The following is a 454,938-nucleotide window of genomic DNA, read 5'->3' on the forward strand; positions in this document are numbered from 1 at the left end:
GACATCGGGCCCTGGTGGCACGGGTTCTTCAGCTACCTGGCGTCCGGGCCGCCTGGCCCCCGGCTGCGGCAGATGCTCGCGCTGTCCCGCGCGGGACTGCTGCGCTTCCTCGGCGCCGACATGGCGGTCACCGCCGGGGACGGGGTGTTCCGGGCGGCCGGCCCCACCGTGCCCGGCTACTCCGTCACGGCACGGGCACTGGTCGAGGCCAGGCTGCCCGCGCCCACCGTCGCCCGCGCCCGCGATCCCCTGCTGCGCGAACTGCACGCCGACGGCGCCGCCGAGACCCCCGAGGGGCTGCTGCGGGTCGATCCCCGCGACGGCCGCCTCCTCGACGCCGCCGGGCGCCCGCACCCCCGCCGCTTCGCGCTCGGCCCCTACACCGACGCCCGCACGCCCGGCGCCTTCACCCGGCCGCGCACCGGCGGACCCGCCTTCCGGCAGAACGACGCCACCGCACGGGCGGCACTCGCCTTCCTGCGCGCGGGGACCGGACGCGCCGCCGCGTGAACGCCCCCACTGAACAAAGGAATTGACCCCATGACCGTCATGGTCGACATCCGTTCGGTGCACAAGAGCTTCGGCCCGCTCGACGTCCTCAAAGGCATCGATCTCCAGGTCCGCACCGGCGAGGTCACCGTCGTGCTCGGCCCCTCCGGCTCCGGCAAGTCCACGCTGCTGCGCACCATCAACCACCTGGAGAAGGCGGACCGGGGCGAGATCACGGTGGACGGCGCGCCGATCGGCTACCGGCGGGCCGGAGACCGGCTGTACGAGCTGCCCGAACGCGAGGTGCTGCGCCGCCGCACCAAGATCGGCTTCGTCTTCCAGAACTTCAACCTCTTCCCGCACCTCACCGTCCTGGACAATGTGATCGAGGCACCGGTGTCCGCGCTGAAACGGCCCCGCAAGGAGGCGGTGGAGGGCGCGCACCGGCTCCTCGCGCGGGTGGGGCTCGCGGACAAGTCCGCCGCCTATCCAGGGCAGTTGTCCGGCGGTCAGCAGCAACGCGTCGCCATCGCGCGGGCGCTGGCGCTCAGGCCCCGGCTGCTGCTCTTCGACGAACCGACCTCGGCGCTCGATCCCGAGCTGGTCGGCGAGGTCCTCGACGTCATCCGCGACCTCGCCGCACAGGGCACCACGATGATCGTGGTCACCCATGAGATCGCGTTCGCGCGCGAGGTCGCCGACACGGTGGTCTTCATGGCCGACGGCCGGATCGTGGAACAGGGGCCGCCGGGCGCGGTGTTGGGGGCGCCGCGGGAGGAGCGGACGCGGGCGTTCCTGGCGAAGGTGCTGTGAGGATGGGCGCGGGCGCGGGGTGCCCGGAGTCCGGCGGGCGGAGGGGCCGGACGGCGCGGGGCGCGCGGTGGCCGGAGGCGGGCGGATGAGCGGGCGCCACCGGCACGGGATGCTGTGTCTCGCCGCCGCGGTCGATCTAGCGGGCCACCCCGGCGCGGGCTTCCACACCGACCTGGTACGGCTCGCCGAGCAGGGCCGGCTGGACTTCGTGACCCTGGACGACTCCACCGGCCGGCCGGGACCCGAGGCGCTGGACCTGGTGTCGGCGGTGACGTCGGCGACCCGGCGGATCGGGGTGGTGCCGAGGGTGACGGGCCCGTCGGGGTTCCTGGACCAGGTCGCCCAGGGCCGGGTGGGCCGGTGGGTCGAGGTGCACGGGGGTGGCTTCGAGGTGGGGGTGGGGGAGACGGGCTGTGCGGATGGGGGGTCGGGGGCGGATGAAGCCGTCGTGGGGGGAGGGGAGCCGGGGCGACGTGTGGCGGATGCCGCCGGTGTGCGGGGGCAGGGTTCCGGCTTCGGTGTCGGCCCTGGTATCGGTTCCGGCTCCGATGTCGGCCCCGGTGGCGTGGGTCTCGGCTCCGGTCCCGGCGCCGACTCCAGCCCCGGTCTCGGCCTCGGCTCCGGTCCCGGTGTTGACTCCGGCGCGGGTCCCGGCATCGATTCCGGTCCCGGCGTCGGCTCCGGCTTCGGCGTCCGCCCCGGTGAGAGCGTCCGCCCCGGTCACGGCGTCGGCCCTGGCTTCGGCGTCGGCTCCGGCCCCGACACCACCCCCGCCCCCGACACCACCCCCGACCCGTCGTACCACCCCGCCCCCGACCCGTCGTACCACCTCACCCCCCTCCGCCTCATCGACGCGAGCACCCGGCGCGCCCGCGCCCTCGCCGCCCATCACGCCGATGTCGCCCTGATCCGCGCCGCGAGCCCGGCCCAAGCGGTCGCCGTACGCGAGGAGTTGCGGGAGCGGATGGCGAGGGCGGGGCGGGAGGCCGGTGCCCTGCGGGTGCTGGTGAGCCTGCGGGTGGACCTCGGCGGCGGGGAGTGCGCGGCCGAGCCCGGCCACGGCGGGGGCGGTCCCCGGCCCACCGCGCGGGGCCCGCTGTACCGGGGCGGCCCGGTCGATCTCGCGGACCTGCTCGCCGCCTGGCACGCGGAGGGCGCCGCCGACGGCTTCCACCTGGTCCCCGTCGAGCCCCACCGCGACCTGGAGCGGCTGGTCAACGGCACGGTGGCGTTACTCCAGCACCGCGGCCTGTTCCGGACCTTCTATCCGGGCGGCACCCTCCGCGAGCACCTGGGCCTGGCCCGCCCCGCCCACCACGCACCGCGGCCAGGGAAGACAAAGCACACAAAGGGATGGAACGGCATGGCAATCGACGCGTTCGACGCATGGAAGCAGTGGCGGGAGAAGCGGGAGGAGTCGGTCACCGCGCCCTACGGACCGCTCGCGCTGACCGGCACCTACTGGATCGAGGACCAGCCGGAGGGGCGACTTCCGGACATTCCAGGGATTTGGGTGGCGGATGGTGAAGGCATTGTGCTGACGGCCACCGAGGCCGACGGGCTCCGGGTGGACCGCCGCCCCTTCGCCGGGAAGATCCGGCTGACCGCCGACACCGGCCCGGAGGCCGCCGCCCGCGTCTCGCTCGGCGAGAAACGGCTGGTCGCCCTGGTGCGTGAGGGCATCTGGGGGGTGCGGGTCTACGACCCCGGCGCCGCGGCCCGCCGGGAGTTCCGGGGCATCGAGGCCACCGAGTACGACCCCGAGTGGTCGGTCCCGGGCCGCTTCACGCCGTACGACGCGCGGCGCGTCCTGCGGCTCGGGAACGCGGACGGCCGTACCCGCGGCTTCGCCCTCGCCGGTGAACTCGCCTTCACCCTGGCCGGGCGGGAGCGGACGCTGGCCGTGGCGCGGCAGGGCGAGGGCCCGCTGTGGGCGGTGTTCGCCGACGCCACCAGCGGCGACACCAGTTTCCGGTTCCGCTTCCTCTACCCGGACGCGCCGGACGCGGAGGGCCGTACGACCGTCGACTTCAACCGCGCGCAGCTCCCGCCCTGCGCCTTCGCCGACCACTTCCTCTGCCCCCTCCCGCCGCCCGGGAACACGCTGGACACGGCGGTCGAGGCGGGGGAGCGAACGCTGAGCTGACGCCAACAGGAGTTAAAGCCACGGCCGTTGGGCAAAGGAGGACTAAAGTCCGACGGCCGAAAGGCACCCTTGTGCGTACCGGGCGGTCGGCCGAATACTCCCCCTCAGCGCTTGTCAGGGACATGAAAGAACCGGAACCCGGTCACGGCCCTGACTGCGCCTCACGGGCCCCGACCCCACGCGGGCCCCCGACTCCCCTTGGAGGGAACGAAAAGTGAGGAACAAGCGCACCACCGTCCCGAGTGGCCCGGCGAGACGTACCCGGCTGATCGCCGTGGCCGCGGGCTTCCTGGCCGCAGCGGCGTTCGCCGCCCCCACGGCGAACGCCAGCGACGCCCACCCCTTCAGCGCCGCGCAGCTCACCCGGGCGAGCGACTCGGTGATGAAGGCGGACGTCCCCGGCACCGCCTGGGCCGTCGACGCCAAGAACAACCACGTCGTGGTCACCGTCGACAGCAGGGTCTCCCAGGCCGGGATCGCCAAGATCAAGAAGCAGGCCGGCGCCGAGGCGGGCGCGCTCACCATCAAGCGCACGGCCGGCACCTTCAAGCCGCTGATCAGCGGCGGTGACGCCATCTACGGCGGCCAGTACCGCTGCTCGCTCGGCTTCAACGTGCACAGCGGCAGCACGTACTACTTCCTGACCGCCGGGCACTGCGGCCAGGTCGCCTCCACCTGGTACAGCAACTCCGGGCACACCACCACGCTGGGCACCAACGTGGGCTACAGCTTCCCGGGCAACGACTTCGCGCTCGTCAAGTACACCAATTCCTCGATCGCGCACCCGAGTGCGGTCGGCAGCCAGACCATCTCCAGCGCGGCCACCCCGAGCGTGGGCCAGACCGTCTACCGGCGCGGCTCGACCACCGGTACGCACAGCGGCAAGGTCACCGCGCTCAACGCCACCGTCAACTACGGCAGTGACGGCATCGTCTCCGGCCTGATCCAGACCACGGTCTGCGCCGAGGGCGGCGACAGCGGCGGCCCGCTGTACAACGGGTCCGTCGCCTACGGTCTGACCTCCGGCGGCAGCGGCGACTGCACCTCCGGCGGTACGACCTTCTTCCAGCCGGTGACCGAGGCGCTGAGCTACTACGGCGTCACGCTCCCCTAACCGGGCCCGGCTTCGGCCCAATCGCTGGGAGCCCCCGCACAGATGCGCCTGTGCGGGGGCTTCCTCATGCCCGGCCCGTGAAGGAAGGGCGATGACGGCGAACGAAACGAGCCATGTTCCGTCGTCACGTTCCGATGAGGGCCACTCGCCCGTCGTGTTTGCGACCCGGAATTTCCTCGGTGGTGCCGGCGGCCCAGCTGTGAACGGGCGTGCGGGGAGCCTTCCTTGGCGCGTCCGGAACTCGGCCTTGTGTGTGCCCTGTGGGTTTCGGAAGAGTGGGCGCCCGTCAACCAGCCTTCCGGTCGTCGGGTCCCCACAATCCGGCGGCCGTCCCCCCACAGGAGGACGTGAGTTGAAGCACCGACGCATACCCAGGCGCCGGCTCGTCATGGCCAGCGCGGGTGTCGCCGCGCTGGCCGCAGCGGGTGTCACCTTGCAGAATGCGAACGCCAGTGAGCCCGCGAAGCCCGCTGCCCAGCTCCGGCCGCTGTCCGCTCCGGCGGCCGCGACGCTGGCCTCCGAACTGACCAGGCACCTCGGTGCGGACACGGCGGGCAGCTACTACGACGCGAAGGCCAGGAGCCTCGTCGTGAACGTGCTCGACGCGACCGCCGCGAAGACCGTCGAGGCCAGGGGCGCCAAGGCCAGAATCGTCTCCCACACGCTCGCCCAGCTCGACGGCGCCCGTACGACGCTGAAGAAGGACGCGACCATTCCGGGCACGTCCTGGTCCATCGACCCGGTGTCGGACAAGGTCGTCGTCACGGCCGACAAGTCCGTCACCGGCGCCCGCTGGGACAGGCTGAGCAAGGTGGTCCGCGGGCTCGGCGGCACGGCCGAACTCAAGCGGTTCCAGGGCGAGTACAAGCCCTTCATCGCCGGCGGCGACGCCATCAACGGCTCCGGCGGCCGCTGCTCGCTCGGCTTCAACGTGGTCAAGGACGGGCAGCCGTACTTCCTGACCGCCGGGCACTGCACCGCGGACATCTCCACCTGGTCGGACGCCGACGGCAACGAGATCGGGCAGAACGCCGAGTCCCACTTCCCGGGCACCGACTTCGGCCTGGTCAAGTACACCGCGGACGCCCCCCACCCGAGCGAGGTCGACCTCTACGACGGCTCGACCCAGAAGATCACCGGCGCCGCCGAGGCCACGGTGGGCATGAAGGTCACCCGCAGCGGGTCCACCAGTCATGTGCACGACGGCACGGTCACCGGTCTGAACGCCACCGTGAACTACCAGGAGGGCACGGTCAGCGGGCTGATCCAGACCGACGTCTGCGCCGAGCCAGGCGACAGCGGCGGCTCGCTGTTCTCCGGCGACAAGGCGATCGGCCTGACCTCCGGCGGCAGCGGCGACTGCGCCTCCGGCGGCCAGACCTTCTTCCAGCCGGTCACCGCGGCCCTCTCCGCCACAGGCACCACCATCGGCTGAACCGCAGCCCCGATCCCGCGTCCCGCCCCGAACCCTCGGGGCGGGACGTCGTGGTTTCGGCCATCGAACACGCCCGCTCACAGCCTGTAAGAAATCACCCACCTGTTCGAATCTGCTCGCCGACCAGCGTCGATGGGGCTACAGTAATCGAACGAGCGTACGATGAACGTATCGGGCGTATGGCTGAAAAGGGGGTGGAGTGAGGGAGGTGCGGCATGGCGGGCTTCGCTCAGCTGCATGTCGCGTCCGGTTACTCCGCCCGCTACGGCGCCGCCCACCCGGAACAGCTGGTGCGGCGCGCGGCCGAGCGGGGGATGGCGGTGCTCGCGCTGACCGACCGGGACACGGTCGCCGGTGCTGTTCGATTCGCGCGGGCGTGTGCGAAGGAAGGGGTGCGGCCGGTCTTCGGTGTCGATCTCGCGGTGGAGGCCCTCGCCCCGCCGCCGCCCGCCCTGCGTCGCCGTACCCCGGCGCGCGGCGGCGCCCATGTGGTCGAGCCGCCGCTGCGCGTCGTGCTGCTCGCCCGGAACCGGGAGGGCTGGGCGCGGCTGTGCCGGATCACCTCGGCCGCCCACGCGGACGCCCTCGGCGGCCGGGCGCCCGTGGTGCCCTGGGCGGCGCTGCGGGAGCACGGCGGTCCCGGACTGCTGGTCCTGCTCGGCCCCCTCTCGGAGCCGGTGCGGGCGCTGTCGGTGGGCCGGGAGGATGTCGCGGTGCGGCTGCTCGCGCCGTGGCGGGAGGTCTTCGGGCGGGAGGTCCGGCTGGAGGCTGTCGCGCAGAAACGTTTTGGCACAGGTCCGGGCTCCCTCCGTCTCGCCGCCCGCACCCTGGCGCTGGCCGACCGCACCGGCACCACCGCCGTCCTCACCAACGCCGTCCGCTACGCCGACCCGGAACAGCACCGCCTCGCCGACGTCCTGGACGCCGCCCGGCTGCTGCGCCCGATCGACCGGCGCCGCCTGGACAGCGGGCAGCGCTGGCTCAAGGACGAGCGGGCGATGACGGTCCTCGCGCGCATGGTCGCCGAGTGCGCCGGAGCCGACGAGCGGCGGGCCCGCCGGCTGCTCGCCGACACCGCGGCCACGGCCGCCGAATGCGTCCTCGACCCCCGCGCCGACCTCGGTCTCGGCATCCCGCACTTCCCCGAGCCCGCCCTCTTCGGTGCCGGTTCCGGCGCGGACGGCGCCGCCCGGCTGCTGCGCCGGCGCAGCGCGGAGGGCCTGGCCCGCCGGGGCCTCGACCGCGATCCGGCGGCGCTCGCCCGGCTCGACGAGGAACTCGCCGTGATCTCCCGGCTGCGCTACGACTCGTACTTCCTCGCCGTCGGCCAGGTCGTCTCCGACATCCGGGCCAAGGGCATCCGGGTCGCGGCCCGCGGCTCCGGCGCCGGCTCGCTGGTCTGCCACGCGCTGGGCATCGCCACCGCCAACCCGCTGGAGCACCGCCTGCTGTTCGAACGGTTCCTCAGCGACCGCCGGGTCTCGCTGCCCGACATCGACATCGACGTGGAGTCCGCGCGCCGCCTGGAGTGCTACGACGCGATCTTCGAGCGGTTCGGCAAGGAGCGGGTCGCGGTCACCGCGATGCCCGAGACCTACCGGGCGCGCCGGGCCCTGCGCGACACCGGCCTCGCCCTCGGCATCGCGCCCGCGGAGGTCGACCGGATCGCCAAGAGCTTCCCGCACCTGCGCGCCTCGGACATCACCGGCGCCCTCGCGGAACTGCCCGAGCTGCGCCGACTGGCCGCGGAGGCGGGCCGGTTCGGGCCCCTGTGGGAGCTGGCCGAGGGGCTCGACTCGCTGGTCCACGGCATGGCCATGCACCCCTGCGGCGTGGTCATCAGCGACGCGACCCTGCTGGACCGGCTGCCGGTGCAGCCCACCCCGCAGGGCGACTACCCGATGGCCATGGCCGCGAAGGAGGAGATCGAGGCGCTCGGCAACATCAAACTCGACGTGCTGGGCGTGCGGATGCAGTCCGCGATGGCCCACGCCGTCGCGGAGATCGAACGGACCACCGGCGACCGCGTCGACCTGGACGACCCCGGACAGGTGCCGCTGGACGACGTGTTCGCGTTCAAGCTCATCCAGGAGAGCCAGACCCTCGGCCTGTTCCAGCTGGAGTCGCCCGGCCAGCAGGACCTGCTGTCCCGGCTCCAGCCGCGCAACCAGCAGGACGTCATCGCCGACATCAGCCTCTTCCGCCCCGGACCGGTCGCGGGCGGCATGCCCGAGCGGTACATCGCCGCCCGGCACGGCGGCACGCCGTCGTACGCCCATCCGGATCTGGAGCCGGTGCTCGCCGACACCTACGGCGTGACCATCTGGCACGAGCAGATCATCGAGACGCTGGTGGTGCTGACCGGCTGCGACCGGGCCTTCGCGGAAATCACCCGGCGGGCGCTCGGCGACAAGGAGCGGCTGCCCGAGATCAGGGAGTGGTTCCACCGGCTCTCCCGCGCGCGCGGCTACGACGCGGCGGTACGGGAGGAGGTATGGCGGACGATCGAGGCCTTCGGGGCGTACGGCTTCTGCCGGGCGCACGCGGTCGCCTTCGCCGTACCGGCCCTCCAGAGTGCCTGGCTCAAGGCGCACCACCCGGCCTTCCTGCTCGCCGGGCTGCTCGAACACGATCCGGGGATGTGGCCCAAGCGGGTCCTGGTCGCCGACGCGCGCCGACGCGGGGTGCCGGTGCTGCCCGTCGACGTCAACCGGTCCGCGGCGCGGCACACCGTGGAGAAGACCGACGGGGACCGCTGGGGCGTGCGCCTCGCGCTGTCCGCCGTGCACGGCATCGGCGAGCAGGAGTGCGCGCGGATCGAGGCGGGGCAGCCGTACGGCTCGCTGTCCGACTTCTGGCAGCGGGCCCGGCCCAGCCGTCCGGTCGCCGAACGCCTCGCGGAGATCGGCGCGTTGGGCTCCCTGCACGACGGCCGGCTCACCCGGCGCGATCTGCTGCTCCAGCTCGCCGAACTGCACCGAGCCGGCCGCAACCGGACCGCGGGCGCCGGCCAACTGCCCCTGATCGCCGGGGCCGTGGGCGGGTCCGAGCCGAGCGGGCTGCCGGAGATGACCGGACGCGAGGCGCTCGGCGCGGAGTTGAACACCCTCGGCATCGATGTCTCCAAGCACCTGATGGAGCACCACCACCGGCTGCTGCGGGAGATCGGCGCGACCGACGCGGCACACTTGGCCGGGCTGCGGGCCGGGCAGCAGGTGCTGGTGGCGGGCGCCCGCGCCTCGACCCAGACCCCGCCGATCGCCAGCGGCAAGCGGATCATCTTCGTCACCCTGGAGGACGGCTCCGGCCTGGTCGACCTGGCGTTCTTCGAGGACTCCCACCCGGCCTGCGCCTACACCGTCTTCCACAGCGGGCTGCTGCTGGTGCGTGGCACGGTGCAGGTGCGCGGCACCCGCCGTACCGTCGTCGGCACCATGGCCTGGGACCTCGACCGGATCGCCGCCGCCCGCCGCGACCACGGTCCCGAGGCCGCGCTCGCCCTGCTCGGCGAACGCCGCCCGCACCCGACCCCCGCCCAGCCGCGGCGCACCCTGGTCAACGGCACCACCGGCGCCCGCCTGCACCCGTACGCCGATCTGCTGCCCGCCGGCAGCCGCTCGGCCGATCTGAGGAAGTTCGGTTACACCAGTCCGGGGAGCGCGGGATGAGCATCCGTCAGCGGCACATCGCCCATCTGTATCTGCACGGCTCGCTGAACGAGGAGCAGTACGGCCATGTAATCGAACTGGTGTCTGGTGTCACGCCCCATGTGCAGGAGCTGCCGCCCGACGCCGTGCAACTGGACCTGACCTCGGCGCTGCGGTACTTCGACCTGTCCCCTTATGACGTGGTCCAGCTGACGATGATGCGGCTGAAGGCCCACTACGGCATCGACGGCAGCGCCGGGCTCGCGGGCAACCGGATGCTCGCGGCGATGGCCGCCGACGCGTCCGCGCCGGGGGAGACCACCTGGGTGCCCGCCGAACGGGCCACCGAATGGCTGCGCCCCCGGCCGGTCACCGCGCTGCCGGGGATCGGCCGCGCCACGGCCACCACCCTCGGCAGGTACGGCCTGCACAGCATCGGCCAAGTCGCGGACCTCTCCCCGGCGACCCTGCAACGCCTCCTCGGCGCGACCACCGCCCGGCTGCTGGCCGAACGCGCCCGCGGCCACGACCCGCGGCCCGTCAGTCCCAGTGAGCCGGCGGACCGGCTGACCGCCGACCTCGTGCTGGAACGGGACTGCCTCGACCCGGCGGAACAGCACCGGTCCGTCCTCGGGCTCGCCGACCGGATCGGCCAACTCCTGCGCGGCCGGCGGCGGGTGGCGGGCCGGGTCACCCTCACCGTGCGCTACGCCGACCGCAGTTCCAGCACCCGCGCGCGCACCCTGCCGGAGGCCACCGGCCACTCGCCCGCCCTCGCCGCGGCGGCCCTGGGTCTGCTCGCCTCCCTCGGACTGCAACGGGCACGGGTGCGCGCCTTCACGCTCCGCGCCGATCTCCTGCGCCCGGCCGCCGACGCCTGCCACCAGCTCTCCCTGGACCCGGCCGACACCCGCGCCCGCGCCGCCGAGGCCGCCGCCGACCGGGCCCGCCGGCGCTTCGGACCGGACGCGGTGCGGCCCGCGGCGACGGCACGCCTGCCGCGTAACTCCTCTGGCGAATGGATCAGTTGGCCCAGGGCGGGGTGAGCCGGCTGCCGTCCGCCAGCTCGGCCGTGAGGCCGACGGAGGTGGTGACCCAGGAGATCGCCGTGTGCTCGGCCGGGTTCTCCACGCCCAGCGTGGCCCCGGCGTTGACGATCACCGTGTCGCCCGCGCGCACCCGCTCGGTGCGGCCGTCGAGCGTGATGAGCAGCTCGCCGACGAGCAGATGGAAGATCTCCTCGTGGCTGACGGTGTGGGCCGGGGCGCGGGTGCCGGCCGGGATCTCCCCGCGCCAGGCGCACAACTCCTCGCTGCCGGTGCGCGGGGCGGCGTACGAGACGAATCGGGCGCCGTGGATCTCGTGGGTCACGGTGTCGGAGGAGCGGACGACGGGCATGGCGGGGTTCTCCGTTCGGGTGAGCGGGCTTCGGGTATGGGGGCTTCGGGCGAGTGGGCTCGGCCAAGTGGGCTTCGGGCGCGTGGACTTCGAGTGCGCGGCCCTGCGGCCAAGTGGTCAAGCAGGTTGACTATATGGTCAGACTGCTTGACCAATGTGTCAAGGGTGTTTCAATGCCCCCGTGCAGAACTCCGAAGCCATGGCTCTGTCCGCCGCCCTGCTCGCCGCCGCGGGCGATCTCACCCAGCGCATCCACGAGGGGGTCGTGGCGCGCGGCTTCGCCGGTCTGCGGCCCGCGCACGGGTTCGCCTTCGCGCGGCTCGCGCCGGACGGGGCCACCGTCACCGAGCTGGCGGCGCACCTAGGGGTGACCAAGCAGGCGGCGAGCCAGCTGGTGGACGAGGTGGTGCGCAAGGGGTACGCCGAGCGGCGGCCGCATCCGGGGGACGCGCGGGCGCGGTTGATCGTGCTGACCGAGCGCGGGCGGGCCTGCACGCGGGCGGCGGAGGCGGCGGCGGCCGAGGTGGTCGGCGGGTGGGGCGAGCTGCTGAGCGAGGCGGAAGTGCGGACCCTGCGGGGGGCCTTGGCGAAGATCGCGCCCTACGGACCGGTGCGGCCCGTGTGGTGACGGAGCGTCAGTCTGGTGGTTGAGGTTGGAAGTTTTACTTGCGCGTAACTTCCCCCGGACGCTACCCGCCCGTAACTTGACGGATGAACAGCATCCTCGTGATCCGGATCACAGGGCCAGGCCGCTGTACCCCCTTGAGCCGCAAGGAGATCACTCGATGCTGCCCTGGAAACGACTGCTCAGACCCCTCACCGCGCTGCTTCTGTCCGCCGCCGCCGTCACCCTGCCCGCCACGGCCGCGCACGCCGATTCCGCCCCGCACACCGGCTGGAACGACTACTCCTGCAAGCCCTCCGCCGCCCACCCCCGCCCCGTCGTCCTGGTCCACGGGACCCTCGGCAACTCGGTCGACAACTGGCTCGGCCTCGCCCCCTACCTGGAGGCCCGCGGGTACTGCGTCTTCTCCCTGGACTACGGCCAACTCCCCGGCGTCCCCGTCTTCTTCGGGCTCGGCCCCATCGACCAGTCGGCCGCGCAGCTCGCCACCTTCGTGGACCGGGTGCGCTCCGCCACCGGCGCCGCCAAGGTCGACCTGGTCGGGCACTCCCAGGGCGGCATGATGCCCCGCTACTACCTGAAGTTCCTCGGCGGCGCGGCCAAGGTCGACGCGCTCGTCGGCATCGCCCCCGACAACCACGGCGCCACCATCAGCGGCCTGACCCACCTGCTGCCGTACTTCCCCGGCGCCACGGACCTGGTCAAGGCCACCACCCCCGGCCTCGCCGACCAGATACCCGGCTCCGCCTTCCTCACCAAGCTCAACGCGGGCGGCGACACCGTGCCCGGAGTGCACTACACGGTCATCGCGACCCAGTACGACGAGGTGGCCACCCCCTGGCGCAGCCAGTACCTCAGCGGCCCCGACGTGCACAACGTCCTGCTCCAGGACCTGTGCCCGGTGGACCTCTCCGAGCACGTGGCGATCGGCCTGGGCGACCACATCGCCTTCCACGAGGTCGCCAACGCCCTCGACCCGGCGCACGCCACCCCCACCACCTGCGCCTCCGCGCTCAGCTGAGGGCCGCACCCGGCCGGCGCCGGGCGGGGTCAGCCGTCGGGCCACCAGGTGCGCGCGATGTCCTTGCGCACCTCGGGGCGCCCCGCCGGGCGCTCCTCCGCCTCTTCCCGGAGCCGGCGGGCGTCCGTCCTCTTCAGCGGCTTCTGCACGGATGTACGGCGCATGGCTGCCTCCTTCGGCACCTACCGGGATTCCGCGCGGTGGCGGAGGTAGACGCGTGGGGGTGAGAGTTCCTCATCCGTCCGGGTCTGTCAGTGGCGTGTGTCACTCTCTGGCCATGACCGATGAGCGTGAGCACAGGGATACGACTGCCCAGCCGCCGGACTGGGATGTGCGGGCCGCCGGATTCGACGACGAACCGGACCACGGCCTGCGCGATCCCGCGGTGCGGGCCGCCTGGGCGGCCCGGCTCCGCTCCTGGCTGCCGAGGTGGCCCGCCGATGTGCTCGACCTCGGCTGCGGCACCGGCAGCCTGTCGCTCCTCGCGGCCGAGCAGGGACACCGGGTGACGGCCGTCGATCTCTCCCCGGTGATGACCGGACTGGCCCGCGCCAAGCTCGCCGGGCACCCGGCCGAGGTGCTGTGCGGACCGGCCGAGACCCCACCGGTGGGGCAGCGGCGCTTCGACGTGATCCTCGTACGCCATGTGCTGTGGACGCTGCCCGACCAGGCCCGCGTGCTGCGGCACTGGCGGGGCCTGCTGCGCCCCGGTGGCCGGTTCGTGCTGGTCGAGGGCGTCTGGGGCGAGCTGCACCCGGTCGGCATACCCGCGCACCGGCTCACCGCGCTGCTGGCGCCGCTGACGTCCGGCGCGCGCGTGGAGCCGCTGTCCGGAGAGGCGGTGCTGTGGGGGAAGCAGGTGACGGACGAGCGGTACGCGGTGGTGGCGGGCGTCTGAGCTTGCGGGGGCGGTGCCGAGTGGGTCCGGGGGCTCCGGGCGCCGGTCGGGCTCAGGCCAGCAGTTCGCCGAAACCGCCCGTGCGGGCGAGCCGCTCCAGCGCGTCGAGGGCGGCCACGGCGTGCGCGGCGGCCACCGGATCGGTCCGGGTCAGCCCGCTCGCGGCGAACTCGTCCTCGTCCAGCCGGCGTACGTCCCTGCCGTCGGCCGAGCGCCACAGGTCCAGGTCGAGGTCCTCCACCACCAGTTCCGCACCGGTGCGGACCGCGGGCCGGGTGATGTCGCAGTACCAGCCCTTGACCCGGCCGTCCGCGGCGCGGACCTCCTTCACCGCGTACCACCGGTCGCGCCAGTAGTACTCGGTGAACACATCGCCCGGCTCGAAGCGCACGAACCCGAAGTCGCGGGTGCCGGAGCCCGCCCAGGGCGCCCGGACCACGACCCGGATGCCGTCGTCGCCGAGCAGCTCCGCCGGGTAACGGATCTTCGTGCGGCCGCCCTTGACCAGCCTGACGGTCAACCCGGTCGGCTCTTCAGCCGAGTTCGCGGACATGGCGGACCTCCGTCGCGCAGATCTCGTAGCCGAGCCACTTGTTGATCGCGATCATCGGATCGTTGCCTGCGTCGTTGCCCGTGAACGCGTCGGTCACACCGGCGGGGCGGGCCCGGTGCAGGGAGTGCAGCTTGGCGAGCTTGGCCAGACCGCGGCCGCGGTGGGCGCGGGCGGTGCCGGTCATCGCGGTGGAGTACCGGCCGTCGCCGTCGGTGTAGGCCACGGTGAAGGCGACCGGACGGCCGTCGACGCACGCGGCCATGGTCAGCTCGCGGTTCAGCAGCGGGTGGTTCCAGGTGCCCGTCAGCCAGTCGTCGTAGGCGCGGGGGGCGAAGTCGAGGTCGCCCGGCTCGTCCTGGAGGGTCTCCGCGTCCAGTTCGAACAGCGGGCGCGGATCGTCCGCGAAGTCCGCGGCCGCGCGCAGCTCGACGCCCGGCGGGGTGGGCGGCAGCGGCGGGAGGGCGCCGCCGGCCAGGTCCAGGCGGAGGAAGTGCGCGGTCCTGCCGGTCCGGTAGCCGTGCCGCTCGGCGAAGGCGCGGTGGGCCGGTTCGTCCAGCACCCAGCTGAACACCCTGGTCGCGCCCAGCGAGACGAGGTGCTCCTCGGCCGTGCGCAGCAGCAGCGTGCCCGCGCCGCGGCCCGCGCGGTCGGGGCGGACGTAGACGGTCAGCATGCCCTGGTCCGGCTCACTGCTGTCGTACGCCAGCAGGACCTGGGCGGCGCCGATGATCTCGCCGTCCTCGTCCTGTGCGAGCAGCGGGCGGTAGTGGGCGTCGGGATGCGTGTGCAGCGCGTTGTGCCGGACCGAGTCCGAAGTGAACAGGATGTACGGCAGGGCGAGTCGGCGCACTCGGGCGAAGCCCTCGGTGTCGGCCGGTACGTCGGGGCGTACGGGGCGGACGATCAGTGTCATGGGGAGGGACCGTACGGGGGTCGTCCGGCGGCTGCCTCTCATTTTTCCGCGCGTACGACAGAATCGGGCTGTGAGCCTGAAGATCCGCATCGATGACAGCGCGCCCCCCTACGAGCAAGTGCGGGCGCAGATTTCCGAGCAGGCGCGGTCCGGGGCGCTGCCCGTGGGATACCGGCTGCCGACCGTGCGGGGGCTGGCCGAGTCCCTGGGGCTCGCGGTGAACACGGTGGCCAAGGCGTACCGGGCGCTGGAGGGCGACGGGGTGATCGAGACGCGGGGGCGCCTCGGCACGTACGTGGCCGCCGCCGGCTCGGCCGCGGAGCGTGAGGCGTCGGCGGCGGCGCAGGTCTATGCCGATCGGGTGCGGAGGCTGGGCCTGGGGGAGGAGGAGGCACTGTCCGCGGTGCGGGATGCCCTGCGGGCGGCCTACGGGGGGTAGGGGACGCGGAGGGTTCGGGGTGGTGACTGGTCTCTGTCAACGCTGGTGGGCCATATCCGGGAAGCGTGTCACCGGCAGACCCGCCCTTGTCGCGGCCCTCGCGAAGGTCGCCGCGTCCGTCACCGCCGCGCCGCCCGGATCGTTGTTGAAGTAGGCGTGGACGGTCTCGCCGTCGGGGAAGGCCGTGGCGATGCGGTCCACCCAGGTTTCCAGGGCGCGGCGGCCGTAGCGCGGCCAGGGCCGGGCGCGGCCCTGGTGGAAGCGGACGTAGCCCCAGTCGGCGGTGCGCCACAGCGGGGTGACCGGGCGGGACAGCACGTCGGCCCAGCACAGGGCCGCGCCACGGGAGACCAGGACCTCACGCGCCTCGGGCGTCCACCAGGAGTCGTGGCGGGGCTCCACCGCGATCCGCGTACCGTCCGGGAAGCAGGCGAGGCACGCGTCCAGCAGGGCCGGGTCGGCGCGCAGCGTGGGCGGGAGCTGGAGCAGGACGGGGCCGAGCCGGTCGCCGAGGCCCGCCGCGTGGGTCAGCAGCCGGAGCACCGGTTCGGCGGGGTCCTTCAGCCGCTTGATGTGGGTGAGGAAGCGGCTGGCCTTGACCGCGACCACGAAATCCGGCGGTACCCGTGACCGCCAGGCGGCGAAGTTGTCGTACGACGGCAGCCGGTAGAACGCGTTGTTGATCTCCACCGTGGCGAACAGCCGGGTGTACTCCTCCAGCCACAGCCGCGCCGGGACCCCGGCCGGATAGACGAGGTCCCGCCAGTCCTTGTACTGCCACCCGGAGGTGCCGACCAGCAAGGTCACGTCTTCATGAAAGCACTACAGGTACAGCCCCGCGTCCGCGCCGTTGCGCGCCCCCGGTACCGAGGTCGGCGTGGTGCCCCGGCGCAGCGCGTACAGCTCGGCCAGGGTGGCGCCCTCGCGGCCGACGCCCTCCTCGGTGCCGAGCCAGTGCACCGCCTCGTCGCGGGTGAGCGGGCCCACCTCGATGCGGGCCAGGCAGCGGCCGGGGCGGACCACGGCGGGGTGCAGGCGCTCCAGGTCCTCGTTCGTGGTGACGCCCACCAGCACGTTGCGGCCCTGCCCGAGCAGGCCGTCGGTGAGGTTCAGCAGCCGGGACAGCGCCTGGCCCGCGGTGTGCCGGGCCTCGCCGCGGATCAGCTCGTCGCAGTCCTCCAGGAGCAGCAGCCGCCAGCGGCCCTTGCCCGCGCCGTCCTCCTCGCCGATCGCGATGTCCATCAGATAGCCGACGTCGGAAAAGAGCCGCTCCGGGTCGAGGACGCAGTCCACCTGGCACCAGTCGCGCCAGGAACGGGCCAGGGTGCGCAGCGCCGAGGTCTTGCCGGTGCCCGGCGGGCCGTGCAGCAGGAGCAGCCGGCCCGCGATGTCCTCCGGCGTGGTCTTCATCAGCCGGTCCATCGCCTCGGCGACCGGGGCGGTGTAGTTGGCCCGGACCTCCGACCAGGTGCCGGCCGAGATCTGCCGGGTGGTGCGGTGCGGACCGCGGCGCGGTGAGACGTACCAGAACCCCATCGTCACGTTCTCCGGCTGGGGTTCGGGCTCGTCGGCCGCGCCGTCCGTGGCCTTGCCGAGGATCTCCTGGGCCAGTTCGGCGCTGGTCGCGGTCACCGTGACGTCCGCGCCCCGGCTCCAGCGGGAGACCAGCAGGGTCCAGCCGTCGCCCTCGGCGAGGGTGGCGCTGCGGTCGTCGTCCCGCGCCACCCGGAGCACCTTCGCGCCCTCGGGCAGCAGGGTCGCGCCGGAGCGCACGCGGTCGATGTTCACCGCGTGCGAATACGGCTGCTCGCCCGTCGCGAAACGGCCGAGGAACAGCGCGTCGACGACGTCGGACGGCGAGTCGGAATCGTCGACGTGGAGCCGGATCGGCAGAGCGTCGTGCGGGTTCGCAGGCATGCCGCCATGATCTGTCACCGATGCCCTCCGCGCACGGCATTTCCACCTCTTGTCCCTGGTGTCCCAAGGTCTGCCCAAGCCACGGACCGTGCCGTTACCGTTGTCCCCGATGGCACGTCATGGGTGGGAACGGGATGGCCGGCGATGGCGGCTCGGCGCCCTGCTCGGGGGGATCGCGGCGGCGCTCGCCCTGCTGGTGAGCCTGCTCTGCGGCCTGCCGGGCACCTCGGCCGCACCGCGCGGCACCGGGAAGCCGTACGTCGGCTGGGGCTTCACCCACACCCAGTTCAGCGCCGACGAGGGAGCGCCCGCCGCCACCGCGCGGGTACGGCGGCTCCTCACGGCGGACGGCGGCCTCGCGCAGGACCAGGCGATCATGGGCTGGGGCGCCGACAACCCCGAACCGGCGCCGGGGCGCTACGACTTCGGGGCCCTGGACCGCCGGATCGCCTTCGTCCGCGCCTCCGGCGGCACCCCGGTGATCACCCTGTGCTGTGCCCCCGACTGGATGAAGGGCGGCAAGTCCGGTGCCGCCCAGACGGATTGGAGCCGGTCCGCGCTGGAGACCGCGCCGGCTCCCGCCCACTACCAGGACTTCGCCGACCTCGCCGCGACCGTGGCCCGGCGCTATCCGGATGTGCGGTACTTCGTCGTCTGGAACGAGTTCAAGGGCTTCTGGGACGAGTCCGCAGGCCGCTGGGACTACGAGGGGTACACCCGTCTGTACAACCTCGTGTACCGCGCGCTGAAGAAGACCGGCGACGACGTCATGGTCGGCGGCCCCTATCTGCCGATGGACAGCGTCACCCCGGGCGATCCGAACGCCTCCCCGCGGGTGCGGGGCGACTGGGGCGCGATGGACCAGCGGGTGCTCGACGCCTTCTCCTACTGGAACGCGCACAAGGCCGGCGCCGACTTCACCGTGATCGACGGCGCCAGCTACCCCGACGGCGGTAACCCGCGGCCCGACGAGTTCACCGCCACGGAGAAGCTGACCGCCGTCGGCACATGGGTACGGCGGCAGACCCATGACCTGCCCCTGTGGTGGGCCGAGTACTACGTGGAGCCCGGCGACGGCGCCGCCGGCTGGTCCGAGCCGCACCGGGTCGCCGTCCAGGCCACCGGCATGATCGCCCTGGTCCGGGGCGGCGCCGGCTCGGGCTTCTACTGGAACCCGGAGCGGCGGACCGGACCCGGTTGCCCCGGCTGCCTGTGGACCCCGACCGACCGCGCCGACGGGGGCCGGGCGCTGCCCATGTACGACCTGCTGTCCCGGTTCGCCGCCGCCTTCCCACCGGGCACCCGCTACCGCACGGTTTCCGTCGACCCGGCCGCCGCTCCCGGCCTGCGGGTCCTGGCGAGCGACCGCACCGTCCTCGTCGTCAACACCCGCGACCGGACCGCCGGCGCGCGGGTGGACGGCAGGGACCTCACGCTGCGGCCGTACGAGGTGCGGTGGCTGAGCCGCTGACCTCACTCCAGCGTCGGGTGACCTCATTTCAGCGTCAGGAACCGCTGCACCAGCACCGCGAGCACCACGGCGAGCAAGGGCACGGCGAACCAGAAACTCCCCTGGAGAAACCGCAGTTGACGCGCCCCCGGCCGCACCGCCACCCGCAGCACCTCGCGCGCGGCCAGCACCAGCATCAGCACCACGGCGGCGAGCGCGCCGACCACCGACCAGGACGTCCACGTCACCCGCGGTCCGGCCGGTCCGGGGTGTGGCCGGGGGACGGGCCCCGCAGGCCGCGCGCGCAGGGCGTACACCGTGGCGTCGCCGTTGACCAGGACCCTCGTCAGCTCCGGCCGGGCGTCCAGGCTCCGGCTGAGCCGGGAGCCCCAGGCCGCCGGGTAGCCCGCGGCCAGGCGCAGATACGTCACCTGGCTCTCGTTGACCAGCAGATACGACCGCGGCCCCGCGTCCTTGAGCGCCTGGACCAGCCCGGACACCCGAGCCGGGTCGGCCGGCGCGAGCGTGGGGACGTAGTCGACGCGCTCCATGTCCTTCGCGCCCCAGGGCAGTGACGGGGTCACGTCGTTCACCGGGTCGTCGCTCAGCCACAGCAGCCGTACGGTCGGCCGGTCGTGGGCGTACACCCAGTCCATCGCCGCGACCTCGCCGGGCCGGGTGCGTTCGAAGGGCTCGTTGCCCCACCGGGCCACCAGGAAGCCGCCCATCAGCAGCAGCCCGGCGAGCAGCGCGGCCACCGGGGCGAGCCGCGGCCGGTCCGCGGCGCGCGGGAAGAACGCGAGGGCGCCGAGCAGGGCCGCGCCCGGTACCGCGAACATGAAGACGCGCAGCGCCATCTCACCGCCGTACGACTGCATGCCGAAGCCCAGGAACGGGACGAGGGTGAGCACCGCGAGCGACCGTTCGCGGTACCCCTTGAGGCGCCGGCGCCACCAGCCCCAGCAGGCGAGCGCCAGCACGGCACCGGCCAGCAGCACCCGTGTGTACAGGACCAGCTTGTGGGTCGGATCGCCGCCCTGGATGCGGCCGGAGACGGAGGTCGAGACATTGCCGCCGATGCCGCCGATGCCGCCGAAGAGGTCGTCGAAGTGCCCGGACCAGTACGGCTCCGCCATGAAGCCGAGCCACACGGCGACGAGCACCGCGCACAGCAGGGGCAGTCCGCGCAGTTCGCAGCGGCGCAGCAGGACGAGGGCCGCGAGGACGCCCAGCATCATGAACGGGGTCAGCTGGTGCGCGGGCACGGTCGCGGCGTACAGGGCCAGCAACAGCAGGAGCAGGGCGGTGCGTTGGCGCCGGTCGGTGGGCGGCGGCTCCGCCTCGCCCGGCCGCGGCCGTGCCGTCGGCTCGCGGGGCGGGCGGAACCACACCAGCAGGATCGCCGTGAACAGCAGATACAGCAGGAAGGTGAAGCCCTGCGGGGAGAAGTAGTCCTGTCCGACCCAGCCGCACAGGACGAACAGCCAGACGCCGGTCCACTTCGCCCGCCAGTCCGCCCGCATCGCGCGGGTGAGCAGCAACGTCGGCGCCAGATAGGCGAGTTGGATCGCGGTCGGCCACCAGCGGATGACCTCGGTGAAGTCGGTGACCCCGCAGGCCCGGGCGGCGAACGCGGCCACCGCGAAGAAGCCCGGCCAGCTCCAGCGGGCGTCCAGGTCCGGGACGGCGGAACCGGTGCGGTCGATGTAGTCGATGAAGCCCAGGTGCTGCCAGGCCGTCGCGAACCGCGGCTCGGTCTCGATCACGGCAGGCAGCGCGTGCAGCGACACGACCGTGGCGAGCAGCGTCACCAGCAACAGGGCCCGGGGCTCCCTGCGTCGCCCCAGCAGAGCGGCGAACACCACGACCAGCAGCGCCGCGCCGGCGAACGTGGGCCACGGCAGCACCGAGACCAGGCCCAGCCCGCCCATCCGGTCCAGCTCGGCCTCACCGATCGGGAGGGCGGGGAGCCAGTAGAGAAGAAGGGCGGCGACCAGGAGGGAGACGAGGAGGAGGGGCAGGCGCAGGCGGGTGGCGGGGGGAGAGGGCTGTGGCTGTGCAGGGGGCGCCGGACGCGTCAGGGGTACGGCCTCTTCAGCGGCCTGCCCCCGTCCTCGCGCCCACGTCGGCGTCCGGCGTCGTACCGGCTCCTCGCTCATCCCCAGGTCCGCCAGATCGCCGTCCGGTGCCACCGCGTCCGGCACGCCCCCGGTGCCCGTCGCGGGGGCCGCCCGCACCGTCCGCCACAGGCGCGGCGCGGCGATCGTGACGATCACGGTCAGGCTGGAGACCTCGGCGACCCCCTCTCCCGCGAGCCCCGTCCGCGGCAGGAGCAGCAGGGTCAGGCCGAGGACCAGGACACACAAAAGCCCTTGAAGCCAGGCTAGTTGCGAAGTGCGGCTCTGGGCGCGCAGCACCGCGAAGTAGGTCTCCATGACGACCCGGAGCAGCGTGCCGACCGCGAACAGGCGCAGCAGCCCGGTCGCCGCGTCCGCGTAGCCCGCGCCGAAGACGCCGAGGATCCGGGGCGCGCCGAGGAACAGCACCGCGCTGATCGGCAGCATGATCCGGGCCATGCGCCGGAGCGCCGCGCGGGCGTTTGCGGCCAGCCGTGCCGGGTCGTGCGAGCCCTCGACGGTCAGGGACGCGCCCATGTTGACGGCGAGCAGATTGCAGGTGCCGCCGATGGTGGTGGCGATGTAGAAATACGCGTTCTCCGCGGAGCTGACCCGCGCGGCGATGATCACCGGCACCAGGTAGACCACGGCGAGCGAGAACAGGGAGCCGGTGTAGTCCCCGGCCAGGAACCGCCCGACCTCGCGGACGGTCGGCGGCCCCGCCCGCCCGGCGGTCGCCTCGACGTGCCGGGGCACCAGACGGCGGAAGACCAGCCAGCCCAGCGGCACGACGGAGGTGGCGATCGCGGCCACCCAGGACACGAAGACCCCGGTGGCCGGCAAGGCGACGGCGAACGCGGCGAGCAGCACCAGCTTCACCGCGGAGAACACCGTGTTGCCCACCGGCACCCAGGGCGCGCTGCGCAGCCCGGTCAGCACGCCGTCCTGGAGGGTGAGCAGGTTCCAGGCGACCACGGCCGCAACGAAACCGAGACCGGGGAGCACTCCGTGCAGGAAGCGGTACGACGGCCCCCAGACGCCCAGGGTGCCCAGGAACACCCCGGCGGCCAGCGCCACGAGCAGAGAACTGCCCGCGTACGTACGGAAGATGAACCTCCCGGTGCGTCTGCCGGACACCGGGATGAACCGGGCCAGCGCCCCGGTCAGGGTCACCGCGGTGAGCCCGGCGAGCAGCTTCATCGCGGCGATGGCGGCCGAGCCCCGGCCGACCGCGGCATCGGAGTAGTAGTGCGCCGCGGCCAGCCAGAAGCCGAGGCCCAGGACGGCGGAGATCCCGGTGTTGAGCATCAGCGCGTACGCGTTGCGCAGCAGCGGCCCCCCGCCCGCCGTGCGGGCGGCGCCGGGCACCTTCGCCGCCTCGGGTCCGGGCGCGGTGGTCGTGTCAGTCACGGGCCCGACCGGCCTTCCGGACCGCCGGGCCGATCCGCCGCACCCCGCGCACCAGCGCGTACCCGCGGGTGAGCGCCCGGTCCCGGGCGAACGCCCGGCCGATGCCCCGCCCCCGCAGCAGCCGGTTGAACTCCCCGGCGTCCGTGCCACGGCGCACCGTGACCCGGCGCAGCGCGTACGGCCCCTGGGCGCGGCGGGCGAGCGCGTTGCCGACGGCGAGCGCCTGCGCGTACCCGGCCGCGCGCACCGCCCGGCGCACCCGGCGGGTGGAGTAGCCGTACGGATACGCGAACGACTTCGGCCGCGCCCCGAGTTCGGCGGCGAGGATCTCCGTGCACCGGCGCAGCTCCCCGGCCAGCGCCGCGTCGTCCAACTGGTCGAGCTGCGGATGCGTGTGGCTGTGCCCGCCGATCTCCACACCGGAGGCGGCGAGCCGGCGCACCTGGTCCCAGTCGAGCATGGTGTCGAGGCCGCCCCCGGTGTCGTACGCGCCCCGGAGCCAGCCGGTGGAGACGAACAGGGTGGCCGGGAAGCCGTGCCGGGCGAGCACGGGCAGGGCGTGCCGGTGCACGCCCTCGTAGCCGTCGTCGAAGGTGATCAGTACCGGGCGTGCGGGCAGCGGCCGCCCGTCGCGCCAGTGCGCGGCCAGCTCGGCGGTGGTGACGGGAGTGCGGCCCGATTCCGCGACGAGTCCCATCTGTTCGGCGAAGGCGTCGGGGGCCACCGACAGGGTCCGGGTGGCGGCGCTGGGCGCGGCGGCGACGGAGTGGTACATGAGGATGGGCACGGCGAGGTCACGCACGCGGGCCCCCTCCCGGATCGCCGCTCGCCCTTCGTCGTGCGGCCGTACGACCCCGCCGTGCCCGGACGCTGCCCACCGCGAACCCCGCCGCGGCCGTGAGCGCCCCGGCGACGATGGCGCCCGCGCGGCCCGCGCCGCCCGGCCGGCCGAGCAGGGCGTCGCGCAGGCCCCGGACGACACCGGCGGGCAACACCCTTGCGGTGTACCGGCGTTCGGACTGAAGCCCCTCGGCCGCGCCGACGCGGTGTGCCACCAGGGCCTTGGACAGGCCCTCGGCGTAGGCGCGGGTGCGGAAGTAGGCGAAGTTCTCCCGGCCCCGGGGCACCCGGTGGTGGATCACCGCGCGGTCGTCGACGAGCAGCACCCCCTCGGGGCGGGCGCGGGCCAGGCGGATGCACAGCTCCGTCTCCTCGCAGCCGAGCGGGCGGTGGCCGCCGTCGCGCCCGATGCCGGTGGCGAAGCCGCCCGCCGCCTCGAAGGCCGCCCGGCGGAACGAGGCGTTGCCGCCCAGGACGTTGCGCACCCGCACCCGGCCCGGCGGCAGCCCCCGGTAGGTACAGCCCACCACCCAGTCGAACTCCTCCGGGAACCAGGCGGGCCGCCGCCCGGACGCCCACACCGGCTCGGTGCGCCCGCCGACCGCCAGCACCCGCGGATTGGCGTACGCCTCGGCGAAGCGGCGCAGCCAGTCCCGTTCGGCCACGGCGTCGTCGTCCAGGAAGGCGATCACCTCGCCGCGTGAGGCGGCGATGCCGGTGTTGCGGCCCGAGGACAGGCCGCGCGGACCGGAGTTGGTCAGCACCCGCACGCCTTCGGCCGCCCGGTACGCGCGCTCCAGCCGTTCGCCCAGGGCCGGGTTGTGGTCCACGACGAGGAGGATCTCCAGAGCCGGGTACGACTGCGCGCGCACCGAGCAGACCGCCGCGCGGATGTCCGCCCAGCGGTCCTCGGTGTACACGCAGATCACGACGGAGATGCCGGGATCGCTCAACTCGCCTCTCCCTGCCGGGGCTTGAGCAGCGGGGAGTGGCGCACCCGGTGGCGCAGGGCCCGCCGGTTGGAGCGCTCGCGCAGGATCACCCGCAGCACCCGCAGCCCGTCGCGCACCGCCCGCAGATTGCTGGTCCCGTGGATGCGCAGGTACTCGTGGCTCGGTATCTCCTGCACTCTCAGGCCCGCCTTGACCACTCTGATGTTCATCAGGGTCTCGACCTCGAAGCCGGTGCAGTCGAGCTCGATCTTGTCGAGGCAGTGCCGCCAGAACGCGTTGTAGCCGTAGCACAGATCGGTGTAGCGGGCGCCGAACTTGCGGTTGACGACGGTGCACAGCGCCCAGTTGCCGAGTCTGCGCACGAAGGTCATGTCGTCGGTGCCGCCGCCGTTGGCGAAGCGGGAGCCCTTGGCGAAGTCGGCGCCGGAGACCAGCGCCGAGACGTAGCTGACCATCTCGCCGCCGTCCGCCGAGCCGTCCGCGTCGACCATCACGATGATGTCGCCGGTGCACGCCTCGAACCCGGTGATCAGGGCGTCCCCCTTGCCCCGACCGCGCTGCGGTACGACCTTGAGGCGCGGCCACAGGGACCGCGCCACCTCGACGGTGCCGTCGGTGGAGTTGCCGTCCACGAGCACGACCTCGTGGATCCAGTCGGGCAGGCTCTCGAAGACGTAGGGCAGGTTCCTCGCCTCGTTCATGGCGGGGATCACCACGCTCACCGGCGGGGTGATCGCCAGGTGCGAGGAGATGGGCCGGTAGTGGGTGACGAGCAGCGGATCGCGGCCCGGACTCGGCGGGCGCAGCGCTGGACTCATGGTTGGTTCCCTCTCGTCCGGTGGACCGCCCGCCGCCGGGCGGCCCGGCTCGGGATCCGGTTCGAAAGGGGGGTTCTCCTCCGGGGCGCGGCGAGCGGTAGTCCGTACCCGCGGACGAGCTGGCAAAGCTGTCCGGGCCGCCGGGCGAGCATGACGGCCGGTCGCGCGGCCCGGCCCGGTCACCGCTCGCGGTCACCGAACACGGCACCCCCCTACCGCGCTGCGCAGCGAAGGCACCACGGCACCCGGCCCTCCCCAAGGACCCGGTACCGGCGTACCGCTGCGGTTGAGCTGTATGACGGTATTGACGGTTGAGCCCGAAAGGCAAGACCCGGAAGGTGTCTCACCTTTCCCATGATTGGTCCGTTGAGTAACAGTGGCTCACCTTGCTCAGTCTCGTGTGCTTTTACCGGGAATCCGATCCCTCGGCAGCGCGAGGAGCAACAGGAGCAGACTCAGTACGGCGACGACGGCCACCCCGCCGCGGACGGACCACTGGTGCACCGCGAGCATCACCTGGGCCACCAGCATGTCGACGACCACCGCGCCCGCGAGTGCGCACAGGGTCCGGGCGAAGGGGTCGAGGCCGCGCAGGGCCAGGGCGATTCCGGCGGCCGGCGCGAGCAACAGGTAGAGCAGAGCGCACGGTGCGCGCAGCGCGGAGCCGGAGTCGGTGAGGGCGAGCAGTGCGCCGGCCACCGGGACGGCGGCCGCGGCTCCCGCGAGCAGCGGCGGCAGATCCCTGTTGATCCATAAGGTGCGCATTGGCGACTTTGCCCCCCGAAGCGCCGGATGCCGGGTTTTAATGTGGCGCAGTCCTGAGGGGGCGTCAAGGGTGGCTGCCCCCGGAGCACCGACGAGAGCAGGCATCTGAGGGGCGGTCAACAGAGTTGACATGTACGCGCAATACATAAGCAGTAAATGTTTGAAGACGGTCTTATTGAGAGTCAAAAATTCTTGGCATGAACACTTCCGGTCAACGCGCGTAGGCGCTACTTAAGTTGCCGCAGCCTTCCTGCTCACCTGGGAGATACTCCATGAGACGTTCCCGACTCGCCGGAATCGTCGCTCCACTCCTCCTCGCCCTCGGCCTCGGCTTCACACAGGCCGCGTCGGCGCAGGCGGCGTCCAACAGCGGTGGCTACGTGGCACTCGGCGACTCCTACGCCTCCGGCGTCGGCGCCGACGACTACATCAGCTCCAGTGGCGACTGCGACCGCAGCACCAACGCCGCCGCGTACCTGTGGAACGCCGCGCACAAGCCGGCCTCGTTCGCCTTCAACGCCTGCTCCGGTGCCACCACGGACGACGTGCTCGCCAACCAGCTCGGCTCGCTCAACTCCTCCACCTCGCTGGTGTCCATCAGCATCGGCGGCAACGACGCCGGGTTCTCCAGCGTGATGGAGACGTGCGTGCTGAACTCCGACAGCACCTGCCTGTCCGCCATCGCCAACGCGAAGTCGTACGTCACCAACACGCTGCCCGGGAAGCTCGACGCCGTCTACAACGCGATCCACTCCAAGGCGCCCAACGCCCGTGTGGCCGTGCTCGGTTACCCGCGCTTCTACCTGCTCGGCCAGGTCTGCCTCGGCCTGTCCGACACCAAGCGGTCGGCCATCAACGGTGCCGCCGACACCCTGGACAACGCCATCCAGTCCCGCGCCGCCGCCCACGGGTTCGTCTTCGGCGACGTCCGCAGCGCCTTCTCCAGCCACGAGATCTGCTCCAGCGACTCCTGGCTCCACAGTCTCAACGTGCTCGACCTGACCGAGTCGTACCACCCCACCGCGGACGGCCAGTCCGGCGGCTACCTGCCGGCGCTCACCAGCGCCGCCGGCTGACCCGAACGGGTGAGCACCGAGCGGCGCACCGCCGGTCCCGCCCGTCAGGGTGAACTCGCCGACCGGCCCGCGGCGTCGCCGTAGCGCCTGGTACCTCCCGAGGTGAGCCCGCCGTGTGCACCCGGCGGGATCGCCCGGCGCGCGGCAGGGGCTCCGGCCGATGGGGCCTGCGCCGGCCCCTCGGCGGGTGCGTGAGATGGACCACGTTCCCGGCCGCCCTCTCGTGGCGTCCGCCACCCGTGCCGAGCCGCCGCGGGCGGACGCGGACACGGCGGCGGGGCCATCGCATCCGGGCCGTGCCCCGGACCGTGACCCGGACCCGTCGTCACCCAGGGCCTCCGCGGGGGCGACACGCCCTTGATCACCAGGGGCCGGCGCCCGGCGGCCGTCACGCCCCGTGACGGCGGCCCCCGCAGCGACGCTTCGGCGCGAGCCGATGGCCAGCCCGTTGTCCAACTCGCCCTGAAACCGGTCGGATTCGGAGAGTAGTCAGCGCGGCATGGTCAACGCCCTTACGGGAAAGGTGAATCCTGAAGGCGCGATACACGAGTGCCCCGGTGGGGAGATAGGGTTACTCTGCCCGGGGCCGGGTGGACTCGTACGGGTGGGGAGTGACATGGAACAGATAACAGTGCGCAGCAGGGCCAGGGTCCCTGCGATCACCTGCGGGAGCAGCGCGACCAGCTCGCGCCTCGACCGGCACCTCGCGGTGCTGGGCGGACCCGCCATACCGCAGCAGAAGACCGTCGAGGCGACCTCGCTGATGCGGGAGCTGACGGCGCGGGACCACCGGCGCACGCACAGCGACCGGGGCGCTCGGGTCCGTCGGGTCTCCCTCTTCGCGCCCCTGCGCCGACTGCGTCGCTCGCTGTTCGGCAGCCACTAGCCGGTCACCGGCCGGCCGTCGGGCCGGCCCCGATCCGGCCGACGATCCCGGCCCCGACCCGGCCACCGCCCGGCCCGTGAGCGCCCGACCGGCGCTCACCGGGGGCACCAGCGGTCCCAGACGCCGTCCGGGGCCCGCGCTCAGGCCGCCACACCGTCCCGGCGCAGCGCTGCGATCTCCTCGTCCGTCATCCCCACGGCACGCAGCAGCGCCCCGGTGTGCTGTCCGAGCGCGGGCACCTCGCCCATCCTCGCCTCGCCCCCGCCCGGCAGCGTGAGGGGCGGCAGCAGCGCCCGCAACGGCCCCACCGGCGAACCCACCTGACGCCACCGGTCGCGGGCCGCCAGCTGCGGATGCTCCGCCAGCCCGCGCGGATCCCGCAGCCGGGCACAGGCGATGCCCGCCTCCTCCAGCCGCGCCACCGCCGCGTCGGCGTCCAGCGCGCCGAGCGCCTCCGCCACCGCCGCGTCCGTCTCCCCCCGGCGGGCGACCCGCGCCGCGTTCGTCGCGAACCGCGGATCGGTCCCCAACTCCGGCCGCCCCAGGACCTGTTCGGCCAGCCGCCGCCACTCCCGGTCGTTCTGCACCGACAGCAGCACCTGCCCGCCGTCCGCCGTCGCGTAAGCGTCGTAGGGCGCGATGACGGGGTGCGCGAGCCCGGTGCGCGCCGGGGGTTCGCCGCCGTGCATCGTGTGGTGCAGCGGATGCCCCATCCACTCCGCCAGCGAGTCCAGCAAGGACACCTCCACCGGCCCGCCGCGCCCGGTGACGCCCCGGCGCACCAGCGCCGCCAGCACCCCCGAGAAGGCGTACATGGCCGCCGCGATGTCCGCCGCCGGGATGCCCGCCTTCACCGGCCGCTCCGGCGTCCCGGTGACCGACACCAGGCCCGTCTCGCACTGCACCAGCATGTCGTAGGCCCGCTTGTCCGCGTACGGACCCGAGGAGCCGTACCCCGAGATGTCCACGGCGATCAGCCGCGGGTGCGCCGCGCACAGCGTGGCCGCGTCCAGCCCGAGCCGGGCCGCGGCCCCGTGCGCCAGGTTCTGCACGAACACGTCCGCGTCCGCGACCAGCCGCCGTACGACCTTCCGGCCGCGCGGGTCCTTCAGGTCCAGGGCGAGGGACTCCTTGCCGCGGTTGCACCACACGAAGTGCGAGGCGAGGCCGCCCGCCGCCCGGTCGTAGCCCCGCGCGAAGTCGCCCCCGTCCACCCGCTCCACCTTGATGACACGGGCCCCCAGATCGGCGAGCTGCCGCGTCGCGAAGGGCGCGGCAACGGCCTGCTCGACGGCCACGACGGTGATGCCCTCCAGGGGCAGCGGCTGAGCTTCCGACGGCTGTCGACCGGCGGGCTCCATGGCGTGTTCCGCGAGGTGCTCCATGGGGTGGATGATCTCCCGCTCGGGCGGGTCTGTCAGTACGGCATATGTCACTCGCCGCGCCCCGGCCGTCCCGGTCCCGGCGCCGCTACCACAGGGCGAACTGGCCCTCCGGCCCCTCCTCCGGGCGGTCCAGGACCGACGCGGGCAGGCGCGCCGCGCGCGGGGGCGGGAGGACGCCCGAGTGGCGCAGGTCCGTCGCCGTGACCGACGAGGTGATCCGCAACTCGTCCCGCTGGGCGCGGACTTCGGCCAGCAGGGTCAGGACCGTGATCAGCTCCAGGAGTTCGGAGGTCCACGGCTGGGGCCAGGTCGCCGGGCGGATCGCCGCCAGGGCGCCGGGGGGCGCCGCGGCCGTGCGCACGGCGAACCAGGACTCCAGGACCCGGACCCCGTCCAGCTCGTAGTCCCAGGCCGCGGCGGGGACGGGGGAGACACGGCCCCCGTCCAGGTGGAGGGTCTCCTCCCCGGGGTCGTAGCGGAGGGTCTCCGGGCGGGGCGGCAGCGGGGCGCGGACGTAGGGGCGGCGGCCGCCGGGGAGCCGGGGGCGCTCGCCGTCGCGGCGCAGCAGCCACAGCATGCGGTGGCCCAACCGCACGCCGGACGACCAGAGTTCCGCGTCGTCGGTCAGCGGGACCGTGTGGTCGGGGCGGACCACGGCCAGGAACCAGGCGGCCAGGTCGAGGGGGGTGACCCGCACGCCCAGGCGGGCCGACAGATCGTCCAGGAGGCCGGGCGCCAGGTTGGGGTCCGCGGCGGCCGGCCGGCGGTAGAGGGGGCGGACGCGTCCGGCGCGCGGCGTGGGCAGGAGAGAGGTGGCCAGCAGGGGATGGTGCGCGTCGGGGGTCTCCACGAGGAAGATCTGGTGCTCGTCGGCCACTCGCCACAGCTCCGGGCGGGCCGCGTCGAGCAGCCGGTGGTCCGGGATCAGCCACTGCTCGTCGAAGGGCGCCGCCAGCACGCGTACCGGCTCCGCGCACGGGCCCGTGGCGCGCGCCAGGCGCTCCGTCCCGGCGGACCGGCCCGGCAGCTGTCCTACGGCCGAGTGCAGGGTGCGGGCCCTGCTCGGCTCGAACAGGGCCTCGCGGTCCGGCAGATCGGCCTTCAGCAGGGCGTCCCAGCGGGCCCGCAGACAGGCCGGGTCGGGGGCCATCGGCCAGGCGCGGCCCGGCCGCGGCGGTGCGACGGACCACGGCATGAGGTCCGCCGGCAGCGGAGCGTCGTCGTCGTACGGCACGCTGGGCATCGTACGGGCCGGCGGCTTCCGGCGGGTCAGGTGGCGTCCAGGGTCACCGTGAAGGAGAAGCGGTCGCCCCGGTAGTGGATCACCGCCACGTCCAGCACCCGGCCCTCGGTGTCGTAGGTGATGCCGGTGTAGTGCAGGATCGGGCTGAGCAGCGGGACCTCCAGGAGACGGGCGGTCTCCGGGTCGGCGAGCCGGGCCTCCACCGTGTCCGTGATCCGGCTGATGTCCGCCCCGACGACGTCCCGCAGCACCTTCGTCATCGGCCAGCGCACCAGATCGTCCAGGTCGATCCGCTCGGCCAGTTCGGGGCGTACGTGGTTGACGGCGTGGTTGGTCGGCTCCCCGCTCTGCTCGTCGAAGCGCAGCCGGTGGTACGTCGCCACCTCGGCGAGCCCCGGAAAACACTCCGTGAGCCCGCCCGGCACCGGCGCGGGCCCGTGGGCCAGCAACCGGGTGCGCATCCCGGACTGCTGGGCCACGATCGCGTCCACCGAGCCCAGCAGCCGCACCGGGGCGCCGCGCCGGGCGTCGGGCTCGATGAACGTGCCGCGCCGCCGGTGCCGGCTGATCAGCCCCTCGTCCTCCAGCTCCTTCAGCGCCTGCCGCATGGTCAGCACGCTCACCCCGTAGTGCTCCGCCAGGCGCTCCTCGGTGGGCAGGCGCAGCGGGTCCGCGGGCGAGCGGCCCAGTATGGAGGCGCGCAGCGACTGCGAGACCTGATACCAGAGCGGCAGTTTGCGGTTCAGGACGATCGAGTCAGGGGCGAAGGAGGTCACGCTGCTATCCGTACCGGGTCGCGAACGACGGGCGCAACACAGACGTCAGATACGGAAGTTGCGCGTCAGGCCCTGCCACACGCCGTCGTACTCCTGCTGGAGGTGGTCGGCGCGGGCCGCGTGCGGGGTGAGCGTCACCGGCCAGCGGGTCTCGAACATGAAGGCGAGGCCGTCATCGATCTTCTGCGGCTTCAGCTCGGCCGTGCTCGCCCTGTCGAACGTCTCCCGGTCCGGGCCGTGTGCCGACATCATGTTGTGCAGCGAGCCGCCGCCCGGCACGAAGCCCTCCGCCTTGGCGTCGTAGGCGCCCTCGATCAGGCCCATGTACTCGCTCATCACGTTCCGGTGGAAGTACGGCGGCCGGAAGGTGTCCTCGCCCACCAGCCAGCGCGGCGCGAAGACGACGAAGTCGACGCCGGCCAGGCCCGGCGTGTCCGAGGGTGAGGTCAGGACGGTGAAGATGGACGGGTCGGGGTGGTCGTAGGAGATCGAGCCGATCACATTGAAGCGGCGCAGATCGTAGACGTACGGCACATGGTTGCCGTGCCAGGCGACCACGTCGAGCGGCGAGTGGTCGTACGTGGCCGTCCAGAGGTTGCCGCAGAACTTGTTCACCACCTCCACCGGGCCCTCGGTGTCCTCGTACGCGGCGACCGGCGCGCGGAAGTCCCGTGCGTTGGCGAGCCCGTTGGCGCCGATCGGGCCGAGGTCCGGGAGGCGGAACGGCGCCCCGTAGTTCTCGCACACGTAGCCGCGGGCCGAGTCGTCCAGCAGCTCCACCCGGAACCGCACCCCGCGCGGGATCAGCGCCACGTGCGCCGGCTCCACGTGCAGCCGCCCGAACTCGGTGTGCAGCAGCAGCCCGCCGCGCTCCGGGACGATCAGCAGCTCGCCGTCGGCGTCGGAGAAGACGCGCTCCATCGAGGCATTGGCGTGGTACAAGTGCACGGCCATGCCCGCGCGTTGGGTCGCGTCGCCGTTGCCGCCGAGGGTCCACAGGCCCGCGAGGAAGTCGGTGCCCGCGGCCGGCTCGGGCAGCGGGTTCCAGCGCAGCCGGTTGGGGTCGGGCACGGTCTCGGTGAAGGGCGCCGTACGGATCGAGCCGTTCGCGGTGCGGGTGAACCGGGGGTGCGCCGCCGACGGACGGATCCGGTACAGCCACGAGCGCCGGTTGTGCGCCCGCGGCTCGGTGAACGCCGCGCCGCTGAGCTGCTCCGCGTACAGCCCGAGCGGTGCGCGCTGCGGCGCGTTGCGGCCCTCGGGCAGGGCGCCCGGTACGGCCTCCGAGGCGTGTTCATTGCCGAACCCGGTCAGATAGGAGAGCCCCTCGGCCGTCTTGCGCGCGTCCCCGCTCATGGTCGCCCCCACGCTCCTTCGCGCTCGTTGACTGCGTCCGCGTATTCCTATGGAACACCGTAGGAATAGGCGGGGCCCGGCGCAAGAGGGCGGACCCTCCTCCCTGCGGGGGATGTCCGGAACCCGACTCCGGGCGGATTCCCCGGACCCGCCCCGTGTCCTACGCTCCCCGGCATGTCGTGGACGAAGGGAACGCGCGGACGCCTGGCCGCGCTCGCGGTGTGCCTTCTGCTGCCTCTCGGCGCGGCGGGCTGCGGCACGGCGCACGGGGGCACGGGCACGGGCGGGGACACCGGCGGAGGCACGGGCGCGGTCGGCGCGGACTCGCCCTCGCCCGTCGGCAAGGTCCTGGACGACACCGACGGCAGCGGCCGCCATCTGCGCGAGACCGGCGGCGAAGACGCCCCCGGGGTCGGCGTCGAGATCACCCCGGACCCCGCCGACGGCTGGGACGTACGGCTGGCCTTCCGTCACTTCCGGATCTCCGCGCCCGGCGCGCGCCCGACCGCGGTGACCGGGCGGGGGCTCGCCTGCCTCTTCGTGGACGGCCGCCGGATCGCCCGGCTGCACACCCCCCGCTACCGGCTGCCCGGCCGGCTCGTCCCGCACGGCACCCACCACGTCACCGCCCGTCTGTACGCCGACGACGGCACGGCGTGGGCCGTGCACGGCAAGCCGGTGCAGAGCACCGCCGACATAACGGTGTCGGACACCCGGCCGCAGGGTGCCCCGCCCGGGGACGCCGACCGCCTGCCGGACGGCTGAGGGCTTCGCCCGCGCTCTCCGTACCCTGGGACCAGGTTCACCGGACCCCGGCGGAAAGGCATCATGAAGCCCGTGCCCCACGTGACCCCGCTCCGCCGCGCCCCCGTCCAGCGGCGCAGCGCCGAACGGCTGACCAGGATCCTCGACGCCTGCGCCGAACTCCTCGACGAGGTGGGCTACGACGCGCTGAGCACCCGTGCCGTCGCGGTGCGCGCCGGCGTGCCCATCGGCTCGGTCTACCGCTTCTTCGGCAACAAACGGCAGATGGCCGACGCCCTCGCGCAGCGCAATCTGGAGCGGTACACCGAGCGGGTCACCGGCCGCCTGGAGCGGGCGGCGGCGGGGGACTGGCGGGCCGCGATGGACGTCGTCCTGGACGAATACCTGGCGATGAAGCGCACCGCGCCCGGCTTCTCCCTGGTCGACTTCGGCAACCAGATCCCGGTGGGCGCCCGCCAGGCGGAGCCCAACAGCCGGGTTGCCGACCGGCTTTCCGCACTGCTCGCCGGCTATATCGGCCGGGCCCCCGACGACGAACTGCGGCGGGCCTTCCTGGTTGCCGTGGAGAGCGCGGACACCCTGGTCCAACTGGCCTTCCGGCTCGACCCGGAGGGCGACGAGGCGATCATCCACGAGACGCGGGAACTGCTGCGGGCCTACCTGGGGCGGCTGCTGGACTGACCGGCGAGGGGCCTCGCCGGCCCCGGGGCGGCGGGGGAGAGGCAGGGGAACATCGCGCTAGTTAGTCATATTGTCGGATTGCGCCGCCAGGGGGATATCTGACGGCGCGCCGGGCGTCGATGCCGTACGGCGTCGTGCGCATTGGGCAGAGTCCACACGAGATCGATTTGTATGAAAATCGTCTGACTCGGAGGAAACGCCCATGCCCACCCGGACATTCCCACGCACCGCCGGTACCCGCGCCGGCGCCACCGTCGTCCTCACCGCACTCGCCGCGGCGGGCGCGTCGTGGGTGGCGGCACCGACCGCCATGGCCCAAGGGGAGAACGGCGACATCAGAATCCACCGGGTCGGCACGCCCTACGGCGTCTCGAAGGACGACCCCACGGTCTGCCGGTTCTACCTCGATGCCGTCAACTTCGACATCCTGCCCGTCATCGCCTACACCATCACGCCCCAGCCCCCGCTGCCCACCTCCGCCACTGTCACCGGCACCATCCAGCTCGCCGGGGGCGCCGGGCACACCGACCCGCTGGGGCTCGCGGACGGCCAGTACCGGATCACCTGGACCGCGGCCGGCGCCCTCAAGGAGAAGGTCTTCCGCGTCAATTGCCGGGAGAACGGCGCCCAGGGCGCGCCCGGTCAGATCGACGACCACCAGCAGCAGGAGCACAACGAGCAGCAGCAGGAGCACAACGACACGAGCTGGGGCCAGAACGGCGACCACGGCGGCCCGCAGGGCGGGGTGCACGCCGGCGGCGGCGGGCTCGTGGACACCGCGGCCGCGTACTCCCCGGTGGGCGCCGCCGCGGCGGTGGGCCTGCTCGCGGTCGGCGGGGTCGTGTACGTCCGGCGCAACCGCCGTCGTCCCCATGGCGCCGCGTAGGCGCAGACGCAGGCCCTGGTACCGGACCCGCGCCTACCGCCTCGCCAGGACGGCCGTCCTCGCGGCCGTCCTGGTGTCCCTCGTCAGGCGGTGCGGGGACGACGGCCCGCCGGACCACGCCCAGGCCGTCGCCGCCGGGGCGGACTCGGGCCCGGCTGTCCGCTACGCCCGTCCGCTGCCCCGGTCCCGGCCCACCTCCCTGCGCATCCCCTCCCTCGGCCTCGACGCCCGGATCGTCGGCGTAGGTCTCGACAAGGACCGGCAGCTGGAGACACCGCCGTTCGACCAGCCCAAGGCGGCCGGCTGGTACGAGGGCGGCGCCACCCCCGGCGAGGCGGGCACCGCGATCGCCGTCGGCCACCGCGACACCCCCTCCGGACCCGCCGTGTTCGCCGCGCTCCCGCTGGTCAAGCCCGGCAAGACGATCGAGGCGCGGCGCGCGGACGGCCGTACCGCCGTCTACACCGTCGACCGGGTCAAGGTCTTCGACAAGTCCGGCTTCCCCGACAAGGAGGTCTACGGCCGCTCCCGCCTCCCGGAGCTGCGCCTGCTGACCTGCGGGGGGCTGTACAGCAGGCGTACCGGGTACAGCAGCAACGTGGTGGTCTTCGCCCATCTCACCGCGACCAGGTGAGTCCGCACGGCGAGAACGTCTGGCGCCGGAAAACTAACGCCGCTAGTTTAAGGGGCGGATGACGCGTTCCCGCCGGGAGGAAGCAGCATGAAGGCACACGACGGTCTGTACATCGACGGCGGCTGGCGCCCCGCCGCGCGCCCGGACGAGGTGATCGAGGTCCTCAACCCGGCCGACGAGCAGGTCATCGGCCGGGTCCCGGCCGCCGGGCCCGAGGACGTGGACGCCGCCGTCCGCGCGGCCCGCGCCGCCCTGCCCGGCTGGGCCGCCACCCCGCCCGCCGAGCGCGCGGCCCGCCTGGCCGCGCTCCGGGACGCGCTCGCGGCCCGCAAGGACGAGATCGCCGAGACGGTCACCGCCGAACTCGGCTCACCGCCCGCGTTCGCGCAGTCGGTGCACGCGGGCCTGCCCATCGCGGTCGCCGGCAGCTACGCCGGCCTCGCCGCGAGCCGCCCCTTCGAGGAGAAGGTCGGCAACTCCACCGTCCTGCACGAGCCGGTCGGCGTGGTCGGCGCGATCACCCCCTGGAACTACCCGCTGCACCAGATCGTCGCCAAGGTCGCCCCGGCGCTCGCCGCCGGCTGCACGGTCGTCCTCAAGCCCGCCGAGGACACCCCGCTCACCGCGCAGCTGTTCGCCGAGGCGGTGCACGAGGCGGGGCTCCCGGCAGGCGTGTTCAACCTCGTCACCGGCCTCGGACCGGTCGCGGGCCAGGCCCTGGCCGAGCACCCGGAGGTGGACCTCGTCTCCTTCACCGGCTCCACCGCCGTCGGCCGCCGCATCGGCGCGCTGGCCGGCGGCGCCGTGAAGCGGGTCGCCCTGGAACTGGGCGGCAAGTCCGCCAACGTCATCCTGCCGAGCGCCGACCTCGCCAAGGCGGTCCACGTCGGCGTCGCCAACGTGATGGCCAACTCCGGGCAGACGTGCAGCGCCTGGACCCGGATGCTGGTCCACCGAGACCGGTACGAAGAGGCCGTCGAGCTGGCCGCGGCCGCCGCCGCCAAGTACGCCGACCGTATCGGGCCGCTGGTCAACGCCAAGCAGCAGGCGCGGGTGCTCGGTTACATCGAGAAGGGCCTCGCGGAGGGCGCCCGCCTGGTCGCGGGCGGCCCCGAAGCGCCGCGCGAGAAGGGTTACTTCGTCAGCCCGACCGTCTTCGCCGACGTCACGTCCGAGATGACCATCGCCCAGGAGGAGATCTTCGGCCCGGTGCTCTCGGTCCTCGCCTACGACGACGAGGACGACGCCCTGCGCATCGCCAACGGCACGGTGTACGGCCTGGCCGGCGCGGTCTGGGCCGGCGACGAGGACGAGGCGGTGGCCTTCGCCCGGCGCATGGACACCGGGCAGGTCGACATTAACGGCGGCCGCTTCAACCCGCTCGCGCCGTTCGGCGGTTACAAGCAGTCCGGGGTCGGCCGGGAACTCGGCAGTCACGGCCTCGACGAGTACCTCCAGACCAAGTCCTTCCAGTTCTGAAGGAGTTCACCCGCCATGGCCGTACGAGCCGCTGTCCTGCCCGCCGTCGGCGAGCCCTTGGAGATAACCGGCATCGAGCTGCCCGAACCCGGCCCCGGACAGGTCCGGGTCCGGCTCGCGGCGGCCGGGGTGTGCCACTCCGACCTGTCCCTGTCCGACGGCACGATGAGCGTGCCCGTGCCCGCCGTGCTCGGTCATGAGGGCGCGGGGACGGTCGTCGCCGTCGGACCGGACGTCACCGGTGTCTCGCCGGGCACGCCCGTCGTCCTCAACTGGGCGCCCGCCTGCGGGACGTGCCACGCCTGTTCGCTCGGCGAGGTCTGGCTGTGCGCCAACGCGCTGAACGGCGCGGCCTCCGTCTACGCCCACGCCGCCGACGGCACCCCGCTGCACCCCGGTCTGAACGTGGCCGCGTTCGCCGAGGAGACCGTCGTGTCCGCGTCCTGCGTGCTGCCGCTGCCGGGCGGTGCCCCGCTGACCGACGCCGCGCTCCTCGGCTGCGCCGTGCTCACCGGGTACGGCGCGATCCACCACTCGGCGGGGGTGCGGCCCGGTGAGAGCGTCGCCGTGTTCGGCGCGGGCGGGGTCGGGCTCGCCGCGATCCAGTCGGCCCGGATCGCGGGCGCGTCGCGGATCGTCGCCGTAGACGTGTCGCCCGCGAAGGAATCCCTCGCGCGCGCCGCCGGTGCCACGGACTTCCTGCTCGCCGGTGCGACCACGCCCCGCGAGATCCGCGCCCTCACCGGCAAGCAGGGCGTGGACGTCGCCGTCGAGTGCGCGGGCCGCGCGGTCAGCATCCGCGCGGCCTGGGAGTCCACCCGGCGGGGCGGCCGTACGACGGTCGTCGGCATCGGCGGCAAGGACCAGCAGGTCACCTTCAACGCCCTCGAACTCTTCCACTGGGGCCGCACCCTCTCCGGCTGCGTCTACGGCAACAGCGACCCCTCCCGCGATGTCCCCCTGCTCGCCGAGCACGTCCGCACCGGCCGCCTGGACCTGTCCGCCCTGGTCACGGAGCGGATCGCCCTGGAGGACATCCCGCAAGCCTTCGAGAACATGAAGAAGGGGAAGGGCGGGCGGGCGCTGGTGGTGTTCTGAGGGGCCGAGTGTGGTGGCTGGTCGGGGGGCGGGGACGCTCACCGTCACCCGGCCTCGCCCCCCTGCCGTAGCCGCTCGTACTGCTGCGCGAGGCCGTCCAGGATCGCGGTCAGTCCCGTTTCGAAGGCCCGCTCGTCGATCTTCTCCTGCTGCTCCGCGAGGAGATGGGCCTGCCCGAGGTGCGGGTAGTCGGCCGGGTCGTAGGCGCTCGCGTCGTCCACGAAGCCGCCGGCGAAGGAGCCGAGCGCCGAGCCCATGATGAAGTACCGCATCAGCGCCCCGATGGACGTGGCCTGCGCAGGCGGCCACCCCGCGTCGACCATCGCGCCGTACGCCGCGTCCGCCACCCGCAGCGCGGCCGGCCGGCGACCGGGTCCGCGCGCGAGCACGGGGACGATGTTCGGGTGCGCGCGCAGCGCGGCCCGGTAGGAGACGGCCCAGTCGTGCAGCGCGGTCCGCCACGGCCGGCCGTCCTCGAACATCGACAGGTCGACCAGCGCGCTCACCGAGTCCGCGACCGCCTCCAGGATCTCGTCCTTCGTGCGGAAGTGGTTGTACAGCGAGGGCCCGCTCACCCCCAGCTCCGCGGCGAGCCGCCGGGTGGAGACCGCCGCCAGCCCCTCCCGGTCCACGAGTTCGCGGGCCGCCCGGACGATCCGGTCGGTGCTGAGCAGGGGCTTGCGTGGTCGGGCCATGGCGCACATAGTAGGGCTGCGCCTGTAAACTAGCAGTGCTAATTTAAATGGGAGAGGTGATCTCGTGGTGAACCTGGGGCTCAGCGAGGAGCAGGAGGCCGTACGGCGGCTCGCGCGGGACTTCGTGGCCCGCGAGATCACCCCGCACGTGATCGCCTGGGACCGGGCCGAGGAGGTCGACCGGGGCATCGTGAAGAAGCTCGGGGAAGTCGGCTTCCTCGGGCTGACGATCCCGGAGGAGTACGGCGGCTCCGGCGGCGACCACCTGTCGTACTGCCTGGTCACCGAGGAGCTGGGCCGCGGGGACTCCTCGGTGCGCGGCATCGTGTCCGTCTCCCTCGGCCTCGTGGCCAAGTCCGTCGCGGCCTGGGGCGACGAGGAGCAGAAGCGGCGCTGGCTGCCGGGGCTGACCGCGGGCGAGTACGTCGGCTGCTTCGGCCTCACCGAGCCCGGCACCGGCTCCGACGCGGGCAGCCTCACCACCCGCGCGGTGCGCGACGGCGACGAGTACGTCCTCAACGGCACCAAGATGTTCATCACCAACGGCACCTGGGCGGACGTCGTCCTGCTGTTCGCCCGCTCCACCGACGCCCCCGGCCACAAGGGCGTGAGCGCCTTCCTGGTGCCGGCCGACACGCCCGGCCTGAGCCGGCGCCCGATCCACGGCAAGCTCGGTCTGCGCGGCCAGGCCACCGCCGAACTCGTCCTCGAGGACGTGCGGGTGCCGGCCTCCGCGCTGCTGGGCGAGGAGGGCAAGGGCTTCTCGGTCGCCATGTCCGCGCTGGCCAAGGGCCGGATGTCCGTGGCGGCGGGCTGCGTCGGGATAGCGCAGGCCGCCCTGGACGCGGCCGTCGGATACGCCGGGGAACGCGAGCAGTTCGGCAAGCCGATCGCCCGCCACCAGCTGGTGCAGGAGCTGATCAGCGACATCGCCGTCGACGTGGACGCGGCCCGGCTGCTGACCTGGCGGGTCGCCGATCTGATCGACCGGGGCGAGCCGTTCGCGGTCGAGTCCTCCAAGGCCAAGCTGTTCGCCTCCGAGGCCGCCGTCCGCGCGGCCAACAACGCGCTCCAGGTCTTCGGCGGCTACGGCTACATCGACGAGTACCCGGTCGGCAAACTCCTGCGCGACGCTCGGGTGATGACCCTGTACGAGGGCACCAGCCAGATCCAGAAGCTCCTCATCGGCCGTTCCCTGACCGGGGTTTCGGCGTTCTGAGGCCGCCGGGCAAGGCTTTTCTCGGCTCGTCTGAGTACGGCCTGAGTAGCCGAGCGGATGTGGCGCGCGCCGCGCGCGCCGATGCTCTTGCCCATGAGTGACACATCGGTCAAGCAGCAGAGCACGGCCGCCTTCTACGGCCAGGCCGTCGCGTCCTTCGCCATCGCGATGGCGGCCACCTCCATCGGCATCTTCCGGCTGGACACCGACGCATGGGTGCGCGCGTTCCTCGCGATCGCCGTCCTGTACCTCGTCACCTCCGCCTTCACCCTCGCCAAGGTGATCCGGGACCGCCAGGAGGCCGGACAGATCATCAGCCGGGTCGACCAGGCCCGGCTGGACAAGCTCCTCGCCGAGCACGACCCCTTCGCCGACAAGCTCTGACCGCTGCGCACCGCCTGCGGCCTGCTGCGCTAAGCGATCGCTCATCGTCGGCGGTATGGTGGTGCCCCTGTCACCGAGAGGGGCGTAAGAGGGATGAGTACGGCGGCGGAGACGACCGGCGGCGAGGCGGAGCCGTGGGAAGAGGTCACCCCTGACGCGGCCCGGCGGCTGCTGGTCGCCGCCGTGGAGGCCTTCGCCGAGCGCGGCTACCACGCGACGACGACGCGGGACATCGCGGGCCGCGCCGGGATGAGCCCGGCCGCGCTCTACATCCACTACAAGACCAAGGAAGAACTGCTCCACCGGATCAGCCGCATCGGGCACGACAAGGCCCTGGACATCCTGCGCACGGCGGCCCGCCGCGAGGGCCCCGCGAGGGAGCGGCTCGCCGACGCGGTCAGCTCCTTCGTCCGCTGGCACGCCGGGCGGCGCACCACCGCGCGGGTCGTGCAGTACGAGCTCGACGCCCTCGGCCCCGAGGCCCGCGCCGAGATCCTGGGGCTGCGCCGGCAGGTCGACGCCGAGGTGCGCGGGATCATCGAGGACGGCGTCGCCGCGGGCGAGTTCGACGTGCCGGACGTCCAGGGCACCACGCTCGCCGTGCTGTCGCTGTGCATCGACGTGGCCCGCTGGTTCAACATCGAGGGGCCGCGTACGCCGGATGCGGTCGGCGAGCTGTACGCCGAGCTGGTGCTGCGGATGGTCGGGGCGGTGGAGGCGGACGGGACGGTGGAGGCGGACGGGGCGGTCGGGGCGAAGTAGGCCCCGGCCGCGACCGGTGCCTAGAGGTAGTACCGGGACACCGATTCCGCCACGCACACCGGCTTGTCCCCGCCCTCACGCTCCACGGTGAAGGCGACGGCGACCTGGACCCCGCCGGTGACGTCCTCCACGCCGGTGATCCTCGCGGTGGCGCGCAGCCGGGAGCCGACGGGTACGGGGGCCGGGAAGCGGACCTTGTTCGTGCCGTAGTTGACGCCCATCTTCACGCCCTCCACCCGCAGCAGCTGGGGGCCGAACAGCGGCAGCAGGGAGAGCGTGAGGTAGCCGTGCGCGATGGTCGTGCCGAACGGCCCCGCGGCGGCCTTCTCGGGGTCCACGTGGATCCACTGGTGGTCCCCGGTGGCCTCGGCGAACAGATCGATCCGCTTCTGGTCGACCTCCAGCCACTCGGTGGGGCCCAGCTGCTCGCCCACGGCCGCCTTCAGCTCGGCGGGGGAGGTGAAGATCCTCGGTGCTGCCATGTTCCCGGCCTCTCGATCGCGTTCCTAAGCAACTGCTTAGCATGGTCGGGCGCGCGGTCGATGTCAACGGATTGACTAGGCTCTGAGGAGTGCCGCAGATTCCCGAGAAGATCCATGAGCTCACCGTCGGACAGCTGTCCGCGCGCAGCGGTGCCGCCGTGTCCGCGCTGCACTTCTACGAGGCCAAGGGCCTGATCTCCAGCCGCCGCACCAGTGGCAACCAGCGCCGCTTCAGCCGGGACACGCTGCGCCGGGTGGCGTTCGTCCGCGCGGCGCAGCGGGTCGGCATCCCGCTGGCGACGATCCGCTCCGCGCTGGCCGAACTGCCGCAGGAGCGGACGCCGACGCGGGAGGACTGGGCCCGGCTGTCGCAGGCGTGGCGCTCGGAGCTGGACGAGCGGATCACGCAGCTCAACCGGCTGCGTGATCACCTGACCGACTGCATCGGGTGCGGGTGCCTGTCGCTGGACACCTGCGTGCTGTCCAACCCGGACGATGTGTTCGGGGAGCGGCGGGCGGGGTCCCGGCTGATGGCGGAGGGGCGCTGAGTCCGGGAAGCGGCGGGCGGCCCCTTTCCGGTCACTCGTACTCCGTGCCGCCCTTGCGGGTCAGATACGCCGGGCTCACCGCCTTCGCGATCGCCCGCCCGCCGGTCACCGCGCTGTACCGCTCGGTGGCCGGCCGTATCACCACGCCCTCGCGCAGGTGCAGTTCCCGGCCGGAGACCGTCTCCCGGCCGCTCGCGACCGAGAACACCCGGTCGATGTCGTACGGCCCGCTGTACAGCCGCGGTACCACCGGCAGCTCACCGTCCAGTACATCGGTGTCCAGCCAGCGCACCGTGCCCTCGATCTCCGCCGAGACGTCGAACACCGCGTACCCCAGGGTCTCCCGGCGGCCGTCCGCGCCGTAGGTGAGGTCCTGGACGCCCGCGCCGTACACCTCCCCGAAGACGCCGACGCGCCGCGCCCCGAGGCGTCCGGCGAGCCGGGCGGCGGCCTCGGGGACGCCGTGGGCGTGCACGGCGCGCCAGTACAGGTTCCGGGGGTCCTCCTTGAGCGCGAGCGACCTCGCGCCGAATCCCTTGGAGGAGACGTACACCCGGTCCTCGCCGGCGACGTACGTCAGCAGGCAGGCCGAGCCGTGCAGCTTCTCCGTGAGGACCACCGGCTCACCGGGCGCGAAGATGTCCGGGTAGCGCTGGATGTTCTCGATGTCCACCCAGGGCAGCAGCTCGGGCGCCGGCTCCACCTCGCCGTTCATGGTGGGCGGGACGGGCGGTACCCATTTGGTGATGCCGAGCCGCTCCGCGAAGTCCGTGCCCTCGACGGCCGCGGCGGCGAGGTCGACGCCGTCCAGTGCCTTCGGCCGGCAGACGATGCCCTGGGACAGCTCGCCCCGCAGCCGTACCGCCCTGAGCCGGTTCGCCGCGGCCCCCGCGAGCCGCCCGGTCAGTCCCAGCTCGTCGATCAACTCGTCGGGCAGTAAGGCCTGTTCGGGGATGTAGAGCGCCACCTCGCCGCTGCGGAAGGCCCCCTTGGCCACCACGGCCCGGTACAGCCCCACCTGCGCCAGCTCCAGCGCGTCGGCGTTCGGGTGCTCGTGTACGGTCAGCACCTCGGCGGTCACCCGCAGCGTGGACATGGAGATCCCCGTTCGTGTCGTCTTCGGCTTCAACTCACCCCACTATCACGGCTATTAATCTCCTGGAACGACCCGATTCCCGCCTGCTACCGTTCCGCCGGCCTGTGCGGAGCGCCGGGCCGACCCGTACTGGCGCAGCCCCTCCGCCACCAACTGTGCGTTGGAGGCAGCCCGTTCGCCGGTCGGCAGGAGCAGGGTGTCCTCCAGGCCGATGCGGACGGCCAGATTCCGGCGGGCCGCCAGGCGGAGGACCGGCCAGGTGCCGCCCTCCTCGCCGTGCAGCAGGACGGGGCGGCCGTGGGCACCGCCCAGGTCGGCCAGCAGGGCGTCGGCCGAGGTTTGCGCCGTGGCCGGGTCCGGGTCCGTCACCTCGGCCAGGACGCGCAGCGCCCGCGGGCCGAGCGGTGAGGCGGCGAAGCGGGCCGCGCCGTCCGTGCCCGACCAGACGCCCGCCTCGACGGCCACGCCCCGCTCCAGCAGCAGGGCGGCCAGCTCCTCCGCGCCCGGTTCGTGCCAGTTGACCGAGGCGGCGTCGGGCAGCAGGGTCCAGGAGCGGACGCGGGCGAGTCGGGCGGCGGGGTCGGGTTCGGCCCAGGCGCCGGTGGTCACCCCGACCGGCACCGCGACCTCGGCGCGCAGCGCTTCCAGGACCGGGGTGAGGACACGCGGAGAGAGACTGTCGTGCCCGCACGGGCACTTGGGGTGGACATGGACCTCCGTGGCCCCGGCCGCGACGGCCTCCGCGGCGGAGCGCGCCAGATCCTTCGGCGACATCGGCACGGCCGCCCCGTGCCCGGCCGTACGCCTTCCGTTCAGACAAGCCTGCACCATGCCCCGATGGTGCCAGCCCCGCCGACGAAAGTCAGCGACGCGGAAGACTGCGACGCGGAAGCCTGCGACGCGGGAGCGGCGGGTCGTGGTCGGGGGCGTGGAGGTTGGTGGCGCGGAAGTGGTGGGTCGGGGCCGGGGACGTGGAGGTCGGCGGTGCGAAAGCTGGCGGCGCGATAGCCGGTGGTGCGGAACTGGTGGGTCGGAGTCGGGGGCGCGAATGGGTGCGGCGCGGAACCGACGGACGGGAGTCGGAGGCGCGAAACCGGCGGAGCGGGGCTGGGGCGTGAAAGCCAGCGGCGCGAAGGCTCGCGGCGCGAACCAGTGGATCGGAGTCGGGCAGCGAAATCCGGCGGAGCGGACCCGGCGGAGCATGGGGGCGCGGCATCCCCTGCGCGGCCCCCGGAACTTACCCCGGCGGCACCCCTGTGGGCACCGGAACCCTCCTCGGCGGCACCCCTCGTGGGCACCGGGACTTTCCCTGGTGGCGATCCTCGGTGGCGCCCGGAGCTTCCCCCATGGCGACCCTGTTCGGTCTGCGGAACTTCCCCCGGCAGTGACCCTGTGCGGCCCTGGAACCTCTCCCGGCAGCGCTCCTCGGTGTCCCTCGGAACATTCCCCGTCGGCGGCCCCCGGCGCCTCTCGGTGGGCCCGGAACTTCCCCCGTCGGCGGCCCTTGGCGACCCTCTGTGGTCCCCGGAACTTCCCCTGGCGGCGGCCCTCGGCGACCCGGTGGCCCCCCGGAACTTCCCTCGGCGGCGCCCCTCGGAGGCCCCCGTAACCTTCCCCGTCGGCGGTCCCGGCGCCTCTCGGTGGCCCCCGGAACTTCCCTCGGCGGCGCCCCTCGGAGGCCCCCGTAACCTTCCCCGTCGGCGGTCCCGGCGCCTCTCGGTGGCCCCCGGAACTTCCCCCGGCGGCGCCCCTCGGAGGTCCGTGACCTCGTCGGCCTCGGTGGTCCGGTCAGGCCGTCATCAGCAGCCGTCCCCGCTGGGCGCCCGCCAGAGCGCGCGGGGAGAGCACCGGGCGTGGGACGAGTATGCCGCAGTCGCCGCACACCGGTCCGGAGGACGGCTCGTGGTCGAGGCCGTACCGCCAGACCAGCCGGTCGGCGCCGCAGACCGGGCAGCTCGCCCCCGGCTCCCGCTCCAGCGCGTCGATCAGCCTGCGCAGCACCTCGGCCAGCGGATCGGACGGATGCACCCGCGGGTCGTCGCACCAGGCGACCCCGAAGCCGCCCCAGGTCAGCCGGTGCCAGTCGTCCACACTGCCCGGCTGGCGCAGCCCGTCGTGCTTCTCCCGGCGGCGGCGCTCGGTGAACTCGCTCTCGTAGGCGAGCCAGACCGAGCGGGCCTCCTCCAGCTCCTCCAGCGCGGCCACGAGCCGCGCCGGGTCGGGGGAGCGGTCCTCTGGATCGAACCCGGCCCGCGCGCACAGATGGTCCCATGTCGCCCGATGCCCGTAAGGGGCGAACTTCTCAAGGCACTTGCGCAGCGAATAGCGCCGCAGCGCCAGATCGCAGCCCGGATCGCGTACCTGTCTCGCCAGACTCCGGAAACCGGCCATCGCCCTGCACCTCCGTCACACCTGCACCTGTTCCGCGGCCACTTCGGCGTCGTCGTACGGACGTCGCCTGATAGACGTTTCGACCGGCGCTTCGGCTCCATCTCTTCTCGCGCTTGTTCTGCTCGGCCTTCCCGCAAACTCAAAAAGTTGACGCATGTTCATCTTCAACTCCGGGGATACCGGCGGTAACGTTCGCGCACCCCAGTCGCTAGGAGCTGCCATGCCACGGCGCACCCCACGGACCGCCCTTGACAGAGTGAGAACGTTCCGCCGACTCCCCGGGTTCCTGAAGTCCGCGTCGGTATGCGTTCTGATAGCCGGACTTGTCTCCCCCATTACCCAGGGCGCCGCGAGCGCGGCCACCCCCACCGCCCCCAGGGCCGCCGCGAACGACTACTGCGGCGGCCAGTGTTCGGACATCCTGCCGCCCGGCGAGAACGGCAACGCCACCCTCGCGCAGATCCTCCTCAACCAGGGCTTCGGCACCCAGCCCGCGCACGCCGAGGACCAGCTCGGCCCGTACGCCGGCCTGGCCACCGGCTACAAGAACCTGAGCGACGCGACGATCAACAACTTCTTCAACGACGCCTCCTTCGGCGTCCCCGCCGACCAGGTCGCCTCGACCGAGAAGCCGGCCGGGCGCGGCGACGTGACGATCGTGCGCGACAAGAAGACCGGTGTGCCGCACATCACCGGCACCACCCGCTACGGCACCGAGTTCGGCGCCGGGTACGCCGCGGCCGAGGACCGGCTCTGGCTGATGGACGTCTTCCGGCACGTGGGCCGCGGCCAGCTGACCTCCTTCGCGGGCGGCGCCGCCGCCAACCAGGGCCTGGAGCAGGAGTTCTACCGCAACGCCCCCTACACCGAGGCCGACCTCCAGGCACAGATCGACCGCGCCGTGGCGGACAACGGCGCCCGCGGCCAGCAGGCCCTCGCCGACGCCGACGCCTACCTGGACGGCATCAACTCCTACATCGACGCCTCCGACAGCGGCCGCTACTTCCCCGGCGAGTACGACCTGACCGGACACAAGGACGCGATCACCAACGCCGGCACCATCGACCACTTCAAGATCACCGACCTGGTGGCGCTGGCCTCCGTCATCGGCTCCCTGTTCGGCTCCGGCGGCGGCGGAGAGGTGAACAACGCCCTGTCCCTGATGGCCGCGCAGGACAAGTACGGCGTCGAACAAGGCACCAAGGTCTGGGAGTCCTTCCGCGAGCGCAACGACCCCGAGGCCGTCCTCACCGTCCACGACGGCCAGAGCTTCCCGTACGGCGCCAAGCCCGCCACCGCCAAGGGGCAGGCGCTGCCCGACGCCGGCTCGGTGACCCCGGAACCGCTGGTCTACGACCGCACCGGCAGCGCGGCCACCGCCGCCGCCAAGAGCGCCTCCACCACGGCCGCGAAGACGGACCTCAGCTCCGCCCACCGCGGGATGTCCAACGCGCTGGTGGTGAGCGGCAAACACACCGCCAGCGGCCATCCGATCGCCGTCTTCGGACCGCAGACCGGATACTTCGCGCCGCAGCTGCTCATGCTCCAGGAGATCCAGGGCCCCGGCATCAGCGCCCGCGGCGCCTCCTTCGCGGGCCTGAGCATGTACGTCGAACTCGGCCGCGGCCAGGACTACTCCTGGAGCGCGACCACCTCGGGCCAGGACATCATCGACACCTACGCCGTCGAGCTGTGCCAGGACGACTACCACTACCTGTACCACGGCACCTGCACCGCCATGGACAAGGTGGAGCAGAAGAACTCCTGGTCGCCCACGCTGGCCGACGGCACCGCCGCCGGGTCGTACACCATGCGGGTGTGGCGCACCAAGTACGGTCCGGTGGAGTACCGGGCGACGGTCGGCGGCAAGAAGGTCGCCTACACTAGTCTGCGCTCCTCCTACCTGCACGAGGTCGACTCGATCGTCGGCTTCCAGATGCTGAACGACCCCGGCTACATCAAGGGGCCCCAGGACTTCCAGAGCGCGGCGCAGCACATCAACTACACCTTCAACTGGTTCTACGCCGACTCCCAGCACACCGCCTACTACAACAGCGGTGACAACCCGGTCCGCGCGGACGGCGTCGACGCGGAGTTCCCGGTGTGGGCGCAGCCCGCGTACGAGTGGAAGAACTGGAACCCGGACACCAACACGGCCGACTACACCCCGCCCTCCGCCCACCCCAACTCCATCGACCAGGACTACTACATCTCCTGGAACAACAAGCAGGCCAAGGACTACACCACCGCCTCCTGGGGTGACGGCTCCGTGCACCGGGGCAACCTGCTGGACGACCGGGTGAAGAAGCTGGTCGCGGCCGGCGGGGTGACCCGCGCCAAGCTGGTGCAGGCCATGGCGTCCGCGGGCGTCACCGACCTGCGGGCCGAGGACGTGCTGCCCGAGCTGCTCCAGGTGATCGACTCCTCGCCGGTGACCGACCCCGCGGCGGCCGACGCGGTGAACAAGCTCCAGGCGTGGGTGAGCGCGGGTGCCCAGCGCACCGAGACCTCCGCCGGCTCCAAGACCTACGCGAACGCCGACGCGATCCGCATCCTGGACGCCTGGTGGCCGCTGCTGGTCAAGGCGGAGTTCCAGCCGGGTCTCGGCGACGATCTGTACAACGCGCTGACCGGCAACCTGACCGTGGACGAGGCGCCGTCCGCCGGACACGGCCCGACCGGCTCGCACGCCGGCAGCTCCTTCCAGTACGGCTGGTGGAGCTATGTCGACAAGGACATCCGCTCGGTGCTCGGGCAGAACGTGCAGGGCCCCCTCGCCGAGAAGTACTGCGGCGGCGGGAACCTCGGCTCCTGCCGGGACGCCCTGATCAGCACCCTGAAGCAGGCCGCCGGGATGACCGCCGCCCAGGTCTATCCGGGCGACAGCCTCTGCTCCGCCGGCGACCAGTGGTGTGCCGACTCGATCGTCCAGCGCACGCTGGGCGGCATCAAGCACGGCAACATCAGCTGGCAGAACCGGCCGACCTTCCAGCAGGTCGTGGAGTACACCTCGCACCGGTGAGATCGGCGCCGGGCGAGCGGTGACTGGCGGCGGGTCAGCCGATCCGGCCCGCCGCCAGCACCACCCGCGCCAGTTCGGGGTGCAGGATGTCGCCGTGCGCCCCGGCCGGCGGGCCGCCCCGGCGGACCACCGCCGCCGCGTCCACGTTCGCGCACCCGGACGCGGGCAGCCGGCCCGCCAGGGCTCCGGCCAGATCGAGCTGTACGGTGCCCGGCACCGCCTGCACCCCGTCATGGCCGAGCGCGCCCCACCGGGGACCGAGCACGGCCGCGATCTCGGTGCCCAGGCAGGACCGGTCGTCCCCGGAGAGCCGGGAGGCCAGCGGGTAGAACGTGCCGAGTGCCGCGTCGAAGTGGGAGTAGCAGCACACCAGCGGGCCGTCGATCCGCCGCTGCTGATCCTTCAACGCGCCCGACTTGTGCGGGTCGTCGGGCAGCCGCTCGGCGAACGCGTGGTGCGAGAAGGCCCCTTCGAGCAGCGTCACGGACTTCACCGGACGCGCTTCGCCGGGCAGCCCCCGCAGCGCGAACGACACCAGGCGCGCGCCGAAGCTGTGCCCCACCAGATGCACCCGCACCCCCGGCGCCCTGGCCGCCAACTGGCCCAGCAGCGGCCCGAGTCCATGCTCGCCGACGGTCCCGGCCCGCCCCTTCATCTGGTAGTACGCCGCCTGCCGCAGCAGCTCCTTCGCGCCTTCCCAGGGGTTCGGCAGGCTGAACCCCTCGCTGCCGCCCGGCGCCCCGACCGCGGCCAGCGCGTCGGCGAACTCGGCGCAGGCGGTGGCGGGTTCCTCGGTGAACACGGTCGGCTCGCCGTCCTCGTCGGTGTCCGCCGCCGCCGGACCCGCCCCGTCCAGCAGCAGCCGCACCAGCCGCCCGAACTCCGTCAGCCCCGCCTGGCCCTCCGGGTGCTGGTCGAGCAGCCGGGCGAGCTGGTCGACGGTGCTCGCCCGGTCCGGGAAGACCCCGAGCAGAGCGCGCCGGGTGTCCTTGTCCAGCGCCGGTCCCGGCGCCGCCTCCGCCTCCGTGGCCACCACCGACTTGGGGAAGTCAGGGATCGGCTCGTCGCTGAACCGCATCGACGGCCAGATCACCCCCGCGTACCCGAGGCGCGCCTTGGGGGCGAGCGACGGGAAGGGGGCGAAGAAGCGGCGGTACAGGCGGGTCGCGGCCGAGCGGTCGTCGTTCCAGCCGTGCGCGAAGACGACCAGGTCGCGCACGTCGTGCTCGGTGACCTGCGCCAGCAGGCGGTCGCGTTCGGGCGGGTCGACGTCCCCGCTCGTGTCGAAGGTCAGCTCCCAGTAGGGAGACACGCTCATCCCGGAATCCGCCATGTCAGGCTCCCTCGCCCCGCGGAGAACGACGCGTTACCTACTGTGATTGTCCCGCGACGCAGCGGAGTTGAAACCGGTCCCCGCCCGTCACGTGTACAGCAGGTATTCCTTCCGGATCCGCCGGAACGCGGCCAGCTCCTGCTGCCAGGCGCCCACCACCTCGTCGGTGTCCGCGCCCGCGTCGATCATCGTGCGCACCCGGTCCGAACCGGTCAGCTTGTCGATCCAGTCGTCCGGCCGCCAGGCGAAGCCGTCCCAGACCTTGCGCGCGGTCACCAGCAGGGCGATCCCGGTGCGCACGGGGTCGAAGGCAGCCCGGTCCGTCACATGGACCTGCACCCCGCCCGCCGTCGTGCCCTCGAACTTGGAGAACGTGGGCGCGAAGTACGCCTCCCTGAACCGCACGCCCGGCAGCCCCAGCTCATTCGCGGCCGCCGCCCAGCGGCCGTCGATGCCCTCGGCGCCGAGGAGTTCGAACGGGCGGGTGGTACCGCGGCCCTCGGAGAGGTTCGTGCCCTCGAACATGCAGGTGCCGGAGTACACCAGCGCCGTGTCCGGGGTCGGCATGTTGGGGCTCGGCGGCACCCAGGGCAGGCCCGAGGCGTCGTAGAAGTCGGTGCGCCGCCAGCCCGTCATCAGGACGGTCTCCAGGGGGACCGACGCGCCGAGGAACTCCTTGTCGAACAGCCGGGCCAGTTCCGCGACGGTCATCCCGTGCGCCTGCGCGATCGGCTGCCGTCCGACGAACGTGGCGAACTCCTTGTGCAGCACCGGCCCCCGGGCCTCCCGTCCGGTGACCGGGTTCGGGCGGTCGAGCACCACGAAGCGCTTGCCGGCGAGCCGGGCGGCCTCCATGCAGTCGTACAGCGTCCAGATGTACGTGTAGAAGCGCGCGCCGACGTCCTGGATGTCGAAGACGACCGTGTCGACGCCGGACGCGGTGAAGATGTCGGCCAGTGGCCGGCCGCTCTTGAGGTACGTGTCGTAGACCGGCAGGCCCGTCTCCGGATCGTCGTAGCGGCCCTCGGAACCGCCGGCCTGCGCGGTGCCGCGGAAGCCGTGCTCCGGGCCGAAGACCGCCGTCAGCTCGACGCGGCCGTCCTCGTGCATGACGTCCACGATGTGCCGGGCGTCGCGGGTGATGCCGGTGGGGTTGGTGACGATGCCGACGCGCCGGCCGTGGAGGAGCCGGTAGCCGTCGGCCGCGAGTCGTTCGAAGCCGGTGTGGAAGGACTCGCGGTGGTGGGACGAGGCGGCCGGTGCGGAGAGCGGGTCCGGTTCCGGGGACGCGGCAGGTACGGCGGCCAGGGTGGCCGTGGCCAGGAGGTTTCTTCGGGACAGGGGCATGGGACCTCCGTTGGTCCGGAAGGTGCGGGCCTCTAGAGGTTGGTGCGATGACCCTTCCTTCACACATACCGACCGGTTAGTCTGGCGTCGCTGTGCCGAGTCGCGTCGTGTCGGAGGAGCCGATGGTGGAAGCCATGCAGGGTGCGGGAGTCGTCGTCACCGGGGCCGGTGGGGGGATCGGGGCCGCGCTGGCCCGCAGGTTCGCCGGGGCCGGGGCGCGGGTCGTGGTGAACGACCTGGACGGGCCGAAGGCCGAGGCGGTGGCCGCGGAGATCGGCGGAACCGCCGTGCCCGGCGACGCCTCCGCGATCGTCCAGGACGCACGGGACGCGCTCGGCGGGACCATCGACGTGTACTGCGCGAACGCCGGGGTCGGCTTCTCGGACGGGGACATCGGCGGGCCGCTGGACGAGCGGTCCTGGGCGCTGGCCTGGGACGTCAATGTGATGGCGCACGTCCGCGCGGCCCACGCCCTGCTGCCGCACTGGCTGGAGCGGGGCAGCGGCCGGTTCGTCGCCACCGTCTCCGCCGCCGGACTGCTCACCATGGTCGACGCCCCCTCCTACAGCGTCACCAAGCACGGCGCCTACGCGTTCGCCGAATGGCTGTCCCTGACGTACCGCCACCGGGGTCTGAAGGTGCACGCGATCTGCCCGGAAGGCGTGCGCACCGACATGCTCGCGGCCACCGGCACCGCGGGCGAGGTGGTGCTGGTACCGACCGCCATCGAGCCGGAGGACGTGGCCGACGCGCTGTTCAAGGGCATCGAGGAGGACCGCTTCCTGATCCTTCCGCACCCGGAGACCAGCGCCCGCTACCGGGCGCGCGCCGCGGACCCCGAGCGCTGGCTGGCCGGCATGAACCACATCCAGCGGAAGGTGGAGGAGGCATCGTGAGCGACTCCGGCTACGCGTCCAGGCCCTGGCTCGCCCTGCTCGACGACGCCCAGCGGGCCCCCATCGACCCCGCCGACTCGCTGGTGCACGCCCTGCGCGCCGCCGTCTCCGAGGCGCCCGAGCGCACCTTCCTCGCCTACTTCGACGCCCGGCTGAGCTACCGCGAGGTGGACGAGCTCAGCGACTCCATCGCCGCCCACCTCGCCGCGCGCGGACTGGAGCGCGGCGACCGGGTGGCCGTACTCCTCCAGAACTCCCCGCACTTCGTGCTGGCCGTGCTCGGCGCCTGGAAGGCGGGCGCCATCGTGGTGCCGGTCAACCCGATGTACAAGTCGGCCGAGGTCGGCCATGTGCTGCGGGACGCCGAGGTGACCGCGCTGATCTGCTCCGACCGGGCGTGGGAGTCGTACCTGCGCGAGACGGCGGCCGGTTCGCCGGTGCGGATCGTGCTCACCGCGTGCGAGCGGGACTTCCAGACGCGCGACGACGCCCGGGTGCTGGCCTTCGAGCGGCTCCCGCAGGCCCCCGACACGGAGGACCTGGTCGCCGTGGCCCGGCAGGGCGGGCGGGCGCCGGAGGGGCGGGCGGCGGGGCCCGGCGACATCGCGCTGATCAGCTACACCTCCGGGACCAGCGGCACCCCCAAGGGCGCCACCAACACCCACGGCAACATCATGTACACCGCGGAACGGCAGCGCACCGGGCTCCCGCTGCCCGAGGGGCCGGTCTACTTCGGGCTCGCGCCGCTGTTCCACATCACCGGCATGGTCTGCCAGTTCGCCGCCTGCCTGAACAGCGCCGGCACCCTGGTGCTCGCCTACCGGTTCGAGCCGGGCGTCGTCCTGGAGGCGTTCGCGGAGCACCGCCCGGTGTTCACGGTCGGCCCCGCCACCGCCTTCATGGCACTCGCCGCCCACCCGGGAGCCGGACCCGAGCACTTCTCCTCCTTCGTGCACCTCTCCTCCGGCGGCGCCCCGCTGCCGCCCGCGCTGGTGGAGGGGTTCCGGGAGCGGTTCGGGGTGTACATCCGCAACGGCTATGGGCTCACCGAGTGCACCGCCCCCTGCGCCTCCGTGCCCTCCGCTCTGGAGGCGCCGGTCGACCCGGTCTCCGGGACGCTCGCGGTCGGGCTGCCGGGGCCGGACACGATCGTGCGGATCGTGGACGAGCGCGGCGCGGACGTGCCGTTCGGCGAGCAGGGCGAGATCGTGGTGCGCGGCCCGCAGGTGATCCCCGGCTACTGGCGCCGCCCGGACGCCACCGCCGAGACCTTCCCCGGTGGCGAACTGCGCACCGGCGACATCGGGTTCATGGACCCGCGGGGCTGGCTCTACGTCGTGGACCGCAAGAAGGACATGATCAACGCTTCCGGGTTCAAGGTGTGGCCGCGCGAGGTCGAGGACGTCCTGTACACCCATCCGGCGGTGCGCGAGGCGGCCGTCGTCGGCGTCCCGGACGGCTATCGCGGGGAGACCGTCAAGGCGTACATCAGCCTGCGTCCGGGCGCCGACGCGGACCCGGATGAACTCGCGGTGTACTGCAAGGAGAGACTGGCCGCCTACAAATATCCGCGCCAGGTGGAGATCCTGCCCGAGCTGCCCAAGACCTCGAGTGGGAAGATCCTCCGTCGGGAGCTGCGCTCCCGAGGCGACGGCGAACGTCGGAACTAGCTACATCGTCACAACTGGCGACAACACGGAGAGGCAGGTGGCGGCAGTGCCCAGGACGACGGACGGCGACGGAGCACCTGTTCCGCAGCGGCTGCTGGCCGCCGCCACCCGGCTCTTCGCCGAGCAGGGCTACGACCGGACCTCCGTCCAGGAGATCGTGGAGGCGGCCGGCGTCACCAAGGGAGCGCTGTACCACTACTTCGGCTCCAAGGACGATCTGCTGCACGAGGTGTACGCGCGCATGCTCCGCGTCCAGCAGGAGCGGCTCGACCACTTCGCCGACATGGACGCGCCCGTGGAGACCCGGCTGCGGGGAGCGGCGGCGGACGTGGTGGTGTCGACCATCGAGAACCTGGACGACGCCGCGATCTTCTTCCGCTCCATGCACCAGCTCAGCCCGGAGAAGCACAAGCAGGTACGGGCCGAACGGCGCCGCTACCACGAACGGTTCCGCGCGCTCATCGAGGAGGGGCAGAAATCCGGCGTCTTCTCCACCGCGACCCCGGCCGACCTGGTCGTGGACTACCACTTCGGCTCCGTCCACCACCTGTCCACCTGGTACCGCCCGGACGGCCCGCTGAGCCCCCAGCAGGTGGCCGACCACCTCGCGGACCTGCTGCTGCGCGCGCTGCGTCCCTGAGCAGCGCGCGCCGCGCCCCCGACCGACGGGCAAGGGCGGCCCCGCCGAGGGCCGCCCCTTGCTCGTGTCCGCCTAGCGGTACTACAGGTATTTCTTCAGCTCGCGCCGGGCCAGCGACCGCTGGTGCACCTCGTCCGGGCCGTCGGCCAGCATCAGGGTGCGGGCGGCGGCGTAGAGCTCGGCCAGCGGGAAGTCCTGGCTCACCCCGCCCGCGCCATGCAGCTGGATCGCCCGGTCCAGGATGCCGACCACCGCGCGCGGCGTGGCGATCTTGATGGCCTGGATCTCGGTGTGCGCGCCCCGATTGCCGACGGTGTCCATCAGCCAGGCCGTCTTCAGCACCAGCAGCCGCAGCTGCTCGACCGTCACCCGCGCGTCGGCGATCCAGTTCTGCACCACGCCCTGCTGGGCCAGCGGCTTGCCGAAGGCCGTACGGGAGACCGCGCGCCGGCACATCAGCTCGATCGCCCGCTCGGCCATGCCGATCAGCCGCATGCAGTGGTGGATCCGGCCGGGACCGAGCCGGGCCTGCGCGATGGCGAAGCCGCCGCCCTCCTCGCCGATCAGATGGGCGACCGGCACCCGCACCCGGTCGAAGACGACCTCGGCGTGTCCGCCGTGGGAGTGATCCTCGTAACCGAACACCTGCATGGCCCGCTTGACGGTCACGCCGGGCGTGTCGCGCGGGACCAGGACCATGGACTGCTGGCGGCGGATGTCCGCGCCCTCCGGGTCCGTCTTGCCCATCACGATGAAGATCTTGCAGTCCGGGTTCATCGCCCCGGAGATGTACCACTTGCGGCCGGTGATGACGTATTCGTCGCCGTCCCGCTCGATGAGGGTGGTGATGTTGGTGGCGTCCGAGGAGGCCACCTCCGGCTCGGTCATCGCGAACGCGGACCGGATCTCACCGGCGAGCAGCGGCTCCAGCCACTGCTTCTTCTGCGCCTCGTCGCCGAACTGCGCCAGCACCTCCATGTTCCCGGTGTCGGGCGCCGCGCAGTTGGTCGCGATCGGCGCCAGGTGCGGGGACCGCCCGGTGATCTCGGCGAGCGGCGCGTACTGGAGGTTCGTCAGGCCCGCGCCGTACTGCGCGTCAGGCAGGAACAGGTTCCACAGCCCCTGCCTGCGGGCCTCGGCCTTCAGCTCCTCCACCACCGCCGGGGTGTCCCACGGCGAGGCGAGCGCGGCCCGCTGCTCCTCGGCGACCGACTCGGCCGGGTAGACGTACTCGTCCATGAAGGCGAGCAGCCTGGCCCGCATCTCCTCGGTGCGCGCGTCGAACGCGAAGTCCATGGCGGATCAGCCTTCCTGAAGGGTGGTCAGTCCGTGGTCGATGAAGACGGGCACCAGCTCGCCGATCCGGTCGAAACCGCGCCCGACCGTCTGGCCCAGCGTGAAGCGGTAGTGGATGCCCTCCAGGATCACGGCGAGCTTGAAGAACGCGAACGCCTCGTACCAGGAGACGGCCGACACGTCCCGCCCGGAGCGCGCCGCGTACCGCTCGATCAGCTCCTCGGGCGCGGGGTGACCCGGCGCCTCGGCGGTGGTGGACACCGGCGAGTCCGGCACGTCCAGGGTGCGGCTGTACATCACCAGCAGACCGAGGTCGGTCAGCGGGTCGCCGAGCGTGGACATCTCCCAGTCCAGGACCGCGGTGATCGTGTCGTCGGCCCCGATCAGCACGTTGTCCAGCCGGTAGTCGCCGTGTACGACGGTGGCGGCGGGCGAGGCGGGGAGCCGGCGGCCCAGTTCGGCGTGGAGTTCGTCGATGCCGGGCAGCTCGCGGCTGCGGGAGGCGTCCAGCTGCTTGCCCCAGCGGCGCAGCTGCCGGTCCAGATAGCCTTCCGGGCGGCCGAAGTCTCCGAGGCCCACCTCGGCGGGGTCCACCGCGTGCAGCTCGACCAGCGTGTCCACCAGGGACAGCACCGCGCTGCGCACCCGCTCCTCGCCGAGCGGGGCGAGTTGCGCGCGAGTGCGGTACGGCGTGCCCGCCACGAACTCCATCACGTAGAACGGCGCGCCGAGCACCTCCTCGTCCTCGCACAGCAGCACCGGCGCCGGGACCGGCACGGAGGTGGGGTGCAGGGCGCTGATCACCCGGTGCTCGCGTCTCATGTCGTGCGCGGTGGCGAGGACATGGCCGAGCGGCGGGCGGCGGACGACCCACTCCGAGGTGCCGTCGGTCAGCGCGTAGGTGAGGTTCGACCGCCCGCCCTCGATCAGCCGTCCGGAGAGCGGCCCCCGCACCAGTCCGGGGCGCTCGCGTTCCAGCAGGGCGCGCAGCCGGTCCAGGTCGAGTCCGGGCGGGTGGTCGGCGCTCATGAATCACTCCTCGAACGGGTGGTGGGTCGTGGGGTCGCGTGTCGCGTACGGGACTCGACTCATGATGCCGACCGGTCGGTATGCCGTCCAGTGCGCACGGCGAACCGGACGGGAAACGTGACGGGCGCCACGGGGGAGCGGGGCCGGTCGTCGGGGTTCAGTTCCCGGCGCGGAACTCCGCGAGCTTCCGGTACGCCGCCAGGCCGTCCGGCACCCATTCCCACTCGCCGAGGCGCGCCTCGACCTCCTCGTCGGTGAGGAAGGCGTGCCACTGGACCTCCTCCGCCTGCGGGTGCACGGGCAGTTCGCAGCGCACCTCGTACACCGCCGACCACCAGGACTTCCCGGCGCCGTCGTCGTAGAGGAACGTGAACAGGTGCGTCGGCCGGGGCAGCCCGGACACGCCCAGCTCCTCCTCGGCCTCCCGCAGCGCCGCCTCGTCATAGGACTCGCCCGCGCCCACCACCCCGCCGACGAACGGGTCGTACAGCGAGGGGAACACCAGCTTGGTCGCGGTGCGCCGGTGCACGAAGATCCGCCCGGCCGCGTCCCTGGCCTGGATGAAGACACAGCGATGACGCAGCCCGCGCTCGTACACCTCACCCCGCGGCAACTGCCCGACGACGCGGTCGTGTTCATCGACGATGTCGAGAATCTCGTCAGCAGGATTCATGCCCCAATCCAAGCACGGGGGCGGCTGGGGGGGGCGGCGTGAGGGACCACGTGGTGCGCGGGGCCGCGCTACCCGGCAGGGAGGGAGCAACCAAAGGGCGGCCACCCCGCAGGGTGAACGCCCCTGTGCCGCCAGGGCGGAGGCTCCTCCGCGCGATGGAGGCCCCGGCTCTGAGGAGGCCCCCGGTGCGTCGGACCCCCGGAGCGGGGGCCGCCGCGGCTCGACGGAAGCCCCCGAGACCGGCGGCTGCCCCGGCGCGGCGAACGCTGCCGCTGCGGCGCGGGCTGTCGGCGCGGAGGACGTTCCGGCTCGGGGGCTCTGGTGCGGCGGAGTCCCCGGGAGTGGAAGCCGCCGTGGCCAGGTGGAGGCCCCGCGTGGTGGAGGCCTTGGCGCGGCGGGGGCTGCCGCTGCGGTGCGGGCCGTCGGCTCGGGGGAGCCCCTCGGTTCAGCGGAGAGCTCCGGTGCGGAGGTGGCCCCTGGCGTGGTGGAGGGCCCACGTGGTGGAGGCCCCGGTGCGGCGGGCGCTGTCGCTACGGTGGACGACCGTCGGCGTGGGGGAGGCCCCCGGAGCGGAGGCCGCCCCGGCTCGGCGGAAGCCTCCGGTACCGCCGGATACTGACGCTATGGCGGAGGCTCCCGGTTCGGCGAAAGCCCCCCGTCATCGCGTAAGCCCTGGCACCGTGCAAGCCCCCGGCTCGGCGAAGTCCCCCTGGAGCGGAGGCCGCCCCGGCTTCGGCGGATGCCATCGGTACCGCCGGATGCTGACAGTGACGACCTCCGGCTCGGCGCAAGCCTCCGGCGTCGAGTTGGCCCCCGGCTCGCCGGAGCCCCCGGTGCCGCCGCCCCCGAAACCGCCGGAGGCCTCAGCGGCGCTGGAGTTCGTGGGCCGGGGGTTCGGACTCTGTTGTGCCGCAGGGCATGGCCGGGTGCATGCCGAGCAGCACGATGCCCCCGACCACGGCCGCGAGCCCGGCCGCCTCCCAGGTCAGCGCCCCGGTGTCGGTGCGCAGCCGGTCGCCGAGGAAGCCCACCCCGCACAGGATCCCGGCGAGCGGCTCGGCCGCGGTGAGCGCGGGCAGCGACATCCGCAGCGGCGCCGTCTCGAACGCGCTCTGCACCAGCACCAGCCCGGTGACCCCGCACGCGAACACGCCGTACGGCTGCCAGCTGGTGAACAGTTCCGCGAAGCCGCCGGCGGAGAAGAGGGTGCCGCTCACCCGCGTCAGCGCGTCCTGCACCCCGTACAGCAGCCCGGCGGCCAGGGCCAGCAGCGCGGCGGACCAGCTCAGCCGGGAGCGTTTGGCGTACGTCGTCAGTGCCAGGGCCACGCCCACCACCGCGCCGATGATCAGCCAGTGCCGCAGCGGATCGGCGACGGCGTGGCCGGCCCGCGGTTCACCCGCCGTGATGAACGCGCTCACCCCGCCCGCGAGCAACAGCAGCCCCGCCCAACCCTGGCGCCCCAGCGGCTGTTTGGTCTGGTGGCGGGAGAGTGCGAGCGCGAACAGCAGATTGGTCGCGAGCAGCGGCTCCACCAGCGAGATCTCACCCTCGCCGAGGGCCACCGCGCCCAGCACCATGCCGGCCACCATCAGCCCGAGACCGCCCAGCCAGCGCGGCACCCGCATCAGGTCCAGCAGCAGCCGGAACGACAGGAAGTCGCTCAGCGGCGCCTGCTGGGCGGCGTTCTGCTGGAGCACGAAGCCGAGGCCCAGACAGCAGGCCGCGCTCACGGCGAGGAGGAGAACCAGAACCGACACGCTGCGTACCTCGATCATCCGGCCGGACCACGGACGCGTAGTGGCCGACTGTAGCGCCCCTGGCACGGCATTGCCCCGGAAGAACCCGGAAAGGGGCGGTTGCCCCGCCATGGTCGGCACCGGGAGCGCCGGGCGCCATGGTGTACGCCACACACCCCGGCGCGACGGCATGGCGTACGCCACAGCGGCGCGCCCCGCACCGGTTCCGGGTCGCGGCTCCAGACGGTCACGTATACGCGCCTATACCCCAATTCCGCTGCGGAGAACGGTAGTTGAACCCATTAACATCAGCGTTCCGCTTGACGCAAACCGTGGCCTGCGGGTTTGCTGTGTGTGATCGGCCGATGGCAGCCCGAGAAACAGGAAGACCCGCGGTGACACCACTCCCGCCCCCGCTCGTCGTGCGCCGGGCCCGCACGGACCCCACCGGCGCCACCGCTCCGGACCCCTCCGGCGCCACCCTCCCGGACCTTTCCGGTGCCACCGCCCCGGCTCTCCCCGGCGCCACCGCTCCAGACTCCTCCGGCGCCACCGCCCCGGACCTCCCAGGCGGCTACGACGGCGCCCTCGGCGACCCCGAACTGCGCGCCGCCCGCGCCGCGTTGGTCCAGGGCCGCCGCCAGGCCGCCCGCTCCCTGCTGCTGCACACCGGCGAGGACTGGGACCGCAGGGGCCACCGGCTGACCGTGCTCGCCCGCGAGCCGTACGCCGCCGCCTGGGCCTTCGACTGGCTCCAGACCGAACCCGGCTCCCCGGACGCCGCCGCGCTGCTCGCCCTCGCCCGCGTCCGGCGCGCCCTGCGCGGCCGGGAGAACCCCGAACGGGCCCGCGCGGCATGCGAGCGTGCCGCCGCGCTCGCCCCCGCCGACCCCACCCCCTGGCTCGGCCTGCTCCGCCTCGCCCGCACCCTCGGGCCCGAACGCGAGGTCTTCGACGTGTTCGCCGAGGTGCGCCGCCGCCACCCCGAGCACCACCACGCCCACCACCTCCTCGTCGCCCGCCTCGCCGAACGGCCCTCGGGCGAGCGGTACGAGTCCCACGAGGTGTACGACCTCGCCGAGCTGGCCGCCGCCGAGGCCCCCGCCGACTCCCCGCTGGCCGTCCTGCCGGTCGTCGCCCTCGCCGAGCGCTACCGGGTGCTCGCCGCCACCGGGCTCGCCCCGGCCGACCCCGCCGCCTCGGCGCACTGGTCCGGGCCGCGCACCCACCGGATCCTGCGGGCCGGCTTCGACTGGTGGCTGGAGTGGGAGCACGACGAACACCCGCGCCGGCACGTCGACCTCAACCACCTCGCGTTCGCGCTCTCCTGCGCCGGCCGCCCCGCCGAGGCCGCCGTCCTCTTCCGGCGCATCGGCGCCCACGCCACCCGAGCTCCCTGGTACTACCCGCACCGCGACCCCTGGACCGCCTTCCGCACGGCCCGCGCCCACGCCCTCGCCCACGCCCTGGCCCCGCCCTCCTGACGGCGTCCGCGCGGCCCCCCCCCACGGACCCACCCCCGCATTCCTTACGAATCCCTGACCCGTGCCCCGCTTCCCTGGTCACCCCGCGTCCCCGGTGTTCGAATGAGGAGGTGAACCCCGAACCCCCCGAGGAGCGGGACGGTACCCCCGTCGGCCGCCGCGTCTTCCTCGGCACCCTCGGCCTGGGCGCCCTGGGCGTGCTCGCCGCGCCCACCCTGCAACGCGCCCTGGAGAGCCTCGCCGGCAACGACCCGACGGGCCTGACCGGGCTGCTGCCCAACGGCGGCGGCTTCCGCTACTACTCGGTCGCCGCCTCCGTCCCGCACAAGAACGCCAGTGACTACCGCCTGACCGTCGGCGGCCTGGTCGACCGCCCGCGCGCCTACACCCTCGCCGACCTGCGCGCCCTGCCGCAGACCCGGCTGGTCAGGGACGTCCAGTGCGTCACCGGCTGGCGGGTCCCCGGCACCCCCTTCGAGGGCGTACGCCTCGCCGATCTGCTCGACGCCGCCGGGGTCCGCCCCACCGCCAGGGCGATCCGCTTCACCTGCTTCGACGGCACCTACACCGAGAGCCTCACCCTGGACCAGGCCCGCCGCCCGGACGTCCTGGTCGCCCTGCGCATGCAGAACAAGGACATCGGCCACGACCACGGCGGTCCCGTCCGCCTCTACGTCGCGCCCATGTACTTCTACAAGTCCGCCAAGTGGCTCTCCGGCATCACCGTCACCGACCGCGTCGAGCCGGGCTACTGGGAGAACCTGGGCTACGACGTCGACGCCTGGGTCGGCCGTTCGAACGGACGCACCGATGAGCCTACGAGCTGACACCCCGGCCCGCCCCGCCGCCCGGATCCGCCGCTTCTCCCGCGCCGAACGCTGGGTGCACCGGGCCACGGGCGCGCTGATGGGCGTCTGCGTGCTGACCGCGGCCGTCCTCTACATCCCCCAGCTCGCCGTCCTGGTCGGCCGCCGCGAACTGGTCGTCCGCGTCCACGAGTGCGCCGGGCTCGCCCTGCCCGTCCCCGTCCTGCTGGGCCTGGCCTCCCGCGCCTTCCGCGCCGACCTGCGCTTCCTGAACCGGTTCGGTCCGCACGACAAGGTCTGGCTGTGGGCCGCGCTGAGCCGCGACCGGCGCCATGAGGCGCGCCCGGCGGGCAAGTTCAACGCCGGGCAGAAGATCTACGCCGCCTGGATCGCCGGGGCGACCCTGGTCATGCTCGGCACCGGCCTGCTCATGTGGTTCACCCACCTCGCCCCGCTGGTCTGGCGCACCTCCGCCACTTTCGTGCACGACTGGCTCGCCCTCACCATCGCCGTCGTCCTCGCCGGCCACATCGGCATGGCACTGGGCGACCCGGAGGCACGGAAGGGGCTGCGCACGGGAACGGTCAGCCGGGAGTGGGCGAAACGCCAGCACTCTCTATGGCGCCCGCACGAGTAAACCCTCCCGGCCCGCGGAAAGGCCCGCCCCACGAGATGGGGCGGGCCTTCCTCCTCGTACCGCCGTCGCTACACCACCAGCGACAGCAGCAGCACCAGCGCGCCGCCGACCACCGACAGGATTGTCTCCATGATCGACCACGTCTTGACGGTCTGGCCGACGGTGAGTCCGAAGTACTCCTTGACCAGCCAGAACCCGGCGTCGTTGACGAAGCTGAAGAACAGCGAGCCGGCGCCGATCGCCAGGACCAGCAGCGCGGTGTGCGCGGTCGACATGTCCGCCGCGAGCGGGGCGACCAGACCGGCCGCCGAGACCGTCGCCACCGTCGCCGAACCGGTCGCGAGCCGGATCACCACGGCGATCAGCCAGGCCAGCAGCACTGCCGGGATCGACCAGCTCCTGGACACGTCCAGGATCATCTGGCCCACGCCGCAGTCGATCAGCGTCTGCTTGAAGCCGCCGCCCGCGCCCACGATCAGCAGGATGCCCGCGATGGGCATCAGGCCCTTCTCCACCGTGGCCTGGAGCCGCTCCTTGCTGAACCCGGCGGGCCGGCCCAGCGTGAAGAAGCCGACGATCACGGCGGCGAGCAGGGCGATCAGCGGGGCGCCGATGACGTCGAAGGCGCGCTGGGTGGTGTTCGCGGGGTCGTCGACGACGATGTCCACCAGGGCCTTGAGCAGCATCAGTGCCACCGGCAGCAGGATGGTGACCAGCGTCGCGGCGAAGCTCGGCCGGCGCGTCAGCTCCTGCGAGGGCCGCTGCGGCAGCATCCGCTCCGGCGCCGGGACGTCCACCCAGCGGGCCGCGACCTTCGAGAACAGCGGACCGCCGACGATCACCGTCGGGATGGCCACCAGGATGCCGAACGCCAGCGTCACGCCCAGGTTGGCGTGCAGTGCGGAGATCGCGACCAGCGGGCCGGGGTGCGGCGGGATCAGGCCGTGCATCACGGACAGACCGGCGAGCGCCGGGATGCCGATGCGCATCAGGGAGTAGTTGCCGCGCTTGGCGACCATCAGCACCACCGGGATCAGCAGCACGATGCCGACCTCGAAGAAGATCGGCAGCCCGATCACCGAGGCGATGAGCACCATCGCCCACGGCATCGCCCGGCCCCCGGCCCTGGCCAGGATCGTGTCCACGATCTGGTCCGCGCCCCCGGAGTCGGCGAGCAGTTTGCCGAGCGTGGCGCCCAGCGCGATCAGCACACCGACGCTCGCGACCGTGGCGCCGAGGCCGGTGGTGAAGCTCGTGAGCACCTTGTCCAGGGGCGCACCGGCGGCCGCGCCCAGCGCCAGCGATCCGATGGTCAGCGCCAGGAAGGCATGCAGCTTGAACTTGGTGATGAGCAGGACGATCACCGCTATGCCCACCAGGACGGCGATGCCCAACTGGACGTGTCCTGCGGTGGAGATCGGCGGAGGAGTGTCCGCTGCCAGCATCTCGACGCTGAGTCTGGTCACGGGGGATCCTTGCGGTTACGGGGAGTTGGGGAGGGACGCTACTGCTGCGCGGATGCGGTGGACAGCCGGTCCAGCGCCCGTACGGCGCGTTCGGCGATCTCCTCGGGTTCGCCGCCGACATCCACGGCGACGCCGGCCTCGTCCGGCCCGAGGGGTTCCAGCGTGGCGAACTGCGAGTCCAGCAGCGCGGTCGGCATGAAGTGGCCCTGCCGCCGTGCCATCCGGTCCTCGATCAGCTTCCGGTCGCCCGTCAGGTGCACGAAGACGACTCCGGGCGCCACCGCCCGCAGCCGGTCGCGGTACGCCCGCTTCAGCGCCGAACTGCTGACCACCCCGCCGAGCCCCGCCCGCCCGTGCGCCCAGTGGCCGATGGCGTCCAGCCAGGGCCCGCGGTCACCGTCGTCCAGCGGGATACCGGCCGTCATCTTGTCGATGTTGGCCTTGGGGTGGAAGTCGTCGCCCTCGGCGTACGGGACGCCCAGTCGCGCGGCGAGCAGGGGACCGATCGTGGTCTTGCCCGTCCCCGCGACGCCCATCACGACGACGACCTGGGGGGTTCGCATGTACTGCCTCGCTGTCTTCCTCGACATCCGACGCCACGACGGCGTCGCCACACTGAAACCCATTAGGTACGACGAATTCAAGAGTCTGTGACGTATAAGTCTGACTTTTTGTTTCCGTGACCCACGCCGTACGCTGAGTGCATGAGCACACCGGGCCGGGGGCTGCACGGCCGCGTACTGGACTCCCTCGGCCCCGCGATCACCGCGGGCGAGTACCCGCCGGGCAGCACTCTGCGCACCGACGAACTCGCCCAGCACTTCGAGGTGTCACGCTCCGTGATGCGCGAGGCGGTGCGGGTCCTGGAATCCATGCACCTGGTCGAGTCCCGCCGCCGGGTGGGCGTCACCGTCCGCCCCAGGTGCGAGTGGAACGTCTACGATCCGCAGGTCATCCGCTGGCGGCTGGCCGGCGCCGACCGCCCCCACCAGCTCCGCTCGCTCACCGTGCTGCGCTCCGCGATCGAACCGGCCGCCGCCGCGCTCGCGGCCCGGCACGCCACCGCCGAGCAGTGCGCCGAACTCACCGAGTGCGCGCTCGGCATGGTCGCCCACTCCCGCGGCCACCGGCTCGCCGAGTACCTGTTCCACGACGTCGCCTTCCACCGGGTCGTCCTCACCGCCTCCGGCAACGAGATGTTCGCCCGCCTCGGCGACGTCGTGGCCGAGGTGCTGACCGGCCGCACCCGGCACGAGGTCATGTTCGAGGACCCCGACCCGGCCGCCGTCACCCTGCATGTCCAGGTGGCCGAGGCGGTACGCGCCCGCGACGCGGCGCGCGCCGAGGAACTCACCCGCCAGATCACCACGGGCGCCCTCCAGGAACTGGACATCCTGGCGCCCTAGCCGGGTCACACGGGACCTACTCCAGGAAGTCCCCGTCCACGTACACCCACGCCCCGGCCACCCGCTCGAAGCGGCTGCGTTCGTGCAGGGAGCCGCCCCGGTAGGAGGCGCGGAAGGTCACCGTCCCGGTGGGGTGGAAGGCGGAACCGTCGGTGCCGTCGAGGATCTCCAGGCCGGTCCACCGCATCCGGGGATCGAGGTCGAGCCGCTCGGGCCGGGTCCGCGGATGCCAGGTGCGCAACAGGTAACCCGTGTCGCCCTTGACGAAGGCGCAGTACCGGGAGCGCATCAGCAGCTCGGCGGTCGGCGCGCTCGCGGCGCCCGAGTGGAAGCGGCCGCAGCAGGCGTCGTAGGACTGCGGCAGTCCGCAGGGGCAGGTGGCGCGCGTGGTCATGCGCCCCATTGTGCCGGGTCCCGGGCAGGGGAGGCGTCCGCCGCCGGGCGGGTGCACAGTGGAGAACGGGCGGACCCACGCAGCGCAGACGGGCGGGCCCACCGCGGACGTACGGCCCGACACGCCCGAGGCCCGTGCCGCGAGGGAGGAGGGACGGACGATGACCCGACCCGTGAGCAGCCACCACCCGCCGGCCGTCAAGGAGTGGCGGCTGAACCTGTACCTGTCCGAGCACGACCCGGACACCACCGCCCGGGTCGTCCTGGACACCGGGGACAACGTCCTGGAGAGCCACGCCGAGGCCCGCCGCAGCCCCGACGACCGCGACATACCCGAGATCGGCGACGAACTCGCGGCCGGACGCGCCCTGATCGCCATGGGCCGGCTGCTGGTGCGCGCCGCCAACGGCGACATGCGGGCGCTGGGCGCGGCCGACGACGAGAATCCCGCACCGCTCTGGCTGCCGGGGGAGTGAGGCCCGTCGTGCGGTTCCCCCACCGGCTGGAAGCGGGACGCAGGCTCGGCGCCCGCCTGGAACACCTGCGCGGCCAGGACGTGGTGGTGCTGGGACTGCCACGCGGGGGAGTACCGGTGGCCGCCGAGGTCGCCGCGGCCCTGGACGCCCCGCTGGACGTGTGCCTCGTGCGCAAACTCGGGGTGCCGTACCAGCCCGAACTGGCGATGGGCGCGATCGGCGAGGACGGCGTGCGGGTGCTCAACGCGGACGTGCTGCGCGGCACCGGCGTGCGCGACGAGGAACTCGCGCGGGTCGAGGAGCGCGAGCGCCGGGTGCTCGCCGAGCGCGCCGAACGCTACCGGGGCGCATGCCCCTCCGTCCCGCTCGCCGGCCGCACCGCCGTGGTCGTGGACGACGGGGTGGCCACCGGCTCCACCGCCCGCGCCGCCTGCCAGGTGGCCCGCGCCCGCGGCGCCGCCCGCGTCGTGCTCGCGGTCCCCGTCGCCCCCCGCGACTTCGCCCACCGCCTCGGCGGCGACGCCGACGACCTGGTCAGCCTGCACACCCCGTGGGACTTCGCCGCCGTCGGGCAGTTCTACGACGACTTCGCGCAGACCGAGGACGCGGAGGTCACGGCGTGTCTGCGCCGGGCACGGCGGCGCCGTACGAACCCCGCACCGGAGGCCGCCGGACCCGCCGGCACCGCACGGGAGGTGACCGTGCCGGCCGGTGCCGTACGGCTGGGCGGCAGCCTGGCCGTGCCCGAGGGCGCCACCGGCGTCGTCGCCTTCGCGCACGGCAGCGGCAGCAGCCGGCACAGCCCCCGCAACCGGCACGTCGCCGAGGGCCTGCACCGTGCCGGGCTCGGCACCCTGCTGTTCGACCTGCTCACCGACGCGGAGGCACAGGAGCGGGACAACGTGTTCGACATCCCGCTGCTGGCCGGCCGGCTGCTCGCCGCCACCCGCTGGCTGCGCGCGGAGCCGGAGACCTCCGGCCTCGCCGTCGGCTACTTCGGCGCCAGCACCGGCGCGGCAGCCGCCCTGTGGGCCGCGGCCGAGGGGCACCCCGCCGCCGTCGTCTCCCGCGGCGGCCGCCCCGATCTGGCTGGATCCCGGCTGCCCGAGGTCACCGCGCCCACCCTGCTGATCGTCGGCGGCGCCGACCCGCTGGTCCTCGACCTCAACCGGGCGGCGCGGGCCCGGCTGCGCTGCGAGAACCGCCTGGAGACCGTCCCCGGCGCCACCCACCTCTTCGAGGAACCGGGCACGCTGGAACGGGTGACCGACCTGGCCCGCGACTGGTTCACGGACCACCTGGCACCCGCGCACGTCTAGGGTCTTCCGCTCCCTCGTCGTACGCACCGCTCCCCGAGACTCAGCGCCCGCCCTTGCGCAGAAACCGCCGCAGCCGGGTCAGCGGCCAGGTGTTGATCACCTCGTCCGGGGTCAGCCAGCCGCGCTGGGCGGTGCCGATGCCGTACCGCAGCTGCGCCAGATGCGGCACCGAATGCGCGTCGGTGTTCACCGCGAACCGCACCCCGTGCGCCCGCGCCCGCAGGATGTCCTCGTCCCCGAGGTCCAGCCGGTCCGGCTGAGCGTTGACCTCCAGCGCGGTCCCCGTGCGCGCGCAGGCCGCGAACACCTCGTCCCAGTCCGCGTCCACCCCCGGTCGGCGGCCGATCAGCCGGGTGGTGGGATGCCCGAGGACGTTCACGTACGGGTTCTCCACCGCCCGCACCAGCCGCCGTGTCATCGCCTTGCGCCCCAGGTCGAAGTGCGAGTGCAGCGAGGCCACGCACAGATCGAAACCGGCCAGGAACGCGTCCGGCCAGTCAAGGCCGCCGTCCGGCCCGATGTTCAGCTCCGTACCGTGCAGCAGCCGCATCCGGCGGTGCGCCCCGTCCAGCTCCCGCAGCCGCTCCCGCTGGGCGAGCACCTTCTCGTCCGTCATCCGCTGCATGGACAGGTCCGGCGCGTGATCGGTCACCGCGTAGTACGCGTATCCGCGCTCCGCCGCCGCCTCCACCATGGCGTACAGGGACGCGAGACCGTCCGTGAGATCCGTATGGGTGTGCAGGTCACCGCGGATGTCCCGCTCGGTCACCACCCGCGGCAGCTCACCGCGCAGCGCCGCCTCGATCTCCCCGCGGTCTTCCCGCAGCGTCGGCGGGATCCACGGCAGCCCGAGCCGCGCGTACACCTCCTCCTCGGTGCGCGACGCCACCGACTCCCCGGTCTCCGTGTCGAACACGCCGTACTCCGATAGCTTCAGCCCCCGGTGCACGGCGATCGTGCGAGTACGGATGTTGTGCGCCTTGGAACCCGTGAAGTACTGGAGTCCCGCGCCCCACGACTTCGGCGGCAGCACCCGCAGATCCACCTGGAGCCCCTTGCCGGTGCGCACCGATGTCTTCTTCGTGCCCCGCGCGATCACCTCGGCCGTGCCCGGAAGCTCGCACAGCGCCGCCATGAAGGGCGCCGACTTCCCCGCCGCCACCAGGATGTCCAGATCCCCGACGGTCTCCCGCATCCGCCGCAGCGACCCGGCGTACCCGCACCGCCGGCACCCGGTCACCTCGCCCAGCGCGCCCACCATCTCCTCGGCGGTGTCCAGCGCGAGCGACAGCGGCACCCGCGCCCCCGCCTGCCGCAGCAGCTCGATCCCGTGCCGGATGTTGTCCTGCGTCTTCTCCCCGAACCCCTTGAGATCGGCCAGCCGGTCCGCCTCGATCGCCGCGGCCAGCTCGCTCACCGAGGAGATGTGCAGGTCCTCGTACAGCCGCAGCGCCTTCTTCGGACCGAGCGTCGGGATGGTGATCAACTCCCGCACCCCGGCGGGAATCCGGGCCCGCCGCTCCTCGACGGCCGCCATCTTCCCGGTGCGCAGGTACTCGATCACCTTCTCGGCGATCGACCGCCCCACGTTCGGGATCTCCCGCAGCCCCTGTTCGTCCAGCTTCGAGACATCGGCCGGATACCCCCCGACGGCACGCGCCGCCTTCTCGTAGGCGCGCGCCTTGAACGCGTCGCCTCCGGTGATCGCGATGAGATCGGCGTACTCCCTGAGCACCGCCTCGACCTCGTCATTGACCCGGGCCACCCTCCAAGTCTAGGGACGACCCGCCCTTCGGGGAGATTCCGGACTCTTCGGCGACGGGCTTCGTGAAGGCCACCCGGATGCTGCGCCGGCCGGTACGCACCACCAGCCCGTTGACGAGTTCCGCGCCGCTCCTGCCCTGGGTCAGCCACAGGTTGACGGCCGCGCCCAGCAGCAAGGGGTCAAGTTCCGGTCGCGGCGCACCCCAGGAACGGACCGTGCGGGCCTCGAACAGGATGTCCCGCAGCCATACGACGGCGGACGTCTCGTCGATCCGCGCGACCAGCACCGCGGCGCCGGGCCTCCTCGGCGCCTCGCGCAGGCACCACTCTGCCGGTGCCGGCTCCGCGACGGCGACGGTGCGCGCGACCACGTCCGCGCTCTGCGACCACAGCGGGTGGGGCGACTCGGCCGCCACGGCGTAGAACCCGCGCTCCTGCCCCTGGCCGCCCGCCACCATGGGCCAGCGCCGCACCTCGACCGAGCCGTCGGACCCCACGGCCCCGGTCGCCTCGTACGCGGTGGGCGGCCGGTGCCGCTCCGGCTCCGGGTCCGGGACCGGCCGCGGCTCGGGCGGCTGCCGGGGCAGCCGTACACCACGGTGGGCCAGGAACTCGTACATCCGGCGCTGGGTCAGTTCCCCGGACTTGTCGATGTCGGCGAGCTGGCTGTCGATGACGGGCCGCAGCACGTCCGGGTCGTGCTCCCGTTCGGCCTTCAGCAGCTGCGCGTGCAGATCGCCCTCGGGATCGAGCCTGGGCGCGGTCCGCCCGAACGCCGCGGCGGGCGAGGCGGGGTCGAGTTCCTCCAGCCCGTCGGCCGCGAGGAGCGTGACACGCTCGGCGGCGGCGGAGTAGAAGGTGGTGCTTCCGTGATCGCCGATGACCCAGTCGCTGGCCACGACCGCCGCCCGCCACCCCTCCTGCGGAGGTATCACCATCAGCCCCGCCTCCATGGGCCCGCGCAGCCGCTCCAGCACCGACGACCAGGAGTGCCTGGCCCACACATTGGGGTGGAAGACGGCCGCCACCGCGAACTCGTCGGCGGGCAGGGCGGTGACGAGGTCGAGCGGCAGCCGCGGGTGCCGCCCCAGCAGCGAGTGCTCGCTCCAGGTGGAGTGGATCACCACCAGACGGCGCCCGTCGGCCACCCCCAACCGCGCGCGGTACCAATCGCGCTGTCCCTCGCTGTCCTTGATCCGCTGAAAGCACCAATCGCCGATCACCTCCGCCCGCGGCACGGCCTCCGGGCAGGTCCTGAACAACCTGGCGAGCTGGTCGTGGTGCGACAGGCCGATCGCGGCGGGCACCACCTTGCCGCGGTGCACCAGCTCCCTGCGGGACAGGCCCGCGGGCGAGGTGGCGTCCCCGGTCGACTCGCTGACCAGGCGGTTGTAGCCGGCGCCGTGCGGCATCACCATCAGGGGGGCGTCCAGTCGGCGCATCGACGGATGCACGGCACAGGCGACCGCCAGATGGAAGGAGCGGCGCGTGGCCTCCTCCCAGGTCAGCACGTTCTGGCCCACCACGGACGCCAGATACTCGTGCAGACCGTCGGCGAAGGCGGAACCGGGATTGACCGTGTAGTACTTGGCGATGCCGTCCTCGACGCGCAGCAGGTCCATGACGTCGAGCACACGGGTCGCCGAGGTGAGGGTGCGGGCGACCCCCAGCACCTCCGCCTTGGGCGGCGGCCAGGTGTTCCAACGCGAGTGGCCGCGTGGCTTGCGCGAGCGACGCATCAGGGGCAACGGTCCCTCCGGGGCTCAGATGATGGGGGTCGGAACGGGTACGCGAGGGCGGTCGATCTCCCCGGCCGGTACGAACGGCCCGGCCGGCCGCCTCGATCGGATCGGTCGCGTCGATCGCATCGGTCGCCTCGATCGGATCGGCCGCCTCGATCAGCTCGGTCGCGTCGATCGGATCGGTCGCCTCGATCGGCTCAGTCGTCTTCGGACGGCACTCCCACACCCCTGTGCAGTTCACGCAGCTTCGCCTCACAGGCGGCGCGGAGCGTCAGGTCGCTGGTGTCGGCGGCCAGTTGGGACAGCACCCCCAGCGCCTGGTCCAGCTTGGCGTACTGCTTGCGCTCGCTCGCCTGCTCCGCCGCGCGCATCGCCGCCTCGGCCGCCGGCCCGAGCCGGTTCAGCCCCCGCAGGGCCCTGGCCCGGACGATGTCGACGCGGGGCAGCATCGAGACGTCCCCACTGCCGACGGCCGCCGCCCTGGCCTCGTCCAGCACGTCGAGCGCGTCCTGCGCACGCCCGGCGGCGACGAGCGCCTGGCCCACGTTGTACGACTGCACCACGACTCCGTGCGTGTCGGCACGGGACGCGTTGGCCTCCAGCGCCCGGCCGAACAGGGCATAGGCGTCCTCGGGCCGTCCGGCGGCCAGGGCGACGAGCCCCTGCGTCTCATGGATCATGCCGCTCAGCCGGGCGTCCTCGACCCGGTCGAGCAGCGCCGCCGCGCGGTCCAGTTCGCGGCCGGCCTCCTCGTACGCCCCCAACTCATAGTGAGCGCGCGCCAGTTGGTTGCGCATGCGGACTTCGGCGTCCGTCCGCCCGCAGCGCCGGGCCGCCTCGATCCCCGCCGTATGTGCCTCGATGGAGTCCAGATGGTGCTTGCGGCTGTGGTACAGCGCCCACAGGGACTCGCACAGCTGCCACACCGGCTCGTCCCACCGCTCGTACGCCGCGGCCCGCAGCACGGCCAGCAGGTTGCCGCGCTCGGCGTCCAGCCACTCCAGCGCTTCCGCGCTGTCGGTGAACAGCCGCTCTTCCGGCGAGAGTTCCGCCAGCGACCGGGCCGGCGGCGCCTGGAGCCGGAAGCGCCCCGCACCGAGCACGAGAATGTCCGCATGGGCCGCGGCCGCCACGTAGAACTCGGCCGCGGCCCGCAGCACGGCGCGGCGCTCCGCCACGGGAAGGCCGCTCGCCTTCTGCCGGGCGTGCGCCCGCACGACCTCGTGCGGGCGGAAGCGGCGCGGCCTGTCACCGGAGCGGACGACGACCAGCAGATGGTCCGTGAGCAGTTCACCGACCGCGTCCTCGACGGCCGGCACGCCCGCCGCGGCCGCGAGAGCGGCCGTGACGGACGTACCCGGCAGACAGCCGAGAAGCAGGTAGAGCTGCCTGGCGTGGTCGGAAAGACCCGCATAGGTCATGTCCAGGACCGTGGTCACCGATGCCGTCCCGTCCTGTGGAGCCGGTAATCCGGTGGTGTCCAGGGCCCGTACCGCATCGGCCAGCCCCAACTGCGGGCGCTGCGCCAGCCATTCACCGACGGCACGAAGCGCCAGCGGCAGACCGCTGCACCGCCGGACCAGGGTGCGCGCCGCGTCGTCCGCGTCCGGGACGCGCCAGCTGTGCACGAGCTCGACCCCGGCCCGTTCGTCGAGCGGTTCCACCCCGATGGTCACCGCGCCGTCCATGGTCAGCGCGGGCAGACCGGTGCGGCTGATGGCCACGAGAAGACCGGAAGCGGGGACGAGCGGGCGGACCTCCGCCGCCTGCCGGGCGTTGTCGACGACCACGAGGGTGTGGCGTTCGGAGGTGACACTGCGGAACAGGGCGGTGCGCTCGCCCAGACCCGCCGGGACGAACTCCGGGTGCACCCCGAGAGAGCGCAGGAAGCCGGCCAGCACGCCGCTCACGTCGACGGCACCGTCGCGTCTGCCCTCTTCCAGATCGACGTAGAGGTGGCCGCCGGGGTACGACGGCTCGAGTGCCCGTGCCACCCACTGCGCCACCAGCTGTGTCTTGCCCACCCCCGAGAGCCCGGACAGGACCACGATCCCCGGCACCCGCGAGTCCCGCAGGGCGTCCGCGACCGACCGCAGGCGGTCGATCTCCTTCGTCCGGTTGACGAACGACGAAGCGGCCGGGGGAATCTGACGCGGCGCCACGCTCGGCGGAGCGGGCGCCATGATCAGTGACTCCACCCGGCCCGCCATCACGAGCGGACCGGTGATCACCGCGTTCCCCGAGACCGAGTTGTGCGTGGTCGCCGCCGCCCCCGCCTCGCGCTCGTCGTCCACGCCGATGCCCTCCGCCTTCTCGTCTCCAGGAAGTGTCAACGTACTACCCCTGACCGGCTGTTCCGAGGCCGCTCGCCCGTGGCAGCCGCGGTTCTCCGCGACATATCGTGGACGACCCTGGGCGAACCGGCCACAGGACGCGTACGAGGGGGCTCCATGGAAGCGGAACTGGTGACACTGGTCGGAACCGGAGCGACGACGGTGGTCGGCCTCATGGCCACCGAGGCGTGGGAGCAGGCGAAGCGGCGCCTGGTCCGGATCTTCGCGCGCGGCGGCGAGGCCGGCGCGGTGGCCGGGGAACTGGAGGAGTCCCGCACCGCCCTGGCCACGGCCGCCGGGACCGCCGACGAACAGGACCTCACCTCCGACCTGACGGCGTCGGTACGGCTCCGGCTGCGCCGCCTGCTGGAACAGAACCCCGACGCGGCGGCCGAACTCCGGCTCCTGGTGGAGGAGTTCGCCCCTCTCGTGCGGACCGGCCCGCCCGGCGCGGTGCACAACAGCATCACCGGCGGCACGCAGCACGGCCCGGTGATCCAGGGGCACACCTTCACGAACCTCACCTTCCACGCCTCCGGCCCGTCAACCGGCCCCGCACAAACGCCGTGAACGGCCGGACGGTCCCCCAACTCGGGGACGATGCGGAGGATGAGCGCAGAACAGACCATTCGCTGGCCGGAGAGTCCGGGGGAGGAGCGCCGCGCACGGTGGCGGTCGGTGAACGGGGCCCCGCCGGGACGCGTCGTGGTGGCCGATGACGGCATGAAGGCGGACACCGCCTTCCGCCTGGCGTGCGAGGGCACCGTGCTGCTATGGCACGGCGACTTCCACAACGCGCGCCAGTTACTGGACGCGATGGCCCGCCGCGCCGACCGGAAACAGCCGGGACCGGGGTCCTCCGTGACGCCGGACTTCCACCTCTGCCGGCAGGCTCGGTCACGTCGCGCGAGGATCCTCGGCATGCTGCTGGTACCGGTCGCGGCCGGGCATGTCCTCCCCCTGCGCAGGGCCCCCGACGTACGACTGGCCTGCGAGCGCGCGTACGGCAGCTCGGACGAGCCCTATGTCGTGCCCCTGCGCGAGCTGCAAGGGGTGATGGGGGCCGCGGAGTGGCGCAGGAAGGGCGTCCACGTCCCGGCGCTCGACGAGTCGATCACCCCGCACTACGGCGTGTTCTCCCCGGTGCGGGGCGAGTACGTCGACCTGGTGGCCGAGGCGCCGCTGCCCGCGCGGTCCACGGCCTTCGACATCGGGCACGGGCACCGGCGTCCTCGCCGCCGTGCCGGCCCGGCGCGGTGTCCAGCGGGTGCTGGCGACGGACTGCGACGCGCGGGCCCTCGCCTGCAGCCGTATGCTCCGCGGCTTCCTCGAAGGACTCCCGGCGCACCTGGAGCCGGGCGCGAGGGCTGGCTGATCATCTCCGACCTCGCCGAACACCTCGGCCTGCGCCCCCGCACGGAACTGCCCGCCCTCTTCGCCGAGGCCGGCCTCACCGTGCTGGACCGCCTCGACACCCGGCCACGCCACCCCCGCGCCGGCAACCGCGACGACCCACTGCATGCCGCGCGCCGCGCGGAAGTGACCTCCCTGTGGCGCCTCACGGCGACCACCCCCTGAAACCACCGGCGCCCGGCAGCCCGAAAAACAGAAAAACCCCAGATCAACTGGGGTTTTCGCTGGTGTCCGAGGGGGGACTTGAACCCCCACGCCCGATAAAGGGCACTAGCACCTCAAGCTAGCGCGTCTGCCATTCCGCCACCCGGACAAGGTGTCTGTCGTGCGCGGTTCTCCCTCGGCGGGGTTTCCCTCGCGGCGACAGGGAAAACATTACCAGGCTTTCCCGGGTGGCTGATCACCCCCCGGTCCGCGGCGGGCGGGCGTGAACGGCGTGTGACGGGCCGGGACCGGTCTTGGGCCCGGACCCGGCGCGGAGAGAGGATGAGGGGGACCCACCAGCAGGTAAGCGGGAGGAAGCAGCGTGAGCGAGAAGGACACGGCCCAGGGCGTCACCGGTGAAGACGAGGTCGTGGACCTCTGCCGCGACCTGATCCGGTTCGACACCAGCAACTACGGCGACCACTCCGGACCCGGCGAGCGCCAGGCCGCCGAGTGGGTCGCCGAGAAGCTGGCGGAGGTCGGCCTGGAGCCGAAGATCTACGAGTCCCACCCCGGCCGCGCCTCCACCGTGGCCCGCATCGAGGGGGAGGACCCCTCCCGGCCCGCCCTGCTCATCCACGGCCACCTCGACGTCGTACCGGCCAATGCCGACGACTGGACCCACCACCCCTTCTCCGGCGAGATCGCCGACGGATGCGTATGGGGCCGCGGGGCGGTCGACATGAAGGACATGGACGCCATGACCCTCGCGGTGGTGCGCGACCGGCTGCGCAGCGGGCGGCGGCCCCCGCGCGACATCGTCGTCGCCTTCCTCGCCGACGAGGAGGCGGGCGGCACCTTCGGCGCCCGCCACCTGGTCGACCACCACCCCGAGCTGTTCGAGGGCGTCACAGAGGCGATCAGCGAGGTCGGCGGCTTCTCCTTCACCGTGAACGAGCAGCGGCGCCTCTACCTGATCCAGACGGCCGAGAAGGGCATGCACTGGATGAAGCTCACCGTGGCCGGCACCGCCGGGCACGGCTCCATGATCCACCGGGACAACGCCATCACCGAGCTGTCCGAGGCGGTCGCCCGCGTCGGCCGGCACAAGTTCCCGGTCCGCGTCACCAAGACCACCCGCGCCTTCCTCGACGAGCTGGGCGACGCGCTCGGCACCGAGCTGGACCCCGAGGACATGGAGGCCACCATCGCCAGGCTCGGCGGCATCGCCAAGCTGATCGGCGCGACCCTGAGCAACACCGCCAACCCGACCCAGCTGAACGCCGGTTACAAGGTCAACGTCATCCCCGGCGAGGCCACCGCGCACATCGACGGCCGCTTCCTGCCCGGATACGAGGAGGAGTTCCTCGGCGACCTCGACCGGCTGCTCGGCCCGCATGTGCGCCGGGAGGACGTGCACGCCGACAAGGCGGTCGAAACCAGCTTCGACGGGGCGCTGGTCGAGGCCATGCAGTCCGCGCTGCTCGCCGAGGACCCCATCGCCAAGGCGGTCCCGTACATGCTCTCCGGCGGCACGGACGCCAAGTCCTTCGACGACCTCGGCATCCGCGGCTTCGGCTTCGCCCCGCTGAAGCTGCCGCCGGAGCTGGACTTCGCCGGCATGTTCCACGGCGTGGACGAGCGGGTGCCGGTGGACGGCCTCCAGTTCGGCGTGCGGGTGCTCGACCGGTTCATCGACGCCTCCTGAGCGGCCCCTGGGCGTTCGAGCCGGACCACCGGGGTTTCGGGCGCCCGTTCGAGATCGACTGAGAAGGGTGAATGCGACCATAAGCTCGTAGCTCCATTACTCCCTCCTCGTTACAGGTGATGCGACCCCGCACCTTGGGGCCGCATTGCCAACGAGGAGGAACAATGATCAAGAAGGTCGTCGCTGCCGCGGCTGCCACCGGTGGGCTGGTTCTCGCGGGCGCGGGCCTGGCCGTCGCCGACTCCGGTGCCCAGGGTGCCGCCCTGCACTCTCCGGGTGTCGTCTCCGGCAACGTCATCCAGGTGCCCGTGCACGTCCCGGTGAACGTGTGCGGCGACACGATCAACGTGATCGGGCTCCTGAACCCCGCCTTCGGCAACACCTGCGTCAACAGCTGACGCCGGTTCCCCGTAGGGGCTTTCCACCCCGAGGGGCGTCTTCTACCAGCCGTCGGCCTCGGAGCGCGCGCCATGCGCTCCGAGGCCGACCGGCCTTTTCCCAGACAGTGAAGGCAAGCGAAGGCAGGGGGGTACGCAGCGATGCGACAAGGAACCCGTAAGGGTCTGATGACCATGGCGGCGGCGACCGGGGTACTCGCCGCCGCGACCGGGATGGCACACGCGGACGCGGGCGCGTCCGGTGCCGCCACCGGCTCACCCGGCGTCCTGTCGGGCAATACCGTCCAGGCGCCGGTGCACGTGCCGGTGAACGTGTGCGGCAACACCGTCAATGTCGTCGGGCTCCTCAACCCGGCGGCGGGCAATGCCTGCGCCAACTCCGGCGGCGGTCACGGCCACGGCGGCTCCGGAGGCTCGGCCGCCGGCGGCCACACCTCCGGCTCGCCGGGCGTGGGATCGGGCAACACCGTCCAGGTGCCGATCGACGTCCCGGTGAACGTGTGCGGCAACAGCGTCGACGTCGTCGGCGTGGGCAACCCGGCCACGGGCAACGGCTGCGCCAACAGCGGCGGGACGCACGGCCGTCCACCGGGCGGCGGCCACACCAGCCCGCCGAGCCACCCCGGTCACCCTGGCCACCCGAGTCACCCCGGTCACCCGAGTCACCCTGGCCACCCGCGCCAGCCGTCTCAGCCGGGTAAGCCGAGCCAGCCGGGTAAGCCGTCTCAGCCGGGTAAGCCGAGCCAGCCGGGTAAGCCGGGCACCCCGGCGACCCCGCCCGCCCACCAGGTGCACGTTCCGCAGGGTCCCTCGGCGTCCTTGACCACGGGACAGCTCGCGCACACCGGCAGTGACCTCCCGCTGGGCCTGGCACTGCCGGCCGGCGCGGGCGCCCTGATCGCGGGTGCCGTGCTCTACCGCAAGGCACGCGCCAGGGCCTAGCCGCGGGCGATCATCGCGCGACGGACGGCGAACGGGGAGCGGGTCCGGCCAGACCGGCGGGCCCGCTCCGCGTCTTTCGCGCCCCCTTCGCCCTCAGCGGTCCCGTCTCACCAGGTGGCCCGCACCTGGCGGATGATCCGCCGCCGCAGCCGAACCTTGCGGCTGCCGTCGCGCAGCAGGCTCAGGCGGTCCAACTCCCAGTGTCCGTACTCGGCATGGTCCGTCAGCAGACGTGTGGTCTCCTTGCGGGACACCCCGCGAGGCACATACACGTCGACAAATTCGTATTCCGGCATCGCATCTATTGTGCGGGCTGGTGCCCGGTACGGATAGCGTCTGCACTATGTCTGATGCTGCGCAGCCCACCGCTGCCGAGGTACGTGCCGCCGCCGAGGCGATCAAGACCGCGCTCGACCGTCACCTGGCGGCGGTCGAACGCAGGTCAGGAGACGACGACCCGGCCGTTTTCGAGGCGTTCAACCAGCTGGCCGCGGCCGCCGAGGTGTACGACGAGCTGCTCTACGACCGCTACGACGAGGTCACTCCCTTCGAGATCCCCGGCGCCGAGGAGACGCTGCCCCCCTACGCGGGCCCCGAGGAACCCCATGCGATCAGCGTGCTGATCCGCCGCGACTACACCGTGGCGGAGCCCCAGCGGCTGCTGGCCCAGGCCGAGCGGGTCGAGGCCGCGGACGACTTCGAGGACCTGGCCGGCCTGGACGAGGACGCCGCGGGCACCGTCCCCGGCGCGCTCAGCCTGCTGTTCGGCGAGTTCGAACCCGACGAGATCGCCTCCCGGCACAAGGAGTTCGGCCTGGAGGAGGGCGACTCCACGCTCTGGGTCACCGCGGCCGAGGAGCCCCCGGAGGCCGGGGAATGGCTGGAGGCCCCCTTCGAGCACATCGGTCCGCAGGCGGTGGTGTGCAGGTTCGACGTCAGCGCGGTCTTCGACGACGAGGACGACGACGCCGACCCGGACGCCGAGGACGACGACATCGAGTTCGTGGACGACGAGGACCTGGACGAGGCCGACGACGAGCACGACGAGCACGATGACGGGGAGGCCGGCGGCGTGGGCGTCCGGGGCGCCGGCAGGTGACCCCCGGCGGCGGGGCCGTACCGGTGCGAAGCCGGTACGGCCCCGCCGCGGGGCGCCGCCACAGGTGATCGCCACCCCGGCGGCGCCGCGCCTCAGCCGGTCGGTGCCTGCGGGCGCAGCAGCGTCGCCAGCCGGGTCGTACGCGGCTTGGCCGGGACCTCCGCGACCGCCCGCGGCAGCGCGCCCTCCACCCCGTGCACCACGGACAGATGCCGCTCGCCCCGGCCGAACGCCGTGTACACCCAGGGCCTGCTGAGCGCCCCCGCGGCGTAGCCGGGCAGCACCACGACCGCCGCGGGCCAGCGCCCGCCCACCGCCTGGTGCGCGGTCAGCGCCCATCCGTGCCGCACACATCCCTCCACCCGCTCACGCGGTACGACCACGGGGGCGCCCGCGCAGGACAGGTGCAGCCCCTCGGCGTCGGCCCCCACCACCGTGCCCGGCAGCGTCCGGCCCGGTGCGGGGGAGTAGGCGATCCGGTCGCCGGGGTCGAAGCCGCCGAACCGGCCTGGGCCGGGGTTGAGGCGCTCCTTCAGCGCGGCGTTCAGGGCTCGGGTGCCGGCCGCGCCGCCATGGCCCGGCGTGATCACCACGGTCTGCTCCACGGGGACCTGGAAGGCCCGCGGCACCGACTCCGCGACCAGCTGCACCGTCCGGTGCACGGCCTCGCCCGCGTCCCGCACCGGCACGATCACGACCTCCTTACCGGGCGCCTCGACCTGGTTCAGCTCGCCGATGCCGATCCCGGAGACCAGCTCGCCGATCGGACCGGGGTCGGGCAGCCGGGAGACGATCTGGGGGCAGGCGCGGGCCGCGAGCAGATCGGCGAAGACCCGCCCCGGACCGGCCGACCACAGCAGTGCCGGATCCCCGCTGAGCACCAGCCGCGCCCCGTCGGGCAGCGACTCCACCAGCATCGCCGCGCCCTCCACGTCCAGCTGGGGCGCGTCCAGCACGATCAGCAGGTCCAGCTCCAGCGCTCCGTCCGCGTCCCGGCCGGGCCCCTCGGCACCGGCCAGCAGCCCGGCGACGGTGCCGATGCCCGCGCCCCCCGCCGGCGACAGTGCGGCGAGACGGTCGCGGCCCTCCGGGGTGTGGCACACGGCGAGGGCCCGCAGGCCGGCCTCCAGAGCGGCGGCGAGCAGGGCCGCCGGTTCGGCGCGGGCCGCCTCGCCACCGGTGTGCAGGACCAGGCCGTGCCCGGCGACCGCGCGGGCCAGCTCGGCGGCGCCGCCCGTCACCGCCGCGGCGACCGGCGCCCACGCGTGAGAGGTCTCCTGGGCCGGGGAGTTGGCCAACCGGGCCAGGCCGTCGGCGAGGCTCTCCTCGGCCAGGGCGTACCGCTCCAGGGCGATGAGCACCCGCACCGGGCGCTCCGCCGCCGCCTCCTCCTCGTCGTCCGCCGCCCGCACGGCCGGGACGCCCGACTCCTCCAGGGCGTCCTCGAACACCAGCGCCTCACCCTCGGCCAGGGTGGACTGCACGGCCTCGTCCGGGTCCGGCACGCCCCGTTGGGCCAGGGCCGCGGTGAGCGCGGGCAGCTCCAGGGCGGTGTGCCCGGCGAGGGCCGCCTGCTCCAGCAGCCAGACCGTCACCGCCCGCCCCCGCCGCTCGTCCGCCGGACCGCATCCGGCACCGAGCAGCGCCCGCGCGAACCCGTCCGCCTGCTCGGGCCGCACCCCCGGGACGCGCAGCAACTGCCAGGGATCCTCCCGCAGCACGTCCCCGGCGCCCTCGCCGAGCGCCACGGCCGCCTGCCTGCCCAGCGCCTCCGGCGCCCCACCCTCCGCGAGCACCCGGCGCACCGCGTCCACCGCCTGCTGCGAAGGACCGACCGGCGCGGAGGCGGGGACAGGCGCGGGCCGCTCCTGGCGCACCCGCTCCGGCTCGGGTACCGGACGCGTTGGAGCGGCCGCGGGGCCCGGCTGGGCCGCCCGCTCGGGCGCGGGCCGCGTGGACTCGGCGGACACCGCGGTCGCCGGCTTCTTGCCGCCCTCCACCGCGCGCACGGCGGCCAGCAGATCGGCCGCCTTCCCGCTCAGCTTGGCGCCGCTCTCGACGGGCGCCTTCCGCTCCGCCTTGCGCCGCTCGATCCGCTCCCGCTCGAGCCGCTGCGCCGCCAGCTCCGCCGCCGCCTCGGACAGCTCCGGCCCCCCGGCGGCACCATCGGCCGCCGGCTCCGGCCCCGAGACCTCCGAAGCCCCCTCAGTCGTCTGCTCGCCCGAGTCGTCGTCCGTCACATCGGCCCTCCCGGACGCACCGTCACCGCCGTCCGCCGTAAGACCATTCCCGGCCACCTCGTCCGGCGCCTCTGGCATCTCCGGCGTCCCCGGCCCCGTGTCCTCCGTGGTCTCCGGTTCCGTGCTCACAGCGTGCTCCAGTCGTGATCGGGATAACGGTGCAAGGGCGCCGACACATCGTCCAGCGCCCGGCAGATCTCGTCAGGAAGACTAAGCGCCTCCACTGACAACGCCGCCGTGAGCTGCTGCGCGGTGCGCGCGCCGACGATCGGGGCGGTGACGCCGGGGCGGTCGCGGACCCAGGCGAGGGCCACCTGGAGCGGGGTGACCGCGAGCCCGTCGGCGGCCGTCGTCACCGCGTCCACGATGCGCGTCGCCGTGTCGTCCAGATACGGCTCCACGAAGGGCGCCAGATGCTCGGAGGCACCGCGCGAGTCGGCGGGCGTGCCGTGCCGGTACTTTCCGGTCAGCACCCCCCGCCCGAGCGGGGAGGACGGCAGCAGGCCCACGCCCAGGTCCAGCGCGGCGGGCAGCACCTCCCGCTCCACGCCCCGCTGGAGCAGCGAGTACTCCATCTGCGTGCTGGCCAGCCGGGTGCGGGTGCCCGGCGCCGCGAGCTGCCAGGTGGCCGCCTTGGCGAGCTGCCAGCCGCAGAAGTTGGACACCCCCGCGTACCGGGCCCGGCCGCTGGCCACCGCTATGTCCAGGGCCTGGAGCGTCTCCTCCAGCGGGGTCTCGGCGTCCCACGCGTGGATGTGCCAGAGGTCCACATGGTCCGTGCCCAGGCGGTCGAGGGAGGCGTCCAGCGCGGCGAGAAGATGCCCGCGGGAGCCGTCGAAGCGGCGGCCGGGGTACGGGACGCTGCCCGCCTTCGTGGAGACGACCAGGTCACGGCGGGGCACGAGCCGCTCCATCAGCCGCCCGAGCAGGTACTCCGCCTCCCCGCCGCCGTACACGTCCGCGGTGTCGACGAGGGTGCCGCCGGCCTCCCAGAACGCCTTGAGCATGTCCGCGGCGTCATGTTCTTCGGTGTCCCGGCCCCAGGTGAGGGTGCCGAGTCCGATCCGGGACACGCGCAGGCCGGTACGGCCGAGATGCCTCTGCTCCATGACCGCGAGATTACTGGCCAGAACCAGTGCGGTGGGTTGCCTGTGGACAACTCGTCCGGGCCCGCGCGGGGCACCGCCCGCGCCCGCACGCTAAGGTCTGCGCCACAGGGACGTTACTCACGGGTAAGGGGAATCGGCCATGCAACTCGGACTCAACCTCGGCTACTGGGGTGCCGGAATGGACGGGGACAATCTGGCCGTGGCCCAGGAGGCCGACCGGCTGGGCTATGCCGTGTGCTGGGCCGCCGAGGCGTACGGCTCCGACGCGGCCACCGTGCTCAGCTGGGTCGCCGCCCAGACCGAGCGCATCGACGTGGGCTCCGCCATCTTCCAGATCCCGGCCCGTCAGCCCGCGATGACCGCGATGACCGCGGCCACCCTGGACACCCTCTCCGGCGGCCGCTTCCGGCTCGGTCTCGGCGTCTCCGGACCGCAGGTCTCCGAGGGCTGGTACGGCGTCACGTTCGACAAGCCGCTGGCCCGCACCCGCGAGTACGTGGAGATCGTCCGCAAGGCGATGACCCGTGAGCGGCTGTCGTACGAGGGCGAGCACTGGACGCTGCCGCTGCCGGGCGGTCCGGGCAAGCCGCTCAAACTGACCGTGCACCCGCAGCGCGAGCACATCCCGCTCTACATCGCCGCGATCGGCCCGAAGAACCTGGAGCAGACCGGCGAGATCGCCGACGGCGCCCTGCTGATCTTCCCCGCCGCCGAGCACCTGGAGGAGACCACCCTCACGCATCTGCGCGCGGGCCGGGAGAAGGCGGGCAAGACCCTCGACGGGTTCGACGTCTGCCCGACCCTGCCGATGGCCGTCGGCGACGACAAGGACGTGGCCGCGCTCGCCGACACCTTCCGCCCCTACACCGCGCTGTACGTCGGCGGCATGGGCAGCGCCAAGCAGAACTTCTACAACAAGCTCGCGCAGCGCATGGGTTACGAGCGGGAGGCCGCCGAGATCCAGCAGAAGTACCTGTCCGGGGACAAGCAGGGCGCGGCCGCCGCGATCCCGCAGGACCTCATCGACAAGACCACGCTGCTGGGCTCCGTCGACCGCATCGCCGACCGGATGAAGGCCTACGCCGAGGCCGGTGTCACCACCCTCAGCCTCGCCCCCGCCGGATTCACCCTCGAGGAGCGGCTCGCCTCGCTGCGCGCCGGCACCGAGGCCCTGGAGCGCGCCGGGCTCGCCTGAGCCGGGAGGACTTCCACGGCCGTGGTGGGGGCTCGGGGGAGGCTTCCCCGCCACGGCCGTCACCGGGAACAACGCGCCCGGCGACGAGCGGTTACGACTCTCCGGCGCCTTCTTCCGAGGCGCCCTGACCGCCGACGCGGCTCACAGCCACTCGCGCCGCTTGAACATCCGGTACAGGACCACCTCCAGCAGCGCCATCACCAGGATCACCGCCGGGTACGACCACAGCCAGTGCAGCTCGGGCATGTGGTCGAAGTTCATGCCGTAGATCCCGGCGATCATCGTGGGCACCGCCGCCATCGCCGCCCAGGCGGAGATCTTGCGCATGTCGTCGTTCTGCCGCACGCCCGTCTGCGCCAGATGCGCCGACAGCACGTCCGACACCAGCCGGTCCAACCCCTCCACCGACTCGTTGACACGGGACAGATGGTCACCCACGTCCCGGAAGAACGGCCGCGCCCGCTCATGCACGAACGGCACCCCGCCGCCCGAGCCGAGCGGCCCCGTCCCCGCCAGCCGGGACAGTGGCACCGCCAGCGGCACGGTCGCCCGGCGGAACTCCACGATCTGCCGCTTGAAGCCGTAGATCCGCGAGGCGGTGTTGCGCGCGCCGCCCACCTCCGGCCGGAACACCTCCGCCTCCACCTCCTCCAGATCCGTCTGGAGCTCGGTCGCCACCTCCAGGTACCGGTCCACGATGGCGTCGGCGATGGCGTACAGCACCGAGGTGGGCCCCTTGTCGAGCATCTCCGGCTCCTCCTCGAGCCGGTGCCGCACCGCCGCCAGCGGCGAGGCCTCGCCGTGCCGCACCGTCACCACGAAGCTGTCGCCGACGAACACCATCACCTCGCCCGCCGAGACCGTGTCGCTCTCCGCCTCGTAGGCGACCGGTTTCAGCACCACGAACAGCGAATCCTCGTACACCTCGAGTTTGGGGCGCTGATGCGCCTTGAGGGCGTCCTCCACCGCCAGTGGGTGCAGCCCGAACTCCCGGGTCACCAGGTCGAACTCCCGCTCGGACGGCTCGTACAGCCCGATCCACACGAACCCGCCCGCCGCCCGCGCCTCGGCGAGCGCGTCGGACAGGTCCTCCGGACCCTCGGTCCGCTGTCCGTGCCGGTAGATGGCACAGTCGACGATCACGGAGCGCATTCTCCCCTCATGAGATCACCGGCGCATCACCTGATGCGCCTACCCTGGTCCGCATGCCCACGCTGATCCTCGTAAGGCACGGACGTTCCACCGCCAACACCTCCGGCCTGCTCGCCGGCTGGACTCCCGGGGTCTCCCTGGACGAGCGGGGCACCGCCCAGGCCGCCGCCCTGCCCGACCGCCTCGCCGCCCTGCCCCTGGCCGAGGTCGTCACCAGCCCGCTCCAGCGCTGCCAGGAGACCCTGGCCCCCCTCCTCGCGGCCCGCCCCGGCCTGACCGCGCACACCGACGACCGGATCGGGGAGTGCCACTACGGCGACTGGTCCGGCCGCAAGCTCGCCGAACTCAAGGACGAGCCGCTGATGGAGGTCGTCCAGGCCCACCCCTCCGCCGCCGCCTTCCCCGGCGGGGAGTCCATGCGCGCCATGCAGACCCGCGCCGCCGAAGCCGTACGCGAGTGGAACGCGCGCGTCGAACGCAACCACGGCGCCGACGCCGTCTACCTCATGTGCTCGCACGGTGACATCATCAAATCCCTGGTCGCCGACGCCCTCGGCCTCCATCTCGACCTCTTCCAGCGGATCTCCGTGGAGCCGTGTTCCATCACCGCGATCCGCTACACCCGCCTGCGCCCCTTCCTCGTCCGCCTCGGCGACACCGGCGATCTCGCCTCGCTCGCCCCCCGCGAGGAGCACCCCGACGGCGACGCACCGGTCGGTGGTGGTGCGGGCGCACCGTGATCGTCGCCCGCAGTAGGGTGAAGCGATCCGCGCCGTCGCGTATCCGCAGCGGCCCGCACCCGCACCGCCGAAACTCTCGACCCCATGGAGACAGGACGTGTCCCGTCAGGTGTTCCTCTACGATCCGCCGGACCGCTTCGTGGCCGGCACGGTCGGACTGCCCGGACGCCGTACGTTCTTCCTCCAGGCCATCGCCGGCCCCCGGGTGACCAGCGTGGTCCTGGAGAAGACCCAGGTCGCCGCGCTCGCCGAGCGCATGGACGAACTCCTGGACGAAGTCGTGCGCCGCAGCGGCGGCAGCGCAGCCGTCCCGGCCATGGCGCCCAGCGAGATCGCCGACACCGCCCCGCTGGAGACCCCCGTCGAGGAGGAGTTCCGGGTCGGCACCATGGCACTGGCCTGGGACGCCGAGGAACAGCGCATGGTCGTGGAGGCGCAGGCCCTGGTGGAGCTGGACGCCGACACCGAGGAGGACCTCGCCGAGGCCGAGGAACGGCTGCTCCAGGACGAGGAGAACGGGCCCCCGATGCTGCGGGTCCGGCTGACCGGCGCGCAGGCCCGTGCCTTCGCCAAGCGCGCCCTCGACGTCGTCAACGCCGGGCGGCCGCCGTGCCCGCTGTGCAGCCTCCCGCTCGATCCGGAAGGACACGTATGCCCGCGCCAGAACGGATACCGCCGCGGGGCGTGAGGGCCGCCGATCCGGGCGCCGCCGAACTGCTCGCCCGCGGTGAGCTGACCGTGCGCGGCCGCATCCGCGACGCCTCGAACGCCGCCCTGTTCTGCACCGTCGCCCACGACGGCCGGGAAGCCACCTGCGTCTACAAGCCGGTGGCCGGCGAGCGCCCCCTGTGGGACTTCCCCGACGGCACCCTCGCCGCCCGCGAGGTCGCCGCCTACGAGGTCTCCGAGGCCACCGGCTGGGGCCTCGTCCCGCCCACCGTGCTGCGCGACGGCCCCTACGGCGAGGGCATGTGCCAGCTGTGGATCGAGGTGTCCCCGGAGCCCGAACTGCTCGCCCTGGTCGACGGCGAGGAGCCCGGGCCCGGCTGGAAGGCCATCGGCTTCGCCGAGGTCGGCGAGGGCCGCACCGCGCTGCTCGTGCACGCCGACGACGAGCGGCTGCGCCGGCTCGCCGTCCTCGACGCCGTGCTCAACAACGCCGACCGCAAGGGCGGCCACCTGCTGCCCACCGCCGACGGCCGGCTCTACGGCATCGACCACGGCGTCAGCTTCAACACCGAGGACAAACTCCGTACCCTGCTGTGGGGCTGGGCTGGTGAACCCCTCACCGCCGAGGCCGTCGAGGTCCTCAAGCGGCTCCGCGACGCCCTGGACGGCGACCTGGGCGCGCGCCTCGCCCCGCTGATCACCGCGGCGGAACTGGACGCCACCCGCGCCCGCGTCGCCGCCCTCCTCACCTCCGGAGTCCACCCGGAGCCCGGCGGGGACTGGCCGGCGATCCCCTGGCCGCCCGTGTGATCACAACCCGGCCGAAGTTACAAGAGCGCCCAACCGGCCATCCGACCCGATGCCGGTCGTGTGCCCGACGCGCGGCCGGTTAGGCTCATGTACATGCATGCCTGGCCCGCTTCCGAGGTCCCCGCCCTGCCTGGTCAGGGCCGCGACCTGAGGATCCACGACACCGCGACCGGCGGCCTGGTCACCCTCCAGCCCGGTCCCGTCGCCCGCATCTACGTCTGCGGCATCACCCCGTACGACGCGACCCACATGGGTCACGCGGCGACCTACAACGCGTTCGACCTCGTTCAGCGCGTGTGGCTCGACACCAAGCGGCAGGTCCACTACGTCCAGAACGTCACCGACGTCGACGACCCGCTCCTGGAGCGCGCGGAGCGCGACGGCGTCGACTGGGTCGCCCTCGCCGAGAAGGAGACCTCCCTCTTCCGCGAGGACATGACCGCCCTGCGGATGCTCCCGCCGCGGCACTACATAGGCGCCGTCGAGGCGATACCCGGCATCGTCCCGCTCGTGGAGCGGCTGCGCGACCTCGGCGCGGCCTACGAACTGGACGGCGACATCTACTTCTCCGTCGAGTCCGATCCGCACTTCGGCTCGGTCTCGCACCTCGACGCGGCCGCCATGCGGCTGCTGTCCGCCGAACGCGGCGGTGACCCGGACCGTCCGGGCAAGAAGAACCCGGTCGACCCGATGCTGTGGATGGCGGCCCGCGAGGGCGAGCCCAGCTGGGACGGCGCCTCCCTCGGCCCCGGCCGGCCCGGCTGGCACATCGAGTGCGTGGCCATCGCCCTCGACCACCTCGGCATGGGCTTCGACGTCCAGGGCGGCGGCTCCGACCTGGCCTTCCCGCACCACGAGATGGGCGCCTCGCACGCCCAGGTGCTCACCGGCGAGTTCCCGATGGCCAAGGCGTTCGTGCACGCCGGCATGGTCGCGCTCGACGGCGAGAAGATGTCCAAGTCCAAGGGCAACCTGGTCTTCGTCTCCCGGCTGCGCCGCGACGGCGTCGACCCGGCCGCGATCCGCCTCGCCCTGCTCGCCCACCACTACCGGGCCGACTGGGAGTGGACCGACCAGGTCCTCCAGGACGCCCTCGACCGCCTCGACCGCTGGCGCGCCGCGGTCTCCCGCCCCGACGGCCCCGCCGCCGACGCCCTGGTCGAGGAGATCCGCGATGCCCTCTCCCACGACCTGGACGCCCCCGCCGCGCTCGCCGCGGTGGACCGCTGGGCCGCCCGCCAGAACACCGAGGGCGGCCCGGACACGAGCGCTCCTGGCCTGGTCACCAGGGCGGTGGACGCCCTCCTGGGCGTCGCCCTGTAAGCACCGCCGGCCCCCGCGCCCCCGAGGGGCGCGGGGAACCGCGCGAGAACCCACGACGACGCGGCAGCCGCCCGACCACCTCAAGCGGCCCCCCGTAGCGCCTTCGACAACACGAAGAAGGGGCGGCCCCGATCCGGGACCGCCCCTTCGCCGTACCTCAGTCCTCCGCCCCGTCACCCTCGTCATCGCCGGCCGAACCGCCGGAGGCATCCGCATCCGGCTTGGGCGGACGCGCCTTGCCGCCCGGTGTGTCCCGCCGCCGCAGATACCGCTCGAACTCCCGCGCGATCGCCTCCCCGGACGCCTCCGGCAGCTCCGCGGTGTCGCGGGCCTCCTCCAGCGTCTGGACGTACTCCGCGACCTCGCTGTCCTCCGCGGCCAGCTGGTCCACGCCCACCTGCCAGGCCCGCGCGTCCTCCGGCAGCTCGCCCTGCGGGATCCGCAGGTCCAGCAGATCCTCGAGACGGTTGAGCAGCGCCAGCGTGGCCTTGGGGTTGGGCGGCTGGGATACGTAGTGCGGCACCGCCGCCCACAGCGACACCGCCGGCACCCCGGCATGCGCGCACGCCTCCTGGAGGACGCCGACGATGCCCGTCGGACCCTCGTACTTGGTCTCCTCCAGGTCCATCCGCTGGGCCAGCTCCGTGTCCGAGGTGACCCCGCTGACCGGTACCGGACGCGTGTGCGGGGTGTCCCCGAGCAGCGCGCCCATGACGACCACCAGCTCCACGCCCAGCTCGTGCGCGAAACCGAGCAGCTCGTTGCAGAACGAACGCCAGCGCATGGACGGCTCGATGCCCCGCACCAGCACCAGGTCGCGCGGCTTCTCCCCGCCGACGCGGACCACCGAGAGCCGGGTCGTCGGCCAGGTGATCTTGCGTACCCCGCCCTCCATGAACACCGTCGGCCGGTTCACCTGGAAGTCGTAGTAGTCCTCGGCGTCCAGCGCCGCGAACACCTCGCCCTTGAACTCGCGTTCCAGATGCGCGACCGCCGTGGAGGCGGCGTCACCGGCATCGTTCCAGCCCTCGAACGCGGCCACCATGACTGGGTCGATCAGCTCGGGAACCCCCTCCAGCTCGATCACCCAGTGCCTCCTTCCGACGTGCCCTCGCTTGACTCACCAACCTTACGGCGTCCGGCAAGGGCGTCCGCAGTCCCCGTACAGGGGCAGTGAACGGATCACTGCCCCACCCTCCCCGCTCGAACACCCCCGCGCCCCTGACAAACCCCGGACCCCGGGCCCGGACCGGACCCGGACCGGCGGGCGCGCGGAAGGGGCGGCCCGTGCGCACGGGCCGCCCCTTCCCCGGTCTCGGCGCCCGGCCGGGACTACTTCCCGCCGGACCTACTTCCCGCCGGTACTACTTCTCGTCGAGCAGACCCTGGACCTGCGCGCGGATCTCGTCCGTGGCCAGGCCGCGGATGGTGAGCGTGGTACGGCGGCGCAGCACGTCGTCCGCCGTCTCGGCCCACTCGTGGTCACGGGCCCACACGACCTGAGCCCATATCTCCGGCGCGTCCGGGTGCACCCGCCGCGCCAGCTCCGGGTTCTCGTTGGCCAGCCGGGCGATGTCGAACGCCAGCGAGCCGTAGTGGGTGGCCAGGTGCTTGGCGGTGTCGGCACCCATCCGGGGGCCGGGCGCCGGGCCGTCCACCAGCAGCCGGTGCGCGACCGCGCGCGGGTTGGCGACACCGGGCAGCGGCAGCTTCTTCGGCAGCGAGGAGATCGGCTCGAAGTCGTCGCCCAGCGGGTGGCCCGGCAGCGCCTCCAGCTTCTTCATGATCGTACGACCGATGTGGCGGAACGTGGTCCACTTGCCGCCCGCGACGGACAGCATGCCGCCCTTGCCCTCGGTCACCACCGTCTCGCGCTTGGCCTTCGCGGTGTCACCGGGGCCGCCCGGCAGCACCCGCAGACCGGCGAACGCGTACGTGATCAGGTCCTTCTTCAGCTGCTGGTCCCGGACGGAGAACGCCGCCTCGTCCAGGATCTGCGCTATGTCCTTGTCGTTGACCGAAACATCCGCCGGGTCGCCCTCGTACTCCTCGTCGGTGGTGCCGAGCAGCAGCATGTCCTCCCACGGGAGGGCGAAGGTGATCCGGTACTTGTCGATCGGGGTGGCCAGCGCGGCCTTCCACGGCGAGGTCCGCTTCAGGACCAGGTGCGCGCCCTTGGACAGCCGGATGGACGGCGCCGCGTTCGGGTCCTCCATCGTGCGCAGGTGGTCCACCCAGGGGCCGGTCGCGTTCAGCACCAGCCGGGCGTCGACCCCGAACTCGTCACCGGACATCCGGTCCTTCAGCTCCGCGCCCGTCACCCGGCCACGGGTGAAGCGCAGGCCGGTGACCTCGGCGTGGTTCAGCACGACCGCGCCCGCCTCGACGGCCGCGCGGACCGTCATCAGCGCCATGCGCGCGTCGTTCATCTGGTCGTCGCCGTACACGGCCACGGCCTTGAGGTTCTCGGTGCGCAGCTCCGGCACGTCCTGCGCCGCCTTGGCGGGGGAGAGCAGGTGGCCGACGCCGTCGCCGAACGCGGACAGCGCCGAGTAGGCGAAGACGCCCGCGCCGAGCTTCGCCGCGCCGTGCGGGCCGCCCTTGTACACGGGGAGGTAGAAGGTCAGCGGGTTCGCCAGGTGGGGGGCCACCTGACGGGACACCGCACGACGCTCGAAGTGGTTCTCCGCCACCAGCTTCACCGCGCCGGTCTGGAGGTAGCGCAGACCGCCGTGGAGCAGCTTGGAGGAGGCGGAGGACGTGGCACCGGCGAAGTCGCCGGCGTCGACCAGCGCCACCCTGAGCCCGGACTGCGCGGCGTGCCAGGCGGTGGAGATGCCCAGGATGCCGCCGCCGATCACAAGAAGGTCGTACGACGCCTTGGAGAGCTGCTCCCTGGTCTCGGCGCGACTCGGGTTGGAGCCGGAGGCCGGGTGCGTTCCCAGGGCAGGCACGGACTGCAGGGTGGACTGACTGGTCATGTGGGGTACTTACTCCTCGTCAGAGCGTTTGAGCCGAAAGGGGCCGCTCAGCTCTCGTCCTCGATCCAGCCCATGGTCCGGTCGACGGCCTTGAGCCAGTTCTTGTACTCGCGGTCGCGGGTCTCCGCGTCCATCTGGGGGGTCCACTCGGCGGCCCGGCGCCAGTTGGCGCGCAGCTCGTCGGTGCTGGACCAGAAGCCGACGGCGAGGCCGGCGGCGTAGGCGGCGCCGAGGCAGGTGGTCTCGGCGACCATCGGGCGCACCACGGGCGCGTCCAGGACGTCGGCGAGCGTCTGCATCAGCAGGTTGTTGGAGGTCATGCCGCCGTCGACCTTGAGGGCCACCAGCTCGTCACCGGAGTCCTTCACCATGGCGTCGGCGATCTCGCGGGTCTGCCAGGCGGTGGCCTCCAGGACGGCGCGCGCGAGGTGCGCCTTGGTGACGTACCGGGTCAGGCCGGCGATCACACCGCGGGCGTCGGAACGCCAGTGCGGGGCGAACAGGCCGGAGAAGGCCGGCACGAAGTAGGCGCCGCCGTTGTCCTCGACGGAGAGCGCGAGCGTCTCGATCTCGGCGGCGGTGGAGATGAGGCCCATCTGGTCGCGCATCCACTGCACCAGCGAACCGGTGACGGCGATCGAGCCCTCCAGCGCGTACACCGTGGGCTGGTCGCCGATCTTGTAGCCGACGGTGGTCAGCAGACCGGCGTACGAGTTGATGATCTTGTCGCCGGTGTTCATCACCATGAAGGTGCCGGTACCGTAGGTCGACTTGGTCTCGCCCTCGGAGAAACAGGTCTGGCCGAACAGGGCCGCCTGCTGGTCGCCGAGCGCGGAGGCGACCGGGATGCCGCCCAGCAGGTCGCCGAGCTTGCCGCCGGTGACCTCGCCGTAGACCTCGGCGGAGGAGCGGATCTCGGGCAGGATGCCCAGCGGCACACCGATCGACTCGGCGATCCGCTCGTCCCACCGCATCGTGTGCAGGTTCATGAGCATGGTGCGCGAGGCGTTGGTGACGTCGGTGACGTGCTTGCCGCCGTTGACACCGCCGGTCAGGTTCCAGATGACCCAGGTGTCCATGGTGCCGAAGAGGATGTCCCCGGCGGCGGCGCGCTCCTTGAGGCCGTCGACGTTGTCGAGCAGCCAGCGGGCCTTGGGGCCGGCGAAGTAGGAGGCCAGCGGCAGGCCGGTCTCGCGGCGGAAGCGGTCCTGGCCGACGTTGCGGCCCAGCTCCCGGCACAGGGCGTCGGTGCGGGTGTCCTGCCAGACGATGGCGTTGTGGACGGGCTCACCGGTGTTCTTGTCCCACAGCACGGTGGTCTCGCGCTGGTTGGTGATGCCGATGGCCTTGATGTCGTCGCGGGAGATGCCGGCCTTGGCGACGGCTCCGGCGACGACCTCCTGGACGTTGGTCCAGATCTCGTTGGCGTTGTGCTCGACCCAGCCCGGCTTCGGGAAGATCTGCTCGTGCTCCTTCTGGTCGACGGAGACGATGCGGCCGTCCCGGTCGAAGATGATGCAGCGCGAGGAGGTGGTGCCCTGGTCGATCGCCGCGATGAAGGGGCCTGCGGTGTGGGCGTCGGTCACTGTGTGCTCCTGAAAGGTCCGTGGTGTGAGGGGCTGAACGTACGGCGCGTGCGCGGAACCCTTGTGGGGGGTTTCGTCAGAAGGCGACGTTGTAGATACCCGCCGCGATGGCCGCGCCGATCAGCGGGCCGACCACCGGGATCCAGGCGTAGCTCCAGTCGGAGCCGCCCTTGTTGGGCAGCGGCAGCAGGGCGTGCACGATGCGCGGGCCGAGGTCACGGGCCGGGTTGATCGCGTAGCCCGTCGGGCCGCCGAGGGACAGGCCGATGGACACCACCACGAACGCGGTGACCAGACCGCCGACCTCGCTGAGGCCCTTGCCACTGTTGTTCAGTCCCTGCGTGAGGACCGCGAGGATCAGCACCATGGTGCCGATGATCTCCGTGGCGAGGTTCTGCGCCACGTTCCGGATCTCCGGACCGGTGGAGAAGATGCCGAGGACCGGTCCCGCGCCCTGCTCCTGGGCCTCGACCGCCTTCGCCGACGTGGCCTGGGCACCCGGACCGCCGACGATCTCCTTGTCGGTCAGGTGCGCGTGGAACTGGCCGTAGTAGGCGAGCCACACCAGGGCCGCACCGATCATGGCGCCGAGCAGCTGACCGGCGAGGTAGTACGGAACGTTGCTCCAGTCGCTGTCCTTGATGGCCACGGCGACGGTGACGGCCGGGTTCAGTTGGGCGCCGGAGAGCGGCGCCGAGATGTACACGGCCGTCATGACGGCGAAGCCCCACCCGAAGGCGATGGCGAGCCAACCGGCGTTACGGGCCTTGGAGGCCTTCAGCGTGACGGCGGCACACACACCGCCGCCGAGCAGGATGAGTATGGCGGTACCGAGGGTCTCGCCGATGAAGATGTCGGAGCTGGACACCCGCGACTCCTTTGTCCTTCGTCCAGGGGTGAGCGAACCCCGGTCCCACCGGGGGTTCTGGTGCCCTCGGGGTGAGAGCGATACCGGCCCTTGGCGTCGTCACACTCTAACGCGTATTACCGATAGGTGTTCGACAATGCCGACCGATGGACGGGAGTCTCGCTTCGGTGTTACGCGCGAGTCAAGAGTTCTCCTATCGAAAACCGGATCGTTATTGATCGTTGCCGGCTATCACTCTTCGCCACGCTATGTAGCTTTAGCCCCGCTTTGTCCACTTCAGCGTAGGCCGAGAGCCGGAACGCCGCCCGGCGTCCCGGTCATACCCACGACAGGGCGTGATCCCTCAGGGACCCTCAGAACCGCCCGGCGCCCAGATCCCTGGAGACCGCACGGGCGCAGTCGCGCACCGCCGCGATCAGCTCGGGCCGCAGCTCGCCGTCCCGGCACAGCCGCTCCACCGCCCCCGTGATGCCCACCGCCCCCACGGGCATCCGGCGCCGGTCGTGGACGGGCGCGGCGATCGACGCCACGCCCTCCCACGTCTCCTCCACGTCGGCCGCGTAGCCCCGCGCGCGCGTCAGGTCGAGGATCTGCTCGAACTCGCCCGCGTCGCACACCGTGCGGTCCGTGAACGCCTTGCGCTCCGTCTCCAGCGCCTCGCTGTGCGCCACCGGGTCGTACGCCGACAGCACCTTGCCCAGCGCCGTGCAGTGCAGCGGCTGCATCGCCCCGATCTCCAGCACCTGCCGGCTGTCGTCGGGCCGGAAGACGTGGTGCACGATCAGCACACCCTGCTGGTGCAGCACCCCCAGGTGGACGCTCTCGCCGCTGGAGCGGGCCAGGTCGTCCGTCCACACCAGGGCGCGCGCCCGCAGCTCGTGGACGTCCAGATAGGTGGTGCCCAGGCGCAGCAGCTCCGCCCCCAGCTGATAGCGGCCCGAGGCGTCGTCCTGCTCCACGAAGCCCTCCTGCTGGAGGGTGCGCAGGATGCCGTGCGCGGTGCCCTTGGCGAGGCCGAGCGAGGAGGCGATGTCCGACAGCCCGAGCCGTCGCTCGCCGCCCGCGAGCAGCCGCAGCATCGCGGCCGCGCGTTCGAGCGACTGGATGTTCCGTGCCATCGCCGTCCTGCCTCCGTCCCCTTCGACTGCCGAAACACATCTGTGGGCGGAGCGCCGCCGACTTCCTGCGCTTCGCTACCACCGTTCGGCAATGTCGAACACTACCGGTCCATGCCGACCTCCCGCTAATGGTCGGTCGACACCTGTTACATCACACGTGGCCCTCATGTGGCGCCGGGGCCATCCGCGTCCGCCTCGTGGACGCCTGTGCCCATCCAAGCCCACTCCCGGCTAGTCTGGCGCCGTGCGGCCCTCCCGCCCGTCGTGGGGGCACCGCATAGCCGACAGCCGTCGCACCTTCAGGGAGCCCTTACATGGCCTCGTTGCCAACGTCCCCTACCGCCGACAGCCGGGCCCGTGCGTCCGCGCTCCGAGAGGCGCTCGCCACCCGCGTGGTGGTCGCCGACGGAGCCATGGGCACCATGCTCCAGGCCCAGGAACCGACCCTGGACGACTTCCAGCAGCTCGAGGGCTGCAACGAGATCCTCAATCTCACCCGCCCCGACATCGTCCGCTCGGTCCATGACGCCTACTTCGCCGTCGGCGTCGACTGCGTCGAGACCAACACCTTCGGCGCCAACCACTCCGCCCTCGGTGAGTACGACATCTCCGACCGCGTCCACGAACTCTCCGAGGCCGGCGCCCGCGTCGCCCGCGAGAGCGCCGACGCGTTCACCGCCCGCGACGGCCGCCCCCGCTGGGTCCTCGGCTCCATGGGCCCCGGCACCAAGCTGCCCACCCTCGGCCACGCCCCCTACCGCACCCTGCGCGACGCCTACCAGGCGAACGCCGAGGGGCTGATCGAGGGCGGTGCCGACGCGCTCCTCGTGGAGACCACCCAGGACCTCCTCCAGACGAAGGCGTCCGTCATCGGCGCCCGCACCGCCCTGGACACCCTCGGCCTGGACCTCCCGGTGATCGTCTCGGTGACGGTCGAGACCACCGGCACGATGCTCCTCGGCTCCGAGATCGGCGCGGCCCTGACGGCCCTGGAGCCGCTGGGCATCGACATGATCGGCCTGAACTGCGCCACCGGCCCGGCCGAGATGAGCGAGCACCTGCGCTACCTCGCCCGCAACGCCCGCGTCCCGCTGTCCTGCATGCCCAACGCGGGCCTGCCCGTCCTCGGCAAGGAGGGCGCCCACTACCCGCTGACCGCCCCCGAGCTGGCGGACGCTCAGGAGACCTTCGTCCGCGAGTACGGCCTGTCGCTGGTCGGCGGCTGCTGCGGTACGACCCCCGAGCACCTGCGTCAGGTGGTGGAGCGTGTCCGGGGTCTGACCCCGCCGGCGCGTGACCCGCGCCCGGAGCCGGGCGCCGCGTCCCTGTACCAGTCGGTGCCGTTCCGGCAGGACACCTCGTACCTGGCGATCGGTGAGCGGACCAACGCGAACGGGTCGAAGAAGTTCCGCGAGGCCATGCTGGAGGGCCGCTGGGACGACTGTGTGGAGATGGCGCGGGAGCAGATCCGCGAGGGCGCGCACATGCTCGACCTGTGCGTGGACTACGTCGGCCGCGACGGCGTCGCCGACATGGCGGAGCTGGCCGGGCGCCTGGCGACCGCGTCGACGCTGCCGATCGTGCTGGACTCCACCGAGGTCAACGTGATCGAGGCCGGTCTGGAGCGCCTCGGCGGCCGCGCGGTGATCAACTCCGTGAACTACGAGGACGGCGACGGCCCCGACTCCCGGTTCGCGAAGGTCACGGCGCTGGCGCGGGAGCACGGCGCCGCGCTGATCGCGCTGACCATCGACGAGGAGGGCCAGGCCCGCACGGTCGGGAACAAGGTCGCCATCGCCGAGCGCCTGATCGCGGACCTGACCGGGAACTGGGGCATCCATGAGTCGGACATCCTGATCGACACCCTGACCTTCACGATCTGCACCGGCCAGGAGGAGTCCCGTGGGGACGGCATCGCCACGATCGAGGCGATCCGCGAGCTCAAGCGCCGCCACCCGGACGTGCAGACCACGCTCGGGTTGTCGAACATCTCCTTCGGTCTGAACCCGGCCGCCCGCATCCTGCTCAACAGTGTCTTCCTGGACGAGTGTGTCAAGGCGGGCCTGGACTCGGCGATCGTGCACGCCTCGAAGATCCTGCCCATCGCCCGGTTCAGCGAGGAAGAAGTCGCCACCGCCCTGGACCTGATCTACGACCGGCGCGCCGAGGGCTACGACCCGCTCCAGAAGCTCATGCAGCTGTTCGAGGGCGCGACCGCGAAGTCGCTCAAGGCGGGCAAGGCGCAGGAGCTGGCCGCGCTGCCGCTGGAGGAACGCCTCAAGCGGCGGATCATCGACGGTGAACGCAACGGTCTGGAGGCCGACCTCGACGCCGCGCTGCGGGAGCGTCCCGCGCTGGACATCGTCAACGAGACGCTGCTGGACGGGATGAAGGTCGTCGGGGAGCTGTTCGGGTCGGGGCAGATGCAGCTGCCGTTCGTGCTCCAGTCCGCCGAGGTGATGAAGGCGGCCGTCGCCCATCTCGAGCCGCACATGGAGAAGTCGGACGCGGAGGGCAAGGGCACCATCGTGCTGGCCACCGTGCGTGGCGACGTCCACGACATCGGCAAGAACCTGGTCGACATCATCCTGTCCAACAACGGCTACAACGTCGTCAACCTCGGGATCAAGCAGCCGGTCTCCGCGATCCTGGAGGCCGCCGAGGAACACCGCGCGGACGTGATCGGGATGTCCGGGCTGCTGGTGAAGTCCACGGTGATCATGAAGGAGAACCTGGAGGAACTCAACCAGCGCGACCTGGCCGGCAAGTACCCCGTCATCCTCGGCGGCGCCGCACTGACCAGGGCATACGTCGAACAGGACCTCCACGAGATCTACCAGGGCGAGGTCCGCTACGCCCGCGACGCCTTCGAGGGCCTGCGCCTGATGGACGCCCTGATCGGCGTCAAGCGCGGCGTACCCGGCGCGAAACTGCCCGAACTGAAGCAGCGCCGGGTCCGGGCCACGGCCGCCGTGGAGGTGGCCGAGCGACCGGAGGAGGGGCACGTCCGCTCCGACGTCGCCACCGACAACCCCGTACCCGAGCCCCCCTTCTGGGGCACCCGCGTCGTCAAGGGCATCCAGCTCAAGGAGTACGCCTCCTGGCTCGACGAGGGCGCCCTCTTCAAGGGCCAGTGGGGGCTCAAGCAGGTCCGCACCGGCGAGGGACCGTCGTACGAGGAACTGGTCGAGACCGAGGGCCGGCCCCGGCTGCGCGGACTGCTGGACCGGCTCCAGACGGAGAACCTCCTCGAAGCCGCCGTGGTCTACGGCTACTTCCCCTGCGTCTCCAAGGACGACGACCTGATCGTCCTGGACGAACAGGGCAACGAACGCACCCGGTTCACCTTCCCCCGCCAGCGCCGCGGCCGGCGCCTGTGCCTGGCCGACTTCTTCCGCCCGGAGGAGTCCGGCGAGCGGGACGTCGTCGGCTTCCAGGTCGTCACCGTCGGCTCCCGCATCGGCGAGGAGACCGCCAAGCTGTTCGAGGCCAACGCCTACCGCGACTACCTCGAACTGCACGGCCTGTCCGTCCAGTTGGCCGAGGCGCTCGCCGAGTACTGGCACGCCCGCGTGCGCACCGAACTCGGTTTCGGCGGCGAGGACCCCGCCGACATCGAGGACATGTTCGCCCTCAAGTACCGCGGCGCCCGCTTCTCCCTCGGCTACGGCGCCTGCCCGGACCTGGAGGACCGCGGCAAGATCGCGGCCTTGCTGGAGCCCGAGCGGATCGGCGTGCACCTCTCCGAGGAGTTCCAGCTCCACCCCGAGCAGTCCACGGACGCCATCGTGATCCACCACCCGGAGGCGAAGTACTTCAACGCCCGCTGAGGCCCCTGCCGAGGGCAGGAGGAAACGTCCTCCGGGCCACACCGGGGTGCCATCTGGCATACCCTCGGTGACAAGTGATAAACGAAGCGCTTCGCCGCGCGGAGTCGTAGACTGGTCGGTCCACCGCAGGCCGGTTTCCCGCACGGGAACCGGCCTGAACGTCCCTCAAGGAGGTGCGCCCGGATGACCAGCACGGTCCCCGCGCTCGGAACCCGTTCGGCCGAGGATTCCGCACTGCAAGCGGTCCTCCTCGACATGGACGGCACCCTGGTGGACACCGAGGGCTTCTGGTGGGACGTCGAGGTGGAGGTCTTCTCCGCCCTCGGCCACACCCTGGACGAGTCCTGGAAGCACGTCGTGGTCGGCGGCCCGATGACCCGCAGCGCCGGCTTCCTCATCGAGGCCACCGGCGCCGACATCACCCTCGCCGAACTCAGCGTCCTGCTCAACGACGGCTTCGAGGCCCGCATCAGCACCGGCCTGCCCCTCAAACCCGGCGCCGCCCGGCTGCTCGCCGAACTGCACCAGCACCGCATCCCCACCGCCCTCGTCTCCGCCTCCCACCGGCGCATCATCGACCGCGTCCTCGCCGTCCTCGGCCCGCACCACTTCGCCCTGTCCATCGCCGGCGACGAGGTCAGCCGCACCAAGCCCTTCCCCGACCCCTATCTCCTCGCCGCCGCCGGACTCGGCGCCCTCCCCGCCAGATGCGCCGTCGTCGAGGACACCGCCACCGGCGTCGCCGCCGCCGAGGCCGCCGGCTGCCGCGTCGTCGCCGTACCCTCCCTCGCCCCCATCGGCCCGGCCGAACGACGCACCGTCGTCCCCTCCCTGGAACACGTCGACCTCGCATTTCTGCGCGACCTGATGACGGAAATGCCCTAGCCGTTCACCCAGCGTGCAAAGGCCATTGATCGCGGCGGCCGAATATCCACGGAAGCGCATCCGGCGGAATTCACGGCACGCCCGCACGGTCGAATTCGGCTACCACCCCGGACAGTTGAAGATGTGACGTTCGCCACCCGGTGGGCCCTCGACAAGAGCTGACGAGTGTGCAGACCGGCCCGGTTCGGCCGAGCGTGACGGGACCTTGTGTCCCGATTGGTGAGACGCTGCACTAATCCTGCCGCTGTCGGGTTTTCGGTGCGTCCACACCCGGTTTCACAGCGTGATGAAGAGTCAACTCACGCGGCTGTGAACGCCCCACGGGGCGCGGACTAATCTCATCGCGAGAACATCGCCGAAGAAACCCCCGTGCTCCGCCGCGCGCCACCCATGCGCGCCGGAAACACGGACCCGAACAGCTCTGGAGAAACCCCCGCATGAACCGCAAGACTTTGGTGCTGCCGGCGGTGGCCGGCCTGCTCACCCCGGTCCTCGCCGCGTGCGGCGGATCGGGCAGCGGGAGCAAGGGCGGCGACGCCATCGTCGTCGGCACCACGGACCGGTTCACCGTCACCAAGGACGCCCCCGCGCCCATCGACCCGGCCTACGCCTACGACGTCGGCAGCTGGAACATCCTGCGCCAGACCGTCCAGACCCTCATGGCCGAGCCCAAGGGCGAGGGCGACCCGGTGCCGGACGCCGCCGAAAGCTGCGGTTTCACCGACAGCGGCAGCGAGCGCTACGTCTGCAAGCTCCGTGAGGGCCTCACGTTCGCCAACGGCGACCCGGTGACCGCCCAGGACGTCAAGTTCTCCATCGAACGCGCCCTGCACATCAAGGCCGACAGCGGTGTCTCCTCGCTGCTGAACACCATCGACACCATCGAGACGCAGGGCGACCGCGAGGTCGTCTTCCACCTCAAGACGGCCGACGCCACCTTCCCCTACAAGCTGTCCACCCCGGTCGCGGGCATCCTCGACCCCAAGGACTACCCCAAGGGCTCCCTGCGCGACGGCTTCCACCTCGACGGCTCCGGCCCGTACACCTTCCAGCCCGAGGTCAAGAACAACGCGATCGTCAGCATCACCTTCACCAAGAACCCCCACTACAAGGGGGCCCAGACGGTGAACAACGACAAGGTCGTGCTGCGCTCCTTCGCCGACGCCGACGCCATGGGCGCCGCCATCGACAAGGGTGACATCGACGTCATGACCCGCACCATGTCGCCCGCCCAGATCCAGAAGCTGGACTCCGGCAGCGACGACAACGTCGACCTCGTCGACATGCCGGGCCTCGAGATCCGCTACCTCGCCTTCAACACCAACGCCCCCACGGTGAAGTCCAAGGCCGTCCGCCAGGCCATGGCCCAGGTCATCAACCGCGGCGAACTCGTCTCCAAGGTCTACGGCACCGAGGCCGAACCGCTCTACTCGCTGGTCCCCGCCACCGTCACCGGGCACTCCAACTCGTTCTTCAACAAGTACGGCAACCCCAGCGCCGCCAAGGCCAAGGACCTGCTCACCAAGGCCGGCATCACCACCCCGGTGAAGCTGACCCTGCACTACACCACCGACCACTACGGCTCGGCCACCAAGCAGGAGTTCGAGATCCTGCAGAAGCAGCTCAACGACACGGGCCTGTTCGACGTCACCATCCAGGGCCACCCCTGGGCCACCTTCCGCCCCGCGGAGGAGAAGGGCCAGTACGACGTCTACGGCATGGGCTGGTTCCCCGACTTCCCCGACGCCGACAACTTCCTCGCGCCGTTCCTCGACAAGGACAACTTCCTCGGCTCGCCGTACTCCAACAGCGACATCCAGCGCACCCTGATCCCGCAGTCCCGCCGCGAAGCCAACCGGCTCTCCGCCGCGGACAGCCTCACCAAGATCCAGGACATCGTCGCCGACGACGTCCCGGTCCTCCCGCTGTGGCAGGGCAAGCAGTACATCGCCGCCCGCGACGACATCACCGGCGTCTCCTACGCCGTCAACTCCTCCTCCACGCTCCAGCTCTGGGAGCTCGGCCGGGGCGCCAGCGGCTGACACACCGACAGCGCCGGCGGCGACACCGGCAAGGCGGCAACGCCGACAACGGCGAAGGGCGCCCCTCTCCCGCGAGGAGGAGAGGGGCGCCCTTCGCCGTCGTACGGAACCGGGCAACGCGCCGTCGGCAACCGGCCGTCGGGACGCACCGCGGCCTACTGCGCGCCGGGGCGCACCAGACCGCTCTCGTACGCGTACACCGCCGCCTGCACCCGGTCCCGCAGGCCCAGCTTGGTCAGCACGTGCCCGACATGCGTCTTGACGGTCGTCTCGCTGACGAACAGATCCGCCGCGATCTCCGCGTTGGACAGCCCCCGCGCCACCAGCTTCAGCACCTCCACCTCACGGTCCGTGAGCGTGTGCAGGGTGTCCGGAACCGGCTCCTCACCCGAGGGCAGATGCGTCGCGTACTTGTCCAGCAGCCGGCGCGTGACGCTCGGCGCCAGCATCGCCTCGCCGTTCGCCACCACCCGGATCGCCTGCACCAGCTCGTCCGCCGGGGCGTCCTTGAGCAGGAAACCGCTGGCACCGGCGCGCAGCGCCTCCACCACGTACTCGTCCAGATCAAAAGTGGTCAGCACCAGCACCTTCGCCGGGCCGTCCCGGTCCGGACCACTGATCTGGCGGGTCGCCTCCACCCCGTCCATCCGCGGCATACGGATGTCCATCAGCACGACGTCCGGTTGCAGGGCCCGCACCTGATCGAGAGCCTGGAGGCCGTCACCGGCCTCGCCCACGACCGCGAGATCCCGCTCGGCCTCCAGGATCATCCGGAAACCCGTACGCAGCAGGGGCTGGTCGTCGACCAGTAGGACGCGGATGGCCACGTTGACACTCCTTCGCTAGTCCGCGCCCATTCTGCCCTGCGGTCCACCACCCGACTCCCGGGCCCTCACCGGCAGCGGATACGGCGGGGGAGTGCCCCCGAACTCCGGGCAGTGCGCCTGGTGATCGCACCAACCGCACAGCTTCGTCGGCCGCGGCCGCCACTCCCCGCTCTCCGTGGCCTCCCGGATGGCATCCCACAGCGCGCGCAGCCTGCGCTCCATCCGCTCCAGATCGGCGAGCACCGGATCGTACGTCCGCACCTCGCCGCTGCCGAGATACACCAGCTGGAGCCGGCGCGGCACGATTCCCTTCAGCCGCCACACCACCAGCGCGTAGAACTTCATCTGGAACAGCGCGCCCTCGGCGTACTCCGGCCGCGGCGCCTTGCCCGTCTTGTAGTCGACGATCCGGACCTCGCCGGTCGGCGCCACGTCCACCCGGTCGATGATGCCGCGCAGCCGGGGCCCCGACTCCAGCTCGGCCTCCACGAACAGCTCCCGCTCGGCCGGCTCCAGCCGCGTCGGGTCCTCCAGCGTGAACCAGCGCTCCACCAGCCGCTCCGCCTCGCCCAGCCAGCGCGCCAGCCGCTGCCCGTCCGGATCGTCCGCGAACAGCCCGGCCAGCTCCGGGCGGCTCTCGCGCAGCCGCTCCCACTGGCCCGGCACCAGCGCCCTGGCCCGCGGCGCGGTCCGCTCCCCGGCGGGCACGTCGAACAACCGCTCCAGCACCGCGTGCACCAGCGTGCCCCGCGTCGCCGCCTCGCTCGGCTTCTCCGGCAGCCGGTCGATCACCCGGAACCGGTACAGCAACGGACACTGCATGAAGTCGCCGGCGCGGGAGGGGGAGAGCGAGGTGGGCGGCGCGGCGGGACGGGGGGCGGGGACCGCGGAGGACACGGCGGCGGCTTCGGCGGCGCCACCGGTACCGGTGACCACCGTGGCTTCGCCGGTGCCGGCAGCTTCGGCAGCTTCGGTGGCCTCCGTGGGTGCCGGGCTCGGCGCGGCTACGTCATCCGGCGCGGTCGAGGGGCCCGGCACGGCCGGGACGGCGGGCGGCTCCACGATCACGGCGCCCGCGTCCACGGCCACGGCGTCCGTCGCCACGGCTGTCGTCGCGTCCGCCGCGGGCGGATCCGCCGGCTCGGGACCGCACGCCGCGGCTCCCGCCTCCTCGAAGCTGGTGTCCATGTCCACAGACCATACGGCCCACCACTGACAGTGACCCGCGCCACGGCCGTACCGGGCGCCCGACCACGGGGCGAACACCAGGGGTGCCGGGGCGAAACGTGCCACCACGGCCGCATACCATCGATCAGAGACCCTTCCGCCCCAGGAGGCGCGGAAGACGCTTCGAACGAGGGGACACCGTGGACGTGAGCGGCGCGAGCGGGCAGCCGCGGTCCGGCGACGATCAGCCGACCGACCACCCCGCAGTCCCAACGCCCCCGCCGCCGGCCCCCGAGGCCCCGGCACCGACGCAGGACGGCCCGGACACCGCCGGGAAGGCCGCGCCGGACACCGGCACGCACGGAGGCGGGGCGGACGAGGCCGAGTCGGACGAGGCCGAGGCCGCCGCGGGCACCCAGGACGCCGACGCACCCCGCAGCGCCGCCCCCGGCGACGACGCCCCTCGCGACGACGCCCCCGGCGACCACGCGCCCCACCCCACCCCCGAAACCCACCGCACCCTCGCCCACACCGAACCCCACCCCGGCCCCCCCACCGGCCCCGGCATCGCCAAGGGCGCGCCCCCGCGGCCGCCCAAGGAACCCGGCGGCGGCATCCTCATGGGCCGCCCCTTCGGCGTGCCCGTCTACGTCGCCCCCAGCTGGTTCCTCGTCGCCGCCCTGATCACCTGGGTCTTCGGCGGACAACTCGACCGCGTACTGCCCGAACTCGGCGCCGCCCGCTACCTGGTCTCCCTGTTCTTCGCGGTCGCCTTCTACGCCTCCGTACTCGTCCACGAACTCGCCCACACCGTCGCCGCGATCCGCTTCAAACTCCCCGTCCGCCGCATCCAGCTCCAGTTCTTCGGCGGCGTCTCCGAGATCGAGAAGGAAGCCGAGACACCCGGCCGGGAATTCGTCCTGGCCTTCGTCGGCCCCCTGCTCTCCCTCGTCCTCGCCGGACTCTTCTACCTCGCCATGAAGCCCGTGCAGCCCGGCACCGTCCCCGGCGTCCTCCTCGCCGGCCTCATGGTCTCCAACCTCATCGTCGCCGTCTTCAACCTCCTGCCCGGCCTCCCCCTCGACGGTGGCCGCATGCTCCGCGCCGTCGTCTGGAAGATCACCGGCAAACCCATGAGCGGCACCATCGCCGCCGCCTGGGTCGGCCGCGCCCTCGCCGTCGCCGTCCTCATCGGACTGCCCCTGCTCAACTCCTCCGGCGCCCTCGGCGGCGGCACCGAGGACACCGGCGGCATGGACACCGTCACCGACGCCCTGCTCGCCGCCATCCTCGCCGCGATCATCTGGACCGGCGCCGGAAACAGCCTGCGCATGGCCAGGCTCCGCGAACACCTCCCCGAACTGCGCGCCCGCACCCTCACCCGCCGCGCCGTACCCGTCGAGACCGACACCCCCCTCTCCGAAGCCCTGCGCCGCGCCAACGCCGCCGGCGCCCGCGCCCTCGTCGTCGTCGACGCCGACGGCCACCCCCTCTCCCTCGTCCGCGAATCCGCCATCGTCGGCGTACCCGAACACCGCCGCCCCTGGGTCCCCGTCAGCAGCCTCGCCCAGGACCTCACCGACGACATGCGCGTCTCCGCCGAACTCGCCGGCGAAGAGCTCCTCGACGCCCTGCGCGCCGCCCCCGCCACCGAATACCTCGTCGTCGAGAACACCGGCGAGATCTACGGCGTCCTCTCCGCCGCCGACGTCGAACGCGCCTTCGTCAAGGCCATGGCCCGCCCCGCCTGACCCGCCCGCGGCCCCCACCCCCGCGGCCGGTCAAGGCCCCGGCGGGAACCCGGTAGTCTGGTCACATGTCCGAACCGACCGGTGCCGCCCGCAGGCGCGGGCCCTTCAAGGTCGGGGACCAGGTACAGCTGACCGACCCCAAGGGCCGCCACTACACGTTCACGCTCGAAGCCGGAAAGAACTTCCACACCCACAAGGGTTCCTTCCCGCACGACGAACTGATCGGTGCTCCCGAGGGCAGCGTTGTCCGCACCACCGGCAACGTGGCCTACCTCGCGCTGCGCCCCCTGCTCCCCGACTACGTCCTGTCCATGCCCCGCGGGGCAGCCGTCGTCTACCCGAAGGACGCGGGACAGATCCTCGCCTTCGCCGACATCTTCCCCGGCGCCCGCGTCGTGGAAGCCGGCGTCGGCTCCGGCTCCCTCAGCAGCTTCCTGCTGCGGGCCATCGGCGACCAGGGCATGCTGCACTCCTACGAGCGCCGCGACGACTTCGCCGACATCGCCCGGCAAAACGTCGAACGCTACTTCGGCGGCCCCCACCCCGCCTGGCAGCTCACCGTCGGCGACCTCCAGGACAACCTGTCCGACACCGACGTCGACCGTGTCATCCTCGACATGCTCGCCCCCTGGGAATGCCTGGAAGCCGTCTCCAAGGCACTCGTCCCCGGCGGCATCCTGTGCTGCTACGTGGCCACCACCACCCAGCTCGCGCGCACCGTGGAATCCATCCGCGAGATCGGCTGCTTCAACGAGCCGACCGCCTGGGAGACCATGATCCGCAACTGGCACATCGAGGGCCTCGCCGTCCGCCCCGACCACCGCATGATCGGCCACACCGGCTTCCTGCTCACCGCCCGCCGCCTCGCCGACGGCGTCGAGCCCCCCATGCGCCGCCGCCGCCCCGCCAAGGGCGCCTACGGCGAGGACTACGCCGGACCCAACGCCGACGGCGGCACCGCCCGCTGACCCACCCCACCCCGCACAACACCACGGCGCCGTGCCCCAGTTCCCCGACCGACCCGGGAACTCGGACACGGCGCCCACGCGTTGACAGGGCACCAGGCTCCCGGAACACCGGCGACCCGCCCCCGCGGGCCCGCCACCACCGGGAATCGGCACCCCCCCCGTTCCCACGCCCTGTGACGTGTGGCACCATGCAGGCCACACCCCCCCGGCACAGCCCTCACAGGAGACACTCCTCGTGCAGCAATCCGCCGTTCCGGAGCTCGCTCACACCCACACCCGCCCCATCCACTGGCTCGCCACAGCCACCGCGCTCGCCGGCGTCGTCGCCCTCTCCTCTCTCGTACGACCCGGACCGGCCACCGCCGCCCAGCCCCCCACCCACAGCGCGGCCGCCCCCGCCCCCGGAACCGCCGCCGCACCCCCCGCCACCACCGGCGTCACCTTCCCCCTCGCCTGCGGACCCGAGAAGGCCATCGTCGTCAAAAAGGCCACCGGCGACCTCGACGGCGACGGCCGCCCCGAAACCACCGCCGTCGTCCACTGCGACAGCGCCATGGGCACCCCACCCGACGGTGTCTACGTCCTCACCCGCGCCGCCGACGGCCACACCCCCCGCGTCGTCGCCACCCTCGTCGACCCCAAGGACCACCTCACCGTCACCGACCTCGCGATACACACCGGCACCGTCAGCGCCACCCTCCTCGGCTACTCCTCCGACGCCGTACCCCGCTGCTGCCCGGACACGAAAACCCCGGCCGCATGGCACTGGGACGGCAAAGCCTTCCTGCGCACCACCCCGGCCGGGGCCCACAGCGTCTGACGACGCGATGTCCGAAAAACGCGGCTCACCCCGCGTCGGGACCGTAAACCTCCACCCTGTCCGAAACCCTCCGCACATGGATGCACTCACCAGGACACTCCCTGGCCGAATCCACCACATCCGTGAGCAACGGCAACGGCACCGGAGCCACCGCCCCCGCCTCCTGGAGCAGCTCGTCGTCCGCGCCCTTCACATAGGCCAGACCGTCGATGTCCAGCTCGAACACCTCCGGGGCGTACTGGGCACAGATCCCGTCGCCGGTACACAGGTCCTGGTCGATCCAGACCTCCAGCGCCTCCCCGGCCGGGGCCTCCTGCTGCACGGTCACCTCTCCTGACATCAGTACGCCGCACCCCGGCACGGCACACACCGGCCGGGACCACACCAGCGGCAGTCGAACACGCCCGACCCTACCCCCGCCCCCGCAACCGGCCACCTCCGGCCACCAACGGGTTTCCACCCCAGGCGGCTCGGGTACGAGCGCTCGACCAGAGCCAGCACACCCCAGACCCCGGACGCACACTTCCAGCCACCCGCACGATGACACCACCCCACCACGCCGTCGCTCTACGTGATGACCGCTCGAGCGGCCCCCGACCTGCCCAAGAACCCGCCCACCCGGCCCGGAGCCGACAACTCCGGCCACTCCCGAAGGGTTTCGACCACGCCAACCAAGGAACAACCCGCTTCCCCATCACGTTGAGTGGGTATCCCCTCCGTGCGAGGGAGTGCGCACCGGGTGACCGACGACACACCTTGACAGTCAATGTGATCTAGGGGTTTCAATCGACACCCACCCAGGTAGGGTCTGGAAGCGTCCAGCTCCCCTTGGAGGAGGTGAGGACCGTGGCAGCCAACGACGACGACATGAACCGCGGCATCCGCCCGGGACGCGGGTCCGACGACCCGGCCGGGCAGATCGCCTACCTTGAGCAGGAGATCGCCGTCCTGCGACGTAAGCTCGCCGACTCTCCGCGGCACACGAGGATTCTCGAAGAGCGGATCGTCGAGCTACAGACCAACCTGGCCGGCGTGTCCGCCCAGAACGAACGACTGGCCAACACACTCCGCGAGGCCCGCGACCAGATCGTGGCCCTCAAGGAAGAAGTCGACCGGCTCGCCCAGCCGCCGGCCGGCTTCGGAGTCTTCCTGCAAGCCAACGAGGACGGCACCGCCGACATCTTCACCGGCGGCCGCAAACTCCGCGTGAACGTCAGCCCCAGCGTCGACCTCGACGACATGCGACGCGGCCAGGAAGTCATGCTCAACGAAGCGCTCAACGTGGTCGAGGCCATGGCATTCGAGCGCGTCGGCGACATCGTCACCCTCAAGGAGATCCTCGAGGACGGCGAACGCGCCCTCGTCCTCGGACACACCGACGAAGAACGAGTGGTCCGCCTCGCCGAACCCCTCCTCGACGTCACCATCCGACCCGGCGACGCCCTCCTGCTCGAACCCCGCTCCGGATACGTCTACGAAGTCGTCCCCAAGAGCGAGGTCGAGGAACTCGTCCTCGAAGAAGTCCCCGACATCGGCTACGAAGCCATCGGCGGCCTCGGCAACCAGATCGAAGCCATCCGCGACGCCGTCGAACTTCCCTACCTCTACCCCGACCTCTTCAAGGAGCACGAGCTGCGCCCGCCCAAGGGCGTCCTGCTCTACGGCCCCCCCGGCTGCGGCAAGACACTCATCGCCAAGGCCGTCGCCAACTCCCTCGCCAAGAAGGTCGCCGAAGTCACCGGCCAGGCCGCCGGCAAGAGCTTCTTCCTCAACATCAAGGGCCCCGAGCTCCTCAACAAGTACGTCGGCGAAACCGAACGCCAGATCCGCCTCGTCTTCCAGCGCGCCCGCGAGAAGGCCAGCGAAGGAACCCCCGTCATCGTCTTCTTCGACGAGATGGAATCCCTCTTCCGCACCCGCGGCTCCGGCGTCAGCTCCGACGTCGAGAACACCATCGTCCCCCAGCTCCTCGCCGAGATCGACGGCGTCGAAGGCCTCCAGAACGTGGTCGTCATCGGCGCCTCCAACCGCGAGGACATGATCGACCCCGCCATCCTGCGCCCCGGCCGCCTCGACGTGAAGATCAAGATCGAACGTCCCGACGCCGAGGCCGCCAAGGACATCTTCGGCAAGTACCTCACCGAGCGACTCCCCCTCCACACGGACGACCTCGGCGAGCACAGCGGCGACAAGAACGCCACGGTCCAGGCCATGATCCAGACCGCGGTCGAGCAGATGTACGCCGAATCCGAGGAAAACCGCTTCCTGGAAGTCACCTACGCCAACGGAGACAAGGAAGTCCTCTACTTCAAGGACTTCAACTCCGGCGCCATGATCGAGAACATCGTCGGCCGCGCCAAGAAAATGGCCATCAAGGACTTCCTCGAAAAGAACCAGAAGGGCCTCCGCGTCTCCCACCTCCTCCAGGCCTGCGTGGACGAGTTCAAGGAGAACGAAGACCTGCCCAACACCACCAACCCCGACGACTGGGCCCGAATCTCCGGAAAGAAGGGCGAACGGATCGTCTACATCCGCACCCTCATCACCGGAAAGCAGGGCGCGGACACCGGACGCTCCATCGACACGGTGGCCAACACCGGTCAGTACCTGTAAAAGCGGGGCGGCTGCGGGTGCCCACGGCGGGTACCCGCAGCCGACTGCTTTTCCGGCCACGACCGGAGCAGGCAATGACGCAAATGATCTCCCCACCAGCGCAAAGGCGTTCTAGGCTCTTTCCTACCGCCGAGTCGCGCAGTGCGGGCACGGGCACCGCACACGCACCGGAGCGCCAGCGGTACGTGAGCGGCGCCCATCACCGAGGGCGCCGCCGGGCAAGGAGGGCCGCATGACCGTACGGCGAGTAATGGGCATCGAGACGGAGTACGGCATCTCCGTCCCCGGCCACCCCAACGCCAATGCCATGCTCACCTCGTCCCAGATCGTCAACGCCTACGCGGCGGCGATGCACCGGGCCCGCCGGGCCCGCTGGGACTTCGAGGAGGAGAACCCGCTACGCGACGCACGGGGCTTCGACCTCGCGCGGGAGGCCGCCGACGCCAGCCAGCTCACCGACGAGGACATCGGCCTCGCCAACGTGATCCTCACCAACGGCGCCCGGCTCTACGTGGACCACGCCCACCCCGAATACAGCGCCCCCGAGGTCACCAACCCCCGCGACGCCGTCCTGTGGGACAAGGCCGGCGAACGCATCATGGCCGAGGCAGCCGAACGAGCCGCCCAGCTCCCCGGCGCCCAGCCCATCCACCTCTACAAGAACAACACCGACAACAAGGGCGCCTCCTACGGCACCCACGAGAACTACCTCATGCGGCGCGAGACCCCGTTCTCGGACATCGTGCGCCACCTGACGCCGTTCTTCGTCTCCCGCCAGGTCTTCGCCGGCGCGGGCCGCGTCGGCATCGGCCAGGACGGCCACGAACACGGCTTCCAGCTCAGCCAGCGCGCCGACTACTTCGAGGTCGAGGTGGGCCTGGAGACCACCCTCAAGCGCCCGATCATCAACACTCGCGACGAGCCCCACGCGGACGCCGAGAAATACCGCCGCCTCCATGTGATCATCGGCGACGCCAACCTCTCGGAGATCTCCACCTACCTCAAACTCGGCACCACCTCCCTGGTCCTCGCCATGATCGAGGACGGCTTCATCGCCGTCGACCTGGCCGTCGACCAGCCCGTCCGCACCCTCCACCAGGTCTCCCACGACCCCAGCCTCAAGCATCTGGTCACCCTCCGCAGCGGCCGCACCCTCACCGCCGTACAGCTCCAGATGGAGTACTACGAGCTGGCCCGCAAGTACGTCGAGGAACGCCACGGAGCCGATGCCGACGACCAGACCAGGGACGTCCTCAGCCGCTGGGAGGACACCCTCACCCGGCTCGAGAACGACCCCATGAGCCTGGCCGGGGAACTGGACTGGGTCGCCAAGCGCGAACTCATGGAGGGCTACCGGCGCCGCGACGGACTCGACTGGGACGCCGCCCGGCTGCACCTGGTCGACCTCCAGTACGCGGACGTACGGCCCGAGAAGGGCCTCTACAACCGCCTGGCGGCCCGCGGGCGGATGAAGCGGCTGCTGGACGAGTCCGAGGTCGAGCGGGCGCGTACGAAGCCTCCGGAGGACACGCGGGCGTACTTCCGCGGCCGCTGCCTGGAGCAGTACGCCGACGACGTCGCCGCGGCCAGCTGGGACTCGGTCATCTTCGACCTCCCCGGCCGGGACTCCCTCCAGCGCGTCCCAACCCTGGAACCGCTACGCGGAACGCGAAATCACGTCAAGGAGCTACTGGACCGCTGCCGTACCGCGGAAGACCTGGTCAGGGTGCTGTCGGGCGGGTGAGCGGAGCCAGGGGGGTACTCGGTGCGGTCCGCGGCGGCGGGTGGAAATCCCGCCGTCCGGGAATCATCGAGATGGCCCCCGTACGTTGCGGAAACTGCGGGGCCGATGTCGGACCCGGCTTGTAGGGTCTGATCATCACCGATCGGCAGGCTAACTGAGCGGGGTGAGGTTATGGCAACCAAGGACACCGGCGGCGGCCAGCAGAAGGCCACACGGTCCACCGAAGAGGTCGAGGAACAGGCACAGGACGCCCAGGCCTCGGAGGACCTCAAGGAACGACAGGAGAAGCTGTCGGACGACGTGGACTCCGTCCTGGACGAAATCGATGATGTGCTCGAGGAGAATGCCGAGGACTTCGTGAGGTCCTTCGTTCAGAAGGGTGGGCAGTAGGCTTCGCCTTTTAAGTGAAGGCATTCCGGGGGATTGGCTTGGGAAGTGAAGAGGGCGTGAAGCGTTGCTCGCGGTGCAAGCAGTACAGGCCGCGGGCAGCGTTCGCGCGGAACAGGGCGATGCGAGACGGGCTTCAGTGCTACTGCCGGGAATGCGCGGCCGAGTATCACCAAGCCCGCCAACTGGCCAGGGGCAAGAACGTCCGCCCTCGGGTCGTGGCGCCCGAAGGGCACAAGTTCTGCCGTCGCTGCGGAGAAAACAAGCCGCACGGTGAATGGCATCGCAACGCGAGGGCGTCCGACGGCCTCTCGACGAGCTGCAAGGCCTGTCGGGCGGTCAAGGGGCGCGCGGACCACCTGAAGCGCCAGTACGGCCTCACCGAAGCCGAGCGGGACGCGATGGTTGCCTCGCAGCGGGGGCTGTGCGTGATCTGCCTGAAGGCTCCGGCCGCGCATGTGGATCACTGTCACAAGACGGGTAAGGTCCGTGGCGTACTGTGCTTCAACTGCAATTCGGCCATCGGCAAGTTGGGAGACGATCCCGACGCCGTACGCCGGGCCGCCGCCTATCTGGAAGGAATCTCGTGGAAGCCAATACTCGTGGCACCGGGCGTCTACCAGCTGCCTTCCTGACGCCAGGATCCTCCTCCTTCATGGATTTCCTCGCCGGGCACCAGCCGGAGATGCTGCCGGGGAACCGGCAGCTGCCGCCGACGCAGGGGGTGATCGAGGCGCCGCACGGCACCACCATCGTGGCGGCGACCTTCCCCGGCGGCGTGGTGCTCGCCGGTGACCGCCGGGCGACCATGGGCAACATGATCGCGCAGCGGGACATCGAGAAGGTGTTCCCGGCGGACGAGTACTCCGCCGTGGGTATCGCGGGCACCGCAGGTCTCGCCGTGGAGATGGTCAAGCTCTTCCAGCTGGAGCTGGAGCACTTCGAGAAGGTCGAGGGCGCCCAGCTTTCCCTGGAGGGCAAGGCCAACCGGCTGTCGACGATGATCCGCTCCAACCTCGGCATGGCCATGCAGGGCCTCGCCGTGGTCCCCCTGTTCGCGGGGTACGACGTGGACCGGGCCAAGGGCCGGATCTTCTCGTACGACGTGACGGGCGGCCGTTCCGAGGAGCACCACTTCGCTGCGACGGGCTCGGGCTCGATCTTCGCCCGTGGCGCGATGAAGAAGCTGTTCCGTGACGACCTGACGGAGGAGCAGGCCACGACGCTGGTGGTCCAGGCCCTCTATGACGCGGCTGACGACGACTCGGCGACCGGTGGTCCCGATGTCGCCCGCCGGATCTACCCGATCATCACCGTGATCACCGAGGACGGTTTCCGCCGGCTCACCGGGGACGAGGCCTCCGAGATCTCGCGTTCGGTGCTCCAGCGCCGCCTGGAGGAGCCGGACGGTCCCAAGGCCGCTCTGCTCTGAGCGCGGCCCGGTTCTTGACAAGGTGATCACAGTGACCATGACAGAAAGGGACGGATAACCGGTGTCGACGCCGTTCTATGTCTCACCTCAGCAGGCGATGGCCGACCGGGCGGAGTACGCCCGTAAGGGCATCGCGCGTGGCCGCAGTCTGGTGGTCATGCAGTATGCCGACGGCATCGTGTTCGTCGGCGAGAACCCGTCCCGCGCGCTGCACAAGTTCAGCGAGATCTACGACCGGATCGGCTTCGCGGCGGCCGGTAAGTACAACGAGTACGAGAATCTGCGCATCGGCGGTGTCCGTTACGCCGATCTGCGCGGCTACACCTATGACCGGGACGATGTGACGGCCCGCGGTCTGGCCAATGTGTACGCCCAGACGCTGGGCACCATCTTCTCCTCGGCGGCCGAGAAGCCGTACGAGGTGGAGCTGGTGGTGGCGGAGGTGGGGGAGACCCCGGAGGGCGATCAGATCTACCGGCTGCCGCATGACGGTTCCATCGTGGACGAGCATGGTTCGGTCGCGGTGGGTGGCAATGCCGAACAGATCAGCAACTTCCTGGACCAGCGGCACCGGGACGGGATGAGCCTGGCCGAGGCGCTGAAGCTGGCGGTGCAGGCGCTGTCGCGGGACACGAACGGCGGCGAGCGGGAGATTCCGGCCGAGCGGCTGGAGGTCGCGGTGCTGGATCGTACGCGTCCGCAGAAGCGGAAGTTCAAGCGGATCGCCGGTCGTCAGCTGGCGCGTCTGCTGGAGGCGGACGGTGCGGCCGCGGCGTCGGACGGCTCGGAGGAGTCCGACGACGCGGAGTAGTCCGCCGTCCTCCCGTCTTCGTGAGTGCCCCGGCCGTTTCGGCCGGGGCACTGCGCGTTCAGTCGCGGTGGGGGCGTGGGGGCGCCGTGGAGCCGCGTAGGACGAGGTGGACCGGGATGTCGTCGCCGGTGGGCCGGTGGCCTTCGAGGACCGCGAGCAGGGCGTGCATGCCGCGTTCGCCGAAGAGTTCGGCGTCGAGGTGGACGGTGGTGAGTTCGGGGTCGAGGGCGGTGGCGAGGGCGAGGTCGTCGAGGCCGGTGACGGAGAGGTCGTCGGGGATGCGCAGACCGAGGCGGCGGGCGGCTTTGTAGGCGCCGGCGGCGAGTTTGTCGTCGTCGCAGACGATGGCGGTGGGGCGGGGTCCGGGGGCGGTGAGGGCGGATTCGGTGGCGGTGCGGGCGCCGTCGATGGAGATGGGTGCGCGGGCGGTGCGCAGTTCGGTGCCGGGTGTGGCGGCGAGGCGGGTGTGGAGTGCGTGGGCGCGGGCTTCGAAGGTCCAGGAGGGTACGTCGGCGGCGAGGTGCAGGATGCGGCGGTGGCCGAGGCCGAGGAGGTGGTCGGCGACCTGGCGGATGCCGTCGGCGATGTCGAGGTTGACGGTGGCGGCGCCGGGGCCGGCGGTGGGGTCGCTGTCGAGCATGACGAGGGGGAGGCGGTCGCCGCGGATGGCGGTGAGGGCGTCGGCGGCCATGGAGGAGGCGAGGACGCCATCGAGGGCGGCCTGGGCGGAGGCGAAGGGGTCGCGGGCCGGGCCGATGCCTTCGGGGGAGGGGTAGAGGACGACGCCGAAGCCGTGCTGGGCGGCGACGCGGGCGGCGCCGGTGTAGACGCCGGCGAAGAATTCGGTGGTGAGGGCGGGGACGACGAGGAGGACGGTGCGGGTGCGGCCGAGGCGGAGGTTGCGGGCGGCGAGGTTGGGCCGGTAGTCGAGGGCGCGGGCGGCCTGGCGGACGCGTTCGGCGGTGGCCTCGGAGACGCGGCCGCGCCATTTGTCGCCGAGGACGAGGGAGACGGCGGCCTGGGAGACGCCGGCGGCGTGGGCCACGTCGCGGCTGGTGGGTCGGGTGCTGCTGCGTGCCACGGGTGGGCCTGCTCCTTCGCCTGGACGCCTGAACAGCGCACATGGTACGTATGGGAGCGGAAGTTATACGTAACACTTGGGGCGTCGAGGCGCCCGGTACGAGCCAGGGAGGCGCCGCGAGATGGCCACGGGTTATCTGGAGATACTCCGGGCGCGGCATGCGCTGCGGCTGCTGACGGGCACGTTGGTGGGCCGGCTGCCCAATGCGACGGCCCCGATCGCCCTGGTGCTGTTCGTGCGCGCCTCGGGCGGGACGTACAGCCTGGCCGGTGCGCTGGCGGCGGTGTACGGCGTGGCGAACGCGGTGGGGCAGCCGGTGCTGGGCCGGCTGGTGGATCTGTTCGGGCAGCCGCGGGTGCAGTTGCCCGCGGCGGTGCTGGCCGCGCTGTCGATGACGGTGTTCGCGTGCGCGGGCACGAGTCCGCTGCCGCTGGCATATGCGGCGGTGGCGGCGGCGGGGCTGTGGGCGCCGCCGCTGGAGGGCGGGTTGCGGGCGTTGTGGCCGTCGGTGCTGCGGGGCGAGGAGCAGGTGCACTCGGCGTACGCGATGGACGCGGTGGCCCAGGAGGTCATGTTCACGGTGGGGCCGTTGCTGGTGACGGTGTGCGCGGCGGTGTGGGACGCGCGGGCGGCGTTGCTGGTGCCGAACGCGCTGGGGGTGCTGGGCGCGCTGTCGGTGGTGGTGTCGGCGCCGTCGCGGGCGTGGCGGTCGGCGCCGCGGGAGGCGCACTGGCTGGGTGCGTTGCGTTCGCCGGGGCTGCTGGTGCTGCTGGGCGCGTTCCTGTTCGTGGGGATCGCGCTGGGCTCGATCACGGTGGCGTCGGTGTCGTACGCGGACGGTCATGGCGGGGATGTGGTGTACGGCTGGCTGATGGCGGGGCTGGGGCTGGGCGCGCTGGTGGGTGGTTCGGTGTACGGGGCGCGGCGGTGGGCGGGGGCGCCGGAGCGGCGACTGCGGGTGCTGGTGGCGCTTCTGGCGGTGTGTTATCTGCCGTTGATGCTGGTGCCGGGTGCGGTGGCGATGGTGGTGCTGTCGGTGGTGGCGGGGGTGTTCCTGGCGCCGTGTCTCGCGTGTGCGTTCATCCTGGTGGACCGGTATGCGCCGCGGGGGACGGTCACGGAGGCTTTTTCGTGGCTGGTGACGACGTTCACGGTGGGTGCGTCGGTGGGGACGGGCCTTGCGGGGCCGGTGGTGCAGGCCGGTGGCACGGTGTGGGGTTTCGCGGTGCCGGGTGCGGCGGGGGTGGTGTCGTTGCTGGTGTTGCTGGCGACGGGGCGGGTCCTCGCAGCTCCTGTGCGGGGGGCGGTGGTTGCGGCTTCATCGGAAAATGATCCAAATCGTGCTGTCGAACCCCGTTTCAGCTCAACGGATCAGGCGTAATGTTCCCTCATGGACCGCCGCATTTTCGGGCTGGAGAACGAGTACGGCGTCACGTGCACGTTCAGGGGACAGCGCCGCCTGTCGCCTGACGAGGTGGCGCGGTACCTCTTCCGCCGTGTCGTGTCATGGGGCCGCAGCAGCAATGTCTTTCTGCGGAACGGCGCCCGGCTGTATCTCGACGTGGGTTCACATCCGGAATACGCGACACCCGAGTGTGACAATGTGATCGAACTGGTCACCCACGACAAGGCCGGCGAGCGCATTCTCGAGGGACTCCTGGTGGACGCGGAACGACGCCTGCACGAGGAGGGAATCGCGGGCGACGTCTACCTGTTCAAGAACAACACCGATTCGGCGGGTAACTCGTACGGCTGCCATGAGAACTATCTGGTGGCGCGGCACGGCGAGTTCTCCCGTCTCGCGGACATTCTGATCCCGTTCCTGGTCACGCGGCAGTTGCTGTGCGGCGCGGGCAAGGTGCTTCAGACGCCGCGGGGTGCCGTGTACTGCGTGAGTCAGCGTGCCGAGCACATCTGGGAGGGTGTGTCGTCGGCGACGACGCGTTCCAGGCCGATCATCAACACCCGTGACGAGCCGCACGCGGACGCGGAGCGCTACCGCCGGCTGCATGTGATCGTGGGCGACTCGAACATGTCGGAGACGACGATGCTGCTGAAGGTCGGCGCGACCGACCTGGTGCTGCGGATGATCGAGGCGGGGACGGTGATGCGGGATCTGACGCTGGAGAACCCGATCCGGGCGATCCGTGAGGTCAGTCACGACATCACGGGGCGGCGCAAGGTGCGGCTGGCCAGTGGCCGGGAGGCGTCGGCGCTGGAGGTGCAGCGCGAGTACTTCGACAAGGCCGTGGACTTCTGCGAGCGCCGCGGGATTCGTACGGGTACGGTCGCGCGGGTCCTGGAGTTGTGGGGCCGCACCCTGGACGCGATCGAGACGGAGGAGCTGGACCGGATCGAGACCGAGATCGACTGGGTGATGAAGTACAAGCTCATCGAGCGGTACCGGGCCAAGCACAACATGACGATGTCGCATCCGCGGGTCGCGCAGATAGACCTCGCGTATCACGACATCCACCGCCGGCGTGGGTTGTACTACCTGCTGGAGAAGAAGGGGCAGGCCGCGCGGGTCTGCAATGACGTGCGGATCTTCGAGGGCAAGTCGGTTCCGCCGCAGACGACTCGGGCGCGGTTGCGCGGTGACTTCATCCGGCGGGCGCAGGAGCAGCGCCGGGACTTCACGGTGGACTGGGTGCATCTGAAGCTCAACGACCAGGCGCAGCGCACCGTGTTGTGCAAGGACCCGTTCCGTTCGGTGGACGACCGGGTGGAGAAGCTGATCGCCGGAATGTAGTCGTCGGGCGGGTTTCGACGGGTGTGGCGTCGCGGTGGTGGAGTGCCGTGGCGCCACACGCGTGTCGTGCGTTTCGTGTGCGGCGCCCGTGTCGGTCGTAGAGTTGCGCGCACGTCATCCGCAAGACCGACCGATTACGAGGCTTCCGTGCGCCGACGTTCGCTTGTTCTCGCCGCCGTTCCCGCTGGACTGGTCACGCTCGCCGGGTGTGGTGGCTCGTCCGGTTCGAGCCGGGCCGGTGCGTCTCCGTCACCGTCGGCGTCGAGCGCGCCGCCGCCCAAGATCGTGGACGGTCCGTTGCCGGCGATCACGGCGGGTAGGCGGTTCGGTGAGAAGCCGACCGTGGCGAAGGGGCCGGGGGCGCCGTCGAAGAATCTGGCGGTGCGGACGCTGATTCCGGGGACGGGTCGTACGGTCGCGGAGAACGACTTCGTCCAGGCGAACTATCTGGGTCAGATCTGGGACACCGGCAAGGTGTTCGACAATTCGTACGACCGGCATGCGCCGCTGGTGATGCAGTTGGCGCAGGGCAGTCTGATCGATGGCTGGCGGTATGCGCTGGCCGGGAAGAAGACGGGCAGCCGGGTGCTGATCGCGGTGCCGCCGACCTGGGGGTATGGCAAGTCGGGCAATCCGCAGGCGGGGATCAAGGGGACGGACACGCTGGTGTTCGTGATCGATCTGATCGATTCGTTCAACTCGAAGAGTTCGGCGCGCGGCCGGGCCGTCCCGCAGAACGACCCGGCGCTGCCGAAGGTCTCCACGGTCACCAATGGCACGGTTCCGGCGGTGACGGTGCCGCATTCGAGCCCGCCGGACAAGCTGGTCTCCACGTATGTGCTGGAGGGCGACGGCCCGGAGCTGAAGGCGGACCAGACGGTGCTGTGCCAGTTCCAGGGGCTGGTGTGGGAGGGCGGCAAGACGTTCCAGCGCACCTATGGTTCGGGGCGGCTGAGCCAGTTCTCGCTGACGCAGATGCAGGACACGGTCAAGGGTCTGGCCCAGGGGCTGGTCGGCAAGAAGGTGGGCAGCCGGGTGCTGGTCGTGGTGCCGCCGCGGCTGGGGTACGGCGACAATCCGCCGAGCGGCGGCCCGATCGGCAAGGGGGCGACGCTGGTGTTCACGGTGGACATCCTGGCCGCGATGTAGTGGGGGCCGGTGTCGGGCGGTTGGCGTGCGGAGATGACAGACTGTGCGTGTTTCGTGTCGTACCTACGCAGGAGCTTTTGACGTGAACATCGAGAAGCCCGAGATCGACTTCCCCGAGGGCGAGGCCCCGAAGGACCTTGAGATCAAGGACATCTGGGAGGGCGACGGGCCGGTCGCGCAGTCGGGTCAGATGGTGACCGTGCACTACGTCGGCGTGGCCTTCAGCACCGGCGAGGAGTTCGACGCCAGCTGGAACCGGGGCACCCCGTTCCGCTTCCCGCTGGGTGGCGGCCGGGTCATCGCGGGCTGGGACCGCGGTGTGCAGGGCATGAAGGTCGGCGGCCGTCGCCAGCTGACCATTCCGGCGCACCTCGCCTACGGCGACCAGAGCCCGACCCCGGCGATCAAGCCGGGCGAGACGCTGATCTTCGTCGTGGACCTGCTCGCGGTCTGAGCCGTACCCGAGCCATCGGCCGTTTCCGACCGGATCCGACCGTCTGGGGCCCATGCCTGTCCGGGCATGGGCCCTCGGCTTTTGCCACGCCGCCCGGGAGCGGTACGGTCGACGGTCGGAAGCACACAACAGAAGGTGAAGGGCGTCGATGGCCATTGCCAAGGCCGAGCGGCTGATGAACCTCGCGCTGTGCCTGCTCGGCGCACGGCGGCCGCTCAGCAAGCGCGAGCTGCGCGACTCCATCGAGGCGTACGTCGAAGCGGCACGGCCCGACAAGGGTGCCACCGGCAGCGACGACTCCTTCAACCGGATGTTCGAGCGCGACAAGGACGATCTGCGCGAGCTGGGCCTGGTCATCGAGACCGTCGAGAACCTGGACGGCGAGGTGGGCTATCTCGCCCGCCGCGACAGCAACCGGCTGCCGCCCATCACCCTGGACGCCGAGGAGGCCGCCGCGCTGGGCCTGGCCGCCAAGGTCTGGCAGCAGGCCCGGCTCGCCGGTGCCGCCAGCGGCGCCCTCCAGAAGCTGCGCGCCGCCGGGCTGCCCGAGGAGGTCGACCCGTACGAGGGGCATGCCGCGCTGGAGCCGCGCATCCCGGTGCACGAGGCCGCCTTCGAACCGCTGATGCTGGCCTGCCGCGACCGCCGCCCGGTCCTGTTCGACTACCGCAAGGCCTCCGCCGTCCACCCCGAGCCCCGGCATGTCGAGCCGTGGGCGCTGGAGTGCTGGCGCGGCCACTGGTACCTGGCCGGTTTCGACCGGGGCCGGGGCGCCGAGCGCGTCTTCCGGCTGTCCCGGATCACCGGCAAGGTCCGCTCGCGCGGCACGGGCTTCACCGCGCCCGTGCCCGACGTGGTCACCGTGCGCGAGACCGTGGCGGGCTGGGCCGGCGAGACCGCCGACCGCTCGGCGCTGATCCGGCTGCGCTCCGGCGCCGGGTACCCGCTGCGCGCGAAGGCCGCCAAGGTCCGGGAACTCGGGGACGGCTGGGACGAGTTGGAGATCCCGTACGGCCACGGTCTGGACGCCTGGCTGGTGGAGTTCGGGCCCGATGTGGTGGTCGTGGAGCCGGCCGAGCTACGGGCCGACGTGGTGGACCGGCTGCGTGCCGTGGCCAAGGGCTGAGGGGGAGGACTGTGGCAGGCAAACCGGTCAGAACCGTCAACGCGATCGACCAGACCCGGCGGATGCTCTCCCTGGTGACGTATCTGCGCGAGCGGCCCGGCGCCCGGATCGCGGACGTGGCCCGCGCGTTCGGGATCACCGAGGACGAGCTGGTCGCCGACCTCGACCTGCTGCCGATGTGCGGCACCAGCTTCCGCGGCGGTGATCTGCTGGACATCGACACCGACGGCGAGCGCATCTGGTGGCACAACCCGGCCGCGCTCGGCGAGGAGGCCGCCGAGCCGCTGCGGCTGGCCGCCGACGAGGCCACCGCCCTGTTGGTGGCGGCCCGCGCGGTCGCCACCCTGCCGGGGCTGCGCGAGGGCGACCGGCAGGCGCTGCTGCGGGCCACCGCCAAGGTGGAGACCGCGGCGGGCGAGGCCGCGGGCGCCAGCTCCCGGCTGTCGGTGACCTTCGAGTCCGAGGGCGGCGTCTTCGCGGACGTGGACCGCGCCATCTCCGAGCGCCGCCGGCTGTGGATCCGCTACTACTCGCCGGCCCGCGACGAGGTCACCGAGCGCGAGATCGATCCCATCCGCCTGGTCAGCGTCGGCCACACGTACGTCGAGGCCTGGTGCCGGCGCTCCGAGGCCCGGCGCACCTTCCGGCTGGACCGGGTCGCCGAGATCCGCATCCTGGACGAGCCGTCCGCGCCGCCCGAGGTGGAGCTGCGCGACCTGTCCGAGGCGCTGGTGCAGCCGGCCGCCGAGGACCCCGAGGTGGTCGTCGAGGTCGGGCCCGGCGGACGCTGGGTCGCCGAGTACTACCCGCACGACAGCGCCGAGGAACTGCCCGACGGCGGGCTGCGCATCACCCTGCGCACCCCCGAGCCGGCCTCGCTGCGCCGCCTGGCGCTGCGGCTGGGCCGGGACGGCCGGATCGTCTCCCCGCCCGAGCTGGCCGACAGCGCCCGCCGGGCGGCGGCCGAGGCGCTGGCGGCGTACGACGTCCCGTCGGACCCGGCGCCGGACGCCGCGGGGGTGCGCGGATGAACCGCCGGGCGAGGGGGCCCGCCCGCTCCTTAGGGCGTGCCCGCGGTGCGTGGCCGGGTCGGCTGGAACACGGGCGAGCGGCGGCCCGGCCCGCGGGCAGGCCGCTGGCCCGGCTCATGGACCGGTCGGCGGCCCGGCTGATGGATCGGGTCTCGGACCGGTCAGCGGATCGGCTGGTGGATCGGCTCATGGACCGGTCGGCGGATCGGCCGGTGGAGCGACCGGCGGAAGGGGAGTGACGGCTGTGAACGAGTCCGCGGTGTCCGGTGCGAGCGGGACGACGGTGTCCGGTGCGAGCGGGATGACGGTGGCGACCGCGTTCGCGGGGATGCGGGGGGTGGCCCCCGTGGTGTTCCGGGCCGGCTGCCCGGACTGCCGGGGCCGCTTCGAGCTGGCCGCGAGCGCGCTGCGGCTGGCCATCGGCGCGAGCCACCGCACCACGTTCTACTCCTTCACCTGCCCCGACTGCGGCGCCTCGGTCCGCAAACCGGCCGGCGAGCGCATCGTGGAACTGCTCACGGGGGGCGGGGTGCGGACCCTGCGGCTCCACTCGACCGTGTAGCCGGCCGCCGCCCCCGGTGCGGCCGGGTGCGGACCGGGCCGCCGGACGGTCTAGGCTCGACGTCATGTTCTGGCCGATGCTCGCCGTAGCCATGGGGTTTTTGGGCCTCGCCGTCCTGGGAGTGCTCGCCGTCCGGGTGTTCGTGGAGGCGCGGCGCCTCGGGCGACAGGTCGCGGAGTCCGCGCAGCGCATCAACCGGGCCGCCGAGGACCTGGAGCGGTCGGCGGTGAGCGCGGCACGGGCCGTGGACGCCCTGTGATGTCGTCTTGTGATGCGCTTTGGGTCACTTCGCCCTGTCACCTTGCCGCTCCGGGCAGGTACGCTGCTGGTCGCGGCCCGAAGAACGAGGCGCGGTCCGCAGAGCTGGAGTACGCACGGGGTGTGTCCCACGTTCACCCCCGGACGATACGATCGCTGCCGGCACGATGGTCGGACACCTGTCCGATCGGTCGGACAAGCCGTCGCCCCGCCTCAGTGAGAAGGTGAAGACTTATGTTCCGCAACGCACTTGAGCCGTGGCACCTGGTGCTTCTGGTGCTGGTCATCGTCCTTGTGTTCGGTTCCAAGAAGCTCCCGGACATGGCCCGTTCCCTCGGCAAGTCCGCTCGTATCCTCAAGAGCGAGGCCAAGGCGATGAAGGACGACGGCGGCAAGCAGAACGCCACCTCCGCCCAGCCCGCGGAGGAGCCGGCTCCCGCGCAGCGCACCATCCAGGCCGCGCCCGGCGATGTGACCAGCTCCCGCCCGGTCAACGAGCCGACCGACTCCACCCAGCGCTGACGCGAGGGCCGGGGCCCCGGTCCGCTGCACGAGATGAGGATGTGGGTTGCTCAAGTCCGCCCGCACGGAGAGGGACCCCGAGGGGCGCATGCCACTCGGGGATCACTTGCGTGAGCTGCGCAACCGGCTCACCAAGGGTGTCCTGGCGATCGTCGTCGTCACGATCGTCTCCGCCTTCTTCTACAAGGACATCATCGACTTCATCACCGCGCCGCTGCTGCGCTCGGTGGGCTGCCACCAGTCCTTCGGCGAACTGTCGAAGGCCAGCAAGGACACCCACTGCGCGCACATCACCATCGGTGACCTGCTGGGCCCGTTCACACTGGCGCTGAAGGCGTCGCTGACCGCCGGCGTGGTGCTGGCCTCCCCGGTCTGGCTCTACCAGCTGTGGGCATTCGTCGCGCCGGGCCTGCACCGGCACGAGAAGAAGTACGCGTACGCGTTCGTCGGCTTCGGCGTGCCGCTGTTCCTCGGCGGCGGCTTCCTCGCGTACCACGTACTGCCCGTCACGGCGAAGGTGATGATCGACCTCACCCCGTCCGGGGTGGAGAACCTGCTGTCGCTGGACAAGCTGCTCGACCTGGTGACGCGCATGGTGGTGGTCTTCGGCCTCGCCTTCGAGATGCCGCTGCTGCTGGTGATGCTCAATCTGACGGGCATCCTGTCCGGCAAGCGCATGCTCGGCTGGTGGCGGGCCATGGTCGTCGGTATCGCCGCCTTCGCGGCGGTGGCCACGCCCGGCGCGGACCCGATGTCGATGCTGGCGCTGGCGACGCCGATCTGGGCGCTGTTCTTCATCGCGGTGGCCTTCTCGCTGGTCAACGACCGGCGTCGGGCCCGCCGCGCGGGTGACGGGCTGTCCGACGACGAGGCATCGGAGCTGGACCTCACGCCCGAGGCGGTCGGCGAGGTGGAGGCCGTGAGCGCGAGCCCGGCCCCCGAGCTGCCGGGCAAGGACCACGTCAACGGCTACGACGACGTGACCTGACCCACGCCACAGGCGAGGCGACCCGCCCCCGGCACCGGGCTCTCCCGTGCCGGGGGCATTTCTCTGCTCAGCGCACGTTCCGGATAATGATCGTCCTGTTGTCGGTCGGGCCCGGTACGCTCGAAAGCACGATGACAGAGGACCTCTCACCGGCCGAGCGGTACGCGGCGGCCCGCCAGCGGGCAGCCGAGCAGGCCACCGCACTCGCGTCCTTCCGCGAGATGTACGACTTCGGCCTCGACCCCTTCCAGATCGAGGCCTGCCAGGCACTCGAAGCCGGAAAAGGAGTGCTGGTGGCCGCCCCCACCGGCTCCGGCAAGACGATCGTCGGCGAGTTCGCCGTCCACCTCGCCCTGCTCCAGGGCAAGAAGTGCTTCTACACGACACCCATCAAGGCGCTGTCGAACCAGAAGTACGCCGACCTGTGCCGCCGCTACGGCGCGGACAAGGTCGGCCTGCTCACCGGCGACAACAGCGTGAACTCCGAGGCACCGGTGGTCGTGATGACCACCGAGGTGCTCAGGAACATGCTGTACGCGGGCTCCCAGACCCTGCTGGGCCTCGGCCATGTGGTCATGGACGAGGTGCACTACCTCTCCGACCGCTTCCGCGGCGCCGTCTGGGAGGAGGTGATCATCCACCTGCCCGCCTCGGTGACCCTGGTGTCACTGTCGGCGACCGTGTCGAACGCGGAGGAGTTCGGCGACTGGCTGGACACCGTCCGCGGCGACACCGAGGTGATCGTCTCCGAGCACCGGCCCGTGCCGCTGTTCCAGCATGTGCTGGCCGGGCGGCGGATGTACGACCTGTTCGAGGAGGGCGAGGGCCACAAGAAGGCCGTCAACCCCGACCTGGTGCGCCTCGCTCGGATGGAGGCGACCCGGCCGTCGTACCAGGACCGTCGCCGGGGGCGGGCGATGCGGGAGGCCGACCGGGAGCGGGAGCGCAGGCAGCGCTCGCGGATGTGGACGCCGGGCCGGCCCGAGGTCATCGAGCGGCTGGACGCCGAGGGACTGCTGCCGGCCATCACCTTCATCTTCAGCCGCGCCGGCTGCGAGGCCGCCGTACAGCAGTGCCTGTACGCGGGACTCAGGCTGAACGACGAGGAGGCGCGGGACCGGGTCCGGGCCCTGGTCGAGGAGCGCACCGCCCACATCGCCTCCGAGGACCTGCACGTCCTCGGGTACTACGAGTGGCTGGAGGGCCTGGAGCGGGGCATCGCCGCCCATCACGCGGGCATGCTGCCGACCTTCAAGGAGGTCGTGGAGGAGCTGTTCGTGCGCGGTCTGGTCAAGGCCGTGTTCGCGACCGAGACCCTCGCGCTCGGCATCAACATGCCCGCCCGCTCGGTGGTGCTGGAGAAGCTCGTCAAGTGGAACGGCGAGCAGCACGCGGACATCACGCCGGGCGAGTACACGCAGCTGACGGGACGGGCGGGCCGGCGGGGCATCGACGTCGAGGGCCACGCGGTGGTGCTCTGGCAGCGAGGGATGAGCCCCGAGCACCTGGCCGGGCTCGCGGGCACCCGTACGTATCCGCTGCGCTCCAGCTTCCGGCCGTCGTACAACATGGCGGTCAACCTGGTCGAGCAGTTCGGGCGGCACCGCTCGCGCGAGCTGCTGGAGACGTCGTTCGCGCAGTTCCAGGCGGACCGTTCGGTGGTCGGTATCTCCCGGCAGGTGCAGCGCAACGAGGAGGGGCTGGCCGGTTACCGGGCGTCCATGACCTGTCACCTCGGCGACTTCGAGGAGTACGCGCGGCTGCGGCGCGAGCTGAAGGACCGGGAGACCGAGCTTGCCCGGCAGGGCGCCCACCAGCGGCGCGCCGAGGCGGCCGCGGCCCTGGAGAAGCTCAGGCCGGGCGATGTCATCCATGTGCCCACGGGCAAGTACGCGGGGCTCGCGCTGGTGCTGGATCCGGGTCTGCCGGCCGGCCGGTCCAACGGGCATCGCGGCTTCGACCACCAGGACGGGCCGCGCCCGCTGGTGCTGACGGCCGAGCGGCAGGTCAAACGGCTGGCGTCGATGGACTTCCCGGTTCCGGTCGAACCGCTGGACCGGATGCGGATCCCGAAGACGTTCAACGCGCGTTCGCCGCAGTCGCGCCGTGACCTGGCGTCCGCGCTGCGCTCCAAGGCCGGGCACATCCCGCCGGAGCGGGCCCGCAAGAAGCGCTCGCAGGCGGCCGACGACCGGGAGATCGCCCGGCTGCGCACCGCCCTGCGCGCGCACCCCTGTCATGGGTGCGACGACCGTGAGGACCACGCCCGCTGGGCCGAGCGCTACCACCGGCTGCTGCGTGACACCTCGCAGCTGGAGCGCCGGATCGAGGGCCGCACGAACACCATCGCGCGGACCTTCGACCGGATCGTCGCCCTGCTGACCGAGCTGGACTACCTGCGGGGCGACGAGGTCACCGAGCACGGCCGGCGGCTCGCCCGGCTGTACGGCGAACTGGACCTGCTGGCCAGCGAATGCCTGCGCGAGGGCGTCTGGGAGGGCCTCGCGCCCGCCGAACTCGCCGCGTGCGTCTCGGCGTTGGTGTACGAAGCGCGGCTCAGCGACGACGCCGTGGCGCCCAAGCTGCCCTCCGGCAAGGCGAAGGCCGCGCTGGGGGAGATGGTGCGGATCTGGGGCCGGCTCGACGGTCTGGAGGAGGACTTCCGGATCAGCCAGACCGAGGGCGTGGGCCAGCGCGAGCCCGATCTCGGCTTCGCCTGGGCCGCCTACATGTGGGCATCCGGCAAGGGCCTGGACGAGGTGCTGCGGGAGGCGGAGATGCCGGCGGGCGACTTCGTGCGCTGGTGCAAGCAGGTGATCGACGTCCTGGGGCAGATCTCGGCGGCGGCGCCCGGCGAGGGCTCGACCGTGGCCAAGGCGGCGCGCAAGGCCGTCGACCAACTGCTGCGGGGCGTGGTGGCCTACTCGTCGGTGGCCTGACCGGCACCCGGCCATTGACCGGCTCACCCTTCGGGGTGGGCCGGTTTTCGTATGCCTGTACGCCATGACCGAATGTGTTCGAACAGAAGCGCAGCGTGTAAATGGGGTCGAGCGTACTCCTGGTGCCGGGGTGATTTCAGGCGGTCGCTGAATATGACACGGCGATGATCCGGTCGGACTAAGCTCGCCCGCGGCGCACCACGTTGAGCTGATTCGCGCGCCTGTTCCCAAACATGCCGAAGATCCGGTCTGTGCCATGAATCTTCCCCCCGAAAACCCTCCCGACACCCAGCCGATCCGTCCCAGAAGGCATCCATGGTGAGTGTTCCGAAGCCGCCCGGTCGCCGGGAACGTCCCTACGCCCGCGTCCTGTTGCCGCCCGCCATAGTGATGGCCGTGGCGAGCGGGGCCGCCGCCGCCCTGGTGCCGGAGCCGGCCCGCGTCGCCGTCGCCCTGTGCGGGGCCCTCGCCGTACTCCTCGTCCTGGTCACCGGCGCCGAGGCCGCCCGGCGCGGCCGGCGGCTCCGCGAGGAGCAGGCCGCGCACGCCCGCGACAGCGCCTACCTGGAGCAGCGGCTCGCCGAACACCAGGCGCTGGTCCACCGCTTCGCCAAGGACATCCTGCCGTGGGGCTTCGCCCGGCTCGCCCGCGGCGAGATGCTCCGCGACGTCCTCGCGAACGTCTACGACGCCGACCCCGACCTGCGGGTCCTGCCCGACGTCTACCGCGAGCTGACCCATGTCGCGCTGCGTGGCGCCGACCACGAGATCACCATGCGGATCGCCACCGAGCGCTCCTTCGTCAGCATCGCCCGCCGCGTCCAGGCCATCGTCCACCAACAGGCCGTGGAACTACGGGAGATGGAGGAGGACCACGGCCGCAACCCGGAGGTCTTCGACGACCTGCTGCGCCTGGACCACGGCAGCTCGCTGATCGGCCGGCTCGCCGACACCATCGGCGTCCTCGGCGGCGGCCGGCCCGGCCGCCAGTGGCCGCTGCCGGTGTCCCTCTACAGCACCCTGCGCGGCGCCATGTCCCGGATCCTGGACTACCACCGCATCCACCTGGCGTCCATCTGCAACATCAACATCAAGGGCACCGCGGTCGAACCGGTCATCCACGCCGCGGCCGAACTCTTCGACAACGCCACCCGCTACTCGCCGCCCACCACCAAGGTGCACGTCACCGCCGTGGAGGTGCAGACGGGCATCGTCATCGAGATCGAGGACGCCGGGGTCAGCCTCAACGAGGAGTCCCGGATCCGCATCGAGAAGATGATCGAGGACGCCAAGAACGGCGATGACGCGCACAACCTCGGCGACAACCCGCGCCTCGGGCTCGCCGTCGTCGGCCGGCTGTGCAAGCAGTTCGACATGGAGGTCTCGCTGCGCACCTCCGCCTACGGCGGGCTGCGCGCGATCCTCATCGTGCCGCGCGTGATGACCACCACCGAGCCCGGCGTCGGCGTCGCCCACGGCATCGGCGCGACCGGTATTCCGATGCCCGAACTCGGCGCCGTCGAGGGCCCCAAGCGGCGGCCGAAGACGCGCCGCCCCACCAGCCCCAAGATCCCCGCCGGGATCTCCATGGAGGACGACGTCCCCGAGGTCACCGAGTGGACGGCGGGCGGCCTGCCGCAGCGCCGCAGCCGGGTGAAGGTCCCGCTGAGCCAGCGCTGGGCCGAGGAGGCCGCCATCGAGCGGGCCGAACGCGAGGGCCGGCCCACGATCTGGTCCCAGACCCGCCAGGAACCCGAGCCCGAGCCGGAGATGGACCCCGAGCGCAAGAAGCTCATCGAACGGCCGCCGGGCATGTGGATCGACGACTTCTTCGACGGGCTGCGCAAGGGCATGCCGGAGGGCGCCACCGCCCCCGAGCTGACCGACTTCACGCTCAACCCCACCAAGTACCTGCACCTGATCGATGACTCGGCCGCCCCCACCGAGGCCGACGACGAGGGGACCGTCCAGTGATCCAGCAGCGAGGCAACTTCGACTGGATGCTCAAGCAGCTCAACGACGGAGTGCCGGGCATCGAGATGATCGTGGTGCTGTCCTCCGACGGACTGCGCATCGCCCGCTACGGCGGCGATCCCGACGCCGCCGACCGGGTGGCCGCCGCCTGCGCGGGCGTGCAGAGCCTGGCCGGCGCCATCATCCAGGAGATCCCCGGCGCCGGCGAGATGAAGGTCGTCGTCGTGGAGATCGAGGGCGGCTACTTCTACCTGATGAACGCGGGCGCCAACGCCTATCTCGCCGTGCTCGCCGACGTCACCTGCGAACCGGGCCGGATGAGCGGCATGATGCGCGACCTCGTGGTGCGGATCGGCGCCCACCTCACCAGTCCGCCCCGGCGGGACGGGCAGACCGTATGACCCCTCCACGACGACAGCGGCGCCTGCCGAACCCGCCCAGCTCGCCGTCACCGTCCCCCTCCTCACCGCGGTTACGGCCCCCTCCGCACGCCGGAGTGGCGGACGGCCGTACCCCGCGCGGCGCCGCGGACGGACCGCACGCACACGGCGCCGCGGACGGACCGCACGCACACGGCACCCCGGACGGCCAGCCGCCGCCCCGCAACCCCGAGCGGCTCTACGCGGTCACCGGGACCGCCGACGGCGGGCGCGCCGAACTCGACCTCGTGACCCTGATCGTGGCCCGCCGGACCCCGCCGCCCGGCGCCTCGCCGGAACACACGGCGGTGCTCGAACTGTGCACCGCCCCGCTGTCCCTGGCCGAGCTGTCGGCCTACCTCTCCCTGCCGTTCAGCGCGATGACGGTACTGATCACGGAGATGATCACGGCCGAACTGGTGCAGGCGCGCGCCCCGGTCACCCGCCGCACGGCCCCCGACCGTTCCCTCCTCGAAGCGGTGATGCATGGACTTCAAAGGCTCTGACACGATCCCCGGACCGCGCGCCGCGGACCAGCTGCCGCACACCGCCCAGGCCGCGGTGAAGATCGTGATCGTGGGCGGCTTCGGTGTCGGCAAGACCACCATGGTCGGCTCCGTCAGCGAGATCAAACCGCTGACCACCGAGGAGACCATGACGCAGGCCGGCATCGGGATCGACGACAACTACGGCTCCGAGTCCAAGACGGCCACCACCGTCGCCATGGACTTCGGCCGGATCAGCATCACCGACAAGCTGGTGCTCTACCTGTTCGGCACCCCCGGCCAGGAGCGCTTCTGGTTCCTGTGGAACGGCCTGTTCGAGGGGGCGCTCGGCGCGGTCGTCCTCGTCGACACCCGGCGCCTGGAGGTCAGCTTCGACGTCATGGGCCGCCTGGAGGAACGCGGCGTGCCCTTCGTGGTGGCCGTCAACTCCTTCCCGGACGCGCCCCGTTACCCCCTGGAGGAACTGCGCACCGCACTCGACCTGACCCCGGACATCCCGATCATCGAATGCGATGTGCGCCGCCGGGCCTCCAGCAAGGACGTGTTGCTCACCCTGATGCGGTTCCTGCACTCGCTCGCCCTCTCCGGCGCCCTCACCTGACTCACCCGCACACTTTTTCCGTTCCGGAGCGATCATTGTGACGCCTGAACCCCAGCCTCCGACCGCCCTCTCGGCCCCCGACGCCCCCCTGTCCGGCCCGCCGCCCGGCTGCCCCGCGCACGGCCTCGGCCCCGGCGGACTGCACCGGCTCTACGGCGCGGGCGCGGAGGACCTGGACGACCTCTACGAACGGCTGCGCGAACAGTACGGCGCGGTCGCCCCCGTACTGCTGCACGACGACGTACCGATGTGGGTGGTGCTCGGGCACGCCGAGAACCTCCAGGTGGTGCGCAGCCCCTCGCAGTACACCCGCGACAGCCGGATCTGGGCTCCGCTGCTCGACGGCCGGGTCAAGCCGGACCACCCGCTGATGCCGCACATCGCCTGGCAGCCCATCTGCTCCCACGTCGAGGGCGACGAACACCTGCGGCTGCGCAACGCGGTCACCTCCGCCATGGCCACCATCGACCACCGCAGCGTCCGCCGGCACATCGGCGGCCACACCCAGCACCTGGTCAACGGCTTCTGCGAGCGCGGCCGCGCCGACCTGGTCGCGCAGTTCGCCGAGCATCTGCCGATGGCGGTGCTGTGCGAGATCCTCGGCATGCCCGAGGAGTACAACGACCGGATGGTGCAGGCCGCCCGCGACGCCCTCAAGGGCACCGAGACCGCCATCCAGAGCCACGCCTACGTCATGGACGCGCTGAACCGGCTCACCCTGCGCCGCCGCGCCCGGCCCGAGGACGACTTCACCAGCCACCTCGTCCTGCACGAGGCCGGGCTCACCGACGACGAGGTCCGCGAACACCTGCGGCTCGTCCTGTTCGCCGCCTACGAGGCCACCGCCAACCTGCTCGCCAACGCGCTGCGCATGGTGCTGACCGAGCCCGGCTTCCGCGCCCGGCTCAACGGCGGGCAGATGACCGTGCCGGAGGCGATCGAGCAGTCGCTGTGGGACGAGCCGCCGTTCAGCACCGTCTTCGGCTACTACGCCAAGCAGGACACCGAACTGGGCGGGCAGCGCATCACCAAGGGCGACGGGCTGCTGTTCGCGCCCGCGCCGGGCAACATCGACCCGCGGGTACGGCCCGATCTGGCCGCGAGCATGCAGGGCAACCGCTCCCACCTCGCCTTCGGCGGCGGCCCGCACGAGTGTCCGGGGCAGGACATCGGGCGCGCCATCGCCGACGTCGGCGTCGACGCCCTGCTGACCCGGCTGCCGGACGTGCAGCTGGCCTGCGCCGAGGAGGACCTGCGCTGGCGCTCCTCCATCGCCTCCCGGCACCTGGTGGCGCTGCCGGTGCGGTTCGAACCCAAGCCGCAGCAGGACACGGACATGCCGCCGCGCGCCTACGCGGGCGCAGGGCTCCCCGCCGACCTGCGGCTGCCCGCCGAGCGCCGGGAGGCACAGGGCGCGGCGCTCCCCGCCGCCGTGCCGCAGGCCCGGCCCCTTCCGCCGCCGGTCCCGGTCCCGGTCCCGGTACCGGCGCGGGGGCTCTGGCAGCGGCTGCTGCGCTGGTGGCGCGGGGAGTGAGCGGGCCGGGTCAGTCCGCCGCCCACTCGGCGTAGGCGGACCAGGCCTGGAGGGTGCGCCCGCTGGTGAAGGTGTGCGCGACGCCGGTGACCGGATCGGTGAACTCCAGCCCCCGGGCGAGCAGTTGCAGGGGGCGGCGGAAGTCGCCGGGCGGCACCGGGGCGGTCACCAGCGGGTAGAGCGGGTCGCCGAGGATGGGCACGCCGAGCGCGTTCAGGTGCACCCGCAGCTGGTGGGTCTGCCCGGTGCGTGGCAGCAGCCGGTACCGGCCGAGCCCGCCGCGCCGCTCCGCCAGCTCCACCCGTGTCTCGGCGTTGGGCTCGCCCTCGACCTCGCGTGCCGCGTGCACCCCGCGTTCCTTGAGGATCCGGCTGCGCACGGTCCGTGGCAGGGCGAGCGAGGCGTCGTACGGGGCGACGGCCTCGTACTCCTTGGTCACCCGGCGTTCGCCGAACAGCCGCTGGTACGCGCCGCGTTCCTCGGGCCGCACCGTGAACAGCACCAGCCCGGCGGTGAGCCGGTCCAGGCGGTGGGCGGCGGTCAGGGTCGGGACGCCCAGGGTGTGGCGGAGCCGGGCGAGCGCGGTCTGGGCGACATGGCCGCCGCGCGGGGTGGTGGCGAGGAAGTGCGGCTTGTCGGCCACCACGATGTGCTCGTCCCGGTACACCACCGGCAGCGGGAACGGCACCGGCACCTCGGCGGGCAGCTCGCGGTGGAACCACACGAACATTCCCGGCCGGTACGGCGCGTCCGCCGGCACCGGCCGCCCGTCGGCCCCCACGATCAGCCCGGCCGCGAACATCGCCTCGATCACACCGGGCCCGGCGCCGGTGAGCCGCGCCACCAGGTGTTCGCGCACGGTGGCCCACGCGCCGTCCGCGGGCAGCCGCACCCGTACGGGATCGACCCCGTCGCGCTGGGGGAGCGGGGCGGGCGGGGGTGGCGTACGGCGTCTCACCTGGTCAAGGGTACGAGGGGGTCGGGGGAGCGGGGGTGAGCGGCCGGGGGCGGCCCAGGACGGCGGGCGGGGTGAGCGGTCGGGGGCGGGCAGGGCGGCGGGTGGGGTGACGGGGGGTGACGGTCAGGGGTGCGAGGGGTGGTCGTCGTAGATCGGCCGGGGGAGCGGGGCGCGGGGGCGGCAGTATGGGGATCATGCCCCTTCTCACCCGCCCGGTGCTGACCCCCGGCGCCCTCGCCCGTACCGAGCAGCCCGTCATTCCCACCGGTGACGGTCTGCTGCTGCGCCCCTGGCAGGAGGAGGACGCGCCCGCCGTGCACGCGGCGTTCCAGGACCCGCTGATGCACCGCTTCCACGGCAGGTCCTGCGAGTCGGAGGCGGAGGCCGCCGAATGGATCACGCGGTGGCGGCGGGCGTGGGCTGGGGAGCGGGAGCCGCAGTGGGCGGTCGTGGCGGAGGGCACCGGGCTGCTGATGGGCCGGGTGGCGCTGCGGCAGATCGAGCTGGCCGACGGGCTGGCCGAACTCGCCTACTGGACCGTGGCGCAGGCCCGCGGCCGCAGTGTGGCGACCCGGTCGGCCGCCGCGCTGACGCACTGGGCGTTCGAGGAGATCGGGTTCCACCGGCTGGAGTTGATGCACTCCACCGCCAACGAGGCCTCCTGCCGGGTCGCCGTCAAGGCCGGCTTCGCCGCGGAGGGCACCCGGCGCAAGGCGTACCTGCACCTCGACGGCTGGCACGACATGCATCTGCACGCACGGGTGCGCGGGGACTGAACCCGAGCCGGCGGCACGCCGTTGTGCCGGCGCGGGCCGGTGTGAAGATGGGCGCATGCCTGCCTATGACCTCGCGAACCGGCTCGTCGTCGGCGTCGCCTCCAGCGCCCTGTTCGATCTGCGGGAATCCGACGCGGTGTTCAGGGAGCAGGGCGAGGAGGCCTACCGGGCCTACCAGGAGGAGAAGCGGGACGACACGCTGCGTCCCGGAGTGGCGTTCGCGTTCATCCGCAGGCTGCTGTCGCTCAACGACCTCGGGGAGCCGGGCGATCCGCTGGTCGAGGTCATCATCCTCTCCCGCAACGACCCCGACACCGGGCTGCGGGTCATGCGCTCGATACAGGCCCGTGAACTGCCCATCAGCCGGGCCGTGTTCATGCAGGGCCGCTCCCCGTACAGGTTCATGCCGGCGCTGAACATGTCGCTGTTCCTGTCGGCGAACGGCGACGACGTACGCGAGGCGGTCGCGGCGGGGCTGCCCGCGGGGCATGTGCTGGGGGCGGCGTATCCGGACGACGCCGCGGACCGGGAGCTGCGGATCGCGTTCGACTTCGACGGGGTGCTGGCCGGCGACGCGGCCGAACAGGTCTACCAGTCGCAGGGGTTGGAGGAGTTCCGGGCGCACGAGGCGCGCAACGCGGCGACCCCGCACGACGCGGGGCCGCTGCGCGACTTCCTTGCCGGGGTGAACCGGATCCAGAGCCGGGAGGAGGAACGGCGCGGGGCGGACCCGGAGTACGAGCCGCGGGTCCATGTCTCCATCGTGACCGCGCGCAACGCCCCGGCGCACGAGCGGGCCGTGAACAGCCTCAAGCAGTGGGGCGTGCGGGTCAACGGCGCGTTCTTCCTGGGCGGCGTGGACAAGGGCGCCGTGATGAAGGTGCTGGATCCGCACATCTTCTTCGACGACCAGGTGACGCAGCTGGAGAGCACGGCGCGGACCACGCCGAGCGTGCATGTGCCGTTCGGCAGGATCAACGCGCGCTGAGGCCCGCCCGGACGGACGGGCTCGCCGGCGCGGGGCTCAGGCGGCCCGCGCGCCGCCCTCCTGCTCCGCCTCGATCCGGGCGTTCCACTCCCGCTTGGACGCCTGCCAGCCGTCCTCGTTGTGACCGAGGCGCCAGTAGCCGGAGATCGAGAGGTCCTCGCGCGGGATCCGCAGGTCGACCCGGAGCAGCCGGCGCAGCTCCTTCACGAACCCGGCCTCGCCGTGCACGAAGGCGTGCGGGCGGCCCTCGGGGAACTCCAGGGCGCGTACGGCCGCCAGCAGGGCGGTGCCGACCGGGCGGTCCCCGCGGTGCACCCAGACGATCTCCGCGGCGGAGTCGATCTTCTGCTCCTCCTCGGGCCCGGAGACCTCCACGAAGGCGTGCGCCGGGGCGCCGGCGGGCAGGGACTCCAGGGCGCGGGCGATGGCGGGCAGCGCGCTCTCGTCGCCGACGAGCAGATGCCAGTCGGCGTCCGGGTCGGGGGCGTAGGCGCCGCCGGGGCCCATGAAGCGCAGGGTGTCGCCGGGCTGGGCCCGCAGCGCCCAGGGGCCGGCCAGGCCCTCGTCGCCGTGGATCACGAAGTCCAGGGTCAGCTCGCGGTGTTCGGCGTCCCAGTCGCGCACGGTGTAGGTGCGGGTCACCGGCCACTGCTCGCGCGGGAACTCGGCGCGGATCCGCTCCAGGTCGAAGGGCTCCGGATAGGTCACGTCCGGCGGGCCGAACAGGAGCTTCACGTAGTGATCGGTGCAGGTGTCCGCCGCGAACCCGGCGAGTTCGTCGCCGCCGACCACCACGCGCTGCATGTGCGGGGTCAGCCGCTCGGTGCGCACCACGCGGGCCACGTGGACCTTGCGCGGCTTTCGTTCCGGACGCTCTGCCATCACGGCCTCCTGCGAACTGGGTAAGGTATACCTAAGTTAACATCTCTTCCGTCGGCCCGATCTTCCCTTGTGATTCAACGGCCGCCCTTTGCTGGAATATTGCCGACCTGACGGCCCCGTTTCCGCGGCTTCTAGGCGCTCAGCGTGGCCAGCAGCCGCTGGAGCGAACCGCCCAGGCCCCAGCGGGCGGCCAGTCCCTCCAGGACCGCCGGATCGCGGGGGGTGCCCGGCAGTGCGGTGTCCACCTGCGGCAGCGGCACGTCACCGGCCACCCGCACCACCTTCGGCGCCACCGCGAGATACGGCCGCGCCTCGGTCAGCCGCCGCCGCTGCGAGGGCGTGAGCTTCGCCTCCGGGTCGTCCACGGCCGCCATGATCCCGGCCAGGTCGCCGAACTCGGCGAGCAGCTTGGCGGCCGTCTTCTCGCCGATCCCGGCCACGCCCGGCAGTCCGTCGCTCGGGTCACCGCGCAGCAGCGCCAGGTCCGCGTACCCCCGTCCGTCGACGCCGTACTTCTCGCGCAGCACCGCCTCGTCGGTCACCTGGAGGGTGCCCACGCCCTTGAGCGGGTACAGCACCCGCACCCCGCGTCCGTCGTCCACCAGCTGGTACAGATCGCGGTCGCCCGTGACGATGTCCACCGGGCCGGTGGCGCGGGCGGTGAAGGTGCCGATCACGTCGTCCGCCTCGTAGCCGGCGACTCCGACGCGGGCGATGCCGAGCGCGTCCAGCACGGACTCGATGACGGGCACCTGCGGGGCGAGGGTGTCCGGCACCTCCTCCGCGTCCGGGGCGCCGGTGTGCTCCTCGGCGACCCGGTGCGCCTTGTAGGTGGGGATCAGCTCGACCCGCCACTTCGGCCGCCAGTCGGCGTCCATGCAGGCCACCAGGCGGGTGGGCCGGTGGTCCCTGACCAGGCGGTCGATGAAGTCCAGCAGCCCGCGCACGGCGTTCACCGGGGTGCCGTCCGGCGCCCGCACGGAGTCGGGCACACCGAAGTAGGCGCGGAAGTACAGCGAGGCGGTGTCGAGGAGCATCAGTCGTCCGGTCACGCTTCGCATCATGCCGTACGCCACTGACAGTCATCCCCCGTCACCTCGCGCACCTTTCGTCCTGGAACGCGTTGCGCGATGCGCATCGCGGTGAGCCCGGCCACCTCTGAGTTTGCCTCGGCTTGACCTGGGCAGGGGCGCCGTCAGGAGCGAAGTAGTGCGCTTTTCAACCGGTCGGTGGCCTTTGTCACCGGCCTTCCGACGGTCGCCGGGCCTTCGTCTCCTGTTCCCTGTTCCCGAGACAAGAGGTTCGCGTGCAAGCCAGGCTTGAGGCGGAGCACCTGTTCAAGGTGTTCGGCAGACGACCGGACGACGCAGTGGAGCGCCTGCGGAAGGGCGCCGACCGGGAGGAGCTGCGCGCCGACGGCACCACCGCCGCCGTGATCGACGCCTCCTTCCGGGTCGAGGCGGGGGAGATCTTCGTCGTCATGGGCCTGTCGGGCTCCGGCAAGTCCACCCTGCTGCGGATGCTCAACGGTCTGCTGGAGCCGACCGCCGGCAGCGTGCGCTTCGACGGCGCGGAGCTGACCGCGCTCGGCGACCGCGGCCTGCGCGAACTGCGTGCGACAAAGATCAGCATGGTCTTCCAGCACTTCGCGCTGTTCCCGCACCGCAGTGTCCGCGACAACGCCGCCTACGGCCTGGAAGTGCAGGGCGTGCCCCGCGCCGAGCGCGAACGCCGCGCCGACGAGGCGCTCGCCCTGTGCGGCCTGGCCGGCTGGGAGAAGTCCTGGCCCGACGAGCTGTCCGGCGGCATGCAGCAGCGCGTCGGCCTCGCCCGCGCCCTGGCCACCGACGCCGATCTGCTGCTCATGGACGAGTCCTTCAGCGCCCTGGACCCGCTGATCCGGCGCGACATGCAGGACCAGCTCCTGGAGCTCCAGAAGACGCTGAAGAAGACCATCGTCTTCATCACCCACGACCTCAACGAGGCCATGCGTCTGGGCGACCGGATCGCCGTCATGCGCGACGGCCGCATCGTGCAGACCGGCACCGCCGAGGACATCCTGCTGCGCCCCGAGAACGACTACGTGGCGTCCTTCATCCAGGACGTCGACCGCTCGCGGGTGCTCACCGCCGCCGCCGTCATGGACACCGACCCGCGCGGCGACGAGGCCGACTGCGGCTGCGAGACGGCGACGCCGGACACGCCGTTCACCGAGCTGTGCGCGATCAGCGCCCGGCTGCCGCACCCGGTCGCCGTCCTGGACGCCGACCGCACCCTCGTCGGCGTGGTGCCCCGGCAGCGCCTGGTGGGATTCCTCGGCGACGAACAGGGCGAGCCCGCCGCCTGCGACGGCTTCGCCGAGGACGGGAAGAAGGTGATCGGCCGTGCCTAGGCTGCCCCTCGGCAACTGGGTCGACTCCGGTGTGAACTGGCTGGTCGGCCACCTCGCCTGGCTTTTCGACGCCATCAAGGCCGTCATGGAGGGCATGTACAACGGCATCGACGCCGTCCTCGGCGCCCCCACGCCGCTGCTCATGGCCGGCATCCTCGCCGTTCTCGCCTGGTGGCTGCGCGGCCTGCTCGCCGGTGTCCTCGCCTTCGCCGGATTCGCCCTGGTCGACTCGCTCCAGCTGTGGGACCAGGCGATGTCCACGCTCGCCCTGGTTCTCGTGGCCACTGTGATCGCCCTGGTGATCTCGATCCCGCTGGGCATCTGGGCGGCCCGCTCCAAGGCGGTCGGCGCCGCCGTACGGCCCGTCCTGGACCTGCTCCAGACGATGCCCTCGATGGTCCTGCTGATCCCGGCCATGCTGTTCTTCGGGCTCGGCACCGCGGCCGGCGTCGTGGCCACCCTGATCTTCGCGCTCGCCCCCGGTGTCCGCATGACCGAGCTGGGCATCCGCCAGGTCGACCCCGAACTGGTCGAGGCCGCCGAGGCGTTCGGCACCAGCCCGCGCGACATCCTGTGGCGGGTCCAGCTGCCGCTCGCCCTGCCGACCATCATGGCCGGCGTCAACCAGGTGATCATGCTGGGCCTGTCCATGGTCGTCATCGCCGGCATGGTCGGCACCGGCGGCCTCGGCGGCGCCGTGAACGAGGCCATCGGCCAGCTCGACATCGGGTACGGCTTCGAGGCCGGCGTCGGCATCGTCGTCCTCGCCATCTACCTGGACCGCATCACCGGCGCCCTGGGCACCCAGCTCTCCCCGTCCGGGCGCAGGGCCGCCGCCAAGGCGCCCCGGCGCGCGTGGTCGTGCCGGCCGCGCCCGGTCGTCGCGGTCGCCGGGATCGTCGTCCTGGTGCTCGCCGCGGGCGCGATCGGCGTGTTCGGTCCCAACGGCACCACCTCCGAGGCCTCCGGCGCCGACGTCGGCAAGGGCAAGGAGATCAAGATCGGCTACATCCCCTGGGACGAGGGCATCGCCTCCACCTACCTGTGGAAGGAGATCCTCCAGGAGCGCGGCTTCAAGGTCACCACCACCCAGTACGCGGCCGGCCCCCTCTACACCGGCCTCGCCACCGGGCAGATCGACTTCGAGACCGACTCCTGGCTGCCGACCACGCACGCCGAGTACTGGAAGAAGTACGGCAAGCAGCTCGACGACCTCGGCAAGTGGTACGGCCCCACCTCCCTGGAGCTGACCGTGCCCTCCTACGTGAAGGACGTCGATTCCCTGGCCGACCTCAAGGCGCACGCGTCCGAGTTCGGCGGGAAGATCGTCGGCATCGAGCCCAGCGCCGGCGAGATGAGCCTGCTCAAGTCGAAGGTCCTCAAGGAGTACGGGCTCGACGGCACCTACCAGGTGATCGACGGCTCGACCCCGGCCATGCTCGCCGAGCTCAAGCGCGCCTACGCCCGCAAGCAGCCGGTCCTCGTCACTCTGTGGTCCCCGCACTGGGCCTACAGCAGCTACGACCTGAAGAAGCTCAAGGACCCGAAGGGCGCCTGGGGCAAGGGCGACGGCGTGCACACCCTGTCCCGCAAGGGGTTCGCGGGGGACAACCCGCAGGTCGCCCGCTGGCTGAAGGACTTCTCCATGACCGAGAAGCAGCTCACCGGCCTGGAGGCGAAGATCCAGGGGGCCGGCAAGGGCAAGGAGCAGGACGCGGTCCGCGCCTGGCTGCGGGAGAACCCCGGCCTGGTCGACAAGTGGGCGCCGGTCTCCGGCGAGCACGCCCAGAGCCAGGCGGCCGGGTGACCCGCTGCCAGACGGCCGGATGAACCACCGCCGGGCGACCGGGTGACCTGACCGGCCCGGACCGCCGCCCGAGGGGCGGACGGCACCGTACGACGATGGAGTACGGAGCCGTCCGCCCCTCGCGGTTTTCCCCCTCAGGGCAGGGAAACCGCGTCCCTTACGGGAAGAATCCGGCCAATCACCCAGCGTGATGACTGCGGTCGCAGGGCATGTTCATCCCCACGGAGGAAGTCACGGGAGGAGCCCTCCGGGACGCCGACGCCTGGCGAGAACGCGAGGGTAGGGGGTATTCGGTGAGACGGGGATGTGACACGCGCATGTAACCGTTTGCCGAACATGCGTAGGGTGCAGTGAAGCCATTCACGAGACGCACGACGAGCACGACGAGCGAGGGAGGGAGCCGGAGCGATGGGCGACCACAAAGAGCAGCAGCCCGTACGGGTGGGCGCGGCGGTCCGGCGGCGTCGGCGTGCCCTGGAGTTGACCCTCGCGGTCGTCGCCGAGCGCACCGGCCTGTCCGTGCCCTTCCTCAGCCAGGTGGAGAACGACCGGGCCCGGCCGAGCAGCACCTCCCTGGAGAAGCTGGCCGACGCGCTGCGCACCACCGCCGTCGAACTCCTCGCCGCGGCGGACCCGGCGGCCAGCGTCGACCTGGTGCGCGCCGAGCCGCTCACCGAGGACGACTTCACCCCCCGCACCCGCAACCTGGTCCGCGGCCACCACCAGCTGCACGCCTCCGAGTTCACCGGCGACCACGACGCGGGCCGCGAGTTCCAGCACCGCAACGACGAATTGATGTACGTGGCCGACGGCGCGGTCGAGATCGAGGCCGAGGGCCGCGCCTACCGCCTCGGCCGGGGCGACACGCTCTATCTCACCGGCGGGGTCAGACACCGCTGGCGGGCGACCGTGCCGGACACCCGGATCGTCGTGGTGGCGGTGGCCGAGCACATCGAGGCCGTGCAGGACCGGACCCGGTGAGGCGCGTCGTCTCCCTGGTCCCCTCGCTCACCGAGGCCGTGGCCGAGACGCTGCCCGGCGCGCTCGTCGGCGCCACGGACTGGTGCAGTCATCCGGGGGAGCTGGACGTCGTCCGGATCGGCGGGACGAAGAACCCCAAGGTGGACCGCGTCGTCGAGCTCGCGCCGGACGTGGTGATCGCCAACGAGGAGGAGAACCGCGTCCCGGACCTCGACGCGCTGCGTGCGGCGGGGCTGGAGGTGCTGGTCACCGAGGTGCGTACCGTGCCCCAGGCCTTCACGGAGCTGGCGCGGGTGCTGGCGGCGTGCGGGGCGCCCGAGCGGCCGGGCTGGCTGCGGGAGGCCGAGACGGCATGGGGCGCGCTGCCGGAGCCGGCGGAGCGCCGCACCGCGGTCGTGCCGATCTGGCGCAGGCCCTGGATGGTCGTCGGCCGCGACACCTTCGCGGGCGATGTGCTGGCCCGCCTCGGCATCGACCACCTGTACGCGGACCACCCGGAGCGCTACCCCCGCATACCCCTGGACGAGCTGCGGACGGCGGCCCCCGACGTGGTCGTCCTCCCGGACGAGCCCTACCGCTTCACCGCCGACGACGGCCCGGAGGCCTTCCCCGGACTGGCCTGCGCCCTGGTCAGCGGGCGGGATCTGACGTGGTACGGCCCGTCTCTGGCGTGGGCGCCGCAGACGCTGGGCGAGGCCCTGCGAGCAGCTCACCGCTGAGCAGCCCGCGCACCGTGCCGTGCCCCGCCGCGAGCCAGGCCCCCACGAGCAGGACGTACAGCGCGACGGACAGCGCCTGCAACGCGGTGAGGGAGGTGTGCCGGGCGAGGGCGGCCGCGCCGGTGACGCAGGTGCCCACCGGGAAGGTGGCGCCCCACCAGGTCATCGCGAACCCCATGCCCCGGCGGCGGGCCCGCACCAGATGGGCCAGGGACAGCGCCAGCCACATCAGCGCGAAGCCCATCACCGGCACGCCGTACAGCACGGAGAACACCGTGAGGCCGTGCGCGTAGGAGGCCGGTACGACGCCGGGGGCGGCGTTCGCGATCGAGCCGAGGGCGGTGGTGGACTGCCCGAGCGGGCCGAGGACCAGGAGCAGCGTCGGGGTGAGCGCGAGCGGCAGCGGGCCCGAGGTGATCAGCCGGCCGAGGACCAGCGGCAGCACCAGCAGCGTGGCGAACAGGCTCAGCCCGAACATCGCGAGACAGGCCAGCAGCAGGGTCGCACGGGGCTGGCCCGGCGGCAGATGCGGCACCAGCAGCGGACCGAGCGCGGCCGACACCATCGGCGCGACCAGCGGCAGCAGCCACACCGGGGAGGCCTGGGAGGGCTCGATGCGGTGCCGTACGGACATCAGGTACGGCACGGCCACGGCCGCCGCCAGCCCGATCGCCGTGCCCGCCGTGTACAGCACGCCGTCCAAGGCGACGGCCGTGCTCATGCCGAGCCAGTCGCGGCCCGCGGTCGGCGCGCCGCCGCCCACGGCCAGCAGGGCCATGGAGACACAGCCGTAGAACGGGGCCATCGCCGGGTCGAGGAGGTGGGCGCGGGCCTGGTCGCGGTGGTGGAGCCAGTGCAGGGTGCGGGCCGCCAGCAAGGTCACCAGCATCAGCAGCGACAGCGCCCACACCGCCGCGAGGAGCGTGTGCACGCCGGGCGGCAGGCTCACCGGCAGCGCGGTGCCGGCCGTGCCGACGGCGGCGGTGCCCATGACGGAGGCGTACCAGTTGGGTCCGAGGTGGCGGACCAGGGCGGCGCGGGGTGCGCGCGTGACGGGGAGGGGCGGGGCGGCGGTGACCATGGCATCACCGTGCCTTCACGCATCGTCCCTGACCAGGGAGTTCCCCTCTATGAGGGCATAAGCTGGTCTTATGAGCGAGGCGGAGGGGTCCGGAGGAGAGCGCGAGGGCACGGGGTCGTTGGCGCACCGGGTGCCGGATCTGGCGGCGCTCGAGCTGCTGCTCGCGGTGGCGCGGCTGGGGAGCCTCGGCGCGGCGGCGCGGGAGGTCGGGATCACGCAGCCGGCGGCGAGCAGCCGCGTCCGGTCGATGGAACGGCAGCTGGGGGTCGCGCTGGTGGACCGTTCGCCGCGGGGGTCCCGGCTGACCGACGCGGGCGTGCTGGTGACGGACTGGGCGCGGCGGGTGGTGGAGGCGGCGGCGGCGTTCGACGCGGGGGCGCGGGCACTGCGGGACCGGCGGGACTCGCGGCTGCGGGTGGCGGCGAGCATGACCATCGCCGAGTACCTGCTGCCGGGCTGGCTGCTCGCGCTGCACGCGGAGCGTCCCGATACGGCGGTGTCGCTGCTGGCCGGGAACTCGGCGAGGGTGGCGGAGCTGCTGCTGGCCGGCGAGGCGGACCTGGGGTTCGTGGAGGGGCTGTCCGTGCCCTCGGGGCTCGACGCGGTGGTGATCGGGCGCGACCGGCTGATCGTGGTGACGGCGCCGGGGCATCCCTGGGCGCGGCGCCGTCGGCCGCTGTCGCCGGAGGAGCTGGGGCGGACGCCGCTGATCCTGCGGGAGCGGGGGTCGGGGACGCGGCAGGTGCTGGACGCGGCGCTCGGGGGGCTGGCCCGGCCGTTGATCGAGCTGTCCTCGACGACGGCGGTGAAGGCGTCGGCGGTGAGCGGGGCGGGGCCGTCGGTGCTCAGTGAACTGGCGGTGCGGGAGGAACTGGCGCTGCGGCGGCTGGTGGCGGTGCCGGTGGAAGGGGTGTCGCTACGGCGGGACTTGCGGGCGGTGTGGCCGACGGGTCACCGGCCGACGGGTCCCGCGCGGGATCTGCTGGCATTGACGCGGGCCTGAGCCGGGGCGGGACGCGGCTGGGGCGCCCTGAAGGGGCGCGGGGTCCTGCGCGAGCGGTCACATGCGGCCCGCAGCCGTCCACCGGGCCTGGCTTTCGGTGGCGGTTTCCAGCCGGCCCCGTGGCTGAGGCGCCTGAAGGGGCGCGGGGAACTTCGCGAGCGGCCGTGGCGGGCCCGCAGCCGCCCCCCGGGGCCCGGGGCTTTCGGTGGCGGTTTCCGGCCGGCCCAGCGGCTGGGGCGCCCTGAAGGGGCGCGGTGCCCGGCGCGAGCGGCCACATGCGGCCCGCAGCCGCCCACTGTTTCCAGCCGGCCTCGTGGCTGGGGCGCCTTGAAGGGACGCGAGGCCCTACGCGAGTGGCCATGGCGGGCCCGCGGTCGGCCACCGGCCCGGCCCCCGCGGCGCGGACGAATCAACCCGCCGCCCGCACCAACCCCTCCATCACCCGCAGATCCTCCCCCATCTCCGGATGCCATTGCACCCCCAGCGCCCACCCACGCTCGGCCGGCAGTTCCACCGCCTCCACCGTGCCGTCCTCCGCGAAAGCCGACGGCAGGAGACCGCGGCCGAGGCGGGACACGCACTGGTGGTGGTACGTGGGGACGGACACCGTCTCCGGGACCAGGGAGGCGTACCGCGTGCCCGGCACCGGTTCCACCGGGTGCCCGCCGAAGACGCCCACCACCTCCGCGTGCCCCTCCATGTGCTGGACCAGCGTCCCGCCGAGCGCCACGTTCAGCAGCTGCATCCCCCGGCAGATGCCCAGCAGCGGCGTGCCGGCGGCCAGCGCCGCGTGGATCAGGGCGAGTTCCCAGGCATCGCGGGCCGGGGCCGGCGGGCCGGTGCGGGGATCGCGCTCGGCGCCGTAGTGCACCGGGTCCACGTCCGGGCCGCCCGCGACGACCACGCCGTCGAGCCGGGCGACCGCCGCCGCGGCCAGCTCGGGCGCGTCCGGCGGCAGCATGCACGCGAGGCCCCCGGCCCGCTGGACCAGCCGGGGGTACGAGGCCGGCAGCAGCGCGGCCTCCAGCTCCCAGACCCCCCAGCGGGCCCCGGCCTCCAGATACGTGCTCACACCGATCAGCGGTCGTCCGCCCATGCCAGCCTCCCCGAAAGGTATACAGTCATACCTTTGCAGAATCCGCGTGCGCCGGGAAGCCCCGCACTCACGTCAGGAAGCCCCGCAGCAGCGCCGCCGTCCCCGCGCAGTGCTCCCGCATCATCTCCCGCGCGCCGTCGGCGTCCCCGTCGAGCACCGCCTCCACCAGCGCGGTGTGCTGCCGCTGGGAGTGCTCCAGATTGCGCACCAGCAGCGGGATGCAGTCCAGCAGCTCGTTGACCTGCGCCCGTACCGCCGCGTACTGGGCGGTCAGGGAGGGCGAGCCGCACAGCTCGGCCAGGGTCAGGTGCAACAGCGTGTCCAGGCGCCGGTAGTCGGCCAGCGGCGCCTCGTGCGTCTCGGCCAGCGCCGTACGCAGCCGCTCGGCCTGGTCGCCCGTCAGCCCGTGCGCCGCGCACAGCCCGGCCGCGCCCACCTCCAGCACCTCGCGGAAGCGCAGCACGTCCTCGACGTCGACCGCCGCGATCCGCCGCCGCAGCTCGTCCTCGCCGGCGGCGTCCGCGCGGGGCAGCACGAACGTTCCGCCGTACCGCCCGCGCCGCGCCTCCACCAGGCCCTGGTCCTGGAGCACCTTCAGCACCTCGCGCAGCGTCACCCGGCTGATCCCCAGCCGCTCCGCCAACTCCCGCTCCGCGGGCAGTCGTTCGCCGCCCGGTACCAGACCGAGCCGTACCACCTGGAGGATCTGCTCCAGGGCCTCCTCGAAGCCGTTGCCCGCCCGCACCGGCCGCAGCACCGGGGCGAGCCGGTCGCCCACCCCGTGCCACTCTGTCCGAGACGACATCCGCCGTACCCCCTTCCCAAGCAATGGTTCTGAGCAATACCTTATGGCTCCCGGCCCGGCCGAAGAAGCGCGAAGGCGCCCAAGGAGGCTTTTCCGTGGCAGACCGCACAGCCCCGCTCCCCGTCGACGAACTCCGTGCCCTCGTGGAAAGCGGTGAGATCGACACTGTCGTCCTGGCGTTCCCCGATATGCAAGGGCGCCTCCAGGGCAAGCGGTTCGCCGCCCGCTTCTTCCTCGACGAGGTCCTGGAACACGGCACCGAGGGCTGCAACTACCTGCTCGCCGTCGACCCCGAGATGAACACCGTCGACGGCTACGCGATGTCCTCCTGGGAGCGCGGCTACGGCGACTTCGCCATGCGCCCCGACACCGCCACCCTGCGCCGCATCCCCTGGCACCCCGGCACCGCCCTGCTCGTCGCCGACCTCGCCTGGAACGACGGCGCCCCGGTCGTCGCCGCCCCCCGGCAGATCCTGCGCCGCCAGCTCGACCGGCTCGCGGAACTCGGCTACACCGCCCAGGTCGGCACCGAGCTGGAGTTCATCGTCTTCAAGGACAGCTACGAGCAGGCGTGGGACGCGGGGTACCGGGGGCTGACCCCGGCCAACCAGTACAACATCGACTACTCCATCCTCGGCACCGGCCGCATCGAGCCCCTGCTGCGCCGGCTGCGCAACGACATGGCCGGTGCCGGGCTCACCGTCGAGTCCGCCAAGGGCGAGTGCAATCCCGGCCAGCACGAGATCGTCTTCCGCTACGACGAGGCGCTCACCACCTGCGACCAGCACGCCCTGTACAAGACCGGCGCCAAGGAGATCGCCGCCCAGGAGGGCGTCTCGATCACCTTCATGGCCAAGTACAACGAGCGCGAGGGCAACTCCTGCCACATCCATCTCTCGCTCACCGACGCCGACGGCACCAACGTCATGGCCGGGCCCGACGGGATGTCCCCGGTGATGCGGCACTTCCTCGCCGGACAGCTCGCCGCGCTGCGCGACTTCTCGCTCCTGTACGCGCCGAACATCAACTCCTACAAGCGGTTCCAGCCCGGCTCCTTCGCCCCCACCGCCGTCGCCTGGGGCCACGACAACCGCACCTGCGCCCTGCGCGTGGTCGGCCACGGCCGCTCCACACGCTTCGAGAACCGCCTGCCGGGCGGCGATGTGAACCCCTACCTCGCCGTCGCCGGACTGGTCGCCGCCGGCCTGTACGGCATCGAGAACCAGCTCGAACTCCCCGAGCCCTGCCCCGGCAACGCCTACACCGCGGGTTTCGCGCACGTGCCCACCAGCCTGCGCGAGGCCGCCGAGCTGTGGGAGAACAGCCCCATCGCCAAGGCCGCCTTCGGCGCCGAGGTCGTGGACCACTACCGCAACATGGCCCGCGTCGAGCTGGCGGCCTTCGACGCCGCGGTCACCGACTGGGAGCTGCGCCGCTCCTTCGAACGCCTGTGAGCACGCCCGCGTCCGGTCCGCCCAGCCGCCCACCCAGCCGTCCGCTCACCCGCCCCTTCGCCCGCCCGTGAAAGGCCGATCCGTGTCCGACCCCGACGAGCTGAAGATCCTCAACCCCGCTACGGAAGAGGTCCTCGCCACCGTCCCCGCCGCCACCGCCGAGGACATCGACGCCGCCGTCGTACGGGCCGTCCGCGCCCAGAGCCGGTGGGCCGCGCTCGCGCCCGCCGACCGGGCCCGGCTGCTGCGCCGCTTCGCCGACACCGTCGACGCACACCTGGAGGAACTCGCCCGCCTGGAGGTCCGCGAGGCCGGGCACACCCTCGGCAACGCCCGCTGGGAGGCCGGCAACGCCCGCGACCTGCTGGAGTACGCGGCCGGCGGGGTCGAACGCCTCCTGGGCAAGCAGATCCCGGTACCCGGCGGCTGGAACATCACCTTCCCCGAACCCCTGGGCGTGGTCGGGGTGATCGCCCCCTGGAACTTCCCCCTGCCGATCGCCGCCTGGGGCTCCTTCCCGGCGCTCGCCGCGGGCAACGCCGTCGTCCTCAAACCCGCCGAGACCACCCCGCTCACCGCCCTGCGCCTGGCCGAACTCGCCCTGTCCGCGGGCCTGCCCGAGCACCTCTTCCAGGTGCTGCCGGGCCACGGCCACACCGCAGGACGCGCCCTGGTGGACCACCCCGACATCGCCAAGATCGTGTTCACCGGGTCCACCCGTACCGGCCGCGAGATCATGGAGCGCTGCGCCCGGCTGGTCAAACCGGTCACCCTGGAACTCGGCGGCAAGAGCCCCAACATCGTCTTCGCCGACGCCGACCTGAGGTCCGCCCTCGACCCGTTCTCCTTCCTGGACAACTCCGGGCAGGACTGCTGCGCCCGCACCCGGATCCTCGTCCAGGAAGCCGTCCTCGACGAGGCCCGCGACTTCCTCGCCGACGCGCTGGCCGCCGTCGTCGTGGGCGACCCGGCCGACGAGAAGACGCAGATGGGCCCGCTGATCTCGGCGGCGCAGCGCGAACGCGTACGGTCGTACGTCCCCGCGGGCGCCCCCGCCCTGCGCGGCAGCGCCCCCGACGGGCCCGGCTTCTGGTTCCCGCCGACCGTCCTCACGGGGGAGCGGCACGACAGCCCGGCCGCCCGCGAGGAGATCTTCGGACCCGTCGCCGTCCTGCTCCCCTTCTCCGACGAACGGGACGCGGTCCGCCTGGCCAACGACACCCCCTACGGGCTGTCCGGGTCCGTCTGGACCCGCGACCTCGGCCGCGCCCTGCGCGTCAGCGAGGGCGTACGCGCGGGCAACCTGTCCGTCAACTCCCACTCCAGCGTCCGCTACTGGACCCCGTTCGGCGGCTACAAGCAGTCCGGTCTCGGCCGGGAACTGGGCCCCGACGCCCTGACCGCCTTCACCGAAACCAAGAACGTCTTCATCAGCACGGAGGGCCCCGCACAGTGACCGACAACAGTGTTTGCCGCCGCCTGGTCGGCCGTACCGCCGTCGTGACCGGAGCCGGCAGCGGCATCGGCCTCGCCACCGCCCGCCGCCTCGCCGCCGAGGGCGCCCACGTCGTCTGCGCGGACGTGGACGAGATCCGCGGCAAGGCCGCCGCCGACGAGGTGGGCGGACTCTTCGTGAAGGTCGACGTCACCGACCCCGAGCAGGTCGAGGCGCTGTTCCGGACGGCGTACGACACCTACGGCAGCGTCGACATCGCCTTCAACAACGCGGGCATCTCGCCGCCCGACGACGACTCCATCCTGGAGACCGGCCTGGAGGCGTGGAAGCGCGTCCAGGAGGTCAACCTCACCTCCGTGTACCTGTGCTGCAAGGCCGCGATCCCCTACATGCGGCGCCAGGGCAAGGGCTCCATCATCAACACCGCGTCCTTCGTGGCCCGGATGGGCGCCGCCACCTCCCAGATCTCGTACACGGCCTCCAAGGGCGGCGTCCTCGCCATGTCCCGGGAACTGGGCGTGCAGTTCGCGCGGGAGGGCATCCGGGTCAACGCGCTGTGCCCCGGACCCGTCAACACCCCGCTGCTCCAGGAGCTGTTCGCCAAGGACCCGGAGCGGGCCGCCCGCCGGCTCGTGCACATCCCGGTGGGCCGGTTCGCCGAGGCCGAGGAGATCGCCGCCGCGGTCGCCTTCCTGGCCAGCGACGACTCCTCCTTCGTCAACGCCACCGACTTCCTGGTGGACGGGGGCATCGCGGGCGCGTACGTCACGCCCCTGTAGGCCCGCCTCCGCGTAGGCTCAGAGGAAGGTGTGCCCCTCACCCCGGTACGTGGGCACGGTCGCCGTCACCTCGTCGCCCTCGACGAGGTGCAGCGACGCGAACCGTTCGCACAGCTCGCCCGCCTTGGCGTGCCGGAACCACACCCGGTCGCCGATCAGCAGATCGTCGGCGGGCGAGCCGAGCAGCGGGGTCTGCACCTCGCCGGCGCCCTCCTGCGGGTCGTACCTCAGCCCCTCCGGCAGGTACGGCACCGGCGAGCGGTCGGGGCCCGCCGCGCCGGAGGCCGGATAGCCGCCGCCGAGCACGGTGACGACGCCCACACCCGGCCGCCGTACCACCGGCAGCGCGAAGAGGGCAGCCGGGCGGCCGCTGAACGACGTGTAGTTGTCGAAAAGACGCGGCACGTACAGCCCGGAGCCGGCCGCGATCTCGGTGACCGCGGACTCGGCCGCGGTGTGCTGCACACTGCCGGTACCGCCCCCGTTGACGAACTCCAGGCCCGGCGCGACGGCCCGCACCGCGCGCACGGCCGCCGCGCGCCGCTCGGCCAGCTCCCGGCGCGCGGCGGACTGCATCAGCCGGATCGCCCGCGAGCGCAGCGGCCGCCCGGCGACGGCGTCACCGACGCCCGCGATATGGCCCTCGTACGCCATGAGCCCGACCAGCCGGAAGCCGGGACGTCCGGTCACCACCCGTGCTGTCTCGGCGAGTTGGTCGGGGGAGTGCAGCGGGGAGCGGCGGGCGCCGACCCGCACGAGACCGCCGAACAGCCGCAGCGAGGTGTCCAACTCCAGACAGACGCGCACCACTTCACGTCCGCCGTCGCGGGCGGCGTCGATGAGGTCGAGCTGCGCGGGGTCGTCCACCATCACGGTGACGGCGGCGGCGAGCTTGGGATCCGCGGTGAGTTCGGCGAACCCGGAGCGGTCGGCGGAGGGATAGGCGAGCAGGATGTCGTCGAAGCCCGAACGCGCCAGCCACAGCGACTCGGCGAGGGTGAACGACATGACGCCCTGGAAGCCGTCCATGGCCAGCACCCGCTCCAGCAGGGCACGGCAGCGCAGGGACTTGCTCGCGACCCGTACCGGCTTGCCGCCGGAGCGGCGGACCAGATCGGCCGCGTTGGCGTCGAAGGCATCCAGGTCCACGAGCGCCAGCGGCGCTTCGAGATGGGCGGTGGCCCGGTCGTACCGGGCCCGGTCGGCGGCACGCGCAGTCATGCCGGAAGCCTGCCAGAACGGATTACCGCAGGGTAGAGGGACGTTCCGGGCAAGTGCCCCGGCCTGCCGTACCGGTTCCGCCCCGGCCCCCGGCAACCCGTAGAGTGACGCGCACGTACGGCGGACCCGCCCTGGGATGCGGGCCCGGTCGCACGGGTACGAGGAGACGGCCCGGGTCGCGAGGAAACGGGGAACGCATGACCACGGAAGCACGCCACTCCTCCGTACCGCCAAGCCCTTCGCACTCCTCCGGCCCCGGCGCGGGACGCGCCGAGGGGACGCGGGCCGCCGCCGCGCGCGCGGACATGCCTGCGGGGGAGGACCCCGGCGACGAGCCGTCCGTCTTCACCCGGCGCGCGCCGGGCGGTGGCACGGGCCCGGCGAGCGGGACGCCCCGGCGCGTTCCCGTCCCCGAGGCCACCGGCCCGGTGAGCCCCCCGCCGCCCCCCGCGTCGGCCCGCTTCCCCGACGCCCCGCCCCGCACGGCGCGCACGGGCACGGGCACACCACGCCTCGCGCACACCGAGGAGACGACCGGGGGCGGCGCCGGGTCCGCCGACGGGGGGAGTGCGGGGACGCGGGGTAGCGGCACCGGCTCCGGCGGTGCCGCCGGAGCGGACGGTTCCGCACCGTCGGACCGCCGGCCGGGACATCCGGTCCCCGGCGCTTCCGCGCGCCCTCCGGCGAGCGCGCCCTCGCAGGCGACGCGGCCCGCCACCCGGTGGCAGCACCAGCCGCCCGCCCCGCCCGCGTTCGGCCCGGTCCACTCCCGGCCGGGTGCCGCGCGGCCCCGTGTCACGTTCGGGGAACCCGACCTGTTCCGGACGCGCAGACGGGGGCGGGCCGTCGCCGCCGGGGTCTGCCTTGTGCTGGGGATCGGGCTCATCGGCGGTGCCGTGGCCGGGAGTTGGCTCACCGGGGAGCACGAGGACAGCGCCGCGCGCGGGTTCGCCGCGGCCGCGCCCGCGTGGCACAGCGTGCCCGTCGACTCGCTGTTCCCGCCCGTCGTGAAGGGCGCGGGGGAGGGGCCCGGAGGGGCGGACCGGACCTGGACACGGGTCGCCGTCGCCCCGGACAGCGGCTGCGCCGACGCGTTCGACCCGCTGCTGTGGCAGGTCCTCGCCGGCACCGGCTGCCGACGGCTGCTGCGCGCCACCTACACGGACGCCACCCAGAGCTATGTCACCACCGTCGGCCTGCTGTTCACCAAGGCCGACCCCGCCCAAATGGCCGCGCTCGCCACCCGCTTCCGCACCCAGCACCTCGCCGGACGCACCGACCTGATGCCCCGTCCGTATGCCGCGGGGGACACCCCCGCGGCCGGCTTCGGCGACGACCAGCGCGCCACCTGGACCATCTCCGTGCGCACCGACGCCCCCGTGGTCGTGTACGCCGTCTCCGGCTGGGCGGACGGCCGGGGCGTGGACACCCCCCAGCCCGCCGCCGACGCGGTACAGGCCGGAGCCACCACCGCGCAGGCCCAGTCCGGCCTCGGCAATGAGGCACTGGGACTGTCCGGACAGATAACACGGCGGCTGCGCCAGGCCGTCGGATCCGCCGCGACGAACGCCCCGGACACCCCGGACACCCCGAACGCGCCGAACGCCACGAAGAGTCCCTCATGAAGCGTGCCTCCGGGGCCGCGGTGAGCGCCCTGCTCGCCGGTGCCCTCACCCTGCTGCCCACCGCCGCCGCCCACGCCGACGGCATCCGCGCCCAGCAGTGGGGCCTGTCCGCCCTCCGCCTCGACGAGGCATGGCAGACCACCAGGGGCCAGGGCGTCACCGTCGCCGTCCTCGACACCGGCGTCCAGGAGGACCACCCCGACCTGGTCGGCAATGTGCTGCCCGCCAAGGACATGATCGGCTTCGGTGCCCGGCCCGGCGACCGCACCTGGGGCCGGCACGGCACCGCCATGGCCGGCATCATCGCCGGACACGGCCACGGCCCCGGCGACTCCGACGGCGTCATGGGCGTCGCCCCCGACGCGAAGATCCTTCCCGTACGGGTGATCCTTGAGGACAGCGACCCCGCCCGCGCCAGGGCCCGCACCACCCGCGGCACCGCCCTCGCCGATGGCATCCGCTGGGCCGCCGACCACGGCGCCGACGTCATCAACCTCTCCCTCGGCGACGACTCCGCCTCCGCCCACCCCGAACCCGGTGAGGACGAGGCCGTGCAGTACGCCCTGAAGAAGGGCGTGGTCGTCGTCGCCTCCGCGGGCAACGGCGGCGACAAGGGCGATCACGTCTCCTACCCGGCCGCCTACCCCGGCGTCATCGTGGCCACCGCCGTGGACCGCTACGGCACCCGCGCCGCCTTCTCCACCCGCCGCTGGTACGCCGCCGTCAGCGCGCCCGGCGTCGACGTCGTCATCGCCGACCCCGACCACAAGTACTACGAGGGCTGGGGCACCTCCGCCGCCTCGGCCTACGTCTCGGGCGTGGCCGCCCTGATCAAGTCGGCCCATCCGGGGCTGAGCCCGGCCCAGATCAAGACGCTCCTGGAGGACACCGCCGACGACCCGCCGGCCGGGGGCCGCGACGACTCCCGCGGCTACGGCACCATCGACCCGGTGGCCGCCCTCGCCGCGGCCGACCGGCTCAGACCGCGGAAGCTCAGCCCGGCGTCGTACCCCCGACAGTACTTCGGCCCCGGACCGGACGCCCCCAAGGCCACCGGCTCCGCCGCCGACTGGGCGGCGCCCCTCGCGGGCAGCGTCGGCGGAGTGCTGCTGGTGGCGGGCGTGATCCTGTGGCGCGGCCGCCGGCAGCCCTTCTGAGACGGGCCGGGGTGGTTCTGGCGCGGCTGCCGGCCGGGCCGGGTGAGCGCGTGGCGCGGCTGCCGGCAACCCTGCCGGGGCGAGCCCCGGCCCGCCGCTTCGCCGGGTGGTTTCCCCCGATAGGGTCGGTGACCGTGGCGAACAAGAACATCCCCGACCCCGGCTACTCCGACGACGACGGCTCCGCCGACCCCCGGCTCGGCGCCGCGCTCGCCGCGTGGGCCGAGGACCGCACCGCCGTCGGACCGGTCCTCCAGGCACTGAAGGGCGCCCGGCTGCTGGTGCCCGTCGTCGCCGTACTGGGCGAGGTCGAGGAGGACGAGAACGGGCTGCGCCGCGAGAAGACCAGCGACATGGCCGTACCCACCCTGAAGGCCGGCCGCCGTACCGCGCTGCCCGCGTTCACCTCCACCGACTCCCTCGCCCGCTGGGACCCCGAGGCCCGCCCGGTCGCCGTGCCCCTGCACCAGGCGCTCCAGGCCGCCGCGCACGAGAAGGCCGACACGGTGGTGCTGGACCTCGCCGGGCCGGTGCCGTTCGAGCTGACCGGGCCCGCGCTGCTCGCCCTCGCCGAGGGCCGCACCAGCACCGACCCGCTCACCGATCCGGCCGTGACGGAGGCCGTGCGCACGGCGGTGGCGGCGGAGCCCGCCGTGCGGAGCGCCCACCTCGTCCCCGGTCCGGCCGACGGCACCCTCGCCCTCGTCCTCGACCCGTCCGCGCCGGCCGCCGAGACCGCGCGGGCGATCGCGGGCCGGCTCGCCGCCGACGAGGCACTGAGGGCCCGCCTGGTGCGCGGCCTCGACCTGGCACTGCTGCCGGCCGGGACGACGCCTCCGGGCGAGCCCTTGTACGTGCGGGGATGAATCGAGCGCCCTGCCGAGGGGCGCCTGGCCTATGTGCCTAGCCGTAGACGGGGCCGGTGTACTTCTCGCCCGGTCCCTGGCCCGGCTCGTCCGGGACGATCGAGGCCTCGCGGAAGGCCAGCTGGAGCGACTTCAGGCCGTCGCGCAGCGGGGCGGCGTGGAAGGAGCTGATCTCGGTCGCGCCGCCGTCCAGCAGGCCGGCCAGGGCGGTGATCAGCTTGCGGGCCTCGTCGAGGTCCTTGTACTTGTCCCCCTCCTCGCTGAGCCCGAGCTTCACGGCCGCGGCGCTCATCAGGTTGACGGCGACCGTCACGATCACCTCGACGGCGGGGACCTCGGCGATATCGCGGGTCAGCGCGTCGAAGTCGGGGTTCTCGGCAGGGGTCTCACTCATGTCCCACACCCTAAGCGGCGTGCCGCCCTCCCGGTGACGCCGCCCGACCGGCCCTCGGCGGGCGGCCTCCGATTAGCCCTTGACTGGTCACCCTGCTAGTCTTGTGTGCGACCGGCCGGATCCGCCATGTGTGAGTTCGGCCCACAAGTGGAGGCTCCGATCTCCCACCCGCTCCGTCCTCCGGGACGGCGGGTCTCCGGTCAGGCGGCCGCCATCGTTCCGTACGGACGATGGAGCCGCCCGATTCGCGCCCCGCGTTCACGCGGCGGTGTTCCGGTAGTCAGGAGCCCCGCCTGTGATCGTCCGGGGCATTTTTTGTGCTTCGGCGCGGTTGGTCTGACGAACACAGACGTTACGCGGCAGTCCGCCAGGCCGTCGCGTGGTGCTACCGAGGAGGATCCATCAGCGCCGAGCCCCGCATCAACGACCGGATTCGCGTTCCCGAGGTGCGACTTGTCGGTCCCAGTGGCGAGCAGGTCGGCATCGTGCCGCTCGCGAAGGCACTGGAGCTTGCGCAGGAGTACGACCTCGACCTGGTCGAGGTGGCGGCGACCGCCCGTCCGCCCGTGTGCAAGCTCATGGACTACGGGAAGTTCAAGTACGAGTCGGCCATGAAGGCCCGTGAGGCGCGCAAGAACCAGGCGCACACGGTCATCAAGGAGATGAAGCTCCGGCCGAAGATCGACCCGCACGACTATGACACCAAGAAGGGTCACGTCGTCCGGTTCCTCAAGCAGGGCGACAAGGTCAAGATCACGATCATGTTCCGTGGTCGTGAGCAGTCCCGGCCCGAGCTGGGCTACCGACTGCTCCAGCGTCTCGCGGAGGACGTCCAGGACCTCGGGTTCGTCGAGTCGAACCCGAAGCAGGACGGCCGAAACATGATCATGGTCCTCGGTCCGCACAAGAAGAAGACCGAGGCGATGGCCGAGGCCCGTCAGGCGCAGGAGGCCCGCAAGGCCGACGCGAAGGCGAACCCCGGCAAGTCGCAGAACCCGGCCGAGGCATCGTCCGAGGTACCGGCCGAGGCCGAGGCGTCGTCCGAGGAACGCGCCGAGGCGTGATTCCGGGGAGCCGTACGGCTCCCGAGGATGTAACCGAAACAAGAGCGACGCTCCACCGTGCCCGGTTTTCGTGACCGGGCACCGGAGCGCCACCGACGAGGAGAGAACGGCGCTATGCCGAAGAACAAGTCGCACAGCGGTGCCAGCAAGCGCTTCAAGGTCACCGGCTCCGGCAAGGTGCTCCGCGAGCGCGCCGGCAAGCGCCACCTGCTCGAGCACAAGTCGTCCCGCGTGACGCGTCGCCTCACCGGCAACGCCGAGATGGCCCCGGGCGACGCCGCGAAGATCAAGAAGCTTCTCGGCAAGTGACGCCCCGGCGCTCACCGAGCGCCGCGCGTCTGAACCGGGACCCAATCGTTTCCGGGTCGTGTGAGGACACCCACGACCCCGCTACAAGGAGTTAAAAAGTGGCACGCGTCAAGCGGGCAGTCAACGCCCACAAGAAGCGCCGGGCGATCCTGGAGCAGGCCTCCGGCTACCGCGGTCAGCGTTCGCGCCTGTACCGCAAGGCCAAGGAGCAGGTCACCCACTCGCTGGTCTACAACTACAACGACCGCAAGAAGCGCAAGGGCGACTTCCGTCAGCTGTGGATCCAGCGCATCAACGCCGCTGCCCGCGCCAACGGCATGACCTACAACCGCTTCATCCAGGGTCTGAAGGCCGCCAACGTCGAGGTCGACCGCAAGATCCTGGCCGAGCTGGCCGTCAACGACGTGAACGCGTTCGCCGCGCTCGTCGAGGTCGCGCAGAAGGCGCTGCCGTCGGACGTCAACGCGCCGAAGGCCGCGTGACGCCGCGCTGGCTTCAGCCGACATAACACCGGGACCCGCAGGCTGTATGGCTTGCGGGTCCTGCTGTTGAGGCCCCTCGGTGCGTGTCCGGCCGCGGATGCGTCGTGGTCGCTCGCGCCCACGCGGCGCCGCCGCAGATCAAGCACAGCCCCGTGCCCCTTCGGGCGCGACACCAACAAGACTCTCCGGAAAGCGAAGACGAGCATGGTCCCCGTCGGCCCCGAGCTGATCTCTCCCCGTTCCGCACGCGTCGCCGCCGCACGCCGGCTCGCCAAGCGGAACTTCCGGGGGAAGGAGCGGCTGTTCCTCGCGGAGGGGCCGCAGGCCGTGCGGGAGGCGGCGGCGCACCAGGGGGGCGGGCTCGTCGAGCTGTTCGCCACGGTCGAGGCCGCGGAGCGGTACGCCGACATCGTCGGTGAGGCCCGTGCCGTCGGCGCCCGGGTGCACCTCGCCGCCGAGGACGTCATCGCCGACATCTCGACCACCGTCACCCCGCAGGGGCTGGTCGGCGTCTGCCGCTTCCTGGACACCCCGTTCGAGGACATCCTCGCCGCCCGCCCCAAGCTGGTCGCCGTGCTCGCGCACGTCCGCGACCCCGGCAACGCGGGCACCGTGCTGCGCTGCGCCGACGCCGCCGGCGCCGAGGCCGTCGTCCTCACCGACGCCTCCGTGGACCTGTACAACCCCAAGGCCGTACGCGCCTCCGTCGGCTCCCTTTTCCACCTCCCGGTCGCCGTCGGCGTCCCCGTGGAGGAGGCCATCGAGCGGCTCAAGGGCGCCGGGGTGCGCATCCTGGCCGCCGACGGCGCCGGCGACCACGACCTGGACGAGGAGCTGGACGAGGGCACCATGGGCGGCCCCACCGCCTGGGTGTTCGGCAACGAGGCATGGGGGCTGCCGGAGGAGACCCGCGCCCTAGCCGACGCCGTCGTGCGCGTGCCCATCCACGGCAGGGCCGAGAGCCTGAACCTGGCCACGGCCGCCGCCGTCTGCCTGTACGCCTCGGCCCGCGCCCAGCGCGCCCGCGGAGGGTGTCGTTCCGTCACCCAGAGCTAGTAGGGTGGCCAGCTCGGGGCCGTGCGCCGTATGAGAGGTGGGGTACGGGGATGAGTGTGGCCGGCACGAGCACCGGGCCGAAGGGGCGGGACGCGCGCGGCGCCCCCGCGTCCTGGGGCGGTGCGGGCGGGCTCGATCCCGACCAGCTCCCCGACGGACTGGTGGTCGCCGACGAGCGGGGCCGCGTCGTCGGGTTCAACGCGGCGGCGGAGCGCATCACCGCCGTACCCGCTGCCGAGGCCCTCGGGCAGCCGCTGGAGAAGGCGCTGCCGTTAGAGGACCTGGAGGGGCGCCGCTGGTGGCAGCTCACCGACCCCTACGGGGGCCTGGCCACCAGGACCCGGCAGCCCGAGCGCAATCTGCTGCTGCCCGGCGGCCGCGAGGTGCTCGTCACCGCCCGCTACGTCCGCACCGCGCCCCTCGGCCCCCTGCACCGTCTGATCGTCTCCCTGCGGGACACCGAGGCCCGCCGCCGCACCGAGCGCAGCCACGCCGAGCTGATCGCCACCGTCGCCCACGAGCTGCGCTCCCCGCTGACCTCCGTCAAAGGGTTCACCGCGACGCTGCTCGCCAAGTGGGCGCGGTTCACCGACGACCAGAAGCGGCTGATGCTGGAGACCGTCGACGCGGACGCCGACCGGGTCACCCGGCTCATCGCCGAGCTGCTGGACATCTCCCGGATCGACTCCGGGCGCCTGGAGGTGCGCAGGCAGCCCGTCGACATAGGGGCCGCCGTCTCCCGCCACATCCAGGCGTACGTCGCCGCCGGGCAGAGCGCCGGGCGCTTCCTGCTGCGCATCGAGCAGCCGCTGCCCGATCTGTGGGCCGACCCCGACAAGATCGACCAGGTGCTCAGCAACCTGCTGGAAAATGCCGTGCGGCACGGCGCGGGAACCGTCACCATCGACATCACGCCCACGGCGTCCCCCCGCGAGGGCGAGGAAGCCGGCACATCGGTCACGGTGAGCGACGAGGGGCCCGGCATCCCGGAGGAGTCCATGAACCGCGTCTTCACCCGCTTCTGGCGGGGCAGCAAGCGCGGCGGCACCGGGCTCGGGCTGTACATCGTCAAGGGCATCGTGGAGGCCCACGGCGGTACGATCACGGTCGGCCGCGCCCGCGGCGGCGGCGCCGAGTTCCGATTTACGTTGCCCGTGAGCGCGCCGGCGTATCTCGCCTAGCGGCCCACGGGCCCTTCGCCCCCCGCCACCCCGTTAGACTCGGCCTTTGGCACCGTTGTGTCCTTCACGCGGCCCTCGCGAGTCGGTGACGGGGACCATCCGCCAGCCAATCGGAAGCACGGGAAGAGATGTCGGCACCCAATAAGTCGTACGACCCTGTCGAGGTCGAGGCGTTGAAACCGGAAGAGATCGAGCGCATGCGGGACGAGGCGCTCGCCGCCTTCGCCGCCGCGGACTCCCTCGACGCGCTGCACGAGGCCAAGGTCGCCCACACCGGTCCGGCGTCCCCACTGTCCCTCGCCAACCGCGAGATCGGCGCCCTGCCCCCGCACGCCAAGGCCGAGGCCGGCAAGCGCGTCGGCATGGCCCGCGGCGCCGTCAACAAGGCCCTCGCCGCCCGGCAGAGCGAGCTGGAGGCCGAGCGCGACGCGCGGGTGCTGGTCGAGGAGGACGTCGACGTCACGCTGCCGTACGACCGCGTCCCGGCCGGTGCCCGCCACCCGCTGACCACGCTGTCGGAGCGCATCGAGGACATCTTCGTGGCCATGGGCTACGAGGTCGCCGAAGGCCCCCAGGTCGAGGCCGAGTGGTTCAACTTCGACGCCCTGAACATCGGCCCGGACCACCCGGCCCGCGGCGAGGCCGACACGTTCTTCGTCGAGGGCCCGGACGGCAGCGCCGATTCGGGTGTGGTCCTGCGCACCCACACCTCGCCCGTGCAGATCCGCTCGCTACTCGACCGCGACCTGCCGGTCTACGTGATCTGCCCCGGCCGCGTCTACCGCACCGACGAGCTGGACGCCACGCACACGCCGGTCTTCCACCAGGTCGAGCTGCTCGCCGTGGACGAGGGCCTGACCATGGCCGACCTCAAGGGCACCCTGGACCACATGGTCCAGTCGCTGTTCGGCGCGGGCATGAAGACCCGGCTGCGCCCGAACTTCTTCCCCTTCACCGAGCCGAGCGCCGAGATGGACATGCTCTGCTACGTGTGCAAGGGCGAGTCCGTCGGCAACCCCGACCGCCCCTGCCGCACCTGCTCCAGCGAGGGCTGGATCGAGCTGGGCGGCTGCGGCATGGTCAACCCGCGGGTGCTCACCGCCTGCGGCGTCGACCCGGAGAAGTACAGCGGCTTCGCCTTCGGGTTCGGCATCGAGCGGATGCTGATGTTCCGCCACAACGTCGAAGACATGCGAGACATGGTCGAGGGTGACGTCCGGTTCACCCGGCCCTTCGGGATGGAGATCTGATGCGGGTCCCGCTTTCTTGGCTGCGGGAGTACGTCGACCTGCCGGCCACCGAGACCGGCCGTGACGTCCAGGCCAAGCTCATTTCGGCCGGTCTGGAGGTCGAGACCGTCGAACAGCTCGGCGCCGACCTCAAGGGCCCCCTGGTCGTCGGCCAGGTGCTGACCATCGAGGAGCTGGAGGGCTTCAAGAAGCCGATCCGCTTCTGCACGGTCGACGTCGGCCAGGCCAACGGCACCGGTGAGCCCCAGGAGATCGTCTGCGGCGCCCGCAACTTCGCGGTCGGCGACAAGGTCGTCGTGGTGCTGCCCGGCGCCACCCTGCCCGGCGGCTTCTCCATCGCCGCCCGCAAGACCTACGGCAAGGTCTCGCACGGCATGATCTGCTCCAGCGACGAGCTGGGCATGGGCGAGGACACCACCCACGGCATCATCGTGCTGCCGCCGGAGACCGAGGTCGGCAAGGACGCCATCGAGCTCCTGGAGCTGGTGGACGAGGTCCTGGACATCGCCGTCACCGCCAACCGCGGCGACTGCCTGTCCATCCGCGGCGTCGCCCGCGAGACCGCCATCGCCTACGGCCTGCCGCTGCGCGACCCCGCCCTGATCGACGTGCCCGCGCCGAACGCGTACGGCTACCCGGTCCAGGTCTCCGACCCGTTCGGCTGCGACCGCTTCACCGCGCGCACCGTCAGCGGCCTGCGCCCCGAGGCCCGCTCCCCGATCTGGCTCCAGCGCCGGCTCCAGAAGGTCGGCATGCGCCCGATCTCGCTGGCCGTCGACATCACCAACTACGTGATGATGGAGCTGGGCCAGCCGCTGCACGCCTACGACCGCGCCTCGGTCCAGGGCACCATCGGCGTGCGCCGCGCCCGGGAGGGCGAGAAGCTCGTCACCCTGGACGGCGTCGAGCGGGCGCTGCACGCCGAGGACCTGGTCATCACCGACGACCGCGGCCCGATCGGCCTGGCCGGTGTGATGGGCGGCGCCAACACCGAGATCGCCGACCACGGCGAGGACCCGGAGCACGCGACCACCGATGTCGTCATCGAGGCGGCCCACTTCCACGCGGTCTCGATCGCGCGCACGGCCCGCCGCCACAAGCTGCTGTCCGAGGCCTCCCGCCGCTTCGAGCGCGGGGTGGACCCGGCCGCCGCTGCGGCCGCCGCGCAGCGCACCGTGGACCTGCTGGTGCTGCTCGCGGGCGGCACCGCCGAGGCCGGCGTCACCGAGGTCATCGCGCCCTCCGCGCCGCACACCATCACCATCCCGGCGGACCACCCGGACAAGGTCGCGGGTGTCACCTACGGCCGCGAGACCGTCGTACGCCGCCTCCAGGAGGTCGGCTGCGACGTCTACGGGCAGGACGAGCTGATCGTCACCGTCCCGTCCTGGCGGCCCGACCTGACCGACCCGAACGACCTCGCCGAAGAGGTCATCCGCCTCGAGGGCTACGAGGGCCTGCCGTCCCGGCTGCCCCGGCCGCGGGCGGGCCACGGCCTGACCGGCCGCCAGCGGCTGCACCGCCGCATCGGCCGCGCGCTGGCCGGCGCCGGTTACGTCGAGGCGCTGAACTACCCCTTCCTCGGCGAGCAGGTCTTCGACCAGCTCGGCCTGGACGCGGACGACCCGGCCCGCCGTGTGGTGAAGCTGCTCAACCCGCTCAGCGACGAGGAGCCCGCGCTCCGTACGACGCTGCTGCCGGGCCTGCTGGGCGCGCTGCGGCGCAACACCGGCCGCGGCGCGCACGACCTGGCCCTGTTCGAGACCGGGCTGGTCTTCCACCCGCGGGCCGAGCGCGCTGTCGCCGGGCACCTGCCGGTGGACCGCCGTCCCACCGACGAGGAGATCGCCCGGCTGAACGCGGCGCTGCCCGAGCAGCCGCGGCACGCCGCGGTCGTCCTCGCGGGCGCCCGCGAGCAGGCCGGCTGGTGGGGCAAGGGCCGCCCGGCCGACTGGGCCGACGCGATCGAGGCCGCGCGTACCGTGGCCCGTGAGGTGGGTGCCGAACTCGTCGTACGCAAGGGCCAGTACGGCCCCTGGCACCCGGGCCGCTGCGCCGAGCTGCTGGTCGTCGTGGACGGCGCCGAGCGGGTCGTGGGCCACGCGGGCGAGCTGCACCCGCGCGTCGTCAAGGCGCTGGGCCTGCCCGAGCGCACCTGTGCGATGGAGCTGGACCTGGACGCCCTGGAGGAGGCCGGCGACGGCATCCCCATGGCGCCGGCCATCTCCTCCTTCCCGGTCGCCACGCAGGACGTCGCCCTCGTGGTCGACAAGCCGGTGCCGGCGGCCGAGGTCGAGGCCGCGCTGCGCGCCGGTGCCGGTGAACTGCTTGAGTCCATCCGGCTGTTCGACGTCTACGAGAACGCCGAGCAGCTGGGCGAGGGCCGCAAGTCGCTGGCGTACGCGCTGCGCTTCCGCGCCCCCGACCGGACGCTGACGGTGGACGAGGCGTCGGCGGCCCGTGACGCGGCCGTCGCCCTCGCGGGCGAGCGCACCGGAGCCGTGCTGCGCGGCTGACGGTCGGAGCGAACGGGGCGCGCCCGGTCACGGACTTCCGTGGCCGGGCGCGCTTCGTGTGGGCCGGAGAAAGGTCCTGACGCCGCGTCACCTCCTGCATAAATGCACTCCCACCTGCGTCTTCTCACTCGTTCGAGTGGTCATCGGAGGCGAACCAGTTCTCGCGGTCCATGCCGTCGACAGAATCGGACCGGCCTTTCGGGGTCGGTCCGGCTGCTCTGTCAGGGACTCTCCATGGGGGACAGAGGCATGATCCGCATCAAGGCACGGGCACCCACCGCGCGCGGCGCCGTGCTTCCCACGCTCTGGGGCGCGCTCGCGGTCGCCTACAAGTTCGGCTGCCCGCTCGCCACCCAGGAGCGGCTCGGCGCCCGCATCGCCGCCTGCGTCGTGTTCTTCGGCGTGGGCATCGGGCTGCTGGCCCATGTGCGGCGCGCCCTGCTGCGGGAGTTACGGCTCGCCCGGCGGGCGGCGCGGGTCGCCCAGGGTGTCGTACTGCGGCCGCCGCCCCCGCGGCTCGACGGGCTCGGCGTCGCCGCCGCCCAGCTCTCCGCGGACCGGGGCGCGAGCGTCGGGGGCGATCTGTACGAGGCCATCGCCACCGAGCACGGGGTGCGGGTGGTGATGGGGGACGTCCGCGGGCACGGGCTGGCCGCCCTCGGCACCGTCGCCGCCCTCCTCGGCAGCTTCCGCGAGGCCGCCCATGACGAGGCCCGGCTCGACGGAGTGCTGCGCAGGCTGGAGCGGGCGCTCGCCCGGCACCTGCGCGAACGCGCCCGCGCCGAACACCCCTCCACCGGGTGCCCGGCGGACCCCGACCACCCCGTCGCCGAGGAGTTCGTCACCGTCCTGCTGCTGGAGATCGGCCGGGACGGCACGCTGGGCGTCCTCAACTGCGGGCACCCCTGGCCCTACCGGCTCACCGGCACCGCCGTCGAACCCCTCACCCGCGCCGAACCGCTGCCCCCGCTGGGCCCGTTCCCGCTCCCGGCGGACCTCGCCCCGCGCCACTGCCCGCCGCTGCGGCCCGCCGAGTCGCTGGTCCTGTTCACCGACGGCGCCGAGGACGCGCGGGACGCACGGGGCCGGTTCTTCGCCCTGCCCGACGCGCTGCGCACCGCCGTACGCGATCAACCCGCCACTCCCCAGCGGGTGTTGCGAACCCTCTTCTCCGCCCTGCTGCGGCACACCGGCGGCACCCCCACCGACGACGTGGCCCTCCTGGTGCTGCGCAACGAGCGGGGAGCGGCACCGAAGGCGCGGGAGCCGGCCCGGCCCGCCACCACCACGCACGGCTGATGGTTCCCGCCAGACCACCGCTGTAGGACGGGGAGCCGGTGGCCTGGCGGGCCTCGCGAGGAGGACCACCAGTGAAGCGGCCCGGCCACGCTCCGCGACAGCGCGCGGACGCCCCGGATACGGGCATTCCGTTCACACCCCGTGTGAAGGCGCAGCCACTACGCTGACGGCATCAGGCACTCGGGGGTCATCCCATGCAGCCCAACACGCTCCTTGACGCCATCCTGGACGAGGCGGGGATCTCGCACGCCGGTCTTGCCGCCCATGTGAACCAGGCGGGGCGCCGCCGGGGCCTCGCGCTCCGCTACGAACACACCGCCGTGGCCCGGTGGTTGAAGGGCCAGCGGCCACGCGGCCAGGTGCCCGACCTGATCTGCGAGGTGCTGGCCGCCCGGCTGCACCGCCCGGTCACCCTGGACGACATCGGCCTCGGCGTGCCCGGCCGGCCCGGCAGCGCGGCCGCCGGCACGCTGTCCGGCTTCGTGGAGCGGGCCACCGCCCTGTGGCGCTCCGACGAACAGCAGCGCCCGCATGTGCTGGGCGCCCCGGCCGTCACCGGCACGCCCGCCGTGATGCCCGTATGGGAGTGGGAGAACCCGCCGGAGGACACCGATGTCTCCCGCGGCGGCAGACACCTGGTCACGGCGGCCGACATCGAGACGCTGCGCGCGGCCCGCGCCCACTACGAGCAGATGTACCGCAAGGCCGGCGGCATCGCGACCCGCGCCCGCATCGTCGGCTTCCTCAACGCGGAGGCGGCGCCGCTGCTGCGCGGCAGCTACACCGACGCCACCGGCCGCCAACTGCACCGGGCCACCGGCGGGTTGGTCGCCGTCGCCGGGATCTGCGCGTACGACTCCGACGCGCACGGACTCGCCCAGCGCTACTTCCACCAGGCGCTGCGGCTGGCAAAGGCCAGCGGGGACCGGGGTCTCGGCGCCTACGTCATAGCGCTGCTGGTCAACCAGTCCCTGTTCATGCGGGAGTTCCGGCAGGCGGTGGCCTTCGCGGAGGCCGCGCTGCGCACCGCGGGCCGGCACATCACCCCCGCGCTCGCCTCCGACCTGTACGCGATGCAGGCCAAGGCGTACGCGCATCTGGGCGACGCGGCCGGCGCGCTCGCCTGCATCCGGCGCGCGGAGAGCGCCGCCGAACGCATCCGGCGCGGCCATGAACCCGACGAGACCGGCTATGTGCAGCCCGGCCTGGTCAATGTGCAGGTCGCCGAGGCGCTGCTCAGCCTGGGTGAACTCGCCGCCGCGCGGGAGCACGCGGCGGCCGCCGTGGACAACCCCGCGCACGACCGGGGGCGGGTGCACCGGCTGGCCATGCTCAGCACCATCGAACTGCGCCAGGGCAACGCGGAGAAAGCCGTGGTCACCGCCGTGCGGATGGCCGAGCAGGTGCGCGGCATGGAGTCCCAGCGGCTGCGCGACCGGCTGCGCGTGGTGCGCGAACACCTGGCGCGCTGCGGGTCGCCCGGCACCACCGAGGCCGCCGAACTCATCGACGAAGTGCTGCGCGTGCCCCTGTAGGCGCCCTGTGGGCGCGCCGTCACTGCTGCGATATTGCCACCTACCTCCCGAAAGGTGGCAGAACCGTGCAGTGGACGAAACAGAGCGAACAAAAGGTGTATGCAAACCGCTGGTTCAGCGTCAATCTCGCGGATGTCGAGCTGCCCGACGGCCGGCATCTGGACCACTTCCTCATCCGGATGCGGCCGGTCGCCGTCGCCACGGTCGTCAACGAGGCCAACGAGGTCCTGCTGCTGTGGCGGCACCGCTTCATCACCGACAGCTGGGGCTGGGAACTGCCCGCGGGCGTCGTCGAGGACGGCGAGGACATCGCGCGCGCGGCCGCCAGGGAACTGGAGGAGGAGACCGGCTGGCGGCCGGGGCCCCTGCACCACCTGATGACGGTGGAGCCGTCCAACGGCCTCACCGACGCCCGGCACCACATCTACTGGTCCGACCGGGGCGAGTACCTCGGGCACCCCGTGGACGACTTCGAGTCGGACCGCCGGGAGTGGGTGCCCCTCAAGCTCGTCCCCGACCTGATCGCCCGTGGGGAGGTCCCGGCCGCCAACATGGCGGCCGCGTTACTGCTGCTGCACCACCTCAGGCTCGCCGAGGGCTAATGGGCGCGCACGGCCGACCAGATGGTCACCACGAGCGCGCCGAGCGCGGTCAGCGCGGCGAGCGAGGGCAGCGGCCAGCGCGCGTGTTCCAGCGAGACCATGCGGGAGTTCAGCTCGTCCAGCTCCTTGGCGGTCTCCTCGGTGCGGTGACCGAGCAGTGCGAGACCGCCCTCGACGCGGGCGTAGGCCACGTCCAGTCGGCGCCGTAACTCTGCGAGTTCTCCATGGACCACGGGATGCTCCGGATCGCCGGTCACGGGTCCACTCCTTTCCGTAGTCGAACGGGGGGTTCCGCACCCCCTTGCATGTGCATGAAGAGTGAACTCGCCTGGTGGTCGCGTGGGGAGCGTGTGCGGTGGACGTCTGCGGGCCCGGCGCGCACACGGTGTGTGAAACGGATGTGCCCGGCACCGATTGCGGTGCCGGGCACGTCTGTCGGTAGCTGAGGGTGATCAGCCGTAGGTGTAGAAGCCCGAGCCGGTCTTGCGGCCGAGCCGGCCCGCCTCGACCATGCGCTGGAGCAGCGGGGGAGCGGCGTACAGCGGCTCCTTGTACTCGGCGTACATCGAGTTGGCGATGGAGACGATGGTGTCCAGGCCGATCAGGTCGGACAGCTTCAGCGGGCCCATCGGGTGGGCGCAGCCCATCTCCATGCCGTTGTCGATGTCCTCGCGGCTGGCGATGCCCGACTCGAACATCCGGATCGCGGAGAGCAGATAGGGCACGAGCAGCGCGTTCACCACGAAGCCGGAGCGGTCCTGCGCGCGGATGGCGTGCTTGCCGAGCGTCTTCTCGGCGAAGACCTGGGCCCGGCTGAGAGTGCCCTCGGAGGTGGTGAGCGCGGGGATCAGCTCGACCAGCTGCTGCACCGGGGCCGGGTTGAAGAAGTGGATGCCGACGACGTGGTCCGGGCGCGAGGTGGCGACCGCGAGCTTCACCAGCGGGATGGAGGAGGTGTTGGAGGCCAGGATCGCGTCCGGCCGGGTCACCACCTGGTCGAGGACCTGGAAGATCTCCGTCTTCACGGCCTCGCTCTCCACGACCGCCTCGATCACCAGGTCGCGGTCGGCGAACTCGCCGAGGTCCGTGGTGAAGCTGAGCCGCGCCTGGGTGGCGTCCCGCTCCTCGTCGGAGATCTTGCCGCGCTCGGCCGCCTTGGACAGGGAGTTGTACAGCCGGGTGCGGCCGATCTCCAGAGCCTCGCCGGTGGTCTCGGCGACCTTCACGTCCAGTCCCGCGCGGGCGCACACCTCGGCGATGCCCGCGCCCATCTGGCCGCAGCCCACGACTCCGACGCGCGCGATATCGCCCGATGGGATGCCTGTCACATCGTCCCCTTCGCTGTTCTCCGGCTTGGCTGGCAGACCTCCGGGTTTCGGCGCCTGCTCCGATCGTGCACGTTACCGCGAAGTATCGATGATCGATCGTGTGGGTGCGGGCATTCTTGGCCACGGAGACCTTCCGTGACCGAGCGGATCCGCAACGTAAGGGAAAGTGGCCGAAATGGGACCCCTCTCACGCCGGGATTTCGCCCTGGCGACGCTGTCCGCGCTGACCACGGCCGGGTGCGGTGCGGCGGCGACCGGGACCGCGGAGATCAAGCGGGGTGGGGGTGAGCGGTCGGACGGCGGCCGGTCCGGGGGCGGGCGGTCCGGGACCAAGGGCGCCACCGGCGCGCCCGGCGCCCGTGCGGTCACCGAGATGCGGGGCGTGTGGATGGCGACCGTCGAGAACCGGGACTGGCCCTCGCGGACCGGGTTGAGCGCCGCCGAGCAGGAGAAGGAGCTGATCGCCCACCTCGACCGGGCGGTGCGCGACCGGCTGAACACCGTGATCCTCCAGGTGCGGCCCACCGCTGACGCGCTGTGGCCCTCGCCGTACGAGCCCTGGTCGCAGTTCCTCACCGGCACCCAGGGGCGCGACCCCGGCTGGGACCCGCTGGGCACCGCCGTGCGCGAGGCCCACGCGCGGGGGCTCCAGCTGCACGCATGGTTCAACCCGTACCGGATCGCGAACCACACCGACCCCGGTCTCCTCACGCCCGCCCACCCGGCGCGCGTCCACCCCGACTGGGCGGTGCCGTACGGCGGCAAGCTCTACTACAACCCCGGCCTGCCCGCCGTACGCGCCTTCGTGCAGCGGGCGATGCTCGACGCGGTCGCCCGCTACCCGGTGGACGCGGTCCACTTCGACGACTACTTCTACCCCTACCCCGAGGACGGGGCGGCCTTCGCGGACGACGAGGCGTACGAGCGCTACCGCGGCGCCTTCACCAGCCGGGCCGACTGGCGCAGGGACAACATCGACCGGCTGGTCAGGGAGATGGCGGCCGGCATCAAGCGGGTGCGGCCCGGCACCCGGTTCGGGATCAGCCCCTTCGGGGTGTGGCGCAACGCGTCGACCGACCCGCGCGGCTCCGACACGGACGCGGGCGCCCAGACGTACGACGACCTGTACGCCGACACCCGCACCTGGGTCCGGGAGAACTGGATCGACTACATCGCGCCCCAGCTGTACTGGGAGATCGGCGCGAGCGGCGCGGACTACGGGACGCTGCTGGACTGGTGGGCGGGGGTCGCCGAGGGCAGCGGGACGCGGCTGTACATCGGCGAGGCGCTGTACCGGGCCGGGGCCGCGGGCGCGGACGGCCGGCCCGAGGCGTGGCAGGACCCGGCGGAGCTGTCCCGGCACCTCACGCTCGCCGCCCGCCGTCCGCAGGTGGGCGGGCACATCTTCTTCGCCGCCGGGGACGTGGCGAACGATCCGATCGGGGCGATGCGCCGCGTGGTCGCGGACCACTACACGCGCCCGGCGAGCCCGCCCCGCTGAACCGGCGGAGGACCTATTCCGACCGCTCGGCCGGCGGTAAACCGATGCGGCGGCGCCTACCGCTGCCGGTCCTCCTGGTGCTTGACCTGGCAGTCGGGTCCCGGCAACATGATCGCCTCGTGCCCGTCCTCGAAACGGACCCGGTAGGGCGGACTGCCCTCCTGCCCCATCACCTCGACGACTTCGGACTCCTGGTCGTGTTGGCCGACCACCCTGCCGTGCTGGACAAGCCGGTCGCCCTTGGATGCGCGCATCTCCAGGCCCCTCTCAACGATCACGACCGCTGGGTGACGGCGATGCACACGAGCACGGCGACAGCGGTCAGGGGAGCGGCCGCCGTGAAGTGCTCGCCCAGCAGCAGCGCCGACCACACCAGTGTGAGCAGGGGCTGGGCCAACTGCAACTGGCTCGCCCTGGGCACTCCGATGGCCGCCATGCCCCGGTACCAGACGACCAGACCGAGGAACTGCGAACCCAGCGCCACCCAGAGCAGACCGGCGACCCCGTGCGCGGTCACCGTGAACGGCTCGTACGACAGCGCCAGCGCGGCGGCCGGCAGCGTGAGCGGCAGGCACAGCACCAGCGCCCAGCCGATGACCTGCCAGCCCGGCATCTCGCGGGCCAGCAGCCCGCCCTCGGTGTATCCGGCCGCGCACACCAGCAGGGCCGCGAACAGACAGCCGTCGGCCGCGGTGAGCGCGCCCCCGCTCTGCAGGGCCGTGAACGCCAGCACCGCCGCCGCGCCCGCCACCGCCGCGAGCCAGAACCGGCGGGAGGGGCGGTGGCCGGTGCGCAGCGCCGAGCAGACGGCCGTGGTCAGCGGCAGCAGGCCGACCACGACGGCCGCGTGCGCGGTGGTGGAGGTGCGCAGCGCGAGCGTGGTCAGCGTCGGGAAGCCGAGCACCACGCCGAGCGCGACGACCGCGAGGCCACGCAACTGGCGCCGCTCGGGCGGCCGTACCTTCAGGGCCAGCAGGGCGCCGCCCGCGACCAGGGCGGCCAGGGCGCTGCGCACGGTCACCAGCGTCCAGGGGCCGAAGCCCTCCAGGCCCCAGGCGGTGGCCGGGAAGGTGAGGGAGAAGGCGGCGACGCCGAGCGCGGCGAGCGCGGTGCCAAACGCCCGGCGCTCCGCCGGGGGAGCGGGGACCGCTATCGGGCCGGAATCGATAGCGCTACTCTGAGTCTTCATGCAAGAGCGTAGCAGCGTGGGAGAACTGGCGGAACAGCTGCGGCGAGAGCTGGACCGCTACTCACCAGGGGGAAAGCTGCCATCGAGCCGGGCGCTGGTCGAGCGGTTCCGGGTGAGCCCGGTGACGGTCTCGCGGGCGCTCGCCCAGCTGGCCGCCGAGGGCCTTGTCGTCACCCGGCCCGGCGCCGGCGCCTTCCGGGCCAGGCCACGCACCCCCGAGGCGCCGGCCGGGGACACCTCCTGGCAGGAGGTCGCGCTGAGCGTCGACGGCGCCGCCGACCTCGTACCGCGCACCGTGGACGCCACCGGGGTCACCGTCTCGCTGGCCGCTCCGCCGCCCGGCGTGCTGGAGTTCAACGGCGGTTATCCGCATCCCTCGCTCCAGCCCGAGCGGGCCATGGCGGCGGCGCTCGCCCGCGCGGGGCGGCGGCCCGGCGCCTGGGGGCGGCCACCGCTGGAGGGGCTGCCGGAGCTGCGCGAGTGGTTCGCCCGCGAGATCGGCGGCGCGGTCACCGCGGCCGGGGTGCTGATCGCGGCCGGCGGCCAGTCCGCGCTGGCCACCGCCCTGCGTGCGCTCGCCCCGCCGGGCGCCCCCGTGCTGGTCGAGTCGCCCACCTACCCCGGCATGCTGGCCCTCGCCCGCGCGGGCGGACTGCGCCCGGTCCCGGTGCCGGTGGACCGCGACGGCGTCCGGCCCGAGCTGCTCGCGGACGCCTTCCGGGCCACCGGCGCCCGGCTGTTCGTCTGCCAGCCCCTCTTCCAGAACCCGACCGGCGCGGTCCTCGCCCCCGACCGGCGCGCCGAGGTGCTGGCCATCGCCCGCGCGGCCGGCGCCTTCGTGGTGGAGGACGACTTCGTACGACGCCTCGTGCACGCCGACGCGGGTCCGCTGCCCCGCCCGCTGGCCGCCGACGACCCCGACGGCGTGGTGGTGCACGTCGGCTCGCTGACCAAGGCGACCTCGCCCAGCTTCCGGGTGAGCGCCCTGGCCGCGCAGGGCCCGGTTCTCGAACGGCTGCGCGCGATCCAGGTGGTGGACTCCTTCTTCGTGCCCCGCCCGCTCCAGGAGGCCGCCCTCGAACTGGTCGGCTCACCGGCCTGGCCCCGCCATCTGCGTTCCCTGTCGGGGGAGTTGAAGGAGCGCCGGGACGCCATGACGAGCGCGCTCGCGCTGCGCCTGCCCGAACTCGCCCTGCCGCACGTCCCGTCCGGGGGCTACCACCTGTGGGCGCGGCTTCCGGAGGGCACCGACGACGACGCGTTCAGCGCGGCGGCCCTGCGCGCGGGCGTGGCCCTCACTCCGGGCCGCCCCTACTTCAGCGCCGAACCCCCGGCGCCCTACGTCCGGCTGAGCTTCGCGGCGGTGGCGGGCCTCGGGGAGATCACGGAGGGGGTACGGCGGCTGCGGGCGGCCTGCGACGAGGTGCTGTAGCCGAACCCCCGTGCGCCGTACGGGAGTCGACGGCTCGCCTCCACGCCCCGCAGCTGCGACGATCAAGGGATGAGTGACACCTCCCGCCTCCGGCTCCCCGACGGCTACGAGTTCTCCGCCGACACCGACCGCGTCGATGTGGACCTGGTCCACCGCTGGCTGTCGGCCGACGCCTACTGGGCGAAGGGCCGCACCCGGCAGAAGCACGAGGAGGCCATGGCGTCCTCGATCAACTTCGGGGTCTACGACACGGCCTCCGGCGCGCAGGTCGCCTACGCGCGCGGGGTCACCGACCGGGCGCTGTTCGCCTGGCTCGCCGATGTGTACGTCGACCCCTCGGTGCGCGGCAAGGGCGTGGGCACCGCCTTCGTCGCCGCCGTCCGCGACCACCTGGCGGCGTTCGGCGTGCGCCGCATCCTGCTGTGCACCGAGGACGCGCACGGGGTGTACGAGACGGCCGGCTTCACACCGCTGGAACGCCCCGGCACCTGGATGATCCACCGCTTCGAGTGAGCGGCCGCTCACCAACGGTAGCGCCCCGGCGGGAGACCTTGACCCGCGTTCCGTGCGGCCCCACCATCACCGCATGCCACTGAGGGTGACGTTCGTCGCCGCGGCGCGCAGCACTCCGCTGCTCGCCGAGCGGTTCGACGACGACCGGCCGCTGGACCAGGCCGGCTGGGACGCGGTGCGGTGCGCCGCCGCCGGGCTGGTGCCGCTGGCCGCCGCCGAGCTGCGCTACTGCTCGCCGACCCGGCGCAGCCGCGCCACCGGCGACGCTCTGGGCTATGCCCCGCTGGCCCAGCTCGCGCTGCGCGACTGCGACATGGGGCGCTGGTGCGGGCTGACGCTGGGCGAGGCGATGGCGCGGGAGCCGGCGCCGGTGGACGCCTGGCTCGCCGATCCGCGCGCCACCCCGCACGGCGGCGAGCCCCTGCTCGCCTTCATCTCCCGCGTCGGCGGTTGGCTGGAGACCCGCCCCGCCGACGACGGCGCCCGGATCGTCGCGGTCGCCGAGCCTGCGGTGATCCGCGCGGCCCTCGTCTATGCCCTGAAGGCTCCGCCCGCCACCTACTGGAACCTCGACATCCGCCCCCTGTCCACCACCACCCTCACCGGCCGCGGCGGCCACTGGAACCTCCGCTTCGAAAGCCCGACCGCACATCAGGCCCTGCCCTGAGGCCCGCGTCACGTCGTCCTGGCGATCAACACCGCAGCACCCAGGAAACCGAGCCCCATGAACTCAGCACCGTGAAAACACCTTTGAATAACGCGCAGGAAAGGTCGTGTTTCCCGGCCGGACATCATATCCCCGATTTCCGGCCGGTGTTCGCCCGATAGCGCATCAACTTCCGTTGAGGGCACAACCGATCGGAATGCTCTCCCGTCTAAGTCGGCGAAATCCGAGGTGAATTCACGGGGGGCCTGCCGACCGATGGACCGTTCGACCGTGCCGCATGCCGGGCGCCGGGCCGCCGCGCTTCTCGCCGCCCTCCTCGCGGGCGTGGGGCTGTGCGCCGGCGATCTGCTGGCCGGCAGCTATCCCTTCGGCTCCCGCACCCGCAGCGTCAACGACCTGGGCAACCAGTACGTACCCCTGCACGCCCACCTGTGGGACCTGCTGCACGGCAGGGCGGACGGCGGGCTGCTGGTCAACTGGCAGTCGGGATACGGCTCCAGCTTCCTGCCCGACCTCGGCACCTACCTCTCCAGCCCGTTCGCGCCGCTCGTCGCGGTCTTCCCCCGCGACCGGATCGACCTCGCGGTCTATGTGATCACCATCCTGAAGATCGCGTGCGCTGCGGCCGCCATGGCCTGGCTGCTGCTGTGCCTGCGGCCCGGCCGCTGGTGGGCGGCGGGGCTGCTCGGGGCGTCGTACGCGCTGTGCGGCTGGACCCTCGCCGCGGACTACAACCCGATGTGGCTCGACGGGCTGATCGCGCTGCCGCTGCTGTGCCTGGCCGGCGAATGGGCCCTCGCCGGGCGGTGCCGGATCCTCGGCGTGCTCCTCGTCGCGCTCGCCTGGAGCGCCAACTTCTACACCGCCTACATGGCCACCCTCGGCGCCGGACTCGTCCTGCTCGCACGGCTGCTGATCACCGGCCCGCCGCTCGGACAGGCCCTGCGCAGAGCCGGCCGCGCCGCGCTCACCGCCGCCCTCGGCATGGGCCTCGCCGCTCCGCTGCTCGCCGTCGTCTACCTCGGCACCAAGCACGCCTACCCCGGCCGCCTCGCGCGGTTCCACCCGGTCCCGGCCGAGAACCTGCTCGCCCGGCTGCTGCCCGCGACGTACGACTACAGCTCCCCGGCTCTCTACGTCGGGACCACCGCCCTGCTCCTCGCCCTCGCCCTGCCCTTCCACCGCGCCGTCCCCGGCCGCGTCCGCGCCTGCTGGACCGCGCTGGTGCTCGCGGTGGCCCTCTCCCTGCAATGGGCGCCCACCAGCCTCGCCTGGCACGCCTTCGCCATCCCTCAGGGCAGCTCCTACCGGCAGGCCTTCGTCCTGTGCGGGCTGCTGGTCATCGCCGCCTGGCACACGCTGTCGTACGGCCCGCCGGGCCTGCCCGCCCTCGGCGCGGCTGGTGCCCTGCTCGCCGTGGCCGCCGCCGGCGCGAGCCGCACCGACCTGGTGCACGCGCACACCTGGCCCGTGCTGCTGCTCGGCACCGGCGGCGCGCTCACCGGGCTCGCCCTGCTGCGCCGCAGCGGGCAGCGGGGTCGGCTCGCCGTGCTGGCCGTGCTGGTGCTGCTCGGCGCGCAGGCGGGGGAGAGCGCGGCCAGCGCCGCCGTCGCGAGCGGGCTGCGCCTCAAGCACCTGGACGACTACGCGCCCTGGGGCGAGCGGCAAAGGCTTCAGGCCGCCGCGATCGCCCGCGCCGACGGCTGGCCCCGCTACCGCACCGACCCCGGCCGCGAACAGACCGTCGCCAACGACCCGTTGGCGGTCGGCGGCCAGGGCGCCGCCTACTACAGCAGCCTCACCTCCGACGTCCTGACCCGCACCATCACCGCCCTCGGCGGCGGCTGGACCTCGGGCGGCCGGGGCGTGCAGAGCCTCGACAACGCCGTCACGGACGTGATCTTCTCCGTCGGCGCACGGGTGCACAGCCCGCCCGACCCGCACCAGACCCGGCTGCCCGGTGACACCGCCGCGCCGACCGTCACCCGGCGGGGCGTGCCGCCCCTGGTGACCGTGCGGACCGCCCCCGACGCCACGCCCTTCGGCACGTCGCCGTACCGCAACCAGGAACTGCTGCTCGGCAGCCGCGTCTACACCGTGCCCCGCATCAGCGTGCGCGGCGACGACGGAACGCCGGTCCCCGGCCGCCGGGTCGGCACCGGGAACGCGCTGACCGGGCCGGTGATCACCGCCCGCTGCCCGGCCGGCACCCAGGTGTACCTGGCCGCCCCGGACTTCTCCGGCACCGCGCGGCTGGACGGCGGCACGGACACTCCGGCCCGGTTCCACGCCGACCGCGGGCGTGCCCTGGCCGCCATGGCGCCGCTGGGCCGCGCCCCCGGCTCCGGGCGGGTACGGATCGACCTGGTCCCCGACCGGCCCGGCCGCATTCCGCCCGGCGCCGTCGGCTGCCTGGACACCGCCCGGCTGGGCGCCGCCGCCGCTCGCCTCAAGGCCACCGGCGCCACCTCCGTCACCGTCGCGGACGGCACCGTACGCGCCAGGCTCCCCGACCGCAGCAAGGGACTCGCCGTCCTCGCCGCGCCCCGGATCGCCGGCTGGCGCTGCGCCGCCGGGGACGGCCCCGCCCGCCCCGCCCGCCAGTACCACGGCCTGGTCGCCGTCCCCCTGGATGGCACCGAGACCACCCTGACCTGCACCTTCCGCCCGCCCGGCCTCCGGCTGGGCACGGCCGTCGGCCTCGCCTCGCTCGCGGCGCTCCTGCTGCTCACCGCCGCGACCGCCGTCCGCCGCCGACGCACTGCGCAGCCCGCCCCGACCACACCACCGGCACCGCGCGCGTGCGTGCCCGCCGCGTCCTGACCGCGATTCTGGGGGACATCCGTCATGCTGATATCGATCGTCGCACCCTGCTACAACGAGGAAGCCGTCCTGGAACGCTTCCACGAAGCCGTCCAGAAGGCCGCCGACGAACTGCTGCCGCTCGGCCACGACATGGAGTTCGTGTACGTCGACGACGGCAGCCGCGACCGCACCCTCGCCCTGCTGGAAGACCTCGCCGGCCGCGACCCGCGGGTGCGTTACGTCTCCTTCAGCCGCAACTTCGGCAAGGAAGCGGCCCTGCTGGCCGGACTGCGGCACGCCTCCGGCGACTCGGTCGTCGTCATGGACGCCGACCTCCAGCACCCGCCCGAGCTGATCGCCCGCATGGTCCGGCTGCGCGAACAGGGCTACGACCAGGTCCTGGCCCGCCGCACCCGCACCGGCGACCGCCGCACCCGGGCCCTCACCGCCCGCCTCTACTACCGTCTCGTCAACCGCCTGGTCGACGTCGAACTCGTGGACGGCGTGGGCGACTTCCGGCTGCTGTCCCGCCGGGTGGTGGACGCGGTGCTCGGCCTGACCGAGTACAACCGCTTCTCCAAGGGCCTGTTCGCCTGGGTCGGCTTCCCCAGCACCACCTTCGCGTACGAGAACGCGGTGCGCGAGGCCGGCAGCAGCTCCTGGAGCCTGCGCGGACTGCTCGACTACGGCCTCGACGGCGTCCTCTCCTTCAACAACCGCCCGCTGCGCGCCGCCCTCTGGCTCGGCGTCGGCCTGCTGCTGTGCGCCGGCGTCTACACCGCCTGGATCGTGGTCGCCGCGCTGCTGCACGGGGTGCAGACGCCCGGCTATGTCACCATCATCACCGCGGTCACCGCCCTCGCCGGTGTACAGATGGTCATGCTGGGCGTGATCGGGGAGTACACCGGACGCATCTACTACGAGGTGAAGGGCCGCCCGCACTTCCTGGTGAAGGCGACCAATGTCGAACGGACGAAAGACCTCATCCCTTGATAGCGCGACAGATCATCACCTTCGCCGTGGTCGGCGTGCTCAACACGGCCGTCTATTACGGCCTTTACCTGCTGTTCCTCATCCGGCTGCCCTATCTCGCCGCGCATGTTCTCGCCTTCGCGCTGAGCATGGTCGGTTCCTTTTTCCTCAATGCGCGGTTCACCTACCGCATCCGCCCGACCTGGCGGAAATTCCTGCTCTTTCCGCTGACCAACGCCGCGAATTTCGTGATCACCACGGCGGGGGTGTACGTGATCGTGGACGTGCTGCACGCCGGAAGCCGTTTCGCCCCCCTGCTCGCCTCGGCGGCGGCGATCCCCGTCACCTTCGTGCTCTCCCGCTGGATCATGCTGCCGGGCACCGCGCCGCGGGTGGCGGTGGAGGAGTGAGCGACCACCGCACTCTCGAGGCCATCGCGTGGAAGTACCGCACCAACTCGCCCTGGCGGGACCTTCCCGACGAGCTCGGCTCGTTCCGGACCGCTCACAAGCGGCTGATCAGGTGGGCCGTCGACGGCACCTGGGAGATGATCCTTGCCGCAGTCCTGGCGGCGGACGCCGACGACGACATCGACTGGACGGTGTCGGTGGACTCCACGGTCGTCCGGGCTCACCAGCACGCTGCCGGGGCGCTCAAAAGGGGGCGGTCCGCTCCGGCGGGCCCGCCGATCACGCGCTCGGACGCTCCCGCGGCGGGCTGAGCACCAAGGTCCACCTGGCCGCAGACGGCCGCGCACGGCCCCTCGCCTTCACCGTCACCGCGGGCCAGGCAGGCGCTGCACCCGCGTTCGAGACGGTGATGTCCCGCATCCGCGTGCCCCGCACTGGTCCGGGCAGGCCCCGGACCAGGCCCCCGGCCGTTCTGGCCGACCGCGCGTACTCCTCACGTGCCATCCGCAGCCACCTGCGGCGCCGGGGTATCCGTGCGGTGATCCCGCAGCTGTCCGACCAAGTCGGCCACCGCCTGCGGCGAGGCCGGCTCGGTGGCCGTCCGCCCGGCTTCGACAGCGAGGCGTACAAGCAGCGGAACACTGTCGAGCGGTGCATCAACCGCCTCGAGCAGTGGCGCGGCCTGGCCACACGAACCGACAAGCTCGCGATCGCCTACCAAGCCGCACTCCACCTCGCGGGCATCCTCATCTGGGTTGGAAGCTGACCAAAGAGACAGAACCTAGTCGAGGGTCGGTTCCCCGGCCATCGAGCCGCTGCGCAGCGCGCCGTCCTCGTCGAGGTAGACGTGTCCGTCGACCGGCCAGGCCCAGTCCATGAGCACCATGACGGTGTTGGCCGACGGCGGCACGCACAGGTGGTAGACGCGGTCGGGATCTCACCCACCGCGGCCCTGGCTGGAGCACGCGGGCGCAGAACTGCCCGTCCGCCACGGCACGTCGGCGCGGGTGCGGGTCGAGCGCCTGCAGGGCGATCGCGACCCGAAACCGGTCAGGCTGTGGTGCTCGGCCGCCGCCGCGACCCCGGTGGACGTGGCCGCTGGTGACGGTCCTTCAAGGAACACCAAGCCCGCCGAGGACAAACGCCAAGCTGGGCGGAGCGGCCGGTGATAGGCGCCGCGTCGCTGGTAGGGTCGGCCCGGCCAGCGCGGAGACCATGAACAAGAAGTGGGTGAGAAGCCATGAGCGCTTCCACTTGCCATGTCAGCGAAGACGTCTGGGCGGAGCTACGACTCGCCCCGGACCGGATCCACGCGGACTGCGCCCGGATCGAGCGGGAGGCTCATTGTTGGGCAGTGGAGCACGGGGTGTGCGCGCCGCAGAGCGAAGCGACCTTGCTGCGCGCTCACTTCCCGCGTCTCGCGGCCCGGATATATCACGACGCCCCGGTCGAACGCGTAGTCACCGTCGCCCGGTGGCTGATCGTACTCTTCGCCCTCGATGACCGCTTCGATCGCCATGATGCCCGGCCAGACGATGTAAGAGGGCTGTACCGCGAGCTGGCGGACGCTCTGACACGTGACAGGGCCGCGATGCGTGATCCACTCACTCGCGCCGTGGAGCCGTTGTGGCAAGGGACCGCGGCCGGGATGTCCGAGGCGTGGCGTGACCGTTTCGTTCGCAACCTGGTGCGCCACGGCGAGGCTCTGGAGTGGGAAGCGACACTGCGCCGTGATGCCCACGCACCCACTGTCGCGGGCTACTTCGACCTGCGCCCGTGGGCCAACGGCATGTTCATGTGGGACCTCGTCGAGCCGACCCGTGGTCAGGAGGTCCCGGTCGAGTTGTCCGTCACCTATCAGTGGCACTGTCTGACCACGTGTTCCAACGAGATCACGGCGTGGCGGAACGACCTCGTGTCAGCGGCACGGGAAGCCATCGAGGGCAATCCCAACAACCAGCTCAGCGTCATGACTCACGCTTTGGGATGCGACGAGGCCCAGGCGAATCGATTCGTCGAGCAGCACATCAGCGGGCGCGTGCGCGAACTCCGCGCGCACGCGCGGAGCCTGCTCGCCCTGGACGCAGGCCGGACCCCGCGACTGGCCGAGATCACCGGCACCATGCTGTCCCTGACCGCCGCGCATGCCCGATGGGTGATCGAGTCCGGCCGCTACCCGAATCCCTGACCTTCCGCCCTCCCCGGCACGACGCGGGCCGGCGCGGTGCCGGGGAGTCTCCCGCCGTCTCCACAGGGAGTCAGCGGAAGATCGGGGTGGGCTCCGAAGGGCGTTACCAACGGTGCGGCAGCCTCGCCGCACCGCCTTTTGGCTGCCGTCCGTCGGACGCCGACCGGAGACGGGTGGCCGGGGCAGGGAGCGTACTCAGGCGTCGCGCTCCACGCACAACGCGGCAAGGGCCCGCAGGTGCTTGGCGGATGACGGCGGGATCGGCGCGGCGTCCAGGACGGCCAGCGCCTGCGCGTACCGCTCGGCGATCATGCTTTCCACGGTCGCGACCGCGCCGGTGGCGGCGATGACGTCGAGAGCGTCTTGAGCGTCCCGCTCATTCAGCCGGCTGTCGCCCACGCAACGCTCGAGCAGCGCGCGTTGCGAAGCGGTGGCCTCGCGTGCGGCGAGCGCGAGAACAACAGTGCGCTTTCCCTCGCGCAGGTCGTCGAATATCGGTTTACCCGTGGTGGCCGGGTTGCCGTACAGACCGAGTACGTCGTCGCGCAGCTGGAACGCGTCGCCGAGCGGCAGCGCGAAACCGCTGAGAACGTCCAGCAGTCCCGTTCCCGCTCCGGCAAGTATCGCTCCGATGTGCAACGGACGTTCGATCGTGTACTTGGCTGTTTTATAACGGATCACCGTCATCGAGGTGCGCTGGTCGTCGATGGGGCCGAGGGTGCTCGTGAGATCGAGGTACTGGCCGTAGTGCATCTCCTCGCGCATCGCGTTGATGACGCCGGCCAGGGGGGCCTGTCGTTCGGCGAGAACGGCGGTGGCGAGGAGCTCGTCGGACCATGTCAGCGCCATGTTACCGACCATGATGGCGACGCTCTCGCCAAGGTGCCGCGGGTCGGAGGCGGCGGTGTAGCGGTCGGCGAGCTCCCGGTGGACAGTGGGGCGGGACCGGCGTGTGGCGCTCTTGTCCATGACGTCGTCATGGATCAACGCGAATGCCTGGTAGAGCTCAAGCGCCGCCGCGACCTGGATCAGCGTGTCGGGCGTTTCCTCTTTTCCGCAAGCCAGCCATCCGGCCACGCACATCAGTGGCCGGATGCGCTTTCCTCCGGCAATGACGAAGTCCTTGACGATTTCGGCTACGGTCGGCGGGAGGTCCAGCTTGATCGCCTGTCGGATCTTGTCGTCGAGGAATTCGACGAGACACGCTGTGACTCGCTCTCGGGCCCAGTCGAGCGCCGTTTCGGTTGGGCTGGCAGTCACTGCTTCTGAACTCACGGGTGAGTCGCTTTCTATGGTCGGGATTTCGCGGCCCGCACTGCGGTTGGGCTTTTCGTAGATGCAGGGAACAAGGGTTGGTCAAGATGTCGTGTGCGCCCGCGCCGGAACGTTGTGGGCTGTGGCTCCGGTCCCGCGGCAGCGTCTTCGGCTCCTGGCACCGATGCCTGAGCCCGGAGCCGTTGAACAAGCCGCGCGAGCGGGATCTCGGCCTCGTCCCTCCTCACGGGACCGTCGGGGGTGCGACCGCGTCCGTGATGCCGGGGCGACTGTCCGGCCAGGCACCCGCCGGCCGGCGTGGACCTCCGTGTCCTCAGCGACCCGGGCGGCGAGGTGGGCGGATTCGTCCGCCCGGCCGGGACGTACCAGAGGTCAGTTGGCGTAGTAGGGGGTGAGCATCCAGGAGTTGCCGCTTCATCCTCGATGCAGGCGAAGCCCGCGATCGTGCCGTTGGCCTGCAGGGCGTTGCCCCAGTTGGTGCAGTCCTGGAGGGTGCCCTTGCCGGGGATGTCCGCGCCTGGCGCGGTGTGGCCTGGGCCACGCCGGCGGTGATGCCGGAGAATCCAGCACGCCGGCACCGACGACCACGGTCTTCTTGAGGATCTTGCGCATTCTTCGCTCCAACTCGTCTGATGACAGGTGCGTCGGGAACCCGTGGTCGCTGGGTGGGGCGGGCGTGAGCCACGAGGCGATCGCAGTACCTCGAACCGCTGTGAGGCGGGCGCTGCAAGGCACAGCGTGTGCACATCTCGCAGCCGGTGCGGCCGCGCGTTCACGACCGCACACCCCACTGGCGCGCGAGGCGGCTCCTGAGGCATTCGCAGTTCATCACACCGGCAACTCTCCCCCCAGGGGTCACAGAGGCTTGTTACACACCTCTGACACTCCGTCGGGAAGGACAGAAGCCCAGCAGGGGCACCGTCCACCTTTCCGCCTGCGCACACCTCTCACACAGGCGCGATCTACCCCTGCCCCTACCGCCTGTTCGACGTGGACGACCTGCTCTTCAACACCGCGGGAGCGCTACTCGGCCGGTGCGGCCGGACCGCTGGCCCAGTGGGAGCAGCTGAACGACGAGCAGCGGCGCAGGCTCGCCGCGCTGGGCGTCACCCCCCGCGCCCCGACCTGCGAAGACGCCTGCGCGGACCGCTGAGCACCCCGCGCGCGGCGGGCAGGCACCGGTGAGGGTCAAGGGCTCCCAGGCATTCCAGCGGGACCTGGAGGCGCTGCGACAGTTCGTAGAGCGGGAGGGGCACGTGAAGGTGCCGCGGCAGCACACCGAACCCCTCCCGCCCACGGCGGCCGGGACCAGGGAGGGCGCCGGCAGGCCCAAGCAGCAGGGCAGGGAGGGCGTCCCCGTCCGGCTGGGCGTGTTCCTCTCCAACACCCGGCAACGCCGGGACCGCCTCACCGACGAGCAGCGCGCCACCCGCGCCGACCTCGGGGTGGAGTGGGCGGCCACGGAAGGAGCGGCGTCATGAGCGCGAGCGACCAGGAGGCCGAGGAGCAGCAGGTGCAGGACGACGTGCGGCGGCACGCCCGCACCAGGGCCTTCGCGGAGGCGGAGGACGTCTCTCGGCTGTGCTGTCCGACCCGGGGGTGCAGGCGGCGCGGGAGCGGGTGGAGGCGACGGAGACGGAGCTATGTTCTGTCTCTTTGGTCAGCTTCCAACCCAGATGAGGATGCCCGCGAGGTGGAGTGCGGCTTGGTAGGCGATCGCGAGCTTGTCGGTTCGTGTGGCCAGGCCGCGCCACTGCTCGAGGCGGTTGATGCACCGCTCGACAGTGTTCCGCTGCTTGTACGCCTCGCTGTCGAAGCCGGGCGGACGGCCACCGAGCCGGCCTCGCCGCAGGCGGTGGCCGACTTGGTCGGACAGCTGCGGGATCACCGCACGGATACCCCGGCGCCGCAGGTGGCTGCGGATGGCACGTGAGGAGTACGCGCGGTCGGCCAGAACGGCCGGGGGCCTGGTCCGGGGCCTGCCCGGACCAGTGCGGGGCACGCGGATGCGGGACATCACCGTCTCGAACGCGGGTGCAGCGCCTGCCTGGCCCGCGGTGACGGTGAAGGCGAGGGGCCGTGCGCGGCCGTCTGCGGCCAGGTGGACCTTGGTGCTCAGCCCGCCGCGGGAGCGTCCGAGCGCGTGATCGGCGGGCCCGCCGGAGCGGACCGCCCCCTTTTGAGCGCCCCGGCAGCGTGCTGGTGAGCCCGGACGACCGTGGAGTCCACCGACACCGTCCAGTCGATGTCGTCGTCGGCGTCCGCCGCCAGGACTGCGGCAAGGATCATCTCCCAGGTGCCGTCGACGGCCCACCTGATCAGCCGCTTGTGAGCGGTCCGGAACGAGCCGAGCTCGTCGGGAAGGTCCCGCCAGGGCGAGTTGGTGCGGTACTTCCACGCGATGGCCTCAAGAGTGCGGCGGTGGTCGGCCCATCGCGTCCCGCCGACCGGATCGGCAGGCATCAGCGGCTCGATCCGGTCCCACATCGCATCGGTGATCACTAATCGGACGGACACATCCGACCAACTGATCAACCCATCAAAGAGACACGCTCTAGCCGGGCGAGTCGAGCACGCAGAACTCGTGGTCCTCCGGGTCCGTCAGGCACGTCCAGGGGACGTCGCCCTGGCCGAGGTCGAGGTCGGTGGCACCGAGGGAGCGCAGCCGGGTCACCTCCGCCGCCCTGTCGTCGCCGGGGTAGGGCAGCAGGTCGAGGTGGACGCGGTCCGGGGCGGTCTTACCGCCGGGCGTGCGGAGGAACTCCAGGTAGGGGCCGGTGTCCTCGGGGGAGCGCAGTACCGCGAGATCGTCGGTCACCCGGTGCGTGACCCAGTCGGTCGCCTCGCCCCAGAACCGGGCCATGGCGCCCGGATCGGCGCAGTCGACCACCACCGCGGCGATCGGCCCGGTGTCCCGGTAGACCTCGCGGGGCTCCAGCACGCAGAACTCGTTGCCCTCCGGGTCGGCGAGGCACCGCCACGGCACCTCGCCCTGGCCCACGTCGACGGGTGTCGCGCCGAGGGCCGTGAGGCGCCCGACCAGGTCCGTCTGGTGGGCCGGTGAGGTGGTGGCGAGATCGAGGTGCACCCGGTTCTTCACCGCCGCGCCGGGCTCCGGGACGGGCACGATGTCGATGCCGAGGGCGACCGGGTCCGGCCAGACGAGGCCGCCCTCGGGTCCGACATAGGTGGTCACGCCGGGGTGATAGGCGCTCCAGCCGAGCGCCGCCGCCCAGAACCGGCCGACCGCCTGGGGATCGAGGGCCTTGATGTTCACCTGGACGGGACGCAGTGGCATGCCGGTGAGTCTAGCCAGCCGCCCTACTCGGTCGTGTGCGTCGGGTAGACCTCGACGTCGGTGTAGGCGCCCTTGATCGGTCCCGCGCCCGCCGGCCACTTCAGGGTCACGGTGTGGTTCTCGTTCGGGGGCGTCACCAGGATGCCGGTCGGGGACGTGAGGCTGTGGCCGGTGGCGTCGATGTCGTAGGCGAGGTCGAAGACGGCGGCGTCGCCGGGCTTCAGGACGGTGACGCGCGGCTGGGCGTGGCCGCGTTCGACGGGGCTCGACGTGTGGTCGGCGTCCTTGATGTCGACCCCCGCGAAGCCCGTCGCCGAGCAGGTGGCCGAACCCCGGTTGACCATGGTGATGTCGATCCTGCCGGAGCTCTTGTCGGGCGCGGCGTCCCTGGCGTCGATGGCCAGGTCCGCCGTCTTGCAGAACGTGATCTTGCCGCTGGTCTTCGCCGAGCCGTCCGCGGCCTGGCCGCCGTCACCGGGGGGCGCCGCCGCCGAGCCACCGGAGCCCGAGCCGCCCGCCGGCTTCGAGTCACTGTCCGCCGGCTTCGAGCCACTGGCCGACGGTGTGGAGGACGAGGCCGGCAGGGAGCCCGTGGCGGACGGGTCGTTCCCGGCTTTCCCGGAGCCGCCGTTGCCGCAGGCGGTGAGCGAGAGGGTGACGGCGACGCCGATGGCGGCGAGTGCGGTGATGCGAGTGGACTTCAAGGTGCTTCCCCCAGGTCGAGGCCGAATCGCCGCGGATCGAGTCCGGCACGAGCGCTGTCCGTGCGGTCGGAAGTATTTGTATCTCGCAGCCAGTTACGGGCGGTTCTCCGGGATGTCCTCGTTCCGTCACGGGCGCGGAGCGGCCCCGCCCCGACGCCCGCACTCCTGCATAGTCATTGCATAAACGTGCAAGGATGCGTATAGTCATGCCATCCAGAGGAGGACGGACATGGCGGTACGTGCGGCGGTTGCCGGAGCGAGTGGGTACGCGGGCGGAGAGGTCCTGCGGCTGCTCCTCGCGCACCCCGAGGTCGAGATCGGAACCCTGACCGCGAACTCCAACGCCGGGCAGCGGCTCGGCGCGCTCCAGCCGCACCTGTGGCCGCTGGCCGACCGGGTGCTGGCCGCGACCACGGCCGACGCCCTCGCCGGGCACGACGTGGTCTTCCTCGCGCTGCCGCACGGCCAGTCCGCCGCCGTCGCCGAACAGCTCGGCCCGGACGTGCTGGTGATCGACATGGGCGCCGACTTCCGGCTCGCGGACGCGGCCGACTGGGAGAAGTTCTACGGCTCCCCGCACGCCGGCACCTGGCCCTACGGCCTGCCCGAGCTCCCCGGCGCCCGCGCCGCCCTCACCGGCACCAGGCGGATCGCCGTACCCGGCTGCTACCCCACCGCCGCGACCCTCGCACTCTTCCCGGCGTACGCCGCGCGGATCGCCGAGCCCGAGGCCGTGATCGTCGCCGCCTCCGGCACCTCCGGCGCGGGCAAGGCACCCAAGCCGCACCTGCTGGGCAGCGAGGTCATGGGCAGCATGTCGCCGTACGGCGTCGGCGGCGGCCACCGGCACACCCCCGAGATGATCCAGAACCTCGGCGCGGTCGCGGGGGAGCCGGTCACCGTCTCCTTCACCCCGACCCTCGCCCCGATGCCCCGCGGCATCCTCGCCACGTGCAGCGCCAGGGCCCGCGACGGAGTGGGCGCGCAGGCGGTGCGCGCCGCGTACGAGAAGGCGTACGCCGAGGAGCCCTTCGTCCGCCTGCTGCCCGAGGGCCAGTGGCCCGCGACAGCCGCCGTCCACGGTTCCAACGCCGTTCAGGTGCAGGTCGCGTACGACGAGGCCGCGGGCCGCATCATCGCCATCAGCGCCATCGACAACCTGACCAAGGGCACCGCCGGCGGTGCCGTCCAGAGCATGAACCTCGCCCTCGGTCTCGCCGAGACCACCGGGCTTTCCACGATCGGAGTCGCACCGTGAGCGTCACGGCAGCCAAGGGATTCCGGGCGGCGGGCATCGCCGCCGGGATCAAGCAGAACGGCAACCCCGACCTGGCCCTGGTGGTCAACGACGGGCCCCGCCGGGCCGCCGCCGGCGTCTTCACCGCCAACCGCGTCAAGGCCGCGCCGGTGCTGTGGTCCGAGCAGGTCATGAAGGGCGGCCAGGTCTCCGCCGTCGTCCTCAACTCCGGCGGCGCCAACGCCTGTACGGGCCCCAAGGGCTTCCAGGACACCCACGCCACCGCCGAGAAGGCGGGCGAGGTGCTGGGCCGCGGCGCCATCGAGGTCGCCGTCTGCTCCACCGGCCTCATCGGCGTCCCGCTGCCCATGGACAAGCTGCTCCCCGGCATCGGGACCGCCGCCGCGCAGCTGTCCGAGCACGGCGGCGAGAAGGCCGCCATCGCCATCAAGACCACCGACACCGTGCACAAGACCTCCGTGGTGACCGGGGACGGCTGGACCGTCGGCGGCATGGCCAAGGGCGCCGGCATGCTCGCCCCCGGCCTCGCCACCATGCTGGTCGTGCTCACCACCGACGCCGACGCGGACGACGCCACCCTGGACAAGGCCCTGCGCGCCGCCACCAGGGTCACCTTCGACCGCGTCGACTCCGACGGCTGCATGTCCACCAACGACACCGTGCTGCTGCTCTCCTCCGGCGCCGCCGGCGTCACCCCCGAGTTCGACGCCTTCGCCGAGGCCGTACGGCAGGTCTGCGCGGACCTCGGCCGTCAGCTCATCGGCGACGCCGAGGGCGCCAGCAAGGACATCAAGGTCGAGGTGGTGGGCGCGGCCAGCGAGGCGGACGCCGTCGAGGTGGGCCGCTCCATCGCCCGCAACAACCTCCTCAAGTGCGCCATCCACGGCGAGGACCCCAACTGGGGCCGCGTCCTGTCCGCGATCGGCACCACGAGCGCCGCCTTCGAGCCCGACCAGCTGAACGTCGCCATCAACGGCGTCTGGGTGTGCAAGAACGGCTCCGTCGGCGAGGACCGCGACCTGGTCGACATGCGCTACCGCGAGGTCCACATCGTGGCCGACCTCGCCGCCGGCACCGAGACCGCGACGATCTGGACCAACGACCTGACCGCCGACTACGTCCACGAGAACAGCGCCTACTCCTCATGACCACGACCCGTAAGCACACGGCCCTGCCCAAGGCGCAGATCCTCGTCGAGGCGCTGCCCTGGCTGACCCGGCACCACGGAAAGATCGTCGTCATCAAGTTCGGCGGCAACGCCATGGTGGACGAGGAGCTGAAGGCCGCCTTCGCCCAGGACGTCGTCTTCCTGCGGCACGCCGGGCTCAAGCCGGTCGTGGTGCACGGCGGCGGCCCCCAGATCAGCGCCGCCCTCGACCGGCACGGCATCGTCAGCGAGTTCAAGGCCGGCCTGCGGGTGACCACCGCCGAGGCCATGGACGTCGTACGGATGGTGCTGGCCGGACAGGTGCAGCGCGAACTGGTCGGCCTGCTCAACCAGCACGGCCCGCTCGCCGTCGGCCTCACCGGCGAGGACGCCCACACCATCACAGCCACCCGTCATCGGCCCGAGATCGACGGGGAGTTGGTCGACATCGGGCGCGTCGGCGAGATCACCGCGATCGACACCGGCGCCATCGAGGCCCTGCTCGCCGACGGCCGCATCCCGGTCGTCTCCTCCATCGCCCGGAGCCAGGACGACGGTCATGTCTACAACGTCAATGCTGATACGGCGGCTGCGGCACTCGCTGCGGCCCTTGGCGCCGAAACCCTCATGGTTCTCACCGATGTCGAGGGCCTCTACGAGGACTGGCCGCACTCCGACGAGGTGATCAGCCGCCTCACCGCCACCCAACTGGAGAAGTTGCTCCCGGAGTTGAGCTCCGGCATGGTCCCGAAGATGCAGGGCTGCCTGCACGCCGTGCGGGGCGGCGTGCACACGGCCCGCGTCATCGACGGCCGGGTGCAGCACTCCATCCTGCTGGAGATCTTCACCGACGAGGGCATCGGCACCATGGTCGTGCCCGACGAGCCCGCAAAGGACGCATCGTGACGGGGAATCAGACGGGTAACCGGACGGGTAATCAGGACCTGGCGCAGCGCTGGCAGGGCGCGCTCATGAACAACTACGGCACCCCCCGCCTGCCGCTCGTGCGCGGCGCGGGAGCCACCGTGTGGGACGCCGAGGGCCGCGCGTACACCGACTTCGTCGGCGGCATCGCCACCAACGCGCTCGGGCACGCCCACCCGGCGATCGTGGCCGCCGTCGGCAGGCAGATCGCCTCCCTCGGCCATGTCTCCAACCTGTTCATGGCGGAGCCGCCCATCGCGCTGGCCGAACGGCTGCTCCAGTTGTTCGGCCGCGAGGGCCGGGTGTTCTTCTGCAACTCCGGCGCCGAGGCCAACGAGGCCGCCTTCAAGATCGGCCGACTCACCGGGCGCACCCATGTCGTCGCCACCGAGGGCGGCTTCCACGGCCGTACGATGGGCGCCCTCGCGCTCACCGGGCAGCCCGCCAAGCAGGACCCCTTCCGCCCGCTGCCCGGCGAGGTCACCCACGTCCCCTACGGCGACGCCCAGGCCCTGGCCGCGGCCGTCACCGCGGACACCGCCCTGGTGATCATCGAGCCGATCCAGGGGGAGAACGGCGTCGTGGTACCCCCGCCCGGCTATCTCAAGGCGGCCCGCGCCATCACCGCCGCCACCGGCGCCCTGCTGGTCCTGGACGAGGTGCAGACCGGGGTCGGCCGCACCGGCACCTGGTTCGCCTACCAGGCCCACGAGGGCGTGCTGCCCGATGTGGTCACCCTCGCCAAGCAGCTCGGCGGCGGCCTCCCGCTCGGCGCCACCGTCGCCTTCGGCCGCGCCGCCGACCTGCTCCAGCCCGGCCAGCACGGCACGACCTTCGGCGGCAACCCGGTCGCCTGTGCCGCCGGTCTCGCCGTCCTCGACACCATCGAGGGCGAGGGACTGCTGGAGAACGTGAAGCGGCAGGGCGAGCGGCTGCGCGCCGGCATCGAGGCGCTGGGCCACCCCCTGGTCGACCATGTCCGGGGCGGGGGCCTGCTCCTGGGTATCGTGCTCACCGGGCCGCGCGCGCACCAGGTGCAGCAGGCGGCCCAGGAGGCCGGGTTCCTGGTGAACGCCCCCGCCCCCGACGTCGTACGGCTCATGCCCCCGCTGAACCTGCGCGACGACGAGGCGGGTGCCTTGCTCCAGGCGCTGCCTGGCATCCTCGACGCAGGCGGGGACGGACGATCCGGAGAATGAGACGACGATGAGCCAGGCGCAGGAGCACGAGCAGCAGACAGGTGCCGGGCCCGCCGTACCGCAGACCCGCACCGCACGGCACCGCCGGATCGTGGACATCCTCAACCGGGAACCGGTCCGCTCGCAGAGCCAGCTCGCCAAGCTGCTCGCCGACGACGGGCTCAGCGTCACCCAGGCGACGCTGAGCCGGGACCTCGACGAGCTGAACGCGGTCAAGATCCGCAACAACGACGGCGACCTCATCTACGCCGTGCCCAGCGAAGGCGGCTTCCGCACCCCGCGCGCACCGCTCGGCGAGTCCGCCAAGGAGGAGCGGATGCGGCGCCTGTCCCAGGAGCTGCTGATCTCCGCGGAGGCCTCGGCCAACCTGGTGGTGCTGCGCACCCCACCGGGCGCCGCCCAGTTCCTCGCCTCGGCCATCGACCAGGCCGAACTGCACGACATCCTCGGCACCATCGCGGGCGACGACACCCTGCTGCTGATCAGCCGCGATCCCACCGGCGGCCAGGCGCTCGCGGACCATCTGCTCAAGCTCGCGCAGAACGGCCACTGAGCCGGGCCCCGACCGGCATGCGGGGCCGGGCCTCCCGGCGGAGAATGGAAGCGGCAATCTCCCCGTGGCCGTCGGCCGTATGAAGAGGTGTGTCGGGTTTGCGGTTCCCCGTGGGTCGCCTCCCGGACGAGGCTCTGCTGTCCGGGCTGGCCACCGGAGACCAGGAGCTGGCCGTCGTCTTCGTACGGCGTTTCCAGCACCGGGTCTTCGGCGTCGCCATGGCCGTCACCGGGGACCGTCAGCTCGCCGAGGACGTCGCCCAGCAGACGTTCGAGCGCGCGTGGCGGCACGCGCAGATCTACGACTCGCGCCGGGGTTCGGTCACCACCTGGCTGACCACCATCGCGCACAACCTGGCCATCGACGCCGTCCGCGCCCGGCGCACCGAGCCGGTGGCCCCCGAGGACCTCGACGCCCTGCTCGGCACCGTCACCGAGACCCCCGAGCGCTGGGCGCTGGCCGACGAGGCCTCCGCCCGGCTGCGGGCCGCCGTCTCCCGGCTGCCCCGCGAACAGGCGCGGGCCCTGATGATGGCCGGCATCTACGGAATGACCGCCCAGCAGGTCGCCGACACCGAACAGATCCCGCTGGGCACCGCCAAGACCCGCATCAGGGCGGCGATGGGCAAACTGCGCACCACACTGTCGGCCCCGGAGCGAGGCGGCCATGTCCAGTGACGCGAACTGCGAGAAGACGCGCGAGATCGGCGCCGAGCTGGCGCTGGGCGTGCTGCCCGGACGCGAGCGCGCGGAGGCGATCGCCCATCTGGACACCTGCGCGGACTGCCGGGAGTTCGTCCGCCAGCTGACCCTGGTCGGCGACCGGCTGATCGGACTGCTGCCCTGCCAGGAGCCGCCGCTTGGCTTCGAGACGAGGGTGGCGCGCAGCCTCGCCCAGCAGGCGGCCGCGTACGGGCGCGCCACGCGCGCCCCGGCCTTCCCGGTCCTGCGCGGGCGGGCGCGCCGGTCCCGGATCCGGCTCGGGGCGGCCGCGGCCGGACTCGCGGTGGTCGCCGGGTTCGCCGGCTGGGGCATCGGCACCGCCGTGGAGACGGTCACCGCCTCGCCCCCGCGCACCATGGAGTCCGAGCCCATGCTGGTCGGGGACATGACCGCGAACTCGGCCGGCGGGTCGTCCATCGGCGAGGTCTACGCCCATCCCGGCAGCCCCGGCTGGATCTTCGTCTCCGTCGACCTGGCCGGACACGGCAGCGCGTACACCGGCCGGGTCAGCTGTGTGCTGGAGCGCTCCGACGGCACGACCGTGCGGGTGGGTGACTTCACCGTGCGCGACGGGCAGGGGCACTGGGGAGCGCAGGTGCCCGTCGACGCGGACGCGATCTCAGGTGCCCGGCTGACCTCCGCCGACGGCACGGTCCTCGCCCGTGCCCACCTCCAGACCGGGCATGTGCTGACGCGGGAGCCCCATGTGCCGTCCCAGCTGACGTGACGGCCGACCGGGCTACGAGAGCACCGTGCCGGTGCTCAGCCGGTGCAGCCGGGCGTACGTCCCGTCGCGCACCAGCAGATCGCCGTGGGCGCCGTCCTCCACGACCCGGCCCCGGTCGAGCACCACGATCCGGGTGGCGTCGCGCACGGTGAGCAGGTTGTGCGAGATGACGATGGTCGTCCGACCGGCCATCAGCCGGCGCAGCGGTTCCATGATCCGCCGTCCGGAATCCGCGTCGAGCCCGGTGGTCGGCTCGTCGAGCAGCAGCACGGGCGCGTCCCTGACCATCGCGCGGGCGATCGCGAGGCGCTGGCTCTGGCCGCCGGACAGGGTGCGGCCGCGCTGGCCGACGAGGGTGTCGTAGCCGTCCGGGAGCCGTGCGATGAACTCGTGCGCGTCCGCCGCCCGTGCCGCCGCGACGATCTCCGCCTCGGACGCCTCCGGGCGGCCGTAGGCGATGTTCTCCCGGACGGTGCCGTGGAAGACCAGGGTCTCCTGGAGCACCACCGCGACGTTCTCCCGCACATCGGCCAGGCGCAGCTCGCGCAGATCGGTGCCGTCGAGCCGGATCGCGCCCCGGTCTGGGTCGTAGAACCGCAGCTGGAGGCGCGCGGCCGTGGACTTGCCCGCGCCGCTCGCCCCGACCAGCGCCAGCGTCTCGCCGGGCGCCACCCGGAACGACACGCCGGAGAGGGCCCAGGGGCTGGTACCGGGGTAGCGGAACCAGACCCCGTCGAACTCCACCGCCCCGCGCGCCCGGCCGACGGGACGGGCGCCGGCCCGCTCGGTGACCTGCGGCCGCTGGTCCAGCAGCTCGATGATCCGCTCGGCCGAGGCGGCGGCGGTGTAGAAGGTGGTGCCGAGCCCGGACAGGCCGTGCACGGGGCTGTACATCTTGCCGATCAGGGCGAGGAAGACCAGCAGCCCGCCCAGGGTGAGCTGGCCCTGGGAGAGCTTCCAGGTGCCGAGGCCCAGCACCGCGAGCCCGCCCGCCACCTCGATGATCTCCACCAGGGGGGCGTACAGGGACCTGATCCGCGTCGAGGCCATCACCGCCCGGAACCGGCCCACGTTCTCCCGCTCGAACCGGCGCGCCTCCCAGCCCTGCCGGTTGTACGCCTGCACGAGGGCGACATTGCCGAGCACTTCCTCGGCGATCGCGCTGAGCGAGCCGGTGCGCCGTCTGCGCTCCCGCGAGGCGTCCTTGATCAGCCGCGAGAAGTGCCGGGCGGCGCCCCAGAACAGCGGCACGATGACCAGCGCGAGCAGGGTCAGATCCCAGCTCAGATAGAACAACAGGCCGACGAACACGGCCAGTTGGAGCAGGTAGTACAGGGCGTCCGCCACGCCCGAGAGCAGGAAGGTCTCGACCGCGTCCACGTCGCCCGTGACGCGGGAGAGCACGTCGCCGAGCCGGCGGCGTTCGAAGAAGCCGAGGGACAGGCCCTGCACATGCCGGAAGACATCGCAGCGCAGCGAGAGCAGGAAGCGTTCGCCGACCCAGGTGGAGGTCATCTCGTCGGCGAACCCGAGGGTGCCGGAGCACAGCATCAGCCCCAGGTAGGCCGGGGCGATCCACAGAAAGGGGCCCAGGTCCCGGGGGACCAGCACCTGGTCCACGACGCTCTTGAACAGCCACAGTTCACCGGCGTCGATGACCGGTCCGGTCAGGCTGAGCAGCAGCAACGGGACGAGCCAGCGCCGGTTGCCGCGGGTGTAGGGCCAGAACCGGCGGAAGACCGCGCGCGGTGAGAGGACGGGCGCGGCGGCGACGACATCGCCGGAGGCTTCGGGGGTGCCGGAGGAGGGGTCTTCGGGGTCCCCCCAGGACAGCAGACGCCGCAGGACTCGCGCCATGGGATCCGTTCCTCGGACAGCGGCTTTGCGGACCGGGTCCTCCGGGCCCCGGTCCGCTCAGCCTGTGTGGGGTGGGTCAGTAGCCGCCGTGGCCGCCGTGGCCGCCGTGGCCGTGACCGTGGCCGCCATGACCGTGGCCGTGACGGTCGCCGTGCCGGTCCCCGTGGCGGTCGAAGCGGTCGAACGCGTCGAAGCGGTCGTCATCGTCGTGGTCGCGGCCGTGACCCCGGCCGTGGCCTCCGTGGCCGCCGCCCTGGGGCAGCAGACTGCTGAAGATGGACATAACGTTCCTCCCGGAAATTTTCTGCACAGGGGGTACGTCCGAGAACGGAACTGGGATGGCTCCTGGGCGAAGAAATTTTCCTTTCAACCCGTTTTTCACTCTATGTGCGCGGCCAGTCCCGTGGTGTGGAGCACCCCGCCGTCCGCCGTCAGCAGCAGTCCCTCGGCGTCGGGCAGCGACTCCAGCCAGCTGAGCCCCGGCCGCGAGCCCCGCGCGAACGCGGCCGTGGCCCAGCAGTCCGCCCAGGTCAACTGGGGTGCCACTACGGTCACCGACACCAGGTCCGTCACCGCGGGCTCTCCCGTTCGCGGGTCCACGATGTGCGCACCCCGCTCGGCCGTGCCCGACGTGGCCACCGCCAGCTCGCCCGCCCCCGACACCACCGCGGCCAGCCCGCCCGGCCGCAGCGGGTCCGCGATCCCCACCCGCCAGGGCCGCCCCGGCTCCGGCGCACCCAGCGACTGCACGTCCCCGCCGCCGCTGACACCGACCCCGGTCACCCCCTCCACGCCGGCCAGCCGCCGCGCGGCCCGCTCCGCCGACCAGCCCTTGACGATCCCGGTGGGATCCAGCACCCCCCGGTACCGCGCGCTGAACCACCCCCCGCTCACCCGCTCCGCCCGCGCCGCCAGCTCCAGCACCTCCGCGACCTCGGGCACGCACCGCTCCACATCCGTCTCGCCGCGGGCCAGCCGCGACACCTCGCTGTCCTCCCGGTAGGTGCTGAACACCGCGTCGACGCCGTGCAGTGCGGCCACGACCTCCCCGAGCACCGCCCGCACCGCACCGGGCTCCCCGCCCCGCACGTCGAAGGAGAACACGGTCCCCATGACCTCCTCCGCGTGCCGCACCGCCTCACCCACGGGCCTGGTCCAGCGCGGACTGGAGGGACTGCTGGTAGCCGGTGCTGGTGTACGTCGCGCCCGAGACCATGTCGATCTGCGCGCTCTGCGCGGCCAGCGCCTCGCGCCGCAGCTGGGGGAGGGCGTAGCCGGCGATCTCCTGGTCGCGCGGGTTGGCCGTGGGGTACTGGAGGGCCGTGACGTCGGTGAGCTTGCCGTCCTTGATGGTCACCCGTACCTGGACCGGGCCCCAGCGGGTCTGCTCGGTCTCTCCGGTGACGGTCTTCGAGGCACCTCCGGCGGCCGGGGTGCCACCGGGCGCCGGAGAACTCCCGGACGACGACGGCGCGCTCGCGCCGCTCTGCGGGACCGAAGCCGACGCGCCCATGGCGAGACCGGGACTGGTGTGCGGCTTCAAGGACAGCAGCAGCACCACGGCGGAGACCGTCGTGGCGCTCGCCAGCACGACGCGGCGCAGCGGGCGGTTCTTCCTCAATGCGTGCATGACCTGGGCCTCACAACTCTCACAGCTCGAACGACTCGTGATGGATGCGGCGGTCCCGCGCACCCGCCGCGCGCAGGGTCTCGTACACATCCCGCGCGAACCCGTGGGGCCCGCAGATGTACACGTCGCGGGCCCGCAGATCGGGGAACCGCGCGCGCAGCGACTCCGCGGTGATGCGGGGACGCTCGCCGTGCGGCCCGTTCAGCGCGTACAGCACCTCGGCGCCGCGCCACCGCGCAATCGCCTCCAGCTCGGCGCCCAGCGCCAGGTCCTCGGCCGAACGCGCCCGGTACAGCAGGGTGACCTCGCCGGGCAGCGTCTCGAACAGGGCCCGCAGCGGGGTGATGCCGACACCGGCCGCGATCAGCAGGGACCGCCCGCCGGTGGCCCGGTCGGCGGTCAGCGCGCCGTAGGGGCCCTCCGCCCATACGCGGGTGCCGGGACGGAGCGTGGATATCGCCGCGCTGTGGTCGCCCAGCGCCTTCACCGTGATCCGCAGCCGGTCCGGGCGCGGCGGCGCCGACAGGGAGTACGGCGTGGACGTCCAGGCCATGCCCTCGGCGAGGAACCGCCACCGGAAGAACTGCCCGGAGCGCGCGCCCAGCCGGTCCAGATCCCGGCCGCGCACCACGACCGAGAACACTCCCGGCGCCTCCTGCCGCACCGACTCCACCCGCAGCCGGTGGCGCCGGTTGAGCCGGATCGGCGCGAGCACCCGGAACCACACCACGAGCGCCGCGACCCCGAGGTAGAGCGCGTACCAGGCGGCGGTCGCCACCGGATCGCCGTTGAACTGCTCGCCCAGCGACACCTGGTGGAAGAAGGCCAGGAACACGGCCGCGTACGTCAGCAGATGGACGTAGTACCAGAACTCGTGCCGGATCCGCCGCCGGGCCGCCCGCGCCGAGGTGATGCCCACCGCGAACAGGATCAGCGTGCCGGCGGTGGCCTTCAGCATGTCCGGGTAGTCCAGCACCACGGTGACCGTCTCGTGCCACAGCGACGCCCGGTCCTGCGCCGCGTACCCGGCGAGGATCAGCCCGATGTGCGCCACCAGCAGGCACACCGTGTACCGCCCGGCCATCGCGTGCCAGCGGGCCACCCGGTCCGAGCCCACCCGGTTCTCCAGCGCCGGCACCCGCGCCATCAGGCCGACCAGCACCGCGCAGGCGTACCCGCACAGCAGCCCGGCGATCCGTCCTGCACCGGTCAGCCAGCCCGCCGCGCCGACCACGGAGGCGGTGTCCGCCCACCACAGCGCGACCACGGCCGCCGCACCCGCCCACAGCACGGCCAGCAACGGCCCCGCGGGGGAGCGCCGCGCGACCCCCGGCCGGGGCGGCGCCGCCCGTCTCATGTCCACGGCTGTCATCAGTGCCGTCCCTTCGTCCGCCGACCGGGCCCCGGCCGGCGGAGCCACTGTGCGGGACCCACCTCTGAGGCACCTCTGAGAAAGGGCCCGCGCCCAGATCTCTGAGCGCTTTCTCACAGAGGTCTCAGAGACCTCTCACAAACCGCCCCTGACCAGCGGGTATGACACCCCGCCGAGCGGACTCAGAGGAAACTCAGAGCCCCCGCGGCGACCGTCCGCCGCGCGCACCGGAGATGCTGGGAGGCGCGATGACTACGACCCGTTCCGGCCGACCGGCCCTCACCCGCCCCGACGGCACCGCGCTGCGCGTCCTCGTCGTGGACGACGACCCCGACCTCGCCGAGGTGCTCACCGGCGCCCTGCGCTACGAGGGCTGGCAGGTGCGCGCGGCCCCCGACGGCGCCGCCGCCCTCGCCGCCGCGCGCGAGCTGGAGCCCGACGCCGTCGTGCTGGACGTGATGCTCCCCGACATGGACGGCTTCACGGTGCTGCGCCGGCTGCACGAGACCCAGCCCGAGGTGTGCGTCCTCTTCCTCACCGCGCGGGACGCGGTCGAGGACCGGATCGCCGGACTCACCGCGGGCGGCGACGACTACGTCACCAAGCCCTTCAGCCTGGAGGAGGTCGTGGCCCGGCTGCGCGGACTGCTGCGCCGCGCCGGCATGGCCCGCCGCCCGGAGCCGGAGGAGGACCCCGGACTCGTCGTCGGCGATCTGGTGATGGACGAGGACGCCCGCGAGGTGACCCGGTCCGGCGAGCTGATCGAGCTCTCGCCGACCGAGTTCGAGCTGCTGCGCTTCCTGATGCGCAATCCCCGCCGCGTCCTCAGCAAGGCGCAGATCCTCGACCGGGTCTGGTCCTACGACTTCGGCGGCCGCGCCCATGTGGTCGAGCTGTACATCTCCTACCTCCGCAAGAAGATCGACGCCGGCCGCGAGCCCATGATCCACACGGTGCGCGGGGCGGGGTACGTGCTGAAACCGGTGACCGGGTGAGGCCGTGGAACCGGGGGAAGACCGCTCGCGGTGCGGAGGAGGGCGGCCGGGTGGGAGCCGGTGGCGCCACGCAGGACGGCGGGCAGGTGGGAGCCGGTGACCGTGCGGGCAAGGGTGACCGGAGGAGAGCCGGTGGGGGTGCGGACCGGGGCGGGCGGGGGAGGGCCGGTGGCCGGGGGAGGGCCGGTGGCCGGGGGAGGGCCGGGGGGATCCTCCGCCGGCTGCCCCGTTTCCGCACCCTGCGTGCACGGATCACCTTCGGTCTGGTGGTGCTGCTCGCGGTGAGCTGCGCCGCGGTCGGGGTGGCCGCCGTGGTCGAGCTGAACGGCTTCCTCACCCAGCGCCTGGACGAACAGCTCGCCCAGGTCGGCACCCGGTTCCCGGAGAGCCTGGAGCACCACGGCAGGCTGCCCGACGACCACGACGGCGACGAGGACGCCGACACCCGCCGGATGGCCACCGGCACCTTCGGCGCCTGCCTGCGGCAGGGCACCGTCGCGGACAAGGGCCTCATCCGGTCCGGTGACCTCAATGTCGACCTGGACATCACCCTGACCGCGCGGGACGCCGAACGGCTCGCCCGGATCCCGGCCGACGGCCACCCGCACACCGTCGAACTCTCCGCCCTGGGCCACTACCGGGTCGTCGCCACCCCCGGCCGCGACGGCGACGTGCTGATGGCGGGGCTCCCGCTGAAGCCCGTCGAGGCGGCGGTCCACCGCCTGGAGCTGGTCGCCGGGGTCGTCTTCGGCCTCGCCCTGGCGACGGCCGGAGTGACCGGCGCCCTCTGGGTCCGCTGGTCCCTGCGCCCCCTCGGCCGGGTCACCGCCACCGCCGCACGGGTCAGCCGGCTCCCGCTCGCCAGCGGTGCGGTCGCGCTGCCCCCGCGCGCCCCCGTCACCGACCCGCACAGCGAGGTCGGCCAGGTCGCCGCGGCCCTCAACGGCATGCTCGGCCATGTCGAGGACGCGCTCACCAAACGGCACGCCAGCGAGGAGCGGCTGCGCCGGTTCGCCGCCGACGCCAGCCATGAGCTGCGCACCCCGGTCGCCTCGGTGCGCGGCCACGCCGAGCTGGGCCTGCTGCATCCCGGACCGGTGCCGCCGGAGGTCACCCGCGCCCTGGAGCGCATCGCCGCCGAGTCCTCGCGGATGGGCCTGATGGTGGACGACCTGCTGCTGCTCGCCCGCCTCGACGCGGGCCGCCCGCTGGAGCGCGGCCCGGTCGACCTGACCCGGCTGGTCCTGGACGCGGTCACCGACGCCCGCGCCGCCGGTCCCGGCCACGGCTGGGCCCTGGACCTCCCCGAGGACCCGGTCACGGTCACCGGCGACGCTCACCGCCTCCACCAGGTGGTGGCCAACCTGTTGGCCAACGCACGTTTGCACACGCCCGTCGGCACCAAGGTCACCCTGACCCTGGACCCCGGCCCCGGCGCCGTCCTCCTCCGCGTCCACGACGACGGCCCCGGCATCCCCGAGGACCTCCGCTCCGCCGTCTTCGAACGCTTCACCCGCGCCGACCACCGCCGCCACGGCGACTCCTCCGCCACGGGCGCGGGCCTCGGCCTGTCGATCGTGGCCGCGGTGGTGGAGGCGCACGGCGGCACGGTGGACGTGCAGAGCGCACCGGGCTCCACGACCTTCCGGGTCAGCTTGCCCGCTTGAGGGGCGCGGGGCCGCGACGACCTGCGGTCCCGCCGCGACGGACGCACGGCGAACTCAGTACCGGGTAACCCCTGTGACGCCGCCCTCGGTGCCGATGGCGATCCGCGGCTCCGCCCCCGGCACCACCCACCGCAGAATCCGCCGCATGGCATCCTCCGGCACCGACACACAACCGGCCGTCGCCCCCGCCCCGTTGACATGCAGGAAGATCCCGGCCCCCCGCCCCCGCACCGGCCGGTGGTAGTTGAACCCCACGATGAGCCCGTACGCGTACGGCACCCGATACGCGCCCAGCCGCTCCGACTCCGCGGCACGGCAGTCGGCCGGCAGCGGATCCGTCCAGCGGTTGTACGACGACGACGCGTTGTCCTCGCACCACCAGGAACTCTCCGTCACCGCCCGGTAGGAGATCCGCGTGCCGGCCGGCGCCGCCTTGATGCCGAACGCGAACGGAAGGTCGTACAGCCCGGTCGGCGTCGTCTGCGTCCCCTGGGCGCGCGCGTTCCCCTCGACCAGCCCCTTGGCCCCGAACCGCGCGGGCACGGAGCCGGCCTGCGTCCAGGTGCCGTCGCGCAGGTCCCACCAGGTGACCGTGCCCGTCGTGGACGACGTGTCCGGCGCCTGCGCGACGATCAGCTGGGTGCCGCCACCGGTGTCCGCGAGGCGCGCGGGGAGCGGCACCGGTCCCGGTGCGCGCGGCACCGGGGCAGGCGCGGCCCCGAGCAGGCCGAGCACGGAGACGGACACGAGGCTGGCGACGACACCGGGGCGCATGCTCCGACGCTAAACGGGGCCAGTGGCGACGGCAGCCCGGACGGTCCGTCCGGAATCACCTCTCCGGCCATGTCACCCGGAGGGGTGATTGACGAATCATGCGGACTTCTGCATACTCATGCATGTCAGCGAATGCACTGTGAGGAGAAACCCGTGACCGAGCGCGTCGTACTCGCCTACTCAGGCGGTCTGGACACCTCCGTCGCCATCGGCTGGATCGCCGAGGAGACGGGCGCCGAGGTCATCGCCGTTGCGGTCGACGTCGGCCAGGGCGGCGAGGACCTGGACGTCATCCGCAAGCGCGCCCTCGCGTGCGGCGCGGTCGAGGCCGAGGTCGCCGACGCCAAGGACGAGTTCGCCGACGAGTACTGCCTCCCGGCGATCAAGGCCAACGCCCTGTACATGGACCGCTACCCGCTGGTCTCCGCCCTCTCCCGGCCGACGATCGTCAAGCACCTCGTCGCCGCCGCCAAGAAGCACGGCGCCACCACGGTCGCCCACGGCTGCACCGGCAAGGGCAACGACCAGGTCCGCTTCGAGGCCGGCATCGTCGCCCTCGCCCCCGACCTGAAGTGCATCGCCCCGGTCCGCGACTACGCGATGACCCGCGACAAGGCGATCGCCTTCTGCGAGGCCAAGCAGCTCCCGATCGCCACCACCAAGAAGTCCCCGTACTCCATCGACCAGAACGTCTTCGGACGCGCCGTCGAGACGGGCTTCCTGGAGGACATCTGGAACGCCCCGATCGAGGACATCTACGAGTACACCTCCAACCCCGCCACCCCGCGCGAGGCCGACGAGGTCGTCATCAGCTTCAAGCAGGGCGTCCCGGTCGCGATCGACGGCAAGCCCGTCACCGTCCTCCAGGCCATCCAGCAGCTCAACGAGCGCGCGGGCGGCCAGGGCATCGGCCGGATCGACATGGTCGAAGACCGCCTGGTCGGCATCAAGTCCCGCGAGGTCTACGAGGCTCCGGGTGCCATCGCCCTGATCACCGCCCACCAGGAGCTGGAGAACGTCACGGTCGAGCGCGAGCTGGCCCGCTACAAGCGCCAGGTCGAGCAGCGCTGGGGCGAGCTGGTCTACGACGGCCAGTGGTTCTCCCCGCTCAAGCGCGCCCTGGACGGCTTCATCGACGAGGCGAGCCAGCACGTCAACGGCGACATCCGGATGACCCTGCACGGCGGCCGCGCGGTCGTCACCGGCCGGCGCTCCGAGTCGTCCCTGTACGACTTCAACCTCGCCACGTACGACACCGGCGACACCTTCGACCAGGCGGCGGCCAAGGGCTTCATCGACATCTACAGCCTGTCGTCGAAGATCGCCGCCAAGCGGGACCTCGCGTAACCCCGCGATCCCTTACGGGGTCCACCTCGCACGCGCATCACACTGACGGCCGCCTCCCCACCCGCAAGGGCGGGGAGGCGGTGGCACAGAGACATCTCCCGAGGAGCAACGCAGTGAGCAGCAACAGCGGTGACGTACGGCTCTGGGGCGGCCGTTTCGCCGACGGTCCCGCCGAGGCCCTGGCGAAGCTGTCCGCGTCCGTCCACTTCGACTGGCGGCTCGCGCCCTACGACATCGCCGGCTCGCGCGCCCACGCCCGCGTGCTGCACCGGGCCGGACTGCTCACCGAGGACGAGCTGACCCGCATGCTCGCCGGCCTCGACCGGCTGGAGGCGGACGTCGCCGACGGCTCCTTCACCGGCACCATCGCCGACGAGGACGTGCACACCGCCCTGGAGCGTGGCCTGCTGGAGCGCCTCGGCCCGGACCTCGGTGGCAAACTCCGCGCCGGCCGTTCCCGGAACGACCAGGTGGCCACCCTCTTCCGGATGTACCTCAGGGACCACGCCCGGATCATCGGCGGCCTGATCGCCGACCTCCAGGACGCCCTGATCGGCCTGGCGGAGGCCCACCCGGACGTGGCGATGCCCGGCCGCACCCACCTCCAGCACGCCCAGCCGGTGCTGTTCGCCCACCACGTCCTCGCCCACGTCCAGTCCCTGTCCCGTGACGCCGAGCGGCTGCGCCAGTGGGACGAGCGCACGGCCGTGTCGCCGTACGGCTCGGGCGCCCTCGCCGGCTCCTCGCTGGGCCTTGACCCGGAGGCGGTGGCCGCGGACCTCGGCTTCGAGCACGGCAGCGCCGCCAACTCCATCGACGGCACGGCCTCGCGGGACTTCGTCGCGGAGTTCGCCTTCATCACCGCGATGATCGGCGTGAACCTCTCCCGGATCGCCGAGGAGATCATCATCTGGAACACGAAGGAGTTCTCCTTCGTCACCCTCCACGACGCGTTCTCCACCGGCTCCTCGATCATGCCGCAGAAGAAGAACCCGGACATCGCGGAGCTGGCCCGCGGTAAGTCCGGCCGCCTGATCGGCAACCTGACCGGTCTGCTCGCCACCCTCAAGGCCCTGCCGCTCGCCTACAACCGCGACCTCCAGGAGGACAAGGAGCCGGTCTTCGACTCCTGCGACCAACTGGAGGTCCTGCTGCCCGCGTTCACCGGGATGATGGCCACCCTCACCGTCCACCGCGAGCGGATGGAGGAACTGGCCCCGGCCGGCTTCTCCCTCGCCACGGACATCGCCGAGTGGCTGGTCCGCCAGGGCGTCCCCTTCCGGGTGGCGCACGAGGTCGCGGGGGAGTGCGTCAAGGCCGCCGAGGCCGAGGGCAAGGAACTGGACGAGCTGACGGACGAGCAGTTCGCCAAGATCTCCGCCCACCTCACCCCCGAGGTCCGCACCGTCCTGAACGTCCCTGGCGCCCTCGCCTCCCGCAACGCCCGCGGCGGCACCGCCCCGAGCGCGGTGGCGGTGCAGCTGGCGGAGGTCAAGGCGGACGTGGCCCGGCAGCACCACTGGGCGGAGGCGAAAAAGCCCCGTTAGGGGCGCGGGGCTGTGCCGATATGCGGCTGCCGCCGCGTGGGCGCGGGCAACCCGGACGCACTCGCACGCGCGCACCCACCGCACGAGCCACGCTCCTGGGCGGAGCCACTCGCGGGTTACGTTGGTCGGGAACCGACCGAACCGGAGCCCGCGATGCCGTTCGCCCGCCTCGCCCACGCGACCACCCCGACGTGCCACATCGGCCTCGGTCTCGCCGCCGTCGGCCGCCCCGGCTACATCAACCTCGGCCGCGACGAGGACCTCGGCGCGGACCGCAGCGTCGACGCCCTGCGCACCCGCACCCATGAACTCCTCGACGCCGCTTACGCCCAGGGCGTCCGCTACTTCGACGCCGCCCGCTCCTACGGCCGTTCGGAGGAGTTCCTCGCCGGGTGGCTGACGGAGCACCCCGGCGTCGACGACGTCGTCGTCGGCAGCAAGTGGGGTTACACCTACACCGCCGACTGGTCCACCGACGCCGAGCGGCACGAGGTCAAGGACCACACCCTGGCGACGTACGAGCGCCAGCGCGCCGAGACCGACGCGCTGCTCGGCGACCGGCTCGACCTCTACCAGATCCACTCGCTCACCCCGGACAGCCCGGCCCTCACCGACAAGGAACTCCACGCGAGGCTCGCGGAGGCCGCCGCCGGGGGAGTGACGATCGGCTTCTCCACCAGCGGCCCCCGGCAGGCGGACACCGTCCGTGCCGCCCTGGAGGTGACGGTCGGCGACGCGCCCCTGTTCCGTACCGTCCAGTCGACGTACAACATCCTGGAGCACTCGGCCGCCCCCGCCCTCGCCGAGGCCCATGACGCCGGGCTGACCGTGATCGTCAAGGAGGGCATGGCCAACGGCCGGCTCGCCGGCCCGCACGCCCCCGAGATCCTCAAGGCGATCGCCGCCGAGGAGGGGCTGGGCTGCGACGCCGTCGCCCTCGCCTGGATCCTGCGCCGGCCCTGGGTGGGCGTCGTCCTCTCCGGCGCCGCCACCCTCGCCCAGCTCGCCTCCAACCTGCACGCCCCCGCCGTCGACCTGGACGCGGACCGGATGACCCGCCTCGCCACGCTCACGGAGGAGCCGGACGCCTACTGGGCGCGGCGCGGAGAGCTGCCCTGGCACTGACCGCAAGGTCTCGCTGAGGCCCCCCGCTGACCCCGCTGAACAGCGGTTGACCTGCGGCGATGAGCCGTGCATGCCCGCGATGAGACAGTCATGTCTCACTTGGGCTACTCTTGTCTCATGGCCCTGGACCGAGACCATGTGCTGCGCGCCGCCGCCGCCCTGCTGACCCGTAAATCCACCGCGACCATGGACGAGGTCGCCAAGGCCGCCGGGATCAGCCGGGCCACGCTGCACCGGCACTTCGCCGGACGCGACGCGCTCGTGCGGGCGCTGGAGGCGCTCGGCATCGCGGAGTGCGAGGCGGCGCTGGACCGGGCCCGCCCGGAGGAGGGGTCCGCGACCGACGCCGTACGCAGGCTGGTCCGCGAGATCCAGCCGGCCGCGGGACTGCTCGCCTTCCTGTACGGCGAGAGCCAGCTGTGGGAGGGCGACCGGCAGAACGACGGCTGGCAGCGCCTCGACGGCCGGATCGGCGCCCTGTTCCAGCGCGGGCAGCAGGCCGGCGAGTTCCGCATCGATCTCAGCCCCGTCTGGCTCACCGAGGCGCTGTACGGCCTGACCGCCTCCTGCGCCTGGGCCACCCTGGACGGCCGCGTGGCCGCCCGTGACTTCCCGACCATGGTCGCCGAGCTGCTGCTCGGCGGCGCGCTACGGAGAGAGGAACCATGACCAGCACCGTGCAGCAGGCAAGCGTGGCGGAGGTGGAGAAGCGTCCGGGCCGCTGGCTCGCGCTCTGCGTCCTCGTCCTGGCCGTGCTGCTGGTGGCCGTCGACGCCACCGTCCTCGGCCTGGCCACCCCCTACATCAGCGAGGACCTGCACCCCTCGGGCACCCAGCTGCTGTGGATCGGTGACGTCTACTCCTTCGTCATCGCGGGCCTGCTGGTGTCCATGGGCAGCCTCGGCGACCGGATCGGCCGCAAGCGGATCCTGCTCTGCGGAGCCACCGCGTTCGGTGCGGTCTCCGTGCTCAACGCCTATGCGACCACACCGGAGTTGATGATCCTGGCGCGGGCGCTGCTCGGCGTCGCGGGCGCGACCCTGATGCCGGCCACCCTCGCCCTGATCCGCAACCTCTTCCACGACCCGCGCGAGCGCAGCCTCGCCGTCGGCATCTGGGGCGCGACGGCCTCGGCCGGTACGGCGGTCGGTCCCATCGCCGGCGGCTTCCTGCTGGAGCACTTCTGGTGGGGCTCGGTCTTCCTGATCAACCTGCCGGTGATGGCGGTCCTCGTCCTGGTCGGCATCCGCACCCTGCCCGAGTCCCGCAACCCGGAGCCGGGCCCCTGGGACCTGGCCAGCGTGCTGCTGTCGCTCGTCGGCATGATCGGCGTCGTCTACGCCGTCAAGGAGGCGGCCACCCACGGCTTCTCCTGGCCCACGCTCGCCGCCGGTCTGCTGGGCGCGGGCGCGCTGTACGGGTTCGTGCGCCGCCAGCTGACCATGCCGGCCCCGCTGCTGGACATGCGGCTGTTCCGGCATCGCGGCTTCAGCGGCGCGGTCCTCGCCGACCTGCTGACCGTGCTCGGCATGTCCGGCCTGGTCTTCTTCCTCTCCCAGTACCTTCAACTCGTCCAGTCCAGGCGGCCGTTCGAGGCGGGCCTCGCCGAACTGCCCGCCGCCGTCGGCGCGGTGGTGGCCGGACTGCTCGCGGGCAGCGCCGCCCGGCGCTTCTCCGTCCGCTCGGTGGTCTCGGCCGGCCTCGCCGCGGTCGGCCTGTCCCTGGCCGCGCTGACCTCGCTCGGCCAGAGCACGGGCTACCCGCTGCTCGGCGCCGCCCTGCTGGTGGTGGGCGTCGGCGCGGGCCTGTCCTTCACGGTCACCGCCGACGTCATCCTCTCCAGCGTCCCCAAGGAGCAGGCGGGCGCCGCCTCCGCGGTTTCCGAGACGGCCTACGAACTGGGCGCCGCCCTGGGCATCGCCCTCCTCGGCTCCATCGTGACCGCCGTCTACGGCGGCTTCCGGGGCCCGGCCGGCACCCCGCCGGGCGCCCACGACTCCCTGGGCGCGGCGGTGGAGGCGGCGGCCCACCTGCCCGGCCGGACGGCCGGGCCCATGCTGGACGCGGCCCGCGACGCCTTCGTCCACGGCCTCCACCTGGCCTCGGGCGCGGGCGCGGCGGTCCTGCTGGGCACGGCGGTCGCGGCGTGGTTCCTGCTGAAGGGGCAGAAGCTGGAGAACACCGGGTGAGCCCGGCTCGCCCGGCGTCTCCTCACCGCTTGTAGCCGAGGATCGTCATCATCCCGCTCTCCGAGTGGTACTGGTTGTGGCAGTGCACCATCCACAGACCGGGGTTGTCCGCGTCGAATTCCACCACCAGCTTGCGGTGCGGCAGCACCAGCGCCGTGTCCTTGCGCGCCCCCACCGCGTCCAGTCCCGTCATGGCGAAGGTGTGGCCGTGCAGGTGCATCGGGTGCCACATGTCCGTCGCGTTGATGAGCGTGAGCCGCACCCGCTCCCCGGCGTGGATCTCGTGCCGCTGCCGGACGTCGTACGGCTTGTGGTCGAAGCCCCAGTCGAACCTGCGCATGCTGCCGGTGATCTTGATGCGCAGCTGGCGGTCGGGGTGCCGCTCGGGCAGGGCCACCGAGTCGGCCGGCTCCAGCCGCCGCGCCGGCACGCACTCGCCGTCCAGCTCCTTGGGGCGGACGTCCGGTGCCGGAAGGTTTCTGCCCTTGTCGGTGCGCAGGACGGCGAGCGCGTTGCCCTTCTTGCCCTCGGCCAAGGCGACCAGCGGGAAGCAGCCGTCCTTGGCGGTCACCAGCACGTCGTACCGCTCGGACATGCCGATGAGCAGGGCGTCGGTCTCCTTGTGCCGCACGGGGTAGCCGTCGGTGTGCGTGACCGTCATGGCGTGGCCGCCGAGCGAGACCCGGAAGGCCGTCTCCGAGCCCGCGTTGACGAAGCGCACCCGGATCCGGTCGCCGGGGCGGCAGCGGAACTCCTGGGGGTCGTGCGGCAGCCGTCCGTTGGCGAGGTAGTAGGGGTAGTCGACGCTGCCGCCGTCGCCGTGGAGCATCCGGCTGTGGGAGTCGTGCAGCACCCGGTCGGGCCCGCCGCCCCTGGCCTTCGCGGACGGCGACGCCTTCGCCCCGGCCGGCCGGCTCGCGCTCGGGGCGGGGCTCCCGCTCGCGTGCGGGCGCTCGGGGCCCATGCCCATGTTGGCCATCCCGGAGCCGCCCGGCTTGAGCTGTTCGAGCACGCTGTCGGGGGTGGAGCCGTCCACGCCGTCGAGCCAGTCGTCCAGGACGACGATCCACTCCTTGTCGTAGCCGAGCGTCTCCTTGGGGTCGTCCACGACCAGCGGTGCGTACAGGGCGCGGTCCGGCTGCATCCCGACGTGGGAGTGGAGCAGATACGTGCCGGGGTGCTTCACGTTGAACCGGTAGCGGAAGTCCGTACCGGCCGGAATCGGTCGCTGCGTCAGGTCCGGGACGCCGTCCATGTCGCAGCGCAGCCGCACCCCGTGGGAGTGCAGGGTGGTGGTGGTCGGCAGCCGGTTGGCGAGCGTCAGGTCCAGGATGTCGCCCGCGGTCACCCGGACCAGCGGCCCCGGCACCGTGTCGTTGTACGCCCAGGTGTGCACCGAGCGCCCGCCCAGGTCCAGCTTGGCCTCCGCGGCGGTGAACCGGTACGTGCGCACCCGCCCCGCCCCCCGCTTGCGCTCGGTGGCGAGGACCTCCGGGTCCGACGGGTTGACGTACCCCTTGGGTCCCGCCGGTACGAAGGTCCCCCCGACGCCCGTCCCGAGGGGACCGGTGTCCGCGTGGTGCGGGCCGGAGCGGCTCTCGGGTCCTGAACCGGAGCCGCAAGCCGCCAGGAAACCCGCGCCGACGGCTGCGATCGGGACACGGAGGAGGGTTCGCCGCGAAGGTGTATCCATGCCTGAATCAGACATGTTCGGTGGATCATGCGCTCGGGGGCGTAGGCCGAATGCCCCTTCGGACGGGGCAGATTCACACCGGCAGACGGACGAACGCGGGCCGCCCCGGTACAACCGGAACGGCCCGCGTCCATCTGCCGCCTCAGGCTCAGGCGGCCTTCGCCTTGGTGGCGTAGATGTCGACGTACTCCTGCCCCGACAGCCGCATGACCTCGGCCATCACGGAGTCGGTGACGGCGCGCAGCACATAGCGGTCGCGGTCCATGCCCTCGTAGCGGGAGAACTCCATCGCCGGGCCGAACCGGACGGTGACCTTGCCGGGTCGCGGCATGCCCTTGCCGCCGGGCTGGAGCTTGTCGGTGCCGATCATGGCGAACGGCACCACCGGCGCGCCGGTCATCAGGGTCAGCCGGGCGATGCCCGTGCGCCCCCGGTACAGGCGGCCGTCGGGGGAGCGGGTGCCCTCCGGGTAGATCCCGAAGACCTTCCCCTCCTCCAGGACCCGCCGCCCCGTCATGAGCGCCGCCACTCCGCCGTTCGCGCCGTCCCGGTCCACCGGGATCATGCCGACCCCGGTGAAGAACCACGCCATGAGCCGGCCCTTGAAGCCCTTGCCGGTGACGTACTCGTCCTTGCCGATGAACAGCACCTGACGCTTCGTGACGACCGGCAGCACGATCGAGTCGATGAAGGTGAGGTGGTTTCCGGCCAGAATCACCGGGCCGTCCCCCGGAATGTGCTCCGCGCCCTCCACCTGTGGGCGGAACATCAGGCGCATGATCGGTCCGAGCACTGCCTTGATGAGGCGGAAGCGGGACAACGGGTCCTCCGATGTCAGGGGGAGCGATATGAGTCTGTGCAGGTGAGGACATTACTCGCGGCCTCGGCGCGAACGCACATCGGGAACGAGCGGTTCACCGAGGTCTTACGAAGTGTTGACGCGGGTTTACCTGCGGTGACGCCCGGCGGACGGCGGGTGACGCACCGGTGCCGATGTGACGGACATCGCTCGCTTCGTCCCCTGGCGACACCTCGTCAGGTGCCCGCACACAGGGGCCATACACAGGCACCCGCGAGTTCGACGCGAAGCCGCCCTTCTGTCATATGCGCGCCCCTACGATCTCCCGGACTGATGACCATCGGACTGATGAGCGAAGAAGACGGACGACGGCAGGAGGCCGCCATGGGAACCGAGCGCAGGGACGAGACGCAGCCGCAGGTCACGGGACGGCGGGCGCTCCTCGGCGCCGCGATGTTGGGCGCGGGCGGCGCCGTCCTCGGCCTGTCCGGCACCGCCAGGGCCGCCGAGGCACCGGCGGCGAGGCGCACCGCGCGCGGGCTCAAGGGCCTGCCGGTGCCCACCATCGTCGGCCACCGCGGCGCCAGCGGCTACCGCCCCGAGCACACCTTCGGCTCGTACGAGCTGGCCCTCGACCTCGGCGCCGACATCGTGGAGGCCGGCGACCTGTGCCCCACCAAGGACGGCCATCTGGTCTGCCGGCACGAACCGGAGATCGGCGGCACCACCGATGTCGCGGACCACCCCGAGTTCGCCGTCCGCAAGACCACCAAGGTGCTCGACGGCGTCCCCACCACCGGCTGGTTCACCGAGGACTTCACCCTCGCCGAGCTGAAGACGCTGCGCGCGATCGAGCGCATCCCGGGCAACCGGCCGCACAACACCCTCTACAACGGCCGCTGGGAGATCCCCACCTTCGAGGAAGTCCTGAAGTGGCAGGACGAGCAGACCCGCAAGCGCGGCAAGCAGGTCTGGATCTACCCCGAGACCAAGCACCCCACCTACTTCCGCGAACTTGGCCTCCCGCTGGAGGAACGGGTGGCCAAGCTGCTGCACAAGTACGGCAAGGACGCCCGCAACTCCCCGATGATCCTCCAGTCGTTCGAGCCCACCAGCATCCAGCGGCTCAACCGGCTCGTCGACAACCCGCTCGTGGTGTTGCTGTCCACGGCCGACAGCCGCCCCTGGGACTTCGTGGCGGCGGGCGACCCGCGCACCGTCGCCGACCTGATCACCCCCAAGGGCCTGCGGGAGATCGCCGGTTACGCCCAGGGCATCGGCCCCACCCTGGACCTCGTCATCCCCAGGAAGGCGGACGGCTCCCTCGGCCAGCCCTCCACCCTGGTCTCCGACGCGCACCGGGTCGGCCTGATCCTGCACCCCTACACGATGCGCAACGAAAACCCCTTCCTGCCCGCCGAGTTCCGCAAGGGCAGCGCGGCCGACGGGTACGGCGACCCCTTCGGCGCCTTCAAGGCGTACTTCGCGACCGGCATCGACGGCGTCTTCACCGACAACGCCGACACCGGCGTCCTCGCCCGCGCCGACTTCCTGCGCTGACCCGCGCCTCCCGCCGCGCCGGACTCCCCGCGTCCTCCCGGAATGCCCCGGGCCGCCGCCGGATCGCGGGGAGTTGGCTATGTCACAGGGCATCCCCGCGCGACGAAGGTTGCTTCCCGCCGGGCGCGGGGATAGGAGTGTGGGGGACGACAGTGATCAGGTGAGCGGGAGGCATGCGCACATGGGCATGAGCGTGACCATCTCGGTGGCGACCGACGAGGACGCGGAGGATGTCTTCCGCCTCCAGTACCTGTGCTTCCAGAGCGAGGCGCAGCTGTACGGCAACTACCGCATCGACCCGCTCGTCGAGACCCTCGACGCCATCCGCCGGGAGATCGGCGTCGACTCCGTCTTCGTCGCCCGGCTCGGCGACGAGGTGGTGGGCGCCGTACGCGGCAGGATCGCGGAGGACGGCTCCGCCGCCATCACCCGCCTGTGCGTGCACCCCCGCCTCCAAGGCCACGGCATCGGCGCCCGCCTGCTGCGCGCCGCCGAGGCCGAGCTGGCCGGGCAGCGCGGCGCCACCCTCTTCCGCCTCCAGACCGGCCACCGCAGCGAGGGCAACCTCCGCCTCTACCGCCGCGCCGGCTACGAGCCGGTGGGCAGGGTGTGGGGCACGGACGGGGTCGAGCTGATCGTTCTGGAGAAGTCGGCGGCGACTTATGTGGCCACGGCGTGACCAACGCGTATCGCGATGATCAACCAGCCCCCTGCGACCGCGCCTTCCGCAACCAGTACATCGCGGAAACGGGAAGCAGCACGGGAATGAACACGTACCCCATCCCGTAGTCGGACCACACCGTGGCGTCGGGGAACGCGGAGCTGTCGACCACCGTCCACGTGCCGACGAGCAGCACACCGGCCAACTCGACCCCGCAGCAGACCAGCGCCGCCCGCCGCGCCGTCTCCCCGCCCCGCACGAGCGTGTACGTGATGAACGCGTACACCAGTCCGGCCACCGCGGAGAGCGAATAGGCGAGCGGCGCCCGCCCGAAGTCCGTCGCGATCTGGAACGCGGAACGCGACACCGCGCCGACGACCATCACGCCGTAGAACCACACCAGCAGCATGCCCGGCCCGCTGATCAACCGGGCCGGCTTCTCCTCGACGGTCGTCATCCTCAGCCTCCCCAGATGTCAAAGAGCCGGACCTGAAGCACGGCCAGCACCACTCCGCCTGCCGCGGCCGTCACCGAACCCCAGCGGGTCCGCTCGGCCAGCGACATGAACCCCGCGGCCGGCACGCACGCGAACGCGCCCAGCAGATACGCCACGAAGATCGTGGTCCCCTGCGCCGGCTCCTCGCCCCGCGCCAGCTGCACGATCCCGATCACCAGCTGGATCGCGGCCAGCAGCGACACCACGGCCATGCCGATGAGGTGCCAGTCCTTCGTCGGCTGGTCACGATAGGCGGCCCAGCCGCACCACGCGGCGAGCAGCAGCGCGGCGACCCCGGTCACCAGCGTCAGGACAGTGAGCATGCGGTGACCTTATTACGGCGGAATCGGGGCAACGCCCCCGACCCCGCCGTACGCCCGCCGTACACCCGGGGTCCGGCACGCGGACCGTGGCGTTGGCCACAACCCGCAGGGGTGAAGAAGGGGACGTCGGTCTCGTCGAGGACGGCCGCGCGGCCTTGCGCGCACTGGTCACCGGCGGGGGAGCGCAGGTCACCGGCCGCGTCCGGGCCGACCTCGAGGTGTCCGCCGCTGTCCACTATGCGGACAGCGGCCACCGGCCCCCGGCGCGCTTCTGCTTTACTGGGCCGCATGACCACGACGAGCAGCCGCATCCCTGCGACCGGGGCGCCCATGACGCCCGGTGCTGTTTGTCTGTGTCCGTGTCGAATGTGCGCCTTCTAGAGGGCCCCCGCACCACCTGAGCCTCGCGCCCCGAAGCGAGAGCCGCGACCCGTCCCGCGCCCGTCCCAGGGCGTGTGCGACCGAGGGCCGCCGCGCGCACACGACGTTCTCCCCGCTGCACCGCCACCCCGGGAACCGTGCCGCGTACCCCATGAACGCACGCAACGCACCCGTGTCCGGGCACACCCGCGCCCGCGCACTCGACAGTGACGGAAATCCTGTGATCACCACATCGGGCCTCACCAAGGTCTACCGCTCCCGCGGCCGCGAGGTCACCGCCCTCGACGGCGTCGATCTCCACGTCCGCGAAGGCGAGGTCTACGGCGTCATCGGCCAGTCCGGCGCCGGCAAGTCCTCGCTCATCCGCTGCGTCAACCTGCTGGAGCGCCCCACCTCCGGCACCGTGACCGTCGCCGGCCAGGACCTCACCGCCCTGGCCGGGCGCGGACCGCGCGCGGGCCGGGAGCTGCGCCAGGCGCGCAGCCGGATCGGCATGGTCTTCCAGCACTTCAACCTGCTGTCCTCGCGGACCGTGCAGGACAACGTCGAGCTGCCGCTGGAGATCCTCGGAAAGTCCGGGAAGGAGCGCTCCCGCAAGGCGCTCGAACTGCTCGACCTGGTCGGCCTCGCCGACAAGGCCAGGAGCTACCCCGCCCAGCTCTCCGGCGGCCAGAAGCAGCGCGTCGGCATCGCCCGCGCCCTGGCCGGCGACCCCAAGGTTCTGCTCTCCGACGAGGCCACCAGCGCCCTCGACCCGGAGACCACCCGCTCCATCCTCCAGCTGCTGCGCGACCTGAACCGGCAGCTCGGCCTCACCGTCCTGCTCATCACCCACGAGATGGACGTGGTCAAGTCGATCTGCGACTCCGCCGCCCTGATGGAGAAGGGCCGGATCGTGGAGTCCGGCACGGTCAGCGAGCTGCTGGCGACCCCCGGCTCCCAGCTGGCCGCCGCGCTGTTCCCGGTGAGCGGCGAGCGCACCGGCACCGAGCGCACCGTCCTCGACGTCACCTTCCACGGCGAGGCCGCGACCCAGCCGGTCATCTCCCAGCTCTCGCGCACCTACAACATCGACATCTCGATCCTCGGCGCCGCCATCGACACCGTCGGCGGCCTCCAGATCGGCCGGATGCGCATCGAGCTGCCCGGCCACTACGAGGACAACGTGGTGCCCATCGGCTTCCTGCGCGAGCAGGGACTCCAGATCGACGTCGTGGGCCAGGAGCCCGTACTGGTCAAGGAAGGTGCCAAGTGACCTGGTCCGAGATGCGGCCGCTGCTGACGGACGCGTGTTCCCAGACGTTCGACATGGTGCTCTGGTCCACCCTGATCGCCGTCGTCGTGGGCCTCCCGCTCGGCCTCCTCCTCGTCCTCACGGACCGCGGGGGCCTGCTCCAGAACGTCTTCGCCAACAAGGTGATCGGCCAGATCGTGAACGTCGGCCGCTCGCTGCCGTTCATCATCCTGATGGTCGCCCTGATGAACTTCACCCGCTGGGTCACCGGGACCACGATCGGCACCGCCGCCGCGGTCGTGCCGCTCGCCATCGGCGGCATCCCGTTCTTCGCCCGCCTGGTCGAGACGGCCGTGCGCGAGGTGGACGGCGGGCTCGTGGAGGCCGTGCAGTCCATGGGCGGCAACACCTGGACCATCGTCCGCAAGGTGCTCGTCCCCGAGTCCCTGCCCTCCCTGATCGCCAGCACCACCACCACGGTCATCGCCCTCATCGGCTACTCCGCCATGGCCGGCACGGTCGGCGGCGGCGGTCTCGGGGACCTCGCCGTCCGTTACGGCTACCAGCGCTTCGAGACCGAGCTGATGTGGATCACCGTCGGGATCCTCGCCGTCGTCATCTCCCTCATCCAGTTCGCCGGCGACTTCACGGCCCGCGCCCTGCACCGCCGCGGCGGCCGCTCGGGCCCCGCGCCCAAGCTGCGGCTGCTGAAGGCCAAGGGCGACGAGAAGCCGGACCCGGCCGAGGTCACCAAGGCCGCCTAGGCACCGGCCAGGTCGCGCAAGCACCGGCCAGGCCGAGGGGAAACGTTTCTTCCGAGCGGCCGCCCACCCGTCACCCGACCACCACCCCTCAACGAGGCGCTTCGCGCCGCACCCCCTGATGCGGGGTCGCACCACCATAAGGAAAGGCACTTTTCGTGCGTAACACCGCCAAGCTCACCACCGCCGTCCTCGCCGCCGGAGCCCTCACCTTCGGGCTGACCGCCTGCGGCTCAGGCAACTCCTCCGCCTCCCACGACTACAGCGGCCCGCTGGTCGTCGCCGCCAGCCCGGTCCCGCACGCCGAGATCCTGAACTTCGTCGAGAAGAACCTCGCGAAGAAGGCCGGGCTCGACCTCCAGGTCAAGGAGTTCACCGACTACATCACGCCGAACACGGCGACCGAGGACGGCTCGGTGGACGCCAACTACTTCCAGAACCAGCCGTACCTGGACGACTTCAACAAGAAGCGCGGCACCCACATCGTGCCCGTCGTCACGGTGCACCTGGAGCCCCTCGGCCTGTACTCCCACAAGGTCAAGAAGGCGGGCGACCTCAAGAACGGTGCGACCGTCGCCGTCCCCAACGACGCCGTCAACGAGGGCCGCGCGCTGAAGCTGCTCGCCGACAACGGGCTCATCACCCTCAAGTCCGGCGCCGGCAACGAGGCCACGCCCGAGGACATCGCCAAGAACCCCAGGCACCTCCAGTTCAAGGAGGTCGAGGCGGCCCAGACCCCGCGCTCCCTGGACGACGTGGACGCGGCGGTCATCAACGGCAATTACGCCATCTCCGCGGGCCTCAAGCCCGCCAAGGACGCCCTCGTCCTGGAGTCCGCGAAGAACAACCCCTACGGCAACTTCCTCGCCGTGAAGAAGGGCAACGAGAACGACCCGCGGGTCAAGAAGCTCGCCAAGCTCCTCACCTCGCCCCAGGTCAAGAAGTTCATCGAGGACAAGTACCAGGGCTCGGTCATCCCGTCCTTCTGATTCCGGCCACCGGCACGCACCGCGTCGCGACCCACGGGGTCCACTCCCTCACCGGGTGTGGACCCCGTCGTGCGGTTCAGTGGTTTCATGCTGCATGCTGGGCAGTTCAGCAGGACCGTGCCACGGCGGCTGCTGGCACTCGAGTTCTCCCCGAAGGTTACGGAGCGGCGCATGACGAGCACCTTCCCCAACATCTCCATCAGCACGGAGCGGTTGGTGCTGCGCCCCCTCGACGAGGACGACGTGCCCGCCCTGGCCGAGATGATGAACGACGAGCAGGTCGCCGCTTGGACCGACGTGCCCCAGCCGTTCACCGAGGCCGGCGCCCGGCGCTGGATCACCGAGCACGCGCCCGCCGAACGCGCCGCCGGCCGCGGACTCGACCTCGCCGTCACCGAGTTCCTCACCCAGCGTCTGGTCGGCATCGTCCAGCTGACCCGGACCAACTGGCACGTCCGCGCCACCGAGTTGTCGTACATCATCGCTCCCTGGGCCCGCGGCGAGGGGTACGCCTGCGAGGCGGCGCTCGCCACCGCCCGCTGGCTCTTCGGCGACCAGCGCTTCGAGCGCGTCGAGCTGCGCACCGCCGCCGACAACACCGCCTCCCAGCAGGTCGCCCAGAAGATCGGCTGCATCAGCGAGGGGGTGCTGCGCAACGCGTGCATAGTCCATGTGCGCACCGAGGACGGCGGCTGGGCCGATCTGCGCACCGACTTCATCGTGTGGAGCCTGCTGCCGGAGGACCTGGAAGGCGCCGACGAGCAGCTCGCCGACACCGGCGGCTTCACCTCGTACGGCGACTGGAACTGACCCCGCCGCCGCGTCCCGCCACCCGCGACATCGCGCGACCGGGTACCCTCACGGAGCCCGCCCACGGGCCACGCACCCCTGACGACCTGCGAAAACCTGGAGATGGACGACGATGGCCGACCGGGTCACGGTGATCGGCTGGGACGGCTCGCCGCTGACCGACGCGGCACGCTCCGCCCTCGGCGCCGCCACCCTCGTGGCAGGCGCGGCCCACCACCTGGCACTGCCCGAGATCCCGCCCTCCGCCGAACGCATCCGCCTCGGCAGCGTCGCGCTCGCCGCCCGCCGCATCGCCGGCCACCGCGGCACCGCGGTGGTGCTCGCCGACGGCGACCCCGGCTTCTTCGGCGTCGTACGCACCCTGCGCGCCCCCGAGTTCGGCCTGGAGGTGGAGGTCGTCCCCGGCGTCTCCTCCGTCGCCGCCGCCTTCGCGCGGGCCGGCATGCCCTGGGACGACGCCCAGGTCGTCGTCGCCCACCCGCGCACCCTGCGCCGGGCCGTGAACGTCTGCCGCGCCCACACCAAGGTGGCCGTCCTCACCGCACCGGGCGCGGGCCCCGCCGAACTCGGCCTCCTCCTCGCGGGCGTCCACCGCACCTTCGTCGTCTGCGAGGAACTGGGCACCGACCGCGAACAGGTCTCCATCGTCACCTCCGACAAGGCCGCCGACCACACCTGGCGCGACCCCAACGTCGTCATCGTCATCGGGGGTCCCGCGAACGCCACGGAGGGCGGCGGCTGGATCGCCGGCCGCGATCCGGGCACCGGCCCGCGCGGCTGGGTCCAGCCCGACGAGGCGTACGGCGACGGCACCGCCCTCGGCGAGGGCGAGACCGAGCTGCTGCGCGCCGCCCAACTCGCCCGCCTCGGGCCGCGGGTCGGCGACCTCGTCTGGGACATCGGCTGCGGCTCCGGCGCCTTCGCCACCGAGGCCGCGCGCGCCGGTGCCGCCGTCATCGCCGTCGACCAGGACCCGGCCGCCTGCGCCCGCACCGACGGCGCCGCACGCCGCTACGGCGTCCAGCTCCAGGTGGTGCACGGCAGCGCCCCGCACGTCCTGGAGGACCTGCCCGAACCCGATGTGGTCCGGGTCGGCGGCGGGGGAGCGGCCGTGGTCTCGGCGGTCGCCGACCGGCGCCCGCAGCGCATCGTCACCCACGCCGCGACCCGCGACGCGGCCGAACTCGTCGGCCGCGACCTGACCGAGCACGGATACCGCGTCGAGTGCGCCCTGCTCCAGTCCGTCGAACTCGACACCCGCGCCTGGCGGGAGACCGAGCGGAACGTCGCGTTCCTGCTCAGCGGCATACTGTCCGATCGCCCCGTGATCCGGTAGTCGTACCGCGCGCGGTAGGCTGGCCGATCGTTGTACCGCACCGGTGGCCCGGAACTTCGTTCGCCAATGTCCGGAACGCACGCCCGTTTTGGGGTGGGTGTGGTACGGCGAACCCGTGGACGCGCAACGTGGCGTAGTCCACAGCGGCCTGTCGCGGATCATGCTGTCGCGACGAGGCAACGACCGGGACAATGCCACTGAATGGCTTTGTCGCCTTTTCCGGCGGGTCGTTCGTGCCGCTGGGCACGCACGCTCGTTCTTCACTACGGGGCGGTCGGTGTGCCGTTCCGGGTGAGCTGGTCGCAGGAGCACTAACCGATTGGGCGAGGGGTACGCATGACCGACACCGGCCAGGTCCCGGGCGAGGGGCAGCCGGAGAGCGCAGGCATGGTGGAGCAGCCGGGCGTCACCGCGCACGGCGCGTACACCTACCTCTCCGAGGCCCCCGCCGAGGACGAAGACCTGCTGCTGCCGGGCGCCCAGGGCGCATGGGGCAACGAGGTGCCGCCGCCCGCCCCGGAGCCGGTGGTCGAGGCCGTCCACGAAGCCTCCGGCCGCGACACGGGGTCCGTGGACCTCAACGGCGTACGCCTGCCGTCCGCGCAGGAGACCACGGCGCCGCGCCGTCCGCTGCATCTCGGCCCGCCCATCCCCAGCGCCTCCGCGGGACCGGTCCGCTCCCTCGCCGACCGCGGCCCCGAGTACCTCGACGCCCAGCCGCTCCGGGAGATGGGCCCGCAGAGCGCGGCCCCCTGGGGCGCGGCCCCGGCGGGTACGGCGGTGGCGGCGCCGGTGGCCGGACAGGTACCGGACGCGGCGGAGACCGCGCCGGTCGCCGCCGGGATTCCGGACGCCGCGCCGGTCGCGGCGGAGGTGTCCCAGGCGCCGGTCGCGGAGCAGGTGCCGGGTGCGGAAACGGTTGATCCGGCGGTCGCCGGTACGGCGGAGGCCGCCGCCGGCGAGGCCGTCGCGCAGGTACCCGCACCCGAGGTTTCCCAGCAGATGGTGACCGAAGGCGCGGCGGCGCCGGTGGCCGGTCAGAACGTGCCGGTCGCCGCGGAGCCCGTGCAGGCACCGGACGACCAGGTCGCCGAGGTCACGGAAGCGAGCGCGCCCGTGCCGCAGGTCCAGGAGGCGCAGGTCGCCGAGGCCCCGGCGCCCGTGGACGGCATGCCGGAGGCCGGTGCGCCCGCGCAGGCCGAGGTCCAGACTCCCGGTGCCGCCGTGCCGGTCGCCGAGGCCGCTCAGCAGGTCGAGCCGGTCGCTGCCGAGCCCGTACCGGCCACCTCGCCCGTCGCCGTCGAGCCCGTACCGGAGGCCGCCCAGGCGCCCCAGCCGGTCGAGGCCGTCGCCGCCCCCGTGTCGGACGCCCAGCAGGCCCCCGACGCCGTAGCCCCCGACGCGGTGGCCCCTGTCGTCGAGGCCGCCCAGCAGACCGAGCCGATCGCGGTCGAGGCCGTCGAGGTCGCGCAGGCCGCCGCGCCGGTCGAGCCCGTCGCCGCCGAACCCGCCCAGGTGGTCCAGCCGGTCGAGCCCGTCGCCGCCGAGGCCGCCGAGGCCGCCCAGCCGGTCGGCCCCGCCGAGCCCGTGGCCGTCCCGGTCGAGCAGGCCGCGCCGGTCGAAGCGGTCGAGGTTTCCGCCGCCCCCGCGCCGGACGCGCAGCAGGTCCAGGGCCCGCAGCCGGTGGAGCCCGTGGTCCAGGACGCCCCGGTGGCCCCGCCCGCGCCCAGCGCCCCGCAGCCGCAGCAGCCCGCGCAGCCGGAGCCCCCGGCCGAGGCGCAGGCGCAGCCGGCGGCTCAGGACCCGACGGGCCAGGCGGTTCCGGCCGCCGAGCCCGTCCCGGCGAGCGACCCCGCCGTACCCGCCGCCCCCCAGCAGCCCGCGGACGCCACCCCGGCGCCGGTCGCCGCCGTGGCGACCGACCCGCAGGCGGACGCCGTCACCGCGGAGGCCACGCAGCCGCAGGCCGCCGAACCGGCCCCCGCAGCCGCCCCGGTACAGCCGCAGGCCGTCGAACCGGCCCCCGCCGAAGCGCCCGCACACCCGCAGGCCCCCGCCGCCCCCATCCAGCCGCAGGCCGAAGCTCCGGCGCCCGCCGAAGCCCCGGTCCCGCAGGCCCCCGAGCCGGTGGACACCGCCGTGCCCGCGCCCGCCGTTCCCCTGGAGCAGGCTCCCGAGGAGCCGGCCGGGGAGTCCGTGCCGGTGGAGGGGCAGGTGCCGAACGCGCCGCAGCTCGCGCCGACCCCGCCGCACCCGCTCGCCCTGCCCGTGCAGGGCGCCGCGCCGCAGGCCACCGTGCCCGCGCCGCGCGAGGCCGAGGCCGTACCGCGGGCCGAGGCCCCGGAGCCCGCCGTCGAGCAGGGCGAGACCCCGGCCGAGGCGGCACCGGCGCCCGCGCCGCAGGCCACCGGCCCCGCCGCCCCCGGCTACGACGAGGCCGAGCGAGAGGCCGTGCTGAAGGTGATGCGCGAGCGCCGCGACATCCGCAACGGCTTCCGCGGCGACCCCATCCCGCACGAGGTGCTGCTCCGCGTCCTGGAGGCCGCGCACACCGCGCCCTCCGTCGGCCACTCGCAGCCCTGGGACTTCGTCGTCATCCGGTCCGCCGACACCCGGCGCACCATGCACGAACTGGCCATGCGCCAGCGCGAGGCGTACGCGAAGTCGCTGCCCAAGGGCCGGGCGAAGCAGTTCAAGGAACTGAAGATCGAGGCCATCCTCGACACCCCGGTGAACATCGTCGTCACCGCCGACCCCACCCGCGGCGGCCGGCACACCCTGGGCCGCTACACCCAGCCCCAGATGGCGCCGTACTCCGCCGCGCTCGCCGTGGAGAACCTCTGGCTCGCCGCCCGCGCCGAGGGCCTCGGCGTAGGCTGGGTCAGCTTCTTCGACGAGCGCGAGATGGTGCGCGCGCTCGGCCTGCCCGAGCATCTGGAGGTCATCGCCTACCTGTGCGTCGGGTACGTCGACGAATTCCCGGACGAGCCCGAGCTGATGCAGGCCGGCTGGTCCAAGCGACGCCCCCTGTCCTGGGTGGTGCACGAAGAGACGTACGGCCGCCGTGCGCTGCCCGGAGAGGAACCCCACGACCTGCTTGCCGAGACCGTCGCCCAGATCCGCCCGCTCGACGCCAAGGCCCTCGGTGAGGCCTGGGAGCGTCAGAAGCGCATGACCAAGCCGGCCGGCGCGCTCGGCATGCTGGAGATCATCTCCGCACAGCTGTCGGGCCTGTCCCGGCAGTGCCCGCCGCCGATCCCGGAGCCCGCCGCCGTCGCCATCTTCGCGGGCGACCACGGCGTGCACGCCCAGGGCGTCACCCCCTGGCCCCAGGAGGTCACCGGCCAGATGGTGGCCAACTTCCTGGGCGGGGGCGCGGTCTGCAACGCCTTCGCCGCCCAGGTCGGCGCCGAGGTGTGCGTCGTGGACGTCGGTGTCGCCGCCGAGCTGCCCGCCACCCCCGGCCTGCTGCCCCGCAAGATCCGCGGCGGCACCTCCGACATGACCGCCGGGCCCGCGATGAGCCGCGAGGAGGCCAAGGCCGCCATCGAGGTCGGCATCGAGACCGCCCGCGATCTGGTCGCGGCCGGCAACAAGGCGCTGCTCACCGGTGAGATGGGCATCGCCAACACCACCGCGTCCGCCGCGCTGATCTCCGTCTTCACCGCCACCGACCCGGCCGAGGTCACCGGCCGCGGCACCGGCATCAACGACGAGACGCTGGCTCGCAAGACCGAGGTGGTCCGCCGCGCCCTGGAACTCCACCAGCCGGACCCGGCCGACCCCATCGGCGTCCTCGCGGCCCTCGGCGGCTTCGAGCACGCGGCGATGGTCGGCCTGCTGCTCGGCGGCGCGTCCCTGCGGACGCCGGTCGTCCTGGACGGCGTGAGCGCGGGTGCCGCGGCCCTCGTGGCCCGCGCCATCGCCCCCGAGGTCCTCGCGGCCTGCATCGCCGGGCACCGCAGCGCCGAGCCGGGCCATGTCGCGGCCCTCAACAAGCTCGGCCTGCGCCCCCTGATCGACCTCGACCTCCGGCTCGGCGAGGGCACCGGTGCCCTGCTCGCCCTGCCGCTGGTGCAGAGCGCGGCGAGAGCGATGCACGAGGTGGCCACGTTCGACTCGGCGGGGGTCACCGAGAAGTAGGTGCCACGGCACCGCGGTCCCGGACGCGGCCCGGCGGGTGCGGCCCGGTGGTTGTACCCGTCCACCGGGCCGCACCGCTCACCCTCGGACACCCGTCCACCGGGCCGCACCGCCCACCCTCGGACACCCGTCCACCAGGGCCGCACCCGCCCACCCCCAGATACCGTCCACCGGGCCGCACCCGCCCATCCCGGACCCCTGTCCCACCGGGCCGCGCCTGCCCACCCCCCGGACACCCGTCCCGTCCGCGCCCTCCGGGACCGTAAAATCCGCACGTCAGGGCCACCCAACGCCCCCGGAGGAGCCATGGCCGAACACCCCGCCTACCCCGTAGGGCTGCGCCTGTCCGGCCGCCGCGTGGTCGTCCTCGGCGGCGGACAGGTCGCCCAGCGCCGCCTGCCCGCCCTGATCGCGGCCGGCGCGGACATCGTCCTCGTCTCTCCCGAGGCGACCCCCTCGGTCGAGGCGATGGCGGACGCCGGCGAGCTGACCTGGCACCGGCGGCGGTACGAGGACGGCGACCTCGCCGACGCCTGGTACGCCCTCATCGCCACCAGCGACCCCGCCGCCAACGCCGCCGCCTCCGCCGAGGCCGAGCGGCACCGCGTCTGGTGCGTCCGCTCCGACGACGCCGACCGGGCCACCGCCTGGACCCCCGCCACCGGCACCAGCGAGGGCGTGACCGTCGCCGTCCTCACCACGGACGCCCGCGGCCGCGACCCCCGGCACACCGCCGCCATCCGTGACGCGGTCGTCGAGGGCCTGCGCGACGGCACCCTCGTCGCCCCCCACCACCGCACCCGCGCCCCCGGCGTCGCCCTGGTCGGCGGCGGGCCCGGCGACCCCGACCTGATCACGGTCCGCGGGCGCCGGCTGCTCGCCGAGGCGGACGTCGTGATCGCCGACCGGCTCGGCCCGCGCGACCTGCTCGCCGAACTCCCGCCGCACATCGAGGTGATCGATGCGGCGAAGATCCCGTACGGCCGCTACATGGCCCAGGAGGCCATCAACAACGCGCTGATCGAGCACGCCAGGCAGGGCAAGTCGGTCGTGCGGCTCAAGGGCGGCGACCCCTTCGTCTTCGGCCGGGGCATGGAAGAGGTCCAGGCGCTCGCCGAGGCCGGCATCCCCTGCACCGTCGTACCGGGCATCTCCAGCTCCATCTCGGTGCCGGGCGCGGCCGGTATCCCGGTCACCCACCGGGGCGTCGCCCACGAGTTCACGGTCGTCAGCGGCCATGTCGCCCCCGACGACGCGCGTTCGCTGGTCGACTGGGCCGCCCTGGCCAGGCTCACCGGCACGCTGGTGATCCTGATGGGCGTCGACAAGATCGGGAAGATCGCCGAGACGCTCGTCGCGCACGGCAAGTCCCCGAAGACCCCCGTCGCCCTGGTGCAGGAGGGCACGACGGCCGCGCAGCGCCGGGTCGACGCCACCCTCGCCACGGTCGCCGAGGCCGTCCGCGCCGAGGACGTGAAGCCCCCGGCGGTCATCGTGATCGGCGAGGTCGTGACGCAGGGCCCCGCGCCGGCCGGCTGACCGAATACCCCCCGGTCACCGGCCGATCCCCCGTGAACACGCGTAACCTCGGGTAACGCACCTCTACCCAGCCGTTGGCACCCCACCAGGACAAGGCAGTATCACCCCGTGGCCGATCTCATCACCGTCGAGGACCCCGACGACCCGCGCCTGTCGGACTACACGGACCTGACCGACGTCGAGCTGCGCCGCAAGCGCGAGCCCGCCGAGGGACTGTTCATCGCCGAGGGCGAGAAGGTCATCCGCCGGGCCAGGGACGCCGGCTACGAGATGCGCTCCATGCTGCTCTCGGCCAAGTGGATCGACGTCATGCGCGATGTCATCGACGAGTTGTCCGTCCCCGTCTACGCCGTGAGCCCGGAACTCGCCGAGCGCGTCACCGGCTACCACGTGCACCGCGGCGCCCTCGCCTCCATGCAGCGCAAGCCGCTGCCGACCGCCGCCGCACTGCTCGGCTCCGCCCGCCGCGTGGTGGTCATGGAGTCGGTCAACGACCACACCAACATCGGCGCCATCTTCCGCTCCGCCGCCGCCCTCGGCATGGACGCGGTCCTGCTCTCGCCCGACTGCGCCGACCCGCTGTACCGGCGCAGCGTCAAGGTGTCGATGGGTGCGGTGTTCTCGGTGCCGTACGCCCGCCTGGAGAACTGGCCGAAGGGACTGGAGCAGGTCCGCGAGGCCGGCTTCACCCTGCTCGCCCTCACCCCGGACGAGAAGGCCCGCAGCCTGGACGAGGCCGCCCCGCACACCATGGACAGGGTCGCGCTGATGCTGGGCGCCGAGGGCGACGGCCTGTCCCGGCAGGCGCTGGTCGCCGCCGACGAATGGGTCCGCATCCCGATGTCCCACGGCGTCGACTCGCTCAACGTGGGCGCGGCGGCCGCGGTCGCCTTCTACGCGGTGGCGACGGGACGCCCGCAGGGCTGAGCGGGACTCTCTCCTACGCTCCGGCGCCGGGGCGGGTAAGGGAGGACCCGTACGGGTCGTCGTACGGCCGCGCCTGCCCGGCCGCCCCCGCGCGCTCGACCGGCATCTGCCACGACTGCCGTACGTCCGTCACGCCGTTCCCGCCGGACACACCCCCGAACCCGCCGCCCAGGCCCCGAGCCGGGCCCTGGCAGCCCTGGGCCAGGGCGATGCCGAGGGCCACGAGCAGGGTCACCACGAAGAAGACGGTGAGGCGCTGACGCAGCAGCCGGGGGTTGGCGGGGCGCAGCCCGGTCTTCGTGGTGCGCGGGGCCGGGCGCCGGGCGCCGCCACGGGTGCCGGGGCGGGCGCCGCCGGTGGGACGGGGGCCGGCGCCCCGCTGCTCGGGGGGCCGCGGCGCACCCGGACGCCCGGAGGTTCCGCCACCACGCCCGCCGCCCCGCGAGGGCATCCCGCCCCGGGGCGCGGCACCGCGCGGCGGAGTGCCGGGGGCCGGGCGGCGCGCGGCGCGCTGCGGTTCCGGGTAGGTGTCGACGAGCCTCCCAGTGGGCCGGTCCGCCTCCGCCGCGCGCGGGGAGGGCGGCCGTACTTCGGTCAGGCCCTGGGCCTCACGGGCCGCGATCTCCTTGAGCCGCAGCGACAGTTGGAGCGTGCTGGGCCGGTCCTCGGGGTCCTTGGCGAGGCAGGCCCGGATCAGCGGGGCGAGCGCGTCGGGCACGCCCTGAAGATGCGGCTCCTCGTGCACCACCCGGTACAGCATCACCTCCGAACTGCCGTGCCCGAAGGGGGAGTCGCCGGTCGAGGCGTAGGCGAGGGTCGCGCCCAGCGAGAAGACGTCGGTGGCCGGGGTGACGGCCGCGCCGCGCACCTGCTCGGGGGCGAGGAAGCCGGGGGAGCCCACCGCGGTGCCCACATGGGTGAGCGTGGAGGCACCGGTGGACCAGGCGATGCCGAAGTCGATGATCCGCGGCCCCTTGGGGGACAGCAGGATGTTGGAGGGCTTCAGGTCCCGGTGGACCACCCCGGCCTCGTGCACCGCGACCAGGCCCTCGGACAGCGCCGCGCCGATCGCCGCCGCGTCGGCCGCGAGGAGCGCGCCCTCGTCGGCGACCCGGTCGTGCAGCGAGGGTCCGGGGACGTACTGGGTGGCGAACCAGGGGCGCTCGGCCTCCAGGTCGGCGGCCACCAGCCGGGCCGTGCAACCACCCCGGATACGACGCGCCGCGGAGACCTCGCGCGCGAAACGCGAGCGGAACTCCTGATCCTCGGCGAGATCAGGCCGGATCACCTTCAGGGCGACCCGCTGGCCCTTCTTGTCGGAGCCGAGGTAGACCACGCCCATCCCGCCCGCGCCGAGCCGTCGGTGAAGCCTGAACGAGCCGACGACGCGCGGGTCCTCGCGCCTCAGGCGCATCATCGCCATGTTCATCCCCGCTGCCCGGTCCCTCTGACGTGGCACAGCTTACGTTTCCCGAGCCGCGTGCGCGCAGAGGCCGCGCCCTCTGGGCACGACGGATTGTGCGCGCCACGCCGGTGAGGTGAAACGCGGTCAGGACCCCAGCACCTCGACTCCTCTTGACCGACCGTCACCGTCAACCGGGCGCGTCCGAAAGGAGGTTGATCCCACCGCGACCAGCGGCCACCTCCCTCCCCGCCCTTCCGGCGACCCGCCGCCCACGCCCCGCCGCGCCCGTCGCCGACCGGTGCCCGCACCGCGCCCGGCCCCCGCCCCGTGACCGCCCCGAGTGATCGAAGTCACGCGTTCGGGGACGCCGCCCGCGTCCGACATGCCCGACACGGCGGGCGACCCCTCAGGGAAGACCCCGATACGTGGGGCCCGCTCTCCACCCTGGGGAGTAGACCGCGGCCGGCGGCTCATCCTCCGGGAGGCCCGGCAATCGGTACGAGGGCATGACGCCCGGTTCGCGCCCCGCGCCTAGATTTGAGGTCAAGCGGCGGGTGCAGCGCTCGTCCCCCGAGGTCGGACACTCGCCGCCGTAGGACAACACGAGACGGTCAGGAGAGGGACCATGGCCCACCCGGCACCGCGACGCCCCGCGTTCGCACCCCGCCGCGCGGGCCGCCGCCACCCCTTGGTGGCGACGCTCATGGCCCTTCCCCTGGCGGCCCTGCTCCTGCTCGTCTTCGACGGCTGGGAGACGGTGGCCACACAGGCGTCGTCCGTGGGTGCGATGCTGGGGCGCTGAGCGGCGACCCCAGGCCCGAAAGAGCGGTTCGGGCGGGGACATCGACCCATGAAACCCCGTGGGGACGGGGGTGCGGCGGACGGCACACATGCCGGCGCAGCTGGGGAGCTGCGCCGGCATCGCCGTTCCCTGCGGGTGCCCTGCGGGTGCTCGGTCGGACGCCTGCTCGCCGTTGCGGCTACGGCCGTCGCGCGGGTGCGGCCCCGCCGTGGCTTGTCGCGCAGTTCCCCGCGCCCCCGGGTGCACTGCCGTTGCCTGCGTGGCGCCGCTGCCCGGCACCCCGTCAGCGCGGGCGAGCGAAACCCACCCCCGCCCAGCCAAAGCACCCCCTTACCGCAACCAGCATCCCCACCCCACCGTCGTAACCCTCACCCCACCCCCGACCTCCCGAGGCCCCGTGACCATCCTCCCCGTGCTCACGGCACACGTCCGCGCCGCCGGCACCGGCACTCCCACCACCCTCGCCGACCGCCCCGACGCCACCGTCCTCCGTCTCGGGGACACCGTCGTCAAGGCCCACGCCCCCGGCACCGACCCCGCCCACCTGGCCCGCCGCCTCGAAACGGCCGCCAAGCTCCCCGGCGTCCTCCTGCCCCCGCTCACCCCCACCACGGAAGAACTGCGCGACCGCCTGGTCACCACCTGGCCGTACGGCGCCCCGGTGGACCCCGACGCCCCCGCCGCCGCCCCCTGGGAAGCCGTGGCCGCCCTCCTCGCCCGGCTGCACCGCAGCACCCCTCACCCGGCGCTCCCCCCGATGCGCGGCCCCGCCAAGGCCGCCCGCGCCGTCACCCGGCTCCGCGCCGCCCTGGCCGGGCGCCCCCACCCCGCCGCCCGCCCCGTCCTCGCGGCCTGGGCCGCCCTCCCCGCGTGGGCCCGTGCCGAGGCCCCGATGCCAGGGCCCGCCGTCCTCTGCCACGGCGACCTCCACCTCGGCCAGCTCGTCCGGCACCCCGCCCCCGACGGCCCCTGGCGGCTGATCGACGTGGACGACCTGGGGCTCGGCGTCCCCGCCTGGGACCTCGCCCGCCCCGCCGCCTGGTACGCCTGCGGCCTCCTCCCGCCCGAGCAGTGGACCCGCTTCCTCACCGCCTACCGGGAGGCCGGGGGGCCGGCCGTCCCCGTGACCGGCGACCCCTGGCCCGCCCTGGACATCCCGGCCCGCGCCCTCACCGTGCAGACGGCCGCCCTGGCGATCACCAAGGCGCTGGCGGCGGACCGCCCGCTGGACGAGGTCGAGCAGTCCGTCGCCGACGCCTGCGCCCGCATGCCCGCCCGGTGACCCAGGAGGCTTCGGTAAGACGGTGCAACCACGCGCGGCGAAACGGAGTCTGTGCAGGGGAAACACCAAGCAGTACCGACCGGCGAGGAGTTGAGCCGACGATGCAGTGTCCGAAGTGCCACGCACCCATGCAGACGTACAACCGCAGCGGCGTCCAGATCGAGCAGTGCGGCGGGTGCCGCGGCATCTTCCTCGACTACGGCGAGCTGGAGGCGCTGACCCAGCTGGAGTCCCAGTGGTCCAAGCCCGCCCCGCCGGCCCCGCCCGCCGCCCCGCAGGGGTACCCGGCCCCGTCCGCGCCCGCCTGGGGCGCCCCGTACGGCGGCCACGGCGGTGGTCACTACGAGCACGGGCACCACGGTCATCACGGCCACCACGACCGTCACCACCGGAGCTTCACGCACATGCTGTTCTCCAGCTGAGGACACGCGGAAGCCCCCGGCCGTGGAAACGGCCGGGGGCTTCTCGGTGTGTGGACGATACTGGGATTGAACCAGTGACCTCTTCCGTGTCAGGGAAGCGCTCTCCCGCTGAGCTAATCGTCCGCGGACGGTGATCCGGGGATCACAGCCAGTGCGCGATACTGGGATTGAACCAGTGACCTCTTCCGTGTCAGGGAAGCGCTCTCCCGCTGAGCTAATCGCGCAGGATGGATCTTCGACAGACCCGCGGACCTCCGGACGGACCGGGGATCCAGTGGACGATACTGGGATTGAACCAGTGACCTCTTCCGTGTCAGGGAAGCGCTCTCCCGCTGAGCTAATCGTCCTTGGAGGTGGAGACGGGATTTGAACCCGTGTAGACGGCTTTGCAGGCCGTTGCCTCGCCTCTCGGCCACTCCACCAGGAGTGTAGGGGATCGGGATGACCCCTTCTTCCTTCGAGCGGACGACGAGGCTCGAACTCGCGACCTCAACCTTGGCAAGGTTGCGCTCTACCAACTGAGCTACGTCCGCTTGTCGTTTCGGTCCGCTTCCGCGTCCCGGCGACGTGTTGAACTCTAGCGGATTCCCGGGCCAGTACAAAAACGCGTTTGCGCAGCGTGCTGCGGTGCGCCCGGCGGACCCGGTGGTCAGGGCCCCCTCCGGGACATCCCGGAGTCACCTCCACGACACCCACCTAGACTCGGGCACGTGCTCCACCATGCTCCCGGCCTTCCCCCGCTGGCCCGTTTCGGCGACCGTCTCGCCACCGGCCTCCTCGACGTCACCAGCGATCCCGCCGCCCTGGATTCCACCGGCTTCTGGGCCGTCTGCGCGGACTTCGAGGGCAGGCTGACCTGCGCACGCTTCGCGGACGTACGGCACGCCCCGGTGCCCGCCCCGGCGCCCGGCGCCTGGCACGGACCCGCGGTGGGGGACTGGACCAGCTCCCTGGACCGCGCCGCCTACACCGCGGCCGTCCGCCGCATCCGCGCCCACATAGCGGCCGGCGAGGTCTACCAGGCCAACCTCTGCCGGGTGCTCAGCGCGCCGATCGCCCCCGACGCCGACGTGGACGCCCTGACCGCCCTGCTGGCCCGCGGCAACCCGGCGCCGTTCGCAGGAACGATTCGCCTGCCCGCGCACGGCGTGGAGATCGCCACCGCCTCCCCGGAGCTGTTCCTGCGCCGCGCCGGGCGCACCGTGGAGTCCGGGCCCATCAAGGGCACCGGCCGCACCGAGGCGGACCTGCTGGAGAAGGACTACGCCGAGAACGTGATGATCGTGGACCTGGTCCGCAACGACATCGGGCGTGTCTGCGCCACCGGCACCGTCACCGTGCCCGACCTGTGCGTGGTGGAGAAACACCCCGGTCTGGTCCACCTCGTCTCCACCGTCCGCGGCGAGCTGCGCACCGGGGCCGGCTGGCCCGAGCTGCTCGGCGCCGCCTTCCCGCCCGGCTCGGTCACCGGCGCGCCCAAGTCCAGCGCCCTGCGAATCATCGAGGCCCTGGAACCGGTACCGCGCGGCCCCTACTGCGGGGGCATCGGCTGGGTGGACGCCGACCGGGGCACCGCCGAGCTGGCCGTGGGTATCCGTACCTTCTGGATCGACCGCGCCGAGGGCGTCCTGCGCTTCGGCTCCGGCGCCGGCATCACCTGGGGGTCGGACCCGGAGGGGGAATGGCGGGAGACCGAACTGAAGGCGTCCCGGCTACTCGCGGTAGCGTCGGGGTCGTACGAGGCGAGTGGAGAGGCATGCGCATGAAGATCTGGCTGGACGGCGGGCTCCGGGACGCGGATGCCGCCCGCGTCTCCGTGTTCGACCACGGGCTGACCGTCGGCGACGGCGTCTTCGAGACGGTGAAGGCGACCGACGGGCGCACGTTCGCGCTCACCCGGCACCTCGACCGGCTGACCCGCTCGGCGCGCGGCCTCGGGCTGCCCGACCCCGACCACGACGAGATCCGCGAGGCGTGCGCCGCCGTGCTCGGGGCCAACCCGATGCCGCTCGGCCGACTGAGGATCACCTACACCGGCGGCCACGGCCCCCTCGGCTCCGACCGCGGCGCGCACGGCCCGACCCTCGTGGTCGCCCTCGGCGAGACCACCCGCCGCCCCGACAGCACGGCCGTGATCACCGTCCCCTGGACCCGCAACGAGCGCGGCGCGCTGACCGGCCTGAAGACCACCTCCTACGCCGAGAACGTCGTCGCCCTCGCCCGCGCCCACGAACAGGGCGCCTCCGAGGCCCTGTTCGCCAACACCTCGGACCACCTGTGCGAGGGCACCGGCTCGAACGTCTTCGTCGTCCTGAACGGCGAGATCCACACCCCGCCGGTCGCCTCCGGCTGCCTCCCCGGCATCACCCGCGCCCTCGCCGTCGAATGGACCGGCGCCCAGGAGACCGATCTGCCGCTCGACGTGCTGGACCGCGCCGACGAGATCTTCCTGACCTCCACCCTGCGCGACATCCAGGCGGTGCACCGGGTGGACGACCGGGAACTCGCCGCCGCGCCGGGGCCGGTGACCGCCAAGGCGATGCGGATCTTCGAGGAGCGGGCGGCCGGGGACCTCGACCCGCGGTGACGCCCGCGGTGCGGTGATCACGGCGATCGCGGTGCCGCGGGGCGGGTAGAACAGTCGCGATGACCACGACTCTGCGGCCGGCCGAGCCGCTTCAGGAGCACCCCGACGGCACGCGCTCGCGCCGCTACCAGGTGTGCGTGAACAGCCGCCCCGCCGGTGAGATCCGCATCGGCACCTCGCCGGCCCTCGGCGACACGGTGGCCCGCATCGACGAGCTGCGGATCGCCGAGGCCGACCGCCGCCGCGGCCGGGGGACGATCGCCGCGCTCGCCGCGGAGGAGGTGGCGCGCGGCTGGGGCTGCCGGCAGATCGAGACGGTCGTACCGGCGGCCTCGGCGGACGCCGCGCTGCGGCTGTTCGACGCCCTCGGCTACACGCTGCGCAACCGGGGCATGGAGAAGCACCTCGCCGCCGCGCCGCCCGCGCTGCCGCCGGACCTCCGCGAACGCCCCATGAGCGAGGCGGAGTTCACGGCATGGCAGGCCCGCGAGCACGAGCGGTACGTCCGCACCTGGGCCGAGCGGGGCCTCGCCGAGGAGACCGCCCGCGCCAAGGCCCGCGCCGACCACGCCCGGCTGCTGCCGCGGGGGCTCGCGACCGGGGACATGGTCTTCAGCGTCCTGGAGCGCGCGGGAACCCGGGTCGGCACACTGTGGCTGGCCTTGCGGGAGAACACGGCGTACGTGTACGACGTCGAGACCGAGCCGGCCGAGCGCGGCCGGGGGTACGGCCGGGCCCTGATGCTCCTCGCGGAACACCAGTCCCTGACCGCCGGCCGCCCCCTCCTCGCCCTCAACGTGTTCACGGGCAACACCCCGGCGGAACGGCTGTACGCGTCACTCGGCTACGAAACGGTGACGTACTCCTTGTCGAAGCCGCTGGTGTAGGCGGGGGCGGGGGCGGGGGCGGGGCGGCGTGGTGGCCGGGGCTGGTGACGTGTGCCATGGGGGTGGTGGCTGAGGCGTGGCCCCGCGGGACGGCCGATGCCCCAGTGCCGCGCGGCGGGGTGCTGGGGCTTGGTGCCGTGGGCCAGGTGGCGGGTTGGCCGGGGGCCTGGGGCCCGGTGCGGTGCGGTGCGGCGTGGTGGCCGGGCATAGTGCCGTGGTCCCGGCGCCCAGCCCCTGGGGTGCGGTGCGGCTTGGTGTCCAGTGCCGTGCAGCGTACGGCGGGAGGGCCGAGGACTGGTGCCGTGCGCCCGGCCTTCGGCGCCCCACGCCCAGCCCCCAGTGTCCGGTGCAGCCCGATACCCGGCACCCGGCGGTACCCGATGCAGCGGGCTGCCCAATGCCGGTGTCCGGTGTCCGGTGTCCGGTGTCCGGCGGCCGATCCGGCGCCCGGCTTCGGCCCCGGTCGCGGAGCGGCTGCCTGGCCTCGCGGCTCGGGGCTCGGCGCCCTCAGGGCCCGGCGGACTCACCGCTCCCTGGACTCACCGCTCCGCGGGATCGCGGTTCGGCGGTGTTCTCAGGCGCCCTGCTCACCCAGCAGCCGGTCCGCGATCTCCTCGATCCGCTCGCGCAGCCCCTCCTGGCTCTTGCCGCCGTCCAGCCGCTCGCCGCCGATGACGTACGTCGGGGTGCCGGTCACGCCGATCGCCTTGCCCTCGGCCTGGTCGGCGTCGACGATCAGGATGTGCCGTCCGTCGATCAGCGCGGTGTCGAACTCCTCGGCGTCCAGGCCGAGTTCACGGGCCACCTCGACCAGGAAGGACTCTCCCTCGCGGTCCAGCCTCTCGACCCGCTCCAGGACGGCCTCCACGTACGGCCAGCCGGCCCCCTGCGCCAGCGCCTCCTCGGCGGCCTGCGCTGCGGCGAAGGCATGCTTGTGCCGCTCCAGCGGGAAGTGCCGCAGCCGCACGTCCAGCCGGTCGCCGTAACGGGCCCGCAGGGCGCGCACGTCGTCGAGGGCGGTACGGCAGTCGGGGCACTGGAGTTCGCACCAGACGTCGAGGACGACGGCGTCGGCGCGCACGGGGGAGGAGTCGCTCATACCCCCAGTCTTCCAGGCCACCCACGCCCGCCCCAATCGGACCTCGGCGCGGCCGGCCCCGCAGTGGTCCTCAGGGACAGCGGCCCACCACGGCACCGGCACCGCACCTGCACCGAAGGAGGAGGCGACCCGGAGATCACCCTGATCTGTGCTCCGGACCGTGGCCCCGCACGCGCCGGGCGGTGCAGGATGGAAGGGACGAAGCGCCGCACGTCGGCCATGCCGCTGTGCCCGCCACCACCGCGCACCGACCTGCCACCCGACCGAGCCCGCCCTGGAGGACCGGATGATTGCCGAGACCGTCTGCTCCGCCGTGTCCGCGGCGGGCCTGGGCATCGCGGTGGTCACGGCCTACCGCAGACGTTTCCTGTCGGCGGCCCGCATCGCGGCCTACGCCCTGGTGCCCGTCGGCCTCGTGCTGACCGGCGTCGTGGGCTGGCTCGCGCACACCGCCTTCAGCCCCGCCGCCTGGGCGGGCTTCGGCGTCCTGGCCGCGGCCTGGCTGCTGTTCGCCGGCACCCGCGCGGTCGAGCGCCGCAGGGCGGCAGCGCAAGGCGGGGCTGCGGCCGACGCCGGGGCGATACGCGCGGGCACCACGGCACCCGCGTCCTCCACACCGGCGCTGCGCCAGGGCCAGGGCAGGTCGCGGAGACAGGGGCAGGGACAGGCCGCGAGCCCGGCGTCCGGGGACGATTTCAGCGACATCGAGGCCATCCTCAAGAAGCACGGCATATGACAGTCACATGACTCGCCGGAGCGTCACAGTGAGTCCGAGGATGTCCGGAATCGTTCATCAGCCGAAGCGAGCCGGAAGCAAGATCGCGGGATTCGGCGAACTCCCGCAAGATCGTGAGTCCTGATCGCGTACCGGCTGGTCCGTGCGCCATCATCGGCCGCGAGATGCTGGATACGACACAGAGCGAGGCCGCGCCGCCGAAGGACGAGCCGCGCGGGTGCCTCTTCGCCCTCTCCCAGCCACCGCTGATGATCTTCCTTGCGGTGATCGGGTGTCTGATCCTCATGGCTGCGCTGCACGATCTGCTGTTGCTGTGAGCCGTACACGTCCGTCCCGGCGCCACCCGCCGGGACCGACGTCGCCCGAGAACCGCCGCCGCTCCCTCGACCCGGACAGCGGGCACCGATCCGGCCGGATCTCACCCGCTCGGGTGGACGGCTCAGCCGGTCGCTTCCTTGCGGCGCGCCCGGTACGCGGCCACATGCAGGCGGTTGCCGCAGGTGCGGCTGTCGCAGTAGCGGCGGGAGCGATTGCGGGACAGGTCCACGAAGGCGCGGCGGCAGTCCGGGGCCTCGCAGCGGCGCAGCCGCTCCTCCTCGCCGGCCACGACGAAGAAGGCCAGGGCCATGCCGCAGTCGGCGGCGAGGTGGTCGGCCACGGACGCGCCGGGGGCGAAGTAGTGGACGTGCCAGTCGTAGCCGTCGTGGTCGGTCAGCCGCGGGGTGGTGCCCGCCGCCGCGACCAACTCGTTGATCAGCCCGGCGGCGCTCCTGGCGTCCGGGGCCGCGAAGATCGCCGCGAACCGCGACCGCACCGCCCGCACGGCCGAGAGATCGGCCGACGAGACCACGCCGACATCGCTGATCTCGTGGGTCCGGACGAACTCCGCGAGGGTGGGGACATCGGGCAGCCCGTCCGGCGCCGTCTCGTCCTCCGGCGCGGTGTTCACCAGATCCACCACGGTGTCGAGGGCGCACCGGGTGTCATGGGTGATCAGCACGTAATCGCTCCCTGGCCTGAGGGTCGGGCAGGCGCCCGCCGATGCTGGCCGATGGTAGCGACAACGCCCGCCGCACGGGCTCCGTCCGGTCCCGACTGCCCGTGGAACGCCGCGGTGGGCCAGGGGTTCCCGGAAGCCGCCGTACGCCCGCTCCGGGCCCGCCTGAGCGGCAAGGGGGCGCGCAGGGACGGACCGACGCCGTTCCGTGAGCGCTCACGGTGACGGCGCCGGCCCGTGCCGTATGCGGTTGGCCTGGCCCGAGCCGTCTCCCCGAGTGGACGGCGCCGGGCTGCTTGGAAGGGCGGCGGGCTAGCTTTCCGCCAGGATGTGCGAGAGCTCTTGATCCAGATCGAAGTGCCGGTGCTCCGTACCGGGCGGCACGGCGGCGTCGGTTCGCTTCAGGAAGGACTCCAGGGCCCGCGCGGGCGCCTCGAGCAGGGCCTCCCCCTCAGGGGAGCTGAGGGCGATGCAGACAACGCCCTGACCATGGCTGCGGGACGGCCAGACGCGGACGTCTCCGGTTCCGGTGGGCCGGTGCAGCCCCTCGGCGAGGAGGTCGCGGGCGAACACCCACTCGACGGTCTCCTCGGCTCCGGTGTGGAAGGTGGCGTGCACGGCGTAGGGGTCGGCCGTGTCGTACCGCAGGCCTGCGGGGACAGGCAGGGAGGACTCGCTCGACACAACGAGGCGCAGGTGCAGCTCGCAGCTGACCGTGGTGTTCATAAGCGCCAGGGCCTTTCGCTCAGTGTGCGCTCGGGGATTCGCACGTCGGCGAAATCGACATGCCACCTACGGTGCCGTTGTAAACCCCTCTGAGGGTTTTGCGTGTGTTTACGACACTCTTACGGCCGAGAACTCGTACCGGATCTACGACCATTCCGGTGAGGTGAATCACTCGGGTAGCGTTGTCGGTATGAATACGGGGAGTGACGAAGCGGGGCTCGGGTCCCGCGCGCCGGAATTCGTCAAGGCGCGCAGGCTGCTGCACCGCGGCTGGCAGGCCGGCGTCTTCGTGATCGGCCTCGCGGTCGTGGTCGCCGGTGTCGCCATGCTCCCGCTGCCCGGACCCGGCTGGGTGGTGATCTTCGCCGGCATGGCGATCTGGGCGACCGAGTTCGTCTGGGCCCAGGTCGTGCTCCGCTGGACCAAACGCAAGGTCACCGAGGCGGCACAGCGTGCCCTCGAACCCGAGGTGCGCCGCCGCAACATCGCGCTGACCGTGACCGGAGCCGTGATCATCGTGGTGCTGGGCGCGATCTATCTCTGGCGGTTCGGCCTCGTGCCGCCCTGGAAGATCAACGGCCGGTGAGCCGCTCGCGCCGTGCCGCCCGCCCGCCGGCCCGGTGCTGGTCGAAGGCACCGGCTGACATGGGGTAATGTTCTTCCTGCGCCCGGGCGATTAGCTCAGTGGGAGAGCGCTTCGTTCACACCGAAGAGGTCACTGGTTCGAACCCAGTATCGCCCACCCCGGACCGACGGCCCATCCGCGAAAGAGCGGATGGGCCGTCGTCGTATTCATGAGCCGTGACGAACCGTCACCCGGCGGTTCGAGTTCCGCTCCCGCGCAACCGGCCGAAAGTACCCTGCGTTTTCCGGAAAGCCGCGGATTTTCCCGGCCGCCGCGCCGGGAGGGGGAAATTCCGCCCGGCGTCAACGCCCTGCGGCAGTACGTAATCTGAGCCCGAATCAGCCCGCGGCACGGACGGCCGCCCCGCCGCGGGCAGACTCGGCGCATGGACTGGAACCACTACCGCTTCCACAGCCCCTGGCGCCTGCCCGCCGCGCCGGCCGCCGTCTACGCCGTGCTGGAACGGCCCGAGGACTACCCCCACTGGTGGCCCCAGGTGCGCTCGGTGACCCGGCTCGACGACACCACCGGCATCCTCACCATCCGCTCGGCTCTGCCGTACGCCATGACCTTCACCGCGCACGAGCGGCGCCGCGACCCGGTCGCCGGGATCCTGGAGATCGCCATGAGCGGTGACATCGAGGGCTGGGCGCGCTGGACGGTCACCGCCGAGGGCACCGGGACGCTCGCCGTCTACGAGCAGGAAGTCGACGTCCGCAAGCCCCTGCTCCGGCACCTCGCCGTGCCCTGTCGCCCGGTCTTCCGCGCCAACCACCGCCTGATGATGCGGGCCGGCCGGCGCGGACTGCTGCGCCACCTGGGAGCGGTTTGAAGGATCGGCGTCGGGACCTGTATTGTTCAGTGCGTTCCCGGGCGATTAGCTCAGTGGGAGAGCGCTTCGTTCACACCGAAGAGGTCACTGGTTCGAACCCAGTATCGCCCACCGGGAAAGAGCCGGTCCGCAATAGCGGACCGGCTCTTTTGATGCCAGGGGGGCGTCATGGACAAGGAACAGGGCGGGCCACGCGGCGGGGACGGACCGAGACCCGGCGCACGGATGCGCGCGACGCGCGTCCGCAGTCTGATCGCGATCTTCTTCCTCGTACTGGTGCCGGGCTTCGCCGTGCTGCTGGCCCAGATCACCTTCAACACCGAACGCGTCACCACGATGTGGGTCGGGGCGCGGATCGCCGCCGACGGCAGCGCACGGATCACCGAGGTCATCGACTACGACTTCGGCTACCCGGACCAGGACCGGCACGGCATCTACCGCGACCTGCCGGACCTGCCCGACGACGAGGACCAGGCCCGCGTCACCGCCACCATGGACGGCCACCGCGTCCCCTGGGACCTCACGGCGGGCGACGAATACCTGGAAGCGGACGGCGAACGGGACAACGCCACCCGCATCGAGATCGGCGACCCGGACCGGGCCGTCACCGGGGTGCACCGCTACCGCGTCCAGTACACGCTCCAGGACGTGGTGAAGAACGGCCGGCTGGCCTGGGACGCGGTCGGCACCGGCTGGCGGGTCGACCGCTCCCGCGTCGAAGATCCATGTCGCCACCCCGTACCCGCTCGCCGTCCCGCGCTGTGTGCACGGCACCGACGGCTCCGAGCGGCCCTGCCCGGTGGAGCACCCCGGACCCGGCGAACTCACCGTCAGGCTGGGCCGGCTCAAGGGCAAGGAAGGGGTCACCCTCTACGCCGGACGCGGACACGGCGCCCCAAAGGCCGCGGCCCGACTGCCCGCGCCGCCCGCAGGCAAGGCCGTCGGCACCACACTGACCCACCCGCTGCGCAGCGCCGCCGACGCCATGGGCCTCGCCTTCGCCACCGCGCTGATCGTGATCGGGCTGCTGCGCCTCGCCGGCCGCGACCGCCCCGCGCCACCGGACACCGACCCCGGAACGCCCGGCCCCACACCGCCACCAGGACTGAACGCCGCCCAGGGCGGGCTCCTGCTCACCGAACGGATCGAGCCCCGGCAGCAGACCGCGTGGCTGCTCGACGCCGTCGCCGCCGGCCGTCTCGACCTCACCGGCGAGCAGCACGCGCCGAAGCTGCGCCGCCGCAGCGCCGGCCCCGGCACGTACGACCCGGTCACCAGGGACGTCTTCCAGCGCGTCTTCGCCGGCCGCCGCGAGGTCGTCCTCGGGGCGTACGACCCCGCGTTCCGGGCGGGCTGGGAGGCACTCGCCGGTCATCTGGCCCGGTGGCAGGCCGAGTCGGGCCTGTGGGAGGCGGCCTCGGTGCGCCGCGCCCGGATCGGCCGGTACGCCGGCCTCGCCGCGTGCCCGCTCGGCTTCGCCCTCGCCGTGGTGGGCGCGGCCCTCGGCGGCGGCCGCCATACGGTGGGCGGCCCCCTCCTCGTCACCGGCGCGGCCGTCTTCGGCGCGGGCCTCGCACTGGCCCGGCGCGCCTGGGAACTCCAGCGGCGCACCGCCGAGGGCAGCGCCCAGCGGCTACGGGCCGAGATGTTCCGGCGCTACCTCGCCGACCCCGGCGCCTTCCCCGACGTCGAACCCCTCGACCGCGACCGGATACGGCACTGCACCGCCTGGGCCGTCTCCTTCGGCCTCGCCGACCACTGGCGCGCGGCCGTGGCAGCCGCCACCGTCCCCACCCGTCAGCCCTCCCACCGCCCCGTCCGCCCGGACACCCTGCTCGCCCTCGCCCTCCTCGACCGTGCGAGGGCCTCCTCCAGAGCCCCGTCGTCCAGCGGTGGCTCCGGCGGCGGTTCGGGCGGCGGCGGCAGCTCCTCCTCTTCGGGTGTCGGCGGCGGCGCGGGGGGCGGCGGAGGCGGCTCCTGGTGAAGCGGCACCGCCGCGCCGCCGGGTGTCAGCCCGTGTCAGCGCCGGGCGCGACGACGTCGGGCGAGGCGGTGAGCGCGCGGCCTGACCGGCCGTCCGGCATCCCCTCCGCAACCCCCGTCCGCCACGCCGCAACCCCCGTTCCCTACGCCGCGGCCGGCAGTTCCGGTCGCAGGGGCCACTCCGTGCTGACCGTCTCCTCCGAGCCGTTGCGGGCGAACCAGGACTGGAGGCCGCGGGCCTGGGCGGCATGCCAGTCGGCCTGGAGGGCGTGCAGCTCGGCGGGGGAGAGCCGTTCGAGGCGGGTGGCGAAGCGGCGGCCCAGCGCCCGGACCACCTCCAGCGCGGCCAGCGCGTCCGCCGCCGCGTCATGCGCCCCTGCCAGCTCCACCCCGTAGTGCCCGCACAGGTCCGTCAGCGTGCGGCGCCCCTTGCGATAGCGGTCCAGATGCTTGTCCAGCACCCGCGGATCCAGCACCCGCAGCGGCACCGAGGGGAACCAGCGCTCCAGCGACGACGCCCGGTGCCGGCGCAACTCCCGGTCCAGCAGCGTCAGATCGAACGGCGCGTTCATCACGACCAGCGGACGCCCCCGCGCCGCGTGCTCCGCCAGCTGCTCGGCTATCTCGAACACCACCGGCGCCGGCCAGCGCCCGTTGCGCTGGAGGTGCTCCTCCGTCAGCCCGTGCACCGCCGTCGCCTCCGCCGGCACCGGCACCCCCGGATTCACCAGCCAGCGCGAGACGCGGGGCAGGGTCTCCGGTGCGTCCTGGACCACGACCGCGGCCGACACGATCCGGTCGGTCTCGACGTCCACACCCGTGGTCTCCGTGTCGAAGGCGGCCAACGGCCCTTCGTACCAGTACGTCATCCCAACCCAACTCCTCGTTCACCCACGGCAGATGACGTCCCGTCTTCTGCCCGTTTGGTGATACCCGCGCCGTTTGCGCCGTACGCCGCGAGGAGACAACAGGAGTACGGGTCTTTGCAGTTCAGCAGCCCGCAGCGGGGAAACCCTTGGTTTGGAAGGCTGTTCGTCATGGTCACTGTGCAGCCCGAGCGGAGCGGGCTGCTGCCCGAGCGCTCGGGCACCGTCCGCGGCTCGCTCGCCACCACCGCCTGCATGGAGACACTGCAGGTCGGCTACCTGCACGCGGTCGCCGCCGCGGCCGGCTGCTCGCTGTCCCAGCCCTTCCCGGACAACGGCATCGACTGGCACGTCAGCCACAGCGCGCCCGGCCACACCGTCGACGACGAGGTCACCATCAAGGTCCAGCTGAAGGCCACGTACCAGATACCGCCCCACCCGCCGGGCCGCACCTTCTCCTTCACCCTCGACAACGACCATCTGCGCAAGCTCGCCCGCACCCCCGTCTCGGTGCACAAGATCCTCGTCGTGATGCTGGTCCCGCGCACCCAGGACGACTGGCTGCGCGCCGGCCACGACCGCCTCGACCTGCGGCACTGCTGCTACTGGGTCAACCTGGCCGGCCACCCCCTCACCGGCCGGCACCGGACCACCGTGCGCATACCGACCACACGCATCTTCGACGACCGGGCGCTGTGCGAGATCATGACCCGCGTCGGGACGGGAGGCAGACCATGAGGATCCGTCCCCACGAGGAGCCGGCGGAGCGGCCGGACCCCGGTGCCCTCCCCTGGCACCGCGCACCCCGCCCCGCCGACGTCGACCCCACCGTGCTCGCCGCCCTGCTGCGCCGGCACGGCTGGCAGCGGCGTGGCGGCGCCACCGGACGCTACGGCCGCTGGACCCCGCCCGGACCCGGCGGCACCGCCACCAGTCTCCTGGTCCCGGAGAGCCGCGACTTCCCCGACAGCGACGACCTCCTCGCCGAAGCCCTGGACGCCCTCGCCCGCAGCGACACCCCCGCCGCCCGCGAGATGCTGATCTGCCTCGCCGTACCCAGCGACGAGATCCACTGGTGGCGCGACGCCCCGGACGGCCCGGCCGGCGTCGCCTCCTGGGGCCGCGACGAGCAACTACGCGACGCCGGACGCCAGTTGCTGCTCGCCGCCGCGCTCGCCACCCACGCCCGCGCCGGCTACCACGGCGCCCGCCACCGCCGCGCCGCCACCGCCCTCCTCGACGACGTCCTCGTCGGCCCCACCGCGGACGACGGCCGGCTGACCGCCTTCGCCCCCGTGGCCGTCGCCCGCCCGCTCGCCGTCCGCCTCCACCAGGCGCTGTACGCCGCCCGCGAGGCCATCGACTACCGGCGCGCCACCGGCGGCATGGACGCCTTCGACGGTGCCGTCGAGGCCGGCGTCAGCCGCGAACTCACCGAGGCGATCGGGGCGCTGGTACGGGGCACCGAGGGAGCCGGGGTCGCCGTCGCCTGGGCACCCGCCGCCGGGGTCCCCGAGGGCTGCGCGCCCGGCGCCGAACCCGTCGAGTTCTCCCCCGGCGACCTGCCCGTGCTGCGCGAGGCCGCGGCCCGGTATCTGCACGCCGAGCCCTCCGTGCCCGTGCGGATCACCGGCGCGGTGGTGCGCCTGCGCCGCTCGGGCCCCCGCGGCGAGGGCACCGTACGGCTGCGCGTCCTCGCCGGCGCCGAGGTGCCGCACGTCCGCGTCACCCTGGACGAGGAGGACTACCGCATCGCGGGCCACGCCCATCTCGTCGGCCTCCCGGTGCGGGTGCACGGCCGGCTGGAGCGGCGCGGCGGCTTCCGCAGGCTCACCGGCGCCTCCGGGGTCGTACCCGTGCAGGTGGACGACGCCGAGCGGGACCGGCTGATGAAGTCCCTCCAGGAGAACCTGGACTTCTTCGAGGAGGCCTGCGGGGAGGCGTGAGGGTGCGGGGACCGACCGTGACCGTTTCGCGGTCGGTGCCCTCGGGTCGGTACGATCGCCTGTGCGCGCGCTCCTGGTATGGCGCCGCACCCACCTTCAGTCAGGAGAGACCGGTGTCAGACGTCCGTGTGATCATCCAACGCGATTCCGAGCGGGAAGAACGCGTGGTGACGACGGGCACTACGGCCGCCGACCTCTTCGCGGGCGAGCGCTCGATCATCGCCGCGCGCGTGGGCGGCGAGCTGAAGGACCTCGCGTACGAACTGTCCGACGGCGACGAGGTCGAGGCCGTCGAGATCACCTCCGAGGACGGCCTGAACATCCTGCGCCACTCCACCGCGCACGTCATGGCGCAGGCCGTGCAGGAGCTGTTCCCCGAGGCCAAGCTGGGCATCGGCCCGCCGGTCAAGGACGGTTTCTACTACGACTTCGACGTCGAGAAGCCGTTCACGCCCGAGGATCTCAAGGCCATCGAGAAGAAGATGCAGGAGATCCAGAAGCGCGGGCAGAAGTTCGCCCGCCGCGTCGTCACCGACGAGGCCGCCCGCGAGGAGCTGGCCGACGAGCCGTACAAGCTGGAGCTGATCGGCCTCAAGGGCTCCGCGTCGCACGACGACGGCGCGGACGTCGAGGTCGGCGCCGGCGAGCTGACGATCTACGACAACCTGGACGCCAAGACCGGCGAGCTGTGCTGGAAGGACCTCTGCCGCGGTCCCCACCTGCCCTCCACCCGCCTCATCCCGGCGTTCAAGCTGATGCGCAACGCGGCCGCCTACTGGCGCGGCAGCGAGAAGAACCCCATGCTCCAGCGCATCTACGGCACCGCCTGGCCGTCCAAGGACGAGCTGAAGGCGTACCTGGAGTTCCTCGCCGAGGCCGAGAAGCGCGACCACCGCAAGCTCGGCGCCGAGCTGGACCTCTTCTCCATCCCCGAGCAGATCGGCTCCGGCCTCGCCGTCTTCCACCCCAAGGGCGGCATCATCCGCCGCACCATGGAGGACTACTCGCGGCGCCGCCACGAGGAAGAGGGCTACGAGTTCGTCTACACCCCGCACGCGACGAAGGGGAAACTCTTCGAGACCTCGGGCCACCTGGACTGGTACGCCGACGGCATGTACCCGCCCATGCAGCTCGACGAGGGCGTGGACTACTACCTCAAGCCCATGAACTGCCCGATGCACAACCTGATCTTCGACGCGCGCGGCCGGTCGTACCGTGAGCTGCCGCTGCGCCTCTTCGAGTTCGGGACCGTGTACCGGTACGAGAAGTCGGGCGTCGTGCACGGCCTCACCCGCGCCCGCGGCTTCACGCAGGACGACGCGCACATCTACTGCACCCGTGAGCAGATGTCCGAGGAACTGGACAAGACGCTCACCTTCGTCCTCGGCCTGCTGCGGGACTACGGCCTGACCGACTTCTACCTGGAGCTGTCCACCAAGGACGAGACGAAGTTCGTCGGTTCGGACGAGGCGTGGGAGGAGGCCACCGAGACCCTGCGGCAGGTCGCCGAGAAGCAGGGCCTGCCCCTGGTCCCCGATCCGGGCGGCGCCGCGTTCTACGGCCCGAAGATCTCCGTGCAGGCCAAGGACGCCATCGGCCGCACCTGGCAGATGTCGACCATCCAGCTCGACTTCAACCTGCCCGAGCGCTTCAACCTGGAGTTCACCGGCTCCGACGGCTCCAAGCAGCGCCCGGTCATGATCCACCGTGCGCTGTTCGGCTCCATCGAGCGCTTCTTCGCGGTCCTCCTGGAGCACTACGCGGGCGCCTTCCCGGCGTGGCTGGCGCCGGTGCAGGCGGTCGGCATCCCGATCGGTGACGCCCACGTCGAGTACCTGGAGAAGTTCGCCGTGGCGGCCCGCAAGCAGGGCCTGCGCGTCGAGGTGGACTCCTCCTCGGACCGCATGCAGAAGAAGATCCGCAACGCGCAGAAGCAGAAGGTGCCCTTCATGGTCATCGCGGGCGACGAGGACATGTCGAACGGCTCGGTGTCCTTCCGCTACCGCGACGGTTCCCAGGAGAACGGCATCCCGGTCGACGAGGCCATCGCCAAGATCGCCAAGATCGTGGCGGAGCGCGCCCAGGTCTGACCCCGGCCGAGAAGGGCCCCCGGCGGACGTGCGTCTCCGGGGGCCCTGGCCTGTCCCGATGCCTTACGCCATATGCTGCATGGCATGACCAGTGAGCCGGAGCAGCAGATCGGCGTGGGGACGCAGGACGCGTTCCAGCGCCTGTGGACGCCTCATCGGATGGCCTACATCCAGGGCGAGAACAAGCCGAGCGGCCCGGATGCCGGAGACGGCTGTCCCTTCTGCTCGATTCCGGCCAAGCCCGACGAGGACGGCCTGATCGTCAGGCGCGGCGAGCAGGTGTACGCGGTGCTCAACCTGTACCCGTACAACGGCGGTCACCTCATGGTCGTGCCCTACCGCCACGTGGCCGACTACACGGACCTCACCGGTCCGGAGACCGCCGAGCTGGCGGAGCTGACCAAGCAGGCGATGACCGCCCTGCGCACCGCCTCCGGGGCGCACGGCTTCAACATCGGCATGAACCAGGGCGCGGTGGCGGGCGCCGGCATCGCCGCCCATCTGCACCAGCACGTCGTGCCCCGCTGGGGTGGCGACACCAATTTCATGCCGGTGGTGGGCCACACCAAGGTCCTCCCGCAGCTCCTCGCCGACACCCGCAAGATGCTGGCGGACGCCTGGCCCGCCTAGACCGGTACGCCGCGCACAAGAGGGCGCCCCCCTTGCTCAGGGGGGGCGCCCTCTTCAGGTTCCGGACGCGTCACGCGTCATACAGGTCCGCCTTGCGCGGGGACGGGTCCTGGACCAGTCCGCTGAGCACCGAGGAGCGGTTGCCGAACTTCTCCGTGTCGACGCCGTGTTCCCTGAGGACCTTGATCGCGGCCGCGTGCACGACCCTGAGCACCGGGGTGGCCGCGCGCAGCGCGTCGTCGGCCATGAAGCGGTGCTTCCACGGCTGGTCCGCCCAGGCGTGCCGCAGTCCGAACGGCTCGGGCAGGCCCAGGGAGCCGCCGAGCCAGTTGAGCAGCGGCGGGTACCAGGCCAGCGGGGCGCGCACGGCGAGCCGTACGACCTCGTCGGTGGTCATCAGGGGCAGGTTGATCTTGCGGGTCTCCCAGGGCTTGAAGGTCTTGGCGACCTCCTTGGACGGCGCCTCCGGCTTGCTCCAGAACAGCCCGTTGACCGGGCCGAGCGCATGGCCGGTGACCTCGATGCGCAGCGTTTCGTGCAGCACGGTGACCGTGATCATCATGGTGATCACCAGCTGGCCGTCCCACAGCGTCCACTGCACGCCCAGGTAGTGCCGGTCGCCCTTGCCGAACTGCTGCTTGTTGCAGATCTCCTGTATGGCGTGCGGCTTGACCTGGAAGGCCTCCACGTCGGTGCCCTCGGGGCGGGAGACGGCCGCCGCGCCCTCGGGGATCGGGGTGACGATCCAGTGCTTGACGGACGGCTTGGGGAAGCCCCCGGTGTTCAGCGGGCCGCGCTCCAGCAGGGCCAGCTGGTCGTGGATCGCGCGGATGACGTCCCAGCTGCGGAACGGGTGGATCTCGCGGCCGGGGTCGGCGGAGACCAGTTCCTCGGCGAGCTGCCAGGAGCCCCAGCGGGTGCCCATGCCGAGTATGCCCTTGGGGCCCGCGTAGAAGACCGAGTTGGACTGCTGTTCGGCGCTGAGCCGGGCCAGCGACTCGCGCAGCGCGTCGGCGGCGCTCTGGTTCGGGCCGCGCGGCACCGCCTCGGGCACCTTGATGCCGACGCTGCTGCCCGACAGCAGGCCGTCCCAGCGGGCGCGCAGATCCTGGGCGGTGCGCTCGCAGATCCGCTTGGCCAGGTACCAGCCGATGACGGGCAGCACCACGGCCGCCCGTGCGTACCATCCCCAGAAGCCGCCGAACGGCATCTTCCACAGGAACAGCGCGGCCAGCAGGCCCACGCCGAGGAGCAGGGTGGTGGCGAGGGTGCCGGCCCGTTTGTCGTCCCGTCTGGCGACGAAGGCGCGCAGCTGGAAGACGAGCAGCCAGCCGATCAGGCCCGGCAGGAAGATCAGGCCGCACAGGACCGTCACGAGGGTCAGCCGGTTGTCGCGCTCGCGGCGGATGTTGTTGGCCGCCAGGCAGTGCTCGACCACGAACTGGGGTTCGGAGCCGAAGGACTGGATGAGCGGCTTGCGGCCGGGTCCGAGCATGCGGTCCACGACGGCGCGGGAGAACGCCTCACCGAGATTGGGCCTGAACAGCCGGACCCTGCCGCCCTTGACGGTGGACTGGTGCCATTCGTTGTCGGCGTCCTTGATCTTGTCGACCGGGCCGTCCCGGTAGGCCGCGGAGGCCAGCGCGGCCGTCGCCGCCTGCTGGCCGTCGCCGGAGACGGGCACCTGGGGCCCGTCCCACTCCGTTCCAAACGACATTCCCGCCCCCATCGCCGCCGGTGTCGCTTCTGCGGCCTTCCCGACTTCCCTGCCCCGCACACCTTTTGGGCCCGTCGTCGTACCGGAACCGGACGGCCGGCGCGGGACGTGCCCTGGGTGATCAGGGTATCCGCCGGTACCGACAGTCGGGGGGCGGACGGCGGAAGCCGTCCGCCCCGAACCGGTGAACCACCCGCCGAACTACCCCTCGTCCCCGCCCTGTTCGCGGATGCGTTCGGCGATCTGCGCGGGCATCGGCTCGTGCCGTGCGTACGCCCGGTCGAAGCGGGCCGTGCCGTGGGAGAGCGAGCGCAGGTCGACGGCGTAGCGGCCGATCTCGAACTCGGGGACCTCGGCCCGGATCAGGGTGCGGCCGGCGCCCACCTGTTCGGTGCCGAGCAGCCGGCCGCGGCGGCCCGAGAGGTCGCTCATCACGGCGCCCACGTAGTCGTCGGGGACCAGGACGCCGACCTCGGCGACGGGCTCCAGGAGATGGATCTTCGCGTCGGCGGCGGCCTCGCGCAGGGCGAGCGCGCCCGCGGTCTGGAAGGCGGCGTCGGAGGAGTCCACCGAGTGCGCCTTGCCGTCGACCAGGGTGACCCGTACGTCCACGAGGGGATGTCCGGCGGCGACGCCCTTGGCGGCCTGGGCGCGGATCCCCTTCTCCACGGAGGGGATGAACTGGCGCGGCACCGCCCCGCCGACCACCTTGTCCACGAACTCGATGCCGGAGCCGCCGGGCAGCGGTTCGACCTCGATCTCGCAGATGGCGTACTGGCCGTGGCCGCCGGACTGCTTGACGTGCCGGCCGCGCCCGGTGGCCTTGCCGGCGAACGTCTCGCGCAGGGAGACCTTGTGCGGTACGACGTCGACCTGGACGCCGTAGCGGCTGCGCAGCCGTTCCAGCGCGACGTCCGCGTGCGCCTCGCCGAGGCACCACAGCACCACCTGGTGGGTGTCCTGGTTCTGCTCCAGGCGCATCGTCGGGTCCTCGGCGACCAGCCGGGACAGCCCTTGCGAGAGTTTGTCCTCGTCGGCCTTGCTGTGCGCCTGGATGGCGACGGGGAGCAGCGGGTCCGGCATCCGCCAGGGTTCCATCAGCAGCGGGTCGTCCTTGGCGGAGAGGGTGTCCCCGGTCTCGGCGCGGGCGAGTTTGGCGACGCACACCAGGTCGCCGGCGACGGCCTGGGTGACCGGTCGCTGCTGTTTGCCGAAGGGCATGGACAGGGGGCCGACCTTCTCGTCGACGTCGTGGTCCTCGTGGCCCCGGTCGGTCAGGCCGTGTCCGGAGACGTGCACCGGCTGGTCGGGGCGCAGGGTGCCGGAGAAGACGCGGACCAGGGAGAGGCGGCCGACGTAGGGGTCCGAGGCGGTCTTGACGACCTCTGCGGCCAGCGGTCCCCCGGTGTCGCACGGTTTGAGCTCGCGGGGCTTGCCGTCGATGGTGGTCACGCCGGGCACGGGGTGTTCGAAGGGGGTCGGGAACCCGCCGGTGACCAGGTCGAGCAGTTCCACGGTGCCGAGGCCCTGGCGGGCGCCGTCGGCGGCGGGGGCGGCGGCCAGCACCGGGAAGAAGCTGCCGCGGGCCACGGCCCGTTCGAGGTCCTGGACGAGGGTCTTCAGCTCGACCTGTTCGCCGCCGAGGTAGCGGTCCATGAGGGTCTCGTCCTCGCTCTCGGCGATGATCCCCTCGATGAGCCGGTCGCGGGCCTCGTCCAGGTCGGGCAGCTGATCGGGGCCGGGTTCGGACTCCTTGCGTTCGCCGGTCGAGTAGTCGAACAGCTTGCGGGTGAGCAGTCCCACCAGGCCGGTGACGGGCGCGTGCCCGTCGGGTCCCTCGGGTCCGCGCAGCGGCAGGTAGAGGGGGAGTACGGCGTCGGGGTCGTCGCCGCCGAAGGCCTCGGCGCAGATCCGGGTCGTCTCCTCGAAGTCGGCGCGGGCCGCCTCCAGGTGGGTGATCACGATCGCGCGGGGCATCCCGACGGCCGCGCACTCCTCCCACACCATGCGGGTGGAGCCGTCCACGCCGTCCGCGGCCGAGACGACGAAGAGGGCCGCGTCCGCGGCGCGCAGACCGGCCCGCAGCTCCCCGACGAAGTCGGCGTAGCCGGGGGTGTCCAAAATGTTGATCTTGATGCCGTCCCAGGCGACCGGCACCAGGGACAGCTGGACGGAGCGCTGCTGGCGGTGCTCGATCTCGTCGTAGTCGGAGAGGGAGCCGCCGTCCTCCACGCGGCCCGCCCGGTTCACCGCCCCGGCGGTCAGCGCGAGGGCCTCCACCAGGGTCGTCTTGCCCGATCCGGAGGGGCCGACCAGCACCACGTTCCGTATGGACGCGGGTTGGTCGGCCGTCAGAGCCCTGCCGGCGGCTCCGGGGTGTGTCTGAGTCTTGTCGCCCATGATCCTGCCTCCCGTGCACGGTGAGGTCATCGGGGCGCGGACACGCGAACCGCGTGCTGCGGCGGCTTCGGCGACGCCCGCGGTTATTCGAGCTTTCCACTCCCGTCACGTGGCGTCCATACGACGGCCCCGATCCCGCCGCCCGCGAGGTCCCGCGGTGGCCGCCGCCCGTTCTCCGTGCGGGGCCGCCCGGTTCTCCAGCCCGGCGCCCCGCGCGGGGTCGTACGGGCCGCTCGCGGGGCGCTGTGCGCGAGCCCGGCGCACCACCTCGGCGCACGGGCCGCGGGTGCCCGCCCGCCACGCGTGCGCGCGCGTGGCTACGATGGGCCAGCCGACGGCCATCAGGGCCGCGGCGACACCGACCGTCGGGAAGGCCATGCTGAACAAGTACGCGCGTGCATTCTTCACGCGTGTCCTCACACCGTTCGCCGCGTTTCTCATCCGGCGGGGGGTGAGCCCCGACACGGTCACGCTGCTCGGCACGGCGGGCGTGGTGGCGGGCGCGCTGGTCTTCTATCCCCGGGGCGAGTTCTTCTGGGGCACGGTCGTGATCACCCTGTTCGTCTTCTCCGACCTGGTCGACGGCAACATGGCCCGCCAGCTGGGCCGCTCCAGCCGCTGGGGTGCCTTCCTGGACTCCACCCTGGACCGGGTCGCGGACGGCGCGATCTTCGGCGGCTTCGCGCTCTGGTACGCGGGGCGGGGCGACGACAACATGATGTGCGCGGTATCCATCTTCTGCCTGGCCAGCGGCCAGGTGGTGTCGTACACCAAGGCGCGCGGCGAGTCGATCGGGCTCCCGGTCGCCGTCAACGGGCTGGTCGAGCGCGCCGAGCGGCTGGTGATCTCGCTGGTCGCGGCCGGTTTCGCGGGCCTGCACAAATTCGGGGTGCCGGGCATCCAGTGGCTGCTGCCCATCGCCCTGTGGATCGTGGCCGCGGGCAGCCTGGTCACCCTGGTCCAGCGGGTCGTCACCGTGCGCCGGGAGTCCGCGGAGGCCGAGGCGGCCGCGCGGCAGGACGCGAGCGGAGCGGCGCAGTGAGCCTCGCCGACCGGCTCAGCGACGGGCTGTACGGCGCGGGCTGGAGCACCGTCAAGAAGCTCCCGGAGCCCGTCGCCGCCCGCCTCGGACGCTCCATCGCCGACGTCGCCTGGAAGAAGCGCGGCAAGGGCGTGCTGCGCCTGGAGGCGAACTACGCGCGGGTGGTGCCCGGCGCCACCCCCGAGCGGCTCGCGGAACTCTCCCGCCAGGGCATGCGCTCCTACCTGCGCTACTGGATGGAGTCCTTCCGGCTGCCCGCGTGGAGCCCGGAGCGGATCAAGGCGGGCTTCGACCCCAAGGACGTCCATCACCTGACCGAGGGCCTCGACGCCGGCAAGGGCGTGATCCTCGCCCTGCCGCACCTGGCCAACTGGGACCTGGCCGGCGCCTGGGTGACCACGGCGCTGGGCACCCCGTTCACCACCGTCGCCGAACGCCTCAAGCCCGAGACGCTCTACGACCGCTTCGTCGCCTACCGGGAGGGCCTCGGCATGGAGGTGCTGCCGCACAGCGGGGGCTCCGCCTTCGGCACCCTGGCCCGCAGGCTGCGCGACGGCGGTCTGGTCTGCCTGGTCGCGGACCGGGACCTCTCCGCCTCCGGCGTCGAGGTCGACTTCTTCGGCGAGAAGGCCCGGATGCCCGCCGGCCCCGCCCTGCTCGCCCAGCACACCGGCGCCCTGCTGCTGCCGGTCACCCTCTGGTACGACGACTCGCCGGTCATGCGGGGCCGGGTCCATGCCCCGCTCGAAGTGCCCGCGTCGGGCACCCGTGCCGAGAAGACGTCCGTCATGACCCAGGCCCTGGCCGACGCCTTCGCCACCGGGATCGCCGAGCACCCGGAGGACTGGCACATGCTCCAGCGGCTGTGGCTCGCCGACCTCGACCCCGCGAAGGGACCCGCGTGAGAATCGGGATCGTCTGCCCGTACTCCTGGGACGTGCCCGGTGGCGTCCAGTTCCACATCCGCGACCTCGCCGAGTACTTCATCCGCCTCGGCCACGAGGTCTCGGTGCTGGCCCCGGCCGACGACGACACCCCGCTGCCGCCGTACGTCGTCTCGGCGGGCCGCGCGGTCCCGGTGCCGTACAACGGCTCGGTGGCCCGGCTGAACTTCGGCTTCCTGTCGGCCGCGCGGGTGCGGCGCTGGCTGCACGACGGCGCCTTCGACGTGGTGCACATCCACGAGCCGACCTCGCCCTCGCTGGGCCTGCTCACCTGCTGGGCGGCGCAGGGCCCGATCGTGGCCACCTTCCACACCTCCAACCCGCGCTCGCGGGCGATGATCGCCGCGTACTCGATCCTCCAGGCCGCCCTGGAGAAGATCAGCGCCCGGATCGCGGTGAGCGAGTACGCCCGGCGCACGCTGGTGGAGCACCTGGGCGGGGACGCGGTGGTCATCCCGAACGGGGTCGACGTCGACTTCTTCGCCAGGGCCGAGCTGAAACCCGAGTGGCAGGGGGAGACGATCGGCTTCATCGGCCGTATCGACGAGCCCCGCAAGGGCCTGCCCGTGCTGATGCGGGCCCTGCCGAAGATCCTGGCCGCGCGGCCCGGCGCACGGCTGCTGGTCGCGGGCCGCGGCGACGAGGAGGCGGCCGTCGAGAACCTGCCCGCGCCACTGCGCTCGCGGGTGGAGTTCCTCGGCATGGTCAGCGACGAGGACAAGGCCCGCCTGCTGCGCAGCGTGGACGTGTACGTGGCGCCCAACACCGGCGGCGAGAGCTTCGGCATCATCTTGGTCGAGGCCATGTCGGCGGGCGCCCCTGTGCTCGCCTCCGACCTCGACGCCTTCGTGCAGGTCCTCGACGAGGGCCGGGCGGGCGAGATCTTCGCCAACGAGGACGCCGACGCGCTCGCCGACGCCGCCGTACGGCTGCTCGCCGACCCGCAGCGCCGGGCCGCGCTGCGCGCCCGCGGCAGCGCCCACGTGCGGCGCTTCGACTGGTCCACGGTCGGCGCGGACATCCTCTCCGTCTACGAGACGGTCACGGACGGCACCACGGCGGTCGCGGCGGACGAACGGTCGACGGGACTGCGGGCGCGATTCGGACTGGCACGGGACTGAGGCTCCTAGGCGCCGGCTCAGCTCTCGTCCGGGGCCGAAACCTCCGCGCGGGACCGAGGCTCCTGGCCGAGGCCAGCACCCCCTGGGCGGGGCTGGCGCCCCCTGGGCGCCCTGGGCGAGACCGCGACCTCTGGGCAGGTCTGACGCCACGAGGCGAACCTTCATCCCTGGGCGGCACTTCGAACTCGTCCGGGGCCGAAACCCCGTGCGCGGGTGAAACAGGTGCCGTCCAGGCGCGCGTCCGGTGGGCCGACGGGCTGCCGATAGCCTTCCCGCGTGACCGCAACCCTCATCTGGATCCTCGTCGCCCTCCTCGCGATCGGCGTCTACCTGAGCTGGACCGCAGGCCGCCTGGACCGGCTGCACGTACGGATGGACGCGGCCCGCGCAGCGCTCGACGCCCAGTTGCTGCGCCGCGCCTCCGTCGCCCAGGAACTCGCCACCTCCGGCGTGCTCGACCCGGCCGCCTCGATCGTGCTGTACGAGGCCGCGCACGCCGCCCGGCAGGCCGAGGAGGAGCAGCGGGAGGTGGCCGAGAGCGAGCTGAGCCAGGCGCTGCGCGCGGTGTTCGCGGAACCCGCCCAGGTGGAGGCCCTGCGCGAGGCGCCCGGCGGCGAGGACGCCGCCCATGAGCTGGCCGAGGCCGTGCGCCGGGTCCCGATGGCCCGCCGCTTCCACAACGACGCCGTGGGCGCCGCCCGCCGGCTGCGCGAGCACCGCAAGGTCCGCTGGTTCCGGCTGGCCGGCCACGCCCCCTTCCCACTGGCCTTCGAGATGGACGACGAGCCGCCCGCCGCCCTGGTGGAACGGGTCGCCTGACCGCCACTCACCTGGCATTCCCAGCGAAAACGAGCCACCGGCTTTCCATTGGCCCTTGCTGTGGCCTGGTCCGCTCGCGTTTCCTCGGTGCAGCAGAGAACCCTCTTTCACTTCAGTGAGGTCACCCGTGTCCACCACCGAGAACCAGGCTCCCGAGACCGGTACCGCCCGCGTGAAGCGCGGCATGGCCGAGCAGCTCAAGGGCGGCGTCATCATGGACGTCGTCACCCCGGAGCAGGCGAAGATCGCCGAGGACGCGGGCGCCGTCGCCGTCATGGCCCTGGAGCGGGTCCCGGCTGACATCCGCAAGGACGGCGGCGTGGCCCGGATGTCCGACCCGGACATGATCGAGGGCATCATCGACGCCGTCTCCATCCCGGTCATGGCCAAGTCCCGCATCGGCCACTTCGTCGAGGCCCAGGTCCTCCAGTCCCTCGGCGTCGACTACATCGACGAGTCCGAGGTCCTCACCCCGGCCGACGAGGTCAACCACTCCGACAAGTGGGCGTTCACCACCCCGTTCGTGTGCGGCGCCACCAACCTGGGCGAGGCCCTGCGCCGCATCGCCGAGGGTGCCGCGATGATCCGCTCCAAGGGCGAGGCCGGCACCGGCAACGTCGTGGAGGCCGTCCGCCACCTGCGCCAGATCAAGGGCGAGATCGCCAAGCTGCGCGGCTGCGACAACAACGAGCTGTACGCCGCCGCCAAGGAGCTGCGCGCCCCCTACGAGCTGGTCAAGGAGGTCGCCGAGCTGGGCAAGCTCCCCGTGGTGCTGTTCTCCGCCGGCGGCGTGGCCACCCCGGCCGACGCGGCCCTGATGCGCCAGCTCGGCGCCGAGGGCGTGTTCGTCGGCTCCGGCATCTTCAAGTCCGGCGACCCGGCCAAGCGCGCCGCCGCCATCGTGAAGGCCACCACCTTCTACGACGACCCGAAGATCATCGCGGACGCGTCGCGCAACCTCGGCGAGGCCATGGTCGGCATCAACTGCGACACCCTCCCCGAGACCGAGCGCTACGCGAACCGCGGCTGGTAAGCACCGGACCACAGGTATCCGAATCCCATGAACACTCCTGTCATCGGTGTCCTGGCACTCCAGGGCGACGTACGGGAGCACCTCATCGCCCTGGCCGCGGCGGACGCCGTGGCCAGGCCGGTGCGGCGCCCCGAGGAACTCGCCGAGGTCGACGCGCTCGTCCTGCCCGGCGGCGAGTCCACCACCATATCCAAGCTGGCCGTGCTGTTCGGCGTGATGGAGCCGCTGCGCGCGCGGGTGCGCGCCGGCATGCCCGTCTACGGCACCTGCGCGGGCATGATCATGCTGGCCGACAAGATCCTCGACCCGCGCTCGGGCCAGGAGACCATCGGCGGCATCGACATGATCGTGCGCCGTAACGCCTTCGGACGCCAGAACGAGTCCTTCGAGGCCGCGGTCGACGTGCGCGGCGTCGCGGGCGATCCCGTGGAGGGCGTCTTCATCCGCGCTCCCTGGGTGGAGTCCGTGGGCGCGGGCGCCGAGGTGCTCGCCGAGCACGGCGGGCACATCGTCGCCGTCCGCCAGGGCAACGCGCTCGCCACGTCCTTCCACCCGGAACTGACGGGCGACCACCGTGTGCACGCCCTGTTCGTGGACATGGTGCGCGCCAACGCCACCGCGGAGTCCTTGTAGGATCTCAGGCGTTCGTTCATAGATGGGTAACGCGAAGGAGACAGGCAGATGTCCGGCCACTCTAAATGGGCTACGACGAAGCACAAGAAGGCCGTGATCGACGCCAAGCGCGGCAAGCTCTTCGCGAAGCTGATCAAGAACATCGAGGTTGCCGCGCGCATGGGCGGCGTGGACCTCGACGGTAACCCGACGCTCTACGACGCCGTCCAGAAGGCCAAGAAGCAGTCGGTCCCGAACAAGAACATCGACTCCGCGATCAAGCGCGGTGGCGGTCTCGAGGCCGGCGGCGCCGACTACGAGACGATCATGTACGAGGGCTACGGCCCGAACGGTGTCGCGGTCCTCATCGAGTGCCTCACCGACAACCGCAACCGCGCCGCCTCCGACGTGCGCGTCGCCATGACCCGCAACGGCGGCAACATGGCCGACCCCGGCTCGGTGTCGTACCTCTTCAACCGCAAGGGCGTCATCATCGTCCCCAAGGGCGAGCTGACCGAGGACGACGTGCTCGCCGCCGTCCTGGACGCCGGCGCCGAGGAGGTCAACGACCTCGGCGAGTCCTTCGAGGTGCTCAGCGAGGCCACCGACCTGGTCGCGGTCCGCACCGCCCTCCAGGAGGCCGGTATCGACTACGACTCCGCCGAGGCCAACTTCGTCCCGACCATGCAGGTCGAGCTGGACGAGGAGGGCGCCAAGAAGATCTTCAAGCTGATCGACGCCCTGGAGGACAGCGACGACGTGCAGAACGTCTTCGCCAACTTCGACGTGAGCGACGAGGTCATGGAGAAGGTCGACGCGTAACGCGCGGAGCATCGCGAACGGGCCGACGGGACACACCCCGTCGGCCCGTCGCGTTGTCAGAGGCACCCGATAGCCTGCACAAACAGGTGATCGAGCAGTCGCAGGGAGGGGGACCCGGTGCGGGTACTGGGGGTGGACCCGGGGTTGACCCGGTGCGGGGTCGGCGTGGTGGAGGGAGTCGCGGGGCGCCCGCTCACCATGATCGGCGTCGGTGTCGTCCGCACCCCCGCGGACGCCGAGCTCAGCCACCGGCTGCTCGCCGTCGAGCGGGGCATCGAGCAGTGGCTGGACGAACACCGGCCGGAGTTCGTCGCCGTGGAGCGCGTCTTCAGCCAGCACAATGTGCGCACCGTGATGGGCACCGCCCAGGCCAGCGCCGTCGCCATGCTGTGCGCCGCCCGCCGCGGCATCCCCGTCGCGCTGCACACCCCGAGCGAGGTCAAGGCCGCCGTCACCGGCTCGGGCCGCGCCGACAAGGCCCAGGTCGGCGCCATGGTCACCCGGCTGCTCCGGCTCGCCGCGCCCCCCAAGCCCGCCGACGCCGCCGACGCCCTCGCCCTCGCCATCTGCCACATCTGGCGCGCTCCCGCCCAGAACCGGCTCCAGCAGGCCGTCGCCCTGCACACCGCACACGCGCCGAAGGGCCGGTGACACGAGAAGAGGGCCGCCGGTCCTTGATCATCGGGGCGTGCGCGGTGCTGTCGGTGCCACCGCATAACCTGGCCCAGCAACCCCACCCACACGACGAAAGGCCGTACGGCATGATCGCCTCCGTCAGCGGCACGGTCACCGCGCTCACCCCCGACACCGCGGTGGTGGAGGTCGGCGGCGTCGGCATGGCCGTCCGGTGCACGCCGGACACCCTGGCCACGCTCCGCGTCGGACAGCCCGCGCGGCTGCACACCTCGCTGGTCGTCCGCGAGGACTCGCTGACCCTGTACGGCTTCGCCGACGACGACACGCGCCAGGTCTTCGAACTGCTCCAGACGGCCAGCGGGGTCGGCCCCCGGCTCGCCCAGGCCATGCTCGCCGTGCACACTCCGGATGCCCTGCGCCGCGCCGTCGCCGGCGCGGACGAGAAGGCGCTCACCGCGGTCCCCGGCATCGGCAAGAGGGGCGCCCAGAAGCTGCTCCTCGAACTCAAGGACCGCCTCGGCGCTCCCACCGGCACCGCCCCCGCCGTCGGCACCCCGGTCACCCAGGGCTGGCGCGATCAGCTGCACGCGGCCCTCATCGGCCTCGGCTACGCCACCCGCGAGGCCGACGAGGCCGTGACCGCCGTGGCCCCGCAGGCCGAGGCGGCGGGCGGCACCCCGCAGGTCGGCCCGCTCCTGAAGGCCGCCCTCCAGACCCTGAACCGCGCCCGCTGACCCCCACCCCTGTTGAGGCACACCACATGAACTGGGACGACACGGCCGACACACCCGACGCCGAGCGGCTGGTGGGCTCCGTCGCCGACCGCGAGGACCAGGCCGTCGAGGCCGCCCTGCGCCCCAAGGACCTCGGCGAGTTCATCGGGCAGGAGAAGGTCCGCGAACAGCTCGACCTGGTGCTGCGGGCGGCCCGCGCGCGCGGCGCCACCGCCGACCACGTACTGCTCTCCGGTGCGCCCGGCCTCGGCAAGACCACCCTGTCGATGATCATCGCGGCCGAGATGGGCGCCCCCATCCGCATCACCTCGGGCCCCGCCATCCAGCACGCCGGCGACCTCGCCGCGGTCCTCTCCTCCCTCCAGGAGGGCGAGGTCCTCTTCCTGGACGAGATCCACCGCATGTCCCGGCCCGCCGAGGAGATGCTCTACATGGCGATGGAGGACTTCCGCGTCGACGTCATCGTCGGCAAGGGCCCCGGCGCCACCGCCATCCCCCTCGAACTGCCCCCGTTCACCCTGGTCGGCGCCACCACCCGCGCCGGTCTGCTGCCGCCCCCGCTGCGCGACCGCTTCGGGTTCACCGCGCACATGGAGTTCTACGAGCCGCGTGAACTGGAGCGCGTCGTACACCGCTCCGCGCAGCTCCTGGACGTGGGCATCGACACCGAGGGCGCCGCCGAGATCGCGGGCCGCTCCCGCGGCACCCCCCGCATCGCCAACCGCCTGCTGCGCCGCGTCCGCGACTACGCGCAGGTCAAGGCGGACGGCGTGATCACCAGGGAGATCGCCGCGGCCGCCCTCGCCGTCTACGAGGTCGACGCGCGGGGCCTGGACCGGCTGGACCGCGCCGTCCTGGAGGCTTTGCTGAAGCTTTTCGCCGGCGGCCCGGTCGGCCTGTCCACCCTGGCCGTCGCGGTGGGGGAGGAGCGGGAGACCGTCGAGGAGGTGGCGGAACCCTTCCTGGTCCGCGAGGGACTGCTGGCCCGCACCCCGCGCGGCCGCGTCGCCACGCCCGCCGCATGGACACACCTCGGTCTCACGCCGCCCGGCTCCGCCGCGCCGGGAAACGGACAACAGGACCTGTTCGGGACGTGACACCACCGGCGCCGGGCGCCCCTCCGCTTCGGCAGTGGCCCGGTGCGGAACCCAGGTGCCATGCTGGGCGTTGTTCCATGTGCGCGGACTCGCTTAGACTCCGCCGATGCCGCCCTTGTGGGCGGTGCCGACACACCCCCATCCCCGAAAAGGCCGCTCTCCGTCGCGGTCGCGCGAAGGAAATCCCGTCCCGTGAACCCGTATACCCTCCTCCCGTTCATCGTGCTCATCGCGGCCATGTTCCTGATGACGCGCTCTGCCAAGAAGAAGCAGCAGCAGGCCGCGCAGATGCGCAATGAGATGCAGCCCGGATCCGGTGTCCGCACGATCGGGGGAATGTACGCGACGGTCAAGGAGATCAACGAGGACACCGTCCTCCTCGACGCCGCCCCCGGCGTGGAGCTCCTCTTCGCGAAGAACGCGATCGGCGCCGTCCTCACCGACGACGAGTACAACCGCATCGTGCACGGCATCGAGCACGACCTGAAGTCCGACGCCGACATCGTCCCGGACGACGCCTCCTCCCTCACCGAGACCGACGAGACCGACGGATCTGCCGCCGCTGCCGCCGCCTCCGACGACAAGATCGACCTCGGTAAGAAGGACGCCGACGAGGACACCGCCGGCGAGTCCGGGGCCGCCGAGGCGACGACGGAGGACCAGCCGAAGAAGACCGACGGCGACTCCGACGCGAAGTAGTCACGCCCCGGTGGTGCGCGAGACGGCATAATCACGCCCCGCGCACCACCGGGCGCGTCTGTTTCCCGCACGGGGAGCCCGACACCATGTCATGGCCGCCGAGCGCCGACCGGGCGCGGGGCGGCCCGAGAGGGAGTACGAGAAGGTGGCAGCACCTAAGAAGGGCCGGAGCTCGAGCGCCCAGGGCAAACCAGGGCGCTCACTGGCCCTGATCCTGATCGCCATCGTGGCGCTCACCGGCGGAATGTTCGCCTCAGGGCACACCACCCCCCGTCTCGGTATCGACCTTGCCGGCGGCACCAGCATCACGCTGACGGCGGTCAACCAGCCGGGCCAGCCCAACGCGATCAACAAGACCAACATGGACACCGCGGTCGACATCATGAACCGCCGTGTCAACGGTCTTGGCGTGTCGGAGGCGGAAGTCCAGACCCAGGGCGATCGCAACATCATCGTCAACATTCCGCGGGGCACGAACTCCAAGGAGGCGCAGCAGCAGGTCGGCACCACCGCCAAGCTGTACTTCCGCCCCGTCCTTCAGCGTGAGGCCCAGGGCGCCACCGGGCAGCCCAGCCCGAGCGCCACCAAGGGCGGCACCCCGTCTCCGGGCGCCTCCACCAGCCCCTCGCCGAGCGCGTCCAAGGGCTCGCAGAAGGCCACCGGGTCGAGCAGCCCCTCGTCGTCCGCGACCACTCAGGGCCGCGCCGTCACCGACGCGCTGAAGAAGACGTCCCCGTCGCCGTCCGCGACCGGCTCCACGACCCCCGGCGCCAGCACCTCGCCCTCGCCGTCCCCCTCCGGGAACAAGGGCTCCTCCGACCTCCAGGCGCGCTACGCGGCCCTCGACTGCACCAAGCCCTCCGCGCAGAACAGCGCGGGGCAGGGCGCCAAGCCCGGTGAGTCGACCGTCGCCTGCGGCAAGGACGGCAAGATCTGGAGCAAGTTCCTGCTCGGCCCCGTCGCCGTCGACGGCCAGGAGGTGAAGAAGGCGCAGGCCGTCTTCGACACCCAGGGCGCGAGCGGTTGGCAGGTCCAGATGACCTTCGACTCCAAGGGCGCCAAGAAGTTCGCCGACATCACCGGCCAGCTGACGCAGAAGACCACCCCGCAGAACGAGTTCGCGATCGTCCTCGACGACCAGGTCGTCTCCCACCCGTACGTCCAGACCGCCATCACCGGCGGCCAGGCCGAGATCTCGGGCAGCTTCAACCAGCAGGACGCCCAGAGCCTCGCCAACATGCTGTCGTACGGCGCGCTCCCGCTGTCCTTCAAGGAGTCGAGCGTCACCACGGTGACCGCCGCGCTCGGCGGCCAGCAGCTGCACGCCGGTCTGCTCGCCGGCGCGATCGGCCTCGCCCTCGTGATCATCTACCTGGTGTTCTACTACCGCGGGCTGTCGCTCATCGCCGTGGCGTCCCTGATGGTCTCCGCGATCCTCACCTACGTGATCATGTCGCTGCTGGGCCCGACCATCCACTTCGCGCTGAACCTGCCGGCCGTCTGCGGTGCCATCGTCGCCATCGGCATCACAGCCGACTCGTTCATCGTCTACTTCGAACGCATCCGGGACGAGATCCGCGAGGGCCGCTCGCTGCGCCCCGCCGTCGAGCGCGCCTGGCCGCGCGCCCGGCGCACCGTCCTGGTCTCCGACTTCGTGTCCTTCCTCGCCGCCGCCGTCCTGTTCATCGTGACCGTCGGCAAGGTCCAGGGCTTCGCGTTCACGCTGGGCCTGACCACCCTGCTCGACGTGGTCGTGGTCTTCCTGTTCACCAAGCCGCTGATGACGCTGCTCGCCCGCCGCAAGTTCTTCGCGGGCGGCAACAAGTGGTCCGGACTCGACCCGAAGAGTCTCGGCGTCAATCCGCCGCTGCGCCGCACCCGCCGTCCCGCCGGTCCGGCCGGCCCTGTCGACCCGAAGGAGGCGTGAGCGATGTCGAAACTCGGCAACATCGGCGCCCGGCTGCACCGCGGCGAGATCAGCTACGACTTCATCGGCAAGCGCAAGATCTGGTACGGCGTCTCCATCCTGATCACCATCACGGCCATCCTCGGCCTGGCGGTGCGCGGCCTGAACATGAGCATCGACTTCCAGGGCGGTGCCGTCTTCACCACGCCGACCAGCATGAACGTCTCGGTCGCCCAGGCGGAGACGTACGCCAAGGACGCCTCGGGCCACGAGGCCGTCGTGCAGAAGCTCGGCAACGGCAGCCTGCGCATCCAGGTCGCCGGCCTGGACACCGCGAAGTCCGACCAGGTCAAGCAGAGCCTGGCCAAGGACCTGAAGCTCGACCCCGAGAAGCTCGCCGCCGACCTGGTCGGCCCGAGCTGGGGCCAGGAGATCGCCGACAAGGCCTGGGAGGGCCTGGCGATCTTCATGGTGCTCGTCGTGATCTACCTGGCCATCGCCTTCGAATGGCGCATGGCCGTCGCGGCCCTGGTCGCCCTGATCCACGACATCACCATCACGACCGGTATCTACGCCCTGGTCGGCTTCGAGGTCTCGCCCGGCACCATCATCGGTCTGCTCACCATCCTCGGTTACTCGCTCTACGACACGGTCGTCGTCTTCGACAGCCTCAAGGAGCAGACGAAGGACATCACCAAGCAGACCCGCTTCACCTACAGCGAGATCGCCAACCGGTCGATCAACGGCACCCTGGTCCGCTCCATCAACACCACGGTCGTCGCCCTGCTGCCGGTCGCCGGCCTGCTGTTCATCGGCGGCGGCTTCCTCGGCGCCGGTGACCTCAACGACATCTCGCTGTCGCTGTTCGTCGGCCTCGCGGCCGGTGCGTACTCCTCGATCTTCATCGCCACCCCGCTCGTCGCCGACCTCAAGGAGCGCGAGCCCGCGATGAAGGCGCTCACCAAGCGGATCATGGCCAAGCGTGCCCAGGCCGCTTCGGAGGCCGGTCCCGCCACCGCGGGCGGCGACGCCGAGGACGCCGCGCCCGCCGTGGTCGGCCCGCGCAACCAGCCCTCCTCCCGCGGCCGGGGCCGCGGCCGGCAGGCGGGCAAGCGCCGATGACCGACATTCAGGAGCTGCTGCTCAGCCGCATCCGCGATGTCGCGGACTACCCGGAGCCGGGCGTGATGTTCAAGGACATCACCCCGCTGCTCGCGGATCCCTCTGCGTTCACCGCCCTCACCGACGCGCTCGCCGGCATCGCCACGAGCACCGGCGCCACGAAGATCGTCGGCTTGGAGGCCCGCGGCTTCATCCTCGGCGCCCCGGTCGCCGTCCGCGCGGGCCTGGGCTTCATCCCGGTCCGCAAGGCCGGCAAGCTGCCCGGCGCCACCCTGCGCCAGGCCTACGACCTGGAGTACGGCTCGGCCGAGATCGAGGTGCACGCCGAGGACCTCGCCAGTGGCGACCGCGTCCTGATCGTGGACGACGTGCTGGCCACCGGTGGCACCGCCGAGGCGGCGATCCACCTCATCCAGCGCGCCGGTGCCGAGGTCGCGGGCCTCGCGGTCCTGATGGAGCTGGGCTTCCTGGGCGCCCGCACCCGCCTGGAGCCGACCCTCGCCGGAGCCCCCCTGGAGGCCCTCCTCCAGGTCTGAGCGAGCCCCACCGGCCCCACCGTACGGCCGCCCCGGCACCCCGCCGAGGCGGCCGTACGGCCGGACATCACCGCCCGGCCACCTCCCGGAATCCCCCGCGCACCCCTGGCGTTACAGGGGGTACTCGGTCCCTGCGTTCCGCCTGCGGGCGATCCGCGGCGGCGGGATCGCTACCATGGGGTCTCCGGAGCCTGACCGGGGGACCCGGAACGCGCACGAGGAGCCCTCTTGCCAGACGAGGCCCAGCCACTGACCGCCGCCAAGCCCGAGCCCGCCTCGGCGCCCGCGGCCAAGTCCGCGCCGAACGTGTCGACCGCCACGAACGACACCCGCGGGGCGGTCGAGCACGCCCCGTCCGCGCCCGTGGAGAAGTCCGCGGAGTCCTCGCGCCCCAAACCGGCGACCCCCGCCGAGCGCCCTGCCCAGCCCCCCGTGGTGCGCCCGCCCGCCGTGCAGCCCGGCCGCTCCGGCTCCTCCAACCGCGTCCGCGCCCGCCTCGCCCGCCTCGGCGTCCAGCGCGCGAACCCGTACAACCCGGTCCTGGAGCCGCTGCTGCGGATAGTGCGCAGCAACGATCCGAAGATCGAGAACTCCACCCTCCGCCAGATCGAGCGCGCCTACCAGGTCGCCGAGCGCTGGCACCGCGGCCAGAAGCGCAAGAGCGGCGACCCGTACATCACGCACCCGCTCGCGGTCACCACCATCCTCGCCGAGCTGGGCATGGACCCGGCCACGCTGATGGCGGGCCTGCTGCACGACACGGTCGAGGACACCGAGTACGGCCTGGAGGACCTGCGCCGCGACTTCGGCGACGTCGTCGCCCTGCTCGTGGACGGCGTCACCAAGCTCGACAAGGTCAAGTTCGGCGAGGCCGCGCAGGCCGAGACCGTGCGCAAGATGGTCGTCGCCATGGCCAAGGACCCCCGCGTCCTGGTCATCAAGCTCGCCGACCGCCTGCACAACATGCGCACCATGCGCTACCTCAAGCGCGAGAAGCAGGAGAAGAAGGCGCGCGAGACCCTGGAGATCTACGCGCCGCTCGCCCACCGCCTGGGCATGAACACCATCAAGTGGGAACTGGAGGACCTCGCCTTCGCGATCCTCTACCCCAAGATGTACGACGAGATCGTCCGGCTGGTGGCCGAGCGGGCGCCCAAGCGCGACGAGTACCTGGCCATAGTGACCGACGAGGTCCAGTCCGACCTGCGCGCCGCCCGCATCAAGGCGACCGTCACCGGCCGCCCGAAGCACTACTACAGCGTCTACCAGAAGATGATCGTCCGCGGCCGCGACTTCGCGGAGATCTACGACCTGGTGGGCATCCGTGTCCTCGTCGACACGGTCCGCGACTGCTACGCCGCCCTCGGCACCGTGCACGCGCGATGGAACCCGGTCCCCGGCCGGTTCAAGGACTACATCGCGATGCCCAAGTTCAACATGTACCAGTCGCTGCACACCACGGTGATCGGCCCCAACGGCAAGCCCGTCGAACTCCAGATCCGCACCTTCGACATGCACCGCCGCGCCGAGTACGGCATCGCCGCGCACTGGAAGTACAAGCAGGAGGCCGTCGCCGGCGCCTCCAAGGTGCGCACCGACGCGCCCAGGACGACCGGCAAGGACAAGGACGCCATCAACGACATGGCGTGGCTGCGGCAGTTGCTCGACTGGCAGAAGGAGACGGAGGACCCCGGCGAGTTCCTGGAGTCCCTGCGCTTCGACCTGTCGCGCAACGAGGTCTTCGTCTTCACGCCCAAGGGCGACGTCATAGCGCTCCCGGCCGGCGCCACCCCGGTGGACTTCGCCTACGCGGTGCACACCGAGGTCGGCCACCGCACCATAGGAGCGCGGGTCAACGGCCGCCTCGTACCGCTGGAATCCACCCTGGACAACGGCGACCTGGTCGAGGTCTTCACCTCAAAGGCGCCCGGCGCCGCGCCCTCCCGTGACTGGCTCGGCTTCGTCAAGTCGCCGCGGGCGCGCAACAAGATCCGCGCCTGGTTCTCCAAGGAGCGCCGGGACGAGGCGATCGAGCAGGGCAAGGACGCCATCGTGCGGGCCATGCGCAAGCAGAACCTGCCGATCCAGCGCATCCTCAACGGCGACTCCCTGATCACGCTCGCGCACGAGATGCGCTACTCCGACATCTCCGCGCTGTACGCGGCGATAGGCGAGGGCCATGTCTCCGCGCAGAACATCGTGCAGAAGCTGGTGCAGGCCCTCGGCGGTGAGGAGGCCGCCACCGAGGAGATCGACGAGTCGGTCCCGCCGTCCCGCGGTCGGCGCAAGCGCCGCTCCAGCGCCGACCCCGGTGTCGTGGTCAAGGGCGTCGACGACGTGTGGGTCAAGCTGGCCCGCTGCTGCACGCCCGTGCCCGGCGATCCGATCATCGGCTTCGTCACCCGCGGCAGCGGCGTCTCCGTGCACCGCAGCGACTGCCTCAACGTGGAGTCGCTCTCCCGCGAGCCCGAGCGCATCCTCGACGTCGAGTGGGCGCCCACCCAGTCCTCGGTCTTCCTGGTCGCCATCCAGGTCGAGGCCCTGGACCGCTCCCGGCTGCTCTCGGACGTCACGCGCGTGCTGTCCGACCAGCACGTCAACATCCTGTCGGCCGCCGTCCAGACCTCCCGCGACCGCGTCGCCACCTCCCGCTTCACCTTCGAGATGGGCGACCCCAAGCACCTCGGCCACGTCCTGAAGGCCGTGCGCGGCGTGGAGGGCGTGTACGACGTGTACCGCGTGACCTCGGGACGCACCCGGTCGTAGCAACCGCGGCCACCGCGCCGTAAGCACCGGAAAGGGCCCCGTACGCGCGTACGGGGCCCTTTCACACCGGCAACGGGGGAGTTCAGCCGCCGAACTCCTGGAGGCCCTTCAGCGCCTGGTCCAGGAGCGCCTGGCGGCCCTCCAGCTCCTTCTGGAGCTTGTCGGCCCTCGCGTTGTTGCCCTGGGCACGGGCCTGCTCGATCTGCGCGCGGAGCTTGTCCACGGCGGCCTGGAGCTGACCGGTCAGACCCTCGGCGCGCGCCCGCGCCTCCGGGTTCGTCCGGCGCCACTCGGCCTCCTCGGCCTCCTGGATCGCCCGCTCGACCGCGTGCATCCGGCCCTCGACCTTCGGGCGCGCGTCGCGCGGGACGTGACCGATGGCCTCCCAGCGCTCGTTGATCGAACGGAAGGCGGCACGGGCGGCCTTCAGATCGCCGATCGGCAGCAGCTTCTCGGCCTCCTCGGCCAGCTCCTCCTTGAGCTTCAGGTTCTCCGCCTGCTCCGCGTCCCGCTCGGCGAACACCGAGCTGCGGGCCGCGAAGAACACGTCCTGGGCGCCGCGGAAGCGGTTCCACAGGTCGTCCTCGTGCTCGCGCTGGGCGCGCCCCGCGGCCTTCCACTCCGCCATCAGATCGCGGTAGCGGGCCGCCGTCGGACCCCAGTCCGTGGACCCGGACAGCGACTCGGCCTCGGCGACCAGCCGCTCCTTGATCCGGCGGGCGTCCTCGCGCTGCGCGTCCAGCTGCGCGAAGTGCGCCTTGCGACGCTTGGAGAACGCCGACCGGGCGTGCGAGAAGCGGTGCCACAGCTCGTCGTCGGACTTGCGGTCCAGACGCGGCAGCCCCTTCCAGGTGTCCACCAGCGCCCGCAGCCGCTCACCCGCGGCCCGCCACTGGTCGGACTGCGCCAGCCGCTCCGCCTCGGCGACCAGGTCCTCCTTGGCCTTGCGGGCCTCGTCGGACTGCTTGGCCCGCTGGACCTTGCGCTCCTCGCGGCGCGCCTCGACCGTCTCCACGAGCTTGTCGAGGCGGCCGCGCAGCGCGTCCAGATCGCCGACCGCGTGGTGCGCGTCCACCTGCTCGCGCAGATGGTCGATGGCGGCCTGGGCGTCCTTCGCCGACAGGTCGGTGGTCCGCACTCGCTTCTCGAGGAGGCCGATCTCGACAACCAGGCCCTCGTACTTGCGCTCGAAGTAGGCCAGCGCCTCCTCAGGGGAGCCGGCCGCCCAGGATCCGACGACCTGCTCGCCGTCGGCCGTACGCACGTACACGGTCCCCGTCTCGTCGACGCGGCCCCACGGGTCGCTGCTCACAGCGCCTCCTCCACATGATGCCTGCGGGGTGCCTCAGCGCCCCCGGACATCCACCACAGTTTCGTCACGGCCAACATAGGCGACCAGCGGGTTCCCTGTCCGCATCCAGCGCGACCGAAATTGCGCCGACAGCCCTGGCGGGCCTCAGGACTTGGTGACCGTCGCCTTGTTGATCACAACGGTCGCGTTGGGGGCACCGTCACCCTGGCCGGTGCTCTCGCCCGCCGCCGCGATCTTGCTCAGCACCTTCATGCCGGACGCGGAGATCGTGCCGAACGGCGTGTACTTGGGCGGCAGCGGACTGTCCTTGTAGACCAGGAAGAACTGGCTGCCGCCGGTGTGCTTCTGGCCGGTGTTGGCCATCGCCACCGTGCCCGCCGGGTAGGTGTTCTTCTTCAGGCTGGCGTCCTTCAGGTTCTCGTCCGGCAGCGTGTAGCCGGGACCGCCCATGCCGGTGCCCTGCGGGTCGCCGCACTGGAGCACGTAGATGCCCTGCGTGGTCAGGCGGTGGCACTTGGTGTGGTCGAAGAAGCCCTTGCCCGCGAGGAAGTCGAAGGAGTTGACCGTGTGCGGGGCGGCCGACGTCTTCAGCGTGATCGGGATGTCACCGCACGTCGTCGCGAGGTTCATCGTGTACTTCGCCGACGTGTCGATCGTCATCGCCGGCTCCTTCTTCCAGCTGAGCTTCTTCACCGAGCCCGCCGCCGGCTTCTGGCACGGGTCCGGCGCCTTGCTCGGCTTGGAGGACGCGCTCGGCGTCGTCTTGGCACCGGCGTCGGTCTTCTTGCCGTCGCCGCCCAGCGCATGGGTCGTGTAGAGCACCACACTGCCGATCACGATCACGCCCACTACCGACGCGATCGCGGAGTTGCGCACGCGGGCCTTGCGCCGTGACTCGGTGCGTCGCTGCTGCTGCCGCAAGAACTTCTCCCGGGCGAGCTGACGCCGCCGCTGCTCCTGGCTGACCACCGGGTTCTCTCCTCATGCGTGTCGTGTGTCGAGCGGTACGCGTGCGTCCTCGTGGGCCGACCACTGCGTGTAGCCCCGTACCGTATATGGGTTCGCTGAGGAAACGGCAGCGCCGGTAGGCTCTGAGTGCGGCCGAGGCCGCCTTGTCACCGCCTGCCGACCGATGAAACGAAGGACGATCGTGCTGATTGCCGGGTTCCCCGCCGGGGCCTGGGGGACGAACTGCTATCTCGTCGCCCCCGCCGCCGGTGAGGAGTGCGTGATCATCGACCCCGGCCACCAGGCCGCCGAGGGAGTCGAGGAAGCGCTGAAGAAGCATCGGCTCAAGCCCGTCGCCGTCGTCCTCACCCATGGCCACATCGACCACGTGGCCTCGGTCGTCCCCGTGTGCGGCGCCCATGACGTGCCCGCCTGGATCCACCCCGCGGACCGCTACATGATGAGCGACCCGGAGAAGGCGCTCGGCCGCTCCATCGGCATGCCCCTCATGGGCGAGCTGACCGTGGGCGAGCCCGACGACGTCCGGGAACTGGCCGACGGGGCGAAGCTGGACCTGGCCGGCCTGGAGTTCTCCGTCGCGCACGCGCCGGGCCATACCAAGGGGTCGGTGACCTTCCGGATGCCCGAGAGCGCCGACGTACCGTCGGTGTTCTTCTCCGGGGATCTGCTGTTCGCCGGCTCCATCGGACGCACCGACCTGCCGGGCGGCTCCATGGCGGACATGCTCGGGTCGCTGGCACGCGTGTGCCTGCCGCTCGACGACTCCACCGTGGTCCTGTCCGGCCACGGCCCCCAGACGACCATCGGCCGTGAGCGCGCCACCAACCCCTATCTGCGGGAAGTGGCCGCCGGCCAGGGAGCCCCCGCGGCTCCCCGACGAGGAATGTGACGAGAGAGCTTCCGTGAGCACCTTCCAGGCCCCCAAGGGCACCTACGACCTGATCCCGCCGGATTCCGCGACGTACCTGGCGGTCCGCGAGGCGATCGCCGCCCCGCTGCGCGGCTCCGGCTACGGCTACATCGAGACGCCCGGCTTCGAGAACGTCGAGTTGTTCGCGCGCGGTGTCGGCGAGTCCACCGACATCGTCACCAAGGAGATGTACGCCTTCGAGACCAAGGGCGGCGACAAGCTCGCCCTGCGCCCCGAGGGCACGGCCTCCGTGCTGCGCGCGGCCCTGGAGGCCAACCTGCACAAGACCGGCAACCTCCCGGTCAAGCTCTGGTACTCCGGCTCGTACTACCGCTACGAGCGCCCGCAGAAGGGCCGTTACCGCCACTTCTCCCAGGTCGGGGCCGAGGCGATCGGCGCGGAGGACCCGGCGCTGGACGCCGAGCTGATCATCCTGGCCGACCAGGCGTACCGCTCGCTGGGCCTGCGGAATTTCCGCATCCTGCTCAACAGCCTGGGCGACAAGGAGTGCCGGCCGGTGTACCGGGCCGCGCTCCAGGACTTCCTGCGCGGCCTCGACCTCGACGAGGACACGCTGCGGCGCGCCGAGATCAACCCGCTGCGCGTCCTGGACGACAAGCGCGAGTCGGTGCAGAAGCAGCTCACCGGCGCCCCGCTGCTGCGCGACTACCTGTGCGACGCCTGCAAGGCGTACCACGAGGAGGTCCGCGAGCTGATCACGGCGGCCGGCGTGGCCTTCGAGGACGACCCGAAGCTGGTCCGCGGCCTGGACTACTACACGCGCACCACCTTCGAGTTCGTGCACGACGGACTCGGCTCGCAGTCCGCGGTGGGCGGCGGCGGTCGGTACGACGGCCTGTCCGAGATGATCGGCGGCCCCGCGCTGCCCTCCGTCGGCTGGGCCCTCGGCGTCGACCGCACGGTCCTCGCGCTGGAGGCCGAGGGCGTCCGGCTGGACCTCCCGTCCACCACCTCGGTGTATGCCGTCCCGCTCGGCGAGGAGGCCCGCCGCGTGCTGTTCGCCAAGGTCACCGAGTTGCGCAAGGTGGGCATCGCGGCGGACTTCGCGTTCGGCGGCAAGGGGCTCAAGGGCGCGATGAAGAACGCCAACCGCTCGGGCGCCCGCTACACCCTCGTCGCCGGCGAGCGCGACCTCGCCGAGGGCGTCGTCCAGCTCAAGGACATGGAGTCCGGCGAGCAGACCGCGATCGGCGTCAACGAGATCGTGGCGGAACTGGAGTCGCGGCTCGGCTAGCCGCCGGCAGTCGATGAGCGGGGCGCCGGGGGCATCCCCGGCGCCCCGCTCATTGGTCCCGCGGACATCGGCGAGTCGACGGTGAAGGCCGCGTCTGCCGCGGATCTCCGGCACGCTGGAGGCGGGAGACCGGACGGCGGCGGACCGGACGGCGGTGGTCACGGGCGCGCTGGTCTCGGCGACCGTCAACCCGGCAGGTGCCGATTCGTCCTGCCGGACGATTCCGGCCCGTGATCGCCCGGCGGGGCTGCCGGTCGCCGGGTCCGCGCCGGGCACCGCGACCTCGCCCGCGTCCCGTGGCCGGTTGCCCTGGGAAACCTCCACCGCGGTGCCCTTGCCCGCGCCAGCGGGCCCGAGCAGGCCGAACACCCCGCCGCGCCGGACGCCGTGCCGGAGGCCGAGGTCCAGGCCGCCCGCCGTGGTCACGTCCCGGTACCGCTCGCGCGGCCCCGTACGTTCACCGCGAATTCGTTCGCGTGTGCTGTCATGGCCTTGATGTTCCGGCCAAAACCGTGCGGTCCGTGACCACCGGGCGGACTTTCTTATGTCCATCGAACGGTGGACACACACAGGGGTGCGGCACAATGGCCGGTGCCCGAAGATGGTCCAACTCTCAAGTGACGGAATCGGCGTGATGAGCAAGACGACAGTCAACGACGTCTCCGCGGTGTCCGGCCCCGACCGCGCCGCCGACGGCCGCTCGGTGGGCGGCAGCCGCGCCTTCGCCCTGCTCCTGGTCATCACCGGCGCGGCCGGACTGCTGGCCGCCTGGGTGATCACGCTCGACAAGTTCAAGATCCTTGAGTACAAGGTCGCGGGCAAGACCTTCACCCCCGGTTGCAGCATGAACCCGGTGGTCTCCTGCGGCAGCGTGATGGAGAGCAAACAGGCCGCCGCCTTCGGCTTCCCCAACCCGATGCTCGGCCTGGTCTGCTACGGCATCGTGATCTGCGTCGGCATGAGCCTGCTGGCCCACGCCCGCTTCCCGCGCTGGTACTGGCTGACCTTCAACTTCGGCTGCCTCTTCGGCGTCTGCTTCGTCACCTGGCTCCAGTTCGAGTCCCTCTACCGGATCAACGCGCTGTGCCTGTGGTGCTCGCTGGCCTGGGTCGCCACGATCACCATGTTCTGGTACGTCACCTCGTTCAACGTCCGCAACGCCTTCCTGCCCGCCCCGCGCTGGCTGCGCTCCTTCTTCGGCGAGTTCGCCTGGGTGCTGCCGGTCACCCACTGCGGCATCATCGCCATGCTGATCCTGACCCGCTGGGGCAGCGCCCTCTGGGCCTGACCCGGCCCGCCCACCGCCTTCGGCCCGGTCCCGGCAAGGGGCCGGGCCGCATTGTCAGTGCCGTGTCTTAGGGTTTCAGCGTGGAACCCGACCTCTTCACCGCCGCAGCCGAGGAACGCCAGGAGAAGGACCCGGCGGCCAGTCCCCTGGCGGTGCGCATGCGCCCGCGCACCCTGGACGAGGTCGTGGGCCAGCAGCACCTGCTCAGGCCCGGCTCGCCGCTGCGCCGCCTGGTCGGCGAGGGCTCCGGCGGCCCCGCCGGACCGTCCTCGGTGATCCTGTGGGGCCCTCCCGGCACCGGCAAGACTACCCTCGCGTACGTGGTCTCCAAGGCCACCAACAAGCGCTTCGTGGAGCTGTCCGCGATCACCGCGGGCGTCAAGGAGGTGCGCGCGGTCATCGACGGCGCCCGCCGCGCCACCGGCGGCTTCGGCACCGAGACCGTCCTCTTCCTGGACGAGATCCACCGCTTCAGCAAGGCCCAGCAGGACTCCCTGCTCCCCGCGGTCGAGAACCGCTGGGTGACCCTGATCGCGGCCACCACCGAGAACCCCTACTTCTCGGTAATCTCCCCGCTGCTGTCCCGCTCCCTGCTGCTCACCCTCGAACCCCTCACCGACGACGACATCCGCGGCCTGCTCCGTCGCGCCCTGACCGCCGAGCGCGGCCTGAAGGGCGCGGTCACCCTCCCCGAGGACACCGAGGAGCACCTGCTGCGCATCGCGGGCGGCGACGCCCGGCGCGCCCTGACCGCCCTGGAGGCCGCCGCCGGCGCCGCCCTCGACCAAGGCGAGAGCGAGGTCTCCCTGGCCACGCTGGAGCAGACCGTGGACCGGGCGGCGGTGAAGTACGACCGCGACGGCGACCAGCACTACGACGTCGCCAGCGCCCTCATCAAGTCCATCCGCGGCTCCGACGTGGACGCCGCCCTGCACTACCTCGCCCGCATGATCGAGGCCGGCGAGGACCCCCGGTTCATCGCCCGGCGGCTGATGATCTCCGCCAGCGAGGACATCGGCTTGGCCGACCCGAACGCGCTGCCCATCGCGGTCGCCGCCGCCCAGGCCGTCGCCATGATCGGCTTCCCCGAGGCGGCCCTCACCCTCAGCCACGCCACCATCGCCCTCGCGCTCGCTCCCAAGTCCAACTCCGCGACGACCGCGATAGGCGCCGCCCTGGAGGACGTCCGCAAGGGCCTGGCCGGCGCCGTCCCGCCGCATCTGCGCGACAGCCACTACAAGGGCGCCGCCAAACTCGGCCACGCGCAGGGCTATGTCTATCCGCACGACCTGCCCGAGGGCATCGCCGAGCAGCAGTACGCCCCGGACGTGATCAAGGACCGCGAGTACTACGCGCCGACCCGGCACGGCGCCGAGGCGCGCTACGCGGACGCGGTCGACTGGACCCGCAAGCACCTCGGTCGCAGGCGGTCCTGAGCAGCCTGTAGACTGCTGCGAAGCGCCCAGTCCCGTGCCGTCAGAGCGGGACAGCGGGCCGGAGACCCCGTCCTCCGGGACGGACTCCAGGAGCGTCGCGCACCGTCGAACGGTGTCGCGGGCAGCCCACCACCACCCGGAGTTCCGGAGCGGTCGGTGGGCCACTCGCGTGCTGCACGTATGTGCCCAGACCAGGGAAGCGGCTGCCCAGCGGGTCCCCAGCGGACCGGCGGGTCTTCCCGGCTGCGGATGCGACCTCCCGAAACATCTGGCAAGCCGAACACTACGAAACGAGATTGAGACAGTGGCGAACCAGTCCCGCCCCAAGGTCAAGAAGTCGCGTGCCCTCGGTATCGCGCTGACCCCGAAGGCCGTCAAGTACTTCGAGGCCCGCCCCTACCCGCCGGGTGAGCACGGCCGCGGCCGCAAGCAGAACTCGGACTACAAGGTCCGTCTGCTGGAGAAGCAGCGCCTGCGCGCGCAGTACGACGTGTCCGAGCGCCAGCTCGTCCGCGCCTACGAGCGTGCCTCCAAGGTTCAGGGCAAGACCGGTGAGGCCCTGATCATCGAGCTGGAGCGCCGCCTCGACGCGCTGGTCCTGCGTTCGGGCCTGGCCCGCACGATCTACCAGGCCCGCCAGATGGTCGTCCACGGCCACATCCAGGTCAACGGCCAGAAGGTCGACAAGCCGTCCTTCCGTGTCCGTCCGGACGACGTCGTGCAGGTCCGCGACCGCTCCAAGGACAAGACGCTGTTCCAGATCGCCCGTGAGGGTGGCTTCGCCGCGGACGGCGAGACCCCGCGCTACCTCCAGGTGAACCTCAAGGCCCTGGCGTTCCGCCTGGACCGCGAGCCGAACCGCAAGGAGATCCCGGTGATCTGCGACGAGCAGCTCGTCGTCGAGTACTACGCCCGCTGATCCCAGCCCCGGCGCAGCACCGCACTCCGGCCCGCCGTCTCCCGCCCGCGAGGGCAGGGGGCGGCGGGTACGCGTTTTCCGGGCCCGCGCGCCGCGCGAGGCGTCCAGGGCGCGCCGCGCACCCCTCCCACCGGCGCTGCCGGACCTACCTGCCCTTCCCCGCCTCGCGGCCCCCGCCCGTCCGCACCGCGTCCCGCCGTCCCGCCCCGCGCGGAGCCGGCACCGCGGCCGCGGCCCGTGCCCCCGGCGCGCCCAGCGCCCGGCGCACCGCCGCCTCCCGGTCCAGACGCCCGCCGCGCCGGGCGCACTCCTCGTACCGGACATCGCCGAGCGCGCCGCGGGCGGCCGACTCGCACTGCGCGTGCGGCGCGTTGTAGTGCGCCGAACCGAACAGGGGCAGCCCCACCGAGGGCCACAGCCGGGCGGCCGCGCCCTGGAGGACGGCCGCCTCGGCGTGATCGCCCTCGGTCGCCGTCACCAGCGCGAGCAGTTCCAGGGCCAGGACCGAGCCGAGCAGATCGTCGAAGGCGTGCGCGTGGCCCAGGCACTCGGTCAGCAGCTCCCGCGTCCGCGCCGGGGCGCCCTCCCGCCAGGCCGCGTACGCCAGGACGTACAGCGCGTACGACCGCGCCCAGCGCTCCCCGTGCTCCTCGCACACCCGGCGCACGTCCTCGCACAGTCCCACCGCCTCCGGCAGATCCCCCTGGAAGGCGCGCGCCATCGCCAGCTCGACCCGCCCCATCAGCACATTGCTGTTCAGCTCGCCCAGCTCCCGGTAGCGCGCCAGCGCCGAGCGCAGCAGCGTTTCTGCACGCGGCAGATCGTCCGTGACCAGCGCCAGACAGCCGGTGCGGTGCTCCGCGTACGCCAGCGCCAGCGCGTCCCCCGACCGCCGCGCCCGCTCCCGGCACCCGCGCAGCACCCGGAGCGCCGGCCCGCTGTCGCCCTGGAGCACCGCCACATAGCCGAGCACCCACAGCGCCTTCAGCCGGGACCGCTCGTAACCCGACTCCAGCGCCAGGCTCCGCTCCAGCCAGCGCCGCCCCTCCGCCAGCCGCCCGCAGCCCACCCAGCAGAACCACAGCGACCCCGCCAGGTACTGCCCCAGATGCGCCTCCGCGGGCTCGGTGAGGCAGAACTCCAGCGCGGCCCGCAGGCTGGGCAGCTCCACCGCCACCCGCGCGGCCACCTCCCGCTGCTGGGGTGAGAACCACTCCAGCTCGCACCAGGTCGCCAGGCCCAGGTACCAGTCCCGGTGCCGCCGCCGCAGCCGCGCCGCGTCCCCGGTCGCTTCCAGCCAGTCGGCGCCGTAGGCCCGCACGGTGTCCAGCATCCGGTAGCGCGCACCCGCCCCGGTCTCCTCGCGGGCGATCACCGACTGGGCCAGCAGCTCCGAGAGCACGTCCAGGATGTCCGCCTCGGGGAGCCCGTCCCCGCTGCACACGTATTCGACCGCCTCCAGGTCGAAGCTCCCCGCGAACACCGTCAGCCGCGCCCACAGCAGCCGCTCGGGTCCGGTGCACAGCTCATGGCTCCAGCCGATCGCCGTGCGCAGCGTCCGGTGCCGCGGCGGCACACCGCGCCCGCCGCCGGTCAGCAGCCGGAACCGGTCGTCGAGGCGGTCCAGCAACTGCGCGGGGGACAGGGCCCGCAGTCGCCCCGCCGCCAGCTCCAGCGCCAGCGGGATGCCGTCCAGCCGGCGGCACAGCTCCCGCACCTCGGGGCCGTCGGACACCGTGATCCCGTGCTCCCCGGCCCGCTCGACGAGCAGCTCGGCCGCCTCGTCCGCGCCGAGCGGCGCCAGCGGGAACAGCCGCTCGCCCGCGAGGCCCAGCGGGCGCCGGCCCACCGCCAGCACCCGCAGCTCGGGCAGCCCGCGCAGCAGGTGCGCGACCAGCTCGGCGGTGGCCGCCACCAGATGCTCGAACCCGTCGAGGACCAGCAGCAGCGGGCGTGCGGCCAGTTGCTCCGGCACCGTCTCGCGCGGCGGCCGGGTGGTGTGGTCGGTCAGCCCGAGGGCCTCCGCCACCGCGTACTCCACGAACTCCCCGTCGTGCACGGACGCCAGCTCCACCCAGCCGTACGCGGTCTCCCAGCCGGCGACGACGCGCGCGGCCAGCCGGGACTTGCCCACTCCGCCGGCCCCGGTCACCGTCACCAGGCGGGCCGACCGCAGCGCCGCGGCGAGCTCCGCCGCCTGCGCCGTCCGTCCGACGAATCCGGTCAGTTCAAGGGGCGGCTCGCCATCGGCGAAAGGTTCTGGGCACTGAGGACCTCGCATGGGACACGGAGCGTACTGAACCGTGTTCATTCCGTACAATCGCTTCCTGTAACTCCACCGTTTCCGCCGGTAATCCGGTACGGAGCGTCCGCCCCGGCGCGATAGGCTCGGGACACGACTTTTCCGATGCTCAGGCACGTTTCAGGGAGCGGGTGCGCACAGTGTCCGGTGGCGAGGTGGCCGGAATCCTGGTGGCCGTCTTCTGGGCGATCCTGGTCTCCTTCCTCGCGGTGGCTCTCGCGAGGGTGGCCCAGACGCTCAAGGCGACCACCAAGCTCGTGGCGGACGTGACCGACCAGGCCGTCCCGCTGCTCGCGGACGCCTCCCAGGCGGTGCGCTCCGCGCAGACCCAGATCGACCGGGTCGACGCGATCGCCAGCGACGTCCAGGAGGTCACCTCCAACGCCTCCGCCCTGTCCACCACCGTCGCCTCCACCTTCGGCGGCCCGCTGGTCAAGGTCGCGGCCTTCGGCTACGGCGTCCGCAGGGCGCTCGGCGGCCGCAAGGAGGAGGACGTGGCCGGGACATCGGACCGGCGTACCGTGATCGTGGGCCGCACGGTCCCCGCCGCACGACGCAAGCGCAACCTCCGCGGGAAGAGGGACTGAGAGCGAGCCATGTTCCGTCGTACCTTCTGGTTCACCACCGGTGTCGCCGCCGGCGTCTGGGCCACCACCAAGGTCAACCGCAAGCTGAGGCAGCTGACCCCCGAAAGCCTGGCCGCCACCGCGGCCAACAAGGCCCTGGAGACCGGGCAGCGCCTGAAGGACCGCGCGGTCGGCTTCGCGCTCGACGTCCGCGACAACATGGCCCAGCGGGAGGACGAACTCCAGGAGGCCCTCGGCATCCAGGGCGACGCGCTCCCCGCCCCCCGGCGGCTCACCGCCATCGAGTACGCACCGAACACCAACCGCACCAACCCGAAGTACATCGAATCCCCGATGCACTCGTACAACCGGAATGAGGACCACTGATGGAGTCGGCCGAGATTCGCCGCCGCTGGCTGAGCTTCTTCGAGGAGCGCGGGCACACCGTCGTCCCTTCGGCGTCGCTCATCGCGGACGACCCGACTCTGCTCCTCGTCCCCGCCGGCATGGTGCCCTTCAAGCCCTACTTCCTGGGTGAGGTCAAGCCGCCCTTCCAGCGCGCCACCAGCGTGCAGAAGTGCGTGCGCACCCCCGACATCGAAGAGGTCGGCAAGACCACCCGCCACGGCACGTTCTTCCAGATGTGCGGCAACTTCTCCTTCGGCGACTACTTCAAGGAAGGCGCCATCAAGTACGCCTGGGAGCTGCTCACCAGCGACCGGGACAAGGGCGGTTACGGCCTCGACCCCGAGCGCCTGTGGATCACCGTCTACCAGGACGACGACGAGGCCGAGCAGATCTGGCACGAGGTCGTCGGCGTGCCCAAGGAGCGCATCCAGCGCCTGGGCAAGAAGGACAACTTCTGGTCCATGGGCGTCCCCGGCCCCTGCGGACCCTGCTCCGAGATCAACTACGACCGCGGCCCCGAGTTCGGCGCCGAGGGCGGCCCGGCCGTCAACGACGAGCGGTACGTGGAGATCTGGAACCTCGTCTTCATGCAGTACGAGCGGGGCGAGGGCACCGGCAAGGACGACTTCGAGATCCTCGGTGACCTGCCCAGCAAGAACATCGACACCGGCCTCGGCCTCGAACGTCTCGCCATGATCCTTCAGGGCGTGCAGAACATGTACGAGATCGACACCTCGATGGCCGTCATCGAGAAGGCCACCGAGCTGACCGGCGTCCGCTACGGCGACGCCCACGACTCGGACGTCTCCCTGCGCGTGGTCACCGACCACATGCGCACCTCCGTGATGCTCATCGGCGACGGCGTCACTCCGGGCAACGAGGGCCGCGGCTACGTGCTGCGCCGCATCATGCGCCGCGCCATCCGCAACATGCGGCTCCTGGGCGCCACGGGTCCGGTCGTCAAGGACCTGATCGACACCGTGATCGCCATGATGGGTCAGCAGTACCCGGAGCTGCTCACCGACCGCGAGCGCATCGAGAAGGTCGCCCTCGCCGAGGAGAACGCCTTCCTGAAGACGCTGAAGGCCGGCACCAACATCCTGGACACCGCCGTCACCGAGACCAAGCAGTCCGGTGGCCGCGTCCTGTCCGGGGAGAAGGCCTTCCTGCTCCACGACACCTGGGGCTTCCCGATCGACCTCACCCTGGAGATGGCCGCCGAGCAGGGCCTGTCCGTGGACGAGGAGGGCTTCCGCCGCCTGATGAAGGAGCAGCGGGAGCGCGCCAAGGCCGACGCCCAGGCCAAGAAGACCGGCCACGCCGATCTCGGTGCCTACCGTGAGATCGCCGACAGCGCCGGTGCCACCGACTTCATCGGCTACACCGACACCGAGGGCGAGTCCATCATCGTGGGCCTGCTGGTCGACGGCGTCTCCTCCCCGGCCGCCTCCGAGGGCGACGAGGTCGAGGTCGTCCTGGACCGCACCCCGTTCTACGCCGAGGGCGGCGGCCAGATCGGCGACACCGGCCGGATCAGGGTCGACTCCGGTGCCGTGATCGAGATCCGCGACTGCCAGAAGCCGGTTCCGGGTGTCTATGTGCACAAGGGCGTCGTCCAGGTCGGCGAGGTGACGGTCGGCGCCAAGGCCCACGCCGCCATCGACAACCGCCGCCGCAAGGCCATCGCCCGCGCCCACTCGGCCACCCACCTCACCCACCAGGCCCTGCGCGACGCCCTCGGCCCGACGGCCGCCCAGGCCGGTTCCGAGAACCAGCCCGGCCGCTTCCGCTTCGACTTCGGCTCGCCGTCCGCCGTGCCGACGGCCGTGATGACCGACGTCGAGCAGAAGATCAACGAGGTCCTCGCCCGCGATCTCGACGTGCACGCCGAGGTCATGGGCATCGACCAGGCCAAGAAGCAGGGCGCCATCGCCGAGTTCGGCGAGAAGTACGGCGAGCGGGTCCGGGTGGTGACCATCGGCGACTTCTCCAAGGAGCTGTGCGGCGGCACCCATGTGCACAACACCGCCCAGCTGGGCCTGGTGAAGCTGCTCGGCGAGTCCTCCATCGGCTCCGGTGTGCGCCGTATCGAAGCCCTGGTCGGCGTGGACGCCTACAACTTCCTCGCCCGTGAGCACACGGTCGTCAACCAGCTGACCGAACTGCTCAAGGGCCGCTCCGAGGAACTGCCGGAGAAGGTCTCCGCCATGCTAGGCAAGCTGAAGGACGCCGAGAAGGAGATCGAGAAGTTCCGCGCCGAGAAGGTGCTCCAGGCCGCCGGCGGTCTCGCCGACTCGGCCAAGGACGTGCGGGGCATCGCCCTGGTCACCGGGCAAGTGCCGGACGGCACCACGCCGGACGACCTGCGCAAGCTGGTCCTCGACGTGCGCGGCCGTATCCAGGGCGGCCGGCCCGCCGTGGTCGCCCTGTTCACGGTGAACAACGGCAAGCCGCTGACGGTCATCGCCACCAACGAGGCCGCCCGCGAGCGCGGTCTGAAGGCCGGCGACCTGGTGCGCACGGCCGCCAAGACCCTCGGCGGCGGCGGTGGCGGCAAGCCGGACGTGGCCCAGGGCGGCGGTCAGAACCCGGCCGCCGTCGGCGAGGCCGTCGAGGCCGTCGAGCGTCTCGTCGCCGAGACCGCCAAGTGACAGTGGCCGAGACCGCCAAGTGATAGCCGAGTAAGGAAACGGTCGGAAATGCGCAGAGGACGTCGGCTTTCGATCGACGTCGGGGACGCCCGGATCGGGGTCGCCTCGTGCGACCCCGATGGGATCCTCGCCACACCGGTGGAGACGGTCCCCGGCCGGGACATCCCCGCCGCCCACCGCCGGTTGCGTCAACTGGTGGCGGAGTATGAGCCGATCGAGGTAGTCGTAGGTCTCCCCCGCTCCCTCAAGGGGGGCGAGGGCCCGGCCGCCGTCAAGGTCCGCGCGTTCACCCAGGAACTCGCCAAGGGCATCAAGCCGGTGCCGGTCCGCCTCGTGGACGAGCGGATGACGACCGTGACGGCCACCCAGGGTCTGCGGGCCTCGGGCGTGAAGTCCAAGAAGGGCCGGGCCGTCATCGATCAGGCCGCCGCTGTGATCATCCTCCAGCAGGCACTCGAATCCGAACGGGTGTCAGGTAAGCCACCCGGCGAGGGCGTCGAAGTGGTCATCTGATCGCGATACGGTAACGTTCCGCGCGATGCGGCGGCGTTCGAATAGCCGCCGCACAGCAAGAGGCGGAGCGGAAGCCGGCCCCCGGCCGCGTGACCGTCGGCCTCGCGGCTCTAGGGGATCGATGACCGAGTATGGCCGGGGCCCGGGCTCCGAACCGTGGCATCCGCAGGACCCGTTGTACGGGGACGGCGGATGGGAAGGGCAGCAGGCGTACGCCGCGCACCAGGCTGCCTACGGCGGCCCGTCGCAGCAGCAGTACCCGCAGCAGCCGCAGCAGTACGGCGGTGACTGGTCGCAGAACCGGCAGCACGGGTACGACGGTCAGCAGTATTCGGACTACGGCAACCAGGGTCATCCCCAGTTCGACCCCCAGTACCAGGGCCAGTACCCGCAGCAGCCGGAGCACCCCGGTCACCAGGGCTCCGGTCACCAGGGCGGCTGGGACGCGACCGGCACCCACGGCCAGGTGCCCTACGCGGCCGACCCCGGCGACCCCTACGGGCAGCAGCCCGTGGCGTACGGGGCCGAGCAGCCCGACCTCTACGGCACCGAGGACGCCTACCCGCCGCCGGAGCCCCCCGGCCGCAGACGCCCCGAGGCCGAACCCGAGCCGGACGCGCCCGCCGGTGACCAGGAGGAGCACGCCTTCTTCGCGGGCGGCGCCGATGATGACGAGGACGGCGAGGAGCACGAGCGGGCCGGCCGCCGGGAGCGGCGCGGTGGCAAGGTCCGGAAACCCGTCAAGAGCAAGAAACGGCGCACCGGCTGCGCCTGCATGGTCGTCGTCCTGGTCTTCGGCGGCGGCCTCGGCGGAGTCGGCTACTACGGCTACAAGTTCTACCAAAATCGTTTCGCCCCGGCCCCGGACTACGCGGGCGACGGCATCGGCGAGCCGGTGACCGTGGAGATCCCCAAGGGCGCCGGCGGCTGGGACATCGGGCGGCGGCTGAAGGAAGCCGGTGTCGTCAAGAGCGCCGAGGCCTTCGTGCACGCCCAGGGCACCACACCGGGTGGCGACTCGATCCAGGCGGGCGCCTATCTCCTGAAGAAGGAGATGTCCGCCGCGAGCGCGGTGCGGATGATGCTGGACCCGAAGAGTCAGAACAATGTGGTCGTGACGCCGGGCGAGCGCAATGCCGGTGTCTACCAGAACATCGACAAGAAACTCGAACTGGCCTCCGGAACGACCCAGAAGGTCGCCGCGAAGGAATACCGGACCTTCGGCCTGCCGGCCTGGGTGTCGACGAACAGCAATATCAAGGACCCGCTGGAAGGCTTCCTCTTCCCGGGCAGCTACGCGGCCGCCAAGGGTATGAAGCCGGACGCGATCCTCAAGCAGATGGTGGCCCAGGCCAAGGAGCGGTACGCCGCCTACGGCCTGGACGCGAAGGCCAAGTCGCTCGGCCTGCACGACGCGTTCGAGCTGGTCACGGTCGCGAGCCTGGTCCAGGCCGAGGGCAAGACGCACGAGGACTTCCGCAAGATGGCCGAGGTGGTCTACAACCGCCTGAAGCCCACCAACACCGAGACGAATCAGCTCCTCCAGTTCGACTCGACGTACAACTACGCCAAGGGCACCAGCAATATCCATATCTCCGAGAAGGAGATCAACAGTAACCAGAGCCCGTACAACACGTACACCCACAAGGGCCTGCCGCCCGGTCCGATCGGAAACCCCGGCGAAGACGCGCTCAAGGCGGCGCTGAATCCGACCCACGACGGCTGGATCTATTTCGTGGCGACCGACGGTACGACGAATACCGAATTCGCCAAGACATACGAAGAATTCAAGCAGCTCAAGGACAAGTTCAATGCCACCTCGGGCAACTGACGCCCGCCGGGCCGCCGTGCTCGGAAAGCCCATCGCCCACTCGCTCTCCCCGGTGCTGCACCGGGCCGCCTACGCCGAACTCGGGCTCACCGGCTGGTCGTACGACCGGTTCGAGGTCGACGAGGCGGCCCTGCCCGGCTTCTTCGAGAAGCTCGGGCCCGAGTGGGCGGGGCTGTCGCTGACCATGCCGCTGAAGCGGGCGGTCATCGAGCTGCTGGACGAGGTCAGCGAGACCGCCGCCTCGGTGGACGCGGTCAACACCGTCGTGTTCGACGCGGACGGCCGCACACGCGGGGACAACACCGACGTCCCCGGCATGGTGGCCGCGCTGCGCGAACACGGCATCGAACAGGTCGAGTCCGCCGCGATCCTCGGCGCCGGCGCCACCGCCTCCTCCGCCCTCGCCGCCCTGTCCCGCGTCTGCACTGGGGAGATCGTCGCCTATGTGCGCAGCGAGCCCCGCGCCGCCGAGATGCGCCAGTGGGGCCGCCGCCTGGACGTGGACGTCCGTACGGCCGACTGGTCGGACGCCGCCGAGGCCCTGCGCGCCCCGCTGGTGATCGCCACCACCCCGGCCGGCACCACCGACGCCCTCGCCGCCGCCGTGCCCGAGCGCCCCGTCACCCTCTTCGACGTGCTCTACGAGCCCTGGCCCACCGAGCTGGCGGCCCGCTGGTCCATGTACGGCGGGGCCGTGGTCGGCGGGCTCGACCTGCTGGTCCACCAGGCCGTCCTCCAGGTCGAGCAGATGACGGGACGCGCCCCCGCGCCGCTGGAGGCCATGCGCCGGGCCGGGGAAGCGGCGCTCGCCGCCCGCTGAGCCGCCGTACCGGCACCCGCCGGCCGGACCTGCCGTGCCCGCCGGTCGGGCCGCGCCGTGCCCGCCGGCCGGACCTGCCGTGCCCGCCGGTCGGGCCGCGCCGTGCCCGCCGGCCGGACCTGCCGTGCCCGCCGGTCGGGCCGCGCCGTGCCCGCTGGCCGGGCCTGCCGTGCCCGCCGGTCGGTCCGCGCCGCGCCGCGCCGGTCGGTCCGCCCCGCGTCCGGCTGTCGGCCCGCGCCGCGCCCGTCGGCCGGGCCTGCCCCGACCGTCGGTCGGCCCGCGCCGCGTTCGCCGGTCGGCCTCCGCCGCGTCCGTCGGCCGTCCACCGTTCCGTCCGCTTGCTGGACCGGACACCGGACACCCGCCCCGGACGTGGGAGGATCGGACATGGCGGGCCGGGGTCGCGCATCCGGTCACGCCGTCGGCGTCCGCACGAACGCGTGGGCCGGGCAGTACCGGGCGCGAACACTGAGGAGCACCGTTGAGCAGGCTGCGTTGGCTGACCGCGGGGGAGTCCCACGGTCCCGCACTTGTGGCGACGCTGGAGGGCCTTCCCGCCGGCGTACCGATCACCACGGAGATGGTGGCGGACCACCTCGCGCGGCGGCGGCTCGGCTATGGCCGCGGTGCGCGGATGAAGTTCGAGCGGGACGAGGTCACCTTTCTGGGTGGCGTCCGGCACGGACTGACCCTCGGCTCGCCGGTCGCGATCATGGTCGGCAACACCGAGTGGCCGAAGTGGGAGCAGGTCATGGCGGCCGATCCGGTCGACGCCGAGATCCTCGACGGGCTCGCCCGCAACGCGCCGCTGACCCGGCCCCGGCCCGGCCACGCCGACCTGGCGGGCATGCAGAAGTACGGCTTCGACGAGGCCCGCCCGATCCTGGAGCGCGCCTCCGCCCGCGAGACGGCCGCGCGGGTGGCGCTGGGCGCGGTGGCCCGGTCGTACCTGAAGGAGACGGCCGGGATCGAGATCGTCTCCCACGTGGTCGAGCTGTGCTCGGTGAAGGCCCCGGCCGGGGTGTACCCGACGCCGGCCGATGTGGAGAAGCTGGACGCGGGCCCGCTGCGCTGCCTGGACGCGGACGCGTCGAGGGCGATGGTCGAGGAGGTCGACCGGGCCCACAAGGACGGCGACACGCTGGGCGGTGTGGTCGAGGTGCTGGCCTACGGCGTGCCGGTCGGTCTGGGCTCGCATGTGCACTGGGACCGCAAGCTGGACGCGCGGCTCGCCGGTGCCCTGATGGGCATCCAGGCGATCAAGGGCGTGGAGATCGGTGACGGCTTCGAGCTGGCGCGGGTGCCGGGCTCGCAGGCGCACGACGAGATCGTGGGCACTCCGGAGGGCATCCGGCGGGTCTCCGGCCGCGCGGGCGGCACCGAGGGTGGTCTGTCCACCGGTGAGCTGCTGCGGGTGCGGGCCGCGATGAAGCCGATCGCCACGGTGCCGCGCGCGCTGCGCACCGTGGACGTGACCACCGGCGAGGCCGCGCAGGCCCACCACCAGCGCTCCGACGTCTCCGCGGTGCCGGCCGCGGGCATCGTGGCCGAGGCGATGGTCGCGCTGGTGCTGGCCGACGCGGTCGCGGAGAAGTTCGGCGGCGACTCGGTGGCCGAGACCCGCCGGAACGTGCGGTCGTACCTCGACAACCTGCGGATCCGATGAGCGGGCCGCGTCTGGTCCTCGTCGGCCCGATGGGCGTCGGCAAGTCCACCGTGGGCCGGCTGCTGGCCGAGCGGCTGGGCACCGGCTACCGGGACACCGACGACGACATCGTGGCCACCGAGGGCCGGGAGATCTCCGCGATCTTCGTGGACGAGGGCGAGGAGCACTTCCGGGCGCTGGAGAAGGCGGCCGTGGCCACCGCGCTCGCCGACCACGAGGGCGTCCTCGCGCTCGGCGGTGGCGCGGTCCTCGACGCGGACACCCGCGCCCTGCTCGCCGGGCACCCGGTGGTCTACCTCTCCATGGACGTGGAGGAGGCGGTGCGGCGCACCGGTCTGAACGTGGCCCGCCCGCTGCTCGCGGTCAATCCGCGCAAGCAGTGGCGCGAGCTGATGGAGGCGCGGCGCCACTTGTACGAGGAGGTCGCCACCGCCGTCGTACCGACGGACGGCCGCACCCCCGAAGAGGTCGCGCAAGCGGCGCTGGACGCAGTGGAGTTGAAGAAGGCATGAGCGAGGCAGTCACCCGGATCCAGGTCGCGGGCACCGCGGGCACCGACCCGTACGAGGTGCTGGTCGGCCGCCAACTCCTGGGCGAACTGGCCGGGTTGATCGGCCCCAAGGCCAAGCGGGTGGCCGTGGTCCACCCCGAGGCGCTGGCCGAGACCGGGGACGCGCTCCGCGCCGACCTGGCCGAGCAGGGCTACGAGGCGATCGCCATCCAGGTGCCCAACGCCGAGGAGGCAAAGACGGCCGAGGTCGCCGCCTACTGCTGGAAGGCGCTCGGCCAGTCCCACTTCACCCGTACCGATGTCATCGTCGGCGTGGGCGGCGGCGCGACCACCGACCTCGCCGGGTTCGTGGCCGCGACCTGGCTGCGCGGGGTGCGCTGGATCGCCGTACCGACCACCGTGCTCGCCATGGTGGACGCGGCGGTCGGCGGCAAGACCGGCATCAACACCGCCGAGGGCAAGAACCTGGTGGGCGCCTTCCACCCGCCGGCCGGCGTGCTGTGCGACCTGGCCGCACTGGACTCTCTGCCGGTCAACGACTACGTCTCCGGGCTCGCCGAGATCATCAAGGCCGGCTTCATCGCCGACCCGGTGATCCTCGACCTGATCGAGGCCGACCCCGGGGCCGCGCGCGGTCCGCAGGGCCCGCACACGGCCGAGTTGATCGAACGCTCGATCCGGGTGAAGGCCGAGGTCGTCTCCTCGGACCTGAAGGAGTCCGGCCGCCGCGAGATCCTCAACTACGGCCACACGCTCGGCCACGCCATCGAGAAGAACGAGCGCTACAAGTGGCGGCACGGCGCCGCGGTCGCGGTTGGCATGCACTTCGCCGCCGAACTCGGCCGCCTCGCGGGCCGGCTGGACGACGCGACGGCCGACCGCCACCGCGCGATCCTCGAATCCGTCGGCCTGCCGCTGCACTACCGCTACGACCAGTGGCCCAAGCTGGTCGAGAACATGAAGGTCGACAAGAAGTCCCGCGGCGATCTGCTGCGCTTCATCGTCCTGGACGGGCTGGCCAAGCCGACCGTCCTGGAGGGCCCCGACCCGGCCGTCCTGCTGGCCGCCTACGGGGAAGTCGGCGAGTAGCCCCGCCGTTCTCGCAGGCCGCGCCATCTTTCCCGGCGCACCGGGCACTTCGGGCCGCCCCCGGCCGTTTCACCGAACGACGGCCGGGGACGGTACCGTTCGCGCAGGAGCGGGGCCCGCCCCCCGCCGCCTGCACCCCCAACTGCCTGTACGAGACGGAGTGGCAACGGATGCAGCACGCAGTGGGATCTCCGCTGCCGCCGCCCCACCAGCCGGGGCACCGGCCGGACACCGGCTGGCCATCGGCCGCACAACCCCCCGGCGAACCCCCCACGCAGGGCTCCGCCGCCCCGCCCCCGGCCTTCCCGCCCCCATCACCACGGGTCCCGGCGAGCCGGCAGCAGGTCCCTCCGGGCCAGCAGCCGCCGCCGTCCCTGCCCGTCCCTTCGGGACAACAGCCGCCGGTCCCTCCGGGCCGGCAGCCGTCCCCGGTTCCGCCCGCGCCGGCGCCGCCGGGTAATCCGCACCCGCACGCGCGGCCCCCGGCCCCTGCCCAGCCCCCGGCTCCCGCCGCTCCGGCGCACCCGCAGCCCCCGGCCCCCGAGAGCACCGGTCATGTGCACCTGCCACCGGGCGCCCCCTTCGGCGTGCCGACCCCGGCGCCCACCGCCACCGCGGTGCCCGATCCGACGACCACCACGCTGGCCGTCCTGCTGATCGGTCCCGCCGGCGCGGGCAAGACCAGCGTGGCGAAGTACTGGGCGGACCACCGGCGCGTGCCCACGGCCCACATCAGCCTGGACGACGTCCGCGAGTGGGTCCGCTCCGGCTTCGCCGACCCCCAGTCCGGCTGGAACGACCATTCCGAGGCCCAGTACCGCCTGGCCCGCCGTACCTGCGGCTTCGCCGCGCGCAACTTCCTGGCCAACGGCATCTCCTGCATCCTGGACGACGCGGTCTTCCCGGACCGCCCCGTCGTCGGCCTCGGCGGCTGGAAGCGCCATGTCGGTCCCGGCCTGCTCCCGGTCGTCCTGCTGCCCGGCCTGGACATCGTCCTGGAGCGCAACGCGAAGCGCACCGGCAACCGCCGCCTCACCGACGAGGAGGTCGCCCGCATCCACGGCCGCATGGCCGGCTGGTACGGCTCGGGCCTGCCGATCATCGACAACTCCCAACTGGACGTACCGGGCACGGCGAGGGTCCTGGACGAGGTCCTGGCGAGAGCGATAGCGAGCCCACCGAGCTGGTGATCACGGGGTGCCCGGCCCCACGAACCCCACTCGGCCCCCAAAAATCGGCACAAACGACATAAAACTCCTACGCTCATCTCATGTCAGAGGTGTACGCGAACCGCCGATCCCGCCTCCGGGACCACTTCAACGCGGCCGGCACCGCGGCAGCGCTCGTCACCCGTCCCGCCAACGTGCGCTACCTCGCGGCCGCCGCCCCGCACGGCGCCGTCCTGCTCCTCGGCAGCCGCGAGGACCTCCTGGTGTGCGCCGTCCCGCCCGACGAGCGCCCCTTCGAGGGCCGGCCGGACGACACCCTGCGGGTGCACGTCCTGCCCGCGCGGGGCGGCGACACCGCCGTCACCGCCGCCGGCCTCGCCCGGAACCAGGGCGCGGACTCCCTCGCCGTCGAGGAACACCATCTGACGGTCGCCCGGCACCGGGCCATCGCCGCCGTCGCCCCGGCCCTGCGCCTCGCCGACGTCGGCTGCGCCGTGGAGCAGCTCAGGGTCGTCAAGGACGAGGAGGAGATCTCCTGCCTGCGCATCGGCGCGGAGATCGCCGACCAGGCCCTCGGTGAGCTGCTGGAGTCCATCCTCGTCGGCCGCACCGAACGGCACCTCGCCCTGGAGCTGGAGCGCCGCCTGGTCGACCACGGCGCCGACGGCCCGGCCTTCCCCACCTCCGTCGCCACCGGCCCGAACTCCGGCCGCCGCGGTCACCGGCCCACCGACCGTCGGGTGGAGGAGGGAGACTTCCTCTCCGTCTGCCTCGGCGCGACCTACCGCGGCTACCGCTGCGAGATCGGCCGTACGTTCGTCATCGGCACCTCCCCGGCGGACTGGCAGATCCAGCTGTACGACCTGGTTTTCTCCGCCCAGCGCGCCGGCCGCGAGGCCCTCGCCCCCGGCGCCGCCTGCCGTGACGTGGACCGCGCGGCGCGCCAGGTGCTGGACTCGGCGGGCTACGCGGAGGCCCTGCCGCCGCTCACCGGGCACGGCGTCGGACTCGAAATCGACGAGGACCCGCAGCTCGCCCCCGCGGCCATGGGTAAACTGGACGCTTGCGTGCCGGTCACCGTCGAACCGGGGGTCCACCTCCCGGGCCGGGGCGGTGTCCGGATCGATGACACGCTCGTCGTGCGCCCCGAGGCGGACGGCGGACCCGAGCTACTCACCATCACGACCAAGGAGCTGCTCGCGCTGTAGCGCGTGACCCGGGGTCGTACGTCAGTCCAGGAGATTCCGCAACCGTGGCTTCCACGAACGACCTCAAGAACGGCCTGGTGCTCAAGCTCGAAGGCGGCCAGCTCTGGTCCGTCGTCGAGTTCCAGCACGTCAAGCCCGGCAAGGGCCCGGCCTTCGTGCGCACCAAGCTCAAGAACGTGCTCTCCGGCAAGGTCGTCGACAAGACCTTCAACGCCGGTGTCAAGGTCGAGACCGCCACTGTCGACAAGCGCGACATGCAGTTCTCGTACATGGACGGCGACTACTTCGTCTTCATGGACATGGAGACCTACGACCAGCTGATGGTCGACCGCAAGGCCGTCGGCGACGCCGCCAACTTCCTGGTGGAGGGCTTCACCGCCACCGTCGCCACGCACGAGGGCGAGGTGCTCTTCGTCGAGCTGCCCGCCGCCGTCGAGCTGACCATCCAGGAGACCGAGCCGGGCGTCCAGGGCGACCGCTCCACCGGCGGCACCAAGCCCGCCATCCTGGAGACCGGCCACCAGATCCAGGTCCCGCTCTTCATCACCACCGGTGAGAAGATCAAGGTCGACACCCGTACGAGCGACTACCTCGGCCGGGTGAACAGCTAACCGTGGCTGCCCGCAACACGGCCCGCAAGCGCGCCTTCCAGATCCTCTTCGAGGGCGACCAGCGCGGCGCCGACGTCCTGACGGTCCTCGCCGACTGGGTCCGGCTGTCCCGCTCCGACACCCGGCAGCCGCCGGTCAGCGAGTACACGATGCAGCTGGTCGAGGGCTACGCCGAGCACGCGCGGCGCATCGACGAGCTGATCGCCCAGTACGCGGTCGGGTGGACGCTCGACCGGATGCCGGTCGTGGACCGCAACATCCTGCGGCTGGGCGCGTACGAGCTGATCTGGGTGGACGAGACCCCGGACGCCGTCGTGCTGGACGAGATGGTGCAGCTGGCGAAGGAGTTCTCGACCGATGAGTCGCCCTCGTTCGTCAACGGTCTGCTGGGGCGGCTCAAGGAGCTGAAGCCGTCGCTCCGCCGGGCCTGACCGAAAAGACCCCCCTCAGGGGCGCCGGGCGACGAGCCTCGCGCCCCCGAGACGCGCCCCCGGTCACCGGCACCGAGAAGTCAGCCCGGGAAGCCGCATCCAAAACGCCGCCGGGGTGGCCCGAACCGTCTGGTTCGGGCCACCCCGGCGTCACGTTTCTGCAAAATCCCTACGCCGTCACGCCTCTTCGTGCGTGGCCACCGCGCGGCGCGCGTCCGCGTCCAGGACGCCCCAGCTGATCAGCTGCTCGGTGAGGACCGAGGGGGACTGGTCGTAGATGACGGCGAGTGTGCGCAGGTCGTCCTGGCGGATGGACAGCACCTTGCCGTTGTAATCGCCGCGCTGGGACTGGATCGTCGCCGCGTAGCGCTGGAGGGGGCCCGCCTTCTCGGCCGGCACCGTGGCCAGCCGCTCCAGGTCGAGGACCAGCTTCGGCGGCGGCTCGGCGGCGCCGCCAGGAGTGGTGCCCGGCAGAAGCTCCTGCACCGGGACGCCATAGAAATCGGCCAGCTCGGCAAGGCGCTGTACGGTCACGGCACGGTCGCCGCGCTCGTACGAGCCCACCACCACGGCCTTCCAGCGACCCTGGGACTTCTCCTCGACACCGTGGAGGGAAAGGCCCTGCTGGGTGCGGATGGCCCGGAGCTTGGCCCCGAGCTGTTTGGCGTATTCGCTGGACATATAGCTCCCCGGACACTGTGTCGACGCGGCCGGCTGTCTTCCCGCCGCGCGCTTTGGTAACTCACTGTGAGGTTACGCAGCGTGATTCTTCTGCGTCAAGCCGAATGGGCCACCCCGACGCTTCCGTGGTAGTGCCGACGCGTTGCGCCAAGGGGGTGAACGCGAGCGGTCCCCGCGACCTGCTACCGTGGTTGGCGCAAATCCGACGTCCTTTAAGGTCCGTCCCGTGAGGCGGAGAAGGAGGTCCGTTTTCTATGGACACGCACGCCCATCCGCAGGCAGCCGATGCCCGGCCCGTTCTCGAGGGCCCCGACATCGCGCGGGTGCTGACCCGTATCGCCCACGAGATCGTCGAGCGCGCCAAGGGCGCCGACGACGTGGTGCTGCTCGGCATTCCCACGCGGGGCGTCTTCCTCGCCCGCCGGCTGGCCGCCAAGCTCGAGCAGATCACCGACCGCGCCGTTCCGGTCGGCTCCCTCGACATCACCATGTACCGCGACGACCTGCGCATGCACCCGCCGCGTGCGCTGGCCCGCACCGAGATCCCCGGTGACGGTCTCGACGGCAGGCTGGTCGTCCTCGTGGACGACGTGCTGTTCTCCGGCCGCACCATCCGCGCCGCCCTCGACGCCCTGAACGACCTCGGGCGCCCGCGCGCGGTGCAGCTCGCGGTCCTGGTCGACCGCGGCCACCGGGAACTGCCGATCCGTGCCGACTACGTCGGCAAGAACCTCCCCACGTCGCTGCGGGAGACGGTCAAGGTCCAGCTCGCCGAGGAGGACGGCCGCGACACCGTACTGCTCGGTGTGAAGCCGGCCGGCCAGTAGCGAACCCCGGCGCACCAAGGTCGCTTCGGCGTACCCGCCCGCGCCCGAGTTCGCCCCAATCCTCCCGAACTGCCTTACGGAGCCTGACAGATGCAGCGTCATCTCATCTCGGCCGCCGACCTCTCCCGCGACGACGCCGTCCTGATCCTCGACACCGCCGAGGAGATGGCACGGGTCGCCGACCGGCCGATCAAGAAACTCCCGACCCTGCGCGGCCGTACCATCGTGAACCTCTTCTTCGAGGACTCTACGCGCACCCGGATCTCCTTCGAGGCCGCCGAGAAGCGCCTGTCCGCGGACGTCATCAACTTCACCGCCAAGGGATCGAGCGTGTCCAAGGGCGAGTCCCTGAAGGACACCGCCCAGACCCTGGAGGCGATGGGCGTCGACGCCGTCGTCATCCGGCACGGCGCCTCCGGCGCGCCCTACCGGCTCGCCACCTCCGGCTGGATCGACGCCGCCGTGATCAACGCCGGTGACGGCACCCACCAGCACCCCACCCAGGCGCTTCTGGACGCCTTCACCATGCGCCGCCGCCTGGTCGGGCGCGACGCCGGGATCGGCCAGGACCTGGCCGGCAAGCGCGTCACCCTCGTCGGCGACGTCCTGCACAGCCGGGTCGCCCGCTCCAACGTCGACCTGCTGCACACCCTCGGCGCCGAGGTCACCCTGGTCGCCCCGCCCACCCTGCTGCCGGTCGGCGTCGAGTCCTGGCCCTGCGAGGTGTCGTACGACCTCGACAGAACGCTGCCCAAGTGCGACGCGGTGATGATGCTGCGCGTGCAGCGCGAGCGGATGAACGCCGCCTTCTTCCCGACCGAGCGCGAGTACTCCCGGCGCTACGGCCTAGACGGCGACCGCATGGCCAGGCTGCCCGAGCACGCCATCGTGATGCACCCCGGCCCGATGGTGCGCGGCATGGAGATCACCGCCGAGGTCGCCGACTCCGGCCGCTGCACCGCCGTCGAGCAGGTCGCCAACGGCGTGTCCATCCGGATGGCCGTCCTGTACCTGCTGCTCGGCGGCAACGAGCCCGCCGCCGCCCCCCTGCGCACTGAGGAGAAGTAAGAACATGAGCAAGATCCTGATCCGCGGTGCGAAGGTGCTCGGCGGCGAGCAGCGGGACGTGCTGATCGACGGCGAGACCATCGCCGAGGTGGGTACCGGCCTCGGCGCCGAGGGCGCCGAGGTGATCGAGGCCGGCGGCAAGGTGCTGCTGCCGGGCCTGGTCGACCTGCACACCCATCTGCGCGAGCCCGGCCGCGAGGACTCCGAGACCGTCCTCACCGGCACCCGCGCGGCCGCCGGCGGCGGCTACACCGCCGTGTTCGCCATGGCCAACACCTTCCCCGTCGCCGACACCGCCGGCGTGGTCGAGCAGGTCTGGCGGCTCGGCAAGGAGCACGGCTACTGCGACGTCCAGCCCATCGGCGCCGTCACCGTCGGCCTGGAGGGCAGGAAGCTGGCCGAACTCGGCGCCATGCACGAGTCCGCCGCCGGGGTCACCGTCTTCTCGGACGACGGCAAGTGTGTGGACGACGCGGTGATCATGCGCCGCGCCCTGGAGTACGTGAAGGCGTTCGGTGGCGTCGTCGCCCAGCACGCGCAGGAGCCCCGGCTGACCGAGGGCGCCCAGATGAACGAGGGCGTCGTCTCCGCCGAACTGGGTCTCGGCGGCTGGCCGGCCGTCGCCGAGGAGTCGATCATCGCCCGCGACGTCCTGCTCGCCGAGCACGTCGGCTCCCGCGTCCACATCTGCCACCTGTCGACCGCCGGCTCCGTCGAGATCGTCCGCTGGGCCAAGTCCCGCGGCATCCAGGTCACCGCCGAGGTCACCCCGCACCACCTGCTGCTCACCGACGAACTGGTGCGCACCTACAACCCCGTCTACAAGGTCAACCCGCCGCTGCGCACCGAACGCGACGTCATGGCGCTGCGCGAGGCGCTCGCCGACGGCACGATCGACATCGTCGCCACCGACCACGCCCCGCACCCGCACGAGGACAAGGACTGCGAGTGGGCCGCGGCCGCCATGGGCATGGTGGGCCTGGAGACCGCGCTGTCGGTGGTGCAGGAGACCATGGTCGACACGGGCCTGCTGGACTGGGCCGGCGTCGCCGACCGCATGTCCGTCAAGCCCGCGCGGATCGGACAGGCCACCGGACACGGCCGTCCCGTCTCGGCCGGTGAGCCTGCCAACCTCACCCTGGTGGACACGGCATACCGTGGCCAGGTGGACCCCGCGGGCTTCGCCTCGCGCAGCCGCAACACCCCGTACGAGGGACGCGAGCTGCCGGGCCGTGTGACGCACACCTGGCTCCGGGGCAAGGCCACGCTCGTCGACGGGAAGCTCACGTGACACCTGCAATCCTCCTGGCCGCGGCCGAGAAGTCGGCCCCGGTCACCGACTGGCCGGCCCGCATCGGCTGGCTCGCCGGACTCCTGCTGTTCATCGCGCTCGTCTACTGGCTGATGCGCGAGGGCTGGAAGTGGCGCGCCACCCTCCAGAGCGACATCCCGGAACTCCCCGGCGTGCCCGAGGAGACCGGCCCGGTGAAACTGAGCATGAGCGGCCGCTACCACGGCTCGACCACCGCGGGACAGTGGCTGGACCGCATCGTGGCCCACGGCCTGGGCACCCGCAGTCTGGCCGAGCTCACCCTCACCGACGCGGGCCTTCGGGTCGAGCGCCCCGGCGCGGACGACTTCTTCATCCCCGCCGCCGCGCTGCGCGGGGCCCGGCTCGACAAGGGCATCGCGGGCAAGGTCCTCACCGAGGGCGGACTGCTCGTGGTGACCTGGGCGCACGCCGACAAACTGATCGACTCCGGCTTCCGCTCCGACCACGCGGCCGAGCACCCCGAATGGGTCGACACGCTCAACCACATGATCAACGACACGGAAGGCGCACGATGACGACCTCCACCAGGGGAGCCGCGAAGACTCCCGCCGTACTCGTCCTGGAGGACGGCCGCACCTTCCGCGGCCGCGCCTACGGGGCCGTGGGGGAGACCTTCGGCGAGGCCGTGTTCTCCACCGGCATGACCGGCTACCAGGAGACCCTGACCGACCCGTCGTACGACCGCCAGATCGTCGTCGCCACCGCCCCGCAGATCGGGAACACCGGCTGGAACGACGAGGACGACGAGTCGGGCCGCATCTGGGTCTCCGGCTACGTGGTCCGCGACCCCGCGCGCGTGCCGTCCAACTGGCGGGCCAAGCGCTCCCTGGACGACGAGCTGGAGCGCCAGGGCGTCGTCGGGATCTCCGGCATCGACACCCGTGCCCTCACCCGCCACCTGCGCGAGCGCGGCTCCATGCGCGCCGGCATCTTCTCCGGCGAGGCCGTCGCCGGGGACGCCGAACTCCTCGCCCGTGTGCAGGCCCAGCCGCACATGAAGGGCGCGAGCCTCTACGAGGAGGTCGCGACCAAGGAGGCGTACGTCGTCCCCGCGGTGGGCGAGAAGAGGTTCACCGTCGCCGCCATCGACCTCGGCATCAAGGGCATGACCCCGCACCGCATGGCCGAGCGCGGCATCGAGGTGCACGTCCTGCCCGCCACCGCCACCGCCGACGAGATCTACGCGGTGAACCCGGACGGCGTGTTCTTCTCCAACGGCCCCGGCGACCCCGCCACCGCAGACGGCCCGGTCGCCCTGATGACCGCCGTCCTGGAGCGCCGGACGCCGCTGTTCGGCATCTGTTTCGGCAACCAGATCCTCGGCCGCGCCCTCGGCTTCGGCACCTACAAGCTGAAGTACGGCCACCGGGGCATCAACCAGCCGGTCCAGGACCGTACGACCGGCAAGGTCGAGGTCACCGCGCACAACCACGGCTTCGCCGTCGACGCGCCCCTGGACAAGGTCAGCGACACCAAGTTCGGCCGCGCCGAGGTCTCGCACGTCTGTCTGAACGACGACGTCGTGGAGGGGCTCCAGCTGCTCGACCAGCCCGCCTTCTCCGTCCAGTACCACCCCGAAGCGGCGGCCGGTCCGCACGACGCCGCCTACCTGTTCGACCGCTTCGTTTCCCTGATGGAGGGCCAGCGTGCCTAAGCGCACCGATATCCAGTCCGTCCTGGTCATCGGCTCCGGCCCGATCGTCATCGGCCAGGCCGCCGAGTTCGACTACTCCGGCACCCAGGCGTGCCGCGTGCTCAAGGCCGAGGGCCTGCGCGTCATCCTCGTCAACTCCAACCCGGCGACGATCATGACCGACCCGGAGATCGCCGACGCCACGTACGTCGAGCCGATCACCCCCGAGTTCGTCGAGAAGATCATCGCCAAGGAGCGCCCCGACGCCCTGCTGCCCACCCTGGGCGGCCAGACGGCCCTGAACACCGCCATCTCGCTGCACGAGAACGGCGTCCTGGCCAAGTACGGCGTCGAGCTGATCGGCGCCAAGCCCGAGGCCATCCACAAGGGCGAGGACCGCGACCTGTTCAAGGGCGTGGTGGAGGAGGTCCGCCGCAAGATCGGGTACGGCGAGTCCGCCCGCTCGGTGATCTGCCACTCCATGGACGACGTCCTCAAGGGCGTCGAGACGCTCGGCGGCTACCCGGTCGTCGTGCGCCCCTCCTTCACCATGGGCGGCGCCGGCTCCGGCTTCGCGCACGACGAGGAGGAACTGCGCCGCATCGCCGGCCAGGGCCTCACCCTCTCGCCGACCACCGAGGTGCTCCTGGAGGAGTCCATCCTCGGCTGGAAGGAGTACGAGCTGGAGCTGATGCGCGACAAGAACGACAACGTCGTGGTCGTCTGCTCCATCGAGAACTTCGACCCCATGGGCGTGCACACCGGTGACTCCATCACCGTCGCGCCCGCGATGACGCTCACCGACCGCGAGTACCAGATCCTGCGCGATGTCGGCATCGCCGTGATCCGCGAGGTCGGCGTCGACACCGGCGGCTGCAACATCCAGTTCGCGGTCGACCCCGTGGACGGCCGGGTGATCGTCATCGAGATGAACCCGCGCGTGTCACGTTCCTCCGCCCTCGCGTCCAAGGCGACCGGCTTCCCGATCGCGAAGATCGCCGCGAAGCTGGCTGTCGGCTACACCCTGGACGAGATCCCGAACGACATCACGCAGGAGACCCCGGCGTCCTTCGAGCCCACGCTCGACTACGTGGTCGTCAAGGCGCCCCGATTCGCGTTCGAGAAGTTCCCGCAGGCCGACTCCACGCTGACCACCACCATGAAGTCGGTCGGCGAGGCCATGGCCATCGGCCGCAACTTCCCCGAGGCCTTCCAGAAGGCGCTGCGCTCGCTGGAGAAGAAGGGCAGCCAGTTCGCCTTCACCGGTGAGCCCGGCGACAAGGAGGCGCTGCTGCGCGAGGCGGTGCGGCCCACCGACGGCCGGATCAATACCGTCATGCAGGCCATCCGGGCCGGCGCCACCCCCGAGGAGGTCTTCGAGTACACGAAGATCGACCCCTGGTTCGTGGACCAGCTGTTCCTCATCAAGGAGATCGCGGACGAGCTGGCCGAGGCCCCCGAGCTGACCGGCGAACTGCTCGGCGACGCCAAGCGGCACGGCTTCTCCGACCAGCAGATCGCCGAGATCCGCGGCCTGCGCGAGGACGTCGTCCGCGAGGTGCGGCACGCCCTCGGCATCCGCCCGGTCTACAAGACGGTCGACACCTGCGCCGCCGAGTTCGCCGCGAAGACGCCGTACTTCTACTCCTCCTACGACGAGGAGTCCGAGGTCGCCCCGCGCGAGAAGCCGGCCGTCATCATCCTCGGCTCCGGCCCCAACCGCATCGGCCAGGGCATCGAGTTCGACTACTCCTGCGTCCACGCCTCCTTCGCGCTGTCCGACGCCGGGTACGAGACCGTGATGGTCAACTGCAACCCGGAGACCGTCTCCACCGACTACGACACCTCCGACCGGCTGTACTTCGAGCCGCTCACCCTGGAGGACGTCCTGGAGATCGTGCACGCCGAGCAGCAGGCGGGCCCGGTCGCCGGCGTGATCGTCCAGCTCGGCGGCCAGACCCCGCTCGGCCTCTCGCAGGCCCTCAAGGACAACGGCGTGCCGGTCGTGGGCACCTCCCCGGAGGCGATCCACGCCGCCGAGGACCGCGGCGCCTTCGGCCGGGTCCTCGCGGAGGCCGGCCTGCCCGCGCCCAAGCACGGCACCGCCACCACCTTCGCGGGCGCCAAGGCCATCGCCGACGAGATCGGCTACCCGGTCCTGGTCCGGCCCTCGTACGTGCTCGGCGGGCGCGGCATGGAGATCGTCTACGACGAGACCCGCCTCGCCGCCTACATCGCCGAGTCCACCGAGATCAGCCCGTCCCGGCCGGTCCTCGTCGACCGCTTCCTGGACGACGCCATCGAGATCGACGTCGACGCGCTCTACGACGGCGAGGAGCTGTACCTCGGCGGCGTCATGGAGCACATCGAGGAGGCCGGCATCCACTCCGGCGACTCGGCGTGCGCGCTGCCCCCGATCACTCTCGGCGGCTTCGACATCAAGCGGCTGCGCGCCTCCACCGAGGCCATCGCCAAGGGCGTCGGCGTGCGCGGTCTGATCAACATCCAGTTCGCGATGGCCGGCGACATCCTCTACGTCCTGGAGGCCAACCCGCGCGCCTCCCGTACGGTCCCCTTCACCTCGAAGGCGACCGCGGTGCCGCTCGCCAAGGCCGCCGCCCGGATCTCGCTGGGCGCGACCATCGCCGAGCTGCGCGCCGAGGGGCTGCTGCCGAAGAACGGCGACGGCGGCGAGCTGCCGCTGGACGCGCCGATCTCCGTCAAGGAGGCCGTGATGCCCTGGTCGCGCTTCCGCGACATCCAGGGCCGCGGCGTGGACACCGTGCTCGGCCCGGAGATGCGCTCCACCGGCGAGGTCATGGGCATCGACTCCGTCTTCGGCACGGCCTACGCCAAGTCGCAGGCGGGCGCCTACGGACCGCTGCCCACCAAGGGCCGCGCGTTCATCTCGGTCGCCAACCGCGACAAGCGTTCGATGATCTTCCCGGCCCGTGAGCTGGTCGCCCACGGCTTCGAGCTGCTGGCCACCTCCGGCACCGCCGAGGTCCTCAAGCGCAACGGCATCAACGCCACCGTGGTGCGCAAGCAGTCCGAGGGCACCGGCCCGAACGGCGAGAAGACCATCGTCCAGCTCATCCACGACGGCGAGGTCGACCTCATCGTCAACACGCCGTACGGCACCGGCGGCCGCCTCGACGGCTACGACATCCGCACGGCCGCCGTAGCCCGCTCCGTGCCGTGCCTGACGACCGTCCAGGCGCTCGCCGCGGCCGTCCAGGGCATCGACGCCCTCAACCACGGCGACGTGGGCGTGCGCTCCCTCCAGGAGCACGCGGAACACCTGACCGCGTCCCGCGACTAGCGAGACACGGGACCCCAGCCGCCCAAGAGGGGGGACTCCGGAAACGGCGTCCCCCCTCGGTGTGAGGACACGTGATGTATCACCTCTTCTTCCGTCTGATCTTCAAACGGATGGACCCCGAGAAGGCCCACCACCTCGCCTTCCGCTGGATCCGGCTCGCCGTCCGCGTGCCCGTGCTGCGCACCTTCGCCGCGGCGGCCCTCGCGCCCCGGTACAAGGAGCTGCGGACCGAGGCGTTCGGGCTGCGGATGCACGGCCCGTTCGGGCTCGCCGCCGGATTCGACAAGAACGCCGTCGCGATCGACGGCATGTCGATGCTGGGCTTCGACCACGTCGAGATCGGCACGGTCACCGGCGAGCCGCAGCCCGGCAACCCCAGAAAGCGGCTGTTCCGGCTCGTCGCGGACCGCGCGCTGATCAACCGCATGGGCTTCAACAACGACGGCTCGCTGGCCGTGGCGGCCCGCCTGGCCACCCGCGAGCCCGTCTTCAAGACCGTGGTCGGCGTCAACATCGGCAAGACCAAGGTCGTCCCGGAGGCGGAGGCCGTCGCCGACTACGTGAAGTCCGCCGAGCGCCTCGCGCCGTACGCCGACTACCTGGTCGTCAACGTGTCCTCGCCGAACACGCCCGGCCTGCGCAACCTCCAGGCCGTCGACCACCTGCGCCCGCTGCTGACCGCCGTCCGCGAGGCCGCCGACCGTGTGGTGGCCGGCCGCCGCGTCCCGCTCCTGGTGAAGATCGCCCCGGACCTCGCCGACGAGGACGTGGACGCCGTCGCCGACCTGGCCGTGGAACTCGGCCTGGACGGCATCATCGCCACCAACACCACCATCGCCCGCGACGGCCTGGGCCTGAAGTCCCCGGCCGCGCTGACCGGGGAGACCGGCGGCCTGTCCGGCGCGCCCCTCAAGGCCCGCTCCCTGGAGGTCCTGCGCCGCCTGTACGCGCGCGTGGGCGACCGGATCACCCTGGTGGGCGTCGGCGGCATCGAGACCGCCGAGGACGCCTGGCAGCGCATCCTGGCCGGTGCCACGCTGGTCCAGGGCTACAGCGCCTTCATCTACGAGGGCCCCTTCTGGTGCCGCGCGATCCACAAGGGCCTCGCGGCCCGCCTGCGCACCAGCCCCTACGCCACCCTCGCCGACGCGGTCGGCGCCGATGTGAGGAAGCCCGCATGACTTCGCCCGAGCCCTTCGGCGCCCGGCTGCGCCGCGCCATGGACGAGCGCGGCCCGCTGTGCGTCGGCATCGACCCGCACGCCTCCCTGCTCGCCGAGTGGGGCCTGAACGACGACGTGGCGGGCCTGGAGCGGTTCAGCCGCACCGTCGTCGAGGCCATGGCCGACCGGGTGGCCGTCCTGAAGCCGCAGAGCGCGTTCTTCGAGCGGTTCGGCTCGCGGGGCGTCGCCGTCCTGGAGAAGTCGGTCCAGGAGGCGCGCGCGGCCGGCGCCCTGGTCGTGATGGACGCCAAGCGCGGCGACATCGGCTCCACCATGGCCGCCTACGCGGAGGCCTTCCTGCACCGGGACGCGCCGCTGTTCTCCGACGCGCTGACCGTCTCGCCGTACCTCGGCTACGGCTCGCTGAGCCCGGCCGTGGAGCTGGCCAGGCGAAACGGCGCCGGACTGTTCGTGCTGGCGCTGACCTCGAATCCGGAGGGCGGCGAGGTGCAGCACGCGGTGCGCGCCGACGGCCGTGGCGTGGGCGCGACCATGCTGGCCCACCTGGCGGCCGAGAACGCGGGAGCGGAGCCGCTGGGCTCCTTCGGGGCGGTCGTCGGCGCCACGCTCGGCGACCTGTCCTCGTACGACCTGGACATCAACGGCCCGCTGCTCGCGCCCGGCATCGGCGCCCAGGGCGCGACCCCGGCCGACCTTCCTGGGGTCTTCGGGGCGGCCGTACGCAATGTCGTGCCGAACGTCAGCCGGGGCGTGCTGCGGCACGGACCCGACGTCGGGGCGCTGCGCGCGGCGGCCGGGCGCTTCGCGGAGGAGATCGGGGCGGCCGTCGCCGGGGGCTGAGCCCCGCCGTCAGGCGCTCGCCTGAGCGGACCGGCGCCGAATTGAGTGTGAATACATCCTCAAATCGTGGGCAGTATGTCTGAAATGTCCGGCCTGACGGAGGCTGACCAGGACTTTTCCGCTGTTCTCGCTGACTCTGGCGGAGTTGGCCGCTAGTCTCCGAGCGAGGGTGAACGGGCAAGCGTGTTGCTCGTGGCTCCCCAGGTGTGGGGCGACTAGGTTCCTCACCGGTCCGTATCCGACAGTTCGACATCCGAGGTGACGTAGGCGTGGCTCTACCGCCCCTTACCCCTGAACAGCGCGCAGCCGCGCTCGAAAAGGCCGCCGCGGCTCGCCGGGAGCGGGCCGAGGTCAAGAATCGACTCAAGCACTCCGGCGCCTCCCTGCACGAGGTGATCAAGCAGGGCCAGGAGAACGACGTCATCGGCAAGATGAAGGTCTCCGCGCTGCTCGAGTCCATGCCGGGCGTGGGCAAGGTCCGCGCCAAGCAGATCATGGAGCGTCTGGGCATCTCCGAGAGCCGCCGTGTGCGGGGCCTCGGCTCCAACCAGATCGCCTCCCTGGAGCGTGAGTTCGGCAGCACCGGCGCCTGAGTCCGGCCCCGCACCGGACCGGGAGTCCCGGGCACTCCGGGATTGCTGGAATAATCGCTGCATGAGTGAACGTCCGCGGCTGACCGTGCTCTCCGGCCCCTCGGGGGTCGGCAAGAGCACGGTCGTCGCCCATATGCGCAAGGAACACCCCGAGGTCTGGCTCTCGGTGTCGGCGACGACCCGCAAGCCGCGCCCCGGTGAGCAGCACGGAGTCCACTACTTCTTCGTCACCGACGACGAGATGGACAAGCTGATCGCCAACGGCGAGCTGCTGGAATGGGCCGAGTTCGCCGGCAACCGGTACGGCACGCCCCGCGCGGCCGTCCTGGAGCGGCTGGAGAGGGGCGAGCCCGTCCTGCTGGAGATCGACCTCCAGGGCGCCCGCCAGGTCCGTGAGTCCATGTCCGACGCACGGTTGGTGTTCCTGGCTCCGCCCTCCTGGGAGGAGCTGGTGCGCAGGCTCACCGGCCGGGGCACCGAGTCGCCCGAGGTCATCGAGCGCCGCCTGGAGGCGGCCAGGACCGAGCTGGCGGCCGAGCCGGAGTTCGACGAGACCCTGGTCAACACCTCCGTCGAGGACGTGGCCCGTGAGCTGCTAGCCTTGATGGACGTTGTGTAATCGTGACTGTGATCACGATCATTGATTCTTTTCCATCCATCGGAAGGTAGAGCGTGTCCTCTTCCATCACCGCGCCCGAGGGCATCATCAACCCGCCGATCGACGAGCTCCTCGAGGCAACCGACTCGAAGTACAGCCTCGTGATCTACGCGGCCAAGCGTGCTCGCCAGATCAACGCGTACTACTCGCAGCTCGGCGAGGGCCTCCTCGAGTACGTGGGTCCGCTCGTCGACACCCACGTCCACGAGAAGCCGCTCTCGATCGCCCTGCGCGAGATCAACGCCGGTCTGCTGACCTCCGAGGCCATCGAGGGCCCGGTGCAGTAGTACTTTCAGATCGCAGATGGGTTTATCCACAGGCCCGGCAGCACGCTGCCGGGCCTGTGGTGTGTCATGGGTGTTGCACGTTTTCCGGACCGAGGAGACATGGTGGACAAGCCGAGGGTGGTACTGGGCGTCAGCGGTGGCATCGCCGCCTACAAGGCCTGCGAGCTGCTGAGAAGGTTCACCGAGTCGGGCCATGACGTGCGCGTGGTGCCGACCGCCGCCGCGCTGAACTTCGTCGGCGCCGCCACCTTCTCCGCCCTGTCCGGCAACCCCGTCGCCACCGATGTCTGGGACTCGGTGCACGAGGTGCCGCACGTCCGCATCGGCCAGCACGCCGACCTCGTCGTGGTCGCCCCCGCCACCGCCGACATGCTCGCCAAGGCCGCCCACGGACTCGCCGACGACCTGCTCACCAACACCCTTCTGACGGCCCGCTGCCCGGTGGTCTTCGCCCCGGCCATGCACACCGAGATGTGGGAGCACCCCGCCACCCGGGAGAACGTGGCCACGCTGCGCCGCCGCGGCGCCGTCGTCATCGAGCCCGCCGTCGGCCGCCTCACCGGCGTCGACACCGGCAAGGGCCGGCTGCCCGATCCGGGCGAGATCTTCGAGGTCTGCCGCCGGGTGCTCGCCCGCGGTGTCCAGGAGCCCGACCTGCGCGGCCGCCATGTGGTGGTCTCCGCGGGCGGCACCCGCGAGCCCCTGGACCCGGTGCGCTTCCTCGGCAACCGCTCCTCCGGCAAGCAGGGCTACGCCCTCGCCCGCACCGCGGCCGCCCGCGGCGCGCGGGTGACGCTGATCGCGGCCAACACCCAGCTGCCCGACCCCGCGGGCGTGGACGTCGTACAGGTCGGCACCGCGGTCCAGCTGCGCGAGGCCGTGCTGAAGGCCACGGCGGACGCCGACGCCGTCGTCATGGCCGCGGCCGTCGCCGACTTCCGGCCCGCCGCCTACGCCACCGGCAAGATCAAGAAGAAGGACGGCAAGGAGCCCGAGCCCATCGTCCTGGTGCGCAATCCGGACATCCTGGCCGAGGTCTCGGCCGAACGGGCCAGGGCCGGACAGGTGATCGTGGGCTTCGCCGCCGAGACCGACGACGTGCTCGCCAACGGCCGCGCCAAGCTCGCCCGCAAGGGCTGCGACCTGCTCGTCGTCAACGAGGTGGGGGAGCGCAAGACCTTCGGCTCCGAGGAGAACGAGGCCGTCGTGCTGGGCGCCGACGGCAGCGAGAACCCCGTGCCGCACGGGCCCAAGGAGGCCCTCGCCGACATCGTCTGGGACCTGGTCGTGGACCGCCTCGACTGACGCCGGCGCGGCCGGCCGGGCGAACCCGGTGACCGGTTCAGGCCAAGCTCGGTTCGGGGACCGATACCCTGGCCAAGGTCGCCGGGCATTGTGCACAATGCCCGTGCCGCAGGTCACAGCGCTCCCGAGAGGCGAGACAGTGGCCCATCGGCCGAGCGCGACCGATAAACTGTTGAAGGCCGACCGGGCGCAGCCCCGCGTCGACTGCAAATGATCAGCCAGCAGCCGCTGCAACCACAGGGAGCGTTGTGTCCCGTCGCCTGTTCACCTCGGAGTCCGTGACCGAGGGTCACCCCGACAAGATCGCTGACCAGATCAGCGACACCATTCTCGACGCGCTTCTGCGCGAGGACCCGTCTTCGCGGGTCGCCGTGGAGACGCTCATCACCACCGGCCTGGTGCACGTGGCCGGCGAGGTGACCACCAAGGCGTACGCGGACATCGCGACCCTGGTCCGCGGAAAGATCCTGGAGATCGGCTACGACTCCTCGAAGAAGGGCTTCGACGGCGCCTCCTGCGGCGTGTCGGTGTCCATCGGCGCGCAGTCCCCGGACATCGCGCAGGGCGTCGACACGGCGTACGAGTCCCGTGTCGAGGGCGATGAGGACGAGCTGGACAAGCAGGGCGCGGGCGACCAGGGCCTGATGTTCGGTTACGCGTCCGACGAGACGCCGACCTTGATGCCGCTGCCCATCTTCCTGGCGCACCGCCTGTCGAAGCGGCTGTCGGACGTGCGCAAGAACGGCACCATCCCGTACCTGCGCCCCGACGGCAAGACGCAGGTGACCATCGAGTACGACGGCGACAAGGCCGTCCGCCTCGACACGGTCGTCGTCTCCTCGCAGCACGCCTCCGACATCGACCTGGAGTCGCTGCTGGCCCCGGACATCCGCGAGTTCGTGGTGGAGCCGGAGCTGAAGGCGCTGCTGGAGGACGGCATCAAGCTGGACACCGAGAACTACCGCCTCCTGGTCAACCCGACGGGCCGGTTCGAGATCGGTGGCCCGATGGGTGACGCGGGCCTGACCGGCCGCAAGATCATCATCGACACGTACGGCGGCATGGCCCGGCACGGCGGCGGCGCGTTCTCGGGCAAGGACCCGTCCAAGGTGGACCGTTCGGCCGCGTACGCGATGCGCTGGGTCGCCAAGAACGTGGTGGCCGCGGGCCTGGCCTCGCGCTGCGAGGTGCAGGTGGCGTACGCGATCGGCAAGGCCGAGCCGGTGGGTCTGTTCGTGGAGACCTTCGGCACCCACAAGGTCGACACCGACCGGATCGAGAAGGCCATCGACGAGGTCTTCGACCTCCGCCCGGCCGCGATCATCCGCGACCTCGACCTGCTCCGCCCGATCTACGCCCAGACGGCCGCCTACGGCCACTTCGGCCGTGAGCTTCCCGACTTCACCTGGGAGCGCACGGACCGCGTGGACGCCCTGCGCAAGGCCGCGGGCGTCTGATCCCGCACGGCACGACGAGGCCCGGCTTCCCTTCGGGGAGCCGGGCCTCGCCGCCTTCCGTGCCGGGCCTCAGCCGGCGAGCCCCAGCCGGACCCGCCGCCGCCCGTGGTCGACCTCCAGAACCCTGACCCGGAGCTCCTGCCCCACCTCGGCGCTCCGCCCGGCCAGCTCGTCGGAGTGCACCAGGCCCTCCACGAACGGGTCCACGCGGACGAAGACCCCGAAGGGGACGACCATGGTCACCGGCCCGGCCAGGACGTCCCCGGCGCCGACGGTCAGTCGGTCCCAGGGGTCGTCCTGGAGCGCCTTGAGGGACAGCGCGACCTGGCCCCGCCGGGTGTCCGGGTCGAGCACCTCCGCGCGGATCCGCTGTCCCGGCGCCACCACATCCGCCGGATCCTCGAACCGGGACCACGAAAGCTGCGGGACATTGATGAACCCGGTTCCCGCGTAGACCGGATGCGCGGGCTCGCCGTCGATCCGTACGAAGACCCCGAAGCGGTGCACGGAGGACACGGTCCCCTCGATGACGTCCCCGCGCCCGAGGCCGAGGAGGAAGCGGTGCAGCGCCTCGTCCTCGCAGGCTCGCGCGGACAGCAGGGTCCGGCCGGCGGGTCCGCCGCGCATCGTCACCTCCGCGCGGATCCGCTGCCCCACCGTGAGCACGTCCGACGGGTGCCGGACGCGGCGCCAGGTCAGTTCGTGCTGGGGGACACGACCGGAGGGGAGTCCGGGCGCGTCGCCGTCCAGCAGCACCAGCGCATCGCCCCCGTCGAACCCGGCGACGGCGCCGGTCAGCACCTCTCCGGGGGCGACGAGGCATTTTCTCAGGCGGTCCAGCGGGTCCGGTGTCGGTTCGGTCATGGGGGCGAGCGTAGGCGGAGCGCCGGGCGGGTCGGTAACGAATTGAGTGGAGTGCGGAGACGGAGAGTGGTTACGGTGAGGATGTTGGTGCTCGTCCGGTGCGCGGGTCGCGGCTACTTCTGGGCGTTCGACGTCCTCGCGGGTTCGAATCCCGCCGCCGCTCCGGGGACGGTGCGGTGTGGCCGAGGGGTCTATGGCGGAAGCGCCGTACGGCGCGCCCGCGGCCGGGATGATCTCGGACGGGCACCGGCGACTCGGGCCGTTGTCAGTCGGGTTTGGTAAGAATGCAGGCGTGAGCAGCGAGAACGGGGGGCCCCGGGCGGACGGGGAGGGCGGCGCCGAAGGGGCGCCGCCGGAGCAGCTCGCGCTCATCCGGGAGAGCGTGCGCGAGGCCAGGGCGCCCCGCGCCAAACCGCGGACCTGGCGGGGCGCCGCGCTCGCCGAGCATCTGCCGGTCGCGCGGGTGCTGGTCGACAAGGGCGTCCTGCACCTCGACCGGTACTTCGACTACGCGGTCCCCGCCGAGCTGGACGAACAGGCACAGCCCGGCGTAAGGGTGCGCGTGCGCTTCGGCGCCGGACGGCACCGGGTGCGCGAGGGCCGCCGCGAGGGCGGCGGCCTCATCGACGGCTTCCTGATCGAACGGCGGGCCGAGTCCGACTACTCCGGCCCCCTCGCCGCGCTCGCCCAGGTCGTGTCCCCCGAACCCGTGCTCGGCGAGGAACTGCTCGGCCTCGCCCGCGCCGTCGCCGACCGGTACGCGGGCAGCCTCGCCGACGTCCTCCAGCTCGCCGTACCGCCCCGCAACGCCCGCGCCGAACAGCGCACCTCGCCCGCACCCCTGCCACCCCCCGAGGCCCCCGACCCCGGCCCCTGGACGCGGTACGAACAGGGCGGCGCCTACCTGCGGACCCTGGCCGACGGCGGCGCCCCCCGCGCCGTGTGGCACGCGCTGCCGGGCCCGCAGTGGAGCGAGGAACTGGCCCGCGCCGTCGCCGCCACGCTCGCCTCGGGGCGTGGCGCGCTCGTCGTCGTACCCGACGGACGGTCCGCCGCACGCGTCGACGCCGCCCTGACCGCCCTGCTCGGCCAAGGGCACCATGCCCTGCTCACCGCCGACGCCGGGCCCGAGAAGCGGTACGCGCAGTGGCTCGCGGTACGGCGCGGATCCGTGCGCGCGGTCGTCGGCACCCGCGCCGCCATGTTCGCGCCCGTTCGGGACCTCGGCCTGGTCGCGATCTGGGACGACGGCGACGACAGCCACAGCGAACAGCACGCCCCCCAGCCGCACGCCCGCGATGTCCTGCTGCTGCGCGCCACCCTCGACAAGTGCGCCTTCCTGCTGGGCGGATTCTCCTGCACCGTGGAAGCGGCCCAACTGGTCGAGACCGGCTGGGCGCGCCCCCTGATCGCCGGCCGGGAGCAGCTACGGCGGTCCGCGCCCCTCGTCCGCACCGTCGGGGACCAGGACCTCGCCCGCGACGAGGCCGCCCGCGCCGCCCGGCTGCCCACCCTCGCCTGGCAGACGGCCCGCGAGGGGCTGCGGCACGGGCCGGTGCTGGTCCAGGTGCCGCGCCGCGGATACGCCCCGCGCATGGCCTGCGACCGGTGCCGGGCCCCGGCGCGCTGCGTGCACTGCTCCGGCCCGCTCCAGGGCCAGGACGCGGGCCTGCTGCGCTGCGGCTGGTGCGGGCGCGCGGAGGGCGCCTGGCACTGCCCCGAGTGCGGCGGCTTCCGGCTGCGCGCCCAGGTGGTGGGCGCCCGGCGCACCGCCGAGGAACTGGGCCGGGCCTTTCCCGCCGTACCGGTGCGCACCTCGGGCCGCGAACATGTACTGGACACCGTGCCGGGCACCCCCGCGCTGGTGGTGAGCACGCCGGGCGCCGAACCGGTCGCCGAGGGCGGCTACGCGGCGGCATTGCTGCTCGACGGCTGGGCCATGCTCGTACGACCCGATCTGCGGGCCGGTGAGGACGCGCTGCGCCGGTGGATCGCGGCGGGGGCGCTGGTCCGGCCACAGGGCGAGGGCGGCACAGTGGTCGTGGTGGCCGAGCCGACCCTGCGGCCCGTACAGGCGCTGGTGCGCTGGGACCCCGTCGGGCATGCGCTGCGGGAGCTGTCCGAGCGGGCGGAGCTGGGCTTCCCGCCGGTGTCCCGGATGGCGGCCGTGTCCGGGACACCGGCGGCGGTCGCCGAGTTTCTCGCCGCGGTCGAACTGCCGTCGGACGCCGAGGTGTTGGGCCCGGTGCCGCTGCCGCCCGCGCCGCCCGGCGGGCCCCGCAGGCCGGGGGCGCCGCCGCCCGGCGAGCACTGGGAGCGGGCCCTGGTGCGGGTCCCGCCGGGCAGCGGCTCGGCACTGGCCGCCGCGCTGAAGTCCGCGCAGGCCGCGCGGATGGCGCGGGGGAGCGGTGAGGCGGCGCGGGTGCGGGTGCGGATCGATCCGCCGGACATCGGGTGAGGCCCGGGAAGCCGGCGGTGCCGGAGGACCGGCCCGCTCCCGGAATTTCCCGAGGCTTCCGGGAGGGCGGGAGCGGTCAGCCGTTGCGCGGGCCGGGGAAGGCCGTCGGGCGGGCGTCCTCCCGGAGCGTCGGGCTGCCCGCGGTCGGCTGGGTGGGCATGGAACGGGCGGCGGGGACCGTCGGCACCGGCACCGCGGGCAGGCCGGAGTTCACATTGAGCGTGCGGGTGCCCGACGGCTCCGGGGTCCGCTCGGCCTCGGCCGCCGCCTGGGCGGCGGCGCGGCGGGCGCCGTAACGGCGGTGCACCGCCTGCTTGGTGACCCCGAGCGCCGACCCCACCGCGTCCCAGGAGAAGCCCAGCGAGCGGTCGAAGTCCACGGCGGCCGTGACCAGGGTCTCGACGCTGTCCCGGAGTTCCTGGGCGAGGCGGACGGTCGGGGCGGGGGCGCGGCCGTAGACGACGAAGCCCGTGGACGGGCCGGTGCGGCGCGGACGGTAGACGTTGCCCAACTGGGCGGTGAGCGTGCGCAGTGCGTCCACCTGCCGGCGGACCCGCTCGATGTCCCGCACCAGCAAGTGCAGGCTGGCCCGAGCCTGGGCGTCGTGGGTTGCATGGTCGGCCATGAACAAGCCTCTCGAACCGGCGTTGAAAGGAATCGGGCGGCCGAAGCGGCCCTATGTGGTCAACTCTCTCTTGACCAACGCGTCTGCGCTCCGCTGGTCACGGGGTGGGGGCGTACGGGCATATGCGTACGCCGTCGCACCACCCGCGCGCCGCCCGTTTCCAGTGGGCCCGCGCGCCGGGCGAGTTGACCGCGGCCGTGCACCGCGCGGTGCCGGACGCCGGGCGGTCATAGACTGGTGCGCCGCCCGTCCGATCCCCGCCCGAGAGGCCCGATCCCGCCCATGAAGCTCGTCTTCGCCGGAACCCCCGAGGTCGCCGTACCCGCCCTGGACGCCCTGCTCGCCTCCGGGCGGCACGAAGTGGCCGCCGTCGTCACCCGGCCCGACGCCCCCGCGGGCCGGGGCCGCAGGCTGGTCGCGTCGCCCGTGGCCGAGCGCGCGGAGGAGGCCGGCATCGAGGTGCTCAAGCCGGCCAAGCCGCGGGACCCCGAGTTCCTGGCGCGGCTCACGGAGATCGCCCCGGACTGCTGCCCGGTCGTCGCCTACGGCGCCCTGCTGCCCCGCGCCGCCCTCGACATCCCGGTCCACGGCTGGGTCAACCTGCACTTCTCGCTGCTGCCCGCCTGGCGCGGCGCGGCGCCCGTGCAGCACGCGCTGATGGCGGGCGACGAGATCACGGGCGCGTCCACCTTCCTCATCGAGGAGGGCCTGGACTCGGGACCGGTGTACGGGACGGTGACCGAGGAGATCCGGCCCACCGACACCAGCGGCGACCTGCTCACCCGGCTGGCCTTCGCCGGGGCCGGGCTGCTCGCGGCCACCATGGACGGCATCGAGGACGGCACCCTGAAGGCCGTGCCGCAGCCGGCCGAGGGCATCACCCTCGCGCCGAAGATCAACGTCGAGGACGCCGAGGTGGACTGGGCGGCGCCCGCGCTCCGCGTCGACCGGGTCGTGCGCGGCTGCACCCCGGCGCCCGGCGCCTGGACCACCTTCCGGGGCGAACGGCTCAAGCTCATCCAGGTCGCCCCGGTGCCCGAGCGCACCGACCTCGCGCCGGGCCACCTCGCCGTCGGCAAGAACAGCGTCCACGTGGGCACCGGCTCGCACGCCGTCGAACTCCTCTGGGTCCAGGCCCAGGGCAAGAAGCCGATGCGCGCCGCGGACTGGGCCCGAGGAGCCCGGATCGGCGAGGGGGAGACGCTGGGCGGATGAGTTCCGGGGTGAGTCCGGGCGCCTGTCCGGCCGGGTCCGCACGGGCACGCTCGGCCGGCCCGGGGAGCGGACGCCGGTGAGGGGGCGGGCGCCGGCCCGGCTTCTTGCTCCGGGACCGCCGTACGCCGAGTGCGAACGGCGCCCGAGACCGGTGCCGGCGGGGTGACGAGCCCGGTCCGCCCCACCCGCACGCCCCCGCTCGCCCCCCTCGACGTACGCTTGCCCACATACCCCTTTTCACCACCGGAGCACCTTTTTCGTGAGCGAGCAGTCGCGGCGGGGTCGTAAGCCCGCCAAGCCCTACCGGCGTCCCAAGAAGGACCCCGTCCGCATCCTGGCCTTCGAGGCGCTGCGGGCGGTGGACGAGCGGGACGCGTACGCCAACCTGGTGCTGCCCCCGCTGCTGCGCAAGGCGCGGGAGAAGGACGACTTCGACGCGCGGGACGCCGCGCTCGCGACCGAGCTGGTGTACGGGACGCTGCGCCGGCAGGGGACGTACGACGCCGTCATCGCCGCCTGCGTGGACCGCCCGCTGCGCGAGGTCGACCCGCCCGTGCTGGACGTGCTGAGCCTCGGCGCGCACCAATTGCTCGGCACCCGGATTCCGACGCACGCCGCGGTGTCCGCCACCGTGGAGCTCGCCCGTGTCGTCCTCGGCGACGGACGCGCCAAGTTCGTCAACGCGGTGCTGCGCAAGATCGCCCAGGACGATCTGGACGGCTGGATCGGCAAGGTCGCGCCGCCCTACGAGGAGGACCCCGAGGACCACCTCGCCGTCGTGCACTCCCACCCCCGCTGGATCGTCTCCGCGCTGTGGGACTCCCTGGGCGGCGGGCGTGCCGGGATCGAGGAGTTGCTCGCGGCCGACAACGAGCGGCCGCGGGTGACGCTGGTCGCGCGGCCGGGCCGGGCCACCGCCGAGGAACTGCTGAGCGAGGACGCCGCGGAGGCCGGGCGCTGGTCGCCGTACGCCGTGCGGCTGGCCGAGGGCGGCGAGCCGGGTGCGGTCGAGGCGGTGCGCGAGGGCCGCGCCGGGGTGCAGGACGAGGGCAGCCAGCTGGTCGCCCTCGCGCTGGCCAACGCGCCCCTGGAGGGGCCGGACACCAAGTGGCTCGACGGCTGTGCCGGACCCGGGGGCAAGGCGGCCCTGCTGGGGGCGCTCGCGGCCGAGCGGGGTGCCGTGCTCCTCGCGTCGGAGAAGCAGCCGCACCGGGCCGGTCTGGTGGCCAAGGCGCTGGCCGGCAATCCGGGGCCGTACCAGGTCATCGCGGCGGACGGCACGCGGCCGCCGTGGCGGCCGGGCAGTTTCGACCGGGTGCTGGTGGACGTGCCCTGCACCGGGCTCGGCGCGCTGCGCCGGCGGCCCGAGGCACGCTGGCGCCGGCGTCCTGAGGACCTGGACAATTTCGCTCCCCTCCAGCGCGCCCTGCTGCGCACCGCGCTCGACTCGGTGCGCGTCGGCGGCGTGGTCGGCTATGCCACCTGCTCTCCGCACCTCGCCGAGACGCGGGTCGTCGTCGCCGATGTGCTCAAGCAGTACCCGGACGCCGAACTCGTCGACGCCCGGCCGCTGCTGCCCGGCGTCCCCGCGCTCGGGGACGGCCCGGACATCCAGCTGTGGCCGCATGTGCACGGCACCGACGCGATGTACCTCGCGCTGATCCGCAGGACCGCCGGCTGACGGTCGCGGATCGGCTGCGCGGTTCTCGTTCACCGCATGCGTCGGCTTCGTCGCCCTCGGTTATCCACAGGGACGGAAACACCATCCGACAAACAACGGATCGGTACGATGAACGGTCTCACCTGTGGACGGACGGGAACATCAGTGCCTCGGACATGGCAGTCTTGGGGCATGGCAGCGCAGATCAACCCCAGCATCCTGTCCGCCGACTTCGCCCGCCTGGCGGAGGAGGCCAAGGCTGTCCAGGGCGCCGACTTCCTTCACGTCGACGTCATGGACAACCACTTCGTCCCCAACCTCACGCTCGGCGTGCCGGTGGTGGAGTCCCTGGCCCGTGCGACGGACACCCCGCTGGACTGCCATCTGATGATCGAGGACCCCGACCGCTGGGCTCCTCAGTACGTGGAGGCGGGCGCCTCGTCCGTCACCTTCCATGTGGAGGCGGCCGCCGCCCCGGTCCGCCTCGCCCGCGAGATCCGTGCCAAGGGTGCGCGCGCCTCCATGGCGCTCAAGCCCGCGACGCCGATCGAGCCGTACGAGGACCTGCTGCCGGAACTCGACATGCTGCTGATCATGACCGTCGAGCCGGGCTTCGGCGGCCAGGCCTTCCTCGACATCATGCTGCCGAAGATCCGCCGCACCCGTGAGCTGATCGCCAAGCACGGCCTCCAGCTCTGGCTCCAGGTCGACGGCGGCGTCTCCGAGTCCACCATCGAGCGGTGCGCGGAGGCGGGCGCCGACGTGTTCGTGGCGGGCTCGGCGGTCTATGGGGCGAAGGACCCGGCGGAGGCGGTGCGTGCCCTGCGCGTCCGTGCGGAGGCGGCCACGGCCAAGGCCTCCTGGGCATGCGACCACTGAGCCACGGCTACGTGAACGGTTGAGAGAACGCCGCCCATCAGGGCTAATCAGTCGCGCCGGATCTGCAAGGATGAACGGCGAATCCAGAGTGTGAACAGCAGTGAGGAGATCGCCGTGTCGGGTATGTCGGCGGGCCGGTCAGCCATGCGGATGGGACCCGCTGAGCTGGTCCAGGCGGCGGCCATGGCCCGCCGCTTCTACCTCGAGGGCAAGTCCAAGATCCAGATCGCGGAGGAGTTCGGCGTCAGCCGCTTCAAGGTGGCACGGGTCCTGGAGACCGCTCTCGAACGGGATCTCGTGCGTATCGAGATCCGCGTACCGGCCGAGCTGGACGCGGAGCGCTCCGACGCGCTCCGCGCCCGCTACGGCCTGCGGCACGCCGTCGTGGTCGAGTCCCCGGCCGAGGCCGAGGAGACCCCCGACCCCGAGAACCTCGGCGAGGTCGCCGCGGACCTGCTCGGCGAACTGGTCAACGAGGGGGACGTGCTCGGCCTCGCCTGGGGCCGCTCCACCATCCACATGGCGGCGGCGCTGGACCGGCTGCCGCCGTGCACCGTGGTGCAGCTGACGGGTGTGTACGACGCCGGTACCTCCGAGCGCGGCTCGGTCGAGGCCGTGCGCCGTGCCGCCCAGGTGTCGGGCGGCGACGCCCACCCGATCTACGCGCCGATGCTGCTGCCGGACGTGGCCACCGCGGCGGCCCTGCGCAACCAGACCGGGATCGCCCGCGCCTTCGAGTACTTCGACAAGGTCACGGTCGCCTGCGTCTCCATCGGTTCCTGGGAACCGGGCATCTCGACGGTGCACGACATGCTCAGCGACGAGGAGCGGGCGCACTACGCCTCGCTCGGTGTCGCCGCCGAGATGGCCGCGCACCTCTTCGACGCCGAGGGGCGCCGGATCGGGCGGGACCTCGGGGAGCGGTGCATCACGGTCAAGGCCGACCAGCTGCGCCGTATCCCGGAGGTCGTCGCGATCGCCGGCGGCCAGCGCAAGGCGGCCGCGATCGACGCGGTGCTCCGCTCCGGGCTGGTCACCAGCCTGGTCACGGACACCTCGGCCGCGGACTACCTGATGACGGCGGGCCCGACGCCGAAGGCCGCCCTGAGCCGCCAGGACCCCGACGGGCAGTGAGGGGACCGGAGGCGAGGCAGTCCGCGGCGGGGCGTGCGGTCGGCGGTACGGCCGCGGTGCCGCCGGGGTGACGACGGCGGCCCGATGGCAGGGTGGCTGAAGGGTTGCCGGACCGGACTTCACGGATCGGCGGGCGGCTACGGCCGGTGATCGCGCGGCGTGGTGTGGGGCTCTGGCCTGAAGTTCCGGTCCGGAGTCTCTGGGCCCGAGGTCCCGGTTCGGAGCCCCGGCCGGACTCCGCTGCCGCCTCGCCGCCGCCCCTCGGCCCCGCGGTGCCGCCGGGGTGACGACGGCGGCCCGATGGCAGGGTGGCTGCAGGGTTGCCGGACCGGACTTCACGGATCGGCGGGCGGCTACGGCCGGTGATCGCGCGGCGTGGTGCGGGGTTCTGGGCTGAAGTCCTGGTTTGGAGTCTCTGGGCCCGAGGTCCCGGTTCGGAGCCCCGGTCCGGATTCCGCCGCCGTCCCGCTGCCGCCCCCGGCCCCCGCGCCGTCGGCCCCTCCCGTCGGCGGCTCGTGGCGTCCTCGTACCCGCGACGTACCCGCGACCGCCATGGCAGCATCGTCCGCATGCTGTCCTTGTCCCGCCCCTCGCCCCCGGCATCCGAACGGCCCCGTACCCGGCCGCCCGGCCGACCGCTGTCCCGCCCCCTGTCCCGGCTGCTCGCGGGGCTGCTCGTCGTCCTCGCCGTGCTGCTCGCCGGGTGCTCGCCGAAGGTGTCGACGGGTGACGGCACGACGGGGTCGCGTACCGGCTCGGCCTCCAGCTCTGCCGCCACGCCCGGCTGGGCCAGGGGCATGGCGACCGTACCGGCGTCGCGGTTGCCGGCCGAGGCACGGCGGACGCTGGCGCTCATCGACCGGGGCGGCCCTTATCCCTACACACGGGACGGGATCGTCTTCGGGAACTTCGAGCGGCATCTGCCCAAGCACCAGCGCGGCTACTACCACGAGTACACCGTGCCGACACCGAGATCACGCGACCGCGGGGCCCGGCGCATCATCACCGGACAAGGCGGGGAGTTCTACTACACCGATGATCACTACAACTCGTTCCGGGCGGTGCTGAGATGACCGGGGACCTCGCGGACCGCCGGATCGTCACCCTGGACCTCACCGGGGTGGCGGACAAGTCCGGCCTGATGGACGCCGTGGCGCGGGCCCTCGGCCTGCCCGACTGGTTCGGCCGGAACTGGGACGCGCTCCTCGACAGCCTCGGCGACCCCTCGGTCTGGCCGGCCGAGGCGGCCGGGCGCGGGCTGCTGCTCGTCGTCACGGAGTGGGAGCCGTACGCGCAGGCACGGCCCGACGAATGGCGGGTGGCCCGCGAGGTCTTCACCGAGGCGAGCGAGCGCACCGCCCCGCTCACGGTGGCCCTCGCACTGGCCTGACATCCCTCGCCCGGACGCGCGGCCCGGCCGCGGCGGGATCACCGAGAAGGCCGGGCCGTCCCACCGGTGACCAGCCCCTTCGGCGGATCATCCGAAGGTGGGGCGGCCGCGCTGGAGGTTCCGCCCGGAGACGGGCGGGGGCGGGGCATGGGAGAATGAAGTACGTGCTCTTTTCCCCCTGGCGCACCCGTCGGGGGGTCACCTCTGAACGACTGGGATGTGCGGCACGTGCGTTTCCTCAATGACATCCGGCCCACGTACGACCTGACGTACGACGACGTGTTCATGGTGCCGAGCCGCTCCGCCGTGGGCTCGCGGCAGGGTGTGGACCTCAGCTCGCCGGACGGCACGGGAACGACCATCCCGCTCGTCGTCGCCAACATGACCGCCATCGCCGGGCGCCGCATGGCCGAGACCGTGGCCCGCCGCGGCGGCCTCGTGGTCATCCCGCAGGACATCCCGAACGATGTGATCATCGACGTGGTCTCCTGGGTCAAGAGCCGCCACCTGGTGCTGGACACCCCCATCGTGCTGGCCCCGCACCAGACCGTCGCCGACGCCCTCGCACTGCTGCCCAAGCGGTCGCACAACGCGGGCGTGGTGGTGGACGGCGAGCGGCGGCCCATCGGTGTCGTCACCGACGCGGACCTCACCGGCGTCGACCGCTTCACCCAGCTCGAAGTGGTCATGTCCAAGGACCTGCTCCTGCTGGACGCGGACATCGACCCGCGTGAGGCCTTCAACACCCTCGACGCGCACAACCGCCGTTACGCCCCCGCCGTCGACAAGGACGGCAGGCTGGCCGGCATCCTCACCCGCAAGGGCGCCCTGCGCGCCACGCTGTACACCCCGGCCGTGGACGCGAAGGGCAGGCTGCGCATCGCCGCCGCCGTCGGCATCAACGGCGATGTGGCCGGCAAGGCCAAGGAACTGCTCGACGCGGGCGTCGACACCCTCGTCATCGACACCGCGCACGGCCACCAGGAGTCGATGATCAGCGCGATCAAGGTGGTGCGCGCACTCGACCCGCAGGTGCCCATCGTCGCGGGCAACATCGTCTCCGCCGAGGGCGTCAAGGACCTGATCGACGCGGGCGCGGACATCATCAAGGTCGGGGTCGGCCCCGGCGCCATGTGCACCACCCGCATGATGACCGGCGTGGGCCGGCCGCAGTTCTCCGCCGTGCTGGAGTGCGCTGCCGAGGCGAAGAAGTACGGCAAGCACGTGTGGGCCGACGGCGGTGTCCGCCACCCGCGCGACGTGGCCATGGCGCTCGCCGCCGGCGCCTCGAACGTGATGGTGGGCTCCTGGTTCGCCGGTACGTACGAGTCTCCGGGCGACCTCCAGCACGACGCCAACGGCCGCCCGTACAAGGAGTCGTTCGGCATGGCCTCCGCCCGCGCGGTGCGCAACCGCACGTCGGAGGAGTCGGCGTACGACCGCGCCCGCAAGGCGCTGTTCGAGGAGGGCATCTCCACCTCGCGGATGTTCCTCGACCCGGCCCGTCCGGGTGTCGAGGACCTGATCGACTCGATCATCGCGGGCGTCCGCTCCTCCTGCACCTACGCCGGTGCCGGTTCGCTGGAGGAGTTCGCCGAGCGTGCCATCGTCGGCGTCCAGAGCGCGGCCGGATACGCCGAGGGCAAGCCGCTGCACGCCAGCTGGAGCTGATCCCGCGCCCTTCGGCCCCCGCCGCGACCGGCGGGGGCCGAAGGCGTCCGGTGACCGGAGCGCGGCGTTCCGTCACGTGTCGTACCGTGGATGGCGATGATCACGCGTCAGCAGCCGCCCGCGGGCCCCGGTGCGCGCCTGATGCGCCGCAAGCCCGTGGAGCTCCTGGTCGCCGAGGGCGGTCAGGGCGAGGGCGGCACGCTGCGGCGCTCCCTCGGGCTGTGGCAGCTGACCATGATCAGCATCGGGGCCACGCTCGGCACCGGCATCTTCGTGGTCCTCGGCGAGGCCGTCCCCAAGGCGGGCCCCGCCGTCATCCTCTCCTTCGTGCTCGCCGGACTCACCGCGCTGTTCTCGGCCCTGTCCTACGCCGAACTCGCGGGCACCATCCCGGTCGCCGGCTCCTCCTACTCGTACGCCTACGCCACCATGGGCGAGCTGATCGCCTGGGTCTGCGGCTGGTGTTTGCTGCTGGAGTACGGCGTCTCGGTCGCCGCGGTGGCGGTCGGCTGGGGCCAGTACCTGAACGAGCTGCTGGACGGCACCGTCGGCTTCGCCTTCCCGGCCGCCCTGTCCGCCCCGCCGGGCCACGGCGGCGTCTTCAACCTGCCCGCCCTGATCGTCGTACTTCTCGCCATGGTGTTCCTGCTCGGCGGGGCCAGGGAGTCCGCACGGGTCAACACCGTGATGGTGTGCGTGAAGATCGCCGCGCTGATCCTGTTCTGCGCGGTCGGCCTCATGGGCGTCAGGGCCGGGAACTACACGCCCTTCATGCCGCTCGGCATGGCCGGGGTCAGCGCGGCGGGCGGCACGCTGTTCTTCTCCTACATCGGCTTCGACGCGGCCTCCACCGCGGGGGAGGAGGCGAAGGACGCGCCGCGTGACCTGCCGCGCGCGATCATGCTGTCGCTGGTCATCGTGACGGCCCTGTACGTGCTGGTCGCGGCCGTCGCGGTCGGCGCCCGGCCCTGGCGCTCCTTCAGCGGCTCCGAGGCCGCGCTCGCCCAGATCATGCGGGACGTCACCGGACAGCGCTTCTGGGCGACGCTGCTGGCCTTCTGCGCGGTCATCGCCATCGCGAGCGTGGTGCTGACCGTGCTCTACGGCCAGACGCGCATCCTGTTCGCCATGTCCCGCGACGGCCTGATGCCGAGGATCTTCGAGCGGGTGCACCCGGGGAGCGGCACCCCGCGGGCCAACACCGTCATCGTGTCCCTGTTCTGCGGCATCCTCGCCGCGGCGGTGCCGCTGGGGCAGCTGGCCGACGCCACCAGCATCGGCACGCTGTTCGCCTTCGCGCTCGTCAATGTGGCGGTCGTGGTGCTGCGCCGGACGCGGCCGGGGATGCGGCGCACGTTCCGGGTGCCGCTGTCGCCGCTGCTGCCCGCGCTCGGCTTCTTCCTCTGCGTCTGGCTCATGGGCAGCCTGTCCGCCGTGACGTGGACGGTGTTCGGTGTCTGGCTGGCGGTCGGGCTCGTGTTCTACTTCGTATACGGCTTCCGCCGGTCCCGTCTCGCTGAAGAAGTACTCGCAAAGAAGTAAGTGAACCACCTGCTGTGCTGAACGATCTCGACGAACGCATCGTGCACGCCCTCGCCGAGGACGCCCGCCGCTCCTTCGCGGACATCGGGCAACTGGTCGGACTGTCCGCGCCCGCGGTGAAACGCCGCGTCGACCGGTTGCGGGCCACCGGGGCGATCACCGGTTTCACCGTACGGGTGGATCCGGCGGCGCTCGGCTGGGAGACCGAGGGGTACATCGAGATCTACTGCCGCAGCAACACGTCGCCGGAGACGATCCTGCGGGGTCTGGAGCGGTACCAGGAGGTCGTGTCGGCGTCGACGGTCACCGGGGACGCCGACGCCATCGCGCAGGTCTTCGCGTCGGACATGCGCCACTTCGAGCGGGTGCTGGAGCGGATCGCGGGGGAGCCGTTCGTGGAGCGGACGAAGTCCGTGCTGGTGCTGTCACCGCTGCTGCGGAGGTTTTCCTCGGGGGCGCCTGGATAGAGGCGGATTCCGGGTCGGGGGTCCGGTCCGGATGCCGGGTGCGGGGAACTGCGCGAGACACCACGACGAACCCGCGCCCGGCACCCGCACAGAACCCCCCGATACCTACCCCGCCGCCTTCCGCGCCAGCGCGTTGTTGCCGATCGAGTTGTGCACGCTGAACGTCACCGCATCCGGCCGGTACCGGTCGTCCGACCACTCCACCGGCCGGCCCTCCCGCGTCGTCGTCACGCGGCGCACCCGCAGCAGCGGGCTCGTGCGGCGCACCCGCAGCAGTTCGGCGTCGCGCGCGCCGCAGGCGACGGCGTCGATGATGTGCTCGCCGTAGGCGAAGACCAGGCCGGTGTCGTCGTACAGGCGCTGGGTGACGGAGGGGCAGTCGGGCTCGATGGACTCGACGGCGGGGGAGATCCAGTCGGCGTAGACCGTGCGTTCGAGCAGCACCGGGTCGCCGTCCAGGCCGCGCAGCCGCAGTACATGCAACACCGGCGTGCGCAAGGGGAGTTGGAGGCGGACGGCGTCCTCGTGGGCGGCCGGGCGATAGGTCTGCTCGACCACGTGCCCGGTCGCCTCGCGGCCCATCGCGCGGGCCCACTGGGCGAAGCTGCGCAGTTCCTCGAAGCTCTGGCTGCGGCGGCTCGCGAGGACCACGCGGCGGGCGCCCTGGCGGGAGCCGATCAGCCCCTCCGCGGTGAGCGCGGCGACGGCCTGGCGGACCGTGCCGCGCGAGACGCCGTAGTGGGCGGCCAGCTCCGACTCCGAGGGCAGCCGGCTGCCGACCGTGTACTGCTCGTGGTCGATCGCGCGGCGCAGCTCGTCGGCGATCTCCTCGTGTCGCGCCGTCATGCTTCCCCTCTGCGTAGGCGGCTGTGCACAGCGTGACCAGCCTAATCGACGTTTCACAGTCTTCCGGGTGAGCCGTAACTGTGCAGGGAAACGGCGGCTTCTGTTCCCTCCTTGTTCACGGACAGGACACCGAAGGCGGGCGTACTGAGGCCGACTTGTTCAGACAAGTTTGTCGAGCGGGTCCACAAACCCCCGTAGCGCCTCGCCCCCGTGCTTCCCCTGGAGAGACCGTGAAGTTGTCCCTGCCGAGAAACGCCGTGCTCGGCGGCTCCCTCGCCGTCGTCGCCGCGCTCGCGCTGAGCGCCTGCGGCGCCGCCCCCGACAACGCGTCGACCACCACCAAGGACGGCAAGAGCGCCGCCACCGCCACCTCCGCGGCCGACTTCGGCGGCATGGACGCCCTGGTCAAGGCGGCCAGGAAGGAAGGGTCGCTGCACATCATCGCGGTGCCCCGCGACTGGGCCAACTACGGCGCGATCATCGACGCCTTCCAGAAGAAGTACGGCATCAAGATCCAGGACGAGAGCCCCGACGGCTCCAGCCAGGACGAGATCAACGCCGTCACCTCCCGCAAGGGCCAGGACCGCGCCCCCGACGTCCTCGACCTCGGCAGCTCCTTCGCCCTCAGCGCCGCCCAGCAGGGCCTGCTCGCCCCCTACAAGGTGACCTCCTTCGGTGACATCCCGGCCGGCCAGAGGGACCCGCAGGCCCGCTGGTACAACGACTACGGCGGATACATCTCCATCGGCTGCGACGCGGGGCGCGTCAAGGTGTGCCCGACCACCTTCAAGGACCTGCTCAAGCCCCAGTACAAGGGCCAGGTCGCGCTCAACGGCAACCCCACCAAGTCCGGCTCGGCCTTCGGCGGCGTCTACGCGGCGGCGCTCGCGAACGGCGGCTCCTTCGACGACATCCAGCCCGGCCTGGGCTTCTTCGCCAAGCTGAGGAAGAGCGGCAACTACACGCCGGTCGAGTCCACCCCGGCCACCGTGGAGAAGGGCGAGACCCCGATCTCCATCGACTGGGACTACCTGAACGCCGGTTACGCCGACGAGTTCAAGTCCAAGGGCCTCGACTGGAAGGTCGTCGTCCCGAGCGACGGCCAGTACGCCCAGTACTACTCCCAGGCCATCACCAAGGACGCCCCGCACCCCGCGGCCGCCCGCCTGTGGCAGGAGTTCCTGTACAGCACCGAGGGTCAGAACCTGTGGCTCAAGGGCTACGCCCGCCCGGCCCTGATGACCTCCATGGAGTCGGCCGGCACCCTCGACAAGACCGCCGCCGCCAAGCTGCCCGAGGTCACCGGGACGGCGTCCTTCCCGACCGAGGCCGAGCAGAGCAAGGCCAAGACGGTCATCGCCCAGGGCTGGGGTAAGGCCGTCTCCGGATGACCACCGCCCTGCCCCGTACGGACGTGGTGCCCGTCGCTTCGGCGAAGCGGCGGCGCCGCGCCCCCGGCTGGCTGGCCGTGCTGCCGCTGCTGGTGTTCACCGCCATCGCCTTCGGCCTGCCCGCCCTCGCGATCCTCGACGGCGCCTTCACCTCGAAGGACCCCACCACCGGCGCCACCTCCTACACCGGCGCCAACATGACGGCCTCGCTGCACGGTGCGTACCTCACCGCCCTGCTCGGCAGCGTCAAGCTGTCCGCGGTCTCCGCCGTGCTCGGTGCCCTGTTCGGGCTGCCGCTCGCCCAGGCCGTGGCGAGCTCCCGCTCCCGCGCGCTGCGCGAGGCCGTGCTGACCGCCTCCGGGGTGCTCGCCAACTTCGGCGGCGTCCCGCTCGCCTTCGCCTTCGTCGCCACCCTCGGCAACGCGGGCGTGCTCACCCTGCACCTCGGCCTCAAGGACAGCGGCTGGGACCTGTACAGCTTCTGGGGCCTGGTCCTCGTCTACCTGTACTTCCTCGTCCCGCTGATGGTCCTCACCATCACCCCCGCCCTCGACGGCCTGCGCGCCCAGTGGCGGGAAGCCGCGCTGAACAACGGCGCCACCGGCGTGCAGTACTGGCGGCACGTGGCCCTGCCCGTGCTCGCGCCCTCCCTGCTCGGCGGATTCGTGCTGCTGTTCGGCAGCGCCTTCGCCGCCTACGCCACCGCCGCCGCGATGGTCGGCAGCGCGGTACCGCTGGTCACCCTCCAGATCGCCGACGCCCTGTCCGGCAACGTCCTGGTCGGCCAGGAGAACGTCGCCCTCGCCCTCAGCCTCGACATGGTCCTGGTGGCCGGCCTGGTGATGGCCGTGTACCTGCCCCTGCAACGCCGGAGCGCCCGATGGCTCGACGCCTGACCCCCTGGCGGTGGGCCGTCCTCGGCCTCGCCGCCCTGTACTTCCTGGTCCCGCTCGCCGCCTCCGTGGTCTTCACGGTGGACGACCCCGACGGCATCAGCTTCGACGCCTACACCAAGATCCTCTCCACCGGCGGCTTCGTCTCCAGCCTGCTGCTGTCGCTGGAACTGGCCGTGGCCACCATCGTGGTCGTGCTGCTGCTGATGGTGCCCGCCGTGGTCGCCCTGCGGCTCGGCGCGCCCCGGCTGCGGCCGGTGGTCGAGGTGGTCTGCTCGCTGCCGCTGGTGGTGCCGCCCATCGCGTTCGTCGCGGGCATCGTCACCGTGCTCAAGTGGGGCCCGGACCATTTGTCCCGGACCCCGCTGTTCCAGACCTTCGTGGCGATCCAGAACCCCAGCTTCCCCGTCGTCCTGGTCCTCGCCTACGTCGTGATGGCGCTGCCCTTCGTGTACCGGGCGCTGGACGCGGGCCTGCGCGCCATCGACGTGCGCACCCTGGTGGAGGCCGCCCGCAGCTGCGGCGCCTCCTGGCCCAAGGCGCTGGTGCGGGCCGTCCTGCCCAATCTGCGCGGGGCCCTGCTGAACGCGGCCTTCCTCACGCTGGCGCTGGTCCTCGGCGAGTTCACCGTCGCCCAGCTGCTCGGCTACCAGCCCTTCGCCGTATGGATCTACAACGCCGGCAGCGACCAGGCCCAGATGTCCGTCGCCGTGTCCGTGCTCAGCCTGCTCGTCACCTGGGCCCTGCTCCTCGCGCTCGCCGGCGTCGGCGGCGGACGCAACCGAACCGCTCCTTCCCGGGGATGACCAACACACCATGACCGCCACCACACTTGAGAAGCCCGCCACCGAGCAGGCCGCGACCGTCGAATTCCGGGGCCTGCGCCGCGAGTTCGGCGCCACCGTCGCCCTCGACGGACTCGACCTCACCGTCCGCCCCGGCGAGTTCCTGGCCCTGCTCGGCCCCTCCGGCTGCGGCAAGACCACCGCCCTGCGCATGCTCGCCGGGTTCGAACACCCCGACTCCGGCGCGGTACTGGTCGACGGCCGGGACATCACCCGGGTGCCGGCCCACCGCCGCGACGCCGGGATGGTCTTCCAGTCGTACAGCCTCTTCCCGCATCTGAACGCCGTCGACAACGTGGCCTTCGGGCTGCGGATGCGGGGCGTCCGTACGGCCGAACGCCGGGCCACAGCCGCCGAGTTGCTGGAACTGGTCGGCCTCGGCGACAAGGGGGAGCGCTTCCCGCACCAGCTCTCCGGCGGCCAGCAGCAGCGCATCGCGCTCGCCCGCGCCCTCGCCCTGCGCCCCCGCGTGCTGCTGCTCGACGAGCCGCTGTCCGCCCTTGACGCCAAGGTGCGGCTGAGCCTGCGCGAGGAGATCCGCCGGCTCCAGCAGGAACTCGGCATCACCACCCTCTTCGTCACCCACGACCAGGAGGAGGCCCTGTCGATCGCCGACCGGGTCGCCGTGATGCGTGCCGGCCGGCTCGAACAGTGCGCGGAGCCCGCCGAGTTGTACGGCCGCCCCGCCACCGCCTTCGTCGCCGAGTTCGTCGGCACCATGAGCCGCGTCCCCGGCGAGCTGAAGGACGGCACCGTCGAGGTGCTCGGGCAGCGCCTGCCCGCCGACGGCGACGCGCCGGACGGCACGGTGGACGTCCTGGTACGGCCCGAGAACCTGCGGGTACGCGCCGACGAGCAGGGCGGCGGCCGGGTCGTCGCCACCGCCTTCCTCGGCGCGGTCGTCCGGCTCACCGTCCAGCTCGCCGACGGCACCGAGGCCAAGGCCGACCTGCCCGCGCACGAGGCCACGGGCCTGGGCGCCGGCGCCGCCGTCACCGCCTCGCTGCCGGAACGACCCGTGCTCGTGGCCCCCCGCACCGAGAACTGAGGACAGACACCCACGTGACCACCCCCCACACCTCCCAAATCCCGCTCCAGGCAGTCCTGTTCGACATGGACGGCACGCTCGTGGACACCGAGCACCTGTGGTGGGAGGCGGTTGCGGCGGTCGCCGGCCGGCCGCTGACCGAGGCCGACCAGCCGGACGTCCTCGGCCGCCCGGTGGAACACACCGCCGACTGGCTCGCCCGCACCACCGGGCGGCCGGCCGCGGACCTCGCCGCCGGGCTCCACCGCGCGTTCGCCGACCGGGTCCGCACCGAGATCGTGCCCCGCCCCGGCGCCCTCGCCCTGCTGGACGCGCTCGCCGCCGAGGGCGTCCCGGCCGCGCTGGTCACCGCGTCCCCGCGCGCCGTCGCCGACCTCGTCATCGAGGCCCTCGGCGCGCACCGGTTCGCCCTCTCCATCACGGCCGACGACACCGCCCGCACCAAGCCCGACCCCGAGCCCTACCTCGCCGCCTGCCGCGCCCTCGGCGTCCAGCCGGCCGCCTGCGTGGCCGTCGAGGACACCGCGACCGGAGTGGCCTCCGCCGAGGCCGCCGGGTGCGCCGTGCTCGCCGTGCCCTCCCTCGCCCCGATCGGCGCCGCGCCCGGCCGTACCGTGCGGGACAGCCTCGCCGGGGTCACCGTCGGGGAGCTGACCGCCATGACCGCGCCCGCGCTGACCGTCCTGAGCTGGAACCTGTGGCTCGGCGGCGCGAAGATCGACGACCACCGGGCCAAGCAGGTCAGGGTGATCCGGGACAGCGGCGCCGACGTCGTCGGGCTCCAGGAGACCGCCGGCACCGCCGCCCAGGAGTTGGCCGAGGCCCTCGGCTGGCACCACCACCGGGCCGGGGAGAACCTCGGCATCATCAGCCGCCACCCGATCACCGCCCGCTTCGGCGACCCGGACGTCGGCTTCTACGGCGCTGCGGGCGTCCGCGTCCAGGTCGCCCCGGGCCGCGCGGTCGACGTATGGACCGCGCATCTGCACTACACCCCGTACGGGCCCTACGAGTCCGCCTTCGACGGACTCCCGGCGGCCGGGCTGATCGCCCACGAGGAGCTGCGGCTGGCCCAGATGCGGGACGCGCTGGAGCGGATCGGGAAGGCGTCCGAGGCGGGCGTCCCGGTCGTCCTCACCGGCGACTTCAACTGCCCCTCCCACCTGGACTGGCCCGACGTGACCTGGCCGGTGACCAGGGCCGCCGAGCAGGCGGGACTCGCCGACGCCTACCGGCAGGCCCATCCCGATCCCGTCGCGGCCCCCGGACACACCTGGTCGCCGATCCACCCGGTGCACGAGGACGGCAGCGGCCGGGCCGAGCCGCAGGACCGGATCGACTACGTGCTGCACCGGGGCCTGACCGTCCGGGACGCGCGCACCATCGTCACGGGGAACCCCCGCCCCTGGCCGGACGTGGCCGGAAACGAGTGGCCCTCCGACCATGCGGCGGTCCTCGCGCGCTTTGTGTTTCCTGTGAGCTGACCTGGGGTTACCGGCGGTCGCCGTTGCGGTTCGAGGTGACCGTCCCGTAGGTTGTGCGGGCTCTCTACTGACTGGTAATACCGGTAGGTCCTCCCATGCGCTGGCCCCTTGGCCGTCCCACCACCGTCCGCACCCGGATCGTGGCGCTCGCGCTCGCACCGGCCATCGCCCTGATGGCCCTGTGGGGCTTCGCCATGGTGTCCGACACCGCGGAGCTGCGCGCGCTGATCCGGGTCCAGGGGGTGTACCACGACTTCGGCAGCCCCGTGGACACCGCCGTCGGGCAGATCCAGATCGAACGCCGGCTGTCCGCCGCCTACCTGGGCGCCGACGGCCGGGACGCCGCGGGGGCGGGCCGGCTGCTCGGCCAGCAGCGCCGTACCGATCAGGCGGTCGACGCCATGCGGCAGGCGATCCGCGGCGGCGACCGGAGCCGGCTCACGGCGCGCCAGCGGCAGTCGCTGGACGCCATGGTCACGGCCACCGGCGAGCTGGACGGGCTGCGCCAGCGCGTGCTCACCCGGCAGATCCGCTGGGACCAGGCCGTCGAGCAGTACAGCGCGCTGGTGGAGCCCGCCTTCGATGTGCAGACCACGCTGACCGCGCTCCAGGCCGGTCAGCTCGCCCGCGAGTCCGGGACCGTCGTCGAGCTGGTCCGGGTGCGCGAGTTCGTCTCCCGCGAGGACGCGCTGGTCGCCGGGGCGCGGGCGGCGGGCACCGCGCTGACTCCCGGCCAGTACACCGCGCTCACCCAGACCATCGAGGACCGGCGGGTCTTCCAGCAGACCTATGTGCCCGACCTGCCCGCCGACTCGCGCGCCCTGTTCGAGAAGTTCCAGCAGGGCGCCCCGTACCGCTCGCTGAACCAGGGCGAGGACGCGCTGCTGCGGGCGGGGGCGGGCGGCGCGGCGCGTGCGGTCGAGGCGAACAGCTGGCGCTCGACCGTGGACCGGATCGTGCGGCAGTACCGCGACCTGTGCGTCGCGGCCGCCGACGACTCCGCCGCGCGCGGACGGGCGTTCGCCTACCAGGAGCTGACCCGCGCGGCGATCGCGGGTGGCGCGGGACTGGTCGTCGCGGGGCTGTCGCTGTGGTTCGCGGTGCGCGGCGCCCGGCGCATCTCGCGCCGCCTGGAGGCCCTGCGGGACGCCGCCGATGTGCTGGCCGCCCGGCAACTCCCCGACGTGATGCGCCGCCTGAGCGCCGGTGAGGAGGTGGACGCGGCGGCCGAGGCGCCGCCGCTCGCCGCCGCCGGGGGCCGCGACGACGAGATCGGGCAGGTCGGTCGGTCCTTCAACGCCGCACGGCTGGCCGCGGTCGAGGCCGCGGTGCAGCAGGCGACGCTGCGCCGGGGGCTGTTCGCGGTGCTCCTCAACATCGCGCGCCGCAACCAGGCGCTGGTGCACCGGCAGTTGAAGCTCGTGGACACGCTGGAGCGGCGCACCGAGGACCCCGACATCCTGCGCGAGCTGTTCCGCATCGACCATCTCACCACCCGGATGCGGCGGCACGCGGAGAGCCTGATCATCCTCTCCGGCGCGGCGCCCGGCCGCCGTTGGCGCCGCCCGGTGCCCATCGCGCAGGTCGTCGCCTCGGCGGTCGGCGAGATCGAGGACTACGCGCGGGTGGTCGTGCCGCCGATGCCGGACACCGGGATCGCGGCGGACGCGGTCGCCGACGTCGTCCACCTCTTCGCCGAACTCCTGGAGAACGCCACGGTGTTCTCGCCGCCGCACACCGGGGTGACGCTGCGCACCGGGCGGGCCGGCGGCGGATTCGTGCTGGAGATCGACGACCGCGGGCTCGGCCTGGACGCCGAGGCCCGTGCCCACGCCGAGCGCACCCTCACCGACCCGGACGCCTTCGACCCCACCCGCCACGACCGCCTCGGCCTCTATGTGGTCGGCCGCCTCGCCGCCCGCCACGGCATCGACGTCAGCCTCCGGGACTCCCCGTACGGGGGTACGACGGCGGTGGTGCTGCTGCCGGACACGATTTTGGCGGCGACCGGCGGGACAGACCCGCGCCCGGCGCCCGAACCGGCGGCCGCGCCGGCGGGGGCACGGTCCGGGCACGGCGGAGTCCGCGTCCCGCCGCCGTCCGAGGAGCACGGCGGGGTACGGCCGCTGCCGCCCGAGGCGCGCAGTGAAGTACGGTCGCTGCCGCACAGTGAGCACGGCGGGGTACGGCCGCTGCCGTCCCGGCGCAGGAACGGTTCTGCGGGGAGCGGCGCGGCGGCATCCGGCCCGCGGTCGACCGGGGGGTCCGGCGCGTCCGGGGCCGACGCCGGCCGGCAGAAGCCGTCCGAGCAGCCGGGTTGGCATGGGTCCGGTGCCGCGTGGGACGTGCCGTCCGCGTCCCTGCCGTCGACCAAGAGGCCGGGCACGACCGAGTCCGGCGCCGGGCCGGGGGTGTCGTCGTCCGAGGCCGAAGACTCCCGGCAGGCTCCGTCGGATGCCGGGACCCCGTGGCCGATGTCCTCCCGAGCCGGCGGCCCCGCGCACACGCCCTCGCCGCCGGATGCCCCCGCGCAGGCCGGTCTCTCCCGGTCCGCGCGGCCCGAGCCCTTGCCTCCCCGGAGGCCCGGCCCGTCCGAGTCCGCCACCCCCTGGCAGGCACCGCACGTCTCCGCGCCCACCTCCCTGCCCGGCACCCCCGCACCCCCGCCCGCCGACGCCCCCGCGACCCCCCAGCCTCCACCCCTCCCGACGAGGCGCCCCGCCACCCACGAGGGCAACGCCCCGCGCGAGGCCACCGCCCCGCACGGGACCGGGGCCCCTCGCGAGGCCACCGCCCCGCACGAGACCGGCGCCAGCCCCGTAACCGGCACCCCCCACGAGACCGGTGCCCCGCATGGCATCTCCGTCCCCGCCCTCCCCACCCGCGTCCGTCAGGCCTCCCTCGCCCGGCAGTTGCGGGAGGAGCCGCGGGAGCAGGCGGAGGGCGGGCGGCGGGAGGTGGATGCCGAGGAGATGCGGGCGATCTTCGGGGCCTTTCAGCGGGGGCTCGACCAGGGGCGCAAGGGGATGCCCGCGAGTCCCGGCGACCATGCCGACGACACCGTGAACACCGTGAACACCCACGTCGACGAAGGGACGGACACCGACGATGCACGGTGACGACCAGATGCCTGACCGGCCCGCCGCACCCGCCGCACCCGCCGGAACCCCCGGCACGGACCTCGGCTGGCTGCTGGACGACCTCGTGGCGCGCACCGACCACGTCCGCCAGGCCGTGCTGCTCACCGCCGACGGCCTCGCGCTGAGCAGCTCCGAGGGCATGCCCCGGCAGGACATCGAGCACCTGGCCGCCGTCTGCTCCGGCTTCCACGGCCTCGCCCGTTCCGCGGGGGAGCGGTTCGCCGCCGGCCGGGTGCGCCAGACCATGGTCATGCTGGACGAGGCATACCTGTTCATCACCCCGGCCGGACACGGCAGCCGGCTCGCCGTGCTCAGCGAGGCCGGCACCGACGTCGGCCAACTCGCCCACGAGATGGCCCTGCTGGTCCGCCGCCTCGGCAGCCACCTGGACGCGGCAGCCCGTGCCACCCCATGATCCCGCCGTGAGCGACGAGCACTGGTACGAGGACGAGACCGGGTCGATGGTGCGGCCGTACACCGTGACCCGAGGCCGTACCCGGCCCTCGGACCGGCATTCCATCGACCTGATGTCGCGGGTCACCGCCCTGGAGCCGGCGGACGCCGCCGCGGCCGGCGTCGATCACGCGAGCGCCGCCCTGCTGGACCTGGTACGGCGCGGCCCGCGCCCGGTCGCCGAGCTGGCCGCCGACGCCGACCTGCCCCTGACCGTGGTGCGGGTGCTGCTCGGCGACCTGGCCGAGGCGGGCCTGCTCCGCATCACCGCGCCCCGCCGCGACCCGGCCGGCGGCCCCACCGCCGATCCCGCACTGCTGCGGGAGATCGTCGACCGGCTGCGCGACTTCTAGTCTTTGTAACAGCCATGTAGGGGACCGGTGCAGGCCGGAACTCCCGTTCCACCCCGCCTGTCTCAGAGAACAGCACGTCAGCCGTACCTCTTAAGGGGAATCATGCGCGTCCAGAAGATCTCGCTGCTCGTCGTCGCCCTCGCCGCGGGCCTGTCGCTCACCGCGTGCGGGAGCAGCGACAACAACTCCGGCGGCGGCGACTCCTCCTCGCCGGGCAGCGCCGCCTCGGACACCTCGGGCACCCAGGGCTCCGGCGGCAGCGGCAGCGGCGGCTCGACGGGCTCCACCGGCTCCGGCTCCACCGGCCAGAACGGTGGCCAGTCCAGCTCCGCGCACGGCCCCACCGGCTCCGGCCGCGCCTCCGGTGCCGGCTGCACCACTGCCCACCTCTCCTTCAGCACCTCCGGCGGGATGGGCGAGGGCGAGCTGATCGTCAACATGAAGAACACCGGCTCGGCCAACTGCACCCTGCACGGCTTCCCGGGCGTCGACCTGAAGAGCAAGGACGGCACGGTCAGCGCCTCCCGCAGCAAGCTCGCCGCCCCCACCGTCACCCTCCAGCCGGGCGCCGAGACCCGCTTCACCCTGCACTACCAGCCGAACAACTCCGGCGGCTCCGGCGAGACCTTCACCCAGCTCGTCGTCACCCCGCCGAACGAGACCCACTCCACGACCCTGAACGCCGGCATCAACGTCCCCGTCACCGAGAGCGGCCCCGACATCACCGTCGACCCGGTCGGCACCGGCAAGTAACGCGGGCCCCGACGCGCACCGGGGGCGCCCGCACAGCGCTCCCGGACCGCACCCCGCCGGGGGCACGCAACGAATCGCCGCCGCATCCTCCGCGCACGCAACGAACCGCGCACCGGCGCGCAACGGCTGCTCCTTGTCCCGCCGCGCGCACCGACCGTACCGTCTATCTGACCCCGAACCCCCTCCGTGACCGGTGAGGTAGACGCATGCGCACCGCCCTGCTCCAGAGCTCCGGCCGCCCCGGCTCCGTCGCCGAGAACCTCCGGGTTCTGGACGAGGCCGCGGGCCGGGCCGCGGCCGCGGGCGCCGCACTGCTGACCGCGCCCGAGATGTTCCTCACCGGCTACGCGATCGGCGACGACATCGGCCGCCTCGCCGAGCCCACCGACGGCGCCTGCGCCGCCGCGATCAGCAAGACCGCCGTCCGGCACGGCCTCGCCATCGCCTACGGCTACCCCGAGCGCGACGGCGACACCGTCTACAACTCCGCCCAGCTGATCTCCGCCGACGGCACCCGGCTCGCGAACTACCGCAAGACCCACCTCTTCGGCTGCTTCGAGCGCGACCACTTCACGCCGGGCGAGCGCCAGGTCGTCCAGGCAGAGCTGAACGGCCTCACCGTCGGCCTGCTGATCTGCTACGACGTCGAGTTCCCGGAGAACGTCCGGGCCCACGCCCTGGCCGGCACCGACCTGCTGCTGGTCCCGACCGCACAGATGCACCCGTACCAGTTCGTCGCCGAGTCGATGATCCCGGTGCGTGCCTTCGAGAACCAGATGTACGTCGCGTACGTCAACCGGGTCGGCCAGGAAGGGGAGTTCGAGTTCGTCGGCCTCTCCGTCCTCGCCGACCCCGACGGCGTCGCCCGGACCCGCGCGGGCCGCGCCGAGCAGCTGGTGTTCGCCGACGCCGACCCGGCCTTCCTGGCCGCCTCCCGCGCGGCCAACCCCTACCTGGCGGACCGTCGTCCGGGCCTCTACGGCTCGCTGACCTGACGCGTCGCCGACTCGCCTGACTTCACCCTCAGTTCTTCCGCGCAAGGAGTCCGTACCCCATGACGTCCACGGTGCCCACCGCCGTCGAGCACACCGACGGGCAGCAGCCGCCGATCACCATGTTCGGCCCGGACTTCCCCTACGCCTACGACGACTACCTCGCCCACCCGGCGGGCCTCGGCCAGATCCCGGCGACCGAGCACGGCACCGAGGTCGCCGTCATCGGCGGCGGTCTCTCCGGTCTCGTCGCCGCCTACGAGCTGATGAAGATGGGCCTCAAGCCCGTCGTCTACGAGGCCGACCAGCTCGGCGGCCGGCTGCGCACCGTCGGCTTCGAGGGCTGCGACGAGGAACTGAACTGCGAGCTGGGCGCGATGCGCTTCCCGCCCTCCTCCACCGCCCTCCAGCACTACATCGACCTGGTCGGCCTCACCACCCGGCCGTTCCCCAACCCGCTGGCCGAGGCGACCCCGTCGACCGTCGTGGACCTCAAGGGCGAGTCGCACTACGCCGTCACCGTCGACGACCTGCCCCAGGTGTACCGGGACGTCGCCGACGCCTGGAACAGGTGCCTCGAAGAGGGCGCCGACTTCTCCGACATGAACCGCGCCATGCGCGAGCGGGACGTGCCGCGCATCCGCGAGATCTGGGCGAAGCTGGTCGAGAAGCTCGACAACCAGACCTTCTACGGCTTCCTGTGCGACTCCGAGGGCTTCAAGTCCTTCCGGCACCGCGAGATCTTCGGCCAGGTCGGCTTCGGCACCGGCGGCTGGGACACCGACTTCCCGAACTCCATCCTGGAGATCCTGCGCGTCGTCTACACCGAGGCCGACGACCACCACCGCGGCATCGTCGGCGGCTCCCAGCAGCTGCCGCTGCGCCTGTGGGAGCGCGAGCCGGAGAAGATCGTCCACTGGCCTTACGGCACCTCGCTCAGCTCCCTGCACGCGAACGGCGAACCGCGCCCGGCCGTGACCCGGCTGCACCGCACCGCGGGCAACCAGATCACCGTGACGGACGCGGGCGGCGACATCCGCACCTACAAGGCGGCGATCTTCACCGCCCAGTCCTGGATGCTGCTGTCCAAGATCGCCTGCGACGACTCGCTGTTCCCGATCGACCACTGGACCGCGATCGAGCGCACCCACTACATGGAGTCCAGCAAGCTGTTCGTCCCCGTGGACCGGCCGTTCTGGCTGGACAAGGACGAGCGGACCGGCCGGGACGTCATGTCGATGACCCTCACCGACCGGATGACACGCGGGACCTACCTGCTCGACAACGGTCCGGACAAGCCCGCCGTGATCTGCCTGTCGTACACCTGGTGCGACGACAGCCTGAAGTGGCTGCCGCTGTCCGCGAACGAGCGGATGGAGGTCATGCTGAACTCGCTCGGCGAGATCTACCCGAACGTCCACATCCGCAAGCACATCATCGGCAACCCGGTGACCGTCTCCTGGGAGAACGAGCCCTACTTCATGGGCGCGTTCAAGGCCAACCTGCCCGGCCACTACCGCTACCAGCGGCGCCTGTTCACGCACTTCATGCAGGACCGGCTGCCCGTCGACAAGCGGGGCATCTTCCTCGCCGGCGACGACATCTCCTGGACGGCCGGCTGGGCCGAGGGCGCCGTCCAGACCGCGCTGAACGCGGTCTGGGGCGTCATGCGCCACTTCGGCGGCGAGACCGACCCGACCAACCCCGGTCCGGGCGACGTCTACGACGAGATCGCCCCGGTGGAGCTGCCGGAGGACTGACCGGGCACGAGCCCAGGGCGGCGCGGCGCGGGCGGCCGGTCAGATTCCGGCCGCCCGCGCCTTCTCGAACACCTCGGCGGCGACGTCCGTCAGCTCCGCCGCGTCCCGCGCGGTGCCCTGGAGGTCGAGCAGGATCTCCGCCAGGCCGATCTCCGCCCTGGAAGGGTCGGCGGTCGGCGCCCTCGTACGGCTTGCGGCACGGCTCGGCGTTCACCCGCAGCACTGTGCGGATCGGCTCCGTACGGCCCCGCTCCTCGGTCAGTTCGCGCAGCCGCCGTCACTGCTCGGCCACCCGAACGCCGCCCATGGCCACCGGCAGCCAGCCGTCGGCCTTGTCGACCAGGCGCCGCCAGGAGCGCGGGTTGCCCGCGGCCAGCAGGATCGGGATCGGGCGGGCCGGCTTGGGCCCGACCACGGCCGGCGCGATCTTCGCCAGGGGGCCGTCGTGGACGACCGGGTCCGGGCCCCACACCGCGCGGCACACGTCGATGACCTCCTCCAGCACCGCCCCGCGCTCCGCGAAGGGCCGGGCGCCGGAGGCCGCGTACTCGTCCAGCGACCAGCCGGTGCCGAGGCCCGCCAGCACCCGGCCGCCGCTCGCCGTGTCGAGCGAGGCCAGCGCCTTGGCCAGCTGGAACGGCAGATGCAGCGGCGCCACCAGCACGCTGGTGCCCAGCTCCGCGCGCTCGGTGGCCGCCGCCGCCAGGGTGAGGGTGACCAGCGGCTCCGCCACCGACCGGTACTGGTCGGGCCAGGGCAGGCCGTCGATGCCGTACAAGCCCTGGGTGGCGGGCTCCGGGAACAGGGCCCGCTCGAAGACCCACAGGCTGTCGTAGCCGATCCGCTCCGCGGCGCGGGCCACCTCCGGGACGTCCTTGCCGATCGAGAACTGCCGCATCTGGGGAAGACCGAGTCCGAGCCGGGTCGCCATGGCGTAGCTCCTTCGTAGCCGGGATCTTTCCGTGCCGGGATCATTCAGTGCGTGAGCGGCGTCAGCAGCATCCTGCCCGCGAACCCCACCGCCGCGTCCAGCCGTACGGCGAACTCCTCGGCGATGTCCGGGCTGTGCCGCAGCGCCCACAGGGCCCGCGCCGCCGCCCAGGCCGCGTCGCGGGCGCGCTCCAGGCTCCAGGCGCTCAGCAGATGGGTGAGCGGGTCGGCGAGCTGGAGCAGGTCGGGGCCCGGCATCAGATCCTCGCGGACCCGTTCCTCCAGGGCCGTGAGGACCTCGCCGACCTGGTCGAACTCGTCGGCAAGATCGGCGGGTTCGCAGCCGACGGTGTGGCAGGCGTCCACCACGGAGAGCGCGAGGTCGTGCCCGATATGGGCGTTGACTCCGGCGAGCGCGAACTGGAGCGGGCGTACCTGGGGATGGCGGCGCAGCTGGAACAGCGGCCGCCAGCAGGCGGGCGGTCTCCGGTCCGCCTCGGCGGCGTCGACCGCGGAGAGGTACCGCTCGGCGAAGCGCACGTCCAGCGCCACGGCCGCCCGCGGATCGGGGAACTGCCCGGCGCCCAGGCGGCGGTCGATCTCCTCGGTGACGGTGAGGTACACGCGGTTGAACACGGCGACGCCGTCCCGCGCGGGCAGGACGGCGGCCAGGGCCCGCATCCGGGAGACCACGGTGTCGACGGGACCGGTGGTGCCGGCGGGGCCGATGACGGAGGACGACTGCGACATGGGGGAAGGGTCGCAGCCCGGAACCGGCCGGGGTGCCGACCGGCCTGGTGCGTCGCCGGAACGGGGGAACGGGTCCTCACGATCCGGTGGGAAAAGGGGACTTACGGCTGCGCGGGCGGGGAGTCCGGGTCGTAGCTGGAGGTGCCCTCGTCCAGCAGCGGCTGCTGCTTCTTGAGGTGGGCCGGGGCGAAGGCGCGCAGCGCGTGGTAGCCGGTGATGACGACCAGGGTGCCCAGCGCGATGCCGCTGAGCGAGAAGTTGCTGGTGAACTTCATGCTGACGTTGCCCACGCCGATGATGATGCCCGCGGCGGCCGGCACCAGGTTCAGCGGATTGCGCAGGTCCACCTTGGCGTTGAGCCAGATCTGCGCGCCGAGCAGGCCGATCATGCCGTAGAGGATGACCGTGATGCCGCCGAGGACCCCGCCCGGAATGGCGGCCACGATCGCGCCGAACTTCGGGCACAGGCCGAACAGCAGGGCGAAGCCGGCCGCCGCCCAGTACGCGGCGGTGGAGTACACGCGGGTCGCGGCCATCACGCCGATGTTCTCGGAGTAGGTGGTGTTCGGCGGGCCGCCCACCGCGGTGGACAGCATGGAGGCGACGCCGTCGGCCGAGATCGCCGTGCCCAGCTTGTCGTCCAGCGGGTCGCCGGTCATCTCGCCGACCGCCTTGACATGGCCCGCGTTCTCCGCGACCAGCGCGATGACGACCGGCAGCGCGACCAGGATCGCCGACCACTGGAAGGACGGGCCGTGGAAGTGCGGCAGACCGATCCAGTCGGCCTTGGCCACGCCCGAGAGGTCCAGACGCCAGTGGTCGGTCAGCTTGCCGTCGCCGCCCACGGAGTGGATCTTGCCGAAGATCCGGTCGAAGACCCAGGAGATGCCGTAGCCGAAGACCAGCCCGAGGAAGATCGCGATCCGGGACCAGAAGCCGCGCAGACACACCACCGCGAGCCCGGTGAACAGCATCACGAGCAGCGCCGTCCACTGGTCCTGCGGCCAGTAGGTGGAGGCGGTCACCGGAGCCAGGTTGAAGCCGATCAGCATCACGACCGCGCCGGTCACGATGGGCGGCATGGCCGCGTGGATGATCCGCGCCCCGAACCGCTGCACCGCGAGACCCACCAGGAACAGCACGACACCGACGCACAGGGTGGCGCCGGTCACCGTGGCGCTCGTACCGCCCTGCGCCCGGATGACCGCGGCCACGCCCACGAAGGACAGCGAGCAGCCGAGGTAGCTGGGCACCCGGCCGCGGGTGGCGAGCAGGAAGATGACCGTGGCGACGCCGGACATCATGATCGCCAGGTTGGGGTCCAGGCCCATCAGTACCGGCGCCACGAAGGAGGCGCCGAACATCGCGACCACGTGCTGGGCGCCGAGGCCCACCGTCCGGGGCCAGGTCAGCCGTTCGTCGGGCCGTACCACTGCTCCGGGCGCGGGGGTCTTCCCGTCACCGTGCAGTTTCCAGCGCACGCCGAGGTCCATGGTGGGGTTTCGCTTTCTGTGTTGCGTCCGGGCAGCCGAGGGGGCCGGGGGACAGGGGGTATCCGCACCATTGTCGCTGGTCGTCGGCGCGGACCGCGCACACCGCCCGCGCGGGGGTGTCCCGGAGGGCGTGCTGAGCGGTCGCTTAGTATGGAGGGCCGTACCTGCCGGGGACCGCCCCCGGCCCCTGCCCAGGAGCCCCGCCGTGACCGCCGAAGCCCCCTCCGCACCCGCCCTCGCCCACGGCCGGCTGATCCCCGTCACCGTCCACTTCGACGACCTCGACGCGCTCGGCCTGCTGCACAACGCCCGCTATCCACTGCTGGTCGAGCGCGCCTGGACCGAGCTGTGGCACGAGCACGGCATCCGCTTCGACGGCGACTGGGCGGCGGCCGGGGACGCCTGCAACGCGGTGCGCGAACTGCGCATCGGCTACGAGGCGCCCGTGACGAGCCCCGGCCGTTACGCCGTCCACCTCTGGCTGGACCGGCTCGCCACCACCGGCCTGACCTACGGTTTCCGCTTCTGCTCGGCCGACGGCTCCACGACCTACGCACAAGGCGCGCGGGTGCTGGTGCGCCTCGACGCGACCACCCTGCGCCCGGCCCCCTGGAGCGACGGCTTCAGGGCCGCGGCCCGGGAACTGCTGCGGCCCGCGGACTGACCTCCCGGCCGGCCCCGCGCTCGGCGGAGCGCAGCACCCCGGCGCACCCCGCGAGCCCGCACGCGAGCGCCGTCACCACGCCGAACGAGACCACCAGGCTGGTCGCCTGCGCCACCCCGCCGATCAGGCTCGGCGCGATCAGCCCCGAGGTGTAGGTGATGGTCGCCACCCCCGCGATCGCCTGACTCGGGTTGGGCCCGGCGTGCCCGGCGGCGGCGAAGCACAGCGGTACGACGACCGCGATGCCGAGCCCCATCAGGGCGAAGCCGCCCATCGCGACCACGGGCTGCCCGGCGAGCACGACCAGCAGACCGCCGAGGACGGCCAGGACACCGCCGGCCCGGACCGTGCGCACCGCCCCGAACCGGTTCACCACCGCGTCCCCGGCGATCCGGGCCACGGCCATCGTCAGCATGAAGGCGGTGGTCGACGCCGCCGCGAGGCCGGCCGAGCTGCCCAGCCGGTCCCGCAGGAACACCGCCGACCAGTCGAGGCTCGCGCCCTCCGCGAACACCGCGCAGAAGCCGACCATGCCGATCAGCAGCGCGGAGCGGGGCGGCAGCGCGAACCGGGGCGGCGGCTCCTCGTCCGCGGCGGGCTGTAGGTCCAGCACCCAGGCGCAAGAGAGCACGCCGAGCACGGTCAGGACGGCCGAGGCCAGCAGGAAGTGGGTGCGCGCGTCGGCGCCGAGATGGGCGGCGAGCGTACCGGCGGCGGAGCCGGCCAGGGCGCCCGCGCTCCACATCCCGTGCAGCCCGGACATCACCGACCTGCCGAGCCGCCGCTCGACCTCGACGCCGAGCGCGTTCATCGCCACGTCCGCCATGCCCGCGCAGGCGCCGTAGGTGAACATCGCCAGGCACAGGGTCGGCAGGTTCGGCGCGAGGGCGGGCAGCACGAGGGAGAGGGTCCACAGCGCGATCAGCCCGCGCAGGGCGTTGCGGCTGCCGAAGCGGTGGCTGATCCGGCCCGCGAGCGGCATCGCGCAGGAGGCGCCGAGCGCGGTGAAGGCGAGCGCGAAGCCCAGCCGGCCCGCGCCGAGCGAGGCGTGGTCCTGGACCCAGGGCACGCGGGTCGCGAAGGAGCCGGTCACGGCGCCGTGGACGGCGAACACGGCCGCGACGGCGCCTCGCGCGCGCCGCACCTCGCTCAGATCCCCCATGCCCACGCTCCTCCCCGGCGGCCGGTGCGCCGTAAACTATCAGGGACCCTGCCTGTTAGACAGCGCCGGAACGAGCCGCGATGGCCTGCCGGCCGAGCGCGGTGACTTGCCGTCCGACCGTGGTGGCTTGTCGGCTGGACACGGTGGTCCTCCCTCCCGCCGGCCGCGACGGGTGGTCGGCAGGCTTCGGGGGCTGGTTCGCCGAGTGCGGGGGCTGGGTCCGCCGGCTGTGGGGCCGGTCGGTTGGCTGCCGGGGTCGTTCCGCCGGGGGCCGGTCTGCCGACCGCCGGTCGCCGCCCCGCCGACCGCGGGGGCTGGGCGTTCGATGTGGAAGGATCCCCGCCATGCCCGCATCACCGAGTACCGCACGGGCCATCAACGACCGCCTGGCCCTGGGACTCCTCCAGGACCAAGGCCCCCTGACGGCAGGGCAGTTGAAGCAGCTGACCGGGCTGTCCCGGCCGACGGTCGCCGACCTCGTCGAGCGGCTCGGCGCCGCCGGGCTGATCACCGTCGTGGGGGAGTCCGGCGCGGCCCGCCGGGGACCGAACGCCCGGCTCTACGGCATCGCCGCCGACCGCGCCCATCTGGCGGCGCTGGATGTGCGTACCGAGGGGGTCGCCGTGCTCGTCGCCGACCTGGTGGGGCGGGTGCTCGCCGAGGCGTCCGTGCCGATCGAGGGGGACACCGGGACCGGGCCCGCGGTGCAGCGGGTGGTGGCGGCGGTGGCGGGCGCCATCGCGCGGGCCGGCGTGGACGGGCCGTACACGGTCGGCATCGGCGCGCCGGGCCTCATCGACCCGGCCACCGGTGATCTGCGCGATTGCGCGGGTCTGCCCGCCTGGCACCGCAGCCTGGCCGCCGCCCTCCAGGAACGGCTGCCCGGCGCCCGCGTCACCGTGGAGAACGAGACCAACCTCGCCGCCCTCGCCGAACAGCGCGAGGGCGCCGCCCGCGACCGCGACACCTTCGTCCTCCTCTGGCTCGGCCACGGCACCGGCGCGGCGGTCGTCCTCGACGGCACCCTGCGCCGCGGCGCCTCCGGCGGCACCGGCGAGATCGGCTTCCTCCCGGTGCCGGGCACGGGCGACCTGCCCTCGGCCACGGACTGCGCGGGCGGCTTCCACGCACTGGCGGGCGCGGCGGCGGTCGTGTCCCTGGCGGCGGAACACGGCCTGCCGGTTCCCCCGGTGGCCGACGGTCCGGGAGCGGCGGGCGTGGTGCGGGCAGCGGTGGAGCGGCTGCGGTCGGGGTCCGGTGGACCGAAGGCGCCGGGGCGGGGATGGGGACCGGCGACTCGGGGGCGGGTGTTCGAGGTGGAGGAGCCGGGGCGGGGGTCCGGTGGACCGGAGGCACCGGACCGGGGGTGCGGGCCGGAGGCGGCGGGTCGGGGAATTGAGCCGGAGGGGGCGGGTCGGGAGTTGGGGCCGGAGGTGCCGGGGCCGGAGCTCAGGCCGGAGGTGCCGGGGCCGGGGTTCGAGTCGGAGGTGTCGGGAGCCGGTGCCGAAGGCCGCTTCCTCTCCGCCCTCGCCGGCCGTCTCGCCATCGGAGCCGCCTCCGTCGTCGCCGTGCTGGATCCCGGCTGCGTGGTCCTCGGCGGAGAGGTCGGCCGGGCCGGGGGCGAGGTCCTCGCCGATCTGGTGGCGGAGCGGCTGCGCCGGATGTCGCCGCTGCCCACCGAGGTGCGCGCCAGTGGCCTCGGCGGTTCCGCCGTCCTGCGGGGCGCCCTGCTGACGGCCCGCGACCGCGCCCAGGACGAGCTGTGGTCCGCCCCGCTCCGATCGCCCGTCCCGTCGTAGCCACCGGGGCTCCCGCCCGTCGCAGCCGCCGGGCCCCCGCCTCCCCGAACCGGGCCCCCGCCTACTCGAACCGGCCCCCGCCTCCCCGAACCGAGCCCCCTACCCGAACCGCCGCTCCAGATACTCCTCGAACGTGCCCTTGCCCACCGCCCGTCGTGGGGTCAGATGCTCGCCCCGGCGGAAGGCGCGGTACGTCGCGCCGCACAGGGGGAGGGTGGTCACCGCGCGGCGGCGGCCCGTGGCGCGCAGGTAGGCGTGGGCCAGGTAGGCGAGCGGGCGCACCTCGGGGCCGCCCATGTCGGGGACCCGGCCCGCAGGCGTGGCGCGGGCCAATCCGGCCAGTCGGTCGGCGACTTCGGCCACCTCCACCGGCTGGTCGTACACGCGCGCCGGCACGTGCCGGTGCCGCCGGTGACCAGAATCGTGGCCATGCTGCTTCCGTCCCTCCGGACCGGGACGCCCCCCGCTGGGACGTCCTCGCCAAAGAGGACCGGCCGACCGCCCGGACCTGTGACATCGCCCCGGTCCGGACCGCTGGCGACCCGGCGGCGGGCAAGGGCCGTCGTCACCGCCGCCGGGCCCGATCGGCACCCTAAAAGGACTAGACCAATAAGGTCAATGGGGGTGGAGGGGTCAACGTGCTCGGTGGTAGGGGGAGTTGATTCCGGCCGTCGTGGGGTGCGGGCGCGGCGACACGCGCTGTGAGCGAGCCCACACGGACCCCCTGTCGGCGCGGCCACCCGGCGTGGCACACTGGCCGTGTACCAGAAGCAGCGCACTCCGGGGTCGGTGAAAGTCCGAACCGGCGGTTACAGTCCGCGACCCGGTCGCCTCCAGCGACCGGTTGACCAGGTGAAATTCCTGGACCGACGGTTAAAGTCCGGATGGGAGGCAGTGCGCGGCGGGCGGGCATGCGTTCCGTGTGCGCGCCGCCGTCTCCGGTCTCGTCCGTATCCGGACGGGCCTCTTCGGCGACGTCCCGACTCGTGTGCTCATCCGTAGACTCTGTCGTCATCGACAGGCCCCGGAGTCCGTGCCCCATGAGGCAGGAGGACCCGGGAAGTGTTCACCGGAATCGTCGAAGAACTGGGTGAAGTCACCGCCGTCGAGAACCTCGGCGATGCCTCCCGCTTCCGGCTCCGCGGCCCCGTCGTCACCGACGGCGCCCGGCACGGCGACTCCATCGCCGTGAACGGGGTCTGTCTCACCGTCGTCGACCACGAGGGCGACGAGTTCACCGCCGACGTCATGGCCGAGACCCTGAACCGCTCCAGCCTGGGCGCGCTCACCACCGGCTCCCGCGTCAACCTCGAACGCCCCACCGCCGTCGGCGCCCGCCTCGGCGGCCACATCGTGCAGGGCCATGTCGACGGCACCGGCGAGATCCTGGAGCGCAAGCCCTCCGAGCACTGGGAGATCGTGAAGATCTCCCTGCCCGCCCACCTCGCCCGCTACGTGGTCGAGAAGGGCTCCATCACGGTCGACGGCATCAGCCTCACCGTCGTGGACGCGGGCCCCGACTACTTCACCGTCAGCCTCATCCCCACCACCCTCGCCCTGACCACGCTCGGCGTGAAGCAGCCCGGCGACCCGGTCAACCTGGAGGTGGACGTGATCGCCAAGTACGTGGAGCGGCTGCTCGCGGCCGGTCAGGGGGCCGGCCGGTGAACTCGCTCAACACCGTGGCGTTCACCCTCTTCGGGCAGCACATCCTGTGGTCCGACATGACCGGCAACATCCTCGGCCTGATCGGCCTCGTCCTCGGCTGGCGCCGCTCCCTGTGGAGCTGGCCGGTGCAGTTCGCCTCCGGCCTCGTCCTCTTCGCCGCCTTCTACGGCCACCTCACCGGCAGCGCCGGCAAGCAGGCCGTCGTCATGGTGGTCGCCCTCTACGGCTTCTGGCAGTGGAACCGCGGCCGGGGCCAGGCCGGCGACGGCCACATCGCCCCCCGCTTCGCCACCTGGCGCGAGCGCGCCGCGCTGCTCGGCGCCGCCGCGATCGGCACCGTCGCCGTGGCCCTGCTGTTCACCGCGTTCCCGGCGCTGTCCTGGGACCCCTGGCCGGACGCCTACATCTTCGTCGGCACCGTCGTCGCGATGTACGCCCAGGCCAAGGGCATGGTCGAGTTCTGGTTCGCCTGGCTGCTGGTCGACCTCGTCGGCGTCCCCCTCAACTTCGCCAACGGCTACGCCTTCTCCGGCTTCGTCTACGTCATCTACGGCGCACTCGTCCTGTGGGGCATGCGCGACTGGTGGCTGCGCTCCCGCAAGAGCCCGCGGCCCGTTCTGGAAGGAGCACCGGCATGACCCCGGCCACCCCGCTCTACGACCCCTACGCCTACTCCTACGACGGTGACGGCATCGAGGAGTTCACCCTCGACCCCGTCGAGCAGGCCGTCTCCGACATCGCCGCCGGACGCCCCGTGATCGTCGTCGACGACGAGGACCGGGAGAACGAGGGCGACCTCGTCATCGCCGCCGAGAAGGTGACCCCCGAGATCGTCGCCTTCATGATGAGCGAGTGCCGGGGCCTGGTCTGCGCCCCGATGGAGGCCGCGGAACTGGACCGGCTGCGGCTGCCGCAGATGGTCGAGGACAACACCGAGTCGATGAAGACAGCCTTCACCGTCTCCGTGGACGCCTCCGGCGCGCACGGCGTGACCACCGGCATCTCCGCCGCCGACCGCGCCACCACGCTCCAGCTGCTCGCGAGCGGCACCGCCGGGCCCGCCGACTTCGTGCGCCCCGGCCATGTCTTCCCGCTGCGCGCCCGGCCCGGCGGCGTCCTGGAGCGCAACGGCCACACCGAGGCCGCCGTCGACCTCGCCCGGCTCGCGGGGCTGCGCCCGGCCGGCGCCATCGTGGAGATCGCCGGTGAGGACGGCCGGATGCTGCGGCTGCCCGAGCTGATCCCGTTCGCCCGCAAGCACGGCCTGACGATCATCTCCATCGAGGACCTGATCGCCTACCGCCGCGGCACCGAGCCCACCGTCCGCCGCGAGGCCGAGACCCTGCTGCCCACCCGGCACGGCACCTTCACCGCGCACGGCTACCGCTCCACCGTCGACGGCGTCGAACACGTCGCCCTCGTCCACGGCGACCTCGGCACCGGCGAGGACGTCCTGGTCCGGGTGCACTCCGAGTGCCTCACCGGCGACGTCTTCGGCTCGCTGCGCTGCGACTGCGGCCCCCAGCTGGACGACTCGCTGGCCCGCATCCAGGAGGAGGGCCGCGGTGTCGTGGTCTACCTGCGCGGGCACGAGGGCCGCGGCATCGGTCTGCTGTCCAAGCTGCGCGCCTACGAGCTCCAGGAACAGGGCCGCGACACGCTTGACGCCAACCTGGAACTGGGCCTGCCCGCCGACGCCCGCGACTACGGGGCCGGCGCCCAGATCCTCGCCGACCTCGGCGTGCACAGCGTCCGGCTGATGACCAACAACCCCGACAAGGCCGACGCGCTGGAGCGGCACGGGGTCGAGGTCGCCGCGCGCGAGCCGATGCCGGTCCGGGCGGGCGAGCACAACCTGCGCTACCTGCGCACCAAGCGGGATCGCATGGGCCACGACCTGCCCTGGCTGGACACCCCGGCCACCTGCCCGAACCAGTAGGCCACAACCAGCGAACAAGCAACGCCAGTCGAGTCAGAAGGCACTTAGGAGAGACGTGAGCGGCAAGGGTGCACCGGAACTGTCCGTACGCAACGCGGGCGACCTCAGGGTCGCCGTCATCGCGGCGCAGTGGCACGAGAAGGTGATGGACGGTCTGGTGAACGGCGCCCTGCGCGCCCTCGGCGACCTGGGGATCGACGAGCCGACCCTGATCCGGGTGCCGGGCAGCTTCGAGCTCCCGGTCGCCGCCAAGGTGCTGGCCGCGCGCGGCTACGACGCGGTGGTCGCCCTCGGCGTCGTCATCCGCGGCGGCACCCCCCACTTCGACTACGTGTGCCAGGGCGTCACCCAGGGCCTCACCCAGGTCTCCGTGGAGACCGGCGTCCCGGTCGGCTTCGGCGTGCTCACCTGCGACACCGAGGAGCAGGCCCTGGACCGGGCCGGCATCGAGGGCTCCAGCGAGGACAAGGGCCACGAGGCGGTGATCGCGGCGGTCGCCACGGCCGCGACGCTGCGTTCGGTATCCGAACCCTGGCACTGAGGCGCCGGCCGGAGCGCGTAGGGTAAGGACCACCATGTCCAAGAAGACGTTCGAGGAGCTTTTCACCGAGCTCCAGCACAAGGCCGCCCACGGCGATCCCGCCACCTCCCGCACCGCCGAACTGGTCGGCAAGGGGGTCCATGCCATCGGCAAGAAGGTCGTCGAAGAGGCCGCCGAGGTCTGGATGGCCGCCGAGTACGAGGGCAAGGAGGCGGCAGCCGAGGAGATCTCCCAGCTGCTGTACCACGTCCAGGTGATGATGGTCGCCCGCGGGATCTCCCTGGACGACGTCTACGCCCACCTCTGACCGAGACGCCGTACCGCCGCGCCCTGCCGCGGCACACCGCACCAACCCCCTTCACCGCAAAGGAAGCCGTCCTCATGCTGCGCATCGCCGTCCCCAACAAGGGTTCCCTGTCCGGCCCTGCGGCGGACATGCTGCATGAGGCCGGCTACCGGCAGCGCCGCGAGTCCAAGGAACTGCGGATCGTCGACCCGGGCAACGAGGTCGAGTTCTTCTACCTCCGCCCCCGCGACATCGCGATCTACGTCTCCTCCGGCCGCCTCGACATCGGCATCACCGGCCGCGACCTGCTGGTCGACTCCGGCGCGGACGCCGAGGAGATCCTCCCGCTGGGCTTCGCCCGCTCCACCTTCCGCTTCGCCGGGAAGCCGGGCACCGCGAACGGCGTCGAGGACCTGAAGGGCCGTACGGTCGCCACCTCGTACGAGGGCATCGTCGCCCGGCACCTCGCCGACAGCGGCGTCGACGCCTCCGTCGTGCACCTGGACGGCGCCGTGGAGACCGCGATCGAGCTGGGCGTCGCCGAGGTCATCGCCGACGTCGTGGAGACCGGCACCAGCCTGCGCAACGCGGGCCTGGAGGTCTTCGGCGAGCCGATCATGAAGTCCGAGGCGATCGTGATCCGCCGCACCGGCGCGGACGCCGGGGAGCCCAAGGTGCAGCAGTTCCTGCGCCGCCTCCAGGGCGTCCTGGTCGCCCGGACGTACGTGATGATGGACTACGACTGCCGGGTCGAGCAGCTGGAGAAGGCCGTCGCCCTCACCCCCGGCCTGGAGTCCCCGACCGTCTCCCCGCTGCACAACGAGGGCTGGGTCGCGGTCCGCGCCATGGTGCCCGCCAAGGACGCGCAGCGGATCATGGACGACCTCTACGCCATCGGCGCCCGCGCCATCCTCACCACGGCCATCCACGCCTGCCGCCTCTGAGGGGTATGTGATGTCCGACCTGCCCACCCTGCCGGTCACCTTCCGGCCGGGCCACACCCGCGTGATCCTGCTCACCGCCGCCGTGGCGATCTTCCTCACCATCTCGGCGGTCGCCCTGTTCCTCGACGGCCTCGGTCCGGGGGAGCGGATGAGCTTCGTGGTCACCGGGGCGCTGATCTTCTGGGTGCTCGCCCAGCTGGCCCGGATCAAGGTCGTCGCCGACGAGAGCGGCGTGACCGTCGTGAACATCGTCAGCAAGCGGCGCCTGGACTGGGCGGAGATCCTTCAGGTGAACCTCCGTCCGGGGGATCCCTGGGTGTTCCTCAACCTCAGTGACGGCACCAGCCTGCCCGCGCTCGGCATCCAGCCGGGCATGGCCAAGCGGCGCGCGATCGCCGACGCCAGGGCGCTGCGGGCGCTCGCCGAGGCCCACTCGGCCGCCCGCCTGGGGGAAGATCAGGGCTGACTCGGGGCCGACTGCGGGTCGCCCACCCTGCCCGCCCGGCCCCGTCTTGATTAATCTGGGTGGCGGAGGCCGCGCCGATCGCGCCTCCGCCCCTGTGTGCCGCCCCGGCGCCAGGGGTTCCTGCGACCCGAGGAGTGAATCCCCCCGGCGATGGACGGATCGTCCTGTAGTACCTGCGCCGCCCCCACCCGACATACCGGGAAGGCGGCGGCATCATGACCACCCCCCTGTTGCTCCTCGCAGCCGCGTTCCTGCTGATCCTGGCCAACGGATTCTTCGTGGCGGCCGAGTTCGGCCTGGTGACGGTCGAGCGCCCCGAGGCCGAGAAGGCCGCCGCCGACGGCGACAGGCGCGCCCGTACGGTCGTGGAGTCGCTGAAGGAGCTCTCCTTCCAGCTCTCCGGCACCCAGCTCGGCATCACCATCACCTCCCTGGTCGTCGGCATGCTCGCCGAACCCGCCCTGGGCCGGCTGCTGGGCGCCCCGTTCGCCGCGCTCGGCCTGCCGTCCGGTGTCGCCTCGGGTGCCGCCGTGCTCGTCGGCATGCTGCTGGCCTCCGCGATCCAGATGGTGATCGGCGAACTGGTGCCCAAGAACTGGGCGGTCTCCCGGCCGCTCCAGGTCGCGCGCTTCGTCGCCGGCCCCCAGCACCACTTCTCCCGGCTGTTCCGGCCGGTGATCGCCGCGCTCAACACGGTCGCCAACCGGCTGGTCCGCGCCCTCGGCGTCGAACCCGCCGACGAACTGGCCTCCGCCCGCACCCCCGGCGAACTGGTCTCCCTGGCCCGGCACTCGGCCCTGGCCGGCGCCCTGGAACAGGACACCGCCGACCTGTTCGTCCGCACCCTGTCACTGGGCGAGCTGACCGCCCAGCACGTCATGACCCCGCGCGTGAAGGTCAGCGCGCTCCAGGACTCGGCCACCGCCGAGGACGTGGTCAACCTCACCCGCGCCACCGGCCTGTCCCGCTTCCCCGTCTACCGGGAGAAGATCGACGAGATCGTCGGCATGGCCCACCTCAAGGACGCCCTCGCCGTCCCGGCGCACGACCGGCTGCGCACCCCGGTCGGCCGCATCGCCCGCCCCGCGCTGCTGGTCCCCGAGACCCTGCCCGTCCAGCCCCTGCTGGCCCGGCTGCGCAGCGAACAGCCCATCGCGGTCGTGGTGGACGAGTACGGCGGCACGGCCGGCGTGGTCACCCTGGAGGACATCGTCGAGGAACTGGTCGGCGAGGTCCGCGACGAGCACGACGCCAAGGACGTGCCCGAGCTGGCCGCCGCCCCGCCCGAGGACGGCAGGCCCGCCTGGGACGTGGCCGGCAGCTGCCGGGTCGACATCCTCCAGCGCATAGGCCTGGAGGTGCCCGAGGGGCCGTACGAGACGGTCGCCGGACTCGTCGCCGACCTGCTCGGCCGCATCCCGGCCCCCGGCGACCGGGCCGAACTGCCCGGCTGGCGGCTCGCGGTCCGCCAGGTCGGCCACTACCGCGCCGAACGGGTCCGCCTGGTGCGGACCGCCCCGGCGGCGAACCTCGCGGAGGCCTCGCGATGAGCGTGCTCCAACTGGTCCTCGCCGCCCTGCTGGTGCTGGCCAACGGCTTCTTCGTGGGCGCCGAGTTCGCGCTCGTCTCCGTGCGCCGCAGCCAGATCGAACCGCTCGGCACCGCCCGCGCCCGGCAGGTGCTGTACGGCCTGGAGCGGCTGCCGCAGATGATGGCCGCCGCCCAGTTCGGGATCACCGTGTGCTCCCTGACGCTCGGCGCGGTCGCCGAACCGACCGTGGCGCATCTGCTGGAGCCGGCGTTCGCGGCGCTGCACCTCCCGGACGGCGTGATCCATCCGCTCGGCTATGTCATCGCGCTGGCCGCGGTGGTCTTCTTCCACCTGGTCATCGGCGAGATGGTGCCGAAGAACCTCGCCATGGCGGCGCCCGAGAAGGCGGCGCTGTGGCTCAGTCCGGGCCTGGTCTGGTTCGCCCGCGTGTGCAAGCCGATCACCGTGTCCCTCGGGGCCGTCGCCCAGGCCGTGCTGCGGCTGTTCCGCGTCGAACCCAAGGACGAGGTGGAGGCCGTCGTCACCAGCGAGCAGCTCAACCGGCTCCTGGAGGACTCCGGGCAGGCGGGTCTGCTCGACCCGGAGGAGAGGGAGCGCCTGGAGGACGCCCTGGAACTGGGCTCCCGCCCGGTCACCGACGTCCTGCTGCGCCGTGAGTCCCTGGTCACGGTGACGCCCGCGGTCACCTCGGGGGAGATCGTGCGGCTCACCGCGCGCACGGGGTACTCCCGCTTCCCGGTCGCGGCCACCGAGAAGGGCGCATTCATGGGGTACGTGCACGTCAAGGACGTACTCGACCTGGAGGACTCCGAGCGGGCGGTGCCGCAGAACATCTGGCGGCCGATGACGACCCTGCGGGCCGAGCTGCCCCTGGACGACGCCCTCACGGTCATGCGCCGCGCCGCGACGCACCTGGCCCAGGTGGCGGACGCGTCCGGGAAGGTGCTGGGGCTGGTGGCGCTGGAGGACGTCCTGGAGATGCTGGTGGGCGAGGTGCGGGACCCGGCGCACCGGGGAAGCGCCGACATGCGGCTGACGGAGCCGAGGGTGAGCGGCGAGTCGGAACAGGCGCTCGCCACGTAGGCGCGGTGCGGGGGAGCCGTGCGGTCGCGGCCCGGTGGCGGGTCGCTCGCGCGGCTCCCCGCGCCTTTCGGGGGGCCTACGCTGGGGACGGGTCCTGCGGTCCCCGGCCCGACAGGACCTCCCCGTACGCCTGCATCAGGTCGGCCAGCCGCAGCGTCGCCAGGTCCTCACGGGACAGCGACCCCGCGTACGCCGACAGCCGCAGGTCCCGGTACGCGCAGCTCTTCTCGTACAGCGTGCGCAGGAACCGCCCGTTGCCCAGCTCGTCGATCCACCCCTGGTCGACCACGTGCCCGGCGATCGACCGCAGCTCCTCCAGTGCCTCCTCGTCCCACTGGTCCCCGTTCTCCGCGGCCAGCACCTTCCCGATCTCGGTGAGTTCACCGGGCCGGTACGAGGGGAAGTCGACCCGGCTGGTGAAGCGGGACGACAGACCGGGGTTCGCCGCGAGCAGCCGGTCCATCCCCTCGGGATACCCCGCGAGGATCACCACGAGGTGGTCCCGGTTGTCCTCGGCCCGCTTCAGCAGCACCTGGAGCGCCTCGTCCCCGTACGCGTCCCCCTTGCCGTACCCGGAGTTGGAGAGCGAGTACGCCTCGTCCACGAACAGCACCCCGCCGATCGCGGAATCGATCAGCTCATTCGCCTTCACCGCGGTCTGCCCGAGGTACTCGCCGACCAGATCGGCCCGCTGCGCCTCGACGAGATGGTCCCCGCCGAGCAGCCCGAGGGCGTAGAACACCCGCCCGAGGATGCGGGCCACCGTCGTCTTGCCGGTCCCGGAGGGCCCGGAGAAGACGAAGTGCCGCTTCGGCGGCTGCACGGGCAGCCCCTGCCCGGCCCGCAACCGCGCCATGTTCAACTGCGCGGACAGCGCCTTCACCTGGCGCTTGACCGGTTCGAGCCCGACCATCCGCTCCAGCTCGGCGAGCGCCTGTTCGAGCAGCGCGGGATCGGTCGGACCGGTGGGCAGGGGCGAGCCGGGTGCCCCGGCCCGGTCGCGGACCCCCGGCTCGGCGACGCCCGGCAGCGGCCCGGCCGGCGGCTCCGGCTCCGGCAGCCGCAGATCGCGCCCCTCGGTGCCGAAGAACGGATCGAAGCCGTCCGGCCCGTCCACCGTGTCCTGCCCGGCGCCGGTCAGCGTGATCGCGGCGAGGCCGGCCGCGTCGTCGTAGCCGTCCCCCTCGGCGATCGCCGCGAGCCGGGCCGAGGTGTCCATGAAGGCGGGGTCGACCCGGTGCACGGCCCGGTAGAGGGGGAGCGCGGCGGCGGAGCGGCCGGTGCCCTCGTGCGCCCGCGCCAGCCAGTAGCGCAGTTCCTTGCGCTGCGGCTGCTCGCTGCGGCAGCGCATCAGCGCCGCCGACAGCAGCGGTTCGGCCTGCCCGTACATCTCCAGGCGCACCCGCGCCATGCCGCCGAACAGCCCCGCCTCTATGCCGAGCAGGGGATCGTCCAGCAGCGGGTCGGTGTGCCGTACCAGCTGCTCCCAGTCCTTGACCAGGTAGGAGCGGCAGGCGTGTAGGAAGCGGACCTGGGGATCGGTGTCGACGGGGGGCAGCCCGGCCAGCGCCCGGTCCAGCTCGGGCACGTGCCGGCCGTCCAGCCAGTGCGAGGCGTGCGCGAGCAGCAGATCGCGTGGGCTCTCCAGCACCGGCTGCACCCACCAGCCAAGCCAGTACCAGGAGTTGATCGGACGGCGGTGCCGGGCGCGCTGTTCGCCGAAACGCTCGCGGTGCCGGAACATCCGCAGCAGCGCGGTGGTGGTGTCGACCCGGAGCGCGTGCAGCCCCAGCCAGCCGTCCGCCATGCCCGGATCCATCCGTACCGCGGCCCGGAACTCCTCTTCCGCCTGTGGATAGGCGCCCATGGTGTAGGCGTCGACCCCGCGCAGCCAGGCGAGGTCGGCCGGGGCCTCCGGGCCCTGCGTGCCGAAGTCCATCACGTCCCCCACAGACCGTGCCCCCGTGGTTCACCGCCGGACGGTCGCCCGGCGGCCGCCGCGGCCGAACCGCCGTGCCGCGGACCGGAGTTGCAGGTGCGCGAGGCTGTTGCCGAAGCTCGCACCAAGGGCATCGTACCCGCGCGGGTACCGCGTGCCGAAGGGTGCGGCACAGGCCGATCGGCGCGGTGGGAGCGGACGGAATCCGGTCGCTTCAGTGACCGAGGGTGATCGCAAGGGGGCGCAAACGACCTGGAAAGGGGTGCGCGGGCAGAACGAAGCCCCCGATCACGGGGGAACAACCGGGGGCTTCGCGTCTGTTGGCGGCTTCGTATCGCCGCACATTGAGAACGTAAGACCTGTACGGCCCCCCGGTCAAGCGAAGTTGGGGCACTTCGGGAAGTTGGCCGACAAGAGTCTTCACCGTTTCACCACATGGGGGTGGGGTCGTCACTCAGGGTCACTCCTTGGCCCGATCCCCGGGGTCGCGCTGGCCCCGGCAGCACCTCGTACCCCTCATCCCTCTGGCGCACCAGCAGCCCGGCGTGGGGGCGGGTCGGGTCCCCGGCGAAGTGCGCGCGCTCGGCCTCGACCCAGCCGTCCCAGAACTCCCGCTGCGCCGCCCCGTCCCGCCGCCGGCCGCGCGCCCACGCCTCCTCGCGGGGCAGTTCCATCCACAGCAGTTCGGCGAGAAACGGCCGTAGCGCACGCCGGCCCGCGCCCACGCCCTCCAGCAGGACCACCGGCGCGGGCGGCAGCGGGCGCGCCGGGCCGAACGCGCGGGTGTTCCAGTCGTAGGGGAGGTAGGCGGCGGCCTCGCCGCGGGACAGCGGCTCGATCACCTGCGTCCGCAGCCGGTCGGTCCAGGCGAACAGCCGCTCATGGCTGGCGATGTCGTCGAGGTGGAGCACCGGTGCCCCGCCCAGCGCGGCGGCCAGCCGCCCGGCGAAGGTGGACTTCCCGGAGCCGGCGTGCCCGTCGACGGCGACCAGCCGGACCGGTCCGAGGGAGGGCGGCAGGGCGCGCAGCCGGACGGCGAGATGCTGAATGACGATTCCCGAAGGTGTGATGCGGTGTGGGGGGTTTTCCGGGAAGAGTCTAGTAGCGGCGCATAGCGGGCGGGCCGCCGAGGGCCCGCACGAAAGTAAGTTACTCCTTGAACTACCGCTGGTCGGGGTCTCCTCGCTCACCTTCGATAAACATTCTCGAATCCCTGACCGATATGTCGAATTCGGCGTTCCGGGTCTCCTCCGTGCTGAGTAAGGTGCCTCCTGTGCTACCGCGGGAAGCGGTGGCCGGGGGACACGGCGCGTGAACAAGGCAGGGGACATGGCCGCGGAGTTATTCGAAGGGCAGTATGTGTGGCACCCGGCTGCCGACGACCGAGTCCTGGCCGGCGTTTGCGTCGATGTCCGCGCCGGGCGATATCGGCACGCGTACGAGGCGCTGGCCGAGACGCGCGACGACTTCGCCCTGCGCGCCCACCGCTCCCTGGTCCTCGCCTCCGAGGCGGCCGGCACCGACCTGGTCGAACGCTGGCTGGCCGAGGAGCCCTCGCCCGAGGCGGCCCTCATGTGGGCCCGTGTCGCCGTCCAGCGCGCCCTGCGCGCCGCCGACGGGCACGACGACCGCGCCGAGGCCCTGGAGCGCATAGCGCTCACCGCCTGCGAACGGGCCGCCGCGCTGGCCCCGCGGGACCCCACCCCGTGGGTGGCCAAGCTCGCCATGGCCCGGCTGCACCGGCTGCGCGACCCCGCCCCGCAGGGCCTGCTCACCTCACCGCCCGGCCCCTGGCGGCTGTTCGCGCACATCCTCACCCTGGACCCCTGGCACCGGGAGGCCCACCACCGCTTCCTCTCCGCCTTCTTCGCCCGGCACGGCGGCTCGGTCAACGCCGCCTGGGACGTGGCCGCCTTCCTCAGCCAGCGCGCGCCCGCCGACTCGGCGCTGCGCCTGCTGCCGCTGGTCGCCCTGGTGGAGAGCTACAACCCGACCCAACTGCTCGCCGATCGCGTCTGGGAGCAGCCCCAGTGGCGCGCCACCGCGCTCGCGATCTACCACAACTGGCTTCCCACGGTGCCCGATTACCGCTTCACGCCGGTGCTCGACCTGGCCTACCTCGCGCACGCGCTGGTCATGGGCCAGCGCGAGTTCGAGGCCCGCGCGGTCTTCGCGGCGATGGGCCCGTACGCCTCGCGCATGCCCTGGAGCGCCTTCGGCGACCCCGCCGAACAGCTCTCCCGGGCACGCCGGGCCTGCGGGCTGCCCGTCCCCGGACCCGCGTGACCCCCCTTTGCTCGTCACCCGTCCCCCCTCGTCGAGCGCCCCCGAGCGTTCGAGAGGCACGAGAGAAAGGCCGATCTGTGTCAGAACGGATGTCTGCTCCCCGGGCCAAGTCCCGCGGCCGAGAAGACGCGGTCGTGCTCGACGACGACGCGACCCTGCACGCGATGGGTTATCCGCGGAAACTCACCCGCCGTTTCCAGGCGTTCGACAATTTCGCGATCTCCTTCACCATCATCAATATCCTGTCGGGTATCTTCTCGTCCTTCGGATTCGGTATGAACGCGGGCGGCCCGCGCATTCTCGTGTTCGGGTGGATCGGTGTCTCGCTCATGGTGCTGCTCATCGGCGCGGCCATGGGCGAGGTCGCCTCCGCGTATCCGACGAGCGGTGCCCTCTATTTCTCCGCCGGTAAACTCGCCAAGCGCCACAAGGGCGCCTGGTCCTGGTACACGGGCTGGTTGAATTTCGTCGGACAGATCGGCGGCACCGCCGCCACCGGCTATGCGGCGGCCACCTTCATCCAGGCCTTCGTGCAACTCCAGTGGCCCTCCTACCAGCCGACCGTCCACCAGACGGTGCTGATCACGGCCCTGATCATCGTGCTCCAGGGGCTCGCCAATACCTACACGGTCCAGCTTGTCGCCGTCCTCAACCGCATTTCCGTGTGGTGGCTACTGATCGGACTCGTGGTGATCGTGGGCGCACTCATAGTGATACCGGATCACCACCAGTCGGCGTCCTTCGTCACGCATTTCGAGAACAACACCGGCTTCACGAGCGGCCTTTACGGCGGCATGCTCGGACTGCTGGTCACCAGCTGGACGTTCACCGGCTTCGACGGCAGCTTCCACATGTCCGAGGAAACGGTGCAAGCCACGGTCAACGCGCCCAAGGGGATCACCCGCGCCATCGGGTATTCGGCGATCACCGGGCTCATCCTGATGCTTGCACTGGTCTACAGCATTAAGGACTACGCCAAGGAAGCCGCCAACGGTGCGCCGCCCGTGCAGATCCTGATCGACGGCCTCGGCCTGACCACCGCCAAGGTCATGCTGCTCATCGTCATCGGCGCGATGCTTTTCTGCGGTCTCGCCAACCTCACCAGCAACACCCGGCAGATCTTCGCCTTCTCCCGCGACGGCGCCATGCCCGGTTCCCGCCTGTGGCACTCGGTCTCGCCGCGCACCCGTACCCCCGTCAAGGCGGTCTGGCTCGCGGTGGCCTGCTCGCTCGCCCTCATCGTGCCCGGCTGGTGGTCGCACACGGCCTTCACCGCGATCGTCAGCGTCAACGTGGTCGGCCTGTTCCTCGCCTACGCCGTCCCGATCTTCCTGCGGCTGCGGCTCGGTGACGCCTTCGAGTCCGGCCCGTGGAACCTGGGCCGCTGGAGCAAGCCGGTCGGCTGGCTCGCCGTGATCTGGATCGTGCTCAGCAGCATCCTGTTCATGCTGCCGCAGGCGTCCCCGATCACCGTGGACTCCTTCAACTACGCGCCGATCGCCCTCGTCGTCGTGCTGCTGGTGGCCACCATCTGGTGGTTCGCCACCGCCCGCCGCCGCTTCCAGGGCCCGATCAGCTACGGCCGCCCCGACGAGATCGCGGCCATGGACCTCGTCTGAACCACGCGCGACCGGGCCCCGGCCCCGGCACCGCCACCCGCGGTACCGGGGCCGGGGCCTTTGTCCGTCCTGTGCCGGCGCCGTCACCGGATCAGACCAATGTTCATGGCGCGGCATCGCCCCAAGTGCTGGCAGGGACCCCGCGGCTGCCCCATAGTTGGCGCACGACGTGCACATGATCCAGCCCCGACTCCGGACACCTGGGGGTAGTCGCGCCCATGAGCAGAGCCCAACAGCCGTCCCGCAGAAGCGTCCTGACCGTCGCGGTCGCCGCCGCGGTGGCCACCGCCGCCACGCCCGCCGCGGCCGCCGCCCGGCGGGGCACCGCCACCGCGCGGGCACCCCTCGCCACCAAGGAGACCGGCCTGGCGGAGGCCCGCCCCATCGACTACCACGCCTGGACCACGTACAGCGAGTGGCGCACCGGCACCGTCCGGGGCGCCCGCCCGGTCTCCGGCGACCGCCCCGGCGTGGTCATCGGCGCCCCCGCGGGCTCCGTCGACTACACCGACCCCCACACCGGCACCACCGCGACCTGGGAGTACGCCACCTGGACCGCCCCGCGCCACCGGCTCACCGTCCCGGCCACCGAGGTCGTCGCCTCCTGGAACGCGCACACCCCCGACGGCACCTGGATCCAGGTCGAGTTGAGCGGCACGTACTCGGACGGCGGCGACACGCCCTGGTACGTGATGGGCCGCTGGGCGGCCGGGGACCAGGACATCAAGCGGACCTCGGTGGACGGCCAGAGCGACGGCAAGAGCAGCGTCTGGACCGACACCTTCGCCATCGACGACGCCTCCACCGGGCTGCGCCTCGTCTCGTACCGGCTGCGCCTGACCCTCTACCGCAAGCCGGGCACACGGCTCACCCCGACCGTGTGGCGGCTCGGCGCGATGGGCTCCGACATCCCCGACCGCTTCACCGTCCCGGCCTCCACGCCCGGCCTCGCGCAGGAACTGGTGGTGCCGCGCTACTCGCAGGAGATCCACAAGGGCCAGTACCCGCAGTACGACAACGGCGGCGAGGCGTGGTGCAGCCCGACCTCCTCGCAGATGATCGTGGAGTACTGGGGCGGCCGGCTCACGGCCGGGCAACTGTCCTGGATCGACCCGTCCTACGCTGACCCGCAGGTCGACGCGGCCGCCCGTTTCACGTACGACTACCAGTACCAGGGCTGCGGCAACTGGCCGTTCAACGCGGCCTACGCGGCGACCTTCGACGGCCTCCAGGGCGTCGTCACCCGGCTCGCCTCGCTGACGGACCTGGAGACGCTGATCGCGGCCGGCATCCCGGCCATAACGTCCCAGTCGTTCCTGAGCACCGAGCTGACCGGGGCGGGCTACGGCACCTCCGGGCACCTCATGACCGTGATCGGCTTCACCGCGGACGGCGATGTGATCGCCAACGACCCGGCCTCGCCCAACGACGACGCGGTACGACGGGTTTACAAGCGCCGGGAGTTCGAGAACATCTGGCTGCGGACGAAGCGCTACAACGCCTCCGGCGCGGTCGCCTCCGGCAGCGGCGGGGTCTGCTACCTCTACTTCCCGGCGCATCCGAGCGCCCACCAGCTCAAGGCCCTGGCCGCGGTGGGTGTGCGCTGACCATGTGAGCAAGCTCATCGCCGCGCGGGCCGTCGCGGGTGGCAAGGTGGACGGACGGTGGGGGAGACCGCTTCGTACGTCCGACCTCTGTGAGTACCAGCATGACCGCACACTCCGCCACCGCCGCCCGCGTCCGCACGGGCGGCCCCCGCGACGACGGGCCCAAGATCCTCGAACACGTGGTGGGCTGGGTGCTCGTCGTGGTCACCGCGATGCTGGTCACCCAGCTCGGCCTGCTCTGAACCGGGCCCTACTCCAGGGACTTGATCAACCCCGGCGCACTGCTGTGCTGGACGCTCCCGTCCCCGCCGCCGCTGACGGCCCCCGCCCCGACCAGCAACCCGGCACCGATCACGGCCGCACACACCGCCGAGACCAGCGTCCGCACCCGAAACCGCTGAGAATGCCGCATCGTGCCTCCTCGCATCCGTGAGCGAATCACCCGCACGCGCTGACGCGTCGGTCAAGGACCGTAGGAGGACTAGACCAGTAGGTCAACGGCGGGGGAACGGTTTCCGGCCGCGCGGACCGTGTGCCGGCCGCGTTCCCACCCGTCCCGCGGACCCCTCCACGACACCCCCCGGCGAGCCCCCGGCTGGAATGTTGGAGTGAGCGGTCGTTAACTGGTGACGGGAGTCCGATGTTCGGGCATACTCAGCGCAGCCGCTGGTCAGCGGGCTTCCGTGATCCGGGGGTGCGCACCGTGGCCGTAACGGAACGATCAGGCGGAGCCGCCCTGACCCGTGGGCCGTGCCGCCGGTTCCCCACCAGGGAGGAGACCGACGCCATGTCCGACCGCGACCCGCAGCCGGTGGAGCGTCAACTGCCGACGGACGAGGCGAGGGACCTGCTCACCCTCGTCCGGGAGATAGCCCGGCGTGAGATCGCCCCGAAGGCCGCCGAGGAGGAGGACGCGGGCCGCTTCCCGCGCGAGGTCTTCACCCTGCTCTCGGAATCGGGCCTGCTCGGCCTGCCGTACGACACGGAGCACGGCGGCGGCGACCAGCCGTACGAGGTCTACCTCCAGGTGCTGGAGGAACTCGCCGCGGCCCGTCTCACCGTCGGCCTCGGCCTCAGCGTGCACACCCTCGCCTCCTACGCGCTCGCCACCTACGGCACCAAGCAGCAGCGGGTCGAGCACCTGCCCGCGATGCTCGGCGGCGGGCTCCTCGGCGCCTACTGCCTCTCCGAGCCCTCCTCCGGTTCCGACGCCGCGTCCATGCGCACCAGGGCCGTGCGGGACGGCGACGACTGGGTGATCACCGGCACCAAGGCATGGATCACCCACGGCGGCATCGCCGACTTCTACACCGTCATGGCCCGCACCGGCGAGGACGGCCCCCGCGGCATCACCGCCTTCCTCGTGCCCGGCGACGCGCCGGGCCTCAGCGCCGCCGCGCCCGAGAAGAAGATGGGCATGAAGGGCTCACCCACCGCCCAGGTCCACTTCGACGGCGTCCGCGTCGGTGACGACCGCCGCATCGGCGACGAGGGCCAGGGCTTCACCATCGCCCTCTCCGCCCTCGACTCCGGCCGCCTCGGCATTGCCGCCTGCGCCATCGGCGTCGCCCAGGCCGCGCTGGACGAGGCGGTCGGCTACGCCACCGGGCGACGGCAGTTCGGCCGGCCCATCGCCGACTTCCAGGGCCTGCGCTTCATGATCGCCGACATGGCCACGCAGATCGAGGCGGGCCGCGCCCTGTACCTCGCCGCGGCGCGGCTGCGCGACGCCGGCAAGCCGTTCGCCAAGCAGGCGGCCATGGCCAAGCTGCACTGCACCGACACCGCCATGAAGGTCACCACGGACGCCGTACAGATCCTCGGCGGGTACGGCTACACCGCCGACTTCCCGGCCGAGCGCTATATGCGTGAGGCCAAGGTGCTCCAGATCGTGGAGGGCACCAACCAGATCCAGCGGATCGTCATCGCCCGTCATGTGGCGGGACCCGAAGCCCGCTGAGCAGGCCCGGGCCGAACGGGTCGGAAGCGAACCGGCCCGGACCGAACTGGCCCGCGCTGAACTGGCCCGTACGCACCGTCGGCGCCGCCAGCCGCACCCACTCCGGGTCCTGGCGGCCCGGCAGGGTGCGGCCGCGGTCGGCCCAGGCACGCAGCAGCTCGCGGTAGATGGGCGGGTCCTGCACAGCGGCGGACCGGTCCGGCACCGCGGGGCGCGGGACGAGGATGCGGAGCCGGCGCCCGGTGGCCGAGTGCGGGGATGTCATACCCATGAGAACGCGGCACCGGGCGGGCAGGTCACCGCCCGCCCGAATCGGGCGTCAGTCCAGGGACGTCCGGCGAGGCGCCGGGGCCGGGGCGCGGGGCGGGCGGGGCTCAGGCGGCCCGGCGGCGCATCTCCGGCACCCGCATCGGGCGCGAGCCCGGACCGCCGACGTGCGAGAAGGGCTGCGTCCGCCAGTCGAGACCCTGGGGGAGCGTCAGCAGCAGCGCGGTGTCCTGCTCCTGCGGGACGACGGACTCGTCCGCGGGGCGGGCGTCGGCGGCCGAACGGCCGGTGCCCGCGCACACCGTGAGCCCGAACGGGTTCCACGGCGAGGCGCACAGCGCGTGCTCCGGCAGGACCCTCTCGTCCGCCAGCAGCGCGATCGGCTGTGCGCAGTCCGGGCAGATCACCCGGTACATCTCCAAGGTGTCGTAGGCGTCCAGCTCCTCCTCGAAGGCGTCGGGTTCGACGCCCTCCGGCTCGGGCTCGACGACCGGCTGCTGCCGCTTGGACGCGGATCGACCAGGGCGCTTGACACTCTGCATGGGATTCTCCCCCTAAGGCTGGGCCGTGAAAGGCTCGTCGGCCACGACCACAGCAAGCACTTCCCGCCCGCTCTCGGTGGTAATCACGAGAACATCACGGAGCCTGTTCGAACGGTGTGGCGTTCGTCACATGCCGCGTGCAGATGACCATACTGCCGTCCATGGAGGGCCGTCGGCTGTCCGAGAAGATCGAACGCCCTGTAGGTTTTGGCGCCATGGAGGAGCTGGACCGTCAGATCGTGCAGCTGCTCGTCAAGGACGGGCGGATGAGCTACACAGACCTGGGCAAGGCCACGGGCCTGTCCACGTCGGCCGTGCACCAGCGGGTGCGCCGGCTCGAACAGCGTGGCGTCATCCGCGGCTACGCCGCGGTGGTCGACCCGGAGGCGGTCGGGCTGCCCCTCACCGCGTTCATCTCGGTGAAGCCGTTCGACCCCAGCGCCCCCGACGACATCGCCGACCGCCTCGCCGGCGTGCCCGAGATCGAGGCCTGTCACAGCGTTGCCGGCGACGAGAACTACATCCTCAAGGTCCGCGTGGCCACCCCCCACGAACTGGAGGAACTCCTGGCCCGGCTGCGCAGTCTGGCCGGAGTGTCGACCCGTACGACGGTCGTCCTCTCCACCCCCTACGAGGCCCGCCCCCCGCAGATCTGACGGCACCGCCGGACTCCCCGCGCCCCTCCGCCGGCAGCCGGCCCGCCACCGCGTTCCCGCCCCACATGCAACGCCACCCACCATCCGAGGGAAACTGTCGCCTATGAGCGACCGCACCCTCCTCCTGCGCAACGGCGATGTACACAGCCCCGCCGATCCCTTCGCCACCGCGATGGTCGTGGAGGCCGGCCATATCGCCTGGGTCGGGTCCGAGGGCGCGGCGGACGCCTTCGCCGACGGGGTGGGCGAGGTGATCGATCTCGACGGGGCCCTGGTCACGCCGGCCTTCACCGACGCCCATGTGCACACCACCGCCACCGGCCTCGCCCTGACCGGCCTCGATCTGTCCGCCGCCCCCTCCCTGGACGCCGCCCTCGCGCTGGTCCGGGAATTCGCCGCCGCCCGTCCGGCGGACCGCGTGCTGCTGGGTCACGGCTGGGACGCCGCCCGCTGGCCCGGTGGCCGGCCGCCGACGCGTGCGGAGCTGGACGAGGCCACCGGCGGACGCCCGCTGTACCTCTCCCGCATCGACGCGCACTCGGCCGTCGTCACCACCGCCCTGCTGGACATGGTCGGCGGCGACCTGCCCCGCGCCGACGCCCCCCTGACCAAGGACGCCCACCACGCCGTACGCGCGGCCGCCTTCGCCGCCATCACCCCCGCCCAGCGCGAGGAGGCCCAGCGCACCGCGCTGACCCACGCCGCCTCCCTCGGCATCGGCTCGGTGCACGAGTGCGGCGGACCGCAGATCTCCTCCGAGGACGACTTCACCGGCCTGCTCCAGCTCGCCGCCGCCCTGCCCGGCCCCCGCGTCCTCGGCTACTGGGCCGAGCAGGACGTCGACAAGGCCCGTGAGCTGGGCGCGATCGGCGCCGCGGGCGACCTCTTCGCCGACGGCGCCCTCGGCTCGCACACCGCCTGCCTGCACGCGCCGTACGCCGACGCCGACCACAGCGGCACCGCCTACCTCGACACCGACGCCATCGCCGCTCATGTGATCGCCTGCACCGAGGCGGGCCTCCAGGCGGGCTTCCACGCGATCGGGGACGCCGCCGTGACCTCCGTGGTCGACGGGGTGCGCGCCGCCGCCGAGAAGGTCGGCCTCGCCCGCGTCCGGGCCGCCCGGCACCGGGTCGAGCACGCCGAGATGCTCACTCCCGAGACCGTGGCCGGCTTCGCCGAGCTGGGCCTGATCGCCTCCGTGCAGCCCGCCTTCGACGCGCTGTGGGGCGGCGAGGGCGGCATGTACGCCCGCCGCCTCGGCGCCGAGCGGGCCCGCACCCTCAACCCGTATGCCGCCCTGCTGCGCTCCGGCGTCCCGCTGGCCTTCGGCTCCGACAGCCCTGTCACCCCGCTCGACCCCTGGGGCACGGTCCGCGCCGCCGCCTTCCACCACACCCCCGAGCACCGCGTCTCCGTGCGCGCCGCCTTCACCGCGCACACCCGCGGCGGCTGGCGGGCGATCGGCCGGGACGACGCGGGCGTCCTGGTGCCCGGCGCCCCTGCCGACTTCGCCGTGTGGCGCACCGGCGAGCTGGTCGTGCAGGCCCCCGACGACCGGGTGGCCCGCTGGTCGACCGACCCCCGCTCCGGCACCCCCGGACTGCCCGACCTCACCCCGGGCGCCGAGCTGCCCCGCTGCCTGCGCACCGTGGTGGGCGGCCGGACGGTCTTCGTACGGCCGGGCGAGTGATCTCCGGGGGCGGCGCGACGGCCGCCGTGTGACCGCGCCTTGGCGCGCGACCTGCGCATCCTCCGCACCGCTTCCCGAGCGGCGTCGAGAACACGCAGGTCAGAGCGCTGTTGACAGTCGGGCGCGGAAGGCCGGTAGGTTCGTCCGAGTCCACCACCGGACGCCCGACCGGGAAGCGTTCGCGCATCTTTCCGCCGCGCCGCTGGGTCAGGGGACGGCGCCCCGCACCGGGGTGCCGCCACTGGCAGCCAGGCTCAGCGCCCGCGCCGGCGGGGGAGCGTTCCAGCCGGTCGGCCAGGTGTGACCCCGGATGGGGCCCGGCCTCAGTAGACAACGGCTCTCGGTCGATCCGCAGCCAGCGGGTCCCAGGTCGGCCCGAAGGGCGCCGGGCCCCCATCCGCAGCACGGTGGAGGCAACCCATCCGGGTTCGGAACCCTCCGAACAGTCGGAAGAGGAAAAGAACGTGGCGCGAACGGGCCGAGAACATCCCGAAACACACGTTCTTACCCCACTCTTGTGCAATCGACACCACCATAGGAACGAGCTGTCACGTCTACCCAGGCGGCGGCCACTATGGTGGACGCCTGCGTACGACCAGAAGGGGCAGCAGTGAACGACGGCGACGGGACCCTCGCGGCCAAGGCCCAGGGGAGGCAGTTCGGTCCGCTCGGCACGGCCTTGGTGATCATCCCGACCTACAACGAGGCGGAGAACATCAAGACCATCGTCGGCCGGGTGCGCAAGGCCGTCCCCGAGGCGCACGTGCTGATCGCGGACGACAACAGCCCCGACGGCACCGGCAAGCTCGCTGACGAGCTGGCCGCCGCGGACGACCACGTCCAGGTCATGCACCGCAAGGGCAAGGAGGGCCTGGGCGCCGCCTACCTCGCGGGCTTCCGCTGGGGCCTGGAGCGCGACTACGGCGTGCTGGTCGAGATGGACGCCGACGGCTCCCACCAGCCCGAGGAGCTGCCCCGGCTGCTCACCGCCCTCAAGAGCGCCGATCTGGTGCTCGGCTCCCGCTGGGTGCCCGGCGGCCGGGTGGTCAACTGGCCCAAGTCCCGCGAGTTCATCTCCCGCGGCGGCAGCCTCTACTCCCGGCTCGCCCTCGATCTGCCGCTGCGCGACATCACCGGCGGCTACCGCGCCTTCCGCGCCGAGACCCTCAAGGGCCTGGGCCTGGACGAGGTCGCCTCGCAGGGCTACTGCTTCCAGGTCGACCTCGCCCGCCGCGCGGTCAAGGCCGGCTACCACGTGATCGAGGTCCCGATCACCTTCGTGGAGCGCGAGCTGGGCGACTCCAAGATGAGCAAGGACATCCTGGTCGAGGCGCTGTGGCGGGTCACCGCCTGGGGCGCGGGGGACCGCGTCGCCAGGCTCACCGGCAAGGACAAGCGCACCTCCTAGCCCCTTATCCGGCGCTGAGCCGGCGCCAGGCACACTGGGGGTATGACGACTGGCGCTCCGACCTCCCCGTACACCGCCCGGCCCCGGCGCTCCCGGCTGCGCAGGTATCTGCCGCTGGGCGTCGCCGCGTGGCTGGTGCTGGAGATCTGGCTGCTGACCCTGGTCGCGGGCGCGGCGGGCGGCGAGACCGTGTTCCTGCTGCTCGTGGCCGGAGTGGTCGCCGGCTCGGTGGTGATCAAGCGGGCGGGCCGGCGGGCCTTCCAGAACCTGAACGAGGCGCTCCAGCGGGGCGGTTCCCCCAAGCGCGGCGGGGGCAACGGGCTGACGATGCTCGGCGGCCTGCTGCTGATCATTCCGGGCATGGTCTCCGACGCCCTCGGCCTGCTCCTGCTGCTGCCGCCGGTGCAGAAGGCCGTGAGCCGGCTCGCGGAGAACACCGTCGGGAAGCGGCTGCGGGCCGCCGCGCCGGGCAGCCTGGGCGACGCCTTCCAGCAGGCCCGGATGCACCGGCCCGACGGCAAGGTGGTGCAGGGCGAGGTCATCCGGGAGGAGCGCGCCGAGGGCCCGGACCCGGACGAGCGGCGCCCGCCGCTGACCCGCTGAGACGCCCGCCGCTGGCCGGCCGGGAGCCCCGCGGCGGCCCCGGGACACACAGACGGAAAACACAGACCGCGGGCGCCGTACGTCCCTGAAGAACGTACGGCGCCCGCGGCCTCGTGTCTGTGCGCTTGCGGCGTGCCCGCTATGCCGACTTGCGGCTGTCCCGGGGGTGCACGGCGATGTTCATCGCCCCCGACCGCAGCACCGCCAGGCGCTCCTCGAGGACCTCTTCGAGTTCCTCGCGGGTGCGCCGCTCCATCAGCATGTCCCAATGGGTGCGCGCGGGCTTGGCCTTCTTCTCCTCCGGGCCGTCGCCGTCCACCAGGAGTGCCTGGGCCCCGCAGACCTTGCACTCCCACTCCGGCGGGATCTCCGCCTCGACCGAGAAGGGCATCTCGAAGCGATGACCCTTCTCACATGCGTACTCCACGGCCTGGCGCGGGGCCAGGTCGATGCCGCGGTCCGTCTCGTAGCTGGTCACCACGAGGCGCGTACCGCGAAGAGCTCGCTCACTCATGAATCGTGCCTCCCGGGCTTGTCGCCCACAGGACAGGTGTCGCTGTCGTCGTCATCCGGTCAACGTCCGGTCGGCGGTAAAGATTCCCGTTCCGGGTCATGCGTCGCCGTCGTAGCCGCCCCTTGTTCTACCCACAGGCGCCCGGTTTGTCACATCTGCTGGCAGATGTCACCCAGCGTTTCGGCATCTTTGACGCGCAGTAACGGTACGCCTGGCAGGCCAAACGCGTACACTACCGCCCTTTCGCGCCGAGCGCTAAATCGGCGCTAGATCTTCTCCGGTACCGGGTTCCCCGCCGCGGCGATCGCACGCCGCACCGGAACCCGTGCGAGCAGCGCGAACCCGATGACGAAGAAGGCCACCAGGGAGATGATCGCCGAGCGGTAGCTGCCGGTCAGCTGGTACGTCACGCCGAACAGCATCGGGCCGAGCCAGCTCATCCCGCGGTCGCTGAGCTCGTACGCCGAGAAGTACTCGGCCTCCTTGCCCGGCGGCACCAGATGGGAGAACAGCGACCGGGACAGCGCCTGGCTGCCGCCGAGGACCATGCCGATGCCGGCGGCCAGCAGGAAGAAGAACACCGGGGCCTTCGCGGGCAGGAAGTACCCGGCGGCGAGCGTGACCGTCCAGGCCACCAGCGAGCCGAGGATGGTGCGCTGGGCGCCGTACGTGCGCGCGAGCCGCCCCATCGCCAGCGCCCCCGCCACGGCCAGCACCTGCACCAGCAGCACCGCCACGATCAGTGTGGACTGCCCGAGCCCCAGCTCCTGGGAGCCGTAGACGGACGCCTGCGAGATGACGGTCTGGATGCCGTCGTTGTAGATCAGGTACGCCAGCAGGAAGGACAGCGTCAGCGGATGCCGGCGCATGTCCCGCACCGTCGCCGCGAGCTGCCGGGGCCCCGTCGACGGGACCCCCTTGGTCAGGGCGTCCGGCGCCCCCGCCGCCCGCACCCGCCGGTCGCGCAGCAGCCGCAGCGGTACGACGGTGAAGGCGCCCCACCACAGGCCCGCCGAGGCCAGGCAGATGCGCACCGCCTGACCCTGGCTCAGGCCGAAGGAGTCGTGCGCCGAGTACAGCACCAGGTTGGCGACGAGGACCATGGCGCCCGCGCCGTAGCCGAACGCCCAGCCGCGGGAGGAGACCGCGTCGCGCTCCTCGGGCGGGGCGATCTGCGGCAGATAGGAGTTGTAGAGCATCCCGCCGACGGCCGCCGAGGCATTGGCCACGACGAGCAGCACCCCGCCCAGCAGATACCGGTCGCCGTCCAGGAAGAACATGCCCGTGGTCGCCGCCGCGCCGGTGTACGCCGCCGCCGCGAGCAGCGGCTTCTTGCGGCCCGTGTGGTCGGCCGCGCTGCCCACCAGCGGCATCGCCACCACGGCCAGGATCACCGACAGGGACACCGCGTACGCGAAGTACGACCCCGCACGCACCGGTATGCCCAGCGGGTGCACATAGCCGCCGGAGTCCGCCGCGTGCTCGGCGACCGAGGTGAGGTAGGGGCCGATGAAAACGGTCAGGACGCTCGCCGAATAGACGGAGTACGCCCAGTCGTAGAAGTACCAGCCTCTTTGCTGGCGCCGGAGGTCGGCGGTCTCGTCCGCCGCCCCCGGGCGCACGGTGTCGATCCCCATCGTGCCCTCGCTTCCGCTCCCCTGCGAAGGCAAGGGCGGGCGGTGCCCGGTCGGCTCAGACCCAGACCCCGCGCTCCTCCATGACCTTGCGCAACGTGTCGATGTGATCGGTCATGATGCCATCCACACCCAGGTCCAGCAGCCGGTGCATGCGCTCCGGTTCGTTGATCGTCCAGACGTGGACGTGCAGCCCGCGCGCGTGGGCGGCGCGGACGAAACGGTGGTCGACCACCGGGACGCCAGACTGGGCCTCCGGTACCTGCGCCGCCACCGCCGAGCGGCGCAGCGCGGCCGGCAGCCCCCAGGAGCGCAGCCGCAGGCCCAGCACCCCGCGGGTGCCGAAGGAGGTGGCCAGGCGCGGCCCGGCCAGCCGCTGCGCGCGCAGCACCCGCGCCTCGGAGAACGAGCCCACGCAGACCCGGTCCCAGGCGTTCGCGCGCTCCAGCAGCTCCAGCAGGGGCCGCAGCGCCGGCTCCGCCTTGATGTCGACGTTCCAGCGGACCTCGGGGAAGGTCTCCAGCAACTCCTCGAACAGCGGCACCGGTTCGCGGCCGCCCACCCGCGCCCGCCGGACCTCGGACCAGGGCAGGTCGGCGATGCGGCCGGCGCCGTCGGTCACCCGGTCCAGGGTCGAGTCGTGGAAGGCCACGAGCCGGCCGTCCGCCGTGGCGTGCACATCGGTCTCGATGTACCGGTAGCCCAGTTCCACGGCGCGGCGGAACTGTGCCACGGTGTTCTCCACCCCGTCGGCGGCTCCGCCGCGATGGGCGAAGGCGAGGGGGCCCGGATGGTCGAGGTAGGGGTGGCGTATCGCGGTGGTCACCGACGCAGTATCGCCCCCCGGGGTGTCCCTTCGGCAACGATCGTGCTGCCGCCCGGTGCCGCCGGCAGGGCGAACACCCGCAGGAAGAACTGGGCCAGCGGGCCGATGGACAGGGCGTACAGCACGGTGCCCACGCCGATGGTGCCGCCCAGCACGAACCCGGTGGCCACCACCGTCACCTCGATCACCGTGCGCATCAGCCGGATCGAGCGCCCGGTGCGCTGGTGCAGGCCCGTCATCAGCCCGTCGCGCGGGCCCGGTCCGAAGCGCGCCGCGATGTACAGGCCGGTCGCCGCGCCGTTGAGCAGGACCCCGGCGAGCATCAGCGGGACGCGGACGGGCAGCGAGTGCGCCGGGGGCAGCAGCGCGAGCGTCCCGTCCAGGGCCAGGCCGATGAGGAAGACGTTGGAGACGGTGCCGAGGCCCGGGCGCAGCCGCAGCGGGATCCACAGCAGCAGCACCGCCGCGCCGACGACGATCGACACCTCGCCGATGCTCAGCCCGGTCCGCCGCGCGAGCCCCTGGTGCAGCACCCCCCAGGGCTCCAGCCCGAGGTCCGAGGCGACGAGCAGCGCGGAACTGACGCCGTAGAGCGTGAGCCCGGCGTAGAGCTGGACCAATCGGCGTCCTATATGTCCGGGAGTGGACACAACATACCCCCCTGGGTAGTGAGAGTGGCCTGACGCATGACACTCTGTGGCGTGGAAGGAAGCTCCATCCATGGCCAATCCGGGGAAGGTGGACTGATCTCATGGCACAGTGGACCTCGGCGGTGGGAGCCGCACAGCTCGCCCGGCTGCTCACCTCCCAGCAGGAACGCCCCGCCGGACCCGGCAGCCGCCGTCCGCCCGCCTACCGGGCGCTGGCCGACGGCATCCGGCTGCTGGTCCTTGAGGGGCGCGTCCCGGTCGCCGCCCGGCTGCCCGCCGAACGCGAACTCGCCCTCTCCCTCTCGGTGAGCCGCACCACCGTCGCGGCCGCCTACGAGGCGCTGCGCGGCGAGGGGTTCCTGGAATCCCGGCGCGGCGCGGGGAGTTGGACCGCGGTGCCGGCCGGGAATCCGGTGCCCGCGCGCGGCCTGGAGCCGCTGCCCCCGGAGGCCCTCGGCTCGATGATCGACCTGGGCTGCGCCTCCCTGCCCGCGCCCGAGCCCTGGCTGACCCGCGCGGTGCAGGGCGCGCTGGAGGAACTGCCGCCGTACGCGCACACGCACGGCGACTATCCGGCCGGGCTGCCCGCCCTGCGCGCGATGATCGCCGAGCGCTACACCGCGCGCGGGATCCCCACCATGCCGGAGCAGATCATGGTGACGACCGGCGCGATGGGCGCCATCGACGCGATCTGCCATCTCTTCGCGGGCCGCGGCGAGCGCATCGCCGTGGAGTCCCCCTCCTACGCCAACATCCTCCAGCTGATGCGGGAGGCGGGCGCCCGGCTGGTGCCGGTCGCGATGGCCGAGGGGCTCGCGGGCTGGGACATGGACCGCTGGCGCCAGGTCCTGCGGGAGGCGGCGCCGCGACTCGCCTATGTGGTCGCCGACTTCCACAATCCCACCGGGGCGCTGGCCGACGAGGACCAGCGGCGCCGCCTGGTGGACGCGGCGCGCGCGGCCGGCACGGTGCTCGTCGCCGACGAGACGATGAGCGAGCTGTGGCTGGATGACGAGCTGGCGCAGGAGCGGATGCCGCGCCGGGTGTGCGCGTTCGACCCCGCGGGCTCCACGGTGATCACGGTGGGCTCGGCCAGCAAGGCGTTCTGGGCCGGGATGCGGATCGGGTGGGTGCGGGCGGCGCCGGACATCGTGCGCAGTCTGGTCGCGGCGCGGGCGTACGCGGATCTGGGGACGCCGGTGCTGGAGCAGCTTGCCGTCAACTGGCTGTTCAGCACCGGGGGTTGGGAGCAAGCGGTGGCGCTGCGGCGGGCGCAGGCGGGGGAGAACCGGGACGCGCTCGTCGCGGCGCTCCGCCGTGAGCTGCCGGAGTGGGAGTTCTCCGTCCCGCGGGGCGGCCTGACCCTCTGGGTCCGCGCGGGCGGCCTCTCCGGCTCCCGCCTCGCGGAGATGGGCGAACGCACGGGCGTCCGCGTCCCCTCCGGCCCGCGCTTCGGCGTGGACGGTGCGTTCGAGGGCTACGTCCGGCTGCCGTTCACCGTGGGCGGAGCGGTGGCGGAGGAGGCGGCGGTACGACTGGCCGCGGCGGCGCGGCTGGTGGAGACCGGGGGGACGGGGGCGGCGGCGGAATCACCGCGGACGTTCGTGGCGTGACGCGGGGGCGGGGGCCGGGGGTTCTCTGGCTGCGGGCCGGCGGGGGCTGGTCGCGCAGTTCCCCGCCCCCCTTGCGGGGCGCTGTGGAATCGGGGCCGCGGCCACGATTCCGGTGCGGGTGATCCCCGAGTGTGCGTCCGCCTGCCCGGCTTCGCTCGCGCGGGCGGTGCGATGCGGGCGACGGGACGGCGGTTCCCCAGGGGCGCGGGGAACTGCGCGCCCGGCCACGTCGTGCCCGCGCTCGGAGAAGCGGTCGGTCGTCTACTCGGCCGGTACCGGTTCCGGTTTCGTCAGGTCGATCAGGTCGGACCGGCGGGCCGGTTCCTGGCGAGGGGGGAGGAGGTCCAGCACCGCCCGCCGGTCCCCTTCGCTCGTCGCGTCGTCGTACGGGTCCGGCGTCCGCGGCACCTGGAGCCGGTGCACCGGGCCGTGGCCCAGCCGGGCGTACCCCCGCCCCGGCGGCACCTGCGCCGGCGGCGTCGTGCGCGGCGCGGCCCCCAGCACCGCCTCCAGTTGCGTCACCGACGCGGGCCCGAGGGCGACGCGGGCCCGCGTGTGCTGCCATACCGCCTCGCTCAGCGCGTCGAGGCCGTCGTACTGCTCGGCGACCACGACGGTCACGTTCGCCGCCCGCCCGTGCCGCAGCGGCACCTGGAGCAGGGTCTGCGGATCCTCGCGGCCGTCCACCCCGGCGAGGTGCGCGAAGACGCTCGGCCGGTCGAGGAGGAGCCACAGGGGGCGCCGGGTGTCGCCGGGCGGCGGGTCGCCCGCCTGCCGGGCGAGGTTGATCGCGACGAGCCGCCGCTCGGTCTCCCGCGCGGCCCACTCCAGGCTGGTCAGCGCCCCCGGCAGCGCGCACTCCACGGCCAGCACCCCGTCCCGGCCGGTCAGGCACGCGTACTCGCCGGTGCCCCCGCCGTCCACGATGAGGACATCGCCGTACTGGAGCGCCTGGAGGGCGAGGGAGCGCAGCAGGGTGGACGTGCCGCTGCCGGGCTGGCCGACCGCCAGCAGGTGCGGCTCGGTGGAGCGGGTGCCGGTGCGCCAGACGACCGGCGGGACGTCGCGCGCTTCCTCGTACGAGTCTCCGTAATCCCCGAAGGAGAGGGGGAGGGTGCGCTGCACCTCGCCGGGGTCGGTGAAGCCGAGCACGCTCTCGCCGGGCGCGGTCACGAACCGCTGGGCCACGATGTCGGCGGGCAGCGGCGGCAGGGCGGTCACGGTGAGCTGATTGCCCTCCTCGTCCCACCCGAAGCGGTACTCCCGCCCGCGGCCCGCCTTCGCGCTGAGCACCCGCTCGATCCGGGCGCGGGCCTCGGGCTCGCCGTCCGGGAAATACGCGGGGTAACGCAGCACCAGCTGCCCGACCCGCCCCGCGCCGTCGAACTCGTGCGCGGAGAAGGCCGTGTCCCACTCACCGCCGGGCGCGTACAGCGGCGCGGGGTCCTCGGGGACGGAGAAGTACGGCACCAGCGCCTCGTACAGCGCCCGCAGCCGCTCGGTCTGGGACTCGTCGGGGCCCCCCTCGGGCGCGGGCGGGGTGCGGTCGCGGCCCAGCCAGGCCGCCGCCGCCATCACGGTGATGACGGCGAGCAGCGGCCCGTAGGGTGCCAGCGCCACGGCCAGGACCACGCAGGCCACCAGGAACAGCAGGGGCCCGCGCCGGTCCTTGGGGGTGGCGGCCCATCTCTGCCGCCCCGCCGCGGCGAGCAGGCGCAGCCCGCGCGAGAGGGTGATCAGCGGATGCAGCACGTCGGTGGCGCTGTCGGCCGCCGTCCGGGCCAGCTCCCGGCTCCTGGCCAGCTGCGTCCGGGCGAGCTGCGCGCCGTCCTTGCTCAGAATGCGGGGGAGGGGGCGCCGGGCCACTGCTGTCTCCTGGTGGTGCGTACGGGCGGGGCGTCGTGCGGGACCGGTGTCAGAACTTGATGCCGCCCAGGAGGCTGGCCAGGCTCTCCCCGCCCGCCTTGATGCTCGGCGCGATGGCCGTGCTCGACAGGTAGAACCCGAACAGGGTCGAGACGCAGGCGTGCGAGCCCTTGAGGCCGTCCTTGCGGAAGTAGAGGAACATGACGGTGCCGAGCAGGACGACGCCTGACATGGAGAGGATCATTGGGGTGCCTCCTGGTGTCGAGGGGGACAGTCACCATCAGTGCTTCCAGGATCACAGAATGTGCCTATACGACAAAGAGTGCAAGCGGGTGGATACCGTGACTATTCGCCCGAGCGGTGGAGCCGGTACGGTGCCCACGAGCAGGGCACTTGCGTCCGAGGCCGCCCGTAGCGATCTTTACGTCGGGCACAACGGGTCATGTGAGGCACGAGCCAGTACCCTTGCGGTTCACCTGAACGGTTGTAATGAGAGGCGGTCCGGCCGATGAGCGAAGCCCCCGACCCCGAGGTCGTGGAGCTGGCGACCAAGATCTTCGATCTGGCCCGGCAGGGGCAGACCGAGGCACTCGTGGCGTACGTCGACGCGGGCGTTCCGGCCAACCTCACCAACGACCGCGGGGACTCCCTGGTGATGCTCGCCGCGTACCACGGCCACGCCGACACGGTGCGCGCGCTGCTCGCCCGCGGCGCCGAGGCGAACCGCGTCAACGACCGGGGTCAGACCCCCCTCGCGGGCGCGGTCTTCAAGGGGGAGACGGAGGTCGTCAAGGCTCTCCTGGAGGGCGGCGCCGACCCCGCCGAGGGCACGCCCTCGGCCATCGACACCGCCCGGATGTTCGAGCGGACCGACGTCCTCGAACTGTTCGGCACCAGCTGACGCAGGGCTTCTGACCAGCTAAGACACGGAAAACGGGGGAGGCGGTACAGGGCCGCCGGAAATACGGTCGCGGCAGCACACACCGCGGGTCATCATGACGACGTGATTCACGGTCGCGATGGCTGGGCAGGTGTTGCCGCACCGCGCGGGCCGTGATGCGGTCCGCATGGGCCACCGACGAGAGGCAGAGAGAAATGGGTTGCAGCAAGCAAGAGACGGCGGGCGCTCCGACGTTGTGTCACGCGGCCAGGTAATGCGTGTTCCCCGGTTGCGTCGACGCTTGATGTGAGGCTGTTTCCCATGTTCGATCCGGTCATAGCGCCCAGCGGTACGCTGCTCGGCCTGCTCCAGCGGGGCCGCGGCGACGGCACGCTGCACGCGCTCACCGCCCCCCGCGCGGAAGCGCTCGCGGCCCTGAACGACTGTGTGCTGCGCGATCCCCGCCACGACTGGCAGGTGGAGAACCGCTCCCTTTACTACGCCCGCCTCTTTCTCGACCTGAACGGCGAACTGGACGCCGTCGAGGCGCACCTCTTCGACCCCGAGGACCACCTCGACACGGACGAGTCCCGCACCGGGCTGGCCCTCGCGGTCCTCGGCCACCTCGCCTCCTACGGCCGCCGGGACGCCCTCGATCTGCTGCGCCGGTACGCGGCCCAGGGCGCCAACTGGGCCTGGGCGCTGGACGAACTGGCCCTGCGTGACGACGACGCGGGACTGCGCGCCCTCGCCGCCCCGGTGCTCGCCCGTTTCCCCGCCGACCCCGAGGGCGACGCCGAGCTGGCCGCCACCGTGCGCGACGCCTTCGAACCCCGGCCCTGGCGGCTGTGGGCCGAGGACCCGCGCGACGGCATCGGCGGCCGGGTGCGGGCCGCCCACGAGACCGGATGTTTCGACCGCTGGCAGCGGCAGATGCGGCCGGCCGGGCCCCGCCCCGGCTGGAGCGTGCGCGCCGTCTTCGAATGGGCCCAGCAGGGCCTCGACCGGGGCACCGCCCGCCATGTGCCCGCCGCCCGCTGTCTGGTCGCCGTGGCCGGACCCGAGGACCGGCCGGAGATCCTGCTGGCCGCCCGCGCCGGCACCGACGGGGCCCGCTGCACCGCCCTGCGCTATCTCGCCGACAGCAACGATCCCGAGGCGCTCGACCTCCTTGAGGCCGCGGTCGCCGACGGCACCGCGATCGTCGTGGAGGCCGCCGTCGACGTCTTCGAACGGATGCGCAGTATCGCGGCCGTGGACCGCGCGCGCCGCTGGGCGCAGCGCCCCGACGTGCTCGGCGCCGCCGCCGGCCGTGTCCTCGCCTGCCGCGGCGGGGCCCAGGACAGCCCGCTCGTGCTCGGCGCCCTACGCGAGGCCGTACGCGGCGAGGGCCCCGACGCGCCCACGCTGTGGACTCTGGTCGACGGCGCCGGCCGCCTCGGCATCGCCTGCGCGGCCCCGGTGCTGCGCCACGTCTACCGGGAGACCGCCTCCTCCCACCTGCGCGGCCGCGCCGCCCGCGCCCTCGCCGCCACCGACCCCTCCTTCGCCACCGGCTTCGCCGTCGAATGCCTCTGGGACTGCGAGGAGACCACCCGCGAACTCGCCGCCCGCCACGCCGAGACCGGTGACAACCGGGTCGTCGAACGCCTCCGCCGCCTCGCCGCCGACCCGGCCGAGGAGGACGAGGTCCAGACGGCGGTCCGCAGCCGCTTCGGACCGGACATGACGGCGGGCTGACGAGGGTGCCGGGGCGGCCCGCGTACGACGCCACGAGCGGTCGTACCCCCACGAGCCGCTGTACGTCACGACGGGCCCGCATGCGCGGCGCACGCCGGCGCGCGACCGGCGCGGCCGGTGCCGGTCTGAACGCCGAAGGCCCTGGATGAACACCGGGTGACCCCCGGACCAGCGCCCCATGGCCGCCGCCCGGGCGCGGAGCGCAACGCTCATGGGACGTTCCCCGTGCGGAAAGATCGACGTTGACGCGGCCACGTCCGGCGCGGCGACAACACCCGTATGCGTGTCGTCATCGTGACCGAATCCTTTCCCCCCGATGTGAACGGCGTGGCCCACTGCGCGCTCCAGACCGCCCGGCACCTCGCAGACCGCGGTCACCAGCCACTCGTCGTCGCCCCCGCCCCCTCCCCCTTGTTCTCGGCTTCGCTCGAACAGGGAGGTGCCCCCACCGGCACCAGACCGGACACGGACGCCCCCTGTCCGGTCGTCCGGATCCCCTCCCTCCCGCTCCCCGGCTACCCCCAGGTCCGCGTCGCCCTCCCCAGCCGGCGCCTGGCCGCGGCCCTCGTCACGCACCGGCCCGATGTGGTGCACCTCGCCAGTCCCTTCGTCCTCGGCGCCCGCGGGATGGCGGCGGCCGCCCGGCTCGGCCTGCCCGCCGTGGCCGTCTACCAGACCGACCTCGCCGGGTACGCCCGCACGTACATGGGCGCCGGAGAGGCCGCCGCCTGGCGCCGGATCCGCTCCGTGCACGGCGCCGCCGACCGCACCCTCGCCCCCTCCAGCGCCGCCCTGGGCGATCTGGAGACGCACGGCGTGCCGCGGGTGCGGCTGTGGCCGCGGGGGGTGGACACCGTACGTTTTCGGCCGGACCGCCGGGACGAGGAGCTGCGCCGGGAACTCGCCCCGGACGGTGAGCTGATCGTCGGCTACGTCGGTCGGCTCGCCCCCGAGAAGCACGTCGAACTGCTCGCCGGCGTCTGCGCGTTGGACGGTGTCCGGCTCGTCGTCGTCGGCGACGGGCCCAGCCACGCCCACCTGGCCGAGGCGCTGCCCGGCGCCGCCTTCCTGGGCCGCCGTACCGGCGACGACCTGGCGCGGATCTTCGCCTCGCTGGACGTGTTCGCGCACACCGGCCCGTTCGAGACCTTCTGCCAGACCGTGCAGGAGGCCATGGCCAGCGGCGTTCCCGTCGTCGCGCCGGCCGTCGGCGGGCCGCTGGACCTGGTCGACCACGGCCGTACCGGACTGCTGGTGCCGCCGCGCGACGCGGAGGCCGTCCGGGACGCCGTGCGCTCCCTGGCCGGCGACCCCGAGCGCCGCGCCGCGTTCGGCGCCGCCGCCCGCGCCCTGGTCGAGGACCGCACCTGGGCCGCCGTCGGCGACCGGCTGATCGGACACTACGAGGACGTGCTCGCCGGGCGCCGGACGGCGGTGGCGGCATGAGCGGCACGACCGGTACCACAGGGGCGAGTGGCGCGACCGGTGCCAACGGTGTGACCGGGGCGAGTGGCGTGGCCGGGGCGAACCGTGTGACTGGGGCGACCGGTATGACTGGTGCGACCGCCCGACCGCTGCGTATCGTCCGGCTCGCCAACTTCGTCGCGCCCGCCTCCGGTGGTCTGCGCACCGCCCTGCGCGAGCTGGGCAAGGGCTTCCTGGCGGCGGGCCACGAGCCGGTGCTGATCGTGCCCGGTGCCCGGCACACCGACACCGACACCGAGCAGGGCCGCGTGATCACCCTGCCCGGACCGCTGCTCCCCGGCACCGGCGGCTACCGCGTGCTGACCGACAAGCGCCGCCTCACCGCCCTCCTGGAGCATCTCGCCCCCGACCGGCTGGAGGTCTCCGACCGGACCACCCTGCGCTGGACCGGCCGCTGGGCGCGCCGCGCGCGGGTGCCCGCCGTGATGGTCTCCCACGAGACCGCCGACGGCGTGCTGCGCACCTGGGGCCTGCCCGAGCACCTGTCCCGGCGGGCCGCGGACGCCCTCAACACCCGTACCGCGCACGTCTATTCGCGCGTGGTGTGCACCACCGAGTACGCCGAGCGCGAGTTCGTCCGCATCGGCGCGCGCAACGTCGTACGCGCCCCCCTCGGCGTCGACCTGATGGCCCGGCATCCCGCGCTGCGCGACCCCGGCGCCCGCGCCCGGCACGCGCGAGAGGGAGAGGCGCTGCTGGTGATGTGCTCCCGGCTGTCCGTGGAGAAGCGTCCCGGCACCGCCCTCGACACCCTGGAGGCGCTGCTGCGGCGCGGACGGCGCGTGGTGCTGGTGGTCGCGGGGGACGGGCCGCTGCGGGGCCGCCTGGAGCAGCGCGCCCGCGAACGGGGGCTGCCGGTGACCTTCCTCGGGCACGTCTCCGACCGGGCCGCACTCGGCGCGCTCCAGGCCGGTGCCGATCTCGCGCTCGCCCCCGGACCCGCCGAGACCTTCGGGCTCGCCGCCCTGGAGGCGATGGCCTGCGGCACGCCCGTGGTGGCCAGCTCCTCCTCCGCGCTGCCCGAGGTCATCGGGTCCGCAGGGGCGAGCGCGGCCGACCACGGGGAGGCGTTCGCCGACGCCGTCGAACTGCTGCTGGACCGGCCCGAGGCCGAGCGCCGGGAGGCGGCACGCGCGCGGGCCGAGTGCTTCGGCTGGGGCGCGGCGGTGGAGGCGTTCCTCGCCGCCCACGACGCGGAGGTGCTGGACCGCGTCCCGGACCGTCCGGACCGGCCGTACCGCCCGGACGGCCGGGGCGGCACCCGGCGGGGCGTCCCGGGGGGCGTGGCATGAGAGCCGTCCGGTTCGTCGCCCTCGGGGACTCGCTGACCGCGGGCGTGGGCGACTTCACCGAGGACGGCCCGCGGGGCTGGGCCGCGCTGCTCGCACCCTCGCTCGGCGCGGGCACGCGGTTCACCAACCTCGCGGTCAGCGGCGCGCAGACCCGTGACGTGCTGGAGCGGCAGACCCCGGCCGCCCTCGCGCTGCGCCCCGACCTGGCGGCGGTGGTCGTCGGCGTCAACGACACCCTGCGCCACACCTTCGACATCCACGCGGTGGCCGCCCGCCTCGACCAGATCTACGCGGCCTGCACCCGCGAGGGCGCCACCCTGCTCACCGCATGCCTGCCCGACCCCGGCGCGATGCTCGGCCTGCCGAGCGCCCTGGCCGCACCGCTGGCCCGCCGCCAGCGGGCGGTCAACGCGGTGGTGCACGCCCTGTCCGACCGGTACGGGGCGGTCCATCTGCACGCGTGCGACGGCGGCTGGATCGCCGACCGGGCCCTGTGGAGCGCGGACCGGCTGCACCCCGGTGAACGCGGCCACCGCCGGCTGGCCGTCCGCTTCCACGCCCTGCTCGCCGAAGCCGGCCACGCCACCGGCCAACCCCCCTGTCCCGAACCGGAGTTCCCGGCGCCCACCCGTGCGGCGAGCCTGCTGTGGCTGGCCACCGCGGGCACCGCGTGGGTCGCCCGCCGCTGCCGGGACCTGCTGCCCCAGCTCCTGTCCCTGGCCGCCGAGGAACTGCGTCACTGCGCCCATGGCACCGGCGCCGAGCTCGACGCGACCGCGTCCGCCGCGGTCGCCGCCGCCCTGGCCGCGCTTCCGCAGCGGCGCCCGGCCCCGGCACCGGCCGGGGCAGCCGCCCTGACCGGCCTCCCGCCGTGTGCCGCGCTGCCCACGCCCGGACCGCTCGACCTGGGGGTCGGTATCGGCTGACCCCGGTCCCGGCAGCCGGGGGTCGGGCGCCGTCCGGCTCGGTGACCGGTACCCCCGCGCGCTGGCCGGGCCTGCCGCTCTCCGGGGAGGACCCGCCCTCGTCCCGCCGGTGCGTCAGCGTCGTCGTACCGGTACGAAACGGACCGGGGTGCCCGGAGGGGACTGGGCGGCGGCGGGGAGGTCGGCGGGGTGGACGACGGCGATCACCGGGTAGCCGCCGGTCGTGGGATGGTCGGCCAGGAAGACCACCGGGCGGCCGTCCGGCGGGACCTGTACGGCGCCCAGCACCATGCCCTCGCTGGGCAGTTCGCCCGCGCGGACGCGTTCCAGCGCGGGGCCCTCGGTGCGCAGGCCGATGCGGTTGCTCGCCGGGGACACCCGGTAGGCGCGCGCGGTCAGGTCGTACCGGCCGCGTGCCGTGAACCAGTCCGCGCGCGGGCCCGGCGTCACCCGGAGCACGAGTTCGGCCGGCGGGCCCGGCTGCGGGGCGGTGTCCACGCGCGCGGGCGGCCCGGCCGGGCGGCCCAGCGGCAGCACCGTGCCCTCGGCGAGCGGCGCCGGGCCGAGGCCGGACAGCAGGTCCGTGGCGCGGCTGCCGAGCACCGGCTCGACGGCGATGCCACCGCCCACGGCGACGTAGCCGCGCACGCCCGCCGTCACCGCGCCCACCTCCAGGAGTTCACCGGCGGGCACCACCACGGGCGCGCCCCACGCCGCGGGACGGCCGCCGACCGCCACCGGGCAGGGTGCCCCGCCGACCGCCACGGTCACCGTCGAACGGGGGCGCAGCGCACACCCGTCGAGCGTCGTCTCCAGCACCGCCGCGTCCGGCGGATTCCCGGCCAGCCGGTTGACGAGCGCCGCGGCGGGCGGGTCCAGCGCCCCGGAGCGGGGCACCCCGAGGTGGGCGTATCCGCGCCGCCCGAGGTCCTGCACGGTGGTCAGGAGGCCGGGGCGTACGACGACGAGCGCGCGGTCGGTCATGGCACCTCCACCGGCGCGGTGCCCTCCACCGGCACGAACCGCACCCGCGTGCCCGGCGACAGCAGCGCGGCCGGTTCACGGGTGTGGTCCCACAGCACCGCGTCCGTGGCGCCGATCAGCTGCCAGCCGCCCGGCGAGGTGCGCGGGTACACGCCGGTGTACGGCCCGGCGAGCGCGACCGCGCCGGGCGGGACCGCCGTGCGCGGGGTGGCCCGGCGCGGGACGGCGTAGCGGGCCGGGAGCCCGGTGAGATAGCCGAAGCCGGGCGCGAACCCGCAGAACGCCACGGTGAATTCGGTGCCCGCGTGGATACGGGCCACCTCCTGCTCGGACACCCGCCAATGCGCGGCGACGACGGAGAGATCGGGGCCGTCGTAGCGCACCGGGACCTCGACCAGGGAGCGCGCCGGGGGCTCGGGCAACTCCCCTTCCAGCGCCTCCAGTTCCGCTGCCCAGCGGGTCGGGTCGGGCAGGCCGTCCAGCAGGACCGTGCGCGCGGCCGGCACGATCTCGCGGACGGTCAGCGTGCCCTGCGCGCGGCGCCGCAGCAGCGCCGCGTGCAGGGCCCCCGCCTCCTCCGCCGAGCCCACCTCGATGAGCAGCGCGTCCGCGCCGACCGGCAGCGCCCTCATGCGAAGGCCTCCACCCGCACGCCGGCCGCGAGAAGCCGCGCCCGCACCTGCCGGGCCAGCTCCACCGCGCCGGGTGTATCGCCGTGCAGGCACAGCGAGCGGGCGCGCACCCGGACGCGCGCGCCGGAGTGCGCGGTGACCACGCCGGAGCGGGCGAGCCCGACCGAGCGCCGTACGACCGCCTCCGGATCGCTCACCACCGCGCCCTCTTGGCCGCGCGGCACCAGCGTGCCCGCGTCGGTGTACGCCCGGTCCGCGAACGCCTCCGGCACGGCCGGCAGGCCCGCCTTGCCCGCGAGCTCCAGCAGCCGGGAGCCGGGCAGGCCGAGGACCGGCAGCGCGGGGTGGGCGAGGAGTACCCCGTCGATCACCGCGGCCGCCTGCTCCTCGTCGTGCACGACCCGGTTGTAGAGCGCGCCGTGCGGTTTGACGTACGCCACCCGCGCCCCGGCGGCACGCGCGAACACCTCCAAGGCGCCGATCTGGTAGGCCACTTCGGCCGACAGTTCCGCGGCGGGCACGTCCATCGCGCGCCGCCCGAACCCGGCGAGGTCCCGGTAGGAGACCTGCGCGCCGATCGTCACCCCGCGGGCGGCGGCCAGTTCGCACACCCGGCGCATGGTGGCCGCGTCCCCGGCGTGGAAGCCGCAGGCCACGTTGGCGCTGGTGACGACGGACAGCAGCTGTTCGTCCTCGGTGAGCCGCCAGCGGCCGAAGCCCTCGCCGAGGTCGGCGTTCAGATCGATCGCGGTCATGGTCTCTCCCGTCTCTCCCGGTTCGTCGGGTCGTGGGCTTGCCGGTTCGGTGTCCGTACGGCGTGTCAGTCCACGCGGACCAGCCGGTACTGCTCGTCGCGGGCGTCCGTCAGGAACATCTGGCCGGGCGCGTGGGTGATGGCGAACGGCGGCCGGGAGGCCATCACCGCCGCCTGCGGGGTCACCCCGCACGCCCAAAACACCGGGATGTCGCCGTCCTGGAGGGCCACCGGGTCGCCGAAGTCCGGCCGGTCGAGGTCCGCGATGCCGAGCCCGGCCGGGTCCCCGCAGTGCACGGGCCCGCCGTGCACGGCCGGCAGCAGACTGCTCTCCCGGATCGCCGCCCCCACCCGCTCGGGCGGAACCGGGCGCATGGACACCACCATCGGACCGCTCAGCCGGCCCGCCGGGCGGCACGGGCGCCCGGTGACGTACATCGGCACATTGCGGCCCTGTTCGACATGGCGGATCGGCACGCCCGCCCGGCTCAGCGCCCATTCGAAGGTGAAACTGCAGCCGAGCAGGAACGCCACCAGGTCCCCGCGCCAGTACGGCCGCGCGTCGGTCGGCTCCGCGACCAGCTCGCCGTCCCGCCACACCCGGTAGCGCGGCAGGTCGGTGCGCAGATCGGCGCCCTCGGCGAGCACCGTCGTCGTGGAGCCGGCGTCGGTGACGTCGAGCACCGGACAGGGCCTCGGGTTGCGCTGGCAGAACAGCAGCATGTCGTAGGCCCAGTCGGCGGGCACCGCGATCAGGTTGGCCTGGGTGTGCCCGGCCGCGACCCCGGCCGTGGGACCGGCCAGCCCCGCGCGGAACCGGGCCCGCGCGGTCCGCGGGCTCCAGCCGGGCGCCCGCTCGTCGAGCGTGGTGACGGGACGGTCCTCGGCGCGCCGCGACCCTGTCATGCCAGTTCCTTCCCGCGCGTCTCGGGCAGCCCGAGCAGCGCCAGTGCCGCGATGCCGTAGCCGACCGCGCCGAAGACCAGCGCGCCGCCGACGCCCCAGCCCTCGGCCAGGAAGCCGACCAGCGTGGGGAAGACCGCGCCCACCGCGCGGCCCGTGTTGTAGGTGAAGCCCTGTCCGGTACCGCGCACCGCCGTCGGATACAGCTCGCTGAGATAGGAGCCGAAGCCGCTGAAGATGGCCGACATGCAGAACCCGAGCGGGAAGCCGAGGACCAGGAGCACCGTGTTCGCCCCCTGCGGGATGTGCGCGTACGCCAGCACGCACACCGCCGACAGCAGCGCGAACAGCCAGATGGTCGCGCGCCGGCCGAGCCGGTCGGTGAGGTGGCCGCCGGTCAGATAGCCGAGGAACGCGCCGGAGACGAGGAAGGCGAGGTAGCCGCCGGTGCCGACGACCGACAGACCCCGGTCGGACTTCAGGTACGTCGGCACCCAGGTGGCCAGCGTGTAATAGCCGCCCTGCACGCCCGTGGACAGCAGGCTGGCCAGCAGCGTGGTGCGCAGCAGACCGGGGGCGCCGACGCGGCCCGGCCGGAAGATCGCGGTGAACGAGCCCCGGCGTGGGTCCTGTTCGCGGGTGGCGAGGGCCACCGGCGCGTCGTGCACCCGGCGGCGCAGCCACAGCACGAGCAGCGCGGGCAGCGCGCCGGTCCAGAACATCACCCGCCAGGCCAGGTCGTCGCCCGCGAGGGAGAAGACCAGCGTGTAGACGACGGCGGCCAGCGCCCAGCCGACCGCCCAGGAGCTCTGGACCGCGCCGAGGGTACGGCCCCGGTGGCGGGCGGAGGCGTACTCGGCCACCAGGATCGCGCCGACCGCCCACTCGCCGCCGAAGCCGAGGCCCTGGAGCGCCCGGAAGGCCAGCAGCGTCTCGAAGTCCGGCGCGAAACCGCAGGCCACGGTGAAGACCGCGTAGGTGAGCACCGTGATCACCAGCGCCCGGACCCGGCCCACCCGGTCGGCGAACACGCCCGCCAGGGCGCCGCCGACCGCCGAGACCACCAGCGTGACGGTGGTGAACAGACCGGTCTGGCCGCTGTCCAGGCCGAAATACGCAGAGAGCGCCACCATGCTCAGCGGCAGCGTGAAGTAGTCGTAGGAATCCAGGGCATATCCGCCGAAAGCCCCGGCGAACGCGCGCCGCCCGTGCGGGCCGAGGTCGCGCAGCCAGCCGAACGCGCCGTCCTGGGCGGTGTGTTCGGGCGCGGCGGCGGTGGCGGAGGGAGGAGGGGTCGTGCTCATGGGCACCTCGCAGAAGGGGACGGAGGGTGCGGTGGAGTGAGCCGTGCCGAGCACCGTAGAGGATTGTTCAACGATCCCTCAATACCCATGTTGTTTCGTCCCGCCGGCTGCGGTTGAATTCCGGGCATGGCAGAGCAGCTGGCGGGACTGGCCGACGACCGCGCCCTCCTGGGCCGTACGAGCACGGCGGAGCGGGTTTCGGACATCCTCCGCAGCCGTGTCGCGGACGGGTACTTCCCGCCCGGCACCCGGCTGTCCGAGGACAGCATCGGCGGGGCGCTCGGCGTCTCCCGCAACACCCTGCGCGAGGCGTTCCGGCTGCTCACGCACGAACGCCTGCTGGTCCACGAGCTCAACCGGGGCGTGTTCGTACGGGTCCTGACCGTCGAGGACGTCGAGGACATCTACCGCACCCGCGCCCTCGTCGAGTGCGCCGTCGTCCGCGGCCTCGGCGAGCCGCCGCACCCCCTGCGCGGGCTGTCCGGCGCGGTCGCCCAGGGCGAGGCGGCGGCCGCCGAGGACGACTGGAAAACGGTGGGTACGGCCAACATCCACTTCCACCAGGAACTGGTCGCCCTCGCCCGCAGCGCCCGCACGGACGAGCTGATGCGCAGCGTCTTCGCCGAACTCCGCCTGGCCTTCCACCTGGTGGACGAGCCGCGCCGGCTGCACGAGCCGTACCTGACGCGCAACAGGGAGATCCTGGGCGCGCTGGAGGCGGGGGAGCGGGGCACGGCGGAGGTGTTGCTGGAGACCTACCTGGCGGATTCGCTGGAGCGGGTGGTGGAGGCGTACCGCCGCAGAGTCGGCGAGGACAGCGCCCCGTAAGGACACGACGGACCGGCAGTCGAAAAGCGACGATCCGTACTCCCGCGGCTTCCCGTTTGGGTAGATGTCAGACCAAGGACCTACTCTGTGCACCGTGACTTCCGACCCCGCCAAGCCGCAGCTCAGCACCGCGCAGCGTCCCGCGCAGGGACCCGCGGCCGACGAGGGCCTCGCCCGCCGGCTGCGCGCGCTCGCGTGCACCGCGCCGCTGCATGACCTGGACGCCCGCAAGGGCAGCCTCGCGGGCGAGTACTCGGTCTACGGAATGGCCGAGGTGGCCCTCGCCGCCATCGACCTCGTCACACTGAACATGGACTTCGACACCGGCGCCGACCACGAACAGATCGTCGCCCGGCTGATCCCCCGCATCGCCGCCCAGGCCCCGCACCGCCCCACCGCCGAGCACGAACGGGTGGCCCGCTGGGTCCTGGAGAACCTGATCAACGTCGGCAGCGTGGACCGCGGCTTCCGCGCCGTCTACGGCACCTTCACGGCGGACGGCACGTATGTCCGCCGCGACTACGACTTCAAGCTGATCGAAGAGGTTCCGGGCCCCGGCGGCACGGTGTACCTGCGCACCACCGACGAGGCGGTCAACGTCCTGGTCGGAGCCCTCGACACCGACGTGACCAGCGCCCAGATCGCCGCCGAGGTCAAGCTGGAGGTGCTGATCAACCGGGGCCGGCTCGCCGACGCCCAGCTCGCCGCCGAGCAGGCCCGCTACCGCACGGTGCAGTACTCCGAGACCCTGCGCCGCGCCCTGGAGGCCACCCGGCGCAACGTCCGCGCGGTCGACTGGCTCAACGCCGTGCCCGACATGATCGCCGAGGCCCTGGACCACGTGGCCGACCGGTACCGCCACGAGAACGCGATCCTCACCAACATCCGCAAGGCCCGCGACGAGACCGAGGAGCCCGAGCACAAGCGGCGCGCCGCCGAGCTGGTCGACATCGTCAAGGACTGCATCCGCCGGCACACCCAGCTCCAGTCCCGGCTGCTGGAGGCGGGCCCGCTGTTCCGCGCCGAACAGGACCGGCAGGCCTTCGCCGCGCCCGCGAGCACCGCCGGGATAGACCTGTACGGCCATCTGGTCGCCCCGGTGCTGACCCTCCCCGTCGAGCGGGCCAGCCGGGTCACCGACGCCTTCTTCGCCCGCGGCACCGGCCCCCGCACCCCCGTCTCGGTGCGGGTCGCCGACCTCGTGGACATCCTGCTGACCCCGCCCGTGGAGCGCGAGCACCTGGGCGCGGAGATGCCCGAGCCGGACCTGATCGCGACGCCGGACGACAGCCGGTTCAGCGAGGAGCAGCTGGCCGCCGCCATGGAGCTGCTCGACCTGCCCGCCGACGCCCCGCGCAGGCTCTCCGGGCTGCTCGCCGAGGCCCGGCGCACCGGCGACCCCGATCTGGCGTACCTGGTCGCCCTGCTCGCGGTGCACGCGGCCAGCCCCGCCGTCGGCACCGCCTACCGGCAGGGCGAGGAGAAGCTGCTGTTCGCCGTGGACGACGGCACCGAGCTGGACGACCCGGAGTTCGGCGGCGCCGATCTGATCGTCGGCATGGCGCTGCTGGACGCGGCCGGCATGGCGGCGGACCGAGCGGCATGAGAGCGGGCCGCGGTGAGTGTCCGCACGCAGCATGAGCAAGACAGAGAGCGACAAGGAGTCAAAGCCGTGAGCGAGCACGTCGAGTGGAGTGACACCGAGGCCCCGGCCCCGCCGGCCACCGCCGCCGTCACCCCCGCAGACGCCGCCGACGCGGCGCGGCTCGTCGCCTACGGGCTCCAGCCCAAGCTCCAGCCCGCCCGCGACCAGGACTACACCGAACTGCTGCGCCGCTACCGCGAGGACCCGGCGTTCGCCCGGCTCGCCGACGCCGTCGCCACCGGCCTCGGACTCGTCGTCCTGGAGGTGTCCCCGCGCGCCGGCATGGCCGTGACCGCCGCCGAGGACTCGGTGTTCGCCGTCCGCATGGGCGACTACGCGCGCCGCACCACCGCCGACTCCGGCGACCGCTTCCTGCACGGCCTGGCCCATCTCGCCGTCGCCGCCCTCGCCTTCCCGCGTCCCGAGGACCTCGCCGACGACGGTTACATCGGCCGGGTCACGGTCAACGGCGTCGACGCGTTCGTCCGCCAGGCCTGCCGCCGCCTGGAGGAGCGCGCCGAGGAACAGGGCGAGAACACCGACCCGGCCACCGACGCGCCCGGCCTGGAGGCCGCCTGGCGGATCTGGGCCAGACGCAGCGCCACCGGCGCCACCAAGGACGCCCGCCGGCCCGCCTCCTCCACCACCGGCATCGTCGCCAAGGCCCTAGCCTTCCTCACCGACTCCGGCTTCCTCCAGCGCACCGGCGACGAGGGCGGCGGCACCTACCGCACCACCGCCCGCTACCAGCTCCAGGTCCGCGACCTGGCCGGCACCGCCGCCATGGCCGAACTGATCGAGCTGGGCGTGGTCCCGGTGACCGACGGCACCGCCAGCCTGCTGCCCGCCGAGGACACCGACGACCTGGACCTGGTGGCCGACGCGGGCCTCCCTTTCCACTCCTGACCCACCCCGCGCCCCCGAACGACCGCACCTTTCACCAGACTTACGAGAGTCCGCCATGTACGAGCTGTCCCGGGTCCGCCTCTACTCCATCGGGCCCGCCGGTGCGCGCTACGCCGACACCGTGCTTGACCTGCGGGGCGTCGGCGAGCCCGTGCCCGACCCGGCGCCCACCCAGGCGGAGTTCTTCGCGGAGGAGCCGTCCGGCCCGCCGCGCCGCCCCGCGCCCGCGGGCGTGCTGTTCCTGGAGAACGGCGGCGGCAAGTCCGTCCTGCTCAAGCTGATCTTCTCGGTGATGCTCCCCGGCCACCGCAACACCCTCGGCGGCGCCAGCTCCGGCGTACTGCGCAAGTTCCTGCTCGCCGACGACTGCGGCCACGTCGCCCTGGAGTGGCAGCACGTGCAGACCGGCGAGTGCGTGGTCGTCGGCAAGGTCAGCGAATGGCGCGGCCGCCAGGTCTCCAACGACCCGCGCAAGTTCGCCGAGGCCTGGTACTCCTTCCGGCCCGGCCCCGGACTGAGCCTGGACAACCTCCCGGTGGCCGAGTCCACCGCGGTGCGGGCCGCCACCGAGGGCGTGTCCGGCGCGCAGGGCCGCCGCCGCACCATGAAGGGCTTCCGCGACGCCCTCATGGAGGCCGGCAAGGCATACCCGCACCTGGAGGTGCACTGGGAGGAGATCCACGAACGCTGGACCGAACACCTCGGCGAGCTCGGCCTCGACCCCGAACTCTTCCGCTACCAGCGGGAGATGAACGCCGACGAGGGCGAGGCGGCCGGCCTGTTCGCGGTCAAGAAGGACTCCGACTTCACCGACCTGCTGCTGCGCGCGGTCACCGACACCCGCGACACCGACGGCCTCGCCGACCTGGTCAGCGGCTTCGGCAACAAGCTCGGCCGGCGCGCCGAGCTGATCGCCGAACGCGACTTCACGGCCGGCTCGGTCGACCTGCTCGGCCGGATCGTGGAGGCCGCCGACACCCGCGCCCGCGCCCGTGACATCCACGCCGGCGCCGAGCGCCGCACCCGTACCCTCGCCCGGCGGCTGTCCGCGCGCGCCGTCCAGGAGCGGGTCCGGGCCGCCGACCTCGCCCAGCGGGTCACCGCCGCCGCGTACGCCGTCACCCACTCCGAGGGCGCCCGCGAGCGCAGCTCCCTGATCGCCGCCGAACTCGCCTACCGGCACGCCTCGCTGGCCCTCGCCGCCGCCGAGAAGGCCGCCGCCGCGCAGAAGCGCGAGCTGGCCGACGCCCGCACCCTGCACTCCGCCTGGCAGGCCGCCGAGGCCGTGCTGCGCCACCGCGCCGCCGCCGACCGCGTCGCCCGCGTCTCCGCCGCCATCCAGGAGGCCGAACGGGACGCGGCCCCCGCCCTCGCCGCCCGCGCCAGGGCCGCCGTGGACCTCGTACGGGCCCTGCACGCGGCCGCCGGAAGCGCCGAGGACCTGGCCAACGAGGAGGAGGAGCGCTCCGCCGCCCTCCAGGAGGCCGGCGACGCCGCCTACCGCGACTCCACCGCCGCCGCCACCGAGGCCCAGCGCGCCCGCAGCGAGGCCGGACACCTGCGCCAGCGGCTCACCGAGGTCGAGCAGGAGACCGCCGAGGCGGTCCGCGCCGGCTGGCTCGACGACAGCGCCCCCGACGCCGACCCGGCCCGCGCCGCGCTCGCCGCCGCCGACGCCGAGAAGACCACCGTCGCCGCCTGGGACACCGCCCGCGAGGCCGCCCGCACGGCCACCGAGCACGCCCGCGAGGCGGCCGCCGCCGAGTCCCGCGCCGAGCTGACCGCGGCCCGCGCCGCCGACGCCGCGACCGCCGCCGAACGCGCCCACGACGCCGAACGGCGCCTCGCGGACGCGCTGGCCGCCGAGGAACGCCTCGCCGAACTCCTCGGCCTGCCCGGTACGGCACCCCGCGCGGGCCTGCCCGCCCAGCGCACCGACGAGAGCCCCGGCGCCCCGCGCACCGGCCAGGACGGCCCGCCCGCCGGCCCGCTCACCGCCGCCGAACTCGACCGCTGCGCCGACGAACTGCGCGAACTCCTCGACGACGCGGTCACCACCGCCGAACGCCAGCTTTTCGACCTGCGCACGGCCGCCGCCGACGACGCCCGCATCCTCGGCGCGCTCGGCGACGGCGGGCTGCTGCCGCCCGGCCCCGACGTCCTCGCCGCCGTCGAGTTCCTCGGCGAGCACGGCATCCCCGCACTGCCCGGCTGGCGCTATCTCGCCCAGGCCGTCGACCCCGCCGACCACGCACGGGTGCTCGCCGCCCGGCCCGAACTGGTCGACGGCGTCATCATCACCGACCCCGACACCCACGCACGGGCCCGCGAGGCGCTGGCCGACGCCGCCCTGCTGCCCCGCTCCGCCGTCGCCGTCGGCACCGCCGCCGCCCTGCTCGCCCCGACCCCGGCCGAAGGCACCGCCACGGACGGCGTGTTCCTGGTGCCGCCGAACCCGGCCATGCACGACGAGCACGCCGCCGACGAGGAGCGCCAGGCCCTGCGCGCCCGCGCCACCGAGCGCGACGAGGAGATCCGGGCGCTGGCCGCCCGGCTCGGCAAGGACCGCGAACTCGCCGCCCGGCTCGCCTCCTGGCGCACCGGCTGCCCCGCGGGCCGGCTGGCCGAACTCGCCCGCGCCGCCGAGGAGGCCCGCGCCTTCGCCGAGGAGGCCGAGGCCGAACTCGCCGAGGCCCGCGCCCTGCGCACGGAGGCCGAGGAGGGCGCCGCCGAGGCCGTCCGGATCCGCGACGAACGCCAGGAGGCCGCCCAGAAGGCCCGGCGCGCCGCCGACGCCCTCGCCGGACTCGCCTTCCGGCTGCGCGAACGCGCCGGCTGGCAGGCCCGGCTACGCGAACTCGCCGACGAGGCCGCCGAGTCCGAGGCCCGCGCCCAGAGCTGCCTGGCGCGCGCCCGCGCCGCCGACGAGGACCGTCGCGCCGCCCAGCGCGCCGCCGACGACGCCCGCCGCACCGCCCGCGCCCTGCGCGCCGAACGCGCCGAGATCGCCGGCGCCCCCGACGACGTACCGGTCGAGGAGACCGGCACGCCCGAGGCGTCACTGCCCGCCCTGCGCGAGGCGTACCGGGCCGCGTCCCAGGTGTACGAGAAGGTCGGCGTCGGCGCCGACCTGCGCGCCGAGCAGGCCCGCGCGGAGAGCGACGAGAGCGCCGCCCGTGCCGAACTGGACCGGCTCAGCAACAAGGTCCGCACCCGCGCCGAGCAGCTCCTCCAGTCGCCCGACGGCTCCGACGGGCCGTCCCGGCAGGCGGCCGCCGCCCGCGCCGAGGAGCTGGTGCAGCTCCTGGAGACCCGCATGTCCACCGCGAGCGAGCAGCTCGGCCGGCTGCGCGGCGAGGCCGAGCGGCACGCCCCCGAGGACGGCGAGGCCCACACCGAACTGCCCGCGGAACTGGTGCCGCGCGACGCCGAGCACGCCCAGGCGCTGCTGCGCACCGCGACCACCGAACTCGCCGCCCGCGCCGAGGCACTGGCCCGGGCCCGCGACGCGCACGGCGAGCTGCTGGCCGCCCACCGCGCCGCCGAGGACGCGGCCGGCGGCTTCGACGAGATCGCCGCGATGCTCCGCGACCTGCTGCGCGAACAGGCCGGCGAGGAGGAGCAGGAGGAGACCGAACCCTATCCGGGCGGCCTGGAGGAGGCACGGCAGTCCGCCGCCGAGGCCCGCCGCTCGCTGCGCGGCTGCGCCGCCGACCTGTCCGCCGCCGAGACCGGGGTGCGCGAGGCGAGCGACGTACTGGTCCGGCACGCCAACTCCACGCGCTACGAGCAGGTCCGCACCCCCGCCCGGCAGCAGATCCGCGAGCTGCCCGCCGCCGCGCTGCCCGAGCACGCCCAGAAGTGGGCGGACGCCTTCGCGCCCCGGCTGCGGGTCCTCACCGACGAGCTGGCGCAGCTGGAGCGCAACCGCGACTCGATCGTGGACCGGCTGCGCGGCCTCGTGGAGTCGGCCCTCGCCACCCTGCGCTCCGCCCAGCGGCTGTCCCGGCTGGCCGAGGGGCTCGGCGAGTGGTCCGGCCAGGAGTTCCTGCGCATCCGCTTCGAGGAGCCCGACCAGGCCACGCTCACCGAACGGCTCGGCGAGGTCATCGACGACGCCACCCGCGCCGCCGTCAAGAAGAACTCCGACCTGCGGCGCGACGGCATGTCCCTGCTGCTGCGCGGCGTCGCGGCGGCCCTGGAGCCCAAGGGCGTGGCCGTGGAGATCCTCAAGCCCGACGCCGTGCTGCGCGCCGAGCGGGTCCCGGTCGGGCAGATGGGTGACGTCTTCTCCGGCGGCCAGCTGCTCACCGCCGCCATCGCGCTGTACTGCACGATGGCCGCGCTCCGCTCGAACGACCGGGGCCGCGACAAGCACCGGCACGCGGGCACGCTGTTCCTGGACAACCCCATCGGCCGTGCCAACGCGACCTACCTCCTGGAACTCCAGCGCGCCGTCTCCGATGCCCTCGGCGTCCAGCTCCTCTACACCACGGGCCTGTTCGACACCACGGCCCTGGCCGAGTTCCCGCTGGTCATCCGGCTGCGCAACGACGCGGACCTCAGGGCGGGACTGAAGTACATCAGCGTCGAGGAACACCTGCGCCCCGGCCTGCCCCAGCAGCCGGAGGCGGAGGAGGCGGTGCACAGCGAGATCACCGCGACACGGATGTTCAAGAAGCCGACGGTGAACGCGTAGGGGGAGCGGGGGCCGCGCGCCGGGGCGTGGCCCCACCAGTGGTGTGAGGCCGACGCCGCGCGGTCCTGTCACCGGCGTGCGCCCCGATCGGCGACGTACGGCCTGACCGGCGCCGCGCGGTCCTGCCGTCGCCGCGCGGCCCCGTCGCTGGCCTGCGGTCTCGTCCGTGGCATGTGGCCCTATCGGCGGGCATACGCCCTACCGGCGGCATTACGGCCTCACCGTCGCCGCGCGGCCCCGCCGGAAGCGCAGGCTTCCCCCGCCGCCGTTCAGAAGCCGTACCCCATGCGGCGGGACAGCTCCGTCGCCGCCGCGACCGTGCGGCGGGCCGTCTCCGCCAGCCGGTCGGGGTTCAGCCGGTACACCGGTCCGGAGACGCTGATCGCCGCGATCACCTCGCCGTCGTGCGCCCGCACCGGCGCGGCCACCGCGGCGAGGCCCGGTTCCAGTTCCTCGACCGTCACGCCGTAGCCCCGCTCGACCACGGTGGCCAGTTCGTCCCGCAGCCTCGCGGCGTCGGTGACGGTGCGTTCGGTGAACCGGTGCAGGGGCCGCGCCAGCAGGCTCTCGCGCGCGGCGGGCGGCAGATGCGCGAGCAGCACCTTGCCGCTGGAGGTGGCGTGCAGCGGGGTGCGCCGGCCCAGCCAGTTCTGCGCGGCCACCGACGCCGTGCCGCGGGCCTGCATGATGTTGACGGCGGCGTCTTCGTCGGGCACCGCGATGTTCACCGTTTCGCCCAGCTCGTCGGCGACCTCACGGCAGACCGGCACGCCCTCCTGGGAGATGTCCAGCCGCACCGCCGCCGCCCCCGCCAGGCGCAGCACACCGGCCCCGAGGTAGTACTTGCCGCGGTCCTTCGCCTGTGCGACCAGGCCCCGGTTCTCCAGGACGCCGAGCAGCCGGAACGCCGTGGACTTGTGCACGTCCAGCTCGGTGGCGATCTCGGTGACGCCCGCCTCCCCGTCGCGGGCCAGAATCTCCAGCACGCTCACGGCGCGGTCCACCGACTGCACCGCTCCGGCCGTCTGCTGCTTGCGCGCGTGGGCCATGGCTCGGCTCCCACCACCTGTCGGCCGGTCCGGAATCTGTCGCGCAGGGCGCTCATGCCCGCGCCGTACGCGACGTCATCGTACCGAAGTGGCCGAATCAAGCTGGTGGGCCGGCCGGTTCACCGGGCGGGTGCGGCTCGCGGTCCGGCTCAGGGGTGCGAGAGCTGCCCCGCGCCGCCCCGCCGCCGTATCCGCTCCTGCTCCCGCAGCGCCCGCCGCTCCGCGCGCCGGCGCGCCCGGCGCTCGCGGCGCAGCGCGCGGGCCGTGCTGCTGGGCTCGGAGATCACGCCGTACCGCTGGTTCCACACCTGGCGGGTGACCCAGACGTCGACCACGGCCCAGGTGGCCGCCACGGTGCTCAACACGCTGCTGATCACCAGGGGGAACGCCGGCCAGGACTCGGCCATGGTGCACAGGAACGCCACCATCGCCTCTATCAGCGTGATCGCGATGATGAGCAGCGCGCGCACCGCCGCCGTCCGCACCGGATCGGGCAGCGGGTGCCGCCGCGCGGGCTCCTCGACCCACAACGGCCGGCGGTCCCGCTGTATCCCGTCCCGCTCCGCAGTGCCCTTCACCGTGTCACTCACTCCCCACCGCCCAAGGACCCCACGCCCCGGTACCCGAAGCCCCGACTCCCCACTAGCTGCCTGGCATGCGCGGATTTACGCGGCCGGGGTGCGAGGCGGGGCTTCCCTGGCCCGATCCGCCCCCGACTCCCGTGGAGAAGGACGAACAACACGCCACGAAGATTCCCGCCTTGGGAATAATTCCAGCCAACCGCCGACCCCCGTCCTGCCGTCCGGCCCCGGAGTACCCGCCGGATCGCGGTGGCAATCTCCCGCAATGCCCGGACAACTCGCCCCGCACCGCCGCCGCTACGGAAGTTCACCTTCCGGACAGGCCTTCGAGTTACCTGTAGGGCGGTAGTAGGCTCGCGCCGTTTGTTGACGCACATGCGCACCCCCGGCCGGGGGTCGAGCTGGGGGAGGCCATGCGCTTTCGCGGGAAGTCGATCCGCCGGAAGATCGTGGCGCTGCTTCTCGTGCCGCTGCTGTCGCTGACCGCCATCTGGGGTTTCGCCACGGTCGTCACCGGCCGTGACGTGGCCCAGCTCTTCCGGGTGTCCGATGTCATGCAGAACATCGGCTATCCCACCGAGGACACGGTCCACGTCCTCGAACAGGAGCGCCGCCAGACCCTCGTCTACCTCGCCGACCCACGCGCCTCCGACTCCCTGTCGGCGCTCCAGCGCACCCGCACCGCCAGCGACCGTGCGATCGCGAAGGTCCGCGAGAACGCGCAGCGGCGCCATCTGCGCCACGCCCTCGGCTCCCAGGGCGGCGAACACCTCACCGCCGTCCTGGACGCCTTCAGCGGCCTGGACTCGTTGCGCCACAGCGTCGAGGGCGGCACCATCAGCCGCGCCCAGGCACTGGACCTCTACGACCGCCTGATCGACCCCTGTTACGCGCTGCTCGCCGGTCTCGACGGCATCGACGACGTCGAGATGGACCAGCAGGCGCACGCCCTGGTCAACCTCACCCGCGCCCGCGAACTGCTCTCCCGCGAGGACGCCCTGCTCGGCTCCTCGCTCGTGGTGGGCCGGCTCACCCGCGAGGAGATCCGCCAGATCTCCGACCTCGTCGCCCAGCGCACCCTGCTGTACGACATCAGTCTGCCGCTGCTGCCCGCGGCCGAACGCGAGCGCTACGAGCGGTTCTGGAACAACGCCGGTACCGCCCCGCTGCGTTCGGCCGAGGAGTCCGTCATTGCGCATGGCTCCGGCACCCCCGGCGGGGTCACCGCCAGGAGCTGGGACTCCGCCGCCGGCAGCGCCCTGGCCGACCTCGGCACCCTGGACGACCAGGCGGGCGACCGCTTCCAGGCCCGTATGCACCCCGTCGCCATGCGGGTCATCGCGCAGGGCGTCGTCGCGGGCCTGCTCGGTCTGATCGCCGTGGTCTTCTCCCTCGTCCTGTCCGTCCGGATCGGCCGCGGCCTCATCCGCGACCTGCGCCGGCTGCGCCTGGAGGCGCACGAGGCGTCCGGCGTCCGGCTGCCCGGCGTGATGCGCCGCCTGTCGGCCGGCGAACAGGTCGACGTGGAGACCGAGGTGCCGCGCCTGGAGTACGACAAGAACGAGATTGGTGAGGTCGGACAGGCCCTCAACACCCTTCAGCGCGCCGCCGTCGAGGCCGCCGTCAAACAGTCCGAACTGCGCGCCGGCGTCTCCGAGGTCTTCGTCAACCTCGCCCGCCGCAGCCAGGTGCTGCTGCACAAGCAGCTCACCCTGCTCGACACCATGGAACGCCGCACCGAGGACACCGACGAACTCGCCGACCTCTTCCGCCTGGACCACCTCACCACCCGGATGCGCCGGCACGCCGAGGGCCTGGTGATCCTCTCCGGCGCGGCGCCCTCCCGGCAGTGGCGCCGCCCGGTGCAGCTGATGGACGTGGTCCGCGCCGCCGTCGCCGAGGTCGAGGACTACGAGCGGGTCGAGGTACGGCGGTTGCCCAGGGTCGCCGTGACCGGCCCGGCCGTCGCCGACCTCACCCACCTCGTGGCCGAACTCCTGGAGAACGCCACGGTGTTCTCGCCCCCGCACACCGCCGTCCAGGTCATCGGCGAGCGGGTCGCCAACGGCTTCACCCTGGAGATACACGACCGGGGACTCGGCATGACCCCCGAGGCGCTGCTGGACAACAACCTGCGCCTCGCCGAGACCCCGGAGTTCGAGCTCTCCGACACCGACCGGCTCGGCCTGTTCGTGGTCAGCCGCCTCGCCCAGCGCCAGAACGTCCGCGTCTCCCTCCAGCCGTCGCCCTACGGCGGCACCACCGCGATCGTCTTCATCCCCGACGCGCTGCTCAGCGACGAGGTCCCGGACACCAACGGCATCGGCTTCCGCCTCGACCGGGAGCGCACGGCGAAGAGCTCCGGGCGCGCCTCGGGCGGTTCCCGCGCGGCGCTGCCCGGCGTGCCCACCACCGTCCTGGACGGCCCGGTGGAACTGGAGGCGCCCGTCGACCTCGACGCCCTGGACGACTTCCCCGGCGCCCTGCCGGACGAGGACAGCGAGCGCGGCGGGATCTTCCGCCACCGCCGCGCCCTGAACCGGGGCGACGGCCCCGCGCGGGAACCGGGGGAAGAGCGCCCGGCAGGGGCGGAGACCGGCGCGCCCGGACTCGTACCGCTGCCGCGCCGCCAGACGCCCAAGCTGGTCAGCTCGCACGGCAGGCCGGTCACCGACCAGCGCCCCCACCGCCGCGACCCGGCGGACGCGGACCTCGCCACCGGGGACGCGCACGGTTCGGGTCGGAAGGGGTACGACAGCGACGCGCACGGCTCCGACCGGGACTCGTACGGCTCCGACCGCGAGCCCCAGCGCGCCGACCGCGAACCGCGCCGGGGCGGCCCGGCCCCCCTGCCGCGCCGGAGGACGGCCGCCCTGCGCCCGGCGGAACCGGCCGACCGCGCCGGTACGGGCGAGGCGACACCTCCGCCCACCGGCCCCACCGGCGGCCCCGCCCGCCCCGGCACCCCCGCACTACCCCGGCGCACCCGCCCCTCCGCGAGCGCCTCCGACGGCCCGGACGCCCTCGGCGGCCCCGCCGACACCCCCCGCGACGGCGGCCCCACCCGCACCCCCCACGACGGCGACCCCGCCGCCGGACCCGGCGACGGCGCCCTGCCCCGGCGTGTGCGGCAGGCCAGCCTCGCCCCCCAGCTCAGGCAGGACCCCGAACGGCGGTCCGGGCGCACCGAGGCGCCCGCCGACCGGGACGCCGACGAGGTCCGCAGCCGGATGGCCTCGCTCCAGCGCGGCTGGCAGCGCGGCCGGGAGGAGAATGCCACGGGCGAGACTGCCCGCACCGGCACAGCACAAGGAACCACTAAGGGGGACGGTCGATGACCGCACCGAAGGCGACCGACCACACGGCGACGGGCAACGGGGAGCTGAACTGGCTCCTGGACGACCTGGTCGACCGCGTCGCCAGCATCCGCAAGGCCGTCATTCTCTCCGGCGACGGACTGCCCACCGGCGTGTCCAAGGACCTGACCAGAGAGGACGGCGAACACCTGGCCGCCGTGGCCTCCGGCTTCCACAGCCTCGCCAAGGGCGTGGGCCGCCACTTCGACGCGGGCGGCGTCCGCCAGACCGTCGTCGAACTGGAGGACGCCTTCCTGTTCGTCACCGCCGCCGGCGACGGCAGCTGCCTGGCCGTCCTGTCCGACGCCGACTCCGACGTCGGCCAGGTCGCCTACGAGATGACGCTCCTGGTCAAGCGGGTCGGTGTGCACCTGGGCACCGCCCCGCGCACGGGCCTGCCCACGGGCGGGTAGTGGGATGACATGAGCGAAGACGGTCAGGTGAGCAGCCACTGGTTCGACGACGACGCCGGACCGGTCGTCCGCCCCTACGCCATGACGCGCGGCCGTACCACCAGTACGGCCCAGCACCGCCTGGATCTGATCGCGGTGGTCGTCACGGAGCCCGCCGCCGGGGACCCGGAGACGGATCCGACGCTCTCGCCCGAGCACGTGGACATCGTGGACCTGTGCCGCGGCACCCCGCAGTCGGTCGCCGAACTGGCCGCGGAACTCGACCTGCCCATCGGCGTCGTCCGGGTCCTCGTCGGCGACCTCGTGCACGCGGAACTCGTCCATGTCACCCGGCCGGTGCCCCCGGCCGAGCTGCCGGACGAGAGTATTCTGCGCGACGTGATCAACGGCCTGCGGGCGCTGTGACCGGCGCGGAAGCGGAGTACTGACGTGACAGGCTGGCAGTTCTGGGTCGACCGAGGCGGCACCTTCACCGACATCGTCGCGCGTCGCCCGGACGGCCGCCTGCTCACGCACAAGGTCCTCTCCGACCACCCGGCGAGCCCCGAGCCCGGCGCCGGAACCGGCCGGCACGACCACCGCCCCGCCCCCGACGCCGCCGTCTCCGGCATCCGCGCCCTCCTCGGTGACTCCGCGGAGCCCGTCGAGGCCGTCCGCATGGGCACCACAGTCGCCACCAACGCCCTCCTGGAACGCGCTGGCGAACCCACTCTCCTCGTCATCACCCGCGGCTTCCGCGACGCCCTGCGCATCGCCTACCAGAACCGGCCGCGCATCTTCGCCCGCCGCATCGAGCTGCCCGAACCGCTCTACGTCCGCGTGATCGAGGCCGACGAGCGCATCGCCGCCGACGGCACCGTGCTGCGCGCCCCCGACCTGGACGCGCTCGCGCCCGCACTCCAGCAGGCGTACGACGACGGGATCCGCGCCGTCGCCGTCGTCTGCCTGCACAGCCACCTGCACCCCGCCCACGAACGCGCCATCGGTGAACTCGCCGCCCGCACCGGCTTCCCGCAGATCTCGCTGTCCAGCGAGGTCAGCCCGCTGATGAAGCTGGTCCCGCGCGGCGACACCGCCGTGGCCGACGCCTACCTCTCACCGGTACTGCACCGCCATGTCCGCCAGGTGGCCGGCGAACTGCGCGGGGTGCGGCTGATGTTCATGCAATCCAACGGCGGACTCACCGAGGCGGGACAGTTCCGCGGCAAGGACGCCGTCCTGTCCGGACCGGCCGGCGGCATCGTCGGCATGGCCCGGATGTCCCAGCGCGCGGGCTACGACCGGGTCATCGGCTTCGACATGGGCGGCACCTCCACCGACGTCTCGCACTTCGCCGGCGCCTATGAGCGGGTCTTCGACACGCAGGTCGCGGGCGTGCGGCTGCGCGCGCCGATGCTCGACATCCACACCGTGGCCGCGGGCGGCGGCTCCGTGCTGCACTTCGACGGCTCCCGCTACCGCGTCGGCCCCGACTCGGCCGGCGCCACCCCCGGCCCCGCCTGCTACCGGGCCGGCGGCCCGCTCACCGTCACCGACGCCAATGTGATGCTCGGCCGGATCCAACCCGCCCACTTCCCGGCCGTGTTCGGGGCCGACGGCGACCAGCGGCTGGACGCCGCTCTCGTCCGCGACCGGTTCACCGGCCTCGCCCGCGAGATCCACCGCGCCACCGGCGACGACCGCACCCCCGAGCAGGTGGCCGAGGGCTACCTGGACATCGCCGTCGCCAACATCGCCAACGCGATCAAGCGAATCTCCGTCCAGAAGGGCCACGACGTCACCCGCTACGCGCTGACCACCTTCGGTGGCGCGGGCGGCCAGCACGCGTGCCGGGTCGCCGAGTCGCTCGGCATCCGCACCGTCCTCGTACCCCCCATGGCCGGGGTCCTCTCCGCGCTCGGCATCGGCCTCGCCGACACCACCGCCATGCGCGAACAGTCCGTCGAGGCCCCCCTGGAGCAGGCCGCCATGCCCGGCGTCCGCGAGGCCGCCGCCGGCCTGGAGGCCGCCGCCCGCGCCGAACTCCTGGCCGAGGACGTCCCCGAGGACCGCATCCGGGTCACCCACCGCGCCCAGCTCCGCTACGACGGCACCGACACCGCCCTCACCGTCGACCTGGCCGAACCCGACGCCATGCGCGGCGCGTTCGAACAGCGCCATCGCGCCACCTACTCCTTCACCCTCGACCGCCCGATCGTCGTGGAAGCTCTCTCCGTCGAGGCCACCGGCATCACCCAACCCCCCGATCTGACCGCCCTCGCGCCGTACGAGGGACGGACCGCCGCGGCCGGGACCGTCCGCCTGCACACCGGCGGCTCCTGGCGCGACGTACCCCTGCACCGCCGCGAGGCCCTTCCTCCCGGCGAGACCGTCACCGGCCCGGCGATCATCACCGAGGCCGGTGCGACGACCGTCGTGGACGACGGCTGGCGGGCCACCGCCACCGACGACGGGCATCTGCGCATGGAACGCACCGCCGGCACGCGGAGTTCCCGGCCGAGCACGGAAGCCGATCCGGTGCTCCTGGAGGTCTTCAACAACCTCTTCATGTCGATCGCCGAACAGATGGGCGCCCGGCTGGAGTCCACCGCCCAGTCCGTCAACATCAAGGAACGCCTCGACTTCTCCTGCGCCCTGTTCGACCCGGACGGCAACCTGGTGGCCAACGCCCCCCACATCCCCGTCCACCTGGGCTCCATGGGCACCAGCGTCAAGGAGGTCATCCGCCGCCGGGGCGCCTCGATGCGGCCGGGCGACACCTACGCCGTCAACGACCCGTACCACGGCGGCACCCACCTGCCCGACGTCACCGTGATCACCCCGGTGTTCGACACCGACGCCCCGGCGGACACGGAGCGCGAGCCCCGGATCCTCTTCTACGTCGCCTCCCGCGGCCACCACGCCGAGATCGGCGGCATCGCCCCCGGCTCCATGCCCGCCCACAGCCGCACCATCGAGGAGGAGGGCGTCCTCTTCGACAACTGGCCGCTCACCGAGGGGGGCCGCTTCCGCGAGGAGGAGACCCGGCGCCTGCTCACCGAGGCCACCTACCCCTCCCGCAACCCCCGCACCAACCTCGCCGACCTGCGCGCCCAGATGGCCGCCAACCAGAAGGGCGTCGACGAAGTGCGCCGCATGATCGGCGAGTTCGGCCTCGACGTCGTACAGGCATACATGCGGCACGTCCAGGACAACGCGGAGGAATCCGTCCGCCGCGTCATCGACGCCCTGGACGACGGGGCGTACGCGTACGAGACCGACTCCGGCGCCGTCATCCGCGTCCAGGTCCGGGTCGACCGGGCCGAGCGCCGCGCCACCATCGACTTCACCGGCACCTCCGGGCAGCTCCCCACGAACTTCAACGCGCCCCTCGCCGTCGTCAACGCGGCCGTCCTGTACGTCTTCCGCACCCTCGTCGCCGACGACATCCCGCTCAACGACGGCTGCCTGCGCCCCCTGGACATCGTCGTACCGCCCGGCTCCCTGCTCGCCCCCGAGCCGCCCGCCGCCGTCGTCGCGGGCAACGTGGAGACCTCCCAGGCCATCACCGGCGCCCTGTACGCCGCCCTCGGTGTCCAGGCCGAGGGCTCCGGCACGATGAACAACGTCACCTTCGGCAACGAACGCCACCAGTACTACGAGACCGTGGCCTCCGGGTCCGGCGCGGGTGACGGCTTCCCCGGCGCCGACGTCGTGCAGACCCATATGACCAACTCCCGGCTCACCGACCCCGAGATCCTGGAGTGGCGGCTGCCCGTCCGCCTGGAGGAGTTCGCCGTCCGCCGCGGCAGCGGCGGCGCCGGCACCTGGCGCGGCGGCGACGGCGCGCTGCGCCGGATCCGCTTCCTGGAACCCATGACCGTCTCCACCCTCTCCCAGCACCGCCGCGTCCCCCCGTACGGCATGGCGGGCGGTGCCCCCGGCGCGCTCGGCGCCAACCGGGTCGAGCGGGCGGACGGCAGTGTCACCGATCTCGGCGGCAACGGCTCCGCGGACGTCGGCCCCGGCGACGTACTCGTCATCGAAACCCCCGGTGGCGGCGGCTACGGCCGCCCGTCGCCCGAACCCCGGCAAGCAGGAGAAGTGAACGATGGTCCCTGGGCGTACTGAGCACGGCGATTCCCCGGTCGAGCCCGTCACGCTCAAGATCCTGGTGGCGGGCGGCTTCGGGGTGGGCAAGACCACCCTGGTCGGCGCGATCAGCGAGATCCGGCCGCTGCGCACCGAGGAGCAGCTCACCGAGGCCGGGCGCCCGGTCGACGACACCAGCGGGGTGGAGGCCAAGAGCACCACCACCGTGGCCATGGACTTCGGCCGGATCACCCTGCGCGAGGACCTGGTCCTGTACCTGTTCGGCACGCCCGGACAGGAGCGGTTCTGGTTCATGTGGGACGAGCTGTCCGAGGGCGCGCTCGGCGCCGTCGTGCTCGCCGACACCCGCCGCCTGGAGGACTGCTTCGCCGCCGTCGACTACTTCGAGCGGCGCTCCATCCCCTTCCTGGTCGCCGTCAACTGCTTCGACGGCGCCGCCCGTTACCCCGCCGACTCGGTCCGCCAGGCGCTCGACCTGGACCCCGGAGTGCCCGTGCTGCTCTGCGACGCCCGCGACCGGGAGTCGGCCAAGGACGTGCTCATCGACCTCATCCAGCACGCCATGCGGTACTCGGCCGCGCACCGCCAGCCCGTCGGCAGCTGAGCCACGGGCCGGCCCAAGTCGCCTGCCGGCGGCGGTCGTTCCTCACCGAGGCTCGACGGCCGCCGCCCGCACCGCGGCCACCGCCCCACCACCCCGCCGCACCTCGTGGCCGGCGAGCCCCGCGCGGCCGAGCACCCAGCTCGCCCCGCCGAGCGCCTTGGCCGCCTGCTTCAGCGGGACCAGCTGGGCGGCGGCCTGGCGGTGGTCGTGCACGCTGCCCGGCCCGCACACCACGGTCGCCAGCGACAGCGTGACCGGCCGCCCGCCAGCCGACCAGGGCGCGTCCAGCACCGCCGCGACCAGCGGCCCCAGCGTCTCCTCGTCGGCCAGCACCAGGAAGTCGTCCCCGCCGATGTGCCCCACCCGCGCCTGCCCGGCGACCGCCTGCGTCAGCGCCCGCCCCACCGACCGGATCAGCTCGTCGCCCGCGGCGAACCCGGCCCCGTCGTTCACCTTCTTGAAGTGGTCGATGTCCAGCCAGCTCAGCGCGAACGGCCGCCCGGCCGCGATCCACCGGTCCACCTCACCGGTGATCGCGTCCGAACCCGGAAGCCTGGTCAGCGGATTGAGCCCGGCCGCCTCCTCCACCCGGCTCTCGGCCAGCGCCCGCACCAGATCCGCGAGCCGTACGCCCCCCACGCACCGCCCGTGCGGGTCGACCACCGCCACATCGTCGCTGGTGCGGTCCCGGCCGCCGATCGCCACCACGTCCAGCACCTCCCAGGCGGTGGCGTCCACCCCGACCGTGCGCGGGGCGTCCCCGAGCCGCGCGGCGGGACGGTCGGCGTACAGCGCGTGCCCGTAGCGCCCGGACATCGACAGCAGGAACCGCGAGCGGTGCACCGACCGCACCGGCCGGCCCGCCGGGTCCACCAGCAGCACCCCGGAGACGTCCGGCGAGCCGGTCAGCAGGGCCCGCACCTGCCCCGCCGACGCGGTCGACGGCAGTACGGCGGCCGGGCGCACGAACTCCCGCACCGACGGCCCGGTCGCGGGCACGCAGGGCGCGGCGGGGGAGGGGGACGGCACATAGACGTGCGCCGCGGGGATCCGGGCCGGCGGCGCGAACAACTCGCCCTGCGCCAGTTGCGCCCCCGCCGACACCGCCGCCGCGTACTGCCCCTCGGTCTCCACTCCCTCCACCACGACCAGTGCGGCCAACTCCTCGCACAGCGTGCGCATCGCCCGTACCGCGGCCGGCCGGGCCAGCAGCGAGGCGTCCAGCTTGATCAGGTCGGGACAGAGATCGGTGAGCAGCCGCAGCGGCACATCGCCGTCCCCGACCCCGTCCGCGCTGATCCGGAACCCCTGCTCCCGCAGCGCCGCCACCGCCTCCAGCAACGCCCGGTGCGGCACATGCGTGTACGACGGTACGACGTCCAGCGTCACCTCCCAGGGCCCCCGCCCCGCCGCGCGCACCGCGTCGTGCAGCGGGGTGAGGCCGCCGAGGTCGGCGAGCGTGGCCGCGAACACGTTCACGTGCAGGGGCAGCAGCCGCTCCCGGTGCATGGCCGCGCGCAACGCCAGCACGGCCAGCGCGCCGTCCAGTTCGGGGTCACGGCGGGCCTCGGCCAGGATGTCACCGGTCTCCGGGCGGGCGAATGCCTCCAGTGCGGCGACCGCGCCCGTCCTCAGGTTGACCAGCGGCTGGAAGGCGAAGCGGAGAGTGTCCGTCCAGGAGTGCACGCCAGCATGATGGCGCCGCACGCGTGCCCCCAGGCCCAGTTCATGAGACGTTCACACAGCATTCCGGACCGATCACAGAGCGTGGAAACGAACAGCGCCCGGAAACCTGCGCGGTGGGGAGAGCGAAGACCAGGTCCTGATCACCTGCGGGTAGTCTCGGGCCATGACCGGTGACTGGCGAATGGACCGGATCGGGTCTGCTCTGCGGGGCCGGAATCCGACGGTGTTGCGGCGGCTCGAGTCCGGCTTCGCGGTGATCGGCGACGTTCAGTTCCTGCCCGGATACTCGGTTCTCCTCGCGGACGACCCGGATGTGCAACGGCTGTCCGACCTGCCCAGGGCCAAGCGACTGTCGTTCCTGTCGGACATGGACCGGCTCGCAGAAGCGGTCGAGCGGGCCTGCCGCCGGCTGGACCCCGGCTTCCGCCGGGTCAACCTGGAGATCCTCGGCAACACCGACCCGTTCTTGCATGCCCATGTCTGGCCGCGATTCGAATGGGAGCCGGCCGAGCTGGTGGGCAGGCCGGTGTGGCTGTATCCGCGTGACCGGTGGAGTGACGAGCGGTTCAGGCTCGGCCCGCGACACGATGCGCTGCGGGAGGCGATCAGCGGCGAACTGGACCGGCAGCCCGCGACTTGCTGAGACGGCCGCGGCGGACAGGGTCGGTGCGGACCGCGAGACGCGGATCCCACGTCGTCGATCCGGAAAGCCGGATGGGCGTGCGAGGCCGGTCCGGCGGTAGCGTGCCCGGCATGACGGCTGAGGGCGAGGCGCTGGGTCGGTGGGATGGCGAACGCGGGCGCGGTCGTGCGCCGTGGTGCGCTGGCCGAGCGCCCGGCGCCGCGCAACGCGCACGCCCTGCACGCCCATCTCCTCGCGCTGAAGGAGCACGGCTTCGACGCGGCTCCGACCCCTGTCGGTCTCACCGCGGACGGCCGTGAGCGACTGACCTTCATCCCCGGCGACGTGCCCCTGCCGCCCTTCCCTGCCTGGGCGATGACGAGGGCCGCCCTCGCATCGGTGGGAAGACTGCTGCGGCGGCTGCGGGAGACCAGCGCGGCCGCCGCGGTCGACACCCGCGCCGCGTGGCCCCCCGACCTGGCCGACCCGGAGGGGGAACGATGCTGTGCCACAACGACGTGTGCCCGGAGAACGCCGTCTTCCGCGACGGCCGCGCCGTTGCCCTGATCGATTTCGACCTGGCGGCTCCGGGCCGCCCCCTCTGGGACAATCGCGATGACCGCCCGCTAGTGGGTGCCCATGCTCGATCCCGTGTCCGCGGCCGCCCTCCACCCCACCGGGCTGGACGCGCCCGCACGGCTGCGGGCCCCGGACGCTTCGCCGCCCACCGGAGCAAGAGCCGAGGACGTGGCCCACGGCCGACGGAAAACGGGCCGGACCGTGCCCGTACCGGACAACACCACTTACGGAAGACGTCGTTCCCGTGATCGGATACAGTCCGCGCGTGTCCGAAAATCAGCAATCAACTGCCAACTCCGCGCCGGGATCGCACTGTTCCGCCTGCGGGGTGCCCTATGGAGAGGGCGTCACCGGCTGGCCGCGCACCTGCCCGTCCTGCGGCACCGTCGCCTACCGCAACCCGCTGCCCGTGGCGATCGCGCTCCAGCCCGTATACGACACCGAGGGCACCGCCCTGGTCGTCATCACCCGTACCGTCGCCCCCGCCCGCGGCGGCACCGCCCTGCCCGGCGGCTACGTGGACGACCGCGAGGACTGGAAGCAGGCCGTCGTCCGCGAACTCAAGGAGGAGACCGGCATCGACGCCGCCGCCCGCGACGTCCGCCTCGTCGACGCCATGAGCGCCCCCGACGGCCACCTGCTCCTCTTCGGCCTCCTCCCCGAACGCCCGGCCGACGCCCTCCCCCCGTCCGGCCCCACCCCCGAGACCGAGGGCTGGCACCTCCTGCGCCGCCCCGCGGACCTCGCCTTCCCCCTCCACAGCGCCGCCGTCCGCGCCTGGTTCGAGGGCCGCTACTGACCAACCACCCGAGCCGGGCATCCCCACGTGCCCGGCTCATACGCCCTCCGCGCCCCTGACGCAGCCCCGGCCACCCGCACGCGCGCCTCACCCGGCCCCGCCGGGCACCCCCGCCACCTCACGCACCCGACTCACAGGGCGCGCCCCCCAACTCACCGCGCCCGAGCCCCCACACCGTCACCCCACCCCACCCCGCTCTACCCCAACCCCCTCACCCGCACCGGCCACTCCGGCGCACCCGCCCCGGTCTCGTCCTCCCGAGTCACCACCACCGCCTCACCCTCCCACCGCGCCGCATACCGCTCCATCTCCGGTATGTCCCAGCCGTCGCCCGCGTCCCGGATCAGCAGACCGCCCCCGTTCCGCCCGGGGGCCGGCGCCCAGGTCTCCAGTTCCAGACCCTCGTCGCCCCGCACCGGCACCACCGCGCCCGCTCGGGCGAACACCGGTATCCGGGACAGCGGCGCGTCCACCAGGACCCGGGCGGGGCCCTCGTACGCCCGTTCCGTCACCGTGTCGTACCACCGCCCCCGCGGCAGCCGCACCACCCGCCGCTCCGCGCCCGGTTCCAGCACCGGTGCCACCAGCAGGCTGTCACCCAGCAGAAACGTGTCCTCACAGTCGCGCAGGGCCCGGTCCTCCGGTGCGCTCCACCACACCGGCCGTACATAGGGCGCGCCGGTGCGCCGGGCCAGATGGGCGAGCGTCACCAAGTACGGCAGCAGCCGCCGGCGTTCGAGCAGCGCCGCCCGCGCGTGCTCCAGCACCTCGGGCCCGAACTCCCACGGCTCACGCCGCCCGGCCCGGGGGCTCGCGTGGGTGCGGAACAGCGGCAGATACGCCCCGAGCTGGAACCACCGCAGGTACAACTCCGGTGCCGGGCTGCCGTCGAAGCCACCGACATCCGGGCCCGAGTAGGGCACCCCGCACAGGCCGAGCCCCAACACCAGCGACAGGGTGGCCCGCAGCCCCGGCCAGCCCGTCGCCACAGCGCCCGACCACGTGCCGCCGTAGCGCTGCATGCCCGCCCAGCCCGACCGCGAGAACACGAACGGCCGCTGCTGGGGCGCGAGTTCGCGCAGCCCCTCGTAGCCCGCGCGGGCCATGCACAGCCCGTACACGTTGTGCGCCTCGCGATGGTCCCCGCCGCGCCCCTCCAGCGCGTGCCGGGCCGAGCGCGGCAGCGTCGGCTCGCCGAAGGCGTTGAAGGACACCGGCTCGTTCATGTCGTGCCAGAACCCCGCGAACCCCTGCTCCAGCCGCTCCTCGTACAGCCCGCCCCACCACCGGCGCACCCGCGGATGCGTGAAGTCCGGGTACACGGACTCACCGGCCCACACCACCCCCCGCACCGGCCGCCCCGAGGCGTCCCGCACGAACGCGTCCACCGCCGCACCGCCGTCGTACACCGCGTCGCCCGGCGCCGCCCGCACCGCCGGATCGACCACCGACACCAGCCGGATCCCGTCCCGGCGCAGCTCCTCCGCGAGCACCGGCAGCTTCGGGAAACGCTCCCGGTCGACCGTGAACACCCGGTGCTCGTCGTAGTGGTCGATGTCCAGGTGGACGGCGTCCAGGGGCAGCCCGCGCTCCTGATAGCCCGCCACGATCCGGCGCACCTCCTGCTCGTCGCCGAACCCCCACCGCGCGTGCTGGTGACCGAGCGCCCAGGCGGGCGGCAGCGCGGGCGCCCCCGTCAGCGAGGCCCAGGTGAGCAGCACCCGCGCCGGCGGGCCCACCATCACCCAGCAGCGCAGCGGCCCGCCGTCCATCCGCAGCTCGCAGCGCCCCGCCCGGTCGTGCCCGGACCCCGCGCCCTCCTCGCCCTCGCGCAGCACCACCGTGCCGTCCCACGTGCTGTCGTAGAACATCAGGTGCGTCCCCGCGTCCGCCACCACCAGCTGCACCGGCATCGTCAGGTACAGCGGATCGTCACCCGGTCGGAACGCACCGCCGGGATCGGTGTTCCACAGCCGGTACGACCCGTCGCGCAGCCGCGGCCCCGACGCGCGGCCGCCGAGCCCGAAGAACCGGGCGTCCGCCGCCACCTCCGAGCGCTGCATCCACCGCGCCTCGCCCCCGCCGACCGGCTCCCACCAGCGCGGCGGCAGCTCCCGGCGCAGCACTACACCGCCCGGCGTGCACACCTCCACCGCGCCGTGCCGGGAGACGACGACCGTCACCCGCTCGGCCACCACCCGCCAGCCGCCGTCCTTGTCCGGCTCCAGGACTGCCCGCGGATCCGGCTCCGGGCCGCTGCCCGCCAGCGCGTACGACGGCTGCGGCGCCGCCCCGTCCCAGCCCCAGAACACCGCGCCGTTCACCGCGACCGTGACCCGCAGCTCCGAGCGGCTGAACCGGATCACCCCGCCGCCGGGCCCCGGCTCCACGCTCTCCACCCGCCCCGGCACCCGCGCCCGCTCCGCGCCCCGTCGCGGCAGCCCGGCGGCGTCGATCCGCCGTCTGCGCCACGCCGCACGCACCCCCCGCGCAGCCCGTCCCGAACCGATCACACGCATCGAACGCACCAGGTCACGACCGTCCATGCTGCTCACCCTGCCACCGAGCGCCCCCGACGGGCGTGCCGTTCAATTTCCGTTCACCTCTGCCGGGCCCGCCGTTTCACCAGACGGATGATATGAAGCTCACCCTGGTGTGGAAGTCGATCACATGGCATCGTCCCTGTCAGCCCGCGTCACGCGCACACCCTGCCGTGCGCGGACCGACGCACACGACGCGTACAGTCCGGGAGCCGCCCATGTCGACCGCGAACCCCCAGCCGCTCTGGCAGCCAGATCCCACGCGGATCGCCCAGGCACGCATCACCGCGTTCCAGGCGTGGGCCGCCGCCCACCACGGGGCCCCGGCCGGCGGCGGCTACGCCGCGCTGCACCGCTGGTCCGTCGACCACCTGGACGCCTTCTGGAAGGCCGTCACCGAGTGGTTCGACGTCCGTTTCTCCACCCCGTACACCCAGGTGCTCGGCGACCGCACGATGCCCGGCGCCCAGTGGTTCCCCGGCGCCACCCTCAACTACGCCGAACACGCCCTGCGCGCCGCCGCGGACCGCCCCGACGAGCCCGCGCTGCTGCACGTGGACGAGACCCACGAACCGCGCCCCGTCACCTGGGCCGAACTGCGCGGCCAGGTCGGCTCCCTCGCCGCCGAACTGCGCGCCCTCGGCGTACGCCCCGGCGACCGCGTCAGCGGCTACCTGCCCAACATCCCGCAGGCCGTCGTCGCCCTGCTCGCCACCGCGGCCGTCGGCGCCGTGTGGACCTCCTGCGCCCCTGACTTCGGCGCCCGCAGCGTCCTCGACCGCTTCCAGCAGGTCGAACCCGTCGTCCTGTTCACCGTCGACGGTTACCGCTACGGCGGCAAGGAGCACGACCGCCGCGCGACCGTCGCCGAACTGCGCCGCGAACTGCCCACCCTGCGCGCCGTCGTGCACATCCCCCTGCTCGGCACCGAGGCACCCGAGGGCGCCCTCGAATGGTCCGCCGTGACCTCCGGCGACACCGCGCCCGTCTTCGAACAGGTCCCCTTCGACCACCCGCTGTGGGTGCTCTACTCCTCCGGCACGACCGGCCTGCCCAAGGCCATCGTCCAGTCCCAGGGCGGCATCCTGGTCGAACACCTCAAGCAGCTGGGCCTGCACTGCGACCTCGGCCCCGAGGACCGCTTCTTCTGGTACACCTCGACCGGCTGGATGATGTGGAACTTCCTCGTCTCCGGCCTGCTCACGGGCACGACGATCATCCTGTACGACGGAAGCCCTGGCTACCCCGACACCGGCGCCCAGTGGAAGGTCGCCGAACGCACCGGAGCCACCCTCTACGGCACCTCCGCCGCCTACGTCATGGCCTGCCGCAAAGCCGGCGTCCACCCGTCCCGCGACTACGACGTCTCCCGCGTCAAATGCGTCGCCACCACCGGCTCCCCGCTGCCGCCCGACGGCTTCCGCTGGCTGCACGACGAGGTCCGCGAGGACCTGTGGATCGCCTCCGTCAGCGGCGGCACCGACGTCTGCTCCTGCTTCGCGGGCGGCGTCCCCACCCTGCCCGTCCACACCGGCGAACTCCAGGCCGCCGCCCTCGGCACCGACCTCCAGGCCTGGGACCCCATGGGCAAGCCCCTCGTGGACGAGGTGGGCGAACTCGTCGTCACCAAGCCCATGCCGTCCATGCCGATCCGCTTCTGGAACGACCCCGACGGCAGCCGGTACCACGACAGCTACTTCGACACCTACCCCGGCGTCTGGCGCCACGGCGACTGGATCACCCTCACCTCGCGCGGCACCGTGATCATCCACGGCCGCTCCGACTCCACCCTCAACCGGCAGGGCGTCCGCATGGGCTCCGCCGACATCTACGAGGTGGTCGAGCGCCTGCCCGAGATCAAGGAATCCCTGGTCATCGGCATCGAACAGCCCGACGGCGGCTACTGGATGCCGCTGTTCGTGCACCTCGCCCCCGGCGCCGAGCTGGACGACGCGCTGCTCGACAAGATCAAGCGGGCCATCCGCGAACAGCTCTCGCCCCGCCATATCCCCGACGAGATCATCGAGGTGCCCGGCGTCCCGCACACCCTCACCGGCAAGCGCATCGAGGTCCCGGTCAAGCGCCTCCTCCAGGGCACCCCGCTGGAGAAGGCGGTCAACCCCGGCTCCATCGACGACCTCACGCTGCTCGCCTTCTACGAGGAACTGGCCCGCAAGCGCGGCTGACGCGCCTCCACCCGAACGGCCCCGGACCCCCTGTCGTCCGGGGCCGACCCATGTCCGGTAAACCCGCAGGTCAAAGGGGCCTCATCCGGCATTGTCAGTGCCGACAGTTACGGTGAGTGAGCATTGATCGACCGCGCACACATGGGGGAAACATGGCGCACACCGACGACCGGACCATGCGCAGCGTCCTGCGCCGCGAGATCGCCGGCACCATCGGCCTGCTCGCCGACGAACACGACTTCCGCGCCATGCGGCGCTACCGCAGCTTCACCTTCGACGACCACCCGACCTACCTCCGCCAGGTCGAGGACGTCCTGAAGAACCGCGCCGCGTACGGCGGCCACACCACCCTCGCCCTGTTCGACCCCGAGGACTACGCCGCCTACTGCGCCGAGACCGGCCTGGACCCCGACCTGCCCGCGAGCCGCACCCGGTTCACCGCTGAACTCGCCGCCACCGGCCCCACCGTCCCCTACGACGGCGGCCCGCTCGCAGCGCTCGTCCCCACCCTCGTCGACGCGGCCGTACGCCGGGCCACCTGGGAGTACGCCACCACCCTGCTGACCCGCCTCGGCCCCTGCCCCACCTGCGGCGAGGACATCGGCCGGGCCGCCTTCACCCGCGCCTCCGACCTCGTGGTCCGCATCCTCGACACCGCCCCGCCCGGCGAGCGGCACCTCGTGTGCACCGTCTCGGGCGCACCGGAAACCCTCGTCTCCGTCCTGCACGGCGAGGAGGACGCCCACGGCGCCACCCGCCTGGACGAGGCCGAGGCCCTGGAGTTCACCAGCGTCCTCGCCCTCGGCCTCGCCACCCGCAGCCCCGGCGGGCTCGTCCTGCGCACCAGCGCCCCCGGCACCGCCGACCGCGTCCACGGCTGGCGGCTGCGCGCCGGCGCCCTCGAACCGCTCACCGCGGCCGAGGTGTTCGACGCCTACTGCACCGACGCCGAGTCCGGCGACCTCATCGCCCCCGAACCGGGCGTCGACTACTGCGCACCACCGGACCTGGGGGAGGAGAGCGGCGGAGCGGACCACCGCCACTGACCGGAGCGGAACACCGGAGAGGACGACCGGGAACGCGACGAACGCGACGAAGGGGCGGCGCCCCTGACACGTCCGGGACCCGTCTGGGACGCGTCAGGGGCGCCCCACCCGAAGGCGGGACGCCCCTGCACACCCGGCTGCCGGCCGCCCGGTGACTACTCGCCGGACAGCACTCCCTGAGCCGCGCTCCGCGCCTCTTCGGCACTGTCCGCCGCGCGCGCCGCCGCCGCGGCCCGCTCGCACTGCGCCAGCGTGAACTTCGCCAGCGTCGCCCGGACATACGGCAGCGACGCCGCACCCATGGACAAGGAGGTGACACCCAGACCGGTCAGCACACACGCCAGCAGCGGATCGGACGCCGCCTCACCGCACACACCACAGCTCTTGCCCTCGGCACGGGCCGCCTCCGCGGACAGCGCGACCAGGTCGAGCAACGCCGGCTGCCACGGGTCCTGCAACCGCGACACCGCGCCCACCTGCCGGTCCGCCGCGAAGGTGTACTGCGCGAGGTCATTGGTGCCCAGCGACAGGAACTCGACCTCCTGGAGGATCGACCGCGCCCGCAGCGCCGCCGACGGGATCTCCACCATGGCCCCGAACTTCGCCCGCAGCCCCGCCGCACGGCAGGCGTCAGCGAAGGCCTTCGCGTCCGCGCGGTCCGCCACCATGGGCGCCATCACCTCAAGGTGGACGGGCAGCCCCTCGGCGGCCTTCGCCAGCGCCGTCAGCTGGGTGCGCAGCACCTCGGGATGGTCCAGCAGCGTCCGCAGCCCGCGCACGCCCAGCGCCGGGTTCGGCTCGTCCGCCGGGGTCAGGAACGCCAGCGGCTTGTCCGCGCCCGCGTCCAGCACCCGTACGACCACCCGGCCCTCGGGGAACGCCTCCAGCACCTGCCGGTACGCCGCGATCTGCTTCTCCTCGGAAGGAGCGTTCTCACTGTCGTCCAGGAACAGGAACTCGGTACGGAACAGACCGACACCCTCGGCCCCGGCCGCCACCGCCGCCGGCACATCCGCCGGACCGCCCACATTGGCCAGCAGCGGCACCTGGTGACCGTCCGCCGTCACACCCGGACCGGTCGAGGCGGCCAGCGCGGCCCGGCGCTCGGCGGCCGCCGCCGTCAGCCGCGCCTTGCGCTCCTCGTCCGGGTCCACGAACACCTCGCCCGTGCTGCCGTCCACCGCGACCACCGTGCCCTCGCCCAGCTCGACCGCGCCGGGCAGCGCCACCACGGCCGGCACCCCGAGCGCCCGCGCCAGGATCGCGCTGTGACTGGTGGGCCCGCCCTCCTCGGTCACGAAGCCGAGCACGAGGGAGGGGTCGAGCAGCGCCGTGTCGGCGGGCGCCAGGTCCCGCGCCACCAGTACATAGGGGTGGTCGCTGTCCGGAACACCCGGCATGGGCACACCCAGCAGCCGGGCGACGATACGGTTGCGCACGTCGTCGAGGTCGGCCACCCGGCCGGCCAGGTACTCGCCCGCTCCGGCCAGCAGCTCCCGGTACGCCGCGAACGCGTCGTACACCGCGCGCTCGGCCGTGCTGCCGACGGCGATCCGCCGGTCCACGTCCGCCATCAGCTCGGGGTCCTGGGCCATCATGGCCTGTGCCTCGAGCACCGCCTGGGCCTCGCCACCGGCCAGATTGCCGCGCGCCATGAGATCGGCGGCCACGGCGTCGACCGCCTGACGGGCGCGGCCCTGCTCGCGCCCCGCCTCCTGCGCCGGGATCTGCTTGGCCGGCGGCTCCAGCACCGCCGTGCCCATGTGCCGGACCTCGCCGATCGCCACGCCATGGCTCACGCCGACGCCTCGCAGCGTTGTCTCCATCTCACCCGTCTCCGGATAGTGCGGCGGGCCCCGCCGCCGCGGTGGTCGTCCTGTACGCCGTCCTCTATGACGGCACGTGTGTCAGTTCCAGGAGAAGAGGTCGGCGCCGACCGCCACGGCGCCGCTCTCGCGGACATCGGAGAGGGCGTCGGCCGTGGCCTCCAGCGCGACGACGGGGCACACCGGGGACTTGCCGGCCTCCTCCACCGCCGCGGGGTTCCAGCGCACGATGGCCTGACCGCGGGTCACGGTGTCGCCCTTGTTCACGAGAACCTCGAAGCCCTCGCCGTTGAGCTGCACGGTGTCGATGCCGAGGTGGGTGAGCACGCCGTGCCCGCTGTCGTCGACCACGACGAAGGCGTGCGGGTGCAGGGAAACGATCACACCGTCCACGGGCGACACGGCCTCGGAGGGCGCACGCTCCGGGTCGATCGCGGTGCCGGGACCGACCATCGCCCCGGAGAAGACGGGGTCCGGCACGGCGGCCAGTCCGATGGCACGTCCGGCGAGAGGGGACGTCACGGTGGTCATGGGAGCCTCCCAGAAGTGGAGCTGCTCGCGGGCCTGAGCAGCAGGGTATGTCATTGGAAGTGGCGGTTCCGGATGAAAGCTAGCAGCTAGTGGTCTAGACCACCAACCCGGCGGATTTGCGTGCCGTTCCGGGCCCCCTGTACAGTCGTACTCCTGCTCGGGACGGAGCGACGCGAAAGTGTCCTCGCTCGAACAGAAAACAAACTCGTCGGATCCTGACTCTGGATCTCCTTCCGCATGCTCGCGGAACGGTGGTCAGAGAGACGGAAAAAGCCTGATAGAGTTTGAAACACCGAAGGGAAGCCCGGAGGAAAGCCCGAGAGGGTGAGTACAAAGGAAGCGACCGTTCCTTGAGAACTCAACAGCGTGCCAAAAGTCAACGCCAGATATGTTGATACCCCGTCTCCGGTCATCATGATCGGGACGTGGTTCCTTTGAAGTAAACACAGCGAGGACGCTGTGAACGGTCGGACTATTCCTCCGATCGTTCCGCTCTCGTGGTGCTCACCGGATTACCGGTAAACATTCACGGAGAGTTTGATCCTGGCTCAGGACGAACGCTGGCGGCGTGCTTAACACATGCAAGTCGAACGATGAAGCCCTTCGGGGTGGATTAGTGGCGAACGGGTGAGTAACACGTGGGCAATCTGCCCTGCACTCTGGGACAAGCCCTGGAAACGGGGTCTAATACCGGATATGACCGTCTTGGGCATCCTTGACGGTGTAAAGCTCCGGCGGTGCAGGATGAGCCCGCGGCCTATCAGCTTGTTGGTGAGGTAACGGCTCACCAAGGCGACGACGGGTAGCCGGCCTGAGAGGGCGACCGGCCACACTGGGACTGAGACACGGCCCAGACTCCTACGGGAGGCAGCAGTGGGGAATATTGCACAATGGGCGAAAGCCTGATGCAGCGACGCCGCGTGAGGGATGACGGCCTTCGGGTTGTAAACCTCTTTCAGCAGGGAAGAAGCGAGAGTGACGGTACCTGCAGAAGAAGCGCCGGCTAACTACGTGCCAGCAGCCGCGGTAATACGTAGGGCGCAAGCGTTGTCCGGAATTATTGGGCGTAAAGAGCTCGTAGGCGGCTTGTCACGTCGGTTGTGAAAGCCCGGGGCTTAACCCCGGGTCTGCAGTCGATACGGGCAGGCTAGAGTTCGGTAGGGGAGATCGGAATTCCTGGTGTAGCGGTGAAATGCGCAGATATCAGGAGGAACACCGGTGGCGAAGGCGGATCTCTGGGCCGATACTGACGCTGAGGAGCGAAAGCGTGGGGAGCGAACAGGATTAGATACCCTGGTAGTCCACGCCGTAAACGGTGGGCACTAGGTGTGGGCAACATTCCACGTTGTCCGTGCCGCAGCTAACGCATTAAGTGCCCCGCCTGGGGAGTACGGCCGCAAGGCTAAAACTCAAAGGAATTGACGGGGGCCCGCACAAGCGGCGGAGCATGTGGCTTAATTCGACGCAACGCGAAGAACCTTACCAAGGCTTGACATACACCGGAAAGCATTAGAGATAGTGCCCCCCTTGTGGTCGGTGTACAGGTGGTGCATGGCTGTCGTCAGCTCGTGTCGTGAGATGTTGGGTTAAGTCCCGCAACGAGCGCAACCCTTGTCCCGTGTTGCCAGCAGGCCCTTGTGGTGCTGGGGACTCACGGGAGACCGCCGGGGTCAACTCGGAGGAAGGTGGGGACGACGTCAAGTCATCATGCCCCTTATGTCTTGGGCTGCACACGTGCTACAATGGCCGGTACAATGAGCTGCGATACCGTGAGGTGGAGCGAATCTCAAAAAGCCGGTCTCAGTTCGGATTGGGGTCTGCAACTCGACCCCATGAAGTCGGAGTCGCTAGTAATCGCAGATCAGCATTGCTGCGGTGAATACGTTCCCGGGCCTTGTACACACCGCCCGTCACGTCACGAAAGTCGGTAACACCCGAAGCCGGTGGCCCAACCCCTTGTGGGAGGGAGCTGTCGAAGGTGGGACCAGCGATTGGGACGAAGTCGTAACAAGGTAGCCGTACCGGAAGGTGCGGCTGGATCACCTCCTTTCTAAGGAGCAATAGCCGACTGCAAGCAAGTGTCTTGCACGGTTGCTCATGGGTGGAACGTTGACTACTCGGCACGGTCCAGGATGGATCAGGCGCTAGTACTGCCCCTCGGGGTGTGGAACGCTGATCTGATCGGCTGGTCGTGTCGGGCACGCTGTTGGGTGTCTGAGGGAATGATCTTTTCCTCAGTCGCCGGCCCCAGTGCACTCACTAGTTTCTGCTGGTGGGGTGATGGGTGGCTGGTCGTTGTTTGAGAACTGCACAGTGGACGCGAGCATCTGTGGCCAAGTTTTTAAGGGCGCACGGTGGATGCCTTGGCACCAGGAACCGATGAAGGACGTGGGAGGCCGCGATAGTCCCCGGGGAGTCGTCAACCAGGCTTTGATCCGGGGGTTTCCGAATGGGGAAACCCGGCAGTCGTCATGGGCTGTCACCCTTGCCTGAACACATAGGGCAAGTGGAGGGAACGAGGGGAAGTGAAACATCTCAGTACCCTCAGGAAGAGAAAACAACCGTGATTCCGGGAGTAGTGGCGAGCGAAACCGGATGAGGCCAAACCGTATGCGTGTGAGACCCGGCAGGGGTTGCGTGTGCGGGGTTGTGGGATCTCTCTTCTACGGTCTGCCGGCCGTGGGGCGAGTTATAAACCGTTGATGTAGACGAAGGACATGCGAAAGGTCCGGCGTAGAGGGTAAGACCCCCGTAGTTGAAATGTCAGCGGCTTGCTTGAGAGACACCCAAGTAGCACGGGGCCCGAGAAATCCCGTGTGAATCTGGCGGGACCACCCGCTAAGCCTAAATATTCCCTGGTGACCGATAGCGGATAGTACCGTGAGGGAATGGTGAAAAGTACCCCGGGAGGGGAGTGAAATAGTACCTGAAACCGTGTGCCTACAAGCCGTGGGAGCGTCGGAATGTGCTTGCACATTCTCGTGACTGCGTGCCTTTTGAAGAATGAGCCTGCGAGTTTGCGGTGTGTTGCGAGGTTAACCCGTGTGGGGAAGCCGTAGCGAAAGCGAGTCCGAATAGGGCGGTTGAGTAGCACGCTCAAGACCCGAAGCGGAGTGATCTAGCCATGGGCAGGTTGAAGCGGAGGTAAGACTTCGTGGAGGACCGAACCCACCAGGGTTGAAAACCTGGGGGATGACCTGTGGTTAGGGGTGAAAGGCCAATCAAACTCCGTGATAGCTGGTTCTCCCCGAAATGCATTTAGGTGCAGCGTCGTGTGTTTCTTGCCGGAGGTAGAGCACTGGATAGGCGATGGGCCCTACCGGGTTACTGACCTTAGCCAAACTCCGAATGCCGGTAAGTGAGAGCGCGGCAGTGAGACTGTGGGGGATAAGCTCCATGGTCGAGAGGGAAACAGCCCAGAGCATCGACTAAGGCCCCTAAGCGTACGCTAAGTGGGAAAGGATGTGGAGTCGCACAGACAACCAGGAGGTTGGCTTAGAAGCAGCCACCCTTGAAAGAGTGCGTAATAGCTCACTGGTCTAGTGATTCCGCGCCGACAATGTAGCGGGGCTCAAGCGTACCGCCGAAGTCGTGTCATTGCAGCATATAGCCCTAACGGGTGTTGTGATGGGTAGGGGAGCGTCGTCTGCCGGGTGAAGCAGCACCGGAAGGTAGTTGTGGACGGTTGACGAGTGAGAATGCAGGCATGAGTAGCGATTCACACGTGAGAAACGTGTGCGCCGATTGACTAAGGGTTCCTGGGTCAAGCTGATCTGCCCAGGGTAAGTCGGGACCTAAGGCGAGGCCGACAGGCGTAGTCGATGGATAACCGGTTGATATTCCGGTACCCGCTGTGAAGCGTCAAACATCGAGCATCGTGATGCTAAGGCCGTGAAGCCGCCCCGGAGCCTTCGGGCAAAGGGGAGTGGTGGAGCCGCCGGACCAAGCGGTTAGTAGGTGAGTGATGGGGTGACGCAGGAAGGTAGTCCATCCCGGGCGGTGGTTGTCCCGGGGTAAGGGTGTAGGCCGCAAGGTAGGTAAATCCGCCTTGCATAACGGCTGAGACCTGATGCCGAGCCGATTGTGGTGAAGTGGATGATCCTATGCTGTCGAGAAAAGCCTCTAGCGAGTTTCATGGCGGCCCGTACCCTAAACCGACTCAGGTGGTCAGGTAGAGAATACCGAGGCGTTCGGGTGAACTATGGTTAAGGAACTCGGCAAAATGCCCCCGTAACTTCGGGAGAAGGGGGGCCACACCTGGTGACGATCTTTACGGTCTGAGCTGGGGGTGGCCGCAGAGACCAGCGAGAAGCGACTGTTTACTAAAAACACAGGTCCGTGCGAAGCCGTAAGGCGATGTATACGGACTGACGCCTGCCCGGTGCTGGAACGTTAAGGGGACCGGTTAGCTTGGATTCGTCCAGGCGAAGCTGAGAACTTAAGCGCCAGTAAACGGCGGTGGTAACTATAACCATCCTAAGGTAGCGAAATTCCTTGTCGGGTAAGTTCCGACCTGCACGAATGGCGTAACGACTTCTCGACTGTCTCAACCATAGGCCCGGTGAAATTGCACTACGAGTAAAGATGCTCGTTTCGCGCAGCAGGACGGAAAGACCCCGGGACCTTTACTACAGTTTGATATTGGTGTTCGGTTCGGCTTGTGTAGGATAGCTGGGAGACTGTGAAGCTCATACGCCAGTGTGGGTGGAGTCGTCGTTGAAATACCAGTCTGGTCGTGCTGGATGTCTAACCTGGGTCCGTGATCCGGATCAGGGACAGTGTCTGATGGGTAGTTTAACTGGGGCGGTTGCCTCCTAAAGGGTAACGGAGGCGCCCAAAGGTTCCCTCAGCCTGGTTGGTAATCAGGTGTTGAGTGTAAGTGCACAAGGGAGCTTGACTGTGAGACCGACGGGTCGAGCAGGGACGAAAGTCGGGACTAGTGATCCGGCGGTGGCTTGTGGAAGCGCCGTCGCTCAACGGATAAAAGGTACCCCGGGGATAACAGGCTGATCTTCCCCAAGAGTCCATATCGACGGGATGGTTTGGCACCTCGATGTCGGCTCGTCGCATCCTGGGGCTGGAGTCGGTCCCAAGGGTTGGGCTGTTCGCCCATTAAAGCGGTACGCGAGCTGGGTTTAGAACGTCGTGAGACAGTTCGGTCCCTATCCGCTGTGCGCGTAGGAGTCTTGAGAAGGGCTGTCCCTAGTACGAGAGGACCGGGACGGACGAACCTCTGGTGTGCCAGTTGTTCTGCCAAGGGCATGGCTGGTTGGCTACGTTCGGGAGGGATAACCGCTGAAAGCATCTAAGCGGGAAGCCTGCTTCGAGATGAGGACTCCCACCCACTTGATGGGGTAAGGCTCCCAGTAGACGACTGGGTTGATAGGCCGGATCTGGAAGCCAGGTGACTGGTGGAGGTGACCGGTACTAATAGGCCGAGGGCTTGTCCTCAGTTGCTCGCGTCCACTGTGTTGGTTCTGAAACCACGAACAACCAAAAGTGCCGGTTGTTGATAGTTTCATAGTGTTTCGGTGGTTATAGCGTTAGGGAAACGCCCGGTTACATTCCGAACCCGGAAGCTAAGCCTTTCAGCGCCGATGGTACTGCAGGGGGGACCCTGTGGGAGAGTAGGACGCCGCCGAACTCCTTTTACAGCTCCGGTTCTTGGGCGCCAGCCCGAGAGCCGGAGCTTTTTTGCGTTGGGGTAAAGTCAGGGAGCATCGTTGGCTCGTTTTCCCACAGGAGGCCCCCGGGTGGAGGTCCAGGAGACCCGTGTCCAGACAGACCGGGTCCTCACCATCCCCAACATCCTCAGCATGGCGCGGCTCGTCGGCGTGCCCCTGTTCCTGTGGCTGATCCTCAGGCCGGAGTTCGGGGGCCCCAAGAGCGACGGATGGGCCCTGCTCGTGCTGGCCTTCAGCGGAGTCAGCGACTACCTGGACGGCAAGCTCGCCCGGCGCTGGAACCAGATCAGCAGCCTGGGCCGGCTCCTCGACCCGGCCGCCGACCGGCTCTACGTGCTCTCCACGCTGGTCGGCCTCACCTGGCGGGAGATCCTGCCCCTCTGGCTGACCGGCCTGCTGCTCGCGCGGGAGCTGATGCTCCTGGTGATGGTGGGCATCCTCCGCCGGCACGGCTACCCGCCGCCCCAGGTCAACTTCCTCGGGAAGGCAGCCACGTTCAACCTCATGTACGCCTTCCCGCTCCTGCTCCTCAGCGACGGCCACGGTTGGATCGCGTCACTGGCCGCTGTTTTCGGATGGGCGTTCGCCGGATGGGGTACAACGCTCTATTGGTGGGCAGGAGTGCTCTACGTGGTACAAGTCCGCCGATTGGTTCGCGCGGATGCCATGGCCGATTGAGCTCGGCGATTGTCCTGACGTAACGCCTCGATGGCCCGCGGCAGAAAAGTGCGGGACAATCTGGACGGGTGAAGTCGGCTAAGACCGTCGTCTCTCAGAGGAGGACGCTTCCGACATGAAGGCCGTCGTGATGGCCGGAGGCGAAGGCACCCGCCTTCGCCCTATGACCTCAAGCATGCCCAAGCCGCTCCTGCCGGTGGTGAACCGCCCGATCATGGAGCATGTGCTACGGCTGCTCAAAAGGCACGGGCTCACCGAGACCGTCGTCACCGTGCAGTTCCTTGCCTCGCTCGTCAAGAACTACTTCGGTGACGGCGAAGAACTCGGTATGGAGCTCACCTACGCCAATGAGGAGAAGCCACTCGGTACCGCCGGAAGCGTCAAGAACGCCGAAGAGGCATTGAAGGACGATGCCTTCCTCGTCATCTCCGGCGACGCCCTGACCGACTTCGACCTCACGGAGCTGATCAATTTCCACAAGGAGAAGGGCGCGCTCGTCACGGTCTGCCTGACCCGCGTGCCCAACCCCCTGGAATTCGGCATCACCATCGTGGACGAGGAAGGCAAGGTCGAGCGCTTCCTGGAGAAGCCGACCTGGGGGCAGGTCTTCTCCGACACCGTCAACACGGGCATCTACGTGATGGAGCCCGAAGTCTTCAACTACGTAGAGCCCGATGTTCCGGTCGACTGGTCCGGCGATGTCTTCCCGCAGCTGATGAAGGAGGGCAAGCCGATCTACGGCTTCGTCGCCGAGGGCTACTGGGAGGACGTCGGCACGCACGAGAGCTACGTCAAGGCCCAGGCCGACGTCCTCGAAGGCAAGGTCAACGTCGACATCGACGGATTCGAGATCTCCCCCGGCGTATGGGTGGCCGAGGGCGCCGAGGTGCATCCCGACGCCGTCCTGCGCGGACCGCTCTACATCGGCGACTACGCCAAGGTGGAGGCCGGCGCCGAGATACGCGAGGACTCCGTCGTCGGCTCGAACGTCGTCGTCAAGAGCGGCGCCTTCCTGCACAAGGCGGTCGTCCACGACAACGTCTATGTGGGCCAGCACAGCAATCTGCGCGGCTGCGTCGTCGGCAAGAACACCGACATCATGCGGGCCGCCCGGATCGAGGACGGCGCGGTCATCGGCGATGAATGCCTGATCGGCGAAGAATCGATCGTGCAGGGGAATGTGCGGGTCTACCCGTTCAAGACCATCGAGGCCGGCGCCTTCGTCAACACCTCGGTCATCTGGGAATCCAGGGGCCAGGCGCACCTCTTCGGCGCCCGCGGGGTCTCCGGCATCCTGAACGTGGAGATCACACCCGAGCTCGCCGTACGCCTCGCCGGCGCTTACGCGACCACGCTCAAGAAGGGCTCCACGGTCACCACGGCCCGCGACCACTCCCGAGGCGCCCGAGCGCTCAAGCGCGCGGTGATCTCGGCATTGCAGGCGAGCGCCATCGACGTACGCGACCTGGAGAACGTGCCGCTGCCCGTGGCCCGGCAGCAGACCGCGCGGGGCAGCGCCGGCGGCATCATGATCCGTACCACGCCCGGCGTCCCGGACTCGGTCGACATCATGTTCTTCGACGGACAGGGCGCCGACCTGTCCCAAGGCGGCCAGCGCAAGCTGGACCGGGTGTTCGCGCGCCAGGAGTACCGGCGGGCGTTCCCCGGCGAGATCGGGGACCTGTACTTCCCCTCCAGCGTCTTCGACTCGTACACCGGGTCGCTGCTGCGCAATGTCGACACCAGCGGGATCGCCGAGTCCGGCATGAAGGTCGTCGTGGACGCCTCCAACGGCAGCGCGGGCCTGGTGCTGCCCAGCCTGCTGGGCAAGCTCGGAGTGGACTCGCTGACCATCAACCCGGGTCTGGACGAGTCCAGGCCCACCGAGACCGCCGAGATGCGGCGCAGCGGTCTGGTGCGCCTCGGCGAGATCGTCGCGTCCTCGGGCGCCGCGTTCGGCGTGCGCTTCGACCCCGTCGGCGAGCGGCTGTCGCTCGTGGACGAGAAGGGCCGGATCATCGAGGACGACCGGGCGCTGCTGGTGATGCTGGACCTGGTGGCCGCGGAGCGGCGCAGTGGCCGGGTGGCACTGCCCGTCACCACGACCCGCATCGCCGAACAGGTGGCCGCCTACCACGGCACCCAGGTCGAGTGGACGACGACCTCGCCCGACGACCTCACTCGTGTGGGTGGTGCGGAAGGCACGATCTTCGGCGGCGACGGCAAGGGCGGGTTCATCGTCCCCGAGTTCGGCAGCGTGTTCGACGGTACGGCCGCGTTCGTCCGGCTGATCGGGCTCGTGGCGCGCACCCAGCTCACGCTGAGCCAGATCGACGCGCGGATCCCGCGGGCGCACGTCCTCAAGCGAGACCTGGCGACGCCGTGGGCCGTCAAGGGGCTCGTGATGCGCCGGGTGGTCGAGGCGGCCGGGGACCGCTCGGTCGACACCACCGACGGGGTGCGGGTCGTGGAGGCCGACGGGCGCTGGGTGATGGTGCTGCCCGACCCGGCCGAGGCGGTCACCCATCTGTGGGCCGAGGGCCCGGACGACGCCTCCGCGCAGGCCCTGCTGGACGAGTGGTCCGGGGTCGTGGACAGCGCCGGCCGGTAAGCCGCACGGCCGCGGCCCGCGCGACGGGGCGGGTCCGCGGAACCGCCCACGCGCGCGTGCCGGACAGGTCTCCCCCGAGGGGACCTGTCCGGCACGTCGGTGGGGCCATTCGGAGTATCGGGCGCGACATGCGACGATGTGCGGCATGCCGCAGCAACCCCCCGATCGGAGCAGCGCCGCGCGGCCGCGCCGCCCGGACGCCTCCATGTCGTTGATCACCAACGTCATGGACCACAGCCTCGACGACGGGTACGCCGAGGCCGCCGCCCGGAAGAAGTCCTGGGGCGAGGGCGGCCTGCCGAAGACCCTCAGGGCGAAGCTCGGCCTCGCGGGCGGCCTCGTCCTCGCCGCGCTGGTCGTGACCGTCGGGGCGGCACAGGCACGGGTGGCGGCCCCCGTGGTGGCCAAGGAGCGCCAGGAACTGATCGACCGCGTCGACAAGGAGACCGCCGACGCGGACCAGCTCCAGGGCGGCGTCGACAAGCTGCGTGACGATGTCAGCGCGCGCCAGCGGGCGGCGCTGCGGTCGAGCGGCGGCAGTGCCCAGGCCGACCTGGTGAGCATGCTCTCGGGCGCCACCGAGGTACACGGTCCGGGCGTCAAACTCGTGGTGAACGACGCCAAGGAGGCCAGCACCGGCGGCGACGGCACCAACCCGCGGGAGACCGCCGGATTCTCCGACACCGGCAGGGTGCGCGACCGTGATCTCCAGCGCGTGGTCAACGGGCTGTGGGCGTCCGGCGCCGAGGCCGTCTCCGTCAACGGGCAGCGGCTGACCGCCCTGTCGGCGATCAGGGCCGCCGGAGACGCGATCCTGGTCGACAACAGGCCACTCGTACCGCCGTACACCGTGCTGGCCGTGGGGGACGGGCCCCGGCTGAGCAGCGACTTCCAGAACAGTGGCGACGGACTGTATCTGCACGCCCTGGAGCAGAACTACGGCATCCGCGCCACCATCTCCACCGAGCACGACGTCCGGTTGCCCGCCGCGCCGAGTGTGATCGTACGCACGGCGCAGCCGGTTCCCGAGACGGCCGACGCCAAGAACACCGAGAACAGCAAGAACGCCAAGCACACCGAGAACAACGAGAAGACGGAGAAGGGCACATCGTGATCGCCGTACTGGGCCTCGTCGTGGGAGTCGTGGCCGGCCTGTTGGTCCGGCCCGAGGTTCCGGCGGTCGTGGAGCCTTATCTGCCGATCGCCGTCGTGGCGGCGCTGGACGCCGTCTTCGGTGGTCTGCGGGCCATGCTGGACGGCATTTTCGACGACAAGGTCTTCGTGGTGTCCTTCCTGTCGAACGTGGTCGTGGCGGCCCTGATCGTGTTCCTGGGCGACAAGTTGGGCGTGGGCGCGCAGCTGTCCACGGGCGTCGTGGTCGTCCTCGGTATCCGCATCTTCTCCAACGCCGCGGCGATCCGGCGGCACATCTTCCGGGCTTGAGGCGATGAGCGACAACCAGCACCCCGACGACGAGCAGCACGGCCACACGCACCACGGCCACGCGCACGGTGAGCACGCCGCCCGGCCGGAGAACCGGCTGCGCAAGGAGCTGCCCGCCGAGGTGCCCGCCGCGGTGCCCGGTGCCGGTCAGCGGCCCGTGCCACGCCCCGACGCGTCGCTGACCGGCCGTCAGCGGCTCGTCAAGGGGCTGTGGCCGCCGCGCCTGACCCGGCCCCAACTCATCGTCGCCGTTCTCCTGTTCGGGCTCGGCTTCGGTCTGGCCGTCCAGGTGGCGTCCAACAGCGACACCGACAGCGCGCTGCGCGGCGCACGTCAGGAAGATCTTGTTCGCATCCTGGATGAACTGGACTCGCGTACTCAGCGTCTTGAGGACGAGAAGCAGGGACTCGAAAAGCAGCGGTCGGAGCTCCAGAGCAGCTCCGACCGGGCCGCGGAGGCACGCAGGCAGACCGCCGAGAAGGAACGGCAACTCGGCATCCTGGCGGGCACCGTGGCGGCCCAGGGTCCCGGCATCACCATGACGATCGAGGACACGAAGGGGACGGTCCAGTCGGACATGCTGCTCGACACGATCCAGGAGCTGCGCGCGGCCGGCGCGGAGGCGATCCAGGTCAACGGCGTGCGCGTGGTGGCCAACACCTACTTCGCGGACGCGGGCAAGAGCGTGAGCGTGGACGGGAACAAGATCAACGCCCCTTATCGTTTCAAGGTCATCGGCAAACCGCAGGATCTCGAGCCGGCGCTGAACATTCCGGGAGGCGTGGTGCAGACTCTGGAGAAGGAGCAGGCCAAGGTCTCCGTCGCACAGTCGGGCAAGATCGTCGTGGACGCCTTGCGACAGGCGAAGCAGCCTGACTACGCTCGGTCGTCCTCCCGGTGAACCGGCGGTGCATGGCGGCGGTCCGGCAGGGGCATGAGGTTGCGGGGGGTCGGCGCACCGACGAGGTGGCGCGTGGTGGAAACTGTCTGGTGGGCGCGGACGTTGTGAGGGTGTCCGGGTCGGCCGGTGTCGGCAATCAGGGTTCGTCCTGCCCCACGGGCGGGTCTGTTTCGGTCAAGGGGAATCGCCCGTGAAGTTGTTTGCGAAGTGGTTCGGCAAGAGCGCGCGAGAGGGCGGCGACAACGCGACCGCTCGTCATCGCGCACAGCCTGACGCACAGGGTCAGCGGCCGCTGTTCCGGGACCAGGTGGCTGGTCCGGGCGGTGACATTTCGGGAGGCCAGGGCGCGCCGTCAGTTGACCCTGCCCACTCCGGCGGCATAGGTTTCGGGCAACCGTCAACCTCAAGTACGGGTGGAGACTTTGGTCCCGGCCCGTACGCGTCCAACGCCCCGGCGGGGCAGCCGCGGCAGGAGGATCCGTCCATGTCGGTCCTGGTGTGTACGAGGTGCGGTAACCGCAACGCGGAGAACGCCCGCTTCTGTTCCAACTGCGGTGCGCCGCTGCGTCCCGGAGCCGTGCCCGAGCGCGCGTCCGAGACGACGTCCACGATCTCGATCTCCGGACTCGAGGCCTACGACGCGGAGGCGACCGGCCAGACGCCGATCCCGTCGCTGTCGCCGGAGGCGCAGGCCGCGGTGGAGGCGCTGCCGGCGGGCTCGGCCCTGCTGGTGGTGCGCCGGGGCCCGAACTCGGGCAGCCGCTTCCTGCTCGACGGCGACCTGACCACGGCGGGCCGTCATCCGCAGAGCGACATCTTCCTGGACGACGTGACCGTCTCGCGCCGCCATGTGGAGTTCCGCCGCTCGCCGGACGGTTCGTTCACCGTCGCCGACGTCGGCAGCCTGAACGGCACGTACGTCAACCGCGAGCCGATCGACCAGGTCGCCCTGCACAGCGGTGACGAGGTGCAGATCGGCAAGTACCGGCTGGTGTTCTACCCGAGCCGGCAGGGCTTCTGACCCGCCCCCGGACACGTTCCGGGGGTAACCCAGGGAAGGTCCATGCCTCACACACCGAGCGGCGGTGCCAGAAGCGGCACCGCCGCCAGGGACAGCGGGTTGCTGAGCATCGGCGCGGTGCTGAACGCGCTGCGCGAGGAGTTCCCCGAAGTCACCATCTCCAAGATCCGTTTCCTGGAGGCCGAGGGGCTCATCGAGCCGCAGCGGACCCCTTCGGGGTACCGCAAGTTCAGCCCCGGTGACCTTGAGCGCCTGGGTCACGTCCTGAGAATGCAGCGGGACCACTATCTGCCGCTCAAGGTGATCCGTGAGCATCTGGACGCCATGGAGCGGGGCGAGGCCGTCCCACTGCCCGTGGTCGGGCGCCAGCGCACCGGGGACGACGTCCTGGAGGTGCAGGAGGGGCCCACCGTGGCCAGGGTGGGCCGGTCCGAGCTGCTGGCCGCCGCGGACATCGGGGAGGCCGAGCTGGCGGAGTGGGAGTCGTACGGCCTCCTGGTGCCGCTGGCGGACGGTACGTACGACGTGGAGGCGGTCACCGTCGCCTCCCTCGTCGCCGAACTGGGGCGCTTCGGGATCGAGCCCCGCCACCTGCGGGTGATGAAGGCGGCCGCCGACCGGGAGGCCGGCCTGGTGGAGCAGGTGGTGGCCCCGCTCAAACGCCACCGCAACCCGCAGACCAGAGCGCTCGCCGAGGCCCGGACGAAGGAGCTGGCGGCGCTCACCATGAAACTGCACGCGGCCCTCGTGAAGACCGCCCTCGGGGTGCGTCTTCCCTGATCCGGGGTGGCCCGCCGGGGACCGGTTGAGCAGCGCTCCCGGCCCCGACTACCCAAACGTCCGGGGCACGGCCTAGGGTTGCTGTGTGAACGAGCTCGATGTCGTAGGTGTCCGGGTCGAAATGCCCTCCAACCAACCGATCGTGCTCCTGCGCGAAGTGGGAGGCGACCGTTACCTCCCCATCTGGATCGGGCCGGGGGAGGCGACGGCGATCGCCTTCGCCCAGCAGGGCATGGCCCCGGCCAGACCGCTGACCCACGACCTGTTCAAGGACGTGCTGGAGGCCGTCGGCCAGGAGCTGACCGAAGTACGCATCACCGACCTGCGGGAAGGCGTCTTCTACGCGGAGCTGGTCTTCGCCAGCGGGGTCGAGGTCAGCGCCCGTCCGTCCGACGCCATAGCGCTCGCCCTGCGCACCGGTACGCCGATCTACGGCAGCGACACGGTGCTGGACGACGCGGGGATCGCTATCCCGGACGAGCAGGAGGACGAGGTGGAGAAGTTCCGCGAGTTCCTCGACCAGATCTCGCCCGAGGACTTCGGCACCAGCAGCCAGTGAGGCCGTCGGCGCGTCCGAGTGGCGCGTAGGTGCCCTGGCCTGCGCGGCCGGGGCATTCGGGGGACGGTCCGCCATCCGGCGCGGCCGGTTCCCGCGGCAATTGCCACCGGCGATTGAGAGCGTCCTACGGGTTCCCGCGAGGGCATTCGGCTAGCCTTTCCCCGCGGTGGGACACGGGAAACCACTCCTTGGGTGATTATCACTCGGCGTGCCGAGTGTGGCGATCGTTGACGCACCCTTGGTGACTGCCTACCGTCGAGAAGGCAGGTCGAGGACGGAGGTCGGCGTGAGAACCAGCGGCGACGGTACGGCTGGGGGTGCTCCCGTGCGCGGTTTCGGGGAGAGCGGTCCGTACCCGGTTCACAGCAGCGCGGTGGATCACGCTCCGCAACGGCCGACGGCGGTGCCGGACGGCGAAGGGGCGGCGTCCATGACGTCCGAGGAGATCGGCTACCGGGGGCCCACGGCCTGTGCGGCGGCCGGCATCACGTATCGACAGCTCGACTACTGGGCGCGCACGGGCCTGGTCGAGCCGAGTGTGCGGCCCGCGTACGGGTCGGGGACCCAGCGGCTGTACAGCTTCCGGGACGTCGTCGTCCTGAAGATCGTCAAGCGGTTCCTGGACACCGGGGTCTCGCTCCAGAACATCCGTTCCGCCGTGCAGCACCTCCGGGAACGTGGTTTCTGCGACCTGGAGCGCATGACGCTCATGAGCGACGGCGCGACCGTCTACGAGTGCACCTCGCCGGACGAGGTGCACGCGCTCCTCCAAGGGGGCCAGGGCATCTTCGGGATCGCGGTCGGCGTGGTGTGGCGGGACGTGGAGAACGCGCTGTCCCAGCTGCACGGCGAGCGCGTCGACACCGGCGAGACGCTGGTCGGGCACAACCCGGCGGACGAACTGGCGCGCCGCCGCAACCGGGCGGTCTGAAACCGGCGGCCGAACCGATGGGCCGCCGGGCGCCCGCGGATTGTCAGTGCCGTGGTGCAGCATCGGAGATGTGAGAAACGCGCCCACGATCCTGCATCTCGACATGGATGCCTTCTACGCCTCGGTGGAGCAGGCATCCAAGCCGAGCCTGCGCGGGAAAGCGGTCGTGGTGGGCGGGCTCGGACCGCGCGGGGTGGTGGCCACGGCGTCGTACGAGGCGCGGGCCTTCGGGGTGCACTCGGCGATGCCCATGGCCCAGGCCCGGCGGCTCGCGCCCCACGCGGCGTATCTGGTGCCGCGCTTCAGTCTGTACCGGTCGGTCAGCGAGCAGGTGATGACGCTGCTGCGGGCGCTGTCGCCGCTGGTGGAACCGCTGAGCCTGGACGAGGCGTTCGTGGACCTCGCGGCCTCGGGCGCGGCGACGGACGCGGAGTCGGCGCGGCGCACGGGAGCGCGGCTGCGTGCGGACATCCGTGCCGTCACCGGGCTCACCGGGTCGGTGGGGCTCGCCGCGTCCAAGATGCTCGCGAAGATCGCGTCCGAGCGGGCCAAGCCGGACGGCCTGGTGCTCATCGAGCCGGGCACCGAGCGGGCGCTGCTGGGCCCGCTGCCGGTGCGGACCCTGCCGGGGGTGGGGCCGGCCACCGGCGACCATCTGCGGCGCGCCGGGATCACCACGGTCGGGGAACTGGCCGAGGCGGGCGAGGACGAACTCGTACGCCTGCTCGGCAAGGCCCAAGGAGGGGCGCTGTACGCCATGGCGCTGGCGCACGACGAGCGGCCGGTGGTGGCCGAGCGGGAGGCCAAGTCCGTGTCGGTCGAGGACACGTACGACGTGGACATCCACGACCGGCCGCGCATCGGCCTCGAGGTGCGGCGGCTGGCGGACCGGTGCGTGCGGCGGCTGCGCGAGGCGGGACTGTCCGGGCGGACGATCGTACTGAAGGTGCGGCGGTACGACTTCTCGACGCTGACCCGCTCCGAGACGCTGCGCGGGCCCACGGACGATCCGGCGGTGGTGCGGGAGGCCGCCGAGCGGTTGCTGGACTCCGTGGACACGACGGGCGGGGTGCGCCTGCTCGGCGTCGGCGTCTCCGGACTCGCCGACTACACCCAGGAGGACCTGTTCGCCCAGGCGTCCTCGCGGGCGGAGCCGGCGCCGGAAGAGGCCGCGGCCGAGCCGGTCGCCGTCCCCCGCGAGCCGGTCCTGCCGCACTGGCGGGCCGGCCAGGACGTACGGCACGCCGAGCACGGACACGGATGGGTGCAGGGGAGCGGGGTGGGCCGGGTGACGGTGCGCTTCGAGACCCCGCAGTCTCCGCCGGGACGGATACGGACGTTCCTCGTCACGGACCCCGCACTGGAGCCCGCGGACCCACTGCCCCTGGTCCCGACGGCCCCCGCCCCCTCACCCACCCCCGGCCTTCCGGCCACGCCGTGATCACGGGCCCGCTACGTCTCCTCCGAACCCGCCAGCTTGCCGAAGGTGTGGTCCGGGGTGGGGTCCGGGGTCACGTCGAGGCCGTAGTGGTGGTAGAGCTGGAGTTCCTGTTCGGGGGAGAGGTGGCGGCCGACGCCGAAGTCGGGGGCGTCCTTGATCAGGGAGCGGTCGAAGGGGACATGGAGAGTGCCCTCGACGAGTTCGCTGGGCTCCAGGGGGACGAAGGCGTCGCGGGAGAACAGGCCGGTGCGTATGGCCGCCCACTCGGGGACGCCGGTGGCGTCGTCCAGGTACACCTCGTCAATGGTGCCGATCTTGGTGCCACTGCGGTCGAACGCCTTGCGGCCGATCAGGTTGCGAGGATCGATGTCGCTCTGCACGGTCCCTCTCCCTCCAATTGGTCGCAACTCATCCGTAAGCACTACGAAAGAGCACATTCACTGCGGCGGCCACTTGAGAATCCGGCTGTTGACCTCGCTGGTAGGCTGATTACGGCTGCTGACCCCGTGCGGGAGAGTCCTCCGACCCACCTCGGAGGCGCCGAAGGAGCAAATCCTCCCCGGAATCTCTCAGGCTCACGTACCGCACGGACGAGGTCACTCTGGAAAGCAGGGCGGGTGTCGACGGCTTCCGCTCTCACCGACGGTGAAAGCCGGCGCCGCGAGGTGCCTGGTGAAGCTCTCAGGTTGAGATGACAGAGGGGGAGGCCGTCCGGGCACCCGCGCCGTGGTGCCCTTCGAAGGTCGTCAGACCAGGAGGCCTCCGCAATGACCGCCCATCGCATTCCGCTCTCCGAGCTCGAAGCGGGCATCCCCTTCGAACAGCGCCACATCGGGCCCGACCAGGAGGCGCGGGCCAAGATGCTCGCACAGGTCGGCTACGGCTCCCTGGACGAGCTGACCGCCGCCGCGGTCCCGGATGTGATCAAGAACGCCGACGCCCTCGACCTGCCGGGCGCCCGCACCGAGGCCGAGGTACTGGCCGAGCTGCGCGCGCTCGCCGACCGCAACCAGGTCCTCGGCTCCATGATCGGCCTGGGGTACTACGGCACCTTCACGCCGCCGGTCATCCTGCGCAACGTCCTGGAGAACCCGGCCTGGTACACGGCGTACACGCCCTACCAGCCGGAGATCTCCCAGGGCCGCCTGGAGGCCCTGCTGAACTTCCAGACCATGGTCGCCGACCTCACCGGTCTGCCCACCTCCGGCGCCTCCTTGCTGGACGAGGGCACCGCCGCCGCCGAGGCGATGGCCCTGTCCCGGCGCATGGGCAAGAACAAGAAGGGCCTCTTCCTGATCGACGCGGACGCCCTGCCGCAGACCATCGCCGTCATCCAGACCCGCGCCGAGCCGACCGGCGTCGAGGTCGTCGTCGCCGACCTGAGCGCGGGCATCCCGGCCGACATCGCCGCCCGTGACATCAACGGCGTGCTCGTCCAGTACCCCGGCGCCTCCGGTGCCGTACGCGACATCAAGCCGGTGATCGAGCAGGCGCACGAGCTGGGCGCCCTCGTCACCGTCGCCGCCGACCTGCTCGCCCTCACCCTGCTGACCTCGCCGGGCGAGCTGGGCGCCGACATCGCGATCGGCACCACCCAGCGCTTCGGCGTCCCGATGGGCTTCGGCGGCCCGCACGCCGGCTACATGGCGGTGCACGAGAAGTTCGCCCGCAGCCTGCCCGGCCGCCTGGTCGGCGTGTCCGTCGACGCCGACGGCAACAAGGCCTACCGGCTGGCCCTCCAGACCCGCGAGCAGCACATCCGCCGCGAGAAGGCCACCAGCAACATCTGCACCGCGCAGGTGCTGCTCGCCGTCATGGCCGGCATGTACGCCGTCTACCACGGCCCCGAGGGCCTGAAGACCATCGCCCGGCGCACCCACCGCTACGCGACGCTCCTCGCCGAGGGCCTGAAGGCCGGCGGCGTCGAGATCACGCACGGCGCCTTCTTCGACACCGTCACCGCGCGGGTGCCCGGCGAGGCCGCCGGGATCGTCGCCGCCGCCCGTGACAAGGGCGTCAACCTGCGCCTGGTCGACGCCGACCACGTCTCCGCCGCCTGCGACGAGACCACCACGCGGGCCCAGCTGGAGAGCGTCTGGTCCGCCTTCGGCGTCGAGGCCGACCTGGAGGCGCTGGACGCGGCCGCCGGTGACGCGCTGCCCGAGGCCCTGCTGCGCGGCGACGACTTCCTCGCCCACCCGGTCTTCGACCAGCACCGCTCCGAGACCGCGATGCTGCGCTACCTGCGCAAGCTGTCCGACCGCGACTACGCGCTCGACCGCGGCATGATCCCGCTGGGCTCCTGCACCATGAAGCTCAACGCGACCACCGAGATGGAGCCCATCACCTGGCCCGAGTTCGGCGCGCTGCACCCCTTCGCGCCCGCCGAGCAGGCCGCCGGCTTCCTCACGCTCATCCACGAGCTGGAGGACCGCCTCGCCGAGGTCACCGGCTACGACAAGGTCTCCCTCCAGCCGAACGCCGGCTCCCAGGGCGAGCTGGCCGGTCTGCTGGCGGTGCGCGGCTACCACCGCGCCAACGGCGACGAGCAGCGCACCGTCTGCCTCATCCCGTCCTCCGCGCACGGCACCAACGCGGCCAGCGCCGTGATGGCCGGCATGAAGGTCGTCGTCGTCAAGACGTCCGACGACGGCGAGATCGACGCCGAGGACCTGCGGGCCAAGATCGAGCAGCACCGCGACCAGCTGGCCGTGCTGATGATCACCTACCCGTCCACGCACGGCGTGTTCGAGGAGCACGTCGCCGACATCTGCGCCCGGGTGCACGAGGCCGGCGGGCAGGTGTACGTCGACGGCGCCAACCTGAACGCCCTGGTCGGGCTCGCCAAGCCGGGCCACTTCGGCGGCGACGTCTCGCACCTGAACCTGCACAAGACCTTCTGCATCCCGCACGGCGGTGGCGGCCCCGGCGTCGGCCCGGTCGCGGTGCGCTCGCACCTCGCGCCGTACCTGCCCAACCACCCGCTCCAGCCGGCGGCCGGCCCGGAGACGGGCGTCGGCCCGGTCTCGGCGGCGCCGTGGGGATCGGCGGGCATCCTGCCGATCTCCTGGGCGTACGTCCGGCTGATGGGCGGCGAGGGCCTCAAGCGGGCCACCCAGGTGGCCGTGCTCTCCGCGAACTACATCGCCAAGCGCTTGGAGCCGCACTTCCCGGTGCTCTACACCGGCCCCGGCGGCCTGGTCGCGCACGAGTGCATCATCGATCTGCGCCCGCTGACCAAGGCGACCGGCGTCAGCGTGGACGACGTGGCCAAGCGCCTGATCGACTACGGCTTCCACGCCCCGACCATGTCGTTCCCGGTGGCCGGCACGCTGATGATCGAGCCGACCGAGTCGGAGGACATCACCGAGCTGGACCGGTTCTGCGACGCGATGATCGCCATCCGCGCGGAGATCGATAAGGTCGGCTCCGGCGTGTGGCCCGCCGAGGACAACCCGCTGCACAACGCCCCGCACACCGCCGCCGCGCTCGGCGGCGAGTGGACGCACGCCTACAGCCGCGAGGAGGCCGTCTTCCCCGCCGGGGTCTCGGTGGCCGACAAGTACTGGCCGCCGGTGCGCCGCATCGACCAGGCCTTCGGCGACCGCAACCTGGTCTGCTCCTGCCCGCCGCTGGACGCGTACGAGGACTGACCGCGCAGCCGTGCCCCGAGGGCCCCGTCCGGATCGCCGGGCGGGGCCCTGCCCGTACCGTCCGCCGGTCAGCCGGTGGCCAGCGACACCTCGGTCGCCTTGATCAGGGCCACCACGTCGGAGCCCACGAACAGACCCAGCTGAACGGCCGCCTCCCTGGTGATGGCGGCGGTCAGCTCGCCGCCCGGCACCGAGATCCGCACGGCCGCCATGACGGCACCGGTGGTCAGGCCGACCACCGTGCCGGGCAACTGGTTGCGGATCGACAGGCCCTCCACCTGACGCGTGGCCACGGAGACCTCGGTCGCCTTCACCAGGGCGCGCACCGGGGTGCCGGGGGAGAGGGCCAGATCTTCGGCGGCGGCCAGGGTGATGGCCGCGGTGAGGTGCTGGCCGCCCTCCAGCCGGACCTCGACGGTGGCCATGGCCTCGCCCGGACGGACCGCCGTGACGGTGCCGGAGAGCTGATTGCGGATGCTCAGGGTCATGAGCACCCACCGTAGAGTGCCCGCCGACTCAGGCGGGGTATGCATGGGTCTGGGTCGCTTTGACTGTCGCCCAGACCGGTGCACCGGGCTGGAGTTCCAGCTCGGCGGCGGAGACCGTGGTGAGATCGGCGGCGAGCGGGAGCTCACCGGTGAGCTCGGCGCGGATCTGGTCGCCGTGCGTCTCCAGCCCGGCCACCTCGCACCGCCACAGATTGCGGGCGCTGGCCCCTGCGGGCCGCTCCCTGAAGAGGGTCACGGCCGAGGGCGGGAAGGCCACGAAGGCCGGTCCGGACAGCTCCTCGGTCGTGGTGATCGAGGGCCCCGCGTCCAGTCGTACGGTGTGGCCCGTGGCCTCGCCCCGGTAGAGGTTGAGGCCGACGAGCTGGGCGATGTAGTCCGTGCGCGGGCGGCGGGCGATGTCGGCGGGGGCGCCCTCCTGGACGATCCGGCCGTGCTCCACCACCACCAGGCGGTCCGCGAGCACCATGGCGTCCAGCGGGTCGTGCGTCACGAGCACCGCGACCGCCTCGAACTCCGCCAGGTGGCGGCGGAGTTGGGCCCGCACCTCCAGCCGGGTACGGGCGTCCAGCGCGGCCAGCGGCTCGTCGAGCAGCAGCAGCCGGGGCCGGGTGGCCAGGGCGCGGGCGAGGGCGACGCGCTGGGCCTGGCCGCCGGACAGCCGACGCGGCTTGGCGCCCGCGTGCTCGGCGAGCCCCATGCGCTCCAGCCAGGCCGCGGCCAGCGCACGGGCCTCCGCCTTGCCCTGCCCCTGGCAGCGCGGCCCGAACGCCACGTTGTCCAGTGCGGACAGGTGCGGGAAGAGGAGGTAGTCCTGGAAGACGACGCCGACCGGGCGGGACTCCGGCGGGACGCGCTCCAACGGGACGCCGTCCAGGCGCAGATGGCCGTCGCCGAGCGGCACCAGACCGGCGAGGGCGCGCAGCGCGGTGGTCTTGCCCGCGCCGTTGGGACCCAGCAGCGCGACCACGTCACCGGGCGCCGCCCGCAGCGATACGTCCAGCCGGAAGCCGCGCCGGTCCACCACGAGCCGGGCGTCGAGCCCCTGCCGGTCCGCGCTCCGCGGGTCCGATGCGTCGAGGTCCGGTGCGTCGGTCATGCGTACGGGGTCCTTCGGCCGGGGCTGCTCGGTGGGTGTCGTCCGCCATCCTCCCGTCATGTCACACCCCTGTCAGCCATCGGTCGCGCAGCCCCGCCAGCACCGCGATGGAGACGGCCAGCAGGACCAGGCTCAGCGAGATCGCGGCCTGAGGGTCGTTCTGGAGGGCGAGGTAGACCGCGAGGGGCATGGTCTGGGTACGGCCGGGGAAGTTGCCCGCGAAGGTGATCGTCGCGCCGAACTCGCCGAGCGCCCGCGCCCAGGCCAGCACGGCGCCCGCCGCGACACCGGGCGCGATCAGCGGCAGCGTGACCCGGCGGAACGCGGTGAAGCGGGAGGCGCCGAGCGTGGTGGCCGCCTCCTCGAAACGCGGGTCGGCGGCGCGCAGGGTGCCCTCCACGCTGATGACCAGGAACGGCATCGCGACGAACGCCTCCGCGAGCACGACCCCGGTGGTGGTGAACGGCAGCGTGATCCCGAACCAGGCGTCGAGCCACTTTCCGATGACGCCGTTGCGGCCCAGCGCCAGCAGCAGGGCGACACCGCCGACGACCGGCGGCAGCACCAGCGGCAGCGTCACCAGGGCGCGCAGCAGACCGCGGCCAGGGAAGTCCGTGCGGGCCAGCAGCCAGGCCAGCGGCACGCCGAGGACGACGCTGACGGCGGTCGCCAGGGTGGCGCTGACCAGCGACAACTGGAGCGCCTGCCACACCTCGGCGCTGGTCAGCTGGTGCGGCAGGCTCCGCCAGGGGGCGCGGACGAGCAGCGCGAGCAGGGGCAGCAGGAGGAAGGCGAGGGCCAGGACGCCGGGCAGCAGGAGGGGCAGCGGGACACCGCGGCGGCCGCTCATGCCGGGGCGGCGGGGCGTGCCGGGGTGGCGGGTCGTGCCGGGCTGGCGGTTGGTGCCGGTGTGACGGGTCGTGCCGGGGCGGCGGGTCGTCGTACCCCCCGTCGTACACCCCTCCGCGGCCCCGCCGACACGGCGGCGCCGCGGCCGGTCCGTGCGGGGACCGGTCGCGGCGCCGGGCTCATCGGGTGAGGTCACGGCTTGAGGAACCCGGCCTCGCCCAGCACCTTCTGGCCCTCGGCGGACCGGACGAGGGCGATGAACGCCTTGGCCGTCCCGGCGTTCTTGGCGTTCTTCAGCAGGGCGATCGGGTAGTCGTTGATGGCCGTGGCGGACTCGGGGAACTCCACGCCCTCCACCTTGTCACCCGCGGCGTGCACATCGGTCTTGTACACCACCGCCGCGTCCGCCTCCTTCAGCTCGACCTTGTTCAGGGCGCTCTTGACGTCCTGCTCGTCGGAGACCGGGGTGAGCTTGAGGTGGCTGGCGGTGAGCGCCTTCTGCGCGGCGGCGCCGCACGGCACGGTCTTGTCGCACAGGACGACCTTCAGACCGGGCTTGGTGAGGTCCTTCAGAGAGGCGACCTTGTCGGGGTTGCCGGGCAGGGTGGCGATCTCCAGCTGGTTGCGGACGAAGGTGACCGGGGCACCGGCCGCGTCCTTGGCGTCCGTCACGGTCGCCATGGTCTTGGGGCTGGCGGCGGCGAAGACATCGGCCGGGGCACCGCCGGTGATGCTCGCGGCGAGGGTGTCGCTGCCGCCGAAACTGAAGGTGACCTTGGTGCCCGGATGCTGCTTCTCGAACTCCTTGCCGAGGGCGGTGAAGCTCTCCTGGAGCGAGGCGGCGGCGAACACGGTGACCGTGCCGGACAGCTTGGGGGAACCCGAGGTGTCCGACGCCGGCTTCGACGACCCGGAGGACGAGGAGCAGGCGCTGAGGGTCAACAGGGCGGCGGCTCCCACGCCGGCCAGCTGAAGCATCCGCCGGGTCCGGCGCACGGAAGGGGTCATCACGGTTCTGCTCCTCGCGTTGTGCAAAACGACTGTCGCGCCCTGGTACGGCCGTACGAACCTGCCGTCCCGCGATGATACTGCCGCATCTGCCAGCTGTAAGTCCCTTGTCGCATCGCATGAGCTGGGATCCTGCGCGGTGTGGCTGGCATGTGCGTTTGTACGGTGCTCCGCCGCGGGTACCGTCCTGCCGGAGGTGGTCGCAGGTGACGCTCGCCCGACTCGCCCTGAGCGGAGATCTCGTACGTCCTTCCCGGCTCACCGTGCCGGATCTGCTGCGCTGGCCACAGCACCGGGTGGCCGTCAGCTTCGAGTGCGCGACCAGCGGCATGCAGCACCACCGCTTCACGGGGCCGCGGCTGTACGACGTCCTCGCCGACGTCGGCCCCGGCTTCGACCCGGTCCGCCGCAAGGACCGGCTGCGCTTCCTGATCGGCGTCACCGGCACCGACGGCCACCACGCGCTGCTGTCCTGGGCCGAGATCGACCCGGACTTCGCCGACGCGCCCGTCCTGCTGGGCGTCAGCATCGACGACACCCCGCTGGACGCGACCGGCCCCCAACTGGTCCTGCCCCAGGACCGCTGCGGGGCCCGGCACATCAGCGGGATCACGGCGATCCGGGTGGACGGGGGGTACCGGTGCGCGCCGGTGGAGGTGGCGGCGGTTCCCTGAGGGGCGTCACGGGGGCCGAGGAGGGGTCGAGCGGGTGTCACGGGGGCCGAGGAGGGGCCGGAGCGGTCAGACCCGGTCGATATGGACGTTTGTCGACTTCACCCGTGCCGTGGCCTCCACCCCGACCTCCAGGCCGAGTTCCTCGACCGCCTCGCGGGTCAGCAGGGACACCAGCCGGTGCGGGCCCGCCTGGATCTCCACCTGGGCGGCGACGTCGCCGAGCTTGATGGCGGTGACGATGCCGGGGAAGGCGTTGCGCACGGAGGTGTAGGAGGTCTCCTCCTCGCCGCCCTTGGCCAGTTCGACGGAGAACGCGGCCAGGTCCCGGCCGTCGATCAGCCGCCGTCCCGCCTCGTCGCGATGGGTGGCCACCCGGCCCGCGTCGGCCCAGCGGCGGGCGGTGTCGGGGCTGACGCCGAGCAGCCGCGCCGCCTGGCCGATCGTGTAGGACTGCATGCCGGAAACGATAGGGCGCCGCTCAGCCCGTGTGCACACGCGGCCTGCGGTCCCGGTTCGGCTCCGCCTCGCGCAGCACCTCGCGGGTGACCGGCGCGACCTCGCCCTGGCCGAACAGGAAGAAGCGCAGGAAGTTGGCGAACGGGCTGCCCTCGGTCCACTCGAAGTAGATGTGCGGGGTGCAGCCGGTGACATCGCGGACGTGCAGCAGCAGCGCGGCCAGGGCGTTCGGGATGGACGCCGACTCCAGCGTCAGCACCCGGTAGCGCCCGTGCAGGACCTCGCCGCGCACGGTCAGGCCCGCCTCGAACTCGGACGGGTCGGTGACCGTGACCTCGACGAAGACGAAGTCCTCCTGCTCCGGCATGTCGTTGTCGGCGCGGATCTGCTCGATCTTGTCGCGGTACTCGGCCTTGTCCCGGTGGCCGGGCTCGTTGGCGATGAACCGCATCTTGCGGCTGGCCATGTCCCTGATGAAACGTTCCGCCAGCGGATCGAGCGTCACGCTGGTCACACGCAGCTCGAAGGCGCGGGCCAGCCGGGACAGCAGCGAGACCAGGATGATGCCGACGATGAAGCAGGCACCGATCTTCACACCGTCGGGACGCTCGATGACGTTGACGACCGTGGTGTACAGGAACACCACCGAGATCACGGCGAAGCCGATCGTCCAGTGGCGCTGGCCCGCCTTGCGCGCCGCGATGGTCACCGCGATCGCCGCGGAGCTGATCAGTACCAGCACACCCGTGGCGTAGGCGCCGCCCTGCTTGTCCACGTTGGCGTCGAAGATCCAGGTCACCAGGAACGCGACCAGCGTGAAGACGATGACCATCGGGCGCACCGCGCGCGCCCAGTGCGGGGCCATGCCGTAGCGGGGCAGATAGCGCGGCATCAGATTGAGCAGGCCTGCCATGGCGGAGGCGCCGGCGAACCACAGGATGGCGATGGTCGAGACGTCGTAGACCGTGCCGAACGCGCCGCCGAGGTACTGGTGCGCGAGGTAGGCGAGGGCACGACCGTTGGCCGGACCGCCCGGCTGGAAGTCCTTCTCCGGGATCAGCAGGGTGGTGATGAAGCTACTGGTGATCAGGAAGCAGCTCATGATGACGGCGGCGGTCGTCAGCAGCTTCTTGGTGTCCCGGATGCGTCCGGTCGGGTGCTCCTCGGTGTCGCCCGCGTCGCCCTTGACGTGCGGCATGACGGCGACGCCCGTCTCGAACCCGGACAGACCGAGGGCGAGCTTCGGGAAGACGATCAGGGCCACGCCGATCATCACGAAGACGTTCCCGTGCTGCACGGTCAGCGCGTTGGTCCAGTCGGTGACCACGTGCTCGGCGGTGATGACGTGGTACAGACCGACGATCACGACGACCATGTTGAGCGCCAGATACACGCCCACCAGGGCGAACGCGACGCCGATCGCCTCCAGGAAGCCCTTGAGGAACACCGCGCCGAGCAGCGCCACGAGCAGCAGCGTGATCAGCATCTGCTTGCCCTGGAGGGCGCTCGTCAGATGCGGGTTCTCCACCAGGTGGGTGGAGGCGTCGGCGGCGGACAGGGTGATGGTGATCAGGAAGTCGGTGGCCGCGAACCCGAGCAGGGTCAGCACGAACAGCTTGCCCTTCCAGAAGGACAGCAGCCGCTCCAGCATCGCGATGGAGCCCTCGCCGTGCGGGCTCTCCTCGGCCACCCGCCGGTAGACCGGCAGCGCGCCCGCCAGGGTGACGATCACGAGCACGATGGTCGCGATGGGGGAGACCAGACCGGCCGCGAGCGCGGCGATGCCCGGCTGATAGCCGAGGGTGGAGAAGTAGTCGACACCCGTCAGGCACATCACCCGCCACCAGCGCTGCCCCTTGTGCGGGGGCTCCGGCTGGGCGTGCGGCCCGGTGTGGCCACCGCTCTTGCCCATGTCGGACAGGCCCTCCAGCATCCAGGCGCGCAGGCGACTGGTACTGGGAGGGTGTTCGGTCGTGGCCATCGGGGCGCTCCTGATGTGGGGCTCAGCTCTTTTCAGCCATCACACGGACGGCGGCACCAGCGTATGCAGAGCGTGACGCCTGGGCCTCCGGATCGGGGGCGGGGAGGCGTCAATCTTGCGTTAAGAATGGCGGGCCGCGGTCAGGGCCGCATCAAGAGGCTGAGGCAGGAGCGGGTGGCCGGGAGCTGGGCCGAACGAGTGGCGGGGTGCACCTCCGGGGAATCGGCGGCCACCGAGCGTCATCGTGCGTGGTGCCGTCGGGGGCCTGGTCGCTGCGCGCGGGCCGTGCGGGGCGTGGCGTTCGTGGGGCCGGGCGAACCGTGGTCGCTGTGCGTGGGGCCGACCGGGCCACGGTCGCTGTGCGTGGCTGCGGTCACTGTTCGGCGGGCTGCCTGGCCCGTGGTTGCTGTGCGTGGGGCCGATGGGGCTGCGGTCACTGTTCGGAGGGCCGCCTGGGCCGTGGTCACTGTGCGTGGTGTGGTCCGGGCCGTGGTCGCGGTGCGCGGTGCCGTCCGGCGCCCTCACTCCAGTCCGGATGCCCGGAAGACCGCCAGGGCCGTCTCGCGGTCGAGCCGGTGGGCGAGCTGGTCGAGGGCGGTGGTGCCGCAGCGCAGGGTGCCGCCGGCCAGGGCGTGACGGGCGCCGTCGTCGAGCCGGTGCCACAGGGCGGGGTTGCGCACCAGCACCTCCGGGTCGATCTCCACCCGGTTCCCCAGGAGGTCGCGCAGCACCAGGCGCCGTGTGATGCCGTCCAGCGGGCGGACGGCGACCAGCAGATCGGTACGCACCCGGCGGGTGCGCAGCAGCCGCCTGCTGGCCAGCCAGCCGTCACCGGCCGACACCCTGGCCGGATACAGGACGAGGAACAGGAGCAGGGCCAGGGCGCACCACAGCAGGCCCCGCGCCCAGGTGAGGGAGCCGGCCGCGCCGTCGATGCACAGCAGCAGCGCGAACAGCGCGGCGGCGCAGCGCGCGGCGGTACGCACCTCGCCCGCCCACTCGCGGTCGTACGCGGTGGGCAGGGCGGCCGGCGGCCGTGGGCTCGTCAGCCGGGGGCGGGTGTCGTCGCTGTGCTCCATGACATCGACGGTAATCAGTCGGGGCGGGGGCGGCGCGACGCTTGACGGCGCCCTGACGCGCCCGGCCCGGTTCTTGACGGGGCTCCTACGCGCTCGCTGCGGCGGAGATCACAGCCCCCGGGTGTCCAGGGGCAGGTGCCAGGCGTTGCGCCGGTGGACGGCGAGCAACTGGGACTCCAGCGGGGACGGCGGTACGGCGAGGACCGGGCAGTCGGCGTGGGCGAGGCAGTAGCGGCGGACCCGGCCGCAGAAGGCCCGCGGCAGACCGCGCCGGCCGGTGCCGACGACCAGCAGATCGTCCTCGCGGTCCGCGAGCGTCACCAGCGCCCGGCCCGGACTGCCGCGCACGACGAGGGCGTGCACCGGCACGCCGGGCCCCCGCTCCCCGAACACCTCCGCGAGCACCGCGACCAGCCGGCCCCCGGCCAGCCGCTGCCACTCCTCGTCCGGCACACCCGCGGCGGGCGAGCGGCGGGTGGCCGGTTCGCCGCCCGGCGGCTCCCAGGCCAGCACCGGCCACAGCTCGGCTCCCAGCCGACGGGCGAGCGCGCCCGCCCGCCGCAGGGCCGTGACGCTGCCGGGGGAGCCGCTCACACCGACCACCACACGTGCGCCCGCCGGGGCGTCGTAACCGGACATGACTCACCGTTCCTCACCGGTGTCCCGCGCCGTCTCCTTCCATCCCACCCCCGCGGCGCGGCTACGACCAGCCGGACACGCGTCGGGGCCGGTCGCACCGGGTGGGTGCGGCCGACCCCTTCGGTCCTCGCCGTCCTCGCGGCGCCGCCGCGGTCAGGCGGCGGTCACCACCTGGTCCGCGCCGAGCGGGCGGTGCGGGACGATGACGCGGCCGTCGGGCAGCAGCTCACCGGTGTCCTCGAAGAACAGGACGCCGTTGCACAGCAGGCTCCATCCCTGTTCCGGGTGGTGCGCCACGAGGCGGGCGGACTCCCGGTCGGCGGACTCGGCTGACGGGCAGGGTGGCTGGTGCTGGCACATGGATGGGATCTCTCGCTCTGTCGTGGTCATGGCGTCCCCCGTCATGCAGTCGTTCGGAGCCAGTCTTGCCCCACGGGCGTCGTTCCGCAGGGATTTCGAGGCACCGCTTCCCACAAGGTTGAGGACGCGTCACCCGCGCGGACGGTTCAGCCCAACTACCCTGTCCCTTCAGGTGGTTCGCCCTGGCCGAGGTGGACTAGTCCGTCCGGGGCCCGTGTGTCAGGCGGCCGACGAGCCGAGCAGGGGGAGCCGGGTCGCCCGCAGGGTCAGCACCGGGAGCAGATCGGCCACCGGGTGCGGCAGGTGCGCCGCGATGCCGGGCGGCGCCGGGGCGAGCGGCACCAGCAGATCGCTGGCGGCGGGATGTCCCTCGGCGCCGTCGACGGCGGTGTCGCCGTGCAGCCACAGGGTGAGCATGTAGAGGCCGGGCACCGACAACAGCCTTGGCTGGTAAGGCTGTTGAAGCGACTCGGCCTGCTTCAGGGCCAGTTCGGTGGAGGCGACGTACGGGCCCTCGAAGAAGTGCGAGAAGGCCCAGCCGTCGGGGGTGAGCATGGTCTCGGCCGCGGCCGGCGTCCGGTCGCCGCAGCGGATCAGGAAGCGCCAGCCCGCCAGCCGGGTGGCGGACAGGCCCTGCGGCGTGATCCGGTCCAACACATGGACGGGCAAAGGGAGTTCGGGGGTCACGGGGCCCTGCGCGGCACGCAGGGAGGGGGTGCGGGCCTCACGGACCGCGGTCGGTGAGCTCAGGGCGGTGAGGACGGAGCGCAGGGCGGGCGCGGGGGCAGGGGCAACGTGAAGCGGCATGGTGGGTCGCCTCTCATTCGACAGGCGCGGGGCGCGAGGGAGGGTGGGGCGGACGGCGCTGTCTGCTCACAAAAGGCGGAGAGGTGGGGGCCGGTCGGTGGAGAACGAGGGTGCGGCGCGCTCCGCCGCCCGTCAACCAGAGCGGCAGGAATGCGGCAGGACCCGGACCGAGGGCGCCACCCTCCCGCCTTGTGGACGAAGTTTATACGACATGTGTTCAGGCGGTGTTTCATCTAACCCATTGCCGTGGGTCCCACAAGGCAGGAATAGGCCGCCGATTCGCGGAAATCCTCCCGGTTTACGGGCGGTCACGGCGCGTCGACCTCGCCTTACGCTCCGTTCGCGGACGGCCGAAAGTCATCGGCGTTTTTCACGAGGCGTTCGGGGCACCCGTAGGTGCGCTCGCGACATGCCCCGTGAATGTGCCGCAGGGAACATTCCGACAGCGTAGCGGGCGTCCGGGTGGCGCGGGACGTTATCGATCGCTTTCACTGGGCATTACTCCACCTGACTCTGGGAGCCCCGGCGGCCGGAACGCGGACCGCCCATCCGAGGAGGGACACTTCGATGGGGGAGAAGGTCGTGGCAGGGCAGTTCGACCTGTCCGATCGCCAGCGCTATCGCGAAAAGCTCCAGAAGTGCTTGACGGGGCTGGAGCGGCTGCTGGTCGAGAAGCGATTCGACCGCCCCAGGAACCTCATGGGCGTCGAGATCGAATTGAATCTCGCCGGTCCGGACGGCATGCCGAAAATGTTGAACGGCCAAGTGCTGGAGCGTATCGCCAGCCGTGACTTCCAGACGGAACTCGCGATGTTCAACCTGGAGGTGAACATAGCGCCGCACCGGCTCGGCGGCCGGGTCTTCGACCGCCTCGCCGAGGAGCTGCGGGCCTCGCTCGCCTATGCCGACCGCAAGGCCGGGGAGGTCGACGCGGGCATCGTGATGACCGGCATCCTGCCCACGCTCGGCCGGGACGACCTGGTCTCCTCCAACCTCTCCGAGGTCGACCGCTACACCCTGCTCAACGACCAGATCGTGGCCGCGCGCGGGGAGGACTTCCGGCTCGACATCGAGGGCGTGGAGCACCTGGTCTGCACCGCCAAGTCCATCGTCCCGGAGGCCGCGTGCACCTCCGTGCAGCTGCACCTCCAGGTGACCCCGGGGCGGTTCGCGGACGTGTGGAACGCGGCGCAGGCGGCGAGCGCCGCGCAGATCGCCGTGGGTGCGAACTCCCCGTTCCTGTTCGGCCACGAACTGTGGCGGGAGTCGCGGCCACCGCTCTTCCTCCAGTCCACCGACACCCGGCCGCCCGAACTCCAGGCGCAGGGCGTACGGCCGCGCACCTGGTTCGGCGAGCGGTGGGTCTCCTCGGCGTACGAGCTGTTCGAGGAGAACCTGCGCTACTTCCCGGCCCTGCTGCCGATCTGCGACGACGAGGAGCCGCTGGAGGTCATCGCGGCCGGCGGCACCCCGAAGCTCGCCGAACTCGTGCTGCACAACGGCACCATCTACCGCTGGAACCGGCCGGTGTACGGCATCGCGGACGGCGTACCGCACCTGCGGGTGGAGAACCGGGTCCTGCCGGCCGGCCCCACCATCACCGACGTCATCGCCAACGCGGCGTTCTACTACGGCCTGGTGCGTGCCCTCGCCGAGGAGTCCCGGCCGGTCTGGACCCGGCTGCCGTTCGCCGCGGCCGAGGCCAACTTCGACGCGGCGTGCCGCCACGGCATCGACGCCCGCTTCGTCTGGCCCCGGCGCGGGCGGTACGGCGGCACGGGCGAGGTCGACGCGGTCACCCTGGTCCGCGACGAGCTGCTGCCGCTGGCCTCGGCGGGGCTGGACGCGTGGGGCGTCGAGGCGGCCGACCGCGATCTGTACCTCGGCGTCATCGAGGAGCGCTGCCGGCGCCGGATGAACGGCGCGTCCTGGCAGGCCGCGACCTTCCACCGGGCGCTGGAGGGGGGCCTGTCCCGGCAGGCCGCACTGGCCGCGACGACGCGGCGGTACGCCGAGCTGATGCATGTGGGGGAGCCGGTGCACATGTGGCCGGTGGGGTTGCCGGAGCCGGTGGCGATGGCGTGAGCGGGGCCTTCATGACGGGCGGTGCCGTTGGGGCGAGCGGGCGGTTCACGGCGGGCGGTGCCGACGGCGTGGGCGGGAGGTGCGTGGCTGGCGGTGTCGATGGCGTGAGCGGGAGGTTCGAGGCGGGCGAGTAGGGGCGGTGGGCGGTGTACCGTCCCCGGGTGGCCGGGTGGCCGGGTGGCCGGGTGGCCGGGTGGCCGGGTGGCCGGGTGGCCGGGTGGCCCGGTGCGCGGTTCTCCCAGGTGCTTCTGCGATCCTTGCGGGCAATGCGGCAGTCGCTCGTGAGGTGTGGGAGGCAGGGGTGAAGGTGGAGGCCGGATCGGCGGGCGGGCTGGAACAGCGGACGCGGCGGATCCTGCGCGACGAGACGATCCTCGTGCTCGCGCTGTCGCTGGGCGCGAGCGGGGTCTCCGCGCTGATCAGCTTCATCGGCTCAGTGACCAAGCCGGGCGGACTCAAGGACCAGGCCGCCACCCTCAACGCCTCCGCCGCGCCGGGCCGCCCCTGGCTCGACCTCGCCTGGCAGCTGTTCGGCATCGCCACCGCCCTGGTCCCGGTCGCCCTGGTCGCCCACTTCCTGCTCCGCGAGGGCAGGAGCCTGCGCACCCTCGGCTTCGACCGCACCCGGCCCTGGCCCGACCTCGGCCGGGGCGCGGCGGTCGCGGCGGTGATCGGCAGTACCGGGATCGCCTTCTACCTGGCCGCGCGGGGCCTCGGCTTCAACCTCACCGTCGTGCCCGAGGCGCTGCCCGACGTGTGGTGGAAGTTCCCGGTGCTGATCCTGTCCGCGGTGCAGAACGCGGTCCTCGAAGAGGTCATCGTCGTCGGCTATCTGCTGCGCAGGCTGGGCCAGTTGGGCTGGGCGCCGGGGACCGCGCTGGTCGCGAGCGCGGTCCTGCGCGGCTCGTACCACCTCTACCAGGGCATCGGCGGCTTTCTCGGCAACATGGCCATGGGCGTGGTGTTCGTCTGGCTCTACCGCCGCTGGGGACGGGTCGGCCCGCTGGTCGTCGCCCACTCGCTGCTCGACATCGGCGCGTTCGTCGGCTACGCGCTCCTCGCGGGCAAAGTGGGCTGGCTGCCGACGGCCTGAGGCGGTCGGCGGGTCATGCGTCCGGGCCGGCGTGCAGCTCGCCCTCGATGACGGTGACCGCGCGGCCGGTGAGCAGGGTGCGCTCGCCGCGGAGTGCCGTCCGCACCAGGCCGGTGCGGGGGGATGCCTGGAGGCCGGTGAGGTCGGTACGGCCGAGGCGGGCGGACCAGTGCGGGGCGAGCGCGGTGTGGGCGCTGCCGGTGACGGGGTCCTCGTCGATGCCGACGTTCGGGAAGAAGCAGCGGGAGAGGTAGTCGTAGCCCCCTGACGGGTCGTCGGCGCGGGCGGTGGCGATGATCCCGCGCGCGGAGTACGCGGCGAGCGCCTTGTGGTCGGGGGTGAGACCGCGGACCGTCTTCTCGTCCGCCAACTCCACCAGCAGGTCACCGACGTTCGCCCCGGTGTCGAGGACGGCGACCGGCTCCGCGCCCAGCGCCTCGGCGACGCCGTCCGGCACCGCGACGGGGGTGAGCGGCGCGGTGGGGAAGTCGAGGGTGATCGCGCCGTCCCCGGCGGGCGTGGCCACGAGCACCCCGCTGCGGGTGGCGAACCGCACGGGACCCTCGTGCGCGCCGGTCGTGTGCAGCACCTGCGCCGTGGCCAGCGTGGCGTGCCCGCACATGGCCACCTCGGTGACCGGCGTGAACCAGCGCAGCGCCCAGTCCGCGTCGCCGCCCGCGGGCAGCCGGTGCGCGAACGCCGTCTCGGCGTGATTGACCTCCATGGCGACGTTCTGCATCCAGCCGTCGGCCGGGAAGGCGTCGCCGTCCAGCAGCAGCACGCCGGCGGGGTTGCCCGCGAAGGGCCGGTCGGCGAAGGCGTCCACGATTCGAATCCGCATGCCCCGAAACTAGCGGCTGCGCCGACCGGCCGGCCAAGGCCAATTCCGGAGCGCTGGCCCGCTTTCCGAGCCACGTGATCGCGCCCAACCGCCCAGACGGAGGGAGCCGGCCGTGCCTGCCCGCCGCCGCACCGCGCTCGGGCGGCGCCGGGCAGTGTGATCCGATCGGTGAGGCGCTCCGCCTGTGAGCCGCCGGTTCGACCGGGGAACCCGGACCATGAACGTCTCCCCGCCCGATGAACTCATGACGATCATGCGCCGCCTGGCGGGCACCGCCTGACGAGGCGCGCCCGGAGTCACGCGCGTGCGAGATGCCTTGTCGTGGAGTTCCGTCGTCTCGGTTGATGTGGTCTGCCGCCGGCATCGCGGAGCGACCGCACGGCACCACGGTGAGCCAGGCTCGGTCATCCGTCCGCGAAACGTGCCGCCAAGTCCATGGCTTCCTGGGTGAGTTCGATGTGCAGGCCGGCGTCGTCCTGCGTGGCGAGCCGGGTGAACCGGCCCCCGTGCCACCAGAAGACCGAACGGCTCAGCGCACCCGGCGACTCCTCGAATCCCGCCGCGGCGAACCGAGCCATGGCGTGGAGCGAGGGGAACACGTCCCTGTCGCCGACGACGTGGAAGGCGAGTTGATGCCGGTGCGGCAGCGCGACCAGGATTCCGTGCGGCGCCGGTGAGTCCTTGGTGTAGCGGCGTACGACCTCGTCGAGGACCAGGGCGAGGCTCGCGATGAAGTACGAGCCGCCCGTCAGCACGTCGAAACGGGAACCGTCCTTGTCCCTGACCACCTTGTGCTTGTCGGCGCGGACGGCCCGGAGGTTCCGCATCGCGCGGTCCCGGAGGTCGGTGATCTCGCCCAGGTCGGAGAGGGAGTCCGCGGTCAGCATGTCGACGGTTTCCGGGAGGTCGAGCGCCAGCACCTCCAGCAGATCCGGCACCGACCGGGGCCCGTAACCGAAGGCCTTGAGGAGCGCGGGATCGCTGGGAATGAAGCGGGGGTAGAGCTGGGCCAGCAGCCGTTCGTGCGGCAGGACCCTGAGAGCCTGTGGTCCGGCCATCGAGCGGATGACCCGGTCGACGTGTTCGTCCACCAGCTTCCGCCAGCCCCGCGGTCCGCGGTCGTCCTTGTGGCATACGGCCGCGAGGTTGGAGAGGCCGAAGCGCCAACCCGAGTCCGTGGTCACGCGTCCTGGTTCGACCGTCACCTCGATGCCACGCTCCGCGAACGCCTCGCGGACGAACGTACGCAACCGGGCAGCCTCCGCCTCGGACAGAAACGCGAACTCCCGATCACGCGGCAGGTCCGCCCCGTCACGACGCTCTCCGCGCCGAAATATCCCCACCAGGTCCTCCATCGCATCGAAGGTGCGGATCATAGCCGCGACCGCCCCGGGCACCTTCGTCAGGTGCTCGCCGGCCCGTCTCAACGGAGTTTGACCAGTCTCAACGAAGTTTGATCGGTGCCCGCGGGGCAGGTTCGAGGATCACCGAAGTCATCGGAATCGCTCTTCGGGGCCCGCCGGGCCGGTAGCCCCGGCCCGAGCGGCGGCTGCCGCCTCCAGCGGGGACCGACCGTCGATCTCCACCACCCGCCTCCCCTCCGGCTGCCACCCCGCGGTCGACGCCGCGTCGAGGTACAGCGTGAGGACGGTCGTCAAACTTCGGTGAGACCGGTCAAGCCCGATGAGACAGCACACTCGCGCTCATCAGAAAGGGGCTTGGCAGGCGATCGGTTCCGATATATCGTTGAGGCATCGCGAACGATACGCGATGCAGATGTGACAGAGCAGCGATGGAATGGAGTGATCACCATGCGTGGACATGGATTCGAGCGGCACGAGGGTCACGGCCGACGTGGCATGGGCGGGTTCGAGGCGCGGCGCGCCGCGTTCGGGCCGTTCGGGCCCGGTGGCCCGGGTGGGCCGGGGTTCGGCCCTGGGTTCGGGCCCTGGGGGCATCGGGGGCGCGGCGGTCCCAGGGGGCGGGCGCGGCGCGGTGATGTGCGGGCGTCGATCCTGGCCCTGCTGAAGGAACGCCCGATGCACGGCTACGAGATGATCCAGGAGATCGCCGAGCGCAGCGGCGGCGCGTGGAAGCCCAGCCCCGGCTCGGTCTACCCCACACTCCAGATGCTGGAGGACGAGGGCCTGATCGTCAGCGAGAGCGAGGGCGGCAAGAAGCTGTTCTCCCTCACCGACAGCGGTCGCGGTGTCGCCGAAGAGGGTCCGGAGGCGCCCTGGGAGGAGGCCTCGCGCGGGGTCGACTGGGAGGCGCTGGGCGAGGTCCGGCAGGCCGGCATGGGCCTGATGGAAGCCTTCGGGCAGGTCTGGAAGACCGGGACCAAGGAGCAGCGCGAGAAGGCGCTGGCCGTCGTCAACGAGGCCCGCAAGAAGCTGTACCTCATCCTCGCCGACGAGGATTGAGGGCCGTAGCGGTAAGGCGGGAAGACGGCAAGGGGGTGCCCCGTGGCGCGAGAGCGCGGGGCACCTTCCCCGTTCCGCCACCCGCGAGACGTCCACGGGGATGAGAGCGCCGGCTTCCGTACGGGCGCGCGCACGGCGCTGATCGTCATGGCAGTGCCACGCCTGCCAGAACAGGTCGGCGGCAGCGCGTCCCGCGGCGCGCAGACCCGTACACGTACTCCTTGCCGTAGATCGCCCGCAGCGCCACGAGCCGACAGCCGCCCCCGCCTTCCACGCCCTGGGTGACGTACGGCGGTTGCCCGGCCGGTGGTGTGCAAACCGGCGCGCGCCCCCGGAGGCGGAACGGCCGAAATCTCCTCCCCAAGGATGAGATCGCCGATGACGATGTCCACTCTGCGCGGGACGCCCAAATGGTTCCGCTCGGGGATGACTCGGCCGGTTGCGGCTGATGGGGTGGGGTCGTGCAATCCCGTACCGCCCGCCCGACCGCCCCCGCGTCCTCGGGGGCGCACCCGTGCCAGGACGCCGCGGCGCTCGGTGCCGAGCTCGCGACGGTGGTCGCCGGTGCCCGCCGCCGGGCCGTACGGGACGGCGACCGGCAGGTCGACACCGCCCACTTGCTGCACTCGCTCCTCGAACAGGACCCCGAGGTGCGCTCCGCCGTCGGCGGCCCGCCCCAACTCGCCCGGCTCCTCGGCTATCTGGTGCAGCGCAGCATCGGCTACGGCCTGCGCTGGCAGGGCAGCGTCGAGGATTCGGGCGCCATCCCCGTCGTACCCCGTCCGGCCGCCGGTGACGCGGGCGACTGGTCCCCGGCGGCGGCCGCCGCCCTGCACGGTGCCCGAGAGCGGGCGCGGCGGCGCGGCGGGCACACGGCCGGCGCGACCGATCTGTTCGCCGCGCTCGTCGCCGACCCGGACTCGCGTGCCGTCGAGGTCCTGGAGCGCGCGGGCATCGACGCGCGCGAGCTGTCCGACCGGATCGAGGCCACCGGCTCCGGGGGTCCCGGCGCGGGCGGTCATGGGGAGTTCGCGCAGGACGCGGATTTCTGAGAGCCGGGCCCGGGCCCGGGTCCGGGGGCAGCCCCGCCCGCCGTCCACCCCGCCCCGCGGGCCTCCGTCCGCCGTCGATCTCCGCCCCGGCGGACCCCCGTCTGCCGTCCGTCCCCGTCCGGCGGGCCTCCGTCCGCCGTCCGTCCGCGCCCCGGCGAGAGCCCCGTCTGCCGTCGATCTCTGCCCGACGGACCCCCGTCCGTCCATGCCCCGTGGCCCCCCGTCCGCCGTCGATCCCCGCCTCAGCGCCCCCCGCCCGCGTCCGTCTCCGCCCCCGTCCGTCCCCGCCCCGCGGCCCCCATCCGCCGTCCGTCCCCGCCCCGCTGCCCCCGTCTGCCGTCCGTCCCCGCCCCGGCGGCCCCCCGTCCGCCGTCCATCCCCTGAGACAGGTGTCAACGAGGATGACGCTCCTGTCGTCGCCTGTCATCATGTGCCGGTGCGTACCTCTGAGAGCAGTGAAACCGGCGGCAGAGGCGTCGGTCTGGGCCTCGCGCTCGCCTCCGCGCTGGCCTTCGGCGGGTCCGGAGTGGCCGCCAAGCCGCTGATCGAGTCGGGAATCGACCCACTGCATGTGGTGTGGCTGCGGGTGACCGGCGCCGCCCTGGTCATGCTGCCGATCGCCTGGCGCCATCGCGCCCTGCTGCGCCGCCGCCCCGCGCTGCTCCTCGGGTTCGGGTTGTTCGCCGTCGCCGGCGTCCAGGCCTGCTACTTCGCGGCCCTGTCCCGCATTCCCGTGGGCGTGGCGCTGCTCATCGAGTACCTGGCGCCCGCGCTGGTGCTCGGCTGGGTGCGGTTCGTGCAGCGGCGGTCCGTCACCCGCGCCGCCGCGCTCGGTGTCGTCCTCGCGGCCGGGGGTCTCGCCTGTGTGGTGGAGGTCTGGTCGGGGCTGAGCTTCGACGCGCTGGGCCTGGCGTTCGCGCTCGCCGCCGCCTGCTGCCAGGTCGGCTACTTCATCCTCTCCGACCAGGGCGGCGACGCGGGCGAACACGCGCCGGACCCGCTCGGCGTCATCGCGTACGGCCTGCTCGTGGGCGCCCTCGTGCTCACCGCCGTGGCCCGCCCCTGGGAGCTCCACTGGGCCGCGCTCACCGGTTCGGCGCGGATGAACGGCACCGCCGTACCCGCCCCCGCCCTGCTCGCCTGGCTCGTGCTCGCCGCCACGGTGGTCGCCTACATCACCGGAGTGCTGTCGGTACGACGGCTGTCCCCGCAGGTCGCCGGGGTCGTGGCCTGTCTGGAGGCGGTGATCGCGACGGTGCTGGCCTGGGTGCTGCTCGGCGAGCGCCTGTCCGCGCCGCAGGTCCTCGGCGGCGTCATCGTCCTGGCCGGCGCGTTCATCGCCCAGTCCGCGACGCCCGCCAAGGGGTCGCCGGAACCGGTCGTCCCCGGCGGCCCGGAAAGGGCGTTGTCGGGGCACCGCACCTCCGCCTAAAGTGCTGGTCATGCCGTCCACGCTCGTACTTCCGCCCCCGGCCGCCTGAGGCGGGCCTCCGGGACACCCGCCCGGCGCGATCGGCGCCGGGCCGGACGGTGCTGCCCGCAGACGAAGTCCGCGCGACCCGATCGATCGGGCCGCCCCCGAACTTCCGCACCCCTCGGGTGCGTTCCTGCGGAGAAACTCCCTTGTCAGACGCGACATCGAACTCGAACTCGACCTCGAACCCGAACACTTCCACCGGCCTGCCCGTAGGGCGCGGCCTGCTGTATCTGATCGTCACCGGTGCCGCCTGGGGCACCGCGGGCGCTGCCGCCTCCCTGGTCTACCGGACCAGTGACATGGGCGCCTTCGGCCTTTCCTTCTGGCGCTGCGCGCTGGGCCTCCTGCTGCTGCTCGCCGGCCGCGGTCTGCGCCCGCGGACCCGGCGGGGCGCGGCCGAACCGGTGGCGCGCCGGGTGCTGAAGGCCCTCGCCACCGGCCTCGGACTCGCGGTGTTCCAGACCGCCTACTTCGCGGCCGTGGCGGCCACCGGACTCGCCGTGGCCACCGTCGTCACCCTCGGCGCGGGCCCCGTGCTCATCGCGCTCGGCGCCCGGATCCTGCTCGGCGAACGGCTCGGCGCGGGCGGCGTCCTGTCGGTGGCCGGCGCCCTCGCCGGACTCGCCGTGCTGACCTTCGGCGACTCGGGCGCGGCCGTCCGCCCCGCGGGGGTGCTGCTCGCGCTGCTGTCGGCCGCGGGCTACGGCGCCATGACCCTGCTGACCCGCCGGTGGGGCCGGGACGGCGGCGCCGATGCGTCCGAGACCACCGTGTGGGCCTTCGCGGTGACCACCCTGTGCCTGCTGCCGTTCGCGCTGCACGAAGGACTGCTCCCGCACACCGGCCACCCGGCCCGGCTGCTGTGGCTCCTGTGCTACATCGCCGCCGTGCCCACGGCCCTCGCGTACGCCCTGTACTTCGCGGGCGCGGCCGTCGTACGGTCCGCCACCGTCTCCGTGATCATGCTGCTGGAGCCGGTGACCGCGGCCGTGCTCGCCGTGCTGCTGCTCGGCGAGCGGCTCACGGCCACCACCGTGATCGGCACCCTGCTGATGCTCACGGCGGTCGCGGGCCTGACCGTGAGCGAGGCGACCGGACGCGGTGGTGGCGGGCGCCCGGCGGGACCCGGCGACAACCCGGCGGAGTCGAAGGGGAGTTACTCCCCGGCGAGGTAGTCCGGCAGCTCGGTCCCGGGCGCCAGGTCGGCGTTCGGGACCGGGGCGTCGTACCCCTTGCGGAGCGGGACGACACCGGCCCAGTGCGGGAGGGCGAGGTCCTCGGGCTCGTCGTTGGCGCCGCCGGTGCGCAGCTTCGCGGAGACCTCGTCCAGGTCGAGGCGGATCACCGCGGTGGCGGCCAGCTCCTTCTTGTTCGCGGGCCGGGAGTCGGCGGCGCGCCCCGGCACGACGTGGTCCACCAGGGCGTCCAGCGCGCGGCGCCGCTCCTCGGGGTCGGTGACCTCGTGCGCGATGCCGTGCACCACCACCGAGCGGTAGTTGATCGAGTGGTGGAAGGCGGAGCGGGCCAGCACCAGGCCGTCCACGAGGGTCACGGTCAGGCACACCGGCAGACCCGGATCGGCGGCGCCGGTCATCCGCAGCGGACGCGAACCCGTCGAGCCGTGGATGTAGAGCCGCTCGCCCACCCGGCCGTACAGCGTGGGCAGCACCACGGGCGCGCCGTCGCGGACGAAGCCCAGGTGGCAGACGTACCCCTCGTCCAATATCGCGTGCACCAGCTCCTTGTCGTACGACGCCCGGTCCGCGCTGCGGGTGGGAACGGTGCGGTCGGTCGGTGTGTAGACGGTGGGCTGGGTTTCCGCGGTGGTGCCCGGCATGACGGTCCCTCCAAGGCGAAGCCGACAGGCGATTCGCATTTGTACTAGTGCATAATGAGTTTTGTGCTAGGAGACTATCGGATCGAGGGCCGGGGCGCAGCAGAGATCGCGGCCGACGTCGAACGCGCGGTGGGCACCGGGGAGCTGCGCCCCGGCCAACCGCTGCCGCCCATGCGGGAGTTGGCGGCCCGGCTGGGGGTGAATCCGAACACCGTCGCGGCCGCCTACCGCACGCTGCGCGAGCGCGGGGTGATCGAGACCGCCGGGCGGCGCGGCAGTCGGGTGCGGCCCAAGCCGGTCACCACCGGACGCGCTCAGCTGCGGGTGGAGGTGCCGCCGGGCGCCCGCGACCTGTCCACCGGCAACCCGGACCCGGCCCTGCTGCCGTCCCTCGCCCCGGCGCTCGCCGCGGCGGCCGAGGCGGGGGACCGGCGGGCCGTCCTCTACGGCGACGACCCCGTCGACCCCGGCCTGGCCCGCGTCGCCCGCGCCGAACTCGACGCGGACGGCGTCCCCGCGGGGGCCCTCACCGTCACCTCCGGCTCGCTCGACGCCATCGAGCGCGTCCTCGCCGCCCACCTCAGGCCCGGTGACGCGGTCGCTGTCGAGGACCCCGGCTGGGGCAGCGTCCTCGATCTGCTGCCGGCGCTGGGCCTGCGCACGGTCCCGGTGAGCGTGGACGACGACGGGCCGTCCCCCGAGGAACTGGCCCGCGCCTTGGCCGACGGGGCCCGCGCGGTGATCGTCACCGCCCGCGCGCAGAACCCGACCGGCGCAGCCGTGTCCGCCGCCCGCGCGCGTGACCTGCGCGCGGTGCTGCGCGCGCATCCGAACGCCCTGCTGATCGAGGACGACCACGGCCACGGCATCGTGGACCTGCCCCCGCACCCCCTCGCGGGCGCCACCCGGCACTGGGCCTTCGCGCGCTCCGCAGCCAAGACGTACGGGCCCGATCTGCGCCTCGCCGTCCTTGCGGGCGACCCGGTGACCGTCGACCGGGTCCGCGGCCGGCTGCGCCTCGGGCCCGGCTGGGTGAGCCTGCTGCTCCAGCGGGCGGTGGCCCATCTGTGGATCGAGGGCGCGGTGGACCGGACGGCGGTGGCGGAGTCGTACCGCTCCCGGCGGCAGCCCCTGATCGAGGCGCTGGCCGCCCGTGGCATCGAGGCGCGTGGGCGTACCGGCATGAACGTCTGGGTCCCGGTCCCCGACGAGACGGCCACCGTCGCCCGCCTTCTTCAGTCCGGGTGGGGCGTCGCTCCGGGCGCCCGCTTCCGCCTGTCCAGCCCCCCGGCCGTCCGCATCACGGTGTCCCCGCTGACCCCCCGGGACATCGAACCGCTGGCGGAGGCGGTCGAGGCGGCGGTACGACCGTCACCGGCACGTACCTATGGCTGACGGCGCGTCACGCGGGGTCGTGGCGCGCCTCCCTGTATCGCAACGACCGATCCAGAACTTGCCGACGTGGGGTGCGGCGGGGCGGCGCGGGCCGCGGCGGGGTGGTCCAAAAGCAGCCGGTCTACGAGCGTGTGGCGCCCTTCTTCCCCCGCACCTGTGTGAGCGCCGCCCCCGCGAGCACGATCACCGCCCCCACGGGCGTGTTCCAGCGCAGCGACTCCCCGAGGATCGCCACCCCCGCCGCGGTCGCGATCACCGGAATGAAGTACGTGACCATCTGCGCCGTCGTGGGCCCGACTTCGGCGACGAGACCGTACTGGAGGAGCACCGCGAGTCCCGTCCCGAGCGCGCCCAGCGCGGCGACGGCCAGCAGTGGCACCAGGGCGAAGTGCTTCGGCATGCCGGTGAACAGCGGTGTCACCACGGCCAGTTGCACCGTGGCCAGCAGCAACTGGCCGCCGGTCATCGACAGATGGGAGTTACCGGTGCCCGCGAGCGTCCGCCGGACGTAGATCCAGCCCACCGGGTAGCTCAGCGAGGCGAGCAGGGCCATCGCCGTGCCGGTGGCGTCGAGGCCGTGGAAGCCCTGCCAGGCGCCGAGCACCGTCAGCACCCCGAGGAAGCCGAGCCCCAGTCCGGCGACCCGGATGCGGGTGGGCCGGTCCTCGGAGAGCGCGACGACGGACAGCGCCATGCCCCACAGCGGCGACGTGGCGTTGCAGATGCCGGCCAGCGTGGACGGGATGGTCAGCTCGGAGTAGGCGAAGAGGGAGAACGGCAGGGCGTTCAGGAAGAACGCGGCGACCGCCATGTGCGCCCACAGCCGGCCCCCGCGCGGCAGCCGCTCCCGCTTGACGGCCATCGCCGCCACCAGCACCGCCGTACCGAAGACCAGCCGGCCGAGGGTGACCTGGAACGGCGCGTACCCGCCGGTACCCACCTTGATCAGCAGAAAGCTGAAGCCCCAGATCAGGGACAGGGCGCCGAAGCGCAGCCGCCAGTCGAGGCGGGGGCGGGACGGTGACAGGTCCGGGGTGGTGCGGGACTGGGTTCGGGATGTGGTGACCGTGCTCATGACGACAACGATGCGGGATCAAACTTCTTAGCACAATCGAGAAATCTCACCGGGTATCTCGTAGGATCGCTTATATGTTGAACTTGGAGCGCCTGCGCACCCTGGACGCCCTGGCCCGGCACGGCTCGGTCAGCGCCGCCGCCGACGCGCTGCACGTCACTACGTCCGCCGTCTCCCAGCAGCTGGGCAAGCTGGAACGCGAGATCAACCAGCAACTCCTCGCGAAGAACGGCCGGGGCGTACGGCTCACCGACGCCGGCCGGCTGCTCTCGGAGCACGCGGCACGGATCCTCTCGCAGGTGGAACTGGCCGAGTCGGATCTGGAGGCGCACCGCGGGCAGGTCGTCGGGGAGCTGCGGCTGTCCGCGTTCCCCACCGCCGCCCGCGGCCTGTTCCCGGTGGCGCTGCGGGCGCTGCGCGCCGAGCATCCGGGGCTGCGGGTGCGCTCCAGCGAGCTGGAACCGGAGCAGGGCATCGCCGCCGTGGTGCGCGGCGACCTCGATCTCGCGGTGGTCCTGGACTGGTACAACAAGCCGATGCCGGTCCCCGACGGACTGGTCAAGGCGCCGCTCCTGGACGACCCGGCCGAGGTCGCCATGCCCGCGGGACACCGGCTCGCCGGCCGCGCCGAGGTGGACCTCGCCGAGTTCGCCGAGGACGAGTGGATCACCTGGGGCGAGGGGGAGTTCTGCCACGAGTGGCTGATGTTCACCCTGCGCTCCAAGGGCGTCGAGCCGATCGTCGGCCACCGCGCGGGCGAGACGCACACCCAACTCCAGCTGGTGGCCGCCGGATTGGGGGTGTGCATCGCGCCGCTGCTGGGCCGCCATCCGGTGCCGGACGGCGTGGTCCTCGTACCCCTCACCCAGCGTGTGCGCCGGCACGTCTACGTCATCTGGCGCGCCGACGCCGACCGCCGCCCCTCCATCCGCGCGGCGGTCGAGGCGCTGCGCACGGCCGCGCGGAAGGTCGACTGATCCTGCGGCCCGGCCCGCGGGACGACGGACATGCGCCCCGTTGTCGTACGGCGCCCCGCCGCGCGGAACCGGCGGCGACGCGCTGCCGCGCGACCTCGGCTGCCGCCGAGGCGCCCGGCCGCCTCCGGCCCCGCGTCGCGGGCGGCCCCAGTAACCTGGGGCGATGCTCAAGGAAGTCACCGCGACCCGCTACATCACGCCGCTGCGTGAGGGCGGCTCGCTGCCGGGGCTCGTCGAGGCCGACGACTCCGGGACCTACGTCATGAAGTTCACCGGAGCCGGACAGGGCCGCAAGACCCTGGTCGCGGAGGTGGTGTGCGGCGAACTCGCCCGGCGCCTCGGCCTCCGGGCGCCCCGCCTGGTCACCGTCGAGCTGGACGCGGTGCTCGGGCTCGGCGAACCGGAGCCGCAGGTACAGGAGTTGCTACGGGGCAGCGGCGGCACCAACCTCGGCATGGACTTCCTCTCCGGCGCCCTCGGCTACGACCCGCTCGCCTTCGCGGTGAGCCCCGAGGAGGCCGGGCGGATCATCTGGTTCGACGCGCTGATCAACAACGTGGACCGCTCCTGGCGCAACCCCAACCTCCTGGTCCACCGGGGCGAGCTGTGGCTGATCGACCACGGCGCCACCATGATCTGGCACCACAACTGGCCCGCCGCCGAGAAATCCGCGGCCCGCCCCTACGACGCCGCCGAGCACGCCCTCGCCGGCTTCGCCCCGGACCTCGCGGCGGCCGCCGCCGACCTCGCGCCCCGCGTCACCGAGGACCTGCTCGCCGAGGTCACCGCCGAGATCCCGGACGCCTGGCTCACCGGCGAACCCGGCTTCGGCACTCCGGACGAACTGCGCCGGGCCTACGCGCGCCCGCTGCTCGCCCGCGCCGCCGTCATCGCCGACCGCATCACCGGCACCGGCCCCCAGGAGGACAAGTGAGCGAGACCCACATCCACATGGCCGGCCATGTCACCGAGCGCCACATCACCCGAGCCGGCCAGGGCGGCGACCGGGACGTCTTCGAATACGCGCTGATCAGGGTCGTACCCCGGATCGAGCGCGGGGAGTGTCTCAACGCGGGCGTGGCCGTCTACTGCCGCGCGCAGGGCTACGTCGGTGCCCGCACCCATCTGGACGAGGACCGGCTGCGCGCCCTGGACCCGGCGGCCGACGCGGCCGCCATCCGGGCGGCGCTCACCGCGATCGAGCGGCACTGCGCGGGCGGCGCGGCGGCCGGACAGGCGGCCGGAGACGACGCCGGGCGGCGCTTCCGCTGGCTGATCGCGCCCCGCTCCACCGTGGTCCAGCCCGGCCCGGTGCACACCGGCCTGACCGCCGACCCGGCCGCCGAGACGGAGCGATTGCTGGACCTCCTGGTGAGGTAATGGATCACAACGGCCGGATGAGCCGTTGACACCGGGTGCCAGGGCTTCTAGCGTCGTGTGGGCTGAAGATACTAAGCGGTCGCTCACCGCACCGGAAGGCCCTCGCGAAGGGTCGTACGGGATCTCTCAAGGGCGAGGAGAAGCAGCACATGTCCACCACTGAACAGCGGGTCGCGGTCGTCACCGGCGCGGCGCGCGGCATCGGCGCCGCCACCGCCGTACGGCTGGCCGCCGAGGGCCGCGCGGTCGCCGTGATCGACCTGGACGAGGCCGCCTGCAAGGACACCGTCGAGAAGATCACCGCGGCCGGCGGCAAGGCCATCGCGGTCGGCGCCGACGTCTCCGACGAGGCGCAGGTCGAGGCCGCCGTCGCCCGGATCGTCGCGGAGCTGGGCGCCCCGACGATCCTGGTCAACAACGCGGGCGTGCTGCGCGACAACCTGCTGTTCAAGATGAGCGTCTCCGACTGGGACACCGTCCTGAACGTGCATCTGCGCGGCTCGTTCCTGATGACCAAGGCCGTGCAGAAGCACATGGTCGACGCCGGCTTCGGCCGGATCGTCAACCTGTCCTCCTCCTCGGCGCTCGGCAACCGCGGCCAGGCCAACTACTCGGCCGCCAAGGCGGGCCTCCAGGGCTTCACCAAGACCCTCGCCATCGAGCTGGGCAAGTTCGGCATCACCGCCAACGCCGTCGCCCCCGGATTCATCGCCACCGAGATGACCAAGGCCACCGCCGAGCGCGTCGGCATGGGCTTCGAGGACTTCAAGAAGGCCGCCGCGGGTGCCATCCCGGTGCAGCGCGTCGGCGAGCCCGAGGACATCGCCAACGCCATCGCCTTCTTCACCGGCGAGGCGGCCGGATTCGTCTCTGGCCAGGTGCTGTACGTCGCCGGCGGACCGCTCGACTAGGGGACGGCGCACATGACTTCCGCAGAACTCCCGCCCCTGTCCGGCAAGGTCGCCCTCGTCACCGGCGCCAGCCGCGGCATCGGGTACGGCGTCGCCGAGGCCCTCGTCGCGCGCGGCGACCGGGTGTGCATCACCGGCCGCAACGAGGACGCGCTCAAGGAGGCCGTCGACAAGCTCGGCGCCGAGCGGGTCATCGGCGTGGCAGGCAAGGCGCACGACCTCGACCACCAGAGCGAGGCCGTCGAGCGCACCATGGAGGCCTTCGGCCGCCTGGACCACCTGGTCAACAACGCGGGCACCAACCCGGTCTTCGGGCCCATCGCGGACCTGGACCTGAACGTCGCCCGCAAGGTCTTCGAGACCAATGTGATCTCCGCGCTCGGCTTCGCCCAGAAGACCTGGCACGCCTGGCAGAAGGACAACGGCGGCGCGATCGTCAACATCGCCTCGATCGCGGGCCTCGCGCCCTCGCCGTTCATCGGCGCCTACGGCGTCAGCAAGGCCGCGATGATCAACCTGACCCAGCAGCTGGCGCACGAGTTCGCGCCCAGGGTGCGGGTCAACGCGATCGCCCCGGCCGTGGTCAAGACGAAGTTCGCCCAGGCCCTGTACGAGGGCCGCGAGGAGGAGGCGGCCGCCGCCTACCCGCTGGGCCGGCTCGGCGTGCCGTCCGACATCGGCGGCGCCGCGGCCTTCCTCACCTCCGAGCAGTCCGACTGGGTCACCGGTCAGACCCTCGTCGTGGACGGTGGACTCTTCCTCAACGCCGGGGTGTGAAACCACCTTCCGGGCGCCGGAATCCGGACGGACCGGCGCTCGGAACACCGCACAGCGAACACCAAGACGGATGACAACGTCGTCATCGCTTTTCGATCAAGTGGCCATGTTCCAGGGGAGGTTGGGCGCACTGACGCTGAGGTAAGGTCTGCCGACCCAGGTAGGCGGATCGAGGAGCGTGCGCGTTGTCCAACCGGAACCGATTCCTGCGGTCAGTCACGGCCATCGTGTCCGTGTCGCTGGCCGCCGGCGGCTGCGGACTGCTGTCCGACGGGGACTCGGGCAGCGGGGACCCGATCGTGGTCGGCACCACCAGCGCGCCCAGCACCCTCGACCCGGCCGGCGCCTGGGACGGTTCCTGGGAGCTGTACCGGAACATCTACCAGACGCTCCTCGCCTACCCGAACGGCGCGACGACCCCCCAGCCCGACGCAGCTCAGAGCTGCGCCTTCACCGACTCCTCCAGCCGCACCTACCGCTGCACGCTGCGCTCGGGCCTGAAATTCGCCGACGGCGACCCGGTCGACGCCCGCGCGGTCAAGTACTCCGTCGACCGCATCCGCGCCATCAACGCCCCGGCCGGCCCCGCCGGGCTCCTTGGCAGCCTCGACCGGGTGGACACCTCCGGCGACCGCGGAATCGTGTTCCACCTGGGCAAGTCCGACGCCACCTTCCCGTTCGTGCTCGCCACCCCGGCCCTGTCGATCGTGGACCCGAAGGACTACCCGGCCCGCGCCCTGCGCAAGGGCGCCGGGGCCGACGGCTCGGGGCCGTACAAGCTCACCTCGTACCAGGAGGGCCGGCAGGCCGTCCTGACCGGCAACGGCAATTACCACGGCTTCGCCCGGCGGCAGAACGACGCGGTGACCATCCGCTACTTCCAGGACTCCGCCGGCATGGTCAAGGCGCTGCGTGACAAGCGGATCGACGTCACCTACCGGGGTCTCGGCGCCGACGACATCCTCACGCTCCAGCAGCAGGGCAACTCCGACCTCCAGCTCGTGGACGGCGCCGGCACGGACATCAGCTACCTGGTGTTCGACCCCAAGGACCCTTGGGCCGGGCGGCCCGCCGTGCGCAAGGCGATCGCCCAGCTCGTGGACCGGGGCGCCATCGCCCACAAGGTCTACAAGGACACCGTCGACCCGCTGTACTCGATGGTCCCCAAGGGCCTCGTCGGCCACACCACCGCCTTCTTCGACGAGTACGGCGACCCGAGCAGCACCAAGGCCCGCACGACCCTCCAGGACGCGGGCATCCACCAGAAGGTCCCGCTGACCCTCTGGTACACCACCGACCGCTACGGCTCCGAGACCGCCCTGATGTTC

At 72.3% G+C, this 454,938-nt stretch carries 402 protein-coding genes, 8 tRNA genes, 3 rRNA genes, 7 pseudogenes and 2 riboswitches (2 of these 422 only partly in view); of the genes and pseudogenes, 284 read left to right on the forward strand and 136 right to left on the reverse strand.

The window, feature by feature from the left end; genetic code table 11:
* The 8 genes and pseudogenes from ACE4Q9_RS26220 to ACE4Q9_RS26255 all read left to right on the forward strand — a co-directional run.
* A protein-coding gene (locus ACE4Q9_RS26220; RefSeq protein ID WP_397986688.1) for an FAD/NAD(P)-binding protein crosses the window boundary here: on the forward strand, window positions 1-510 show its end. 1,248 nt of this gene lie to the left of the window's left edge; 510 of the gene's 1,758 nt are visible here — the last part of the coding sequence; the start codon falls outside the window, past its left edge; its stop codon occupies window positions 508-510.
* 30 nt (window positions 511-540) lie between these two features.
* Complete coding sequence (locus ACE4Q9_RS26225; protein WP_397986689.1) at window positions 541-1,302, forward strand: amino acid ABC transporter ATP-binding protein; 762 nt, start codon at window positions 541-543, stop codon at window positions 1,300-1,302.
* Window positions 1,303-1,411: 109 nt separating this feature from the next.
* A pseudogene (locus ACE4Q9_RS26230) lies at window positions 1,412-2,629 on the forward strand (LLM class flavin-dependent oxidoreductase); the annotation flags it as partial.
* Between the two features lie 36 nt (window positions 2,630-2,665).
* Window positions 2,666-3,448 (forward strand): DUF1684 domain-containing protein, encoded by a 783-nt coding sequence (locus tag ACE4Q9_RS26235; RefSeq protein ID WP_397987333.1) that lies wholly within the window; start codon window positions 2,666-2,668, stop codon window positions 3,446-3,448.
* 214 nt (window positions 3,449-3,662) lie between these two features.
* Window positions 3,663-4,562 (forward strand): S1 family peptidase, encoded by a 900-nt coding sequence (locus ACE4Q9_RS26240; RefSeq protein WP_397986690.1) that lies wholly within the window; start codon window positions 3,663-3,665, stop codon window positions 4,560-4,562.
* 352 nt (window positions 4,563-4,914) lie between these two features.
* A complete protein-coding gene (locus ACE4Q9_RS26245) occupies window positions 4,915-5,997 on the forward strand; it encodes a S1 family peptidase (protein WP_397986691.1) in 1,083 nt (360 codons plus the stop codon).
* A gap of 215 nt (window positions 5,998-6,212) precedes the next feature.
* Window positions 6,213-9,665, forward strand: a complete 3,453-nt coding sequence (locus ACE4Q9_RS26250; RefSeq protein WP_397986692.1) for a DNA polymerase III subunit alpha — start codon at window positions 6,213-6,215, stop codon at window positions 9,663-9,665.
* Window positions 9,662-10,690, forward strand: coding sequence for a DNA polymerase thumb domain-containing protein (locus ACE4Q9_RS26255; protein WP_397986693.1), 1,029 nt, complete (start codon window positions 9,662-9,664; stop codon window positions 10,688-10,690). Before ACE4Q9_RS26250 ends, ACE4Q9_RS26255 begins: the two co-directional genes overlap by 4 nt.
* Here the strand turns inward: ACE4Q9_RS26255 and ACE4Q9_RS26260 are convergent.
* Complete coding sequence (locus ACE4Q9_RS26260; protein ID WP_397986694.1) at window positions 10,668-11,042, reverse strand: cupin domain-containing protein; 375 nt, start codon at window positions 11,040-11,042, stop codon at window positions 10,668-10,670. The two genes, ACE4Q9_RS26255 and ACE4Q9_RS26260, sit on opposite strands and share 23 nt — an antisense overlap.
* 181 nt (window positions 11,043-11,223) lie before the next feature.
* Here ACE4Q9_RS26260 and ACE4Q9_RS26265 point away from each other — a divergent pair, with 181 nt between their 5' ends.
* Window positions 11,224-11,670, forward strand: a complete 447-nt coding sequence (locus ACE4Q9_RS26265; RefSeq protein ID WP_397986695.1) for a MarR family winged helix-turn-helix transcriptional regulator — start codon at window positions 11,224-11,226, stop codon at window positions 11,668-11,670.
* A gap of 157 nt (window positions 11,671-11,827) precedes the next feature.
* Entirely contained in the window at window positions 11,828-12,688 is an 861-nt protein-coding gene (locus ACE4Q9_RS26270; RefSeq protein ID WP_397986696.1) for an esterase/lipase family protein, read from the forward strand.
* Window positions 12,689-12,717: 29 nt separating this feature from the next.
* On the opposite strand, the gene ACE4Q9_RS26275 is transcribed toward ACE4Q9_RS26270, so the two are convergent.
* The gene (locus ACE4Q9_RS26275; protein ID WP_397986697.1) at window positions 12,718-12,852 is read right to left on the reverse strand and encodes a hypothetical protein; all 135 of its coding nucleotides are present in this window, start codon (window positions 12,850-12,852) and stop codon (window positions 12,718-12,720) included.
* 113 nt (window positions 12,853-12,965) lie between these two features.
* Between ACE4Q9_RS26275 and ACE4Q9_RS26280 the strand changes: the two genes are divergently transcribed.
* Window positions 12,966-13,586, forward strand: a complete 621-nt coding sequence (locus ACE4Q9_RS26280; protein ID WP_397986698.1) for a class I SAM-dependent methyltransferase — start codon at window positions 12,966-12,968, stop codon at window positions 13,584-13,586.
* A gap of 52 nt (window positions 13,587-13,638) precedes the next feature.
* On the opposite strand, the gene ACE4Q9_RS26285 is transcribed toward ACE4Q9_RS26280, so the two are convergent.
* Complete coding sequence (locus tag ACE4Q9_RS26285) at window positions 13,639-14,139, reverse strand: DUF402 domain-containing protein (protein ID WP_397986699.1); 501 nt, start codon at window positions 14,137-14,139, stop codon at window positions 13,639-13,641.
* Entirely contained in the window at window positions 14,120-15,052 is a 933-nt protein-coding gene (locus ACE4Q9_RS26290) for a GNAT family N-acetyltransferase (protein WP_397986700.1), read from the reverse strand. The genes ACE4Q9_RS26285 and ACE4Q9_RS26290 overlap by 20 nt, the downstream gene beginning before the upstream one ends.
* A gap of 70 nt (window positions 15,053-15,122) precedes the next feature.
* On the opposite strand from ACE4Q9_RS26290, the gene ACE4Q9_RS26295 reads away from it, so the two are divergent.
* On the forward strand, window positions 15,123-15,491 hold the full coding sequence (locus ACE4Q9_RS26295) for a GntR family transcriptional regulator (protein WP_397986701.1): 369 nt from the start codon (window positions 15,123-15,125) through the stop codon (window positions 15,489-15,491).
* A 36-nt stretch (window positions 15,492-15,527) separates the two neighbouring features.
* Here ACE4Q9_RS26295 and ACE4Q9_RS26300 read toward each other — a convergent pair whose 3' ends face one another.
* Window positions 15,528-16,298, reverse strand: coding sequence for a DUF72 domain-containing protein (locus ACE4Q9_RS26300; protein ID WP_397986702.1), 771 nt, complete (start codon window positions 16,296-16,298; stop codon window positions 15,528-15,530).
* Between the two features lie 15 nt (window positions 16,299-16,313).
* Window positions 16,314-17,408 carry a DUF5925 domain-containing protein gene (locus tag ACE4Q9_RS26305; RefSeq protein WP_397986703.1) on the reverse strand — a complete coding sequence of 365 codons (1,095 nt, stop codon included), beginning with the start codon at window positions 17,406-17,408 and terminating at the stop codon, window positions 16,314-16,316.
* A gap of 109 nt (window positions 17,409-17,517) precedes the next feature.
* Between ACE4Q9_RS26305 and ACE4Q9_RS26310 the strand changes: the two genes are divergently transcribed.
* On the forward strand, window positions 17,518-18,879 hold the full coding sequence (locus ACE4Q9_RS26310; protein ID WP_397986704.1) for a xylan 1,4-beta-xylosidase: 1,362 nt from the start codon (window positions 17,518-17,520) through the stop codon (window positions 18,877-18,879).
* A 23-nt stretch (window positions 18,880-18,902) separates the two neighbouring features.
* Here the strand turns inward: ACE4Q9_RS26310 and ACE4Q9_RS26315 are convergent, their stop codons facing one another.
* From ACE4Q9_RS26315 to ACE4Q9_RS26335, 5 genes are all read right to left on the reverse strand, one after another.
* A complete protein-coding gene (locus ACE4Q9_RS26315) occupies window positions 18,903-22,385 on the reverse strand; it encodes a lipopolysaccharide biosynthesis protein (RefSeq protein ID WP_397986705.1) in 3,483 nt (1,160 codons plus the stop codon).
* Window positions 22,378-23,187, reverse strand: coding sequence for a polysaccharide deacetylase family protein (locus ACE4Q9_RS26320; RefSeq protein ID WP_397986706.1), 810 nt, complete (start codon window positions 23,185-23,187; stop codon window positions 22,378-22,380). Before ACE4Q9_RS26320 ends, ACE4Q9_RS26315 begins: the two co-directional genes overlap by 8 nt.
* Window positions 23,180-24,178, reverse strand: a complete 999-nt coding sequence (locus tag ACE4Q9_RS26325; protein WP_397986707.1) for a glycosyltransferase family 2 protein — start codon at window positions 24,176-24,178, stop codon at window positions 23,180-23,182. The genes ACE4Q9_RS26320 and ACE4Q9_RS26325 overlap by 8 nt, the downstream gene beginning before the upstream one ends.
* Window positions 24,175-24,996 carry a glycosyltransferase family 2 protein gene (locus ACE4Q9_RS26330; RefSeq protein WP_397986708.1) on the reverse strand — a complete coding sequence of 274 codons (822 nt, stop codon included), beginning with the start codon at window positions 24,994-24,996 and terminating at the stop codon, window positions 24,175-24,177. The genes ACE4Q9_RS26325 and ACE4Q9_RS26330 overlap by 4 nt, the downstream gene beginning before the upstream one ends.
* A 390-nt stretch (window positions 24,997-25,386) precedes the next feature.
* A complete protein-coding gene (locus tag ACE4Q9_RS26335; protein WP_397986709.1) occupies window positions 25,387-25,761 on the reverse strand; it encodes a hypothetical protein in 375 nt (124 codons plus the stop codon).
* Between the two features lie 272 nt (window positions 25,762-26,033).
* Between ACE4Q9_RS26335 and ACE4Q9_RS26340 the strand changes: the two genes are divergently transcribed.
* Window positions 26,034-26,837, forward strand: a complete 804-nt coding sequence (locus ACE4Q9_RS26340) for an SGNH/GDSL hydrolase family protein (RefSeq protein ID WP_397986710.1) — start codon at window positions 26,034-26,036, stop codon at window positions 26,835-26,837.
* 616 nt (window positions 26,838-27,453) lie between these two features.
* A complete protein-coding gene (locus ACE4Q9_RS26345; protein ID WP_397986711.1) occupies window positions 27,454-27,723 on the forward strand; it encodes a hypothetical protein in 270 nt (89 codons plus the stop codon).
* A gap of 140 nt (window positions 27,724-27,863) precedes the next feature.
* Here the strand turns inward: ACE4Q9_RS26345 and ACE4Q9_RS26350 are convergent, their stop codons facing one another.
* From ACE4Q9_RS26350 to hmgA, 4 genes are all read right to left on the reverse strand, one after another.
* Window positions 27,864-29,108, reverse strand: a complete 1,245-nt coding sequence (locus ACE4Q9_RS26350) for a CaiB/BaiF CoA transferase family protein (RefSeq protein WP_397986712.1) — start codon at window positions 29,106-29,108, stop codon at window positions 27,864-27,866.
* Between the two features lie 85 nt (window positions 29,109-29,193).
* Complete coding sequence (locus ACE4Q9_RS26355) at window positions 29,194-30,351, reverse strand: type ISP restriction/modification enzyme (RefSeq protein WP_397986713.1); 1,158 nt, start codon at window positions 30,349-30,351, stop codon at window positions 29,194-29,196.
* 26 nt (window positions 30,352-30,377) lie between these two features.
* On the reverse strand, window positions 30,378-31,127 hold the full coding sequence (locus ACE4Q9_RS26360) for a GntR family transcriptional regulator (protein ID WP_397986714.1): 750 nt from the start codon (window positions 31,125-31,127) through the stop codon (window positions 30,378-30,380).
* Window positions 31,128-31,172: 45 nt separating this feature from the next.
* Window positions 31,173-32,483 (reverse strand): homogentisate 1,2-dioxygenase, encoded by a 1,311-nt coding sequence (gene hmgA / locus ACE4Q9_RS26365; protein ID WP_397986715.1) that lies wholly within the window; start codon window positions 32,481-32,483, stop codon window positions 31,173-31,175.
* Window positions 32,484-32,657: 174 nt separating this feature from the next.
* Between hmgA and ACE4Q9_RS26370 the strand changes: the two genes are divergently transcribed.
* From ACE4Q9_RS26370 to ACE4Q9_RS26395, 6 genes are all read left to right on the forward strand, one after another.
* Window positions 32,658-33,248, forward strand: coding sequence for a hypothetical protein (locus ACE4Q9_RS26370; protein ID WP_397986716.1), 591 nt, complete (start codon window positions 32,658-32,660; stop codon window positions 33,246-33,248).
* Window positions 33,249-33,311: 63 nt separating this feature from the next.
* Window positions 33,312-33,929 (forward strand): TetR family transcriptional regulator, encoded by a 618-nt coding sequence (locus ACE4Q9_RS26375; protein WP_397986717.1) that lies wholly within the window; start codon window positions 33,312-33,314, stop codon window positions 33,927-33,929.
* Window positions 33,930-34,131: 202 nt separating this feature from the next.
* Window positions 34,132-34,815: a hypothetical protein gene (locus ACE4Q9_RS26380; RefSeq protein WP_397986718.1), complete on the forward strand. Its 684-nt coding sequence runs from the start codon at window positions 34,132-34,134 to the stop codon at window positions 34,813-34,815.
* Window positions 34,802-35,449: a class F sortase gene (locus ACE4Q9_RS26385; protein WP_397986719.1), complete on the forward strand. Its 648-nt coding sequence runs from the start codon at window positions 34,802-34,804 to the stop codon at window positions 35,447-35,449. The genes ACE4Q9_RS26380 and ACE4Q9_RS26385 overlap by 14 nt, the downstream gene beginning before the upstream one ends.
* 87 nt (window positions 35,450-35,536) lie before the next feature.
* Entirely contained in the window at window positions 35,537-36,928 is a 1,392-nt protein-coding gene (locus ACE4Q9_RS26390; protein WP_397986720.1) for an aldehyde dehydrogenase family protein, read from the forward strand.
* Window positions 36,929-36,943: 15 nt separating this feature from the next.
* Window positions 36,944-38,026 (forward strand): Zn-dependent alcohol dehydrogenase, encoded by a 1,083-nt coding sequence (locus ACE4Q9_RS26395; RefSeq protein WP_397986721.1) that lies wholly within the window; start codon window positions 36,944-36,946, stop codon window positions 38,024-38,026.
* A gap of 44 nt (window positions 38,027-38,070) precedes the next feature.
* On the opposite strand, the gene ACE4Q9_RS26400 is transcribed toward ACE4Q9_RS26395, so the two are convergent.
* Window positions 38,071-38,721: a TetR/AcrR family transcriptional regulator gene (locus ACE4Q9_RS26400; protein ID WP_397986722.1), complete on the reverse strand. Its 651-nt coding sequence runs from the start codon at window positions 38,719-38,721 to the stop codon at window positions 38,071-38,073.
* 67 nt (window positions 38,722-38,788) lie between these two features.
* Here ACE4Q9_RS26400 and ACE4Q9_RS26405 point away from each other — a divergent pair, with 67 nt between their 5' ends.
* The 3 genes from ACE4Q9_RS26405 (at window position 38,789) to ACE4Q9_RS26415 (ending at window position 41,086) form a co-directional block, all read left to right on the forward strand.
* Entirely contained in the window at window positions 38,789-39,940 is a 1,152-nt protein-coding gene (locus tag ACE4Q9_RS26405; RefSeq protein ID WP_397987334.1) for an acyl-CoA dehydrogenase family protein, read from the forward strand.
* Between the two features lie 93 nt (window positions 39,941-40,033).
* Window positions 40,034-40,324, forward strand: coding sequence for a YiaA/YiaB family inner membrane protein (locus ACE4Q9_RS26410; RefSeq protein ID WP_397986723.1), 291 nt, complete (start codon window positions 40,034-40,036; stop codon window positions 40,322-40,324).
* 93 nt (window positions 40,325-40,417) lie between these two features.
* Window positions 40,418-41,086 (forward strand): TetR/AcrR family transcriptional regulator, encoded by a 669-nt coding sequence (locus ACE4Q9_RS26415; protein ID WP_397986724.1) that lies wholly within the window; start codon window positions 40,418-40,420, stop codon window positions 41,084-41,086.
* A 20-nt stretch (window positions 41,087-41,106) separates the two neighbouring features.
* Here the strand turns inward: ACE4Q9_RS26415 and ACE4Q9_RS26420 are convergent, their stop codons facing one another.
* A complete protein-coding gene (locus tag ACE4Q9_RS26420; protein WP_397986725.1) occupies window positions 41,107-41,568 on the reverse strand; it encodes a MaoC family dehydratase in 462 nt (153 codons plus the stop codon).
* A gap of 89 nt (window positions 41,569-41,657) precedes the next feature.
* Here ACE4Q9_RS26420 and soxR point away from each other — a divergent pair, with 89 nt between their 5' ends.
* Complete coding sequence (gene soxR / locus ACE4Q9_RS26425; protein ID WP_397986726.1) at window positions 41,658-42,116, forward strand: redox-sensitive transcriptional activator SoxR; 459 nt, start codon at window positions 41,658-41,660, stop codon at window positions 42,114-42,116.
* A 31-nt stretch (window positions 42,117-42,147) separates the two neighbouring features.
* Here the strand turns inward: soxR and ACE4Q9_RS26430 are convergent, their stop codons facing one another.
* From ACE4Q9_RS26430 to ACE4Q9_RS26440, 3 genes are all read right to left on the reverse strand, one after another.
* Window positions 42,148-43,212: an RNA ligase (ATP) gene (locus ACE4Q9_RS26430; protein ID WP_397986727.1), complete on the reverse strand. Its 1,065-nt coding sequence runs from the start codon at window positions 43,210-43,212 to the stop codon at window positions 42,148-42,150.
* A gap of 54 nt (window positions 43,213-43,266) precedes the next feature.
* Complete coding sequence (locus ACE4Q9_RS26435; RefSeq protein WP_397986728.1) at window positions 43,267-44,043, reverse strand: 3-keto-5-aminohexanoate cleavage protein; 777 nt, start codon at window positions 44,041-44,043, stop codon at window positions 43,267-43,269.
* Between the two features lie 957 nt (window positions 44,044-45,000).
* Window positions 45,001-45,603, reverse strand: a complete 603-nt coding sequence (locus tag ACE4Q9_RS26440; RefSeq protein ID WP_397986729.1) for a hypothetical protein — start codon at window positions 45,601-45,603, stop codon at window positions 45,001-45,003.
* Window positions 45,604-45,823: 220 nt separating this feature from the next.
* On the opposite strand from ACE4Q9_RS26440, the gene ACE4Q9_RS26445 reads away from it, so the two are divergent.
* Window positions 45,824-48,625 (forward strand): penicillin acylase family protein, encoded by a 2,802-nt coding sequence (locus ACE4Q9_RS26445; RefSeq protein ID WP_397986730.1) that lies wholly within the window; start codon window positions 45,824-45,826, stop codon window positions 48,623-48,625.
* Window positions 48,626-48,659: 34 nt separating this feature from the next.
* Here the strand turns inward: ACE4Q9_RS26445 and ACE4Q9_RS26450 are convergent, their stop codons facing one another.
* Window positions 48,660-49,958, reverse strand: a complete 1,299-nt coding sequence (locus ACE4Q9_RS26450) for a serine-threonine protein kinase (RefSeq protein ID WP_397986731.1) — start codon at window positions 49,956-49,958, stop codon at window positions 48,660-48,662.
* An 87-nt stretch (window positions 49,959-50,045) separates the two neighbouring features.
* Window positions 50,046-51,305 carry an exo-beta-N-acetylmuramidase NamZ domain-containing protein gene (locus tag ACE4Q9_RS26455; RefSeq protein ID WP_397986732.1) on the reverse strand — a complete coding sequence of 420 codons (1,260 nt, stop codon included), beginning with the start codon at window positions 51,303-51,305 and terminating at the stop codon, window positions 50,046-50,048.
* A 122-nt stretch (window positions 51,306-51,427) separates the two neighbouring features.
* Between ACE4Q9_RS26455 and ACE4Q9_RS26460 the strand changes: the two genes are divergently transcribed.
* From ACE4Q9_RS26460 to ACE4Q9_RS26470, 3 genes are read left to right on the forward strand one after another with little or no spacing between them, the layout of a single operon-like run.
* Entirely contained in the window at window positions 51,428-52,201 is a 774-nt protein-coding gene (locus tag ACE4Q9_RS26460; RefSeq protein WP_397986733.1) for an SDR family oxidoreductase, read from the forward strand.
* Window positions 52,198-53,871 (forward strand): class I adenylate-forming enzyme family protein, encoded by a 1,674-nt coding sequence (locus ACE4Q9_RS26465; RefSeq protein WP_397986734.1) that lies wholly within the window; start codon window positions 52,198-52,200, stop codon window positions 53,869-53,871. Before ACE4Q9_RS26460 ends, ACE4Q9_RS26465 begins: the two co-directional genes overlap by 4 nt.
* A 46-nt stretch (window positions 53,872-53,917) precedes the next feature.
* Entirely contained in the window at window positions 53,918-54,511 is a 594-nt protein-coding gene (locus tag ACE4Q9_RS26470; RefSeq protein ID WP_397986735.1) for a TetR/AcrR family transcriptional regulator, read from the forward strand.
* Between the two features lie 81 nt (window positions 54,512-54,592).
* Here the strand turns inward: ACE4Q9_RS26470 and ACE4Q9_RS26475 are convergent, their stop codons facing one another.
* The 4 genes from ACE4Q9_RS26475 to ACE4Q9_RS26490 all read right to left on the reverse strand — a co-directional run bounded on the left by ACE4Q9_RS26475 (window position 54,593) and on the right by ACE4Q9_RS26490 (window position 59,269).
* Entirely contained in the window at window positions 54,593-55,807 is a 1,215-nt protein-coding gene (locus ACE4Q9_RS26475; protein ID WP_397986736.1) for an acyl-CoA dehydrogenase family protein, read from the reverse strand.
* Between the two features lie 6 nt (window positions 55,808-55,813).
* Window positions 55,814-56,836 carry a phosphotransferase family protein gene (locus ACE4Q9_RS26480; protein ID WP_397986737.1) on the reverse strand — a complete coding sequence of 341 codons (1,023 nt, stop codon included), beginning with the start codon at window positions 56,834-56,836 and terminating at the stop codon, window positions 55,814-55,816.
* 157 nt (window positions 56,837-56,993) lie between these two features.
* Complete coding sequence (locus ACE4Q9_RS26485) at window positions 56,994-57,509, reverse strand: NUDIX hydrolase (RefSeq protein WP_397986738.1); 516 nt, start codon at window positions 57,507-57,509, stop codon at window positions 56,994-56,996.
* Between the two features lie 863 nt (window positions 57,510-58,372).
* Window positions 58,373-59,269, reverse strand: coding sequence for a DMT family transporter (locus tag ACE4Q9_RS26490; protein ID WP_397986739.1), 897 nt, complete (start codon window positions 59,267-59,269; stop codon window positions 58,373-58,375).
* A 374-nt stretch (window positions 59,270-59,643) separates the two neighbouring features.
* Between ACE4Q9_RS26490 and ACE4Q9_RS26495 the strand changes: the two genes are divergently transcribed.
* From ACE4Q9_RS26495 to ACE4Q9_RS26505, 3 genes are all read left to right on the forward strand, one after another.
* On the forward strand, window positions 59,644-60,732 hold the full coding sequence (locus tag ACE4Q9_RS26495; protein ID WP_397986740.1) for a hypothetical protein: 1,089 nt from the start codon (window positions 59,644-59,646) through the stop codon (window positions 60,730-60,732).
* A gap of 110 nt (window positions 60,733-60,842) precedes the next feature.
* Complete coding sequence (locus ACE4Q9_RS26500; protein WP_397986741.1) at window positions 60,843-61,559, forward strand: molybdopterin-dependent oxidoreductase; 717 nt, start codon at window positions 60,843-60,845, stop codon at window positions 61,557-61,559.
* On the forward strand, window positions 61,543-62,175 hold the full coding sequence (locus ACE4Q9_RS26505) for a cytochrome b/b6 domain-containing protein (protein WP_397986742.1): 633 nt from the start codon (window positions 61,543-61,545) through the stop codon (window positions 62,173-62,175). Before ACE4Q9_RS26500 ends, ACE4Q9_RS26505 begins: the two co-directional genes overlap by 17 nt.
* Before the next feature lie 68 nt (window positions 62,176-62,243).
* Here the strand turns inward: ACE4Q9_RS26505 and ACE4Q9_RS26510 are convergent, their stop codons facing one another.
* Both ACE4Q9_RS26510 and ACE4Q9_RS26515 read right to left on the reverse strand, forming a co-directional pair.
* The gene (locus ACE4Q9_RS26510) at window positions 62,244-63,641 is read right to left on the reverse strand and encodes a gluconate:H+ symporter (protein WP_397986743.1); all 1,398 of its coding nucleotides are present in this window, start codon (window positions 63,639-63,641) and stop codon (window positions 62,244-62,246) included.
* A 38-nt stretch (window positions 63,642-63,679) separates the two neighbouring features.
* Window positions 63,680-64,204 carry a gluconokinase gene (locus tag ACE4Q9_RS26515; RefSeq protein ID WP_397986744.1) on the reverse strand — a complete coding sequence of 175 codons (525 nt, stop codon included), beginning with the start codon at window positions 64,202-64,204 and terminating at the stop codon, window positions 63,680-63,682.
* Between the two features lie 141 nt (window positions 64,205-64,345).
* On the opposite strand from ACE4Q9_RS26515, the gene ACE4Q9_RS26520 reads away from it, so the two are divergent.
* On the forward strand, window positions 64,346-65,047 hold the full coding sequence (locus ACE4Q9_RS26520; RefSeq protein ID WP_397986745.1) for a FadR/GntR family transcriptional regulator: 702 nt from the start codon (window positions 64,346-64,348) through the stop codon (window positions 65,045-65,047).
* A gap of 16 nt (window positions 65,048-65,063) precedes the next feature.
* Here the strand turns inward: ACE4Q9_RS26520 and ACE4Q9_RS26525 are convergent, their stop codons facing one another.
* Window positions 65,064-65,441 (reverse strand): YchJ family protein, encoded by a 378-nt coding sequence (locus tag ACE4Q9_RS26525; protein WP_397986746.1) that lies wholly within the window; start codon window positions 65,439-65,441, stop codon window positions 65,064-65,066.
* Window positions 65,442-65,601: 160 nt separating this feature from the next.
* Here ACE4Q9_RS26525 and ACE4Q9_RS26530 point away from each other — a divergent pair, with 160 nt between their 5' ends.
* Complete coding sequence (locus ACE4Q9_RS26530) at window positions 65,602-65,916, forward strand: dsRBD fold-containing protein (protein ID WP_397986747.1); 315 nt, start codon at window positions 65,602-65,604, stop codon at window positions 65,914-65,916.
* A gap of 8 nt (window positions 65,917-65,924) precedes the next feature.
* Entirely contained in the window at window positions 65,925-67,235 is a 1,311-nt protein-coding gene (locus ACE4Q9_RS26535) for a phosphoribosyltransferase family protein (protein WP_397986748.1), read from the forward strand.
* A gap of 40 nt (window positions 67,236-67,275) precedes the next feature.
* Here the strand turns inward: ACE4Q9_RS26535 and polX are convergent, their stop codons facing one another.
* The 3 genes from polX to ACE4Q9_RS26550 all read right to left on the reverse strand — a co-directional run bounded on the left by polX (window position 67,276) and on the right by ACE4Q9_RS26550 (window position 73,074).
* Entirely contained in the window at window positions 67,276-69,000 is a 1,725-nt protein-coding gene (polX, locus tag ACE4Q9_RS26540) for a DNA polymerase/3'-5' exonuclease PolX (protein WP_397986749.1), read from the reverse strand.
* Window positions 68,984-70,738, reverse strand: coding sequence for a hypothetical protein (locus tag ACE4Q9_RS26545; RefSeq protein WP_397986750.1), 1,755 nt, complete (start codon window positions 70,736-70,738; stop codon window positions 68,984-68,986). Before ACE4Q9_RS26545 ends, polX begins: the two co-directional genes overlap by 17 nt.
* A gap of 200 nt (window positions 70,739-70,938) precedes the next feature.
* Window positions 70,939-73,074, reverse strand: a complete 2,136-nt coding sequence (locus ACE4Q9_RS26550; RefSeq protein WP_397986751.1) for a hypothetical protein — start codon at window positions 73,072-73,074, stop codon at window positions 70,939-70,941.
* 117 nt (window positions 73,075-73,191) lie between these two features.
* On the opposite strand from ACE4Q9_RS26550, the gene ACE4Q9_RS26555 reads away from it, so the two are divergent.
* Together ACE4Q9_RS26555 and ACE4Q9_RS26560 are read left to right on the forward strand one after the other, a co-directional pair.
* Window positions 73,192-73,644, forward strand: coding sequence for a hypothetical protein (locus tag ACE4Q9_RS26555; protein WP_397986752.1), 453 nt, complete (start codon window positions 73,192-73,194; stop codon window positions 73,642-73,644).
* A 39-nt stretch (window positions 73,645-73,683) separates the two neighbouring features.
* Window positions 73,684-74,652: pseudogene (locus ACE4Q9_RS26560) on the forward strand (50S ribosomal protein L11 methyltransferase).
* A gap of 60 nt (window positions 74,653-74,712) precedes the next feature.
* Here the strand turns inward: ACE4Q9_RS26560 and ACE4Q9_RS26565 are convergent.
* A tRNA-Leu gene (locus ACE4Q9_RS26565) sits at window positions 74,713-74,800 on the reverse strand.
* Between the two features lie 213 nt (window positions 74,801-75,013).
* On the opposite strand from ACE4Q9_RS26565, the gene ACE4Q9_RS26570 reads away from it, so the two are divergent.
* From ACE4Q9_RS26570 to ACE4Q9_RS26580, 3 genes are all read left to right on the forward strand, one after another.
* The gene (locus tag ACE4Q9_RS26570) at window positions 75,014-76,339 is read left to right on the forward strand and encodes a M20/M25/M40 family metallo-hydrolase (protein WP_397986753.1); all 1,326 of its coding nucleotides are present in this window, start codon (window positions 75,014-75,016) and stop codon (window positions 76,337-76,339) included.
* Between the two features lie 164 nt (window positions 76,340-76,503).
* Window positions 76,504-76,737 carry a chaplin ChpH gene (gene chpH / locus ACE4Q9_RS26575; protein WP_085563988.1) on the forward strand — a complete coding sequence of 78 codons (234 nt, stop codon included), beginning with the start codon at window positions 76,504-76,506 and terminating at the stop codon, window positions 76,735-76,737.
* A gap of 141 nt (window positions 76,738-76,878) precedes the next feature.
* The gene (locus tag ACE4Q9_RS26580; RefSeq protein WP_397986754.1) at window positions 76,879-77,679 is read left to right on the forward strand and encodes a chaplin family protein; all 801 of its coding nucleotides are present in this window, start codon (window positions 76,879-76,881) and stop codon (window positions 77,677-77,679) included.
* A gap of 107 nt (window positions 77,680-77,786) precedes the next feature.
* Here ACE4Q9_RS26580 and ACE4Q9_RS26585 read toward each other — a convergent pair whose 3' ends face one another.
* A complete protein-coding gene (locus ACE4Q9_RS26585; protein WP_028801646.1) occupies window positions 77,787-77,975 on the reverse strand; it encodes a DUF5703 family protein in 189 nt (62 codons plus the stop codon).
* A gap of 47 nt (window positions 77,976-78,022) precedes the next feature.
* On the opposite strand from ACE4Q9_RS26585, the gene ACE4Q9_RS26590 reads away from it, so the two are divergent.
* Complete coding sequence (locus ACE4Q9_RS26590; RefSeq protein WP_397986755.1) at window positions 78,023-78,778, forward strand: hypothetical protein; 756 nt, start codon at window positions 78,023-78,025, stop codon at window positions 78,776-78,778.
* Window positions 78,779-78,870: 92 nt separating this feature from the next.
* On the opposite strand, the gene ACE4Q9_RS26595 is transcribed toward ACE4Q9_RS26590, so the two are convergent.
* Both ACE4Q9_RS26595 and ACE4Q9_RS26600 read right to left on the reverse strand, forming a co-directional pair.
* Window positions 78,871-81,147 carry a helix-hairpin-helix domain-containing protein gene (locus ACE4Q9_RS26595; protein WP_397986756.1) on the reverse strand — a complete coding sequence of 759 codons (2,277 nt, stop codon included), beginning with the start codon at window positions 81,145-81,147 and terminating at the stop codon, window positions 78,871-78,873.
* On the reverse strand, window positions 81,144-82,127 hold the full coding sequence (locus ACE4Q9_RS26600; protein ID WP_397986757.1) for an aldo/keto reductase: 984 nt from the start codon (window positions 82,125-82,127) through the stop codon (window positions 81,144-81,146). Before ACE4Q9_RS26600 ends, ACE4Q9_RS26595 begins: the two co-directional genes overlap by 4 nt.
* 139 nt (window positions 82,128-82,266) lie before the next feature.
* On the opposite strand from ACE4Q9_RS26600, the gene ACE4Q9_RS26605 reads away from it, so the two are divergent.
* Window positions 82,267-83,322, forward strand: a complete 1,056-nt coding sequence (locus ACE4Q9_RS26605; RefSeq protein ID WP_397986758.1) for an LLM class F420-dependent oxidoreductase — start codon at window positions 82,267-82,269, stop codon at window positions 83,320-83,322.
* Between the two features lie 141 nt (window positions 83,323-83,463).
* Here the strand turns inward: ACE4Q9_RS26605 and corA are convergent, their stop codons facing one another.
* Entirely contained in the window at window positions 83,464-84,465 is a 1,002-nt protein-coding gene (gene corA / locus ACE4Q9_RS26610) for a magnesium/cobalt transporter CorA (RefSeq protein ID WP_397986759.1), read from the reverse strand.
* Window positions 84,466-84,527: 62 nt separating this feature from the next.
* Here corA and ACE4Q9_RS26615 point away from each other — a divergent pair, with 62 nt between their 5' ends.
* The 4 genes from ACE4Q9_RS26615 to mshC all read left to right on the forward strand — a co-directional run bounded on the left by ACE4Q9_RS26615 (window position 84,528) and on the right by mshC (window position 88,016).
* Window positions 84,528-85,214, forward strand: coding sequence for a histidine phosphatase family protein (locus ACE4Q9_RS26615; RefSeq protein WP_397986760.1), 687 nt, complete (start codon window positions 84,528-84,530; stop codon window positions 85,212-85,214).
* Window positions 85,215-85,311: 97 nt separating this feature from the next.
* Entirely contained in the window at window positions 85,312-85,902 is a 591-nt protein-coding gene (locus ACE4Q9_RS26620) for a DUF3090 domain-containing protein (protein WP_397986761.1), read from the forward strand.
* Window positions 85,866-86,693 (forward strand): SCO1664 family protein, encoded by an 828-nt coding sequence (locus ACE4Q9_RS26625; RefSeq protein WP_397986762.1) that lies wholly within the window; start codon window positions 85,866-85,868, stop codon window positions 86,691-86,693. The genes ACE4Q9_RS26620 and ACE4Q9_RS26625 overlap by 37 nt, the downstream gene beginning before the upstream one ends.
* 93 nt (window positions 86,694-86,786) lie before the next feature.
* The gene (gene mshC / locus ACE4Q9_RS26630) at window positions 86,787-88,016 is read left to right on the forward strand and encodes a cysteine--1-D-myo-inosityl 2-amino-2-deoxy-alpha-D-glucopyranoside ligase (protein ID WP_397986763.1); all 1,230 of its coding nucleotides are present in this window, start codon (window positions 86,787-86,789) and stop codon (window positions 88,014-88,016) included.
* 157 nt (window positions 88,017-88,173) lie between these two features.
* Here the strand turns inward: mshC and ACE4Q9_RS26635 are convergent, their stop codons facing one another.
* From ACE4Q9_RS26635 to ACE4Q9_RS26655, 5 genes are all read right to left on the reverse strand, one after another.
* Window positions 88,174-89,103, reverse strand: coding sequence for a PAC2 family protein (locus ACE4Q9_RS26635; protein ID WP_397986764.1), 930 nt, complete (start codon window positions 89,101-89,103; stop codon window positions 88,174-88,176).
* 277 nt (window positions 89,104-89,380) lie between these two features.
* Entirely contained in the window at window positions 89,381-90,997 is a 1,617-nt protein-coding gene (locus tag ACE4Q9_RS26640) for an FAD-dependent oxidoreductase (protein ID WP_397986765.1), read from the reverse strand.
* A gap of 47 nt (window positions 90,998-91,044) precedes the next feature.
* Entirely contained in the window at window positions 91,045-92,583 is a 1,539-nt protein-coding gene (gene glpK / locus ACE4Q9_RS26645; protein ID WP_397986766.1) for a glycerol kinase GlpK, read from the reverse strand.
* Between the two features lie 76 nt (window positions 92,584-92,659).
* On the reverse strand, window positions 92,660-93,451 hold the full coding sequence (locus tag ACE4Q9_RS26650; RefSeq protein WP_397986767.1) for an MIP/aquaporin family protein: 792 nt from the start codon (window positions 93,449-93,451) through the stop codon (window positions 92,660-92,662).
* Window positions 93,452-93,804: 353 nt separating this feature from the next.
* On the reverse strand, window positions 93,805-94,569 hold the full coding sequence (locus ACE4Q9_RS26655) for an IclR family transcriptional regulator (protein ID WP_397986768.1): 765 nt from the start codon (window positions 94,567-94,569) through the stop codon (window positions 93,805-93,807).
* Between the two features lie 314 nt (window positions 94,570-94,883).
* Between ACE4Q9_RS26655 and metH the strand changes: the two genes are divergently transcribed.
* The 3 genes from metH (at window position 94,884) to ACE4Q9_RS26670 (ending at window position 101,326) form a co-directional block, all read left to right on the forward strand.
* The gene (gene metH / locus ACE4Q9_RS26660) at window positions 94,884-98,399 is read left to right on the forward strand and encodes a methionine synthase (protein ID WP_397986769.1); all 3,516 of its coding nucleotides are present in this window, start codon (window positions 94,884-94,886) and stop codon (window positions 98,397-98,399) included.
* A 183-nt stretch (window positions 98,400-98,582) separates the two neighbouring features.
* A complete protein-coding gene (locus ACE4Q9_RS26665) occupies window positions 98,583-99,284 on the forward strand; it encodes an HAD family hydrolase (RefSeq protein WP_397986770.1) in 702 nt (233 codons plus the stop codon).
* Between the two features lie 437 nt (window positions 99,285-99,721).
* Window positions 99,722-101,326: an ABC transporter substrate-binding protein gene (locus tag ACE4Q9_RS26670; RefSeq protein ID WP_397986771.1), complete on the forward strand. Its 1,605-nt coding sequence runs from the start codon at window positions 99,722-99,724 to the stop codon at window positions 101,324-101,326.
* A gap of 155 nt (window positions 101,327-101,481) precedes the next feature.
* On the opposite strand, the gene ACE4Q9_RS26675 is transcribed toward ACE4Q9_RS26670, so the two are convergent.
* Window positions 101,482-102,153, reverse strand: a complete 672-nt coding sequence (locus ACE4Q9_RS26675; protein ID WP_397986772.1) for a response regulator — start codon at window positions 102,151-102,153, stop codon at window positions 101,482-101,484.
* A 15-nt stretch (window positions 102,154-102,168) separates the two neighbouring features.
* On the reverse strand, window positions 102,169-103,341 hold the full coding sequence (locus ACE4Q9_RS26680) for a RecB family exonuclease (RefSeq protein WP_397986773.1): 1,173 nt from the start codon (window positions 103,339-103,341) through the stop codon (window positions 102,169-102,171).
* A gap of 179 nt (window positions 103,342-103,520) precedes the next feature.
* Here ACE4Q9_RS26680 and ACE4Q9_RS26685 point away from each other — a divergent pair, with 179 nt between their 5' ends.
* The 3 genes from ACE4Q9_RS26685 (at window position 103,521) to ACE4Q9_RS26695 (ending at window position 106,859) form a co-directional block, all read left to right on the forward strand.
* Window positions 103,521-105,071, forward strand: coding sequence for a site-2 protease family protein (locus tag ACE4Q9_RS26685; protein WP_397986774.1), 1,551 nt, complete (start codon window positions 103,521-103,523; stop codon window positions 105,069-105,071).
* 65 nt (window positions 105,072-105,136) lie between these two features.
* A complete protein-coding gene (locus tag ACE4Q9_RS26690) occupies window positions 105,137-106,039 on the forward strand; it encodes a tRNA (adenine-N1)-methyltransferase (RefSeq protein ID WP_111585200.1) in 903 nt (300 codons plus the stop codon).
* A 235-nt stretch (window positions 106,040-106,274) separates the two neighbouring features.
* On the forward strand, window positions 106,275-106,859 hold the full coding sequence (locus tag ACE4Q9_RS26695) for a hypothetical protein (RefSeq protein ID WP_397986775.1): 585 nt from the start codon (window positions 106,275-106,277) through the stop codon (window positions 106,857-106,859).
* A 25-nt stretch (window positions 106,860-106,884) separates the two neighbouring features.
* On the opposite strand, the gene ACE4Q9_RS26700 is transcribed toward ACE4Q9_RS26695, so the two are convergent.
* The gene (locus tag ACE4Q9_RS26700) at window positions 106,885-107,187 is read right to left on the reverse strand and encodes a ferredoxin (protein ID WP_397987335.1); all 303 of its coding nucleotides are present in this window, start codon (window positions 107,185-107,187) and stop codon (window positions 106,885-106,887) included.
* A gap of 518 nt (window positions 107,188-107,705) precedes the next feature.
* On the opposite strand from ACE4Q9_RS26700, the gene arc reads away from it, so the two are divergent.
* The 6 genes from arc (at window position 107,706) to prcA (ending at window position 113,846) form a co-directional block, all read left to right on the forward strand.
* Window positions 107,706-109,472 carry a proteasome ATPase gene (gene arc / locus ACE4Q9_RS26705; RefSeq protein ID WP_397986776.1) on the forward strand — a complete coding sequence of 589 codons (1,767 nt, stop codon included), beginning with the start codon at window positions 107,706-107,708 and terminating at the stop codon, window positions 109,470-109,472.
* 232 nt (window positions 109,473-109,704) lie between these two features.
* Window positions 109,705-111,216 (forward strand): depupylase/deamidase Dop, encoded by a 1,512-nt coding sequence (gene dop / locus ACE4Q9_RS26710; RefSeq protein ID WP_397986777.1) that lies wholly within the window; start codon window positions 109,705-109,707, stop codon window positions 111,214-111,216.
* Between the two features lie 171 nt (window positions 111,217-111,387).
* Window positions 111,388-111,606, forward strand: a complete 219-nt coding sequence (locus tag ACE4Q9_RS26715; protein ID WP_016325855.1) for a ubiquitin-like protein Pup — start codon at window positions 111,388-111,390, stop codon at window positions 111,604-111,606.
* A 38-nt stretch (window positions 111,607-111,644) separates the two neighbouring features.
* Window positions 111,645-112,238: an endonuclease VII domain-containing protein gene (locus tag ACE4Q9_RS26720; RefSeq protein ID WP_397986778.1), complete on the forward strand. Its 594-nt coding sequence runs from the start codon at window positions 111,645-111,647 to the stop codon at window positions 112,236-112,238.
* A complete protein-coding gene (gene prcB / locus ACE4Q9_RS26725; protein ID WP_397986779.1) occupies window positions 112,190-113,035 on the forward strand; it encodes a proteasome subunit beta in 846 nt (281 codons plus the stop codon). The genes ACE4Q9_RS26720 and prcB overlap by 49 nt, the downstream gene beginning before the upstream one ends.
* A 61-nt stretch (window positions 113,036-113,096) precedes the next feature.
* Window positions 113,097-113,846, forward strand: a complete 750-nt coding sequence (prcA, locus tag ACE4Q9_RS26730; protein WP_397986780.1) for a proteasome subunit alpha — start codon at window positions 113,097-113,099, stop codon at window positions 113,844-113,846.
* 58 nt (window positions 113,847-113,904) lie between these two features.
* Here prcA and ACE4Q9_RS26735 read toward each other — a convergent pair whose 3' ends face one another.
* On the reverse strand, window positions 113,905-114,927 hold the full coding sequence (locus tag ACE4Q9_RS26735) for a LacI family DNA-binding transcriptional regulator (protein WP_397986781.1): 1,023 nt from the start codon (window positions 114,925-114,927) through the stop codon (window positions 113,905-113,907).
* A gap of 121 nt (window positions 114,928-115,048) precedes the next feature.
* Between ACE4Q9_RS26735 and ACE4Q9_RS26740 the strand changes: the two genes are divergently transcribed.
* From ACE4Q9_RS26740 to ACE4Q9_RS26815, 16 genes are all read left to right on the forward strand, one after another.
* Entirely contained in the window at window positions 115,049-116,308 is a 1,260-nt protein-coding gene (locus ACE4Q9_RS26740; protein ID WP_397986782.1) for an MFS transporter, read from the forward strand.
* A gap of 9 nt (window positions 116,309-116,317) precedes the next feature.
* A complete protein-coding gene (gene pafA / locus ACE4Q9_RS26745) occupies window positions 116,318-117,679 on the forward strand; it encodes a Pup--protein ligase (RefSeq protein WP_397986783.1) in 1,362 nt (453 codons plus the stop codon).
* A gap of 147 nt (window positions 117,680-117,826) precedes the next feature.
* Window positions 117,827-118,828, forward strand: coding sequence for an FKBP-type peptidyl-prolyl cis-trans isomerase (locus ACE4Q9_RS26750; protein ID WP_397987336.1), 1,002 nt, complete (start codon window positions 117,827-117,829; stop codon window positions 118,826-118,828).
* A gap of 82 nt (window positions 118,829-118,910) precedes the next feature.
* Complete coding sequence (locus ACE4Q9_RS26755; RefSeq protein WP_397986784.1) at window positions 118,911-119,282, forward strand: FKBP-type peptidyl-prolyl cis-trans isomerase; 372 nt, start codon at window positions 118,911-118,913, stop codon at window positions 119,280-119,282.
* Window positions 119,283-119,430: 148 nt separating this feature from the next.
* Window positions 119,431-120,408 (forward strand): helix-turn-helix transcriptional regulator, encoded by a 978-nt coding sequence (locus tag ACE4Q9_RS26760; protein WP_397986785.1) that lies wholly within the window; start codon window positions 119,431-119,433, stop codon window positions 120,406-120,408.
* Between the two features lie 11 nt (window positions 120,409-120,419).
* Complete coding sequence (locus ACE4Q9_RS26765; RefSeq protein ID WP_397986786.1) at window positions 120,420-121,439, forward strand: helix-turn-helix transcriptional regulator; 1,020 nt, start codon at window positions 120,420-120,422, stop codon at window positions 121,437-121,439.
* Window positions 121,440-121,740: 301 nt separating this feature from the next.
* A complete protein-coding gene (locus ACE4Q9_RS26770) occupies window positions 121,741-122,001 on the forward strand; it encodes a hypothetical protein (RefSeq protein WP_397987337.1) in 261 nt (86 codons plus the stop codon).
* 64 nt (window positions 122,002-122,065) lie between these two features.
* Entirely contained in the window at window positions 122,066-122,260 is a 195-nt protein-coding gene (locus ACE4Q9_RS26775) for a hypothetical protein (RefSeq protein ID WP_397986787.1), read from the forward strand.
* A 233-nt stretch (window positions 122,261-122,493) separates the two neighbouring features.
* A complete protein-coding gene (gene tatA / locus ACE4Q9_RS26780) occupies window positions 122,494-122,781 on the forward strand; it encodes a Sec-independent protein translocase subunit TatA (protein ID WP_397986788.1) in 288 nt (95 codons plus the stop codon).
* A 46-nt stretch (window positions 122,782-122,827) separates the two neighbouring features.
* Window positions 122,828-123,769, forward strand: coding sequence for a twin-arginine translocase subunit TatC (gene tatC, locus ACE4Q9_RS26785; RefSeq protein ID WP_397986789.1), 942 nt, complete (start codon window positions 122,828-122,830; stop codon window positions 123,767-123,769).
* An 86-nt stretch (window positions 123,770-123,855) separates the two neighbouring features.
* Entirely contained in the window at window positions 123,856-126,708 is a 2,853-nt protein-coding gene (locus ACE4Q9_RS26790) for a DEAD/DEAH box helicase (protein ID WP_397986790.1), read from the forward strand.
* 315 nt (window positions 126,709-127,023) lie between these two features.
* Window positions 127,024-128,682, forward strand: coding sequence for an ATP-binding protein (locus ACE4Q9_RS26795; RefSeq protein WP_397986791.1), 1,659 nt, complete (start codon window positions 127,024-127,026; stop codon window positions 128,680-128,682).
* Window positions 128,679-129,083 carry a roadblock/LC7 domain-containing protein gene (locus tag ACE4Q9_RS26800; protein WP_037651243.1) on the forward strand — a complete coding sequence of 135 codons (405 nt, stop codon included), beginning with the start codon at window positions 128,679-128,681 and terminating at the stop codon, window positions 129,081-129,083. Before ACE4Q9_RS26795 ends, ACE4Q9_RS26800 begins: the two co-directional genes overlap by 4 nt.
* Window positions 129,080-129,607, forward strand: coding sequence for a DUF742 domain-containing protein (locus ACE4Q9_RS26805; protein ID WP_397986792.1), 528 nt, complete (start codon window positions 129,080-129,082; stop codon window positions 129,605-129,607). Before ACE4Q9_RS26800 ends, ACE4Q9_RS26805 begins: the two co-directional genes overlap by 4 nt.
* Window positions 129,588-130,208: a GTP-binding protein gene (locus tag ACE4Q9_RS26810; protein WP_397986793.1), complete on the forward strand. Its 621-nt coding sequence runs from the start codon at window positions 129,588-129,590 to the stop codon at window positions 130,206-130,208. Before ACE4Q9_RS26805 ends, ACE4Q9_RS26810 begins: the two co-directional genes overlap by 20 nt.
* Before the next feature lie 37 nt (window positions 130,209-130,245).
* Window positions 130,246-131,742, forward strand: coding sequence for a cytochrome P450 (locus ACE4Q9_RS26815; protein ID WP_397986794.1), 1,497 nt, complete (start codon window positions 130,246-130,248; stop codon window positions 131,740-131,742).
* Window positions 131,743-131,752: 10 nt separating this feature from the next.
* Here the strand turns inward: ACE4Q9_RS26815 and ACE4Q9_RS26820 are convergent, their stop codons facing one another.
* Window positions 131,753-132,700: a pseudouridine synthase gene (locus ACE4Q9_RS26820; RefSeq protein WP_397986795.1), complete on the reverse strand. Its 948-nt coding sequence runs from the start codon at window positions 132,698-132,700 to the stop codon at window positions 131,753-131,755.
* A 194-nt stretch (window positions 132,701-132,894) separates the two neighbouring features.
* Here ACE4Q9_RS26820 and ACE4Q9_RS26825 point away from each other — a divergent pair, with 194 nt between their 5' ends.
* The gene (locus ACE4Q9_RS26825; RefSeq protein ID WP_397986796.1) at window positions 132,895-133,476 is read left to right on the forward strand and encodes a GNAT family N-acetyltransferase; all 582 of its coding nucleotides are present in this window, start codon (window positions 132,895-132,897) and stop codon (window positions 133,474-133,476) included.
* A gap of 55 nt (window positions 133,477-133,531) precedes the next feature.
* Window positions 133,532-134,464: a 5'-nucleotidase gene (locus ACE4Q9_RS26830; protein ID WP_397986797.1), complete on the forward strand. Its 933-nt coding sequence runs from the start codon at window positions 133,532-133,534 to the stop codon at window positions 134,462-134,464.
* Between the two features lie 36 nt (window positions 134,465-134,500).
* Here ACE4Q9_RS26830 and ACE4Q9_RS26835 read toward each other — a convergent pair whose 3' ends face one another.
* Both ACE4Q9_RS26835 and ACE4Q9_RS26840 read right to left on the reverse strand, forming a co-directional pair.
* Window positions 134,501-135,346 carry a siderophore-interacting protein gene (locus ACE4Q9_RS26835; RefSeq protein ID WP_397986798.1) on the reverse strand — a complete coding sequence of 282 codons (846 nt, stop codon included), beginning with the start codon at window positions 135,344-135,346 and terminating at the stop codon, window positions 134,501-134,503.
* A 131-nt stretch (window positions 135,347-135,477) separates the two neighbouring features.
* On the reverse strand, window positions 135,478-136,407 hold the full coding sequence (locus ACE4Q9_RS26840; protein WP_397987338.1) for a 5'-3' exonuclease H3TH domain-containing protein: 930 nt from the start codon (window positions 136,405-136,407) through the stop codon (window positions 135,478-135,480).
* Between the two features lie 245 nt (window positions 136,408-136,652).
* Here ACE4Q9_RS26840 and ACE4Q9_RS26845 point away from each other — a divergent pair, with 245 nt between their 5' ends.
* The 4 genes from ACE4Q9_RS26845 (at window position 136,653) to ACE4Q9_RS26860 (ending at window position 141,245) form a co-directional block, all read left to right on the forward strand.
* Window positions 136,653-137,738 (forward strand): glycine betaine/L-proline ABC transporter ATP-binding protein, encoded by a 1,086-nt coding sequence (locus ACE4Q9_RS26845; protein ID WP_397986799.1) that lies wholly within the window; start codon window positions 136,653-136,655, stop codon window positions 137,736-137,738.
* Complete coding sequence (locus tag ACE4Q9_RS26850; RefSeq protein ID WP_397986800.1) at window positions 137,731-139,545, forward strand: ABC transporter permease/substrate binding protein; 1,815 nt, start codon at window positions 137,731-137,733, stop codon at window positions 139,543-139,545. Before ACE4Q9_RS26845 ends, ACE4Q9_RS26850 begins: the two co-directional genes overlap by 8 nt.
* Before the next feature lie 408 nt (window positions 139,546-139,953).
* Window positions 139,954-140,526 (forward strand): helix-turn-helix domain-containing protein, encoded by a 573-nt coding sequence (locus tag ACE4Q9_RS26855; RefSeq protein ID WP_397986801.1) that lies wholly within the window; start codon window positions 139,954-139,956, stop codon window positions 140,524-140,526.
* Window positions 140,523-141,245: a helical backbone metal receptor gene (locus ACE4Q9_RS26860; RefSeq protein WP_397986802.1), complete on the forward strand. Its 723-nt coding sequence runs from the start codon at window positions 140,523-140,525 to the stop codon at window positions 141,243-141,245. The genes ACE4Q9_RS26855 and ACE4Q9_RS26860 overlap by 4 nt, the downstream gene beginning before the upstream one ends.
* Here ACE4Q9_RS26860 and ACE4Q9_RS26865 read toward each other — a convergent pair.
* Window positions 141,157-142,326, reverse strand: a complete 1,170-nt coding sequence (locus tag ACE4Q9_RS26865; protein WP_397986803.1) for a TDT family transporter — start codon at window positions 142,324-142,326, stop codon at window positions 141,157-141,159. The genes ACE4Q9_RS26860 and ACE4Q9_RS26865 overlap by 89 nt on opposite strands.
* A 70-nt stretch (window positions 142,327-142,396) precedes the next feature.
* Here ACE4Q9_RS26865 and ACE4Q9_RS26870 point away from each other — a divergent pair, with 70 nt between their 5' ends.
* Entirely contained in the window at window positions 142,397-143,329 is a 933-nt protein-coding gene (locus ACE4Q9_RS26870) for a LysR family transcriptional regulator (RefSeq protein WP_397986804.1), read from the forward strand.
* A 409-nt stretch (window positions 143,330-143,738) separates the two neighbouring features.
* On the opposite strand, the gene ACE4Q9_RS26875 is transcribed toward ACE4Q9_RS26870, so the two are convergent.
* Both ACE4Q9_RS26875 and ACE4Q9_RS26880 read right to left on the reverse strand, forming a co-directional pair.
* On the reverse strand, window positions 143,739-144,425 hold the full coding sequence (locus ACE4Q9_RS26875) for a gamma-glutamyl-gamma-aminobutyrate hydrolase family protein (protein ID WP_397986805.1): 687 nt from the start codon (window positions 144,423-144,425) through the stop codon (window positions 143,739-143,741).
* 67 nt (window positions 144,426-144,492) lie between these two features.
* Entirely contained in the window at window positions 144,493-145,230 is a 738-nt protein-coding gene (locus ACE4Q9_RS26880; RefSeq protein ID WP_397986806.1) for a FadR/GntR family transcriptional regulator, read from the reverse strand.
* A 95-nt stretch (window positions 145,231-145,325) separates the two neighbouring features.
* Here ACE4Q9_RS26880 and ACE4Q9_RS26885 point away from each other — a divergent pair, with 95 nt between their 5' ends.
* The 3 genes from ACE4Q9_RS26885 (at window position 145,326) to ACE4Q9_RS26895 (ending at window position 148,919) form a co-directional block, all read left to right on the forward strand.
* Window positions 145,326-146,684: a glutamine synthetase family protein gene (locus tag ACE4Q9_RS26885; protein WP_397986807.1), complete on the forward strand. Its 1,359-nt coding sequence runs from the start codon at window positions 145,326-145,328 to the stop codon at window positions 146,682-146,684.
* 82 nt (window positions 146,685-146,766) lie between these two features.
* Entirely contained in the window at window positions 146,767-148,140 is a 1,374-nt protein-coding gene (locus tag ACE4Q9_RS26890; protein ID WP_397986808.1) for an aldehyde dehydrogenase family protein, read from the forward strand.
* Entirely contained in the window at window positions 148,137-148,919 is a 783-nt protein-coding gene (locus tag ACE4Q9_RS26895) for a 3-oxoacyl-ACP reductase (protein WP_397986809.1), read from the forward strand. The genes ACE4Q9_RS26890 and ACE4Q9_RS26895 overlap by 4 nt, the downstream gene beginning before the upstream one ends.
* An 18-nt stretch (window positions 148,920-148,937) precedes the next feature.
* Here the strand turns inward: ACE4Q9_RS26895 and ACE4Q9_RS26900 are convergent, their stop codons facing one another.
* Window positions 148,938-150,140, reverse strand: coding sequence for an amino acid deaminase/aldolase (locus tag ACE4Q9_RS26900; protein WP_397986810.1), 1,203 nt, complete (start codon window positions 150,138-150,140; stop codon window positions 148,938-148,940).
* Between the two features lie 197 nt (window positions 150,141-150,337).
* On the opposite strand from ACE4Q9_RS26900, the gene ACE4Q9_RS26905 reads away from it, so the two are divergent.
* The 3 genes from ACE4Q9_RS26905 to ACE4Q9_RS26915 all read left to right on the forward strand — a co-directional run bounded on the left by ACE4Q9_RS26905 (window position 150,338) and on the right by ACE4Q9_RS26915 (window position 153,788).
* Window positions 150,338-151,765 carry a hypothetical protein gene (locus tag ACE4Q9_RS26905; protein WP_397986811.1) on the forward strand — a complete coding sequence of 476 codons (1,428 nt, stop codon included), beginning with the start codon at window positions 150,338-150,340 and terminating at the stop codon, window positions 151,763-151,765.
* Window positions 151,762-152,922, forward strand: a complete 1,161-nt coding sequence (mycP, locus tag ACE4Q9_RS26910; protein WP_397986812.1) for a type VII secretion-associated serine protease mycosin — start codon at window positions 151,762-151,764, stop codon at window positions 152,920-152,922. The genes ACE4Q9_RS26905 and mycP overlap by 4 nt, the downstream gene beginning before the upstream one ends.
* 134 nt (window positions 152,923-153,056) lie before the next feature.
* Window positions 153,057-153,788: an SseB family protein gene (locus ACE4Q9_RS26915; protein WP_397986813.1), complete on the forward strand. Its 732-nt coding sequence runs from the start codon at window positions 153,057-153,059 to the stop codon at window positions 153,786-153,788.
* A gap of 37 nt (window positions 153,789-153,825) precedes the next feature.
* Here the strand turns inward: ACE4Q9_RS26915 and ACE4Q9_RS26920 are convergent, their stop codons facing one another.
* Entirely contained in the window at window positions 153,826-154,182 is a 357-nt protein-coding gene (locus tag ACE4Q9_RS26920; protein WP_397986814.1) for a DUF1844 domain-containing protein, read from the reverse strand.
* A 401-nt stretch (window positions 154,183-154,583) separates the two neighbouring features.
* Between ACE4Q9_RS26920 and infC the strand changes: the two genes are divergently transcribed.
* The 10 genes from infC to ACE4Q9_RS26970 all read left to right on the forward strand — a co-directional run bounded on the left by infC (window position 154,584) and on the right by ACE4Q9_RS26970 (window position 165,476).
* On the forward strand, window positions 154,584-155,246 hold the full coding sequence (gene infC / locus ACE4Q9_RS26925) for a translation initiation factor IF-3 (RefSeq protein ID WP_397987339.1): 663 nt from the start codon (window positions 154,584-154,586) through the stop codon (window positions 155,244-155,246).
* Window positions 155,247-155,360: 114 nt separating this feature from the next.
* Window positions 155,361-155,555, forward strand: a complete 195-nt coding sequence (gene rpmI, locus ACE4Q9_RS26930; protein WP_004933563.1) for a 50S ribosomal protein L35 — start codon at window positions 155,361-155,363, stop codon at window positions 155,553-155,555.
* 98 nt (window positions 155,556-155,653) lie between these two features.
* Window positions 155,654-156,037 carry a 50S ribosomal protein L20 gene (gene rplT / locus ACE4Q9_RS26935; RefSeq protein ID WP_037651207.1) on the forward strand — a complete coding sequence of 128 codons (384 nt, stop codon included), beginning with the start codon at window positions 155,654-155,656 and terminating at the stop codon, window positions 156,035-156,037.
* A 204-nt stretch (window positions 156,038-156,241) separates the two neighbouring features.
* Complete coding sequence (locus ACE4Q9_RS26940; protein WP_397986815.1) at window positions 156,242-157,093, forward strand: TrmH family RNA methyltransferase; 852 nt, start codon at window positions 156,242-156,244, stop codon at window positions 157,091-157,093.
* A gap of 50 nt (window positions 157,094-157,143) precedes the next feature.
* A complete protein-coding gene (locus ACE4Q9_RS26945) occupies window positions 157,144-158,274 on the forward strand; it encodes an ATP-binding protein (RefSeq protein WP_397986816.1) in 1,131 nt (376 codons plus the stop codon).
* Between the two features lie 128 nt (window positions 158,275-158,402).
* A complete protein-coding gene (gene pheS / locus ACE4Q9_RS26950) occupies window positions 158,403-159,524 on the forward strand; it encodes a phenylalanine--tRNA ligase subunit alpha (protein ID WP_397986817.1) in 1,122 nt (373 codons plus the stop codon).
* Complete coding sequence (gene pheT, locus ACE4Q9_RS26955) at window positions 159,524-162,040, forward strand: phenylalanine--tRNA ligase subunit beta (protein WP_397986818.1); 2,517 nt, start codon at window positions 159,524-159,526, stop codon at window positions 162,038-162,040. The genes pheS and pheT overlap by 1 nt, the downstream gene beginning before the upstream one ends.
* A 249-nt stretch (window positions 162,041-162,289) precedes the next feature.
* Window positions 162,290-163,339: a PP2C family protein-serine/threonine phosphatase gene (locus ACE4Q9_RS26960; protein WP_397986819.1), complete on the forward strand. Its 1,050-nt coding sequence runs from the start codon at window positions 162,290-162,292 to the stop codon at window positions 163,337-163,339.
* A 194-nt stretch (window positions 163,340-163,533) separates the two neighbouring features.
* Window positions 163,534-164,874 (forward strand): transcriptional regulator, encoded by a 1,341-nt coding sequence (locus ACE4Q9_RS26965; RefSeq protein ID WP_397986820.1) that lies wholly within the window; start codon window positions 163,534-163,536, stop codon window positions 164,872-164,874.
* A 65-nt stretch (window positions 164,875-164,939) separates the two neighbouring features.
* Window positions 164,940-165,476, forward strand: coding sequence for an NUDIX hydrolase (locus tag ACE4Q9_RS26970; RefSeq protein WP_397986821.1), 537 nt, complete (start codon window positions 164,940-164,942; stop codon window positions 165,474-165,476).
* Here the strand turns inward: ACE4Q9_RS26970 and ACE4Q9_RS26975 are convergent.
* Both ACE4Q9_RS26975 and ACE4Q9_RS26980 read right to left on the reverse strand, forming a co-directional pair.
* Window positions 165,473-165,733: a hypothetical protein gene (locus tag ACE4Q9_RS26975; RefSeq protein WP_397986822.1), complete on the reverse strand. Its 261-nt coding sequence runs from the start codon at window positions 165,731-165,733 to the stop codon at window positions 165,473-165,475. The two genes, ACE4Q9_RS26970 and ACE4Q9_RS26975, sit on opposite strands and share 4 nt — an antisense overlap.
* A 195-nt stretch (window positions 165,734-165,928) precedes the next feature.
* Window positions 165,929-166,804, reverse strand: a complete 876-nt coding sequence (locus ACE4Q9_RS26980; protein WP_397986823.1) for a 3-hydroxybutyryl-CoA dehydrogenase — start codon at window positions 166,802-166,804, stop codon at window positions 165,929-165,931.
* Window positions 166,805-166,979: 175 nt separating this feature from the next.
* On the opposite strand from ACE4Q9_RS26980, the gene ACE4Q9_RS26985 reads away from it, so the two are divergent.
* Window positions 166,980-168,305 (forward strand): glycoside hydrolase family 10 protein, encoded by a 1,326-nt coding sequence (locus ACE4Q9_RS26985; RefSeq protein ID WP_397986824.1) that lies wholly within the window; start codon window positions 166,980-166,982, stop codon window positions 168,303-168,305.
* Between the two features lie 56 nt (window positions 168,306-168,361).
* Here the strand turns inward: ACE4Q9_RS26985 and ACE4Q9_RS26990 are convergent, their stop codons facing one another.
* Together ACE4Q9_RS26990 and ACE4Q9_RS26995 are read right to left on the reverse strand one after the other, a co-directional pair.
* Window positions 168,362-168,559 (reverse strand): DUF1918 domain-containing protein, encoded by a 198-nt coding sequence (locus ACE4Q9_RS26990; RefSeq protein WP_397987340.1) that lies wholly within the window; start codon window positions 168,557-168,559, stop codon window positions 168,362-168,364.
* Between the two features lie 20 nt (window positions 168,560-168,579).
* Window positions 168,580-169,494: a DMT family transporter gene (locus ACE4Q9_RS26995; protein ID WP_397986825.1), complete on the reverse strand. Its 915-nt coding sequence runs from the start codon at window positions 169,492-169,494 to the stop codon at window positions 168,580-168,582.
* Here ACE4Q9_RS26995 and ACE4Q9_RS27000 point away from each other — a divergent pair.
* From ACE4Q9_RS27000 to ACE4Q9_RS27030, 7 genes are all read left to right on the forward strand, one after another.
* The gene (locus ACE4Q9_RS27000) at window positions 169,493-170,926 is read left to right on the forward strand and encodes a PLP-dependent aminotransferase family protein (RefSeq protein WP_397986826.1); all 1,434 of its coding nucleotides are present in this window, start codon (window positions 169,493-169,495) and stop codon (window positions 170,924-170,926) included. The two genes, ACE4Q9_RS26995 and ACE4Q9_RS27000, sit on opposite strands and share 2 nt — an antisense overlap.
* 69 nt (window positions 170,927-170,995) lie before the next feature.
* Entirely contained in the window at window positions 170,996-171,439 is a 444-nt protein-coding gene (locus ACE4Q9_RS27005; protein WP_397986827.1) for a GNAT family N-acetyltransferase, read from the forward strand.
* 73 nt (window positions 171,440-171,512) lie between these two features.
* Complete coding sequence (locus ACE4Q9_RS27010; RefSeq protein WP_397986828.1) at window positions 171,513-172,106, forward strand: histidine phosphatase family protein; 594 nt, start codon at window positions 171,513-171,515, stop codon at window positions 172,104-172,106.
* Window positions 172,107-172,361: 255 nt separating this feature from the next.
* Window positions 172,362-174,929, forward strand: a complete 2,568-nt coding sequence (locus ACE4Q9_RS27015; protein WP_397986829.1) for a YfhO family protein — start codon at window positions 172,362-172,364, stop codon at window positions 174,927-174,929.
* Between the two features lie 24 nt (window positions 174,930-174,953).
* Window positions 174,954-175,904 (forward strand): glycosyltransferase family 2 protein, encoded by a 951-nt coding sequence (locus ACE4Q9_RS27020; RefSeq protein ID WP_397986830.1) that lies wholly within the window; start codon window positions 174,954-174,956, stop codon window positions 175,902-175,904.
* Window positions 175,901-176,293, forward strand: a complete 393-nt coding sequence (locus tag ACE4Q9_RS27025) for a GtrA family protein (RefSeq protein WP_397986831.1) — start codon at window positions 175,901-175,903, stop codon at window positions 176,291-176,293. The genes ACE4Q9_RS27020 and ACE4Q9_RS27025 overlap by 4 nt, the downstream gene beginning before the upstream one ends.
* Window positions 176,245-177,059 (forward strand): IS5 family transposase gene (locus tag ACE4Q9_RS27030; protein ID WP_397987341.1). Its coding sequence is split into 2 segments (ribosomal slippage): window positions 176,245-176,548 and window positions 176,548-177,059, totalling 816 coding nucleotides; the frame shifts between segments, so codons are not numbered across the junction. The genes ACE4Q9_RS27025 and ACE4Q9_RS27030 overlap by 49 nt, the downstream gene beginning before the upstream one ends.
* Window positions 177,060-177,074: 15 nt before the next feature.
* Here the strand turns inward: ACE4Q9_RS27030 and ACE4Q9_RS27035 are convergent.
* Entirely contained in the window at window positions 177,075-177,203 is a 129-nt protein-coding gene (locus ACE4Q9_RS27035; protein WP_397986832.1) for a hypothetical protein, read from the reverse strand.
* Window positions 177,204-177,533: 330 nt separating this feature from the next.
* On the opposite strand from ACE4Q9_RS27035, the gene ACE4Q9_RS27040 reads away from it, so the two are divergent.
* The gene (locus ACE4Q9_RS27040) at window positions 177,534-178,481 is read left to right on the forward strand and encodes a hypothetical protein (protein WP_397986833.1); all 948 of its coding nucleotides are present in this window, start codon (window positions 177,534-177,536) and stop codon (window positions 178,479-178,481) included.
* A gap of 195 nt (window positions 178,482-178,676) precedes the next feature.
* Here the strand turns inward: ACE4Q9_RS27040 and ACE4Q9_RS27045 are convergent, their stop codons facing one another.
* On the reverse strand, window positions 178,677-179,756 hold the full coding sequence (locus tag ACE4Q9_RS27045) for a polyprenyl synthetase family protein (protein ID WP_397986834.1): 1,080 nt from the start codon (window positions 179,754-179,756) through the stop codon (window positions 178,677-178,679).
* Between the two features lie 1,181 nt (window positions 179,757-180,937).
* Between ACE4Q9_RS27045 and ACE4Q9_RS27050 the strand changes: the two genes are divergently transcribed.
* Entirely contained in the window at window positions 180,938-181,237 is a 300-nt protein-coding gene (locus ACE4Q9_RS27050) for a helicase associated domain-containing protein (protein WP_397986835.1), read from the forward strand.
* A gap of 179 nt (window positions 181,238-181,416) precedes the next feature.
* Here the strand turns inward: ACE4Q9_RS27050 and ACE4Q9_RS27055 are convergent.
* The 3 genes from ACE4Q9_RS27055 to ACE4Q9_RS27065 form a co-directional block, all read right to left on the reverse strand.
* A protein-coding gene (locus tag ACE4Q9_RS27055; protein ID WP_397987342.1) for an IS5 family transposase occupies window positions 181,417-182,243 on the reverse strand; the annotation gives its coding sequence in 2 pieces (ribosomal slippage) (window positions 181,417-181,928 and window positions 181,928-182,243; 828 coding nt in all).
* Window positions 182,244-182,310: 67 nt separating this feature from the next.
* The gene (locus ACE4Q9_RS27060) at window positions 182,311-183,054 is read right to left on the reverse strand and encodes a VOC family protein (RefSeq protein WP_397986836.1); all 744 of its coding nucleotides are present in this window, start codon (window positions 183,052-183,054) and stop codon (window positions 182,311-182,313) included.
* A 23-nt stretch (window positions 183,055-183,077) separates the two neighbouring features.
* Window positions 183,078-183,758, reverse strand: coding sequence for a DUF4232 domain-containing protein (locus ACE4Q9_RS27065; RefSeq protein ID WP_397986837.1), 681 nt, complete (start codon window positions 183,756-183,758; stop codon window positions 183,078-183,080).
* 229 nt (window positions 183,759-183,987) lie between these two features.
* On the opposite strand from ACE4Q9_RS27065, the gene argC reads away from it, so the two are divergent.
* From argC to ACE4Q9_RS27100, 7 genes are all read left to right on the forward strand, one after another.
* Window positions 183,988-185,016: an N-acetyl-gamma-glutamyl-phosphate reductase gene (gene argC / locus ACE4Q9_RS27070; RefSeq protein WP_397986838.1), complete on the forward strand. Its 1,029-nt coding sequence runs from the start codon at window positions 183,988-183,990 to the stop codon at window positions 185,014-185,016.
* Window positions 185,013-186,164 carry a bifunctional glutamate N-acetyltransferase/amino-acid acetyltransferase ArgJ gene (argJ, locus tag ACE4Q9_RS27075; RefSeq protein WP_397986839.1) on the forward strand — a complete coding sequence of 384 codons (1,152 nt, stop codon included), beginning with the start codon at window positions 185,013-185,015 and terminating at the stop codon, window positions 186,162-186,164. Before argC ends, argJ begins: the two co-directional genes overlap by 4 nt.
* Window positions 186,161-187,069 carry an acetylglutamate kinase gene (gene argB / locus ACE4Q9_RS27080; RefSeq protein WP_397986840.1) on the forward strand — a complete coding sequence of 303 codons (909 nt, stop codon included), beginning with the start codon at window positions 186,161-186,163 and terminating at the stop codon, window positions 187,067-187,069. The genes argJ and argB overlap by 4 nt, the downstream gene beginning before the upstream one ends.
* Window positions 187,066-188,286, forward strand: a complete 1,221-nt coding sequence (locus ACE4Q9_RS27085) for an acetylornithine transaminase (protein WP_397986841.1) — start codon at window positions 187,066-187,068, stop codon at window positions 188,284-188,286. Before argB ends, ACE4Q9_RS27085 begins: the two co-directional genes overlap by 4 nt.
* A gap of 7 nt (window positions 188,287-188,293) precedes the next feature.
* Window positions 188,294-188,839 carry an arginine repressor gene (locus ACE4Q9_RS27090; RefSeq protein ID WP_285560682.1) on the forward strand — a complete coding sequence of 182 codons (546 nt, stop codon included), beginning with the start codon at window positions 188,294-188,296 and terminating at the stop codon, window positions 188,837-188,839.
* An 89-nt stretch (window positions 188,840-188,928) separates the two neighbouring features.
* Entirely contained in the window at window positions 188,929-189,516 is a 588-nt protein-coding gene (locus tag ACE4Q9_RS27095; protein ID WP_086809001.1) for an RNA polymerase sigma factor, read from the forward strand.
* Complete coding sequence (locus tag ACE4Q9_RS27100) at window positions 189,506-190,288, forward strand: zf-HC2 domain-containing protein (RefSeq protein WP_397986842.1); 783 nt, start codon at window positions 189,506-189,508, stop codon at window positions 190,286-190,288. The genes ACE4Q9_RS27095 and ACE4Q9_RS27100 overlap by 11 nt, the downstream gene beginning before the upstream one ends.
* Window positions 190,289-190,300: 12 nt before the next feature.
* Here the strand turns inward: ACE4Q9_RS27100 and ACE4Q9_RS27105 are convergent, their stop codons facing one another.
* The 5 genes from ACE4Q9_RS27105 to ACE4Q9_RS27125 all read right to left on the reverse strand — a co-directional run bounded on the left by ACE4Q9_RS27105 (window position 190,301) and on the right by ACE4Q9_RS27125 (window position 195,147).
* On the reverse strand, window positions 190,301-192,145 hold the full coding sequence (locus ACE4Q9_RS27105) for an ABC transporter ATP-binding protein (protein WP_397986843.1): 1,845 nt from the start codon (window positions 192,143-192,145) through the stop codon (window positions 190,301-190,303).
* A gap of 76 nt (window positions 192,146-192,221) precedes the next feature.
* Window positions 192,222-192,428 (reverse strand): hypothetical protein, encoded by a 207-nt coding sequence (locus ACE4Q9_RS27110; RefSeq protein ID WP_397986844.1) that lies wholly within the window; start codon window positions 192,426-192,428, stop codon window positions 192,222-192,224.
* 95 nt (window positions 192,429-192,523) lie between these two features.
* Window positions 192,524-193,258 (reverse strand): FAD:protein FMN transferase, encoded by a 735-nt coding sequence (locus ACE4Q9_RS27115; RefSeq protein WP_397986845.1) that lies wholly within the window; start codon window positions 193,256-193,258, stop codon window positions 192,524-192,526.
* A 25-nt stretch (window positions 193,259-193,283) separates the two neighbouring features.
* On the reverse strand, window positions 193,284-193,775 hold the full coding sequence (locus ACE4Q9_RS27120) for an FMN-binding protein (RefSeq protein ID WP_397986846.1): 492 nt from the start codon (window positions 193,773-193,775) through the stop codon (window positions 193,284-193,286).
* Between the two features lie 19 nt (window positions 193,776-193,794).
* Window positions 193,795-195,147, reverse strand: a complete 1,353-nt coding sequence (locus ACE4Q9_RS27125; RefSeq protein ID WP_397986847.1) for a ferric reductase-like transmembrane domain-containing protein — start codon at window positions 195,145-195,147, stop codon at window positions 193,795-193,797.
* Between the two features lie 248 nt (window positions 195,148-195,395).
* Between ACE4Q9_RS27125 and ACE4Q9_RS27130 the strand changes: the two genes are divergently transcribed.
* Together ACE4Q9_RS27130 and ACE4Q9_RS27135 are read left to right on the forward strand one after the other, a co-directional pair.
* Window positions 195,396-196,142 carry a response regulator transcription factor gene (locus tag ACE4Q9_RS27130; protein WP_397986848.1) on the forward strand — a complete coding sequence of 249 codons (747 nt, stop codon included), beginning with the start codon at window positions 195,396-195,398 and terminating at the stop codon, window positions 196,140-196,142.
* A gap of 266 nt (window positions 196,143-196,408) precedes the next feature.
* On the forward strand, window positions 196,409-197,809 hold the full coding sequence (locus ACE4Q9_RS27135) for a sensor histidine kinase (protein WP_397986849.1): 1,401 nt from the start codon (window positions 196,409-196,411) through the stop codon (window positions 197,807-197,809).
* 54 nt (window positions 197,810-197,863) lie between these two features.
* On the opposite strand, the gene ACE4Q9_RS27140 is transcribed toward ACE4Q9_RS27135, so the two are convergent.
* Window positions 197,864-198,583: a L,D-transpeptidase gene (locus ACE4Q9_RS27140; RefSeq protein WP_397986850.1), complete on the reverse strand. Its 720-nt coding sequence runs from the start codon at window positions 198,581-198,583 to the stop codon at window positions 197,864-197,866.
* Window positions 198,584-198,736: 153 nt separating this feature from the next.
* Here ACE4Q9_RS27140 and ACE4Q9_RS27145 point away from each other — a divergent pair, with 153 nt between their 5' ends.
* From ACE4Q9_RS27145 to ACE4Q9_RS27165, 5 genes are all read left to right on the forward strand, one after another.
* Complete coding sequence (locus tag ACE4Q9_RS27145) at window positions 198,737-199,930, forward strand: argininosuccinate synthase (protein WP_397986851.1); 1,194 nt, start codon at window positions 198,737-198,739, stop codon at window positions 199,928-199,930.
* A 113-nt stretch (window positions 199,931-200,043) separates the two neighbouring features.
* Window positions 200,044-201,477 (forward strand): argininosuccinate lyase, encoded by a 1,434-nt coding sequence (gene argH, locus ACE4Q9_RS27150; RefSeq protein ID WP_397986852.1) that lies wholly within the window; start codon window positions 200,044-200,046, stop codon window positions 201,475-201,477.
* Window positions 201,478-201,630: 153 nt separating this feature from the next.
* Window positions 201,631-202,602 carry an aldo/keto reductase gene (locus ACE4Q9_RS27155; protein WP_397986853.1) on the forward strand — a complete coding sequence of 324 codons (972 nt, stop codon included), beginning with the start codon at window positions 201,631-201,633 and terminating at the stop codon, window positions 202,600-202,602.
* Between the two features lie 117 nt (window positions 202,603-202,719).
* Window positions 202,720-203,271, forward strand: coding sequence for a TetR/AcrR family transcriptional regulator (locus ACE4Q9_RS27160; RefSeq protein ID WP_397986854.1), 552 nt, complete (start codon window positions 202,720-202,722; stop codon window positions 203,269-203,271).
* A complete protein-coding gene (locus ACE4Q9_RS27165; protein WP_397986855.1) occupies window positions 203,268-204,791 on the forward strand; it encodes an MFS transporter in 1,524 nt (507 codons plus the stop codon). Before ACE4Q9_RS27160 ends, ACE4Q9_RS27165 begins: the two co-directional genes overlap by 4 nt.
* A 22-nt stretch (window positions 204,792-204,813) precedes the next feature.
* Here the strand turns inward: ACE4Q9_RS27165 and ACE4Q9_RS27170 are convergent, their stop codons facing one another.
* Complete coding sequence (locus ACE4Q9_RS27170; RefSeq protein WP_397986856.1) at window positions 204,814-206,484, reverse strand: multicopper oxidase family protein; 1,671 nt, start codon at window positions 206,482-206,484, stop codon at window positions 204,814-204,816.
* 148 nt (window positions 206,485-206,632) lie between these two features.
* On the reverse strand, window positions 206,633-207,304 hold the full coding sequence (locus tag ACE4Q9_RS27175; protein ID WP_397986857.1) for a lysophospholipid acyltransferase family protein: 672 nt from the start codon (window positions 207,302-207,304) through the stop codon (window positions 206,633-206,635).
* Window positions 207,305-207,667: 363 nt separating this feature from the next.
* On the opposite strand from ACE4Q9_RS27175, the gene ACE4Q9_RS27180 reads away from it, so the two are divergent.
* Both ACE4Q9_RS27180 and ACE4Q9_RS27185 read left to right on the forward strand, forming a co-directional pair.
* Window positions 207,668-208,843: a glycerophosphodiester phosphodiesterase gene (locus ACE4Q9_RS27180; RefSeq protein ID WP_397987343.1), complete on the forward strand. Its 1,176-nt coding sequence runs from the start codon at window positions 207,668-207,670 to the stop codon at window positions 208,841-208,843.
* Window positions 208,844-209,024: 181 nt separating this feature from the next.
* A complete protein-coding gene (locus ACE4Q9_RS27185; protein ID WP_397987344.1) occupies window positions 209,025-209,522 on the forward strand; it encodes a GNAT family N-acetyltransferase in 498 nt (165 codons plus the stop codon).
* Between the two features lie 19 nt (window positions 209,523-209,541).
* Here the strand turns inward: ACE4Q9_RS27185 and ACE4Q9_RS27190 are convergent, their stop codons facing one another.
* Window positions 209,542-209,961 (reverse strand): hypothetical protein, encoded by a 420-nt coding sequence (locus tag ACE4Q9_RS27190; RefSeq protein ID WP_397986858.1) that lies wholly within the window; start codon window positions 209,959-209,961, stop codon window positions 209,542-209,544.
* A gap of 2 nt (window positions 209,962-209,963) precedes the next feature.
* Window positions 209,964-210,323 carry a hypothetical protein gene (locus tag ACE4Q9_RS27195; RefSeq protein WP_397986859.1) on the reverse strand — a complete coding sequence of 120 codons (360 nt, stop codon included), beginning with the start codon at window positions 210,321-210,323 and terminating at the stop codon, window positions 209,964-209,966.
* Window positions 210,324-210,924: 601 nt separating this feature from the next.
* Between ACE4Q9_RS27195 and ACE4Q9_RS27200 the strand changes: the two genes are divergently transcribed.
* The 8 genes from ACE4Q9_RS27200 to ACE4Q9_RS27235 all read left to right on the forward strand — a co-directional run bounded on the left by ACE4Q9_RS27200 (window position 210,925) and on the right by ACE4Q9_RS27235 (window position 222,443).
* Complete coding sequence (locus ACE4Q9_RS27200; protein WP_397986860.1) at window positions 210,925-211,959, forward strand: methionine ABC transporter ATP-binding protein; 1,035 nt, start codon at window positions 210,925-210,927, stop codon at window positions 211,957-211,959.
* The gene (locus ACE4Q9_RS27205) at window positions 211,956-212,702 is read left to right on the forward strand and encodes a methionine ABC transporter permease (RefSeq protein ID WP_397986861.1); all 747 of its coding nucleotides are present in this window, start codon (window positions 211,956-211,958) and stop codon (window positions 212,700-212,702) included. Before ACE4Q9_RS27200 ends, ACE4Q9_RS27205 begins: the two co-directional genes overlap by 4 nt.
* 155 nt (window positions 212,703-212,857) lie before the next feature.
* Complete coding sequence (locus tag ACE4Q9_RS27210) at window positions 212,858-213,688, forward strand: MetQ/NlpA family ABC transporter substrate-binding protein (protein ID WP_397986862.1); 831 nt, start codon at window positions 212,858-212,860, stop codon at window positions 213,686-213,688.
* A gap of 171 nt (window positions 213,689-213,859) precedes the next feature.
* Window positions 213,860-214,498, forward strand: a complete 639-nt coding sequence (locus tag ACE4Q9_RS27215) for a GNAT family N-acetyltransferase (protein ID WP_397986863.1) — start codon at window positions 213,860-213,862, stop codon at window positions 214,496-214,498.
* 112 nt (window positions 214,499-214,610) lie between these two features.
* Window positions 214,611-215,834 (forward strand): precorrin-6y C5,15-methyltransferase (decarboxylating) subunit CbiE, encoded by a 1,224-nt coding sequence (gene cbiE / locus ACE4Q9_RS27220; RefSeq protein ID WP_397986864.1) that lies wholly within the window; start codon window positions 214,611-214,613, stop codon window positions 215,832-215,834.
* Between the two features lie 336 nt (window positions 215,835-216,170).
* Window positions 216,171-219,977 (forward strand): nicotinate-nucleotide--dimethylbenzimidazole phosphoribosyltransferase, encoded by a 3,807-nt coding sequence (gene cobT / locus ACE4Q9_RS27225; protein ID WP_397986865.1) that lies wholly within the window; start codon window positions 216,171-216,173, stop codon window positions 219,975-219,977.
* A 306-nt stretch (window positions 219,978-220,283) separates the two neighbouring features.
* Complete coding sequence (gene cobA / locus ACE4Q9_RS27230) at window positions 220,284-221,516, forward strand: uroporphyrinogen-III C-methyltransferase (RefSeq protein WP_397986866.1); 1,233 nt, start codon at window positions 220,284-220,286, stop codon at window positions 221,514-221,516.
* A 108-nt stretch (window positions 221,517-221,624) separates the two neighbouring features.
* Complete coding sequence (locus ACE4Q9_RS27235) at window positions 221,625-222,443, forward strand: TrmH family RNA methyltransferase (RefSeq protein WP_397986867.1); 819 nt, start codon at window positions 221,625-221,627, stop codon at window positions 222,441-222,443.
* 13 nt (window positions 222,444-222,456) lie between these two features.
* Here ACE4Q9_RS27235 and ACE4Q9_RS27240 read toward each other — a convergent pair whose 3' ends face one another.
* On the reverse strand, window positions 222,457-223,872 hold the full coding sequence (locus tag ACE4Q9_RS27240) for a protein kinase (protein WP_397986868.1): 1,416 nt from the start codon (window positions 223,870-223,872) through the stop codon (window positions 222,457-222,459).
* Between the two features lie 601 nt (window positions 223,873-224,473).
* Between ACE4Q9_RS27240 and ACE4Q9_RS27245 the strand changes: the two genes are divergently transcribed.
* The 3 genes from ACE4Q9_RS27245 (at window position 224,474) to ACE4Q9_RS27255 (ending at window position 226,354) form a co-directional block, all read left to right on the forward strand.
* Window positions 224,474-224,650 carry a hypothetical protein gene (locus ACE4Q9_RS27245; protein WP_397986869.1) on the forward strand — a complete coding sequence of 59 codons (177 nt, stop codon included), beginning with the start codon at window positions 224,474-224,476 and terminating at the stop codon, window positions 224,648-224,650.
* Window positions 224,651-225,053: 403 nt separating this feature from the next.
* Window positions 225,054-225,932 carry a phosphotransferase family protein gene (locus ACE4Q9_RS27250; RefSeq protein ID WP_397987345.1) on the forward strand — a complete coding sequence of 293 codons (879 nt, stop codon included), beginning with the start codon at window positions 225,054-225,056 and terminating at the stop codon, window positions 225,930-225,932.
* 101 nt (window positions 225,933-226,033) lie between these two features.
* Window positions 226,034-226,354 (forward strand): zf-TFIIB domain-containing protein, encoded by a 321-nt coding sequence (locus ACE4Q9_RS27255; RefSeq protein ID WP_397986870.1) that lies wholly within the window; start codon window positions 226,034-226,036, stop codon window positions 226,352-226,354.
* Window positions 226,355-226,405: 51 nt separating this feature from the next.
* Here the strand turns inward: ACE4Q9_RS27255 and ACE4Q9_RS27260 are convergent.
* The 5 genes from ACE4Q9_RS27260 to ACE4Q9_RS27280 all read right to left on the reverse strand — a co-directional run bounded on the left by ACE4Q9_RS27260 (window position 226,406) and on the right by ACE4Q9_RS27280 (window position 226,887).
* A tRNA-Val gene (locus ACE4Q9_RS27260) sits at window positions 226,406-226,477 on the reverse strand.
* A gap of 29 nt (window positions 226,478-226,506) precedes the next feature.
* Window positions 226,507-226,578: transfer RNA gene (locus ACE4Q9_RS27265), tRNA-Val, on the reverse strand.
* A gap of 51 nt (window positions 226,579-226,629) precedes the next feature.
* Window positions 226,630-226,701 (reverse strand) — tRNA-Val (locus ACE4Q9_RS27270).
* A 1-nt stretch (window position 226,702) separates the two neighbouring features.
* Window positions 226,703-226,776, reverse strand: a tRNA-Cys gene (locus ACE4Q9_RS27275).
* A 38-nt stretch (window positions 226,777-226,814) separates the two neighbouring features.
* Window positions 226,815-226,887: transfer RNA gene (locus ACE4Q9_RS27280), tRNA-Gly, on the reverse strand.
* A gap of 177 nt (window positions 226,888-227,064) precedes the next feature.
* Here ACE4Q9_RS27280 and ACE4Q9_RS27285 point away from each other — a divergent pair.
* Genes ACE4Q9_RS27285 through ACE4Q9_RS27295 form a run of 3 tightly spaced genes read left to right on the forward strand, consistent with a single transcriptional unit; the run spans window position 227,065 to window position 229,828 of the window.
* Window positions 227,065-228,120, forward strand: coding sequence for a chorismate-binding protein (locus ACE4Q9_RS27285; protein WP_397986871.1), 1,056 nt, complete (start codon window positions 227,065-227,067; stop codon window positions 228,118-228,120).
* On the forward strand, window positions 228,117-228,941 hold the full coding sequence (locus ACE4Q9_RS27290; RefSeq protein WP_397987346.1) for an aminotransferase class IV: 825 nt from the start codon (window positions 228,117-228,119) through the stop codon (window positions 228,939-228,941). The genes ACE4Q9_RS27285 and ACE4Q9_RS27290 overlap by 4 nt, the downstream gene beginning before the upstream one ends.
* Window positions 228,942-229,000: 59 nt before the next feature.
* A complete protein-coding gene (locus ACE4Q9_RS27295) occupies window positions 229,001-229,828 on the forward strand; it encodes a GNAT family N-acetyltransferase (protein WP_397986872.1) in 828 nt (275 codons plus the stop codon).
* Window positions 229,829-230,402: 574 nt separating this feature from the next.
* Here ACE4Q9_RS27295 and ACE4Q9_RS27300 read toward each other — a convergent pair.
* Window positions 230,403-230,927 carry a DsbA family protein gene (locus tag ACE4Q9_RS27300; RefSeq protein ID WP_397986873.1) on the reverse strand — a complete coding sequence of 175 codons (525 nt, stop codon included), beginning with the start codon at window positions 230,925-230,927 and terminating at the stop codon, window positions 230,403-230,405.
* Between the two features lie 286 nt (window positions 230,928-231,213).
* Between ACE4Q9_RS27300 and ACE4Q9_RS27305 the strand changes: the two genes are divergently transcribed.
* The gene (locus ACE4Q9_RS27305) at window positions 231,214-231,663 is read left to right on the forward strand and encodes a hypothetical protein (protein WP_397986874.1); all 450 of its coding nucleotides are present in this window, start codon (window positions 231,214-231,216) and stop codon (window positions 231,661-231,663) included.
* Window positions 231,664-231,827: 164 nt separating this feature from the next.
* Window positions 231,828-231,980, forward strand: coding sequence for a hypothetical protein (locus ACE4Q9_RS27310; RefSeq protein ID WP_164932512.1), 153 nt, complete (start codon window positions 231,828-231,830; stop codon window positions 231,978-231,980).
* Between the two features lie 122 nt (window positions 231,981-232,102).
* Here ACE4Q9_RS27310 and ACE4Q9_RS27315 read toward each other — a convergent pair whose 3' ends face one another.
* Together ACE4Q9_RS27315 and ACE4Q9_RS27320 are read right to left on the reverse strand one after the other, a co-directional pair.
* Window positions 232,103-232,663, reverse strand: a complete 561-nt coding sequence (locus tag ACE4Q9_RS27315) for a CGNR zinc finger domain-containing protein (RefSeq protein WP_397986875.1) — start codon at window positions 232,661-232,663, stop codon at window positions 232,103-232,105.
* Window positions 232,664-232,972: 309 nt separating this feature from the next.
* Window positions 232,973-233,386 carry an SsgA family sporulation/cell division regulator gene (locus ACE4Q9_RS27320; protein WP_004002642.1) on the reverse strand — a complete coding sequence of 138 codons (414 nt, stop codon included), beginning with the start codon at window positions 233,384-233,386 and terminating at the stop codon, window positions 232,973-232,975.
* Between the two features lie 190 nt (window positions 233,387-233,576).
* Between ACE4Q9_RS27320 and ACE4Q9_RS27325 the strand changes: the two genes are divergently transcribed.
* The 6 genes and pseudogenes from ACE4Q9_RS27325 (at window position 233,577) to ACE4Q9_RS27350 (ending at window position 236,827) form a co-directional block, all read left to right on the forward strand.
* Window positions 233,577-233,972 (forward strand): TIGR02611 family protein, encoded by a 396-nt coding sequence (locus ACE4Q9_RS27325; RefSeq protein WP_397986876.1) that lies wholly within the window; start codon window positions 233,577-233,579, stop codon window positions 233,970-233,972.
* 84 nt (window positions 233,973-234,056) lie between these two features.
* A tRNA-Val gene (locus ACE4Q9_RS27330) sits at window positions 234,057-234,128 on the forward strand.
* Window positions 234,129-234,396: 268 nt separating this feature from the next.
* The gene (locus ACE4Q9_RS27335) at window positions 234,397-234,843 is read left to right on the forward strand and encodes an SRPBCC family protein (RefSeq protein ID WP_397986877.1); all 447 of its coding nucleotides are present in this window, start codon (window positions 234,397-234,399) and stop codon (window positions 234,841-234,843) included.
* A 39-nt stretch (window positions 234,844-234,882) separates the two neighbouring features.
* Window positions 234,883-234,954 (forward strand) — tRNA-Val (locus ACE4Q9_RS27340).
* Between the two features lie 225 nt (window positions 234,955-235,179).
* Window positions 235,180-235,500 (forward strand): annotated as a pseudogene (locus ACE4Q9_RS27345) (DUF2207 domain-containing protein); the annotation flags it as partial.
* A 106-nt stretch (window positions 235,501-235,606) separates the two neighbouring features.
* Window positions 235,607-236,827 carry a DUF2207 family protein gene (locus ACE4Q9_RS27350; protein ID WP_397986878.1) on the forward strand — a complete coding sequence of 407 codons (1,221 nt, stop codon included), beginning with the start codon at window positions 235,607-235,609 and terminating at the stop codon, window positions 236,825-236,827.
* Between the two features lie 142 nt (window positions 236,828-236,969).
* Here ACE4Q9_RS27350 and ACE4Q9_RS27355 read toward each other — a convergent pair whose 3' ends face one another.
* The gene (locus ACE4Q9_RS27355) at window positions 236,970-237,695 is read right to left on the reverse strand and encodes a 3'-5' exonuclease (protein ID WP_397986879.1); all 726 of its coding nucleotides are present in this window, start codon (window positions 237,693-237,695) and stop codon (window positions 236,970-236,972) included.
* A 168-nt stretch (window positions 237,696-237,863) separates the two neighbouring features.
* Between ACE4Q9_RS27355 and ACE4Q9_RS27360 the strand changes: the two genes are divergently transcribed.
* From ACE4Q9_RS27360 to ACE4Q9_RS27375, 4 genes are all read left to right on the forward strand, one after another.
* A complete protein-coding gene (locus ACE4Q9_RS27360) occupies window positions 237,864-238,430 on the forward strand; it encodes a DUF4365 domain-containing protein (protein WP_397986880.1) in 567 nt (188 codons plus the stop codon).
* Entirely contained in the window at window positions 238,427-239,638 is a 1,212-nt protein-coding gene (locus ACE4Q9_RS27365; protein ID WP_397986881.1) for a hypothetical protein, read from the forward strand. Before ACE4Q9_RS27360 ends, ACE4Q9_RS27365 begins: the two co-directional genes overlap by 4 nt.
* Window positions 239,639-239,751: 113 nt before the next feature.
* The gene (gene thrS, locus ACE4Q9_RS27370; RefSeq protein ID WP_397986882.1) at window positions 239,752-241,728 is read left to right on the forward strand and encodes a threonine--tRNA ligase; all 1,977 of its coding nucleotides are present in this window, start codon (window positions 239,752-239,754) and stop codon (window positions 241,726-241,728) included.
* A 72-nt stretch (window positions 241,729-241,800) separates the two neighbouring features.
* A complete protein-coding gene (locus tag ACE4Q9_RS27375) occupies window positions 241,801-242,358 on the forward strand; it encodes an HIT family protein (RefSeq protein ID WP_397986883.1) in 558 nt (185 codons plus the stop codon).
* A 70-nt stretch (window positions 242,359-242,428) separates the two neighbouring features.
* Here ACE4Q9_RS27375 and ACE4Q9_RS27380 read toward each other — a convergent pair whose 3' ends face one another.
* From ACE4Q9_RS27380 to ACE4Q9_RS27390, 3 genes are all read right to left on the reverse strand, one after another.
* On the reverse strand, window positions 242,429-244,075 hold the full coding sequence (locus ACE4Q9_RS27380; protein WP_397986884.1) for a hypothetical protein: 1,647 nt from the start codon (window positions 244,073-244,075) through the stop codon (window positions 242,429-242,431).
* A 201-nt stretch (window positions 244,076-244,276) separates the two neighbouring features.
* Window positions 244,277-246,475 (reverse strand): elongation factor G-like protein EF-G2, encoded by a 2,199-nt coding sequence (locus tag ACE4Q9_RS27385; RefSeq protein WP_397986885.1) that lies wholly within the window; start codon window positions 246,473-246,475, stop codon window positions 244,277-244,279.
* Between the two features lie 105 nt (window positions 246,476-246,580).
* On the reverse strand, window positions 246,581-246,883 hold the full coding sequence (locus ACE4Q9_RS27390) for a hypothetical protein (RefSeq protein ID WP_397987358.1): 303 nt from the start codon (window positions 246,881-246,883) through the stop codon (window positions 246,581-246,583).
* Between ACE4Q9_RS27390 and pgsA the strand changes: the two genes are divergently transcribed.
* The 15 genes from pgsA to ACE4Q9_RS27465 all read left to right on the forward strand — a co-directional run bounded on the left by pgsA (window position 246,798) and on the right by ACE4Q9_RS27465 (window position 262,364).
* Complete coding sequence (pgsA, locus tag ACE4Q9_RS27395) at window positions 246,798-247,517, forward strand: phosphatidylinositol phosphate synthase (protein WP_397986886.1); 720 nt, start codon at window positions 246,798-246,800, stop codon at window positions 247,515-247,517. The two genes, ACE4Q9_RS27390 and pgsA, sit on opposite strands and share 86 nt — an antisense overlap.
* Entirely contained in the window at window positions 247,514-248,422 is a 909-nt protein-coding gene (locus tag ACE4Q9_RS27400; protein WP_397986887.1) for a phosphatidylinositol mannoside acyltransferase, read from the forward strand. Before pgsA ends, ACE4Q9_RS27400 begins: the two co-directional genes overlap by 4 nt.
* Complete coding sequence (locus tag ACE4Q9_RS27405; protein WP_397986888.1) at window positions 248,419-249,582, forward strand: glycosyltransferase family 4 protein; 1,164 nt, start codon at window positions 248,419-248,421, stop codon at window positions 249,580-249,582. Before ACE4Q9_RS27400 ends, ACE4Q9_RS27405 begins: the two co-directional genes overlap by 4 nt.
* Before the next feature lie 276 nt (window positions 249,583-249,858).
* Window positions 249,859-250,401, forward strand: coding sequence for a membrane protein (locus ACE4Q9_RS27410; RefSeq protein WP_037651069.1), 543 nt, complete (start codon window positions 249,859-249,861; stop codon window positions 250,399-250,401).
* A 127-nt stretch (window positions 250,402-250,528) separates the two neighbouring features.
* A complete protein-coding gene (pdxS, locus tag ACE4Q9_RS27415; RefSeq protein ID WP_037651067.1) occupies window positions 250,529-251,434 on the forward strand; it encodes a pyridoxal 5'-phosphate synthase lyase subunit PdxS in 906 nt (301 codons plus the stop codon).
* A 27-nt stretch (window positions 251,435-251,461) separates the two neighbouring features.
* Window positions 251,462-252,067, forward strand: coding sequence for a pyridoxal 5'-phosphate synthase glutaminase subunit PdxT (gene pdxT / locus ACE4Q9_RS27420; protein WP_397986889.1), 606 nt, complete (start codon window positions 251,462-251,464; stop codon window positions 252,065-252,067).
* Between the two features lie 48 nt (window positions 252,068-252,115).
* Window positions 252,116-252,868 carry a YebC/PmpR family DNA-binding transcriptional regulator gene (locus ACE4Q9_RS27425; protein ID WP_397986890.1) on the forward strand — a complete coding sequence of 251 codons (753 nt, stop codon included), beginning with the start codon at window positions 252,116-252,118 and terminating at the stop codon, window positions 252,866-252,868.
* A gap of 117 nt (window positions 252,869-252,985) precedes the next feature.
* Entirely contained in the window at window positions 252,986-253,519 is a 534-nt protein-coding gene (gene ruvC / locus ACE4Q9_RS27430) for a crossover junction endodeoxyribonuclease RuvC (RefSeq protein WP_397986891.1), read from the forward strand.
* Window positions 253,520-253,629: 110 nt separating this feature from the next.
* Window positions 253,630-254,238 carry a Holliday junction branch migration protein RuvA gene (gene ruvA / locus ACE4Q9_RS27435; protein ID WP_397986892.1) on the forward strand — a complete coding sequence of 203 codons (609 nt, stop codon included), beginning with the start codon at window positions 253,630-253,632 and terminating at the stop codon, window positions 254,236-254,238.
* A 26-nt stretch (window positions 254,239-254,264) separates the two neighbouring features.
* The gene (gene ruvB, locus ACE4Q9_RS27440; RefSeq protein WP_397986893.1) at window positions 254,265-255,335 is read left to right on the forward strand and encodes a Holliday junction branch migration DNA helicase RuvB; all 1,071 of its coding nucleotides are present in this window, start codon (window positions 254,265-254,267) and stop codon (window positions 255,333-255,335) included.
* A 192-nt stretch (window positions 255,336-255,527) separates the two neighbouring features.
* Window positions 255,528-256,034, forward strand: coding sequence for a preprotein translocase subunit YajC (gene yajC / locus ACE4Q9_RS27445; RefSeq protein WP_397986894.1), 507 nt, complete (start codon window positions 255,528-255,530; stop codon window positions 256,032-256,034).
* A 145-nt stretch (window positions 256,035-256,179) separates the two neighbouring features.
* Window positions 256,180-257,961, forward strand: coding sequence for a protein translocase subunit SecD (secD, locus tag ACE4Q9_RS27450; protein WP_397986895.1), 1,782 nt, complete (start codon window positions 256,180-256,182; stop codon window positions 257,959-257,961).
* 3 nt (window positions 257,962-257,964) lie between these two features.
* Window positions 257,965-259,062, forward strand: a complete 1,098-nt coding sequence (gene secF / locus ACE4Q9_RS27455; RefSeq protein ID WP_397986896.1) for a protein translocase subunit SecF — start codon at window positions 257,965-257,967, stop codon at window positions 259,060-259,062.
* Window positions 259,059-259,598 carry an adenine phosphoribosyltransferase gene (locus ACE4Q9_RS27460; RefSeq protein ID WP_397986897.1) on the forward strand — a complete coding sequence of 180 codons (540 nt, stop codon included), beginning with the start codon at window positions 259,059-259,061 and terminating at the stop codon, window positions 259,596-259,598. Before secF ends, ACE4Q9_RS27460 begins: the two co-directional genes overlap by 4 nt.
* A gap of 228 nt (window positions 259,599-259,826) precedes the next feature.
* Window positions 259,827-262,364 carry a RelA/SpoT family protein gene (locus tag ACE4Q9_RS27465; protein WP_397986898.1) on the forward strand — a complete coding sequence of 846 codons (2,538 nt, stop codon included), beginning with the start codon at window positions 259,827-259,829 and terminating at the stop codon, window positions 262,362-262,364.
* Between the two features lie 82 nt (window positions 262,365-262,446).
* Here the strand turns inward: ACE4Q9_RS27465 and ACE4Q9_RS27470 are convergent, their stop codons facing one another.
* Both ACE4Q9_RS27470 and ACE4Q9_RS27475 read right to left on the reverse strand, forming a co-directional pair.
* Window positions 262,447-263,676: a DUF349 domain-containing protein gene (locus ACE4Q9_RS27470; protein ID WP_397986899.1), complete on the reverse strand. Its 1,230-nt coding sequence runs from the start codon at window positions 263,674-263,676 to the stop codon at window positions 262,447-262,449.
* Between the two features lie 144 nt (window positions 263,677-263,820).
* A complete protein-coding gene (locus tag ACE4Q9_RS27475) occupies window positions 263,821-264,645 on the reverse strand; it encodes a peptidylprolyl isomerase (RefSeq protein ID WP_397986900.1) in 825 nt (274 codons plus the stop codon).
* Window positions 264,646-264,826: 181 nt separating this feature from the next.
* On the opposite strand from ACE4Q9_RS27475, the gene ACE4Q9_RS27480 reads away from it, so the two are divergent.
* Window positions 264,827-265,534, forward strand: a complete 708-nt coding sequence (locus ACE4Q9_RS27480; RefSeq protein ID WP_397986901.1) for an MBL fold metallo-hydrolase — start codon at window positions 264,827-264,829, stop codon at window positions 265,532-265,534.
* A gap of 13 nt (window positions 265,535-265,547) precedes the next feature.
* Complete coding sequence (hisS, locus tag ACE4Q9_RS27485) at window positions 265,548-266,810, forward strand: histidine--tRNA ligase (protein ID WP_397986902.1); 1,263 nt, start codon at window positions 265,548-265,550, stop codon at window positions 266,808-266,810.
* A 204-nt stretch (window positions 266,811-267,014) separates the two neighbouring features.
* Here the strand turns inward: hisS and ACE4Q9_RS27490 are convergent.
* Window positions 267,015-267,551, reverse strand: a pseudogene (locus ACE4Q9_RS27490) (hypothetical protein); the annotation flags it as partial.
* On the opposite strand from ACE4Q9_RS27490, the gene ACE4Q9_RS27495 reads away from it, so the two are divergent.
* From ACE4Q9_RS27495 to rpsD, 3 genes are all read left to right on the forward strand, one after another.
* Entirely contained in the window at window positions 267,445-268,098 is a 654-nt protein-coding gene (locus ACE4Q9_RS27495) for a vitamin K epoxide reductase family protein (RefSeq protein ID WP_397986903.1), read from the forward strand. The pseudogene ACE4Q9_RS27490 and the gene ACE4Q9_RS27495 overlap by 107 nt on opposite strands.
* A gap of 80 nt (window positions 268,099-268,178) precedes the next feature.
* Window positions 268,179-269,534, forward strand: coding sequence for a replication-associated recombination protein A (locus ACE4Q9_RS27500; protein WP_397986904.1), 1,356 nt, complete (start codon window positions 268,179-268,181; stop codon window positions 269,532-269,534).
* 304 nt (window positions 269,535-269,838) lie between these two features.
* Window positions 269,839-270,453, forward strand: a complete 615-nt coding sequence (rpsD, locus tag ACE4Q9_RS27505; RefSeq protein WP_366668402.1) for a 30S ribosomal protein S4 — start codon at window positions 269,839-269,841, stop codon at window positions 270,451-270,453.
* A 145-nt stretch (window positions 270,454-270,598) separates the two neighbouring features.
* Here rpsD and ACE4Q9_RS27510 read toward each other — a convergent pair whose 3' ends face one another.
* Complete coding sequence (locus tag ACE4Q9_RS27510; RefSeq protein ID WP_397986905.1) at window positions 270,599-272,734, reverse strand: ATP-binding protein; 2,136 nt, start codon at window positions 272,732-272,734, stop codon at window positions 270,599-270,601.
* 161 nt (window positions 272,735-272,895) lie between these two features.
* On the opposite strand from ACE4Q9_RS27510, the gene ACE4Q9_RS27515 reads away from it, so the two are divergent.
* The 13 genes from ACE4Q9_RS27515 to nusB all read left to right on the forward strand — a co-directional run bounded on the left by ACE4Q9_RS27515 (window position 272,896) and on the right by nusB (window position 286,229).
* Window positions 272,896-273,342, forward strand: a complete 447-nt coding sequence (locus tag ACE4Q9_RS27515; protein WP_397987347.1) for a DUF948 domain-containing protein — start codon at window positions 272,896-272,898, stop codon at window positions 273,340-273,342.
* A gap of 9 nt (window positions 273,343-273,351) precedes the next feature.
* Complete coding sequence (locus ACE4Q9_RS27520; protein WP_397986906.1) at window positions 273,352-273,708, forward strand: hypothetical protein; 357 nt, start codon at window positions 273,352-273,354, stop codon at window positions 273,706-273,708.
* On the forward strand, window positions 273,708-276,380 hold the full coding sequence (alaS, locus tag ACE4Q9_RS27525; protein WP_397986907.1) for an alanine--tRNA ligase: 2,673 nt from the start codon (window positions 273,708-273,710) through the stop codon (window positions 276,378-276,380). The genes ACE4Q9_RS27520 and alaS overlap by 1 nt, the downstream gene beginning before the upstream one ends.
* 48 nt (window positions 276,381-276,428) lie before the next feature.
* Window positions 276,429-276,893, forward strand: coding sequence for a Holliday junction resolvase RuvX (gene ruvX / locus ACE4Q9_RS27530; RefSeq protein ID WP_397986908.1), 465 nt, complete (start codon window positions 276,429-276,431; stop codon window positions 276,891-276,893).
* A 121-nt stretch (window positions 276,894-277,014) separates the two neighbouring features.
* Window positions 277,015-278,724 (forward strand): endolytic transglycosylase MltG, encoded by a 1,710-nt coding sequence (gene mltG / locus ACE4Q9_RS27535; protein ID WP_397986909.1) that lies wholly within the window; start codon window positions 277,015-277,017, stop codon window positions 278,722-278,724.
* Window positions 278,705-279,544, forward strand: a complete 840-nt coding sequence (locus ACE4Q9_RS27540) for a shikimate dehydrogenase (protein ID WP_397986910.1) — start codon at window positions 278,705-278,707, stop codon at window positions 279,542-279,544. The genes mltG and ACE4Q9_RS27540 overlap by 20 nt, the downstream gene beginning before the upstream one ends.
* A gap of 481 nt (window positions 279,545-280,025) precedes the next feature.
* A complete protein-coding gene (gene aroC / locus ACE4Q9_RS27545; protein ID WP_397986911.1) occupies window positions 280,026-281,210 on the forward strand; it encodes a chorismate synthase in 1,185 nt (394 codons plus the stop codon).
* Window positions 281,207-281,722 carry a shikimate kinase gene (locus ACE4Q9_RS27550; RefSeq protein ID WP_397986912.1) on the forward strand — a complete coding sequence of 172 codons (516 nt, stop codon included), beginning with the start codon at window positions 281,207-281,209 and terminating at the stop codon, window positions 281,720-281,722. The genes aroC and ACE4Q9_RS27550 overlap by 4 nt, the downstream gene beginning before the upstream one ends.
* Complete coding sequence (gene aroB, locus ACE4Q9_RS27555; protein WP_397986913.1) at window positions 281,719-282,810, forward strand: 3-dehydroquinate synthase; 1,092 nt, start codon at window positions 281,719-281,721, stop codon at window positions 282,808-282,810. Before ACE4Q9_RS27550 ends, aroB begins: the two co-directional genes overlap by 4 nt.
* A 170-nt stretch (window positions 282,811-282,980) precedes the next feature.
* On the forward strand, window positions 282,981-284,000 hold the full coding sequence (locus tag ACE4Q9_RS27560; protein ID WP_397986914.1) for an AAA family ATPase: 1,020 nt from the start codon (window positions 282,981-282,983) through the stop codon (window positions 283,998-284,000).
* A gap of 80 nt (window positions 284,001-284,080) precedes the next feature.
* Entirely contained in the window at window positions 284,081-285,187 is a 1,107-nt protein-coding gene (locus ACE4Q9_RS27565) for an aminopeptidase P family protein (protein WP_397986915.1), read from the forward strand.
* Between the two features lie 44 nt (window positions 285,188-285,231).
* A complete protein-coding gene (gene efp / locus ACE4Q9_RS27570; protein WP_397986916.1) occupies window positions 285,232-285,798 on the forward strand; it encodes an elongation factor P in 567 nt (188 codons plus the stop codon).
* A gap of 2 nt (window positions 285,799-285,800) precedes the next feature.
* A complete protein-coding gene (gene nusB, locus ACE4Q9_RS27575; protein ID WP_046423695.1) occupies window positions 285,801-286,229 on the forward strand; it encodes a transcription antitermination factor NusB in 429 nt (142 codons plus the stop codon).
* Between the two features lie 177 nt (window positions 286,230-286,406).
* Here nusB and bldD read toward each other — a convergent pair whose 3' ends face one another.
* Window positions 286,407-286,910 carry a transcriptional regulator BldD gene (gene bldD / locus ACE4Q9_RS27580; RefSeq protein WP_014671524.1) on the reverse strand — a complete coding sequence of 168 codons (504 nt, stop codon included), beginning with the start codon at window positions 286,908-286,910 and terminating at the stop codon, window positions 286,407-286,409.
* A 254-nt stretch (window positions 286,911-287,164) separates the two neighbouring features.
* On the opposite strand from bldD, the gene pyrR reads away from it, so the two are divergent.
* From pyrR to metK, 13 genes are all read left to right on the forward strand, one after another.
* On the forward strand, window positions 287,165-287,737 hold the full coding sequence (gene pyrR, locus ACE4Q9_RS27585) for a bifunctional pyr operon transcriptional regulator/uracil phosphoribosyltransferase PyrR (RefSeq protein WP_397986917.1): 573 nt from the start codon (window positions 287,165-287,167) through the stop codon (window positions 287,735-287,737).
* A 90-nt stretch (window positions 287,738-287,827) separates the two neighbouring features.
* The gene (locus ACE4Q9_RS27590; RefSeq protein WP_397986918.1) at window positions 287,828-288,805 is read left to right on the forward strand and encodes an aspartate carbamoyltransferase catalytic subunit; all 978 of its coding nucleotides are present in this window, start codon (window positions 287,828-287,830) and stop codon (window positions 288,803-288,805) included.
* A gap of 4 nt (window positions 288,806-288,809) precedes the next feature.
* Window positions 288,810-290,096 carry a dihydroorotase gene (locus ACE4Q9_RS27595; RefSeq protein WP_397986919.1) on the forward strand — a complete coding sequence of 429 codons (1,287 nt, stop codon included), beginning with the start codon at window positions 288,810-288,812 and terminating at the stop codon, window positions 290,094-290,096.
* Window positions 290,093-290,653 carry a hypothetical protein gene (locus ACE4Q9_RS27600; protein WP_397986920.1) on the forward strand — a complete coding sequence of 187 codons (561 nt, stop codon included), beginning with the start codon at window positions 290,093-290,095 and terminating at the stop codon, window positions 290,651-290,653. Before ACE4Q9_RS27595 ends, ACE4Q9_RS27600 begins: the two co-directional genes overlap by 4 nt.
* Window positions 290,650-291,792 carry a glutamine-hydrolyzing carbamoyl-phosphate synthase small subunit gene (gene carA, locus ACE4Q9_RS27605; protein WP_397986921.1) on the forward strand — a complete coding sequence of 381 codons (1,143 nt, stop codon included), beginning with the start codon at window positions 290,650-290,652 and terminating at the stop codon, window positions 291,790-291,792. Before ACE4Q9_RS27600 ends, carA begins: the two co-directional genes overlap by 4 nt.
* Window positions 291,785-295,093 (forward strand): carbamoyl-phosphate synthase large subunit, encoded by a 3,309-nt coding sequence (gene carB / locus ACE4Q9_RS27610; RefSeq protein WP_397986922.1) that lies wholly within the window; start codon window positions 291,785-291,787, stop codon window positions 295,091-295,093. The genes carA and carB overlap by 8 nt, the downstream gene beginning before the upstream one ends.
* Window positions 295,094-295,167: 74 nt before the next feature.
* Window positions 295,168-296,274, forward strand: coding sequence for a quinone-dependent dihydroorotate dehydrogenase (locus tag ACE4Q9_RS27615; protein WP_397986923.1), 1,107 nt, complete (start codon window positions 295,168-295,170; stop codon window positions 296,272-296,274).
* Complete coding sequence (gene pyrF / locus ACE4Q9_RS27620) at window positions 296,271-297,116, forward strand: orotidine-5'-phosphate decarboxylase (RefSeq protein ID WP_397986924.1); 846 nt, start codon at window positions 296,271-296,273, stop codon at window positions 297,114-297,116. Before ACE4Q9_RS27615 ends, pyrF begins: the two co-directional genes overlap by 4 nt.
* A gap of 269 nt (window positions 297,117-297,385) precedes the next feature.
* Window positions 297,386-297,709, forward strand: coding sequence for an integration host factor (locus tag ACE4Q9_RS27625; protein WP_037651003.1), 324 nt, complete (start codon window positions 297,386-297,388; stop codon window positions 297,707-297,709).
* A 61-nt stretch (window positions 297,710-297,770) separates the two neighbouring features.
* Window positions 297,771-298,328 carry a guanylate kinase gene (gene gmk / locus ACE4Q9_RS27630; RefSeq protein WP_397986925.1) on the forward strand — a complete coding sequence of 186 codons (558 nt, stop codon included), beginning with the start codon at window positions 297,771-297,773 and terminating at the stop codon, window positions 298,326-298,328.
* Window positions 298,329-298,381: 53 nt separating this feature from the next.
* Window positions 298,382-298,654 (forward strand): DNA-directed RNA polymerase subunit omega, encoded by a 273-nt coding sequence (gene rpoZ / locus ACE4Q9_RS27635; RefSeq protein WP_030810584.1) that lies wholly within the window; start codon window positions 298,382-298,384, stop codon window positions 298,652-298,654.
* Between the two features lie 102 nt (window positions 298,655-298,756).
* A complete protein-coding gene (gene coaBC, locus ACE4Q9_RS27640) occupies window positions 298,757-299,959 on the forward strand; it encodes a bifunctional phosphopantothenoylcysteine decarboxylase/phosphopantothenate--cysteine ligase CoaBC (RefSeq protein ID WP_397987348.1) in 1,203 nt (400 codons plus the stop codon).
* 248 nt (window positions 299,960-300,207) lie between these two features.
* Entirely contained in the window at window positions 300,208-301,416 is a 1,209-nt protein-coding gene (gene metK / locus ACE4Q9_RS27645) for a methionine adenosyltransferase (protein WP_136101961.1), read from the forward strand.
* 69 nt (window positions 301,417-301,485) lie between these two features.
* Here metK and ACE4Q9_RS27650 read toward each other — a convergent pair whose 3' ends face one another.
* Window positions 301,486-302,280 (reverse strand): S1 RNA-binding domain-containing protein, encoded by a 795-nt coding sequence (locus tag ACE4Q9_RS27650; protein ID WP_397986926.1) that lies wholly within the window; start codon window positions 302,278-302,280, stop codon window positions 301,486-301,488.
* 292 nt (window positions 302,281-302,572) lie between these two features.
* On the opposite strand from ACE4Q9_RS27650, the gene ACE4Q9_RS27655 reads away from it, so the two are divergent.
* Window positions 302,573-304,738: a primosomal protein N' gene (locus tag ACE4Q9_RS27655; RefSeq protein WP_397986927.1), complete on the forward strand. Its 2,166-nt coding sequence runs from the start codon at window positions 302,573-302,575 to the stop codon at window positions 304,736-304,738.
* Between the two features lie 76 nt (window positions 304,739-304,814).
* On the opposite strand, the gene ACE4Q9_RS27660 is transcribed toward ACE4Q9_RS27655, so the two are convergent.
* Window positions 304,815-305,363, reverse strand: a complete 549-nt coding sequence (locus tag ACE4Q9_RS27660; RefSeq protein ID WP_397986928.1) for a hypothetical protein — start codon at window positions 305,361-305,363, stop codon at window positions 304,815-304,817.
* Window positions 305,364-305,645: 282 nt separating this feature from the next.
* On the opposite strand from ACE4Q9_RS27660, the gene fmt reads away from it, so the two are divergent.
* The 9 genes from fmt to ACE4Q9_RS27705 all read left to right on the forward strand — a co-directional run bounded on the left by fmt (window position 305,646) and on the right by ACE4Q9_RS27705 (window position 315,321).
* Complete coding sequence (gene fmt, locus ACE4Q9_RS27665; RefSeq protein ID WP_397986929.1) at window positions 305,646-306,578, forward strand: methionyl-tRNA formyltransferase; 933 nt, start codon at window positions 305,646-305,648, stop codon at window positions 306,576-306,578.
* A gap of 259 nt (window positions 306,579-306,837) precedes the next feature.
* Window positions 306,838-308,259: an RsmB/NOP family class I SAM-dependent RNA methyltransferase gene (locus ACE4Q9_RS27670; RefSeq protein WP_397986930.1), complete on the forward strand. Its 1,422-nt coding sequence runs from the start codon at window positions 306,838-306,840 to the stop codon at window positions 308,257-308,259.
* 171 nt (window positions 308,260-308,430) lie between these two features.
* Window positions 308,431-309,117 carry a ribulose-phosphate 3-epimerase gene (gene rpe, locus ACE4Q9_RS27675; RefSeq protein ID WP_397986931.1) on the forward strand — a complete coding sequence of 229 codons (687 nt, stop codon included), beginning with the start codon at window positions 308,431-308,433 and terminating at the stop codon, window positions 309,115-309,117.
* A 90-nt stretch (window positions 309,118-309,207) separates the two neighbouring features.
* On the forward strand, window positions 309,208-310,251 hold the full coding sequence (locus ACE4Q9_RS27680; protein WP_397986932.1) for a sugar-binding transcriptional regulator: 1,044 nt from the start codon (window positions 309,208-309,210) through the stop codon (window positions 310,249-310,251).
* Window positions 310,252-310,820: 569 nt separating this feature from the next.
* Entirely contained in the window at window positions 310,821-311,324 is a 504-nt protein-coding gene (locus ACE4Q9_RS27685; protein WP_397986933.1) for a ribonuclease domain-containing protein, read from the forward strand.
* The gene (locus ACE4Q9_RS27690; RefSeq protein WP_397986934.1) at window positions 311,321-311,641 is read left to right on the forward strand and encodes a barstar family protein; all 321 of its coding nucleotides are present in this window, start codon (window positions 311,321-311,323) and stop codon (window positions 311,639-311,641) included. Before ACE4Q9_RS27685 ends, ACE4Q9_RS27690 begins: the two co-directional genes overlap by 4 nt.
* 228 nt (window positions 311,642-311,869) lie before the next feature.
* A complete protein-coding gene (locus ACE4Q9_RS27695) occupies window positions 311,870-313,312 on the forward strand; it encodes a GuaB1 family IMP dehydrogenase-related protein (protein ID WP_397986935.1) in 1,443 nt (480 codons plus the stop codon).
* 90 nt (window positions 313,313-313,402) lie between these two features.
* Window positions 313,403-314,854, forward strand: coding sequence for an amino acid permease (locus ACE4Q9_RS27700; protein ID WP_397986936.1), 1,452 nt, complete (start codon window positions 313,403-313,405; stop codon window positions 314,852-314,854).
* 14 nt (window positions 314,855-314,868) lie between these two features.
* Window positions 314,869-315,321, forward strand: a complete 453-nt coding sequence (locus ACE4Q9_RS27705) for an Lrp/AsnC family transcriptional regulator (protein WP_397986937.1) — start codon at window positions 314,869-314,871, stop codon at window positions 315,319-315,321.
* Between the two features lie 105 nt (window positions 315,322-315,426).
* Here the strand turns inward: ACE4Q9_RS27705 and ACE4Q9_RS27710 are convergent, their stop codons facing one another.
* A complete protein-coding gene (locus tag ACE4Q9_RS27710; protein WP_397986938.1) occupies window positions 315,427-316,167 on the reverse strand; it encodes a GntR family transcriptional regulator in 741 nt (246 codons plus the stop codon).
* A gap of 230 nt (window positions 316,168-316,397) precedes the next feature.
* Here ACE4Q9_RS27710 and ACE4Q9_RS27715 point away from each other — a divergent pair, with 230 nt between their 5' ends.
* The 11 genes from ACE4Q9_RS27715 (at window position 316,398) to ACE4Q9_RS27765 (ending at window position 329,279) form a co-directional block, all read left to right on the forward strand.
* Window positions 316,398-317,558, forward strand: coding sequence for an ABC transporter substrate-binding protein (locus ACE4Q9_RS27715; protein ID WP_397986939.1), 1,161 nt, complete (start codon window positions 316,398-316,400; stop codon window positions 317,556-317,558).
* Window positions 317,555-318,454 (forward strand): ABC transporter permease, encoded by a 900-nt coding sequence (locus ACE4Q9_RS27720; RefSeq protein WP_397986940.1) that lies wholly within the window; start codon window positions 317,555-317,557, stop codon window positions 318,452-318,454. Before ACE4Q9_RS27715 ends, ACE4Q9_RS27720 begins: the two co-directional genes overlap by 4 nt.
* Window positions 318,439-319,257, forward strand: a complete 819-nt coding sequence (locus ACE4Q9_RS27725) for an ABC transporter permease (protein WP_397986941.1) — start codon at window positions 318,439-318,441, stop codon at window positions 319,255-319,257. Before ACE4Q9_RS27720 ends, ACE4Q9_RS27725 begins: the two co-directional genes overlap by 16 nt.
* A 10-nt stretch (window positions 319,258-319,267) precedes the next feature.
* Window positions 319,268-320,344, forward strand: coding sequence for an ABC transporter ATP-binding protein (locus ACE4Q9_RS27730; RefSeq protein WP_397986942.1), 1,077 nt, complete (start codon window positions 319,268-319,270; stop codon window positions 320,342-320,344).
* A gap of 14 nt (window positions 320,345-320,358) precedes the next feature.
* Complete coding sequence (locus tag ACE4Q9_RS27735) at window positions 320,359-321,828, forward strand: HAD-IA family hydrolase (RefSeq protein WP_397986943.1); 1,470 nt, start codon at window positions 320,359-320,361, stop codon at window positions 321,826-321,828.
* A gap of 95 nt (window positions 321,829-321,923) precedes the next feature.
* The gene (locus ACE4Q9_RS27740) at window positions 321,924-324,947 is read left to right on the forward strand and encodes a nitrate- and nitrite sensing domain-containing protein (RefSeq protein WP_397986944.1); all 3,024 of its coding nucleotides are present in this window, start codon (window positions 321,924-321,926) and stop codon (window positions 324,945-324,947) included.
* A 7-nt stretch (window positions 324,948-324,954) separates the two neighbouring features.
* Window positions 324,955-325,383: a roadblock/LC7 domain-containing protein gene (locus ACE4Q9_RS27745; protein ID WP_397986945.1), complete on the forward strand. Its 429-nt coding sequence runs from the start codon at window positions 324,955-324,957 to the stop codon at window positions 325,381-325,383.
* Window positions 325,384-325,390: 7 nt separating this feature from the next.
* Entirely contained in the window at window positions 325,391-325,774 is a 384-nt protein-coding gene (locus ACE4Q9_RS27750) for a DUF742 domain-containing protein (RefSeq protein ID WP_397986946.1), read from the forward strand.
* 102 nt (window positions 325,775-325,876) lie between these two features.
* Window positions 325,877-326,527, forward strand: coding sequence for a DUF4232 domain-containing protein (locus ACE4Q9_RS27755; RefSeq protein ID WP_397986947.1), 651 nt, complete (start codon window positions 325,877-325,879; stop codon window positions 326,525-326,527).
* Window positions 326,528-326,733: 206 nt separating this feature from the next.
* Window positions 326,734-327,522, forward strand: coding sequence for a carbon-nitrogen hydrolase family protein (locus ACE4Q9_RS27760; protein ID WP_397986948.1), 789 nt, complete (start codon window positions 326,734-326,736; stop codon window positions 327,520-327,522).
* Between the two features lie 59 nt (window positions 327,523-327,581).
* Window positions 327,582-329,279, forward strand: coding sequence for a flavin monoamine oxidase family protein (locus ACE4Q9_RS27765; RefSeq protein ID WP_397986949.1), 1,698 nt, complete (start codon window positions 327,582-327,584; stop codon window positions 329,277-329,279).
* A 39-nt stretch (window positions 329,280-329,318) separates the two neighbouring features.
* On the opposite strand, the pseudogene ACE4Q9_RS27770 reads toward ACE4Q9_RS27765, so the two are convergent.
* From ACE4Q9_RS27770 to ACE4Q9_RS27780, 3 genes and pseudogenes are all read right to left on the reverse strand, one after another.
* Window positions 329,319-330,210, reverse strand: a pseudogene (locus ACE4Q9_RS27770) (TIGR03619 family F420-dependent LLM class oxidoreductase).
* Between the two features lie 44 nt (window positions 330,211-330,254).
* Window positions 330,255-330,959, reverse strand: a complete 705-nt coding sequence (locus tag ACE4Q9_RS27775; protein WP_397986950.1) for a DUF5995 family protein — start codon at window positions 330,957-330,959, stop codon at window positions 330,255-330,257.
* Window positions 330,960-331,060: 101 nt separating this feature from the next.
* Window positions 331,061-332,452: a uracil-xanthine permease family protein gene (locus tag ACE4Q9_RS27780; RefSeq protein ID WP_397986951.1), complete on the reverse strand. Its 1,392-nt coding sequence runs from the start codon at window positions 332,450-332,452 to the stop codon at window positions 331,061-331,063.
* A gap of 205 nt (window positions 332,453-332,657) precedes the next feature.
* Between ACE4Q9_RS27780 and ACE4Q9_RS27785 the strand changes: the two genes are divergently transcribed.
* Window positions 332,658-333,116 (forward strand): acyl-CoA thioesterase, encoded by a 459-nt coding sequence (locus ACE4Q9_RS27785; protein ID WP_397986952.1) that lies wholly within the window; start codon window positions 332,658-332,660, stop codon window positions 333,114-333,116.
* Here the strand turns inward: ACE4Q9_RS27785 and ACE4Q9_RS27790 are convergent.
* On the reverse strand, window positions 333,076-334,278 hold the full coding sequence (locus ACE4Q9_RS27790; RefSeq protein WP_397986953.1) for an MFS transporter: 1,203 nt from the start codon (window positions 334,276-334,278) through the stop codon (window positions 333,076-333,078). The two genes, ACE4Q9_RS27785 and ACE4Q9_RS27790, sit on opposite strands and share 41 nt — an antisense overlap.
* 344 nt (window positions 334,279-334,622) lie before the next feature.
* On the opposite strand from ACE4Q9_RS27790, the gene ACE4Q9_RS27795 reads away from it, so the two are divergent.
* Window positions 334,623-336,077 carry an ROK family transcriptional regulator gene (locus ACE4Q9_RS27795; RefSeq protein ID WP_397986954.1) on the forward strand — a complete coding sequence of 485 codons (1,455 nt, stop codon included), beginning with the start codon at window positions 334,623-334,625 and terminating at the stop codon, window positions 336,075-336,077.
* Between the two features lie 99 nt (window positions 336,078-336,176).
* On the opposite strand, the pseudogene ACE4Q9_RS27800 reads toward ACE4Q9_RS27795, so the two are convergent.
* Window positions 336,177-336,473: pseudogene (locus ACE4Q9_RS27800) on the reverse strand (nucleoside-diphosphate sugar epimerase); the annotation flags it as partial.
* A gap of 375 nt (window positions 336,474-336,848) precedes the next feature.
* A riboswitch (FMN riboswitch) is annotated at window positions 336,849-336,979 on the forward strand.
* A 160-nt stretch (window positions 336,980-337,139) separates the two neighbouring features.
* Here ACE4Q9_RS27800 and ACE4Q9_RS27805 point away from each other — a divergent pair.
* The 9 genes from ACE4Q9_RS27805 to ACE4Q9_RS27845 all read left to right on the forward strand — a co-directional run bounded on the left by ACE4Q9_RS27805 (window position 337,140) and on the right by ACE4Q9_RS27845 (window position 344,556).
* Window positions 337,140-337,745 carry a riboflavin synthase gene (locus ACE4Q9_RS27805; RefSeq protein WP_397986955.1) on the forward strand — a complete coding sequence of 202 codons (606 nt, stop codon included), beginning with the start codon at window positions 337,140-337,142 and terminating at the stop codon, window positions 337,743-337,745.
* Window positions 337,742-338,383, forward strand: a complete 642-nt coding sequence (locus ACE4Q9_RS27810; RefSeq protein ID WP_397986956.1) for a nicotinamide riboside transporter PnuC — start codon at window positions 337,742-337,744, stop codon at window positions 338,381-338,383. Before ACE4Q9_RS27805 ends, ACE4Q9_RS27810 begins: the two co-directional genes overlap by 4 nt.
* Window positions 338,380-339,684 carry a bifunctional 3,4-dihydroxy-2-butanone-4-phosphate synthase/GTP cyclohydrolase II gene (locus ACE4Q9_RS27815; protein WP_397986957.1) on the forward strand — a complete coding sequence of 435 codons (1,305 nt, stop codon included), beginning with the start codon at window positions 338,380-338,382 and terminating at the stop codon, window positions 339,682-339,684. Before ACE4Q9_RS27810 ends, ACE4Q9_RS27815 begins: the two co-directional genes overlap by 4 nt.
* 55 nt (window positions 339,685-339,739) lie before the next feature.
* Window positions 339,740-340,225, forward strand: coding sequence for a 6,7-dimethyl-8-ribityllumazine synthase (gene ribH, locus ACE4Q9_RS27820; RefSeq protein WP_397986959.1), 486 nt, complete (start codon window positions 339,740-339,742; stop codon window positions 340,223-340,225).
* Window positions 340,226-340,259: 34 nt separating this feature from the next.
* Window positions 340,260-340,532 (forward strand): phosphoribosyl-ATP diphosphatase, encoded by a 273-nt coding sequence (locus ACE4Q9_RS27825; RefSeq protein ID WP_007491392.1) that lies wholly within the window; start codon window positions 340,260-340,262, stop codon window positions 340,530-340,532.
* 74 nt (window positions 340,533-340,606) lie between these two features.
* On the forward strand, window positions 340,607-341,455 hold the full coding sequence (gene hisG, locus ACE4Q9_RS27830) for an ATP phosphoribosyltransferase (RefSeq protein ID WP_397986960.1): 849 nt from the start codon (window positions 340,607-340,609) through the stop codon (window positions 341,453-341,455).
* A gap of 10 nt (window positions 341,456-341,465) precedes the next feature.
* Window positions 341,466-341,921, forward strand: a complete 456-nt coding sequence (locus ACE4Q9_RS27835) for a PH domain-containing protein (RefSeq protein WP_397986961.1) — start codon at window positions 341,466-341,468, stop codon at window positions 341,919-341,921.
* 215 nt (window positions 341,922-342,136) lie between these two features.
* Complete coding sequence (locus tag ACE4Q9_RS27840) at window positions 342,137-343,471, forward strand: hemolysin family protein (RefSeq protein ID WP_397986962.1); 1,335 nt, start codon at window positions 342,137-342,139, stop codon at window positions 343,469-343,471.
* The gene (locus ACE4Q9_RS27845; RefSeq protein ID WP_397986963.1) at window positions 343,468-344,556 is read left to right on the forward strand and encodes a hemolysin family protein; all 1,089 of its coding nucleotides are present in this window, start codon (window positions 343,468-343,470) and stop codon (window positions 344,554-344,556) included. Before ACE4Q9_RS27840 ends, ACE4Q9_RS27845 begins: the two co-directional genes overlap by 4 nt.
* A 76-nt stretch (window positions 344,557-344,632) precedes the next feature.
* Here ACE4Q9_RS27845 and ACE4Q9_RS27850 read toward each other — a convergent pair whose 3' ends face one another.
* Both ACE4Q9_RS27850 and ACE4Q9_RS27855 read right to left on the reverse strand, forming a co-directional pair.
* The gene (locus ACE4Q9_RS27850; RefSeq protein WP_397986964.1) at window positions 344,633-346,495 is read right to left on the reverse strand and encodes an AAA family ATPase; all 1,863 of its coding nucleotides are present in this window, start codon (window positions 346,493-346,495) and stop codon (window positions 344,633-344,635) included.
* 428 nt (window positions 346,496-346,923) lie between these two features.
* Entirely contained in the window at window positions 346,924-347,544 is a 621-nt protein-coding gene (locus ACE4Q9_RS27855) for a uridine kinase (RefSeq protein WP_397987349.1), read from the reverse strand.
* Between the two features lie 280 nt (window positions 347,545-347,824).
* Here ACE4Q9_RS27855 and ACE4Q9_RS27860 point away from each other — a divergent pair, with 280 nt between their 5' ends.
* The 4 genes from ACE4Q9_RS27860 (at window position 347,825) to ACE4Q9_RS27875 (ending at window position 352,249) form a co-directional block, all read left to right on the forward strand.
* A complete protein-coding gene (locus tag ACE4Q9_RS27860) occupies window positions 347,825-348,781 on the forward strand; it encodes a hypothetical protein (RefSeq protein ID WP_397986965.1) in 957 nt (318 codons plus the stop codon).
* Window positions 348,782-348,858: 77 nt separating this feature from the next.
* On the forward strand, window positions 348,859-350,400 hold the full coding sequence (locus ACE4Q9_RS27865; RefSeq protein WP_397986966.1) for an amino acid permease: 1,542 nt from the start codon (window positions 348,859-348,861) through the stop codon (window positions 350,398-350,400).
* A gap of 218 nt (window positions 350,401-350,618) precedes the next feature.
* Window positions 350,619-352,007 (forward strand): peptidase C39 family protein, encoded by a 1,389-nt coding sequence (locus ACE4Q9_RS27870; RefSeq protein ID WP_397986967.1) that lies wholly within the window; start codon window positions 350,619-350,621, stop codon window positions 352,005-352,007.
* Window positions 352,008-352,108: 101 nt separating this feature from the next.
* Entirely contained in the window at window positions 352,109-352,249 is a 141-nt protein-coding gene (locus tag ACE4Q9_RS27875) for an SCO1431 family membrane protein (protein ID WP_397986968.1), read from the forward strand.
* Between the two features lie 8 nt (window positions 352,250-352,257).
* Here the strand turns inward: ACE4Q9_RS27875 and ACE4Q9_RS27880 are convergent, their stop codons facing one another.
* Window positions 352,258-352,419 carry a hypothetical protein gene (locus ACE4Q9_RS27880; RefSeq protein WP_397986969.1) on the reverse strand — a complete coding sequence of 54 codons (162 nt, stop codon included), beginning with the start codon at window positions 352,417-352,419 and terminating at the stop codon, window positions 352,258-352,260.
* Window positions 352,420-352,794: 375 nt separating this feature from the next.
* Between ACE4Q9_RS27880 and ACE4Q9_RS27885 the strand changes: the two genes are divergently transcribed.
* Window positions 352,795-353,967, forward strand: a complete 1,173-nt coding sequence (locus tag ACE4Q9_RS27885) for an acyl-CoA dehydrogenase family protein (RefSeq protein ID WP_397986970.1) — start codon at window positions 352,795-352,797, stop codon at window positions 353,965-353,967.
* Here the strand turns inward: ACE4Q9_RS27885 and ACE4Q9_RS27890 are convergent.
* Together ACE4Q9_RS27890 and ACE4Q9_RS27895 are read right to left on the reverse strand one after the other, a co-directional pair.
* Window positions 353,930-354,238 (reverse strand): hypothetical protein, encoded by a 309-nt coding sequence (locus tag ACE4Q9_RS27890; protein WP_397986971.1) that lies wholly within the window; start codon window positions 354,236-354,238, stop codon window positions 353,930-353,932. The two genes, ACE4Q9_RS27885 and ACE4Q9_RS27890, sit on opposite strands and share 38 nt — an antisense overlap.
* Window positions 354,239-354,341: 103 nt before the next feature.
* Window positions 354,342-354,776, reverse strand: coding sequence for a hypothetical protein (locus ACE4Q9_RS27895; RefSeq protein WP_397986972.1), 435 nt, complete (start codon window positions 354,774-354,776; stop codon window positions 354,342-354,344).
* Between the two features lie 215 nt (window positions 354,777-354,991).
* Here ACE4Q9_RS27895 and ACE4Q9_RS27900 point away from each other — a divergent pair, with 215 nt between their 5' ends.
* From ACE4Q9_RS27900 to fxsA, 4 genes are all read left to right on the forward strand, one after another.
* On the forward strand, window positions 354,992-355,432 hold the full coding sequence (locus ACE4Q9_RS27900) for an Lrp/AsnC family transcriptional regulator (protein WP_111586615.1): 441 nt from the start codon (window positions 354,992-354,994) through the stop codon (window positions 355,430-355,432).
* 103 nt (window positions 355,433-355,535) lie between these two features.
* Entirely contained in the window at window positions 355,536-357,125 is a 1,590-nt protein-coding gene (locus tag ACE4Q9_RS27905; RefSeq protein WP_397986973.1) for an amidohydrolase, read from the forward strand.
* A gap of 610 nt (window positions 357,126-357,735) precedes the next feature.
* Window positions 357,736-358,533: a polyprenol monophosphomannose synthase gene (locus ACE4Q9_RS27910; RefSeq protein WP_397986974.1), complete on the forward strand. Its 798-nt coding sequence runs from the start codon at window positions 357,736-357,738 to the stop codon at window positions 358,531-358,533.
* Window positions 358,534-358,575: 42 nt separating this feature from the next.
* Window positions 358,576-359,136, forward strand: coding sequence for an FxsA family membrane protein (gene fxsA / locus ACE4Q9_RS27915; protein WP_397986975.1), 561 nt, complete (start codon window positions 358,576-358,578; stop codon window positions 359,134-359,136).
* Window positions 359,137-359,275: 139 nt separating this feature from the next.
* Here the strand turns inward: fxsA and ACE4Q9_RS27920 are convergent, their stop codons facing one another.
* The 4 genes from ACE4Q9_RS27920 to ACE4Q9_RS27935 form a co-directional block, all read right to left on the reverse strand.
* Complete coding sequence (locus tag ACE4Q9_RS27920) at window positions 359,276-359,650, reverse strand: RNA polymerase-binding protein RbpA (protein WP_003977404.1); 375 nt, start codon at window positions 359,648-359,650, stop codon at window positions 359,276-359,278.
* A 266-nt stretch (window positions 359,651-359,916) separates the two neighbouring features.
* Window positions 359,917-361,287: an MFS transporter gene (locus ACE4Q9_RS27925; RefSeq protein ID WP_397986976.1), complete on the reverse strand. Its 1,371-nt coding sequence runs from the start codon at window positions 361,285-361,287 to the stop codon at window positions 359,917-359,919.
* Between the two features lie 55 nt (window positions 361,288-361,342).
* Complete coding sequence (locus ACE4Q9_RS27930; RefSeq protein ID WP_397986977.1) at window positions 361,343-362,110, reverse strand: glycerophosphodiester phosphodiesterase; 768 nt, start codon at window positions 362,108-362,110, stop codon at window positions 361,343-361,345.
* A complete protein-coding gene (locus ACE4Q9_RS27935) occupies window positions 362,107-362,730 on the reverse strand; it encodes a YitT family protein (protein WP_397986978.1) in 624 nt (207 codons plus the stop codon). The genes ACE4Q9_RS27930 and ACE4Q9_RS27935 overlap by 4 nt, the downstream gene beginning before the upstream one ends.
* 131 nt (window positions 362,731-362,861) lie before the next feature.
* Here ACE4Q9_RS27935 and ACE4Q9_RS27940 point away from each other — a divergent pair, with 131 nt between their 5' ends.
* Window positions 362,862-364,373 carry a PLP-dependent aminotransferase family protein gene (locus ACE4Q9_RS27940; protein ID WP_397986979.1) on the forward strand — a complete coding sequence of 504 codons (1,512 nt, stop codon included), beginning with the start codon at window positions 362,862-362,864 and terminating at the stop codon, window positions 364,371-364,373.
* Between the two features lie 261 nt (window positions 364,374-364,634).
* On the opposite strand, the gene ACE4Q9_RS27945 is transcribed toward ACE4Q9_RS27940, so the two are convergent.
* Together ACE4Q9_RS27945 and ACE4Q9_RS27950 are read right to left on the reverse strand one after the other, a co-directional pair.
* A complete protein-coding gene (locus tag ACE4Q9_RS27945; RefSeq protein ID WP_397986980.1) occupies window positions 364,635-366,239 on the reverse strand; it encodes a hypothetical protein in 1,605 nt (534 codons plus the stop codon).
* A gap of 49 nt (window positions 366,240-366,288) precedes the next feature.
* The gene (locus ACE4Q9_RS27950; protein WP_285560985.1) at window positions 366,289-366,483 is read right to left on the reverse strand and encodes a hypothetical protein; all 195 of its coding nucleotides are present in this window, start codon (window positions 366,481-366,483) and stop codon (window positions 366,289-366,291) included.
* 264 nt (window positions 366,484-366,747) lie between these two features.
* On the opposite strand from ACE4Q9_RS27950, the gene ACE4Q9_RS27955 reads away from it, so the two are divergent.
* The 5 genes from ACE4Q9_RS27955 to ACE4Q9_RS27975 all read left to right on the forward strand — a co-directional run bounded on the left by ACE4Q9_RS27955 (window position 366,748) and on the right by ACE4Q9_RS27975 (window position 372,562).
* A complete protein-coding gene (locus ACE4Q9_RS27955) occupies window positions 366,748-367,140 on the forward strand; it encodes an ankyrin repeat domain-containing protein (RefSeq protein WP_397986981.1) in 393 nt (130 codons plus the stop codon).
* Window positions 367,141-367,440: 300 nt separating this feature from the next.
* The gene (locus tag ACE4Q9_RS27960) at window positions 367,441-368,859 is read left to right on the forward strand and encodes a HEAT repeat domain-containing protein (RefSeq protein ID WP_397986982.1); all 1,419 of its coding nucleotides are present in this window, start codon (window positions 367,441-367,443) and stop codon (window positions 368,857-368,859) included.
* Window positions 368,860-369,138: 279 nt separating this feature from the next.
* Window positions 369,139-370,305, forward strand: coding sequence for a glycosyltransferase family 4 protein (locus ACE4Q9_RS27965; RefSeq protein WP_397986983.1), 1,167 nt, complete (start codon window positions 369,139-369,141; stop codon window positions 370,303-370,305).
* Window positions 370,306-370,409: 104 nt separating this feature from the next.
* Window positions 370,410-371,636: a glycosyltransferase gene (locus ACE4Q9_RS27970; protein WP_397986984.1), complete on the forward strand. Its 1,227-nt coding sequence runs from the start codon at window positions 370,410-370,412 to the stop codon at window positions 371,634-371,636.
* Entirely contained in the window at window positions 371,633-372,562 is a 930-nt protein-coding gene (locus tag ACE4Q9_RS27975) for an SGNH/GDSL hydrolase family protein (RefSeq protein WP_397986985.1), read from the forward strand. Before ACE4Q9_RS27970 ends, ACE4Q9_RS27975 begins: the two co-directional genes overlap by 4 nt.
* A gap of 114 nt (window positions 372,563-372,676) precedes the next feature.
* Here the strand turns inward: ACE4Q9_RS27975 and ACE4Q9_RS27980 are convergent, their stop codons facing one another.
* The 5 genes from ACE4Q9_RS27980 to ACE4Q9_RS28000 form a co-directional block, all read right to left on the reverse strand.
* On the reverse strand, window positions 372,677-373,546 hold the full coding sequence (locus tag ACE4Q9_RS27980) for a biotin-dependent carboxyltransferase family protein (RefSeq protein ID WP_397986986.1): 870 nt from the start codon (window positions 373,544-373,546) through the stop codon (window positions 372,677-372,679).
* Window positions 373,543-374,178 (reverse strand): allophanate hydrolase subunit 1, encoded by a 636-nt coding sequence (locus tag ACE4Q9_RS27985; RefSeq protein ID WP_397986988.1) that lies wholly within the window; start codon window positions 374,176-374,178, stop codon window positions 373,543-373,545. The genes ACE4Q9_RS27980 and ACE4Q9_RS27985 overlap by 4 nt, the downstream gene beginning before the upstream one ends.
* Window positions 374,175-374,933: a LamB/YcsF family protein gene (locus tag ACE4Q9_RS27990; protein WP_397986989.1), complete on the reverse strand. Its 759-nt coding sequence runs from the start codon at window positions 374,931-374,933 to the stop codon at window positions 374,175-374,177. The genes ACE4Q9_RS27985 and ACE4Q9_RS27990 overlap by 4 nt, the downstream gene beginning before the upstream one ends.
* Window positions 374,934-374,998: 65 nt before the next feature.
* Window positions 374,999-375,838, reverse strand: coding sequence for a putative hydro-lyase (locus ACE4Q9_RS27995; RefSeq protein ID WP_397986990.1), 840 nt, complete (start codon window positions 375,836-375,838; stop codon window positions 374,999-375,001).
* Complete coding sequence (locus tag ACE4Q9_RS28000; protein WP_397986991.1) at window positions 375,835-377,139, reverse strand: MFS transporter; 1,305 nt, start codon at window positions 377,137-377,139, stop codon at window positions 375,835-375,837. The genes ACE4Q9_RS27995 and ACE4Q9_RS28000 overlap by 4 nt, the downstream gene beginning before the upstream one ends.
* Window positions 377,140-377,265: 126 nt before the next feature.
* Between ACE4Q9_RS28000 and ACE4Q9_RS28005 the strand changes: the two genes are divergently transcribed.
* The 4 genes from ACE4Q9_RS28005 (at window position 377,266) to ACE4Q9_RS28020 (ending at window position 385,217) form a co-directional block, all read left to right on the forward strand.
* Complete coding sequence (locus ACE4Q9_RS28005; protein WP_397986992.1) at window positions 377,266-377,967, forward strand: GntR family transcriptional regulator; 702 nt, start codon at window positions 377,266-377,268, stop codon at window positions 377,965-377,967.
* 94 nt (window positions 377,968-378,061) lie between these two features.
* Window positions 378,062-379,573: a hypothetical protein gene (locus ACE4Q9_RS28010; protein WP_397986993.1), complete on the forward strand. Its 1,512-nt coding sequence runs from the start codon at window positions 378,062-378,064 to the stop codon at window positions 379,571-379,573.
* A gap of 66 nt (window positions 379,574-379,639) precedes the next feature.
* Window positions 379,640-380,518 (forward strand): hypothetical protein, encoded by an 879-nt coding sequence (locus tag ACE4Q9_RS28015; protein WP_397986994.1) that lies wholly within the window; start codon window positions 379,640-379,642, stop codon window positions 380,516-380,518.
* Between the two features lie 55 nt (window positions 380,519-380,573).
* Window positions 380,574-385,217 (forward strand): hypothetical protein, encoded by a 4,644-nt coding sequence (locus ACE4Q9_RS28020; protein ID WP_397986995.1) that lies wholly within the window; start codon window positions 380,574-380,576, stop codon window positions 385,215-385,217.
* Between the two features lie 269 nt (window positions 385,218-385,486).
* Here the strand turns inward: ACE4Q9_RS28020 and ACE4Q9_RS28025 are convergent, their stop codons facing one another.
* Window positions 385,487-386,266, reverse strand: a complete 780-nt coding sequence (locus ACE4Q9_RS28025; RefSeq protein ID WP_397986997.1) for an IclR family transcriptional regulator — start codon at window positions 386,264-386,266, stop codon at window positions 385,487-385,489.
* 149 nt (window positions 386,267-386,415) lie between these two features.
* The gene (locus ACE4Q9_RS28030) at window positions 386,416-386,856 is read right to left on the reverse strand and encodes a hypothetical protein (protein WP_397986999.1); all 441 of its coding nucleotides are present in this window, start codon (window positions 386,854-386,856) and stop codon (window positions 386,416-386,418) included.
* A 404-nt stretch (window positions 386,857-387,260) separates the two neighbouring features.
* On the opposite strand from ACE4Q9_RS28030, the gene ACE4Q9_RS28035 reads away from it, so the two are divergent.
* The 5 genes from ACE4Q9_RS28035 to ACE4Q9_RS28055 are packed head-to-tail and all read left to right on the forward strand — an operon-like array spanning window position 387,261 to window position 395,312.
* The gene (locus ACE4Q9_RS28035) at window positions 387,261-390,185 is read left to right on the forward strand and encodes a nitrate- and nitrite sensing domain-containing protein (RefSeq protein ID WP_397987001.1); all 2,925 of its coding nucleotides are present in this window, start codon (window positions 387,261-387,263) and stop codon (window positions 390,183-390,185) included.
* Window positions 390,182-390,616 carry a roadblock/LC7 domain-containing protein gene (locus tag ACE4Q9_RS28040; protein ID WP_397987002.1) on the forward strand — a complete coding sequence of 145 codons (435 nt, stop codon included), beginning with the start codon at window positions 390,182-390,184 and terminating at the stop codon, window positions 390,614-390,616. Before ACE4Q9_RS28035 ends, ACE4Q9_RS28040 begins: the two co-directional genes overlap by 4 nt.
* Before the next feature lie 9 nt (window positions 390,617-390,625).
* The gene (locus ACE4Q9_RS28045) at window positions 390,626-391,021 is read left to right on the forward strand and encodes a DUF742 domain-containing protein (RefSeq protein WP_397987004.1); all 396 of its coding nucleotides are present in this window, start codon (window positions 390,626-390,628) and stop codon (window positions 391,019-391,021) included.
* Between the two features lie 24 nt (window positions 391,022-391,045).
* Window positions 391,046-394,726, forward strand: a complete 3,681-nt coding sequence (locus ACE4Q9_RS28050; RefSeq protein ID WP_397987005.1) for a hydantoinase B/oxoprolinase family protein — start codon at window positions 391,046-391,048, stop codon at window positions 394,724-394,726.
* Window positions 394,707-395,312: a GTP-binding protein gene (locus ACE4Q9_RS28055; protein ID WP_397987006.1), complete on the forward strand. Its 606-nt coding sequence runs from the start codon at window positions 394,707-394,709 to the stop codon at window positions 395,310-395,312. Before ACE4Q9_RS28050 ends, ACE4Q9_RS28055 begins: the two co-directional genes overlap by 20 nt.
* Window positions 395,313-395,354: 42 nt before the next feature.
* Here the strand turns inward: ACE4Q9_RS28055 and ACE4Q9_RS28060 are convergent, their stop codons facing one another.
* On the reverse strand, window positions 395,355-396,998 hold the full coding sequence (locus tag ACE4Q9_RS28060; protein WP_397987007.1) for a GGDEF domain-containing protein: 1,644 nt from the start codon (window positions 396,996-396,998) through the stop codon (window positions 395,355-395,357).
* 163 nt (window positions 396,999-397,161) lie between these two features.
* Here ACE4Q9_RS28060 and ACE4Q9_RS28065 point away from each other — a divergent pair, with 163 nt between their 5' ends.
* The 3 genes and pseudogenes from ACE4Q9_RS28065 to ACE4Q9_RS28075 all read left to right on the forward strand — a co-directional run bounded on the left by ACE4Q9_RS28065 (window position 397,162) and on the right by ACE4Q9_RS28075 (window position 398,998).
* Complete coding sequence (locus ACE4Q9_RS28065) at window positions 397,162-397,641, forward strand: HIT family protein (RefSeq protein WP_397987008.1); 480 nt, start codon at window positions 397,162-397,164, stop codon at window positions 397,639-397,641.
* A gap of 110 nt (window positions 397,642-397,751) precedes the next feature.
* Window positions 397,752-398,361: pseudogene (locus ACE4Q9_RS28070) on the forward strand (phosphotransferase family protein); the annotation flags it as partial.
* Between the two features lie 103 nt (window positions 398,362-398,464).
* Complete coding sequence (locus ACE4Q9_RS28075; RefSeq protein WP_397987009.1) at window positions 398,465-398,998, forward strand: NUDIX domain-containing protein; 534 nt, start codon at window positions 398,465-398,467, stop codon at window positions 398,996-398,998.
* 197 nt (window positions 398,999-399,195) lie between these two features.
* Here the strand turns inward: ACE4Q9_RS28075 and ACE4Q9_RS28080 are convergent, their stop codons facing one another.
* The gene (locus ACE4Q9_RS28080) at window positions 399,196-401,544 is read right to left on the reverse strand and encodes a glycoside hydrolase family 31 protein (RefSeq protein WP_397987010.1); all 2,349 of its coding nucleotides are present in this window, start codon (window positions 401,542-401,544) and stop codon (window positions 399,196-399,198) included.
* A 212-nt stretch (window positions 401,545-401,756) separates the two neighbouring features.
* Here ACE4Q9_RS28080 and ACE4Q9_RS28085 point away from each other — a divergent pair, with 212 nt between their 5' ends.
* Both ACE4Q9_RS28085 and ACE4Q9_RS28090 read left to right on the forward strand, forming a co-directional pair.
* The gene (locus ACE4Q9_RS28085) at window positions 401,757-403,724 is read left to right on the forward strand and encodes an acetoacetate--CoA ligase (protein ID WP_397987011.1); all 1,968 of its coding nucleotides are present in this window, start codon (window positions 401,757-401,759) and stop codon (window positions 403,722-403,724) included.
* Between the two features lie 152 nt (window positions 403,725-403,876).
* Complete coding sequence (locus ACE4Q9_RS28090) at window positions 403,877-404,770, forward strand: hypothetical protein (RefSeq protein ID WP_397987012.1); 894 nt, start codon at window positions 403,877-403,879, stop codon at window positions 404,768-404,770.
* 155 nt (window positions 404,771-404,925) lie between these two features.
* Here ACE4Q9_RS28090 and ptsP read toward each other — a convergent pair whose 3' ends face one another.
* Window positions 404,926-406,596, reverse strand: a complete 1,671-nt coding sequence (gene ptsP, locus ACE4Q9_RS28095; RefSeq protein WP_397987013.1) for a phosphoenolpyruvate--protein phosphotransferase — start codon at window positions 406,594-406,596, stop codon at window positions 404,926-404,928.
* A gap of 81 nt (window positions 406,597-406,677) precedes the next feature.
* A complete protein-coding gene (locus ACE4Q9_RS28100; RefSeq protein WP_397987014.1) occupies window positions 406,678-407,127 on the reverse strand; it encodes a PTS glucose transporter subunit IIA in 450 nt (149 codons plus the stop codon).
* Between the two features lie 525 nt (window positions 407,128-407,652).
* Here ACE4Q9_RS28100 and ACE4Q9_RS28105 point away from each other — a divergent pair.
* The 13 genes from ACE4Q9_RS28105 (at window position 407,653) to ACE4Q9_RS28165 (ending at window position 423,176) form a co-directional block, all read left to right on the forward strand.
* Window positions 407,653-409,177 (forward strand): 16S ribosomal RNA (locus ACE4Q9_RS28105).
* A 281-nt stretch (window positions 409,178-409,458) separates the two neighbouring features.
* Window positions 409,459-412,578: ribosomal RNA gene (locus ACE4Q9_RS28110) — 23S ribosomal RNA — on the forward strand.
* A 76-nt stretch (window positions 412,579-412,654) separates the two neighbouring features.
* Window positions 412,655-412,771, forward strand: a 5S ribosomal RNA gene (gene rrf / locus ACE4Q9_RS28115).
* Together the 16S, 23S and 5S rRNA genes form the textbook arrangement of a ribosomal RNA operon.
* Before the next feature lie 109 nt (window positions 412,772-412,880).
* Window positions 412,881-413,489: a CDP-alcohol phosphatidyltransferase family protein gene (locus ACE4Q9_RS28120; protein WP_397987015.1), complete on the forward strand. Its 609-nt coding sequence runs from the start codon at window positions 412,881-412,883 to the stop codon at window positions 413,487-413,489.
* Window positions 413,490-413,604: 115 nt separating this feature from the next.
* On the forward strand, window positions 413,605-416,100 hold the full coding sequence (locus ACE4Q9_RS28125) for a sugar phosphate nucleotidyltransferase (RefSeq protein WP_397987016.1): 2,496 nt from the start codon (window positions 413,605-413,607) through the stop codon (window positions 416,098-416,100).
* A 145-nt stretch (window positions 416,101-416,245) separates the two neighbouring features.
* Window positions 416,246-417,214, forward strand: coding sequence for a DUF881 domain-containing protein (locus ACE4Q9_RS28130; protein ID WP_397987017.1), 969 nt, complete (start codon window positions 416,246-416,248; stop codon window positions 417,212-417,214).
* Window positions 417,211-417,543 (forward strand): small basic family protein, encoded by a 333-nt coding sequence (locus ACE4Q9_RS28135; protein ID WP_030794354.1) that lies wholly within the window; start codon window positions 417,211-417,213, stop codon window positions 417,541-417,543. Before ACE4Q9_RS28130 ends, ACE4Q9_RS28135 begins: the two co-directional genes overlap by 4 nt.
* Before the next feature lie 4 nt (window positions 417,544-417,547).
* Entirely contained in the window at window positions 417,548-418,444 is an 897-nt protein-coding gene (locus ACE4Q9_RS28140) for a DUF881 domain-containing protein (protein ID WP_397987018.1), read from the forward strand.
* A gap of 190 nt (window positions 418,445-418,634) precedes the next feature.
* Window positions 418,635-419,465: an FHA domain-containing protein gene (locus ACE4Q9_RS28145; protein WP_397987019.1), complete on the forward strand. Its 831-nt coding sequence runs from the start codon at window positions 418,635-418,637 to the stop codon at window positions 419,463-419,465.
* Between the two features lie 42 nt (window positions 419,466-419,507).
* On the forward strand, window positions 419,508-420,245 hold the full coding sequence (locus ACE4Q9_RS28150) for a MerR family transcriptional regulator (protein ID WP_397987020.1): 738 nt from the start codon (window positions 419,508-419,510) through the stop codon (window positions 420,243-420,245).
* An 85-nt stretch (window positions 420,246-420,330) separates the two neighbouring features.
* Window positions 420,331-420,804 carry a bifunctional nuclease family protein gene (locus ACE4Q9_RS28155; RefSeq protein WP_026253112.1) on the forward strand — a complete coding sequence of 158 codons (474 nt, stop codon included), beginning with the start codon at window positions 420,331-420,333 and terminating at the stop codon, window positions 420,802-420,804.
* A 286-nt stretch (window positions 420,805-421,090) separates the two neighbouring features.
* Entirely contained in the window at window positions 421,091-421,735 is a 645-nt protein-coding gene (locus tag ACE4Q9_RS28160; protein ID WP_397987021.1) for a MerR family transcriptional regulator, read from the forward strand.
* A gap of 70 nt (window positions 421,736-421,805) precedes the next feature.
* Window positions 421,806-423,176: a DNA polymerase IV gene (locus ACE4Q9_RS28165; protein ID WP_397987022.1), complete on the forward strand. Its 1,371-nt coding sequence runs from the start codon at window positions 421,806-421,808 to the stop codon at window positions 423,174-423,176.
* An 11-nt stretch (window positions 423,177-423,187) separates the two neighbouring features.
* On the opposite strand, the gene ACE4Q9_RS28170 is transcribed toward ACE4Q9_RS28165, so the two are convergent.
* Window positions 423,188-423,556: a PRC-barrel domain-containing protein gene (locus ACE4Q9_RS28170; protein WP_397987023.1), complete on the reverse strand. Its 369-nt coding sequence runs from the start codon at window positions 423,554-423,556 to the stop codon at window positions 423,188-423,190.
* Between the two features lie 119 nt (window positions 423,557-423,675).
* Window positions 423,676-423,771: riboswitch (glycine riboswitch) on the forward strand.
* 172 nt (window positions 423,772-423,943) lie between these two features.
* On the opposite strand from ACE4Q9_RS28170, the gene gcvP reads away from it, so the two are divergent.
* Window positions 423,944-426,829, forward strand: a complete 2,886-nt coding sequence (gcvP, locus tag ACE4Q9_RS28175; RefSeq protein ID WP_397987024.1) for an aminomethyl-transferring glycine dehydrogenase — start codon at window positions 423,944-423,946, stop codon at window positions 426,827-426,829.
* 68 nt (window positions 426,830-426,897) lie between these two features.
* Here the strand turns inward: gcvP and ACE4Q9_RS28180 are convergent, their stop codons facing one another.
* The 4 genes from ACE4Q9_RS28180 to modA form a co-directional block, all read right to left on the reverse strand.
* Complete coding sequence (locus ACE4Q9_RS28180) at window positions 426,898-427,317, reverse strand: molybdopterin-binding protein (RefSeq protein WP_397987025.1); 420 nt, start codon at window positions 427,315-427,317, stop codon at window positions 426,898-426,900.
* A 28-nt stretch (window positions 427,318-427,345) separates the two neighbouring features.
* Entirely contained in the window at window positions 427,346-428,434 is a 1,089-nt protein-coding gene (locus ACE4Q9_RS28185; RefSeq protein WP_397987026.1) for an ABC transporter ATP-binding protein, read from the reverse strand.
* A gap of 61 nt (window positions 428,435-428,495) precedes the next feature.
* The gene (gene modB / locus ACE4Q9_RS28190; protein ID WP_397987350.1) at window positions 428,496-429,284 is read right to left on the reverse strand and encodes a molybdate ABC transporter permease subunit; all 789 of its coding nucleotides are present in this window, start codon (window positions 429,282-429,284) and stop codon (window positions 428,496-428,498) included.
* 191 nt (window positions 429,285-429,475) lie between these two features.
* Window positions 429,476-430,291 (reverse strand): molybdate ABC transporter substrate-binding protein, encoded by an 816-nt coding sequence (modA, locus tag ACE4Q9_RS28195; RefSeq protein WP_397987027.1) that lies wholly within the window; start codon window positions 430,289-430,291, stop codon window positions 429,476-429,478.
* 206 nt (window positions 430,292-430,497) lie between these two features.
* Between modA and ACE4Q9_RS28200 the strand changes: the two genes are divergently transcribed.
* Window positions 430,498-430,965: a molybdopterin-dependent oxidoreductase gene (locus tag ACE4Q9_RS28200; protein ID WP_397987028.1), complete on the forward strand. Its 468-nt coding sequence runs from the start codon at window positions 430,498-430,500 to the stop codon at window positions 430,963-430,965.
* Between the two features lie 66 nt (window positions 430,966-431,031).
* Here ACE4Q9_RS28200 and ACE4Q9_RS28205 read toward each other — a convergent pair whose 3' ends face one another.
* The 6 genes from ACE4Q9_RS28205 to ACE4Q9_RS28230 form a co-directional block, all read right to left on the reverse strand.
* On the reverse strand, window positions 431,032-431,421 hold the full coding sequence (locus tag ACE4Q9_RS28205; protein ID WP_397987029.1) for a molybdopterin-binding protein: 390 nt from the start codon (window positions 431,419-431,421) through the stop codon (window positions 431,032-431,034).
* Between the two features lie 22 nt (window positions 431,422-431,443).
* On the reverse strand, window positions 431,444-433,402 hold the full coding sequence (locus ACE4Q9_RS28210; protein WP_397987030.1) for an amino acid transporter: 1,959 nt from the start codon (window positions 433,400-433,402) through the stop codon (window positions 431,444-431,446).
* A gap of 521 nt (window positions 433,403-433,923) precedes the next feature.
* A complete protein-coding gene (locus ACE4Q9_RS28215; RefSeq protein ID WP_397987032.1) occupies window positions 433,924-434,481 on the reverse strand; it encodes a hypothetical protein in 558 nt (185 codons plus the stop codon).
* A gap of 108 nt (window positions 434,482-434,589) precedes the next feature.
* Window positions 434,590-435,120: a universal stress protein gene (locus ACE4Q9_RS28220; protein ID WP_397987033.1), complete on the reverse strand. Its 531-nt coding sequence runs from the start codon at window positions 435,118-435,120 to the stop codon at window positions 434,590-434,592.
* 153 nt (window positions 435,121-435,273) lie between these two features.
* On the reverse strand, window positions 435,274-435,480 hold the full coding sequence (locus ACE4Q9_RS28225) for a DUF5999 family protein (RefSeq protein ID WP_397987351.1): 207 nt from the start codon (window positions 435,478-435,480) through the stop codon (window positions 435,274-435,276).
* Window positions 435,481-435,699: 219 nt separating this feature from the next.
* The gene (locus tag ACE4Q9_RS28230) at window positions 435,700-436,287 is read right to left on the reverse strand and encodes a hypothetical protein (protein ID WP_397987034.1); all 588 of its coding nucleotides are present in this window, start codon (window positions 436,285-436,287) and stop codon (window positions 435,700-435,702) included.
* A gap of 567 nt (window positions 436,288-436,854) precedes the next feature.
* On the opposite strand from ACE4Q9_RS28230, the gene ACE4Q9_RS28235 reads away from it, so the two are divergent.
* Together ACE4Q9_RS28235 and ACE4Q9_RS28240 are read left to right on the forward strand one after the other, a co-directional pair.
* The gene (locus ACE4Q9_RS28235; RefSeq protein ID WP_397987035.1) at window positions 436,855-438,372 is read left to right on the forward strand and encodes a glutamate--cysteine ligase; all 1,518 of its coding nucleotides are present in this window, start codon (window positions 436,855-436,857) and stop codon (window positions 438,370-438,372) included.
* A gap of 301 nt (window positions 438,373-438,673) precedes the next feature.
* Entirely contained in the window at window positions 438,674-439,465 is a 792-nt protein-coding gene (locus ACE4Q9_RS28240) for a CPBP family intramembrane glutamic endopeptidase (RefSeq protein ID WP_397987036.1), read from the forward strand.
* Between the two features lie 13 nt (window positions 439,466-439,478).
* Here ACE4Q9_RS28240 and ACE4Q9_RS28245 read toward each other — a convergent pair whose 3' ends face one another.
* Both ACE4Q9_RS28245 and ACE4Q9_RS28250 read right to left on the reverse strand, forming a co-directional pair.
* A complete protein-coding gene (locus ACE4Q9_RS28245) occupies window positions 439,479-440,306 on the reverse strand; it encodes a PhzF family phenazine biosynthesis protein (RefSeq protein WP_397987038.1) in 828 nt (275 codons plus the stop codon).
* Window positions 440,307-440,710: 404 nt separating this feature from the next.
* On the reverse strand, window positions 440,711-441,682 hold the full coding sequence (locus ACE4Q9_RS28250) for a hypothetical protein (protein ID WP_397987039.1): 972 nt from the start codon (window positions 441,680-441,682) through the stop codon (window positions 440,711-440,713).
* 435 nt (window positions 441,683-442,117) lie between these two features.
* Between ACE4Q9_RS28250 and ACE4Q9_RS28255 the strand changes: the two genes are divergently transcribed.
* The 4 genes from ACE4Q9_RS28255 to ACE4Q9_RS28270 all read left to right on the forward strand — a co-directional run bounded on the left by ACE4Q9_RS28255 (window position 442,118) and on the right by ACE4Q9_RS28270 (window position 446,433).
* Window positions 442,118-442,729 carry a PadR family transcriptional regulator gene (locus ACE4Q9_RS28255; RefSeq protein WP_397987040.1) on the forward strand — a complete coding sequence of 204 codons (612 nt, stop codon included), beginning with the start codon at window positions 442,118-442,120 and terminating at the stop codon, window positions 442,727-442,729.
* Window positions 442,730-443,190: 461 nt separating this feature from the next.
* Complete coding sequence (locus tag ACE4Q9_RS28260; protein WP_397987041.1) at window positions 443,191-443,781, forward strand: Clp protease N-terminal domain-containing protein; 591 nt, start codon at window positions 443,191-443,193, stop codon at window positions 443,779-443,781.
* Window positions 443,782-444,211: 430 nt separating this feature from the next.
* Window positions 444,212-445,213 (forward strand): EamA family transporter, encoded by a 1,002-nt coding sequence (locus ACE4Q9_RS28265; protein ID WP_397987042.1) that lies wholly within the window; start codon window positions 444,212-444,214, stop codon window positions 445,211-445,213.
* A 191-nt stretch (window positions 445,214-445,404) separates the two neighbouring features.
* Window positions 445,405-446,433: a DMT family transporter gene (locus ACE4Q9_RS28270; protein WP_397987043.1), complete on the forward strand. Its 1,029-nt coding sequence runs from the start codon at window positions 445,405-445,407 to the stop codon at window positions 446,431-446,433.
* Here ACE4Q9_RS28270 and ACE4Q9_RS28275 read toward each other — a convergent pair.
* Window positions 446,415-447,095, reverse strand: coding sequence for a pyridoxamine 5'-phosphate oxidase family protein (locus tag ACE4Q9_RS28275; protein ID WP_397987044.1), 681 nt, complete (start codon window positions 447,093-447,095; stop codon window positions 446,415-446,417). The two genes, ACE4Q9_RS28270 and ACE4Q9_RS28275, sit on opposite strands and share 19 nt — an antisense overlap.
* Before the next feature lie 63 nt (window positions 447,096-447,158).
* Here ACE4Q9_RS28275 and ACE4Q9_RS28280 point away from each other — a divergent pair, with 63 nt between their 5' ends.
* Complete coding sequence (locus ACE4Q9_RS28280) at window positions 447,159-448,490, forward strand: aminotransferase class I/II-fold pyridoxal phosphate-dependent enzyme (protein WP_397987045.1); 1,332 nt, start codon at window positions 447,159-447,161, stop codon at window positions 448,488-448,490.
* Window positions 448,491-448,611: 121 nt separating this feature from the next.
* On the opposite strand, the gene ACE4Q9_RS28285 is transcribed toward ACE4Q9_RS28280, so the two are convergent.
* The gene (locus ACE4Q9_RS28285; protein WP_397987046.1) at window positions 448,612-449,565 is read right to left on the reverse strand and encodes a DMT family transporter; all 954 of its coding nucleotides are present in this window, start codon (window positions 449,563-449,565) and stop codon (window positions 448,612-448,614) included.
* A gap of 74 nt (window positions 449,566-449,639) precedes the next feature.
* On the opposite strand from ACE4Q9_RS28285, the gene ACE4Q9_RS28290 reads away from it, so the two are divergent.
* The 6 genes from ACE4Q9_RS28290 to ACE4Q9_RS28315 form a co-directional block, all read left to right on the forward strand.
* A complete protein-coding gene (locus ACE4Q9_RS28290) occupies window positions 449,640-450,542 on the forward strand; it encodes a LysR family transcriptional regulator (protein ID WP_397987047.1) in 903 nt (300 codons plus the stop codon).
* Window positions 450,543-450,705: 163 nt separating this feature from the next.
* Window positions 450,706-451,476: a HipA family kinase gene (locus tag ACE4Q9_RS28295; RefSeq protein WP_397987048.1), complete on the forward strand. Its 771-nt coding sequence runs from the start codon at window positions 450,706-450,708 to the stop codon at window positions 451,474-451,476.
* Entirely contained in the window at window positions 451,473-451,922 is a 450-nt protein-coding gene (locus ACE4Q9_RS28300; RefSeq protein WP_397987049.1) for a DUF3037 domain-containing protein, read from the forward strand. Before ACE4Q9_RS28295 ends, ACE4Q9_RS28300 begins: the two co-directional genes overlap by 4 nt.
* A gap of 149 nt (window positions 451,923-452,071) precedes the next feature.
* The gene (fabG, locus tag ACE4Q9_RS28305; protein ID WP_397987050.1) at window positions 452,072-452,833 is read left to right on the forward strand and encodes a 3-oxoacyl-ACP reductase FabG; all 762 of its coding nucleotides are present in this window, start codon (window positions 452,072-452,074) and stop codon (window positions 452,831-452,833) included.
* 12 nt (window positions 452,834-452,845) lie between these two features.
* Window positions 452,846-453,610 carry an SDR family oxidoreductase gene (locus ACE4Q9_RS28310; protein ID WP_397987051.1) on the forward strand — a complete coding sequence of 255 codons (765 nt, stop codon included), beginning with the start codon at window positions 452,846-452,848 and terminating at the stop codon, window positions 453,608-453,610.
* Window positions 453,611-453,795: 185 nt separating this feature from the next.
* On the forward strand, window positions 453,796-454,938 hold the 5' portion of the coding sequence (locus ACE4Q9_RS28315; protein ID WP_397987052.1) for an ABC transporter substrate-binding protein. 438 nt of this gene lie beyond the right edge of the window; 1,143 of the gene's 1,581 nt are visible here — the first part of the coding sequence; the start codon lies at window positions 453,796-453,798; its stop codon lies off the right edge, out of view.

This window comes from Streptomyces sp. AM6-12, from assembly GCF_044327085.1.
Lineage (GTDB): Bacteria > Actinomycetota > Actinomycetes > Streptomycetales > Streptomycetaceae > Streptomyces.

Excerpts from the sequence above, each read along its gene's own strand:
- ACE4Q9_RS27775 (WP_397986950.1), bottom strand. The coding sequence starts at position 330,959 with ATGTCGCAGTCGTCCTCCGTCATCGGCCCCGCCGGCACCACCGGTCCC.
- ACE4Q9_RS26390 (WP_397986720.1), top strand. The coding sequence starts at position 35,537 with ATGAAGGCACACGACGGTCTGTACATCGACGGCGGCTGGCGCCCCGCC.
- ACE4Q9_RS27920 (WP_003977404.1), bottom strand. The coding sequence starts at position 359,650 with ATGAGTGAGCGAGCTCTTCGCGGTACGCGCCTCGTGGTGACCAGCTAC.
- ACE4Q9_RS27995 (WP_397986990.1), bottom strand. The coding sequence starts at position 375,838 with ATGACAGGGTCGCGGCGCGCCGAGGACCGTCCCGTCACCACGCTCGAC.
- ACE4Q9_RS28310 (WP_397987051.1), top strand. The coding sequence starts at position 452,846 with ATGACTTCCGCAGAACTCCCGCCCCTGTCCGGCAAGGTCGCCCTCGTC.
- ACE4Q9_RS27885 (WP_397986970.1), top strand. The coding sequence starts at position 352,795 with ATGTCCGACCGCGACCCGCAGCCGGTGGAGCGTCAACTGCCGACGGAC.
- ACE4Q9_RS26905 (WP_397986811.1), top strand. The coding sequence starts at position 150,338 with ATGACCACGGAAGCACGCCACTCCTCCGTACCGCCAAGCCCTTCGCAC.
- ACE4Q9_RS27520 (WP_397986906.1), top strand. The coding sequence starts at position 273,352 with ATGTTCCGTCGTACCTTCTGGTTCACCACCGGTGTCGCCGCCGGCGTC.
- ACE4Q9_RS26945 (WP_397986816.1), top strand. The coding sequence starts at position 157,144 with ATGAGTGTGGCCGGCACGAGCACCGGGCCGAAGGGGCGGGACGCGCGC.
- ACE4Q9_RS28065 (WP_397987008.1), top strand. The coding sequence starts at position 397,162 with ATGACCGGTGACTGGCGAATGGACCGGATCGGGTCTGCTCTGCGGGGC.
- ACE4Q9_RS27815 (WP_397986957.1), top strand. The coding sequence starts at position 338,380 with ATGACCCCGGCCACCCCGCTCTACGACCCCTACGCCTACTCCTACGAC.
- ACE4Q9_RS26760 (WP_397986785.1), top strand. The coding sequence starts at position 119,431 with ATGGCCATTGCCAAGGCCGAGCGGCTGATGAACCTCGCGCTGTGCCTG.
- ACE4Q9_RS26280 (WP_397986698.1), top strand. The coding sequence starts at position 12,966 with ATGACCGATGAGCGTGAGCACAGGGATACGACTGCCCAGCCGCCGGAC.
- ACE4Q9_RS27730 (WP_397986942.1), top strand. The coding sequence starts at position 319,268 with ATGACCGCCACCACACTTGAGAAGCCCGCCACCGAGCAGGCCGCGACC.
- mshC (WP_397986763.1), top strand. The coding sequence starts at position 86,787 with ATGCATGCCTGGCCCGCTTCCGAGGTCCCCGCCCTGCCTGGTCAGGGC.
- ACE4Q9_RS27745 (WP_397986945.1), top strand. The coding sequence starts at position 324,955 with ATGCCTGACCGGCCCGCCGCACCCGCCGCACCCGCCGGAACCCCCGGC.
- ACE4Q9_RS27060 (WP_397986836.1), bottom strand. The coding sequence starts at position 183,054 with ATGCCACTGCGTCCCGTCCAGGTGAACATCAAGGCCCTCGATCCCCAG.
- ACE4Q9_RS27860 (WP_397986965.1), top strand. The coding sequence starts at position 347,825 with ATGGCCGCGGAGTTATTCGAAGGGCAGTATGTGTGGCACCCGGCTGCC.
- ACE4Q9_RS27295 (WP_397986872.1), top strand. The coding sequence starts at position 229,001 with ATGACCACGACTCTGCGGCCGGCCGAGCCGCTTCAGGAGCACCCCGAC.
- ACE4Q9_RS26330 (WP_397986708.1), bottom strand. The coding sequence starts at position 24,996 with ATGAGTCCAGCGCTGCGCCCGCCGAGTCCGGGCCGCGATCCGCTGCTC.
- ACE4Q9_RS27365 (WP_397986881.1), top strand. The coding sequence starts at position 238,427 with ATGAGGATCCGTCCCCACGAGGAGCCGGCGGAGCGGCCGGACCCCGGT.
- ACE4Q9_RS26285 (WP_397986699.1), bottom strand. The coding sequence starts at position 14,139 with ATGTCCGCGAACTCGGCTGAAGAGCCGACCGGGTTGACCGTCAGGCTG.
- ACE4Q9_RS26805 (WP_397986792.1), top strand. The coding sequence starts at position 129,080 with ATGACCCCTCCACGACGACAGCGGCGCCTGCCGAACCCGCCCAGCTCG.
- ACE4Q9_RS27495 (WP_397986903.1), top strand. The coding sequence starts at position 267,445 with ATGAGCAAGACGACAGTCAACGACGTCTCCGCGGTGTCCGGCCCCGAC.
- ACE4Q9_RS26475 (WP_397986736.1), bottom strand. The coding sequence starts at position 55,807 with ATGGACTTCGCGTTCGACGCGCGCACCGAGGAGATGCGGGCCAGGCTG.
- ACE4Q9_RS28285 (WP_397987046.1), bottom strand. The coding sequence starts at position 449,565 with ATGAGCACGGTCACCACATCCCGAACCCAGTCCCGCACCACCCCGGAC.
- ACE4Q9_RS26355 (WP_397986713.1), bottom strand. The coding sequence starts at position 30,351 with ATGCCCAGCGTGCCGTACGACGACGACGCTCCGCTGCCGGCGGACCTC.
- ACE4Q9_RS26270 (WP_397986696.1), top strand. The coding sequence starts at position 11,828 with ATGCTGCCCTGGAAACGACTGCTCAGACCCCTCACCGCGCTGCTTCTG.
- ACE4Q9_RS26435 (WP_397986728.1), bottom strand. The coding sequence starts at position 44,043 with ATGGTGCAGGCTTGTCTGAACGGAAGGCGTACGGCCGGGCACGGGGCG.
- rpmI (WP_004933563.1), top strand. The coding sequence starts at position 155,361 with ATGCCGAAGAACAAGTCGCACAGCGGTGCCAGCAAGCGCTTCAAGGTC.
- metH (WP_397986769.1), top strand. The coding sequence starts at position 94,884 with ATGGCCTCGTTGCCAACGTCCCCTACCGCCGACAGCCGGGCCCGTGCG.
- ACE4Q9_RS27510 (WP_397986905.1), bottom strand. The coding sequence starts at position 272,734 with ATGCGAGGTCCTCAGTGCCCAGAACCTTTCGCCGATGGCGAGCCGCCC.
- ACE4Q9_RS26225 (WP_397986689.1), top strand. The coding sequence starts at position 541 with ATGACCGTCATGGTCGACATCCGTTCGGTGCACAAGAGCTTCGGCCCG.
- ACE4Q9_RS26900 (WP_397986810.1), bottom strand. The coding sequence starts at position 150,140 with ATGACTGCGCGTGCCGCCGACCGGGCCCGGTACGACCGGGCCACCGCC.
- ACE4Q9_RS26830 (WP_397986797.1), top strand. The coding sequence starts at position 133,532 with ATGCCTGCCTATGACCTCGCGAACCGGCTCGTCGTCGGCGTCGCCTCC.
- ACE4Q9_RS27970 (WP_397986984.1), top strand. The coding sequence starts at position 370,410 with ATGACTGGTGCGACCGCCCGACCGCTGCGTATCGTCCGGCTCGCCAAC.
- ACE4Q9_RS27890 (WP_397986971.1), bottom strand. The coding sequence starts at position 354,238 with ATGGGTATGACATCCCCGCACTCGGCCACCGGGCGCCGGCTCCGCATC.
- ACE4Q9_RS26460 (WP_397986733.1), top strand. The coding sequence starts at position 51,428 with ATGGTGGAAGCCATGCAGGGTGCGGGAGTCGTCGTCACCGGGGCCGGT.
- ACE4Q9_RS26640 (WP_397986765.1), bottom strand. The coding sequence starts at position 90,997 with ATGACCAGTCAGTCCACCCTGCAGTCCGTGCCTGCCCTGGGAACGCAC.
- ACE4Q9_RS27005 (WP_397986827.1), top strand. The coding sequence starts at position 170,996 with ATGAGTGACACCTCCCGCCTCCGGCTCCCCGACGGCTACGAGTTCTCC.
- ACE4Q9_RS26670 (WP_397986771.1), top strand. The coding sequence starts at position 99,722 with ATGAACCGCAAGACTTTGGTGCTGCCGGCGGTGGCCGGCCTGCTCACC.
- ACE4Q9_RS27000 (WP_397986826.1), top strand. The coding sequence starts at position 169,493 with ATGCAAGAGCGTAGCAGCGTGGGAGAACTGGCGGAACAGCTGCGGCGA.
- ruvX (WP_397986908.1), top strand. The coding sequence starts at position 276,429 with ATGCGCAGAGGACGTCGGCTTTCGATCGACGTCGGGGACGCCCGGATC.
- ptsP (WP_397987013.1), bottom strand. The coding sequence starts at position 406,596 with ATGGAGACAACGCTGCGAGGCGTCGGCGTGAGCCATGGCGTGGCGATC.
- ACE4Q9_RS26450 (WP_397986731.1), bottom strand. The coding sequence starts at position 49,958 with ATGGCGGATTCCGGGATGAGCGTGTCTCCCTACTGGGAGCTGACCTTC.
- ACE4Q9_RS27720 (WP_397986940.1), top strand. The coding sequence starts at position 317,555 with ATGACCACCGCCCTGCCCCGTACGGACGTGGTGCCCGTCGCTTCGGCG.
- ACE4Q9_RS27215 (WP_397986863.1), top strand. The coding sequence starts at position 213,860 with ATGACGAGCACCTTCCCCAACATCTCCATCAGCACGGAGCGGTTGGTG.
- ACE4Q9_RS26835 (WP_397986798.1), bottom strand. The coding sequence starts at position 135,346 with ATGGCAGAGCGTCCGGAACGAAAGCCGCGCAAGGTCCACGTGGCCCGC.
- ACE4Q9_RS26770 (WP_397987337.1), top strand. The coding sequence starts at position 121,741 with ATGACGGTGGCGACCGCGTTCGCGGGGATGCGGGGGGTGGCCCCCGTG.
- pheT (WP_397986818.1), top strand. The coding sequence starts at position 159,524 with ATGCGGGTCCCGCTTTCTTGGCTGCGGGAGTACGTCGACCTGCCGGCC.
- ACE4Q9_RS28040 (WP_397987002.1), top strand. The coding sequence starts at position 390,182 with ATGACCGCACCGAAGGCGACCGACCACACGGCGACGGGCAACGGGGAG.
- ACE4Q9_RS27015 (WP_397986829.1), top strand. The coding sequence starts at position 172,362 with ATGGACCGTTCGACCGTGCCGCATGCCGGGCGCCGGGCCGCCGCGCTT.
- ACE4Q9_RS26410 (WP_397986723.1), top strand. The coding sequence starts at position 40,034 with ATGAGTGACACATCGGTCAAGCAGCAGAGCACGGCCGCCTTCTACGGC.
- ACE4Q9_RS27840 (WP_397986962.1), top strand. The coding sequence starts at position 342,137 with ATGACCACCCCCCTGTTGCTCCTCGCAGCCGCGTTCCTGCTGATCCTG.
- ACE4Q9_RS27105 (WP_397986843.1), bottom strand. The coding sequence starts at position 192,145 with ATGGCGCGAGTCCTGCGGCGTCTGCTGTCCTGGGGGGACCCCGAAGAC.
- ACE4Q9_RS26615 (WP_397986760.1), top strand. The coding sequence starts at position 84,528 with ATGCCCACGCTGATCCTCGTAAGGCACGGACGTTCCACCGCCAACACC.
- ACE4Q9_RS27845 (WP_397986963.1), top strand. The coding sequence starts at position 343,468 with ATGAGCGTGCTCCAACTGGTCCTCGCCGCCCTGCTGGTGCTGGCCAAC.
- ACE4Q9_RS28220 (WP_397987033.1), bottom strand. The coding sequence starts at position 435,120 with ATGTCCGGTTACGACGCCCCGGCGGGCGCACGTGTGGTGGTCGGTGTG.
- ACE4Q9_RS27460 (WP_397986897.1), top strand. The coding sequence starts at position 259,059 with ATGACCGACATTCAGGAGCTGCTGCTCAGCCGCATCCGCGATGTCGCG.
- ACE4Q9_RS27960 (WP_397986982.1), top strand. The coding sequence starts at position 367,441 with ATGTTCGATCCGGTCATAGCGCCCAGCGGTACGCTGCTCGGCCTGCTC.
- ACE4Q9_RS27650 (WP_397986926.1), bottom strand. The coding sequence starts at position 302,280 with ATGACCGAACCGACACCGGACCCGCTGGACCGCCTGAGAAAATGCCTC.
- ACE4Q9_RS26310 (WP_397986704.1), top strand. The coding sequence starts at position 17,518 with ATGGCACGTCATGGGTGGGAACGGGATGGCCGGCGATGGCGGCTCGGC.
- ACE4Q9_RS28090 (WP_397987012.1), top strand. The coding sequence starts at position 403,877 with ATGGCGCACACCGACGACCGGACCATGCGCAGCGTCCTGCGCCGCGAG.
- ACE4Q9_RS27700 (WP_397986936.1), top strand. The coding sequence starts at position 313,403 with ATGGCGATGATCACGCGTCAGCAGCCGCCCGCGGGCCCCGGTGCGCGC.
- ACE4Q9_RS26655 (WP_397986768.1), bottom strand. The coding sequence starts at position 94,569 with ATGGCACGGAACATCCAGTCGCTCGAACGCGCGGCCGCGATGCTGCGG.
- ACE4Q9_RS26985 (WP_397986824.1), top strand. The coding sequence starts at position 166,980 with ATGGGACCCCTCTCACGCCGGGATTTCGCCCTGGCGACGCTGTCCGCG.
- ACE4Q9_RS27140 (WP_397986850.1), bottom strand. The coding sequence starts at position 198,583 with ATGCGCCCCGGTGTCGTCGCCAGCCTCGTGTCCGTCTCCGTGCTCGGC.
- ACE4Q9_RS27380 (WP_397986884.1), bottom strand. The coding sequence starts at position 244,075 with ATGTCGTTTGGAACGGAGTGGGACGGGCCCCAGGTGCCCGTCTCCGGC.
- ACE4Q9_RS28005 (WP_397986992.1), top strand. The coding sequence starts at position 377,266 with ATGGCAGAGCAGCTGGCGGGACTGGCCGACGACCGCGCCCTCCTGGGC.
- ACE4Q9_RS27685 (WP_397986933.1), top strand. The coding sequence starts at position 310,821 with ATGCTGTCCTTGTCCCGCCCCTCGCCCCCGGCATCCGAACGGCCCCGT.
- ACE4Q9_RS28225 (WP_397987351.1), bottom strand. The coding sequence starts at position 435,480 with ATGTGCCAGCACCAGCCACCCTGCCCGTCAGCCGAGTCCGCCGACCGG.
- fmt (WP_397986929.1), top strand. The coding sequence starts at position 305,646 with ATGAAGCTCGTCTTCGCCGGAACCCCCGAGGTCGCCGTACCCGCCCTG.
- ACE4Q9_RS26530 (WP_397986747.1), top strand. The coding sequence starts at position 65,602 with ATGACCCGACCCGTGAGCAGCCACCACCCGCCGGCCGTCAAGGAGTGG.
- ACE4Q9_RS26965 (WP_397986820.1), top strand. The coding sequence starts at position 163,534 with ATGCAGCCCAACACGCTCCTTGACGCCATCCTGGACGAGGCGGGGATC.
- ACE4Q9_RS26585 (WP_028801646.1), bottom strand. The coding sequence starts at position 77,975 with ATGCCGGAATACGAATTTGTCGACGTGTATGTGCCTCGCGGGGTGTCC.
- ACE4Q9_RS26810 (WP_397986793.1), top strand. The coding sequence starts at position 129,588 with ATGGACTTCAAAGGCTCTGACACGATCCCCGGACCGCGCGCCGCGGAC.
- ACE4Q9_RS27850 (WP_397986964.1), bottom strand. The coding sequence starts at position 346,495 with ATGGACTTCGGCACGCAGGGCCCGGAGGCCCCGGCCGACCTCGCCTGG.
- ACE4Q9_RS27980 (WP_397986986.1), bottom strand. The coding sequence starts at position 373,546 with ATGACCGACCGCGCGCTCGTCGTCGTACGCCCCGGCCTCCTGACCACC.
- ACE4Q9_RS26995 (WP_397986825.1), bottom strand. The coding sequence starts at position 169,494 with ATGAAGACTCAGAGTAGCGCTATCGATTCCGGCCCGATAGCGGTCCCC.
- ACE4Q9_RS27975 (WP_397986985.1), top strand. The coding sequence starts at position 371,633 with ATGAGAGCCGTCCGGTTCGTCGCCCTCGGGGACTCGCTGACCGCGGGC.
- hmgA (WP_397986715.1), bottom strand. The coding sequence starts at position 32,483 with ATGAGCGGGGACGCGCGCAAGACGGCCGAGGGGCTCTCCTATCTGACC.
- ACE4Q9_RS28125 (WP_397987016.1), top strand. The coding sequence starts at position 413,605 with ATGAAGGCCGTCGTGATGGCCGGAGGCGAAGGCACCCGCCTTCGCCCT.
- ACE4Q9_RS27690 (WP_397986934.1), top strand. The coding sequence starts at position 311,321 with ATGACCGGGGACCTCGCGGACCGCCGGATCGTCACCCTGGACCTCACC.
- cobT (WP_397986865.1), top strand. The coding sequence starts at position 216,171 with ATGACCGACACCGGCCAGGTCCCGGGCGAGGGGCAGCCGGAGAGCGCA.
- ACE4Q9_RS26525 (WP_397986746.1), bottom strand. The coding sequence starts at position 65,441 with ATGACCACGCGCGCCACCTGCCCCTGCGGACTGCCGCAGTCCTACGAC.
- ACE4Q9_RS26855 (WP_397986801.1), top strand. The coding sequence starts at position 139,954 with ATGGGCGACCACAAAGAGCAGCAGCCCGTACGGGTGGGCGCGGCGGTC.
- fabG (WP_397987050.1), top strand. The coding sequence starts at position 452,072 with ATGTCCACCACTGAACAGCGGGTCGCGGTCGTCACCGGCGCGGCGCGC.
- ACE4Q9_RS26590 (WP_397986755.1), top strand. The coding sequence starts at position 78,023 with ATGTCTGATGCTGCGCAGCCCACCGCTGCCGAGGTACGTGCCGCCGCC.
- ACE4Q9_RS28275 (WP_397987044.1), bottom strand. The coding sequence starts at position 447,095 with ATGCCGGGCACCACCGCGGAAACCCAGCCCACCGTCTACACACCGACC.
- ACE4Q9_RS26445 (WP_397986730.1), top strand. The coding sequence starts at position 45,824 with ATGCCACGGCGCACCCCACGGACCGCCCTTGACAGAGTGAGAACGTTC.
- ACE4Q9_RS27905 (WP_397986973.1), top strand. The coding sequence starts at position 355,536 with ATGAGCGACCGCACCCTCCTCCTGCGCAACGGCGATGTACACAGCCCC.
- ACE4Q9_RS27360 (WP_397986880.1), top strand. The coding sequence starts at position 237,864 with ATGGTCACTGTGCAGCCCGAGCGGAGCGGGCTGCTGCCCGAGCGCTCG.
- ACE4Q9_RS27940 (WP_397986979.1), top strand. The coding sequence starts at position 362,862 with ATGGCACAGTGGACCTCGGCGGTGGGAGCCGCACAGCTCGCCCGGCTG.
- ACE4Q9_RS27355 (WP_397986879.1), bottom strand. The coding sequence starts at position 237,695 with ATGACGTACTGGTACGAAGGGCCGTTGGCCGCCTTCGACACGGAGACC.
- ACE4Q9_RS28045 (WP_397987004.1), top strand. The coding sequence starts at position 390,626 with ATGAGCGAAGACGGTCAGGTGAGCAGCCACTGGTTCGACGACGACGCC.
- ACE4Q9_RS27120 (WP_397986846.1), bottom strand. The coding sequence starts at position 193,775 with ATGCACGCATTGAGGAAGAACCGCCCGCTGCGCCGCGTCGTGCTGGCG.
- gmk (WP_397986925.1), top strand. The coding sequence starts at position 297,771 with ATGAGTGAACGTCCGCGGCTGACCGTGCTCTCCGGCCCCTCGGGGGTC.
- ACE4Q9_RS27550 (WP_397986912.1), top strand. The coding sequence starts at position 281,207 with ATGAGCGGGCCGCGTCTGGTCCTCGTCGGCCCGATGGGCGTCGGCAAG.
- ACE4Q9_RS27100 (WP_397986842.1), top strand. The coding sequence starts at position 189,506 with ATGTCCAGTGACGCGAACTGCGAGAAGACGCGCGAGATCGGCGCCGAG.
- cbiE (WP_397986864.1), top strand. The coding sequence starts at position 214,611 with ATGGCCGACCGGGTCACGGTGATCGGCTGGGACGGCTCGCCGCTGACC.
- ACE4Q9_RS26485 (WP_397986738.1), bottom strand. The coding sequence starts at position 57,509 with ATGAATCCTGCTGACGAGATTCTCGACATCGTCGATGAACACGACCGC.
- ACE4Q9_RS28230 (WP_397987034.1), bottom strand. The coding sequence starts at position 436,287 with ATGCCGCTTCACGTTGCCCCTGCCCCCGCGCCCGCCCTGCGCTCCGTC.
- ACE4Q9_RS26430 (WP_397986727.1), bottom strand. The coding sequence starts at position 43,212 with ATGTCCACGCTGCGGGTGACCGCCGAGGTGCTGACCGTACACGAGCAC.
- dop (WP_397986777.1), top strand. The coding sequence starts at position 109,705 with ATGACCGTACGGCGAGTAATGGGCATCGAGACGGAGTACGGCATCTCC.
- ACE4Q9_RS27925 (WP_397986976.1), bottom strand. The coding sequence starts at position 361,287 with ATGGGGATCGACACCGTGCGCCCGGGGGCGGCGGACGAGACCGCCGAC.
- carA (WP_397986921.1), top strand. The coding sequence starts at position 290,650 with ATGACGACCTCCACCAGGGGAGCCGCGAAGACTCCCGCCGTACTCGTC.
- ACE4Q9_RS26740 (WP_397986782.1), top strand. The coding sequence starts at position 115,049 with ATGGCCACGGGTTATCTGGAGATACTCCGGGCGCGGCATGCGCTGCGG.
- ACE4Q9_RS27950 (WP_285560985.1), bottom strand. The coding sequence starts at position 366,483 with ATGATCCTCTCCATGTCAGGCGTCGTCCTGCTCGGCACCGTCATGTTC.
- ACE4Q9_RS26370 (WP_397986716.1), top strand. The coding sequence starts at position 32,658 with ATGTCGTGGACGAAGGGAACGCGCGGACGCCTGGCCGCGCTCGCGGTG.
- ACE4Q9_RS26680 (WP_397986773.1), bottom strand. The coding sequence starts at position 103,341 with ATGGACACCAGCTTCGAGGAGGCGGGAGCCGCGGCGTGCGGTCCCGAG.
- pyrF (WP_397986924.1), top strand. The coding sequence starts at position 296,271 with ATGACTTCGCCCGAGCCCTTCGGCGCCCGGCTGCGCCGCGCCATGGAC.
- ACE4Q9_RS27190 (WP_397986858.1), bottom strand. The coding sequence starts at position 209,961 with ATGACGACCGTCGAGGAGAAGCCGGCCCGGTTGATCAGCGGGCCGGGC.
- hisG (WP_397986960.1), top strand. The coding sequence starts at position 340,607 with ATGCTGCGCATCGCCGTCCCCAACAAGGGTTCCCTGTCCGGCCCTGCG.
- ACE4Q9_RS27375 (WP_397986883.1), top strand. The coding sequence starts at position 241,801 with ATGCTGCATGGCATGACCAGTGAGCCGGAGCAGCAGATCGGCGTGGGG.
- ACE4Q9_RS28130 (WP_397987017.1), top strand. The coding sequence starts at position 416,246 with ATGCCGCAGCAACCCCCCGATCGGAGCAGCGCCGCGCGGCCGCGCCGC.
- rpe (WP_397986931.1), top strand. The coding sequence starts at position 308,431 with ATGGCAGCGCAGATCAACCCCAGCATCCTGTCCGCCGACTTCGCCCGC.
- fxsA (WP_397986975.1), top strand. The coding sequence starts at position 358,576 with ATGACGACTGGCGCTCCGACCTCCCCGTACACCGCCCGGCCCCGGCGC.
- ACE4Q9_RS27290 (WP_397987346.1), top strand. The coding sequence starts at position 228,117 with ATGAAGATCTGGCTGGACGGCGGGCTCCGGGACGCGGATGCCGCCCGC.
- ACE4Q9_RS27425 (WP_397986890.1), top strand. The coding sequence starts at position 252,116 with ATGTCCGGCCACTCTAAATGGGCTACGACGAAGCACAAGAAGGCCGTG.
- ACE4Q9_RS26250 (WP_397986692.1), top strand. The coding sequence starts at position 6,213 with ATGGCGGGCTTCGCTCAGCTGCATGTCGCGTCCGGTTACTCCGCCCGC.
- ACE4Q9_RS26345 (WP_397986711.1), top strand. The coding sequence starts at position 27,454 with ATGGAACAGATAACAGTGCGCAGCAGGGCCAGGGTCCCTGCGATCACC.
- pheS (WP_397986817.1), top strand. The coding sequence starts at position 158,403 with ATGTCGGCACCCAATAAGTCGTACGACCCTGTCGAGGTCGAGGCGTTG.
- tatA (WP_397986788.1), top strand. The coding sequence starts at position 122,494 with ATGTTCCGCAACGCACTTGAGCCGTGGCACCTGGTGCTTCTGGTGCTG.
- modB (WP_397987350.1), bottom strand. The coding sequence starts at position 429,284 with ATGAGCGGCCGCCGCGGTGTCCCGCTGCCCCTCCTGCTGCCCGGCGTC.
- aroB (WP_397986913.1), top strand. The coding sequence starts at position 281,719 with ATGAGCGAGGCAGTCACCCGGATCCAGGTCGCGGGCACCGCGGGCACC.
- ACE4Q9_RS27725 (WP_397986941.1), top strand. The coding sequence starts at position 318,439 with ATGGCTCGACGCCTGACCCCCTGGCGGTGGGCCGTCCTCGGCCTCGCC.
- gcvP (WP_397987024.1), top strand. The coding sequence starts at position 423,944 with ATGACCGCCCATCGCATTCCGCTCTCCGAGCTCGAAGCGGGCATCCCC.
- modA (WP_397987027.1), bottom strand. The coding sequence starts at position 430,291 with ATGACCCCTTCCGTGCGCCGGACCCGGCGGATGCTTCAGCTGGCCGGC.
- argC (WP_397986838.1), top strand. The coding sequence starts at position 183,988 with ATGGCGGTACGTGCGGCGGTTGCCGGAGCGAGTGGGTACGCGGGCGGA.
- ACE4Q9_RS26545 (WP_397986750.1), bottom strand. The coding sequence starts at position 70,738 with ATGCGTCGCTCGCGCAAGCCACGCGGCCACTCGCGTTGGAACACCTGG.
- ACE4Q9_RS26555 (WP_397986752.1), top strand. The coding sequence starts at position 73,192 with ATGGAAGCGGAACTGGTGACACTGGTCGGAACCGGAGCGACGACGGTG.
- ACE4Q9_RS27325 (WP_397986876.1), top strand. The coding sequence starts at position 233,577 with ATGAATACGGGGAGTGACGAAGCGGGGCTCGGGTCCCGCGCGCCGGAA.
- ACE4Q9_RS26375 (WP_397986717.1), top strand. The coding sequence starts at position 33,312 with ATGAAGCCCGTGCCCCACGTGACCCCGCTCCGCCGCGCCCCCGTCCAG.
- ACE4Q9_RS27110 (WP_397986844.1), bottom strand. The coding sequence starts at position 192,428 with ATGTCCATCTTCAGCAGTCTGCTGCCCCAGGGCGGCGGCCACGGAGGC.
- ACE4Q9_RS27590 (WP_397986918.1), top strand. The coding sequence starts at position 287,828 with ATGCAGCGTCATCTCATCTCGGCCGCCGACCTCTCCCGCGACGACGCC.
- argB (WP_397986840.1), top strand. The coding sequence starts at position 186,161 with ATGACCACGACCCGTAAGCACACGGCCCTGCCCAAGGCGCAGATCCTC.
- ACE4Q9_RS27740 (WP_397986944.1), top strand. The coding sequence starts at position 321,924 with ATGCGCTGGCCCCTTGGCCGTCCCACCACCGTCCGCACCCGGATCGTG.
- ACE4Q9_RS28235 (WP_397987035.1), top strand. The coding sequence starts at position 436,855 with ATGGGGGAGAAGGTCGTGGCAGGGCAGTTCGACCTGTCCGATCGCCAG.
- ACE4Q9_RS27180 (WP_397987343.1), top strand. The coding sequence starts at position 207,668 with ATGGGAACCGAGCGCAGGGACGAGACGCAGCCGCAGGTCACGGGACGG.
- ACE4Q9_RS26505 (WP_397986742.1), top strand. The coding sequence starts at position 61,543 with ATGAGCCTACGAGCTGACACCCCGGCCCGCCCCGCCGCCCGGATCCGC.
- ACE4Q9_RS26825 (WP_397986796.1), top strand. The coding sequence starts at position 132,895 with ATGCCCCTTCTCACCCGCCCGGTGCTGACCCCCGGCGCCCTCGCCCGT.
- mltG (WP_397986909.1), top strand. The coding sequence starts at position 277,015 with ATGACCGAGTATGGCCGGGGCCCGGGCTCCGAACCGTGGCATCCGCAG.
- ACE4Q9_RS27195 (WP_397986859.1), bottom strand. The coding sequence starts at position 210,323 with ATGCTCACTGTCCTGACGCTGGTGACCGGGGTCGCCGCGCTGCTGCTC.
- ACE4Q9_RS28055 (WP_397987006.1), top strand. The coding sequence starts at position 394,707 with ATGGTCCCTGGGCGTACTGAGCACGGCGATTCCCCGGTCGAGCCCGTC.
- ACE4Q9_RS27160 (WP_397986854.1), top strand. The coding sequence starts at position 202,720 with ATGGCCCTGGACCGAGACCATGTGCTGCGCGCCGCCGCCGCCCTGCTG.
- ACE4Q9_RS27595 (WP_397986919.1), top strand. The coding sequence starts at position 288,810 with ATGAGCAAGATCCTGATCCGCGGTGCGAAGGTGCTCGGCGGCGAGCAG.
- ACE4Q9_RS27185 (WP_397987344.1), top strand. The coding sequence starts at position 209,025 with ATGGGCATGAGCGTGACCATCTCGGTGGCGACCGACGAGGACGCGGAG.
- ACE4Q9_RS28255 (WP_397987040.1), top strand. The coding sequence starts at position 442,118 with ATGCGTGGACATGGATTCGAGCGGCACGAGGGTCACGGCCGACGTGGC.
- ACE4Q9_RS27615 (WP_397986923.1), top strand. The coding sequence starts at position 295,168 with ATGTATCACCTCTTCTTCCGTCTGATCTTCAAACGGATGGACCCCGAG.
- ACE4Q9_RS28185 (WP_397987026.1), bottom strand. The coding sequence starts at position 428,434 with ATGACCGACGCACCGGACCTCGACGCATCGGACCCGCGGAGCGCGGAC.
- ACE4Q9_RS26255 (WP_397986693.1), top strand. The coding sequence starts at position 9,662 with ATGAGCATCCGTCAGCGGCACATCGCCCATCTGTATCTGCACGGCTCG.
- ACE4Q9_RS27385 (WP_397986885.1), bottom strand. The coding sequence starts at position 246,475 with ATGGGCGACAAGACTCAGACACACCCCGGAGCCGCCGGCAGGGCTCTG.
- ACE4Q9_RS26840 (WP_397987338.1), bottom strand. The coding sequence starts at position 136,407 with ATGCGAAGCGTGACCGGACGACTGATGCTCCTCGACACCGCCTCGCTG.
- secF (WP_397986896.1), top strand. The coding sequence starts at position 257,965 with ATGTCGAAACTCGGCAACATCGGCGCCCGGCTGCACCGCGGCGAGATC.
- ACE4Q9_RS27835 (WP_397986961.1), top strand. The coding sequence starts at position 341,466 with ATGTCCGACCTGCCCACCCTGCCGGTCACCTTCCGGCCGGGCCACACC.
- ACE4Q9_RS26235 (WP_397987333.1), top strand. The coding sequence starts at position 2,666 with ATGGCAATCGACGCGTTCGACGCATGGAAGCAGTGGCGGGAGAAGCGG.
- ACE4Q9_RS26665 (WP_397986770.1), top strand. The coding sequence starts at position 98,583 with ATGACCAGCACGGTCCCCGCGCTCGGAACCCGTTCGGCCGAGGATTCC.
- ACE4Q9_RS27115 (WP_397986845.1), bottom strand. The coding sequence starts at position 193,258 with ATGGGGACCGTGTTCTCCTTCGACGTGCGGGGCGGGGAGCCCGGTGCG.
- ACE4Q9_RS26275 (WP_397986697.1), bottom strand. The coding sequence starts at position 12,852 with ATGCGCCGTACATCCGTGCAGAAGCCGCTGAAGAGGACGGACGCCCGC.
- ACE4Q9_RS27170 (WP_397986856.1), bottom strand. The coding sequence starts at position 206,484 with ATGGATACACCTTCGCGGCGAACCCTCCTCCGTGTCCCGATCGCAGCC.
- ACE4Q9_RS27130 (WP_397986848.1), top strand. The coding sequence starts at position 195,396 with ATGACTACGACCCGTTCCGGCCGACCGGCCCTCACCCGCCCCGACGGC.
- ACE4Q9_RS26790 (WP_397986790.1), top strand. The coding sequence starts at position 123,856 with ATGATCGTCCTGTTGTCGGTCGGGCCCGGTACGCTCGAAAGCACGATG.
- ACE4Q9_RS27900 (WP_111586615.1), top strand. The coding sequence starts at position 354,992 with ATGGAGGAGCTGGACCGTCAGATCGTGCAGCTGCTCGTCAAGGACGGG.
- ACE4Q9_RS27880 (WP_397986969.1), bottom strand. The coding sequence starts at position 352,419 with ATGCGGCATTCTCAGCGGTTTCGGGTGCGGACGCTGGTCTCGGCGGTG.
- pafA (WP_397986783.1), top strand. The coding sequence starts at position 116,318 with ATGGACCGCCGCATTTTCGGGCTGGAGAACGAGTACGGCGTCACGTGC.
- ACE4Q9_RS26335 (WP_397986709.1), bottom strand. The coding sequence starts at position 25,761 with ATGCGCACCTTATGGATCAACAGGGATCTGCCGCCGCTGCTCGCGGGA.
- ACE4Q9_RS27320 (WP_004002642.1), bottom strand. The coding sequence starts at position 233,386 with ATGAACACCACGGTCAGCTGCGAGCTGCACCTGCGCCTCGTTGTGTCG.
- ACE4Q9_RS26260 (WP_397986694.1), bottom strand. The coding sequence starts at position 11,042 with ATGCCCGTCGTCCGCTCCTCCGACACCGTGACCCACGAGATCCACGGC.
- ACE4Q9_RS27565 (WP_397986915.1), top strand. The coding sequence starts at position 284,081 with ATGTCAGAGGTGTACGCGAACCGCCGATCCCGCCTCCGGGACCACTTC.
- ACE4Q9_RS27825 (WP_007491392.1), top strand. The coding sequence starts at position 340,260 with ATGTCCAAGAAGACGTTCGAGGAGCTTTTCACCGAGCTCCAGCACAAG.
- ACE4Q9_RS26385 (WP_397986719.1), top strand. The coding sequence starts at position 34,802 with ATGGCGCCGCGTAGGCGCAGACGCAGGCCCTGGTACCGGACCCGCGCC.
- ACE4Q9_RS27165 (WP_397986855.1), top strand. The coding sequence starts at position 203,268 with ATGACCAGCACCGTGCAGCAGGCAAGCGTGGCGGAGGTGGAGAAGCGT.
- ACE4Q9_RS26990 (WP_397987340.1), bottom strand. The coding sequence starts at position 168,559 with ATGCGCGCATCCAAGGGCGACCGGCTTGTCCAGCACGGCAGGGTGGTC.
- ACE4Q9_RS27020 (WP_397986830.1), top strand. The coding sequence starts at position 174,954 with ATGCTGATATCGATCGTCGCACCCTGCTACAACGAGGAAGCCGTCCTG.
- ACE4Q9_RS26920 (WP_397986814.1), bottom strand. The coding sequence starts at position 154,182 with ATGAGTGAGACCCCTGCCGAGAACCCCGACTTCGACGCGCTGACCCGC.
- ACE4Q9_RS27090 (WP_285560682.1), top strand. The coding sequence starts at position 188,294 with ATGAGCCAGGCGCAGGAGCACGAGCAGCAGACAGGTGCCGGGCCCGCC.
- ACE4Q9_RS27875 (WP_397986968.1), top strand. The coding sequence starts at position 352,109 with ATGACCGCACACTCCGCCACCGCCGCCCGCGTCCGCACGGGCGGCCCC.
- ACE4Q9_RS27760 (WP_397986948.1), top strand. The coding sequence starts at position 326,734 with ATGCGCACCGCCCTGCTCCAGAGCTCCGGCCGCCCCGGCTCCGTCGCC.
- ACE4Q9_RS26775 (WP_397986787.1), top strand. The coding sequence starts at position 122,066 with ATGTTCTGGCCGATGCTCGCCGTAGCCATGGGGTTTTTGGGCCTCGCC.
- ACE4Q9_RS28025 (WP_397986997.1), bottom strand. The coding sequence starts at position 386,266 with ATGGCCCACGCGCGCAAGCAGCAGACGGCCGGAGCGGTGCAGTCGGTG.
- ACE4Q9_RS26690 (WP_111585200.1), top strand. The coding sequence starts at position 105,137 with ATGTCCGAACCGACCGGTGCCGCCCGCAGGCGCGGGCCCTTCAAGGTC.
- ACE4Q9_RS27755 (WP_397986947.1), top strand. The coding sequence starts at position 325,877 with ATGCGCGTCCAGAAGATCTCGCTGCTCGTCGTCGCCCTCGCCGCGGGC.
- ACE4Q9_RS26400 (WP_397986722.1), bottom strand. The coding sequence starts at position 38,721 with ATGGCCCGACCACGCAAGCCCCTGCTCAGCACCGACCGGATCGTCCGG.
- ACE4Q9_RS28210 (WP_397987030.1), bottom strand. The coding sequence starts at position 433,402 with ATGGCCACGACCGAACACCCTCCCAGTACCAGTCGCCTGCGCGCCTGG.
- mycP (WP_397986812.1), top strand. The coding sequence starts at position 151,762 with ATGAAGCGTGCCTCCGGGGCCGCGGTGAGCGCCCTGCTCGCCGGTGCC.
- ACE4Q9_RS26870 (WP_397986804.1), top strand. The coding sequence starts at position 142,397 with ATGAGCGAGGCGGAGGGGTCCGGAGGAGAGCGCGAGGGCACGGGGTCG.
- ACE4Q9_RS26455 (WP_397986732.1), bottom strand. The coding sequence starts at position 51,305 with ATGCCCCTGTCCCGAAGAAACCTCCTGGCCACGGCCACCCTGGCCGCC.
- ACE4Q9_RS28180 (WP_397987025.1), bottom strand. The coding sequence starts at position 427,317 with ATGACCCTGAGCATCCGCAATCAGCTCTCCGGCACCGTCACGGCGGTC.
- ACE4Q9_RS27790 (WP_397986953.1), bottom strand. The coding sequence starts at position 334,278 with ATGGGGGATCTGAGCGAGGTGCGGCGCGCGCGAGGCGCCGTCGCGGCC.
- ACE4Q9_RS27245 (WP_397986869.1), top strand. The coding sequence starts at position 224,474 with ATGGCCCACCCGGCACCGCGACGCCCCGCGTTCGCACCCCGCCGCGCG.
- ACE4Q9_RS27870 (WP_397986967.1), top strand. The coding sequence starts at position 350,619 with ATGAGCAGAGCCCAACAGCCGTCCCGCAGAAGCGTCCTGACCGTCGCG.
- ACE4Q9_RS28205 (WP_397987029.1), bottom strand. The coding sequence starts at position 431,421 with ATGCAGTCCTACACGATCGGCCAGGCGGCGCGGCTGCTCGGCGTCAGC.
- ACE4Q9_RS27040 (WP_397986833.1), top strand. The coding sequence starts at position 177,534 with ATGAGCGCTTCCACTTGCCATGTCAGCGAAGACGTCTGGGCGGAGCTA.
- chpH (WP_085563988.1), top strand. The coding sequence starts at position 76,504 with ATGATCAAGAAGGTCGTCGCTGCCGCGGCTGCCACCGGTGGGCTGGTT.
- ACE4Q9_RS28245 (WP_397987038.1), bottom strand. The coding sequence starts at position 440,306 with ATGCGGATTCGAATCGTGGACGCCTTCGCCGACCGGCCCTTCGCGGGC.
- ACE4Q9_RS28035 (WP_397987001.1), top strand. The coding sequence starts at position 387,261 with ATGCGCTTTCGCGGGAAGTCGATCCGCCGGAAGATCGTGGCGCTGCTT.
- ACE4Q9_RS28085 (WP_397987011.1), top strand. The coding sequence starts at position 401,757 with ATGTCGACCGCGAACCCCCAGCCGCTCTGGCAGCCAGATCCCACGCGG.
- ACE4Q9_RS28020 (WP_397986995.1), top strand. The coding sequence starts at position 380,574 with ATGTACGAGCTGTCCCGGGTCCGCCTCTACTCCATCGGGCCCGCCGGT.
- ACE4Q9_RS26600 (WP_397986757.1), bottom strand. The coding sequence starts at position 82,127 with ATGGAGCAGAGGCATCTCGGCCGTACCGGCCTGCGCGTGTCCCGGATC.
- ACE4Q9_RS27540 (WP_397986910.1), top strand. The coding sequence starts at position 278,705 with ATGCCACCTCGGGCAACTGACGCCCGCCGGGCCGCCGTGCTCGGAAAG.
- ACE4Q9_RS27895 (WP_397986972.1), bottom strand. The coding sequence starts at position 354,776 with ATGCAGAGTGTCAAGCGCCCTGGTCGATCCGCGTCCAAGCGGCAGCAG.
- ACE4Q9_RS28000 (WP_397986991.1), bottom strand. The coding sequence starts at position 377,139 with ATGAGCACGACCCCTCCTCCCTCCGCCACCGCCGCCGCGCCCGAACAC.
- ACE4Q9_RS27300 (WP_397986873.1), bottom strand. The coding sequence starts at position 230,927 with ATGAGCGACTCCTCCCCCGTGCGCGCCGACGCCGTCGTCCTCGACGTC.
- ACE4Q9_RS27710 (WP_397986938.1), bottom strand. The coding sequence starts at position 316,167 with ATGACGGCGCGACACGAGGAGATCGCCGACGAGCTGCGCCGCGCGATC.
- ACE4Q9_RS27125 (WP_397986847.1), bottom strand. The coding sequence starts at position 195,147 with ATGACAGCCGTGGACATGAGACGGGCGGCGCCGCCCCGGCCGGGGGTC.
- ACE4Q9_RS26960 (WP_397986819.1), top strand. The coding sequence starts at position 162,290 with ATGATCCGCATCAAGGCACGGGCACCCACCGCGCGCGGCGCCGTGCTT.
- ACE4Q9_RS27965 (WP_397986983.1), top strand. The coding sequence starts at position 369,139 with ATGCGTGTCGTCATCGTGACCGAATCCTTTCCCCCCGATGTGAACGGC.
- ACE4Q9_RS27305 (WP_397986874.1), top strand. The coding sequence starts at position 231,214 with ATGATTGCCGAGACCGTCTGCTCCGCCGTGTCCGCGGCGGGCCTGGGC.
- ACE4Q9_RS28100 (WP_397987014.1), bottom strand. The coding sequence starts at position 407,127 with ATGACCACCGTGACGTCCCCTCTCGCCGGACGTGCCATCGGACTGGCC.
- ACE4Q9_RS27560 (WP_397986914.1), top strand. The coding sequence starts at position 282,981 with ATGCAGCACGCAGTGGGATCTCCGCTGCCGCCGCCCCACCAGCCGGGG.
- ACE4Q9_RS26380 (WP_397986718.1), top strand. The coding sequence starts at position 34,132 with ATGCCCACCCGGACATTCCCACGCACCGCCGGTACCCGCGCCGGCGCC.
- ACE4Q9_RS28290 (WP_397987047.1), top strand. The coding sequence starts at position 449,640 with ATGTTGAACTTGGAGCGCCTGCGCACCCTGGACGCCCTGGCCCGGCAC.
- ACE4Q9_RS27255 (WP_397986870.1), top strand. The coding sequence starts at position 226,034 with ATGCAGTGTCCGAAGTGCCACGCACCCATGCAGACGTACAACCGCAGC.
- ACE4Q9_RS28295 (WP_397987048.1), top strand. The coding sequence starts at position 450,706 with ATGCTCAAGGAAGTCACCGCGACCCGCTACATCACGCCGCTGCGTGAG.
- pdxT (WP_397986889.1), top strand. The coding sequence starts at position 251,462 with ATGAACACTCCTGTCATCGGTGTCCTGGCACTCCAGGGCGACGTACGG.
- cobA (WP_397986866.1), top strand. The coding sequence starts at position 220,284 with ATGGCCGAACACCCCGCCTACCCCGTAGGGCTGCGCCTGTCCGGCCGC.
- ACE4Q9_RS27990 (WP_397986989.1), bottom strand. The coding sequence starts at position 374,933 with ATGACCGCGATCGATCTGAACGCCGACCTCGGCGAGGGCTTCGGCCGC.
- pgsA (WP_397986886.1), top strand. The coding sequence starts at position 246,798 with ATGGGCCAGCCGACGGCCATCAGGGCCGCGGCGACACCGACCGTCGGG.
- ruvA (WP_397986892.1), top strand. The coding sequence starts at position 253,630 with ATGATCGCCTCCGTCAGCGGCACGGTCACCGCGCTCACCCCCGACACC.
- ACE4Q9_RS26625 (WP_397986762.1), top strand. The coding sequence starts at position 85,866 with ATGCCCGCGCCAGAACGGATACCGCCGCGGGGCGTGAGGGCCGCCGAT.
- ruvB (WP_397986893.1), top strand. The coding sequence starts at position 254,265 with ATGAACTGGGACGACACGGCCGACACACCCGACGCCGAGCGGCTGGTG.
- ACE4Q9_RS28250 (WP_397987039.1), bottom strand. The coding sequence starts at position 441,682 with ATGATCCGCACCTTCGATGCGATGGAGGACCTGGTGGGGATATTTCGG.
- ACE4Q9_RS28215 (WP_397987032.1), bottom strand. The coding sequence starts at position 434,481 with ATGGAGCACAGCGACGACACCCGCCCCCGGCTGACGAGCCCACGGCCG.
- ACE4Q9_RS26520 (WP_397986745.1), top strand. The coding sequence starts at position 64,346 with ATGAGCACACCGGGCCGGGGGCTGCACGGCCGCGTACTGGACTCCCTC.
- alaS (WP_397986907.1), top strand. The coding sequence starts at position 273,708 with ATGGAGTCGGCCGAGATTCGCCGCCGCTGGCTGAGCTTCTTCGAGGAG.
- ACE4Q9_RS26795 (WP_397986791.1), top strand. The coding sequence starts at position 127,024 with ATGGTGAGTGTTCCGAAGCCGCCCGGTCGCCGGGAACGTCCCTACGCC.
- ACE4Q9_RS27310 (WP_164932512.1), top strand. The coding sequence starts at position 231,828 with ATGCTGGATACGACACAGAGCGAGGCCGCGCCGCCGAAGGACGAGCCG.
- ACE4Q9_RS27155 (WP_397986853.1), top strand. The coding sequence starts at position 201,631 with ATGCCGTTCGCCCGCCTCGCCCACGCGACCACCCCGACGTGCCACATC.
- ACE4Q9_RS26865 (WP_397986803.1), bottom strand. The coding sequence starts at position 142,326 with ATGGTCACCGCCGCCCCGCCCCTCCCCGTCACGCGCGCACCCCGCGCC.
- ACE4Q9_RS26340 (WP_397986710.1), top strand. The coding sequence starts at position 26,034 with ATGAGACGTTCCCGACTCGCCGGAATCGTCGCTCCACTCCTCCTCGCC.
- ACE4Q9_RS26395 (WP_397986721.1), top strand. The coding sequence starts at position 36,944 with ATGGCCGTACGAGCCGCTGTCCTGCCCGCCGTCGGCGAGCCCTTGGAG.
- ACE4Q9_RS27010 (WP_397986828.1), top strand. The coding sequence starts at position 171,513 with ATGCCACTGAGGGTGACGTTCGTCGCCGCGGCGCGCAGCACTCCGCTG.
- ACE4Q9_RS27985 (WP_397986988.1), bottom strand. The coding sequence starts at position 374,178 with ATGAGGGCGCTGCCGGTCGGCGCGGACGCGCTGCTCATCGAGGTGGGC.
- ACE4Q9_RS26605 (WP_397986758.1), top strand. The coding sequence starts at position 82,267 with ATGCAACTCGGACTCAACCTCGGCTACTGGGGTGCCGGAATGGACGGG.
- ACE4Q9_RS26305 (WP_397986703.1), bottom strand. The coding sequence starts at position 17,408 with ATGCCTGCGAACCCGCACGACGCTCTGCCGATCCGGCTCCACGTCGAC.
- ACE4Q9_RS26940 (WP_397986815.1), top strand. The coding sequence starts at position 156,242 with ATGGTCCCCGTCGGCCCCGAGCTGATCTCTCCCCGTTCCGCACGCGTC.
- ACE4Q9_RS26515 (WP_397986744.1), bottom strand. The coding sequence starts at position 64,204 with ATGCGAACCCCCCAGGTCGTCGTCGTGATGGGCGTCGCGGGGACGGGC.
- ACE4Q9_RS27765 (WP_397986949.1), top strand. The coding sequence starts at position 327,582 with ATGACGTCCACGGTGCCCACCGCCGTCGAGCACACCGACGGGCAGCAG.
- pyrR (WP_397986917.1), top strand. The coding sequence starts at position 287,165 with ATGGACACGCACGCCCATCCGCAGGCAGCCGATGCCCGGCCCGTTCTC.
- ACE4Q9_RS26290 (WP_397986700.1), bottom strand. The coding sequence starts at position 15,052 with ATGACACTGATCGTCCGCCCCGTACGCCCCGACGTACCGGCCGACACC.
- ACE4Q9_RS26580 (WP_397986754.1), top strand. The coding sequence starts at position 76,879 with ATGCGACAAGGAACCCGTAAGGGTCTGATGACCATGGCGGCGGCGACC.
- ACE4Q9_RS27660 (WP_397986928.1), bottom strand. The coding sequence starts at position 305,363 with ATGGCCGACCATGCAACCCACGACGCCCAGGCTCGGGCCAGCCTGCAC.
- ACE4Q9_RS28140 (WP_397987018.1), top strand. The coding sequence starts at position 417,548 with ATGAGCGACAACCAGCACCCCGACGACGAGCAGCACGGCCACACGCAC.
- ACE4Q9_RS26415 (WP_397986724.1), top strand. The coding sequence starts at position 40,418 with ATGAGTACGGCGGCGGAGACGACCGGCGGCGAGGCGGAGCCGTGGGAA.
- ACE4Q9_RS27795 (WP_397986954.1), top strand. The coding sequence starts at position 334,623 with ATGCCCGCATCACCGAGTACCGCACGGGCCATCAACGACCGCCTGGCC.
- ACE4Q9_RS26880 (WP_397986806.1), bottom strand. The coding sequence starts at position 145,230 with ATGTCGTCTCGGACAGAGTGGCACGGGGTGGGCGACCGGCTCGCCCCG.
- ACE4Q9_RS28150 (WP_397987020.1), top strand. The coding sequence starts at position 419,508 with ATGCCTCACACACCGAGCGGCGGTGCCAGAAGCGGCACCGCCGCCAGG.
- ACE4Q9_RS26715 (WP_016325855.1), top strand. The coding sequence starts at position 111,388 with ATGGCAACCAAGGACACCGGCGGCGGCCAGCAGAAGGCCACACGGTCC.
- ACE4Q9_RS27240 (WP_397986868.1), bottom strand. The coding sequence starts at position 223,872 with ATGAACATGGCGATGATGCGCCTGAGGCGCGAGGACCCGCGCGTCGTC.
- ACE4Q9_RS26350 (WP_397986712.1), bottom strand. The coding sequence starts at position 29,108 with ATGGAGCACCTCGCGGAACACGCCATGGAGCCCGCCGGTCGACAGCCG.
- ACE4Q9_RS27780 (WP_397986951.1), bottom strand. The coding sequence starts at position 332,452 with ATGGACCTCGGCGTGCGCTGGAAACTGCACGGTGACGGGAAGACCCCC.
- ACE4Q9_RS27955 (WP_397986981.1), top strand. The coding sequence starts at position 366,748 with ATGAGCGAAGCCCCCGACCCCGAGGTCGTGGAGCTGGCGACCAAGATC.
- ACE4Q9_RS27335 (WP_397986877.1), top strand. The coding sequence starts at position 234,397 with ATGGACTGGAACCACTACCGCTTCCACAGCCCCTGGCGCCTGCCCGCC.
- ACE4Q9_RS26875 (WP_397986805.1), bottom strand. The coding sequence starts at position 144,425 with ATGGGCGGACGACCGCTGATCGGTGTGAGCACGTATCTGGAGGCCGGG.
- ACE4Q9_RS26440 (WP_397986729.1), bottom strand. The coding sequence starts at position 45,603 with ATGGCCGGTTTCCGGAGTCTGGCGAGACAGGTACGCGATCCGGGCTGC.
- ACE4Q9_RS26480 (WP_397986737.1), bottom strand. The coding sequence starts at position 56,836 with ATGAGCGCCGACCACCCGCCCGGACTCGACCTGGACCGGCTGCGCGCC.
- ACE4Q9_RS26420 (WP_397986725.1), bottom strand. The coding sequence starts at position 41,568 with ATGGCAGCACCGAGGATCTTCACCTCCCCCGCCGAGCTGAAGGCGGCC.
- ACE4Q9_RS28080 (WP_397987010.1), bottom strand. The coding sequence starts at position 401,544 with ATGGACGGTCGTGACCTGGTGCGTTCGATGCGTGTGATCGGTTCGGGA.
- bldD (WP_014671524.1), bottom strand. The coding sequence starts at position 286,910 with ATGTCCAGCGAATACGCCAAACAGCTCGGGGCCAAGCTCCGGGCCATC.